This is a genomic window from Pseudomonas sp. AC255, from assembly GCF_979258175.1.
Genome location: NZ_OZ409841.1, coordinates 4,569,779 through 5,031,151 on the forward strand (window position 1 = coordinate 4,569,779; position 461,373 = coordinate 5,031,151).

Consider the following 461,373-nt stretch of genomic DNA (forward strand, 5'->3'; position numbering starts at 1 on the left):
ATTCTGCGTGGTCTGCGCGACGCTGGTGTCGAGTTTGAGGGCGATGCCGCCCGCGCCGTATTGCACGTGGGAGGCGGCATCGCAACTGCCGATGCCGAGAATCTTGTGGCAGGTGATGATGCCGAGATCGACCAGCGGCAACGGCGCCACCGTTGGTTCGGCGACTGAAGAGAACGCCGCGACAGGATCGATCTTGCCGAGTTTGAGATCTGCCAGAGAGGTTGTGGTGGCGGCAGTCAGGCTTTTGCTGTCGGTATCGCCGGTCGGGCAGCGGTAATCGGTGACATAGCTTTTCGCCCCGCCGGCATCCAGCGCGATGTCGATCTGCGGTGAGGGCAGCAGCTTCGGATCGAGCTGTTGGCAGCCGGCACCCAACAGGCAGAACACTGAATTGAGCGTGTCCACCAGATTCAGGCTCAACAGCGCATTGAGCGTCGGCGTCAGCGTACCGACCAGGCCCAGCACCGCATTGGTCAGCCCCGTCACCCCCGAGAGCACCGGCAGATTCACCGACAACAACGTGCGCACCTGCGCGGTGCGCACATAAATCCGGTCCGGCCCCAACGGATCGGCCTTGGCCCGCGCAGGGTCGCCAATCGCCGAGAACTGCGGCGGCTCGATCACCTTCACCCGCACCGTGACACCGGCCAGCCCCAGCACGTTGACCGGCAAGGTCGCCGCCACCGCGCTCTTGCTGTTGGCCAGTTGCACCACGCCTTGCACCAGTTGCAGCAATTGCAGATTGGCATCCAGCCCCGCCGCCGTAGTGCCGGTCTGCAGTTGCAGGATCTCGCCGAGTCTGACCGGCGCCGCGTTGATCGCGGCGACCTGCAACTGGCCCAGCGCGGTGACCACTTGCGCGGTTGCGCCGTTGAGTTGCACCACCGTCGCTGCGGCCTGAATCAACTGCGTCACCGTCGCTTGGGTGTTGAGCAACTGCGAGTAGTTGCCGGCGCCGACGTTGAGGTCGATGGCCAGTTGATCGAGGTATTTGAGCAGGTTGATATCGGTGTGCAGCAAACCGTCCCAGCCCACCGCCGTGAGGTTGACGTTGCCGCCGAGCAGCCCGGAAAACAACGGATTGAGGATGTTCGACTGCGCCGTGTCGATGCTTGCGAGGGTGCTGCGAATATTCAGTTGGGCGACGGTCGGCTGCGGTTTCGCGGCAACTGCCGAAGCATTGAGCGTGGTATTGAGGCTGACCGGCGTGGCGCTGAACAACGCCTGCACACCGCCAGCAAAACTGCTGGTGACCGTACGACTGGCAGCGACTTTGACTGCGCTTGATTGCGTGGCATCGACAGTGAAACTACGCAAACCGCTGGCAGCGGTGGCCAGCGTGCCGCAAGTGGTGACGAGCGTATTGGCGGCATCCACCACGTAACCATTGCGCAGCGCACTTTGCCCGGCATAACTGGCGGCGCTCAGCCCGGGCAGGCAATTGCCGCCGCGACTGACCGCTTCGAGGGCGGCGGTATCGACCACCCGCTGCAATTTGCGCTGTTCCATGTACAAGCGACCGCTGTCGACCACCAGCAACATCATCACCAGCGCCAGACTCAAGGTGGCGGCTGCCATCAAGCCGATCGCCCCGCGTTGCCGGGCCGGGCCGTTGCCTTGCGATCCTCGCGACATGGCGCACTCCTTTGCCGGCGCAGTGCCGAGCGCTACCTCCGTTGGTGAAAATGAGTGTAGACGCGGCTGCCGACAATGCGCTGTTGGCATGGCAAACCACCGTAGGAGCTGCCGAAGGCTGCGATTTTTTGATCTTGCCTCTGAAAATCAAAAGATCGCAGCCTTCGGCAGCTCCTACAGGGATTTGCGTCCGGGCGGGAAAAGGGCCGTTCATTCAACGCGGTGGATAGTTGGCCAGAATCCGTGCGACGGTCTCGCGAATGGCATTGCTGCGGTCAGCCGGATTCGGGCGGTTGCTGAGCATTTGTTCATCGCTGCCGCGCCAGACCAGTTTGCCGTCCTTGCCGTCGAGCAGGTCGATCTGAATGGTCGCGACCTTGTAGGTGATGTTGCGCGTTTCGTTGTACATCGGCGCGCCCCAGTAGCCGTTCCACGGGCCGCCCCAACCGCCGCCGTAATTGGTCGTCACCTGCTGCTGTCGATCCTCGACGATCAGGTAAGTCTGCACGCTCAGATCACCCTTGCCGCCGCCGGCAGCCGGACGCAAACCGCGCTGATCGAGTTGATCGGACACCGCCTGGCGGATGCGCTGTTCGGTCAGGTCGCTTTTGATGCGCGGATCATCAGGGCGATATTGCAGGGCCGGGTCTTTCCAGCTCCAGCTGCGATAAGCGGCAAAGTCGCGGCTGGCGTCGAAATCGTGATTGACCTGATTGGCGGCGCAGGCACTGAGCAGCGCAGCAACAGCGAGTAGAGCGAGACGGCGGAACATGATTTTTCTCCGGGTGAAGACATGAACCTGCTGACACGACGTCAGCTGGGAGGATACGCCGCCATGGCTTTTTCCACAGCCTCGCGGATCGCATCGGCGCGTTCGATCTGATTGCCCTGGGTGCCGGTCTCGGCGCTGGCGCTCCACACTGGCTGACCATTGCCGGCATCGAACAGATCGACCCGCACCACCACGACCTGCTCTTGATAGGTGCGCACGATCGGCACGCTGTTGTACATGCCGTAACCGCGACCATAACGATCATAGCCGCCGTATCCGCCGTAGTAGCCGTAGTCGTCGCGAACCTGGCGCAAACGGGTTTCCAGACGCAGATCGGCGCTGACCAGCAGGTCCGCCGGGCGGTTGTCGCGCATCGGCCGCAAGCCGCGCTGGTCGAGGGCGTTGCTGACCGCCTCGGCCACTTGCGCCGAGTCAGCCCACGCCGTGCCCGGCGGCAACTGCCCGTTGCGCCAGGCCCAGTTGCGGTAGCGCCCGTAATCACGCGGCGACGCCGGGTAGGCGCTGCGGTCGAAGGTGGTGGCGGCTTGCGGCGGTGCCGGCGGCAACGGCCGTGACTGCGCCACGTAGGGGTTGCTGCCTTGGCAAGCGGCCAACCCCAGACTTATCAGCAATAACCCGCATTGAGCTTTCATGTCGCGCTCCGCTCAGATCGGCCGGCAGATCCAGTGCAAGTAACGCCCAAGCCCGGCGAAGCCTGGGTGACGACGGTGCGCGAGTTCCATTTCCAGCAAGTCCGCCAGTTCGGCGCGGGCCTGGAATTCCACCGGCATGTAATCGTGAAATACCCGTACGCCGCTCTGACTTTCGACCTGCCACATACCGGCGAGTTGCGTTGCCAATTCCCGTGGGTCGAGAGGCTGCTGCGGGGTCAGGCTCTGCTTCTCGCCGGCCATGACGTTCTTGCGCATTTTCTTGAAATGGCCCTTGAGCAGATTGCGATAAATCAGCGCGTCACGGTTGTAGAACGCCAGCGACAGCCAGCCGCCAGGCTTGGTCAGTTGATGCAGCACCGGCAGGATCGCGTGGGGTTCGGCGAGCCATTCCAGCACGGCGTGGCAGATCACCAGATCGTAGGGCTCGGTGAGCTGACCGGGCAGTTCCTGCCACGGCGCCTGTATGAATGTCGCGGTGTGTCCGGCTTCGGCAAAACGCTGGCGCGCACCCTCGAGCATCGGCTCAGCCGGCTCGGTAAAGGTGACGTCATGACCGCGCTCGGCCAGCCACAGCGACATGTGCCCAAGGCCACCGCCGATATCCAGCACGCGCAGCGGCCGATCCGGCAAGGCCTCGCTCAGGTCGGCCTGCAACACCGCGAGGCGAATCGCGCCTTTGGCGCCGCCGTAGATTTTTTCCGCGAAGCGCGTGGCCAACTGGTCGAAATGACGGTCGCTCATCAGCTGAACCGCCGTTCGCTGTCGGCGAGCTTGGCGCGCACCACTTCATTCATGTCCAGACCCAGTTCGCTGCACAGCAGCAACAGATACAGGACGATATCGCCGACTTCCTGCCCGGCGTGGGCGAGCTTGTCCGCCGGCAACTGGCGCGACTGGTCTTCTGTCAGCCACTGGAAGATTTCCACCAGCTCGGCCATTTCCACGCTGGCGGCCATGGCGAGGTTTTTCGGGCTGTGAAATTGCCGCCAGTCATTGCGGTCGCGAATGGCATGCAGGCGTTCGGTCAGTTCAACAAGGTTCATCGGGCTCTCCTGAAGACGCATAGCTTCGGGGGGATGCGGGCTGAAGGCAAGCAGCGCAGATGATCTATTGTGGGAGCGAGCCTGCTCGCGAAGGCGGTGGATCATCCAGACCGGATTTGCCTGACACGCCGCCTTCGCGAGCAGGCTCGCTCCCACACATGATCCGGGCAAACCTTCTATCATGCAGGGAACTCGGCCGCCCTCGGCGTGGCCCAAGGCTCAGCTCTTTCATCAGGGATGCACACATGCGTGTAGAAAGCTTTTTCGAATGGCTCGGCCAGGCACTCGGTTCGATCATCCGCTTTATCGTCGACGGCCTCAGTGGCCTGTTCAATATGCTCAGCAACGCCGGCGGCAACTTTGTCGACGGCCTGGCGCAGACGCTGGGGATGGACACCTCGATCATCAGCATCATCGCGCTGATCGTAGGCCTGATGCTGCTGTGGTCGGCGATCCGGGCATTCATGAACGCGTCGATCATTGCCGGGATCATCTGGTTGTTGCTGGGGTTGTGGTTGTTGAGCTGGATTATTCACTAGCGCTTCAAAAGCCCCTCACCCCAGCCCTCTCCCAGAGGGAGAGGGAGCTGACCGCGTTGCTTTGAAATTCTCCGCCGACCTGGAATATCGAGTCGAACTCACGCTTGAGAGCGACTAAGATCGGCTCCCTCTCCCATTCCCGGAGAGAGAGGGAGCTGACCGCGTTGCTTTGAAATTCTCCACCGACCTGCAATATCGAGTCGAACTCACGCTTGAGAGCGACGAAGATCGGCTCACTCTCCCATTCCCGGAGAGAGAGGGAGCTGACCGCGTTGCTTTGAAATTCTCCACCGACCTGCAATATCGAGTCGAACTCACGCTTGAGAGCGACGAAGATCGGCTCCCTCTCCCATTCCCGGAGAGAGGGGGAGCTGACCGCGTTGCTTTGAAATTCTCCACCGACCTGCAATATCGAGTCGAACTCACGCTTGAGAGCGACGAAGATCGGCCCCTCTCCCTCTGGGAGAGGGCTGGGGTGAGGGTGTTTCTGCCGCTACAATCCCCGCTCCCCAAGGAGCCTGCATGTCCTCACTGATTACCGACTGGCGCGACCGCCCGACTCACCGCAAGGTCTGGGCACTCGCCGCGCCGATGATTCTTTCCAATATTTCCGTGCCGCTGGTGGCGCTGGTCGACAGCACTGTCATTGGTCACTTGCCCCATGCCCATCAATTGGGCGCGGTGGCGGTCGGCGCCAGTCTGTACACGTTTCTCGCCTGGGCGATGGGTTTTCTGCGCATGGGCACCACCGGTTTTGCCGCGCAGGCTGCCGGGCGCAGCGATGGCGCGGCGTTGCGGCAGATTCTCTTGCAGGGTCTGTTGCTGGCACTGGGCTTGGCCGTCGTGCTCGGCGGCCTCGGCGTGCCGCTCAGCGGCGTCGCTCTGCACTTCATGCAGCCGTCGGCGGAGCTGGAGCAACTGACCCGGGAGTTTTTCCACACGCGCCTGTTTGGCCTGCCCGCCGCGCTGGCGACGTATGCGCTGGTCGGCTGGTTCCTCGGCACGCAGAACGCCCGAGCGCCGCTGGCGATTCTGCTGAGCACCAACCTGATCAACATCGTGCTCAACCTGTGGTTTGTGATTGGCCTGGACTGGGGCGTGGTCGGCTCGGCGCGGGCTTCGGTAATCGCCGAATGGAGCGGCGCCCTGCTCGGCCTGTGGCTGACGCGCACGGCATTGCGCGCCTATCCGGGGCAGATCATCTGGTCGGCACTGAGAGTCTGGCAGAGCTGGCGGCCGCTGCTGGCGGTCAACCGTGACATTTTCATCCGCAGCCTCGCCCTGCAATCGGTGTTCTTCCTGATCACCGTGCAGGGCGCACGGCTCGGCGATGCGACCGTAGCGGCCAACGCCCTGCTGCTCAATGGCCTGCTGCTGACGGCCCACGCACTGGATGGCCTGGCCCACGCGGTCGAAGCCTTGTGCGGCCATGCCATTGGCGCACGGGATCGCCTGGCATTGCGTCGATCGCTGGTGGTGGCCGGCGGCTGGTCGCTGATCGCCAGCCTCGGATTCGCTGTGCTGTTTCTGCTGGCGGGGCACCTGTTCATCGAGATGCAGACCGATATTCAGAGCGTGCGCGAGACGGCGTTCGTCTACCTGCCCTACCTCGCCGTGCTGCCGTTGATTGCGGTGTGGAGTTACCTGCTCGACGGCCTGTTCATCGGCGCTACCCGCGCGCGGGAAATGCGCAACGGCATGCTGCTGACGGTGTTGTTGCTCCTGCCGTTCGCCTGGCTCTTGCAAGCGTTGGGCAATCACGGCCTGTGGATATCTTTTCTGCTGTTCATGGTCTTGCGCAGCGTGACCCTTGGCGCGCAAGCCCTGTGGCTGAAACGCCGCGATGGCTGGTTCAGCGGCAAGGCTCACTGACGGACAGTCAGCCCGCGCCCCACTGCCGACGCAGGAAGTCGAGCCGTTCCGGCTGCGTCAGTCCGGCCGGCGGCACGACCAGCACGGCGCGCGGATTGAGCAGCCGCAGCCACAGCCAGCCATCGAGCACAGCACGATCGCTGAAACCCAGCGCCAGACCTTGTTGCACATGCACAGCGATCGTCTGGTAATCAACGCTCAGAGACTGGCACCAGCGCCAGATGTGCTGCTCCAGCAGACAGGTTTGCAAGCGCTCGCGCTGGCGCCGGGTCAGGCTTTCTTCGATGCCCAAAGGTTCGACGAGCAGGCCGGGATTGCGCAGCTGTTGCCAGCCCTGACTGCCGATGGCGCGGTCGGCCCAGGTGCCGCCAAACCAGCGCAACTGGCGGATTGGCCCGAGCCAGCGACTCAGTTGCGCGGCGTCGCAGGCGTCGAAGAAATAGCTGGCGGTCTGACGGTTGTAATAGCTGAGCAAGGCCCGGTGATTCAAACCGAACGAGACGGTAAGCATGCGCTGCAAGTGGCTGAGCAGCTGCTGCGCCGGTATCTCGCAGCTCAGCAACAGGCCACGCCAGGTGTCCGGATCGCGCAGGCACAAGGCGGTCAATGCCGGACTCTCGCGCAAGTCGACGAGGACCGGACCGTGCTCACTGACCGGCTGAAATTCGGTGCCGTCAAACAATCGGTGACGCTGCACATCGGCAAAGCCCTGGCGCAAGGTCAGCAGGGCGCGTGCCGCGTCCGGGGTATCGAGCAACAGCCATTGCGCCATGGGCTCAAGCGCCGCGCCGCTCATCGTGCGCTGCTCTGATCGAGCGCGGTGAGCAGCCGGCAACTGCACACGGACTCGGCGCAGTGGTTGAAGCTGCCACCGCCCGGCATCAGGCACAGCAGCAGCAACGGCTCGCCAGACTGCAACAGTTGCTGCAACCCATCGCTCACCAGCAGTTCTGGGAGCGATACCGGATCATCGTCCTCGACCGCAGCCTCTGGCAACACTGAGGGCTGGAGCACGCCACTGACCACCGGCTGATCGGGATCGCCCTCAAGAAAACTCACCACCACTTCCACACCATCAGCGAGTGCCGCCGAGGGCAGCTCGTTCAAGTCAGGCGCGAGGGGCAGCCAGCAATGACTTGGCGAAGCCCCTTCGCCCTGATAGAGCCAGTCGAATTGCACCGCCACCGGCCGCGAGCAATCCGGCTGCGGCTCATCGACGGTGACCACCCAGGCTCGCTGCAGGCTGTGCATGCGCTGCTTGGACTGCGCAGCGGCGGGCGCACAGACGGGTACCCGCGCGGCCGCGAACAGGCGATTGCAATAGGGCGGTTCGAGAGACTGATCGGCACGGTGCTCGATGCGGGTCAGCAACCATGGGCGGTTGCATTCGATGAAAGGATGGTCGTCCAGGGGCAACCACTGACCGCTGCGCAAGGCGGGCAGATCGCTGTGGCCTTCGGCACTGGGGCCTCGCTGGCTGGCCTGCGAGTCTTCGTGCAGTTGCCATTGGCGGACGGCTGGAGCGACGCCACGCTGGTCATGCTCGTCCTGATAGGGCGCGACGTCTGCATGGGGCATTCGCGTCGGATCGTCGCCGAACACCAGGCAGTGCCTGTCGCGGTGATGCTCGAAGTAATAGTGAATGCGCGCCTCTGCGCACAGGCGCTGGAGCAGTTGCAGATCGGATTCGCGGTATTGCGTGCAGAAGGTGCGGGTCGGGTAGTCGCTATGCAGGTCGAAACGTCGTTGCAAGCCGACGATGCCATGCTCGCGCAGAACCTGTTCGATGATCTGCGGCACGCAGCGGCCACTGAAGATGCGCTGGCTCAAACGCAGGTCGAGGCAGTCGAGCCTCGGCCCGAGACGCACTCGACACAAACGCAAGCCATGGCCATGCTCGTGCTGGACAAGGCTGTGCAACTGCCCGTGCACACCCTGGCCGGGCGAGCCGAAGCACAGGAACGCAGAACGATGCAGCAGGCTGGCAAGATCCAGATGCGGATCGTCGATCACCACATCGATCTCGAAGGCAAAGGGTTCGCTGAGCGCTTCCCTTCCGGTAAAGGCGAGAACTTCGAAGGGGTCGGACAGGCCCGCTACATCGAGACGAAACGACGGCTCGTTGACTGGATCGAACATGGGCGGATCTCTACAGGAGGGGCGGCCGGGGATTCTCGCCGAGAGGCATGGCCGAGTAGAGAGGCGAAGTACAACTTAGGAAATGACCTACGCGAAAAGCAGACCAGATGAGTTTGCTGACCGTGATCGCACAGGTTTTCGTGAAAAAATCAGGAGATGTCCCACCGGGTTATCCGAATTTTCCACAGCTTGCGGAAAAAATCGGACAACCCGGGCGGAACGCTATCGGGTCTCAGGAAGACAGATAGGAGGAGCGGGTCAGGCCCAGTCGCAAGGCATCGAGGAACTGCGTGCGCTCGCTGGCACTGATGCGGGCACTGGCGCACTTGTCGCGGTAGTGGGTCATCAGTTCTTCCGGCGACAAGTGCACGTAACGCAGCATGTCTTCGATGGTGTCGTGGGTCTCGATACCGGCGTGGTAAACGCTGCCGTCGGCGTTCTGGTAGATGTTCACCGAGTCGGTGTCACCGAACAGGTTGTGCATGTCGCCGAGGATTTCCTGATAGGCACCGACCAGGAACACGCCCAGCAGGTAATCTTCGCCTTCATTCAACGCGTGCACCGGCAGGCTGGTTTCGATGCTCTGCTCGTCGACGTACTGGTTGATCTTGCCATCGGAGTCGCAGGTCAGATCCTGCAGCACCGCGCGGCGCAGCGGCTCTTCGTCGAGGCGATGCAGCGGGATGATCGGCAACACCTGATCGATCGCCCAGGTGTCCGGCAGGCTCTGGAACACCGAGAAGTTGCAGATGTACTTGTCGGCCAGCTTGTCGTTGAGTTCGTCGAGCACCTGGCGGTGCGAACGCTGACGCGCTTTCAGCGAGTTGTGCAGGCGACGGCACACGGCGAAGTAGCACTGCTCGGCGAGGGCTTTTTCCGCCAGGGTCAGCTTGCCGTCGGCATACTGCGCGGCCACGTCGCTCATGTAGTGGGTGGCGCGCCAGTAGGTTTCGGTGACCATTTCGATGTCGGTCGGGCCGAGCAGATCGACCAGCCACTGCACGGTTTCCGGCAGGCTTTCCTTGTTTTCGATCAGCGGGATTTCGTCGTTGTGTTTCTCGACGTCGGTGACCTGCACAACCAGCATTGCGTGGTGCGCGGTCAGCGAACGGCCACTCTCGGAGAAGATGTGCGGATGCGGCAGACTCTGCGCGTCGCAGAATTCCTTGAGCATGCCGACCACGACACCGGCGTAATCGTCCATGTCGTAGTTGATCGAACTGGCGTTGCGCGAATGCGTGCCGTCGTAGTCGACACCGAGGCCGCCGCCGACGTCGATGTGATCGACCGGCAGACCGAGGTTGCGCAATTCGCCGTAATAACGGATCGCTTCCTTGAAGCCGTGCTGATAGTCAGCGAGGTTGGCAATCTGCGAACCCATGTGGAAGTGCAGCAGGCGGATGCCCTGATCCAGACCGGCGCCACGGAAGCGCTCGACCACCGACAGCAGTTGCGCCGCCGACAGACCGAATTTGGATTTTTCGCCACCGGTGTCCGCCCATTTCGACGAGGCCAGCGACGACAGGCGCACGCGCAGACCCACCTGCGGCTTGACCTTCAGCGAGGCGGCTTCTTCGATCACCAGGCCGACTTCGGATTCTTTCTCGATGACGATGAACACGTTGTGGCCGAGCTTCTGGCCCATCAGCGCCAGACGGATGAACTCGCGGTCCTTGTAACCGTTGCAGACGATGGTGCCGCCCTTCGGCGCCAGCGCCAGCACGGCCAGCAGTTCAGGCTTGGAGCCGGCTTCCAGACCGATGGAGACGTTCTGGGTGGCGATGATGTTCTCGATCACCGCTTCCTGCTGGTTGACCTTGATCGGGTACAGCGCGGTGTATTTGCTCTGGTATTCCAGACGCTCGATGTTGGAATCGAAAGCGCCGGTCAACTGACGGACACGGTCTTGCAGGATGTCGGGGAACCGCACCAGCAGCGGCAAGGACAAACCGCTCTTGCGCAGTTGGTCGACTTGCTCGAACAGATCGATAGGCGAGCTGCTCGGGCCGTTCGGACGTACTTCGACGCGACCGGCTTCATTGATCGCGAAATACCCGGCCCCCCAATGGCGAATCCCGTAAACGCTGCGGCTGTCCGCAACTGTCCATTGGCTGCCATCGTCTTTACGTGTGCGTCGTACGGACATCGAAGTCCCCTATAAAGAAGTCAGAGTGCGTCGCCTGAAGTGCAGGCCGGCGCAGTCTAAAGAATGAAAATGACGGTTCGTCAGTGCGGCGGTAGACCGCACTGACTGCGTGGAGTTTAGAAACCGGTCATGAACAGGCTCTGTGAAAACCATGGCGACGACGCCGGATCCGAGAACACTCGAAGCCGGATCAAGCCGCCGGAGGGTTTCACAGAGGCTGCTAGCCGCCGGACTTCTTCGCTTTGAAACCGTGCTTGATCAGCTCTGCCAAGAGTAGCTCGACGTGATCGCCCTGGATTTCGATGATGCCGTCCTTCAACGCCCCGCCGGTGCCACAACGTTTCTTCAACGTCGTCGCCAGCTCCTTGAGCGCGTCTTCGGCCAAGGGCACGCCGGTGATGGTGGTCACCGTCTTGCCGCCACGGCCCTTGCTTTCGCGACGCACGCGGGCAATGCCGTCACCGGCCGGGATCACGGTTTGTTTGCAGATACAGGCGTCCACCGGCTTGCTGCATTCCGGGCAATGACGACCTGCGTCGGTGGAAAATACCAGGCCGCCCAGGGCGGCGAAGGATGCGGCTTTCTTGGCCACCGGCAATCCTCTCGGGAGGACAAAGACTGATCGCAACCTTGGGCAAGGTCAGCGACCGCGAAGCCCCACTCAGGCAGGGGCAGCGCTACTGCATCGGAAAACTTTGGACGCTGGACTGAATCTGTAGGAGCTGACGAGTGCAACGAGGCTGCGATCTTTTGATCCTGATCTTTAACGGCAAGATCAAAGATCGCAGCCTTCGGCAGCTCCTACGGTAAATCTGCAGGCCAACCTCAAGCTATCCGGTGCAGCTTGAAAAGGTCGCGCAGTGTAACGGCAAAAATCGCGATTGCTAAGTGCCAATCGGCGCCAATTCATGTGTTCTTTGCGACGTTGCTTTGCTGCGCCTTGAGATAGCGCCTTAACGCGGCCAGAGAGTCCGGGCAATAAGGCTTTTCGCTGATTTCGCGCATGACCTGTTCGACAGGGATGAATCGCGCTTCGAGGACTTCTTCCGGCTGCAGTTTCAGCGGCCCGTCCCATACAGCGGAAAACGCCGAACACCACAGACGGTTGCCGGTGTCTTCGAAATAGAAGTGATCGTGAGCGGTGAGTTCGACGCCGCTGACGCCCAGCTCTTCTTCCAGCTCGCGCGCCGCCGACTCGGCATAACTTTCGTCGGCCTGGACCATGCCGCCTGCGGCAACATCCCAGTAACCAGGATAAATCGCCTTGCTCAACGTACGGCGGTGCACGCACAGCTCACCGGCGGAGTTGAACAGCATGATGTAAGTGCCACGGCCAATCAGCCCGCGCTCACGCAAATCGGAGCGCACCAGAGCGCCGAGCAGGTTGTCCTGTTCGTCGACCCAGGCGATCTGTTCAGCGTCCGAGGCGGCGCGATGGGCCGCCTCTCTTGCAGTCTGGCTCACGTATCAGCCCTGATTGAGCAGTTGACGCAAATCGATCACCGCAGCGTTGGCCCGGGAAATGTAGTTGGCCATGACCAGCGAGTGGTTGGCCAACACGCCGAAACCGCTGCCGTTGAGGATCATCGGGCTCCAGACCGGCTCTTGCGAAGCCTCCAGCTCACGGATGATCTGGCGCACGCTGACGGTGGCGTTCTTCTTCGCCAGCACATCGGCGAAGTCGACTTCGATGGCGCGCAGCAGATGCGACAGCGCCCAGGCCTGACCGCGCGCTTCGTAGAACACGTTGTCGATCTGCATCCACGGGGTTTCCACGACTTCTTCGTCAACCTGCGGCACTTCGCCGACTGCCGGAACTTCGGTCTTCAGCGCAGTGTTGAGCTTGACCCGGCCGACACTGGCCGACAGGCGTTGCGACAGCGAACCGAGACGGGTACCGACATCGCCCAGCCAGTTGTTGAGGTTGTCGGCGCGCGCGTAGAACAGCGCGTTTTTCTGGTTCGGATCAGACAAGCGCGACTGATAGCGGCTCAGGGAGTTGATGCCTTCCTGGTATTCCGACTCGCTGGACGGCAGCACCCAGCTCTTGTTGTCGAAGTTGAAACGCGGTTCGGCCTTGGCCAGATCGGCGTCTTCGGCGGACTGCGATTGCGAACGGGCAAAATCCTTGCGCAGGGCGCGGGTCAGGTCACGCACCTGCACCAGCACGCCGTATTCCCAGCTCGGCGTGTTGTCCATCCACAGGCCCGGCGGGAAACGGTCATTGGAAATGTAACCGCCCGGCTTGTTGAGCAAGGTGCCGGCAACGGTCTTCAGGGTCTCGACCGTGGTGTAGCCGACCACCATTTGCTTGCCCTCTTTCTCGGCAGCGACCTGGGCGTTCTGCGCCACCGGAAACAGCTCCGGTTCCTGGCTCCAGTACCAGCCCAGCGCAATGGTGACCAGCAAATACAGACCGACCACTGTGGCCAGCGCCCGGCTGAACAGCAGCCCGCCGACATAGCTGCGGGTGGCCGACTTGGGCTCGGCGGCACGTTCAGGCGCGCTGCCCGCGCGGTTTTTCCAGTCCAGCATGGCGATATCCTTTCAATCACTTGGGTTCAACGGTTCGACCACAACCATACAACAACGTGCCAAGGCCTAGCACCCGCTATCGCGGCACTGGCGCAAAACAAGCGAAGGACGTCGCGAACGAAAGGATAGACGCAGCTTTCAGACGTTGAAGATGCGCAGCGAAAGCTGCCGCACTTGGTCGTCGGTAAACAGATGTGCAATGCCTTGGGCGTCAGTTCGACGCTGACTGGGTATTCCATCGATCGTGGCGATGTAGGCCTGCGCAGGCAAAGGCTCACCGGTCACACTGTCGACCAGACGAAAGATTCGCGCGGTGCGGGTGGGCTGGTCGGGCGGGTTGTTCATCAGATCGAGTACGGCCAGTTCGAACACCGCTTCGGCGCCCTGCCAGTAGCCGTAGTCGGCTTCGGCGTTGATCAGGCACCATTCACCCTGTTTGATCTGCGCCAGGACTTCGCCGTCCAGATTGATCATCAAACCGGCCCGCAGTTGATCCAGACCTTCGAGCGGTTGGCGCATGCTCAACAGACTGCTGACGTGCTCCAGCGCCTCTTCCACGCAACAGACATGCTGGCGCTCGTGGTCGGTCAGGCTCAGCTCACGGACCAGCCTCATCGAAGTCCCTCGCCTTGCCACTCGTCCGAACCCATCGTCCGGCTGATTTCGTGGCGCCAGTAGATGCGCCGGTAGCTGAAGTGGACTTTCTCCAGTTGCGTAAGGTGCGACGTGCCGCTGTCGAGACAGTGCGGCATCAATAGTTCGCTGCCGACGACCAACGCATCCTCCAGTTCCACCGTGTAGAAGTGCTCCTGCACGCCGCTGGCCGAAGTGCGATAAAACTCCACGCGGCATTCGCTCAGCAACTCGCCGCTGGACAGCGCCATATTCAGCAGGGGCGAAGCCTTGTCGAGGGTTTTGGTGATGATCAATGGCCTGTGCATCCGCCGCCCGGCGCCCTGATCCTTGGGTATGTACATGCCATGGCTGAGGGCCTGCACCATGATCTTGTCTTCGCGCCCGCTCTGGTAGCCGTTACCGACCGACGCCTCGGTGAAAGCGCCGGCGGTGATCAGGCCCTGGCGGCTGCCGTGGATGGTCATGAAGGCTGGGATGGGCATGGAATGGCTCCTTAGTTATGAAGTTTTACTGTCTTTGCGAACGCAACCATTCGCAGATGCTGCATTGGCAAACGGCAAATAGGGCTCATCAACTGTCAATACAATTCGATAAAGCGGATCTGTTTTGTGAGTCCTCATCCCCCATGGCTCTAAATCAATCGCCAACTGATACTTGTCAGCTGCCAGCCAAAACGACGTCGCATATTCCGTACGGGAGTGAAACCATGTGCGCCATTGCAACGTGTCCGCTATTGGAGGGTCATTCATCACTTTTGCCTCCACCCAGCATTTTTTGCGCAGTTGGGCATGCAAATCCGAGACGACGATGAGTGCCTCATCAAGTGAAAGCGGCTTCATTTGCGGTGAAAGACGAACACGCCCTACCCACTGTACTGACTTGGCATTGATCCTGAATTCGCGAGCTAAAGGAGTTACAAAACCGAATTCTGGATCGATGAAGCGCAAACGCACACCCGATCTGGACTTGCTGATCCAAACAGCACTGGATGGCACCGGCCCGACGGCGGCAAATGAGCGTTGACGCATCTGCTCCCAAGGCTCGTTGATCGTTAGAGCGATCTCGAAATCGTCCTGCATGATTTCAATTGACCAGCGCAGTAACGCGACCGCTATGATCGCAAGCAGAACAAATCGCCAGCCATCAACCCATCGACGCAGCTTCATCGCGCCACAGTTCCAGCCGCTATATCTCTTATTGACTCTTCAAGAGCGGAGCGATGGATGCCACTTAGCAAATCATCGAAACGCCGCGCAGCCCGAAGCACAAATTCCATGCGCTGTTCGATGTCAGCGAGATTGGCGAATGGATTGTCGTCAAAGCCGATCGTGCGTCCGTCGTCGAGCGAACGGCACTGATTGGCCAAAGTGAGTTCGATGGCCTGAGCTACTCCGGAGGGAAAACCTGTGACGAAGGAGGCGTGATTGCTTCTAAGCAAAGCGATGAGGCGCGTGTCTTCATAAATAGTCGGTTGAAGTATGTGACGCTGCTCATGTTCCGCAAGATGCTTCACGCTACGCGCGATATCCCCTTCTTCAATGGCTTGAAATGCCTGCAGTAATATTTCGAAGTACTGTCCAAACTTCAGTTGCTTTTGCCCAACGGGCCATAGCACCGGAAACATGGGATGTCCGTAAATCCCCTCTCGCGCCTTCAGACAGGTACTAAATTCTTTCAGTCCCCGATTGGCGTAAAACACATGAAGTGGAAAAATATCCAAAAACAGGGTGGTGTTCCCCAAAGCCATCATTTCGTGCACGTGGCGAAATTGCTGCTGCACGAGCGTCAACTCGCCGCCCAGGTGCAGATCCAGTGCGGAAACCGGATTACGCGCATTCGCGGCCTTGTAATCCTTCAACGCTTTCGCTTGTTCTTCAAGCCGACCCGGCGTCAGCAATCCGGCCTCTCGGCGAATACCACGTAATTGAGCTCTGGCGTCCCGCTGCTGCCCTATGAGATCGACAGTGTTTGAAGCATGCAGCAATCCACAACCGACCTGTTTTGAGGCAAACGCCGCTAAACCTGCCCATTGAAAACGAGAATCCTGCAACCACAATCGGGCATAGGCCGCATTAATTACCTGATTACGCTCCACAGGATCGGCAATCAGAACGCCGTCTGGCGCAACGATATTTTCGGCTTCGCGCTGATAGATACGCCATAGACCAGTGCAGGTCAGCACTGGCACCTCTGTCACCTGCACCCGCTCGCCATACAACAACTCTTCGCCGCAGGCGCAGTCATCGATGGGCCTGATGTTGTGATTGAGGCGCTGGGCATCACTGGCGAGTTCGGTGAAACATTGGCTCATGGCGGATGGACGGCAGCTAGGGGAATCCCTGAACCGTAACAGCCAACCGGGCCGGTGAAAGCGCGTAGAAGAAAAATCAGAAAGCGCTGTCAGACGCCGCCTATCAAGGCCGCTGAAATGTCGACAGCGCTGGCAGGATTGCTCGCTAAGCCCCAGCATGCGGGCACTTGGTCAAAATCAGAGGTAAAAACAAAACCACCCGGTCAGAAACTGAATCGTGTCGTCCAGCAGATTATTGACGTACGACACTCGTCTAAGGGAAAAGAGGTGCTAGCATAGAGCCACCAGTCGATCTCAGCATGCACCCTAACTAGTAGTCAGGATATGACCGAGCCAGAAGACCCCAGCCGTGAGCGTCTCAAGCACCACTTTGCCCAGCGGGTAATTCATCAGGCACGTCAGATTCTTGAGATATGGCAGCGCCTGCAACGCAGTGAGTGGTCCACCGTCGATCTTGCCGAACTGAGCGAGGCGAATCTGCGTCTGCTGCGTTTTGCCGAGCGCTTCGAACAGCCGGAACACACTCAGTTGGCGCATCACATCAGCCAGTCGCTGCAAGCGGTGGATGCCAACCGTGGGCGCCTCAGCAGCGGCCTGATCACCGATCTCAATCGTTTGATGCAGCGCCTGTCGCGCACTGGCCTGCGCCATGGCGATCAGCTCGACCAGACGTTCCTGCCGCCGCTGCGCAAGCCGATCTACGTGATGTTGCAGGATCACGACCGCGCTGAACGCCTGGCCAAGCAACTGGAATTTTTCGGCTTGAGCGCGCAGGCACTGGACAGCGTGGCCGCGTTTCGTTCGTCGATGGTCGAGCGCTTGCCCGCGGCGATTGTTATGGACGTGGATTTCAGTGGCCCCGGCATCGGCCTGAAACTCGCCGCCGAAGCTCAGGTCGGCCTCGAAGAACCCCTGCCGCTGCTGTTCTTCAGCCTGCACGAAACCGACACCCCGACCCGCCTAGCCGCCGTGCGCGCCGGTGGCCAGGAATTCCTCACCGGCACCCTTGAAGCCTCGAGCCTGCTGGAAAAAATCGAAGTGCTGACCTGCGTCGCCCAGTACGAGCCCTATAAAGTGCTGATCATCGACGACTCGCGCGCCCAGGCCCTGCACACCGAGCGTCTGCTCAACAGTGCCGGGATTGTCACTCGCACCTTGATCGAACCGATTCAGGCAATGGCCGAACTGGCGGATTTCCAGCCGGACCTGATCATCCTCGACATGTACATGCCGGCCTGCACCGGCACCGAGCTGGCCAAAGTGATCCGTCACAATGACCGCTACGTCAGCGTGCCAATCATTTACCTGTCGGCCGAGGACGATCTGGACAAGCAGCTCGACGCCATGAGCGAGGGCGGCGATGACTTCCTGACCAAGCCGATCAAACCGCGACACCTGATCACCACTGTGCGCAACCGCGCCGCGCGGGCACGCAATCTGAAAGCACGGATGGTTCGCGACAGCCTCACCGGCCTGTACAACCACACGCACATCCTGCAATTGCTCGAAGACTGCTCGTTCCGCGCGCGCCGCGAAAACAAACCGCTGAGCTTTGCCATGCTCGACATCGATCACTTCAAGCGGGTCAACGACAGCCACGGCCACCCGATGGGCGACCGGGTGATCAAGAGCCTCGCGCTGTTTCTCAAGCAGCGGTTGCGCAAGACCGATTTCATTGGCCGATACGGCGGCGAAGAGTTCGCCATCGTCATGCCCGACACCGATATCGACGCGGCGCACAAAGTCCTCGACGAGATTCGCCAGCGCTTCGCCGAGATTCATTACCCGGCGCAGCCGCAGGACCTCTGGTGCACGTTCAGCGCCGGCGTAGTAGAAATGTGCGATGACTCCGACAGCCTGATGATGGCCAGCCAGGCCGATGAGGCGCTGTATCGCGCCAAGGGTGCAGGACGCAATCGGGTGCAGACCGCGCGCCAGTCAAAGCAAAGTGCCACTTTTTCATCGGAATCCACTGATTCGGTCATAACCTTGTAATAGAACCGCAATAAATTCAGGCGCTTACCATTCCTGCCGTTGGTAGCCGTCATGCGCCTGAAGTTGCTCACCAATCTCAACACTCTGCTGCTGGTCGCCGTCTGCGTGGCCCTTGGCGCCACGCTGTGGTGGTCGCAAAAGCCCTCGAACGCCCCTATCTGTTGATGGAGCGTTACCTGGGGCTGTCGCAACAATTTCAGAATGAAGTGGCGCGCAACGTCGAGGATTATCTGGCCAGCGGTGACGCGCTGCGCCTGAGCAGCGCCGCCCAGGCTATCGACAGCGTGCAAAAGCAACTGGGTGACTTGCCCCCGGCGCTGGCCGACACCGTACGGCCAAGCCTGTCGAGCCTCGATGAATTCAGCAAAACCGACCTGCTCGCCGCCGGCAAACTGGCTGGCGATCCGCAGGCGCTGCTGTTGCAGGCCGAACGCGAACTCAGCGCCAGCCTCGACCAGCTCAATACCTACGCCAATGGCAACGCCGCCTACCTCGCGCCACTGCTTGCCGCATCGCAGCATCTGGGCAGACTGTCGCTGGCGCGGGACAAACTGGTCAGCAGCGGGCGCAGTGAGCTGGCCGCCGATGTCGAGCGTGAAGTGAGCAACATGCGCGCCCAGGCCGAGGCCATCGATGCCCTGCCCTTGCTCGGTGTGGTCGCCAGCAACGAATCGAGCAGTGACGATTTCGCCGCGCTGATGGGCATCGAAAACACCGACAAAGCCGCCGCCGAAGATGCCGGTGTCGGCCTCAAACGCGAACTCAACAGCTTGCTCGGCCGCTATCCGGCGGAACTGGCGCGCACCCGCGAGCAGATCCAGAAACGCGCCGAGCTCAGCGCCGCGACCCACGAAAAAATCGCCAGCGTGCAACACGCCATCGCCGGCCTCGAACCGGTGGTACGCGCGCAACATGGGCAGATCCAGGGCGAAGTGCGCCTGATGCAAGGCGTGATGATCGGCCTGATTCTGCTGATCGCCCTGCTCATCGATACCTTGCAGCGGCGCCTGGCCCGCACCCTGACCAACCTCGCCCCGGCATTGTCGACGTGGGCCGAGGGCGATTTCAGTCGCGACATCCAACTGGGCAAGACCAATCGAGAACTGCACGACATCGAAGCCTCGCTCAACCGCTTGCGCGCCTATCTGGTGGATCTGGTCGGCACCATTCGCGGCAACGCCGAGCAGGTCGCGGGCAGCAGCCGCACCCTCGCCGAACTGAGCAATGACCTGCACAGCGGCGCCGAACATCAGGCCGGCGATACTGCGCTGATTCGCGATTCGCTGGGAGAACTCGAGGCGACCATTCAGCAAGTGGCCGGCGATGCTCGTCAGGCTGCCGACGCCAGTCGTCATGCCGGTCTCGCCGTCGAGCATGGGCAGGCTGTAATCGGCCAGAGCCTGACCGGACTGCATGCGCTGGTCGGTGAGGTTCAAGGCAATGCGCAGATGATCGAACATCTGGCAGAAGAATCAGCAACGATCGGCGGCGTGCTGACAGTGATTCGTTCGATTGCTGACCAGACCAATCTGCTCGCCCTGAACGCCGCGATCGAGGCGGCCCGCGCCGGGGAGATGGGCCGTGGTTTTGCCGTGGTCGCCGAGGAAGTGCGCTCGCTGGCACAACGCACCGCCGGGGCCACGGCAGAAATCCAGACGCTGATCGCCGGTCTGCAGACCGCCGCGCGACAATCGGTCGAAGGCATGCGCGCGCAGGTCGAACACGCCGAAGCCACGGCCAGTCAGGCGCAAGCGGCGGACGGTGCACTGGACAAAATCGTTGGCGCGATCCAGACCATCGCCGACACCGCCGTGCGCATCGCCGATGTCACCGCGCAGCAAAGTGGCGCGGTCAGCGAGATCCGCGATCACAGCGAGCGCATTCATCAATTGGGTGGGGATAACCTGCTGCGCATCGGCCAGGGCCGCGAACAGGGCGAGAATCTGTTGGTTCTCGGCGGCCAACTGCATACGGCCGTTCAGGCCTTCCGCGTCTGACGTACCACCTTCGCGAGCAGGCTCGCTCCCACATTGGAATGCATACCCCTGTGGGAGCGAGCCTGCTCGCGAAGAGGCTCTTGCCGACACCACGAATGACCGGATCAGCTCACTCGGTCACAAATTTCGCGCAAACATCGCCCATCGTGCCGCCTATTGCATGGAACTGGACAGTCACAAAGGCTTTGCGGCATAGTCGCCGGGTTCTGACGACTGCTCATTGATAACAAGGACAACGCAGATGGCGACGCTACTGGTGCTGCACGGCCCCAACCTGAACCTGCTCGGCACCCGGGAACCGGGGACCTACGGGTCAACGACCCTGGCGCAGATCAATCAGGATCTGGAGCGGCGCGCCCGTGAAGCCGGCCATCATCTGCTGCACCTGCAAAGCAACGCCGAGTACGAATTGATCGATCGCATCCACGCTGCACGCGGTGAAGGCGTGGACTTCATTCTGATCAATCCGGCGGCTTTTACGCACACAAGTGTCGCATTACGTGACGCGCTGCTGGGAGTGAGCATCCCATTCATCGAAGTGCATTTGTCCAACGTGCACAAGCGCGAACCTTTCCGCCATCACTCCTACTTCTCCGATGTAGCGGTAGGAGTGATCTGCGGCCTTGGCGCCAGCGGTTACCGACTGGCCCTGGAGGCCGCACTAGAGCAGCTTGAACACCAAGCTATACGCCCCTGACCGACCCTTGGGAGTTGATGATTCATGGATATCCGTAAAGTTAAGAAACTGATCGAATTGCTGGAAGAGTCCGGCATCGACGAGCTCGAGATCAAGGAAGGCGAAGAGTCCGTACGCATCAGCCGTCACAGCAAGACCCCGGCGCAGCAGTACTACGCGCCAGCCCCGATGCAGGCTCCGGCCGCTGCCCCTGCTGCCGCGCCAGTCGCCGCCGCTGCTCCGGCTGCCGCTGCTGCACCCGCGCTGAACGGCACCGTTGCCCGTTCGCCGATGGTCGGCACCTTCTACCGTAAATCTTCGCCAACCTCGCCTGCCTTCGTTGAAGTCGGCCAGACCGTGAAGAAAGGCGACACCCTGTGCATCGTCGAAGCCATGAAGATGATGAACCACATCGAAGCTGAAACCAGCGGTGTGATCGAATCCATCCTCGTCGAAGACGGCCAGCCGGTTGAGTACGACCAACCGCTGTTCACCATCGTTTGAACCGCGGAGAGCCTTTGATGACTGCGAAGTTGGAAAAAGTTCTGATCGCTAACCGCGGTGAGATCGCCCTGCGGATTCTGCGTGCCTGCAAAGAGATGGGCATCAAGACCGTCGCCGTTTACTCCAAGGCCGACAAAGAGCTGATGCACCTGGGTCTGGCAGACGAATCCGTCTGCATCGGCCCGGCGTCCGCCGCTCAGTCTTACCTGCACATTCCGGCCATCATCGCTGCCGCTGAAGTGACCGGCGCTACCGCCATTCACCCAGGCTACGGTTTCCTCGCGGAAAACGCCGATTTTGCCGAGCAGGTCGAGAACTCCGGCTTCGCCTTCATCGGCCCGAAAGCCGACACCATCCGCCTGATGGGCGACAAGGTATCGGCCAAGCACGCGATGATCGAAGCCGGCGTACCGACCGTTCCTGGCTCTGACGGCCCGCTGCCGGAAGACGAAGAAACGGCGCTGCGCATCGGTCGTGAAGTCGGCTACCCGGTGATCATCAAGGCCGCCGGTGGCGGTGGTGGTCGCGGCATGCGCGTGGTGCACAAGGAAGAAGACCTGATCGCCTCGGCAAAACTGACCCGCTCCGAAGCAGGCGCGGCGTTCGGCAACCCGATGGTCTATCTGGAAAAATTCCTCACCAACCCGCGCCACGTCGAAGTGCAGGTACTGTCCGACGGCCAGGGCCACGCGATCCACCTGGGCGACCGCGACTGCTCGCTGCAGCGTCGTCACCAGAAGGTTCTCGAAGAAGCACCGGCACCGGGCATCGACGAGAAAGCGCGCCAGGAAGTATTGGCTCGCTGCGTCAAGGCGTGCATCGACATCGGCTACCGTGGCGCCGGTACTTTCGAGTTCCTCTACGAGAACGGTCGTTTCTACTTCATCGAAATGAACACCCGTGTTCAGGTGGAGCACCCGGTTTCGGAGATGGTCACCGGTATCGACATCGTCAAGGAGATGCTCAGCATCGCCGCTGGCAACAAGCTGTCGTTCACTCAGGATGACGTGGTCATCCGCGGTCACTCGCTGGAGTGCCGGATCAACGCTGAAGATCCGAAGACCTTCATGCCGAGCCCGGGCACGGTCAAGCATTTCCACGCTCCAGGCGGCAACGGCGTTCGCGTCGATTCGCACCTGTACAGCGGTTATGCCGTGCCACCGAACTACGACTCGCTGATCGGCAAGCTGATCACTTACGGCGCAACCCGCGACGAAGCCATGGCACGCATGCGCAATGCCCTGGACGAAATCGTGGTCGACGGGATCAAGACCAACATCCCGCTGCACCGTGATCTGGTTCGTGACGAAGGCTTCTGCAAGGGCGGTGTGAACATTCACTACCTCGAGCACAAGCTGGCCAAACAGTCGTAAGGCTGAAGCGGCATGAAAAACCCGATCCCTGCGGATCGGGTTTTTTTATGCCTGCAACAAGCAGATCAGACCATTACCGTGGAGAACGCCTGCTGCTCGACCATTGCGGCAGATGCCCCCAGGCCAGCCTCATCGACCACCGCTCCTGCTGCGTTTTCATGTAACGGTCTGCGGGTGAACCGCCTCGTAAAGTTTCGGGCACGTATCGAGAGCCCGTCCGTGGCATAGCTCGATCTGGCGATAAGCGGGTTGTACAACCTGCCAATCTGACCAGCGGAATGCTTGAACACTCTCGAGACTCCATTGTTCAGATTCAGCACCACGCCATAGCTGTTGCCCAGGCAGGACGAGTATGACCAGTAATCCCATGTCGGCTGCAGGCCCTGTTCGCGCAACACGCGCCTGACCGGACCGCCGATGTCAGCACCCGCCGACAGCCAGTCGCCACCCACCAGCGTGGCGCGAATGTTCTGCGGTGTTCCCCCCAGACGCTCCAGCACCTGCGTGACACTTCGCTCGATCAACGGGCGAATATTGTGATCAAAATGAATGACCGCACCCACTCTCGTCGTCGGGTTATACAGCGAGGCGATGACGCAACTCTGCGCATTCAACGAAAACAGGTAGTTATCCTGCGATCCGGGACGGAAAGCCGCCACCACGGCTTCGCCCTGCAGCGCGCCGCGGTTCAGCACGGGCTCGACACCTCCAGGAAAAGCATCATTCAAATTGTTCACGCGCCCAAGGTTGCGCACGTTGCCTCCTGTGAGTCCGACCCTGGCATGTGTCCACTTGCCCCCCGGAGCAAGCTGAATCGGTTGCTGATAGATGGCGCTCGGGCGACGGGCATCGACCAGGCTCAGGCCACCGAAATGCGGATTTTCCCTGACCAGAAAGTACTTGCCTCTGTTGCGAATGTAATAGGCCGGTTGCGGCTGTGCAGCGCTGGACGGGCTGCGCCAGGTGCCGAAAAAGACGCCTTCTTCGCTCACCCTTTGCAAATGTTCGGGCGTCTTGCTGACGGCCTGCCTGGCATGAAAGCGTACTTCCCGGATCGCCGGCAGCGCGTCCCTGCGTAGCGGAGCCACGGTATTCAGACGCTCTGACAACAACGAGACAGGCCTCATGGTGTGCTTCAGACTTCTGGCCGCACCGCCCAGCCACTTGATCGCACTGCCTGCGCCGACCATGGCAAACAGCGCCCCCCACGACGCCTCCAGCCAGTGGCCGAGAGCGCCATCGATGTCGCCCTCCAGATGCGCCGCGACCGCCTGACCAGCGCTGACGGCAATCAACACAACGTCAAGCAGCAAGGCAAACGGTGGAAACACCATGCAAAACGGTGCGGCTGCAAACATCAGCCCCTTGACCACTTGGCGTTCGATCATTTGCGCGCGGCTGGTGGTGATGTCCTGCACATCCGTGACCGCGCGCTCGATGTACGCATTGAACTCGCTGCGCGCGTCAATCAGGCGCTGCGCTTCGTGCAGCGTATCGACGCGTTGTTTTTTTGCCGCAATCGCATACAGGGTGCGCGACACGATGCTGCGCGCAGCAACCGGCGTACGCGCCATCAAGTAGTCATGCAAAGCGCCGGCGATGTCGCCGAACAGTGACTGATATGCACGTACCACAATGCCGTCGGGAGCATCAGGCGTGTACAGCCACCAGGACGGCTCGGGGTCGAACGAGGTCAGCACATACACCCCGAGCACGACGTGATGGCGCACGGTGAACCTGAACACGCCGTCACTTTCAACCATGCTGGCGCCCGGAAAATGCGTACCCGGTGCTGGCACCTGGCTCAACAGAGAGACCTGACGGACCAGCGCCGAATACACCGCGTCGCTCAATCGCGCCTGACTTCTGGCCACGCGTAAATCCCGGTCCATCTTTGACAGCAGTACGTTGCGGTAGGCAAAGCGACGCGGTTCGTAGGCAGCATCACGCGGGTCGAGATATTTGCCACGAATCTCGCTGGCGTATTTTTCACCCAGCCACGCCCGGCGCAGATACAGCGCCAGATCAGCGCTGCGCACCTGGCTCAGATCCTGGCCAACCGACGATCGCACGCCTTTTTTCGGATGTTCGATGCCGGAGTTGTCATCGTAGCCGTGAATGGCCAGGTCGAGCAGCGTGGCAACCTGCTGCTTCCTGCGGTCGGCGACACCGGGGTTGTAATCGATCAACACGGTGGCCGGATCGACCGGTTCCAGCACGTTCTTGCTGCGCATATAGGGCGTGATCGCTGCGGCAACCGAGCGCCTGGCGAAATCGACAAAAACCTCGAAACCGCCCAGCAGCTCGTTGAACACCTGCTGATGAACGATCAGTTCCTGATTCAGACTGCTGATGCGCCGGCGAGCCTCGAGCGCGAGCGTCGTGTACCAGCGCAGCGAGTTGTCCTGCTCGACCCGCTGCAGGTTGTTTGCCAGGGCCATTTTTGCAGCGGCTTCGACGCACTCGTCGAACGGCAAGGGCGTTCGTCGAAGGTCACTCTGCATGCCCCAGAGAGCAGGACTGGCCGCCGCAGCCACAAGATAATCACGTGCCGGGTGATGTGCCGTCGGCGAAAGCTGCTGCAACAGATACTCGCGACCGGATTCGCTCTGCGTCCAGCTCCATACTTCGCCGGTCAACGCCGCAATCGAAGGCAACCGGACCCACTCCTGACCGTCCGGTTTGTTGGGCGCGTACAGCACCAGGTTATTCACCGCTTGCTCAGTCTCTGCCTGGTAGAACACCAGAAGATCGGCGCATTGCATGCCGTTGGGCAGCGTCAATGCGGCCACTTGCAACGGTTTCATTGCCGCTTGCCCAGACCACATCTGCTCCAGACGCTCATGGTCGGAATCCGCCAGATGAGCTGCGCAGCGCGCGACGAATGCGCTCTGCCTGAGCCGTACGGTGAACCAGTCGATGAGTGCCTTTTGCACTTCCGTGCGCTGGTACTGCTCGGCGAGAACGCGCAGGTAGTCCGCCGGATAATCCTGCTCCGCCAGCATGTCGGCAATGAATGCCAGCTTCAGTGACTGGTTGCGCAACGGCGCAGGACTGCTGATCTCCAGGACCGCTGCGAAGTCCTGCCCGATCGGCCCGCATGCCAGCAGGTCACTGAGGCTGCGATTGTGGGTCGGCTCACCGACCGCCGAGCGCCATCTGAGCCGCACGTCGATTCGGTCTGGTTCAACCGCCATGTCGAGCTTGAGCTGAATGTATTCGATGGCCTGCTGGCGGGCAAAGTCGCGCAACGAGCCGTGGCCCTGCAGCAGGTCATCGAGAGCTGCCTGCGCCAGTGACGTCTGCTCCTGATAATCGCGCAACAAGGCGCGATCCGGCTCCTTCAGCGCCTTCATCCATGACGGCAGTTGCGCGAAGGAATGCGCCTCGAGAATCTTTTTCTGCACCGGTTGCCAGGGCGGTCAATCGGTACCGACGCGTGCTGCGCGCCTGAACCCGGTCAATTTTGCTGCGCAATTGATCCAGTGTCAGGCCCGCCAGTTGGTCACGGCGCAACAACAACTCGATGTCCTTGATATAGCGCCGCAGCTTGCGCTTGATCAGGCGATCAAACAGCGCTTCCTGCCCTTTTGTCGCCCAATGTTCTCGCAGGTATTTTTTGTACTGGTCGAGGAAGTGCAGCGAAACGCTATCCACCGTCCGGATCACATGCTCATGACGGCTGGACGGTAAACCGGTGTCAGCGCCCCCGGCCAGCGAAATGGCGCGTCCTGGAGCGCCAGGAACATGACTGGCCGGCCGTCGATAAGCTTTTGCAGAATGGCGTCAAGCAGCGCAACTACAAAGCCCGGGGCGAAATGGCCGTCCGGGTAATGCCTGCGCAGTTCAGTCAAAGCGAAATGCTCCAGCGCCTCGAGCAACGTCATCTGGCCGTTCAAGCGCTTGTCGATCATCACCTGCCAGCGCGTAATGCGCAGCAGGATCTCCTGCACCGACCCCGTAGACGCAGCGGCTATCGGTGGTTTTTCTTCTACAGTCCCTTGTTGATCCGCCATGTCGCCCAGCCTTTTGTTGCGTAGAGATGAGCGCTCACTCTATTTGCCGACAAAAGTGCTCAGGCCATACATATGTATATCGCGGCCGCGAATGTGTAACAGCCAAGCGGTGTGTCCACTTTGCCGGCGACCTGGCGTAAACTGCGCGCTTTTGCAGCTTCGGGCTGCCCCACAGATTTTCAAAGGTGCCCGCCATGCCTTGGCTGCAAGTCCGTCTCGCCATCACCCCGGAACAAGCCGAAACCTACGAGGACGCATTCCTCGAAGTCGGCGCCGTGTCGGTGACTTTCATGGACGCCGAAGACCAGCCGATCTTCGAACCGGAACTCAACACCACGCCGCTGTGGTCGCACACCCACTTGCTGGCGCTGTTCGAAGGCGGTACCGAACCGGAGCCGGTTCTGGCCCATCTGGAATTGCTGACCGGCAGCCCGTTGCCCGAACATCACAGCGAAGTGATCGAGGACCAGGACTGGGAACGCAGCTGGATGGACGGTTTCGAGCCGATGCGTTTCGGCCAGCGTCTGTGGATCGTGCCGAGCTGGCACGCCGCGCCCGAGCCTGATGCGGTCAACCTGCTGCTGGACCCGGGCCTGGCGTTCGGCACCGGCACCCACCCGACCACCGCACTGTGCCTGGAATGGCTCGACGGTCAGGATCTGAAAGACTGCCACGTGCTCGACTTCGGCTGCGGCTCGGGGATTCTGGCGATTGCCGCCCTGCTGCTCGGCGCCAAACAAGCTGTGGGCACCGACATCGACGTACAGGCACTGGAAGCCTCGCGCGACAACGCTGGGCGCAACAATATTGCCGATGAGCTGTTCCCGCTGTACCTGCCCGAGGATCTGCCGCAGGTTCAGGCCGACGTGCTGGTCGCCAACATTCTCGCCGGCCCGCTGGTGTCGCTGGCGCCGCAGCTGTCCAGCCTGGTCAAGAGCGGTGGGCGCCTGGCGTTGTCGGGCATTCTCGCCGAGCAGGGCGAAGAAGTAGCGGCAGCTTATGCGCAGGACTTCGAGCTCGACCCGATCGCCAATCGCGACGGCTGGGTGCGCATCACCGGGCGTCGGCGCTAAAATGACCGCTTGCCTGAACCGGATCGCCGCATGACCGACAGTTTCGTCACCCAATGCCCGCATTGCCAGACCAGTTTCCGCGTCAACCATGCTCAGTTGAGCGTGGCGCGCGGGGTGGTTCGTTGCGGCTCCTGCCTGCAAGTGTTCAATGCCGCCAAGCAGCTGCTCGAACAACATTCCGGCAAGGACACGGTGACGCCGGTCGCACCAGGGCTGCCTGAAGCGCCCGCGCCTGTCAGCGATTCTGCGGTCGTCGAAGAGATCCCCGCACCGCGCGCCATCAGCCAGAAGCAATGGAGCGCGTCGGAACTGGATCTGGACAGCCTCGATCTGGACGAAGAACTCGCCCGCCTCGAACAGCGCGAAATCCAGCCGGCCGCCGAATTCGGCCGTACCCGCGAAGAATCCTTGAGCGCCCGACGCGACAGCCCGGAACCGGACGAAGGCACATGGCCCGACAGCCTGTTCAGCGAGCCTGCGGATGAGCGCAGCGTAGCGCCGGATATCGAACCGGATATCGACGGCATCGAAACCCTCGAACCCGAGCGCACCGAACCTTCGCTGTCGCTGGAGCCGGTGGATCTGGATGACGAGCCGCCGATCCCGCAACTGCGCCTGCACGATCCGATCGATCCCAACGCCCGCCGCGAACGCCTGTCAGCCAGCGACGACAACGATGACGACGATCTGCCATTGATCACTTCGCCGCGCAAAAACGCGAACGGGCCGAGCCCGGGGTGCGCGCCGAGGTCCTGCAGGATCTGACCGACGACCCGCTGCAACTGGACTGGCAGCAGCGCCGCTCGCCCTGGGGCCGGCGCCTGCTCTGGCTGGTGCTGGTGGTGTTGGCGGCCGGCGGCCTTGCCGCCCAGTACATCGCCTATCACTTCGAGGAACTGGCGCGGCAGGATCAATACCGACCGTGGTTCCAGCAGATCTGCCCGCAGATCGGCTGCACCGTGCCGTCGAAAGTCGATATCGGCAAAATCAAGAGCAGCAATCTGGTGGTGCGCAGCCATCCCGATTTCAGCGGGGCGCTGGTGGTCGACGCGATCATTTACAACCGGGCGACGTTTTCCCAGCCGTTCCCTTTGCTCGAACTGCGCTTCGCCGACCTCAACGGTCATCTGATCGCCAGTCGTCGCTTCAAACCCGGCGAGTATCTGAGCGGCGATCTCGAAGGCCTCGCGGAAATGCCGCCGCAGACGCCGATCCACATCGCCCTGGATATTCTCGATCCGGGGCCGAAAGCGGTGAATTACAGCCTGAACTTCCACTCACCGGAGTGAACCGCTTCAGCGTTTCTCGATTGACGGCATTTTTCTGACTGGATCGCGGCCAACCAAACCGTTGGCGATAACAGAATAACTGTTCAGATTTTGTTCAATTCAGCCTTTAACCAGTCATCGAGAGCGGGTATCATGCCCACCCTTTTTCGAACTCTCATGATCCGGCCCCACTTCAGGGAAGTCCTATGTCGGCGGTACGCATCGGCCCATATACATTGCAGAACGGTTTGATTCTCGCCCCGATGGCGGGCGTCACCGACCAGCCTTTTCGTCAGCTGTGCAAGCGTCTGGGCGCAGGGCTTGTAGTCTCGGAAATGGTCACCAGTGACATGAGCCTGTGGAATACCCGCAAGTCGCGCATGCGCATGATCCACGAAGGCGATCCCGAGCCGCGCTCGGTGCAGATCGCCGGTGGCGACGCGCAGATGCTGGCCGATGCGGCACGGGCCAACGTCGAACTGGGCGCACAGATTATCGATATCAACATGGGCTGTCCGGCCAAAAAGGTCTGCAACAAGGCCGCCGGCTCCGCGTTGCTGAAAGACGAAGCACTGGTGACCGAGATCCTGCAGGCCGTAGTGGCCGCGGTTGATGTGCCGGTCACCCTGAAGATCCGCACCGGCTGGGATCGCGAAAACAAGAACGGTCTGAACGTGGCGAAGATCGCCGAACAGGCCGGGATCACAGCGCTGGCCGTGCATGGCCGCACCCGCGCCGATCTGTACACAGGGGAAGCCGAGTACGACACGATTGCCGCGATCAAGCAGGCCGTGTCGATCCCGGTGTTTGCCAATGGCGATATCGATTCGCCGGAAAAGGCCCGATACGTGCTTGATGCGACCGGTGCCGATGGCCTGCTGATAGGCCGGGCCGCTCAAGGGCGGCCATGGATTTTTCGCGAGATCGATCATTTCCTGCGTACCGGCGAGAAATTGCCGGCGCCGGAACTGAGCGAAGTGGAACGCATCCTGCTGGAGCATCTGGCTGCCCTTCACGCCTTTTATGGTGACGTGATGGGCGTGCGCATTGCCCGCAAGCATGTGGGCTGGTATCTCGCAACCTTGCCGGGCGCCAGGGAGTTTCGCGCCCGTTTCAATCGTTTGGATGGTACGGAAACACAATGCGCCGACGTTCGGGAGTTCTTCGCCGAGCGTTACAAGAGCCTGACAGGGGACGAAGAAGGGGTGGCCGCATGACGATGATGACCGAGACTTTAGTGAGTGGAACAACACCCGTGAGCGACAACGTGAATTTGAAACAGCACCTCAACACGCCGAGCGAAGAAGGCCAGACCCTTCGCGGGAGTGTCGAGAAGGCGCTGCACAATTATTTCGCCCACCTTGAGGGCGCGTCCGTCACGGATGTGTACAACCTGGTGCTGTCCGAAGTCGAGGCGCCCCTGCTCGAAAGCGTGATGAACTACGTCAAGGGCAACCAGACCAAGGCCAGTGAGCTGCTGGGACTGAACCGCGGCACGCTGCGCAAGAAACTCAAGCAGTACGATCTGCTGTAAGCATTCAATCAAACCAGAAAGGCGCCCGCGTAAAAAACGGTCGCCTTTTTTGCTGACTTCCTTTGCTTTTGATGGAAATTGAGATGACCGACCAGACTACCCGCCTGCCGATCCGCCGCGCCTTGATCAGCGTTTCCGACAAGACCGGGATCCTCGAATTCGCCAAGGAGCTCGAAGCTCTGGGCGTCGAGATCCTCTCCACCGGCGGAACGTTCAAGCTGCTGCGCGACAACGGCGTTGCCGCAGTGGAAGTCGCGGATTACACCGGTTTCGCCGAGATGATGGACGGTCGGGTGAAAACCCTGCACCCGAAAATCCACGGCGGCATCCTCGGTCGTCGCGGTACTGACGACGCGATCATGAACGAGCACGGCATCAAGCCGATCGATCTGGTGGCGGTCAACCTGTACCCGTTCGAAGCGACCATCAACAAGCCAGGCTGCGACCTGCCGACCGCCATCGAGAACATCGACATCGGCGGGCCGACCATGGTCCGTTCGGCAGCGAAAAACCACAAAGACGTGGCCATCGTGGTGAATGCCAGCGATTACGCCAACGTTCTGGAAAATCTCAAGGCCGGCGGCCTGACCTACGCCCAGCGTTTCGACCTGATGCTCAAGGCTTTCGAACACACCGCCGCCTACGACGGCATGATCGCCAACTACATGGGCACCGTGAACCAGGGCGCTGAAACCTTGAGCACTGAAGGTCGCAGCGAATTCCCGCGCACTTTCAACAGCCAGTTCATCAAGGCTCAGGAAATGCGCTACGGCGAGAACCCGCACCAGAGCGCGGCGTTCTACGTGGAAGCCAAGCCTGCCGAAGTCGGCATCGCCACCGCGACCCAGCTGCAAGGCAAAGAACTGTCGTACAACAACGTCGCCGACACCGACGCTGCGCTGGAATGCGTGAAGAGCTTCGTCAAGCCAGCCTGCGTGATCGTCAAGCACGCCAACCCGTGCGGCGTGGCGGTCAGCCCGGATGCCGAAGGCGGCATCCGCCAGGCTTACGAACTGGCCTACGCCACCGACACCGAGTCGGCGTTCGGCGGCATCATCGCCTTCAACCGTGAACTGGATGCCGAGACCGCCAAAGCGATCGTCGAGCGTCAGTTCGTTGAAGTGATCATCGCCCCAAGCGTCAGCGAAGAAGCCCGCGCCATCGTTGCCGCCAAAGCCAACGTACGCCTGCTGGCCTGCGGCGAGTGGTCGGCTGAGCGCGCCGCTGCCTGGGATTACAAGCGCGTCAACGGTGGCCTGCTGGTGCAGAGCCGCGATATCGGCATGATCAGCGCCGATGACCTGAAAGTGGTGACCAAACGCGCGCCGACCGAACAGGAAATCCACGATCTGATCTTCGCTTGGAAAGTCGCCAAATACGTCAAATCCAACGCCATCGTCTACGCCAAGAACCGCCAGACCATCGGTGTCGGCGCCGGCCAGATGAGCCGCGTCAACTCGGCACGCATCGCCGCGATCAAGGCTGAGCACGCCGGTTTGCAGGTGGCCGGTTCGGTCATGGCGTCCGACGCGTTTTTCCCGTTCCGCGACGGTCTGGACAATGCGGCCAAGGTCGGCATCACTGCGGTGATCCAGCCGGGCGGTTCGATGCGTGATGCTGAAGTGATTGCCGCTGCCGACGAAGCCGGTATCGCAATGGTATTCACCGGCATGCGCCACTTCCGTCACTGATTATTTTGCTTGATCGTACCCACGCTCTGCGTGGGCACGCAGCCCGGGACGCTCCGCGTCCCTCGGACGCGGAGCGTCCGTAGAGGCATTCCCACGCGGAGCGTGGGAACGATCAGCCCCCACAGAATTAGCGTCATCCGAGGTTTTTGAAATGAATGTTTTGATCATTGGCAGCGGTGGCCGTGAACACGCTCTGGCCTGGAAAGTGGCTCAGGATCCGCGTGTGCAGAAGGTTTTCGTTGCACCGGGCAACGCTGGCACCGCCATTGAAGCCAAATGTGAAAACGTCGCCATCGACGTGTTGGCGCTGGAGCAACTGGCCGATTTCGCGGAAAAGAACGTTTCCCTGACCATCGTCGGCCCGGAAGTGCCGCTGGTGGCTGGCGTGGTCGATCTGTTCCGCTCCCGTGGCCTGGACTGCTTCGGTCCGACCGCCGGTGCAGCGCAACTGGAAGGTTCGAAAGCCTTCACCAAGGATTTCCTCGCCCGCCACAAGATCCCGACCGCCGATTACCAGAACTTCACCGAGATCGAGCCGGCCCTGGCTTATCTGCGTGAGAAAGGCGCGCCGATCGTGATCAAGGCCGATGGCCTGGCTGCCGGCAAAGGCGTGATCGTCGCCATGACCCTGGCCGAAGCCGAAGACGCCGTGCGTGACATGCTCGCTGGCAACTCGTTTGGCGACGCCGGTTCACGCGTGGTGATCGAAGAATTCCTCGACGGCGAAGAAGCTTCGTTCATCGTCATGGTCGACGGCAAGAACGTGCTGCCGATGGCCACCAGCCAGGATCACAAACGCGTCGGCGACGGCGACAGCGGCCCGAACACCGGTGGCATGGGTGCCTACTCCCCTGCCCCGGTGGTCACCGCCGAGGTGCATCAGCGCGTGATGGATCAGGTGATCTGGCCGACCGTGCGCGGCATGGCCGAGGAAGGCAACGTCTACACTGGTTTCCTTTATGCCGGTCTGATGATCGACAAGGCCGGTAACCCGAAAGTCATCGAATTCAACTGCCGCTTCGGCGATCCGGAAACCCAACCGGTGATGCTGCGTCTGCAATCGAGCCTGGTGCTGCTGGTTGAAGCCGCATTGGCGCAAGCGCTGGACAAGATCGAAGCACAGTGGGATCCGCGTCCGAGCGTTGGCATCGTTCTGGCTGCTGGCGGCTACCCGGGCGACTACGCCAAAGGCGCAGCGATCAACGGTCTGGACGCAGCGTCAGGTCTGGAAGGCAAAGTCTTCCACGCCGGCACCGCGTTGAAGGACGGTCAGGTCGTTACTGCCGGTGGTCGTGTACTGTGTGCCACTGCCATGGGCGCCACCGTGGGTGAAGCTCAGCAGCAGGCCTACAAACTGGCCGCTGCCATCGACTGGGAAGGCTGCTTCTACCGCAAGGACATCGGCTACCGTGCCATTGCCCGTGAACGCGGCGAAACCCAGGAGTAAGCGATCCATCAGGCCCGGCGCGGGATGCCATTCCTCGCCGGGCTGTTCGGTCGTCGCGCATCGTTATATTCTGGCATCAACCTACGAAGGGATTTCGCCGTGCGCTGGCTCAGGATTGCCATAAGCTTCACCGTCACGCTGATGACCTTGCTCTGCATGCTCCCGGCCCAGGCCGCGCAAGGCAGTGGCTGGTCGGTATTGCTTGACGATCAGGGCATCCTGCAACTGAGCGACATCCGCTCCGCTCGCTACACCAATCAATTCAGCCCCATCGAGCTTGACCGTCTGACCGCGGCCGAACCCGAGGGCGCCCTGTGGCTGCGCTTCAAACTGGCGCCGGGCAAGCACGAACAAGTGCTGCGCATCTTTGCCCCCGACCTGTCCCAACTCAATCTCTACGTGCTCGACGGCGACCGGCTGATCGAGCAACGCAATACCGGCAACGAACGGCCGCAGGCCGAACATCCTTTGCCAAGCAGCGATTTCATGCTGCCGCTGCCCCAGGCCGACAAGCCGCTGGACGTCTACGTGCGCATGGTCTCCGGCCATCAGCTACGCCCGCAAATCACCCTGCAAGCGGCAATCGAGGGCGCAGCCGATCAGAAGCAGACGCTGATTTTCGGCCTGCTGTTCGGCTGCCTCGCCATGCTCCTGCTGCACAACCTGGTGCGCTACGCCTACTCGCGCTCGCGCAGCAGTCTGTGGCTGGCGATCTGTGAAGGCCTGCTCGGACTGAGTCTGTTCCTGTTGCTCAATCTCGCCGGTCCGTGGTTGCCGAACTGGCAAGCCATTCAGACGCCGGGCGCTTATCTGGCATTGCTGCTGACGGCTCCAGCCGGATTGATGTACGCCCTGCGCTTCTTTGCACCACTGGGCCAGCATCCGCTGAACAAACTGCTGTGGGGCGACATTCTGTTGATCGTCACGTGCAGCCTGTTGCTGCTGTTCGTCAACACCTTGCCGCTGAACATCATCACCTACGCATTGGTCGCATTGGCCGGTCTGAGCATGTTGCTGGTGGGTTTCTATCACTGGCAGAAGGGCTATCGCCCGGCGCGTCTGTTCGTCGCCGCCATGATCGTGTTCAACATCGGCACCCTGGTTATCCTGCCGGCGCTACTGGGGCTGACCCTGGTCACGCCGCAAGGCCTGATCATGACGTTGATGTTGTTCATTTGCATCAGCGGTCTGCTGATGAGCGTCGCCTTGGGCGAGCGACAGCGCAGCATCACTGAAAGTCGTTTCAGCATCAGCCGCGACCTGGCGGCAAGCAACGCCGAAATCAACGCCAAAGCCGAATTCCTCGCCAAGATCAGCCACGAAATCCGCACACCGATGAACGGCGTACTGGGCATGACCGAGCTGCTGCTGGGCACGCCGCTGTCGGTCAAGCAACGCGATTACGTGCAGACCATCCACAGCGCCGGCAACGAACTGCTGACCCTGATCAACGAGATCCTCGACATCTCCAAGCTCGAATCCGGGCAGATCGAACTTGATGACGTGCAGTTCGACCTCAACGCCTTGATCGATGATTGCCTGAGCATCTACCGGGCCAAGGCCGAACAACAGAACGTCGAGCTGATCAGCTTCATCCAGCCGCAAGTGCCACGGGTGATCAGCGGCGATCCGACGCGCCTGCGCCAGACCTTGCTGAGCCTGCTGGAAAACGCCCTGAAGAAAACCGAAGAAGGCGAAGTGCTGATCGTCGTTGCACTGGATGAGCGCAGCAGCAAGCCGCGCCTGCGCATTGCCGTGCAGGACAGCGGCGTGCCGATGGAGCCGGAAGAGCGCGAAGCACTGTTGCACGCCGAATTGCACAGCAAGCACTTCCTCTCGGCCAATCGCCTCGGTGGCAATCTCGGCCTGGTGATTGCGCGCCAACTGATCCGCCTGATGCAAGGCGAGTTCGGCATCAAGAGTGGTGCCACCCAGGGCAGCACTTTGTGGCTGACCCTGCCGCTGGACCCGGATCGCCTCGAACATCCGACCTCCGACCTGGACAGCCCGCTGCAAGGCGCGCGGGTATTGGTGGTCGACGACAACGACACTTGCCGCAAAGTGCTGGTGCAGCAGTGCAGCGCCTGGGGCCTGAATGTCAGCGCCGTGCCGTCGGGCAAGGAAGCGCTGGCGCTGCTGCGCACCAAGGCGCATCTGCGCGATTACTTCGACGTGGTCCTGCTCGACCAGAACATGCCCGGCATGACCGGCATGCAACTGGCAGCGAAGATCAAGGAAGACCCGAGCCTGAACCACGACATTCTGCTGATCATGCTCACCGGCATCAGCAACGCGCCGAGCAAGATCATTGCGCGCAATTCGGGGATCAAACGAATACTGGCCAAACCGGTGGCCGGCTATACGCTCAAGACCACGCTGGCTGACGAGCTCAATCAACGCAACAAGGGCCAGGTCGCGTTCCAGCCGCAGGTCGTTACGGCGGCCACAGCGGCCAAAGTGCCCAGCGACTTCCGCATCCTTGTCGCCGAAGACAACACCATTTCGACCAAAGTGATCCGTGGCATGCTCGGCAAGCTCAACCTGCAACCGGACACCGCGAGCAATGGTGAAGAAGCGCTGCAAGCGATGAAGGCCCAGCGTTACGACCTGGTGCTGATGGACTGCGAAATGCCGATCCTTGATGGCTTCTCCGCCACTCAGCAACTGCGCGCCTGGGAAGTCAGCAATCAGCGCATCCGCACACCGGTTGTAGCCCTCACCGCGCACATCCTCGCCGAACACAAGGAGCGCGCCCGGCAGGCCGGCATGGACGGGCACATGTCCAAACCGGTCGAGCTCTCCCAGTTGCGCGAGTTGATCGAACACTGGGTTGCCCAGCGCGATCAGCAGAACCGGGCCACGACCCAGCCGTCGTAAACCGACAGAATCTGCGGTGCCTGATAGACTCCCCCGACTCCATCGCCAGTGAGCTTGCATCATGCTCCATGTGTTGTTCAGCGTTTATCTGAAGATGCTGGTGCTCTACAGCCCGTTCTTCGTGTTGTCGTGCTTTATCAGCCTGACCCGTGGCTATTCGCGCAAGGAACAGCGGCGTCTGGCGTGGAAGGTCGCCCTCGCCACACTGATTTCCAGTGTGCTGCTCTATTTGTTCGGGCGGGTGATTTTCGATGTCTTCGGCATCACCGTGGACGCCTTCCGCATCGGTGCCGGCAGCGTGTTGTTCATTTCCGCGCTGGGCATGGCTCAGGGCAAACCGGCGGTGCAGGCCGACAATGTGCAGCAGGACGTGACCATCGTGCCGCTGACCATTCCGCTGACGGTCGGCCCCGGCACCATCGGCGCCTTGCTGGTAATGGGCGTCAGCCAGCCGCACTGGGACGACAAGCTCACTGCAATCATGAGCATCGCCCTGGCCAGTTTTACTGTCGGAGTGGTGCTGTATCTGTCCAATCGCATCGAGCGGATTCTCGGCGATCAGGGCTTGCAGATTGTCAGCCGCTTGATGGGATTGTTTGTTTGCGCACTGGCCGCGCAAATCATCTTTACCGGTGTGAAAGGCTATCTGGTGCCTTGAGTATTGTTGCCGCGCAACCGCCACAACGAAACGCCGCGTACGGTCACCGTTCGCGGCGTTTTGCTGTGCGGAGCGACCTCAGCGCAGCGCTGCGATCACCGCTGTCAGGCTGACCGTGGCCTCTGCGCCGCGCACAGTGGCAAACGCTTCCAGCCCTTGAGCCAGCGTGAACGTGTGTGGCCGCCCGGCAATGGGCAGCATCAGTAGCAGTGGGCGTTGTCCGTCGAAATTACGCAAGATCAGACTGTGCCCGGAGTCCGGATCGGTCAGTACCACACCGTCATCGACCCGTGACATCCACCAATGCCCGCACTCGTCCAGATCCAGATCCAGCAGGCAAGGTTCTGCCGTTTCAGCATCCGAAGCCTGTCGTCCATCGACCACGATGCAGTCCAACCGCTGGAAGGACGCTTGCGCCAGCCGATAACCCGAGGTCTGCGCACCGTAAGTCAGCAGCAGCCTGGTGACGCCATCGGGCAACAATGTTTCGATCTCTGTGATGTCATCACCTACCTCAAGCACCATGACCTCGGCGTCGCGATGGGCATAACTGTCGGGCAGCCAGACGCCGTCGTTCGGGCCGGCGCTGAAAATCAGTTGGTCGACCGGGTCGAACAGCATCGGCTGCTTCGACCCGCGCGTACCGAGGAATGCCGACCACTGTCCGTCACTGCGCCCGGACAGATCAAACAGCCGATCAAGTTGCGGCAGGTAATACAGATAGCGTCCGGTTGCACTTGCCACTTGTATGACAGGCGCGTGGGCATGCCCGTGCAACAATGCTCGCAGGCGTGCACGTAACTGTTGATCGCTCTGCCCCGGCACATGAGACCAGCGATTTTCCACGCCTACGATCATTGCCGGCTGGTTATCCAGCAATTGCAGATGCACCCCGTCGAGGGTCTGCGCAATCAGCCCTTCACCCTGGCGCCGCACCTCAGCAAAGTCCATGACGTCCAGACCTTTTCAGGCCTGTCGAGCACCTCCGGTTTCAGCAAACGATGGTCAGCGGCAAACACTCCCCGCAGTGCTTCGATCGCCATCAGCGGCTGGCGGTAAAGTTGTCCGGCGCTGACCTCAAGCAACCAGACAGCGCTTTGATCCGGGGTCAGACCGAGCAGCGCCAGCTCCTTGCCCTGACCGATATCGGCCACAGCGACTTTGCCATCGACACACCACACAGTCAGGAACGCCTGACCTGCCCCATCACGTAAACCGAAGACCGGCAAAGGCAGCAACGGCGCTTTCGTGGCCAGCGAATGCAATGCGCTCAACCAATCGGGATGTCGCTGCAGCCAACGCTGCCCGACACCGGCGAACCGGAGAATCGAAGGCTTATCGGCCTGATCGAGCCACGCCTCATCGCTTCTGTGCGCAAGGGAAGGTACCCCGTACTGAAACACAATCGCGTCGTCGATCGCTGCCGCTGCCGGCACGTCGACGATATCGACCTCGAACAGACGGCCGTCATCCTTGGTCGCAAGGTAGCGCTGGTCCGCCAGGTTGATTTCGACCACATCGTGTTCGATCACCACATTCTGCCAATGACCGACACGGGGTTCGATGCCGCGGCTGATCGTCCGCTCCTGCTGGCTATAGAACAGCACCGCGTTGTTTTCAGGGCTGGACGGCATCAGCATCAACAAGTCTTCGGGCCAGGACAGGTCTTGCCTGGCCTGAATGCACTTGCCCGTCGTCTTGTTCAGCCAAGCCCTGTCGCGCAACTGCGACCCGGCATAGCCCTCGACAACAATGAACGGAGCACAAGACCAATCACTGCTGCTGGCGGCCATGTCTGACGAGACGCTCATGTCCGGGGCATCGGTTTGTCGAAGCGCTTCACGCGGCTCGAACCGATAGTCCTCGGCGGCAAAAGCGATCTGGCAAGCGGTCAGTTCTACATGCTGCCCGCTGATCCGGTACTCGACCGTGGTGGTGCCATGCAACGCTTCTGCCGTCAGCTTCTGCGCAATCCGCAGCGCTCCATCGGCTTGTTGTCGGCAGCCGATGATGGTCGAACCTGTACGTGGATTTTTCAGACGGTAGCGATGCTGGACAGTGCCGGTCAGCACATCGACCCGCCATACCGATGGATGATCGGGATGGTAGAACCACGCATGGCGGGCGTTGACGCCTGCCAGAACCACACCCTCGTTCACCTCCAGCGGCAGGTTACGCGCGAACAGCACCCGATCCCGCGCAGTGTCGTAATAGCCGGTAGTCACCACTGGCCGGTTCGGCGAATCGAACGGCACTCTGAAGTTACGCAACGGCAAATAGGCTGCGGTCAGTTGTCCGCTTGCGACCTGAGCGCGCAAATAACGCTGCACCGGCGCCGGGATGCCGCTGGCGGTCATGATTCCGCTACGCAGTTGAGTTGCAGCGTTGTTTTCGTAGTCGAGGACAACGGCGATCAGATGCAGGCTGCGGCCCGTCCAGTCGATCCGGAACAGCCCCTCGGCCAGCTCGATGACGCCGTCAAAACGATTCAACACGAGGCCATCGACCAGCATGTCAGGTGCGCTATCGATGCTGTCCCGTGGTTTTGCACGAAAGCTGACCTGCTCGACCCGTACCCAGGACGCCTGCACCGTCCAGGTCACCTGTTCCCAGCCTTGGGCTTGCTCGAAATTCACCGCCAGCAGGCCTGGCACCAACCGAATTCGGTATTGCCCCTGCGGCGCGGTGATCCAGTAGGCAATCTTCTCGCGCCACTCTGGTGGCAGGTCCGGAACCACCAGTTGGCTGACCTCAGCGCTCAACTGCACCTTGATCGTCGTGGCCATGAATACCGGATGCAGCTTGTAGAGGATGTGTGGCGCAAATGGCGTACTGAACAGGTAAAACACCCGGTTACCGAGCGCGTCATATTCCAGCTGATGTGCCAGGCGGTCATGCAACCGCGGATAGCGGGTCGTGGAAAAAGGCACGGTTCCGGCGCTGCCGAGTTGATATTCGTAGCCGTAGTAACAGATTGGCGAACAAGGCAGCACCACCATCGTGGGCAAAGTACCCCAGACGCTGCCGACAGCAGGGCGTTGAAAGGCTCTGGGGATGTTGATCGCAGCATGCCGCCTGGCCGGATCATCGTCGTATTGCGGCAATTCCAGTGCACTGCCCTTCCAGGGGTAAAACTTCTGCCCTTCGAACGCCACCCTTCTGCTGTGCAGATCCACCTCGGTAATCACTGCCAGTGCGGGGAACTGCAAGACCGCACGAACGCTTTCGTAAGACTGCTGATAAGCGTCGTGAATCTGCGAGAGGTGCTCGCCGATGGCCGCAGCCTTGTCCATGATCTGCCCGAGATTGCTGGCAATCGCGGTCACCCCGATACCGACGCCCAGTAGCGGCACGGACAGCGCTGCGGCGAACGCGCCCACCGTTCCGCCCGCCGCCAGGGCGACGATATCCAGACCCAGGGCCGCCGTATTGAACGCCAGAGACGTGGAGAATCGCGCCCGCTGCTCATGATTCTCTGCCTGCGTCAGGTTGTAGATGTCGAAGCCGATATTGGCCACGGAAAATGCCACCCCGACACCCGTGGCGGCCTGCCCGGCCAGACGTGCGGAGAACGAGGTCTGCTGCAACGCCCGCTCGGCCACCGCTAAATGGCGCACCAACTGGATGACCTGCACTGCATCGCTGGCCACACCAAAGCCCAGCTGTGCATAACTGACGTACACCTGAAGTTGCAGGGCGACGGTCAGTGTCGGCGCTGTATCGCCAGCGCGGTACTCGCGCTGGCGCATTTCACTGATCAGCGTCTGGATCGCAAAGGCGAAACTGAGTCGGCTGCCACCGTCGTGATCAGCCGTCTGCCCGGGCCTGGCCGCACCGCCCTGCACGAGTCGTTCGACGTATTGCCTGATTTTCTGAAAGCGCGAATCCCGGGTGCTGACCGTCCGGGCATTTTGCGCATTGCGCAGATCCATCAGCGTAATGCTGTGGCCGCCGTCGGCGTTTTTGCTGTGGGTATCGAGCAACGGCACGTAATCACGCGCCAGGTTGTGCTCACGGCGCAAACGCTCGGTCGCCTGCTCGAACTCGCTGGTCCAGTAGCGTGCGTCCAGTTGCGCAAGGCTGGTGCCCAGCCGAGCGTTTTCCCCCAGAGATCGGGTACGGGCCAGCGCTTGCTTGTGCCAGATCGAGGCTCCCTGCGGATCGGCCAGTGCAACGTTGTGCAGAAAACTGTCCACACGCAGATCCGATGACAGCCTGCGTTCGGCGATCGCCGCAGTGTCCAGCTCAGTGACGGTGAACTGCGCCGTGGCCATTTCACCCAGACCATAAAGCTTCGCCAGCGCGTTATCGTCCGCGCTCAGATAACGCTCTACGCCACGTTGCAACTGCGCGCCATCGGCAAATCCGTAGAGGGCGAAGTTGGGATCGTAGAAGCGATAGGCCGCGTGCTCACCGGTTCGCACTTTCGCCAGCAGCAGGGCGTGGTCGCCAGTGTCGAGCAGCAGCACCGCAGGCGCCGCACTGGCGTCCAGCGCGGCGATGATGCTGTCCATGCGTTGCACGCCGCGAACGCTGCCGACCTCGCCGGTGGGCAAGGCGCGCAGTTCGTCCAGCGCACTGCGCAACGCCCGCGAGCCAAGTTCGTCCGGACTCGCGCTGGCGCTGGCGACATGCCCGACCAACGCCCGTTCCGCCGGCTCGCCGGCTGCCACTGCGGCGCCCATCAGCAGCGCCAGCGGATAACAGCGGCGCCCCGGGTCGCCCGCGTTGCGCTGCAACAGATCCTGCGGCAACTGCTTGACTGACACCGCGCCAGCCTTGAAAAAGACGTCACGCACTTGCCCGCTGCGCTGCAGGATCTGCGTGCGAAACTCCCGCTGCGCGCTGTGCTTGATCTGGCCGATACGTTCGCCCCACTGGCGCAGCGTCAGCGGCTCGGACATGGCTTGCACCTTGAGCTCGCGGGTCGTCGATGTGGCCGTCGGCAGCTCGCGTTCAAGTCCGTTTTCGAACGCCGCCGAGCGGCGCTGGCGCACGGCTTTTTCAATCGCATCGTAGCGCGCAAAAGTGCCGTCGCGGTCGGTGGCGATGGCCAGGTCGCGCACCTGTTGCCAGGTATCGGCGAACCCGACATCGTCCACGCTCGTTGCGCCGAAAATCCCCCCGAGCACGACTCGCATCGCGGGGCTCAGTTGTTCCAGCGGCAGCGTACCGTGGGCGATCCGGCTGAACAGTTCGTTGAGATGGCTGACCGATTCCGCACCATGGGAGGTCGGCACAACCACAGGTCCTTGCGCCAGCACTTGCTGACGGGCGTCGAAGTCGATGACCACGGCTTGAGCGAAATTGACCTCCCCGCTCAACTTGTCTCGCATCGCTCGAATGAACGGCTCGCCCAGATCATCCATCAAGCGTTGCAGCACTGAGGTCAACAGCACCGGTTTGCCCTCGACAACTGGCCAGCCGCGCTCGAAGGTCAGGCTTCGATCGCTGAGCAGGTTGGACAAGCGTCCGGCATAACGAGACTTGAGCTTTCCCTCGGCCCACCGGGCGTGTTCCTTCTCCAGCCAGTCTTTTTCCGTACCCCTGACGATCCAGCCGGAAATGGTTTCCTCTTCGGTATTGACGTTGTAGCCCTCGCGCAGACGCTGTTGCGCCAGCACCTGACGAGTGAAAAACGGATCGCAATTGGCTTCGATATATTCATGTAATCCGGCGAGTGCCGCGCCCGGGCCGGTGAGCGTTACCGTACCCGCCGCGTCATTGCGGATACCGTCCCGGTAATAGGTGACAACCGCTTTAAGCAATTGGTAGGCATAAGCTTCATTCCAGCTGGTGAAGTTCGACCTGACCAACATCTCTTCAATGACTGTCGCCGCGACCGTGGTCAGGGTTTCACCGTCGGCCCAACCGGATGCCGAGTTGGCCATGCGCTTTTCAACTTCAGCGAGCACGTCGTAATTGAGCCGAATGACTTGCATGATCGACATCGTCATGCCGCTGCCCGGCTGGGCGATGAAATGAGCATTCATTTCTTCATTGATTTGCAGCCCCATGCGAAAGCCGTTCTCCGCAGCCTCCACGACTTTTGGCGCTATGAACAGTTCAAGGACGTCGGGTTTGCTGCGAGCAAAATCCTCGAGAAGTTGTTTATGTTGCTCTGGAAGACTGTCGGTCCTGTCGGGGTAATGCTGCGGATCGCGCCCCGGCATCAACTGCGGATTGTTGTTCAACAGAAGTTGCAGGACTGCGATTTTCTGCGTCTGGCTGTAATCGCTGATATCGACACCGCCCAACTTGTCGAGCAGCGGCGGCAGATAATCCATGTCGGTATAACGCCCGCCTTCACGAAATTCCGCCTGCAAGCGCACCACATCGCTCGCTGCAGCGAAGTTGCCGCGCATCGACACTTCGCGGTGGTAGACGTCCGCCAACAAGTCATCGGCAAAGGCGTGAGTGACATCGCGTAATTGCAGATCCGGCCCCACCATCGCCAGATGGCTGTCGAGGCAGCGCTGACGAAAAGCCTGCAGCGACGCGCGGTCCTTGCCATAAGCACGCACCATCAGATCGATGCGTGCTTCATCGGTCCGCCCCTTCCACCTCGGCTGGCTGAGGTAGTCGAACATCTGCTGTTTCAACACCCGTGCACGCTCTTCAATCATCGTCGCCAATTGCGCGGCATGGTTGAGCTGGTCGCCACCGGTCGTCATGACATCAGCCCTGGCACTGTCGAGGATGACCCGGTTCATCTCGAAAGCCAGCAACGCATCGCTGTCGTACCAAAGGTTGAAGCGGTAACCCTCCGCCGCCATCACCTGGCGCCAGATATTCATGTAATCGCGCTGATTGACCCCGACTTCGCTTCCGCCAACCCAGACGAAATGGATGACTTTCGGCACCGGCCGGGTCGGCCCCGACAACATTTGCACGGTCGTCGAAAGCCGTGACAGATAACGTTGCAGCCCTCGCGCAATGTCATCGACAACCACCGGAACAGGGTTTTTTTGCGTTTCAACAGCACTGCAAGTTGCTCTTGAAACAGGCTCGCCAGGGTCAACAACGACACCGGGTCGGTCGTTTGACCGGCTTGCTGGTAATAGTCGTTCAGCGCTTGATATTGGGGGTGGCAGAAAGCTCCCGCAATGCTTTTGAAAGTACGGAATACTCTTGCGCAGAAATGAATGCTCGCCCGAACGAGTAATCGTTTTTTAAAGCCATCACACACTCCTTGTTTATTGAATGGCCCATTGACGCGCGCACTCTTGCGCCGCTGCAGAGCGGTAAATTGATTTGAACGACACTCGACAAGTGCTATGAACACAGCACCCTAGTGGGCGAATACGCGCCACACAAACAACAAGGAATACAAAGCTTGTCCCCGGCAATATCTGATAACACCGAAGCACTATGCTGTAACGGCTGCGAAATAATTAGCGGACCGGCGCGCCCGTCGGCCATAAAAAATGGCCCTGCCCTGTGGGACATGACCATTGTTTATTGCTGGTGGAAAACAATTGAAACTTCAATCGGACTTACAACCGCTCAAACTTTCCCAAAGCTGAATATTGAATGAGCGGAGGGCTTTTCAGGAAAGCGGTTTTTCACCATACCAACGCGGCGTATACACCCACTCACCGCCCCCGGCACGGGCGAAGGTGCAGGTGGTCGAAGAACCGATCAGCACCATGGTGCGCATGTCCACCTGTTCCGGTGTCAATGCGCCCAGGGTCGTGGTGCGCAGCGTCTGCCCCGGCCGGCCGATGTCCCGGCCGAGCACCACCGGTGTTTCAGGCGAGCGGTGCTGCGCAACAATCTCCAGTGCGCGGCCCAGTTGCCACGGGCGCGCCCGGGAAATCGGGTTGTAGAACGCCAGGGCCAGATCCGCTTCGGCGGCCAGATCCAGACGCTTTTCGATGATCGACCACGGCTTGAGGTTGTCCGACAGCGACATCACGCAGAAGTCGTGGCCCAGCGGCGCACCGGCCTGAGCCGCAGTGGCCAGCGAGGCGGAGACGCCGGGGAGGATTTCCAGATCAACGCTGTGCCACGCCGGATCGTCCGATTCGTGCAGGGCTTCGAGCACCGCAGCGGCCATGGCGAATACGCCCGGGTCGCCCGAGGAAACCACGATCACCGAGCGGCCTTCGGCGGCGAGCCTGAAGGCATGGCGGGCACGCTGCATTTCTTCACGATTGTCGGTGCAGTGCTGCACCTGATCATCGCGGAACGGGCCGGCCATGCGCACGTAGGTTTCATAGCCCAGCACATCGGTGGCGCGGGCCAGTTCGGTTTTCACCGCTGGCACCATCAGTTCGGCGGCGCCGGGGCCAAGACCAATGACCGCGAGGCGACCACGCGGGCGGCCGATCTGCGCGACGTCCAGCGGTTGCTCGGCAATCGCGATCGCCAGATGTTCTGCGCTGATCACCTTCGCCGCAGGCACTGCCACGCGGGCCAACGTCTGAAGATCGCTTTGTGCTGCCACGAAGCGCAGTGGCACGCCCAACTCGAGCGCAGCCTCGCGCAAACTCGATGAGGCCATTTCAGCGTCTGCTGCCACAAGACACGCCAGTGCCGGCACGGCGACGCTGGCCTGTTGCAACGCAGCGCGAACAGCGTTCGACAGATCTGCCACGTCAGCGCTCACTGCCACCGCCACGCTGCGCGGGTAAATCAGTAATTCATCGGCGCTGGCCACCCGCTGCACACTGCTCACATGAATCGACCGCTGCGCCTGCGGATCCTGCGGCAACTGCGCCTGATCGAGCCATGGCGCCGCGCCTTCGATGCGCACGCTGTGCCCGGCGAGCAGGTCGGAAACGAATCGTTTGCCCGATTCCAGATCCGCCAGTGCGTAGCCGCTTGGCGGATTGAGCAGGCAGGTACCAAAGCGCAATTCGCCGCTGGTGGTGATCGCCGGCGCCACTTGCAACGCCGCCGCGATGTCCCGGGCCATGACGTTGACCCCACCGAGTCCACCCAGCAATGGCACCACCGCGCTGCCGTCTTCGGCCACCGCCAGCACCGCCGGTTCGGCGCCTTTCTCCAGCAACAGCGGCGCCAAGGTGCGAATGACAATGCCGGCCGCGCACAGGGCAATGATCGGCGTGTCCTGTTGATACAACGCGCGCAGGGTCGCGCCGAATTCCTGATAGCTGCTGTCGGCGCCTTCAACCCGTCCGGCAAGGCCATGGATTTGCGCCGCCGGGTAGACCTGCTGAATGCGCCGCGCCGTCGCGAAGCTGCCCTGGCCGAGAATGACGATGGCGGGAGTCGCTTGGCTCATCAACCTTGCCACCGTTCGCCCGGGACGATGATCAGCGAGAAGTACGGCGAGGACATCGGCTCGACCTGATCCATCGGCACGATCTTCTGGTTGGCCATGGTCGCGCGCTCGACATACAACGCACGCTCGGCGAGGCCGAGTTCTTCCAGCACCTGACGGACCTTGGGAAAGTTGCGCCCCAGTTTCATGATCACCGCCGCATCGGCATCGGCCAGACGCCGTTTCAGTTCTTCGTGGGGCAGCACGCCGGAAAGCACCGACAGGCTCTGATTGCGATACACCAGCGGCGCGCCGAGCACCGAAGCGCCGCCGAGCATCGAGCACACGCCGGGCACGACTTCGGCCTCATAACGGCTGGCGAGACGATCATGCAAATACATGTAGGAGCCGTAGAAGAACGGGTCGCCTTCGCAGATCACCGCCACGTCGCGGCCGGCGTCCAGATGCTCGGCGACCGCCACAGCGGCTTCGTCGTAGAAATCGCTGATGACCTGCTCATACGACAGCGGCGCCGGCAACGCCTCGGTGGTCACCGGGTACACCAGCGGCAGCAGGTTCTGCGCCTCGACCAGATGCGCCTCGATGATGCCGAACGCATTGCCCTTCTTGCCCTTGGCCACGAAATACGCGACCACCGGCGATTCGCGCAGCAGGCGCAAGGCTTTGACAGTGATCAGTTCCGGATCACCGGGGCCGACACCGAGGCCGATCAGACGTCCTTTGGCCTGCATCATTCGATCTCCGTGGCGAGGGCATTGACGGCGGCGGCGGCCATGGCACTGCCGCCCAGCCGGCCTTGCATGATCACGAACGGCACGCCGCGACTGTCGGCCGCCAGCGCCGCTTTCGATTCGGCAGCGCCGACGAAGCCAACCGGGAAGCCAAGGATCAGTGCCGGTTTTGGCGCGCCGGCGTCGAGCATTTCCAGCAAGTAGAACAGCGCGGTCGGTGCGTTGCCGATCACCACCACACTGCCTTCGAGGTGCGGGCGCCACAGCTCCAGCGCGGCGGCCGAGCGGGTGTTGCCCAACTCGCGGGCGAGGTCCGGCACGCTGTCGTCGCGCAAAGTGCAGATCACTTGGTTATTGGCCGGCAGGCGCGTGCGGGTCACGCCTTCGGAGACCATCCGCGCGTCGCAGAGAATCGGCGCACCGGCCGCCAGAGCATCGCGCCCGGCCTTGCCCGCGCCCTCGGAGAATTGCAGACCGTCGATGGCCTCGACCATGCCGCAGGCGTGGATCACTCGCACCGCAAGTTTTTCCAGATCGGCGGGAATGCGCGCCAGATTGGCCTCGCGGCGAATGATCGCGAAGGAGTTGCGATAGATCTCCTGACCGTCGCGGATGTAATCAAGCATCAAGGGGCTCCGGGAGCGGGCGTCGAGCAGGGTCGCGGCCGCTTCAATAGTAAGATTGCAGGCGTGCAGCGTGCCGAATCCGGGCTGTGCTGCATCGCGAAAATAGAGGTCGTAATGACCGGGGGCAACGGCCAGCAGCGTCGCTGGCGCGCAGTGGGCGGCGGCGCAGGAGCGCGAGCAACCCGACAGGTGCACGCTGAGGCCTGCGGGCAGCAGAGGTGCAAGTTGCCGGGCATCCTGTTTGGTGTCGGCAAGGCCTTTGCCGCAGCCATCGGCGCCGGTGCAGGCGATCAGTCGAGCCAGTGGCTCGGCCTCGGTCGTCAACAGGCCCAACGCCCGCAACTGCTCAAGCACGTTGTCGGTATCAGTGGCTTTCACGTTCGGCAGCAGCAGGCTCTGCCACGGCGTGAAGCGCAGACTGCCATCGCCAAATTGACGGGCCAGTTGTGCCGCGCCACGCAGCATCGCCGGATCAAGTCGGCCCAGTGGCGGCACCGCGCCGACGTAGCAGAGACATTGCGTGTTTTGCTGATGAGCGCCGATGTGCAGCGCGTCTGCCGACGTCGGGCGCTGCCAATTGCTGATCGCCTTGAGCGATACGCGCTCGCGCAACGATTCAAGAAAGGCGAGCCTGGGCAACTCGTCGAGCAGATGGCGCATCCGTGTTTGCTCTGGCCGGGCCAGGTCGAGGAACAACTCCAGCGCGGCGACCACCAGCGCGTGAGCGTTGTCCAGGCTCACAGCGCCGAGCGGGCGATCGGTCGGGCAACCGGCCAGACCGAATGCCCAGAGGATTTCGCCGTCACGCTCGAATGCCGACAGCCACAGATCATGCGGATGTTCGAGCATCACCAGGGCTTCGCCGCCATCGAGCTGCACGGCGAACTTGGCGCTCAACTCATGGAAGCGCGGATGACTTTGCAAGGTGTCGAGGATTTGCCCTGCGAGCGGGCGCGTGTCGAACAGCATCTGCCGATCGATGCCGGCAGCCGGGCTGAGCATCAGATTGCGCACATCGTCGCCGGCGGCGTGCTTCGGCCCAAGGCCGGCGGCCAGCAAACACTCGATCAGCGCTGCCGATTGCGCACCGATGCCGCGAATCTGCAGGTTGCCGCGATTGGTCGCTTCGATCGCTCCGCTCGCAAACGCTTCGGCGGCAGCGGCCACCGCATCGGCCTGATCGGCACTGATCGAACCGCCATCAAGCTTGATCCGGCAGATACCGCCGTCCAGTGCCTGGACGATACGCAGCAACCCCGGGCAGGCCGAGGGGCGTAAGGCAGTGGACATCGGGCGTTCGTTCAAGGGGCTGACCGGTTGTGTGGCAGAAGCGCTTCGCGGGCGAAGGCGCGGTATTATGCCTGCTTTGCCCACCGGTATGAAAAGTCTGCCCTCTGTCTCGACCGGTGGGGCAGGCAGGCTTCAGTTGTTGCCTCTGCCGCGCGCTCAGGTCAGGGCGATAATCTGCTTTTCGCGCCGCTCACCCAATAACGCAATAATCCTGGCTCTCGAGAAACAGTAATCATCGGCATCTATAAGAGCCTTGTAGCAATCAACAGCAACGTTGCCCACTATCTGCTCGGCATTGAAGCGTCGCTCAAGCACATTGCCCGGAACAGGCTCTTTGACGGCAAACGAAATGACGACCATCGTAATTGTTGATCCCTTAGATACGCTGCCAAGCATGAAGCGAATCGACTTGCCCTCTTGCAGAGTATTTCGCTGAAGCAACTCAAGGGCCGCACCGTTGCTCTCCAGTTGCGAGGTCAGATTGGCAATTACCTGTTGCTTCAAAACTGCCGGCGCCCAACCTTGCAAGAGTTCTTGAGTCAACTCCAGCAGAGTAAAAGTATCGGGCGTAGTGACCGGCGCGCTGATAACCGGATCGTCGAAAAACAAAGCACCGGTGACTTTCAAAGCCGTTTTATTGGCGTCATTCCATGCCTTGCATGCAACAGCATCGGGAACTTTATGCGAGGCGACCGTTTGTGAATAAAGCAGCGCATCGAGACTGTCGTCAATGTCAGATGCCGACAACTCTTTACTCACCAGCACTAATGCCCCTGCGCATACGAAAACCTTCGAAATCGCGAACATTTGCATCTCCCACAAAAAAACCAGAGGCTTGCGCCTCTGGCATTAATCACTTTCAGACCGATTGGCCAAATTCGTAGCTGAGCGCTTTCTCACGTTGCTCCGTCAGAGCCTTGACAATCAATGGTTCTACCATTGCATAGTCTTCCTCATCCATATACATCGTGGCACCGGCGTTATAAATCTCCACAGCAGATGTTGCCCATTCTACAAACAGTACTTTGGTAGGTTGAGCCGAAGCCAGATATTGCACAGCAGCGATTGCCAGGGTGATACCACCCTCATCATCCTGCGAAGCCGCACTCATGCAAAAGTTGCCACCTTCGGCTTTCTTCGAGTTGTTCTCGAACAGCGTCAGGGCCTGTGGTTCATTTTTCAGTGCATCCATGGTCGCATCTGCCACAGAGGACAATACTTTAAGGGCTGCCTGGCCCTGCCCTACTGCTGCACCAACAGCGGTATGCAGAACAGACAGGACAACATTATCCATGGTCAATTTTTGCGAAGTAGCGGTATATCGATTATAAGGCTGGCTGAAAGCAAACCAGCCAGCCAGTTTCATCAATCGCATAAACTCGTTATAGCGCTGTTCCTTTTGGTTGGACGCCGGATATTTGAGCAAGGCAACCAGATCGGCATACATGTAGGTATTTTTAACGATTCGCTTGCTGCGCTTGGACATGCTTGCATCAAAGCCTGCAATACCCGAGCCCATGACTGCAGCATTCAGTTCATCTTTATCAACCGGCAAGCTACTGCCAACACTTGCCGAACGCGAGCGCAGCACTGGCTGCGCAGCGATAAACTCATTGGTTTGTGCAATCAAACTAAACCGTTCAACAGCGGAGATTACATCTTTATTCAGCTCAGTCATAAATGGATTCCTTTCTTGGTTAAAACACCGACTTGGTGTGGAAAACAAACTAACCACAGCACCGGAGTTAATCAAATCGAAAATCCATGCATTTAATTTCAGACCGTCATACAAACCATCAAACAAAGCTGAACAACTAACATCAAGCGCCCCGAGCCAACTCAATTTCACGCGTGCGCATATCAAGCACTGCAGCAGCCAACTGAAGCCGATTTTCATTTATCGCGGCAGACCTGATCAAAAAGCGCCTGGAGCGGATATCAAGCTCCGAACCCGTATGCTGAATAGTCCAGAACAAATAGGTAGAGGACCACTTCGCATCAAGCAAGCGAACATTACTGACGACAATCTCCAACTCCCTATTGAAATTGTACTGAGCAGGAGAAAAACGAAAATCGCTCCATTCCCGAGCGCTGCCTCTAAATACGTCTATGGCATCCGAATGTGTCTCAAGCATATGGAACGCTTCCTTCATTAGCCCGACTTTCTCCCGACTTAGTTGTTGCGACAAGGATCGCGCCCAGACTTCCAGCGCATTGCCGGTAAAGTTCTTGTCAACATGGATTACCGGAGCTTGCTCCAGGCTCCAGCCGACAGACCAGAGCACCCCGGAATAATATTCGAACCAAGCAGCTGGCTCACTGTTTCTGTCATGACGCAAATCGGCTCTGTATTCTGCCCAGCGCATACTGTCTTTAACGAATCGTTTGTCTTCCGCAGTCAACCCGGAAAAGTAGGACAACAGATTATTCCCCATCACCGTCGCACTGCCTTGGTCGGGCAGTGCTGAGATACTGTTCAAAACATCGCTCATTTCAATTATCCATTCGATTATTCAATTTACTAAAAAAGTACCTTCCGGATAGCCACAAGCACTTCCAGCGGAACGCCAATTCAATACTTGCGAAGAACTCGAAAAATCACAAAAGACAATGTAAACATTGAATGTCGGCGCTCCTGAAAAAAGGACAGCAGCCAGTTATCGATTGTCGCGTTATCATGTCGCCCGCTTCGCTGGACGCAGGATCTGGAGTATGAAATGGGCGATTGGCTGACCGTTGTGGGTATTGGTGAAGACGGCTTCAAGGGCCTGGGCAAGAACGCCCGGCGTGCTCTGATGGGCGCCTCGCGGATCGTCGGCGGCCAGCGTCAGCTGGATCTGCTGCCGCCGTGCATCGGCGGCGAGCGGCAATTGTGGCCGAGTCCGTTTTCCCTCGCGCCGGTGCTTGAGTCGCGCGGCGAGCCGGTCTGCGTGCTGGCCAGCGGTGATCCGATGTTCTACGGCGTCGGTGCCAGTCTGGCGCGTCAGGTGCCGAGCGCCGAGATGTCGATCATTCCCGCCCCTTCGTCCTGCGCACTGGCGGCGGCGCGCCTGGGCTGGCCGTTGCAGGAGGTGACGATTGTGTCGCTGGTGGCGCGTCCGCTGGCGGCGCTCAATGCGCATCTGTTCAGCGGCGTGCGTCTGTTGTTGCTGAGCAATGACGGCAGCAGCCCGGCCGCCGTTGCGCAATTGCTCTGCGAACGTGGTTTCAGCCCAAGTCGCATGACTGTTCTGGAGCATCTGGGCGGCGACGCCGAGCGACGTATCGAACGCAGCGCCAGCAAATGGAGCGATGCGGCGGTCGCCGACCTCAACGTCGTCGCTGTCGAGTGCCTGGCCGAACCCGGTGTTACCGGCCTGTCACGCCTCGCCGGTTTACCCGATTCGGCGTTCCGTCACGACGGCCAACTGACCAAGCGCGACGTACGCGCCATCACCCTCGCCCGCCTGGCGCCGAAGCCCGGCGAACTGCTCTGGGATGTCGGCGCCGGCAGCGGTTCGATCGGCATCGAGTGGATGCGTGCGCACCCGAGCTGTCGTGCCATCGCGGTCGAGGCCGACGAGGGCCGTCAGCAATTGATCGAACACAACCGCGATGCGCTGGGCGTACCCGGCCTACAACTGATTCGCGGCAAGGCGCCGCAAGCGCTCAATGGCCTTGAACGTCCGGAAGCGATTTTTATCGGCGGCGGCGTCACCCGTGAGGGTGTATTCGAGACCTGCTGGGACCAGCTCAAGCCCGGCGGCCGATTGGTGGCCAACGCCGTGACCCTGCAAAGCGAAGTCACCCTGATGCACTGGCGCGAACAATACGGCGGTGAGCTGACGCGCATTCATGTCGCCCAGGCGCAGCCGCTCGGCGAGTTCGATACCTGGCGTCAGGCGTTGCCAATCACCCTGCTGGAACTGGTCAAACCCCTCGATGCGTGACGAAACCGCCGAACAGCCCGCGCCCCTGCGCAGCGGCCTCACCACCGGCAGCTGCGCCACCGCCACCAGCCTCGCCGCCGCGCGCCTGTTGCTCACCAGCATCAGCGCCGACGCGGTGCAGATCACGCTGCCCAAGGGCAAACAGGTGCAGATGCGCCTGGAGTTCTGCCGCTTGAGCGAGGGCGGCGCCGAGGCCGGTACGATCAAGGATGCTGGCGATGACCCTGACGTCACTCACGGCGCCCTGCTCTATTCACAGGTGCGACTGTCCGCCGAACCGGGAATCCACTTCAACGCCGGTGTCGGCGTCGGCACGGTGACCCGACCCGGCCTGGTATTGGCCGTCGGCGAGCCGGCGATCAATCCGGTGCCGCGCAAAATGATCAGCGATCACCTGGCCTTGCTCGCCGCCGAAACCGGTTATGGCGGCGGCTTCGAAGTCACAGTCAATGTCGAGGGCGGCGCAGAACTGGCGCTGAAAACCATGAACCCACGGCTGGGCATTCTTGGCGGCCTGTCGATCCTCGGCACCAGCGGCATCGTCCGGCCATTTTCCTGCGCCGCTTACATCGCCTCGATTCATCAGGGCATCGACGTAGCGAAAACCAATGGTTATCTGCACATCGCCGCGTGCACAGGCAACGCCAGCGAAGACACCATGCGCCGGGTCTATGACCTGCCGGAAATCGCCCTGATCGAGATGGGTGACTTTGTCGGCGCGGTGCTCAAGCATCTGCGCAAAGTACCTGTGGATAAACTCAGCCTGTGCGGCGGCTTCGGCAAGATCAGCAAACTCGCCGCCGGGCATATGGATCTGCACTCACGGCATTCGAGCATCGATTTGCCGCAACTGGCCGAGTGGGCGGCGGCGATTGGCGCGGATGCGGCATTGCAACAAGGCATTCGCGAAGCCAATACCAGCCAACAAGCCTTGGCCATGGCCAGCGCGGCGGGCATCGCTTTGGGGGATGAGGTTTGCCGCCATGCGTTGAATTTCGCCAGTAGCGTCGTGCCGGCACAGGTCCAGGTCGAGGTGTTTGCCATTGATCGTCAAGGCGGGATTGTCGGGCACGCCGGAGGTTTTGCATGAAACGGATCTTGCTGCTCGGCGGCGTGACTGAAGCGCTGGCGATTGCCCGCACGCTCGGCCCACAACATATCTACAGCCTCGCCGGCGTTGGCCGGGTGCCGAGCGATTTGCGCTGCCAGGTTCGGGTCGGCGGCTATGGCGGCGCTGAGGGTCTGGCGCAGTTCATCGCCGATGAAGGCGTCGATCTGCTGCTCGACGCCACGCATCCGTACGCCGCACAAATCAGCGCCAACGCCGCCCGCGCGGCACAGCTCGCCGGCATCCCCTGCTGGGCCTTGCGCCGGCCCGCCTGGCAACCGCAAGCAGGCGATGACTGGCGCGAGGTCAGTGACTGGGCCGAACTCATCGCCGCCCTGAAACCGTTCCACCGCCCGCTGTTCACCCTCGGCCGTGAACCGCTGCAACACCTCGACGAAATCCCCGCCCACCAGTTCTGGACCCTGCGCGCCCTCGACGTTTATCCCGGCAACGCGCGCTGCGAAGTGATCGGCGCCCGTGGGCCGTTTCTGCTGGAAGACGAGCGCGCGCTGTTCGAGCGCCGGCAGATCGACGTATTGATCAGCAAGAACAGCGGCAGCACCGCGACTGAGCCGAAGCTTGAAGTGGCGCGCGAGCGTGGCGTGCCGGTGCTGGTGTTGAAGCGCCCGGGGTTGCCGGGGGTTGATCGGGAGTTTGAATCAGTCGCTGAAGTCCTCGCTGCCCTTTCCCACTGAATCGGCACGGCCCTTTGTGGGAGCGAGCCTGCTCGCGAAGACGTCAGCACCGGCAGCCCATCAGTGTCTGACAAATCGCTTTCGCGAGCAGGCTCGCTCCCACAGGAACCGTGGATGTTGCTGATATCTGTGCACACTCACAAAATTTGTGGGAGCGGGCTTGCCCGCGAAGGCGTCAGGTCTGGCACTGCAAATTCAAGTAGCTACACTCCTTTAACAGCTCAATGCGACACCAAACCGCACGACGCTTTTTTACTTATCGGCCCTGATCAGGCTAAATGGGCCGCGCCTGATCGCCCACCCAACGGACCTGTCCCATGAACCGACGCCGGTTAGCATTTGCCTGGATCGCCTGCTTTGCAGTGCTGTTCAACATGCTCGCCATGCCGCTGAGCGGGGCGATGGCGCAGGCGGCCAGTTCACCGGCCGAGCAGATACTCTGGAGCAGTTTCTGCACCGGCAGCGGCATGAAGATGGTGGCGATCGACATCGGTGCCACGGATCAGAAGGCCCCGCAAAACGACAACCATTCGAACATGCAGCACTGCTGGTGTTGCTCAGGTGGGGCGCCATTGCTGGCGCTGCCGGGGCATTCGCCGCAGCTGTATTTCGCGCAATTTGAAAGCAACCGCAGCGTTGCGCCCGTCTCCCTGCAAACCCCGACGCCGCGCCAGCAATGGCCGAGTCTCAATCCCCGTGCCTCCCCTCTGGTCTGATTGGTTCACGCCCTGAATCCGCGTTTCAAATCGTTCTGGAGAACTGCCATGTTGAAGAAACTCTTCGTCCTCGCTGCGCTGTTGTTGCCGGCGTGCTTTGCCCATGCCCACGAATACAAGGTGGGTGCGCTGGAAATCGCCCATCCGTGGTCGCAGGAACTGCCGCCGAATGCGCCGACCGTCGCCGCCTATTTCATCATTCACAACACCGGCAAAAGCGCCGATCGCCTGCTCAGCGTCGACTCGCCCATCGCTGCACAAGCGCAGTTGCATGAGCACGTCATGCAGGGCGATCTGATGAAGATGCAGCAGGTGCCAAGCGTGCAAATCCCCGCCGGCGGCACCGTGACCTTCGCGCCGATGGCTTATCACGTGATGCTGCTCAACCCGAGCGATCGCAGCCTGCTCAGTGACGGCAAGCGCTTCCCGATGACCCTGCATTTCGAAAAGGCAGGTGACGTCAGCGTTGAAGTTGCCGTGCAGAAGAAAGCGCCGGAATCCGCCCAGGGCCACGTGCACGCTCAGTAACTGTTTCGGCTGACTTCGCCCATGCGTCCGTTGCGCGCCAGGCCCGTCCCGCATCACCGTCAGACTCAAGCGCTGACGCGTGGCAGCTGGATCGCCCTGTTCGCCATGTTGATGATCTTCATCGGTCCACTGATTTCTCAGTCGATGCCGATGGAACAACACGCCTCGACATCGATGCCAATGAGCATGGACATGTCGATGGACATGTCCGGCATGGATCACAGCGGCCATGACGCCCAGCCTGCGGCCGAGCATTGCCCGCCGCAATCTTCGCATCACGTGCTGTGGGAAAAGTGCGGCTATTGCAGCTTGCTGTTCAATTGCCCGGCACTGACCGGCGGCGGCGATTTCGTCGCTTTCAACATCCCGCCACCCAATACCTTCACCCCACCCTCCCCGCGTCTGGGCCATGCCCGCCAACCCTTCTTCCCCGGCGCCCGCACCCGCGCCCCGCCCATCGCCACGTAAACACACACCTCTGATTGCACACGGTTGAGAAGACAGCTCCAGGCTGCCGACCGTGGTGTTTACGACTGTTCGATGGAAATTGTCATGTCCCGGTTTACTGCTGTCCCCTGCGCGGAATCTGCTCGCGCGCACTTTGCCCTGAACGAATCGCGGATTCGTTGCAGGCACGCTATTGCCGTCCTTTGCGGCGTACTGCTGACACCGCTGGCGCTGGCCGACGATCACGCTGGCCAAGAAAATCAATTGAGCCCGACGGTGATCACCGCCATCGCCCCAAGCTCGCCACTGACGATCGTCACCAACCCCAAGGATCCGCGCCAACCGGTGCCGGCCAGTGACGGCGGCGATTACCTGAAGACCATTCCCGGCTTCGCTCTGGTGCGCAATGGCGGCACCAACGGCGATCCGGTGCTGCGCGGCATGTTCGGTTCGCGCCTGAACATCCTCACCAACGGCAGCATGATGCTCGGCGCTTGCCCTGGACGGATGGACGCGCCGACCTCGTACATCTCGCCGGAAACCTACGACAGCCTCACGGTGATCAAAGGCCCGCAAACCGTCCTGTGGGGTCCGGGCGCATCGGCCGGTACGGTGCTGTTCGACCGTGAGCCGGAGAACTTCGGCGAACTCGGCACGCGCGTCAACGCCAGCCTCCTGGCGGGCTCACATGGGCGTTTCGACAAGGTTGTCGACGCCGCTGCCGGCGGTCCTCTGGGTTACGTGCGGGTGATCGGCAACACTGCGCATTCCGATGACTATCGCGACGGCAACAACGACATCGTCGCCTCGCGTTACGACAAGTGGAACGGCGATATCGCACTGGGCTGGACGCCGGATGCCGACACCCTGATCGAACTCACCGCCGGCAAGGGCGATGGCGAGGCACGGTATGCCGGGCGCGGCATGGACGGTTCGCAATTCCTGCGCGAGAGCCTCGGTCTGCGCTTGGAAAAATCCAACATCAGCGAGGTGCTGGAAAAACTGGAAGCGCAGGTCTACTACAACTACGCCGACCATGTGATGGACAACTACACCCTGCGCACCCCGTCCGGCACCGGCATGATGGCGGGACCAATGGCGTCCAACGTCGACCGACGTACCCTCGGTGCACGGATCAAAGCAACCTGGCGCTGGGCTGATGTTCAGCTGATCACCGGCCTCGACGCACAGACCAACGAGCACCGTCAGCGCAGCTCAATGAGCATCGATACCTACAAGGACGTGCCGTACAGCAAGGACGCCGATTTCCATAACTACGGCGTGTTCAGCGAAATGACCTGGTACGCCACCGAGCGTGATCGCTTGATCACTGGCGCTCGGGTCGATCGCGCCTCGGCCAAGGATTACCGGCAAACCACAGGGTCGGGGATGATGTCCCGCCCCAACCCGACCGCCGACGACACCCGCGCCGACACGTTACCCAGTGGCTTCGTGCGCTATGAACACGATCTGGCCGACAGCCCGACCACGCTCTATGCAGGCCTCGGCCATGCGCAACGCTTCCCGGATTACTGGGAGTTGTTTTCGCCCAAGTCCGGCCCGGCAGGATCGGTCAATGCGTTCGACTCGATCAAACCGGAAAAGACCACGCAGTTCGACTTCGGCGTGAACTACAAGAGCGCCGACCTCGAAGCCTGGGCCTCGGGTTACATCGGTGTGGTACGCGATTACATCCTGTTCGACTACACGCCGGGAATGATGGGCATGAGCACCTCGCGCGCCGAGAACATCGACGCGCGGATCATGGGTGGCGAACTCGGAGCTGCCTACAACCTGACCGACCACTGGAAAACCGATGCGACCCTGGCCTATGCCTGGGGCAAGAACAGCAGCGACGGCTCGGCATTACCGCAGATGCCGCCGCTGGATGCGCGCTTCGGCCTGACCTACAGCGAGGCCAAGTGGAGCGCCGGCGCATTGTGGCGAGTGGTCGCCGCGCAGCACCGCATCGACGCGAACAAGGGCAACGTGGTCGGCAAGGATTACGCCCAGAGCTCGGGCTTCGGCGTGTTCTCGCTCAACGGCGCGTACCGCATCAACCAGCACTGGAAGGTCAGCAGCGGCGTCGACAACCTGTTCGGCAAAGCCTACGCCGAGCACCTGAATCTGGCCGGCAATGCCGGCTTCGGCTATCCGGCCAACGACCCGCAAGCAATCAATGAACCGGGGCGCACGCTCTGGACCAAAGTGGATATGAGTTTCTGACACCCACCCATGTAGGAGCGAGCTTGCTCGCGAAGACGGCGCCACGGTCGGCATTGATATCGACTGAACAACCGCTTCGCGAGCAGTCTCACTCCCACAGGTAAACAGACAACGAAAAGAACCAAGCCCAGCGGAGCACACGTGATGCAAAAGCCTCAACCCAATTTCTACAACCTGGCCTGGCGCTGGCATTTCTATGCCGGGCTGTTCGTCGCGCCCTTCATGGTGATGCTGGCCCTGACCGGGATCATTTATCTGTTCAAACCGCAGCTCGATTCGCTGATGTACAGCAGCCTGCTCGAGGTACCGGCCGGGCACCACACGGTGCCGGCCGATGACTTGCTGCAACGGGTGAAAAGCGCTTACCCACAAGGCCAGGTCACCCAGTACCTGCCGCCGGTGAATGCTGAGCGCAGCGCGCAATTCGTGGTGAAGAACGCCGGTCATGAACTCAACGTGTTCGTCGATCCGTACCACGGTGACATCCTCGGCGAGCAGGATGCCAAGCAGAACCTGCAAGCCATCGCCCGCGCGATCCACGGCGAATTGATGATCGGCACAGTCGGCGATCGCCTGATCGAAATGGCCGCTGGCTGGGGCGTAGTGCTGGTGGTGTCGGGGCTGTTTCTGTGGTGGCCGCGCGGTCAGGCGGCGGGCATTCTGTGGCCGCGCCTGAGCAGTCGCGGTCGGGTGTTGTGGCGCGACCTGCATGCGGTCACCGGTTTCTGGGGCGCGACATTGCTGCTGGTGATGTTGCTCAGTGGCATGACCTGGACCGGTTTCTGGGGCAAGCAATACGCGCAGGTGTGGAATGTGTTTCCGGCAGCGATGTGGGACAACGTGCCGACCTCCGACATCGAGGCACGCAGCCTCAACAGCGCGACCCGCCAGACCGTGCCATGGGCGATGGAAAATACGCCGATGCCGATGTCCGGCGACCACGCCGAACACATGAATCACGGCAATGCCCATACCGGTCCCGCAGCACCCGCGATCAGCCTGCAGGACGTGCAGAACATCGCCAGTGAACGCAAGGTTGAACCCGGCTACAGCATCACCCTGCCGACCACCGCCACCGGCGTGTTCACCATTGCCGTGTTCGCCGATGACCCACGCAACGACGCCACCCTGCACGTCGATCAGTACACCGGCAAGGTCCTCGCCGATGTGCGCTTCGAGCACTACGGCACCGTCGCGCGCGCCACGGAAATTGGCGTGATGCTGCACGAAGGCAAGATGTTCGGCACCTTCAACCAGATCGTCGTGCTGCTGATCTGCCTGATGATTCTGCTCAGCGCCGTCAGCGGCGTGGTGATCTGGTGGAAGCGTCGGCCTGAAGGCAAGTTTGGCGTGCCGCCGCTGCGCCATGACCTGCCGAAGTGGAAAACCGGTGTGGCGATCATGCTGGTGCTGGCGGTGGTGTTTCCGCTGGTGGGGGCGTCGCTGGTGGTGGTCTGGTTGCTCGACCGGTTTCTCGTGCCCCGACTTGGCGAGCGTTCCGCGCAGGTGCAGCGTTGATGTGACGGGCGCGGGCCGTTGCGGCGGCCCGCGCCTGTTCATTCATTTCACTTACAACTCGTCGCGCAAGCGCACGGTTCCGGGTGTCGGGGTCTGCTGACGACGGCTTCGCCAGGTAGTGTTCATGCGGCCGGTCTGGCGCCAGTAATAACCGCCGATCAGCACCCGAAACTCACCCAGCGCCATAAGCCGCGAAAGAAACTCTCCAGGGCTCAGCCGGCTGATCCAGCGTCCGCCCTCGAAAGTGGCTGAGCGGGTCAGCAACAGATCTCTTTCCGCCCTTGAATACACAGGTGTGTACTTGAGCAGCACATCGTGCGGCGTTGAATAGTAGTAGTGCAGGATATGCAGGCCTTTTTCCGTGGGTGCATGGGTGTGCGCATGCACCAGCGAAGGCGCAGCGTAATTGGCATAGACCTGATCCACGTCCGCCGCCAGCGTGGTGTTGCCCGAGACATGCAATTGATGGGTGGCCATCACCGAGTAACCCTCGGGGTAACGCGGCGCCGGATCGCGCCAACTGACAGCAGGATCTGCAGCGGTACGCAGTATGCGCAACAGCGGATTGTCCTCGTTGGCGAGGTACACGATCGGCTCAAGCGGAACGAAGCGAAGGCTGGACGGGTTCGCCAGAATCGCACTCTCATAACCGGTGCCTATTACCGCCCGGCCGGCTACCCGCCCATGAACATGGCAGGCGGCATCATCTGGATGATGAAAGACAGGTCCCAGCGCTGGCGCCGGATGCTCGCGCCAGCGTTGCTCACTGGACACCTCGGTCAGCCGTGGCTGCCAGTGTTCATCCACCTGACCATGCCGCGACCAGTATTCACTGGTTTCAATCACCTCAAGTCGACCGGCATGAGCCATCCGTTGGACATAGTCGACAAATCTGAACGTACCGCTGGCAGTGCCCCGCTCATCGACCGCCGCTTCCACCTTCGACACAAAGGCATTGGGGCGCAGTTGCACTTGCCCGAACTCATCGTAGAAAGTGCCGGGCTCGAATGCATGCAGTTGCAATTTCAACAACGCGCCATCGGCGCAGGAGAAGTAGATCGGCCGGTACCCCTGGGGCGTGTTGGCCCATGCGCAGGCTGCCTGGACATCGTTGGGCAGCAGAAAAAAGTGTCGCATATCGTCCGGCCGCGCGCCCAGAGGTGGCAGCGCTGCTCGCAAATAAATGGCGCTCAGACTGAAACCTGACGGCAGCTTGCCCTGTTCGAAAACCCGATCCAGCGCCAACCCCGAACGCTGCACCGCAACTGGCAGAGTGGACACCAACAGGTCTTCAGGGCCGTTCAAAACGTAGCCGAAGGTCTGCGTATCCCTGCTCAACGACAGTTGATGAGCGTAACGCACGGCAGCGTCTGCCTGGATGAACAGCGGGCTGCCGACCGGGCGGCTCAACGCCTTGTCATAATCGGCGGCCGGCAACAGATCCCCGGAGTATGGTGCCCACTGGATAATCTGGCGCGGTTGCCCCCAGATCGCGTTTGCGGCGACCACCCACAGACGTCCGGCCCTGGCCAGATCGTTCACCCATTCGACGGGTTTCAATTGCCGATCGCGCAAGCGCTGTCTTATCGCTTTTGCATCGACGACGGACAGCCGCTCGCCCTGATCAAGCAGCTGCGAAAGCAGTTCGGCTTGCGGCCGATAGCCAATCACCGCGCCATCCGGACAGAACAGGTACTCATCCCGTGGGGCGGGTGTATAGCGAACCAGCGAACCGTCCGCCGCCACCCGGTATTCCTCTTTAATGCCGCGTTTGTTGAACGCCGACTCCAGCACCTCGACCGAAAACACGTTCTGGTACACCTGCTTTTGCACAGGCGCCAAGACCAACGACACCTCCTGGGCGACGCGCGAGCGGTACCGCGCCACGATGCGACAACCCGCAGGAAACAATCCGGCGGCGCGACTTTCCTCAGGGCAGATATCGGTGAAATCGAAATCCTCATGGCTGACTTCAACGGGCACTGTGGCGACGTAGCGCTTATCGACCGTCTCCAGAATCAGCCCGCCATGCACCCTGTCGGTCACCAGAGGCACGAGCGTCCTGGCGTGGACGGCCGCGTCGTCAGCCGTCAGAAAGACCGGACCGAGCCGGCGCCGTTCGAGATTTGCGTACGGTTGCCAGGTGGCTGGCACCAGCCCCGCCCGGTCCCAGCACAGACCGGTGCGCATGACGGACAGCTCGCCGCTGCTGGCGACCTCATGGATAAAGTCGGTCGGTAGACGGTTGCCAGCGGCCAGATCGCTTTTGATCTGTTCAAGCGTGCGCTGGGACGAGGCGTCATGAAACAGTTTGCTGGACTTGCTCCACGCATATTTGAGCAAAGCACCATCGCGCACGGCGAGATAAAGCGCTGCGGGAGCGTCCGACACCATGACCGGGCGCCGGCCGCCGTAATACATCGAGGCTGTCAGGTGGTCCGGCGAGATGAAGTAATGCGCCAGCCAGTCATCCGGACTTTTCGTCGGATCACCGGCACGTTGCGATGCGTAGAAATTGCCGTGCAGTTCGAAGCCCTCGGGCAACGCATGCCAGGGCTCTGAGGGCAGGTCGGCGAAAACCGAATCGAGCCTGAACAGATTTTTGCCTTGATCACTGACGGGCACCAGCTCGGTAGCCACATACTCTGGCCGGCTCTTGTGCCTGAGAATGAAGCCGAAGTACGCGCGCGTTTCGCCCTGTGGACGAAAGTCCCCCATGCATCGATCCCGTGCAGCCTCATCCGCCGAGGGAAAAATCGCGCCGAATGCCACACCTTCCAGGCGTTTCCAGGGCAACGGCAACGTCAGCGGCGGCAACGGTATTTGCGGCTGCGGGAGTGGCGTGGGTTTGGGCAGGATCGGCTTGTCTCTGTCCGGCTGGGGATACAGAAGCGGCGGCAGTTGCACCACCGGCAACTGCGGCACGGGCAAAGGCGCGGGCGTGGTGCGCAGCGACCAGGCGGGCGGCACCCGCCCGCGATAGCCCCACAGTTCATTATCGATCAGAACCGTTAAACGTCCGGCCGCTGCCTGTTCACGTATGAAGTCCTGCGGGCGTTTACGGCCGCTGTCCAGTTCCAGCGCCAGGGCGCCCGGATGCTGACGCGTGCCCAGGCGCCGGGCCAATTCCGTGGAGCCCGCAGATCCGATGACCTCATACCTGACGAGACTGTCCGGCGCCGCGCTGACATACAAGGCAATCTCGTCGAGCAGGACTTGCCTGACCTCCGCCACACTCAACATCTGCAAGCTCACAGCCGCTTCCTGATACGCCCAGCCAAAAAGCTCCGTATCCACCGGCAAAAGTTGCGACATGGCAATGTGAGAGACGTAACGGGCGTGCAGCGCATGGTCGTCGGGAAAGACCGGACGCCCATGATTGTCCATCGGATAAAGCCTGCCCTGACTGAGCGTGTCGATATCTCCCGGCAACGGTTCGGTCACCACGAAGCGCTTGTCGCTGCGCTGAAAAACATACCCGGCGTACGGTTTGTCACGGCGCAGGCCGGCGAGTTCATGGGCATGACGAGCGGCATCATCGGCGCACAGAAAAGCGCCGCTCAATCGCGGCCAGGGGAAGTTCGCGAAGGGTTGCCATTGCAGATCCACCGGCCCCAGATGCGCCCACAGCGCACTGCCGCGCACGACCTCCAGGGTGCCAGCCAGTACCAGCATCGAGACAAATGCGCGGGTATCCAGTGTGCCGGCCAACAGCCTTGCCTGCAGACCATTGTCACTGACCGTGCCGTCCGACTGCGTAACGCTCAGTGCCGCTTCGATCGAATCGCCGCTGAAGCGGTACTTCAACATCGCATGATCCTGCGCCCGCATGTACAGCGACAACGCATGTCCCGCTTTCGCCAGATGTTTGCTGCGGGCATTCGCTTCGATAGCGACGGCGATCTCCCGGGGCGTGAAGAAGTTCTCGTAGAGCCACGGCTGAGCGGGTGGAAACTGCGCAGGGTCGGGCCGCGAGGCGAAGTAGAAGCCCTCCAGCAAATACCCCCTCGGCAGCTGCAATTGCCCTTGGGCATCAACCGGAAATATTCGCTCAGGATCCCATGCAGCCAGTCCGGCCGGGCGCGCATGGGTGGCGACATACTCCTCGCCAATCAATTTTTTCAATATCAGGCCCGTCGTCTGTGCGCCTCTGGATTTCAAGGCGGCAAGCACGGCGCGTTCGGCATTGACGCATACCCGGGTCATCAGCGGCAGGTCGGTGACCGCACCCTTTGAAAACGACGCGCCGACCTTCCAGTCCGCAGGTACGCGCCCCACCGAGTAGCCCCAGTCGGCATTCGAAACAATGATTTTGAGTTCACCCACGGTCGCCAGCTTGTTGATCACCGCCATCACGTCATAGGCCCCCGCCGGATGGCCCGACGGCCCGCCGGACTGCTGCCAGAGGAAGTAGTCGCGTTCCTCGGGCGAGCCGCTCGAGACGTATTTGAGCAAGCTGCCATCCGGGCCTGAAAGGTAAGCGCTGCGGAAAAATCCCGCGCCGACACATCGCCAATGAAATCGCCGCCTGAATAGAAGCTCATGAACAGCCTGAGCAGGGTTTCATCCTGACGCCGATTGCCATTGCGGAACTGGTCATGTAGCGGCGGATGGCTGTGTACGCTGGCGATACATCGGTAGCCCAGCGGATGGAGCATGCCGCCAAGGGCATCGGTCTGCACAATCGTGCCGAAGTCGAAGCGCGTGGCTTCTCCTGCGATGGGAGAGGTGGCGAGGAATTTCCCGTCCGGTCGCAGCAGGATCACGCTGCCGTACTCTTTGTCCGGGTTGAGTGGAATTCGTGTGTGCACCCAATAGGCGGCGTCTTCTTCAGTCAGAAAAGCCGGGCTCAGTGGGGGCAGCTTGAACGTTGCTGAAGAACTTGCGGTACGACCGGATCGGCCTGAGACATGACTCATAAAAACCTGCGCTGAGAATCGGATGAGCAACTGAGTGTGGCCCTTCGGTTTTCTCGAGCTGTGGTACAGGGTTATCGCTTTTGTATCCGCATCTGAGTGCCAGCGGGCGCCCCAATCTGGCGCAACTCGACGCACCATCGGCCGACTACCGTCCCCTCCTGGTGCACGGTTTCAGCGCGCAAGCGCTCTGGCACGACATTTTCTTGCCTGAACGCGACCGGGCACAGCCTTTGCAAAACACAGCTTCAGTCGTCCGCATCTGCCAACCAGAAAAAATCGAATGTTCATGGAGATCGCACAATGAAGCGTCGCAGTTTAATCAAGGCTTTCACACTCACGGCATCCATTGCCGCGATGGGCATGACCTGGACTGTCCAGGCCGCCGAGACCATCAAGGTCGGGATTCTGCATTCGTTGTCCGGGACCATGGCGATCTCCGAAACATCGCTCAAGGACATGGCACTGATGACCATCGACGAGATCAACGCCAAGGGCGGTGTGAACGGCAAGATGCTCGAGCCGGTGGTGGTCGACCCCGCTTCCAACTGGCCGCTGTTCGCTGAAAAGGGCCGACAGCTGCTGACCCAGGACAAGGTCGCGGTGGTGTTCGGTTGCTGGACGTCGGTGTCGCGCAAATCGGTACTGCCGGTGTTCGAAGAGCTCAACGGTCTGCTGTTCTACCCGGTGCAGTACGAAGGCGAAGAGATGTCGCCGAACGTCTTCTACACCGGCGCCGCGCCGAACCAGCAAGCGATCCCCGCCGTTGAATACCTGATGAGCGAAGAAGGCGGCAGCGCCAAGCGCTACTTCCTGCTCGGCACCGACTACGTCTACCCGCGCACCACCAACAAGATCCTGCGCGCGTTCCTGCATTCCAAAGGCGTGGCCGACAAAGACATCGAAGAGGTCTACACGCCGTTCGGTCACAGCGATTACCAGACCATCGTTGCCAACATCAAAAAATTCTCGGCCGGCGGCAAGACTGCCGTCATTTCCACCGTCAACGGCGACTCCAACGTGCCGTTCTATAAAGAGCTGGCCAACCAGGGCCTGAAAGCCACCGACGTACCGGTGGTGGCGTTCTCGGTCGGCGAAGAAGAACTGCGCGGCATCGACACCAAACCGCTGGTGGGCAACCTCGCGGCGTGGAACTACTTCGAGTCGGTGGAAAATCCTGCGAACAAGAAATTCGTCGCGGACTGGAAAGCCTACGCGAAGAAACACAATCTGCCGGGCGCCGATAAAGCCGTGACCAACGACCCGATGGAAGCCACCTACGTCGGCATCCACATGTGGGCGCAGGCGGTCGAGAAAGCCAAATCCACTGACGTCGACAAGGTTCGTGAAGCACTGGCCGGGCAGACCTTTGCTGCGCCGTCCGGTTACACGTTGACCATGGACAAGACCAATCACCACCTGCACAAGCCCGTGATGATCGGCGAAATCCAGAGCGACGGGCAGTTCAACGTCGTGTGGCAGACCGAAGGCCCGATCCGCGCGCAACCATGGAGCCCGTTCATTCAGGGCAACGACAAGAAGCCGGATTATGCGGTGAAGAGCAACTGAGGCGAATTCAGTTTTTGAGGCGAGCATGAGACTTCCCCTCACCCCAGCCCTCTCCCTCAGGGAGAGGGGGAAAGGGAGCCGATCTTCATGCTCTTCAGACCCTGAGTTCGACTCGAGTTCGCAGGTCGCAGCACATCGTCCAGACACCTCGGTCAGTCCCCTCTCCCTCCGGGAGAGGGTCAGGGTGAGGGGGCGGTTGAACAGGACACCACTAATGCCCACTGCCATACACCGCGTACTTCTCGCCATCGCACTGTTGCTGCCACTCCTGGCCCACGCCGGCGACGCCGAAGACTTCGTCGCGGCCAATCCGATGCAACAGGCCAAACTGCTGGAAGCCTGGGCCGCGCAGCCCGATCCGGCGCGTATCGAATTGCTCAACGCCCTGCAACAAGGCGAGCTGACGATCGACGGCCAAGCGAAAACCCTGCGCCTGAACAATCGCCTGCGGGGTCTGATCGACACCGCTATGGCCAGCCATCAATTGCTCGCCGCTGACAGCAAAATCCGTCTGAGCGCCGCGCAGCAATTGCAGAAAAGCGCGAAACCCGCGCAGCTGAAATTTCTCGACCGGCAACTCGCTGGGGAAAAGACCCAAGCGTCCACGCCGCCCTGAGCCTGGCGCTGGCCAATCTGCAACTGGTCGACAGCGACCCGGCGGTGCGCCTCGCGGCGGTACGTCTGCTCGGTGAAACCGGCGACCCGCTGGCACGCACGCGTCTTGAAGGCCTGCTGGAACCTGGAGTGGAAAGCGATGCCGGCGTGCGTACCGCCGCCGAAACCAGCCTCGCTCAGGTCAAGCGCAAGCTGCTGATCGGCGAAGTGCTCGGCCAGGCCTTCAGCGGCATGTCGCTGGGCTCGATTCTGCTGCTCGCGGCCCTCGGCCTGGCGATCACCTTCGGCCTGCTCGGGGTGATCAACATGGCGCACGGCGAGATGCTGATGCTCGGTGCCTACTCGACCTACGTCGTGCAGTTGATGTTCCAGCGTTACGCGCCGCAAGCCATCGAGTTCTATCCGCTGATCGCGTTGCCGGTAGCGTTTTTCGTCACCGCCGCCATCGGCATGGCGCTGGAGCGCACGGTCATCCGCCACCTTTACGGTCGGCCACTGGAAACCCTGCTCGCGACCTGGGGCATCAGCCTGATGCTGATCCAGCTCGTACGGTTGGTGTTCGGCGCGCAGAACGTAGAAGTAGCAAATCCGGCATGGCTGTCCGGCGGCATTCAAGTGCTGCCCAATCTGGTGCTGCCGTACAACCGCATCGTCATCATCGCTTTCGCATTGTTCGTGGTGGTGCTGACCTGGCTGCTGCTGAACAAGACCCGCCTCGGCCTCAACGTCCGCGCCGTCACTCAGAACCGCAACATGGCCGCCTGCTGCGGCGTGCCGACCGGGCGCGTCGACATGCTCGCCTTCGGCCTCGGCTCGGGCATCGCCGGGTTGGGCGGCGTGGCGCTGAGCCAGATCGGCAACGTCGGTCCCGACCTTGGCCAGAGCTACATCATCGACTCGTTCCTGGTGGTGGTGCTCGGCGGAGTCGGCCAATTGGCCGGTAGCGTGCTCGCCGCATTTGGCTTAGGGATCGCCAACAAGATTCTCGAACCGCAGATCGGTGCGGTGCTCGGCAAGATCCTGATCCTCGCGCTGATCATTCTGTTCATTCAGAAACGTCCGCAAGGCCTCTTCGCACTGAAAGGACGGGTGATCGACTGATGAACCAGCCTCTGTTAGTCACGGCCACACAAAAGGCCGGGCCGAAAGTCACGCTCGCGGTCGGCGGGGTGATCCTCGCGCTGCTGATCGTTCTGCCGCTGCTCTCGTTGTTGTCGCCGGACAATGCCCTGCACGTCTCGGCCTACACGCTGACGCTGGTCGGCAAAATCCTCTGCTACGCCATCGTTGCTCTGGCGCTGGATCTGGTCTGGGGTTACGCCGGTTTGCTGTCGCTGGGTCACGGTCTGTTCTTCGCCCTCGGCGGTTATGCGATGGGCATGTACCTGATGCGTCAGGCGGCCGGCGATGGCTTGCCAGCGTTCATGACTTTCCTGTCGTGGAGCGAATTGCCGTGGTACTGGACCGGCACCAGCAGCTTCCTCTGGGCCATGTGTCTGGTGGTGCTGGCGCCGGGGTTGCTGGCGCTGGTGTTCGGCTTCTTCGCCTTCCGTTCGCGGATCAAAGGCGTGTATTTCTCGATCATGACCCAGGCCCTGACCTTCGCCGGCATGCTCCTGTTTTTCCGCAACGAGACCGGTTTCGGAGGCAATAACGGCTTCACCAATTTCCGCACGATCCTCGGCTTCGGCATCACCGAACCGGGCACCCGCGCGGTGCTGTTTCTGGCCACGGTGTTGCTACTGGTGGCGAGCCTGTTCATCGGCTGGCGCCTGGCGCAGAGCAAGTTCGGTCGGGTGCTGACGGCGTTGCGCGATGCGGAAAACCGTTTGATGTTCTGCGGCTACGACCCGCGCGGTTTCAAGCTGTTCGTCTGGGTGCTGAGTGCGGTGCTGTGCGGTCTGGCCGGAGCGCTGTACGTGCCACAAGTGGGCATTATCAACCCCAGCGAAATGTCGCCGACCAACTCTATTGAAGCGGCGGTGTGGGTCGCCCTCGGCGGTCGCGGCACGCTGATCGGCCCGCTGCTCGGCGCCGGTGTGGTCAACGGCATGAAGAGCTGGTTCACCGTGGCCTTCCCGGAATACTGGCTGTTCTTCCTCGGCGCGCTGTTCATCGTCGTGACGTTGTACCTGCCCAAGGGCGTGATCGGGCTGCTGAAGAAACGAGGTGAACAATGAGAGTCACAGCGAGTGCTGAATTCATGCTGGAGCCGGCGTTTTTCCCCGTGGAACCGAACAAGGACGAAGGCACCAGCCGCGACTCGATCGGCCTCGGCCAGCGCGTCGGCCCTGGCCTCGATACGCGTCACGGCACGATCCTGACTTTGGAAGACATCAGCGTCAGCTTCGACGGCTTCCGTGCGCTGAACAATCTCAACCTGTACATCGGCGTCGGCGAACTGCGCTGCATCATCGGCCCCAACGGCGCGGGCAAGACCACGCTGATGGACGTGATCACCGGCAAGACCCGGCCCAGCCACGGCAAGGCCTGGTTCGGCGAAACCCTGGACCTGACGCAGATGAGCGAAGTGCAGATTGCCCAGTCCGGCATCGGCCGAAAGTTTCAGAAACCGACGGTGTTCGAAGCCTTGAGCGTGTTCGAAAACCTTGAGCTGGCGCAGAAGACCGACAAGTCGGTGTGGGCCAGTTTGCGTGCGCGCCTGAGTGGCGAGCAGAAGGATCGCATCAGCGAAGTGCTCGAGACGATTCGTCTGACCACCTCGGTCAATCGCCAGGCCGGGTTGTTGTCCCACGGCCAGAAGCAGTTTCTCGAGATCGGCATGCTGCTGATGCAGGACCCGCAGCTGCTCCTGCTCGACGAACCGGTGGCGGGCATGACCGACGCCGAAACCGAGTTCACCGCCGAGCTGTTCAAATCGCTGGCGGGCAAGCATTCGTTGATGGTGGTCGAGCACGACATGGGTTTCGTCGGCTCGATTGCCGACCACGTCACGGTGCTGCATCAGGGCAGCGTTCTGGCGGAAGGCTCGCTTGAGCAAGTGCAGGAAAACGAGCGCGTGATCGAGGTCTACCTCGGCCGCTGAAGACCTAGATCGTTCCCACGCTCTGCTTGGGAATGCCGCCATGGACGCTCTGCGTCCGCCGTTATGTGACGCGGAGCGTCACGGGATGCGTTCCCACGCAGAGCGTGGGAACGATCACCGGGGAGAATTCGAACATGCTGCAAGTCGACAAGCTGCATCAGTACTACGGCGGTAGCCACATCCTGCGCGGCCTCAGCTTCGAGGTGAAAGTCGGCGAAGTCACGTGCCTGCTCGGGCGTAACGGCGTGGGCAAGACCACCCTGCTCAAATGCCTGATGGGCCTGCTGCCGGCCAAGGAAGGCGCGGTCAACTGGGAAGGCAAACCGATCACCACGTTCAAACCGCATCAGCGTGTGCATGCCGGTATCGCCTACGTGCCACAGGGCCGTGAGATCTTCGGGCGCCTGACGGTAGAAGAAAATCTGCTGATGGGCCTGTCGCGTTTTCCAGGCTCAGAAGCCAAAGAAGTCCCGGGTTTCATCTACGAATTGTTCCCGGTGCTGCTACAAATGAAGCAGCGCCGTGGCGGTGATCTGTCCGGCGGTCAGCAACAGCAACTGGCTATCGGCCGGGCGCTGGCCAGCCGCCCGCGCCTGCTGATTCTTGATGAGCCGACCGAAGGCATTCAACCGTCGGTGATCAAGGAAATCGGCGCGGTGATCAAGCAGCTCGCGGCGCGCGGTGACATGGCGATTCTGCTGGTCGAGCAGTTCTACGACTTTGCTGCAGAACTGGCCGATCAATACCTGGTGATGTCGCGGGGCGAGATCGTTCAGCAGGGTCGCGGTGAAAATATGGAGGCCGAGGGTGTACGCGGGCTGGTCACGATCTAACGCGCCGGTCTAATCTGTAGCTTCCTAACGATAATCACAAACCATGAATTCGATTGTTGCACCTGCCCTGTTTACCCCGAGCTGGCACGCCGAGCTGGAACTGGCCTACGCACGTTTCGGCGATTGCACGCGTCCGGTCATGCGCCGTCACCTCGGCCCGCTGCGCGTGCAAAAGCATCTGTACGCCGAAGGCCCCGAGGTCTGCCAGCACATCATCGTCCATCCGCCGGGCGGAATTGCCGGTGGTGATCGGCTGGACATCAAGGCCCGCGTCGAACACAACGCCTGGGCGCAAATCACCAGCCCCGGCGCCGCCAAGTGGTATCGCGCGGGTGGGCCGGCGTATCAACAGCTCGACTTGAAAGTCGCTGCCGGTGCGACACTGGAATGGCTGCCGCAGGAAACTATCGTCTACAGCGCCGCGCAGGCTGAGTTGACCACGACCATCGACCTTGAAGGCGATGCGCGGCTGTTCTACTGGGACGTGGTGGCGCTCGGTCGGCCGGCCAGCGGCGAGCGTTTTGACCTCGGGCATTTTCAGGCGCACCTGGACATCCGCCGCGACGGTCGGTTGCTCTGGCACGAACGGCAGCGCATTGTCGGCAACGATGGTTTGCTCGACTCGCCAATCGGGCTGGATGGGCAACCGGTGTTCGCGACGATGCTGGTGACCGGTGAGATAGACGCCGAGCTGCTGGAGCGATGCCGCTCGCTGGGGCATGAGGTGCGCGGGGATCTGACGCAATTGCCGGGACTGCTGGTGGCTCGTTGCCTGGCCAGTGAGGCGTTGCTCGCCCGCGCCTGGCTCATCGATTTGTGGCGATTGCTCAGACCTGCGCTGCTGGGGCGCGAAGCTATCGCGCCAAGAATATGGAGCACCTGAAACCCCGACCCTCACCCCCGCCCTCTCCCGGAGGGAGAGGGAGCCTGACCGAGTCGTCTGAAATAAATTTATCTGCCTGAACGAATATTGCTGACTGAATTGGCCATTGAAAACAACCAAGATCAGTCCCCTCTCCCTCGGGAGAGGGCTAGGGTGAGGGGCTGCTCCAACTGGCACCCCACACTTCTCGAGAGCCACCCGAATCTGCCCTGATGGAACCCGAACCATGGACCTGACCCCACGCGAAAAAGACAAGCTGCTGATCTTCACCGCCGGCCTCGTCGCCGAGCGGCGGCTGGCCCGTGGCGTGAAACTCAACTACCCGGAAGCCATGGCCTACATCTCCGCCGCGCTGCTGGAGGGTGCCCGCGACGGCCAGACCGTGGCCGAGCTGATGCATTACGGCACCACCCTGCTCAGCCGCGAACAAGTGATGGAAGGCATCCCGGAAATGATCCCGGAAATCCAGGTCGAGGCGACGTTCCCCGACGGCACCAAACTGGTCACCGTTCACCAGCCGATCGTCTGAGGCCGCGCCATGACTTACGCCATTCGCGATGCAACCCGGGCCGACCTGCCGGCGATCCGCGACATCTACAACGACGCCGTGCTCAACACCACGGCGATCTGGAACGAACAAGCGGTCGACCTCGGCAATCGCCAGGCATGGTTCGACGCGCGTCAGTTGCAGGCGTACCCGATTCTGGTGATCGTCGACAGCCACAACGCGGTGCTGGGTTACGCCTCGTTCGGCGACTGGCGGCCGTTCGACGGTTTCCGCCACACCGTCGAGCACTCGGTGTACGTGCGCAGCGATCAACGCGGCAACGGCCTCGGCCCGCAACTGATGACCGCGTTGATCGAGCGCGCCCGCACCTGCGGTAAACACGTCATGGTCGCTGCCATCGAAAGTGGCAACGCCGCGTCGATTCGCCTGCACGAGCGCGCCGGTTTCAGCATCACCGGGCAGATGCCGCAAGTCGGCACCAAGTTCGGCCGCTGGCTCGACCTGACCTTCATGCAGTTGACCCTCAATCCCGGCGCACAGCCGCCGGATACTCACAAGGAGTGATGTCGATGAACGCCGCCCAGTTGCGCCGCGTCAACGCTGAAAGCTTTGCCCACTATCGCCAGGGCCTGATCGATCTGCTGCTCGACGCCGTCGGTTACGGCGCCAGCGTCGGTTTTATGGCCGACCTCGATGAGGTGCAGGCGCGCGCATATTTCGATGAGGTGCAGGACAACATCAACAAGGGCAGCACGCTGCTTTGGGTGGTGGTCAAGGACGAGCAGGTGCTCGCCAGCGTGCAATTGGGCCTGTGCCAGAAGGCCAATGGTCTGAACCGCGCCGAAGTGCAGAAACTGCTGGTGCGCGAACACGCGCGGCGCCGTGGCCTCGGCCAGCAACTGATGCAGGCGCTGGAACTCGAAGCGCCCAAGCACAAGCGCGGCATGCTCTATCTCGACACCGAGGCCGGCTCGCCGGCGGAAGATTTCTACAAGGCGCTGGGCTACGTGCGCGCCGGCGAAATCCCTGATTACGCCTGCGACCCCAACGGCACCTATCGCCCGACCGCGCTCTATTACAAAGTCCTGCAAGGAGCCCAGCGATGATTCCTGGCCAATACCAGATCCAGCCCGGCGACATCGAACTCAACGTCGGCCGTCGCACCCTCAGCCTGAAAGTCGCCAACAGCGGCGACCGGCCGATTCAGGTCGGCTCGCATTTCCACTTTTTTGAAACCAACGACGCGCTGACCTTCGATCGTGCGGCCAGTCGCGGCATGCGCCTGAATATTCCCGCCGGCACGGCGGTGCGCTTCGAGCCAGGCCAGAGTCGTGAAGTCGAACTGGTCGATTACGCCGGGCATCGCCGGGTGTTCGGCTTTGCCGGCCGCATCATGGGTGATCTCTAAACAACACGGTGCCCGCTCTGGCCCCTTCGCGAGCAGGCTCGCTCCCACATGAGAACGCGATCAAATGTGGGAGCGAGCCTGCTCGCGAAAGCGAGTAATGCGAGCGATTTCAGACCCAATTGAATCTCAAGGCATGCCCATGAAAATCTCCAGACAAGCCTACGCCGACATGTTCGGCCCCACCGTCGGCGACAAGGTGCGCCTGGCCGACACCGAGCTGTGGATCGAAGTCGAAAAGGACTTCACCACCTACGGCGAGGAAGTGAAATTCGGTGGCGGCAAAGTCATCCGCGACGGCCAGGGCCAGAGCCAATTGCTCGCCGCCGAAGTGGTCGACACGCTGATCACCAACGCGCTGATCATCGACCACTGGGGCATCGTCAAGGCCGACGTCGGCCTCAAGGACGGGCGCATCGCCGCGATCGGCAAGGCCGGCAACCCTGACGTGCAGCCCAATGTGACCATCGCCATCGGCGCCGGCACCGAAGTGATTGCCGGCGAAGGCATGATCCTCACCGCTGGCGGCATCGACACGCATATCCACTTCATCTGCCCGCAGCAGATCGAAGAAGCGCTGATGAGCGGCGTCACCACCATGATCGGCGGCGGCACCGGGCCTGCCACCGGCACCAACGCCACCACCTGCACCTCCGGCCCGTGGCATCTGGCGCGCATGCTCCAGGCCGCCGATGCTTTCCCGATGAACATCGGCCTGACCGGCAAGGGCAACGCCAGCCTGCCGGAGCCGTTGATCGAACAGGTCAAGGCCGGTGCCATCGGTCTCAAGCTGCACGAGGACTGGGGCACCACTCCGGCGAGCATCGACAACTGCCTCAACGTCGCCGACCAGTACGATGTGCAGGTGGCGATCCACACCGATACCCTCAACGAATCCGGCTTCGTCGAAACCACCCTTGGCGCGTTCAAGGGCCGCACCATCCACACCTATCACACCGAAGGTGCCGGTGGCGGCCACGCGCCAGACATCATCAAGGCCTGCGGCTTTGCCAACGTGCTGCCAAGCTCGACCAACCCGACCCGGCCGTTCACCCGCAACACCATCGACGAACACCTCGACATGCTGATGGTCTGCCATCACCTCGACCCGAGCATTGCCGAAGACGTCGCCTTCGCCGAAAGCCGGATCCGCCGCGAAACCATTGCCGCCGAAGACATCCTCCACGACCTCGGCGCGTTCTCGATGATCAGCTCCGACAGTCAGGCCATGGGCCGCGTCGGCGAAGTCATCACGCGCACCTGGCAGACCGCCGACAAGATGAAAAAACAGCGCGGCCCGCTGCCACAGGACGGCGCAGGCAACGACAACTTCCGCGCCAAGCGTTACATCGCCAAGTACACGATCAACCCGGCAATCACTCATGGCATCAGCCATGAAGTCGGCTCGATCGAAGTCGGCAAGTGGGCCGATCTGGTGCTCTGGCGCCCGGCGTTCTTTGGTGTGAAGCCGACGCTGATCCTCAAGGGCGGTGCGATTGCCGCCAGCCTGATGGGCGACGCCAACGCTTCGATTCCAACACCGCAACCGGTGCATTACCGCCCGATGTTTGCCAGCTACGGCGGCTCGCTGCACGCCACCAGCCTGACCTTTATCAGCCAGGCGGCGCAGGAGGCCGGATTGCCGGAAGCCTTGGGATTGAAGAAGCAGATCGCTGTGGTGAAGGGCTGCCGCGACGTGCAGAAAACCGACCTGATCCACAACGACTATCTGCCGAACATCGATGTCGATCCACAGACCTATCAGGTCAAGGCCGATGGCGTGTTGCTGTGGTGCGAACCGGCGGAAACGCTGCCGATGGCGCAGCGCTACTTTCTGTTCTGATGAAGGCGTGCGCTGAATACGGACGCGCCGGTCCGTATTCAGTCGCGATCGCTCAGGCAATCACGGGAACAGTTTCGCGATGTCCGCATCGCTGTAGTTGTAATCGATGCGTAACTCGGTTCCCGCCGGAATGTCTTCGGTAGCGAAGATGGCGTTGAGAATGAAGTCGCGGGTGACCAGTTCCTTGCCTATCCACTGTTGCGCTTCGACATCGAACGGTACGAACTCGACGTTGTAACCCTCCGTAGCCTGACGAACCGGCTTGCCCGTTGCGTCATACCAAAAGCGCGTGTTGATCCGGGAAATAATCGTGTCACCGACCAGCGCGAATTCGTAGGGGATCAAATATCCAGGCCCTGGTTGATAACGGACGCCGACCTTCATGGTGTATGACTGCTGGGGCAGCGGCACAAGACGTCCCGGCATGATCGCGCCAGCATAGACACCGACCACCTCGCCTCGGGTGATGCGCCGGTTGGCGACCACCATTGACTGGCCGACCAGGGCCCGCTCTCCGGGCACCGTCATGTCGGCCTCGGTGAACAATCGCCATTGCAGCTTTTCTTCATACAACCGCGCGACATGCTCGTAGGCGCCAAACTTGATGTAAGGCTTGATTTGCTCGGAGGTATAACGGCTGCCGTCTTCGAAACGCGCCAGGGTCTGGAGCTTCTTTATCCTGACAGGCCGGCCGGCCATGTCCCGGAAAGGGTATTTGCCGTTATTGGCACGGTCGTAGACCCCGGGCCGATTGGTGAGGAACGAAAACCGTGTTTCGCTGCGCATTGCACGCAATTCCTCAGCGGTGAAGGGTTTGACGGGCATCGACTCGGACGCCAGATAAAAATGTTCCTGCGTTGCACCGCCATCGTCGGACAGCTCTTCAACGGCAGACTCGTAGTCTTCATCGCTCTGGCGCGCCACCCTGCGGCTTTTACCCGGGACAGCGGCAGCGTCCGGCGACGCGCTGGACTCTTCAAGCGCGTACCAGTGTTTGTTCAACCCATCGTAGGCAAGCACAGGGCCGGACGGCTGCAGCTCGCTGGACAATCTGGCCCGATGCAGACCGGTCTCGGCATCGACGCCGATCAGCACCGTACCGCCGCCCTGCAGGTCCGCGTATTGGCGTCCTTTGAATACGCGAAACCCGTCAACGTCCGCTTGCGGTAGAGGGGGTGTCGAGGCAATCAGGTAACGCTCCAGAGCCGAGGTTTTAAGCTTCGGGACGGGACCAGATGTAGACGGCGTCGGGTCGACGTGCACGCTGTGCGGGGCAACTGCAGTTTCCATTTGCTGCGTGTTGCTGCCGGGCTCACTGGCATCGGGCGGGGTCTTGCGAATGAACGGACCGGGGGTCAGGTGCGGCGACTCGATACCGTGCGCGGCGGAATCCCGGGATGTGCGCCCAAGGGTGGTGATATCGACTGCGCCCGGCTTGGGCGGCTTGGGTCTGACTGGCATTGACAGGCTTCCTTGCAAAAATTGCGCAGCGCTGGCCAGTCTGGCTGGCGCTACGACCGTCGGCATCCATTGCCAACATGTGCCCGGAAAACTATCAGACCACCCTGCCGGTTCATACCGGACGAAACACCCGCAAACATTAATCAGGCGGGAGCGGGCCGGCACGCGATGAGGCCAGCTAGGACCTCACGGCCTCAAACAATTTATTCGACCACCAACCGCCCCAAACGCTGGCGCAACATGCGGTTCTCGGCACGCAACTGCTTCACCTCGTCCAGCAGATCCAGCGCCAGCGCCACGCCTTCCCACTCCAGTTCCAGATCACGGCGCAGCTTGGCGGCGCGTTTGGCCAAGGCCAATTCGTAATCGGTGAAACGCCATTCCCGGGGCTGCGCGCCCTGAGGTTCGAGGATGCCGTGCTCGACGATTTCGATCACGTAGACGTCCGACAAGTCGGCCGCCTCACAGAATTCTGCCAGGTCCAGTTGAACGATCAGGGGGCTGCTCATGATGGGCTACTCCGTCGTCGGGTTCAGAAGTTCTCTCGCGGATTGAAGGCGGCTTTCTTCGCCAGTTCCTGCCACAGCGCCTTGACCTCATCGTCGGAGGCTTTGGGCATCACGGCCTTGAGCTGCACGAACAGATAACCGCGTTCGCCGGCCTTGTTCAGCAGGCCATGGCCCTTGGCGCGCATGCGCTGGCCGTTCTGGCTGCCGGCCGGGACCTTGAGGTTGATCTTGCCGGTCAGGGTCGGCACGGCCACTTCAGTGCCCAATGCCAATTCCCACGGAGCCAGAGGCAAGGTGATGATCAGGTTTTCGCCTTCGACATCGAATTTCGGGTGCGGCGCAAAACGAATGGTCAGGTACAGGTCGCCATTCGCCCCGCCACCGATGCCCGGTGCGCCCTGGCCCTTCAGGCGAATCCGCTCGCCGTCGGTGACGCCGGCCGGAATCTTCACGTTCAGGCTCTTGCTGGTGTTGCTGACATGCTGGCCGTGCGCGTTGTATTGCGGCACCTGAAAGGTGACTTTCTTCGATTCGTTCGACAGGGTTTCTTCGAGGAAGACCGGCAGTTCCATTTCCACGTCTTGCCCTCGGCGTCCGCGTGATTGGCGGCTCTCGGCGCCACCGAAACCGGGGCCGCGATTGCCGAAGATCGAACTGAAGAAGTCCGAGAAGTCGCCTGTGTCGCCACCGCCGCCACCGAAGCCGCCACGGCTCTGCCAGCCCGGTGGGCCCTGAAACGGCTGACCGTGCTGGCCATAACGGCGCAGTTCGTCGTATTCGGCGCGCTTGTCGGCGCTTTTCAGCGCTTCATAGGCTTCCGAGGCATCCTTGAACTTGGCCTCGGCATCTTTTTCCTTGCTGACATCGGGGTGGTATTTGCGCGCCAGCTTGCGATAGGCCGCCTTGATGGCCTTGTCGTCGGCTGTCGGCTCCACGCCGAGTATCTTGTAATAGTCTTTGAAGTCCATGGAAGGATCACCATCCGTTATCGATTTCGCGCCGAGACCAGCATGCGCCGATTGGCACGTGCCGGGTTGACCGATCTCAAGTTTGTGACCGGGTGGCGCCGCAGAAGTTTATCGGCAGTGGACGACGGTTCTTGCGACCGCCGGTGTGTCTGCCGGCCCATGCCAGCAAGTTTGGGGCGATGCGGTGGTTTTCAACTGTCTGGGGGCGAAATAGCGGATGACCGGCCTTCGAATCTGCCGCGCACTGACATACACTGCGCGGCCGTTTTTTTGACCGGAAACCGAAAGACATGAAAGACGCCTCTCCAGCCCGTGCCTGCGGCATCGACTTCGGCACGTCCAACTCCACCGTCGGCTGGCTGCGCCCCGGCATGGACACCATGATTGCGCTGGAAGACGACAAGATCACCCTGCCGTCGGTGGTCTTCTTCAATATCGAGGAACGTCGCCCGGTATACGGTCGCCTGGCCCTGCACGAGTATCTGGAAGGCTACGAAGGCCGACTGATGCGCTCGCTGAAAAGCCTGCTCGGCTCCAAGCTGATCAAACACGACACCAGCGTCCTCGGCACGGCGATGCCGTTCAAGGATCTGCTCGGGCTGTTCATCGGCCAGCTCAAGAGCCGCGCCGAAACCGCCGCCGGTCGGGAATTCGAGCAAGTGGTGCTGGGCCGCCCGGTGTTCTTCGTCGACGACGATCCGCTGGCTGACCAGGAAGCCGAAGACACACTGGTCGAGGTGGCGCGCAAAATCGGTTTCAAGGACGTGTCGTTCCAGTACGAACCGATCGCGGCAGCGTTCGACTACGAGTCGACCATCGAGAAAGAAGAGCTGGTACTGATCGTCGACATCGGCGGTGGTACCTCTGACTTCTCGCTGGTGCGCCTGTCGCCCGAGCGTCGTGGTCTCGACAACCGTCACGATGACATCCTCGCCACCGGCGGTGTGCACATCGGTGGTACCGACTTCGACAAACAGCTGAGTCTGCAAGGCCTGATGCCGCTGTTCGGCTACGGCAGCCGCATGAAGAGCGGCGCGTACATGCCAACCAGCCACCACATGAACCTGGCGACCTGGCACACGATCAACTCGGTGTACTCGCAGAAATCCACGCTGGCGCTGGGCAGCATGCGTTACGACATCGAAGACACCGGCGGCATCGATCGCCTGTTCAAGCTGATCGAACAGCGCGCCGGGCACTGGCTGGCGATGGAAGTGGAAGAAACCAAGATCCAGCTGACCCACGCCGACAGCCGCCACGTGCCGCTGGACCGCATCGAAGCCGGGCTGAGCGTCGAGCTGAGCCGCGCGCTGTTCGAATCGGCGATCGAAGCCTTGCTGGAACGAGTGCGCGGCAGCGTTACGCAATTGCTCAATGATGCAGGCGTGGCGGTCGATCAGGTCGACACGGTGTTCTTCACTGGTGGTTCCAGCGGCATCCCGGCCCTGCGTAACAGCGTGTCGGCAATGCTGCCGAACGCGCGGCATGTCGAAGGCAACATCTTTGGCAGCATTGGTAGCGGTTTGGCGATTGAAGCGATGAAGCGTTACGGTTCGATGGCCTGATCACAATCTGTGGCGAAGAGCTTTTGTGGCGAGGGGATTTATCCCCGTTGGGTCGCGAAGCGGCCCCCGATTTATGAAAGCAGGGGCCTGCTGCGCAGGCCAACGGGGATAAATCCCCTCGCCACAGATGCATTCAATTCAGTTGCTTGGCCTTAGACCATCCCGCCCAGCTTCAGCTCACTCTTCAGATACGCGTAATAAATCGGCCCCGCCACCACCCCCGGCAAACCGAACGCGGCTTCGAACACCAGCATCGCCAGAAGCAACTCCCACGACTTGGCACTGATCTGCCCGCCGACGATGCGCGCGTTGAGGAAGTATTCGAGCTTGTGGATAACGATCAGATAGCCCAGCGCGGCGATCGCCACCCAGATCGACAGCGACAGACCGACGATGGTGATCAGCGTGTTCGACATCAGGTTGCCGATCACCGGCAGCAGGCCGAGCAGGAAGGTCAGCACGATCAGGGTTTTGGTCAGCGGCAGCTTGATGCCGAACATCGGCAGGATCACCGCGAGGAAGATCCCGGTGAACACGGTGTTGAGCAGGGAAATCTTGATCTGCGCGAAGACGATATTGCGAAACGCCTGCACCAGCAGATGCAAACGGTCGAACAAAGCGGCGGCCAGCGGCTTGCGCTTGGTCACGTCGGGGATGCGCTGCAGGGCGATGATCGCGCCGAGCACCATGCCGATCAGCAGGGTGACGAACATGTGCGCGGCGTCCTTGCCGACCAGTTGCAGGTCGGCCAGATGCTTGCTCGCCCACTCGCCGATCGCCACGCGAAATTCCGCTGCACTCGCCGGCAGGTAGGCATCGATGAACGGCGGCAACTGCCCGCGCGCGCGATCGACTACGCCCATGAATTTGTCGAGTGAAGCGCCGGGGTTTTCCGCTTCATGCAGGAGGAAACTGATGGCCCCGGCGAAGATCAGCGCCAGCGCACTCACCACCAGCGTGCCGAGCAGCGCCACCGCCAACCAGCGCGCACGGCGCCCTTCGATCAGCCGTTGCAGTTGCGGGGTGAGCATGTTGACCAGCTCGAACACCAGCAACCCGGCCAAAAGGCTGGGCAACAAGCGCAGCGGCAGCACCAGCAGCAAACCGCCAAAAATGATGATGCAGCTGACCCAGAACACAACATGACGCTGAGAAAACGTTGGCATACAGCCTCAAAACGAACGGCGTGAAAGGATGGGCAGTCTGCCAGCGATCCTGGGTTAGCACTAGGGATATGCGGGGTTTCGGATTTTCGTGCAAGGCTTGCGAATTTCCCCTCACCCTAGCCCTCTCCCAGAGGGAGAGGGGACCGATTGGGGGTTGCTCGAAAAATTTTCCGACCTGAACGTGCAGTGCCGAATCCGCAATCGACCCGGTATTTCAGACCCCAGTTCCTGTCGGCATCAATGCGGTCGGTCCCCTCTCCCTCCGGGAGAGGGTTAGGGTGAGGGAAAATCTCAAGCCGACCGAGTCAATCGGACACCCATGGCGCCCGCTTATTTCTTCTTCAGACACTCACTCATGAACGCCTTGCGCGCATCGCCGGTCAGCGCTTTGGTTTTCGCATCGGCATTGCAGGTGGTCATCTTCTGCTGCTGCGGGGTCAGCTCCTTGCCATCGTTGGCCGCTGGCGCCGCTTTCAGGCAGGTACTCATGAACGCCTTGCGCTCATCGCCCTTCAAGCTCTTGGCGGTCGCATCGGCATTGCAGGTGGTCATCTTGTTCTGTTGCGCCGTGGCGGCGAAACCTTGGGAACACACAAGCAGCCCGATCATCAACAACGGCACACGCAACATCTTCATGGAGTTTTCTCCTTGTTGCCGCACCGATGGATGCGGCCTCTGTCGCAGTGTAGTCAAAGCTTGTTACACCTTCCTGCCCTCGAGGTGGCTGCGCCGGTACTGCTCCGGCGTACAACCCGCCTGACGGGCAAACATGGCGATGAATGCCGAGCCGCTGCTGTAGCCGAGGTCGAAAGCGATTTCCTGCACCGAACGCGAGGTTTCCAGCGCCTCGATCGCCGCCAGATAACGCAAGCGCTGACGCCATTCACCAAAGCTCATGCCCAGCTCGCGTACAAACTGCCGCGCCAGAGTGCGCTCGCTGACATGCACTTGCGCGGCCCAATGCGCCAACGGTTGGTTGTCGCCCGGCGCGGCCTGCAAGGCGTCAAGAATCGTCAGCAAGCCCGGGCTGCTCGCGTACGGCAGATAACATTCCTGCACCGGTGCCTGTTGCAGTTGATCAACCAGTACCTGGGCCAGACGCTGATCGGCTTCATGCTCGGGGATCTTCACATCGCGGGCGGCGAAGTCCTTGAGAATCGCCTTGAGAATGTCACTGATCGCCAAGGTGCAGGCCCGCGCCGGCAATCGCGCGCAGACGTCGGGATCAAGACACACCGCGCGGTAGTTGACCGGTTGATGGCTGTAGAAACTGTGCTCGACCTCGGGCGGCACCCACACCGCGTACTGCGGCGGCGACATGAAGCGACTGCCGTCGACATCCATGTGCAGCACGCCATGGGCCGCGTATTCCAGCGTGCCCCAAGGATGCCGGTGTGGCGCGGCATATTCGTGGGCATTGAAATCGGCGTAGCGGAAATACACCGCTGACGGCAGTTCGCTGAAATCGAGCAGATCGATGTGTTTGCTGTTCATGCTGTCCGGATGCAGAGGCAGGTTGTCTGGATCGCAGTATAGGCCTGCATCCAGACAGGCGATAATCGCCCTTCATCAACGTTCTGGTTTTGTCCCATGCAATACGCGTTTCCCCTGCTGGCGATTTTCATCTGGGCCGGCAACACCGTGATCAACAAACTGGCGGTCGGGGCGATCTTCCCGGCCGAGATCGGTTTCTATCGCTGGCTGCTGGCCGGCGTGCTGTTCACGCCATTCATGCTGAAGAAAGTCATCGCCCACTGGCCGCAGATTCGGCCGAACCTGAGGCGGATTTTCGTCCTCGGCGTGCTCGGTATGGCGGTGTATCAGAGCCTCGCCTATTTCGCCGCAACACTGACCACCGCGACCAACATGGGCATCATCCTGTCGCTGATGCCATTGATGTCGCTGGCCATGGCGATCATCAGCCTCGGCCAGCGCCTGACGACTGGTGCGCTGGTCGGTGCGGTGCTGTCGTTCGCTGGCGTGCTGGTGGTGGTGTCATCCGGCAGCCTCGGAGCGCTGCTGCAACACGGGGTCAATCTGGGCGATGCGATGATGCTGATCGCCACGCTGGCCTACGCGGTTTACAGCACGCTGCTGAAAAAGTGGCAACTGCGCCTGCCGCCGCTGGTCCTGCTGTACTTGCAGGTGCTGGTGGCGATTGTGGTGTTGTTTCCGTTGTTCGCTGTTTCGCCGAAGACCGGTTTGAATCTGCAGAACGTGCCGCTGGTGCTCTATGCATGCCTGCTGGCTTCGATGGTCGCGCCGCTGGCGTGGATGCAAGCGGTGCAGCGGCTGGGACCGAGCCGGACGACGTTGTTCTTCAATCTGCTGCCGCTGATTACCGCGTTGATCGCAGCGCTGGTGCTGAAGGAACAGTTAGCGATGTATCACCTGGTGGGCGGTTTGCTGACCTTGGGTGGGGTGGTTTTGTCGGAGCGCTGGACCACCGTTTTGGGCCGCCGGGTCAGCGTTGCCTGATAAGACTCCTTCGCGAGCAGGCTCACTCCCACATTGAAATGCAGACACCTGTGGGAGCGAGCCTGCTCGCGAAGAACGATGACGCGGTCTGTTTGGCTATAACCCTGCAGCCTCCAGCCGCGCCGCATGCTCGACAAACAGCCTTACCGGATCCGCGCCCTTGCCCACCAGGCCCAGCGACTGATTGACGATGTCGAAATGATCCAGCGGATAGTCATCACCGATCACCGTGCCCAGATGCGAGCTGTAACGGCCGACCATGCCATCGCAATGCCCCGGCTCACGGACGAAGGTCTTGGCAAACAAGCGACAACTTCGGTTGGTGCCGTCAAAAAGATTGCCGCCACGATCGGTCTTGCCCGGTTGCAGCGTCCCTGACCAAGAGTAATAGCGCACACCGTTGACCTCTTCCGGCCCCTGGCCGCCCCAGACTTCCGGCAGCCCTTGTGGATAACGCTGATTGAATATTGCAACGCCCGCCGTGGTCAGCGATTGGTGGGAACCGTGGATATCCACCGGCAGTTTCGGCCCGTGATAACCCGTGTCGAGCAATGCCATGACCCAGCCGATCAAGCGCAGCAACGCTTCGAGCAAGCGGCCCTTGGCACTGCTACCGGGATAGTGCTTTTCCAGATAATCAGCCAGCTCGGAACCATGATTCGGACCGGCCACCGAAGTCACCGAGGCCACCAGATCCGGACGCTTCGCTGCCGCATACCGTGCGGTCAACGCGCCTTGGCTGTGACCGAACAGATTGACCTTCGGCGCCCCGCTCTCGCGCAGGATTTCCTCGATCCGCGCCAGCAATTGCTCGCCGCGCACTTCCGTGGAGTTGAGTGGCGAGACCTGCACCGCGACCACCGTCGCACCACCACGGCGCAAGGCCTTGATTATGCCGAACCAATACGGATAAAGCACCAGCCGGACAAAGCCGAGCATGCCCGGCACCAGCACCAGTGGATAACGTGTCGACATGGGGTACATCCTTGTGCGCGGTGAGTGGATGCCAGACCTGCAAGACGCCCGCCAAGCATCCAACGTGACGATGACAACTGAACGATGAGCCTACTTCAGCCCGCCACGATCCGCTCCACCGAAACCGGATTGACCAGCGCCAGGCCCTCCCGACATAGCAGTCTTCAACAGTTCCTGCAGCGCGTCCGGCGTAAATCGCATAAAACTTTTCGCTTCGCTCAAGACTCACACCCTGAGTAGCGACCGCGTCTTCAGAACGTGGCGCCTATCGGATTAGCCTCCAGGAGAATGAAATGAGTGACGTGCATTTGTCTGATGTTCAAACCCTGCGCGAGCGCGCGCGGCAACACGTGGAAAACGGCGCGGTCACCGAGGGTTACAACGCCAACCGTGAAGAAATACTGCGTTTGCTCAATGAGTCGCTGGCCACCGAGCTGGTGTGCACCTTGCGCTACAAGCGCCACTACTTCATGGCCAACGGCCTGAAAGCCAACGTCGCCGCCGACGAATTCCTCGAACACGCCAACCAGGAAGCCGAGCACGCCGATCGCCTCGCCGAACGCATTGTGCAACTGGGCGGTGAGCCTGAGTTCAACCCTGACCTGCTGAGCAAGATGTCCCACGCGCAATACGTGGCTGGCAATACGCTCAAGGAAATGGTTTACGAAGATCTGGTGGCCGAGCGCATTGCTATCGACAGCTATCGCGAAATCATCCAGTACATCGGTGAAAAAGACCCGACCACCCGCCGCATCTTCGAAGACATCCTCGCCCAGGAAGAAGAACACGCCGACGACATGGCGGATATCCTCAACGATCTGTAACCCTTAACAGCAAAAGATCGCAGCCTTCAGCAGCACCTACAGGGGGAACGCATTCCAAATGTAGGAGCTGCCGAAGGCTGCGATCTTTTGATCTGCCCTGCTTACTTGCTGGGTTTAACGGTCACCGGCGCCTTGCCCTGCTTCATCTGCTCCAGCAACGGTGCACATTGATTCGGCTCGCCACCGCTCGGCGCCACCAGTGCCAGCAACCCCGCCGCCGGTGCGGCAATCACGCCCAGCGCAACCATCCCCGCCCCGCGCAGCATCAACGGTACGGCTTTGACGCCGGCATCCGGTTTGATGAACTTGCCGCGCACATACAGCGGCGAGCGCAGCGAGATCAGACGCCAGCCTTTGGATTCCGGGGTCACGGTCAGATCGAGTTGTTCGGTGGCCATGTTCGCCGTGCCATCGATGTAGATGATTGCGTTCTCGGTATCGAAGACAAACAGCCGTGTGGTCGCCAGGCCGGTCTTGATGTCGAAGTCCGCCGCCGCGCAGTTGATCTTCACTTCCTTGTCGCCAAAGATCTTGCCGACCACGTAGTTACCGACGTTGAGCCCGGCCAGCTCCATCAACTCACGGCTGATTGCACCGTCGTTGATCAGCATCTTCAGATTACCGTTGGCACCACCGAGCAGCTTGGCCACGGAGTTGCCCCGGCCACTGATGTCGGCATCGCCATTGAGCTCACCGAAACTGGTTTTCATCGGTTCGAAGGTCGGGAACAGCTCTTTGAGTTTGAATTTGCGTGCGGTCAAACGCGCCCGGCCTTCCAGCGGCTCGGTGCGGCCATTGAGGCGAATCAGCGCATCCAGCGTGCCGCCGGCGACACCAAAGCGCAGCGGTTCCAGGCTGAGCTCGCCGTCGTTGAGTTTCAGATGGGTATAGAGGTCGTTGAACGGCAGCTTCTCGCTGTGGACGATGCGTTTGCCGGTGAACTCGACATCGGCGTCCATCGCCCGCCAGCGATCGGTTTTGAATTCTTCGACCGGCAGGACTTTGTCTGCTGGCTGCTTGCTCGCGCCGCCACGGGCCTTTTGCTCGGTGTTGGAATCGGCACCGATCAACGGCGCAAGGTCGGCGAACAGCAGTTGATTGGAGAGCAACGCACCCGTGAGTTTCGGCCGTGGCTGGCTGGCCACGTAGGTGAGGTCGCCGTGGATGTCACTGTCGCCGATCTTGCCGTTGAATTTTTCATAAGTGAATTTCGCCCCGGCCTCGTCATGCAGCTTGGCGATCAGGTGGCCGTCGGTGGAATACGGTGGGGTGTCCGGCAGCGTCACGCCGGTCAGCGGGTAAAGATTGCCGAGGCTGTCGCCAGCGAGCTTCAGGCGCAGATCAAGGGCGCCGAGATTCAGCGGGTCAGTCAAGGTGCCGGCCAGTTCGATACGGGTGTCGCCAATCTTCGCCTGGGCCTGCAACGGGAACGGCTTGCTCGCGTCCTGCAACGCCAGCAACCCGCCGATCTTGCCCAGCCCGGTGAGGTTCTGCCCGTGGTACTGGCCTTTGACCTTGAGTGCAAAGGCATAGTCCTGCGGTGCGCCGCCCTTGTCCTGAGCGGTTTTCGCCGCTTTGTCGCCGACAATCTCGCTGAAGGGAATCGGCTTGCCGAGCGGGTCGATCAGCACATCGAGGTTGGTCTTCAAGGTCTGGTCGTCGAGGGTCACGTGGCCCTTGTCGAAACCGATCGCGCCGATATCGACCACCCAGCTCGACGGCTCGGCGTTCGGGTCCTTGGGATCGAATTTGAACGTCCAGTTGGCGCGGCCATCGGCCAGACGTTGCAGCTCGGCATTCGGCTCGGTCAGGTCGATGCGCGGAATCACCACGCGCTGGGCCAGCAGGGCCAGCGGCGAAATGCGCAGTTCAACGCGTTTGAGCGTGACCATCTGCGCCTGCTTCGACCAGTCCGGGTTGCCCAAGCTCAAGTCCTCGGCGACCACGTGCGGCCACGGCACCCAGGCACGCCAGCCGCCTTCTTCCGGCTCGCGCTGCCAGATCACCGCGAGGTTGCCATTGATGGCAAACGCCCGGTGCAGTTCTTCCGAGACTTTGGCGTTGATCGTCGGTTTGATCCGGTTCCAGTCGAAGAACACGATGATCAGAATCAAGGCTGCCAGCAGCAGCACGAGGATGGCGAAGGTCCAGCTGAAGATTTTTCCAGTGCGCGTCATGCACAAAGCTCCTGATCACGACCGCACGCCGATTACCCGACGCACAGCTGAAACGGCAGACCGAAGCGGCCCCTATGCAGTCTGTGACTGGCGAAAGGCCCGCAGGTTTAATCGAAAGGCAGTTTAAGCCATAAAAAGCCCGGCAAAACTGACCGATCGGTCGAGCAGTGTTACCGCGACCCGCACTTTTGGGAGGCACGAGTGAGTCGAAAATACCCACGAAGGTGCAAAACCGTCGCCCGCAAAGGCCCGATCTAGAGCCTTCGCGCTGAACAATCAATTCTGTTGATTATTACCATTGCGTTTATGAACTTTTATATCGACTTATCGAGAGTAGCATTGCCCTCGTACCCACTTTATCGCCCTCCCAAGGAGCCACTATCATGAAACGCCAATTACTGCTCAGCCTTACCCTGTCGATGCTAGCCAGCACTGCTTTCGCCCTGCCCGCTGCCGATCAGGCCACTCCGCAAATCAAATCGAGCCACTCGGTGTTTAGCCAGACCGTAGCTTCCGACGGTTCCGAGCGCACTCCACAGGGTCAGACCCTGGCTGAAAACGGCCGCAACCGCCTCGAAGAAAAAGGCCTGGTTCAAGACGGCTCGGATCGCACCCCTCAAGGCCAGGCCCTGGCTGAAAACGGTCGCAATCGCCTTGAAGAAAAAGGCCTGGTTCAGGATGGTTCGGATCGCACACCACAAGGTCAGATCCTCGCCTCCGACGGTACCGAGCGCACCCCACAAGGCCAAACCCTCGCATCTGATGGTTCCGAGCGCACTCCACAGGGCCAGACCCTGGCTGATGACGGCTTCGATAAAACCCCACTGGGTCAAGCCCTCGCTGAAGGCGGTGGTGACCGTGTGATCGAACGCAACAGCAAATTGAGCTGAGCCCATGACGGCCCGGCAAAAAAGCCCAATCAGCGGATTGGGCTTTTGACTTTTCAGCTTCTGTAAAACCCTCGCTGCACGACTCCCCGTTCGACGCCGACAAAGCCGATTTGCTAGAGTGCGGCGCTTGTCCTGCCGAAGAACACACCCTGCGATGCTGCCCCGCGCCGAACAGAAACAACAGACCCGCAACGCCCTCATGGACGCTGCCCGCCACCTGATGGAAAGCGGCCGAGGATTCGGCAGCCTGAGCCTGCGCGAAGTGAGCAAGACCGCCGGCATCGTGCCCACCGGTTTCTACCGGCACTTTGCCGATATGGACGAGTTGGGTCTGGTACTGGTCAGCGAAGTCGGCCAGACCTTCCGCGAGACCATCCGCCTGGTGCGGCACAATGAATTCGTCATGGGCGGCATCATCGACGCTTCGGTGCGCATCTTCCTTGATGTGGTCAACGCCAACCGCTCGCAATTCCTGTTTCTCGCCCGCGAACAATACGGCGGCTCGCTGCCGGTACGCCAGGCGATCGGACGCCTGCGGGAGAACATCAGCGCCGACCTCGCGGCGGACCTGGCGCTGATGCCCAAGCTGCAACATCTGGACATCGCCGGTCTGAGCGTGATCGCCGACCTGATCGTCAAATCGGTGTTCGCCACCCTCCCCGACATCATCGACCCGCCCGCCGAGGCCTTGCCGGAGCATCTGACGCCGCAGGCGAAGATCACCCAGCAACTGCGCTTCATTTTTATCGGCCTCAAGCACTGGCAAGGGCTGGGCAGTACCGAGTAATCCCTTCTCCATCTGACACAGCGCAAAGCCCCTGTGGGAGCGAGCCTGCTCGCGAAAGCGCTGGATCAGCTGAATACATCTGTCTGACACGGCGCATTCGCGAGCAGGCTCGCTCCCACATTGAACATCCGCCACAGCCTCGCTTTGGTGCATGACAAATCCTTCATGCACCAAAACCTTCCAGAATCGCCGCGCCTGTTGAAATATCAGGCACGTGCCGACAGCTATTTCCTACAGATCGCCCGATTGGCGCGGCCCTTGCTCTAGCCCAATCAACGTTCATTGCTGGAAGCTTTCCGATGCTGGTGATTCATCGCAGAATCGACCCTCAACCCGTCTGGGCCGCCGAGCTGCACCTGACCTTCGAAGCGCGCAGCAAAAGCCGTTTGCGCTGTTTCAGTGCCGAACGCGAAGACGTCGGGTTGTTTTTGGAGCGCGGCCAGCCACCGCTGTATGACGGCGAATGCCTGCAGGCTGAAGACGGCCGTGTGGTCCGCGTCTGCGCCCGCCCCGAACAACTGCTCCATGTCACGTGCGCCAATGCGTTCGAACTGACCCGCGCGGCCTATCACCTCGGCAACCGCCATGTCGCCCTGCAAGTCGGCGATGGCTGGCTACGCCTGCTCGACGATTACGTACTCAAGGCGATGCTCGAACAGCTCGGCGCACAGGTCGAGGCTATCGAAGCGCCGTTCCAGCCGGAGCACGGCGCTTACGGCGGCGGCCATCATCATTCCCGGCACGGTGACGAAGACTTCAACTACGCGCCGAAACTCCATCAGTTCGGCGTGCGCCTGTGAATCCGGCCTGGGCGCTGCTGCGTCTGGCCAGTCCGCAATTGCCGATTGGCGGCTACAGCTATTCCCAGGGTCTGGAAATGGCGGTGGATAATGGCCGGGTCCACAACCCGGACGGAGCCCGCCGCTGGATCAGCGATCAACTGCTGCTCAATCTCGCGCGCTTCGAAGCGCCCCTGCTGTTGGCGCATTGCCAGGTCGCAGCAGATGAAAACTGGGCCGAACTACGGCAGCTCTGCGAGAGCCACCGCGCCAGTCGCGAAACCCGTGAGCTGCATCTAGAGAGCCGGCAAATGGGCTACTCCCTGCAGCAGTTGTTGAACGGTTTGCCGGAACTCGACGCGCCCGCCCGCGACTTTCTTGACCAGACCACAGAACCGCATCTGGCCCTGTGCTGGGCACTGGCGGCACGCGCCTGGGGCATCACCCCGCAGGACGCTCTTGCCGCGTGGCTGTGGAGCTGGCTGGAAAACCAGCTCGCCGTGTTGATGAAAACCCTGCCGCTGGGCCAGCAAGCCGCCCAGCGCCTGACCAGCGAACTGCTGCCGCTGCTGCAACAGGTGCAGCACGATGCAACCCGTATCAATCCCGAACACATCGGCAGCGCCGCTTTCGGCCTGTCCCTGGCGTGCATGGCCCATGAGCGCCAGTACAGCCGTCTCTTCCGCTCTTAGGGCTGTTTATTTTGGAGAATGAAATGGATACACAACCTCTGCGTGTCGGCATCGGCGGCCCGGTCGGTTCCGGCAAAACCGCGCTGACCCTGGCCCTGTGCCTGGCCCTGCGCGAGCGTTACAACCTCGCCGTGGTCACCAACGACATCTACACCCGCGAAGACGCCGATTTCCTGGTGCGCAACGAAGCCCTCGCGCCGGAGCGGATCATCGGCGTGGAAACCGGCGGCTGCCCGCACACGGCGATCCGCGAAGACGCCTCGATCAACCTCGAGGCGGTCGATCAACTGAACCGGCGTTTTCCCGGGCTGGATCTGATTCTGGTGGAATCCGGCGGCGACAACCTCTCGGCGACCTTCAGCCCGGAGCTGTCGGATCTGACCATCTACGTGATCGACGTCTCCGCCGGCGACAAGCTGCCGCGCAAGGGCGGCCCGGGGATCTGCAAGTCCGACCTGCTGGTGATCAACAAGATCGACCTCGCGCCACTGGTGGGCGCCTCGCTGGAAATGATGGACAGCGACACCAAACGCATGCGCAACGGCAAGCCGTTCGTGTTCAGCAACCAGAAAACCGGTCAGGGCCTTGAAGAAATCATCGCCTTCATCGAACGCCAGGGCCTGCTGACCGCCGCCTGATCCACTTATCAACAAGGAAGCTTATCCATGACACTCAAACGCATTCTTGGCGCTCTGGCGCTGCTGCTGACACCGGCACTGGCCTTCGCGCACCCTGGGCATGGCGACAGCGGCCTCATCGCGGGCATCAGCCACCCGATCGGCGGGCTCGACCACTTGCTGGCAATGCTCGCCGTCGGTTTGTGGGCGGCGCAGCAACAAGGCGCGGCGCGCTGGGCGCTGCCGTGCACGTTTGTCGGCACCATGCTGCTGGGCGGCCTGCTCGGTTTTGAAGGGCTGGAGTTGCCGGCGCTGGAAAGCGGGATTGCCGCCTCGGTCTTGGCGCTGGGCCTGGCCGTGGCACTGGCGGTGCGCCCGCCGCTGGTGATGGCGGTGGCAGCGACGGCGCTGTTTGCGCTGTTCCATGGCGTGGCGCATGGGCTGGAGCTGCCGGAAATGAGCAGCCCGTGGGCGTATGCGGCCGGGTTTGTCGCGGCGACAGCGGTTTTGCATGCGCTCGGTTATGGCGTGGTGCGAGTTCTTCCGCAGGCAGCGGCGCCGCTGGTGCGGTTGGCGGGTGCGGCTTCGGCGGCGACTGGGGTCTGGTTGCTGGCAGGCTAATCTCTATCGCCTGAGCCGGCCTCATCGCTGGCAAGCCAGCTCCCACAGGTTATTGGGTAAGTCCACAATTGTGTGAACACTCAATTTCCTTGTGGGAGCTGGCTTGCCAGCGATGACGGCCGATCAGACACCAAACCTTTAAAGGCTGCCTCTCTGCTACCATGTCGCGCAATCGCCCCAGCCCGTGACGCCCGCCCATGCCCCACGCTTCCCGCTCCACCGCCCTGCCCGAATTGACCGCCCTGTTTGGCCAAGTGCAGCAGCACTTCCTCGACGTGATCGTGCCGCTGTGGCAAGGCCCGGGCTGGAATGCCGACATGGCGTTGCCGTACGAGGCGCTGGACGCTACACACCAGCCGTTGCCAGTGCAGCGCTATCGGGCGATGGCCTGCGCACGGCAGCTGTATCTGTTCTCCAGCCTGATCGGGGTTGTGGATAACGCCGAAGTCCGCGCCGCCGCGTTGTTCCGTTCGCTGCAACGGCATTTCCATGATGCCGAGCACGGCGGCTGGTTCTACAGCATCGATGCGCAAGGCAAGCCGCTGGACCAGCGCAAGGATCTCTACACCCACGCCTTCATCCTGTTCGCCTGCGCGCATTACTGGGACAAGTCCCGGGATTCGCTGGCCGAGTCGACATTGAACGCCGCGCTGGAAATCATCGGCCGCCGATTCGCCACCGGCGACGGTTTGTACGAAGCCTGCCTTGAGCGTGACTGGCTCACCCTGCAAACCGGGCCACTGCAAAATCCACTGATGCATCTGGCCGAAGCCTTTCTGGCCACCCTGGCGGTGCGCGAAGACCCGCAAACGCAGAAGGCCCTGCTTGAGTTATGCACAGCCATGCACAAGCAGTTCGTCGATCCGCAATACGGCGTGTTGATGGAGAAGCCGCTGGGTGCTGTGGATAACTGGTACGAGCCGGGGCACCAGTTCGAATGGTATTTCCTGCTCGAATCGTCGGCGCTGTTGCGCGATTCGAAACTGCACCGGGCGCTGGATCGGGCATTTGCCCTCACCGAGCAGTACGGCGTGCTGGAGTCCTGCTGCGCGGTGCGGGCGATGCTTGATCTGGAAAGCAATGGACGGCCAAGGGATTCGACCCAACGGATCTGGGCTCAAGCCGAATACCTGCGCGCGCTGACCTTGCGGGCGGACAGCGAAGCGGTGGTGCTGCGCCAGTTGCAGGCGTTGCAGCAGCGGTTTCTGCATGCCGGCGGCTGGCATGAGTGTCGCGATGAGAATGGAGAGGTCAGCCGCAAGGACATGCCTTCGACCACGCCTTATCATTTGGCGACTTGCTACCACGGCTTGGCTGCGTATCTTCGCTGACCGAACAATTGCTATCGCGAGCAGGCTCGCTCCCACATCTTGGAATGCATTCTCCTGTGGGAGCGAGCCTGCTCGCGAATGGCCTCAGCGCGGTATCAAGCCTTGTTACGCTCGATGGCAAACCCGGCCCAGGTCTGGCTCACCGGCATCAGCTCCAGGCTGTTGATGTTAATGTGCGCCGGGGTGTTCATCACCCAGAAAATCGTCTCGGCGATGTCCTGCGGCTGGATCGGCTCGGCGCCGGCGTAAGTGGCGTTGTAGCGTTCCTGGTCACCGGCAAAACGTACCAGCGAGAACTCGCTTTCACACAGGCCGGGTTCGATGTTGCTGACCCGCACGCCAGTACCTTGCAGGTCGCAACGCAGGTTCAGCGAGAACTGTTTGACGAAGGCTTTGCTCGCGCCGTACACGTGGCTGCCCGGGTACGGGTAGTTACCGGCGATGGAACCGAGGTTGACGATACCGGCGCCACGGCCGTGGGCAATCAGCCGTGGCAGCAGCAGGCGAGTGGCGTACATCAGGCCTTTGACGTTGGTGTCGACCATGGTGTCCCAGTCATCCAGATCGCACTTGGGCGCCGGATCGACGCCGAGCGCCAGGCCGGCGTTGTTGATCAGGCCACGGAGTTTGGCGAACGACGGCGGCAGGTTGGCGATAGCCTCCTCCATCGCTTTGCGATCGCGCACATCGAGAACCAGACCATGCACTTCGGTCTGCTTCGACAGTTCGGCGCACAGGGCATTGAGGCGTTCTTCACGACGGCCGGTCAGTACCAGCTTCCAGCCAGCCTCGGCAAAACGCCGGGCACAGGCTTCACCAAAACCGGACGTCGCGCCGGTGATAAACAGGGTGTCGGACATCGTGTTCTCCTTGCTTCGGCCGCCACGGCAGCCCTTGGAATAGAAAATCAGCAGGCAGCATGCCCGCCCTCGCGAATACGGGCAACACTTGCCAGCTGTACAAAAATCAACCAAGTGCGCCAAGACCTTAGCCTGCGTGGCCTGCAGCCATGTGCACGCATGTTATCCACAATCTGCTCCACAGTTTCCGGGGGCAAGTTCAAACGTGCAAAGCCGCGCCACACAAGGCTTTGCGGGCGAAATGGAAAGTTTTTTGCTTGACCGTGAGGCGGGGGATGTGCGGGACAGGGCATTTTGCACGACGGACGGTGTCACCGGGTGATTGCGCGAGGCCAGCAATTACGGCGCTCCGCGAGGTCTTTCCAGAGTTTAGTCACAGACTTATCCACAGGCTTGCGCACAGGGAATTGCCATGTCTCTGCCCCCCAGAAAAAGGTTGACAACGACGCCGCGCGCTCCAGCAAAAATGCCTGATCAAAAAACAATCACAAGCCTGGAGGCCCCGGATTACAAGGCCTGCAACCATATACACCCACGTTATTCACAGCCAGTTCCACAGTAACCGGGGACAAGTCAAAACTGTGGAAAAACAGCCATTTGCAGCGTCTATATGTCGCGCTTTGGCAGCTTGGGGAATTTGTTTTCCACAATTTCGGGAATTAGCCAATTTACCTGTGGTGGATTCCAAAAAATAAAAAAGCCCCGGGACTCTCGTCGCCGGGGCTGTGTACAACCGCGAGAAGAATCAGTGCCCGCCCAGATAGGCGTTACGCACCTCCTCATTCACCAAAAGCTCTTTGCCGGTGCCGGTCAGACGGATTTCGCCGTTGACCATCACATATGCCCGGTCCGACAGCTTCAGCGCATGGTTGGCGTTCTGCTCGACGAGGAAAATCGTCATCCCGGTTTTTGCCAACTCACGCAGCGTGGCGAAGATCTGCTTCACCACGATCGGCGCCAGACCCAGGCTCGGTTCATCGAGCAGCAACAGCTTCGGCCGGCTCATCAGCGCACGGGCGATGGCGAGCATCTGCTGTTCACCGCCAGACATGGTCATCGCCCGCTGATTGCGTCGCTCCTCAAGCCGTGGAAACAGCTCGAACATGCGCTGCATGTCTTCTTTGGCGTACTTGTCGCCAATCGGGATGGTGCCCATCAGCAGGTTTTCCTCGACGGTCATGTCGGGGAAAACCCGCCGCCCTTCCGGCGACTGCGCGATACCGTTGGAGGCGATGTAGTGCGAGGACTTCTGCGTGATGTCGACGCCCTGATAGAGAATCTGCCCGCCCGCCGCTCTCGGCTGGCCGAAGATCGACATCAGCAAGGTCGACTTGCCGGCGCCGTTTGAGCCGATCAGGCTGACGGTCTCGCCTTCGTTGATTTGCAGGGAAACGCCTTTGAGCGCCTGAATCGGGCCGTAGAACACGTCCAGATTGCGCAGTTCGAGGATCGGTTGGCTCATACCAGCTCCTCTTCGTCGGCGCCCAGGTAAGCCGCAATCACTTTTGGATCATTGCGGATCGCTTCCGGCCCGCCTTCGGCGATGACGATGCCGTGGTCGAGAACCACGATGTGATCGGAAATGCTCATGACCATGCCCATGTCGTGTTCGATCAGCACCACGGTCAGATCGTGCTCGTCGCGCAGCAGCCGGATCATCGCGCTGAGCGCTTCGGTTTCCTGAGGATTGAGGCCGGCGGCCGGTTCGTCGAGGCAGATGATCTGCGGCCGCGTGCACATGGCCCGGGCAATTTCCAGACGCCGTTGTTGGCCGTACGAGAGCTCACCGGCCAGACGGTTGGCGCAGTCCACCAGATCGACCACTTCGAGCCAGTAGAACGCGACATCCAGCGCATCGCTCTCGGCCTTGCGATAGCCCTTGGTGTTGAGGATGCCGGCGAGCATGTTGCGGTTGACCCACATGTGCTGCGCCACCAGCAGGTTTTCCAGCACCGACATTTCCTTGAACAGGCGAATGTTCTGGAACGTACGGGCGAGACCGGCACGGTTCACCAGGTGAGTACCGCCAAACATTTTGTAGTACATGCGGCTGAGGAAGGATTTCGGCGAGACGAAATCGGTCGCTTTGAACGACTCGCCCAGCAACTGGATGACGTTGGTCTGCTGGCCGCGCACGTTGAGTTCGATCTTGCCGCCCGTGGCCTTATAGAAACCGGTCAGGCAGTTGAACACCGTGGTCTTGCCAGCACCGTTGGGGCCGATCAGGGCGAAGATCGAATTGCGTTTGACCTTCAGGCTGACATCGCTCAAAGCCTTGATGCCACCGAAATGCATCATCAGTTTTTCAACAGAGAGTACGACTTCACTCATGGCGCAGTCCTCTCGTAGTGAATGGCACCTTTGCGTGGTTTGACCCCGGTGCGGCTGATGCGGATCAACCCGCGTGGTCGCCAGATCATCATCAACACCATCAGGATGCCGAACAGCAGCACGCGGTATTCAGCGAAGCCGCGCAGCAGTTCCGGGGCGACGGTGAGCACGAATGCGGCGATGACCACGCCGATGGTCGAGCCCATGCCGCCGAGCACGACGATGGCGAGGATCAGCGCCGATTCGAAGAAGGTGAACGAGGTCGGGTTGACGAAGCCTTGATAGGTGGCGAAGAACACCCCGGCCAGACCCGCCGTCGACGCACCGATGGTGAACGCCGAGAGCTTGACCAGTACGTGGTTGAGGCCCATCGAGCGGCAGGCGATTTCATCTTCGCGCAGGGCTTCCCAGGCGCGACCGACCGGCATCTTCACCAGCCGATGCTTGACGTACAACACCGCCAGCACCACCAGGAAAAGCACCGCGTAGATGAAGTAATACTTCACGTCCGGGTTGTAGGTCAGGCCGAAGAACTCATGAAACGGCACCCCGCCATCCTTCGCCCGCTTGCCGAACTCCAGACCGAAGAACGTCGGCAATGGCGCCGGCATGCCGTTCGGGCCGCCGGTCAGGGACAGCCAGTTGTTCAGCACCAGACGAATGATTTCACCAAAACCCAGGGTCACGATCGCCAGATAGTCACCGTGCAGACGCAACACCGGGAAACCGAGAATGCAGCCAGCCAGGCCTGCGGTGATTGCCGCCAGCGGCAGCACGGTCCAGAAACCCAGACCCAGATATTGATAACCCAATGCCAGACCGTAGGCGCCGATGGCGTAGAACGCCACGTAACCGAGATCGAGCAGCCCGGCCAGACCGACCACAATGTTCAGCCCCAGCCCCAGCAGCACGTAGATCAAACCAAGGATGACCACGCCCAGCAGATAGGAGTTGGAGACAAACGGCACGATGATCGCCAGCACAATGATCAGCGGAATGATCCAGCGCAGCCGCGATTTGTAGTCCGCCGGCAGCACGTGCACGCCGGAACCGGTGCTCTCGAACCCGTCGAGGATCTTCAGGCCCTTGGGGGTTTGCAGGAACAGGCTGAGGGCAAAGCGACCGGCCATGACGATGGCAATGATCCACGCCACACGGGTTGCTTCGAGGTTGAAGCTGTAGCCGTCGAGGACCACGCCGACAATCGGCCCGAACACGATCAGCGCAATCAGGCCGGCAAGAATCGCCTCGACCAGACTTTTTTTGATATCGATGGATTTTTCAGTGGTTGCAGACATCGCTTACACCTTCGACACAAGAGGACGGCCCAACAGGCCCTGCGGCCGGAAGACCAGTACGAGGACGAGCAGCGAGAAACTGAACACGTCTTTGTAGTCGGAGTTGACCAGACCGGAGAACAGCGACTCGGAGATGCCGAGGATGATCCCGCCGAGCATCGCGCCGGGCAGTGAACCGATGCCGCCCAGCACCGCTGCGGTGAACGCCTTGATGCCGATGATGAAGCCGGCATAGAAGTCGAACGTGCCGTAGTTCATGGTGATCAGCACACCGGCCAGTGCCGCCATGGCTGCACCGATGATGAACACGTAGGAAATCACCCGGTCGGTGTTGATCCCCAGGATCGAGGCCATCTTGCGGTCTTGCTGGGTCGCACGGCACATGCGGCCGAGCTTGGTGTATTTGATGATGTAGGTCAGCAGCCCCATGCCGACAAACGCGGCGATCAGGATGAAGACTTTGGTGTAGGTCAGTTGCACGAAGCCGGTGCCGACTTCAACACGCCAGGCACCGGTCAGCAGCGTAGGCACGCCCTGTTGTTTGGCGCCCTGGGCGATCTGTGCGTAGTTCTGCAAAATCAGCGAAATACCGATAGCGCTGATCAGCGGCGCCAGGCGGGTCGAGTTACGCAGGGGTTTGTAGGCAACACGCTCGATGACCCAGCCATATACCGCCGTGACGACGATGGTGAAGATCAGCGTACCGAGCATCAGCAGCGGGAAGGATTCGATACCGAAGTAAGCCAGCAGAGCCAGACTGATTGCCGCCAGGTAAGCGGAAATCATGTAAACCTCGCCGTGGGCGAAGTTGATCATGCCGATGATGCCGTAGACCATTGTGTAGCCGATGGCGATCAGGCCATAGACCGACCCGAGGGTCAGGCCATTGACCAGTTGCTGCAGGAAAATACCATCCATAACGCAATCTCACGCAGTGAGAACCTGCGCGCCCATGACGCGCGGTTCTTCTAGGAAAAATACAGATGTACGTCGGAGCAATGTCGGAGCGTGATCAGCCCGATCGCCACTGAATCCTGTGGGAGCTGGCTTGCCAGCGATAGCGGTGGATCAGCCAACTCGTGTGTCGATTGACCTGACGCCATCGCGGGCAAGCCCGCTCCCACAGGGTTTCAAGTGAGCCGAGTGATCGCTTCAGCCCTTACTTCTGCTTTTCCAGCTGGTGGTATTTGCCGTCCTTGTCCCACTGGTAAACCACGTAGTCGGAGACTTTCAGGTCGCCTTTGGCGTCCCAGGTCTTCTCGCCCATCACGGTTTTCACCGGGTTGGCTTTCAGCCACTTGGCAGCGGCTTCGCCGTCGTTTTTCTTCGCGCCATTGAACGCTGCCGCCAGGGTCTGAACCGAGGCATAGGCGTACAGGGTGTAGCCTTCAGGCTCGGTGCCGGCCTTGCGGAACGCGTCCACTACGGTCTTGCTTTCCGGCAACAGGCGCGGGTCGGCGCCGAAGGTCATCAGCACGCCATCGGTGAATTGCGGGCCGCCAGCGGTGGTCACCAGTTCGTCGGTCACGATGCCGTCGTCGGACATGAACTTGACGTCTTTCAGACCTTGTTCACGCAGCTGACGAACCAGCGGACCGGCTTCCGGGTGCAGGCCGCCGAAATAGACGACATCGGCGCCGGCGCCACGGATCTTGGTGACGATGGTGCTGAAGTCTTTCTCGCCACGGGTCAGGCCTTCGTACAGCACAGGCTTGACGCCGCGTTTTTCCAGCTGAGCCTTGGTGGCGTCAGCCAGGCCTTGGCCGTAGGTGTCCTTGTCGTGCAGCACAACGACTTTCTTGCCCTTGAGCATGTCGACGATGTAGTCGCCGGCAACGATGCCTTGCTGGTCGTCACGTCCGCACATACGGAACATGGCGCTGAGGCCGCGTTCGGTCACTTGCGGGTTGGTCGAGCCCGGAGTGATCGCGATGATCCCGGCTTCGTCGTAGATTTCCGACGCTGGAATGGTCGAAGAGGAGCAGAAGTGACCGACCACGCCGGCGACTTTCTGGTTGGTCAGGTCCTTGGCGACCGTCACTGCCTGCTTCGGTTCGCAGGCGTCGTCGCCTTTGACCAGGACGATTTTTTCCCCGTTGACGCCACCCGCCGCGTTGACCGCATCGGCCGCCGCCTGTGCACCCTTCATGTACTGCTCGCCGAATGCCGCGTTGGCACCGGTCATAGGACCCGCTACACCGATCTTGATATCAGCTTGAGCAAACGCAGAAACACCCAGCGCAGTAGCGACTGCGAGGGCCAGAAAGCCTTTCTTGTAAAACGTCTGGGACATGAGGTGGTGCTCCAAGGTTTTTTTAGTTGGCACTGCGACTTCACTTCACTCAAAGCTCAGAGCAAGGCCCGTGCCATCGGTTTTTTATTCTTCAAAAAGTCGCTGCATTGTTGTTATTTCGACTGTTTCGGTCCCATTTTCATTGGGCGTGCAACCGTCTAAACCGCGGAAGGTGAAACCATTTGTTTTTTCAGGCGCAACCCGCACGCGCCATCATTGCAACCGCAGCGACAAACGACGTGCAACCAGCCTGTAACAGCCCGCGTCACCGAACTGCACACTGCTGGTGCGGGACTGCTACAACCCGCACCATTACAGGCTAGTCGCTGGATGCAAAAGCGCCGCTTGCGGCAACAAATTTCAACACTCAAATAACGATGCGCAGGCACTGGCCCGCGTGATACAGGGAAAACCCGGCCTCGTACAGGCAACTGCGCAAGCCCACACCGGCCAGGGGCTGCATCGGTGCGAAGGGAATCGGCAGTGCCTGCGGATCGCCGTTGCACAGGTAATCGGCGAAAGCTTTGCCGACTACCGTGCCGGTGGTGACGCCGCGACCGTTATAACCGGTGACGGCCACCAGTCCCGGCGCCGGCTCGAACAGACGCATCAGGTGATCAGGTGTAAACGCAATGCGCCCGGTCCAGGTGCACTGCCACTCGACCGGCTTCAGATTGGGGAAGTAATGCTGCTGCACCCGATCGGCCCAGGCTTTGAGAAACCAGGTCGGTTTCTGGTTGCCATTGCCGAGGCTGCCTAGCAACAGGCGCCCGTCCTTGTCACGGCGGATGCTGCTCAATACCTGACGGGTGTCCCACGAGCCCTGCCCGCCCGGGAGAATTTCTTGCGCAGCGTCTTCGGTAAGTGGCACCGAGGCGACCTGGTAGTAATAGCCGGGAAAGAAATTGCGCTTGAGCTCGGTCCAGTCGCCTTCGGTATAGGCATTGGAGGCGATGACCACTTGTTCAGCGAGTACCGAACCCTGGGCGGTTTGCACCGACCAGTTCTGCCCGATGCGCTCGAGGCGAGTCACCGGCGAATGATCGAACATCTGCCCGCCAAGCCCGCGCACGGCATTGGCCAGCCCGGTGACATAGGCCATCGGATTGAGCGTGCCGGCGCGGCGGTCAAGCAACGCGGCGGCGATTTTCTGCGTGCCGGTGGCTTGCTCGCAGGCCTTGCCGGTGAGCAGTTCGACCGGCGCGCCACGACGTTTCCATTGCTGCTCGCGACTGCGCAAATCCGCCTCGCCCTTGGCGTTATGTGCCATGTGCAAAGTGCCTTCGCGGCGCAACTGGCAATCGATGTTGTATTTATCCACAAGGCTGAACACCAGCGCCGGCGCTGCACCAAGCATGCGGTTGAGCTGACTGCCGACCGCCTCGCCGAACCCGGCTTCGATCTCGTCCGGAGGAATCCACATGCCGGCGTTGACCAGCCCGACATTGCGCCCGGAGCCACCGTGCCCTGCGCGATGCGCTTCCAGCACGCAGACGCTTTTGCCTTTTTCCAACAGATGCAGCGCCGCCGACAACCCGGTGAACCCGGCGCCGATCACGCAGACATCGACCTTGACCTCGCCACTGAGCGCGGCGTTATCCGGGCGTTGTGGCGTGAGCGTTTCCCACAGACATTCTTCGCGTAACGGCATTGCCAAGCTCCTGTCGGAGCAGCCGCAAGCCACAAGCTACAAGCCGCAAGCCGGTCTGCTTGACGCTTGTAGCTTGAAGCTTGTAGCTGCTTAATCGAATGTAATGCCCTGCGCCAACGGCAATTCCAGCGAGTAGTTGACGGTATTGGTCTGCCGCCGCATGTACGCGCGCCAGGCATCGGAGCCGGACTCACGGCCGCCGCCGGTTTCTTTCTCGCCACCAAACGCGCCGCCGATTTCCGCGCCGCTCGGGCCGATGTTGACGTTGGCGATGCCGCAGTCACTGCCGACCGCCGACATGAACCGCTCGGCCTCACGCACATCGGTGGTGAAGATGCACGATGACAAGCCTTGCGGCACGGCGTTGTTCAGGCGCAGCGCTTCCTCGAAATCGCTGTAGCCGACCACGTAGAGAATCGGCGCGAAGGTTTCGCTGCAGACCACATCGCTCTGCTCGGGCATTTCCACGATGGCCGGCGACACGTAATAAGCATTGGGGAATTGCTCTTCCAGTTGGCGCTTGCCACCGAACACCCGGCCGCCTTCGCTCAGCGCCTGTTCCAGCGCATCCTGCATGTTTTCGAAGCTGTGCTTGTCGATCAGCGGGCCGACCAGATTGCCTTGCAGCGGATGGCCGATGCGTACTTTCGAATAGGCAGCCTTGAGGCGGGTGACGATTTCTTCCTTGACCGACTCATGGGCAATCAGACGGCGCAAAGTCGTGCAGCGTTGCCCAGCGGTGCCGACGGCGCTGAACAGAATCGCGCGCACTGCCATGTCCAGATCGGCGCTCGGGCCGAGGATCATCGCGTTGTTGCCACCCAGTTCAAGAATGCTGCGGGCGAAACGCGCGGCGACTTTCGGCGCCACTTCGCGGCCCATGCGCGTGCTGCCGGTGGCGCTGATCAGCGCAACACGCGGATCATCGACCAGCGCTTCGCCGGCATCGCGACCGCCGATCACCACCTGGCACAGGCTCGCCGGGGCATCGCTGAAATTCTTCACTACGCGATCAAACAGCGCCTGACAGGCCAGCGCGGTCAGCGGGGTTTTCTCTGATGGCTTCCACACCACCGGGTTGCCGCAGACCAGCGCCAGGGTGGTGTTCCACGCCCACACTGCGACCGGGAAGTTGAACGCGCTGATGACGCCGACCACGCCGAGCGGATGCCAGGTTTCACGCATATGGTGGCCCGGGCGCTCGGAGGCGATGGTCAGACCGTACAACTGGCGCGACAGGCCGACGGCGAAGTCGCAGATGTCGATCATCTCCTGTACTTCACCCAGGCCTTCCTGAGTGATCTTGCCAGCCTCCCACGACACCAGCTCGCCGAGATCGGCCTTGTACTCGCGCAACACTTCGCCGAACTGACGCACCAGCTCACCGCGACGCGGTGCCGGCACCTGGCGCCATTGCTCGAATGCATGATCTGCGCGACTGATGTGCTGCTCGACTTCGGCAGCGCCCTCCCAGTTCACCGAGGCAATTTCACCGCCATCGATGGGCGAATGCACCGGCACCTTGCCGTTCTGGTACAGGGCCGGGTTGACTCCCAGACGATCAAGCAATGCGGCTACCATCGGTCTCTCCTCAAGCAAAAACAGAATGTGTGCGGCCATCCTTTGCATGGCCGGGCAGGCCTTTAGTTGTAGCCTCACTGCGGCGATGCAACAAACGACCTTTACGCCAGATATCATTCCGTTTATTCATGCTGCCTAGCGAAAGACAAGAAAAAGGACTGGCCATGCTGAACAGACGCCACTTGCCCTCGATCACCGCGCTGCAATGCTTCGAGGCCGTGACCCGGCACCTGAGTTTTACCCGCGCCGCCGAAGAGCTGAACCTGACCCAGAGTGCGGTGAGCAAACAGGTCGCACAGCTTGAAGAACTGTTGCAGCACTTGCTGTTCCGCCGCGTGCGTCGGCGCTTGCAGATGACGCCGGCCGGGGATTTGTATCTGGTCGAGGTCAGAAAAATCCTCAGCCAAGTGGAGATGTCGACGCATTACCTGCGTTCCTACGGCGGCGAGACCGAAGTCCTGCGAGTCTCTACCCCTTCCACCTTCGGCGCCCGTTGGCTGGTGCCGCGCCTGAAAGGCTGGCGCCTGCGCCATCCGTCGATTCATCTGGATCTGTGCAACGAGCAGGAAGCCGATGATCTGTTGCAGGGGCGCAGCGATCTGGCCTTCTATTTCGGCCAGGCTTCGCGACCGGGTACCGAATGCCTGAAATTGTTCGGCGAACAACTGGTGCCGGTCTGCGCCCCGGGCAGCCTGCCGGACACGCCATTCACTGACCCGACGCAACTCACTGATCTGGTGCTGCTGCAAAATGCCTCGCGACCGCAGGCCTGGCACGACTGGTTCGACAGTCAGGGCTACCACACCGAACACAGCTACCACGGGCCGCGTTTCGAAACCTTTTACATGTGCATCCGCGCCGCCCAGGTCGGCTGTGGCGTGGCGCTGCTGCCACGGTTTCTGGTGGAAGAGGAATTGGCCGAAGGCAAACTGGTCATACCCTGGCAGCATGCGATGCCCAGCAGTGATGCCTATTACCTGGCCTACCCGGAGCACGCGGCGGAAGTGCCGAAGGTGCGGGATTTTGTGAAATGGATGCTTGAACAAATCGATAGCCCGGTGTGAGGTCAACCGGGATCCCTGTGGGAGCGAGCCTGCTCGCGAAAGCGTCGGGTCAGCCACATCATCTTTAACTGACACACCGCATTCGCGAACAGGCTCGCTCCCACAGTGGATCTGCGGCGCTCTGAAAAAATGCTGGCAATCCCCACCGCCGATATGCGCCACTAGCGCCATCGATATAGACCGCGCCAGGCGCGGCGCAACTGGAGACCCGTTTATGAGCGAGAGTGTGTTTGCCGATCGCATCGTGCAGAACCTGCTCGACACCGACTTCTACAAGCTGACGATGATGCAGGCGGTGCTGCACAACTACCCCAACGTCGAAGTCGAATGGGAGTTCCGCTGCCGCAACGCCGAGGATCTGCGCCCGTATCTGGCCGAGATCCGTCATCAGATCGAGCGCTTGGCCGAACTGAGCCTGAGTGCCGATCAGTTGAGTTTCCTCGAGCGCATCACCTTCCTGAAACCGGATTTCCTGCGCTTCCTCGGTCTGTTCCGCTTCAACCTGCGTTACCTGCACACCGGCATCGAGAACGGAGAGTTGTTCATCCGTCTGCGCGGGCCATGGCTGCATGTGATCCTCTACGAAGTGCCGCTGCTGGCGATCGTCAGCGAAGTGCGCAATCGCTATCGCTACCGGGAGACTTCGCTGGAGCAGGCACGCGAACAGCTGTATCGCAAGTTCGACTGGCTGACCGCCAATGCTTCGGCCGATGAGCTGTCGCAATTGCAGGTCGCCGATTTCGGCACGCGTCGGCGCTTTTCCTTTGGCGTGCAGGCCGAAGTGGTCAACGTGCTCAAGCATGATTTCCCCGGGCGTTTCGTCGGTACCAGCAACGTACATCTGTCCCGCGAGCTGGACATGAAACCGCTGGGCACCATGGCTCACGAGTGGATCATGGCCCATCAGCAACTCGGCCCGCGCCTGATCGACAGCCAGATCGCCGCGCTCGATTGCTGGGTTCGCGAATACCGTGGCCTGCTCGGTATCGCCCTCACCGACTGCATTACCACCGATGCGTTTCTTGGCGATTTCGATCTGTTCTTCGCCAAGCTCTTCGACGGTCTGCGCCACGATTCCGGGGACCCGGTGGCGTGGGGTGAAAAGTGCATCGCGCACTATCACAAGCTCGGCATCGACCCGATGAGCAAGACCCTGGTGTTTTCCGACAGTCTGACCCTGCCCAAATCGCTGGAGATTTTCCGCGCGCTGCACGGTCGCATCAATGTGAGCTTCGGCATCGGTACCAACCTCACTTGTGATATCCCGGGTGTCGAACCGATGAGCATCGTGCTTAAAATGACCGCCTGCAACGGCCAGCCGGTGGCGAAGATCTCCGACGAGCCTGGCAAGACCCACTGCAAAGATCCGAATTTCGTCGCCTATTTGCGACATGTGTTCAAGGTTCCTGCCGAATCCAGTCTATCTAGCAAGGAGTGAATTCATGCAAGCCGTACAGCGTGAGATTGCTGAGCAGCTCAAGGTGCAACCACCGTTCGCCGACGATCAGGCCCTGCAGGCGGAAATCGCCCGGCGCCTGACGTTCATCCAGGAATGTCTGGTCAATTCCGGGCTCAAGACCCTGGTGCTGGGCATCAGCGGCGGCGTCGACTCACTGACCGCCGGCCTCCTGGCCCAGCGCGCGGTACGTGAACTGCGCGAAAAAACCGGCGACGACCGCTACAAATTCATCGCCGTGCGCCTGCCGTATGAAACCCAGTTCGACGAGCACGACGCCAAGGCTTCGCTCGACTGCATCGCCCCTGACGAAATCCACACCGTGAACATCGGCCCGGCGGTCAAGGCACTGGCGGCTCAGGTGTCAGCGTTCGAAGGCAAACCGGCGGCGTCGGTGGATTTCGTGCTGGGCAATACCAAGGCGCGGATGCGCATGGTGGCGCAGTACACGATTGCCGGAGTGGCGGGCGGTCTGGTGATTGGCACCGACCATGCGGCGGAAGCGGTGATGGGTTTCTTCACCAAATTCGGCGATGGCGCCTGCGACCTCGCCCCGCTCAGTGGCTTGGTGAAAAATCAGGTGCGTGCGATTGCCCGCAGCTTTGGCGCGCCGGAATCGCTGGTCGAAAAAGTCCCGACCGCCGACCTCGAAGATCTTTCGCCAGGCAAACCGGACGAAGCGGCGCACGGCGTGACCTATGCCGAGATCGATGCGTTTCTGCACGGGGAAACGGTGCGGGACGAGGCGGCGAAGATCATTGTCGACACGTACAACAAGACTCATCACAAGCGCGTGATGCCGTTTGCGCCTTGAGGTATGGAAGTGCCTGCACGAGCCTGTAGGAGCTGACGAGTGCAACGAGGCTGCGATCTTTTGATCTTGCTTTCAAGATCAAGATCAAAAGATCGCAGCCTTCGGCAGCTCCTACACAAAAAAGCGTCCCGGGGGGACGCTTTTTTTGTGCCTGGTTTACTTGACGACGATAGTGCCTTTCATCATCGAGATATGGCCAGGGAACGAGCAGAAGAAGCCGTATTTTTCAGCGGCATCCAGCTTCGATACATCAAAGGTCACCGAATCGGTTTCCTTGGCGCCGATGATCTTGGTGTGGGCGATGATGCGGGCGTCGCCATCTTTCAGGTAGTTCTTGTCGATACCGGCTGCCAGGCCGTCGGTAGCGATTGGCTGCATGTCAGCTTCTTTGCTGATCACCAGGTTATGGCCCATGACGGTCTTCGGCAGGCTGCCGGAGTGGGTCAGTTCGACGGTGAAGGTCTTGCAGCTCTTGTCGATCACGATTTCCTTGGTGTTGAAGGTCATCTGATCGGTGGAATCAACGGTGGTTTTGCACTCGGCAGCCATCAATTGGCTGCTGGCCAGCGCCAGCAGGGATACCGCAACAACTTTGGAAAACATGGTGAATCTCCAAGGCAGGGTTAACAAAAACACTAGTGGTGGAAAGACTGCCTGAAATCATCGCAAGTTCATATGACTTGAGTCAAAAATTGTATACAACTTTCAGGCTATGACACCCATCGACACAATCTAACGGCCATTTCGTACGGCCAGCCCTATGATCGGCCCACCTACTGAAACGGAGTGCCAGTCATGTTCTTTAACGGCCTGTTGTGCAGCTTGCTCGCCGCCTACGCTTGTGGCGCCAGCGGTACTTTTGAATCACCCGAACGCGAAGTCTAGCCCTTGGAGCGCAGCGTGCCAGCCGTTACCCTGTGCGCCTGATCGACCCAGGAGTAACGCATGTCGCTGAAATCCGTTTGTGTGTTTTGCGGTGCCAATGCCGGTACCGTGCCGGCCTACACTGAGGCTGCCGTGGCCCTTGGCCGGGCATTGGCCGAGCGAAATCTGACGCTGGTCTACGGCGGCGGCGCGGTCGGCTTGATGGGCATTGTGGCTGATGCCGCGCTGGCCGCTGGCGGCGAAGTGATCGGCATCATTCCGCAAAGCCTGATGGACAAAGAGATCGGCCACAAGAGCCTGACGCGCCTGGAAGTGGTCGACGGCATGCATGCGCGCAAGGCGCGGATGGCCGAACTCAGCGATGCATTCATTGCCCTGCCCGGCGGCCTCGGCACGCTGGAGGAGCTGTTCGAAGTCTGGACCTGGGGCCAGCTCGGCTACCACGGCAAGCCTTTGGGGCTGCTGGAAGTGAACAGTTTCTACAGCAAACTCACGGCTTTTCTCGATCATATCGTCGGCGAAGGCTTCGTTCGCGCGCCACACCGTGACATGCTGCAAGTGAGCGAATCGCCAGATTCCCTGCTCGACGCCCTCGATCAGTGGCAGCCGACCGTCACACCCAAGTGGGTCGACCAAAAACCCGGTTAACCCCGGACACCGATACAGGGCAGAATACGCGCCGCTCAACCTCACCTTCGACCCCAGAGGATCGCCCATGGCCAAACCCAATTACTCCTTCGCCAAACGTCAACGAGACCTGGCAAAGGAACAGAAGAAAGAGGAAAAGCTTCAGCGCAAGAAGCAAACCGCTGAAGAAGCGGCACTGAACCCTGACGGTGAAGTGGCGACCGATGATGATGTTGATGCACACGATGCACCGAAAGATCAGACGCCCGACGCCTGAGCCCCACCGGGTTTGATGATCGAATCAGACCCTGCGGATTTGTGACGGGGCTGGCAGTTCTGCTGCCGGCCCTCACAGCCTTGCTTTCTCTGACCCACCAAAATCCCTGTGGGAGCGAGCCTGCTCGCGAATGCGATATATCTGTTACAAATCTATTGGCTGACCTGACGCTTTCGCGAGCAGGCTCGCTCCCACATTTGAAGACTCATCAATTCTGAGGCATCACCGTAACCCGCACTTCCGGGTCGTGATTACCGCCACCGAGAATCACTCCGCGCAGCGGCGACACATCGGAGAAATCCCTTCCCCACGCCAACGTGATGTGTTCCAGCGCCGGCCGCACATTGTTGGTCGGATCGAAATCCACCCAGCCCGATACCGGACAGAACACCGATACCCACGCATGCGAGGCGTCGGCGCCGATCAGGCGTGGCTGCCCCGGCGGCGGCTGGGTCAGCAGGTAGCCGCTGACATAACGCGCCGCCAGACCGCGCGAGCGCACACAGGCCAGCATCAGATGAGCGAAGTCCTGACACACGCCGCGTCGACGCTCCAGCACTTCCACCAGCGGCGTCGCCACCTGGGTGGCTTCGGCATCGAAGGTGAATTCGCTGAAGATCTTCTGCATCAGCGCCTGCACGCCGAGCAGCAACGGTCGCCCTGGCGGAAAACAGCTTTGCGAGAACTCGACGAAGCTGCGCTTCAAATGCACATAAGGTGACTGGAACCGGTAGCGACAGGCTTCGAGCAAGTCGGCGGACAACGGCTGACTGCTGTAGGTCAGCGCATCGCGGGTCTGCTCCCACGCCGGCGACTGATTGAAATCCAGCGCCGGGCGCGCCAGCACTTCGACCGTCAGCCGGGCGTTGACCTGCAATTGGTCATGGGGCCGCTCAAAGGCCAACCGTGTCAGCGGATTGCCGAAAACATCCAGCTCATCCCGGCGCATGGTCGGTTCGGGGCTGATCAGCAACTGCTGCTCGGTGCAGCGCTGCCAGCTGCATTCGCGCGGCCACAGGTGCGCCAGTTGCTGCGCGAGGGAAACCGGGCTGTCGTAGTGATAACAGGTGTCGTGGAAGATCTGATATTGAGCGCTCATCACACGGACACCGTTCGCTGGCTGACATCATCGACATGGGCGAAATGGCGCAGGGCTAGACGATCCGATACCTGGCCGCTGGCTTCGGCGATTTCCTGCAACAGATCGGCCAGACCATCCAGCGCGGCACGTACGCTGGATTTGCCGAACAGCGGGTTCTCCAGACAACCGAGATCAAACCGCGACAGACGTTCGACCAACTGTGGCAGCGCAGTTTCGCGAGGTGCGCCGAAGTCGTCGTTCAAGCGTTTCAGCGTGCGGGTAACCAGTTTCAGCTGAAACAGCACCGCGTGGGGGTTCTGCTCATCCAGCAGCAGCAAATCCAGCACCGGAATCAATTGCGCCACCGCCAGATAGCGCGAACGGTAGGTGATGCTGCTGTTACCCAACTCCAGCAACCACTCAAGCCCCGCCTGATCGAACGCACCCGCACCGCGCAGAAACGCGGCGAGGCTGCTGCTGAGAAATTGCAGGCGTTCGATGCGCCGGCCAATCATCAGAAAGCGCCAGCCTTCGTCACGGGTCATGTCATCCAGCGCAAACCCCGACAGCGCTGCCAGCGACATCACCAGACGGTTGAGGAAATCCAGCAGTTCGCCGAAGTCCGGTTCATCGACTTCCAGCTCCAGCGCCTCGCGCTGCAACTCGACCAGCGCCTGCCAGTTTTCCCGGGACAGCTTGCCGCGCACTTGCGACGCAGCCCACTGCAAGCGCTGCAAGTTGGAACGCAGGCTGAACGACCAGTCCTCGCCCAGCAGCGCAGCGAGCAGGCGCTCCGGCAGTTCGCCTTCATCCGGCAACAGCGCCAGCCGCTCGCCGAGATCGACCGCCGCCTGCAACGCCTGCGGATCATCGCCATCGACGTAACGCGTGAGCATGATGCGCAGCAGCCGCGCGCTGTCGTCGCAGCGTTCGCAGTAGCGGCCGAACCAGAACAGATTCTCCACTACCCGCGATGGCAGGTAAGGATCGCGCCGCACCAGATCGTGCACGCCGACATTGCGCTGCGCCTTCCACTGCTCGCCACTCGGCGCACGGTCGCTGAGCACCCAGGTGTCCTTGCTCGCCCCGCCGCGCTGCATCGACACCACTTCGGCATCAGCCTCGGCCGCCACTCGGGTCAGACCGCCCGGCAACACGCGGTAGCCATCGTGGCTGGCCACCGCATACATGCGCATGCCGATCGCGCGGGGTTGCAGATGACCGTCCTCGGCTTGCCAGACCGGCGCCTGCGACAGTTGCGCAAGCTCTTGCGCGACGTAGGCATAAGGCCGTGCCTGCATACGCTGCGCCAGCTCGAGGCGCTGGCTTTCACTCAAATCACGGCCGAAAACAGGCGCGAAGCTCTGCGACGGGAACGCCGGTTTGATCAACAGCTCCGGGAGTTTTTCCAGCGCCTGCGCCAGCACCGGCGCTTCACCGCACCACCAGGTGGCGATCGAGGGCAGGATCAGTTCTTCGCCGAACAGGAACTGATTGATCTTCGGCAGAAACCCCAGCAGGCCCGGCGATTCCAGCACGCCGCTGCCTAGCGCATTGGCCACCAGCACCCGCCCCTGACGCACCGCCTCAAGCAGACCGGGGACGCCGAGCGCCGAGTCGGTACGCAGTTCCAGCGGGTCGCAGAAATCATCATCGAGGCGGCGCATGATCGCGTGCACCCGGCGCAGGCCGCTGAGGGTTTTCAGGTAAACGGTGGCATTGCGCACCGTCAGATCGCCGCCCTCGACCAGCGGATAGCCGAGCTGACGCGCCAGATACAGGTGCTCGAAATAACTTTCATTGAATCGCCCCGGTGTCAGCAGCACCACCAGCGGTGCGTCATCGCCCTCCGGTGCCTGACGGGTCAGGGTTTCCTGCAAGGTGCGGAAGAAACCGGCCAGATGCTGGACCTTAAGATCCCGGTACAAATCGGGAAAGGCGCGGGAGACGATGGTGCGGTTTTCCAGCGCATAGCCGGCCCCGGACGGCGCCTGGGTGCGATCGGCAGTGACCCACCAGCGACCATCCGGTGTGCGCGCCAGATCCACGGCATACAAATGCAAAAAGGCTGATTCGGGCGGGGCAATGCCCTGACAGGGCCAGAGAAAATTGTTGTGTCCGAATACCAGCTCGGCGGGCAGCAGGCCTTCGCTGATCAACCGCTGCGGACCGTACAGATCCGCCAGCACTGCATTGAGCAAGCGCGCACGCTGAGCGATGCCGGCGGACAATTGCTGCCATTCATCTGCCGCGATCACATGGGGCAGCAGATCCAGCTCCCACGGCCGGTCAGCGCCCTTGGGATCGGCATAGACGTTGTAGGTAACGCCGTTTTCCTGAATCTGCCGCGCCAGCAAGGCCTGACGCTGCACCAGTTGCGCCGGACTGCTGCGCTGCAACTGATCGAACAAGCGCTGCCAATGCGAGCGCACCGCGCCGCTGCCGTCGAGCAGTTCGTGATAGGTGCCCGCGGTCAGCGGGTAGCGGTCTAGCAGGTCAGGCATGGAAAGCTCGGCAGACAGCAGGGAACGGTCAGACTAACGCAGGCACATGACACGCGGATATACGAAAAATCCGCGTGTTGCGCAGGCTCTAGAAACGGCGCAAATCGATGGTCATCGGTAGCTCGTCATTGATTTCTACTTTGGGTACGGGAAGCTTCCCCGGCGTGTGTCCGAGGCGGAAAAACCGCGCCATGCGCCGACTCTCCGCTTCATTGGCGTTGACCGGCAAGGTTTCGTAATTGCGCCCGCCGGGATGGGCCACGTGATACTGGCAACCGCCCAGCGAACGCCCCATCCAGGTATCGAGCAGGTCGAATACCAACGGCGCGTGCACCGCTATGGTCGGATGCAGACAGTTGGCTGGTTGCCAGGCCCGAAAGCGCACCCCGGCGACAAACTCGCCTACTCGTCCGGTCGGGTGCAACGGCACCGCGACGCCATTACAGGTCAGCAGATAGCGCTGTGGCGGCAGGCCGTTGAGCTTGACCTGCAAGCGCTCCAGCGAAGAATCGACGTAGCGCACCGTGCCGCCCGCCGAGCCCTCCTCCCCCAGCACATGCCAGGGCTCGAGGGCTTGGCGCAGTTCCAGCTCGATGCCATTGACGGCGTAGTCGCCGACCTTGGGAAAACGAAATTCCAGATGCGCCGCGAACCACTCGGCGCGCAACGGGTAGCCGGCGTTGTTGAGTTCGACGATAACGTCGGCGAAATCCTGCTCGATAAAGTGCGGCAGCAGAAAGCGGTCGTGCAGCTCGGTGCCCCAGCGCGCCAGTTTCGCCGGCGCGTAAGGCTCGCGCCAGAACCGCGCGACCAGCGCCCGCAGCAACAACTGCTGAGCCAGACTCATGCGCGCATGGGGCGGCATTTCAAAAGCGCGCAGTTCCAGCAAGCCAAAACGCCCGGTGGCGCCGTCCGGTGAATACAGTTTGTCGATGCAGAATTCGGCGCGATGAGTATTGCCGGTGACATCGATCAGCAAATTGCGCAGCAGTCGATCGACCAGCCACGGTGCACATTCCTCGCCCGGTTCCGGCATTTGCGCAAAGGCGATTTCCAGTTCGTACAAGGCGTCATTGCGCGCCTCATCAACCCGTGGAGCCTGGGACGTCGGACCAATGAACAACCCGGAAAACAGGTACGACAGCGAAGGATGGTTGTGCCAGTAGCTGATCAGACTGCGCAGCAGATCCGGCCGCCGCAGAAACGGTGAGTCCGCTGGTGTCGCGCCGCCGAGGACGAAATGATTGCCGCCGCCGGTACCGGTGTGGCGCCCGTCGATCATGAACTTTTCGGTGGTCAGGCGGGTTTGCCGTGCCTGTTCATAGAGAAACTCGGTGCGCTCGACCAACTCGTCCCAGCTCGCCGATGGCTGCACGTTGACCTCGATCACGCCCGGGTCCGGAGTGACACGGAAATTGCTCAGGCGCGGATCACTCGGCGGTTCATAGCCTTCCAGCAGTACCGGGCAGTGCAGTTCTTCGGCGGTGGCCTCAATGGCCGAGACCAGTTCCAGATAATCCTCGACACGCTCAAGCGGCGGCATGAACAGATACAGCCGGCCTTCGCGGGCCTCGGCGCAGAATGCGGTACGGGTCAGCCAGTCAGCGGATTCGTCGATTTTCGGCACCCGCTCATCCAGCGCAGCAGGTTCGCCGTGCACACCGAGCTGCGCCGGATCCGGCAGTTCAGCGAAGTCCTGATTCGGATCGTTGGGATGGATGAACGGATATTCCGCCGCTTTCACCCACGGCTGCGAGGCCAGCGGCAAGCGGTAACCCAGCGGCGAATCCCCCGGCACCAGGCGACAGTGCTCGTCACGCAGATACCAGCGCCCGCTCTGCCATTGATCGCCCTTGGCCGTGCGCGCCAGCGGCAGCACCTGGCCGATCACCTTGTTCAGGCCCTGACTGAAGACCTTGCGCAATCGCGCGCGCTCCAATGGCTCTTCCAGACGCGAATCTTCGGCGCTGACGTTGCCGGGCAACGCACCCTCGCGCCACAGGTAGTAGAGATGATCCTCGTAGGCCGGGAACACAAAGCGCGCAGGCAACTTCAGCCGCTCGGCGACGCTGGCGAGAAAGCGTCCGGCCAGTGCGCCGTCGGCGCCATAGTCCTGCTGTTCGTCGGCGATCAATGCGTCGTTGTGCCAGATCGGCTGACCGTCGCGGCGCCAGTAACAATTGAGCGACCAGCGCGGCAATTGCTCGCCGGGATACCACTTGCCCTGACCGAAATGCACCAGCCCCTGCGGCGCGTATTGCTTGCGCAGGCGTTGAAACAGTTCGGCGGACAGCCGGCGCTTGTCCGGCCCCAGTGCGGCGGTGTTCCATTCGGCGCCGTCCGGGTCGTCGATGGAGACGAAGGTCGGTTCGCCGCCCATGGTCAGGCGCACATCGCCTTCGAGCAGATCGGCATCGATCTGCCGGCCCAGTGCCTGGATCGCCCGCCACTGTTCATCGGTGTAAGGCTTAGTGACGCGCGGCGCTTCCCAGATTCGCTCGACCGACATTTCATGGCTGAACTGCGTCTCGCAAGGTTCGACCAGACCACTGATCGGCGCCGCCGAGGACGGATCGGGACTGCAGGCCAACGGAATATGCCCTTCCCCGGCGAACAGCCCGGACGTCGCATCAAGGCCAATCCAGCCGGCACCCGGCAAATACACCTCGCACCAGGCATGCAGGTCGGTGAAGTCGACTTCAGTGCCGGACGGGCCGTCGAGGCTTTTCACGTCGGCGGTCAGTTGAATCAGGTAGCCGGAAACAAACCGCGCCGCCAGACCGAGATTGCGCAACAGCTGCACCAGCAACCATGCCGAATCACGGCAGGAACCGGAGGCGTGTTGCAGTGTGTGCTCCGGAGTCTGCACCCCGGGCTCCATGCGGATCAGGTAGCCGATGTCTTCACTGAGGCGCTGATTGAGCGCCACCAGAAAATCCACCGCCGGCAGTGGCGTGCGGTCGATGCTGTCCAGGTAAGCCTTGAACGTTGGCGTCAGCGGCAGGGTTTCGAGGTACGGCGCCAGCTCCTTGCGTTCATCGGCGGCGTAGCTGAACGGAATTCTCTCGGCGTACGGTTCGAGGAAGAAGTCGAACGGATTGAACACCGCCATTTCCGCGACCAGATCGACTTCGATGCGCAGCTCTGCGGTTTTTTCGGGGAACACCAGACGTGCCAGGTAATTGCCCTGGGGGTCCTGCTGCCAGTTGATGAAATGCTGCTCGGGCGAGACTTTCAGCGCATAGGAAAGAATTCGCGTGCGGCTGTGGGGCGCCGGGCGCAGGCGGACGATCTGCGGGCCGAGTTCGACAGCGCGGTCGTAGCGATAATGCGTGACGTGATGCAATGCGACATGAATCGACACGGCGTGCCTCCTGCGAGCCTTGGGCGTATGGGAAAGCGCGCAAGACTTATGCCATGCACAGGCTTGCGCGCTTTCGCGAAATGCTCAAGGCAGTACAGCACCAAAACCGGGCGATGCGAGGAAATGCTTGGACTCAGTTGCACGCAAATGTTGCGGACGCTGATTCTTGCGGTGTTTGATCGGACGCTTTCGCGAGCAGGCTCGCTCCCACATTTGGAATGCGTTCCCCTGTGGGAGCGAGCCTGCTCGCGAAGAGGCCAGTGGCAACAACTTGATCATTCCCACGCTCTGCGTGGGAATGCAGCCCGTGACGCTCCGCGTCACAACCATGTTCGACAATACTGCGAGTAACGGCTGGAACGCGGAGCGTCCCGAGAGGCATTCCCACGCGGAGCGTGGGAACGATCAGCAAAACGCCAACCCGAAGGTTGGCGTTCTGTTCAGCTCAAGCAGTGTTTAGCGCGGCACGACCGGCTTGCGTGTCGGCTTCGGCCCTTTGCCTTTGGCCGCATCCTTGCGCTCCTTGGCCGCCTGCTGGTTGCGGGCGAATGCCGCAGCCTTGGCCTGTTCACGCTTGTCCCACGGATTACCGCCATCACTGGCACGCGGCGGCAGACCGGTGTGCTGAGTGAGAATCTTGGTGGTCTTCTCTTTGGCGACCTTGTGGCTGCCGGCCGGCGTCGAGTTCTTGCGACGGGCGCTCTGGTAGCTGTCGGTGGCCGGCTGATGCGCCGGGATCAGTTGATCCTTGCCCGGGCCGATCAGATCGGCGCGGCCCATGCGGATCAGCGCTTCACGCAGCATCGGCCAGCCTTTCGGGTCGTGATAACGCAAGAACGCCTTGTGCAGACGACGCTGATCTTCGCTCTTGACGATGGTCACGCCGTCGCTCTTGTACGTCACCTTGCGCAGCGGGTTCTTGCCCGAGTGGTACATCGCCGTGGCGGTGGCCATCGGCGACGGGTAGAACGCCTGCACCTGGTCGGCGCGGAAGCCATTGCCCTTGAGCCACAGAGCAAGGTTCATCATGTCTTCGTCGGTGGTGCCCGGGTGGGCGGCGATGAAGTACGGAATCAGGTACTGCTCCTTGCCCGCTTCCTTGGTGTACTTCTCGAACATGCGCTTGAACTTGTCATAGCTGCCGATGCCCGGCTTCATCATCTGGTTGAGCGGACCTTCCTCGGTGTGCTCCGGGGCGATCTTCAGATAACCGCCGACGTGGTGAGTCACCAGTTCCTTGACGTATTCCGGCGACTCGACGGCGAGGTCGTAACGCAAACCGGAGGCGATCAGGATCTTCTTCACCCCCGGCAGGGCACGGGCGCTGCGATACAGCTGGATCAGCGACGAGTGGTCGGTGTTCAGGTTCGGGCAGATACCGGGGAACACGCACGACGGCTTGCGGCAGGCGGATTCGATTTCCGGGCTCTTGCAGGCGATGCGGTACATGTTCGCAGTCGGGCCGCCGAGGTCGGAAATGACCCCGGTGAAACCCGGCACCTTGTCGCGGATCTCTTCGATTTCACGAATGATCGACTCTTCGGAACGGTTCTGGATGATGCGGCCTTCGTGCTCGGTGATCGAGCAGAAGGTGCAGCCACCAAAGCAGCCACGCATGATGTTCACCGAGAAACGGATCATGTCGTAGGCCGGGATCTTCTCCTTGCCGTACGCCGGGTGCGGCACACGGGCATAAGGCATGCCGAACACGTAGTCCATTTCTTCGGTGGTCATCGGAATCGGCGGGGGGTTGAACCAGACATCGAGCTCGCCATGCTTCTGCACCAGCGCACGGGCGTTGCCCGGGTTGGTTTCCAGGTGCAACACGCGGTTGGCGTGGGCGTAAAGAACCGGGTCGTTGCGCACCTTCTCCATCGACGGCAGACGAATCACGGTCTTGTCACGGGTCATGCGCGGGCTGGCCAGGATCTGCACGACCTTGGCTTCCTGCGGATCTTCGACCGGGCCTTTTTCCTGCTCGATGGCGCAGGCCTGGGTGTCCTGGGTATTCACGTACGGGTTGATGATCTTGTCGACCTTGCCCGGACGGTCGATGCGCGTGGAGTCGACTTCGTACCAGCCCTGCGGCGTGTCGCGACGGATGAACGCGGTGCCGCGCACATCGGTGATGTCTTCGATCTTGTGGCCCCACGACAGACGCTGGGCAACTTCGACAATGGCCCGCTCGGCGTTGCCGTACAGCAGAATGTCGGCGCTGGCGTCGATCAGGATCGAGTTGCGCACGCGATCCTGCCAATAGTCGTAGTGGGCGATGCGGCGCAGCGAGGCTTCAATGCCGCCGAGCACGATCGGCACATGCTTGTAGGCTTCCTTGCAGCGCTGGCTGTAGACCAGGCTGGCGCGATCCGGACGCTTGCCGGCCATGCCGCCGGGGGTGTACGCGTCATCGGAACGGATTTTCTTGTCCGCGGTGTAGCGGTTGATCATCGAGTCCATGTTGCCCGCCGCGACGCCGAAGAACAGGTTCGGCTCGCCGAGCTTCATGAAGTCGTCTTTGGACTGCCAGTTCGGCTGCGCGATGATCCCGACGCGGAAGCCTTGCGACTCCAGCAGCCGGCCGATGATCGCCATGCCGAACGACGGATGATCGACGTAGGCATCACCGGTAACAATGATGATGTCGCACGAATCCCAGCCGAGCTGATCCATCTCCTCCCTGCTCATCGGCAGGAATGGCGCTGGCCCGAAACATTCGGCCCAATATTTTGGATAGTCAAATAACGGCTTGGCTGCTTGCATGTCGACGACCGGTGTTGAAGTGAAAAATCGCGGGCGCGGAATATAGCACAAATTTTGACCAATTCCGACGACGGTGGTCGGTTTCTCTGCGAGCTGGTCTCGCGCAGCCAGCCCGCGACACATCACGAGTTTTCGCTGAGCGTACGACGCACCAAAACGGCAAGGAAGCCGCCCGCCCGCAGCACTCCCCCGGGAGTAACGGGGCATTCAACGTAAAGGAAGACAGGCAATGTCACCCAAACCGCCAATCAGAGGCATCACTACCGTCTCGATCCATAATCCGCGACCCGATTATTCGCTAACCCGGCCTGGTTTCCCCCTGTCCTTCGATGGCGCGTCGGGGCTCAGGATTCCCACGCGCCCGACGACAACGATCGCAACAGCGATCGATCTCGTGCTCAACCACATTATCCCCATGCCTGCGCGGGCGGCGGTCAGAACGGCGGCGGTAGCGCAATCTGTTGCCTTTGTGCACGACCGCCCTTTGAAGGATTACTGGATCACTTCGCTGGTTGTGCTGCCGGCGGCCGATGCCGAAGGCATGTCGACGCTCAATGGACGCCAGTATGTCCAGGTACCGGAGGGTGGCACCGTACAGGTGAGTCTGGACTCGGCCAGCGGTTTCTACCGGGCAAAATTGCCCAGCGAATTGCACGCGTCGGGACCGCTATTGCGCTTCGATACCGACAGCCGTCTCTGGCAGCCCATCGACACCTCGGCGCCCTCCACCTACCCCTTGTCCACGACCCGGCTGGAGGCGTTCCGCACCGATCTGGATTTCAGCACGGTCGAGCCGGACGGCGATGGCCTGTTGCGCTTCAACGGCAAACTCTATGTGCAGATCGAGAGCTACGCCTATCAGGTTCTGCATGATCTCGACGCCTCGACACCGCACAGAGCGGTGATGCGCATCGTTCGCCCTGAAGATCCGATCGCCGCCGATGCGACAAACGTTTACGTCGCATCACGTCCCGGCAGGTCGGAAGCGATTACTTTCAATGCTCAATCCGGCTGGCGCGGAACCTCCTTGACAGGTGTAGCCGGAATGCCGAGAGGCGCAGCGGCGCGACCCTCAGACTTATGGCTGCATCTGGAGGTGACAGTCGCACTCGAGGGTATCAACAAGCGGATCAAGCAGGATCAGGATAAACGTGAACAGCTGATAAACGCCTGGCTGGAGGCGAGTAACGCGCAGGGAGAGCATGCGCAAACCGTTCGACGCGAAACAATGGCGCTGCTTGATCGCGAGGTTCACTGCCACAAAGAACTGAAACACCTTGGAAAGGCGCTGAAATACTACGAGGAGCAAAAATCCTCGATCAAGCGCTTCATGAAGCAGGACGCTTACCTGAACAACATAATCAGGCTGCAAAAAAACAGATGCTCGCCTATCAGCAACTGATCGAATGCGGCTTGACGCGCCACGCCCTGGAGGGTCCGATGATCGACCTCGACCCGGAGCGGCTTCCGCGAACAGTCAACGTTCTGGGCAGGATGCTGAGTCATCTGAAAGAGCGCCAGCAAATCGCCGACAATCTTGTGAACAAATGGCGGGTCTCTCCAGACGAGTTCAGCGCGGATGTTCTTTCACCAATGGACACCCATAACGTTGTTGCCTCCTGGGTCCTGACCAAAAGTCTGATGCTGGATACCCCACAATCGGCCGGCAACGCCCCTCTGGCATCGGAACTGGCCACCCGCTTTGGTCAGGTGACCTTTGTTTACGGAGCGCTTGGCGCAGTTCCCGAGGTTTCCCACCCTGCCGTATTGAATAACCTGTTCCAGGAATGCACAGCCATCCGCCACTGGTTCGAACGCCTTGATCTGGCACCGGGGGAGCAGCACGCCACTTCACGCAGGGAGATCACTGCGGAAATCGAAATATTCGAGCAGACGCTGGTAGGCCGCTTGAACCAGTTTCTCCATCAGGCTGACCGTCCGGTGCTGACGTTCGACCAGCAGAACATTGATTTCGAGTTCATTCCGGCCCAGGACAGAGGCGGTCTCCAACCGCCGCCCAAGCTCATCTTTCGGGCAAAGAAAAACGGCGTCTACAAGCTCAATGTCGGCGAGTCTCGACGCACCGCGCAAAACGAAGAGGTGATTGAGGTCCGCAACCTCCACAATCCCAGGCAGCCGTCACAGACCTATGACCGAGGACGCGGTGAATGGCGTTCGCCGCGGACAACGCCGCAGAGGAGCTTGCCGTCATTGGTTGCCGAAGCCACTCGGCACCTTGACCGTGTCGACGCGCATGTCCGCGCTGCCCTCCACGAAGAACGGCAAAGAAACCATCCGGACAACATTGTCGAGATGCTCGAAAGCAGCGCCGGGGCAATGGATGACACCGTATTGCAGTTGCAGCGGGCGGAACTGGCCCATGATGAGACCACCGCGCTGATTCGACGCCTGCAGGACGCCAGTGAACGTCTGCGCAATGAGGGCGAAACCATCCGCCTGCGAATCTATAAGGACAAGCATGTTCTGAACGTCGACCGACTGCTGTACCTGATCGACAAGGGCCACGTGAACGCCCGGAAAATCGAGAGCCGATTGAAACGTGGCAAGGGTTCGGACCGGCAATATCTCGACATCTATCTAGTCACCGATGCACATACCCACGATCCCCTCTGGCACGCACATTTTCATTATGCGAGACAGGATTCCCCGGACTTGAATTTCAACGTGCGCGGCGCGCATTTGAAAACCCTTGAACAAAGCAGCAGGGGTATTCAATCGCAGCGCAGGGAAGAACTGGCGCAGCGGCCGCATCAACCTGTCTGGCGCGAATATCTCGATGGACGCACAGCGCAGAAAATCTTCGACCTGGCCGCCGCCTCCGCTCACCCGATGACACAGCCTCAGGCAATGACGCCGAACAGGCCGGCAGCTTCCGCTGAAGAAGCTACCGTGCAACGACTACAAGGAATGTAAGACATGCCAAGCAAACCGCCGTCGAAAGTGACGCTTCCCGGTCATTCACATATTCGACCGGACACATCCATGGATACGCCCCCGCCACGCCTCAACCTGACCCCGCGCCCCGGCCTGGATCCGACCACGTTGAGCGGCCCGTCAATCCGCGCGAACAGGCCCACAGACGGTATCGATCCTGATGCAATCGTTCCTGCTCCCAACGTCACAGTGCAGGCGATTGCTTCAATGCATGCCGCCTTCGCTCATGTGGGCCACCCGCCTGAGCATTACCGGCTCAGTGCAACGATCGGCTTGCCCGATGCCGACGCTGAAGGCCTGAGAACATTCAAGGGCCGCCATTACGTGGAAATGACCGATGGTGGCTTCGTGCAGGTGGGCAAGGATGCGCAGAGCGGCCTCTGGCGCGCCAGGCTGGCCAGTGAATCGATCCCCTCCGGACCGCTGATGCTGCACGACCCCGACAATGGTCGATGGCATGCGCTGGAGTTTTCGCAACCAAGCACCTTCGCTTTATCGGGGCGCGTCTGCAGGCGTTTCGCACGCCGCTCGACTTCAGCACCAGCTCACCCGACAGCGACGGGCTGCACCGCCATGACGGCAAGCTCTATGCAGTGATCGATAATCACGGCTATCAGGTCTTGCACGATCCCGATGCATCGACGCCTCTGGCCGAAGTGATGCGCATCGTTCGCCCGCAAGATCCTGTCGCCGCCGACGTCGACAACATCTACAGCGCTACGCGCCCTGGCAGATCCGAGCCTGTGGTGTTCGATGCCCGTCAGGGCTGGCAAGGCATCTTAGTCGGCGGAGCCGGCGGAATGCAGCGTGGCAGTCCCGACCAACCGGCTTCACCGGGGCTGCGGGAACGGCTCAACACCGCGTTCAACCGACTGCGCACGCCACAATCGCGACTGCGAAAACTTTATCCCTCTCTGGACAGCGAGCAGATCCGCACGCTGCTGAGCCCCCACAGCGACGATGTACAAGGCTTCTTGACCCGCGTCGAGACTGAATACAAGACCTTGAAGCTGGAACTCGCGACGTGGCTGAAGACCAGTACGCTGGCCGGCGGGGCGGCCCATCCCTCGGTGGAGCGCGCCGCGCAAGAGATCAAGCGTTGCTGGAAACGGCAGACGGGAACAACGCTGCAGCTGGATCTTGGCGGCGCCGGCATCGCTGCGCTCTCGGCAGATTTCAGCCATGTACGCACGCTGCACTTGCAGGCGGTGGCATGGTCGGCGGGCTCCGAAACTTTTCTCAAGCGGTTCACAGCCCTTGAGCGCTTGAAAATCAACGCTTCGGCGCTCGATACACCGCCGGCGAACCTCACGCAGATGCCCGGCCTGAAGGAACTGGACCTGCGAGCGAACCGCATTGAACTGAGCGAGCAAACCGCCGGCGAGCTGGCTTCGCTCAGCCAACTGGAAAACCTTGATCTGTCGGACAACCCGCTGGGCAAGACCCTGAACTTCAGCGGCATGCTCCAGCTCAAGACCGTGAGTCTGCGCAACACCGGGCTGGATGAATGGCCAACGGGGCTGCGAGATCAGCTAGCGATAGAGTCAATCGATCTGCGCGACAACCGATTGCGCGAAATTCCGCAGGCAATCATCAATCCGGCGAGTGATCAGTTGCTCGCCATCGCCAACATCAACCGCGTCACCCTGATCGAAGGCAATCCCTTCGCCAGCGGTTATTGGCGGCGGCTGGAAGTCTATTGGCAGCGGGTTACGGCGCAATACCCGGCACTGATCACCAGCGCACGCACGGCTGCATTCCGGATTGATGGCGACATTCCAGAAGTCGCCATGCTGCTGCGGATGCATCCAGAGAGAACCCCGCAAACTGCCCGGGAATACCTGATCGGTCTGGGGGATGATGCAGAAGCCACGATCAGCCGGCGTTTCGAGGAGTTCAAGGTGCTCGACGCACAGCTGCAGGCTTACGTCGCCGACAGCACGTCGGCAGCATCCAGCGCCGCCGGCCAGGAAAAGCTTCGGGCAGAATACATTGCCCGGACTATCAAGGACTGCTGGCTCCAGGAATCGACGTCGCTCATGCTGCCAGCAGTGAACGGACCGCTACCGTCACTGACTGCCGACTTCAGTCGGTTGAATATGCTCATCCTCAATAACGTCGTCTGGTCCGACACTGCCGACACGTTCCTGTCGCGGTTGCCTGATCTGGACATTCTGACGATCACCCGCTCCGGCCTGAAAAAATTGCCCGCAGCCATCAGCGGGATGAGCCGGCTCGCCCACCTCAATCTGACTGAAAACCAGATAAAACTCGATGAGCACAGCGCTGGTGCATTGAGTGCATTGCATCAGCTGGTTACCGTCAAGCTCTCTGACAACCCACTGCAGATACCGCCCGATTTCAGCGCGCTGTCCGGACTGCAGACACTGGAGCTGAGGAACACCGGAATCAGCGAGTGGCCCCTCGGGCTGGCTGACAAGACCACCTTGACCGGCGTCGACCTCAGCAACAATAAACTGCGCAACGTCCCCGACGCGCATATCAACCCGCCTGCCGATCAATTGGCTGTGGTCGCGCGGATCAACAACCGCACGCTGATTGAGGGCAACGACTTCCCTTCGCCTTACTGGAGAAAGTTCGATGGCTACTGGCGAAGACTCAATGAACTGCATCCCGAGTTGATGACTCCAGCCCACCCCGCCGTATTCGATACTGAGAACTCGCGAGCGCAACGCTACCGAAGACTGTTTCCGGGCAAAAGCATCAAGGCCTGCCGGGATTTTATCTGGAGCCATGACAAGGGCACTGTCGCGACCAGGCTGTTGGCGCTCGAGCAGGATTTCGCCGTGCTGAAAAACCAGTTGGATGACTGGGTTTTTTCCGGAGGCAGCAATCGTCTGCGCTATATCCGCGTCAATCAATTGCACGCCAACACTCAAACCCGCAATGAGCGCATCGAGGCACGGGACCGGATCATCAGTTGCTGGCGACGTGAAACGCCCGAGCAACACGCCTTCGACGGCACGCCGATAGGTCTTGAACTGGATTTGAGCGGTTTGACACTGCCAACCCTGCCGGATCTGAGCAGCGACTTCAGCCATGTCGGCTCACTCAAACTCAACAACATGAATCTCACCGAATCCCCGGAAGGTTTCCTGACCCGCTTCCGGCATTTGCGCTGGCTGAACATGGCGAACAATCGACTCAGGGATCTCCCTCCGGCGATCGGCGAGATGCACGGGATGACGCGGTTGTTCCTGCAGGGCAATCAACTGGAACTCACCGCCGAGACCGCGCAGATACTGGCCGGGAGAACCACTCTGAGGGCCTTGTGGATTCACGACAACCCGCACTTGAGCGTGAGCCCGGATTTCAGTGCGATCACTGACATGCGCGAGGTCGACATGTCCAATACGGGCATCGAAAGCTGGCCAACCGGACTGTTCGATCAGCCCCTGCTGGGCAAGGTCCATCTGAACGACAACCGGATCACGAGTCTGCCCGACTTTGTCGTCGCACCGGCAGCGGATCGCCTGACGCATTCGATTCAGGTCAACAGTGGCACTCAGATAAGCGGTAATCCCCTGAGCGCATACACACGAGAACGCCTGGCCGGCTACGGTGAATGGCTGAACCGCTCCGCAGCATCGCTCTACAATCCATTGAACCTGCTGACGACTTCTCTTTCGGCAGCCCACCCGCAAGCAGTGGCAACGAACTCTGTTTCGGTCTATCCGCAGTTGACCGTCGGCATGACGGCAGACGAGGCGATGATTCGCGCCGAGCAATTGAACAGGCTCAAAGCACAGGTGGGCTCAGATGGCTTTTTCAACATCATTTCCAAGCTCGCCCACCATGCCGATTTCCGCCGACAGATCTGGGACGTGGTCGATGCGATCAGCGAGAACAGCGTGCAGACACGTGCGCTGCGCAGAGACGTTTTTGATCGCGCCTGCGAGGCTGGCTGCACTGACCTTGCCGCTGCCACGTTTACAGACATGCAAGTACTGACCATGACGCACAAGGCGCGAATGCAGGCGAGGCAAGACGGCGATGGTGCTCGATTGGTGGACCTGTCCAGAAGCCTGTTCAGACTCAGACAGGTCGATGATCTGGCCGCAGCCGAAATCGCTGCGAGCAGGGCAATCGTCGACGATCCGCAAACTTCAGCGAGGGAGCGCAATATCCATCAGCTGCGCTTGCGCGACCCGCACGAGATGACGATGGCCTACCGCTTTGGGCTCAAGGATCGGCTGCAGTTACCGTTTCAGCCGCAGACGCTGTCCTTTATCGGCATGGCCGGCGTCACATCGCCGATGCTGGAAGTGGCCTACCGAAAGGTCATCGCCTTGAACGACTCCCCCGATGAGTTTCAGGCTCTGGTATCGATGGATTTCTGGCAGGACTTCATCACGCACAAATACTCGTCCCGGTTCGACGCCGCACGTCAGCCCTATCAACAGAAACAGGCCGCACTGGACGCGCAGTCTGCGACAAATGCCCTGACCGAAACCGAATATCAGGCGCAAACCAATGACCTCACAGCACAGCTGGCCATCAGCGAAGCGACGCTGATCCAGGCACTGACCCGCGAGGAAATTCGCCCCGGTGACGGAGTCGAAACAACTGCAAGCAGCGAGACGGCAGCTTCGGCCGATTGAAACCGACCACGACAGCAGGCCGGATGATCCGGTCTGCTGTTACTCGTCGTCGTCGAAGTTGTAACTGCCCGGCGCGAGGTTTTCGAAGCGCGTGTACTTGCCGATGAACGCCAGCCGAATAAACCCGATCGGGCCGTTACGCTGTTTGCCGATGATGATTTCGGCAATGCCCTTGTGCTCGGTTTCCGGGTGATACACCTCGTCGCGATAAACGAACATGATCACGTCGGCGTCCTGCTCGATCGCTCCGGATTCGCGCAAGTCGGAGTTGACCGGGCGTTTGTTGGGGCGCTGTTCGAGGGAACGATTGAGCTGCGACAGGGCGACTACCGGGCAGTTGAATTCCTTGGCCAGCGCTTTCAGCGATCGCGATATCTCGGAAATCTCGTTGGTGCGGTTGTCACCGCTGGAACCGGGGATCTGCATCAGTTGCAGGTAGTCGATCATGATCAAGCCGACATCGCCGTGCTCACGCACCAGACGCCGGGTCCGCGCGCGCATTTCCGAAGGGCTGATACCGGCGGTGTCATCGATGAACAGTTTGCGATCATTGAGCAGGTTGACCGCTGACGTCAGGCGCGGCCAGTCGTCATCTTCGAGCTGGCCGGAACGCACCTTGGTCTGGTCGATTCGGCCGAGCGAAGACAGCATACGCATGATCAGCGATTCGCCTGGCATCTCGAGGGAGTAAACCAGGACAGCCTTCTCGCTGCGCAACACGGCGTTTTCCACCAGGTTCATCGCGAAGGTGGTTTTACCCATCGACGGACGGCCGGCGACGATAATCAGGTCGGACGGCTGCAAGCCGCTGGTCTTTTCATCGAGGTCGGTGTAACCCGTAGACAGACCGGTGATGGCGTCGGCGGTGTTGAACAGGGTATCGATCCGGTCGATAGCCTTGGTCAGCAACTCATTGACGCCGACCGGGCCGCCGGTCTTCGGCCGCGCTTCGGCGATCTGGAAGATCTGCCGTTCGGCTTCATCGAGGATCTCTTCGGCGGTGCGGCCTTCGGGGTTGAAGGCGCTGTCGGCAATCTCGGTACTGATGCCGATCAGTTGGCGCAACGTCGCACGCTGACGGACGATCTGCGCATAGGCCTTGATGTTGGCGACGGACGGGGTGTTTTTCGCCAGTTCGCCAAGATAGCCGAGGCCACCGACTTGCGACGTCTGACCTTCCTTGTCCAGCTGTTCGGCAAGGGTCACGACATCGATCGGCGAGTTCTGATCAGCCAGTTTGGCGATCGCTCGGAAGATCAGACGGTGGTCATGTCGATAGAAATCGCCATCGGAGACTTGATCGAGCACGCGTTCCCAGGCGTTGTTGTCCAGCATCAGACCACCGAGTACGGCCTGTTCGGCCTCGATGGAATGCGGCGGCACCTTCAGGGCAGCGGTTTGCAGATCGTATTGCTCGGGAGCGGAGATATCGTTCATGGCCACTTGAGTATTAGTGAAAAGCAGGGAATTCAGAAAGACAAAGGGCACGACCTGTAAACAGGATCGTGCCCGATGTTAACCGTCTGACGGACAAGCCGCCAGCCGATCCGTGTTGCTTAAGCTGCTACCACGACAACGCGTACGGTGGCTTCAACTTCGGCGTGCAGGTGCACGGCCACGTCGAATTCACCCACGTTGCGGATGGTGCCGTTCGGCAGACGAACTTCGCTCTTCTGCACTTCAACGCCGGAGGCGGTCAGTGCGTCAGCGATGTCGTGAGTACCGATCGAACCGAACAGCTTGCCTTCGTCGCCAGCGGTGGCAGTGATGGTCACTTCCAGCTCGGCCAGTTGGGCAGCACGGCTTTCAGCCGATGCCTTACGGTCTGCGGCGGCTTTTTCCAGCTCGGCGCGACGCTCTTCGAACGCAGCCAGGTTGGCAGCGGTCGCAGCGGTAGCCTTGCCGAAAGGCAGCAGGTAGTTACGGCCGTAACCGGCCTTAACGTTTACTTTGTCGCCCAGGTTGCCCAGGTTGGCGATTTTTTCCAGAAGGATCAGTTGCATGTGAAAATCCTCTAACTTTTAACCTTCACCGTTCGCGCTGTCGGTGTCTTTCGACACGTGACGACCGCGAAAATCAATCAGGCTGTCGACAATGGCCAGAACCACGAGCAACGGATAGATCAGCTGCATGAACAACAGCAGCGTGACGTACAACCCCACCAGCCAGAAACCGGCCAGTCGCTTCTGCCCGACCAGCCCGTGAATCAGGGCTAGCCCGGCGAACACCAGCGGTACACTGCACAACGGCGTCAACATGGCCATCTGTGCACCGAGATTCGGGCCCAGAAGCATCAACGCCAGCAGTAACATCGCCGGCCCCAGCGGGATGCGGATGGCGCGAAACTCGCGACCGAAACCACCCGGGTTGTACAACAACGCCTGCCAATGCCGCCCGACAATCAGGCTCAGCACGCTGACGATCTGCAACAAGGCCGCAATCAGTCCGGTCAGGACCGGTGCAATCAGGGACGCGAAACGCGCTTGCTCATCGACCGACAATTGCTTGTAGGTCTCACCAAGAAGCGCCGGCATGACCTTTATGAGGGCCTGTGCAAGCATCTCGATCTGGGCCGCAAACGCGACCCCGAGCACCACTGAAAACACCACTCCGATCACTACGCTGACCAGCAGCGTGCGGACCCAGGATTCGCTTGCGCGCAAAACCAACGCAAGCCCCGAAGACCCCAGCAGCACCAGAAGTGCCCGTGGGTCGTCGGCATACAGCCACCAGATCAAGGCCGGCAGCAGTCCCAGTGACAGAACGCCAAGGGCGTCCGTCAATCCGCGCCGCAGCAGCACAAGGCTCCCGGCGGCAGCACCCAACCAATACAACAACGGCAATGTTGCACATCCGGCCACCACGAGAGTGGCCTGCATTCGGCCTCGCATGATGAACTCAGCTAAGGCGCGCATGCATTCAATCCTTTGCTACTTGTCGACTGCCCGGTCTCAGCGGCCGTGGCTGTCGGTGTAGGCCAGCAGGGCCAGGAAGCGGGCGCGCTTGATAGCGGTGGCCAGCTGACGCTGATAACGAGCTTTGGTACCGGTGATGCGGCTTGGAACGATTTTGCCGGTCTCGGATACGTAGGCTTTCAGAGTGTTGAGATCTTTGTAGTCGATCTCTTTCACGTCTTCAGCGGTGAAGCGGCAGAATTTACGACGACGGAAGAAACGTGCCATTTGATAGGCTCCTTAATAAGGTCCGTGGATTACTCGTCAGCGTTATCGCTGTTGTCGCTGTCATCACTGTCGGTGCCTTCGGCGCCTTCGTGCTCAGGACGGTCGCGACGCTCACGGCGCTCACTGCGGTTTTCTTCAGCCTTGAGCATCTCGGACTGGCCGGTAACGGCTTCGTCGCGACGGATGACCAGGTTACGGATCACTGCATCGTTGTAGCGGAAGTTGTCTTCCAGCTCGGCCAGGGCCTTGCCAGTGCACTCAACGTTCAGCATCACGTAGTGAGCCTTGTGAACATTGTTGATTGCGTAGGCCAGTTGACGACGGCCCCAGTCTTCCAGACGGTGGATTTTGCCGCCGTCTTCTTCGATCAGCTTGGTGTAACGCTCAACCATGCCGCCGACTTGCTCGCTCTGATCCGGGTGGACCAGAAAGATGATTTCGTAATGACGCATGAATGCTCCTTACGGGTTGTAGCCTGCCGCTCAAAAACGGTCAGACAAGGAGTGAATGACACTTATGGACTTGCTGGCGCGGGGCACATGCGTGCCTGCCGTCACAGCAAGGGGCGCAATTGTAGAGAAGGGACTGCGGGCGCGCAAGGCAATTGGTGAATATTTGAACAATCACCGGGCGACCCGTGTAGGAGCTGCCGAAGGCAGCGATCTTTTGACTTTGATTTTTTCAAAGCAAGATCAAAAGATCGCAGCCTCGTTTCACTCGACAGCTCCTACAGGGGATTTGCAGCAGGTCAGGACTTCTTCGCGGCAGCCTTGGCCTTCGCACCGCGCTGGCGCTGGGCTTCGAACAGGCACACGCCGGTGGCGACCGAGACGTTGAGGCTGCTGACGCTGCCGGCCATCGGCAGGTTCACCAAATAGTCGCAGTGCTCGCGGGTCAGGCGACGCATGCCTTTGCCTTCGGCGCCCATGATCAGAATGGTCGGGCCGGTCAGGTCCTGGTCATAAATGCTGACCTCGGCTTCACCAGCGGTGCCGACTACCCACAAACCGCGCTGCTGAAGTTTTTCCAACGTGCGCGCCAGGTTGGTCACGGCTACCAGCGGAATCACTTCCGCCGCGCCACAGGCAACTTTACGCACGACCGGCGTCAGCGTGGCCGACTTGTCTTTCGGCACGATCACCGCCAGCGCACCGGCCGCATCGGCCGAACGCAGGCAGGCGCCGAGGTTGTGCGGATCGGTCACGCCGTCGAGCACCAGTAACAGCGGCGCGCCTTCGGTGCGATCGAGCAACTCGTCGAGCATCGCCTCGCCCCAGACCTGACTCGGGCTGACTTCAGCGACAACGCCCTGATGCACGCCTTCAACCCAGGCGTCCATTTCGCGACGCTCGGCCTGGCCGACCTGAACACGGTTTTCGTTGGCCAGCTCGACCAGCGTCTGCACGCGCGGATCGTTGCGGCTTTCCGCCAGCCAGATCTGCTTGACGCGCTTGGGGTGGTGACGCAGCAACGCTTCTACCGCGTGAACGCCGTAGATTTTTTCCAACTGACTCATGACTTCGCCTTCGGTTTACGCGCCCCGCCACTTTTGGCTGGAGCGGAACCCGCTTTTGGCGGGCCCTTACGGTGTTTGCTCGGCTTGGCTGGCTTGCCGTCGGTCGCCCTGTCAGGCGCCGACCGTCCGGTCTTTCCCCCGGACGCCGCTTTACCACCGTTTTTCGCATCGGCCAGCAAGGCCTTCTTCAATTCACGGCTTTTGCGCAGCTCGGCGTTTTTCGCCACGGCGTCGCTCGGGCGATAGGCTTCGGCAACCTTTTCCTTGGCCGGACGACGGCTGGCGGTTTTCGCTGGAGCCTTTTCTTCCGCAGCCTTGGCAGCAGGCGCAGCGGTTTCGGCGCCACGTTTCTTGCGACGGATCGGCGCGCTGATGGTTTTCTCGGCCATCTCGAAGTCAATCTTGCGCTCATCAAGGTCGACGCGCATGACGCGTACTTCAACGGTGTCGCCAAGACGGAAACTGCGACCGGTGCGCTCGCCCGCCAAGCGGTGATGCACAGGATCGAAGTGGTAGTAATCGCCCGGCAGCGCGGTGACATGCACCAGGCCTTCGACGTAGATATCGGTCAGTTCGACGAACAGACCAAAACCGGTCACAGCGGTGATTACGCCCGGGAACGATTCGCCGACGCGATCCTTCATGAACTCGCACTTGAGCCAGTTCACCACGTCGCGGGTCGCCTCGTCGGCACGGCGCTCGCTCATCGAGCACTGCTCGCCAAGCTGCTCCAGCGCCGCCTCGTCGTACGGATAGATGCGCGCCTTCGGAATGGTCATCGCACCGGCACGACGAACGTGCGGGGTGTCCTGTTTCGAATGGATCACGCTGCGGATCGCGCGGTGCGTGAGCAGGTCCGGGTAACGACGGATCGGCGAAGTGAAGTGGGTATAGGCTTCGTAATTCAGGCCGAAGTGGCCGTCGTTTTCAGCGCTGTACACCGCCTGACTCAACGAACGCAGCATCACAGTCTGGATCAGGTGGAAATCCGGACGATCCTTGATGCTCGCGAGCAAAGCCTGATAATCCTTCGGCGACGGACCGTCCTTGCCTTTGTGCAGGGACAGGCCGAGCTCACCAAGGAATGCGCGCAGCTTTTCCAGACGCTCTGGCGGCGGACCGGCGTGAACGCGATACAGCGCAGGGATTTCGTGCTTCTTGAGGAATTCGGCAGTGGCCACGTTGGCCGCCAGCATGCACTCCTCGATCAGCTTGTGCGCATCGTTGCGCACGGTCGGACGGATTTCGGCAATCTTGCGCTCGGAACCGAAAATGATCCGGGTTTCCTGGGTTTCGAAATCGATCGCGCCACGCACGTGACGGGCGGCCAGCAATACCTTGTACAACGCGTAGAGCTGCTTGAGGTGCGGGACGACGTCGGTGTACTCGCCACGCAATTTGCGCGCTTCGGTAGCCTTCGGCGTTTCCAGCATCGCGCTGACCTTGTTGTAGGTCAGACGGGCGTGGGAATGGATCACCGCCTCATAGAAGCAGTAGTCGGTCATTTCGCCGGACTTGGAGATGGTCATCTCGCAAACCATGGCCAGACGATCGACTTGCGGGTTCAGCGAGCACAGGCCGTTGGACAGTTGCTCGGGCAGCATCGGAATCACGCGCTCGGGGAAGTACACCGAGTTGCCGCGAACCTGAGCTTCGTTGTCCAGCGCCGAGCCGATCTTCACGTAACTGGAAACGTCGGCAATCGCCACGTACAACTTCCAGCCACCGGAGAACAGACGCAGCTTGCCCGGTTTGGCTTCGCAGTAGACCGCATCGTCGAAGTCGCGGGCATCTTCGCCGTCGATGGTGACGAACGGCAGATGACGCAGGTCGATGCGCTTCTCTTTGTCTTTTTCTTCGACTTCCGGCTTGAGCTTGGCGGCTTCTTTCACAACCGCTTCAGGCCAGACGTGCGGGATATCGTAGGTGCGCAGGGCAACATCGATTTCCATGCCCGGCGCCATGTAGTTGCCGACCACTTCGACCACATCGCCTTGCGGCTGGAAACGCGGCGTTGGCCAGTGGGTGATTTTCACCTCGACGAATTGACCGATCTGCGCATTGGCGTTGCGGCCCGGGGTGACCAGCACTTCTTGCTGAATCTTCGGATTGTCGGCAACGACGAAGCCGATACCGCCTTCTTCGAAGTAGCGGCCGACGATGGTTTCGTGAGCGCGGGAAACTACTTCGACGATCACGCCTTCACGGCGACCACGACGGTCGAGCCCGGAAACCCGGGCCAGCGCACGGTCACCATCGAACACCAGACGCATTTGCGCCGGGCTCATGAACAGGTCGTCGCTGCCGTCGTCCGGCACCAGGAAGCCGAAACCGTCACGGTGACCGCTGATGCGGCCGAGGATCAGGTCGAGCTTGTCCACCGGCGCGTAAGTGCCACGGCGGGTGTAGATCAGTTGAGCGTCGCGCTCCATGGCGCGCAAGCGGCGGCGCAGGGCCTCGATCTGGTCTTCGGTGGTCAGACCAAACTCTTCGACCAGTTGCTCGCGGGCAGCAGGCGAACCCCGATCGGCGAGGTGCGCCAGGATCAGTTCGCGGCTGGGAATAGGGTTTTCGTATTTTTCCGCTTCACGAGCGGCCTCGGGATCGAGGGACTGCCAATCGGCCATTAGAGAGTTTTCACCTTGTCTATATGCGGGTTAGTTTGGCATAGGCGCCGGGAAACGGGAAATTTCCGCTTCTATAAGGCTTTGCATGGCCCTGTATCGACGCTCTGATAGGGTTTTGAACGCCGCTGGTAAAAAAATTCAGTTTTTTCTGCAGTAGGGGTTTACAGTTAAAAAGGCGCTCCGTATAGTGCGCGCCATCGACGACGCACAAGCGCTTTCGATGATGCCCAGGTGGTGAAATTGGTAGACACGCCAGCTTCAGGTGCTGGTGACCTTACGGTCGTGGAAGTTCGAGTCTTCTCCTGGGCACCAATTTCGAGTTTGAGACTAGATCAGTTTCAAGACTCACACAAAACCCGCGAAAGCGGGTTTTTTGCATTTGCGGGAAAGCTTTTGTTCACACTGATTTATTAAAACCAAATCAGGGGTTTACAGATCAAAAAGGCCTCCGTATAGTGCGCCACATCAACAGCGGCAACGCTTGCGATGATTGCCCAGATGGTGAAATTGGTAGACACGCCAGCTTCAGGTGCTGGTGACCTTACGGTCGTGGAAGTTCGAGTCTTCTTCTGGGCACCAATTCAAATTCAAGGTTCAGGCCTTGGATTTCACAAAAACCCGCGAAAGCGGGTTTTTGCGTTTCTGGCTTCCTGAATTTCGCCATCCCTACAGGATCGCCAGTCGCCCCACAAGGCGCACTTGAGAAACAATATCGTTTATCATTGTTGCAAGTTTTTGCAATGCGACAGTGAGGAACCCTGCGAATGACGTTTCGAAATACCCTGCGCCGAGGCCTGACCTTCACCCTCCTCGGCCTGGCACTCGCCACTCCCCTCACCCAGGCTGCCGATGCGGTTTCCCTGACTCTCTACAACGGCCAGCACAAGGAAGTCGGCGACGCGATTGCCAAGGCTTTCGAAGCCAAGACCGGCATCCACGTCAACGTGCGCAAAGGCAGCAGCAACCAGCTCGCCAGCCAGATCATCGAAGAAGGCGACCGCTCCCCCGCCGATGTGATCTACACCGAAGAGTCGCCGCCGCTGAATAACCTCGGCGAACAGGGTCTGCTGGCCAAGGCCGATGACGCCACGCTGGCAGTTCTGCCGGAAAAATACGTCGCCGCCAATGGCACCTGGATCGGCGTTACCGCCCGCGTACGCGTGGTCGCGTTCAATCCGAAACTGATCGATGAAAAAGACCTGCCGAAATCGGTGATGGAATTTTCCGAGCCGCAGTGGCAGGGCAAGGTCGGCTTCGTTCCGACCAGCGGCGCCTTCCAGGAGCAGGCCGTAGCGATCATCAAGCTGCACGGTCGTGACGCCGCCGAAGAATGGCTGACCGGCCTGCGCGCGTTCGGCAAGACCTACAGCAACAACATGGTCGCACTCAAAGCTGTGGAAAACGGCGAAGTCGCTACCGTACTGGTGAACAACTACTACTGGTTCGCCCTGCAACGCGAGAAGGGCAAGCTCGATTCCAAATTGCATTACTTCACCGGCGGCGACGCTGGCGGCTTGATCACCGTGTCCAGCGCTGCCGTACTGAAATCCAGCAAACATCCAAAAGAAGCCCAGCAATTCCTCGCCTTCATGGCCAGCGAAGAAGGTCAGCGCGTGATCACCCAGACCACCGCTGAATATCCGCTGCACAAAGGCATGGAATCGGATCGCGGTCTCAAGCCGTTCAGCGAACTGGAAGCGCCGAACGTCACCCCGGCGGATCTGGGCAACGCTGAAGAAGCGCTGGAACTGGAACGCGAAGTTGGCCTGAACTGATGGCAGCATCGTTATCGCCCCCCGCCGCGCGCGGGGTTATGTGCCAAGGCGCAAGCGGCCGTCGATCTGGCTGGTGCTGCCGGTATTGCTACTGGTGGTACTGAGCCTGTTGCCACTGGCCTACGTCGGGGTGAAAGCCTGGCAGGCCGGCTGGGCCGAGGCGCTGCATTTGCTGTGGCGCCCGTATGTGTTTGGCCTGTTGCGCAACACCTTGGCACTGATGGTCGGCGTGACGATCACCTGCGCCGTGATCGGCCTGTCGCTGGCATGGCTACTGGAACGCAGCAATCTGCCGGGTCGACGCCTGTGGGGCGTGATCCTGTGCCTGCCGTTTGCGGTGCCGGCGTTTGTCAGCAGCTTCACCTGGGTGTCGCTGAGTGCGCAGTTCGAAGGCCTCGGCGGAGCGATTCTGGTGATGAGCCTGTCGAAGTATCCGCTGATCTTCCTGCCAGTCGCGGCGACCCTGCGCAATCTCGATCCCTCTCTCGAAGAATCCGCCCGCACGCTGGGACAGAATCGCTGGGGCGTGTTTTTCCGCGTCACCCTGCCGCTGTTGTGGCCATCGCTGTTGGCCGGCTCGCTGCTGATTGCCCTGCACATGCTGGTGGAATTCGGCGCGCTGTCGATCATCGGTTTGCAGACCTTTACCACGGCGATCTACCAGCAATTCGAACTGGAATTCAGTAACGCCAACGCAGCGATGCTTTCGGCGGTGTTGCTGGCGCTGTGCCTGCTGCTGTTGTGGCTGGAACTGCGGGTGCGCGGCAAGGGCCGGCATGTGCGCACTGGCCAGGGTGCAGCGCGACAGGCTGAGCAAGTAAAGCTTGGGCCATGGGCTGCGGCAGGTCAGTTGTATTGCCTGTTGCTGGCGATTATCGGCAGCGGCGTTCCGCTGGGCATGTTGGCCTACTGGCTGGCGGTCGGTTCGTCGGCGGCGTTCCCGGTAGCAGCGATCACTGAGGCGCTGCTGTCATCGCTGGCATTGTCGTTGGGCGGCGCGGCGTTGTGCCTGGCGCTGGCAGTGCCGGTCGGGCTGCTGGTGGTGCGCTATAAAGGCCAATTGGCAATCTGGGCCGAACGCCTGCCTTATCTGCTGCACGCGCTGCCGGGCCTGGTGATTGCGTTGACGCTGGTGTATTTCGCCCTGCATTACGTGCCGGTGCTGTATCAGACGTCGGGCTTGCTGCTGATCGCCTATGCGCTGCTGTTTCTGCCGCTGGCGCAGGCACCGATTCGTACGGCACTGAACAAGGCTGCACCGCAGCTGGAAGAAGCCGCGCGGACCTTGGGCGCATCGTCGTTCACGGCGTTTTGCCGGGTGACATTACCGATCATTTTCCCGGCACTGGGCGCGGCGTTTGCGCTGGTGTTTCTCGATGCGATGAAGGAATTGACGGCGACGTTGCTGCTCAGCCCAACCGGACTGAATACGCTGGCGACCGAGGTCTGGGCGCATACAGCGAATGTCGAGTTTGCGGCGGCGGCGCCTTATGCGGCGTTGTTGATCGTGGTGTCCGGGCTGCCGGTTTATCTGCTGACGACGCGGATGTATCTGAGCCGCTGATACCGCTTTCGCGAGCAGGCTCGCTCCCACAATGGATTGAGTTTCCCTGTGGGAGCGAGCCTGCTCGCGAAGATGCCAGCCCGGATAACATCAAGCGCGAAACTGCCCCAGGCTAGCCTTCAACTGCGCCGCCAGACCATCCAGCACCTTGCCACTGGCGGTGGTTTCCACCACTGCCTGCGCCGCTTTCTCGGCTTGGGCATGAATCGTTTCGACGCGCCCACGCACTGCCTGTGCACCCTGCGCCTGATGCGCTGCTGCTTGCGTCGCCAGACCGATCGCCGCATGCACCTGCTCGACCGAAGCCTGCACCGATTGCTGCAAGCGCGCACTGTCGCGCAAGACCAGCAAACCTTCGCTGGCCTGCCGTCCGGCCTGGCCAATCGCCTCGACTGCCTCACGTGCGCCCTGTTGCAGAGCGACGATGTGCGCTTGAATATCGCCCGTGGAGCTTTGCGTCTTGCTCGCCAGCGCACGAACTTCATCCGCCACCACGGCAAACCCACGCCCGGTTTCACCGGCCCGCGCCGCCTCGATCGCAGCGTTCAACGCCAGCAGGTTGGTCTGTTCGGCGATGCCATGAATCACCGTCAGCACCACCTCAATCTGCTCGCTCTGCTGCGCCAGTCGCTCGATAACCTTCGCCCCGGTATCGACCTGCCCGGCCAGCGCTTCGATCAGGCTGCCAACTTTCGCCGAAGTCCGGGTGTTCTCATCGGTGGCCTGACGAATATCGACAACCTGCTTGAGCGCCGCCTGCATCGCCTGACTTTCCGACTGCGCCTCGTCTGCCATTTGCGACAGCGCGCGCAGGCTTTCCGCCACTTCATCGCGCTGCATTCCGGCAGCGGCATCGGCGCCAGCGTTGCGCAAAGTCATCGCGCCGATTTCCACGCCAGTGCGCTGAGCGACGTCGCCCGCCTCGCGCACGATCGGCTGCAATTTATCCACGAAGCGATTGACCGCTGAGGCCATGTCACCGATTTCATCCTTGCTGTTGATCTGCACACGCTTGGTCAGATCGCCCTCGCCCGCTGCCAGATCGTCCATCGCCGCATTGAGCATTTTCAGACGATTGACCACACGATGACCGAGCACCACGGCCAGCAACAGCAGCACGCCGCAACCGACCAGCGCCAGGCCAAGGCCAATGCGCCAGCGAAGAGTGGCGGCAGCTTCCTGAACGGTTTGTGCGGTGTTGGCTTTCATTTCACCAGCGGTGGCTTGCGCCGATTGCAGGCGCGCCTGCATCGCTTTGGCGCTGTCCGCCGCTGCGCCTTTAAGGCTGTCGCCGACCAGTTGATCGCTGCTGGCAATCAGCGCCAGGAAGCGCTTGTCGAGCTCGGCCAGATCGGTTTCCACCGAGGCTGTGGAAACGCCCATCAGCACTTTGCCGATCTCCACGCCATTGGGATTGATCGAGGCTTCGAGGTAATAGACTGAGGGATCGTTCTTCGCCGCATCCAGCACTTTATCCAGCGCGCGCTCGCCCTGACCTTTTTCCAGCAAGGCCTTGTTGATCGGGTTTTCACGGTTGAGATAACGGGTCAGATGCTGGCCGGTGGCGTCGTCATACACCACGAACAACACGTTGGGATTGCGCTGGGCGCGACGAGCGAACTCCGAGAGCGTCGGCACGTCGCTGTCCCACATGGCACGCGGCGCTACGGATGCAAGCAACTGCGCCATGTCGTTGGCCGAATCCTTCAGGTCCTTTTCCAGCGTCGCTCGCAGCTGCGCCTGCTCTTCTTTCAGACGCGCGGACAGGCCGACCGTCAGGCGCTGACGAGTGCTGGCCGATAACGCATCAAGACTTGAAGTGACTTCACGCCCGGCCTGCTCCAGCTCACCGGAGAGCTTCTGGCTGTCGGCACCCAGGCGCACGGCCAGATCGGCTTCCAGCGCGGTCACCGTGCTCCGCGTCAGGGCAACCGCCACCAACACCTGCACCAAAAGGGCGATACCAAGGGTAACGAACACCGGCCGCAACAAACGGCTTTGTAACAGTGAGAGAACGGCTGACACTTTAAATCCCTCTACTTCTGACGCCATTAATTTGATGGCACTCTTGTAGACAGATTCACAGCAAAGGTCATGCCGTCCAACAGGCATAAACGACAAAGGCCCCGATTAAGGGGCCTTTGTTTTTTACATCAACGACTTATCAAGCAAACGGATGACGCAGAACGATGGTTTCGTTGCGGTCCGGGCCCGTCGAAATAATGTCGATCGGCGCGCCGATCAACTCTTCAACGCGTTTGATGTAGGCACGAGCATTGGCCGGCAGCTCTTCCAGGGTTTTTGCACCCACGGTCGATTCGCTCCAGCCTGGCACTTCTTCGTACACAGGCTGCAGGCCTACGTAGCTGTCAGCATCGGTCGGTGCAACAGCATTGCCTTGCGCGTCTTTGTAGCCGACGCAGATGTTGATGGTTTCCAGACCGTCGAGTACGTCCAGCTTGGTCAGGCAGATGCCCGAGATGCTGTTCACATCGATAGCGCGACGCAGGATGACGGCGTCAAACCAGCCGCAGCGACGGGCACGGCCGGTGGTAGCGCCGAACTCGTGACCCTGCTTGGCCAGGTGCGCACCGACTTCGTCAAACAGCTCGGTCGGGAACGGGCCGGAACCGACGCGAGTGGTGTAGGCCTTGGTGATGCCCAGGATGTAGTCGAGGAACATCGGACCCACGCCCGAACCGGTCGCCACGCCACCTGCAGTGGTGTTGGAGCTGGTCACGTACGGGTAGGTGCCGTGGTCGATGTCGAGCAACGAACCTTGCGCGCCTTCGAACATGATGTCCTTGCCAGCACGACGCAGGTCGTGCAGCTCGGCGGTCACGTCGAGCATCAGCGGCTTGAGCAGCTCAGCGTATTCCTTGCACTCGGCCAGGGTCTTTTCGAATTCGATGGCTGGTTCTTTGTAGTAACCGACCAGCATGAAGTTGTGGTAATCCACCAGTTCACGCAGCTTGTCTTCGAAGCGTGGCATGTTCAGCAGGTCGCCGACACGCAGGCCACGACGGGCAACTTTATCTTCGTACGCCGGGCCGATGCCGCGACCGGTAGTACCGATCTTCAGCTCGCCACGGGCCTTTTCACGGGCCTGGTCCAGCGCAACGTGGAAGGACAGGATCAGCGGGCAGGACGGGCTGATACGCAAGCGCTCGCGCACCGGTACGCCTTTCTCTTCCAGCTTGGTGATCTCGCGCAGCAGGGCGTCAGGTGCAACCACCACGCCGTTGCCGATCAGGCATTGCACGCCTTCGCGCAGCACGCCCGACGGAATCAGGTGCAAGACGGTTTTCTCGCCGTCGATCACCAGCGTGTGACCCGCGTTGTGGCCACCCTGGTAGCGCACTACGGCGGCAGCATGTTCGGTCAGCAGATCAACGATCTTGCCTTTGCCCTCATCACCCCACTGGGTGCCCAGGACTACGACATTCTTACCCATAACACTTGTCCTCATTCGCGCAAACTTGGTGCCGGCGATGGCCGGCAGGAAAACTCAAGAAGCCAGTGGCGATACTTGCCAAAGCCCGTTCTGCTGAATCAATTGCCGGTCGCAGTCCGCATCACGGGCGGCGGCCAAAGGTTGTCCAGGCAAGGCCTGAACGACACGCTGACCCTCACTGCGCAACTGGCAAACCTGCTGCCAGAGTGCCGCATCCGTACTGTCAGGCATCCAGATACCGCCAGACGGTAGCTCGATCTCAGCACGCCCCAGGGTCACCAGGGTTTTCAAATCGGTAGAGAAACCGGTCGCCGGACGCGCGCGGCCGAAGTCAGCGCCGATGTCATCGTAACGACCGCCCTGAGCGATGGACTGGCCAACGCCCGGCACGAACACCGCGAACACCACACCGGTGTGGTAGTGGTAGCCGCGCAACTCGCCGAGGTCGAAATACAGCGGCAGCTGCGGGAAGCGCACGGAAAGACGTTCGGCGATCGCCAGCAGGTCTTCCAGCGCCGCCAGCACTGGCGCCGGCGCATTGGCCAGACGCTCGCGGGCAGCGCTCAAAACTTCACGGCCGCCGCACAGATCAACCAGTGCGCGCAGCATGCCCGACAGATCCGTCGGCAGGCCTTCGGTCAGGGTAATCACTTCATCGATGGCCTTGCGCTGCAGGGCATCGAACAACTGCTGCTCGACTTCACCGGATAGACCGGCGGCGCGAGCCAGACCACGATAGATGCCGACATGGCCGAGGTCCATGTGCACGTCCGGCACATCGGCCAGTTGCAGCATGGCCAGCATCAGGCTGATGACTTCGACGTCGCTGCTCGGGCTGGCGTCGCCGTACAGCTCGGCGCCCAGCTGGATCGGGCTGCGCGAGGACGACAATGCACGCGGCTGGGCGTGCAGGACACTGCCTGCGTAGCACAGACGGCTCGGGCCTTCGCGGCGCAGGGTGTGCGCATCGATACGCGCCACTTGCGGCGTGATGTCGGCGCGGAAACCCATCTGCCGGCCCGATTGCGGGTCGATGACCTTGAAGGTACGCAGATCCAGGTCCTGGCCCGCGCCGGTCAGCAGGGATTCCAGGTACTCGATATGGGGAGTCACGACAAACTCGTAACCCCAGCTCTGGAACAGATCCAACACCTGACGACGCGCGACTTCAATGCGCGCCGCCTCCGGTGGCAGTACTTCTTCGATGCCATCTGGCAGCAGCCAGCGGTCTACCGTTGCCATTACGCCATTCCCCTTTGATCCGGGCGGCCAGCACGAGGGCGAGCCTTGAGTGAAGCAGAAAATGACCGGAGCGTTCAAAACGCACGCGCATGAACGACGCAGCGAAAGGCCGGCTGGCGGCTTCGCCCATCACTTTCCTCGAAAAACGCTCGGGCTATTCAAACCCGATGCCTGCAACAAAAACAGCAATCAAACGTGCAGACGCAAAAAAGCCGGGAATTTCCCGGCTGCCGCATCATACACACGTTTTCCGAAAGGATCACCCCGCCCGAGGTTTTAGCCGCCGGGCGGAATGATTCAGGTCAACGTCGTATCAAGGTTTGGCTTTTTCCAGGTAACGGAAGAAGTCGCTGCTTGGGTCGAGGACCAGGACGTCGGATTTGTTCGCGAAGCTTTCACGGTAGGCACGCAGGCTACGGTAGAAACCGTAGAACTCCTGATCCTGACCGTAGGCCTTGGAGTAGATCGCAGCCGCCTGGGCGTCACCGTCACCGCGAACCTCTTCGGATTCACGATAGGCTTCGGCCAGCAGCACGCGGCGTTGACGATCGGCGTCGGCACGGATGCCTTCGGCCAGTTCGTTACCCTTGGCGCGGTGCTCGCGAGCTTCACGCTCACGCTCGGTGCTCATACGCTCGAACACACTGCGGTTCACTTCCTTCGGCAGATCAATGGCCTTGACCCGGACATCAACCACTTCGATACCCAGCTCTTTTTCCGCCATCTTGTTCAGCGATGCAGTGATGTCAGCCATCAGCGCATCACGCTCACCCGACACCACTTCGTGCAGGGTGCGCTTGCCGAACTGGTCACGCAGCCCCGATTCGAGACGACGGGACAGACGTTCGTCGGCGATCTGCTTCAGACCCGAAGTCGCGGTGTAGAAGCGCTCGGCATCTTTCACCCGCCACTTGGCGTAGGCATCGACCATCACGGCTTTCTTTTCCAGGGTCAGGAAGCGCTGCGTCGGTGCATCCAGCGTCAGCAGACGCGCATCGAATTTGCGCACCTGGTTGACGTAAGGCACTTTCACATGCAGACCTGGCTGGACATCCGCCTGAACCACACGACCGAATTGCAGCAGCACCGCGCGCTCGGTCTGAGCGACGATGTAGAAGCAATTCCAGCCCACCAGTACCACAACGACGCCAACGATCAGGGCGATCAGCGATTTATTGCTCATCAGCGGGTCTCCCTTGTACGCGTCTGCGGCACGTCAGTGACATGCGGCGTGACGTCCGTGTTGTTGCTGGCGGCCGAACCGGTCACCGGTGCGTTGCCCGAGCTGTTCTGGATCATTTTGTCCAACGGCAGGTAAAGCAGATTGCTCTGGCCGTTCTTGTTGCCGGTCACGAGTACCTTGCTGGTGTTGCTGAAGACTTCCTGCATGGTGTCCAGGTACAGACGTTCGCGGGTGACTTCAGGTGCCTTGCGATACTCGGCGACCAGCTTGGTGAAGCGATCGGCCTCACCCTTGGCGCGCGAGATGGTCTCGTCGCGATAACCGTTGGCATCTTCGATGATGCGCTGGGCCTGACCACGGGCTTCCGGCACAACGCCGTTGGCATAGGTTTCAGCCTGGTTGCGCGAACGCTGCTCGTCTTCACGGGCGCGGATCACGTCATCGAAAGCTTCCTGCACTTCACGCGGTGCTGCTGCGCTCTGTACGTTGACCTGGGTGACGGTGATACCGGTGCGATAGGTATCGAGGAAACGTTGCAGACGCTCCTTGATTTCGCTGGCCATCAATTCACGACCTTCGGTCAGCACCTGGTCCATGGCGGTGGACCCGACCACGTGACGCAGTGCACTTTCGGTCGCGTGCTGCAGACTGATTTCCGGCTGATCGACGTTCAGCACGAAGTCCTGCAGGTTGCTGATCTTGTACTGCACGGTCAGCGGCACTTCGACGATGTTCTCGTCTTCAGTCAGCATCTGGCCCTGCTTGGTGTACGCACGCTCACGCGTCACGTTCTCCATGTACTTCTTGTCGATCGGCGGGAAGTAGATGTTCAGGCCCGGGCCGACAGTCTCGTAGTACTTGCCGAAGCGCAGCACAACGGCTTGCTCCTGCTCGTCCACCACGTAGACCGCGCTGTACAGCCAGACAGCCGCCAGCACGACCAGGCCGATGCCGAGCAGACCGCCGAAGCCGCCACTGCTGCGCCCCGACCCGCCGCCGTCATCACCGCGTTTCTTACCACCACCGAACAACCCGTTCAGGCTTTCCTGCAGCTTTCGGAAGGCCTCGTCGAGATCCGGTGGTCCCTTGCGGTCGCCGTTATTGCGGCGCTTGCCACCCCAGGGATCCTGATTATTCGAGTTGCCACCCGGCTCATTCCAAGCCATAGCGCTCTCCATCTGATAAAGCAAAGACGCACCCACGGCGCGCCGACCAATGCTACAGAATGCCTGCCGTTGCGGCACAACCGCTTTGTCAGGCTTTTATTGCAAAGTGTGTTGCTCGATGAATTCCATCGGCTGCAATCCTTCGCGGCTTACCAATCGATTCAACTCGATCCGGGGCAAACGAACGGCCAGCAGGCTGACACCTTCATCATCGTATTCTTCTTTCTGCACCGCCCCGAGTTCGAAAAACTGCGCACGCAGCCGAGCAAAGCGTTGCGGCAAGCGCAAGGTACCGACGAACAGATCACTGCCGAGCAACTCGGCGATGGCCTGCTCAAGCAATTCCAGACCGCTGCCATCACGCGCCGAGAGCCAGACCCGTTGCGGCTTGCCATCGGCATCGCGCTGGATCTGCGGCTCGACGCCTTCAAGCAAATCGAGTTTGTTATAGACCTCGAGGATCGGCAAGTCCTGGGCACCAATCTCGCCCAGCACCACCATCACCTGCTCGATCTGCAACATGCGATCCGGTTCGGCCGCATCGATCACGTGCAATAGCAGGTCGGAATTGCTCGACTCTTCGAGCGTAGACCGAAATGCCTCGACCAGCTTGTGTGGCAGGTGACGAATGAACCCCACGGTGTCGGCGAGGACGATGGGACCGAGGTCGTCAAGCTCCAGCCGGCGCAGGGTCGGGTCGAGCGTGGCGAACAACTGATCGGCCGCGTACACCTCGGACTTCGTCACGTTGTTGAAGAGTGTCGATTTGCCGGCGTTGGTGTATCCCACCAGCGAAACGGTAGGGATGTCCGCACGGGATCGGCCACGGCGCGACTGCTCGCGCTGACTGCGCACCTTCTCCAGCCGCCCCTTGATCTGGCGCAGGCGAACCCGCAGCAGACGGCGGTCGGTTTCCAGCTGGGTTTCACCCGGACCGCGCATACCGATACCGCCACCCTGACGCTCAAGGTGAGTCCAGCCGCGAACCAGCCGCGTGCTCATGTGGTCAAGCTGGGCCAGTTCGACCTGCAGCTTGCCCTCATGGGTGCGTGCGCGTTGGGCGAAAATATCGAGAATCAGCCCGGTGCGGTCGATCACGCGACACTCGAAGACACGTTCAAGGTTGCGTTCCTGACTGGGCGTGAGGATGTGATTGAAAATCACCAGATCGGCTTCTTCAGCCTTGACCAGGTCGCGCAGTTCCTCGACCTTGCCGCTGCCGATCAGATATTTGGCGGTTGGCCGATGACGCGGCACGTTAAAAAACGCGACGGTCTCGGCGCCAGCCGAATTTGCCAACTCCTGAAACTCCTGCGGATCTTCGCGCGCCTCAGGGTCCTGTCCATCCAAGTGAACGAGGATGACTCGTTCACCACCACCGTGGCGCTCAAAGAACAAAGGAGACTCCTATCAGGCGTTACCCGGCGCTGCATCGGCATCGCCCTGTTCGTTTTCGGTTGCGCTAGGCAGACGAATTGGACGAACCGGCACGACGGTCGAGATAGCGTGTTTGTAGACCATCTGGCTTACGGTGTTTTTCAGCAGGATCACGAACTGGTCGAACGACTCGATCGTCCCTTGCAGCTTGATACCGTTGACCAGATAGATGGAAACCCCGACTTTCTCTTTACGTAAAGTGTTCAGGTAAGGGTCTTGTAGCGAATGCCCTTTTGACATGTGCCGCACTCCTTTAAGGATTCAATAATAAAAACAGGTAAATTCAGATGGCTTCGGCCGTCACACCCCCAAGGATAGACGGCAATTGCAAGGACTCAGCTCAATATGGAGATGGTCCCAAGGTATTTCAAGGCGCGTGGCAGATTGTCGCAATCAAGACTGTCCAGCCAATGCAAATCGTCCCAGCTGCGCAGCCAGGTAAACTGGCGTTTGGCCAATTGGCGCGTGGCGATGATGCCCCGCTCCTGCATCTGGGCCAATGTCAGCTTGCCGTCCAGGTAATCCCAGACTTGGCGGTAGCCTACCGCACGTATAGACGGCAACCCCGAATGCAGGTCACTTCTTTTACGCAGGGCTACGACCTCGTCGATGAATCCCTGTTCCAACATATTTGTGAATCTTTGTTCAATTCGCTGGTGCAGAACCTGACGATTCGCCGGAGCAATGGCCAGGTTCGCGACAGTATAGGGCAATTGTTGCCGTCCCGAAGCGGCTGCTTCAGTACTTTGCGCAGATTGTTGCTCGCGCAGAGCGGTCATGCTCTGCCCGCTGACTCGATACACTTCCAGTGCCCGACTCAAGCGTTGCGGATCATTTGGATGGATGCGCGCCGCCGACACCGGATCGATCTGCGCCAACTGTTCGTGCAGGGCTTGCCAGCCGAGGCGTGCAGCTTCTTCCTCGATCTGCGCGCGGACCTCGGGATCGGCTGCCGGCATGTCCGCCAGACCTTCGACCAGAGCCTTGTAATAGAGCATGGTGCCGCCGACCAGCAGCGGGATCTTTCCTCGCCCGGTGATTTCGGCCATGGCCTGCAACGCGTCGCGACGGAAATCGGCAGCGGAATACGCTTCAGCGGGGTCGAGGATGTCGATCAGGCGGTGCGGGTATTCGGCCAACAACTCTTTCGAAGGCTTGGCCGTGCCGATGTCCATGCCGCGGTAGACCAGCGCCGAATCGACACTGATCAATTCGCACGGCAGCACCTTGGTCAGCTCGATGGCCAGATCGGTCTTGCCCGCAGCGGTCGGGCCCATCAGGAAAATCGCTGGAGGCAGCTGGCTCATCAGCGACCGCGCAGGAACAATTTGTCCAGATCGTCCAGGCCCAATTGGGTCCAGGTCGGTCGGCCATGGTTGCATTGACCACTGCGCTCGGTGTTTTCCATATCGCGCAGCAGACCGTTCATTTCCGGCAGGGCCAGACGCCGGTTGGCGCGGATCGCGCCGTGGCAGGCCATGGTGCCGAGCAGTTCGTTGAGGTGCGCCTGGATACGGTCACTGGTGCCGTATTCCATCAGGTCAGAGAGCACGTCGCCGACCAGTCGATTGGCTTCGGCTTGCTTGAGCAGTGCCGGAATCTGCCGGATCGCCAGGGTTTCCGGCCCCAGCCGCTGCAATTCAAAACCAAGACGCTGAAACCAAGCGGCGTGTTCTTCAGCACAATCGGCCTCGCGCTGACTGACCGCCAGCGACTCCGGCACCAGCAACGGCTGGCCACTGAGACCTTCGCTGGCCATGGCGATTTTCAGGCGCTCGTACATGATCCGCTCGTGGGCGGCATGCATGTCCACCAGCACCAGGCCATGGGCGTTTTCGGACAAGATATAGATGCCTTTTAGCTGCGCCAGTGCATAGCCGAGCGGCGGAATATCTTCCTGACCGGTCGGCAGTGCGCTGGCATTGGCTTCAGGCAGCGGCGCGAAAAATTCCTTGTATGCGGCTTGCGCCTCGGCAGCAGGCACCGCCGATTGCGGACGCGGCGTGTATTGATACTGATAAGCGCCGCCAGCGCTGGCGCCGGATGACGTGTTGAACGCCGGTTGCGCCTGCGGCTGCTCCAGCAGCGCATTGGCGGCCAGACGCATCTCGCCCTGTGGGCCAAACTCGCCCGCCTCGATCCCGCTCGGCCGAACGATCGCCGTGGTGACCGAGCCGGCCAATTGATCTTCCGGACGCACATCGCCCAGCGCACGGTGCAGCGTGCCATACAGGAAATCGTGGACCATGCGCCCGTCACGGAAGCGTACTTCGTGCTTGGTCGGGTGCACGTTGACGTCTACTGCTGCCGGATCGACCTCGAAAAACAGTGCGAAGGTCGGATGCCGACCGTTGAACAGCACGTCGCGATAAGCCTGGCGTACCGCGTGCGCCACCAGTTTGTCGCGCACCGCCCGCCCGTTCACAAAGAAATACTGCAAGTCAGCCTGGCTACGGTTGAAGGTTGGCAAACCGACCCAGCCCCACAGGTGCAAGCCATTGCGTTCGATCTCGATCGGCAACGCCTGCTCAAGGAAACCCGAACCGCAGATCGCCGCCACACGCCGTGCGCGGGCTGCATCATCGTGGGCCTCGTGCAGGCTGAGGATGGTCTTGCCGTTGTGGCGCAGATGGAAAGCCACATCGAAGCGCGCCAGCGCCAGACGCTTGATCACTTCCTGCAGGTGATCGAATTCGGTTTTTTCGGTCTTGAGAAATTTGCGCCGGGCCGGGGTGTTGAAGAACAGGTCGCGAACTTCCACCGAGGTGCCCACCGGATGCGCCGCCGGCTGCACGCGCGGCGCCATGTCCCGGCCTTCGGTTTCGACCTGCCAGGCCTGATCGGCATCGCGGGTGCGCGAGGTCAGGGTCAGACGCGCCACGGAGCTGATCGACGCCAGCGCCTCGCCACGGAAACCCAGGCTCATCACCTGCTCGAGATCCTCGAGATTGCGAATCTTGCTGGTGGCGTGACGGGCCAGGGCCAGCGGCAGGTCATCGGCGGAAATACCGCTGCCGTCATCGCGCACGCGCAGCAACTTGACGCCGCCCTGCTCGACATCGACGTCAATACGCTTGGCGCCGGAGTCAAGGCTGTTTTCCAGCAACTCCTTGATCACCGAAGCCGGGCGCTCGACCACCTCACCGGCGGCAATCTGGTTCGCCAGGCGGGGGCTGAGCAGCTCGATGCGCGCAGTGTTCAATACCTGGTTCATTCTTTCGACGCCAGTTCGGTGCCTGGAATGGTCAGGTGCTGACCGACTTTCAGCTCATCGCTTTTCAGATTGTTGGCGGCGCGCAAGGTGGCCGGCGAAACCTGATAGCGCACGCCGATCATCGCCAGGGTTTCACCCGGGCCGACACGGTGGTCGCGCGGGCCTTGGGCAATCTTGCCGGAGTCACGCAGCCAGGCGATGTAGGTGCCCGGCGGCGGATTCTGCTGGAAGAACTGGCGCACGCCGCTGCTGATCGAACGGGCCAGCGCTTGCTGGTGGCTCGATGCGGACAGTTTGTTCGCTTCGTTGGCATTGGAGATAAAGCCGGTTTCGACCAGGATCGACGGAATGTCCGGCGACTTCAGCACCATGAACCCGGCTTGTTCCACACGTTGTTTGTGCAGCGGCGTGACGCGACCGATGTTGGTCAGCACCTTTTGCCCGACGTTGAGGCTGGAGGTCAGCGACGCGGTCATCGACAGGTCGAGCAACACGCCGGCGAGCATGCGGTCCTTGTCGTCGAGGCTGACGTTGCCGGCACCACCGATCAGGTCGGATCGGTTTTCACTGTCGGCCAGCCAGCGGGCGGTCTCGGAGGTAGCGCCACGATCGGACAGGGCGAACACCGAAGCACCGAAAGCGGCCGCGGACGGCGCGGCGTCGGCGTGGATCGAGACGAACAGGTCGGCGCCCTTCTTGCGGGCGATTTCGGTACGCCCGCGCAAAGGAATGAAGTAGTCGCCGGTACGGGTCAGCTCGGCGCGGAAGCCTTTCATGCCGTTGACCTGACGCTGCAGTTCGCGGGCGATCTGCAGCACCACGTCTTTCTCACGCTGGCCGCGCGAGCCTGACGCGCCCGGATCTTCGCCACCGTGGCCGGCGTCGATGACAACGATAATGTCGCGCTTGCCGGCCGGGGCTGGCGGCAACTTGATCGCCGGTTCGGTCGGAGTCACCGGCACCGCCGGCACGGTCGCCACCGATGGCGTCGGGGCTGGCGGCGGCGCGGCATCGGCCGGGTTGTCGAACAGATCGACCACCAGACGGTTGCCGTATTGCGCGTTCGGCGCCAGCGAGAAGCTTTTCGGGGTGACGGCTTTTTTCAGGTCGATGACCACCCGCAGGTCGGTCGGCGTGCGCTGGGCTGAGCGCATCGCGGTGATAGGCGTGTTCGCGGTCTGCACGTTCAACGGCGCGCCGAGGGTGGCGCCGTTGATGTCGATCACCAGCCGATCAGGGGCTGTCAGGGTGAAAACGCTGTGCTGCACCGGGCCGCTGAGGTCAAAGACCAGTCGCGTATTGTCCGGCGCACGCCACAGGCGCACGCTGTTGACCTTTGAATCGGCCACAGCGTTGACGGTTACTGCCATCAACATCAGTCCAGCGGCAGCCACCAACGCGCGAAAGCGCATACCAAACCCCATCATTTAATTGGATTCCAATGCCAAAGCGGCACACCAGGCCTCGCCACGCGAGCCCTGGGCTAAAATTTTCAGCGAACGCCCGCTGTCTTGCGGGCTAATGGTAATGGTCAGGTCAGGCTTTGGCAAAAAGCCTGCACCTTTATCGGGCCATTCGATCAGGCACAGGGCATCGTCTTCGAAGTAGTCGCGGATGCCGAGAAACTCCAGCTCCTCGGGATCGACCAAACGATAGAGGTCGAAGTGGAAGGCACGTATGTCACCGATCTCGTAGGGCTCGACCAATGTGAAGGTCGGACTTTTTACCGCGCCGACATGCCCCAGCCCACGAATGATGCCCCGTGACAGGGTGGTTTTGCCCATACCCAGATTACCTTCAAGAAAAATCAGGCCATGGCCCTGGGTGACGCGGGCGATCCGTGCGCCAAAGTCGCTCATTGCCTGTTCATCGGCCAGGTACAGGGTTACTTCAGACACGGTGCTTGCTCCTCCAACAACTGACGAATGGCTGGAATCAGATCACTGGCCGCCAGCCCACGGCCGAATTTGCCTTGTTGCATACCCGCGTTGGCGTGCAGCCAGACGGCCAGGCATGCCGCATCGAACGCGTCCATGTCTTGGGCCAGCAATGCGCCGGTCAGACCGGCCAGCACATCCCCCAACCCGCCCGTGGCCATCGCCGGATGGCCCTGATGACATAGGGCCAGACGCCCATCGGGATGGGCGATCAGACTGCCGGCCCCTTTCAGAACCACTACCGCTGAATACTTTTTGCTCAACGCCAGAGCAGCGGCCGGGCGATCGGCCTGCACTTCGGCGGTACTGATGCCAAGCAAGCGCGCCGCTTCACCCGGATGCGGGGTGATCACGCAATCCTTGGGCAACTGGACAAAATCGCTGGCCAGCAGGTTCAACGCGTCGGCGTCCCACACTTGCGGCAACGCAGCATTGGCGGCCGCCGACAACAGCGCACGGCCCCAACTGCCCTGACCGAGACCCGGTCCGACCACCAGCACCGAAACCTTTTCCAGCAGCCCCATCAGTTGATTGGCTGACGAAGTGCCGAGCGCCATCGCCTCCGGGACCCGGGTCAGCGCCGCCGGCACATGCTCTGGGCGAGTCGCCAGCGAGACCATGCCCGCGCCGCCGCGCAAGGCCATTTCCGTGCTGAGCAGAATCGCTCCGCCGAAACCGTGATCGCCGCCGATCAGCAACACATGGCCAAAGCGGCCCTTGTGCGAGGTCGGCGCGCGCGGCGCAAGTGCTGGAAGATTAGCGGCGCTCAGACGCTGAGCGCAGACAGGAATGTCACTGAAAATTTCGTCGAGGGCTTGCAGGTCGCTGAAGACCAGCTCACCGATATGATCCGCAGCATCACCGGTCAACAGTCCGACCTTCATACCAATGAAGGTCACCGTTAGATCGGCGCATACCGCGACACCCAGTTCACACCCGGTATCGGCACACAGCCCGGAAGGAATATCGACCGCTGCTACCGGCAAACCGCAGGCGTTGATCGCCTTGATCGCCGAGGCATAGGGCTCACGCACTTCGCCGCTCAGGCCAGTGCCGAGCAAGGCATCGAGGACGACACCGCACAGCTCGCTTTGCGCCTGCCAGCCTTGCACCACAACACCAGCAGCCACGGATTCGGCATGGGCCAGTGCGGCATCGCCCTGCAAACGTTGCGGATCGCCGACGGCGAGAACGCGCACGGTCCAGCCGGCCCGCAGCGCCAACCCGGCCACCAGATAACCGTCACCGGCATTGTTGCCATGGCCGGCGAGCACGGTCAGCTCGTTCGCGCCCGGCCATTTGCGCACCAGTGCGCGCCACGTCGCGCGGGCGGCGCGTTGCATCAATTCGAAGCCCGGCGTGCCGGCGGCGATCAGCCGCGCGTCGAGTTCGCGCACCTGCGCGGCGCGGTACAGCGCGTCGGGTAATTCATCTTTCGTCTGCGGCATGCGTCTTCGGGCTCCGATGTCTGGCAGAATTATACGCACCTCAGCTCCGGTTTCTCTCGCCTCATGTCCGCCATCACCACAGACCTGCCCGCCCTCGCCCAATCGATCAAGGATTGGGGCCGCGAGCTGGGCTTCCAGCAAGTCGGCATCAGCGGTCTGGACCTGACCGAACACGAGCAGCATCTGCAGCGCTGGCTCGAGGCCGGCTACCACGGCGACATGGACTACATGGGCGCCCATGGCAGCAAACGCTCGCATCCCGAAGAGCTGGTGCCGGGCACGTTGCGCGTGGTTTCCCTGCGCATGGACTACTTGCCAGGCGATACCGAAATGGCCAAACGCCTGGCTGAGCCGGAGAAGGCTTACGTGTCGCGTTATGCCTTGGGCCGTGATTACCACAAATTGATCCGTAAACGTGTTCAACAATTGGCCGACAAGATCCAGGCGGAGATCGGCCCGTTCGGCTTTCGTGCGTTTGTCGACAGCGCACCGGTGCTGGAAAAAGCCATCGCCGAACAGGCTGGACTGGGCTGGATCGGTAAAAATACCTTGGTGTTGAACCGCAAGGCCGGCAGTTATTTCTTCCTGAGCGAACTGTTCGTCGACCTGCCGCTACCGGTGGACGAACCACACAGCACTGAACATTGCGGGCGTTGCACCGCATGCCTGGATATCTGCCCGACCAACGCCTTTGTCGGCCCGTACGTGCTGGACGCCCGGCGCTGCATTTCCTATCTGACTATCGAACTGAAGACCGCCATCCCCGAAGACCTGCGTCCGCTGATCGGCAATCGGGTGTTTGGCTGCGATGACTGCCAGATCGTCTGCCCATGGAACCGCTTCGCTCGGCCGACTGGAGAAAGCGATTTCAAGCCACGGCACAATCTCGATAATGCCGAGCTGGCTGAACTGTTCATGTGGGATGAAGAAAAGTTCTTGAGCAGCACCGAAGGTTCACCGTTGCGGCGTGCCGGGTACGAGCGCTGGTTACGCAATCTGGCGGTGGGACTGGGGAATGCGCCTTCATCGATTCCTGTGCTGGAAGCGTTGAAGGCGCGACGTGATTATCCGTCAGAGTTGGTCAGGGAACATGTCGAGTGGGCACTGGAACAGCACGCCCACCGCGCGCTCGCAAAACCGGCAAGCGCACTGTTCAAATCGTAGCCGGACCTTGAGTGTTCCTGCTTTCGCCTTGTATCGTTTCGTTGCGTGCTCCGACTTACTTTTTTCCTTTAAATGACCACCCAGCTGGTTGATGACCGCGATCCGCTCCTTGGCGTTTTCGGTCATATATATTCGGTCTCCTTGCGACAGATAGAGATGCATCGGCTTTGATGCTGAGCCGGATGGACCATGCATGGGCGTGTATTTGGCATGAATCAGCGCTGCAGAAGACGTCGGGGAGTTACCCGCCTCAATGTGCTGCATGAAAGTTTCGGCCTTTTCAAGCAAGCCGGTAAGGCCCTCTTTCTCAAGGATGTTCTTTTTGGGGTCGACCCTGACGAGTGACCATGGTTTCTCGGCCTCTTCCTGAACGGCCGCGCTGGCCTTCGCCTTCGCCTTGGCCGCCGCCTTGTTTCCCTTACCCTTGATCATGCCTCGGGCCATCTCTTGACCCGCTGCTTTGGAGCCTTTACTACTCAGGCCCTGCTTGAAGGCGCCAGCCAGTTTCCTGCCAGCATTGATGCCCGCTTTGGCACCAGCTGCCAGCCCTGCCCCCACCGAAGCCAGCCCAAGACCAAAACTGATCCAGCCCAATATCTCGCCCGCTTGAGAACCCGGTGCGAGTTCATTGACCACCTCGCTGGCAATACCCGCCAGGCCTGAAGCAACCGCCAGCCCCAATGCCGCCACTGCCCATGGCGTCGCCGCGCCCATCGTCACCACGCTGGCAACAATTCCGAGAACACTGAGGCCGATGCCCAGGATCGATTGCCAGGAGATATGCCCGGTAGGGTCGACACGATTGACAGGGTCGCCCAGGCAATAACTGTAGGCATTCAATCCGCCCGCGCCAAATGGACTCATGCTGTCGGGGGCGAGAAAGCGCATCAGTGTCGGACTATAAGCCCTGTAACCGTTGCCCAGCAGATACAGCCCGGTAACCGGATCCAGCTGTTCGCCGTTGAACCCTGCAACGCTGAACAATCCACCTTCGGCGGGACGATGCCCATAAGGGCTGTAGGCGCAATCGGTGAGCTGCTCCTTGCCCAGCGTTGCCAGCACACTTTGCTGCTGATCGGTGGCGTATAGCTGCGCGTCGGGGTTCAACCCCGATTGCTGTTGCCCCACGAGCGCTCCACCGTGACGCACAACACTGGTTGAACTTTCACCACTCACCTCGTTGGCAACCCGGCCTGCGTAGTAGTAACGCTGCACAATTGCTTTTTCGGCTTGCGACAGCTCCACCAGATCGTCGAAACCGTCGTAATGGTAGCCACGAATCACTGATCCCCCTGCGCTGGACAACTGCTCGAGACGTCCGAACGCGTCATAGGCCAGCGTTCGCGCCTGGTCGTCCTTGATCATCCTGCCGTTGGCGTCGTATTCCAGCGTCACTGCCGAGGGATAGTCGACGTGGGAATGTTTGACGGCGCTGAGCTGTGCAGGATCAGGATTGTCGTAACTGAAGGTGGTCAGATTCACCCCCAGCGGGAACTTCGTCTGCACGGTGAGGATGTTATCCAATGCATCGAAGGTGAATGTCTGGCGGACAATTTCCTTGCCATACGGATCGCGCGGCTTTTGCGTGCCGGCACAGTCGTATTGGATCAAGCGCCCGCGCACATCGTAGGTGAACTGTTCATCACGTAACACTTGAGTGCCACGTCTGGTCACTTTCTGCGCCAGTTTGCCAGCCAGCGTGTAAGTCGATTCCAGGGTCTGGTCTGGCTGACCCTGAATCTCGAATGTACGGCGGGTTTCACGCCCGATATCGTCATAGGCAAACCGGGTGAGCATTTGACGCTTGATTGACGTTTCTTCGGTTTTCGTCCAGTCCAGCATCCCCGTCTGCGCGTTGTAGTGGAATTCGGTTTTAAGCGAGCCCTGGGAGGTGGATAGCAGGCGGCCGTGCTTATCGTATTCGGATGTGCTTTCGACTCCGAGCACATTGACATGGTTGATCGGTCGCCCCTGCAGGGACCAGCTACTGGAGGTTGCTTTGGTGATAGCGCCGAGGGTCATCGTTTCGGTTTTCACACGCCCGGAGGGGTGATAGGCGAAATTGCGCTCTCTGCCGTTTTCGGTACAGGTCAAGGGATTGCCACTGAGGGGGTCATACGTCATGGTCGTGACCAGATCCCCTGCCTTGCGCTCAGTCAGCAGGCCGCCCAGTTCCCGCAAATAAGTGAATTCGGTTTTTTTGCCATCAGCACTCCTGTACCACTGCGGCTGGGTGAAGCCCGCTTCATAACCAGCCTCGGACTTACGTCCGCCCACGGTACTCCGGATCAAGCGACCCAGACCGTCATAAGTTTGCTGCCCCAACACTTTGTCAGCGACCTTGATGTTGATCGGCAGACCTTCATCACTGTGCCCGGCGTAGTCGGTCACGACCGCAGTGGCGTCGGGCAGGACACTGCGGGTTATCCGGTCAAAAACGTCGTACTCATATCGACTGGTATTGCCGACAGGGTCTGTCTGACTGGTTGTGCGCCCGTAGCCGTCATAGGTGTACACGGTTTTGCCGAGACTTTTGTTCTTCAGATTGAAGCTCTCGACACTCAGCGGTTTACCGAAATCATTGACGAGGGTGATCGTCTTGCCCATCCCCTGGAGCCAATGGGTCTGCCGGCGAAGAACCGGGTCCGCCTCGCTGTGTTCGATACGTCCATCATCGTGCAGCGTCTTGCTGACCTGGCCCCAGGAATCGAATTCGTAGCCGGTGCTGACCGGATAAGGCTTGCCATCACGCCAATCAGTCAGCGTCACTTTCACCTTGTGGCCGACCGAATCATGCAGCGCAGAATAAAGCGTGCGTGTCTGAATCAGACCGTCCTTGTCGGGATGGTCGCAGTCCTTTTCATGAACGGTGATCACCCGTTCCATCCCGTCATAAGTCACTTTTTGCTCGCCGCCAGCAGGATCCGTGGTCACCATTGTCGCCGGATGCTGTTTGCTGGCAGCCAGATAGGTCCACCGGGTAACGGCCGCATATGGGGTGCCGCCAGCAACCGTTTTGCCCACTGCCCGACCGATTGCGTCGTACTCATGCTCGATGTGCTCGCCATCGACACCGACTTCAGAGACCTGTAATCCGGTCAGCGTCGACAGCACTTTCTCACTGGTCTGCAGCGTGCCGTCAAATCCGCGCGTGCTGGACCTGACTCGCAACCTGTCACCCTCAAGTTCATAGGAAAACTCGATAGTGGTTTTTTTATCATTCAGGATGACACTCTGCTCTTTCGTGGCTCCATGCTTGAGTGGATCCCCGGGCGTATTCAAATAACTGCGTGCGGTTTTCGAACGCAATACCTCAACGCCTTCCAACACTTCACAAAAACGCTCCTCGACCGGTAACACGGATGCCAGTTCCGCACCGTCCAGCGCCGGATGCAGCGCGTAGTCGTAGTAGGTGACTGTCGAAGCACCATCGGATGCGGCAGCAGTCACCGTCCTTTTTTCGGGAATCTGGAAAAGCCCAGCGGATCCTCTGGGCAGTTATCTCCACCACTGGCCGGATAAAATTCCGTGGTCGTCGTCACCCCTGTGGGCTCGACCTGCTTGAGCAAGTTACCTTCGTCATCGAACTCCGTGACGGTGGTTTCCACACGCTGCTGTTGAGTACGCCGATCGAGGTACGTCACCGTGTGGACTTTAGGCATGCGGAACTGAGCCACCTGCTCACTGAATGGCTTGGTAACGGAACAGTGATACTCCGTGGTGGTGGCGATCTGAGCGTCACCACAGGTTGTAACCTCAGCCACCAACAGATGGAATTTGTTGTAGGTGCGTTTGATGCGGGTATGTACTTTGCCGCTGACCAGCAAGTGCTCGTCCGAGGTGTAGACGTAGTGGCCGGGCGCCAGATAGAGAGGATCCAGGTCACTATCCTTGGCAGGAAGGAGGCCCTGCCCAAGGAAGTTATGGTCGGAGTACGTGTAAGTCTTGCACAGTCGGGGCTGGCCGCGCCCAGGGTAGACATCGTGAGCAATCACAAACGGCAGTGTCCGTTCCACACCGCTGATGAAGCTGTGGCCGTGCCGCTTGTAGCGAATGATTTCGACCCCGCGCAGCGGATTGACGATGCGATGAACATAGCTGGCTCCAGCGATGAGTTCATACTCAAGGTCCCAACCCTTACCAACCGGCAGCTCGATGGCCGTCACTCGAGAGTTCTTCAAGATCAGCTTGTAGTTGGAACTGGAAGTAGTGTCGGGATGCCGGGACAGCGTCACCTGACCTGCCGCGCGGGTGATTTTCAACAGGCAGCGCTTGGCATCACGGACTTCGGCCAATCGGGGAAACTGGTTGAACAACTCATGCTTCAGCGTAATGCTCACACCATTCGCCGCTATTATTTTTTCCGCGACGGCGACCTGAGTGCCGGCCAGGACTTTGAGCAGTTCACGCCGCCCATCCTTGTATCGAACTTCATAGCGCCCTGCTCCAGCGACTGACACTTTCGCCGTTTGCAGTTTCATTTCCTTGAACTTAAGGCCGGTAGACGTCTCGACAGCCTTGTAGCGCTCACCGTTGGACAAGGTCATCACTTTGCTGCGCAAGTCATAATTGGTCAGTGTCAAAGACCAGCCAACGCCGAAACCACTATCCGCCTGATTGAGCGGATTAAAGCCCACTGAAAGTGCAAGCTCCGGACCATTGAGATCCGCCGAGTGCAACTTGCCAAGCGAAAATGCGCAGGTGTACATGCCCGTGCGGGGATCAACGCCTCCTGAAACAAATTCACCAAAGTTGAAAGCGTTGGAGTGAACAGCGGAAGATGAATTACTTTCCATAGAAAAATATCCTTTTTTCCAGATGCAAATTTAAACAGGTCAAGCTGACTAACGAAAATTCGCTGAATCACACAAATGAAATCAGGCAAATTGTTTTGTTGACCGTTTCGACTCATCCAGAATAAAAGTTCGCTGTTCTGTATCACCCTTGATAGCAAGCCAATGCTCCGTACCGAACTCATCAATCACGGCGAATTCGAACGCACCTCTCGTCGCCGGCTTCTCCTCCGCCTGTAGAGTCGTGCGCTGCACCAGCGTCAATACACCAGGCACATCGTTAATCGGGAAAGTAATGAAACCCAGAGGCGTATTGACCGAAGCCGATCGCCCATAGATTGGCGCCAGATAGCCATAAAAACTCCTGCCGCCACCACTGTAGTGGTTTATCGTGCCTGACGAGTACACCATTACCGCGTCTTCAGCATCATACGGATTAAGTCTTATACCGGTGCTATACCAGTCAAGAATGTTGATCTGGCGACCGTCAGCGTGAAGCCCGAGATGAAAATACTGAATGCGCTCCTCGTACACTCTTTCGCTGAAAGTACCGTACTTATAAAGAGAGAAACTGTTCTGATTGTATTTTTTCGGAGGAATCGCCTCCAGCGTAACACTGCTGTCGAAACCAACCCCATTACTTCGCAATACCACGCCATTCAAGGAGATCTCGGCAGCCACTTCCATAATTCCAGGTCGGGAAGCCGAGACCCAGAACTGGAAAATCTGTACCGGATCTGCGGCGTTGCTTATCTGGTTGTCACTGACCCGCGGGACTTCTGTCAGGCGCGTTGCCCCACCCGACATTTCGTGAGCGTAACGATTTTCCTGAATCGAAACACTCCAGTCTCCCTCCAGAGGCCGAGCACCGTTGTAGGCAATCAGCCGCAATGACGGCAATGCAGGATGTCCATGCAGCGATACGCCGTCGCCACTGTTATCGATGCCGTGCAGAAGCACCAATACACGCACCTGCATGCGACCGTTGGCATAAAGCACTTTGTGCTGACCATGATTTGTGGCGTCGAGTTTTACCTCGATACGGGAAATACCAACTTGCTCATCAAACATCTGATAACACCTCAGCCGATTAATATATTTCGCCCCTCAAGGGCTCGGCAAAGTATTAACGTCGAATTTAAATATAAATAGCCGCGACATTTGACATTTTGTGAAAAAGCAAACTTTCAACATTATCTTTAATAATTCACACAGATGCTAATAACTTCAAAAAATGCGATCTGCATGTTACGAGATTCAACACTAAGCCCTTCGCCCCTTTGATTCTGGCCCACGATGGCCTGTTACCCCTTCCGAATTCAATCAACCCGACCCGGAAGGGGAGTCAGCGAGTAGCTTATGTTTGCCAAATCATGTTGGCAGCGTGATCGATCCGTTACTTTCGACAACACTCAGTCGCTATCTGGACCTGTCGAAAATCCGCTCTCCGATGACTCACTATCGGAATCAAAATCTGAAACTGCTTCTTCCGTTTGGATTTCCACTTTCCGGTCCATACTGGAATTTTCAAGGTATTGATTAATCCGCCGCATCGACTCGTCACTCAGCGGATTGTTCAATAAACCAACATATAGATCTTGAGTATCCGGAATATCGAACAAATCGCCCCCTACGTCTGAGATATTATTATCCTGTAACGCCATGACCCGAAGATCTCCCAGCCTGTCTATGCCGGAGGGTAGGCTGGAGAGATTGGCGTTATATAGCATCAACTCGGTTAAACCTGTCATGAAGCCTACATGCGGAGCAACTGTCAGAGGGTTGTTGGCCAGATTCAACAAAGTGAGCGTCTCGATCCTGGACACACCTTCAGCCGTCGCTTCAGATAATTCAAGCGAACAATCGTCCAGTACCAGTTGACGCAACTGGCGCATTTGGAATATCCCTGACGGGAAGTCCTCCATTTTTATGCCAGTGACCATCAAATATTGAACATTGGGAAAACTGTCAAAAAAAGCGCCGATGCGTGCGCCTGGTGTTTCTACAGTCAATATCAACTCTGTTACATAGTCGAACCTGGCGGATAATCTTGGTAACTCACCAGTAAAATCGACATGATGGGAAAAATGATAGTCACCGTAACCCCATCTCGAAACCGACTTGCGTCGCCAGATATCTTGCAGTTTTGCGCTAAATTGCTCGCGAGCCGGGCGCTGTTCTGCGATCTGCATTGCGTCCTGCGAAGAGTCCGCTTGGGTCGATAATCCTTCCGCACTCCAGATCGCCAATTCATTGCGCAATATTGCGAGGTCTGTCTCCAGGCGCGCTAAAACTGTGGACGGCTCAGATCCCAGGCGCTCGGAAACGAACGCGGCCAACTCCTTGTCATCAAGTTGCGGATAGAGGCTACGGACACGTTCCACAACGGATCCTGTCAACATCGGGTTGACATCGCCGCCGCCTCGCAGCCCCGCTTGCGCGTATTGGGCGCTGGCCGGAACAGCCGTTACCTGCACCGGTGCCAGTCCCAACAATTCGCTCACGCGTTGGCGCGACGGCAATGGCTGTGCGCGTACCAGTTGCCGCAGCGCCGCACCACCGCCCTGCGCTACACCGAGCAACTGGCGCTGCCCGGGCAGTAAAAGGCGCCAGACGGCGGCATACAGATCCATCCGATCCTGGGGGGACGCGATGCCGCTGCGTTGGATAACGTAGCCTTCATGCTGACGAATCAATATGTGACGCACTGGCGATCGAGCATCGCCAATAGCACTCAATGACTCACCCTCTGACGCTTGCAGACGAATCTCGATACGAATCTGTCGCGGCCACTGATCAAGCTGCCCGAGCATCTGCAAAGCCAGTTGGTCACTGTCCAGACTGGCTACCGCATCCAGATAGATTCCTTCGCACGCCCTGGCGAGACGCACCTCGCGTAGCGCCACCAGCGTTTTTTCTGCCATGTGCCTCGGCATTCCCGGCCGCAGGCGCAAATGCCTATGGTCGGCGGCACTGGCCTCTCGCCACAATGCCTGAGCAATCGTCTTGGGCAGATGAGGAAAAATCCGTCGCATCTGCAATGTGTTGTCATCGCAATCGAGTTCGAACGCCCGCTCGCTCTGCTCAAAGAGCAAAGCGCGGGACTGTTCGATAACGCGCTCGCTCAGATCAGTTGCCTGTAGCGTTAACAAAGCCTGCAGTTGTGAATCGGCCTGCGCACGCACGGTCGGATCGGAATGTTGCACTTGGGTGATGAACTGGCGGATCTTTTGATCGAGGGCGAAGCGTCTCGCTGTGTCCTGCAGCAATGCCAGCGAAGCGGGATGAATGTCGGACCTGTGCGCCATCATCGCGTCGACGCCGCTCACGGCAAATATGCGTTGGGTCATCAGTGGAGGGAAATCCTTTATTGAATACTCCGTGCCGGGAAGCTCTGTCGTGCGATTTCGTCCGGTAAAGACAGTTGCAACTGGATTGGCCGACTCAGGATCATCCAGCGGATGCCACAAACGGCCCTCGCTGTCAGGCCTCAACAGCGGACCGGAAGGATGCAGTTCTCTGGCATGTGTGGCGCGAAACAGGCCGCTCTCGGGGTCTCGGACCACTTGTACGATGTGATTGTCAGCGACGGCAACATACTGACGCTGCTTCATGATTGCGATGCCCCATGCATCGGTCTCGTCGAGACGCTCTTGCGTGGGTATCCAGTAGTTCTCCAGCGAATTCCTTGCGGACACACTTGCGAACTCGTCGATCGTGGAATATTTCGGCCTCGTGCTCACACTGATGACAGGCAACACTGCAAGCGAATCTGAAGAAGATGGCGAAGGCAAGGGTCCCTGATGATGTGCAACAGTCGAATGCGGCATTGTCGAAGACGGGTTCAGAGCCCGGGGCAGGCCATCCCCGCTGGACTCGATGGGTCTGGTTGGGGCAGATACAGGTTTGATTTTCGGCGGTTTGCCAGTCATGAATGCTCATCCTTGAGGAGTGGTGACGCTGGCCACACATCGCTGCGGGCCAGCGCAAGGCATCAGATAAAGCACTTTCGTGCATATGCCTGATCATCGAACATGGCAGCTTATCTGCAGCCGCGATGCCAAACGCATATACAGCTACTACATCCCAGGACATTGCATCAATGGATGATGAAACTCAGCCTCGCTGAAGAGACAAATTGCGCTCATAAAAACTCACGCGAATCGCCAACTTATGCCCGGTACCATATTCATCGATAGCGATAAAGTAGAGGACACTTCCATATTTTTGCGCACCGGTATTTTCCGAGTATTCGGATAACGCCTGCACAATAGTGAGTTCTCCGTCGCTTTGCGTATTTACTTTGTAATGCTTGTGATTCCATGTTTGCGCATCGCCGGTGAAAGCATATACAAACGGATCCCCCTATCAGGCAAGGTGACGGTCACACTGGTTTTTTCGGGACGGACGAAAATGCACTTCATATAATTTGTTTTGATTTCGTTAAGCCTGTTCCCGCCCGCAAAATCGAGGTTTTCGCCCTCTTCAGCCTCCTCGACCATCCAATCGACCAGGCGGATTTGCTTCCCGTCCGGGTACAGCCCCAGATGGTACTTCCAGATACGATTACCAGGCGACTCATTACCAATCCTGTTCTGATACAACTGAAAGACTCCATATGTCGCGGGCTTTTCAGCCTCCAGAGTCACGCTGCTGTAATGAACACTGACAGGGGTGGTTCCGTTGCTCAAAATCCTCTCCCCGTTGAGAGACAGGCGCGCACCGACCTCAGTCGTTCCGGCACTCGACGAGGAAACCCAGAACGTACGCACCTGTGGATGTACGCTGTCATTCTCAAGATCATCATCGTGCCTGTCCAAGGCATCCGGTGCAGGCCGTGCCTCACGCGTAAACCGCCCTTGGACTGCGCTCGCGACCCAACCATCGCGCAAGGTCTTGCCGGTCGCGTAATGAATAAGCTGGATGCTTTCCATTACATCTTCCGGTACATGCACAGCGTTGCCGTCGGCGTCTACTCCGGCAACCAGCACCTGAACTTTGACTTGCATCCGGCCATTAGCAAAAAGTGCCCTGCTTTGAGTGTTATCACTGGCGTCAAACTTGACCTTCAGACTGGACAACCCCACAAGAACGGGCGAAGTGCTTTGTTGATTACCTGTAGCGTCCATGCTTTCACTCATAATACAGCTCCTCCGTGAGAATATAACTTGATAGTGACATCGAAAACATGTCAGCAAAAAAGTTACATACCCACCGAGAAAATATCAAAGTGAAAAGTGTAAGAAATATGCGCGCACCAGCCGCCGGCAACTCATATGCCTTTAAACCAGCCTCCAATACACCAACGCAAGAATGATCAATGTTCGTCGTTATAGACGAACTTCGGCATTTCCCAATGGAAACGGATGGCCAGCAGACGTAACAGGAACCCGCCAAATAAAGTGATCAGAATGGCTTGTTCGCCCGGCACATTTATATAGAGACAAAACATGTAGCACCATGCCGCAGCGAATGAAACACTGGCATAAAGTTCGCGGCGAAATATCAGCGGAATGTCATTGCAGAAAATGTCGCGCAGGATGCCGCCGAACACACCAGTGATAACGCCGCTGACCGATGCCACCAGCATGCCGTGACCCATTTCCAGCGCGGTCATGCAGCCGATCAAGGTGAACGCCACCAGCCCCACCGCGTCGAGCACCAGAAACAGCGAGCGCAGGTGGCGCATCCAGCGCGCAGCGAATACGGTGAACATCGCTGCCACCGAGGTCAGCACCAGATATTCCGGATGTTTGACCCAGGTCAGCGGGTAGTGCCCGAGCAACACGTCGCGCACCGAACCGCCACCGAGCGCGGTGATGCAGGCGATCAGCACCACGCCGAACCAGTCCATGCCTCGTCGTCCGGCGGACAGCGCGCCGGTCATGGCTTCGGCAGTGATGGCGATCAGATAGAGCATCAGCAACATGATGGCAGTCCAGGCAGGAAGGCGCGCAGTCTAGCCATTTCGGCGCCGCACCAGAAGAGGGCGCGCCTCTCGCGAGCCGGCTCGCGTCCACATAAGCCGCATTCCATGTGGGAGCGCGCCTGCTCGCGAAAGCGTCAGGGCTGATGCGCCGCATCAGAATTTGATGAAATGCTTGCGGTAGTGCTGCAGCTCGGCGATCGATTCGCGAATGTCGTCCAGCGCCAGGTGCGTGCTGCCCTTCTTGAAGCTGTCGCGCACATCCGGAGCCCAGCGCGCGGCCAGTTCCTTGAGCGTGGAGACGTCGAGGTTGCGATAGTGGAAGTAGCTTTCCAGCGCCTTCATGTGGGTATAAAGGAAGCGACGATCCTGGCAGATGCTATTGCCGCAGATCGGCGACTTGCCCTTCGGCACCCACTTTTCCAGAAAGGCGATGGTCTCAGCTTCTGCCTCAGCCATGCTGATGCGGCTGTCGCGCACACGCTGGGTCAGACCGGAGTTGCCGTGGGTGCGGGTATTCCACTCGTCCATGCGCGCGAGCACTTCGTCGCTATGGTGGATGGCAATCACCGGACCTTCAGCCAATGTGTTCAGCTCACTGTCGGTAACGATAGTGGCCATTTCGATGATGACATCGTTGTCCGGGTCCAGACCGGTCATTTCCAGGTCGATCCAGATCAGGTTCTGCGGGTTTTGCATATTCGGGCTCCTAGGCAATGCTGCGCAGTTTAGCCTAGGCCGGTGGCCGGGCGTGCTAAACTCGCGGCCGTTTTACCTAATCGCTGCATTCTTCAGACGGAACACCCATGGCCAAACGCCAACTCAATCGTCGTCAAAACTGGCGCATCGAAAAGATCCAGGGCGAGCGCGCCGCACGCGCCGCCAAACGCGAGTCCTCGGCGGTCGAAGCCCTCGAGGGCGGCGACCTTGGCCCAGAGCAACACGGCCTGGTGATCGCCCACTTCGGCGTGCAGGTCGAAGTCGAAGCCGTTGACGGCGAACTCGCCGGTCAAGTGTTCCGCTGCCACTTGCGCGCCAACCTGCCAGCGCTGGTCACTGGCGACAAAGTGGTCTGGCGCGCCGGCAACCAAGGCATTGGCGTGATCGTCGCGCAACTGCCGCGCAGCACCGAACTGTGCCGCCCCGACAGTCGTGGCCAGCTCAAGCCGGTTGCCGCCAACGTCGACATGATCGTCATCGTTTTCGCGCCGCTGCCCGAGCCTCACGCCAACCTGATCGACCGCTATCTGGTCGCCGCCGAACATGCCGGTATCCGCCCGCTTCTGCTGCTGAACAAATTCGACCTGATCGACGAGCAGAACGCCCCGGCGCTGAACGCGTTGCTGGCGGTGTACCGCACGCTGGGTTATCCGGTGCTGGAAGTCTCGGCTCACCACGGCGATGGCATGGAGCAGCTGCAAAAGCAGCTCGACGGGCGCATCAGCGTGTTCGTAGGTCAGTCCGGCGTCGGCAAGTCGTCGCTGGTCAACAGCCTGCTGCCGGAAGTCGAAACCCGCGTCGGGCCGTTGTCGGAATTGTCCGGTCAGGGCACGCACACCACCACCACCGCGCGCCTGTTCCACTTCCCTGGCGGCGGCGAACTGATCGACTCCCCGGGCATCCGTGAATTCGGTCTGGGCCACGTCAGCCGCGCCGATGTCGAAGCCGGTTTCATCGAGTTCGATGACCTGCTCGGCACTTGCCGTTTCCGCGACTGCAAGCACGACCGCGAACCGGGTTGCGCGCTGCTCAAGGCGCTCGAAGATGGCCGCATCCAGCAGCAACGGATGAACAGCTATCGCTCGATCATCGCCAGCCTGCCCGAAAACGGCTATTAAACAGTCGCGCCGGCAGCCCCGCACCACGGGCTGCCGGTTGTCGGACCGCATCTGAATCAGCTCTCCCCCACTTAAACATAAGCCTCTGCTGTAGGCTTTTGCGCGGCTGCTTGCAGGACCTTTCTGTTTTGCCGCGCAGACCTTGTAGGCCTGAGCCAGCGGCCTACATTCCTTTCCTCCTTCGCTCACAGCGACCTTCGAGGAAAGCCATGCCAACCTGTGTTTTATTCATCCGCCATTCGTCTCGCTACATCCACGCGTGCAGTGCCCACAGCATCGTCGGCGCGATCCGCCTGCACACGGTGGTATGAGCATGCGCAAGGCATTGTTCATCGGCATCAACGATTACACGCATATCGGCGGCCTGAGCGGCTGTTGCAACGACGCCATGGCCATGGCTTCGGTGCTGAAAACCAATGCCAACGGCGACCCCAACTTCAAGAATGTCGTGTTGACGTCCGCCGAGGATTATTTGAGCCGGCAAAAACTCGAAGACCAGATCCGCGAGTTGTTTTCCGGTGACTGCAACGTCGCTCTGCTGTATTTCGCCGGCCATGGCGGTTTCGACGCCGACACTGACGAAGGCATGTTGATCGCGCAGGACTACCGCAACGCCAAGGACGGCATCCGCATCAGCGACATCCTGAACTGGGCGGACAAGGCCACGCGGATCAAAAACAAAGTGATTATCCTCGACTGCTGCGAAAGCGGTTCGGCCGGCGAAGTGCGCGCCTTGCGCAGCGAGAGCAGCATGGTCAGCGAGGGTATGACGATCCTCACCGCCTGCAAAAAAGCCGAGCCGGCAATGGAGGGCGCGCAGCACGGCGTGTTCACCGGCCTGCTCCTGCAAGCGCTGCACGGCGGCGCGGCGAATATCCTCGGCAAAATCACCCCCGGCAGTCTGTATTCCTTTGTCGACAACGCCCTCGGCGCCTGGGAACAGCGTCCGGTGTTCAAGACCAATGTGTCGCAGTTCATTTCCCTGCGCGAAGTCTCGCCGCTGATCCCCAAGGAGATCCTGCGCAAATTGCCCGACTGGTTCGCCGAAGCCGAATCGGTCTACCCGCTCGACCCCAGCTATGAGCCCACCGAAATGGTGTTCATAGCGGAGCACGGCGAGGTCTTCGCCCAGTTGCAGAAGTGCAACCGCCACAGCCTGATCGAGCCGGTCGACGCCGAGCACATGTACTACGCCGCCATTCACTCGACCGGCTGCCGCCTGACGGCACTCGGCGCCTATTACCGCGAACTCGCCCTCAAAGGACATTTCTGATGCCTGTCTTCATCAGCTACCGCCACATGGATCGCGCCCATGCGATCGCCATCAACACCCGCCTGACCCAGGCGAAGATCAGGACTTACCTCGACGTACTGGATCCGGAATCGCAGACCACCGACGACATCACCGGAGTCATTACCCGCAACATCACCGAGTGCACGCATCTGCTGGCGGTGGTGTCGGAGACAACTGCACTGTCGTGGTGGGTGCCGTTCGAAATTGGCGAGGCGACGATCAGCAATCGGCGGATCTGTACGTTCAAGACCGGACCTGCGCAACTGCCGATCTATCTGGACAAATGGCCGAAGCTGAGCACGGCCAGCGATCTGGATTTCTTTATCGATGCGTATCGTGATGAGGTGTCGAACAAGCGGTCGATGGCGCTGGATTCGATCAGCGAATCGGTCAAAGGGGCTTACAAGCGCGATGCAGAGATGTTTCATGAACAGCTGAAGAACCGGATTCGTCGGGGATTCTGAGACTGGGCCGGCTTGTGATAGCCAAAAAAAGCCGACATCACTGTCGGCTTTTTTCACTTACTGCTTCGGCGCAGGCGCAGGCGCCGCCCCACCCGGCTCAGCCGGTTTCGGCGCCGCATCGTCAAACAGATTCAACCGCTCGCGCAACTCGTGAGCCGGCACCGGCTGTTTGTCCGCCGGCAACGCATTCGGATCAACCGGGGCTGCCGGAGCAGCACCGTTCTGCCCCTGATCCGCCGGTTTCGCTGCCTCAGGCCCCTGCGCACCTTCGATGGCGGCCTGGGCTTTCTTGGTCAGCACGACAATATCGATCCGGCGGTTGACCGGGTTGAACGGGTTTTCCCGATCGAACAACGCCGACGAGGCATAACCGACCACCCGCGCCACCTGCGCATCCGGATAGCTGCCCGCGACCAGGGCACGGCGAGCCGCGTTGGCGCGGTTGGCCGAAAGCTCCCAGTTGCCGTAATCGCCAGTGCCAATGTACGGCTTGGCGTCGGTGTGGCCGCTGATACTGATCTTGTTCGGCACCGCTTTGATGGTGTCGGCCATGGCCAGCAGGATGTCCTCGAAGTACGGTTTCAGGCGTGCGGAACCTGAGTCGAACATCGGCCGGTTCTCGGCGTCCATGATCTGGATGCGCAAGCCGTTCGGCGTGATTTCGAAGAGGATCTGATCCTTGAACTTCTGCAGTTGCGGGTTCTCGTCGACCTTGTTCTGCAGTTCTTGCAGGAGCAGTTCGAGACGCTCCTTCTCGACCTGCTCGGCCATGCCTTCAACCTGATCGGTGTCGACCGTAACCTTGTCCGGTTGCGGTTGCGACTTCACTTCCGGGTTGAGGGTGTTTTCCGGCGCCAGGGTCGGCGTGCCACCCAAGTCGATGATGTACGGCGTGCCGCTTTCGGAGAAGCCGACCGGGTCCTTGAAATAACCGGCGATGGCGATCTTCTGTTCCGGCGTAGCGGTGGACAGCAGCCACAGCACGAGGAAGAACGCCATCATCGCCGTGGCAAAGTCGGCGAAGGCGATTTTCCACGCCCCGCCGTGGTGCCCGGCGGCAATGCGCTTGACGCGCTTGACGATGATCGGCTGATTATTTTCCATGACTTAGCGACCGCGAACCGCTTGTTCCAGCTCGGCGAAGCTTGGACGGTGCGCCGGGTACAGAACCTTGCGCCCGAACTCGACCGCCAGCGACGGCGGCATGCCGGACGCCGAAGCCACCAGCGAGGCCTTGATGGCTTCGTAGACGTTGAGCTCTTCCTTGGCATCGTGGGCCAGGGAATGCGCCAGCGGACCGAAGAAACCGTATGCCGCGAGAATACCGAAGAAGGTACCGACCAGTGCCGCACCCACGTGCAGACCGATCGACGCCTGGTCGCCCTCGCCCAGCGAGGCCATGGTCACCACGATACCGAGTACCGCCGCAACGATACCGAAACCGGGCATGCCGTCGGCGATGCCGTTGACTGCGTGCGATGGGTGCTCGAGGTCTTCCTTGAGGCTGTACAGTTCCATGTCGAACAGGCCTTCCAGTTCGTGCGGAGCCATGTTGCCGGAGGACATGATGCGCAGGTAATCGCAGACGAACGCGGTCATGCGTTCATCCTTGAGCACCGCTGGGTACTTGGCGAAGATCGGGCTCGCGGCGGCATCTTCGATGTCGCCTTCGATCGCCATCATGCCTTCGCGGCGGCTCTTGTTGAGGATCTCGTAGATCAGCCCGAGCACTTCCAGGTAGAAGGTGTGGGTGAAACGCGAACCGAACATGCTCAGGGATTTCTTGAGCACGTGCATCGTCATGTAACCGGGGTTGGCCTGGAGGAACGCGCCGAGGGCCGCACCACCGATGATCAACACCTCGAAGGGCTGGATCAGGGCGGCAATCTTGCCGTGGGAGAGCACGTATCCGCCGAGCACGCTCGCGAATACGACGATGATGCCGATAATTTTAGCCATAGGTAGAAGGTACTTGTTTAAGTCGGGTTCAAGGTCATATTCGGAAGTTAAAAAATCTCTTCTTCTACTTATCGGCAAAACTGCGCCAGACTATAGCCAGTTCAGGCGAAAAGCCAATTTAGCCCATGCCGGGCGCGTCTACAGTCAGTGAAGATCTCGTCCAGACATGGCTAATGAAACGAACATTCCATCGGTAATACCGACCACGCTCCAGGCTTGGGTCAAGCTGCTCGACAGCGTCCGCCTGCCCGTACCACAAGAGGCTCACGACAAAGTCTGCCGGGCGATCCGCGACAATCGCAGCTCGCTGCGCGACATCGCCGATCTGATGCAGGACAGCCCGGCGCTGGCCTTGAGCGTCATCCGTGAGGCGAATCGTCACACCCACGGCACCATGGCCGCGCCGGCGGAAAATCTTGAGGTGGCAATCAATCGCCTGGGCCTTGCCCGCACCGAAGAATTGCTCGCGCGCCTGCCCGCCGAACCGCACCGGCAAATCCCCAAGGCTTTGCGCCAATTGCAACTGATCAGCCAACACGCGACACAACAGGCCAACGGTTTTTTTGCCAGTCGTCTGGCGCGGCTGTGGCAGGACATCCACTGGGGCAGTCTGCTGTTCTTGTCGCCGCTGTGGCCGTTGGCGCTGACCTATCCGCAGTTGCTCGAAGAGTGGGAACTGCGCGTGATCCACAAGGGCGAGTCGGCACGTGTGGTCGAAAAGCAATTGTTCGGCGTGCGCCTGTTGAAGATCGCCGAGGCACTGGTCCACGCCTGGCATCTGCCGATCTGGGTCGAGCAAGGCTACAAATTGCTGCTCAGCGAACAACGCGAACTGGTCAAAGTGCTGCGCATCGCCCGCGACAGTGAACACCCGCTGCGCCAGCAGAATCGCCTCGACGATGACCCGACATTGCGCCGCTGGCTCAACCAGCCGGCGAATACCGTGCTGCTGGCCAATGGGCTGGCGCTGTCGGCGCAACAGGCCTGGGACAGTCCGCACAGCAAGCGCTGGCAGTACCTGACCAGCCTCTATCTGCAGATTTCCATGGACGAAGTGCAGCAACAGTTGCACCAGCAAGCGGCGAACAGCGCGCGTCAGCATGCGATGCCTGATTTATGGCACCCGGCGGTTTCGCTGATCTGGCCGTGGGGCACTCGTCGCTTGCCGGCCGGCATGCTCCCGGCCGCAGCGCCGAATGCGGATGACTTGGGCCAGTGGCGTCGGCAATGCGCCGAACTGCTCGCCGAGCCCAGCCGCTTCACCAATGCCATGAGCCTGACCGTCGCCGCCCGCGAGGCACTGGTGGCTAGCGGCATGCGTCGGGTGATGATTCTGATGGCCGACCGCACACACACGACCCTGCGCGTGCACCAGACCGCCGGTTTGCCGAAGGATGCGGCGGCGCTGAGTTTTGCCGTCGGCCAAAGCAAAGTCCTGCAACGCCTGCTCGCTCAGCAGGCGCAGGTGCGGATCACGCCGGAGAACAACGGGCAATTCTCGGCCTTATTGCCAGCGAGCCTGCGCACGTTGTTTCGCGGTGAGCATCTGTTCCTGCGTTCGCTGGTGAATAACGGCCGGGTGATCATGATCGTCGTTGCCGATCAGGGCGGCGGGCCGTTCGCCGACATCACCGTACAAGCCTTCGGCAAAACCGTGCAGTGCATCGAAAAAGCCCTGCACAGCTTTAGCAGCCGTGGCCAATGAGCCTGCGCTACAATCCTCCCCTTTGTGCTCTGGAGACCTCACATGTCTGACTTCTCTGGCTTGCCGCTTGTCATCGAGCCGAGCGACCTGCTGCCGCGTCTGGAGTCCCCGGAACTGATCCTGGTGGACCTGACCAGCCCTGCCCGGTATGCCGAAGGTCACTTGCCCGGCGCACGTTTTGTCGACCCGAAACGCACCCAGCTCGGCCAGCCACCGGCCCCCGGGCTGATGCCGGCGAAGGCCGATCTGGAAGCGTTGTTTGGTGAGCTCGGTCATCGCAAAGACGCGGTCTACGTCGTGTATGACGATGAAGGCGGCGGCTGGGCCGGGCGTTTCATCTGGCTGCTCGATGTCATTGGCCACGACAAGTACCACTATATAGACGGTGGTCTTCCGGCCTGGCTGGCGGACGGCATGCCCATGTCGATTCAAGTGCCGGCCGCCGTCGGTGGCCCAGTGTCGCTGACCCTGCACGACGAACCGACCGCCACCCGCGAATACCTGCAAAGCCGTCTCGGCGCGGCCGATCTGGCGATCTGGGACGCGCGTGGGCCGCTGGAATATTCCGGCGAGAAAGTCCTCGCCGCCAAGGGTGGCCACATCCCCGGTGCGGTCAATTTCGAATGGACTGCCGGCATGGACCAGACGCGTCAGTTGCGTATCCGCAGCGACATGCCGCAGATCCTCGAAAACCTCGGGATCACCAAGGACAAGGAAATCATTACCCACTGCCAGACCCATCACCGGTCGGGCTTCACTTATCTGGTGGCCAAAGCCCTCGGTTATCCGCGGGTCAAGGGCTACGCCGGTTCCTGGGGCGAATGGGGCAACCACCCTGACACGCCAGTCGAGATTTAAGGTTTTTAAGGACAACTAATGAAAGAGCGTCTGTTTATCCTCAGCCAGTACCTGCTGCCGCATCACCTGCTGTCGCGCCTGGCCGGCTGCATCGCCGAATGCCGCGTGCGCTGGTTCAAGAATGCCTTCACGCAATGGTTTGCCAAGCGTTATCAAGTGGACATGTCGCAAGCACTGGTCGAAGACCTGACCGCTTACGAGCACTTCAACGCCTTCTTCACGCGTGCTCTGAAAGACGGCGCGCGTCCACTGGACGAGACGCCGGGCGCGATCCTCAGCCCGGCCGACGGTGCGGTCAGCCAGCTCGGCCCGATCGAGCACGGTCGTGTGTTCCAGGCCAAGGGCCACAGCTTCAGCGTGCTGGAGTTGCTCGGCGGGGATGCGGCCAACGCAGCGCCGTTCATGGGCGGCGACTTCGCTACCATTTACCTGTCGCCTAAGGACTACCACCGCGTGCACATGCCGCTGGCCGGCACCCTGCGCGAAATGGTCTACATCCCGGGCCGCATTTTCTCGGTGAACCAGACCACTGCCGAAAACGTCCCGGAGCTGTTCGCCCGCAACGAGCGCGTGGCGTGCATTTTCGATACAGAACGCGGGCCGATGGCCGTGGTGCTGGTCGGTGCGATGATTGTCGCTTCGATCGAAACCATGTGGGCCGGTCTGGTCACGCCACCGAAGCGCGAGCTGAAAACCTTCCGCTACGACGAAGCCGCACGCGCACCGATTCATCTGGAAAAAGGCGCGGAACTTGGGCGCTTCAAGCTGGGTTCGACGGCGATCGTGCTGTTTGGCCCGGATCAGGTGAAGTGGGCGGAAGAGCTGGTGGCCGGTTCACCCGTGCAGATGGGCCAAGGCCTGGCACTGCCAAAAGCGTGACTCTGTTCGCGGAAGCAGCCGAGGCTGCTTCCGCAAACCGCGGCATTTGCTGCTATGGTTTTGCTCATGAGCCAGACCCTCTTCTCTCCCAAGCTGCGCGCTCCGACTCCCACGCAAACGCGCCTGTCGTTCTGCGACGCCAGCCCGCGCGACCTCAAGCGCTGGATCGCCAGCCTGCCCAAAGCCAACATCGGCGAAACCGCCCGCCTGCTGTATCAAGGCCTCGGCGAACTGAACCTGTTGCTCACTCCCAGCGACAATCGCCTGCAACTCCTGGAACTGCTGCGGCCCGAGGTGTATTTCGTCTGCCAGCATCTGGAACGGCACTTTCTGCATCAGGCGATCATGCTCGACGAGCGTTCGCGCAAAGTCAGCAACCTGTGTCAGGCGCTGCAAGGTCAGTTGGCCATCGGCTATAAACAGATCGTTCTGCGCATCCTGCCCAAATACAGCAAGGATCGCGCGACGTTGGTCGGCACCGCCTTGCAACGCGCGGCGCATGCCCTCAAGGCGCAACTGGTGCGCGCCACGCAGCTGTACAGTTCACCGCCGGAACACGCGTGGCTGGAATTGCATCAGCTGTATCGCAGCGCTGCGCAATTACAGCTGCAACAACGGCGGCTGCGCGATGATCTGGCGTTTTTGACCAGCGAATTGAGCGTCGAACAGACCTACATCGCCGCACTGCTATTGGGCAGTGCCCGGTGCAATCAATTACGCCAGAGCCAGATTGCTCGTCTGGCCGAGGTGATCGAGCCATGGAGCGCCCTGCTCAAGCTGCATCCCGACAGCGCCGACGACGGCTTGTTTGCGGTCAGTCCGGAACTCGATGTCGGCCCGCGCTACCGCAAAATGTTTCGCAGTGAACAACAGAGCGCGCTCCTGGGCTTCGACCCGCAGCCCTTGGTCAAGCAGCTCGAAACGCACCTGCTGCAGCAGCCGACTTCGCCCCCTGCCTGTTTCCGCCGGTCTCAGCATCGATACCCTGCAACATCTGCACGCGACCTGGGGCCAGGCTGCCGAACGCAGTTTTCAGCGCAGCGCCGGCCAGGGCACATTGACCGTGTGCGTCGGCATGAGCGCCCTGCACTTCTACCTCGGCGGCGAGCGCACCTTCAGCGAGTTGCTCAAACATCCCGGTGCCCGCGCGGCAAATTTCAGCAGCGTGGTGGCCAACGGCGAAAAGGACAGCTGGAGTCAGGCGTTCGACGCTGCCCCGCAAAGTAACGATGAACTGTTGCCGTACGAGGAAATCCAGTACGACCAGTTGAGCGAGGATGAAGGCCCCGGCAACTCGCCGAACTATCCGACTTACGCCTTGCCGGTGATCAACCATAGCCCCGGCGGCTATTGCCTGGCCTGGCCGAGCGAGGTGCCGGCGGAATTGCAGGCCGGGGAAATGCTCGGCATTCAGGACAGCGAGGGCAAAGGCTGGAGCATTGCGGTGATTCGCTGGATCCGCCAGGTGCGCGGTAGCGGCACGCAGATGGGCATTGAACTGGTCGCGCCACACGCGCAGCCGTGCGGGCTGCAACTGGTTCGTTCCAAGGACGATCACAGCCATTATCTGCGCGGTTTGCTGTTGCCGGAGATCAGCGCGATCGATGTGCCGGCCACCGTGCTTGCGCCGCGCCTGCCGTTCCAGGAAGGCAACAAGGTGTTGATCAACACCCAGGGCGAAGAACACCGCGCCGGGCTGGATCGGCGGGTGGCGAGTACGCACAGCTTCAACCAGTTCGCCTATCGCTCGCTGGATCCAGCGCAGAATGGCGGGGGTGAGGAGGATTTTGATTCGTTGTGGAATTCGCTTTAAAGCAAAAGATCGCAGCCTTCGGCAGCTCCTACAGGGAAATGCATTCCAAATGTAGGAGCTGCCGAAGGCTGCGATCTTTGTGCTTTGTCAGTTACAACTGCCCGTCACGATCCCGGAAACCCAGCAGATACAACACACCATCCAGCCCCAGCGTTGAAATCGCCTGCTTCGCCGACTGCTTGACCAACGGTTTGGCGCGGAACGCCACGCCCAGCCCGGCAATCGCCAGCATCGGCAAGTCGTTGGCGCCGTCGCCGACGGCAATGGTCTGCTCCAGACGCAGACCTTCCTTGTGCGCCAGCTCCTTGAGCAAGTCAGCCTTGCGCTGCGCATCGACAATCGGTTCGATCGCCACGCCGGTGCACTTGCCGTCGACCACTTCCAGCTCGTTGGCGAACACGTAGTCGATGCCCAGCCTGGCTTGCAGCTGCTTGGCGAAATAAGTGAAGCCGCCGGACAGGATGGCGGTTTTGTAGCCGAGCCGCTTGAGTTCGGCGAACAGGGTTTCAGCACCCTCGGTCAGGCGCAGCGAGGCGCCGATCGAGTCGAGCACGCTGACGTCGAGGCCCTTGAGCAGCGCCAGACGCTCCTTGAAGCTGGCGCGGAAATCCAGTTCACCGGCCATGGCGCGCTCGGTGATTTCCGAAACCCGGTCACCCACGCCGGCCGCTTTGGCCAGCTCATCGATGACTTCCGCTTCGATCAGCGTCGAGTCCATGTCGAACACCGCCAGACGCCGGTTGCGGCGAAACAGCGAGTCTTCCTGGAAGGCGATGTCGACGTTCAATTCCTGGGCAACGCTGAGGAATTCGGCGCGCAGGGCCTGCGGATCGGCGGCTTCACCGCGCACGGAAAACTCGATGCAACCCTTGCCCTTGTCGGCCGGCGTGTCCAGCGGCATGCGCCCCGACAGACGGTCGATATGGTCGATGTTCAAGCCATATTTGGCGGTGATCGCGCTGACCGCCTGCAACTGGCCGGCTGTGACTTTGCGCGTCAGCAGGGTAACGATATGGCGTTTCTTGCCCTGATTGCCCACCCACTGCTGGTAATCCTCTTCGGACACCGGGGTGAAACGCACTTGCTGATCCAGTTCGTAGCCCTTGAACAGGATGTCCTTGAGCACTGACTTGCCCTGTTCGGAATCGGGAATTTCAACCAGGATGCCGAACGACAGGGTGTCGTGGATCACCGCCTGACCGATGTCGAGAATGTTCACACCACCTTGTGCCAGAACACCGGTGATGGCCGCTGTCAGACCGGGACGGTCGACTCCCGTGATGTTAATCAGGACGATTTCGCGCAACGCGCACCCCGCAACTGGAAAAAAACCGCATTCTACCCACTTTCAGTGACCATCGGGCACCGCGAGCGCTTTGCCGGTCTGGGGCCTGTCGCTATACTGCGCGTCAACTTCACGGACAAAGAGCCGAGCTCAAGTGAACCGGCCCACGCCAGTCAAAACCGATAACTTCTTCCTGCTGATCTTCCGTGCACTGCGCCACCGCCGTGTACCGATTGCATTGCGCATTGCCAGCCACAACGTGATCCTGGTCGCTCTGGCCCTGGTGATCTATGCCGGGGTGATGGGTCTGCAATTCAAGCAGGCCATGCACGAGCAGGCCGATGCGCTGGGCGAAAGCCTGACCACGCAGACCGCCACCTCCGCCACCGAGCTGCTGGTGTCCAACGACATCCTCAGCCTCAACGTGCTGCTCAACAACCTGACCAAGAACAAACTGGTCGCCCACGCGGCGATCTACAGTGTGGACAACCGCATCCTCGCCGAGTCCGGTCAGCGTCCCAAGCACAGCCTGCTGGGCGAAGCCGAGGGCATGTACGAGAGCAAGATCACTTTCCAGGACGTGACTGCCGGGCAACTGCGCATCAGCCTGGACATGGATCAGTTCCAGCAGCCGATGACCATCAGCCTGCAAAGCATGGGCATTCTGAGCGCAATTCTGCTGGCGCTGTCATTGGCTCTGAGTCTGCGCATGGGCCGCTATCTGTCGACGCCGTTGCTGCAATTGCGCGTGTGGCTGCGCCGGATCGACGCGTACACCCCGGGCATTGATCGTCAGGACGAAATCGGCGATCTGGCGCGCCAGCTGCACGCCAGCTACGCCCCGGAACCGGAGCCTGAGCCCGAACCCGAGCCGGAATTCGCCGAGGAAGAAGACGAGCCTGAATTCGAGGTGCGTAACCTGCGCGATCCGAGCTTCGACGAAAGCCGCCCGCTGGCCGCGAAGAAACCGGCACCGCGTCACCTGGTCAGCACCGTCGAAGACGATGATGACGATGACGCTTTCGCCGACCTGCGCGACGAATCGCTGAACGGCGCCGCCCAACCGCTGACGCGCAAACCGAGCCCTGACGTGCCACAGCACACCGCCGTACTGGCCGTGCAACTGGGCTCGCAGGAACAATTGCGTCGTTTGCCTCGCGCACGTCTGGAAGAATTGCAGGAACGCTATCGCGACTGCCTCGAGCAGGCCGCGTCGCTGTATCAGGGCGAAATCGAAACCCTCAACGATGGCAGCACGCTGTTGCTGTTCCACACCGAAGACTGCGGCGACGATTACCTGACCAATGCCATCTGCTGCGGCGAACTGCTGCGTGCACTCGGCCACCAATTGCAGATTGAGGTCGCAGACAGCGGCATCACCCTGCAATTGCAGCTGGGCCTGACCTTGGGCGATGAGTTGTTCGGTCTGAGCCAGATTGATCTGCTGCTGACCGATTCGGCCCAGGATGCACTGGCCTTGTCGCAACACAGCCGCAATCTGCTGCTGGTCGAGCGCAAGATCAGCGATGACACCTTGATCCGCCAGCGTGCGCGGATCCGGCCGATCGCCAGCCCTGAAGGCGCTTGCTGTGTAGAACGGTTGATGGAGCCTTATCCGTCGATGCTCGAACGGCAACTGGCGCGGATGCATGAGCGCCGGGCGTAAGGCTTAGGCCAGATACGCAAAAGCCCGCAGACAATTGATTGTCTGCGGGCTTTTTGTTGCCTGCGCTGGCCCCTTCGCGAGCAGGCTCGCTCCCACCAGGTCTGCTCGCCGCCGATCAAATGTGGGAGCGAGCCTGCTCGCGAAGTGGCCAGCGTTGAAGACGAATAATCTCTGCCCCCCAGATACAACAAAGCCCGCACAAGGCGGGCTCTGTTCTGACGCGTTCCAGCCTCAGAAGCGAAACACTTCCATATCGGTACGAATAGGCGAGGCCATCGGAATCTTTGGCTGCTTCTCGGCATCCGCCGCCGGCGCTGCGGGTTTCGGCGCGGCTTTACGCGGTGCCTCGGCCACGGGCGGCTGGTTGGCCAGTGGCTTGAGCGCCACCGACAGTTGCTCGGCCAGACGCTGCAACAGAACCCCTTGTGCCTGTACCTGGGAAGCGGTGCTGCCGGCGTGCGTTTCCTGCAGGTGAATGATGCGGTTATCGCGCACCTTGCCGCGACGATCGATCAAACGCCATTGCGCATCGAGAATCGCCGGTTGTTTCGCCCCGGAATCCAGACGGGTGATGGTCAGCAGAACCTGCACATCCGGCGTGAATCCGGCAGTAGCAGGCGCCAGCACCACACGCTGACTGTCAAGGTGACCGGCGACCTGACGCATCAGCAGTTGATCGATATCCGACGAAAGGCTGCCAGCCCAACGACCGTCGGTCGCCGCTTGCAGGCTGCCGTCGGGTTGACGTTGCAGCAGGGTTTCGCGTTGCAGGTAATCGGCAACAACTACCGGCCCCAGCAAAACCGCCATGCCTGCGCTTTGCGCAGGCTGAACCAGACTTCCGCTGTCCAGTTGGTACAGCGACACCGGCTGGTGAACGCTGCAACCCGCCAGGCCAAGAACGCCGGCGAGCAACAAAATAAGGGGGCGTAGAGCAGTCATCATCCCGTCCAGGTGGCCGCCACAAGGCTGACCACAGTGAAAATACTCAATAAATATGAAGAACGCTCGGCCACGCCGGCGCTTGAAAGGCCATATCATCCGTGAATATGCGTTCCGACTCCAGCGCCAAAGCGTCGATCTACGCGTTTAATCGCAGATCGAACGCTCTAGGAAGGCGTTCTCGCCTAATTGAGGTTTTCGACGAGCAGCGCATCCACTCTCTGGAAGCCCCGCGGAAGTTTGTTTCCGCGCCGTCCACGCTCACCTTTGTAGTGCTCGAGGTCGTCGGCTTTCAGCGACAGGGTCCGTTTGCCAGCCTGCAATACCAGGGTGGCGCCTTCCGGCAGGACGGCGATGTCCGTGACATATTCTTCGCGACTGGCCACGCGTTCACCGGATATACCGATGATCTTGTTGCCTTTGCCCTTACCTAATTGTGGCAGATCGCTGATTTTGAAGATCAGCAGGCGACCTTCGGTCGTGACCGAGGCCAGCCAGTTCTGCTCACGATCGGCCACAGGGCGCGGCGCGATGACCTTGGCATTGTTCGGCAGGCTCAACAGGGCCTTGCCGGCCTTGTTCTTCGCTTGCAGATCTTCGCCTTTGACCACGAAGCCGTAACCGGCATCGGACGCAATCACGTACAGCGCATCGTCTTCGGGCATCAGCACGCATTCGAACGAAGCGCCCGGTGGCGGCGTCAGACGGCCGGTCAAGGGTTCGCCCTGGCCACGGGCCGACGGCAAGGTATGCGCGGCGACCGAGTAGCTGCGACCGGTGGAATCGATGAACACGGCAAACTGGTTGGAGCGCCCCGCCGCCGAAGTCTTGAAGCCATCGCCGGCCTTGTACGACAAACCGGTAGCGTCGATGTCGTGGCCCTTGGCCGAACGCACCCAGCCTTTTTCCGACAGCACGACAGTGACTTTCTCGTTCGGCAGCAGATCGTGTTCGCTCAGCGCCTTGGCTTCGGCGCGCTCGACGATTGGCGAACGGCGGTCGTCGCCGTAGGTTTCGGCGTCTTTGAGCAGCTCGGTGCGCACCAGTTTCTTCAGCTTCGCTTCGCTGCCCAGCAGGGCTTGCAGCTTGGCTTGTTCCTTGAGCAGTTCGTCCTGCTCGTCGCGCAGCTTCATTTCTTCCAGTCGCGCCAACTGACGCAGACGGGTGTCGAGAATGTAGTCGGCCTGAATCTCGCTGAGGGCGAAACGCTCGATGAGCTTGGCTTTCGGATGTTCCTCGGTACGGATGATGTGGATCACTTCATCCAGGTTGAGGTAGGCGATCAGCAAACCGTCCAACAGGTGCAGGCGACGCTCGACCTTGTCGAGGCGGAATTGCAGGCGGCGACGCACGGTGAGCACGCGGAATTCCAGCCATTCGACCAGCAGCGCACGGAGATTTTTCAGCTGTGGCTTGCCGTCCAGACCGATGATGTTGACGTTGACCCGGTAGGTCGACTCCAGCTCGGTGCTGGCGAACAGGTGCTGCATCAGCGCTTCGTGATCGACGCGGCTGTTGACCGGGATGATCACGATGCGGCACGGGTTTTCGTGGTCGGATTCGTCACGCAGATCGGCGATCTGCGGCGCTTTCGACGGTTTGGCCTGCATCAACGCGGCGATCTGCTCCAGCACCTTGGCGCCGGAGACCTGATGCGGCAGCGCGGTGACGATGATGTCGCCATCCTCGACGTGGTACACGGCGCGCATACGCACCGAGCCCTTGCCGGTTTCGTACATCTTCAGCAGGTCGGCGCGCGGCGTGATGATTTCCGCTTCGGTCGGATAATCCGGACCCTGAATGTGTTCGCAGAGCTGTTCGACCGTGGCTTTCGGCTCATCCAGCAAGCGCACGCAGGCGGTGGCGACTTCACGCAGGTTGTGCGGCGGCACATCGGTGGCCATGCCCACGGCGATACCGGTGGTGCCGTTGAGCAGAATGTTCGGCAGGCGCGCCGGCAACACCAGCGGCTCCTGCAGGGTGCCGTCGAAGTTCGGCCCCCAGTCCGCGGTGCCCTGGCCCAGTTCGCTGAGCAGCACTTCGGAATAGCGCGACAGCCGCGCTTCGGTGTAACGCATGGCGGCGAAGGACTTCGGATCGTCCGGCGCACCCCAGTTGCCCTGGCCGTCGACCAGCGTGTAGCGATAGCTGAACGGCTGCGCCATCAGCACCATCGCTTCGTAGCACGCCGAATCGCCGTGGGGGTGGAACTTGCCGAGCACGTCACCGACGGTACGCGCCGATTTCTTGTGCTTGGAATCAGCGTCCAGCCCCAGTTCGCTCATGGCGTAGACGATACGCCGCTGTACCGGCTTCAGGCCGTCGCCGATATGCGGCAAGGCGCGGTCCATGATCACGTACATGGAGTAGTTGAGGTAGGCATTTTCGGTGAAGTCAGCCAGCGAGCGGCGTTCTACACCATCCAGGCTGAGATCAAGGGAGTCGCTCATGCGGGCCTCATCGGTTCGTTGTCTGGCGCAGCAGCATGGTGCCACCGCGCTGGGTAAATTCAAGTTTGTTCAGGGCGCTCATGCCGAGCAGCACCTGGTCGCCATGCAGCCCCGGCGCCACCAGTGCACGGACATCCCGCAGCACGATGTCGCCCAGTTGCAGGCGGGCAATCTTCGTTCGATAGCCCTGGCTCAGGCCATTGGCCGTGCTCAGGGTCACGCCGAAACCTTCTTGCAGCTTCAAACGCTTGGCCAGATCCGCCGGGATCGCGACATCGGTCGCGCCGGTGTCGAGCATGAACTCCACCGGCTCGCCGTTGATCTGGCCGCTGGCGACAAAATGCCCTTGGGCATTGCTCGCCAGTTTCACTTCGATAAAACCTTCGCCCTGCTCCGACGTGACCACGATGTTCGGATTCTGCTGGCGCTGCTCCCACTGCCCAAAAAATTTCGTCGCGAGAAACAGTGCCGCGCACCAGGCGAGGACCATTAGCACCCGACCGGCACGCTTGCCCGGCGGTTGCTGGCTCATGGCCTGGCACTCCAGCCACCGTCCGGCGCGGCGAAGCGCCAGACCACCGGGCGGACTTCGCCGTCGGCACGTGGGCCAAAATTGTTGTCGACGCCGATCCACGCACCTTCGGCATCAATGATCAGCGCTTCTTCCAGTCCGTAGTTCTGAGAGTAACGGCGATTTTCCTGCAACAGTTCGCCAGCATACGACCAGCATTGCTCGACCTTGGCCGTCTGTGCATCGCGACGGCAGATCTCGAAAGCGTTGCGTTCCAGGGTAAACAGCTTGCCGTTGAACAAGGAAATGTCGGAAAAGTCGCGATGAACCGCTTTCGCCTTGGGAAACTGTGGCGGCTGCATCTCCTTGCCGCCCTCACTGAGCAGCACGCAGCGACCGTCACAATCCCACACCGTCTGCTGGCGCTTGATCAGCAGCAGGCCGCGCTTTTGCCGTTCGGCGGCCAGCCATATCTGATCACCGGCCGGGTTGATCGCCAGGCCTTCGAAGATCGAATTGAACTTGAGCAGCAGGCCGCTCGCCCGCGCTTCGCGAACCAGCAGCGGCGAGATTTTCAGCCAGTTCGCCGGGCCACTGACCGGCACCTGCAACACCGCCGCATGGGCTTCGCTGACGATGTAGCGATTGCCAGCGCTGTCGCAACTGATGCCTTCGAAATCCAGTTCGCCCCCGCGAATGAACGACGCCGCCCAAGTGCGCGAGCTCAAGCCCCACGGCAAGCCGCTCTCGGGCACGGGCGGCACGTCGATGTGCACGGTTTGCGCCTGCCAGACCGGATCGCGGGTATCGAGCCGATAGATCTGCTCGTCATCGCGATCGGAAACCGTCCACAGCTCATTGCCGCACATGGCCAGACCCGACAGGTTACCGCCGCGCATGCCTTCGACCGGGTGTTCGGAAAGCAGCCGCAATTGTTGCAGCGGCTCGGCCGACACGCTCAGCGCACTCAGCAGCAACGCACCCGCCAAGGCCCAGCCAAACTGCATCAGGCCAGCACCTCGGCGAGGTTGCCTTTGGATTCGAGCCAGGTCTTGCGGTCACCGGCGCGTTTCTTCGCCAGCAGCATATCCATCATTTCCGAGGTTTCGGCGAAGTCTTCGCCCAGCGTCAACTGCACCAGACGCCGGGTGTTCGGGTCCATGGTGGTTTCACGCAACTGCGGCGGGTTCATTTCACCCAGACCTTTGAATCGGGTGACCTGCGGCTTGCCGCGTTTCTTTTCGGCCACCAGGCGATCGAGAATGCCGTCGCGCTCGGCTTCGTCGAGGGCGTAGTAGATCTCTTTGCCGAGGTCGATGCGGTACAGCGGCGGCATCGCCACGTAGACGTGACCGGCATCCACCAACGGGCGGAAATGCTGGACGAACAGCGCACACAGCAAAGTCGCAATGTGCAGACCGTCGGAGTCGGCGTCGGCGAGGATGCAGATCTTGCCGTAGCGCAGCTGGCTCATGTCCGCCGCGCCCGGATCGACGCCGATGGCCACGGCGATGTTATGCACTTCCTGGCTGGCGAGCACTTCGCTGCCGTCGACTTCCCAGGTGTTGAGGATCTTGCCGCGCAACGGCAGGATCGCCTGGAACTCCTTGTCCCGCGCTTGCTTGGCCGAACCGCCGGCGGAGTCACCCTCGACCAGGAACAGCTCGGAACGCATCGGGTCCTGCCCGGCGCAGTCAGCCAGTTTGCCGGGCAATGCCGGGCCTTGAGTGACGCGTTTGCGCTCGACTTTCTTGCTCGCCTTGAGACGGCGGCCGGCGTTGTTGATCGCCAATTCGGCCAGGGCCAGACCGGTTTCCGGGTTGGCGTTGAGCCACAGGCTGAAAGCGTCTTTAACCACACCGGAGACGAACGCCGCTGCTTCACGGGAAGACAGACGCTCTTTGGTCTGGCCGGAGAATTGCGGTTCCTGCATCTTCATCGACAAGACAAAAGCGATGCGCTCCCAGACGTCTTCCGGCGCCAGCTTCACGCCGCGCGGCAGCAGGCTGCGGAACTCGCAGAACTCGCGCATCGCATCGAGCAGGCCCTGACGCAGACCGTTGACGTGCGTACCGCCCTGGGCGGTCGGGATCAGGTTGACGTAGCTTTCCTGCACCGCGTCGCCACCTTCCGGCAGCCACAACAGTGCCCAGTCGACCGCTTCTTTATTACCGGCGAAAGCGCCGCAGAACGGCTCGTTGGGCAGACGTTCGAATTCGCTGACCGCATCGACCAGGTAGGAGCGCAGGCCGTCTTCGTAATGCCACTCGACTTTCTCGCCGGTGCCTTTGTCTTCGAAGCTGACCAGCAAGCCCGGGCACAACACAGCCTTGGCCTTGAGCACATGCTTGAGGCGGCTGATGGAGAATTTCGGTGAGTCGAAGTATTTCGGGTCCGGCGCGAAGTACACGCTGGTGCCGGTGTTGCGCTTGCCGACGGTGCCGACGATTTCCAGCTCGGAGGCCTTGAAGCCGTCCTTGAAGGTCATCTGGTATTCGTTGCCGTCACGTTTGACCCGTACGCGCACTTCGGTCGACAGCGCGTTGACCACGGAAATACCCACACCGTGCAAGCCGCCGGAGAACTGGTAGTTCTTGTTGGAGAACTTGCCGCCCGCATGCAGCTTGGTGAGGATCAGTTCGACGCCGGACACACCCTCTTCCGGGTGAATGTCGACCGGCATGCCACGGCCGTCGTCGCTGACTTCCAGCGAATGGTCGGCGTGCAGGATGACCTGCACCGATTTGGCGTGGCCGGCCAGGGCTTCGTCGACGCTGTTGTCGATGACTTCCTGGGCGAGGTGGTTCGGCCGACTGGTGTCGGTGTACATGCCGGGGCGTTTGCGCACCGGGTCGAGGCCCGAGAGGACTTCGATGGCGTCGGCGTTATAAGAACTAGCGCTGGGAGTGGCCATAAGGTCTCGTCGTCAGTCATTCATGAAAGAGGGGCAAGACTTCACAGCGTGGTGAAATCGATTGCCTGATACATATCGGCAGCCATGCCGGCAAAACTCAGCAACGCCGGCAATTGCCCGGCAAAGCCCTGGAAACTGTGGTCGCCGCCCGCCTGGATGCGCAAGGCACAGGCGCGGTAATACTGTTGGGCGAGGCGATAATCCAGCGTTTCGTCGCCGGTTTGCAACCAGACCTGATAACGCTGCGGATCCTGCGGTGGTGGCACTTCCAGTTCGGCCAGCGCCGTGACGTGGTCGTGGGTCAGTTCCCAGGTTTCATCGGTGTAGAGGTTCTTCTGCGTGCCCAGATAACCATCGAACATCCGGTGCGGGCTGACCGCCGGGTTGACCAGCAGGGCTTTCAGGCCATGGCGCTCGGCCAGGTGAGTCGCATAGTAGCCGCCGAGCGAACTTCCCACCAGCAACGGCCGGCCCAGCTCGGCGATTGCCTGCTCGAGCTGACCGATGGCTTCACGCGGATGGTGATGCAGCGCCGGCACGCGCAATTGCCCGCTCAAACCCAGCCGCTCCATGACCGCGACCAGCTGACAGGCCTTCTTCGAGGCCGGCGCGCTGTTGAAACCGTGGATATAGAGGATCGAACCGGACATTTGAGCTCCCTGGCTGTCGGCGAAAGATAGCGGAGTTTACAGGGAGAAGGACCGGGATTGGGGGTGGGTTCAATAAATTGGTGTGACAGCACAAGCTGCCCTCACCCTAACCCTCTCCCGGAGGGAGAGGGAACCGACTGGGGGATATTCGAGAGCTACACCGACCTGAACGTTTTGCTGCGAATCCATAATCGATATCGCTGTTTCAGGTCGATGCACAGCCAAAGACACCGCGGTCGGCCCCCTCTCCCTCTGGGAGAGGGCTGGGGTGAGGGTCTTTGATTGTCAGTTCAGTAACCGTTGGAGCCGTAATCGACTGTGAACTCGAAGTCGGTGACTCTTTCGACGCCCGTTTCCAATTTCCCGTCCGGCAACAACCGCAGCCAGCGATACCCCGGCGCCTGCTCGCCCACTTTGAAATCCGCACTCCCGGGCTCGAACTGGATACACGTCGAAGGCGAGGCCATCAAGCGCACGCCATTGCGCTCGCGATCGATTTGCTGATGCACATGCCCCCACAACACCGCGCGAACCTGCGGGAAGCGATCCAGCACTTCGAAGAACGCTTCCGGGTTGCGCAGGCCGATCGGCTCCATCCATGCGCAGCCGATCGGCACCGGATGATGATGCAGGCACACCAAATGATGGCGCTCCGGCGCTTCGCTCAGCGCGCGCGCGAGCAGTTGCAATTGATCATCCTGCAGATAGCCCGGCACCGAACCCGGCACCGCCGAGTCCAGCATCGTCACCCGCCAATTGCCAATATCGACCACCGGCTCCAGGAGCGTGCTTTGCACCGCCGCCTCGGCCATGACCATCGGCTCGTCGTGATTGCCGGGAATCCAGCGCGCGGGTGCACTGATCTGCGCGCTCAGTTGGCGGAATGCCTGATACGACTGCAGCGTGCCGTCCTGGGAAATATCTCCGGTGGCCAGCACCAGGTCGATCTGCGCCTGTTGCGCCAACACCAGGTCGATGACCTGTTGCAGGCTCTCGCGGGTCTTCATGCCCAGCAGCGTGCCGTCCGCCTCGGCGAACAGGTGGCTGTCGGACAACTGCACCAGCAGCGCCGGGTCGGCGCTGGTCAATGTCGATACGCTGGGCAAGGCGCTCTCCCGGGGCTAAGCACGCAATGGATGGGTGCGGCAATTATGCTGGGGGATGACACAAAGGGGAAACCGCCGAAGCGGACGCAGTTCACAACTAGCGAACGACTTCGTACTCGTGCCCCAACGCCAGGCAATGACTCAGCCATTCGCCCAGAAACACATTGAGCTGGGCCTTTTCATCGGGCTGGTGCATGGCGGCGTTCGGATAAGGATAGATGCCGCGAAAGCGTCGTGCATGCTCGGCGCTGACCACTTCGGCCATGCGCGCGTCGTGGTAGACCTGCACTTCCAGTTGCGGCACCGGCAACCACGGCAGACTGTGCTCCTGGCGCACCTGCAAGGTCGTGGTGTACGGGCAGGTCTGCAACACCTCGAGAGCGAGCACGCCAAGCATCTGCTCGCCCTGGGTCACGGCGATACGCCGCGCTTCGGGTTCGTTGCGCATGTCCGGCAGCAGTCGCATCAGGCGCGCGTAGTTGGCCTCGCAGGCGGCTTGCAGCCCCACGAGGTCAACCCGATAACGATCGCGCAGCTTGTTTACGACCATAGCCCCCTCACTTCGGCGCGGTTGAGCGCCAGCCACTGCAAGGCGATGATGCTCGCCGCGTTGGCAATCCGTCCGTCACGCACGGCCTGCAAGGCATCTTCAAATGCCCAGACCGTTACGCGAATGTCTTCGGCCTCTTCTTCCAGCCCGTGCAGCCCGCCGACACCGTCGGTGCTGCAACGCCCCAGATACAAATGCACGAATTCGTTGCTGCCACCCGGCGAGGGGAAATACTTGGTCATCGGCCACAACGCCTTGATGTCCAGTCCAGCTTCCTCCTGCGCCTCGCGGTGAGCAACTTCTTCCGGTTGCTCATCCTTGTCGATCAGACCGGCGACCAGTTCGACCAGCCACGGGTTGTCGGCCTTGCCCATGGCGCCGACACGAAACTGCTCGATCAACACCACTTCATCGCGCTGCGGATCGTAAGGCAGGACGCACACGGCATCGTGGCGCACGAAGATTTCACGATTGATCTCGCGGCTCATGCCACCGGCGAACAGCTCATGGCGCAGGTGCACACGGTCAAGCTTGTAAAAGCCCTCGTAGCATTTTTCGCGCCGCACGATATCCACGGCGGTCGGAATGGCGTTGGCAAAGTCAGTCATAATCTTCCTCTTTACTGCACATCCATTACGAGGTTGCTGTGTACAACCGGCAACCTCGACTTCGCGCCATCCTAACGCGCCCGCACCGTTTGATGCAGCCCCTTTACCGTCAGCGGGATGGACGGTGACGGTGAAACACACTCTAATCAGCTTAGTGGCGAACTGACTGCTTCGTTGAGAGTCGAAGCGGTAACTTTTTCGCCTTCCCCTGCTTTCGAAAGGACGCCCATGTCGCTTTTCAAAATTGCCTCTGTGGCCGCTATTGCCCTGACTCTGGGCGCTTGTGCCAGCCTGTTCCAGCCCAACTATCGCACGCCGCTGGAAACCACCCGCGACGCCTCGGAACAACTCAAACCCGGCTGTTCCAACCCCGATTGCCCGCTGGTGAACATCGACACCCTGCGCTTCCCGGACGAACCGGCGCTGGATGGCATCATCGAAAAACGTCTGCTGCAAATGACCCGCACCGAGAAGAACGCGCCGGTAGCGCCAACCCTGGCCGCCTACCGCGAGCAGTTCCTCGCCAGCGCCGGCCCGCGCAACAGCAGCTATCTGCAAGCGAAAGTACGCGAGCAGCATGACGGACTGGTGATCATCGAGCTGTCGAGCTACCTCGACACCGGCGGCGCCCACGGCACGCCGGGTCGCGGTTTCATCAACTATTCGCGCCAGCAGCACAAGGTGCTGAACCTGTCCGACATGTTGCTGCCGGGGCAGGAAGAGGCGTTCTGGAAAGCCGCGCAAGTGGCGCACAACAGTTGGCTGATCAGTACCAAGCTCGATCAGGAGGCGGAATTCGTCGCGAACTGGCCGTTCGTGAAAACCCCGCACGTGGCGCTGACCTATGGTGGCGTGATCCTCAAGTACGACGTGACTACCATCGCGCCTTATGCGCTGGGCCACGTCGAACTGAAGATTCCTTACCCGCGCCTGAACGGCATTCTCAAGCCTGAGCTGTTTCCCGGCCGTAACTGAAGGCCCGGCCCAGCACTAACTGCAACAGCCCTGCCAGCACCAGCGCCGGCAGGGTTGCGCCGACATCCGGATACAGATTCGCCAGCAAGTGGTAGGTGCTCACACCACCCAGCCACGCCAGCAACGCCGGCCAGCGCAATGCGGCTGACGCGACCTGAGCACTGCGTTTGCGCAGAATGAAGTGATCCACCAGCACCACGCCGAACAACGGCGCAAACACCGAGCCGATCAACAGCAGGAAATTCTGGTACTGCGCCAACGGCGCCAGCAGTGCGATCAGCGTGCAGATCACGCCGATGGCCAAGGCCAGATGCTCGACTTTCAGACGCAACAGAATCCCGCTCGATACCGCCGCCGAATGAATATCGGCAAAAGCGTTTTCCGACTCGTCGAGCAGAATCAGCAACAGCGGAATGCCCAGGCCGGCGCCAGCCAAGGCCAGCAGCAACGCATTGACTTCACCGCTCGGCGCGAACGCCAGGGTGTAGGCCACGCCAAGGCTCATCAGCCAGAAATTACCGATGAAAAAACCGACAGCCGTGCCACCGAAAACATTCTTCGCACGCTTGCCGAAACGCGAGTAGTCGGCAATCAGCGGCAGCCATGACAGCGGCATGGCGATGGCAATGTCGAAGCCCACGGCGAACGGCATCGAACCGTCACCGGCGCGCACCCACAGCGCCGCGAGGTCGGTTTTGGCGAACAGGTTCCAGGTCAGCCACAGGCACGCGGCGAGCAACAGCCAGATGCCCCACTTGCGCAGAATCTGCCGCACGAACGTCAACGGCCCGCTCACCGCGAGCAAGGTCGCCAGCGCACCGAAGAACAGCGTCCACAGAATCGGATTGGCCCACAGCGAACCTTCGCTGAAGGCGCGGCTGCCGAGCAGACTGGCGGCGTCGCGCATGACGATGATTTCGAACGAGCCCCAGCCGATCAGTTGCAGCAGATTGAGCAGCGCCGGCAGGCTCGCGCCTTTGCTGCCGAGGCTGAGCTTCAGCGCCGCCATCGATGACAGGCCGGTGTCGCTGCCGATCACGCCGACTGCAGCCAGCAACAGCACGCCCACCAGCGTGCCAAGGAAGATCGCCAGCAAAGAACCGGACAGACCCAGACCCGGCGCGAGCAATGCGCCGGTCTGCAAAACCATCAGGCCGATGCCGAGGGAGAACCACAGGGAAAACAGATCGCGCCCGCCGAACACACGCTTTGCAGCGGGGACGGCGAGATCGGGGGAATAAGTGCCGGGTTGAATGCTCAAGGGTGTTATCTCAAAGGGACATTTGTTGTGATCGTTCCCACGCTCTGCGTGGGAATGCCTCTCGGGACGCTCCGCGTCCAGTGACGCGGAGCGTCACGGGCTGCATTCCCACGCGGAGCGCGGGAACGATCAGTACGGGGTCAAACTTTCTTGTACAGCTGACTGCCTTCCTTCTTGAACCGCTCGGCCTGTTCCGCGAGTCCTTTGGCGACGTCCACATCGACCGCATCGATGCGTTGGTTGGCCGCGTATTCACGGACTTCCTGGGTGATCTTCATCGAGCAGAATTTCGGCCCGCACATCGAGCAGAAGTGCGCGACCTTGGCCGAGTCCTTCGGCAGGGTTTCGTCGTGATAGGAGCGCGCGGTGTCCGGATCCAGGCCGAGGTTGAACTGGTCTTCCCAGCGGAATTCGAAACGCGCCTTGCTCAGTGCGTTATCACGAATCTGCGCGCCCGGGTGTCCCTTGGCCAGGTCCGCTGCGTGGGCGGCGATCTTGTAAGTGATGATCCCGGTCTTCACGTCATCCTTGTTCGGCAGGCCCAAGTGCTCCTTCGGCGTCACGTAGCAGAGCATCGCGCAACCGAACCAGCCGATCATCGCCGCGCCGATACCCGAGGTGATGTGGTCATAGCCCGGCGCAATGTCGGTAGTCAGCGGGCCGAGGGTGTAGAACGGCGCCTCGTCGCAGCATTCGAGCTGCTTGTCCATGTTCTCTTTGATCAATTGCATCGGCACGTGGCCCGGGCCTTCGATCATGCATTGCACGTCGTGTTTCCAGGCGATCTTGGTCAGCTCGCCGAGGGTTTCCAGTTCGCCGAATTGCGCTTCGTCGTTGGCGTCGGCAATCGAGCCCGGACGCAGGCCATCGCCCAGCGAGAAGCTGACGTCGTAGGCCTTCATGATTTCGCAGATTTCGTCGAAGTGGGTGTAGAGGAAGTTCTCTTTGTGGTGCGCCAGGCACCACTTGGCCATGATCGAACCGCCACGGGAGACGATGCCGGTGACGCGCTTGGCGGTCAGCGGCACGTAGCGCAGGAGCACGCCGGCGTGAATGGTGAAGTAGTCGACGCCCTGCTCGGCCTGTTCGATCAACGTGTCGCGGAACAGCTCCCAGGTCAGGTCTTCAGCGACGCCGTTGACCTTTTCCAGCGCCTGATAGATCGGCACGGTACCGATCGGCACCGGCGAGTTGCGGATGATCCACTCGCGGGTTTCGTGAATGTGTTTGCCGGTGGACAGGTCCATCACCGTGTCCGAGCCCCAGCGAATTCCCCAGGTCAGTTTCGCCACTTCTTCTTCGATCGAAGAACCCAGGGCGCTGTTGCCGATGTTGCCGTTGATCTTCACCAGGAAGTTACGGCCGATGATCATCGGTTCCAGTTCGACGTGGTTGATGTTGGCGGGAATGATCGCGCGGCCACGGGCGATTTCTTCGCGGACGAATTCAGGGGTGATTTCTTGCGGAATGCTTGCGCCGAAGCTGTGGCCGGCATGTTGCTGCTTGAGCAAACCGGCCGCACGGGCTTCTTGCAGTTTCATGTTTTCGCGGATGGCAACGTATTCCATCTCGGCGGTGATGATGCCTTTGCGCGCGTAGTGCATCTGGCTGACGTTGGCCCCGGCCTTGGCGCGGCGCGGGTTGTTGACGTGGGCGAAGCGCAGTTTGGTCAGCTCGGCATCGGCCAGACGCTGCTGGCCGAAGTTCGAGCTCAGGCCCGGCAGGCGCTCGGTATCGCCACGGTCATCGATCCACGCTGAACGCACATCGCCAAGGCCTTTGCGCACATCGATGACCACGTTCGGATCGGTGTACGGGCCGGAAGTGTCGTAGACCGTGACCGGCGCATTGATCTCGCCGCCGAAATCGGTCGGGGTTACATCGAGGCTGATTTCGCGCATCGGCACGCGGATGTCCGGGCGCGAGCCCTGAACGTAGATTTTTTGCGAACGGGTGAACGGCTTGACCGATTGCTCGTCGACCTTGGCCGAGTCACTCAGGTTGATCGCGTTTTTTCTTTTGTTGTCATCACGGGCTCTCCAGACAGCATCCAGCAGTGGATTGTCGGAGCAGAACCTGAAAGGCACGGACGCACCAGGACCGGTGCTGTGCATTCGTCATGAGCGTTCGATTGTCGAACAATATCCCGGACGAAGCACAAGAGGACTCGCCGGGTGACGAGAAATCTTGTTCCCTACGCAGGCGCTAACCTGATCAGGTTCAACGGGATCCGAAATTATTCGATCTCAGCCTCATAGCAAGGCACCCCGACAAGAACCCGGCCAGTCTAGACACAACCACCGAGGAACGCCAACACCGCAGCGAACGCCATGATGAATGGCGTAAATACCCAGGCTGGCCGATTGTTGCCGGAGCAATGCGCAACTACACTCGCTTGGCCTGCCCAGCCTTGACGCTGTGCGGGCTGCGCCTTACCTTTGGCGCCCGGATTACTTCCATAATATTCATGCTAGGGATCGCCTCATGCTGCGCAAACTTTCATTGGCTGTTGCCGTGTCCTGTGCGTCCAACACAATGGCCTGGGCAGCGGAAGCACCCTTGTCGACCAAAACCGATCTGGTCAGCGTCTATCAGGAAGCGGTCGACAACAACGCCGACCTCGCCGCGGCCCGCGCCCAGTATGGCGCGCAGAAAGAAGTGGTGCCGCAGGCCCGCGCCGGTCTGCTGCCGAACCTGTCCGGCGGCGCCGAAGTCGCCGACGTGCGCACCTCGATCGACCAGCCTTCGGCCATCGCCAACCGCAGCGCGCATTCCTATCAGGCGACACTGGCGCAGCCGCTGTTCCGCGCCGATCGCTGGTTCCAGTATCAAGCGGCGAAGGACGTCAACGAGCAGGCCGCGCTGCAGCTCTCGGCGACCGAGCAGAACCTGATCCTGCAGAGCGCCGAAAGCTACTTCAACGTGCTGCGCAGCCAGGACAATCTGGCCTCGACCAAGGCTGAAGAAGCGGCGTTCAAACGTCAGCTCGATCAGTCCAACGAGCGCTTCGATGTCGGCCTTTCGGACAAGACCGACGTGCTGCAATCGCAAGCCAGTTACGACACCGCGCGAGCCAACCGCATCGTCGCCCAGCGTCAGGTCGATGATGCGTTCCAGGCGTTGATCACCCTGACCAACCGTCAGTACAACTCGATTCAGGGCATCGTCCACACGCTGCCGATTCTGCCGCCTTCGCCCAACGATGCGAAATCCTGGGTCGACACGGCGGCGCGGCAGAACCTCAATCTGCTCGCCAGCAACTACGCGGTCAGCTCCGCCGAGCAGACGCTCAGGCAGCGCAAGGCCGGCCATTTGCCGACCCTCGATGCCGTGGCGAAATACGAGAAAGGCGACAACGACGCCCTCGGCTTCGCCAACCCCAACTCGTTCGGCGCGCCCTACGGCGGCAACGTCGAGCAGAGCACGCTGGGCCTGCAACTGAACATCCCGATCTACAGCGGCGGGCTGACCAGTTCGCAAGTGCGTCAGTCCTATGCGCAACTGGATCAGAGCGAACAGCAGCGCGAATCGCTGCGCCGGCAAGTGGTGGAAAACACCCGCAATCTGCACCGAGCGGTAAACACCGACGTCGAGCAGGTGCAGGCGCGCCGCCAGTCGATCATCTCCAACCAGAGTGCGGTGGAAGCCACGGAAATCGGTTATCAGGTCGGCACGCGCAACATCGTCGACGTGCTCGACGCGCAGCGCCAGCTGTACACCTCGGTGCGCAACTACAACAACACCCGCTACGACTACATCCTCGACAACCTGCGCCTGAAGCAGGCGGCGGGGACGCTGAACCCGGGTGATCTGGAAGATCTGCGGCGCTATCTGAAAGCCGATTACAACCCGGACAAGGACTTCCTGCCGCCGGATCTGGCGTCGGCGGCTGAGGCGCAGCTCAAGGCCCGGCCTTAAGCGCTAAAAACAAAAGATCGCAGCCTTCGGCAGCTCCTACAGGGAAATGCATTCCAACTGTAGGAGCTGCCGAAGGCTGCGATCTTTTTGCTTACTTGATCAATCTGCCCAAGCTATCCAGCAGCCGCTGCAACGCGCCCTGATTACGGCGCATCACCGCCAGCCCGGCCTCCGCCATGCGCTGCGCATCACGCGGCAGTTCGAACAAGCGCTGCACCTCGACTGCGAGGCCTTCGGCATCATCCACTTCGGCCAATGCCCCGGCTTCGCGCAATTGCGCGGCGATGTCGAGGAAGTTGAACAGGTGCGGGCCGCTGAGTACCGGTTTTGCCAGCGCGGCGGGTTCAAGCAGGTTGTGCCCGCCGTTCGGCATCAGACTGCCGCCGACAAAAGCGCTGTCAGCCAGGGCATAGAGAAACAGCAACTCGCCCATGGTGTCGCCGAGCAGCACGCTCGTTTGCGCATCGACATTGGCCCCGGTCGAGCGACGTACCGTGGCGAAACCTTCGCGCTGGCACAAGTCGAACACCGAATTGAAACGCTCGGGATGACGCGGCACCAGAATCAGCAACGCATCGGGATGCCTGCCCAGCAAACGACGATGGGCGTCGAGCACCACTTCGTCTTCGCCTTCGTGAGTGCTGGCGGCGATCCACACGGGACGATCCTGTGCCTGCCACTGGCTACGCAGTTCGGCTGCACGCTGCAACAGTTGCGGGTCGATGGTCAGGTCGAACTTGATCGAACCAGTGACTTCAACGGTTTCCGAACGCGCGCCGAGATCGCGGAAGCGCTGGGCCTCGGCTTCGGTCTGCACCGCCAACAGGCTCATCTCGGCAAGCATCGGCGCAGTGAGTTTGCTGAAGCGGCCATAGCCTTTGGCGGAGCGCTGCGACAACCGCCCATTGGCCAACGCCACCGGAATCCCGCGCTTGGCACATTGATGAATATGGTTAGGCCACAGCTCGGTCTCCATGATCACTGCAAGCCTGGGCTGTACGCGATCAAGAAAACGCGCCGCCGCACAAGGCAAGTCATACGGCAGATAGCAGTGTTGAATGCGCGCCTCGTTGGCGAACAGTGCCTGAATCCGCTCCGAACCGGTCGGGGTCATGCAGGTCACGGTGATCGGCAGCGTCGGATAGCGTTCCAGCAGCGCGCGGATCATCGGCGCGGCGGCAATGCTTTCGCCGACCGACACCGCGTGCACCCAGATGCCACCGGGCTGCAGGGTGGGCATGCGATAAGTGAAACGTTCGCCAATCCGTTTGGCATACGCCGGCGCCTTGCGCGCACGCAGCCATAGCCGAATCGCCACCAATGGCAGCCCCAGGTAAAACAGCGCGGTGTAGAGAGTTCTATTCATGGCGGCGGAGTTTATCGGCTTTTGTCGCCGATCGCCCGCAAGTGCACGGCAAAACGTTCCGCCAGCCAGCGCGCGGCCGGGCCGAGCGGTTCGTCGCGGCGCCAGACCAGTTCCACCACCAGCGCTGGCGGCGTCCATTCGCTGTCGAGCTCAATCATCTGGCCTTGATACGCCGAGTACTGCACAACGTGGCGCGGCAACCAGGCCCAGCCGAGATCGCGCACCAACCATTCGGACATTACGTAAAAACTGTCGGCGCGCCATACCTGTGGGCTGGCCGGCTCGTTGCCGGGATAGACGCTGGTCTGCGTCGACATCAGCAATTGCCGGTGCTGCGCCAGTTGCTGGCAGGTCACATAGGAATGCTGCGCCAGCGGATGATTGACGCCACAGACCGTGACCATTTCCACTCGACCCAGTACGCGGCGCTCAAGGGCTTCGGGGATTTCATCGTGATAGAACAGCAGGCCGAGGTCGGCGCGACGTTCGACCAGTTTGCGCGCGACTTCGCCTTGGGCGGCGCTGGTCAGTTGCACTTCCAGGCTGGGAAACTGCTCGGCCAGTTCGCCGAAACTTTCCACCAGCGCCTGATAGGGCATCGCCTCGTCCTGGGCCACGCGCAACTGCGCCTCCTGGCCGCGCAGCATGGCCATGGCGCGGCCGTTGAGGCGCTCGCACTGGCGCAATACTTCGCGGGCTTCTTCCAGCAACGCCTCGCCCGCCTCGGTGAGACGGGGCTGACGGCCACTGCTGCGCTCGAACAGGCTCACGCGCAAATCCTCTTCGAGCATCGCAACAGCGCTGCTGATCGCCGACTGCGCCTTGCGTTGTCGACGCGCCACGGCGGAGAACGAACGCTGTTCTGCAACGTCGACAAATACCCGCAGCTGCTCGAGATTCCATTGCATACGATTTTTCAACCTATCTACTGAACAGATAGGTAATGACTTTACCCCATCTGAGCAATCCCTAGAATGTCACTCCAGCAAGCAATGATTTATTTGAGGATCAAACCATGAACGCCTACGTCTATCTGGCCATCGCCATCTGCGCCGAAGTGATCGCCACCGTTTCGATGAAAGCGGTCAAGGGCTTCAGCACACCGCTGCCGCTGATTCTGGTGATTGTCGGCTACGGGATTGCATTCTGGATGCTGACGCTGGTGGTACGCACCGTACCGGTGGGCGTTGCCTACGCCGTCTGGGCGGGGATGGGCATTGTCATGGTCAGCGTCGCGGCGCTGTTCATCTACGGGCAGAAACTCGACGTACCGGCGATGCTGGGGATGGCGTTGATCGTGCTAGGGGTCGTCGTGATTCAGCTGTTTTCGAAAACCGCGGGGCATTGAAGAAAAAGATCGCAGCCTTCGGCAGCTCCTACAGGTAACGCATTCCAAGGTAGGAGCTGCCGAAGGCTGCGATCTTTTTTCACATCGGAGGCCGATGTCTGAGTCTGTATACTGCGCCCTCGTCTTGAGCACTGAGGTCGTTGCATGCCATCCGTTATTTCCACCGACGTTCTGATTGTCGGCGCTGGTGTCGCCGGCCTCTGGCTGAATGCGCGCCTGCGCGGTCAGGGTTTTTCGACCGTGCTGGTGGAAAGCGCCAGCCTCGGTGGCGGGCAGAGCGTGAAGTCACAGGGCATCATCCACGGCGGCGCCAAGTACGCGCTGCACGGCGCGCTGACCGGGGCCTCGGAAGCCATCGCCGACATGCCGCGCCGCTGGCGCGAGGCGCTGGCCGGCAATGGTGAGCTGGATCTGTCCGGCGTGCGCCTGCTGTCCGAAGCCCATTACCTGTGGTCGCCAGGCACTTTGGCCGGCAACCTCACCAGTTTCTTCGCCAGCAAAGCCGTGCGTGGCCGGGTCGATCAGGTCAAGGGCGATGAACTGCCGCTGGCCCTGCAAGACAAGCGTTTCAAGGGCAAGGTCTATCGCCTCGCCGAACTGGTAGTGGATGTCCCGAGCCTGATCCAGCGCCTGGCCGAGCTGGCCGGTGACGGTCTGCTCGCCGGGCAGGTCATCGAACCGTTGCTGGAAGCCGGCGTGCTGGTCGGCCTGAAAGTCGATGGCCGTGAGATCCGCGCTCAGCGCATCGTCCTCAGCGCCGGCGCCGGCACGGCCGAACTGCTTGAAGCCCTGGGCCTGAGCCGTCCGGCCATGCAGCGCCGCCCCCTGCACATGATCCTCGCCAAAGGCCCCGGCTTGAAACCGTTGTACGCGCACTGCCTGGGCGGCGGGACCAAGCCGCGCATCACCGTGACCACGCACCCGGCCGCTGACGGCCAGTGGGTCTGGTACATGGGCGGCGACATCGCCGAAAGCGAAGGCGTGGCTCGCGAGCCGGCCGAACAGATCGCCACCGCGCAAAAGGAAATCGGCCAATTGCTGCCGTGGATCGACCTCAGCACTACGCAATGGGCCACCCTGCGCGTCGACCGCGCGGAGCCGCTGCAAACCGGCCTGACCCGCCCGGACAACGCATTCCTCGCCGAGGAAGGTCGCTTGCTCGTCGGCTGGCCGACCAAACTGGCACTGGCGCCAGACTTCGCCGACCGCGTTATCGCTTCGTTGCAACGCGACGGCATCCAGCCGCAGGCGACTGATCCGCTGCCGCCGCTGCCGAAACCACCGCTCGGTGTACCCGCGTGGGAGCAACTGCTGCCATGAGCATCGCCACTCTGCACGAACTTCATCGCCCACTGGGTAGCACCGGCCTGACGGTTTCGCCGCTGGGCCTGGGCACGGTCAAACTCGGCCGCGATCAAGGGGTGAAATACCCCAACGGCTTTCAGATTCCCGGTGATGACGAGGCGCGCATGCTGCTGCGCCAGGCGCGCGATCTGGGCATCAACCTGATCGACACCGCACCGGCCTATGGTCGCAGCGAAGAACGCCTCGGCCCGCTGCTGCGCGGCCAGCGTCAGGACTGGGTGATCGTCAGCAAGGTCGGCGAGGAGTTTGCCGATGGCCTGTCGCGCCACGACTTCAGCGCCGCGCACACGCGAATGTCGGTCGAGCGCAGCCTGCAACGTCTGGAAACGGATTTTATCGATCTGGTCCTCGTGCACTCGGACGGCAACGACATGGACATCCTTGAGCACGAAGAGGTCTACGCCACCCTCGCGGCGCTGAAGGCCGAGGGCAAGATTCGCGGCTTCGGGTTTTCCGGCAAAACCGTCGAAGGCGGCTTGAAAGCGCTGGAGCAAGGCGACTGCGCGATGGTCACCTACAATCTGAACGAACAAAACGAAAAGGCGGTCATTGACTATGCTGCTGCCCACGGCAAAGCCATTCTGGTGAAAAAAGCCCTGGCCAGCGGTCATGTCTGTCTGAGTCCGGGAGTCGATCCGGTGCGCGCCAGCTTCGAGTTGCTGTTCACTCAGCCAGGTGTCGCCAGTGCTATTGTCGGCACGATCAATCCGCTGCACCTCGCCCATAACGTAGCGACCGTTGCCCAGGTCCTGCGTAGTCACTGACGCCGCCCCGCGGCCTTAAGCCAGGAGCCGATATGCCGCGCACGCTCATCCGCAAGAACCCGAGCAACTTCAAAACACTGCCGCTGTTCGTCGAAGCCACGCCCGAAGGCCTGAGCTATCAGAGCGTCGGCATGCCGCTGAACTTCGCCCAGACCCTGCAACGGCGCAAACCGGTCAGTGTTGCCGACAGCGAGCGCTTTGCCCTGGAACTGGCCAACCTCGGCGTGTCCGTGCGCCTGACCCTGCACTGGCAGAATCGCGATTACTGGGTGCTGGTGCGCCAGCGTCGGCAGGATCGCGGCGACGTTGTGCTGAAACTGATTTCCGGCTATGTGCCTGCTCATGAGCTGAACATTCCGCTGCACACGGCGATTCAGGAGATTGCCGAAGAGTGCCTGCTGGAAACCCCGGAAGGCTGGCTCGGCGGGCGCTTCAACGAGACTTGGTTGCCGGCGCCCTACTCCGCTGCGCTGCATTACCGTGAGGCGTTGCCGTTTCGCCTGACGCCGTTGTCCGGTTCGGCGCGTCCGGTGCGCTGCGCCAACCTGCAATTGCTGGAGCGACCAAGGGCGTACGTGCATCTGCCGACGGCGTCCCTGCAATTGATCTATGACTTGCGCCTGGACGTGCCCAAGGAGGCGAAGTCCTTGAGCCTGTTTCATGTCGACGAGCGTCTGGAAGGCGATCAACTGGTGGCGCGGCTCGATCGCAAACGGCCAGACCTGTACTTGATGCCATTGCACGACGGTCAGCCGCTGCCTGAGTTGTACACCCTGAAAAAGGATCAACTGTATCCGGCGAGTACGCGCGGTCTGTATCTGGCCGAAAGCTTCGCGCGACAGGATGGCTGGTTGGTGCGCGATGAGCGGATTCGCTGGAAAGACTGGTTGCGCCAACAGGGCCTGACGCCAGCGGAGAAAGCCACTGGACTGGCACGCCTGCGCGGCAAGGCCAGGCAGCTGCTGAAGAAAATCGTACCGCGCAAGAAAGTGAATTCCTGAAAGCAAAAAATCGCAGCCTTCGACGGCTCCTGCATTGGAATGTATTCCCCTGTAGGAGCTGCCGCAGGCTGCGATCTTTGATCTTATTGGCCGCGGATCTTTTCCACGATCGCTGTCGTCGAGCTGTTTTCCACCAGACCCAAAACTTTCACGGTACCGCCGTAAGCGGTAACGATATCCGCGCCGACCACCTGATCGATACCGTAATCGCCGCCCTTGACCAGCACGTCCGGCTTGACCTCGCGCAGCAGGTTTTCCGGTGTGCCTTCAGAGAAACTGATCACCCAGTCCACCGCGCCGAGACCGGCGAGTACCGCCATGCGGCGATCCACGCTGTTGATCGGCCGGCCCGGGCCTTTCAGGCGGCTGACCGAGGCGTCATCGTTGACCGCCACGATCAGACGGTCGCCCTGAGCGCGGGCCTGTTCCAGATAGGTCACGTGGCCGGCATGCAGGATATCGAAGCAGCCATTGGTGAAGACAATCCGCTCGTTGTGCGCACGGGCATCGTCAACCGCCAGCAGCAGTTGCTCAAGACCCAGCACGCCTCGCTCCGAACCTTCTTCGCGCTGAATGGCGCGGCGCAGTTCCGGGGCGCTGATCGCTGCGGTACCCAACTTGCCGACGACGATGCCTGCTGCCAGATTGGCCAGCGCCACGGCGTGCGGCAGTTCTTCGCCTGCGGCAATGGCCGCGGCCAGGGTCGAAATCACCGTATCGCCGGCACCGGTCACGTCGAACACTTCGCGGGCGCGGGCCGGCAGATGCAACGCCGGATGATCCGGACGCAGCAAGGTCATGCCGTGTTCACCACGGGTCACCAGCAGCGCGCCGAGGTCGAGCTCCTGCATCAGGACGGCGCCCTTGCTCACCAGTTCGTGCTCATCGGCGCAACCACCGACGATGGTTTCGAACTCGCTGAGATTCGGTGTGATCAGGCTGGCACCGCGGTAGATCGAAAAGTCCTTGCCCTTGGGATCAGCCAATACCGGAATACCCTTGGCACGAGCGGCCTGGATCAGGGCCTGGTGATTTTTCAGTGCACCTTTACCGTAATCCGACAACACCAGCACCTTGATGCCTTCAAGCAACCCGTCAACCTGCGCGGCCAGTGCCAGAGCATCGGTGGCGAACACTTCTTCGAAATCGATACGCAGCAACTGCTGGTGCCGGCTCATGACCCGCAGCTTGACGATGGTCGGCTGGTGCGCGATGCGCTGAAACAAGGCGCGCACGCCCGCGCCCTTGAGACTGTTGCTCAGGCTGTCGGCGGCTTCGTCATCGCCGGTCACGCCCACCAGCGATGCCGGTGCACCCAGCGCGGCAATGTTCAGCGCCACGTTGGCGGCACCGCCCGGGCGATCTTCGATCTGCTCGACCTTGACCACCGGCACCGGTGCCTCAGGGGAAATCCGTGAGGTTCCGCCATGCCAGTAACGGTCGAGCATGACATCGCCGACCACCAAGACAGGGGCTTGATCGAATCGCGGCATCGACAATTTCATGGAGCAACCCACATACAAAATGAACAGGGGCGCGATATTAACAGGATCGCGCGCGCCGGGAATACACGAGGGTGAGGCTGGCCCACCCTCATCTGCAGATCAGGCAATGTCTACAGCCGGGGCATCCAGCCCCATCGCATGCAGACGCGCGTAGTAGCCATTATGAGCAAGCAGTTGGGCATGAGTGCCGCGTTCGACGATCTCGCCCTGATCCATGACAAGGATCAGATCGGCCTTCTCGATGGTCGACAAACGGTGGGCAATGACCAGCGTGGTGCGGCCTTTCATGACATGGTCGAGTGCCGCCTGAATGTGCCGCTCGGACTCGGTATCAAGGGCCGACGTCGCTTCGTCGAGGATCAGCAGCGGGGCGTTTTTCAGCAAGGCCCGGGCAATCGCCAGGCGCTGACGCTGTCCGCCAGACAACAGCACACCGTTCTCGCCGACCTGGGTATCCAGGCCTTGAGGCATCTGCGCGATGAAGTCCATGGCAAATGCATCCCTGGCGGCTTTCTCGATATCTTCGCGAGGCGCGCCTGCCAGATCGCCGTAAGCGATGTTGTTGGCGATGGTGTCGTTGAACAGCGTCACGTGCTGGGTCACTTGCGCTACATGGCGGCGCAGATTGCGCAGACGATAGTCCTCGATTTCGACATCATCGAGCAGGATTTCGCCGGTCTCGTGGTGATAGAAGCGCGGAATGAGACTGGCCAGCGTCGATTTGCCGCTGCCGGAACGCCCGACCAGGGCGATCATCTGACCTGGCGATGCGGTGAAGCTGATGTTTTTCAGCACTTCCCGTTCAGTGCCCGGGTAAGTGAAGCTGAGGTTGTTCACCGCCAGATGGCCACTGACCCGATCACGCTCGATCGTACCGGTGTCGATTTCCGGCTCGACATCGAGCTGCTCGAAAATGCTTTCGGCGCCGGCCACACCTTTCTGGATGGTCGAGCTGACTTCAGACAATTGCCGGATCGGTTTGGGCAGCAAACCGGCAGCCGTGATGTACGCGACCAGATCACCGGCCGTTGCATCACCGCGCAGGAACAACACCAGGAACATCAACACCGCCATGGCGGTGTAGATCACCAGCTGCAGCATCGGCGTATACACCGCGCCAGTCTTGGTCATGCGCAACTGTTTGTCGGTGTTGCTCTGGCTGGCCGCCGCAAAACGCTGCTGCTCATAAGCTTCGCCACCAAAACTGCGCACGACGCGATAGCCTTGAATGGTTTCGGAAGCCACATGGGTGACGTCGCCCATGGCCACTTGAATCTTCTTGCTCTGCTTGCGGAATTTCTTGCTGGTGTTGCCGACCATGAACGCGATCACCGGCAGAATGGCCAGCATCACCAGAGTCAGTTTCCAGTTCATCCACAGCAGATAGGCGAACAGGAAAACCACGGTCAGGCCTTCGCGGATCACCACTTTGATGGCATCCGTGGCGGCGCCGGTGACCATGGTCACGTTGAAAGTGATGCGCGAGATCAGATGACCCGAGTTATGGGTATCGAAATAGCGGTTGGGCAGTACCAACAGCTTGTTGAACAGTTCGATACGCAGGTCATGCACCAGCCCCAACGAAACCCTCGCCAGGTAATAGTTGCCGAGAAACGAGCCGAGGCCTTGCCACGCTGCGATCAGGATGATCAGCAACGGCACAGCCATCAGCAATTGCACGTCTCGCAGATAGGGAACGTTGGGGAAGAGCACCGCTTCCGGGTTGCTCAGGCCATCGACAAAATACTTGAGAATCCCGGCCAGCATCGGTTGCGTGGAAGCAAAGATCACGAAGCCCACGATACTCAGCAGGAAAAGACCGATATAGGGTTTTACATACCCCAACAGCCGAAAGTAGATTTTCAGGCTGGATTCCTGTTCCGCTTTGGGCGGTGCGTCAGTCATCGTAGAGCTCACTGGTTAAGAAGAACGCGAAATTTTATCACAAGCGCCGCCATTGGCCCGCGCCCATACCAAAACGCTGGCAAGCCCCAACGGCAGCCAGCTGATGAACCACTCGGCACGCGGGGTGCCGGTCAGGCTGGCAGCGTCGAATTGCATCGCCAGTGTCGAGAACAGCCAGATACCGATAACCCCGCGGGCATACAGCGTTTCCCGAACTTTCCATGCCTGGAAAATAATGGCGAACCAGACGGCAGACCATAACAGCAGTCCCGGCAGACCCAGCACGATCGCGACATGCGTGAACAGATTGTGGGCGTGATCGAAAGTCATGCCCGACCAGAAAACCCGGTAGTCCCCACCCAGGCCCAACCCACCCCAGGGATGTTGGGCAATCATATCCAGAGAGGCCATCAGAATCTGCGGACGATACGAGACCCCGCGCGCCAGAACCAGCGGTTCGAAAAACCACAGCGCCAGCATCGCCACCACCAGAGCTACGGCCGCGACGATGCGACTGTGCCGGTCACGGCACCACATCGGCATGGCCAGGATGGTCAGGAACAATGCCAATCCTGCACCACGACTCTGACTCATCAGCACAAATGTGCCCAGCACCACCAGCGCCAACGCATAGATCACTTGCCATATCACACCGCGGGGCGCCCACAAGGCCAACCACACAGCCGCCACGCCGATCACATAACCGCCGAGGATCGGATGGGCCAGTTCACCCAGCCCTTCCACCCGGGCAGACCAGACGTTACCTTCGATGATGTAAAACCTGACGATGGCCACCAGCGCAGTCACTGCCAGCCCCAGCCCGCCCCACTGCATGATGCGGATCAATCGCTCGGGACGGCCATTGGCAAACACCGGAAAAAACAGCAGGAACACCACGATATACAACAGGCGCTTGGCTTCGCGGCCGGGCTCAGGTGCGTTTGTCCATGCCAGACTGATCAGCGACCAGATCAGCAGACCCAGCATTGCCAGGTAGATCCAGCGTTGCTCGTAGAGCACTTCTCTGACGCGATGGCGCGCCGGCCAGCACAGCAAAAGCGCAGGCAGCCAGACAAACGCGACCAACCCTTGCTGATAAACCTTGTTGGTAGGCGCCACAGCAATGGCCAGTAAAAACCACAAGAGCCCCGTCGCCATCCATAGTTGCGCCCAGCGTGTTTCCTGCATCAATCTGCTCCTGACAAGGGTTCGCCCATCCGATGTGGCATGGTTAAAATCGAAACTTTTCGGCATCATTGCCTGCTACAACACCCCGCACTTTCGACAAGGCTGCCTACGATGCGATGCTCCCGGCTTTCACAAGCCGCTCTAGACCAAATGATCGACGCTGCCAAAGTTCTGGAAGCGGACAGCTATGGGCCGAAAGTCTACCTGCTGCAGGATGGGAAAATTCTCAAACTGTTTCGTCGCAAAAGGTTTTTTCATCCGCCTTGTTTCGCCCCTACTCGAAGCGATTCATCGACAATGCCGTCGAGCTGCACAAACTCGGCGTGCCGACCTTGCAGATCCTCCAGTTCTTTCGCCTTGAGAAACCAGGCATGACCGCCGTGCTGTATGAGCCTCTGCCAGGGCAAACGCTGCGCCAGATCGCCGCAAAACAAGGTTTCAACTGGACTCAGGCATTGCCGGATCTGGCCGAGCTGATACGCAGCCTGCACCGTTCGGGCATCTACTTCCGCTCCCTGCATCTTGGCAACATCGTCGTCACACCAGACAACCGCATGGGCCTGATCGATGTCGCCGACATGCGCTTCACCCGCGGACCGTTGCCAAAGCGCTTGATCAAACGCAACCTGCAACATTTCGCACGCTATATTGCGCGCGAGAAGCTGAACGACAGCTTTCCGATGCAGGCACTGGAGCGCGCGGTCTTGTCGTCATGAAAACAATGCGCGGGCAGCCTGGCTGAAGCTCGACCAGGCCTCGTCCGGAGCGAGCATCCGGTACTGCTCGGCATTGATCGCTTGAGATGAGGCACTGAAGGCGCGGTCGATGGCCTCGGACCAGGCTTTCGTGTCATTGACCGGCGCATACCAGCCGGCACTGCCCAGCTGTTCGCTGAACACCTCCAGATCGCTGCACAGCACCGGTACGCCGGCCATCACCGCTTCCTGCATGACCAGACCCAGACCCTCCTCCAGCGAAGGGATGGCCACCCAGTCAAACGCACGATAAAGCTGCGCTGCTTCGCTCACATGCCCGGTCAGCAAGACCTTCTCGTGCAAGCCAAGCGCGTCGATGCGCTGTTCCAGCGCCGCGCGTTTGGAGCCTTCGCCAATAATGACCAGGCGCAAGTCCGGGCGGGTGTCGAGTGCTGCGGCAAAGGCATCCAGCAGATAGCCGAAACCCTTCTCGGAGACCAGCCGCCCTACCGCGCCCAATACCGGCGTATCGCCTTGCGGCAATCCCAATCGTGCCCGGGCTTGCTCACGGGTGAACAGGTCAGCGCGAAACGCCACCGGATCGAACGCACTTCGCAGCGCGGTGACAGGCAGTTGCAGATCGCGGGCCAGTGAATCGGCAAGGGTGCTGGAGACGGCAACCAATGTCAGTCGGGACGCAGGGATTGCCTGAAAGAGTGCCTGGTCGCCGGCATTCAAACGCGCCGAACCGTGGAAGATCACCACCGCGCGAATATGCGGCAGTTTCTTTAGGACCGGTAACAACGTGCGTGCGACACCCATGCCGTCCAGCAGCAGCAATCGAGCGTCACTGTCCACGAGCGCCTGGCGAAACCTCGCCCGCATCACGGGTTTGGCCAAACGCCAGAAATGCCGACCCTTCAGGCGGGCTGACGATAACTGCCACTCACGCACCTCACCGACATCCACGCCGCACTCGGCTCCCTGCCCCTGGAGCAGCCAGGTCTTGACCACCGCCGACGGTGCCGCCTGAGAGAGTATTTGCTGATGCACTTTATGGATTGATGCGAACGGAGCGCCACCGGCCCACATGATATTGAGAATATTCATCGAGCAGAAAGCCGTTGCACGGATTTGCGGGGACAAGCTGCGGCGTACTCGAACTCAGTTGATGAACCAGCCAATGCAGACTCCCAGCAACAGAAACAAGGCAAATTTAATCTGCTCGCGGCGATTGCGGCGCGCTTTGCGTTCACGCTCGACATCCGTTTGCACATGCAGACCAAAACCGGTGTGCATGACCGCGTCTGCCTCGAGTATCAAGGCCTCCCTGTTCAGTTGCGAGTAGCGCTGTGACAAGGCCTTCTCGCCACCGTGTCCGGCGAAAGGCGCACACAACCGATAATCCTCGAGTCGGCGCAACCCCGGGTTCAGCGAGAACCCCTGCCACTCCGGCTTGTCGGAAATCAGCGGATAACACGCGACGCCATCAACAATCTCGCGCGCGCCCAAATGGATGTATGGGCTGTGAACACGCAGATCGTGATTATAGCTGCGCAACCAGATCTGCAGAATTTCCGGCCGCGCTTGCAGAATGGTCATCGAGTCTTCGACGAACCCCGGACGATAGAACTCCCAGTCATCTTCGCAATGAAAAATGTAGGGGGTGCTGACGTGTCCGTAGGCCAGGTCGATCGATGCCAACTGGCCCAGCTTCGGACGATTGACGAAGACCGTGCAATGCTCTTTCCAGTGAGCAGGCAGAATCCCGGCAACGCCTTCGTCGCCGGCATCTTCGGTGATGAACACTTCACGAATGGGTGCCGTGTTGTACCGGTCGAAGCTATCGAGAGTGGCCTTGAGCAGATCGAGTCGACCGCAGCTGGTAACCACCAATGTAATCTGGCTTTCTTTGGAAAATTGCACCGATATCTCGTTAATCAGAAGTCGCCAGCAATATCACTGGCTATATGACACTTGTCAAATGCCCACTTTCAGGCGGATTTTTTCCAGCAGGCTCAGCGGCGCCCGATCACGCAACGGCGGCTCAAGTTCTTCAACGATGCGCTGACCGATCCGCGCGAAGCTGAACTGCTCCACCGCCAGTTCGCGACCGTTGTCAGCGATGCGTTGCGCCAGTTGCGGATCCTCGCGCAGCCTGGCCAGCTTTTCCTGCAACTGCGCGATCGTCTGATAGAACACCACGTTGTGCATGTCCTGCAAACCCAGCGCCGCAGCTTCGGCGGCGCCTTGATCATAGGCCAGCAGGACGCAGCCGCAAGCCATGGCTTCGAAGTTCTTGATCATGAACTCGCCCATGCCCACGTCCGCGCTGACAAAAAAGCGGATACGGTTGAGCGTTTCCAGGTATTCAGCCCCGGACTTGGTCCGCGTCACCAGCAGCGGCTCGACCTGGCCCAGTTCATCCAGCAGTGCCTTGCGGCCACTGTAGGCCACACTGTTGGTACTGCCGACGAAGGCGAGTTCGATATCCCGCTCGCGCCCCTGGTCCTGCAATTGCGTCTGATCGTAGCCCTTGGGCACGAACACGGCGTCGAAGCCCTCCGAGCGCAGGCGCTCGGCCACCACGAAACCGGAACTGATCACCCGTGCCCACGGCAAACGCCGATAGTGCGCACTGAACTTGCCGGTGTACTTGCAGGGGATGTAATTCTGATAGGCATCGTGCTCCAGAATCACCAGATTGGGGATAGTGCGGATAAACCCGACCTGCCGGATCTCCTGCTTGAAGCGCAGGAAAAACACGATGCGGTCATAGCGGGCAACATCGACTTCGCGGCGGAAATATCGCCGCAGATTGCGCTGCTCGTCACCGCTCAACCAGCGCAGATCGCACTCACAATGGGCGGCGACACCCTCGTACAAACGATCGAGAATGGCCCGTTGATCTTTCTGCACCAGAAATAGAACTTTCATTGTCTTCCTTGCCGCAACAGCAACCCGAGCAAACCTGAACATGCCCGCCTGCAAGATAGTCTTGCGCGGGCTCCTGTGTCGTTACAAACGCCAGAACAGTTCGTGTCGCCGAACCGCCTTGCGGAAAAATTCGTTCTCGCCATAAGACGAACCGGACCGCCCTGCCAGCAATCGCTGCAGGCTTCGACGCAAGCGACGCTTGAACGGCGCGGGCGGCTGCAGGTCATGCATCATGCCCAGGGCCATTGCCTTGTCACGCTGCTGTTGCAGAGACAATGCCAGGCAAACCGGCTGCACCGGCACGCCAGCATCAAAGGCTGGCGGCAGCGCCACGCCATCGCCACTATTGCCCATCGGCCACCGGTCGTTATCGTGCAGATGGTTGGCATAACCGAGCAGCGTCGGCTGCCAGTCCAGCCCCCCCAACACTTCAAGTACAGCCTGCTGCGCACAGATGTGGTCGGGGTGCGGGTCCAGCGTCGGATGCGGCAGCACGATAACGTCCGGACGCGCACGCAGCATTGTTTCGCGCAGATCAGCCAGCAGATTGTTCCAGGTCGGCGCGCCATCGGCGTCACTTGGCAGAACAAACCGATTGAATTGACGGAACAGACGGGTATCGCTCAAATCCGCTTCGCGCGAGCCCACCGGTTGCTCCGGCTTGTCCCGCATCGCGGCCAGTTGCAGGCAGAAATAGCCCAACTGCACGCAGCGTTCCTGGGGGACACCAGCCCATTGCGGCACGGTGAGGCTGTCCCAGGCGCGCAAGCGTCCCTTCAGCCGCGCGGCGTCGACCTTGCTCATGCCCATCTGCTGATAATGTTCGGCCTCGATTTCGCCAGCGGTCAGGGTAACGATCCAGGCTTCATCGGCCTGACTGTACAACCCGAACGCCGCCAGCTCCGCATCGTCGGCGTGAGGGGCAATGACCATGACCCGCTGGCGACGATAATCAGCGTGTTCCAGCGCCCACAGTACCGGCTCGCCCGACACTCGACAGAAACGGCCGCGCAGACGCAATACTCCTTCGGACAACGCTTGCGCCTGACCGCTGAGGTTCAGGTAGCGCAGGCCGCCGACACCGCGTTCAAAGGTTTGCACGTCAGGATTGGCGCCGCCCGACAACTCGACCCGAGGATCGAAGAAACGTCCCAGCCAAGTGCCTTTGACCCGCACCGCCAGGATCAGCGTGGCATCGTCGGCCAGCATCACACCTTCATCCAGACGCAACTGCTCGCCGTTCAGATGCACCTTAGGCTGCGGCGTATACGCCGGGAAGCTGTATTGGTAATCGTCGCCGGGCGCGTAGAAAAGATGATCGGCAAACCACGCCTCATGGGCGATCCAGCCGCCAATCAGCAACACCGGGGCCAGCCACCAGGCAACCAGTACGCTCAGCGCGATGATGGCGGCCAGCGCGACCAACACAGCCACGCGCTTGTTGCGTCGATGGCGTCTGAGCAATTGCTGTTTGCGGCTCATGGTCTGACTCATACGGTGAACACCGGCACAGGGTTGCACCAGCGGTCCTTGTATTCACGGTCAGCGCGACCGAACGAAAAACGCAACGGCTTGCCGAGTGCCCGTGCGTGTTCCCAGGCGCTTTGCGTATTGAGAAAACTCAGCACGCTGCCGGGGCTGAACTCGCGGGTTTCGGGATCCACACCGCCATTCACGTATTCGACACTGATCCATTCTGCCGCCTCAACGCGGTAGACCAATTGAATCGCAATCGGCGCATCGTTGAGGAAAATGACCGAGCCGATCAGCAACTCGCGCAGCAACTCGATGACCTCGGCCATGCGCGCCGCGCCGGTCGCCGGAAAGCCCCAACGGCGCTGAAACAGATCGCAGTACATCGCGGCCAGCTCAACGCTGGAAAACTCGCTGACCGCTCGCACCACACCGCCCGCTTCTTCCAGCAGACGCAGCTCTCGACGCTGGTTGTAGCGGAACTTTTTCGACAATTCTTCCGGCGTGCGGGCCATGGCCAGTTGTTCAGCCTGCAACTTCAGACCACTGAAACGGCCTTCGTTGAGTGCCGACAGATAGCGCGCCCGATGCCGCAGCGGTGCCTGGGCATCGACGGCGGCTGGCAGGATCAGCTCGGCATTGCCGAGGTCGAACAGGCCTTTCTTGCCGTTGCGTTTGAGCACGTCCTTGGACAGAGCCAGGTCGCGCCCCCAGGTAGCAATAGCGGCTTTAACCTCGCCCTGCTGCTGCCAGGCCAGATAACGCACCGGGATCCCGGCCAGGTCCGCCAGGCGCTCGATGACCAGCGGATGTGTCGCGACACTGCCGCCATAACGTTGCCAGGCAGTGGCGTAGGTCGAGGCGTCAACGGGCGACCAGCCACGTTCGCGCCAGCCTTGAAATCGGTTGAGCATCAGCCCCTCGTTGCCAGATCGGTAACTGGCGGCAGGCGCCAGAAGGTCTCGCGCACCGCACGGTCGGAGAAACGCTCATGCAGTCGCTCGAGCATCATCTGCGCACATTGACGACGCTGCTGCGCATCCATCGCGGCCAGATGTTGCAGCCCCTGAGCCAGATGCTCGGCATCGCCCAATGGAAACAGAATGCCCACACCCTCCACCACTTCCTTCGCCCCGCCGCACGCGGTGGCCAGCAACGGTAAGCCGGCGGCCATGGCCTCCAGCAAGACCATGCCGAACGGTTCATGATCGGAGCTCAAGGCGAACACATCGAAGGCGCGGAAATAATTGCGCGCATCGGGCACCTGACCGAGAAACAGCACTCGGTCGGCAATGCCCAGCTCACGGGCCAGCGCCTTGAGATCCTGCTCCAGGCGACCGCTGCCGAGAATGACCAACTGACTGTGGTCCGGCAGGCCTGGCAGCGCCTGGGCAAACCCGCGCAGCAACGTGGCCTGATCCTTGTCCGGGTGCAGGCGGCCGACGTTACCGACAATCCAGGCATCCGGCGACAGCCCGAGGATCTGCCGCGCTTCTTCGGAAGGTACCTGACGGGCTTGCAGTGCAGGCACATCGATGCGGTTGTACAACGTCTGGATTCGGCTTGCCGGCCATTTCGGCAGGCAGCGCCGCATGTCGTCACGCACTGCATCCGACACGCCGAGAAGGCTCAGGCGCTGGCGGAAAATATGCGCGAACAACTTGCGCGTCCCACGCTGGTAATCGCCGAACGCGTGGTGCACACCAATGACCGGCAGCGATGTGCCGAGCAAGGCGATATAGATCGGCTTGAAGCGATGGGCGATGCAAAGACTGAAATTGCGTGAGGCGACGATCTTGCGCAGATCGCCGATAGCCCCCAGTTTCAGGCCACGAATGGCCTTGGAGCTGTACTCCATGAACAACACTTCATCGGAAGCACACGCTGCGGCCACCTCGCTATCGGCGGCCCCGGTCAGAAACACCGTGGTCACCCGATAGCCGGTGCCGGCAAACAGGCTGGCGTACTGCCGCGCGCAGTCCAGGAACGGCCCGTCATAGCCGTGACAGAACTGCAGCACATGGCGTTCAGCCGAGCGAGTCATAAGCGTTGGCGCCCTCTTTGACCACCAGAATGTCTTCCATGATCAGGTACTGCAGATCCGAGCCGAAAAACATGTTCAGCGCGTCGGTCGGCGAGCAGATCATCGGTTCGCCACGACGGTTGAGCGAAGTGTTCAGCGACACGCCGTTACCGGTGAGGTTTTCCAGCGCCTTCATCATGTCGTAGTAGCGCGGGTTGTATTCGCGCTTGAGCACTTGGGCACGGGAAGTACCGTCCTCATGGACGACTTCCGGCACGCGGGTTTTCCATTCTTCGGCGACTTCGAAGGTGAAGGTCATGAACGGCGCCGGGTGATCGATCTTGATCATCTGTGGAGCGACTGTGTCGAGCATCGACGGGCAGAAAGGCCTCCAGCGCTCGCGGAACTTGATCTGATGGTTGATGCGGTCGGCGACACCGGCCACGCTCGGGCAACCGATGATCGAACGACCACCCAACGCACGCGGACCGAACTCCATACGGCCCTGAAACCAGGCGACCGGGTTGCCGTCGACCATGATTTGGGCGATCTGCTCCGGCATGTTGTCGAGCTTGCGCCAGGTCGGCTTGTTCTCGTGCCGGGCACACGCGGCAATCACGTCCTCGTTGCTGTACGACGGGCCGAGATAGACGTGTTCCATCTTCTCGACCGGTACGCCACGGGCGTGCGACACGTAAGCGGCAGCGCCGACTGCGGTGCCGGCATCGCCCGACGCAGGCTGTACGAACAGCTCTTTGATGTCGTCGCGAGCGATGATTTTCTGGTTAAGCTTGACGTTCAACGCACAGCCACCAGCGAAAGCCAGTTTGCCGGTTTCCTTGAGCACGTCGCCCAAGTAGTAGTCGATCATCTGCAACGCGAGCTTCTCGAACAGCGCTTGCATGCTCGCGGCGTAGTGGATGTACGGCTCGTCGGCGATGTCGCCTTCGCGCTTCGGACCCAGCCACTCGATCAGCTTCGGCGAGAAGTAGAAACCCTTGCCCTTCTCTTTATAGCGACGCAGGCCGATCACGTTGGCGTAGTCGGTGTTGATCACCAGCTCGCCATTTTCGAACGAGGCCAGACGTGAGAAATCGTACTTGCTGGCATCGCCGTATGGCGCCATGCCCATGACCTTGAACTCGCCGTCGAGCATCTCGAAACCGAGGAATTCGGTGATCGCACCGTACAGACCACCGAGGGAATCCGGGTCGAAGAATTCCTTGATCTTGTGGATCTTGCCGTTTTCGCCGTAACCGAAGAAGGTCGTGGCGTATTCGCCTTTACCGTCGATGCCGAGGATCGCGGTTTTCTCTTTGAAACCGGAGCAGTGATAAGCACTGGAGGCGTGAGCCAGGTGATGCTCGACCGGCTCGATCTTGATTTTCTTCGGATCGAAGCCCAGTTGCTCGAGGCACCAGACGATCTTGTTGCGGTAGCGCTTGTAGCGACGGTTACCCATCAGGATCGCATCGAGAGCACGATCCGGGGCGTACCAGTAGCGCTTGGCGTAGTGCCAGCGGGCCTTGCCGAACAGGCTGATCGGGGCGAAAGGAATCGCCACCACGTCAACGTCGGACGGTTTGATGCCGGCCTGCTCGAGGCAGAATTTCGCCGATTCGTAGGGCATGCGGTTCTTTGCATGTTTATCGCGTACGAAGCGCTCTTCCTCAGCCGCCGCGACCAGCTTGCCGTCGATGTACAAGGCTGCGGAAGGATCATGGCTAAGGGCGCCGGACAGGCCAAGAATCGTCAATGCCACAGGGGTCTAGCCTCTTTAGTCTGCATGCAGGCGCGATGCGCCTTGAAAATTGATGTGCCCTCGCACAGGGCGAGCGGCAGCTAAAGGGCGGGATTATAGCGTAAAAGCGCCCGCAAGCCTCTAGCAGGAACAGGCAGTCGCCACGTTGACAGCCTTTGGACGTCGCAATAGACTCCAACTCAAATGGACTGGGGGATCCCGGTCGGCGCTAATGCCTCGGTGAGATCACCGGGGCTTTTCGCTTTTTGGAGGCGGGAAAATCTTCAAGCCCCAATTTTCGAAACCTTCTCCAGCGTTTATGCGCCCACCGCTGCAATAAAACTTGCGTTTGAGCACCTCGAAAGCGCGATTTTCCTGACCCGCTCTCAAAACACTCATACCAATGGGTCTCGCAACAAGATCAGCCAGCTGTAAGCCGGTGGAATTGACCTGCTTTGTGGCGAAGACTATTTCGAACGGCAGTTGCACGCCCATTCGATTGGCACCACCGCACATTCTGCGAAATTCCAGCTCCAACTCGTTATCTTCCCGCTTTCCTCGGCGTTCAAAAATCACATGCGTTGATGCGCGGTGCTGACCCTTCTCAGATAAAAAATCGTACAGAGTTTCAAGACAGAAGCCGAGCGCCAGATGATACGGATTCTCTAGAGAACCCTGCCTCTCGCAGAGTGGAGCCTTATCGATAACACAGCTGATCAAAACAAAATTGCTGGCCTCAATGATGCCGGTCAATTCGGCAAGAAACGCATGCTTATGCGCCTTTGAGGTAAACAAATTAGAGAAAGCGCCTTTTTCTTTCCTAATCTCAAGCTCATGCAGCCCGATCAGATCATGTCCCATGTGATTGAACTTGAACTTCTGAACCGCTGGGATGACCTTTTCGCAATAGTGGCGCTTATGAAACACACAAAAGGCGAGTACGAAAATCGGATAGTAAGGGTCCAACCGCTGCATTCCGTGATCACCGCTTTCATCAACATAAATGACGAAATCACTGTATCTCGCGTCGGCGTGCTGAGGCTTTACGCCTTCAAGAACCTCGCGCACCTCGCCCCGATTTTCAAAACGAGAAAACTGCACAACGTCACCCGCGATTCGGGCGCCAATAGATACTGAGATTGCCATCCTCGATTTGCCGGTAAATCGTATAGGGCAAGGAAACGGTATCGAACACGGCGGACAGAGGAAGATCGAGCAACACAAAGGGCGCCAGCATGCCCGTAGGATCAGGCGGCGCATTCAGAGTGCAAAAATCGAAGGCCAGGCCACTGTAGATGCGCGGAATCGACTGGCAGTAGGTCTTCTTTTTGCGCAGGTCACGGGCAGCATCGGCGTCGCCCTGCAAAACGGTCGAGACACTGCCACAGCCTGAGAGAACTGCAGACATTACGCCCAGCGTCAGAATTTTTTTCATGCTCAAGATTCGCCCTCCGAGATCGTCAGGCAAATTAGCATCGAGCCCGAGCAGGGCACAGTTCATGGCTTCTGGAGAAGTTGTAGGACAGATCGCTGTATTTTGTCCGCTACTGCCCACAGACTCCGTTTCGCAGTGGACCAGGTCCATTGCAAGAACGAGCCTGCTAGTGAGAAGAAATCACCCTGCGCTGGAGACTTCTTTCGGCAACCGCTGATCAATGACCTGGTACAACGCGCTGCTTTCAGGCCAGTTGCGCATGAACCGCGCGCGATCGCGGGCGTAAGCCGGGGCGAAGCTGGCGACCGATGCGTGCTGACGCATCGAGTCAAGATCGATCAGCGCCCAGCGATCCGTCTGCCAGAATAGGTTGTGGCCTTTGAAGTCGCCATGACTGATGCGCTCGGCGATCAATCGGGCAAACAATTGATCAAGCGCCAGCAACTCGGCTTCCGGTGCCTGGCCATTTTCCACGTACGGCGCAAAGCGCTCGATGATGTCCGGCCCGGGCAGGAACTCGGTGACCAGATAGGCACTGCGGCGCAGCCACAAAAAACGCTTTTCCAGTACCGCCAGCGGTTTCGGCGTGGCGATGCCCAGGAACGCCAGGCGATTGCCTTCACGCCACGAATGCCAGGCCCGGCTCGGGCGCCAGAAGCGCTTGAGCCAATGGGCGAAATTCTTGATGTTGTAGCGCTTGATAACCAGAGCTCGCCCGGCCACGTCGACTCTGCCGACGCTGGCCGCGCCGCCGGTCTTGTACAGATGCCCCTGATCAAGCAAGGCGTCGGCCTGCTCAAGCACCGGCAGCATGGCCGCTGCTTCTTCACGGCGAACGGCGCGCAGGGCAAATGCCCCGCGCTGCACGGCAAACAGCGTGCATTCACGGCCGACCTTGTTCAGGTAGTCCCTGAGCCGCCAACTGCGCACCTTGTCGATCTGTTTCTGCAGAGCCTCCAGCGGCAAAGCATGTTCGCTGTTGCTCAACAGATAATAGACCAGCAACTCTTCGGTGAACGGCTCGAGTGACTTCGGAAGCTGAGCGAAAAACACCCCGAGGTTTTCCAGCACTTTTTGTCGGGACAGTGGCTGCCCCGCCGCTTCCGCACGAACTCCGGCGCCATCGATCAGGTACAACTGACCGCCGTGACGCAGCAGATTGTCCAGGTGCAGATCCTCCTGCCAGAGTCCTTTGCCATGCATCCGACCGATAGCGTCAAGCGCTTCGGCCAGAACGGCGGTCTGCTCATCGGCCAGTGCCGGCAGAGACTCGACCTCGGCCCAGGCATCACCGAGGCTCTCGGCGCCCTCGAGGAATTCGAAGAGCAGCCAGCCACCCTCACCGTCTTTCAGTCCATCGGCCAACAGCAGCGGCGTGGTCAGGCCTTGCGCCGCGAGAAGGCGCACACCGTCCAGCTCACGCTGAAAATGCCGGGCGGCCTTGCTGCCTACCAGCAATTTGGCCAATACCGGCCGACCGCGCCAGACGCCGGCGCCAACATAGCGCTGCCCGGGCAACACCCGCAGCAGGCTCAGCAACTGCAAATCCGCAACACCGGCGGCGTCCGCCAAGGTCACGGTCAGCGGCAGTGAAGGTGCGCGCCCGGAGCGGGCCAGCTCGGACAATTGCATCAGCGGGTCTCCTTGTGGCTGCGCCGCGCTGTCAGTCGGCTCAGCCAGCTGTCGAGCAGCGAGCTGTCAGTAGGCTGATCGAGATAAGCCGCGAGCAACTGGCGTAAGTCTGCCTCGCTCCATTGCGGCGCTCGGCGTTGCAACGGTTCCAGATCCTTGACCCGATCACGCATGCCGAACAGTAGAGGCCGGGTTTTCTCCAGATCGATCAGCTGCGCCTCATAGCCGTCGCCGGTGGCGCGCAGGAAAATATGTTTGGGATAGAAACAGCCATGCACCTGACGCGCGCCGTGCAGCCGCCGCGCCAGCAGCCCGCAAGCCTTGAGAATCGCCGAATGCTGAGCGGCACTGAGCTGCGCCCAGCACGCCAGCAACGAATCCAGGTCGCTCCAGCCGTCCAGTGCACGGGTGAGCAGAATGGCGCGCACTTCCCCGGCGACCTTGCGCTCACCGAAAAACGCCGCCTGCAACGCCGGGATGCCCAACTTGCGGTAACGGCTGATGTTGCGAAATTCGCGGGCAAAGCTTGGCTCGCCAAACGGCGCCTGCAAAGTTCGGGTCAGATAATTGCTCTGGCGCTTGAGGTAATAGCCCTGGCCCTCAAGATCGAGACGGAACACGCTGCTCCAGCCGCCACCGGCAGTGTTGGGCTCATCCACAGCTTCAAGCTGTTTGGCCCACAGTGCATCGAAATTGCCGAGACCGTGGCGCTCCAGCAGTGCGCGGTCCTGTTCGGCAAGAAAATCAGTCATTCGCGCCCCTCAAAAATCTCACCACGTGGCGAATCCGCTTCTTGTCGGCGACATCGAGCCGATCACACTGGCGATACTGCTTGTAGAAGCGCAGGCGCTGGGTGTTGGACAGGTGATATTTGGCCAGTTTGTCGAGACAGGCGAGGTCCTTGGTGATCCGGTACTTGAGCCAGAAGCCGCGCCAGAATTCGCCGTTAGGGCAGTCGATGAGGAAGATGCGCGCCTGATCGTCGATCAGCAGGTTGCGCCATTTCAAATCGTTATGCGTAAACCGATGGTCGTGCATGGTCCGGGTGTAACCGGCCAATTGCTGGCTGACACCGTCGACCCAGGCGCGATCCTTGAGCCTGGGATCCTTGCGCTCGGCCAGTGCCGAAAGGTCTTCGGTATTGGGCAGTTCACGGGTGATCATCGCGCCCCGATCATAGGCCGCGCCCCGCCGCTCCAGCCCCCAGGCCACCACCTCGGCCGTGGGGATGCCCCACTTGGCGAAGCGCTTGAGGTTCTGCCATTCCATTTTTACGCGCGGCTTGCCGAGGTAACGGCGCAGGCCCTTACCGGCGCCGACGTAGCGTTTGACGTAATAATTGACGCCGTCGCGCTGCACCCGAACCACCTCCGACAGCGGATCGCGGGTCAGGCGTTCGCCCTGCAAGGCAAATACGGCTTCGAGGCTGCCGAAATCTTCGGCGAGTTCGCCGTACTGCGGCTCAAGTGTCCAACCCGCCATCAGAGCGCATCCCCGTAACGCTGTTTACGCTCGTAGAGCTTGTCGGCCTTGCCTTGCAGCCAGCTCAGCAATGGCGCTTCTTCCGCCAGAATCTGCCGCAGTGGTTGCTGGAAATAGCCTTTGAGAAAACGCAGTTTGTCGCGACGGGTCAGGCCGATGTCCAGCGCCGAGAAGTACAGCGCCGCCAGATCCTTGTTGCGCCAGCGCTGAGTGATCTTTGCGCGGGTCTGGGCTCGGTGCAGATCGATCACCGAGAGTTTGAAATCCTGCGGCGTGACCGGTTTGTCGGTGTGCAGCAGAAAATGGCAAATGTAGCAGTCACGGTGATTGACCCCGGCGCGGTGCATCATCCCCGTCATCCGCGCGACTTCGGCAATCAATGCGCGCTTGAGTGTTGGCTCCGGCGGCTGCTTGACCCAGTCAATGCTGAAGTCTTCGAGGCTGATGGTCGGCGCCAGCTCTTCGGTGACGATGAACGAATGCTGATCCGCCGGGTTGCTGCCTTTCTCGCCGTAGGCGACGGCAGTCATGGTCGGCACGCCGGCTTCCTGCAGACGCTGAATGGCTTTCCACTCCTGACCCGCGCCGAGCACCGGCAGCTTGGCGGTCAGCAGGTTCTTGAAGATCTCGCCCCAGCCGATGCCACGGTGGATTTTCACAAAAAACCCGTTGCCGTCGACTTCCGTGCGCAATGTCCGGCGCGCTTCCAGCTCGCGGTACACCTCGCCCTGCAAGCCTTCGACTTCGGCGAACGGGTCGCGTCCGGCCCAAAGGCTTTTGAACGGTTCAGCCAGCATCAACTTCATTAAGCGTGCTCCGCCAGAATCACATCCGCCGCGTGCTGCGGCATGCTGTAGAGGTCGGCCGTCTCGGCGAAGGCCAGACCGTTGCGGCTCCAGGCCGCCCGTGCAGCGTCGTCGCTCAACATCTCGGTCAGGTATCGGGTCAGCTGCGCCTGCTCGAACGGCTCGTCCAGCACTCGCCCGGCATCGGCTTCGGCGATGTAATGGGCGTAACCGCAGACCGCACTGACCAGTACAGGCAACCCGGCCACCAGCGCTTCAAGCAGCACGGTGCCGGTGTTTTCGTTGTAGGCCGGGTGAATCAACAGGTCGGCGCCGAGCAGGAAACGCGGGATATCGCTGCGGCCTTTGAGGAAGGTCACATTGTCGCCCAGGCCCAGCGTCGCACTCTGCATCTGGAACAATTTGGGGTCATCCTGGCCGATTACAAACAGCCGGGTGCGTTTTCTCAACTCGGCCGGCAGCGCGGCCAGTGCCTTGAGGCTGCGATCGACACCCTTGGTCTTGAAGCCGGAGCCGATCTGCACCAGCAGCAACTCGTCGTCCTTGAGATTGAATTCCGCGCGGAAACCGGCGCGAATCTCATCGGCATCCGCCGGCCGCCGACGATCCTGGGCAATGCCCGGCGGCAGCAGGTGGAAGCGCTCGAGCGGCGTGTCGTAATACTTGATGAACAGCGGCTGCTGCACTTCGGAAATCATCAGCACTTCGGTCTTCGCGTCCTTGGCGAACACCGCGCGCTCATACTCGGCGAAGTGGCGATAGCGGCCCCAACGGCGGTACAGCGAGTTGCGCAGGTTCTGCGCCTTGTCTTCGAAGCAGCCGTCGGCGGCATAGTAGACATCCAGGCCAGGCATTTTGTTGAAGCCGATCAAGCGATCGACCGGACGCTTGGCCAGATCCGCTGCCATCCACGCGCTGAGCTTTTCATTGCGACGATGGTTGAAGAATGCCTTGACCGGCGCCACCAGCACTTCGAAACCGGGCGGCACGTCGCCTTCCCAGATCAGCGTGTAGACGCGAATCTGATGGCCGCGCTTCTGGCATTCGAGAGCGATGCGCATGAAGTCGCGCTGCAAGCCACCGAACGGGAAATATTTGTACAGGACAAATGCCAATTGCATCAGCGCAGCTCCTCAGCCATTAACAACGTGCTCAGTCGGCTGGCGACACGCTCGGGGTTCACACGCGTGAAGCACAAAGGCTGCTCGCGTTTCAGGTCAAACTGACGAGCATCCTGCGCGGTCGGTTGATAGGGACATTTTTTCTGCATGCAGGGCGCGCACGGGAAGTCGCTGGCCAGATGAATCTGCAGCTTGCCGTAGGCGCCGGTGAGGCCCGGGTTGGTCGGGCCGAACAACGAAATCGTCGGTACATCCAGCGCAGCGGCCAGATGGCCGAGACCGGTGTCCACCGCCACGCAGGCTTGCGCGCCGGCTAGGACTTTGCCGACGCCGGCCAGATTGAGTTTCGGCAGCACTTCGGCGTGTTTGAAGCCGGCAGCGATGCGTTCGGCGCGGGCCTTTTCCTGTGGGTTGCCCCATGGCAGCCTGACGCCGACGCCGAGGTAGCCGACCCGCTCGGTCAGCTCGCGCCAGTAGAGTTCCGGCCAGTGCTTGGTGTCCCAAGTGGTGCCATGCAGGAACACCACGTAGGCATTCTTGCGCGGCAACTCGACCAGTCGCTCGACGTTGAGGCCGTAATCGCCTAGGCCTTTGGGCAGGTCGTAACCCAAGGCAATGGCGAACAACTGGCGCACGCGTTCGACGGCGTGCTGACCACGGGCGACGGCGAGCTTGCGATCGTAGAAGCGCGCAGCCATCGGCTCGCGGGCCGAGGTTTTATCGAGGCCGGCCACCGGGGCTTTGACGTAGCGGGTCAGCCAGGCACTTTTCAGCAGGCCTTGGGCATCGATCACCAGATCGTATTTATTGGCGCGCACGCTTTGCTTGAAGCGTTTCCACTCGCCGCTGGTGATGGTTTTCCAAAGATTCTTGCGCCAGCGGCGGATCGCCACCGGAATCACTTTATCGACCGCCGGGTGCCAGCTCGGAATCTCGGCGAAGCCCTCTTCCACCACCCAGTCGAACTTGATCCCCGGGATCGCGCGTGCAGCGTCGGTCAGCGCCGGCAACGCGTGAATCACGTCGCCCAGCGATGAGGTCTTGATCAACAATACCCGCAAGTTAATGAACCTCGACCACGGAGCCCTGCAACTTCTGCAAGGCATCGTTGACCGCTTCCGGCATCAGCTGACGCAGGCAGTTGTAATGGCCGAACCGGCAAGTGCGATCGAAGCACGGGCTGCATTCGATGCCCAGGCGTACGATCTCGACCTGCTCAGCCAGCGGCGGGGTGAAGCCCGGCGAGGTCGAGCCGTATACCGCGACCAGCGGACGATTCAATGCCGCAGCGACGTGCATCAGGCCGGAGTCATTGGACACAACGGAATCGGCGCAGGACAGCAGGTCAATGGCCTCGGCCAGCGAGGTGCCGCCGCTGAGGTTGACCGATTCTTCGCGCAGGCCCGGGATCAAACGTGCGCGGATATCTTCACCGACAGCGTGATCGTTTTTCGAGCCGAACAGCCACACCTGCCAGCCTTCGCGGATGCTCGCTTCGGCGACCTTGGCGTAATGCTCGGACGGCCAGCGCTTGGATTCGCCAAACTCGGCGCCGGGGCACAGGGCCAGGACCGGGCGATCGAGGCTCAGGCCGAACTTGGCCAGTGCCGCCTCGCGGGTCACCGGGTCGATTTGCAGACTCGGGCGCGGGTACGGCTTCGGCAGCTCGGCGTTGGCTTCATAGGCCAAGGCCATGAAGCGCTCGATCATCAGCGGGTAGCGTTCTTTGTCGAGAGTGCGCACGTCGTTGAGCAGGCCATAGCGGAATTCGCCGCGCCAGCCAGTGCGTTTCGGGATGCCGGCGAAAAACGGCACCAGCGCCGATTTCAGCGAGTTGGGCAGCAGGATCGCCTGATCGTACTGACCGCGCAGGGATTTGCCGATGCGCCGGCGCGTCGCCAGTTCCAGCGCGCCGTGGCCGAGCGGGAAGCTCAAGGCCTTGCGCACTTCGGGCATGCGCTCAAGGATCGGCCGGCTCCATTCGGGCGCCAGCACGTCGATTGCGCATTGCGGGTGGCGCTGTTTGAGACACTGAAACAGTGTCTGCGCCATCACCATGTCACCGACCCAACTGGGCCCAACGATCAGAATATTCATGTGGTTTCCAAAAACGAACCGGGGAGGCATTTACGCCTCCCCGCCTCGATAATTCTACAAACACTGTAGATCTACTGTGGGAGCGGGCTTGCCCGCGATGGGGTCTTCACATTCAACATTATTGTCGTCTGATACTCCGCTATCGCTGGCAAGCCAGCTACCACAGGGTTTTGCATCTGTTTCAACATCTGCATTTCAGCGCAGATCACTGTGGGAGCGAGCTTGCTCGCGAAGGGGCCATCACATCCGACATCGGTGTCGTCTGACACTCCGCCTTCGCGAGCAAGCTCGCTCCCACAGGGTATTGGGTGCTGCATAAACCGCTTTCAGCTTAGCCCCATCTCTTTCCAGATCCGCAAAACCTGCCGGCGTTCGTCGGCAAACTGGTCGCCCGGTATCACCCCGGCGTCCTTCTGCAAGGCCTGCCGGTGGGCGGCGGAGCGATAGGCCTTGTAGGCCTCGCGCAACAGACTGGCATCTTCGGCGGGCATCAGCCCTTCGTGTTCCAGCTCTTCCAGAATGCGGATGTTATCGGTCCAGCGCAGCAGCGGCGGATGGCTGTGCGACCACGCCAGGGCCGCGTATTGCACCATAAATTCAATATCGACGATACCTCCGGCGTCCTGCTTGAGGTCAAACGGCACGCCGGCGTCGAACGCATTCGCCGCCGTGCCGGCTGCGGTGCTGCGGGTACCAAGGTTGTCGCGCATCTTGGCGCGCATCTCGCTGACTTCCTGTTGCAGTTTGGCCAGATCCCGTGGTTTGCCCAGGACTTGGGCGCGGACTTTCTCGAAGGCCTGGCCGACATCCTGACTGCCCACCAGCACCCGCGCGCGCACCAAGGCCTGATGCTCCCAGGTCCATGCTTCGTTTTCCTGATAGCGGGCGAATGCGCCGAGGGAGCTCACCAACAGCCCGGAAGCGCCGGACGGTCGCAGGCGCATATCCACTTCATACAGCTGACCGGAGTTGGTCTGCGCTGTGAGCAGGTGAATGATCCGCTGCCCCAGGCGCGTGAAGAACTGCGCGCCGTCGATGGATTTCGGCCCGTCGGTTTCCGCCTGCGGATCGCCGTCATGGATGAACACCAGATCCAGATCGGAACCATGCCCCAATTCGATACCGCCGACTTTGCCATAACCGACAATGATGAAGCCGGGATCGCACAGCGTGCCGTCGGTGCGCAGCGGCGTGCCGTACTTGGCCACGGTCTGCCGCCAAGCCAGGGCCAGCACTTGTTCGAGAATCGCCTCGGCCAGCCAGGTCAGGTAATCGCTGACTTTCATCAACGGCAGGCTGCCGGCGATTTCCGAGGCGGCGACGCGCAAGCGGTGCGCCAGTTTGAAATGGCGCAGGGCTTCCATTTGCTGCTCGAGGTCGTCTTCGGGAATTCGCGTCAGGCGTTCGCGCAACTCGGCCGCCAGTTCCGGCGCCAGCGGCGGCTTGAACAGCCGGCCCTCGTTGAGCAATTCGTCGAGCAGCAGCGGGAAGCGCGTGATCTGCTCGGCAATCCACGGGCTCGCCGCACACAAGGTCAGCAGGCGGCGCAGCGCGCCGGGGTTTTCCGTGAGCAACACCAGATACGCCGAACGCCGCGCCACCGCTTCCACCAGTGGCAGCACTCGCTCGAGTACCAGATCGGGATTGTCGTGCTCCACCGCTTGCGCAAGCAGTCGCGGAATAAAAGCATCGAGACGCTCGCGCCCCAGCCGCTGCATCGCGCGCAATTGCGGACTGCCACGCAAACCGGCCAGCGCTTTGAGGGCTTTGCCGGCATCGACGAAACCGCCCTCCTGCAACTGCCGGCACGCGGCCTCCTCGTCCTGTTCTTCCTCCCACAGCGGCAGCCATTCGCCACCGACCACCACTTCGCTTTCGCCGCTTTCTTCTTCGTCGGGATCAGCGATCACCTGGGCGAAATGCCAGGCCACGCGCCCGCGCCAGTACATCAGCTGTTGGTGGAATGCCGGCCAATCGGCAAAACCCAGCATGAAGGCGATGCGCGCTTGATCCTGGGCGCTGTCCGGCAGCATCTGCGTCTGACGGTCGGCAATCGCTTGAATGGCATGTTCGGTGTAGCGCAGAAACTCGTACCCTTCGCGCAACTCGCTGACCACTGCCGGCGGCAGATAGCCTTGCCCTTCCAGCGTGCTCAGCACCTTTAATAGAGGACGCTGTTGCAGGCTCAGATCGCGGCCCCCGTGGATCAACTGAAAGGCCTGAGCGATGAACTCGACTTCACGAATGCCGCCGGAGCCGAGCTTGATGTTGTCGGCCATGCCTTTGCGCCGCACTTCCTGCTGGATCAGCTGCTTCATGGTGCGCAGCGCTTCGATCGCCGAGAAGTCCAGATAACGCCGATAAACGAACGGCCGTAGCATGTCGAGCAACTGCGCGCCGGCAACCTGATCGCCAGCCACCACCCGCGCCTTGATCATCGCGTAGCGTTCCCAGTCGCGGCCCTGATCCTGGTAATACTGCTCCAGCGCATTGAAGCTGAGCACCAGCGCGCCGGACGATCCGTAGGGGCGCAGGCGCATGTCGACGCGAAACACGAAGCCGTCGACGGTCATCGGATCGAGGGCCTTGATCAGACGCTGGCCGAGGCGGATGAAGAATTCCTGATTATCCAGCGAGCGTTTCACGCCGACGGTTTCGCCGCCTTCGGGGTAGGCGAAGATCAGGTCGATATCGGAAGACAGATTCAGCTCGACCGCGCCGAGCTTGCCCATGCCAAGGATGACCATTTGCTGCGGCTCACCGCTGCGCCGGCCGGTGGGTGTGCCGAATTGCTCGCAATGGCGGCTGTACAGCCATTGATAAGCCTGATCGATGGTGGCGTCGGCCATGTCCGAGAGGTCGCGGCAGGTCTGCACCAGATCGGCCTGACGGGTCAGGTCGCGCCAGATGATCCGCACCTGATGCCGTGCACGCTGGCGGCGCAAGGCGCGGCCGAGTTCGTCTTCGCTCTGCGCGCTGTTCACGGCGGCGGCGATCTGTGCGCACAGTTCGCCGGGCGCGAACGCCCGATCAAGTTCGCCGGACGCCACCAGCGACAGCAACATCAAAGGGTCACGAATGCTCTGTTCAATGACAAATTCGCTGGCGGCGCTGACGCGGGCGAATTGCGCCCAGCGCTCCGGCGTCCAGTTCGACAGGCCGTGATCGTCTTCAAGGGCGGCGACGGACGTACGGAACGACTGCTCGGATCGGCTGACCAACGGCAGGAGAATGGCGGGCAGTTCGGCAAGCACGGGCAGGGTCATGGTCTATCCTTGATCGGCGTAATAAGGGCCGCTTGTAGTGAATGATGAAAACCCGCTACGTGAAGGACTGTCGAACAAAAGTTAGAAATAGCTGAAATTTCTTCTTCTTTGGCATCCAGCATCAAACTTTCACCTTATTCGGATGGAAATCGACCCGCCTTAACGATTATTCTCACAACGCAGTCGGAGGCCACAAGCCTTTCATCTGTAGTTTTACTACTCGTCTATACATTCGAAAGGCTGAAATGCCGGAAGATTTGTAGTAAAACTACACGCCGCCGGAACAACCTGTCGGCAATCCAAGAATTTTAAATCGTCTGCCCACAAGGCCAGTCGCAAACTCAGGCAACCGATTCTGGAAGCCTTTCCGCCCTGGAGCAAGCCATGCAAGACCTCGATCCCGTCGAAACCCAGGAATGGCTGGACGCCCTGGAATCGGTTCTCGACAAAGAAGGCGAAGACCGTGCTCACTATCTGATGACCCGTATGGGCGAACTCGCGACCCGCAGCGGCTCGCAGCTCCCTTACGCGATCACCACGCCTTACCGCAACACGATCCCCGTTACCCACGAAGCACGCATGCCTGGCGACCTGTTCATGGAACGCCGCATTCGCTCGCTGGTACGCTGGAACGCGATGGCCATGGTAATGCGCACGAACCTGCGAGATTCGGACCTGGGTGGTCACATCTCCAGCTTCGCTTCCAGTGCGACCCTGTATGACATCGGCTTCAACTATTTCTTCCAGGCCCCGACCGACGAACATGGCGGCGACCTGATCTACTTCCAGGGCCACACCTCGCCAGGCGTTTACGCCCGCGCATTCATGGAAGGCCGCATCACCGAAGACCAGATGAACAACTTCCGTCAGGAAGTCGATGGTCAAGGCCTGTCGTCCTATCCGCACCCTTGGCTGATGCCTGACTTCTGGCAGTTCCCGACCGTATCGATGGGTCTGGGTCCGATCCAGGCGATCTACCAGGCGCGCTTCATGAAGTACCTGGAGCACCGCGGTTTCATCCAGCCGGGCAAACAGAAAGTCTGGTGCTTCCTGGGCGACGGCGAGTGCGACGAGCCGGAATCCCTGGGCGCGATCTCCCTGGCCGGCCGCGAAAAGCTGGACAACCTGATCTTCGTCATCAACTGCAACCTGCAGCGCCTCGACGGCCCGGTTCGCGGCAACGGCAAGATCATCCAGGAACTCGAAGGCGTGTTCCGTGGTGCGCAGTGGAACGTGACCAAAGTCATCTGGGGCCGTTTCTGGGACCCGCTGCTGGCCAAAGACGTCGACGGTATCCTGCAACGTCGCATGGACGAAGTCATCGACGGCGAGTACCAGAACTACAAAGCCAAAGACGGCGCGTTCGTTCGCGAGCACTTCTTCAACACGCCTGAACTCAAGGCAATGGTTGCCGATCTGTCCGACGACGAGATCTGGAAACTCAATCGTGGCGGCCACGACCCGTACAAGGTCTACGCGGCGTACCACGAAGCGGTCAACCACAAGGAACAACCGACCGTCATCCTCGCCAAGACCATCAAGGGTTATGGCACCGGTGCCGGCGAAGCGAAAAACACTGCGCACAACACCAAGAAAGTCGACGTCGACAGCCTGAAGCTGTTCCGCGATCGCTTCGACATCCCGGTCAAGGACGAGGAGCTGGAGAACCTGCCGTTCTTCAAGCCAGAGCCAAACAGCGCCGAAGCCCGCTACCTCGCCGAGCGCCGTGCCGCACTGGGCGGTTTCGTGCCACAGCGCCGCGCGCAGAGCTTCAGCGTACCGACTCCGGATCTGGACACCCTCAAAGCCATCCTCGATGGCTCGGGCGACCGTGAAATTTCCACCACCATGGCTTTCGTGCGGATCCTCGCGCAACTGGTCAAGGACAAGGAAATCGGCCCGCGCATCGTCCCGATCATCCCGGACGAAGCCCGTACCTTCGGTATGGAAGGCATGTTCCGCCAGTTGGGCATCTACTCCTCCGTCGGCCAGCTCTACGAGCCAGTCGATAAGGACCAGGTGATGTTCTACAAGGAAGACCAGAAAGGTCAGATCCTTGAAGAAGGCATCAACGAAGCAGGCGCCATGAGCTCGTTCATCGCTGCCGGTACTTCGTACTCCAGCCACAACCAGCCGATGCTGCCGTTCTACATCTTCTACTCGATGTTCGGCTTCCAGCGTATCGGCGACCTGGCCTGGGCCGCTGGCGACAGCCGTACCCGTGGCTTCCTGATCGGCGGCACCGCTGGCCGCACCACCCTGAACGGTGAAGGTCTGCAACACGAAGACGGTCACAGCCACCTGCTGGCCGCGACCATCCCGAACTGCCGCACCTACGATCCGACCTACGGCTACGAGCTGGCGGTGATCATTCAGGACGGCATGAAGAAGATGACCGAAGAGCAACAGGACATCTTCTACTACATCACCGTGATGAACGAGTCGTACCAGCAGCCAGCCATGCCGGCCGGTGCCGAAGAAGGCATCAAGAAAGGCATGTACCTGCTCGAGGAAGACACTCGCGATGCGGCGCACCACGTTCAGCTGATGGGCTCCGGCACCATCCTGCGCGAAGTGCGTGAAGCGGCGAAGATCCTGCGTGAAGAGTTCAACGTCGGCGCCGACGTGTGGAGCGTTACCAGCTTCAACGAACTGCGTCGCGACGGCCTGGCCGTAGAGCGCAGCAACCGTCTCAAGCCTGGTCAGAAGCCTAAGCTGAGCTACGTCGAAGAGTGCCTGAACGGCCGTAAAGGTCCGGTCATTGCTTCTACCGACTACATGAAGCTGTTCGCCGAGCAGATCCGTCAGTGGGTACCGTCCAAGGAATTCAAAGTCCTGGGCACCGACGGTTTCGGCCGCAGCGACAGCCGCAAGAAACTGCGTCATTTCTTCGAAGTCGACCGTCATTTCGTGGTGTTGGCAGCCCTGGAAGCACTGGCTGACCGTGGTGATATCGAACCTAAAGTCGTGGCCGAGGCCATCGCCAAGTTCGGCATCGACCCGGAAAAACGCAACCCACTGGACTGCTGAGGAGACATTTTGTGAGCGAACTCATTCGCGTACCTGACATCGGCAGCGGTGAAGGTGAAATAATTGAACTGTTTGTGAAGGTCGGCGACCGCATCGAAGCCGACCAGAGCATCCTGACCCTGGAATCGGACAAGGCCAGCATGGAAGTGCCGGCCCCGAAAGCCGGCGTCATCAAGAGCCTGAAAGTGAAGCTGGGCGACCGTCTGAAAGAAGGCGACGAACTGCTTGAGCTGGAAGTCGAGGGCGCCGCTGAAGCGGCCCCTGCACCTGCCGCCGCACCTGCTGCGAAAGCCGAAGAGAAACCGGCTGCGGCACCTGCTGCTGCCGCGCCTGCCGCTGCTCCTGCTGCCGCTTCGGTACAGCAAGTGCACGTGCCGGACATCGGTTCGTCGGGCAAGGCGCAGATCATCGAGATCCAGGTCAAGGTCGGCGACAGCGTCGAAGCTGATCAGTCGTTGATCACTCTGGAATCCGACAAGGCCAGCATGGAAATCCCGTCGCCTGCCGCTGGCGTGGTCAAGGCCATCAGCGTCAAGCTCAACGACGAAGTCGGCACTGGCGACCTGATTCTGGATCTAGAAGTGGCGGGTGCTGCGGCCCCTGCGGCTGCTGCTCCGGCCCAGGCTGCTGCACCGGCCGCTGCCGCTGCGCCTGCTCCGGCAGCCGCGCCAGCAGCACCGGTTGCCGACAGCGTTCAGGACATCCACGTTCCGGACATCGGCTCGGCTGGCAAAGCCAAGATCATCGAAGTGTTGGTCAAGGCGGGCGATACCGTTGAAGCCGACCAGTCGCTGATCACCCTGGAATCCGACAAGGCAAGCATGGAAATCCCATCGCCTGCCGCTGGCGTGGTGGAAAGCGTTTCCATCAAGCTGGATGACGAAGTCGGTACCGGCGACCTGATCCTCAAGCTGAAAGTCAAAGGCGCGGCCCCTGCTGCTGCCCCGGCTCCAGCTGCCGCAGCTCCGAGCGCTCCGGCACCTGCCGCTGCTGCTCCGGCTGCCGCTGCACCTGCTGCTGCCGCTCCAGCCGCCGCACCGGCCAAGCCGGGCGCGAAAGTTCACGCCGGCCCTGCCGTGCGTCAACTGGCCCGTGAGTTCGGTGTCGAGCTGAGCGCCGTTGGCGCCAGCGGTCCGCACGGTCGCATCCTCAAGGAAGACGTACAGGTTTACGTCAAGGCGATGATGCAGAAGGCCAAGGAAGCCCCGGCCGCTGCCGGCGGCGCTACCGGTGGTGCGGGCATTCCGCCGATCCCGGTGGTCGATTTCAGCCGTTTCGGCGAAATCGAAGAAGTGCCAATGACCCGCCTGATGCAGGTCGGTGCCGCCAACCTGCACCGCAGCTGGCTGAACGTGCCACACGTAACGCAATTCGACTCGGCAGACATCACCGAGTTGGAAGCTTTCCGTGTTGCGCAGAAAGCCGTGGCCGAGAAGGCTGGCGTCAAGCTGACCATCCTGCCGCTGCTGCTCAAGACCTGCGCGCACTTGCTCAAGGAGCTGCCGGACTTCAACAGTTCGCTGGCGCCAAGCGGCAAGGCGATCATCCGCAAGAAATACGTGAACATCGGCTTCGCCGTCGACACTCCGGATGGCCTATTGGTGCCGGTCATCAAGAACGTCGACCAGAAGAGCCTGCTGCAACTCGCTGCCGAAGCGGCTTCGCTGGCTGAAAAAGCCCGCACCAAGAAGCTGTCGTCGGACGAGATGCAAGGCGCCTGCTTCACCATTTCCAGCCTCGGCCATATTGGCGGCACCGGCTTCACGCCGATCGTCAACGCGCCGGAAGTGGCGATCCTCGGTGTTTCCAAGGCAACCATCCAGCCAGTCTGGGACGGCAAAGCCTTCCAGCCGAAGCTGATGCTGCCACTGTCGCTTTCCTACGATCACCGCGTGATCAACGGCGCTGCAGCTGCGCGCTTTACTCAGCGACTGGGCAGTCTGTTGGGCGACATCCGCACCATCCTGCTGTAACTCAAACGGCCCTCCGGCGACGGAGGGCCGCTTGCTGCACCCTTTCGAGCGCCACACGCTCGTACCTCAACCCCGTCAATTGACGGGGCTTTTTTTGCCTGAAATAAACCGGATCGCGCCTCTTTCCTACAACCTGCGCTGACATCGGCCACAGGTCTGGTCCACTTAACGCCAATATTTTCCGCCGCTGGCCAACTAACCTCTGCTCAGGAAAGTTGCTTCAACGCGCTCCGCTTATTTAATTCTTGTTTATTAAAATCTCGAACGGAATCGATCATGTTCAAACCGACTATCGGCCCCATCGTGGGCCACACCACAACTAACCAAGTGCGCATTTTCATGCGCGGCGAACAACAGGACAAAAAACGTGTATTTGCCGGAGTTCGCGCTCGCAAGGCCGGCACGGAAAAATGGTCGAACAGCGTATTTGCACTTTTGAACCCGGCCAATGACATGTCGGGTGTACTGGTATTGCAGGATCTCGAAGCTGATTGTGAATACGAATATCAAGCCGGCTGGTTAAGTCCGATGAATCCGGTGCATACCATCGACACGGTCATTGAGTTTCCATTGCAATGGCCGCGACAGCTCTACCGCTTTCGCACCCGCACCGCGAAAGCCAGCCAGCCTCGGGGCTTTGTCGTCGGTTCGTGCCGTTATCTGCGGATTACCGCTGGCGTCGCTTCCCTGCCGCAACTGGGCGACCGCATCTTTGGCTCGATCAATCGACTGGTCGAGAACAGTCATCTACCCGTCAGCGCGGTGATCATGACCGGAGATCAAGTGTATGTAGATGATTTGAATGTCATTGCTCCGGATCGCGAAGCCAAAGACATCCTGAAGAAATATCGAACGGCATTTTCGCAACCGAATATTCAGCGACTGATGTCCAATACATCGACTTACATGATGCTCGACGATCATGAAATAGAAGATAACTGGCCTGCCAATGCCACCGCAGCGGACGAGGACTTATATCGCAACGCCATGGCCGCTTATGAACTTTATCAAGCCAGCCACAGCCCGGTTTATGCATGTAATGAGAAGGGTCAGATAGACCGGGATACGTTGAAGCATTACTGGTATCAGTTTGGCGACAGCGATATCGCCTGGTTCGTCACCGACAGCCGCACCCGACGCAACCTCTCGAAAGAAGACCGGCGCATTCTCGACATCGAGCAGGAACAGGCCCTGCTGCAATGGCTGATCCATAGCCCGGCACGAGTGAAGTTCGTGGTGACCAGCGTGATGTTCTATCCCGATCGCAAGTTCAACGGGGACGATGCCTGGAAAGCATTTCCCGAACAGCGTCTGCGCCTGCTGGAAACCATCCGCACTCATCGGATCAAGAACGTGGTGTTCGTTTCCGGCGACGTTCATGGCTCTCTGACAAGTCGCCTGTCTCACAGCGAGGACGCCGATTTCGAAGTGCACACCATCGTGTCCTCGCCGCTGCACAACAGCAAATTGCTGCCGTATGCCAAGGCCTCGACGTTTATCCTCGATCAACCGCTGGTGCGCACGGCGGCAGGGGATTATCAGCACGAGCTCACCAGTGCAGTGGTGAGCCAAGACAATTTTGCGCATGTGGTCGTTGAGGCTGATCAGATATTGGTCAATTACCATGACCGCGATGGCAAGAAGTTGCAGTCGATCAGTATGAAATTGCGTTGAAACACCAAAAGATCGCAGCCTTCGGCAGCTCCTACACAAGGCGCATTACCCTGTTGGGGCTGCGTGAAGCTGCGATCTTCTGCTCATTTCAGTTGTGCACTGGAGAAATGTTCACTGCAGCCGACATATTCTTATAGCACTTGGCCTTCATCTCTCTTGTCAGTCGGTGCCGCAATGATGCAACCTTGCCGCAGCCAACAGACAAGAGGGCGAGAGCCCGGCGCATTCAGCATATTTCCAAGCGAGTTTCCTTCATGAAGAGCCAGCCCGATGCCGCCAGCCGTATGGCGGCCGAGGTAGTGACGCAGTTGCCTGTGCCCTCGCGGCTCGGCATGCTGCGTTTCGAGCGCTTGAATGAAGCGAGTTGGGCAATGCTGTTCCTCGATCCCAACTGCGAACGCCAGTTTGGCCAGCCGGCCGTCGAGCTCTGCGCACTGGTCGGCTCGCCTTACGCCAGCCTGATGGAGCCCGAGGCGCGCTATCAACTGCACGATGCGATCCAGCAGCAACTGAGCAAAAGCGCACATTACGTCGTGCGCTACACCCTGCACACCGCCGCCGGCGCGTTGAACATCCTCGAGCTGGGTGAAGCCTACAAACAGCACAACCGGCATTTGCTGCGCGGCTACCTGCTGGCGGTCGACGAGGTGTTCGACGAAACCCAGGCGCTGCCTTCGGTGGATCTGGAAACCCAGAACTCGCGCCTGCAAATCGCCCTTGAGCTGAACCAGCGTGCCCAGCAGGAACAACTGCAGCATCTGGAGCGCGTGCGTGCCCAGCAGGATCTGATTCTGCTGCTCGCACGCCAGCGCTACAGCACGCACAACTCGCTGCAGGAAGCCGCTGAACTGATCACCCGCTGCGCCTGCGATATCTACGAGATCGACTGCGCCAGCCTGTGGAACCTCGAAGGCCAGCGCTTGCTGCCGATCTCCGCTTACCATCGCGCGACCCAGGAATACATCCTGCCGGAGCCGATCGATATCAGCGGCTTCCCCGACTACATGGAAGCCCTGCACAGCAGCCGCGCCATCGATGCCCATAACGCCATGCACGACCCGCGTACCCGCGAGATGGCCGAGGCGATGCGTCCGCGTGACGTCAACGCCATGCTCGATGCCAGCATTCGCGTCGACGGCCAGGTAGTCGGCGTGTTGTGCCTGGAACAGACCGGCGTCACCCGCGCCTGGCAGTCCGACGAAATCGCCTTTGCCGGCGAACTGGCCGACCAGTTCGCACAAGTGATCAACAACCATAACCGACGCACTGCCACCAGCGCCCTGCACCTGTTTCAGCGCGCGGTCGAGCAAAGCGCCAACGCCTTTTTGCTGGTCAACTGCGACGGCGTGGTCGAGTACGTCAACCCGAGCTTCACCGCGATCACCCAGTACACAACCGAGGAAGTCCACGGTCAGCGCTTGTCGGAATTGCCGGCGCTGGAAAATCTCAGCGAACTGCTGTTCGACGCACCTTCGGCGCTGGCCCAGAGCAACAGCTGGCAGGGCGAATTCAAGAGCCGACGCAAGAACCTCGAACCGTACTGGGGCCAGCTGTCGATCTCCAAGGTCTATGGCGATAACCGTGAGCTGACGCATTACATCGGCATCTACGAAGACATCACTCAGACCAAATTGGCCCAGCAACGCATCGAGCGCCTGGCCTACACCGACAACCTGACCAACCTCGGCAACCGTCCGGCATTCATCCGCAATCTCGATGAGCGCTTCGCCCGCGACAGCGATACGCCGATCAGCCTGTTGCTGGTGGACATCGACAACTTCAAGCGGATCAACGACAGCCTCGGTCACCAGACCGGCGACAAACTGTTGATCAGCCTCGCCCGGCGCTTGCGCAACAGCCTCAGCCCGAGTGGCAGTCTGGCGCGTTTTGCCAGTAACGAGTTCGCCGTGTTGCTCGACGACACCGATCTTGAAGCCGGGCAGCAGATCGCCAGTCAATTGCTGATGACCCTCGACAAGCCGATGTTCGTCGACAATCAGCTGATCAGCGTCACCGGCTCCGTGGGCCTGGCCTGCGCGCCACTGCACGGGCGCGATCCGCAAACCCTGATGCGCAACGCCGGTCTGGCACTGCACAAAGCCAAGGCCAACGGCAAACACCAGTTGCAGGTCTTCACTGAAGCGCTGAACGCCGAGGCCAGTTACAAACTGTTCGTCGAGAACAACCTGCGCCGCGCCCTCACGCAGAACGAGCTGGACGTGTTCTACCAGCCGAAACTGTGCCTGCGCAGCGGTCGTCTGCTGGGGATGGAAGCGCTGTTGCGCTGGAACCACCCGGAGCGCGGCATGATTCGCCCGGATCAGTTCATCAGCGTCGCCGAGGAAACCGGCCTGATCATTCCGATCGGCAAGTGGATCGCGCGTCAGGCGTGCCGCATGAGCAAATCCTTGACCGCTGCCGGCCTGGGCAACCTGCAAGTGGCAATCAATCTGTCACCGAAACAGTTCTCCGATCCGGATCTGGTCGCCTCGATCGCCAACATCCTCAAGGAAGAAGCGCTGCCGGCCAATCTGCTCGAGCTGGAGCTGACCGAAGGTCTGCTGCTGGAAGCTACCGAAGACACGCATTTGCAGCTCGACCAGCTCAAGCGCCTGGGCCTGACCCTGGCCATGGATGACTTCGGCACCGGGTACTCGTCGCTGAGCTATCTGAAGAAATTCCCGATCGACATCATCAAGATCGATCGCAGCTTCATCCATGAAATCCCCGACAACCAGGACGACATGGAAATCACCTCGGCGGTGATCGCCATGGCCCACAACCTGAAACTCAAGGTTGTGGCTGAAGGCATCGAAACCGCCGAGCAACTGGCGTTCCTGCGTCGACACCGTTGCGACGTCGGCCAGGGTTATCTGTTCGACCGGCCGATTCCAGGCGGCGAGCTGATCCAGGCTCTCAAGCGCTATCCGCGCGGCCCGCTCTGTCTCTAACCCCGCTACCCCATTCTCGCCATAACATGCCGCCCCCTGTAGGAGCTGCCGAAGGCTGCGATCTTTTGATCTGGTTTTTAAAAAGCAAAATCAAAAGATCGCAGCCTTCGGCAGCTCCTACATTGGGTAGTGATTAACTCGGCATCATTCGGCACACTGGCGGTCTGACCTTTTACCTCCAACCTGACTGAGAGGAACGCTCATGGTTCTGCGCTCGGAAATTCTGGTGAACAAAAACGTGCTTCCAACCAAAGAACAAGCCCTGCCCGGCCGCGAAACCGCGATGACCCTGCCGGAAAAACACTTTGTCTTCGAAGACACCCCGCTGCTCGGTCCATTCTTTCAGGACGTCGACTTTGCGATTTTCGGTCTGGGCTGCTTCTGGGGCGCGGAACGACGTTTCTGGCAGCGCGAAGGTGTGGTCAGCACCGTGGTCGGTTACGCCGGCGGCTTCACGCCGAACCCGACGTACGAAGAAGTCTGCTCGGGCCTGACCGGCCACGCCGAAGTGGTATTGGTGGTGTATGACAAAGCCCGAGTCAGTTACGAAGAACTGCTGGCGATGTTCTGGGAACTGCACAACCCGACTCAGGGCATGCGTCAGGGCAACGACATCGGCACCCAGTACCGCTCGGTGATCTACGCGACCTCGCCTGAGCATCTGGACGCGGCGCTGAAGAGCAAGGCTGTGTATCAGGCGGAACTGTCGAAGGCGGGTCTGGGCGAAATCAGCACCGAGATCGAACAGGCGCCGACCGTGTACTTCGCCGAGACGTATCACCAGCAATATCTGGCGAAGAACCCTGAGGGTTATTGCGGGATTGGCGGCACCGGCGTTTGCATGCCTGCGAGCCTGGCGGGCAACTGAGCCCACCGGCCGATCGTTCCCACGCTCTGCGTGGGAATGCCTCAATGGACGCTCTGCGTCCGCTGTTGGGACGCGGAGCGTCCCGGGCTGCATTCCCACGCGGAGCGTGGGAACGATAAGTCAGTGATCAGCTCTCGGCAATCAACCAATCCATCTGCCAGCCACCCTGGGTCTGCCCCAGCTTCTTCGACAACCACGGCAGCAACTCACGCAACTCTTCTTCCAGCCCCCACGGCGGATTGGCGATCGCCAGCCCGGAACCGTTCAGGCTGTTCGGCGTGTCCAGCGGATGCACCAGCAGCTCCACACGCAGCAACTTCGGCGCACCGGTGCCTGCCAGGTCCTGATAGAAACGCCGCAGTGCACGCTGATCCTTCACCGGATACCAGATCGCTGCCACGGTCTGGCGCATGCGGCCGATGGCTTCTTTCATCGACGCCGCGCAACGCTGCATCTCGTCCAGTTGCTCGAACGGCGGATCGATCAGCATCACCGCGCGCTTCTCCTGCACCGGCAACATCGCCCGCGCCACGTGCCAGCCCTCGCCCAGATGCACTTTTACCCGACGATCGCCGGCCATGTTGTCCTTGAGCAACACGCCATCTTCGGGATGCTTCTCGTTGAGCATCACCCGATCCTGCGGCCGCGTCAGACGTCGTGCCAGCTCCGGCGAACCCGGGTAATAGCGCAACTGGCCATCCGGGTTCATCTCGTGCAGCACCTTCATATAGTCGGCAGTCAGCGCCGGCAGGTCCGGCTGATCCCACAAGCGCGCAATGCCTTCCAGGTACTCGCCGGTGCGATTGGCCTGATCGCCCTGCAAGTCATACAGACCGATGCCGGCGTGCGTGTCGAGATAGGCAAACGGCTGCTCCTTGCGCGACATCAGAGCGATGAGGCGGGTCAAGGTCAGGTGTTTGAAAACATCGGCGTGATTGCCGGCATGGAAGGCGTGACGATAATTCATGGCTGCTCCTGCGAGGGCCGCAAAGTTTACCTTTTACCGGTCGGCAAGTCAGGGGTTCGCAGCCGAGTGGACAAACGCCTTTCCCTCACCCTAACCCTCTCCCGAAGGGAGAGGGGACTTACGGTGGCGATCTTGCGAGTTACATCGACCTGAATGATCGACGTGATCTCAGGCTTGGCCAAACGAAGTTCACCGCTGAAGTCGCAGGTCGGCGTACAACACCAAGACAACTCGGTCAGTCCCCTCTCCCTCTGGGAGAGGGCTAGGGTGAGGGGCTTTGCTTTTATGGCGTTAAACTGGCTAACCATCAACGACAGGAAGTCAAAAATTCATGCGATATCTGATCATCTGTTTACTCGGCCTTCTTAGTCCATACCTCGCCCTTGCCGACGAAACCCACATTGAACAGGCACGCCAGACACTAAAGAACTACGGGCTGAGCCACTGCATCCTGAAGCCATTCAACGAACGCTCTGCGCTGGAAAAAGACATTGCACTGTCCGCCAATGCCTATTCGTTCATGGGCAAAGGCATGCATACCATCCTGCAAAATGAAGACACGCTGCAGGTGCTGCACGATCCCTATAAAGAAACCCGAAACTACGTGTTGGCGGCTTACGAGCAGACACCTTCAAACAGCAAATACTCGAATGAAAAAGTAGTGTTTCTTGGGTGCCTGCATGTCTACAACTCCGAGGCGTTCAACATTTTTATCAAAACTCAGGATGCGTACATTTCCGACCGACGCGTTGATATCTATTAACGATCTTTTGATCTTTTTCAGGCGGGCATGCTGCGCAAGCGTCTGCCGATGACGTCCAGCACATCGCAGCCATCGCGCAGTGGAATCGCGCAGAGCAAGGCAAAGTCGCTGAGGATCACGGAGTCGCATTCGATCGAGCCGCGCATGCACATGTTTTCCAGGACCTGGACCACGGCGCGGATGCGGTGGTTGGCAGCGTCCATGAGGATATCAAGAGGCACATGGGTGTCGACGAACAGGCTGGGCATGTCGCTGCAATTGCCGGTGAGGGCCATGAAGCGGTTGTCGGGGTGAGGAGTGATTTTTTCGTAGGGTGAATCAGTATGCATATTGGTCATTTTCCGGGTCCCATGATTGATAAACGTGAGCCGCCATCACACCTTCCTACGGGTTAGGGTGGCAGCTGTGCGCGGGAGTAGGAACCGAGCAATCATGGACCTCGGCCACGCCGAAGCGTGCCCCACGCACAGCCGCCGCGAACGATCTTACGGACTTGAACCAAGTGCCGCAAAAAGCCAACGAACTGTAACGTCATGAATGCGGGAATCCTTCACCCTGCCACCACTCTCGCGGCGACAACGAAAAGACTATCCCTGCAACCCACCACGCACCAGTTCATGAAAACCGCCGCGATTCGAAGGAAACGTCCGAAGCGTTTGCCCCGAAATTTCACTCTGCCTCTGCCAGCAAAAACTCCAGAAGCGCCGATCGTGACGAATCTTCCGACATCGATAATTTGAAAAACTGCCCGACCTTGCAGCGCAGGACCGTCTCGGGAAACGCCTCGAATATGGCCGGTTGCTCCTCGCTCAGCCATTGCAGAGCATTGGCGACGCGTACGCTTGCATCAGTCTGCGCCAACAGCGATTGCGGCACGCTCCACCACGGAAAGACTCGCCCCGAAACCAGCGCACGGCCCCCGATTTCGATGGCTTGGCCATTGATCAAGGCTCGTGAAACGACTGGCAGCAATTGCGCGGAATTGACCTCCTCAGAGTGCAAAAGAGGCAGCAGAAACCGACCATCCCAAAAGCGGAAAAACACGGTTTTACCGTCCGGCATCAGCACTTGAGTGAGGCTGCGGAAATGTTCGACCAGCACGTCAAGATCCGCCGAAGACACCGCCAACCATCCCCAATCCCGGGATTCTGTTTCCGCCACCCAACGTAAAAACTCACTGTCTGCAGCGACAATTCCCACGTAGGGCATCACCGCGTCCCACTCGGCATAAATGGTCTCGGCCCAGACCGGATTCGCCGTGCCCTGCCAGGCTTTGAAGGCATCGGCGCCGCTGGCGCGGCTGAAAATGGCGAACAGTTGTTCCGACGCATGCAGCGGCTGCCGCGCCAGCCATTGTTCGGGCGTCAATTCCTCACGCTGCACAAACACCATCCTTACAACGCTCACACTCCTCGCAGAATGGCGCATCACCTTTGAGACTCATGATCTGTGCGGCGGTGAGAATCGCCGCCGGCGCAGCGGCCAGTTTCTCCGGCAATCCCGGCACCACCGGCGCAGCGCTGGTCGCCGCCATCGGCGCGCCGCCCACGACGATCGGCACGCTGCTGAAAATTCCGCCGGGGCCGATGTTGATCCACTGCCCGCCGGCCTGAATCGTCGCGCTCGCGCCGCCGTCGATGACCACTTGCTGACCAGCACTGATATGGATCTGCGCCGAGGCGCTGGTGGCTTGATTGTTCACCCGGACCTGCTGGTCACCGAGCACGGACAAATGGTCATCCTGCCTGACTTCGGTCTGGCGCTGGCCGTAGGTGATGCGTTGCTCGTCGGCCTTGAGTTCATGTCGGGCGGTGCCGGTGACCACCACACTGCGCTGGTTGTCGACCTGCAACTGCTGGTCGTTGAGCACGTGCTGGGTCCAGTTGCGCTGGGCACGCAGGTAGATTTCCTCGGCGCCCTTTTTGTCCTCGATGCGCAGTTCGTTATAACCACCACCGCCAGGGCTGCTCTGGCTGCGGAAGATACTGCGGGTCTTGTCTGCCGGCAGATCCAGCGGCACCGGGGTCGCCGCATTCGGCAGACACCCCATGACCAGCGGCTTGTCGGCATCGCCATCAATGAAGCCGACCAGCACTTCCATGCCGACGCGCGGAATCAATACGCTGCCGTAGTGATCGTGAGCCCAGCCGGTCGCGACACGCAGCCAGCAACTGGAGTGCTCGTTGAGTTCGCCATCGCGATCCCAGGCCAGTTGCACTTTGACCCGGCCATATTCATCACAATGGATCTCCAGATCTTTCGGTCCGGTGACCACGGCGGGTTGATAACCGGAGATGCGCGGCTTTTCCGGCGCCAGCGCCGGACGGAAGATCACGTCCCACGGCGTGGCCACGAAAGTATTGCGGTAGCCCTGGAAGGATTCGCCATCGCTGGTCACCGACTCTTCCAGCACTTGCGGCTGGCGGCCGCGATGTTCGACGGTGGTGAGCAACCACAGATCATTCCAGTCGCTGCGCGGATGCTCGGTGAGTTGCAGGAAATGCCCACAGACCAGTGAGGATTCGTCGCTGGTGCCTTCGGCTTGACGGTAATCGGCGACATGACGTTCAAGCGCGCGGCGCGTCAGGCCTTTGCCGGTTTCGCGATCATTGAATTGACCGGGAAAGTGATAGTCCTCCAGCACTGGACGCTGCTCGCCGTCACTGCGACTTTCCAGCGACAGGCGTGGTTTTTCGAAGTTGTAGTCGCGCCGGGTGACGACGCTGGTGCGGGTTTCCACGCGCACATTGAAACGCTGAATCGCCGGCGCGCCCGCCGACATGCCGCTGCCGGGCAGATACAGCGTCGGCTCGGGCAGCTTGGGGAACACGGTCTGGTCGTCGCCGAATACCAGCAAATGGCCTTCGGGGCTGTGTTGAAAGTGGTAATGAATGCCGACTTCGGCACACAGACGCTGGATGAAGGCCAGATCGCTTTCGGCGTATTGCACGCAGTATTCGCGCTCCGGGTATTCGCTGCCCAGGCGAAATTCAAAGGCATCGCGCAGGATCGAATGATCCTTGAGGATCTGTGTGATGATCTGCGGCACGCTCTGATGCTGAAAAATACGCTGGTTGATGCGATGCCCCAGATACGTCAGACGCGGGACAAGGCTGAGGTGATAGCGTGTCAGACGTTTCCCGGAATCGCCCTGCCCGACCTGATAAATCTGACCATGAATACCGCAACCCTGAGCATCGAAACTCAGAAACGCCTGACCATGCAGCAGGCTTTCCAGATCCAGGTCCGGCCGCTCGCTGACCAGTTCCAGTTCGAAGCGAAAGGGTTGGCTGATGGCTTCCCTGCCTGTGAACTCAAGGACCTTGAGGTCATGCTGGGCGCCTTCGAGGGTCAACGTGAAACGCGGTTGATTGGCAGGCGCGAACATCCGATGTCTCTCTGCAGTGTGAGGGCGGGCGATTCTGCATGAGGGGCAAGGGGTGATGAGCAGGTGACGGGAAATTCAGATTTGCCCTACGTGGTTTGCTGAAAGGACCTTTAGAAATTAGCACTTTGACTACAGACATTCCTTCAAGCCGGTCAGTGTCCCTGTGGGAGCTGGCTTGCCAGCGATGAGGTCGGCACATTCAACTTATCGCTGACCGACACACTGCCATCGCTGGCAAGCCAGCTCCCACAGGGTTCTCCAGTGTTGTTGAAGAATCACAGGCAACAAAAAACGGCCCGCCTCCGGTAGGAAACGGGCCGTTTTCATGTGAGCCGCAGCTCAGTCCATCACTTGTTCAGATGGAAATCTTTTTCCGCTGCCTCGAAGCGCTCAACCATGCCGCGAGTCGGTTCACCCGCCTTGCTGACAAAGTAGATGGCCAGGCTGGCAAAGATGAAGCCCGGAATGATTTCGTACAGACCCAGCAGTTCGAAATGTTTCCAGACCACCACGGTGATTGCGCCGACCAGAATGCCGGCCAGTGCGCCGTTGCGGGTCATGTCTTTCCAGACGACCGAGATCAGCACCACCGGACCGAACGCAGCACCGAAACCGGCCCAGGCGTAGGACACCAGGCCCAGTACGCGGTTTTCCGGGTTGGCAGCCAATGCGATCGCGATCAGGGCTACCAGCAGCACCATGGCACGACCGACCCAGACCAGCTCAAGCTGGGAGGCGGACTTGCGCAGGAAGGTCTTGTAGAAGTCTTCGGTCAGGGCGCTCGAGCACACCAGCAACTGGCAGCTCAGGGTGCTCATTACCGCAGCCAGAATGGCCGACAGCAGCACACCGGCAACCCATGGGTTGAAGAGGATTTTCGCCAGTTCAATGAACACGCGCTCCGGGTTCTCGGTGACCGGACCGGCCACTTCCGGGTGCGCCGAGAAGTAAGCGATACCGAAGAAGCCCACCGCCACGGTGCCGCCCAGGCACAGGATCATCCAGGCCATGGAAATTCGACGCGCCTTGGCGATCGACTTCACCGAATCCGCCGCCATGAAACGCGCGAGGATGTGCGGCTGGCCGAAGTAGCCCAGACCCCAACCCATCAGCGAGATGATGCCAATGAAGGTGGTGCCTTTGAGCATGTCGAAGTTGCTCGGATCCTGCGCTTCGATGGCCAGGAACGTGGTGTCGACGCCGCCGGTGGCCAGCAGGACGATGATCGGCGTAAGGATCAGCGCGAAGATCATCAGGGTCGCTTGTACGGTGTCGGTCCAGCTCACCGCGAGAAAACCGCCGACGAAGGTGTAAGCAATGGTCGCCGCAGCACCGGCCCACAGCGCCGTCTCGTAGGACATGCCAAAGGTGCTTTCGAACAGACGCGCACCGGCGACGATGCCGGAAGCGCAGTAGATGGTGAAGAACACCAGAATCACCACCGCCGAGATAATCCGCAGCAAGCCGCTTTTATCTTCGAAACGGCTGGAGAAGTAGTCCGGCAGAGTCAGTGCATCGCCGTTGTGCTCGGTCTGCACCCGCAGACGGCCGGCGACGAACAGCCAGTTCAGGTAGGCACCGACGATCAGGCCGATGGCGATCCAGCTTTCGGACAGACCGGACATGTAGATGGCGCCCGGCAGGCCCATCAGCAACCAGCCGCTCATGTCGGAGGCACCGGCGGACAGCGCGGTGACGACGCTGCCGAGGCTGCGACCGCCGAGAATATAGTCGGAAAGGTTATTGGTGGAGCGATAGGCCATGAAGCCGATCAGCACCATTGCTGCGATGTAGATCACGAACGTGATCAGGGTTGGATTGCTTACGCTCATTGAGTTACGCCCTGGCTTTGTTTTTATGTAGCGGCGGTAGTGAACCGCTCGCAAACGACGACGTTTGGCAGACGATCCGGGATCCCGCGCATTTAAGACTGATGTTTCCCCAGGAAAGCCATCAGCCGATGCACCGGGTTATTCCCGGTTGCACCTTGGCGGCGAATGCTATGCAACAAAGCAAATAAGGTGCAACCAGTTTCGCGAGAATTAGTTGCACCCAGTCGGATTAATCGACGATCACCCCGTTTTTGCTCCCTTTTGTGGCAGTCACGCCTCTTTGCTAGAAGTAAAAGCACCAAGCAGGAGCAGCACTTTCGTACCAGAAATTATTTCCTGACGAGCTGCGAATTATTCCGGCAAAAAAAGGGTTGCACCCGGTTGCACCTCATTCAGCGCACAGCTAATCTTGCGGCCAGCTGATGCCACGCAACTGTGGCAACCATGAGGATAAAAATATGGCTACCACCACCCTTGGGGTCAAACTCGATGACCCGACCCGCGAGCGCCTGAAGGCTGCCGCAACCTCGATTGATCGCACGCCGCACTGGCTGATCAAGCAGGCAATTTTCAATTACCTGGAAAAACTCGAGGGTGGTGCAACCCTGACCGAGTTGAACGGTTTGACCGCCAAAGACGCCGATGACGCAGGCGAAGTGCAGACCGATCACGCTCACCAATGCTTCCTCGAATTCGCTGAAAGCATCCTGCCGCAATCGGTGCTGCGCGCTTCGATCACCGCTGCTTACCGCCGTCCTGAGCCGGAAGTGGTGCCAATGCTGATCGAGCAGGCACGCCTGCCGGCCCCGATGGCCGAAGCCACCAACAAGCTCGCGGCGACCATCGCCGAAAAACTGCGTAACCAGAAAAGTGCCGGCGGTCGTGCCGGTATTGTTCAGGGCCTGCTGCAGGAATTTTCCCTGTCGTCCCAGGAAGGCGTGGCGCTGATGTGCCTGGCCGAAGCGCTGCTGCGCATCCCGGACAAAGGCACCCGCGATGCGCTGATCCGCGACAAGATCAGCACCGGCAACTGGCATCCGCACCTGGGCAACAGCCCTTCGCTGTTCGTCAACGCTGCGACCTGGGGCCTGCTGCTGACTGGCAAACTGGTTTCCACCCACAACGAAGCCGGCCTGACCTCGTCGCTGAGCCGCATCATCGGCAAGAGCGGCGAGCCGATGATCCGCAAGGGCGTCGACATGGCCATGCGCCTGATGGGCGAGCAGTTCGTTACCGGCGAAACCATCGCCGAAGCACTGGCCAATGCGAGCAAGTTCGAAGCCAAGGGCTTCCGTTACTCCTACGACATGCTCGGTGAAGCGGCACTCACCGAAGTCGACGCGCAGAAATACCTGGCCTCGTACGAACAAGCGATCCATTCGATCGGCAAAGCGTCCCACGGCCGTGGGATTTATGAAGGCCCGGGCATCTCCATCAAGCTCTCGGCGCTGCACCCGCGTTACAGCCGTGCGCAGTACGAGCGTGTGATGGACGAGCTGTACCCGCGCCTGCTGTCGCTGACTCTGCTGGCCAAGCAATACGACATCGGCCTGAACATCGACGCCGAAGAAGCCGATCGCCTCGAGCTGTCGCTGGATCTGCTTGAGCGCCTGTGCTTCGAGCCGCAGCTGACTGGCTGGAACGGCATCGGTTTCGTCATCCAGGCTTACCAGAAGCGTTGCCCGTACGTGATCGACTACGTGATCGATCTGGCCCGCCGCAGCCGCCATCGCCTGATGATCCGCCTGGTGAAAGGCGCGTACTGGGACAGCGAAATCAAGCGCGCCCAGGTCGAAGGCCTGGAAGGCTATCCGGTCTACACCCGCAAGGTGTACACCGATGTTTCCTACATTGCGTGCGCACGCAAACTGCTGTCGGTGCCGGAAGTCATCTACCCGCAATTCGCCACGCACAACGCCCACACCCTGTCGGCGATCTACCACATCGCCGGTCAGAACTATTACCCGGGCCAGTACGAGTTCCAGTGCCTGCACGGCATGGGCGAACCGCTCTACGAGCAGGTTGTCGGCAAGGTTGCCGAAGGCAAGCTGAACCGTCCATGCCGCGTGTACGCACCGGTCGGCACCCATGAAACCCTGCTGGCGTACCTGGTGCGTCGTCTGCTGGAAAACGGCGCCAACACTTCGTTCGTCAACCGTATCGCCGACCAGTCGATTTCGATTCAGGAACTGGTGGCCGATCCGGTGGCGCAGATCGAGCAGATGGCCACCGTGGAAGGTGGTTTCGGCCTGCCGCACCCGCGCATTCCGCTGCCGCGTGACCTGTACGGTGCCGAGCGTGCCAACTCGAGCGGCATCGACATGGCAAACGAACATCGTCTGGCCTCGCTGTCCTGCGCCCTGCTCGCCACCGCGCACAACGACTGGAAAGCCGCGCCGATGCTCGGTTGCGCGTCCAGCAACGAAACGCCGGTCGCCGTGCTGAACCCGTCCGATCACCGCGATGTGGTCGGTCATGTTCAAGAAGCTACCGTTGAAGATGTCGACAGCGCCATTCAATGCGCGCTGAACGCCGCGCCGATCTGGCAGGCCACCCCGCCGGCCGAACGTGCGGCGATCCTGGAACGTGCCGCTGACCTGATGGAAGGCGAGATCCAGCCGCTGATGGGCCTGCTGGCTCGCGAAGCCGGCAAGACCTACGCCAACGCCATCGCCGAAGTCCGCGAAGCGGTCGACTTCCTGCGTTATTACGCAGTGCAGGCGCGCAACGATTTCAGCAATGACGCCCACCGCCCACTGGGCCCGGTGGTGTGCATCAGCCCGTGGAACTTCCCGCTGGCAATCTTCAGCGGCCAGGTCGCTGCGGCATTGGCCGCCGGTAACCCGGTACTGGCCAAACCGGCCGAGCAGACTCCGCTGGTAGCGGCTCAGGCTGTGCGCCTGATGCTCGAAGCCGGCATCCCGGAAGGCGTGCTGCAACTGCTGCCGGGTCGCGGTGAAACCGTCGGCGCCGGTCTGGTCGGTGACGAGCGCGTCAAAGGCGTGATGTTCACTGGTTCCACCGAAGTCGCGCGCTTGCTGCAACGCAACATCGCTGGCCGTCTCGACAGCCAGGGCCGTCCGATTCCGCTTATCGCCGAAACGGGTGGCCAGAACGCGATGATCGTCGATTCCTCGGCTTTGACTGAACAAGTCGTGATCGACGTGGTGTCGTCGGCCTTCGACAGTGCCGGTCAGCGCTGCTCGGCATTGCGCGTGCTGTGCCTGCAGGAAGATTCCGCCGATCGCGTCATCGAAATGCTCAAGGGTGCCATGGCCGAAAGCCGTCTCGGCAACCCCGAGCGTCTGTCCGTGGACATCGGCCCGGTGATCGACGCCGAAGCCAAGGCGGGCATCGACAAGCACATCCAGGGCATGCGCGACAAAGGTCGCAATGTTTACCAGGTTGCGATTGCCGACAGCGAAGAGATCAAGCGCGGCACCTTCGTCATGCCGACCCTGATCGAGCTGGAAAGCTTCGACGAACTGCAACGCGAGATCTTCGGCCCGGTACTGCACGTGGTGCGCTACAAGCGCAAAGAGCTGGATCAACTGATCGGTCAGATCAACGCCTCCGGTTACGGCCTGACGCTGGGCGTGCACACGCGCATCGACGAGACCATCGCCAAGGTGATCGACAACGTCAACGCCGGTAACGTCTACGTCAACCGCAACATCGTCGGTGCCGTGGTCGGCGTGCAGCCATTCGGCGGCGAAGGCCTGTCGGGTACTGGCCCGAAAGCCGGCGGCCCGCTGTATCTGTACCGTTTGCTGTCGACGCGTCCTAGCGACGCCATCGAGCAATCCTTCGCTCGCGGTGACGCCATCGTCGCCCCGGACGTGCGCTTGCGCGATGCCATGAGCCAATCGTTGAACGCTCTGAAAGCCTGGGCGGACAACAACAAGTTCGCCGATCTGAGCACCCTGTGCGTGCAATACGCAGCGCAATCGCAGAGCGGCATTACCCGCGTGCTGGCTGGCCCGACCGGCGAGAAAAACAGCTACGCCATCCTGCCGCGCGAACACGTGCTGTGCCTGGCAGAAGTTGAAGGTGATCTGCTGACGCAACTGGCGGCGGTGCTGGCGGTTGGCGGTTCGGCAGTGTGGCCGGAAACCGAGCTGACCAAGGCGTTGCTCGCCCGTCTGCCGAAGGAAGTCCAGGCGCGGATCAAACGCGTTGCCGACTGGAACAAGGACGAAGTGGTCTTCGATGCCGTGCTGCATCACGGCCACTCCGACCAGTTGCGCGGCGTCTGCCAGCAGATCGCCCAGCGTGGCGGCGCGATCGTTGGCGTTCAGGGACTGTCCCAGGGCGAGACCAACATTGCCCTGGAGCGTCTGGTGATCGAGCGGGCATTGAGCGTTAACACGGCTGCTGCTGGAGGCAATGCCAGTCTGATGACGATCGGTTAAACCCGATAAACCGGGCACCTGCATAGGTGCCCGGCATAGCAACAATCCCTGTGGGAGCTGGCTTGCCAGCGATAGCGATTTTTCAGTCAACCATCAATGTTGACTGAACTGCCGCCATCGCTGGCAAGCCAGCTCCCACAGTGTTTTGGGGTGTTTGTTAAGTCCGCGCGCGGCTCCAACATCACGCTTATCAATCATCCTGTTCAGTCTTTATCAGCACGCCTAGACTCGGCCCAACCCCAATTTCCAGGTAGGCCGCCATGTCCGAGACGCTGCTCAGTTCCCGCAATCTGGCTTTCGAGCTGTACGAAGTCCTCGATGCCGAGGGCCTGACCCGGCGCGAGCGCTTTGCCGAGCACAATCGCGAGACCTTCGACGCCGCCATCGGCACCGCGCGCAACATCGCCGAGAAGTACTTTGCGCCGCACAACCGCAAGGGCGACGAGAACGAGCCGCGCTACGAGGATGGTAAGGCGATCCTGATTCCTGAAGTCAAACCGGCGGTGGATGCCTTCCTTGAGGCCGGATTCCTTAACGCAGCGCGCAGTTTCGAGGCCGGCGGTATGCAATTGCCGACCCTGCTGTCGCAAGCCTGCTTCGCGCACTTTCAGTCCGCCAACGCAGCGTCGACGTCCTACCCGTTCCTGACCATGGGCGCGGCCAACCTGATCGAGAGCTTTGGCAGCGAAGAGCAGAAACAGCGCTTCCTGCAACCGATGATCGACGGACGTTTCTTCGGCACCATGGCCCTGACCGAGCCCCATGCCGGTTCATCGCTGTCGGACATTCGTACCCGCGCCGAGCCTGCGTCCGACGGCACCTATCGCCTGAAGGGCAACAAGATCTTCATTTCCGGCGGCGATCATCCGCTGTCGGAAAACATCGTACACATGGTGCTCGCCAAACTGCCGGACGCCCCGCCGGGGGTGAAAGGTATTTCGCTGTTTATCGTGCCGAAGTTTCTGGTCAACGACGACGGCAGCCTCGGCCAGCGCAACGACGTGCTGCTCGCCGGTTTGTTCCACAAGATGGGCTGGCGCGGCACCACATCGACGGCGCTGAACTTCGGCGATAACGGTGAGTGCGTCGGCTATCTGGTGGGCAAACCGCACCATGGTTTGAGCTACATGTTCCAGATGATGAACGAAGCGCGAATCGGCGTCGGCATGGGCGCGGTGATGCTCGGCTATGCCGGTTACCTGTATTCACTGGAATATGCGCGTGAGCGGCCGCAGGGCCGGGTGCCGGACAGCAAGGATCCGACCACTGCGCCGGTGGCGATCATTCAGCACGCGGACGTCAGACGCATGCTGCTGACGCAGAAATCCTACGTCGAAGGTGCGTTTGACCTCGGCCTGTACGCCGCGCGGTTGTTCGATGACACCACCACGCTGGAAACCGAAGCCGAACGCAAACAGGCTCATGAGCTGCTGGACCTGCTGACGCCCATCGTCAAATCCTGGCCTTCGGAGTTCTGCCTCAAAGCCAACGAACTGGCGATCCAGATTCTTGGCGGCCACGGCTACACCCGTGAGTACCCGGTGGAGCAGTACTACCGCGACAACCGCTTGAACCCGATCCACGAAGGCACCCACGGCATCCAGTCGCTGGATTTGCTCGGGCGCAAACTGGCGCAGAACGGTGGCGCCGGTCTCAAGCAGCTGATTCGATTGATCGCCAACACGGCCGAACGTGCCACTGCATACGATTCGTTGACCACCCTGCGCGAACCGCTGGAAAAACTCGTTGCCCGCCTGCAAACCGTGACCATCGGCCTGCTCACCGATCTGGCCCAAGGCAAGGTCAACAGCAGCCTGGCGAACTCGGCGCTGTACCTGAAAGTGTTCGGCCACGCAGTGATCGGCTGGCGCTGGCTGGAGCAGGCGATCCGCGCCGAGGAAGGCCTGGCCAAAGGGAATGCTGCAGATGTCGACTTCTATAAGGGCAAGTTGCAGGCGGCGCGGTATTTCCTGACATGGGAAGTGCCAGGTTGCCAGCATGAGCTGGACTTGCTGGAGGCGCGGGATGATACGTGTCTGGGGATGCGGGATGCGTGGTTCTGAAACGCTACCCTCACCCCAGCCCTCTCCCGGAGGGAGAGGGGGCCGAATGGGGGATATTCAAGAAGTACGCCGACCTGAAAGGGCCTTGCCGGATCCATAATCGACTGGTGTTTTCAGGTCGACGTATAGCGATAGACGCCTCGGTCAGTCCCCTCTCCCTCCGGGAGAGGGCTAGGGTGAGGGGCTTTTCAGGTCTGATACTCAACTCAGTTTGAACCCACCCATCTGCCGCGCCAGATCATCCGCCAGCCGCTGCAACATCTGACAATCCTCACGACACGCACGAACCTCCCCCGCCGTCGCCCGCGCCAGATCGGAAATCCCCTGCACGTTGCGGTTGATCTCTTCAGTCACCGCGGACTGCTCTTCGGTTGCCGTCGCTACCTGATGGTTCATATCGCTGATGCGCTCGACCTGACCGGTGATCGCCGTCAGTGACGCGCCGGTACGCTGGCTCGATTCAACCCCGGTCCCGGTTGCAGCCTGACCGGTGCGCATCGACGACACGGCGTTTTCCGCGCCTTGCTTGAGGCTGCCGATCATCAGTTGAATTTCGTCGGTCGAGGCCTGGGTTCGGCGCGCGAGGGTGCGCACTTCATCGGCGACCACCGCGAAGCCACGGCCCATGTCGCCAGCGCGGGCGGCTTCGATGGCGGCGTTGAGTGCGAGCAGATTGGTCTGTTCGGAAACGCCACGAATCACCGCCAGCACCGAATCGATCGACGCCACTTGCTGCGCCAGCTCACCCACTGCGCCCGCCGCTAAGCCGATCTCATCGGACATGCTTTCGATATGACGGATCGAGCCACCGACCACTTCCCGTGCCTGCAACGCCTCATCGCGCGCGGTTTGCGAGGCAAGCGCGGCGTTGCCAGCGTTCTGCGCGATTTCCTGCACGGTCAGGCCCATTTCGTGGACGGCGGTGGCTACCATGTCGGTCATTTCCTGCTGCCGGCCGGAACGCTCGGCGGTGTTGTCCACCACCTTCGCCACTTGCCCCACGGCCGTGCGCAGGCGTTCGCTGGTGGTCAGCACCTCGCCGATCATCGCGCGCTGGCTGTCGAGGAAACGGTTGAAGCCGCGCGCGAGGTCACCCAGCTCATCGGCACGGCTGGAATCTAACCGGCGGGTCAAATCTCCACCACCGCTACCGATGGCCACCAGCGCCCGTGTTACTTGTCGAATCGGTCGCACCAGCCCCTGCGCCAGCCACACCACCATCGCCAGGCAGACCAGCGCCACCACCAGACCGATGCCGCCACTCATCCACATCGCTTTCCGTGCTTCGGCGTAGATCTGCGACTGCGGCACTTCGGCCACCAGGGTCCAGCCGAGATCGCGCAGCGGCAGGCTGAAGGCGAGGAAGTCTTCACCGTCGCGCTGGAAGCTGCTGTTGACCGCGTCCTTGTGCCCCATCAGCGCTTGCGCCGCGTTGGCGCCGATCTGCTCGGTCAAGGTGCGTTCGCCGCTGAACTGCGCTTCAGGATGGACCTGAATCAAACCATCGGAACGCACGAGATAGACCTTGCCGCGTTCACCGAAACTGAAATTGTGAATCAGCTCCGACAGCTCTTTCATGCTCAGCCCCAGCCCGGCGACACCGACGACTTTGCCGGCCTGCTCGACCTTCAGATCGATGAACAAGGCCAGCTCGCCCGTGGCGCCGTCGTTGTCGATGTTCAGCGTGCGCGGCTGATTGCTGTCGAGAAAGGAATAGAACCAGGCGTCGGCCGGTTTCGCGCGACTGAGGGTGCGATCGAGGCCTTTTTCGGTGATGTAATGATTGGATTCGGTGCCGATGATCAACGCGGTAAAGGCTTTGTGTTCAGCGCGGATGCCTTCCAGATATTGCGCGAAAAGCGCGGTTTTGCGGCTGTCTTCGCCGGATGCCAGCCAGTCACGCACCATGGTGTTGCTGGCGATGTCCTTGGCGGCGGTGAGTGGCTGGACGAGGATGCGTTCGATATCGTTGCGCGTCGCTTCAATGCTCGACGGCAGCGCCTGTTCGACCAGATAGCTCTGGGCGAGGCGGTTGACCACCAGGGTATAAATGCCAACCACAATCACGATGCTGATCAGCAGGGCCGCGCCCATGCCGAGAATCAACTGCCACTGAATACTGCGTCGCCACCACTGCATGGAGCACCCCCGAAGAATAAGAGCCTGAACCACTGCAACAGCCGTGCCGATTGTATACAAAGAGCATCAGAATAAAACACAACCTTCGGTACAGCCGTATCCTTACTAGCAAGAAGCTGGCCATTATATCGAGGGATTCACTGTCAAGTCTGACAGGTTACAACTTGCATCGGGTGGCTTAGATTCGCGGTTTCACGTCTGTGACAAGCATCCGCGTCGCAGATCCAAGCCGTCCATCGCAGGAGAAAGAACATGACTGACACCGGTCCACGAGAGAATTTTGTTCAGGCAATGGCTGACAACGATACGTTTGTTAAATCGGCGCTCATTGGCGACTTTGTCGGGAGCTCGACTTCTCAATCGATGATTATTCGCAGGCACTTCACCGAGGTCATGGTTTTCCCGGTAATCCATTACAAAATTACGATCACCACCCTCGCAGGCACGACGTACAGCACAGTTCAGCCAATTCCGTCGGCAGAATATATCTACCTGCTTTCCAAGGGTGATGAAGTGACGATCGAAAATACTACCTATAGAGTTTCCCACTCAGAGTTCATCAAGCAATCCGATGGAGAATGGACAACAAAAGTCTACTGGCAGCCAATACTCCAAGCCTCATAGCAACAAGACCTCAGCATGTTCAGCGCCTCAATGTACCGAGGCGCTGCGAAAAGCGAGTCAACCCTGACTGATCGTCTTGGCAATGGTGTCGACCGTGGCGCTGACTTGCTCTTGATAACGGTCGAGTTCTTCCTGGTGCTGTTTCTTCATTTCGATCTGCTGCGAGCACAGATTCATCGCCGCCAGCACCAGCAAACGGTCACCGATCAGCGTCGGGTATTTGCGCTTGGTGTCTTCCAGCGCGGCCTTGAGCATCATCGCCGCGTCCAACAGGGTCTGTTCTTCCCCGGCCGGTGCCTTGATCGAATAGTCCTCGCCAAGAATGGAGATGACTTTTACCCCTGCTGTGCCGTGGTTCATGCGCTGACGGGACCGGCATTGACGCGATCAACCAGCGCCTGGATGCGCGCGGCGGTGGCGCCGTGTTTTTCTTCCTGCTCCATCAGGTTCAGTTGCAGGTTTTCGTTTTCATCCTTGGCCTGGGCCAGTTCCGTGGATAGGGTCTGGTTGGTCTGCAGCAAGGTCTGGTTCTGTTGCACCAGGTCGCTGACGAGCTGTTCCAATTGGCTGAGGGATGCTTCCAACATTTTGATCTTCCAAGCGTTTTTCAAAGGGCGCGTACGATAAAGAAAAGTCACCACGGATGCCAGGGTTAAACCGGCGCAAGGCCTTGATTTTCCTGGGTGGCGAAGCTTCTCGCGAGTTTAAAAGACTGTGATTGGTCGATCTGGTTCCTGCACTTCGTCGCTCAAGCCTGTCTGCGACAAATACGCACACCACCTCAAGACTTTAGTCGTATGACCGATAAGTCACCCATACAGCAGTCTCTGCCCGCATGGATGCGGCCCTTTTCGGTATCCGCCCATGTCCCTTCGCAATATGAACATCGCCCCACGGGCGTTCACCGGCTTCGCCCTGATCGGCGGCCTGATGTTGATCCTCGGCGTGTTTGCACTGAACCAGATGAGCAAGATCCGCGCGGCCGGCGAAGACATCGCCACCGCCAGCGTGCCGTCGATCAAGGCTCTGGACGAATTCACCCAACTGACCCTGCGCCTGCGCGTGCTCTCCTATCGTTTGCTGATCAACCGCGAACCCGACGTGCAGCAGAAAACCATCGAACTGTTCGACCTGCGCAATCGCCAGATCGCCGATGCGCAACGCGCATACGAGCCACTGATCGAAGGCCCGCAGGAACGTGCGGCGTACGATCAGTACGTGCAATTGCTGGCGCAGTACCGTCAGCTCGAAGAGCGGATGAAAACCCTGTCGCGCAACAATCAGATCGACGAGTTGCGGCAGATGCTCAACAGCGATTTGCTGAGCAATTCGGAAGCGGTGAATACCGCGCTGGCGCGCTTGCTGGATATCAACACCCAGCAGATCGCCGAAACCGACCAGGGCGCGAAGGATCAGTATTCGATGTCGTTCAATCTGGTGGTGACCTTGCTGGTGATCGCCAGCGGCCTGACCCTGCTGTTCGCCTGGCTGCTGACCGTGAGCATTACCAAGCCGATTTCCAAGGCACTGGAGGCGGCGGAAACCATCGCCGAAGGCAACCTGACCCAGCCGATCCATGTCGATGGCGAAGATGAAGCCGGGCGCTTGCTGGCGGCGATGGCGAAGATGCAATCGAAGCTGCGCGATACCCTGCAGCGCATCTCCGGTTCGGCCACACAGCTTGCGTCTGCCGCAGAAGAGCTGAACAGCGTCACCGATGAAAGTGCTCGCGGCCTGACCCAGCAGAACAACGAAATCGAGCAGGCGGCCACCGCCGTGAATGAGATGACCAGCGCCGTCGAAGAAGTCGCGCGCAACGCGGTCAGCACTTCGGAAGCCTCGAAAAACGCCACCACTTCGGCGGGCGACGGTCGTGATCTGGTGCAGGAAACCGTCAGCGCCATCGAACGCATGAGCGCCGATGTGCAGAGCACCGCGTCGCTGATCGGCGACCTGGCCAATGAATCCCGCGACATCGGCAAGGTGCTCGACGTGATCCGTGGCCTCGCCGACCAGACCAACCTGCTGGCATTGAACGCAGCGATCGAAGCGGCCCGTGCCGGTGAGGCCGGTCGTGGTTTTGCCGTGGTGGCGGACGAAGTGCGCGCCCTGGCCCATCGCACCCAGCAGTCGACCAGCGAAATCGAACGGATGATCGGCAGCATCCAGAGCGGCACCGAGCATGCCGTGGATTCGATGCGCAACAGCACCGAGCGCGCCGAGTCGACGCTGAACATCGCCCGTGGCGCCGGGATGTCGCTGGACACGATCAACAGCGCCATCGTCGAAATCAACGAGCGCAACCTGGTCATCGCCAGCGCTGCCGAAGAGCAGGCGCAGGTGGCGCGGGAAGTCGATCGCAACCTGGTCAATATCCGCGATCTGTCGGTGCAGTCGGCAACCGGCGCCAATCAGACCAGCGCGGCGAGCAATGAGCTGTCGCGCCTGGCGCTGGATTTGAACAACATGGTTGGGCGGTTCAGCCTCTAAGATCAAAGGCTACCCCCTCACCCCAGCCCTCTCCCCCAAGGGGGCGAGGGGGAAAGGGAGCTGATTGAGGGCCTTTCAGATTTTGAGTTCGGCTCGATATTGCAAGTCGGTGTAACCTGCACAAACACCTCGGTCAGTCCCCTCTCCCTCCGGGAGAGGGCTAGGGTGAGGGCCGCAATCCTCCGCCTGCCGCAAAACCTGATGCACCCTGAAAACCTTTTTGACAGCATCACATTTCAACAGGTTAGAATCGCTGGCACGCAGACTGCATGGTCAGTTTGTGCCCCCGTCTTTACGCTTCTGGAGTACTGCCTTTGAATGCGACGACCATCAACAGCCTGTTCTTGATCGGCGCGTTGCTGGTAGGCGCAAGCATTCTTGTCAGTTCTCTTTCTTCACGTCTCGGCATTCCGATTCTGGTCATCATTCTCGCGGTCGGCATGGCTGCCGGGGTCGATGGTGGCGGGATCATTTTCGATAACTACCCGACGGCCTATCTGGTCGGCAACCTCGCCCTGGCAGTGATCCTGCTCGACGGCGGCTTGCGTACGCGGGTGTCGAGTTTCCGCGTGGCGTTATGGCCGGCGCTGTCGCTGGCCACGGTCGGGGTGTTGATCACCACCGGGCTGACCGGCATGGCCGCTGCGTGGCTGTTCGACCTCAATCTGATTCAGGGCCTGCTGATCGGCGCCATCGTCGGTTCGACCGACGCCGCTGCGGTGTTCTCGCTGCTCGGCGGTAAAGGCCTCAACGAACGGGTCAGCGCCAGTCTGGAAATCGAATCCGGCAGCAACGACCCGATGGCGGTGTTCCTCACCGTGACCCTGATCGACATGCTCGCCAGCGGCGAAACCGGCCTGCACTGGAGCCTGCTGACCCACCTGATCCGCGAGTTCGGCATCGGTGGTGTGATCGGTCTGGGCGGCGGCTGGGTGATGCTGCAACTGGTCAACCGCATCAATCTCGCGGCCGGGCTCTATCCGATTCTGATCATCGCTGGCGGTCTGGTGGTGTTCGCGCTGACCAACGCCTTGCACGGCAGTGGTTTTCTCGCCGTGTACCTGTGCGGTCTGGTGATCGGCAACCGCCCGGTGCGTAGCCGCCACGGCATTCTGCACATGCTCGACGGTATGGCCTGGCTGGCGCAGATCGGCATGTTCCTCGTGCTGGGCCTGCTGGTCACGCCCCACGATCTGCTGCCGATCGCCCTGCCCGCCCTCGGTCTGGCGCTGTGGATGATCCTGTTCGCGCGGCCGCTGTCGGTGATGGTCGGACTGCTGCCGTTCAAGGCCTTCCACGGTCGCGAAAAAGCCTTTATTTCCTGGGTCGGCTTGCGCGGCGCGGTGCCGATCATTCTCGCGGTGTTCCCGCTGATGGCCGGGCTGCCGCAAGCGCAGCTGTATTTCAACCTGGCCTTCTTTATCGTACTGGTGTCGCTGCTGGTGCAGGGCACGAGCCTGCCGTGGGTGGCCAAATTGCTCAAGGTGACCGTTCCGCCAGAACCCGCGCCGATATCCCGGGCGGCACTGGAAGTGCACGTGACCAGCGAGTGGGAACTGTTCGTTTACAAGCTCGGCGCGGAGAAATGGTGCATCGGTTCGCCCCTGCGTGAGCTGAAAATGCCCGAAGGCACACGCATCGCGGCGCTGTTTCGTGGCCAGCAACTGCTCCATCCGTCGGGTAGTACGGTGCTGGAAGTCGATGATTTGCTGTGTGTTATTGGCCATGAACACAACTTGTCGGCCCTCGGCAAACTGTTCAGCCAGGCGCCGCAACGTGGCCTCGATCTGCGCTTCTTCGGCGACTTCGTGCTTGAAGGAGACGCCCAGCTTAAAGCGGTTGCAGCGCTGTATGGCTTGCCGGCCGAAGGCATCGATCCGGACATGACCCTGGGCGTGTTCATCGCGCAAAAAGTCGGGGGCGCCCCCATCGTCGGCGACCAGGTGGAGTGGAACAACACCCACTGGACGGTTGCGGTCATGGACGGGAACAAGATCGGCAAAGTGGGCGTCAGATTCCCCGAAGGAAGTCGCCCGGGCCCCGGACTCTTCCTCTAAACTGCTTCCACTCTCACTTGCTTGACCGGTCTCTATGCCTACCCTGCGCTCCTTTTTCGCCGCGGCCCTGCTGGGCCTCAGTCTTGTCGTCGGCCCGCTGCATGCTGCCGAACCACCGTCCAGCGATGCCGTGCAGGCCAGCCTCGACAAGCTGGCTGACAGCAAACTGCCGGACGCCGACAAGAAGACCCTGCAGACCGTCCTGCAGAACACCCTCAACCAGCTGAACAACCAGCGTGATTACGAGCAGAAGCTGATCGATCTCAAGCGTCAGCTGGCCAACGCGCCGAAGCAGACGATTGAAAATACCCGCGAACTGAGCCGCCTCAAGGCCACCGCACCGGTGCCGGTAGCGCAACGTTTTCCGAAAGAGTCGATCCAGCAACTGGAGCAGATCCTCACCGATCGCTCGACCCAGCAAAGCGATCTGCAAAAAGCCCTGGCCGAAGCCAACAGTCTGATCATCACCGCGCAGACTCGCCCCGAGCGTGCGCAGGCGGAGATTTCCGCCAGCCAGACGCGCATCCAGCAGATCAACACCATCCTCAAATCCGGCAAGGACACGGGCAAAACGGTCACCGCCGAACAGCGCGACCAGTTGAACGCCGAACTGGCCGCACTCAATGCGCTGATTCCGCTGCGCCGCCAGGAACTGGCTGGCAACACCCAGTTGCAGGATCTGGGCAACGCTCAGCATGACTTGCTCTCGGAGAAATCCGATCGCCTGGACCGCGAGATCCAGGAACTGCAAACCCTGATCAACCAGAAGCGTCTGGCGCAGTCGCAGGAAACCGTCACCCAGCAATCGATCGAAGCGCAGAAGGCCGGCGGCAGCAGCCTGCTGGCGAGCGAGAGCGCGACCAACCTCAAGCTTTCCGACTATTTGCTCAAGAGCACCGACCGTCTCAACGAAGTCACGCAGCAGAACCTGCAGACCAAACAGCAACTCGACACCCTGACCCAGAGCGATTCGGCACTGGACGAACAGATCAGCGTGCTCAAGGGCAGCCTGCTGCTGTCGAAAATCCTCTATAAACAGAAGCAGGCGCTACCGCACTTGAAGGTCGACCGCGACCTCGCCGACCAGATTGCCGATATTCGCCTGTATCAGTTCGATGTCAGCCAGCAGCGGGAGCTGTTGAGCAATCCGGCGACCTATGTCGACAATCTGCTGGCCACGCAGCCGCCAGAGCAAGTCACCCCGCAACTGCGCAAAAGCCTGCTCGATCTGGCCAACACCCGCGCTGATCTGCTCGAGCGGCTGAACCGCGAGTTGAGCGCGATGCTCAACGAATCGATCACCCTGCAGCTCAACCAGAAACAACTGCTGAGCACCGCGCAAAGCCTGCGCGCGACCCTCGACGAACAGATGTTCTGGATCCCCAGCAACAAACCGCTGGATGTGGAATGGATGCGCGGTGTGCCCGAGCGTCTCGAGCGACAGGTCAACACCCTGCCCTGGGCGTCGAGCCTGAGCGAACTGACTGACGGCCTGACCCAGCGGCCATTGCTGTTTCTGCCATTGGCGCTGCTGATCGGCGCCCTGTTGTGGCGACGCAAAGCGCTATACGGAAGACTCAACAAGGTTCACCAGGACATCGGCCACTTCAAGCGCGACAGCCAGTGGCACACGCCGCAGGCGATTCTGATCAACATCCTGTTGGCGATGCCGGTGGCGCTGGGTCTGGCGCTGTGCGGTCTGGCCCTGCAGATCGACGCGCGCGGGCAGAACGCCAACATGGGCGCGGCGCTGTTGCAGATGGGCCAGGCCTGGCTGGTGTTCTACACCGCGTACCGGATTCTCGCGCCGGGTGGCGTGGCGGAATTGCACTTCCGCTGGGAAAAACCGCAGGTCGAGTTCCTTCAGGGCTGGGTACGTCGATTGGGCCTTGTGGTCATGGCGCTGGTGGCCGTGGTGGCCGTCGCCGAGTTGCAACCGGCGGCGCTGGCCGATGACGTGCTCGGCATGCCGGTGGTGCTGACCTGCTACGCCTTGATGGCATGGCTGCTCAGTCGCCTGCTGATCAGCAGCCCGACGCACCAGAACGCTTCGCTGTTCCGCAAAGCCGTCGGAGTGATGTTCACCCTGCTGCCGATCGCCCTGTTTGTTGCGGTGTGTTTCGGCTACTACTACACCGCGCTGAAACTCAGCGACCGTTTGATCAACACCCTGTACCTGCTGATGTTCTGGCTAGTGATCGAGGCCACTTTCGTACGGGGCCTGAGCGTTGCCGCGCGGCGTCTGGCTTACCAGCGCGCGCTGGCCAAGCGGCAGGCGGCGAAAGAGGCCGGCGACGGCGAAGCGGTGATCGAAGAGCCGACGCTGGATATCGAAAAGGTCAACGAACAGTCCCTGCGCCTGATCCGCCTGGCCCTGCTCGGCGGTTTCATCGCGGCGCTGTACTGGGTCTGGTCGGACCTGATTTCGGTGTTCTCGTATCTGGACAACATCACCCTTTACGAATACACCAGCGGCACCGGCGCCAACATGAGCATGGTGCCGATCAGCATCGGCGACATGCTCGGCGCGCTGATCATCATCGGTATCACCTTCGCTCTGGCGCGCAACTTGCCCGGCCTGCTCGAAGTGTTCGTGCTGTCCAAACTCAATCTGGCCCAGGGCAGCGCTTATGCGACAACGACGCTGCTGTCCTACGTGATTGCCGGCGTTGGTTTTGTCACCACCCTGTCGACCCTCGGCGTCAGTTGGGACAAGTTGCAATGGCTGGTGGCAGCGCTGTCGGTGGGCCTCGGTTTCGGTATGCAGGAGATCTTCGCCAACTTCATCTCCGGCATCATGATCCTCTTCGAACGCCCGGTGCGGATCGGCGACACCATCACCATCGGCAACCTGTCGGGCACGGTGAGCAAGATCCGCATCCGCGCCACAACCATCACCGACTTCGACCGCAAGGACATCATTGTCCCGAACAAAACGTTCATCACCGGGCAACTGATCAACTGGTCGCTGACCGACACCATCACCCGCGTAACGCTGAAACTCGGCGTCGACTACGGCTCGGATCTGGATCTGGTCAAGGAGTTGCTGCTCAAAGCGGCTCGGGAGAACCCGCGCGTGCTCAAAGAACCTGAGCCACACGTGTACTTCCTCAACTTCGGCGAAAGCACCCTCGACCACGAACTGCGCATGCATGTGCGCGATCTCGGTGACCGCAACCCGGTGCTGGATGAGGTCAACCGCTTCATCAATCGCGAGTTCAAGAAGCAGCACATCAACATTTCGTTCCGGCAGATGGAGGTTTATCTGAAGAACCTCCACGGTCAGGAATACAAGATGGTGCCTGTGGAGCCCGAGAACAAAACCATCGTGCCGATCGTCGACGGACAGAAACCGTTGCCGGAACCGCCACCGAGCAAACTCGACTAACCGACATGGTCCCAGCAGAATGCTCGGACATTCTGCTGGAGCCGGCCCGTGAAAGCCCTCGACGAACTGACTTTCGACAACCGCTTTGCCCGCCTGGGCGACGCGTTCTCCGCGCACGTGCTGCCCGAGCCGATCGACAATCCGCGTCTGGTGGTCGCCAGCCCGGCCGCCCTGGCTCTGTTGGATCTTGATCCGGCCAGCGCCGAAACCGAAGAATTCGCGCAACTGTTTGGCGGCCACAAGCTGTGGGCCGATGCCGAGCCACGGGCGATGGTGTATTCCGGGCATCAGTTCGGCGGTTATACCCCGCAACTGGGTGACGGGCGCGGCCTGCTGCTGGGTGAGGTGTACAACAACGCTGGCGAGCATTGGGACTTGCACCTCAAAGGCGCCGGGCAGACGCCGTTTTCACGCATGGGCGATGGCCGCGCGGTGCTGCGCTCATCGATTCGCGAGTTTCTCGCCTCCGAGGCGCTGTTTGCGCTGAACATTCCATCTTCGCGGGCAGCCTGCGTGATCGGCTCCGACACGCCGGTCTGGCGGGAAAAGCAGGAACGCGCGGCGATGGTGCTGCGTCTGGCGCCGAGCCATATCCGCTTCGGCCACTTCGAATATTTCTACTACACCAAGCGCCCCGAGCAGCAGAAACAGCTTGGCGAGCATGTGCTGGCGATGCACTTTCCCGAGTGTCTGGAACAACCGGAACCGTATCTGGCGATGTTTCGCGAGATCGTCGAGCGCAACGCCGAGCTGATCGCCAAGTGGCAGGCCTACGGCTTCTGTCACGGCGTGATGAACACCGACAACATGTCGATCCTCGGCATCACCTTCGACTTCGGCCCGTTCGCCTTCCTCGATGACTTCGACGCGCATTTCATCTGCAATCACTCCGATGATCAGGGTCGCTACTCGTTCAGCAATCAGGTGCCGGTGGGCCAGTGGAACCTCAGCGCGCTCGCCCAGGCACTGACGCCGTTCATCAGCGTCGAGGCCCTGCGTGAAACCCTCGGCTTGTACCTGCCGCTGTTCCAGGCGCACTACCTCGACCTGATGCGCCGTCGCTTCGGCTTCACCACCGCCGAGGAGGAGGACCAGCAACTGCTGGAAAACCTGCTGCAACTGATGCAGAACAGCGGCGTCGACTACACGCTGTTTTTCCGCCGCCTCGGTGAAGAGTCAGCCGAACAGGCCATCGCCCGCCTGCGCGACGATTTTGTCGATATCAAAGGTTTCGATGCCTGGGGCGAACGCTACGTCGCCCGCGTCGGCCGCGACGGCAATGCCGATCAGGCACAACGCCGCGCACGGATGCATGCAGTCAATCCGCTGTACATCCTGCGCAATTACCTTGCGCAAAAAGCCATCGATGCGGCCGAGCAAGGCGACTATTCCGAGGTGCGCCGGCTGCATGCGGTGCTGAGCAAACCGTTCGACGAGCAGCCGGGAATGGAAAGTTACGCCGAGAGACCGCCGGAGTGGGGCAAGCATTTGGAGATCAGTTGTTCTTCCTGAGCGGGAACAAATACCTCAATCGACACTTTGAAGCGCTGAGCTAACCAGCGTGCTTGGCTCAGGTTGAGCTGACGCTTGCCACTGAGGATTTCCGCAATCACCGATTCTGATCCAACGCCTGGAAGATCGCTCTGAGACAGGGAGTGCTCACGGATCATATAGCCAAGCATTTCTGCGCCACTTGGCACCGGCATTGGGTGATGCGTGTGATCCCACTCCTCAATCCAGTCGCCAATTATATCCACTAGCCTCATCAACGGATGCGACTCATCGGCGCCGGTAATTTCTAGCAGTTCGTCAATTGCCAATACCAAAGCGTCGTAGTCGTCTTCGTTTTTCGGTCTATGCAAAAGCTCGGAGAGGGAAAAGCGTTTCGCAGTCTTGGTGGTCATTGCATGGAAGTCCAAGAGAAATATCGTTGAGGGCTGCACAAGATTACCGACTCGATGAAATCCAGATAGTCAGCCTCCACACCGATATGCGTAGGCGCTTTCCTCAAATAAAGAAGGTCATGACTTACAGAACAATTACTTGATAATCGCGACTTCGACTCCAGATCAGTCTTCAAAGACTTCCTGCCCGAGAGCCCATCATGACCACCCCACTCCTCATCCCCTGCCCCACCTGCAACGGCCTCAACCGCATCCCCGCCGAGCGCCTGGCTGACCAGCCCAAATGCGGGCGCTGCAAGTCTGCGGTGCTGTTGAGCAAACCCTTCGAACTCAAGCAAGGCGATTACGCCAGTCAGATCAAGGGCGATGTGCCGTTACTGGTGGATGTCTGGGCGGACTGGTGCGGGCCGTGCAAATCGTTTGCGCCGGTGTTCGAACAGGCTGCGGCGCAGCTGGCAGGCAAGTGCCGGCTGGCCAAGCTCGACAGCGAAGCGAACCAGCAATTGTCGGCGCAGTTGGGGATTCGCTCGATTCCGAGTCTGATTCTGTTTAAGAACGGCAGGGAAGTGGCGCGCCAGAGTGGTGCGTTGCCATTGCCGCAGTTGATGGCGTGGCTGCGTAGCCAAGGCATCTGACCCACCACAGATCCCCTGTGGGAGCGAGCCTGCTCGCGAAGGCGGTCGATCATTCAGCGCCGATGTTGAATGTGCCGGCCTCTCCGCGAGCAGGCTCGCTCCCACAGGATTTGCGTGTGAGTCGGGGAATCAGTGGTCTTCCAGCAGATTGTGCAGTTCAACGAACTGCTGCGTGAGCTTGTGCCGTGGATCGAGGTGGATCAGCGGCATGCTGGCCTGGTGCGACTCGCGCATGCGCACCGAACTGCTCAGATACACCGGTAATACCGGCAAGCCTTCGGCGATCAACTCATCGAGCATCTGCTGTGGCAGGCTGGCCCGCGCCTGAAACTGATTGACCACAATGCCTTCGACTTCCAATCCTTCGTTGTGGTCATCCTTCAACTCTTCGATCTCGGCGATCAGCCCATACAGGGCCTGACGTGAAAAGCTGTCGCAGTCAAAGGGGATCAACACTCGATCCGCGGCAATCAGCGCCGATACCGCGTAGAAATTCAGTGCAGGCGGGGTGTCGAGATAGATCCGGTCGTAATCCTCGGACAATTCGTCCAGCAACTTGCGCAGCTTGTTGATCTTGTGTTTCGCCTCGAGCTTGGGCTGCAGGTCGGCCAGCTCGGCGGTGGCGGTAATGATGTGCAGGTTGTCGAACGGCGTTTCGTAGATGTCCGCCTGATTCTTTTTCGAGAACGGCCCGGAGGACAGGGTCTGTTTGAAGAAGTCAGCGATACCCATCGGGATATCGTCGCCGGTGAGCCCGGTCAGATACTGAGTGGAATTGGCCTGGGCATCGAGGTCGACCAACAACGTGCGATAACCCTCGCTGGCGCTGACCGCCGCCAGATTGCAGGCGATGCTGGATTTGCCCACGCCACCTTTCTGATTGAACACCACGCGCCGCATGACCAAACCTCCGTGTATCAAAGAATGACCGAGTGTAGTTGCCGGTGACCGCGCTTCGCTACCTTCACCGACATGGACTACGTCGTCAGGTGTAAAAATCGACGCCCAGGCATGGAAAAAACCGCCAGCCATTACGGAGACACCTGACAGACACGCCGCGTCAAATCTGGATAATGGCCAAGTGATAGCCATGCAGCGAACCGCTCGGTACATTTTGTTGGGCAAAATGTAACCAACATTTGCTACACACCCGTCGCACCGGGATAATGCGCGCCACCCGGCGCCCTGCGCCAAGCCAAGCCTGCTGCGGCGCTGGCGACTCAACGCGTCAACGAAAGCCCGCAGGGGCGGGATGAATGTCCGTGATCAACTTCAACATCGCCCAATGGCGCGCGTGGGCCCCGGGGCTCGACAGCGTGGACGCCTGGCAGGCCTGGAGCCGACAACCGGTCGTGCTGCAGAGCAGTGATGCCGCGCCCGATGTGTCGTTTCTGCCGGCCATGCAGCGCCGCCGCCTCAGCCGCCTGGCGCGGATGGCCTTCAGCGTTGGCTGGCCGCTGGCCGACGGGCGGGACAATCTGCCGCTGGTGTTCGTCTCGCGGCACGGCGAAACCCCCGCACGTTTGAAATCCTCCGCGATCTGGCCACCGAGCAGCCCTTGTCGCCGACCCAATTCAGCCTGTCGGTGCATAACGCGATCATCGGTTTGTGGTCGATCATGCGCGGTGAAACCAGCGAAATGACCGCCCTCGCCGCTGCTGGCGACGGCCTCGAACACGGCATGCTCGAAGCGGCGGCACTGCTTGATGAAGGCGCCCCGGCGGTGCTGCTGGTGATCACCGAAGAGCAGCCGCCCGAGGCGTATTCGCAGTGGGTCGATGATGTGCCGTTCCCTTATGCGCTGGGCTTGTTGCTCACGCCCGGTACCGACTGGCGGCTGACCCTGAACAGCAGCACCGAAACCCGGTCAAAGGCGCACTGGCCGCACGCGCTCAACCTGCTGCGAACCCTGCTCGGCCAGCAACCTGACTGCCAACATGCGTGGAAAAATCGTGTATGGACCTGGCATCGCAACCCGTGACCGCCAAACACCGCGACGCCTACTACTGGCGCCTGCTGGCCACTGCTGCGAGCTTCGCCTTGTTCGGGCTCGGCGGGCTGTGTCTGCGCCTGCTGGTATTTCCGCTGCTCGGCTGCCTGCCCGGTGACGCGCTGGTCCATCGCCTGCGCGCGCGGCGTACGGTCAGTCGCTTGTTCTGGTTTTTCGTGCGTTTCATGGCGCGCACCGGCGTGCTCACTTACGACATTGAGGGTGCCGAGCGCCTCGGTCGCCCGGGGCAGATGATCATCGCCAACCACCCGTCGCTGATCGATGTGGTGTTTCTCATCGGTCTGGTGCGCCACGCCAATTGCGTGGTGAAAAACCTCTGGGAAAACCCGTTCACCCGTGGCCCGCTGCGCCGCACCGAGTACATCAGCAACGACGGCAGCATGGACATGCTCGACGCCGCCGCGCAGTCATTGCAGGACGGCCAGACCCTGATCATTTTCCCCGAAGGCACCCGCACCCAGCCGGGGCAGGCGCCGGCCTTTCATCGGGGGCGGCGGCAATTGCCTTGCGCGGTGCGAAAATCGTTACCCCGGTGATCATCAAGGTCAGCCCGACCACCCTGACCAAAGCCGAGCCGTGGTATCGCATCCCCCATCGCCGCGTGCACTTCAGTTTTCGCGTGGGGGCCGATATAGACCCACAGACCTTCGCCGCGCAAGGCCCCGCACCGCAGGCCTCGCGCAAGCTCAACGATTATTTGCATGACTATTTCATTAAGGAGCTCGCCGCAGATGAGCGAACTGAACACCGCTAGCCTGGTGCGTGACATCAAACTGCTGATCATTGATGCCTTGGGCCTGGAAGACATCAGCACCGAGGACATCGGCGACGAGCAGACATTGTTCGGCGAAGGCCTCGGCCTGGACTCCGTGGACGCGCTGGAACTGGGCCTGGCGATCCAGAAAAAATACGGCATCAAGATCGACGCCGATGCCAAGGACACCCGCAACCATTTCACCAACGTGGCCAGCCTTGCGGCATTCGTCACGGCAAAACAGGCAGCTTGAGACCGGACCATGCAAACTCGTGACGATATTTTCAACACCCTGCGCGATGCCTTGGTCGAGCTGTTCGAACTGGATCCGGCCCGCGTAAGCATGGACGCCAATCTGTATCAGGATCTGGAAATCGACAGCATCGATGCGGTCGACCTGATCGATCACATCAAACGCCAGACCGGCAAGAAAATCGCTGCCGAAGAGTTCAAATCGGTACGCACCGTCGGTGACGTGGTCGAGGCGGTGTTCCGTCTGGTTCAACCGGCCGCATGAGCCGACTGATCGGCCTGGGCCTGCTGCTGGCCGGTCTGCTGTACCCCTTTGCGGTGTATTTCGGCATGGAGCACTTCGCCCCGTGGCAATTTGCACTGCTGCTGGGCAGCCTGTGGCTGGCGCGGGTCCTGACCGGCGAGCGCAAGCCTGGCAGCCTGTGGATGGCGTGCGTGGCGATGGTGTTCTGCCTGCTGCTGGCGGTGTTCGACAGCCCGCAGCTGCTGCGCTGGTACCCGGTGCTGATCAGCGCATTCATGCTGGTGCTGTTCGGCGCAAGCCTGAAATTCGGCCCGCCGATGGTCGAGCGTCTGGCGCGCTTGCGTGAGCCGGAGCTGCCGGAGGTTGCCGTTCGCTACACACGCAAGGTGACGCTGGCCTGGAGCGTGTTTTTCTTCTGCAACGGTTTGTGCGCCGCCCTCCTCACCCTGTGGGCGCCGCTGGATTGGTGGATGTTGTACACCGGCCTGATCTCCTACGGATTGATCGGCCTGATGTTTGCCATTGAATGGCTGATACGACAACGGGTAAGAGGCCGTACATGAATTGGATAAAACTTGAGCAGCTGTTGCTCAAGGCACTGCCGGCACGGGCGATCTGCCAGGCGCCGGCACTCGATCACACGCAACTGCGAGCGCAGGCCTTGAGCGTCGCCGCGGGTCTGCAAAGCCAAGGCGTGAAAAGGCTGGCCGTGCATCTGGAAGATGCCGCCGACCTCGCCATCGCCCTGCTCGGCGCGTGGCGTGCCGGCGTCAGCGTGTTGCTGCCGGCGGATCTGCAAGCGCAGACGCGTCAGCGCTGGTCGCAGGAAGTCGATCTATGGCTGACCGATCAATCAGGCGATGCACAGCTGGACGACTTCACTCAGCCCGGCCTGCCCGGAGCACAACTGGATCTCGATCAATGCCGCCTGAGCCTGTGCACTTCCGGCTCCAGCGGCGAGCCCAAGCGCATCGACAAGACCCTGCGCCAATTGGCCAACGAGGTCGAAGCGCTGGAACAGTTGTGGGGCGCAGACCTCGGTGAAGCCTGCATCATCGGCAGTGTCGCCACGCAACACATCTATGGCCTGCTGTTTCGCGTGTTGTGGCCCTTGTGCGCCGGGCGTCCGTTCGTGCGCCGGCAACTGGCCTTTTCCGAAGACCTGCAACGCGCCAGCCGCGAGCATCCGGCCTTTGCCTGGGTCGCCAGCCCAGCGCTGCTCAAGCGCATGGGCGACAACCTCGACTGGCCGGCCCTGAGCGCGGTGCGCCGGGTGTTTTCCTCCGGGGGCGCGTTACCGCCGGAAGCGGCGCAAAGTCTGCAACAGCGCTTGCAGCAATGGCCGACGGAAATCCTCGGCAGCTCAGAAACTGGCGGCATCGCCTGGCGTCAGGGCGATTCGTTGTGGCGGCCGTTTGCTGGCGTCGAACTGAGCCAGGACAGCGACGGCGCCCTGTTGATCGCCTCGCCTTACCTGCCTGCCGGTCACGTCGAACACAGCGCCGACGCCGCACGCATTGCCACCGATGGTCGCTTCGAACTGCTGGGGCGACTGGACCGCATCGTCAAACTGGAAGAAAAACGCATCTCGCTGCCGATGCTCGAGCAGGCATTGGTAGCCCATGACTGGGTCGCCGAGGCGCGGCTCGGTGTGGTCCAGGAAAACCGCGCCTCGCTCGGCGCGCTGCTGGTGCTCAGCGAATCGGGTCTGTTCGCCCTGCGCGAGCACGGCCGCCGTGGCCTGACCGAGACCCTGCGCAAACATTTGAGCCAGCATTGCGAAGCCCTCGCCCTGCCCCGACGCTGGCGCCTGCTGCGGCAGATGCCATTGAACAGCCAGGGCAAACTGGCGCAAGCCGACGTCGAAGCATTGCTGCTGGCCGCGCGACCCAAAGCCCCCGAAGTGCTGGAGCAAAGCGAAAGCGACGGCGAGTGGAGCCTGCAACTCAGCGTGCCGCCGGATCTGGCCTACTTCAGCGGGCATTTTCCCAAGGCACCGGTGTTGCCCGGTGTGGTGCAGGTGGAATGGGCGCTGAATCTGGGTCGGCAGTTGCTGAAGCTGGATGGCGGGTTCGCGGGAATGGAGGTGCTGAAGTTTCAGCAACTGGTGCGCCCGGGTGATGAAATCCAGCTGCATCTGCGTTTCGATGCCGAGCGCGGCAAGTTGTATTTCGCTTATCGCAATGACACGGCGACCTGTTCCAGCGGACGCATTCTCCTGGGGCCTGCCCATGCATAACCCCTGCGCCGTAATCCCGGTGTACAACCATGAAACCGCGATCACCACCGTGGTCGATGCCCTGCTCGCACAAGGTCTGCCGTGCATTCTGGTGGACGATGCCAGCGAGCCATCCTGCGCGCGGGTGCTCGACACCCTGGCCGAGCGCGACAGGGTTTTTCTGGTGCGCCTGACGGCCAATCAGGGCAAGGGCGGCGCGGTGATGACCGGTCTGCGTGAAGCCTCGCGTCTGGGTTACAGCCATGCCTTGCAGGTCGATGCCGACGGCCAGCACGATTTGCACGACGTCGCGCGCTTCGTCGGCGAATCCCGCGGCCATCCCGAGGCGATGATCTGCGGCTATCCGCTGTTCGACGAGAGCGTGCCGAAAGGGCGTTTGTACGCGCGCTACCTGACGCACGTGATGGTCTGGATCAACACCCTGTCGTTGCAGATTCGCGATTCGATGTGCGGCTTCCGCGTCTACCCGCTGGCGCCAACTCTGGCCGTGATCGACTCGGCCAAAGTCGGCAAGCGCATGGATTTCGACTCGGACATTCTTGTGCGGCTGGCCTGGCGCAATCAGCCGATGCGCTGGCTGCAGACAAGCGTGCATTACCCGCTGGACGGCGTGTCGCACTTTCGCCTGTTCCACGACAACGCGCTGATTTCCAGCATGCACACGCGGCTGTTCTTCGGCATGTTGCTGCGTTGGCCGGTGATCCTCTGGCGGCGGTGGAAACCATGAGCGAAGAAGTCGACAAGAAGCACTGGGCCGACCGCGAAGAGCGCGGCAGTTTCCTGCTGATGAAATTCACCGCGTTCGCCGCCAAAGTCCTCGGCAGGCGCCTGCTCAGTCCGTTGCTGTACGGCATCGTCCTGTATTTTTTCCTCTTCGGCCGGATCGCCCGGCGCAGTGCCTGGCAGTACCAGCAGCGGCTGGCCGAGTGGAGCCGGCGCGACGATCTGCGCCCGAGTCACTGGCGGGTGTTCAGCCAGTTCATGACCTTTGCCGATTCACTGCTCGACAAGCTCGATGTGTGGAACGGCAAGCTGAGTATCGAGCAGATCGAAATCATCGACCCTGCGCTGCTGCGCAAGCAGTTGCGCGGCAGTCGCGGGCAACTGCTGGTCGGCGCGCATCTGGGCAATCTCGAAGTCTGCCGGGCGCTGGCGGAGATCGGCGAAAAGGTCACCATGAACGTGCTGGTGCACACCAAGCACGCCGAGCAATTCAACCGCTTGCTTGGCGAGGCCGGGGCGACCAATCTGCGCCTGATTCAGGTCAGCGAACTAGACCCGGTGATCATGCTGCAACTGCATGAACGACTGGAACGCGGCGAGTGGCTGGCGATTGCCGGTGACCGCGTGCCGCTGCACGGCGGGCGCAGCGTGACGGTGGACTTTCTCGGCCATCCGGCGCCATTTCCGCAAGGCCCGTGGTTACTGGCCGGCCTGCTCAAGTGCCCGGTCAATCTGCTGATGTGCCTCAAGCAACCCGACGGCCACTATCGCCTGACTCTCGAACCGTTCGCCGACGCGGTGGTGTGGACACGCCGCGAGCGCGAGCAGGTCATTCATCAGTGGGCCACTCGCTACGCGCAGCGCCTGAGTCACTATTGCCTCGAAGCCCCGCAGCAATGGTTCAACTTTTACCCTTTCTGGAAGACCGATGACGACGCCAACCCATGAGCCGGTAACCTTCGGCGAACGCCCTTTGCGCATCGAAGACGTGCTGGCCCTGGCCAACCGTCAGGCGCCCGTGCAATTGCAGGCTGACGCCGACTATCGCGAGCGCATCGCCAAGGGCGCGCGGTTTCTCGATTCGCTGCTGGACAAGGAAGGCGTGATCTACGGCGTCACCACCGGTTACGGCGATTCCTGCGTGGTCACGGTGCCGCTGCATCACGTCGAGGCGCTGCCGCGTCATCTCTACACCTTTCATGGTTGCGGCCTGGGCAAACTGCTCGACGCGCAGGCGACCCGCGCGGTGCTGGCGGCGCGCTTGCAGTCGTTGTGTCACGGCGTTTCCGGGGTGCGCGTCGAACTGCTCGAGCGTCTGCACGCGTTTCTCGAATACGACATCCTGCCGCTGATTCCCGAAGAGGGTTCGGTGGGTGCCAGCGGCGATCTGACGCCGTTGTCCTATGTCGCCGCAACCCTGTCCGGCGAGCGCGAAGTGCTGTTCCGTGGCGAACGTCGTCAGGCTGCCGACGTGCATCGCGAGCTAGGCTGGACGCCGCTGGTGCTGCGCCCGAAAGAGGCGCTGGCGCTGATGAACGGCACAGCGGTGATGACCGGCCTCGCCTGTCTCGCTTTCGCCCGCGCCGATTACCTGCTGCAACTGGCCACGCGCATCACCGCGCTCAATGTCGTCGCGCTGCAAGGCAACCCGGAGCACTTCGACGAACGCCTGTTCGCCGCCAAACCGCACCCGGGGCAGATGCAGGTCGCCGCGTGGCTGCGCAAGGATCTGGCGATCGACGCGCCGACCGCGCCACTGCATCGTCTGCAGGATCGTTATTCGCTGCGTTGCGCGCCGCATGTGCTCGGCGTGCTGGCCGACAGCCTGAACTGGCTGCGCGGCTTCATCGAAACCGAGCTGAACAGCGCCAACGACAACCCGATCATCGATGCCGAAGCCGAGCGCGTTCTGCATGGCGGGCACTTCTACGGCGGGCACATTGCGTTCGCTATGGACAGCCTGAAAAACCTCGTGGCCAACGTCGCCGATCTGCTCGATCGGCAATTGGCGTTGCTGGTCGACGAGCGCTACAACCACGGCTTGCCAAGCAACCTCTCCGGCGCGCCAGCCGATCGGGCCATGATCAATCACGGCTTCAAAGCCGTGCAGATCGGCACCAGCGCCTGGACCGCCGAAGCACTGAAAAACACCATGCCGGCCAGCGTGTTCTCGCGCTCCACCGAGTGCCACAACCAGGACAAGGTGAGCATGGGCACCATCGCCGCCCGTGATGCGATTCGCGTGCTGGAGCTGACCGAACAGGTCGCCGCCGCCACGCTGCTCGCCGCCAATCAGGGCGTGTGGCTGCGCGCTCAAGCCGCCGATGCGCGCCCGCTGCCGCCGGCACTGGCAGCGATGCACAAAGAGCTGGGCAAGGACTTCCCGCCGGTCATCGAAGACCGCGCGCTGGAAGGCGAACTGCGCCTGTGCCTGCAACGCATCGCCGCGCAACACTGGAGGCTGCATGCGTAGTGCCGGAGTGCTTCACGCCGATACCGAGATTCTCGTGCCGTTTTTCGACGTCGACACCATGCACGTGGTCTGGCACGGCCATTACGTCAAATACCTCGAAGTGGCGCGCTGTGCGCTGCTGGACAAGATCGGCCACAACTACACGCACATGGTCGATTCGGGTTACGCCTGGCCGATCATCGACCTGCAACTGCGCTACGTGCGCAGCGCGGTGTTCGGCCAGCGGCTGAACGTGCGCGCCAGCCTGATCGAGTGGGAAAACCGTCTGAAGATCAATTACCTGATCAGCGACCTGCAGACCGGCGAGCGCCTGACCCGCGCAAGCTCTGTGCAAGTCGCTGTGGAAGTCAGCAGCCGCGAGATGCAACTGGCCTCACCCAAAGTCTTCACCGATGCCGTGGAAAGGATGCTGCGATGAATGTGTTGTTCAAAAGCCTTGGCGCGTTGGCGCTGCTGGCCGTGTCGTCATGGGCCAATGCCTTCGACCTGCAACAACTCAGTGAACAACTGGCGAAACCGGATGTTATCCACGGCCAGTTCACTCAGGAAAAACACCTGCGCGCCCTGCCGCAGCCGCTGATCAGCAAGGGCAGCTTCGTCCTCGCGAAAAATCATGGCCTGCTGTGGCTGTTGAAAACCCCGCTGCAACAGGATTACCGCATCACCGCCAATGGCATCGCCCGCCGTGACACCAATGGCTGGCAACTCCTGCCGAACAAGAGCGCCGGTGCCGAGCAGAACCGTTTGTTTCTCGCCGTGCTGCAAGGTGACAGCAGCGGTTTGCAGCGCGATTTCGAACTGGCCCTGAGCGGCACGGCGCAGCAGTGGCAACTGACCCTGACGCCGCGTTCGATGCTGCTCAAGCAAGTGTTCCAGCAGATCAATATCGATGGCGGCGCCCTTGTGCAAACCATCGAGCTGCTGGAAACCCAGGGCGACAGCACCCTGCTGCGCATGCAGGACAGCACGGCCGAGCAACCCTTGAGCGAAGCGGAGCAACATGACTTTGCCGAGTGAACGCAAGCTGCCCTGGCTGTTTCTGAGCCTGCTGCTGGCCGTCGTCGCGCTGGCTGCCTGGCAGTGGCGCGACGGTGCGCCGCTGTCGGCCAATCTCATGGAGCTGGTACCCGGGACCAATCCAGACGCGCTGGAGTTGCGCGCCGAACAGCGCATGCAAGAACCGCTCAATCGCGAAATGCTGGTGCTGGTCGGCCACGCCGATCGCCAGCAAGCGCTGACCATGGCCCAACAACTGGGCGAACAATGGCAGGCCAGCGGTCTGTTCGAAACCGTGCAGTGGAACCTGCAAGCCGACTTGCCGGCGCTGCGCAAGCAATTGCTGCAAGGACGCCTTGCGATGCTCTCGGCGGATGATCGGCAGCTACTCAGCAAGCACCCCGACGCGTTCATCCAGCAGCGAGTACAGGCGCTGTTCGATCCGTTCAACGGCTTCACCCTGGTGCCAAGCCAGGACGACTGGCTCGGCCTGACCGGGCGCATCCAGAACAGCCAGCCGAAACATGGCGCAGTGCAACTGGACATTGGCAGCGGCGCACTGGTCGCCGATGCCGACGGCAAGAGCTGGGTGATGCTGCGTGCGCGCACCACCGGTAACGCCTTCGATATGAATCTGCCGCTGCAAGTGGCAGAGCTGCTCCAGCACAGCCGCGAACAGGCGGCGCAAAGCGGCGTGCAGTTGCTCGCCGCCAGTGGCCTGCTCTACGCCGCCAACGGCCAGCAACAAGCCACCCGCGAAATGACCTGGGTCGGCGGCGGCGCAACGGTCGGCATTCTGCTGTTGCTGCTGTTGGCGTTTCGCCGCTGGGGCGTGCTGCTGGCATTTGTTCCGGTGCTGGTCGGCATGCTGTTCGGCGCGGTGGCCTGCGTGGCGCTGTTCGGCCACATGCATGTGATGACGCTGGTGCTCGGTTCGAGTCTGATCGGCGTCGCCGTCGATTACCCGCTGCACTATCTGTCCAAAAGCTGGAGTCTCAAGCCGTGGCGCAGTTGGCCGGCCCTGCGCCTGACCTTGCCGGGGCTGACCCTGAGCCTGATCACCAGCGTTATCGGCTATCTGGCGCTGGCCTGGACACCGTTCCCGGCGCTGACGCAGATCGCGGTGTTCTCCGCCGCCGGCTTGCTCGGTGCCTATCTGTCGGCGGTCTGCCTGCTGCCGGCGCTGCTGAAAAATGTCCAACTGCGCCCGGCGCAATGGCCGCTGCGCCTGGCCGAGCGCCTGATTCATCTGCGTGAGGCGCTGCTCGGTTGCATGCGCACGCCCGCGCTGCTGGCCCTGCTGATCGCCTTCTGCATCGGCGGCTTGATGCAGTTGCAGAGCAAGAACGACATCCGCCAATGGGTCGGCGCGCCGCAGCATCTGACCGACGAAGCGCAGACCATCGCGCGCATCACCGGGTATCAACCGACCAGCCAGTTCTTCCTGATCCGCGCTGCCAATCAGGAGCAATTGCTCGAGCGCCAGGCAGCGCTGAGCGAACGGCTGCAGCAGCTGGTCAACCTCGACAAACTGCAAGGCTATCTGGCCCTTGATCAACTGGTCAGTGCGCCGAGCCAGCAACAGCAAGTGCGCGAATCACTGAACAAGCTGCCGTCGTTCTGGCAACCGCTGCTCGATCTCGGCGTGCCGGCGGCTGCGTTGCAAAATGAATTGCAGCAGTTGCAGACCCTGCCCGCCGAAGACATCGACGCCGCGCTGGCCGGCCCGCTCGGCGAGCCGTATCGCACGCTATGGCTTGGCCCGACTGAAGACGGCGTTGCGGCAATCACCAGCCTGCAGGGCTTGAACAATCCGTCGTTGTTGCGCGTGCAGGCGCTCGATCTGCCGGGGGTGGTGCTGGTCGATCGCCTCGGTGATCTGAACAAGGTGTTCGCCGCCACGCAGATCAGCGCCGCCGAACTGAAACTGGCCTCCTGCGTGTTGATCGTGCTGGTGCTGATCCTGCCGTTCGGCCTGACCGGCGCCCTGCGTATCGTCGCCCTGCCGCTGCTGGCGGCGCTGTGCAGTCTGGCCAGCCTTGGCTGGCTCGGTCAGCCGCTGACCCTGTTCAGCCTGTTCGGCCTGTTGCTGGTGACGGCGATCAGTGTCGATTACGCAATCCTCATGCGCGAACAGGTGGGCGGCGCAGCGGTAAGTCTGCTCGGCACCTTGCTCGCCGCCGTCACCACGTGGCTATCGTTCGGCCTGCTGGCGGTCTCCAGTACGCCGGCGGTGAGCAATTTCGGCCTGTCGGTGAGCCTCGGCCTGGCGTTCAGCTTCATGCTCGCGCCGTGGGCCGGGCGCCATGAACCGGTTGCGGAGCCAGCGGCATGATGGTCTTCGGCTTCTGGTTGCTGGCCTTGGCGCTGTTCGCCCTGGCGACCCGGGTCGGCCGCCATTTCGGCCTGATTCCGATCGTCAGTCAGTTGCTGCTGGCGAGCTTCGGTTTGCCGTTGCTGATGTATTTCTGGATCGAGCCGGGCTGGCAGCTCAGCGGCGCACAACTGATCGCTCCGGACTGGCTGAAAAACCTCTACAGCCTGAGCTTCGCCTTGCTGCTCGGGCATATCCTCAGCGATGTCATCGATCTGCGTCTGGATCGCCAGAGCGTCAAAATCGCTATACCGAGTTTCGCTGTGCCGTTCGCTTGCGGGCTGGCGGTTGCGTACTGGTTGCTGCCGTCGCAGCCGTGGCTCAACGCATTGGCCATCGGACTGGTCTTCGCGATTACCGCGATCCCGGTGTTGTACCTGTATCTGCGTCACATCGATTACCCGCCCGCTGCCACGCGGCGTCTGGTGCAAACAGCGATCCTTATCGATCTGACCTGCTGGACGCTGTTCGGCCTCGCCCAGGGCAGCCTGTACCTGAGCAGCCTGTTGCTGCCCGTGGCCATGGCCGGCGTGCCGCTGCTTTTGCACCTGCTGCGCGTGCGTCGCCCGCTGACTTACAGCCTCGGCTTCTTCGCGTTGCTGGTCATGGCCGAGCATTACAAACTCAACGCGCTGATTTTCGGCATCGGCTATCTGCTGTGCATGGCGCTGCTGAAAGTGCCGTTGGTGCTGCCGTTGCCGGCACGCTGGATGAGCCGTTTGCAGACGTGGATCGCAATCCCGCTGATCCTCACGTTCGGCATCGTCCAGATCGACGTCCACAGCGCCCTCGCCAGCCTCGACGCCGGGCAATGGGCGGCGCTGCTGCTGTTGCCGATTGCCAGTAAACTGCTCGGCAACTGGCTCGGCCTCGGTTGGGCTGGAGCCTCGTTCGCGGGTGCCAGCCGCTGGCGCGAAAGCGTACTGCTGAACATTCGCGGCCTGAGCGAAATCGTCTTTCTCAATCTGTTGTTGCAACAACAGCTCATCACCCCGGCGCTGTATTTCGCGCTGATGCTGATGGGCCTGATCGCGACGCTGCTGCCGGCCCTGATCGGCCTGCATCGCGCGCCCCTGAATCTGAACAGTCCTCTGCCCCGGAGCTCACGTGCCAATCGTTGAAATGGAATCCCGTCAGGTCGTGATCATCGGTGCCGGCCCGTCCGGTGCTATCGCCGCTGCCCTGCTCAAGCGCAAGGGCCACGATGTGCTGGTGCTCGAGCGCCAGCACTTCCCACGCTTCTCCATCGGCGAAAGCCTGCTCAGCCACTGCCTGGACTTCGTTGAAGAAGCCGGCATGCTCGACGCCGTCAACGCCGCCGGGTTCCAGCGCAAGACCGGCGCGGCGTTTGCCTGGGGCGAGCGCTACAGCGCCTTCGATTTTGGCGACACTTTCACCGCCGGCAAGCCGACCACGTTCCAGGTGCAGCGCGCCGATTTCGACAAGTTGCTGGCCGATCAAGCAGCATTGCAAGGTGCGGAAATCCGTTATGGCGATGCGATTGTCAGCGTCGATTTCGATCAGGCGAAACCACAACTCGATGTGCGCCGCGAAGATGGCAGCGAGTACCGCGTCGAAGCCGATTTCGTCCTGGACGCCAGCGGCTACGGCCGCGTGCTGTCGCGCTTGCTCGACCTCGAAGCACCTTCGAATTTCCCGGTGCGTCAGGCCGTGTTCACCCATGTCGAAGATCACATCGACAACCCGGCGTTCGACCGTGAAAAGATCCTCGTCACCACCCATCCCGAGCATCGCGATGTGTGGTTCTGGACCATCCCGTTCAGCAATGGCCGCTGCTCGGTAGGCGTGGTCGCGGCTGAGGAACATTTCCGGGGTCGCGACAGCGATCTCGATGCCTGCCTGCGCAGCTTCATCGCCGAGACGCCGAGCCTCGCCGGGGTTCTGAACAACGCGGTCTGGGACACCCCGGCGCGCACCCTCGGCGGCTATGCGGCCAACGTGAAATCCCTGCACGGCCCGGGCTTCGCGCTGCTGGGCAACGCCGCAGAATTCCTTGACCCGGTATTCTCCTCCGGCGTGACCATCGCCATGCGTTCGGCGAGCATGGCTGCCGGCGTGCTGCACCGTCAGTTGCAGGGTGAAACGGTGGACTGGCAAAGCGAATTTGCCGAACCGTTGAAACGCGGCGTCGATACCTTCCGTTGCTACGTCGAAGGCTGGTACGCCGGCACCTTCCAGGACGTGATTTTCTATGAGGACAGCCAAGCGGAAATTCGCCGGATGATCTGCTCGATCCTCGCCGGTTACGCCTGGGACGAGCGCAACCCGTTCGTCAGTGAAGCGCGGCGCCGGCTGAAGATGATTTCCCAACTCTGCGCGCAGGACGCCTCATGAATTACTTGAGCGACAGTTACGTCGAGGAAACCCGCTTCGGTCTCTGGTTCTTGCGCAGCCACACCTGGCAGCACCATGTGCTGCGCGTGGCGATCAACGATTTGCGTGGATTATTCAGTGAGCCGCTGCCGGAACACCCGGTGCTGCTCGACGCCGGTTGCGGTCAGGGCAAGTCCTTCGGCCACCTGCGTCAGACCTTCGCCCCGCAGCGACTGATCGGCGTCGACGCCGACCCGCACAGTTTGCAACTCAGCGCCGAAGAGGCCACCCGCCTGGGCATGCCAGTCGAGTTGATCGGCAGCGATTGCGCCACGCTCAACGTCGCCGATGCCAGCGTCGACCTGCTGTTCTGCCACCAGACCTTCCATCATCTGGTCGAGCAGGAAAAGGCCTTGGCCGAGTTCTATCGCGTGCTCAAGCCAGGCGGCTATCTGCTGTTCGCCGAATCCACCGAGGCTTACATTGATACCTGGGTGATTCGCTGGCTGTTCCGCCATCCGATGCATGTGCAGAAGAGCGCCGCCGGCTACCTGCAGATGATCCGCGAGCAGGGCTTCGAGTTTGCCGAGCGCAATGTGTCCTACCCGTATCTGTGGTGGAGCCGGTCGAAGGATTTTGGTTTGCTGGAGCGGTTGGGGTTGAGCAAACCCAAGCCATTCGGTGAGCGCGAAGAGACGCTGGTAAACGTCGTCGCGCGCAAGCCATTGCAAGGTGACATCTGATGCACCACTTTCGACCTGAATACATTGGTCCCTGTGGGAGCTGGCTTGCCAGCGATGGCGGTGTGTCAGTCAAAAAAATGCTGGATGTGCCGACGCCATCGCTGGCAAGCCAGCTCCCACAAGGTTTGTGGTGTGGCTAGTATTGGTGCTATTTGCCTTGCTCAGCGCCTGCGCCAGCCAGCCACCGCTACCAGCGGCCAACCCGACGCTGCCTCTGCCGCTGCAACTGCACATTGAGCGCGAGCAAGCCGGGCAACGTCAGGACTGGCTGCTGGTGATCCAGCGCGAAGGCGCCGGCACGCGTTGGTCGATGATGGATCCGCTGGGCATTCCCCAGGCGCGTCAGCAACTGATCGACGGGCGTTGGCAGGCCGACGGTCTGCTGCCGCCCAATCCCGAGGCGCGGGAGTTGTTCGCCGCATTGCTGTTCGCCCTGACGCCTCCTGCCGAGCTGCTGCGCAACTATCCCGACGCCCGACAACAGGCCGATCAGCGTTCACTGCCGGCGCGCTGGAACATCCGCTATTCACAACCGTTGAGCTTCCAATTGAATCTGCCCCAAGGCCCGCACTATCGCGTTTCCCAGTTAGGTGAATCGACGCCATGACCGCTTACCTGAATGCCCTCGGCGTGATCTGCGCCCTGGGCCGCGACAAGTCTGAAGTCGCGCGCAATCTGTTCGCCGGCGACTGTTCGGGGATGCGCCGCGAGTCCGGCTGGGTCGCCGAACGTGAACTGCCTGTGGCCGGCGTACACGGTGAATTGGCGGCGATCCCTGCGGACCTGGTCGAGCACAGCAGTCGCAACAATCAGCTGTTGCTGGAAGCCGCGCTGCAGATTCGAGACGACATCGATCGTGCGATCCAGACCTTCGGCCGCGAGCGCATAGGCGTGGTGCTCGGCACCAGCACCTCAGGCATCGACGAGGCCAGCCGGGGTCTGGCGCATTACATCCGCGAACAGCAATTTCCCCACGAGTACGACTATCGCCAACAGGAACTCGGCGCCCCGGCGAATTTTCTCGCCGAATGGCTGCAACTGAGCGGCCCGGCCTACGTGATTTCCACCGCCTGTACCTCCAGCGCCCGCGCGCTGATGAGCGCTCAGCGCCTGCTCGATCTGGGCCTGTGCGACGCGGTACTGTGCGGCGGCGTCGACAGTCTGTGCAAGCTCACGCTGAACGGTTTCTCATCGCTGGAAGCCGTTTCAGATGAGCGCTGCAATCCGTTTTCCGCCAACCGCAACGGCATCAATATCGGCGAAGCAGCGGTGCTGTTCGTGATGAGCAAACAGCGCGGCGAAGGCCCGGGCATCGCCCTGCTGGGGACGGGCGCCAGCTCGGATGCGCACCATATTTCCGCGCCGGAGCCGAGCGGTCGCGGCGCTCTGCAAGCGATGCAGAAAGCCCTTGGCCGCGCGCATCTGCAAGCCGCGCAAATCAACTACCTGAACCTGCACGGCACCGCGACCCAGCACAACGACGCGATGGAAAGTCTTGCGGTCGCGGCGCTGTTTCCCCAAGGCGTCGCCTGCTCGTCAACCAAGCCGCTGACCGGTCACACCCTCGGCGCTGCCGGCGCGCTGGAAGCGGCGTTCTGCTGGCTGAGCCTGAGTGCCGACAACCCTGAGCAGGCGTTACCGCCGCATATCTGGGACGGCCAGGCCGATCCCGCGCTGCCGCCGCTCAAGTGGGTGACCGCGAGCGAACCCCTGACGTCCATTGCACCGCGCTACCTGATGAGCAACTCGTTTGCCTTCGGCGGCAACAACGTCAGCCTGATTATCGGAGACGCACCATGAGCCACTGGCCGCTCGCCGAACTGCTGCCGCATGCCGGCGACATGATCCTGATCGACGCCATCGAGCGCTTCGATGACGAGCAGATTTTCACCCGCCTCACGGTCAAGTCCGACGGCCTGTTCAACCTGCCCGACGGCAGCCTGCCGGCGTGGGTCGGCGTCGAGCTGATGGCGCAGAGCGTCGCCGCTTTCGCCGGTTGCCACGCCCGGCAAAAAGGCAATCCGCCGGAGCTGGGCTTTCTGCTCGGCACACGCAAATTCGAGTGCAACGTCGAAGCCTTTGCGGCCGGCAGCGAGCTGACCATCCACGGCCTGCGCTCACTGGAAGACGACAACGGCATGGGCGTATTCGAATGCCATATCCACGGCGACGGCATACATGCCAGCGCCCGGCTGAACGTGTTCCGCCCGCCGCAAGCCAACCAATATCTGCAACAGACACAGGAGTCGCACGATGACTGAATCCGTACTGGTCACCGGCTCCAGCCGTGGCATCGGCCGCGCCATTGCCTTGCGTCTGGCGCAAGCCGGGCACGACATCGTCCTGCATTGCCGCAGCGGCATGACCGAAGCCCAAGCGGTGCAGGCCGAAATCGAAGCACTGGGTCGCCGCGCACGCATCCTGCAATTCGACGTCGCCGACCGTGAAACCTGCAAAAGCATTCTCGAAGCCGACGTTGAAAACCATGGCGCCTATTACGGCGTGGTGCTCAATGCCGGGCTGACCCGCGACGGCGCGTTTCCGGCGCTGAGCGATGACGATTGGGACGTGGTCCTGCGCACCAACCTCGACGGTTTCTACAACGTCCTGCACCCGGTGATGATGCCGATGATCCGTCGTCGCGCCGCCGGACGCATCGTGTGCATTACTTCGGTTTCGGGCCTGATCGGCAACCGTGGCCAGGTCAACTACAGCGCTTCGAAGGCCGGGGTGATTGGCGCCGCTAAGGCATTGGCGATCGAGCTGGGCAAGCGCAAAATCACCGTTAACTGCGTCGCCCCTGGCCTGATCGACACGGCCATGCTCGACGAAAACGTGCCGGTGGAGGAACTGATGAAAATGATCCCCGCGCAACGCATGGGCACCCTGAAGAAGTGGCCGCTGCGGTGAATTTCCTGATGTCGGCGGAAGCCTCGTACATCACCCGCCAGGTGCTGGCGGTCAACGGAGGCCTGTGCTGATGAAACGCGTCGTCGTCACCGGCATGGCCGGCATCACCTCTCTGGGCAGCGACTGGCCGACCATTGCCGGCAATTTCGCGGCCAATCGCAGCGGCATTCGCCGGATGGACGAGTGGGATCGCTTCACTGAGCTGAACACGCGTCTGGCCGGGCCTATCGATGATTTTCTCGTACCGTCGCACTGGACCCGCAAGCAGTTGCGCAGCATGGGCCGGGTTTCGCGACTGGCGGTCGGCGCAGCAGAAAAGGCTCTGGCCGATGCTGGCCTGCTCGGTGACGAATCGATCAAGGACGGGCGCATGGGCGTCGCTTGTGGTTCATCTACCGGTAGCACTGACGAGATCAAAGCCTTCGGCAACATGCTGCTCAACTCGGTGGCCGAGGGGCTCAACGCCAACTCCTATGTGCGGATGATGCCGCACACCACCGCCGCCAATATCAGCATTTTCTTCGGCCTCACCGGCCGCCTGATCCCGACCTCCAGCGCCTGCACCAGCGGCAGCCAGGGCATCGGCTACGCCTACGAGGCAATCAAGTTCGGCCGCTTGCCGTTGATGCTCGCCGGCGGTGCCGAAGAACTGTGCCCGACTGAAGCCATGGTGTTTGACGCGCTCTACGCCACCAGCCTGAAAAACGATGCACCACAGACCAGCCCACGCCCGTACGACAAGGGCCGCGACGGTCTGGTGATCGGCGAAGGCGGCGGCATGCTGGTGCTTGAAGAGCTGGAACACGCCCTCGCCCGTGGCGCGCACATTCACGCGGAAATCGTCGGTTTCGGCAGCAACGCCGACGGCCAGCACACCACCCGCCCGGAACAGGTCACCATGCGCCGCGCCATGGAGCTGGCCTTGGAAGATGCCGGCCTCAGTCCGGACGCCATTGGCTATGTGAACGGCCACGGCACCGCGACCGAACAGGGCGACATCGCCGAAACGTTGGCCACCAGCAGCTTGTTCGGCGAACACATGCCGATCAGCTCGCAAAAGAGCTTTCTCGGCCATACCCTCGGTGCCTGCGGTGCGCTGGAGTCATGGTTCAGCATCGAGATGCTCAACAGCGACCGTTACGTGCACACCTTCAACCTCGACGAGGTCGACCCGCACTGCGGCAAGCTCGATTACCTGCGCGGCGAATTTCGTCAGATGCACCACGACTACGTGATGAACAACAACTTCGCTTTCGGTGGCGTCAACACCTCGTTGATCTTCCGCCGCTGGGCATAACCGAATCAATCCAGGTCAAGGAGACCTACATGCACTTCAAGAAATTCGCCGCCGTTACCCTGCTGCTCTGCGCCCTGCCAGCGGTCAGCCAGGCCCGCGACACGGCGGTGTACCTGCCATTCGACAAAGCCGTCGCCGAAGCCACCCGCTCCGGGAAGATAGATGGCAGCGTGAAATTCTATCTGGCCGGCAACACCCCGGCCGGCAAAGTCACCGTCGTCAGCCCCGACGCCGTGACCAACAAGAAAACCAACGCCTTCAACAAGTCCGATGAAGTCGCCTGCGAGTGGGTCGCCCAATCGGCAATCATCAGCCTGCACCAGGCCGCGAAAAACGCCGGCGCCAACGCCGTGACCAACATCGTTAGCTTCTACAAGCGCAACGAGCGCAAGGACGCGCAAACCTACGAATGCCACGCCGGCGCGATCATGGCGGGCGTTGCGCTGAAGGGTGATCTGGCGAAGGTTCAATAAACGCCGGAAACGACAAAGGGCGCCGTTTGGCGCCCTTTTTTTGCGGTGATTGAACAGCATCTACACTCGCTGATGCAGGTCGCAGCACCATAACCTGCCCTCGCAGTTCTCTTTCACCGTCAAAGGAGATGACCATGCAAGTGAAAGCCCTGATCGCCGCTGCGCTTATCGCCCTGCCGCCCAGTGCCAGCCATGCCACCAACCTCATGTACATGCCTTTCGAAACCGTGCTGTCGGACGCCATTCGCGCCGGGCGACTGGACGGCAGTGTGAAGTTCTACCTGATCGGCAACGGGCCGCAGGGCACTCAGCAGTTGCTGCGCCAAGGGGTGGTCAGTGATTTGAAAACCAACGGCTTCAACAAGAGCGATCAGGCTTCGTGTGAATGGGTGTTGCAGTCGAATCTGATCAAATTGCAGGCTGATGCCAAGCGGGTCGGGGCGAATGCGGTGGTCAACATCGTCAGTTACTACGACCAACGTGTACGCAAGGATTTGAATACCTACGAGTGCCGGGCAGGAGTTTTTGTTACCCGGGTGGCTTTGAAGGGGGATTTGGTGCGGTTGCCTTGAAGGGCAAAGTCCAAAGATCGCAGCCTTCGGCAGCTCCTACATGGATCGGTGTAGGAGCTGCCGAAGGCTGCGATCTTTTGATTTCAGGTTTTCAGCGGCTCAACCTTACGCGTCAGCAGTTCGACAAACGCCTTGGCCATCGGCGATTTCTGGTCTTTGCGCTGCACCAGCCACACCGCTGAGATCGCTTCGGGATCGAGCAGCGGACGGTAAACCACGCCGTCGATGCGCATGCGTTGGTAGGACGCTGGCAGCACTGACACACCGAGGCCCGCTGCGACCAGGCCGATGATGGTCATCGCCTCACCAGCCTCTTGAGCGAAGTGCGGGCTGAAGCCGGCGTCACGGGCCAGGTTTAGCAGTTGCGCATAGAGCCCGCTGCCATAGCTGCGCGGGAAAAACACGAAGGGCTCCAGCGCCAGCGCCGATAGAAACAGGCCTTCATCGCTACTTTGGGCCAGTGGATGCTTGGAACTGAGCACCGCCACCAATGGCTCGCGCATCAACTCCACAACACTCAGTGAGTCTGGCAATCCGAGCGGGCGCATGATGCCGACTTCGATCGACTCGTCCACCAGAGCATCGGCGACCATGGTGCTGCTCATTTCGCGCAGGTTCAGATGCACCGCCGGAAAGCGCTGACGAAAGGAAAAATCGCCTGCGGAATCGTCGAGTTGAACGGCGCCGACGAGGTGAAACCAATCTTCAACTCACCCAGCTCACCAAGTTGCGCACGCCGGGCGACATCCGCGGCCTTGTCGACCTGCGCCAGCACCAGCCGCGCCTCCTGCAGAAACAGCCTGCCCGCTTCGCTCAACTCGACCCGACGATTGGTGCGCTCGAACAAGCGCGCGCCGAGCTGCTGTTCCAGCGCCTGAATCTGCTGGCTCAGCGGTGGCTGGGAGATGCCCAGCACCTGTGCGGCGCGGCCAAAATGCAGTTCTTCGGCGACGGCGATGAAGTAACGCAGATGACGCAATTCCATAGGATTTCCATTAGGTCGCTGAAGCTATCAAACAGGTCGAACAATATATTGGATAGAAACATTAGCCAGCTATATGATTTTTTCATTGCCTGCCCGGCTGTGCTTTCCGAGGTCTGAAGTGAAAACTGCTGTCGCGCCCCTTGCCCACGAAGTCCCGCCCGCTGCCGGCGACGATACCCTCGCCGAGCTGCAAGAGATCTACATCGAAAAAGGCACGCCGGCGTTCATGCGCACGGTGCTGGCGCTGTTCTGTGGCGGCTTTGCGACGTTTGCCCTGCTCTACTGCGTACAACCGATGATGCCGCTGCTATCCCACGAATACGGGATCAACGCGGCGCAGAGCAGTCTGATCCTCTCGGTGGCGACCGGCATGTTGGCCTTCGGTCTGCTGATCACCGGGCCGATTTCCGACCGCATCGGCCGTAAACCGGTGATGGTCGCGGCATTGTTCGCTGCCGCGTTGTGCACCATCGCCAGTTCGATGATGCCGAGCTGGCACGGCGTGCTGATCATGCGCGCATTGATCGGCCTGTCATTGAGCGGTCTGGCAGCGGTGGCGATGACCTATCTGAGCGAAGAAATCCATCCTCAACACATCGGCCTGGCGATGGGTTTATACATCGGCGGCAACGCGATCGGCGGTATGAGCGGACGCTTGATCACCGGCGTGCTGATCGACTTCGTCAGCTGGCACACGGCGATGCTGGTGATTGGCGGTCTGGCGCTGGTCGCGGCGGCGGTGTTCTGGAAGATCCTCCCGGAGTCGCGCAACTTCCGCGCCCGCTCGCTGCACCCGCGCAGCCTGCTCGACGGCTTCACCATGCACTTTCGCGACGCCGGTCTGCCGCTGCTGTTTCTTGAAGCGTTTGTGCTGATGGGCGCGTTTGTCACGCTGTTCAACTACATCGGCTACCGCTTGCTGGCTGCGCCGTACAACCTCGATCAGGTATTTGTCGGATTGCTCTCGGTGGTCTACCTGTCGGGGATCTACAGCTCGGCGAAGATCGGTTCGCTGGCGGACAAACTGGGGCGGCGCAAAGTGCTCTGGGCGACGATTGCGCTGATGTTCGCCGGGCTCGCGCTGACGATGTTCACGCCGCTGTTGCTGGTCATCATCGGCATGCTGGTGTTCACCTTCGGCTTCTTCGCCGCGCACTCGGTGGCGAGCAGCTGGATCGGCCGGCGCGCGTTGACGGCCAAGGGTCAGGCGTCGTCGCTGTATCTGTTCAGTTATTACGCCGGGTCGAGCATTGCCGGGACGGCGGGCGGGGTGTTCTGGCATCTGGGCGGGTGGAACGGCATCGGCTTGTTTATTGGTGCGCTGTTGCTGATTGCCCTTCTGGTGGCGTTGAAGCTGGCGAAGTTGCCGCCGTTGCAGGGTGTCAAAGCCTGACATAAAACCCTGTGGGAGCGAGCCTGCTCGCGAATGCACTGTGTCAGGCAACATCAGTGTTGAATGACACACCGCTTTCGCGAGCAGGCTCGCTCCCACAGTTGATTTGGGTACGACATTAGATCGTGCAAAAGAAAACGCCCGGCACTTGGCCGGGCGTTTTTTATTGGGCGCTGATCACTCGTGATACTGCGCCGACAGCTCATGCACCGCACGCAGGAATGCGCCGGCATGTTCCGGATCGACTTCCGGGGTGATGCCATGACCAAGGTTGAACACGTGGCCGCTGCCCTTGCCGTAGCTGGCCAGAATGCGCCCGACTTCAGTGCGGATCGCTTCCGGTTTGGCGTAGAGCACGGTCGGGTCCATGTTGCCTTGCAGCGCGACCTTGTCGCCGACACGGGCACGGGCGTTGCCGATGTCGCAGGTCCAGTCCAGGCCGAGGGCGTCGGCGCCGGCTTCGGCGATGCTTTCCAGCCACAGGCCGCCGTTCTTGGTGAACAGAATCACCGGCACTTTGCGTCCGTCGTTCTCGCGGATCAGGCCGCTGACGATTTTCTTCATGTAGGCCAGGGAGAATTCCTGATACGCGGCTGCCGACAGGTTGCCGCCCCAGGTATCGAAGATCTGTACCGCTTGCGCACCCGCCATGATCTGGCCGTTGAGGTACGACGTCACCGACTGCGCCAGTTTGTCGAGCAGCAGGTGCATGGCTTGCGGGTTGTCGTAAAGCATCGCCTTGGTCTTGCGGAAGTCTTTCGACGAGCCGCCTTCAACCATGTAAGTCGCGAGGGTCCACGGACTGCCGGAGAAACCGATCAACGGCACGCGACCGTTGAGTTCGCGACGGATGGTGCTGACCGCGTCCATGACGTAACCGAGGTCTTTGTGCGGATCCGGGATCGGCAACGCTTCGATGTCGGCCATCGTGCTGACGACTTTTTTGAAGCGCGGACCTTCACCGGTCTCGAAGTACAGGCCCTGGCCCATGGCATCGGGAATGGTGAGGATGTCGGAAAACAGGATCGCCGCATCCAGTTGCGGGTAGCGGTCGAGCGGTTGCAGGGTGACTTCGCAGGCGAATTGCGGATTCATGCACAGGCTCATGAAGTCGCCGGCATGCGCGCGGCTGGCGCGGTACTCCGGCAGGTAGCGACCGGCCTGGCGCATCATCCATACAGGGGTGACGTCAACGGGTTGCTTGAGCAGGGCGCGGAGGAAACGGTCGTTCTTCAGGGCAGTCATGTCGGCATCCGGAAAAAAGTGCGGGCATTTTCTCAGAGCGCGAGGCAAAAGGCACGGATGTGGGTCAGCCTTTTGTCTATCGGGTCAATTTGTCGCGCTGGAACACGATTTTCCGCAACACCCTAAAACAACTGTGGGAGCGAGCCTGCTCGCGAAGAGGCCGGTATATCCAACATTGAAGTTGGCTGACAGACCGCTTTCGCGAGCAGGCTCGCTCCCACAAGAGTATTGCGTTTGGCTCAGGCGCCGGGGTTAGACACCCAGGTAATCGAGGATCCCTTCAGCCGCATTGCGCCCTTCGAAGATCGCCGTCACCACCAGGTCGGAACCGCGCACCATGTCGCCACCGGCGAAGATTTTCGGGTTGCTGGTCTGGTGCTTGTACTGACCTTGCTCAGGCGCAACAACGCGGCCCTGGCTGTCGGTCTGGATCTCGAACTGTTCGAACCACGGCGCGGGGCTCGGGCGGAAGCCGAAGGCGATGACCACGGCATCGGCCGGGATGATCTCTTCGGAACCCGGGATCGGCTCGGGGCTGCGACGGCCACGGGCATCCGGTTCGCCGAGACGGGTCTCGACCACCTTCACGCCTTCGACCTTGTCTTCACCGACGATGGCGATCGGCTGGCGGTTGTAGAGGAATTTCACGCCTTCTTCCTTGGCGTTCTTCACCTCTTTGCGCGAGCCGGGCATGTTCGCTTCGTCGCGACGATAGGCACAGGTCACCGACTTGGCGCCCTGACGGATCGAGGTGCGGTTGCAGTCCATCGCCGTGTCGCCGCCGCCGAGTACCACGACCTTCTTGCCTTTCATGTCGACGAAATCTTCCGGCGACTTTTCAAAGCCCAGGTTGCGGTTGACGTTGGCGATGAGGAAATCCAGCGCGTCATAAACGCCCGGCAGGTCCTCACCGGCAAAGCCGCCCTTCATGTAGGTGTAGGTGCCCATGCCCATGAACACTGCGTCGTATTCGGCGAGCAGTTGTTCCATGGTCACGTCTTTACCGACTTCGGTGTTGAGACGGAACTCGATGCCCATGCCGGTGAAGACTTCGCGACGATTGCTCAGCACGGTCTTTTCCAGCTTGAACTCGGGGATGCCGAAGGTCAGCAGGCCACCGATTTCCGGGTTCTTGTCGAACACCACGGGGGTTACGCCGCCACGCACCAGTACGTCGGCACAACCCAGACCCGCCGGGCCTGCGCCGATGATCGCGACACGTTTGCCGGTCGGTTTGACCTTGGACATGTCCGGGCGCCAGCCCATGGCGAACGCGGTGTCGGTGATGTACTTCTCGACCGAACCGATGGTCACCGCGCCGAAGCCGTCGTTGAGAGTGCAGGCACCCTCGCACAGACGATCCTGCGGGCACACCCGGCCGCAGACTTCCGGCAGGGTATTGGTCTGGTGCGACAACTCGGCGGCCTGGAGGATGTTGCCCTCGGCCACCAGCTTCAGCCAGTTGGGAATGAAGTTGTGCACCGGGCACTTCCATTCGCAATACGGGTTGCCGCAACCCAGGCAGCGGTGGGCCTGATCGGCCGACTGCTGGGGTTTGAACGGTTCGTAGATTTCAACGAACTCTTTCTTGCGTTGACGCAACAGTTTCTTCTTCGGATCCTTGCGCCCGACATCGATGAACTGGAAGTCGTTATTCAGACGTTCAGCCATTGTTAAAACCTCATCAAACTCTTCAGGCGCATATCACTGCGGGTTGGCACGAGTGCTGGAAAGCAGGGTTTTCAAGCTGGCAGCCTTGGGCTTGACCAACCAGAAACGCCGCAAGTAATCGTCGAGGTTCTCGGCGAGTTCACGACCCCACTCGCTGTCGGTTTCGGCGACGTACTCGTTCAGCACGTTCTGCAGGTGGCTGCGATAGGCTTCCATCGCCTCGCCGCTGATCCGCTGGATTTCCACCAGTTCGTGATTGACCCGGTCAACGAAGGTGTTGTCCTGATCGAGCACGTAGGCGAAACCACCGGTCATGCCAGAGCCGAAGTTGTAACCGGTCTTGCCCAGCACGCAGACGAAACCACCGGTCATGTACTCGCAGCAGTGATCGCCAGTGCCTTCCACGACGGTGTGGGCACCGGAGTTACGCACGGCGAAACGCTCGCCTGCGGTGCCGGCGGCGAACAACTTGCCGCCAGTGGCACCGTACAGGCAGGTGTTGCCGATGATGGCGCTTTCCTGAGTTTTATAGACGCTGCCCTTCGGCGGCACGATGACCAGCTTGCCGCCGGTCATGCCTTTGCCGACGTAGTCGTTGGCGTCGCCTTCAAGGTACATGTTCAGACCGCCGGCGTTCCACACACCGAAGCTCTGCCCCGCCGTGCCTTTGAAACGGAAGGTGATCGGCGCCTTGGCCATGCCCTGGTTGCCATGCTTGCGCGCGATTTCGCCGGAGATCCGGGCGCCGATCGAACGGTCGCAGTTGCAGATATCCAGCTCGAACTCGGCACCGCTGAGGTCGTTGATCGCCGACGAGGCCAGCTCGACCATCTTCTCCGCCAGCAGACCTTTGTCGAACGGCGGGTTGCGCTCGACGCCGCAGAACTGCGGTTTGTCCGCCGGGATGTGATCGCTGCCCAGCAGCGGGGTCAGGTCCAGGTGATGTTGCTTGGCGGTCTGGCCTTCGAGGATTTCCAGCAGATCAGTGCGACCGATCAGTTCTTCGAGGGAGCGCACACCAAGCTTGGCCAGCCACTCACGTGTTTCTTCGGCGACGTAGGTGAAGAAATTCACCACCATGTCGACGGTGCCGATGTAGTGATCCTTGCGCAGCTTCTCGTTCTGCGTCGCGACGCCAGTGGCGCAGTTGTTCAGGTGGCAGATGCGCAGGTATTTGCAGCCCAGTGCGATCATCGGCGCGGTACCGAAGCCGAAGCTCTCGGCGCCGAGGATTGCCGCTTTGATCACGTCGAGGCCGGTTTTCAGGCCGCCGTCGGTCTGCACCCGGACTTTGCCGCGCAGGTCGTTGCCGCGCAGGGTCTGGTGGGTTTCAGCGAGGCCGAGTTCCCAAGGTGCGCCCGCGTATTTGATCGAAGTCAGCGGCGAAGCACCGGTACCGCCGTCGTAACCGGAAATGGTGATCAGGTCGGCATAGGCCTTGGCCACACCGGCGGCGATGGTGCCGACGCCCGCTTCAGCTACGAGTTTCACCGAAACCAGCGCCTGCGGGTTGACCTGCTTGAGGTCAAAGATCAGTTGCGACAAGTCTTCGATCGAGTAGATATCGTGGTGCGGCGGTGGCGAAATCAGGGTCACGCCCGGCACTGCGTAACGCAGCTTGGCGATCAGCCCGTTGACCTTGCCGCCCGGCAGTTGCCCGCCCTCGCCCGGCTTGGCGCCTTGGGCGACCTTGATCTGCAGCACTTCGGCGTTGACCAGGTATTCCGGGGTTACACCGAAACGGCCAGTCGCGACCTGCTTGATTTTCGAGCTCTTGATCGTGCCGTAACGCGCCGGATCTTCGCCGCCTTCGCCGGAGTTGGAACGCGCGCCGAGGCGGTTCATGGCTTCGGCCAGGGCTTCGTGAGCTTCCGGCGACAGCGCGCCCAGCGAGATACCGGCGGAATCGAATCGCTTGAGCACAGATTCCAGCGGCTCGACTTCACTGATGTCCAGCGGCGTGTCGAGGGTCTTGACCTTGAACAGGTCGCGAATCATCGACACCGGACGGTTGTCCACCAGTGAGGTGTATTCCTTGAACTTGGCGTAGTCGCCCTGCTGCACAGCGGCTTGCAGAGTGTTGACCACGTCCGGGTTGTACGCGTGATATTCGCCACCGTGGACGAACTTCAGCAGACCGCCCTGCTGGATCGGCTTGCGCGGGCTCCAGGCTTCGACGGCGAGGGCTTTCTGCTCGGCTTCGATGTCGACGAAACGCGCACCCTTGATCCGGCTTGGCACACCACGGAAGCTCAGTTCGCAGACTTCTTCGGACAGACCAATGGCCTCGAACAGCTGCGCACCACGGTACGAAGCGATGGTCGAGATACCCATCTTCGACAGGATCTTGAGCAGGCCTTTGGTGATGCCCTTGCGGTAGTTCTTGAACACCTCATAGAGGTCGCCCAAGACTTCACCGGTACGGATCAGGTCGCCCAGCACTTCGTAGGCCAGGAACGGATACACCGCCGAGGCGCCGAAACCGATCAGCACGGCGAAGTGATGCGGGTCACGGGCGGTCGCGGTTTCAACGAGGATGTTGGAATCGCAACGCAGGCCTTTTTCGGTCAGACGGTGGTGCACTGCACCGGTCGCCAGCGAAGCGTGGATCGGCAGCTTGCCCGGGGCGATATGACGGTCGCTGAGGACGATCTGGGTACGCCCGGCGCGCACGGCTTCTTCAGCCTGATCGGCAACGTTGCGGATCGCCGCTTCGAGGCCAAGGCTTTCGTCGTAGTTGAGGTCGATGATCGCCCGTTCGAAACCCGGACGGTCGAGGTTCATCAGCGAGCGCCACTTGGCCGGAGAGATCACTGGCGAGCTGAGGATCACGCGCGAGGCGTGTTCCGGCGACTCCTGGAAAATGTTGCGCTCGGCACCGAGGCAGATTTCCAGCGACATCACGATCGCTTCACGCAGCGGGTCGATCGGCGGGTTGGTCACCTGCGCGAACTGCTGACGGAAATAGTCGTACGGCGTGCGCACACGCTGGGACAGCACAGCCATCGGCGTGTCGTCGCCCATCGAGCCCACGGCTTCGTAACCTTGCTCGCCAAGCGGGCGCAGCACCTGATCACGCTCTTCGAACGTGACCTGATACATCTTCATGTACTGCTTGAGCTGGTCGACGTCGTAGAAAGCCGAACCGTGGTCGTTGTCTTCCATGGTCGCCTGAATGCGCAGGGCATTCTTGCGCAGCCATTGCTTGTACGGATGACGGGATTTAAGACGGTTGTCGATCGCATCGGTATCGAGGATCTGCCCGGTTTCGGTGTCCACGGCGAAGATCTGGCCCGGGCCGACGCGACCCTTGGCGAGCACGTCTTCAGGCTGGTAGTTCCACACGCCGATTTCCGAGGCGAGGGTAATGAAACCATTCTTGGTGGTGACCCAGCGCGCCGGACGCAGACCGTTACGGTCGAGCAGGCACACCGCGTAGCGACCGTCGGTCATTACTACGCCGGCCGGGCCGTCCCACGGCTCCATGTGCATCGAGTTGTACTCGTAGAACGCACGCAGATCCGGGTCCATGGTTTCGACGTTCTGCCACGCTGGCGGAATGATCATCCGCACGCCACGGAACAGGTCGATGCCACCGGTGACCATCAGTTCGAGCATGTTGTCCATGCTCGAGGAGTCGGAACCGACACGGTTGACCAGCGGGCCGAGCTCTTCCAGATCCATCAGATCATTGGTGAACTTGGTCCGACGGGCCTGCGCCCAGTTGCGGTTACCGGTGATGGTGTTGATTTCGCCGTTGTGGGCGAGGAAGCGGAACGGCTGCGCCAGCGGCCATTTCGGCAGGGTGTTGGTGGAGAAGCGCTGGTGGAACACGCAGATCGCGGTTTGCAGGCGCTCGTCACTCAGGTCCGGATAGAACGCGGCCAGGTCGGCCGGCATCATCAGGCCTTTATAGATGATGGTCTTGTGCGAAAAGCTGCAGATGTAGTGGTCGGTGTCAGCGGCGTTGGCCACCGACGAACGGCGACGGGCGCTGAACAGCTTCACCGCCATGTCCTGATCGCTCAGGCCTTCGCCGCCGATGTAGACCTGCTCGATCTGCGGCAGGCGTTCAAGGGCAAGGCGGCCGAGGACGCTGGTGTCGATCGGCACTTTGCGCCAGCCGATCAGTTGCAGGCCTTCGGCGAGGATCTCGCGGTTCATGTTCTCGCGAGCGGCTTCGGCCTTGGCCGGATCCTGATTGAAGAACACCATGCCCACGGCATATTGCTTGGGCATTTCGACGCCGAAGCTTTCCTGGGCAATGGCTCGCAGGAAGGCGTCGGGTTTTTGAATCAGCAGACCGCAACCGTCACCGGTCTTGCCGTCGGCATTAATCCCACCGCGGTGGGTCATGCAGGTCAGGGCCTCGATGGCCGTTTGCAAAAGGGTATGACTGGGCTCGCCCTGCATATGAGCTATCAGGCCGAAACCGCAGTTATCCTTGAATTCATCTGGTTGGTACAGACCTGCTTTCATAGACACTTTCTCACCAGGCTGCCTCTACTCGAGGCAAATTTCTTTTCAATTCAACCACTTGCGTTCCGCGCCGAACGTACGCCGGCTTAGCGGGGGCAAAAGGGTGGTCATTGTACACAGCGACACAGAGGCTCACAAATTTGACGACGAACTGTCGCAAATTCATGTCGCATTTGTGAAAGGTTTAAAGCGATCTGCTGTGCTAGTCAAAACTTTTTTAATTTTGACCGCAACGACTCAAAGACTACTGTGACGCAGACACCACAAGGCACGCGACCTGTGAAGGCGGCGCGCACTCGTAGAAATTTTGAGGTGCTTGGAGAGGCGGCCTGGGTAAGGCCGCCGAATCTTCAGCGAGTTGTTGCCAGTTCCTGTTGGACGCTGGCGACAGTGCGAGGCCAAGGTTTACCAGCCTGAACCTTCGCTGGCAAGGCCTTGATGGCAGAAACGGCCGCATCACGATTGGCAAAGTTGCCATAGGTGATCACGTAAAGCGGCTTGCCGTTGAGGACTTTCTTGAAATAACGGTACTCGCCGCCCTGCTCCTTGACGAAGTTCTGCGCAGCGGTTTCCGAGCTGGTGCCGAGGATCTGCACGACATAGTTGCTGGTCGGCTGACCGGCGTACCAGCTGCCACCGGCGGCTTTGGCAACCGTGACCGGCTTGTCGGCAGGCTTGGACGGAGCGGGGGCCGGTTTCGCGGCTGGCGCTGGCGTGGCCGGAGCAGGCTTGGCCGTGGCGATCTGCGTCGGTGCCGGTGTTGGTGCCGGTTTGGCGGCAGGGGTCGGAGCCGGTGTCGGCGCAGGACCGGCCGGAACGCCCGCAGGCGGTGCAGAGGTGGTTACGGTCGGCGGCGTATCGCTGGAGCCTTCCAGTGGCACGCCGTCGTCGCCTTCGGTAATGCCACCGGCGGCCTCGGCCAGCGGGCCACGCATGACCGGCTGCGAGTTGCCGACCAATGGCAGCGGCATCGGCTGGGTGTTGCCGGCGAATTCGACGGACGGGTTGGCGCCGTTCGCTGCGCCCTGACCCAATGGCAGTTGCGCCTGTTCGTTGGCCGGAGCACCGGTGGTCGGTGCCTTGCTGCGACCCGGCATCAGCCAGGCGGCGGCAACCGCGACCACAACGACGGCGGAAATCGCCAATACGTGTTTCTTCGGCATGTTGAACCCCATACTTGGACGCTTGACCGCGGAGCGGCTGGCAATCATGACTTCGATCAGTGCATCGCGAGCGACCTGGTTGATGTTGCCCGGCCAGCCCTCGGAGCTTTCGTGAATATCAGAGATCTGATCTGCGGTGAAAAGTTCGACACCCCGGCCCGCGCCTTCTAGCCGCTGGTCGAGATATTCGCGGGTCTCTTCTTCGGTGTACGGCTGCAATTCGATGACGTGGAAACGCTCTTCTTCGAGCTGCAACGCCTCAAGCTGAGCGATCAGCGACGACTCGCCGAACAGGAACACATGCGGACGACCTTCCGGCGTGCCGGCGCCGAGCGCCATCAACGCTTCCAGCGCGGACTCGTCGAGCTGCTCGGCATCGTCCACGAGCAGATAGACTTCCTGCCCGGTCAGACCCAGTTGCACCACCTGCTCGAGAATCGCGCCGACTTCGGCCTGCGCGACATCCAGCGCCTGCGCCACCTGGCGCAGCACGCCGGCCGCATCACCGGCGCCACGGGCGGAAACCACCACGCTCTGCACCGATTGCTTATTGGTGCTGGCCACCAGCGCCTGCCGCAGCAGGGTCTTGCCGCTGCCTTGCGGGCCGGTGACCACCAGCAGCAACTGGCTGTAACGCGCCAGGTGATGCAGTTGACCCAGCACCGGTTTGCGCTGGGCCGGGAAGAATTTGAAGCCCGGCACCCGTGGCGCGAACGGGTCGTGACTTAACTGGAAATGGCCGAGAAACGCCTCGTCGGCATGCAAACTAGTCATCGGAATCGTTTTAACCTTTAAGCTGAGCCAGGGCGCGGTAATCCGCTCCCAGCGTGGCCTGTAGAACCTCTTTCGGATAATCGTCGGTCACTACCGCTTCGCCCATCCGGCGCAGCAGCACCAGGCGCAGACGACCGTCGATCACTTTTTTATCAATTGCCATGTGTTGGAGAAAATCGGCTTCGCTCATCTCTTCAGGCGGAATGACCGGCAGACCGGCCCGCTGGAACAGACGAATGCCGCGATCACGCTCCTGTTCGCTGATCCAGCCCAGGCGCGCGGACATTTCCAGCGCCATCACCGTGCCCGCCGCCACCGCCTCGCCATGCAGCCAGACACCATAGCCCATGTGGGTTTCGATGGCGTGGCCGAAGGTGTGGCCGAGGTTGAGCGTAGCGCGGACGCCGGTTTCCTTTTCATCGGCGCCGACCACCGCAGCCTTGGCCGCGCAGGAACGCTCGATCGCATAGGTCAGCGCGGTTTGATCCAGCGCGCGCAGGGCGTCGACGTTTTCTTCGAGCCAGGTCAGGAATGGTTCGTCGCAGATCAGGCCGTACTTGATGACTTCCGCCAGGCCCGCCGACAGCTCGCGCTGCGGCAGGGTTTTCAGCGATGCGGTATCGATCAGCACCACGTTCGGCTGATAGAACGCGCCGACCATGTTCTTGCCCAGCGGATGGTTGATGCCGGTCTTGCCGCCGACCGACGAATCGACCTGCGACAGCAGCGTGGTAGGAATCTGGATGAAATCGACACCGCGCTGATAGCAAGCGGCAGCGAAACCGGCCATGTCGCCGATCACCCCGCCGCCCAGGGCGATCACGGTGGTGCGGCGGTCATGACGGGCGGTCAGCAGACCGTCGAAAATCAGTTGCAGGGTTTCCCAGTTCTTGAAGGCTTCGCCGTCAGGCAACACCACCGAGATAACCGAAAACTGCGCAAGGCTGCGGGTCAGACGTTCGAGATAGAGCGGCGCGACGGTTTCGTTGGAGATGATTGCCACCTGCCGCCCGTGGATATGCGGCGACAGGAGTTGGGGCTGATCCAACAGACCTTCGCCAATATGAATCGGGTAGCTGCGCTCGCCTAGATCGACCTTGAGTGTCTGCATGTGTCCCCACAGTGAAGATGGAAGCAGGCATCCTGCCCTGAAATTATTGGTGTTCTGCGGCCTGTAGCGGTATGACGCCGCTCGCCCGGCATCCGCCACACCCTCGGCGGGCGCTGACAGGACGCCGAGGATAGCGCATTTCGGGCGATGCTTTAACGGGGTGGCAACTGCGCGAGACGGTCGAGAATGTCGAGCACCACCATGCGTGGCGGCCGCTCGTCGGTTTCCACCACCAGATCGGCAATTTCCCGATAAAGCGGATCACGGATCTCGAGCAGGTCGCGCAGGGTTTTCGCCGGATCGGCGGTACGCAGCAGCGGCCGATTGCGGTCGCGGGAGGTGCGGCCGACCTGCTGCTCGACGGAGGCGTGCAGATACACCACGCGCCCGCCTTCATGCAGGGCCTTGCGATTGGCATCACGCATCACTGCGCCGCCGCCGGTCGCCAGCACCACGCCATCGAACGCGCACAGCTCGGCGATCATCGCCTGCTCACGGTCACGAAAGCCGGGCTCGCCTTCCTTGTCGAAGATCCATGGGATATTGGCACCCGTGCGCAGCTCAATTTCCTTGTCGGAATCCTTGAACGGCAGGCGCAGCTCTTTGGCCAGCAATCGGCCGATGGTGCTTTTGCCAGCACCCATCGGTCCTACAAGTATCAAATTTCGCACAGAATCAACGACTCACAGCAATCGCCTGGTTATTCATGATACGCGGAGTGAGAAATACCAGCAGCTCGGATTTTTTCTCCGAAACCACATCACGCCGGAAAAGGCGGCCAAGATACGGCACATCGCCAAGAAATGGCACCTTATCTACGACCTTGCTCTGAGTATTTGAAAAAACACCGCCGATTACGATGGTCTCGCCGTCATTTACCAGCACTTTGGCGTTGACCTCGTTTTTCTTGATCGGCGGCACATCCTGCACTTTGTTCAGGTAATCGGGCTCATCCTTGGTGACCTTGACCTCCATGATGATGCGGTTGTCCGGGGTGATCTGCGGTGTGACTTCCAGTGACAGCGAAGCCTCCTTGAACGACACCGAGGTCGCGCCGCTGGAGCTGGCCTCCTGATAGGGAATCTCGGTGCCTTTGAGGATTTTTGCGGTTTCCTTGTCCGAGGTGACTACCTTCGGCTGCGAGACGATTTCACCGTTGCCGGTCTTTTCCATCGCCGTCAGTTCCAGATCCAGCAGCACGTTGTCGGTGATGAACGCGATGCCGATCCCCGAGGTATTGTTGACCGTGCCCATGTCGACGAACGGCGAGTTGGTGCCGGTGCTGCCCGGCGTACCGATAGTGCTCGACGAACCGTTGACCCCGGAGGCGTTCCAGTTGCCCTTGTTCTGCACCGAACCACCCCAGCGCACGCCCAGGCTCTTGTCGTAATCGACGTTGGCCTCAACGATGCGCGCCTCGATCATCACCTGGCGCACCGGAATATCCAGCTGCGCGACGATCCGCCGGAGTTCGTCGAGGCGATCCTGGGTCTGGTAGGCAATGATGTTGTTGGTTCGCTCATCGACGGTAATCGAACCGCGCTCGTCGACCTTGGCCTCGGCGCTGGTCACCGACTGGAACAGCTTGGCGATGTCCGCTGCCTTGGCGTAATTGACTTGCAGCAGCTCACGACGCAGGGGCGCCAGCTCGGCGATCTGCTTCTGCGATTCCAGTTCCTGACGCTCGCGAGCGGCAATTTCATCGGCCGGCGCGACCAGCAGCACGTTGCCGATCTTGCGCTTGTCCAGCCCCTTGGTTTTCAGCACCAGATCCAGTGCCTGATCCCACGGCACGTTTTGCAGGCGCAAGGTGATACCGCCCTGCACCGTATCGCTCGCCACCAGATTGAGATTGGTGAAGTCCGCGATCAGTTGCAGCACCGAGCGCACGTCGATGTCCTGAAAATTCAGCGAGAGCTTGTCGCCGACATAGGCCTGACGGTCGGCGTTGCGCTTTTGCAGGTCGTCGATGCTCATCGGCCGAACGCTCACGGTGAGCTTGTTGTCGGTCTGAAAAGTGGAGTAGTCGAAGGTGCCGCTGGGCTCGACACTGATCACCGTACGATCGCCGGTGAGCGCTGCGTTGACGAATTGCACCGGGGTGGCGAAGTCCTTGACGTCGAGGCGCACGCGCAGTTTTTCCGGCAGTTGCGTACGGGCGAAGCTGAGGATGATCTTGCCGTCGTGCTCCTGGATATCCGGGGCGATGGTCGGATCAGAGAGATCGATGACCACGTTGCCCTCGCCCTCGGTGCCGCGCTGGAAATCGACACCGCGAATCGCCCTGCTTCGTTGCGCGGCTGGTCTGGCAGGTGCCGCAGCGGCCGTGGCGGCACGCGGTGCAACGGCAGCCGGGCGCGGCGCAGTCGCGGAAGCGCCCTGACCGACCACCACAAACAGATTATTGCCCTCGACCCGCGTGCTGTACGGCGCCAATTGCGTCAGGCTGACAATCAGCCGGGTTCGATCCTTGGCTTCGGCCACCGTTGCGGTACGCGCGTTGCCGCTGCCCAGATCAAGATTCTTGTTGGCCATCTGGCTGGTCACGCCCGGCAGATCCAGTGCAATGCGTGCCGGTGACTCGGTTGTGTAGCCCTTGGGCTGCGGTGGCGGGCCGTCGAACGACAGCTTCAGTTCGACGCGGTCACCCGGCAGCGCGGCGACATCCAGCGCTTTCAGACTGGCCGCCATTACCATCGGTGACACCAGCGCTATCCATAGCGAAAAACCGAGGGTGGAGAAAATCCTGTTCATTATTCGACTTCCACTATGAGTGCTCTTTCAAAGGAATGGTGCGCGGCCGCTCCAGCCAGGCGCCGGCGCCGTCGGGCACGATCTCCACGACATCGACCTGGGTAGGGCTGATGGCGACGATGCGGCCGTCGTTGCGGCCCAGGTAGTCGCCGACCTTCAGGCGATGCACCCCGCCTGCGCCGCGCAACAGCGCAAACGAGCCCGAGGCATTGGCAATCGTGCCGACCATTTCGAACTGCTCGATATTGAACCCTTCAAGGTATTGCTTGACCCGGCTGGGGTCGGGTTTGACGTTGCGCGAGCCGTGCTTCTGCCCGGCCAGATCGACCCGCGCCTGCCGCGAAAACGGGCTGCGCAGGTTGGCGGCGCTGTATGTGAATGTGGGGTAAGACCGGAATGTCGGCGTTGGTTCAATCCTGCCCGCCGGACGCAGGCGCACTTCGTTGAGGTACGCGTCGAGGTCGCTGAAGTCATCGCCGCCACCGCAGCCGCTCAGCGCCAGCATCATGGGCAGGACGAGATAACGAATCGGGGTCATTTTTCCAGCCCCTTGTCGTTATAGCGGTACGTCTTGGCAAGAATACTCATGCGCAGCTTCGTCCCGCCCTCGGGATTGGCCGGCGCCAGTTCGAAATCGTGCAGAGTGACAATTCGCGGCAGCCCGGCGACGCCGCTGACGAAGGTCGCGAGGTCGTGATAGGCGCCTGTCACGGTGATCTGGATCGGCAGCTCGATGTAGAACGGCTGGGTCACTTCCGGCAGCAGCTTGATCTCTTCGAATTCCAGGCCGCTGCCCAGACCGGTGCGAGTGATGTCTTCGAGCAGGCCCGGCACTTCGGTGTCGCTGGGCAATTGCCGCAGCAGCACGCCGAAGGTGTTTTCCATTTCCTTCATTTGCTGGGTATACAGCTCAAGGTTCGCCGACAGCCGCGCCTTGCTGGCGAATTGTTCCTTGAGGGTGGTTTCCTCTTCGCGCTTGAGGTCGAGCTGATTTTCCATATCGCTGATAAAGAAGTAATAGCCAAGCGCGAGGATCAACACCATCACCAGCGCACCGCACAGGGTTTTTACCGCCGGGGGCCAGGAGCCGATGTTGCTGGTGTCGAGGTCGTTGAAATCGATATTGCGCAGGCTTTGCAGCCATTCGGAGGCGTTCATTGCTCGTCCTCCACAACCTTGGGCTGGGTCTGACGAACGGTCAGCTGGAAGACGTTGGCCTGTTCGACCTGATCGGCGCTGGTGGCCTTGACCTCATTCAGGCTTGGCGCGTCGAACCAGTCGGACGCGTCGAGATTGCGCATCAGCTCGGAGACCCGGTTGTTCGACTCCGCCGCGCCACTGATGGACAGGGTCTTGCCGGCCATTTTCACATCGGTGAAATACACGCCGTCCGGCAGGGTACGCGCCAGTTGGTCGAAGACCCGCCCGCTGATCTGCCGATTGCCCTGCAGGTCCTGGATGATGCGCATGCGCTCGACCAGTTGCTGGCGGCGCGCCTTGAGTTCGCTGATCTGTTTGATGCGTTCGTCGACCACGGCAATCTGTTTGCCGATGTAATCGTTGCGCGCCATCTGCCGCTCGATCGCTGCGGTGATGATCTGGTCGGCAATCAGCACCGCGCCGATCGAGCCGGCCAGCACGCCGATAAGTACCAGCAGAAAGCGTTTGCGCCGTTCTTCGCGGCGTTCCTCGCGCCAGGGGAGAAGGTTGATCCGCGCCATCAGTCGAAACTCCTGAGCGCGAGCCCGCAGGCAATCATCAAGGCTGGCGCGTCGCTGGCCAGCGCTCCTGCGTTGACCTTACTGCCCAAGGCCATGTCGGCGAATGGGTTGGCGACCTGCGTCGGCGTGTCCAGCCGCTGTTCGATCAGACGGTCCAGGCCGGGCACCGAGGCGGTGCCGCCGGCCAACAGGATATGGTCGACCGCGTTGTACTGCCCGGAGGCGAAGAAGAACTGCAGCGAACGCGAGACTTGCTGCACCAGTGCCTCGCGAAATGGCTGCAAGACCTCGCTGACGTAATCGTCAGGCAGCCCGCCCTGTTTTTTCGCCAGGCCCGCCTGTTCGACCGTGAGGCCGTAACGGCGCTGGATCTCTTCTGTGAGCTGACGTCCGCCGAACAATTGCTCTCGGGTATAGATGATCTTGCCGTTGTGCAGGACGCTGAGAGTGGTCATGGTCGCACCGATGTCGACCACCGCCACGGTCAGGCGCTCCTGGGAGGCCGCCAGATGCGTCGCCAGCAGACCGAACGAGCGCTCGAGGGCGTAGGCCTCGACGTCCACCACCCGCGGGGTCAGGCCGGCGAGCGCCAGCGCCGCTTCACGTACCTCGACGTTTTCCTTGCGACAGGCGGCAAGCAGCACGTTGACCCGATCCGGGTTGCGCGGCGAGACGCCCTGGACTTCAAAATCGATGGCGACTTCGTCCAGCGGATAGGGAATGTATTGGTCGGCCTCGATCTTGAGCTGGTTTTCCAGTTCGTCGTCGGACAGCCCGGCGTCCATCTCGATGACCTTGGTGATCACCGCAGAACCGGCCACTGCCACCGCCACGCTCTTGACCCCGGTTCGCGCTTTCACCAGCAACCGGCTCAGCGCCTGGCCGACGCCTTCGAGGTCGGCGATGTTCTTTTCGACCACGGCGTTCGCCGGCAACGGCTCCACCGCATAGGCCTCGACCCGGTAGCGCTCGCCCTGACGGCTCAGTTCCAGCAGCTTCACCGACGTGGAGCTGATGTCGATCCCCAGCAACGGATTGGTCTTTTTATTGAAGAGTCCCAGCACTACCAATTCCCTATGACTTTCCGTGAGTTACGGACTCTGTAATACGCATTGCGTTCCTTCACCCCCGTCTTGACAGAAGCGCCAATGACGCCCCCGACGGAAAAGTGCTTATAATGCCCAGCGATTTTTTCCGCTTTTTACTGCCAGCGCGGATGGCTCTGTGTGTAACCGCAGCCCCGTGCCAAATTCATTCTTTGCCCTGGATGTCCAAAAGCCTTGATTCGTCTGCTGAAATTTTTCGGTTGGTCCATCGTCGCCGTTTTCTGCGGACTGCTCTTAGGTCTCAGCGGCGCCTTTCTTTACCTTAGTCCGGGTTTGCCGTCTGTGGAGGCGCTGAGAAGCATTCAGTTGCAGATTCCTCTGCGCGTCTACAGCAGCGACAACAAGTTGATCGCAGAATTTGGCGAAATGCGCCGTACACCGATTCGTTTCGCCGACATTCCGCCCAACTTCATCAATGCGTTACTAAGTGCTGAAGACGACAATTTCGCCAACCACTATGGCGTCGACCCGAGCAGCCTGATGCGCGCGGCGACGCAACTGGTCAAGAGCGGACATATTCAGTCCGGCGGCAGCACCATCACCATGCAGGTGGCGAAGAACTTCTTCCTCACCAGCGAGCGCAGCTTCTCGCGCAAAACCACCGAAATTCTTCTGGCCCTGCAGATCGAACGACAACTGACCAAGGACGAGATTCTTGAGCTGTACGTCAACAAGATCTACCTGGGCAACCGCGCCTACGGCATCGAGGCGGCGGCGCAGGTGTATTACGGCAAATCGATCCGTGACATCAGCCTGGCGCAGATGGCGATGATCGCCGGTCTGCCAAAAGCACCGTCGCGTTTCAACCCGCTGGCCAACCCGGCGCGCAGCAAAGAACGCCGCGACTGGATCCTCGGACGCATGTACAAGCTGGGCAAGATCAGCGAAGCCGACTACACCGCGGCGATCAACGAGCCGCTGAACGCCAGCTACCACGTGCCGACCCCGGAAGTGAACGCACCGTATATCGCCGAAATGGCCCGTGCCGAAATGGTCGGTCGTTATGGCAGCGAGGCCTACACCGAAGGCTTCCGCGTCACCACCACAGTGCCGAGCAATCTGCAGGAAATGGCCAACACCGCGCTGCACGAAGGCTTGATGACCTACGACCAGCGCCACGGCTACCGTGGCCCCGAGTCGCGCTTGCCGGGCAAGACCCGCGAAGCCTGGGCCAGCGAGCTGACCAAGCAGCGCACCATCAGCAGCCTCGAACCTGCGATCGTCACCCAGGTCGATAAAACCGGCCTGCAGGTGTTGACCCGCACCGGTGAAGAGCACGTAGCCTGGGACACGATGAAATGGGCGCGACCGTTCCTCAACACCAACAGCATGGGCGCCAACCCGCGCCAGCCGTCGGATGTCGCGCAGGTCGGTGATCTGATTCGCGTACAGCGCCAGACCGACAATTCGCTGAAATTCAGTCAGATTCCGCAGGCTCAGGGCGCACTGGTGTCGCTGGATCCGCAGAACGGCGCGATCCGCTCGCTGGTGGGTGGCTTCGCTTTCGAGCAGAGCAACTACAACCGCGCGATGCAGGCCAAGCGTCAGCCTGGTTCGAGCTTCAAGCCGTTCGTCTACAGTGCCGCGCTGGATAATGGCTACACCGCAGCAAGCCTGGTCAACGATGCGCCGATCGTGTTCGTCGACGAGTACCTGGACAAGGTCTGGCGACCGAAGAACGACACCAACACCTTCCTCGGCCCGATCCGCCTGCGTGAAGCGCTGTACAAGTCGCGCAACCTGGTGTCGATCCGCCTGCTGCAGGCCATGGGCGTGGGCAAGACCATCGATTACATCACTCGCTTCGGCTTCAACAAGCAGGACCTGCCGCCGAACCTGTCGCTGGCACTCGGCACCGCAACGCTGACGCCGATGGAAATCGCCACTGGCTGGAGCACCTTTGCCAACGGTGGCTACAAGATCACTCCGTATATCATCGACAAGATCGAAAGCCGTAACGGTGACACTTTGTTCGTCGCCAACCCGCCGACCGTGCCACAGGGTGGCGCGGCGACCGACGGTATCGCTGCGCCGGCTACCGAGTCGTTCACGGTCAATGCCGCTCCGATTGCCGGTGAAGCATCGGCCAATCCGGCAGTGCCACAAGCGCCGGCCGTGGCCGAGCGGATTGTCGATGGACGCACCACCTACATCCTCAACAGCATGCTGCAGGACGTAATCAAACTTGGCACCGGCCGGCGCGCACTGGCCATGGGCCGCAGTGACATCGCCGGCAAGACCGGTACCACCAACGAATCGAAAGATGCCTGGTTCTCTGGCTACAACGCTGATTACGTAACCACGGTGTGGACCGGTTTCGACCAACCGGAAAGCCTCGGTCGCCGTGAGTTCGGCGGTACCGTGGCGCTGCCGATCTGGATGAATTACATGTCGGCCGCGCTGAAAGACAAGCCGCCGCATGTACAGCCTGAGCCAGAAGGCTTGCTCAGCCTGCGGGTAGACCCGGTCAGCGGCCGTGCAGCAACACCGAGCACACCGGGTGCGTACTTCGAACTGTTCAAGGCCGAAGACACGCCGCCATCGGTGAACGAGCTGGGCAACGGCGCCGTGCCAGGCAGCCCGCTGCCGGCGGATGAGCAGGCGCCGATCGATTTGTTCTGATCCTGATGCCGCAAAAGGCCCCGTCTTCGTGAGAAGTGCGGGGCTTTTTATTACCCGAAGATCAAAAGCCCCTCACCCTAACCCTCTCCCAGAGGGAGAGGGGACTTACCGAGTTGTCTGGGGTCAAACACCGACCTGAAAGTGTGGTGTCGATTATGGATTCAAAACCATACATTCAGGTCGGCGTAGCTCCCAAGCGTCCCCCAATCAGTCCCCTCTCCCTCTGGGAGAGGGTTAGGGTGAGGGGCTCTTGATCTTCCGGCAAAAAAACCCCGACTCTCACGAGCCGGGGCTTTTGTTTGAAACGCTACAACGACTTAGCCGTTGAACACGTCATCCACGCTTTTCAGCGGGTAGTTCTTCGGATACGGCAGAGTAGCAACGCCGGTCTCGATCGCGGCCTTGGCCACGGCGTCGGAGATCAGGGTGATCAGGCGCTTGTCCATTGGCTTCGGAATGATGTACTCACGGCCGAACTCCAGCGGAGCACCGCCGTAGGCATCGCACACGTCCTGTGGAACAGGCAGTTTGGCCAGTTCGCGCAGGGCGTTGGCGGCGGCGACTTTCATTTCTTCGTTGATGCGCTTGGCGCGAACGTCCAGGGCACCACGGAAGATGAACGGGAAGCCCAGTACGTTGTTGACCTGATTCGGGTAGTCCGAACGGCCGGTTGCCATGATCACATCGCTACGGGTGGCGTGCGCCAGTTCCGGGGAGATTTCCGGATCCGGGTTGGAGCAGGCGAACACGATCGGGTTGGCCGCCATCGACAGCAGGCCTTCGGCGCTCAGCAGGTTCGGACCGGACAGACCGACGAATACGTCAGCGCCTGCCAGTGCGTCTGCCAGGGTGCGCTTCTCGGTAGCGTGGGCGAACACGGCTTTGTACTGGTTCAGGTCGTCACGGCCGGAGTGGATCACGCCGGTACGGTCAACCATGAAGATGTTTTCGATGCGAGCGCCCATGCTCACCAGCAGTTTCATGCAGGAGATGGCGGCAGCGCCGGCGCCCAGGCAGACGATTTTTGCTTCCGGCAGGGTTTTGCCAGCGATTTCCAGGGCGTTGATCATGCCGGCAGCGGTCACGATCGCGGTGCCGTGCTGGTCATCGTGGAACACCGGAATGTCGCACTGCTCGATCAGAGCGCGTTCGATCTCAAAGCACTCTGGCGCCTTGATGTCTTCCAGGTTGATGCCACCGAAGGTGATGGAGATGCGCTTGACGGTGTCGATGAAGGCTTGCGGGCTTTCCGAGTCGACTTCGATGTCGAATACGTCGATGCCGGCGAAGCGCTTGAACAGCACGCCCTTGCCTTCCATCACAGGCTTGGAAGCCAATGGGCCGAGGTTGCCCAGGCCCAGAATCGCGGTGCCATCGGAAATGACTGCCACCAGGTTGCCCTTGCCGGTGTATTTGTAGGCCAGTTCAGGATCGCGAGCGATCTCGCGTACTGGTTCAGCTACGCCGGGGCTGTAGGCCAGCGACAGGTCGCGGGCGGTAGCAGTGGCCTTGGTGAGCTCGACACTCAGCTTCCCCGGACGAGGATTGGCGTGGTATTCGAGAGCGGCAGTTTTCAGATCAGACATTTTGGCATTCCGCTTTTTTACTGTTGGACAGACTGGTCAGCGAGGATACGCGCCTCGCAAAGTCCCCACAAGACTGGGCAGTCACCGCTGTCAAGCGCCCTGCCCTACGACTTTGGGCCAAGAGCCACGGCGCACAAGGGCTGGACTGTTCACAATCAGCTGTAAAAATGTCTACAATTTTTCTTCAACGCGTTACGTGCAGCATCGAAGGATCGGTCAACGGCAACAACCAGCGCGCCTGACCTTTTTGCAATCCACCGCGCCGGGATCGGTCAACCACCCAGCCACGCGCCTCGATCCGCCTGCCTTTCAGTGCTTCCAGACCAGCACTGTCAAATCGTCCGAGCAGATTGGGTGCAACCCGCAATACAACCCTGTCCTGCAACTCGATCCAGATTCCGCCGCGATTGCGCTGCACCTTGCTCACCCGACCGCTGACTACGGCAAAGCCTGAACGCTGGATCTCCTGCGCTTTCTGCACCGGCGATTGCCGCCAGAGACCAAGCCCGGCCTGTCGAGCGCTGCGTTCGGCGGCGTGCTGGCAGGCGACCAGGTCGACATTCGGCGCGACTGCAACGTGAAAACCCAGGCCATCGGCAAGCATTTGCGCTTCGAGATTCACTCCGCTGGCGCTGTAAACATGCGCGAGCGTACGGCCGTAATGGTCTTTCGCCTGCTTGCCGGGCCGCAAGCCGACCCGGCCGCCGCTCTCATCCACCAGCGCTTGCAGGCGTTTACGCGCCGCCACGGCGAAGGGTTCGTCGCTGCGGCCCTGCTTGCCCAGTTCCGGCGTATTGAGGCCGATCATGCGCACATTGCGCCCGTCGCTCAGGCGCAGGGTGTCGCCATCGACCACCCGCTGCACGCTGACGCTGGTCAGCCCTGCGGGTGTCGGGCAGAACGCCTGGGCGGCGGACAGCCAAATCGCAGACACAAAAAAGGCGCCCGCAAGGGACGCCTTTTTCATCAGTCTGGAGAAGTCGAAACGACCATCCAAAATGATCAGCCTCAGGCTTTTTTGCCGACGCCGAAAGTAGCGAAACGGTCTGCGAACTTCTGCACACGGCCGCCGGTGTCCAGAGTCTTCTGCTTACCGGTGTAGAACGGGTGGCATTCGTTGCAAACGTCGATCGCCAGGGCTTTGCCGTAGGTCGAACGAGTTTCGAACTTGTTACCGCAGCTGCAGGTAACAGCAATTTCCGGGTAGTTCGGATGGATATCGGCTTTCATGGTGTCTTCCTCAGGCTAGCGTGCCGCCACCCAACACTATTGTTGAATACCGCACGTAATTAGGCCGCGGATTCTACCAGACCTTTTCAATCGCGCAAGCTGTCACCGAGACCGACCGTCTGCTAGGCTCCCGGCCTTGAACGCACTTCCCTGTGGGAGCGAGCCTGCTCGCGAAGGCGCCATGGCAGTCGACACATGTGTTGCCTGACCCACCGCCTTCGCGAGCAGGCTCGCTCCCACAGGTCATGCATATCCGATCATTTTGCGTATCGAGATCCCCCGCGTGCCCGACGCCATTCTGCGCCTTGCCCTGCCTTCGCCTTTGCGCCGCCTGTTCGATTACCGGGCGCCGGCCGGGGTGCGGCGCGAGCAATTGCAGCCGGGCATGCGCTTGCGGGTGCCGTTCGGTCGGCGCGAGATGATCGGGATTCTGGTCGAGGTCACCGACACCAGCGAGGTGCCGGCAGAAAAACTCAAACCGGCACTGGCCCTCCTCGACTCGACTTCACCGCTGCCGCCGGCGCTGTTCAAGCTGTGCCTGTGGACGGCGCAGTATTATCAGCACAGCCTCGGCGACACCTTGAACTGGGCCTTGCCAGTGCTGCTGCGTCAGGGCGAGTTGGCCGAAGCCCGCCAGGAACGCTTCTGGTCGGTGGCCCCCGGCGCCAGCGTCGATGACCCGCGAGTGGCCCGTGCGCCACGCCAGCGCGAGGCGCTGACCACGCTGGCCCAGCACCCCCACGGCGTCGCCCATCAGTTGTTGAGCAAACTGATGCTGAGCAAGGACAGCCTCGATCTGCTGCTGGCCAAGGGACTGGTGCAAGTCGAAATCCGCCGCCACGCCCCCGGCGTCCGCCATGAACACTGGCTGGCACAACCGGAGCTGCCGCTCAACAGCGAACAACGCGCGGCGTATGAAGCGATTCGCGCCGGTTTCGACAGTTATCACGCGTTTCTCCTGGCCGGCGTCACCGGCAGCGGCAAGACCGAAGTCTATCTGCAACTGATCCGCGAAACCCTCGAAGCCGGCAAGCAAGCCTTGGTGCTGATTCCGGAGATCAACCTCGGCCCGCAAACCCTGGCGCGTTTCGAACAGCGCTTCAATGCGCGTATCGCCCTGCTGCATTCGGCAGTGAATGATCGCGAACGCCTCGACGCGTGGCTCGCCGCCCGCGATGGCGAGGCCGACATTATTATCGGCACCCGTTCGGCGCTGTTCACGCCGATGAAAAATCCCGGGCTGATCATCATCGATGAAGAGCACGACGGCTCCTATAAACAGCAGGAAGGTCTGCGCTACCACGCTCGCGATCTGGCGCTGGTACGCGCGCGGCAGGAAAACATCCCGATCGTGCTCGGATCCGCCACGCCGTCGCTGGAAAGTCTGCATAACGCTTACACCGGTCGCTATGGCCTGTTGCGCCTGAACGAACGCGCCGGCGGCGCCAAGCAACCGCGCTTCCTGCGGCTGGACGTGAAAAGCCGGCCGCTCGACAGCGGTATTTCCGGGCCGATGCAGCAAGCCATCGGCCAGACCCTCGCCAACGGCCAGCAGGTGCTGGTGTTCCTCAATCGTCGCGGCTTTGCCCCGACCCTGCTCTGTCACGATTGCGGCTGGATGTCCGAGTGTTCGCGCTGCGATGCGCGCATGACCGTGCATCAACGTTACGGCGAATTGCGTTGCCACCATTGCGGCAACGTCGAGCGCACGCCGCGCCAGTGCCCGAAGTGCAGCAAGGTCGATCTGCGCCCGGTCGGCGCCGGTACCGAACGCGCCGAAGAACGCTTGGCGATTCTGTTCCCGGATTACCCGGTACTGCGCGTCGATCGCGACAGTACATCGCGCAAGGACGCGATGAATCAGCTGTTTGCAACGATTCAAAAGGGTCAGCCGTGCATTCTGGTGGGCACGCAGATGTTGGCCAAAGGGCACCATTTCCCCCGGGTGACGCTGGTATCGATTCTGGATGCCGACGGTGGCCTGTTTTCCGGCGACTTCCGCGCCAGCGAGCGCATGGCGCAGTTGATCGTCCAGGTCGCCGGGCGCGCCGGCCGGGCTGAGGAGCCGGGCAGGGTGATCATCCAGACGCATTTGGCCGACCATCCTTTATTGGTGCAACTGACCGAGCAGGGTTATTTCGCCTTCGCCGAACAAGCCTTGAGCGAGCGCCGCGCCGCGGGGTTGCCGCCGTTTGCCCATTTGGCGCTGTTGCGTGCCGAAGCGCACAAGCCGGGGCAGGCGGAAGGCTTTCTCGATGAAGCGTGCAGCGCGGCCGAACGCTTGCTGGCCGAATTGAATCTGAGCGGCATCGAGTTGCTCGGGCCGGTGCCGGCGCCGATGGAGCGCCGAGCCGGGCGTTATCGCGCCCAGCTGTTGTTACAGGCGACCGCGCGGGCACCGCTGCACCGCTTGCTGGCGAGCTGGATGCTGGTGCTGGAGCAGATGCCGAGTGGGCGGGCGGTGCGCTGGTCGCTGGATGTTGATCCCGTCGACTTGTACTGATTGATCGATTGCTATCGCTGGCAAGCCAGCTCCCACAGGGACTGCGCCGCTCTTGTGGGAGCTGGCTTGCCAGCGATAACGGTCGAATTGTCACCACAAATCCCTAAGCTGCCTGCTAAGGTTGGCAAGCCCGTCTTCGCAACGGATAATGCCCAGTTTTTCCACCCGCGCATCGATGCGCCCGCCGCGCTTGCGGTCGAAAGAGAAGACCATGAAAGACACCATTCGCCAGCTGATCCAGCAAGCCCTCACCCAACTCGTCAACGAAGGTGTGTTGCCTGAAGGCCTGACGCCGGCGATCCAGGTGGAGAACGCCCGCGACAAGACCCACGGCGACTTCGCCAGCAACATCGCCATGATGCTGGCCAAGCCTGCCGGCATGAAGCCACGCGATCTGGCGGAGAAAATCATCGCCGCCCTGCCCGCTGACGAGAACGTCACCAAGGCCGAAATCGCCGGCCCGGGCTTCATCAATTTCTTCCAGAACACCCAGGCACTGGCCTCGCGCCTCGACGCCGCACTGGCCGACGCCCATGTCGGCGTGCGCAAGGCCGGCCCGGCGCAACGCACCGTGGTCGACCTGTCGGCGCCGAACCTGGCCAAAGAGATGCACGTCGGCCACTTGCGCTCGACCATCATCGGCGACGGCGTGGCCCGCGTGCTTGAGTTCCTCGGCGACGAAGTGATCCGCCAGAACCACGTCGGCGACTGGGGCACCCAGTTCGGCATGCTGATGGCGTACCTGCAGGAAAACCCGATCACCAGCGACGAGCTGTCCGACCTGGAGAACTTCTATCGCGCCGCCAAGCAGCGTTTCGACGAGTCCGAAGAATTTGCCGATCGCGCCCGTGGCCTGGTGGTCAAGTTGCAGGCTGGCGATGCCGAATGCCTGGCACTGTGGACCAAGTTCAAGGACATCTCGCTGTCGCACTGCCAGAAGATCTACGAACTGCTCAACGTCAAACTGACCATGGCCGACGTGATGGGCGAAAGCGCCTACAACGATGACCTGATCAATGTGGTCAACGATCTCAAGGCTGCCGGCATGCTGGTCGAGAGCAACGGCGCCCAGTGCGTGTTCCTCGACGAGTTCAAGAACGCCGATGGCGACCCGCTGCCGGTGATCATCGTCAAGGCCGATGGCGGTTACCTGTACGCTACCACTGACCTGGCGGCCGTGCGCTACCGCAGCGGCAAGCTCAAGGCTGATCGCGCGTTGTATTTCGTCGACCAGCGCCAGGCCCTGCACTTCCAGCAGGTCTTCGCGGTGGCGCGCAAGGCCGGTTTCGTCACCCATCCGATGGAAATGGAACACATGGGTTTCGGCACCATGAACGGCGCCGATGGGCGTCCGTTCAAGACCCGTGATGGCGGCACCGTGAAGCTGATCGACCTGCTGACCGAAGCCCAGGAACGTGCCTACAACCTGGTGAAAGAGAAGAACCCGACCCTGGCCGAAGACGAGTTGCGCAACATCGCCAAGGTCGTCGGCATCGGCGCGGTGAAATACGCCGACCTGTCCAAACATCGCACCAGCGACTACAGCTTCAACTTCGACCTGATGCTCAATTTCGAAGGCAACACCGCGCCGTATCTGCTGTACGCCTACACCCGTGTGGCCGGTGTGTTCCGCAAACTGGGCAAGGACTTCAGCGAAGTCGACGGCCAGATCGTCCTCGAAGCGGCGCACGAGCAGGAGCTGGCGGCGAAGCTGGCGCAGTTCGGCGAAGTGCTGAACAACGTGGCTGAAAAAGGCACGCCGCACATTCTCTGCACTTACCTGTACGACGTCGCCGGCCTGTTCTCCAGCTTTTACGAGAACTGCCCGATCCTCGCCGCCGACACCCCGGCACAGATGCAGAGCCGTCTGCGTCTGGCCGCACTGACCGGTCGCACCCTCAAGCAAGGCCTGGAGCTGTTGGGTCTGGAAACTCTGGAGCGTATGTAAGTTGGCTGCCAAGAAAAACCTGCACCCAAACGCGGCGCCAGCCGCTATCAGGCCCCGGCGAAACAACCGATTCCGGGCTGGCTGTGGATGGCCATCGGCCTGACCGTCGGCGCGTTCATCGTGTTTCTGATGAAACTGGAACCGGGCAAGGGCAGCGACACGGTCAAGCGCGAGAAGGTCGAACAGCAGCAGAAAGCGTCAAAGATCGCCGAGGCCAACAAGACCCCGCCGAGCCCGACGCAACCGGTGAAACCGAAGTACGACTTCTACACCCTGCTGCCGGAATCGGAAGTGATCGTGCCGCCGGACGCGGTGCCGGAAAAGACCCTGCCGACGCCGCAAGTGCCGGCCGTCCCGACCACGCCGGTAACCCCGGCCGAAGCGGCGAAGATCGACACCGCACGGGCACAGGCAGCTCTGGCCGGGATCACGCCGCCGCCAGCGCCACCGGTGAGCAAGGCCGCGCCAGTGACCAAGTTTTTCCTCCAGGCCGGTTCGTTCCGCAAGGAAACCGATGCCGACAAGGTTCGCGCGCAGATCATTCTGCTCGGCCAGGCCGTGTCGGTGGAGTCCGGCACGGTCAAGGATGAAACCTGGTATCGCGTGCTGGTCGGCCCGTTCAGCAACCGTGAACAACTGACCACGGCGCAGAAACAACTGGCTGGCGCCGGCTTCAGCAACCTGTTGTTACAACAACGCCAGAGCCGCTAAGGCTCTCAGAGGTCAGCTGCAACTTGCAGGTGACCTTCAAACTTTGTGGTGAGGGGATTTATCCCCGTTTGGCTGCGGAGCAGCCCTGAAACCAGCCATTGCGGTGCAGCAGGCATACCGCAAATGATGGTTTCGCGACTGCTCCGCAGCCGAACGGGGATAAATCCCCTCGCCACAGTCATCACACACACCATTCGTCTCCCATCGCCCCAACCGGTTGAAATCCCCTCCAGCACCCCCATATGAATGGGCATAAGGCATTTTCGCCCCGCTGCGTGGAGACTCTTCCCTTGACCACCATCGTTTCAGTCCGCCGCCACGGCAAAGTCGTCATGGGCGGCGACGGCCAGGTTTCTCTCGGCAACACCGTGATGAAAGGCAACGCCAAAAAGGTCCGTCGCCTGTACCACGGCCAGGTCATCGCCGGTTTCGCCGGTGCCACCGCCGACGCCTTCACCCTGTTCGAACGTTTCGAAGGCCAGCTCGAAAAACATCAGGGTCACCTGATCCGCGCCGCCGTCGAACTCGCCAAAGAATGGCGCACCGACCGCTCCCTGAGCCGCCTCGAAGCGATGCTCGCGGTCGCCAACAAGGATGCTTCGCTGATCATCACCGGCAACGGTGACGTGGTCGAACCCGAAGATGGCCTGATCGCCATGGGTTCCGGCGGCGCCTACGCGCAAGCCGCCGCCAGCGCCCTGCTGAAAAAGACCGACCTGTCGGCGCGCGAGATCGTCGAAACCGCTCTCGGCATCGCCGGCGACATCTGTGTATTCACCAACCACACCCAGACCATTGAGGAGCAGGATCTCGCTGAATAAGCCTGTTGCGGCCCGTGTGCCACGGCTTGTTTCTGCTTGAGGACCGTCAATTACTATGTCCATGACTCCCCGCGAAATCGTCCACGAACTCAACCGCCATATCATCGGCCAGGACGATGCCAAGCGCGCCGTCGCGATTGCCCTGCGCAACCGCTGGCGCCGCATGCAGCTGCCTGAAGAGCTGCGCGTTGAGGTGACCCCGAAGAACATCCTGATGATCGGCCCGACCGGTGTCGGTAAAACCGAGATCGCCCGTCGCCTGGCGAAACTGGCCAATGCGCCGTTCATCAAGGTCGAAGCGACCAAATTCACCGAAGTTGGTTATGTCGGCCGTGACGTCGAGTCGATCATTCGTGATCTGGCCGATGCCGCGATCAAGATGCTCCGCGAGCAGGAAATGACCCGCGTACGCCACCGCGCCGAAGACGCCGCCGAGGACCGCATCCTCGACGCGCTGCTGCCGCCGGCACGCATGGGCTTCAGCAACGAAGAAGCGCCGAGCTCCGATTCCAACACGCGTCAGCTGTTCCGCAAGCGTCTGCGCGAAGGCCAGCTGGACGACAAGGAAATCGAAATCGAAGTCGCCGAAGTCTCCGGCATCGAGATCGCCACGCCGCCAGGCATGGAAGAGATGACCAACCAGCTGCAATCGCTGTTTGCCAACATGGGCAAGGGCAAGAAGAAGTCGCGCAAGCTCAAGGTCAAGGAAGCGCTGAAATTGGTGCGTGATGAAGAAGCCGGGCGTCTGGTCAACGAAGAAGAACTGAAGGCCAAGGCGCTGGAAGCGGTCGAACAGCACGGTATCGTCTTCATCGACGAGATCGACAAGGTCGCCAAGCGCGGCAATGTCGGCGGCGCCGATGTCTCCCGCGAAGGCGTACAGCGCGACCTGCTGCCGCTGATCGAGGGCTGCACCGTCAACACCAAGCTGGGCATGGTCAAGACTGACCACATCCTGTTCATCGCCTCCGGCGCGTTCCACCTGAGCAAGCCGAGCGATCTGGTACCGGAGCTGCAAGGTCGTCTGCCGATCCGCGTCGAGCTCAAGGCACTGAGCCCGGAAGACTTCGAACGCATCCTCAGCGAACCGCACGCCTCGCTCACCGAGCAATACTGCGCGCTGCTGAAGACCGAAGGCCTGAACATCCAGTTCCAGCCCGAGGGCATCAAGCGTCTGGCGGAGATCGCCTGGCAGGTCAACGAGAAAACCGAGAACATCGGTGCCCGTCGCCTGCACACCCTGCTTGAGCGTCTACTCGAAGAGGTGTCGTTCAGCGCCGGCGACCTGGCCAGCGCCCACGATGACAAGGCGATTCTGATCGACGCCGACTACGTCAACAGCCACCTCGGCGAATTGGCGCAGAACGAAGATCTGTCCCGTTATATCCTGTAAGCCATACTTACAGCGGTAGCGGACCCTGTGGGAGCGAGCCTGCTCGCGAAGAGGTCGTGTCAGGCGGTATCAATGCCGTCTGACCCGCCGCTTTCGCGAGCAGGCTCGCTCCCACATTTGAATCAGGGTCGCCCACACATCGGACGCCAGCCCATGAATCGAATCCCCACCGACATCAAACTGCACAAAGCCTCGAAAACCCTGACGCTCACTTACGCGTCCGGCGAGGAATACACTCTGCCCGCCGAGTTCCTGCGCGTGCACTCTCCCTCCGCCGAGGTCCAGGGCCACGGCAAACCGATCCTGCAATTCGGCAAGCTCAACGTGGGTCTGAGCAAGCTGGAACCGGCTGGCAACTACGCACTGAAACTGACCTTTGACGACGGTCATGACAGCGGCCTGTTCACTTGGGAATACCTCTACGAACTCGGCAAGCGCCAGAACGAACTCTGGGACGATTATCTTGCCGAGCTGCGCGCTGCCGGAAAATCCCGCGATCCGAACGAGTCGTTCGTCAAGCTGATGCTCTAGGCCGTGGCTCTCGCTCTTTAGAGGGCATTTTCTAACTTCATCTGTTTGAATGCTCCGCGCATATGGCCCCGGATCGGCCGCTTGCGAAAAAAATTAAACTCGGGTAACCAATGGAGCTGGCAAGTTCCCTGCAGTGCTCTACGACTGTAAAGCAGCTATGCAGAATCAACGGTCACCCGAGCAGTAGTACCCGGCATTGGCTGTGGAAGCGACAGCGTGAAACCGGGTACTCGTCTCAGGACAATGGAGCGTCGTAGATGAGTGACAAGAATAACGATGACCTGAAGTACCAAGCCTCGGAAAACACTCTGGGGCTTAACCCCGTCGTCGGGCTGCGCGGAAAGGATCTGCTGGCCTCTGCTCGAATGGTGCTGAAACAGGCCATCAGACAACCGATTCACAGCGTCAGGCACGTGACCCATTTCGGCCTCGAGCTGAAGAACGTGCTGCTGGGGAAATCCGCGCTGCAACCGGCCGGTGATGACCGCCGCTTTGCCGACCCGGCGTGGAGCCAGAACCCGCTGTACAAACGTTATCTGCAAACCTACCTGGCCTGGCGCAAGGAACTGCATGCCTGGATCGATGACAGCAGCCTGTCCCCCAAGGACATCGCTCGCGGGCATTTCGTCATCAACCTGATGACCGAAGCCATGGCGCCGACCAACACGGCGGCCAACCCGGCGGCGGTCAAACGCTTCTTCGAAACCGGCGGCAAAAGCCTGCTCGATGGCCTCTCGCATCTGGCCAAGGATCTGGTGCACAACGGCGGCATGCCGAGCCAGGTCAACATGGGCGCGTTCGAAGTCGGCAAGAGCCTGGGCGTCACCGAAGGTGCTGTGGTGTTCCGCAATGATGTGCTGGAGCTGATCCAGTACCGGCCGATCACCGAGCAGGTCCACGAACGCCCACTGCTGGTAGTGCCGCCGCAGATCAACAAGTTCTACGTCTTCGACTTGAGCCCGGACAAGAGTCTGGCGCGCTTCTGCCTGCGCAACAATGTGCCGACCTTCATCATCAGCTGGCGCAACCCGACCAAGGCCCAGCGCGAATGGGGCCTGTCTACCTACATCGAAGCGCTGAAAGAAGCCGTCGATGTGGTCACGGCGATCACCGGCAGCAAAGATGTGAACATGCTCGGCGCCTGCTCCGGCGGCATCACCTGCACCGCCCTGCTCGGCCACTACGCCGCGCTCGGCGAGAACAAGGTCAACGCCCTCACCTTGCTGGTCAGCGTGCTCGACACCACCCTGGACAGCGACGTCGCCCTGTTCGTCGATGAGCAGACTCTGGAGACCGCCAAGCGCCACTCCTACCAGGCCGGCGTGCTCGAAGGCAAAGACATGGCCAAGGTCTTCGCCTGGATGCGCCCCAACGATCTGATCTGGAATTATTGGGTCAACAACTACCTGCTCGGCAATGAGCCGCCAGTGTTCGACATTCTGTTCTGGAACAACGACACCACCCGCCTGCCCGCTGCGTTCCACGGCGACCTGATCGAGATGTTCAAAAACAATCCACTGATCCGCCCCAATGCACTGGAAGTGTGCGGCACGCCGATCGACCTCAAGCAGGTCACCGCCGACATCTTCTCGCTGGCCGGCACCAACGATCACATCACGCCATGGAAGTCCTGCTACAAGTCGGCGCAGCTGTTCGGCGGAAAAGTAGAATTCGTGCTGTCGAGCAGCGGCCATATCCAAAGCATCCTCAACCCGCCGGGCAATCCGAAATCGCGTTACATGACCAGCGAAGAGATGGCGGCGACTGCCGATGACTGGCAGGAAAACTCGACCAAGCACACCGATTCCTGGTGGCTGTACTGGCAGGCATGGCTGGCCGAGCGCTCGGGCAACCTGAAAAAGGCCCCGACGAAACTGGGCAACAAGGCGTACCCGGCAGGCGAGGCTTCGCCGGGCACTTATGTTCACGAACGGTAACTGACAGCACCAAATTCCTACTGTAGGAGCTGCCGAAGGCTGCGATCTCTTGATGTTGCTTGAAAGGCAAGATCAAAGATCGCAGCCTTCGGCAGCTCCTACAGGGGCGAGGTGGACTTGAAATCTACAGGGCCTGAAGCATGCCGCAACCGTTCATATTCCGCACCGTCGATCTGGATGGCCAGACCCTCCGCACGGCGGTGCGTCCCGGCAAGCCTCATTTGACGCCTCTGCTGATTTTCAACGGCATCGGCGCCAACCTGGAGCTGGTGTTCCCGTTTGTCGCAGCGCTCGACCCGGATCTGGAAGTGATCGCCTTCGACGTGCCAGGGGTCGGCGGATCGTCGACGCCGAACCGGCCGTATCGCTTCCCCGGCCTGGCCAAACTGACGGCGCGGATGCTCGACTATCTCGACTACGGTCAGGTCAATGTGATCGGCGTGTCGTGGGGCGGAGCTCTGGCGCAGCAGTTTGCCTACGACTATCCCGAGCGCTGCAAAAAACTGGTACTGGCGGCCACTGCGGCCGGTGCGGTGATGGTCCCGGGCAAACCGAAAGTGCTGTGGATGATGGCCAGCCCCCGCCGCTACATTCAGCCATCCCATGTGATCCGCATCGCGCCAATGATCTACGGCGGCTCGTTCCGTCGCGACCCGACGCTGGCTGCCAGCCATGCGGCGAAAGTGCGCTCGGCGGGCAAGCTCGGTTACTACTGGCAACTGTTCGCCGGCCTCGGCTGGACCAGCATCCACTGGCTGCACAAGATCCATCAGCCGACGCTGGTGCTGGCCGGCGATGACGATCCGCTGATTCCGCTGATCAACATGCGCATGCTCGCCTGGCGCATTCCCAACGCGCAGTTGCACATCATCGATGACGGCCATCTGTTCCTGATTACCCGCGCCGAAGCGGTGGCGCCGATCATCATGAAGTTTCTCGAAGAGGAGCGTCTGCGCGCAGTCATGCACCCGCATCCGACCCCGCTCGGCGGCTGATCGCGGCGGCCTGCTTTATGCAGCACTTTTCAAATCAAGCGCGCGGCAGGACGCCGCGCAGGCAGCAACCGGTAACAGCGTCTATGGTGTTCTGGTTCGGTGAGTGTGTTTTTGCCCTGAAGACGAAGGAGTGTTGAGTCATGCGCGAAAAACCAGCGACGGGCGTGGTGCCCAGCCCCGCCGTGTTTATCAACGCCCAAAGTGCGATCGCCGGTCTGCGTGGCAGGGATCTGCTGTCGACACTGCGCAGCGTCGCCGCCCACGGCTTGCGCAATCCGTTGCACAGCGCAAAGCATGCGCTGAAGCTTGGCGGACAGCTGGGCCGCGTGCTGCTCGGCGAAACCCTGCACCCGACCAATCCGCAAGACAGCCGCTTCGCCGATCCGGCGTGGAGCCTAAACCCGTTCTACCGACGCAGCCTGCAGGCTTATCTGGCCTGGCAGAAACAGGTCAAGAGCTGGATCGATGAAGGCGACATGAGCCCTGAAGATCGTGCCCGTGCGCACTTCGCTTTCACTCTGCTCAATGACGCCGTGGCGCCCTCCAACACCCTGCTCAATCCGCTGGCGGTCAAGGAGCTGTTCAATTCCGGCGGGCAGAGTCTGGTGCGTGGCCTGAGCCATCTGTTCGATGATCTGTTGCACAACGACGGCCTGCCACGGCAAGTGACCAAGCAGGCGTTCGAGGTCGGCAAAACCGTAGCGACCACCACTGGGGCTGTGGTGTTTCGCAATGAAATGTTCGAGTTGATCCAGTACAAATCGATGAGCGAAAAGCAGTACGCCAAGCCCTTACTGGTGGTGCCGCCGCAAATCAACAAGTACTACATCTTCGATCTGAGCCCGCAGAACAGCTTCGTCCAGTACGCCCTGAAAAACAGCCTGCAGACCTTCATGATCAGCTGGCGCAACCCTGATGTGCGCCATCGCGAGTGGGGCCTGTCGAGTTACGTCGAAGCGGTCGAAGAAGCGATGAATATCTGCCGGGCGATTACCGGCGCCCGCGAAGTGAACCTGATGGGCGCCTGCGCCGGCGGCCTGACCATTGCCGCCCTGCAAGGGCATTTGCAGGCCAAACGGCAACTGCGCCGGGTCGCCAGCGCGACGTACCTGGTCAGTCTGCTCGACAGCCAGATCGAGACCCCGGCCACGCTGTTCGCCGACGAGCAAACACTGGAAGCGGCCAAACGTCGCTCGTACCAGCGAGGCGTGCTCGATGGTCGCGACATGGCCAAGGTCTTCGCCTGGATGCGCCCCAACGATTTGATCTGGAGCTATTTCGTCAACAACTACTTGCTGGGCAAGGAGCCGCCAGCCTTCGACATCCTCTACTGGAACAACGACAACACCCGCCTGCCGGCGGCGCTGCACGGCGATCTGCTGGACTTCTTCAAGCACAACCCGCTGATCCACGCGGGCGGTCTCGAGGTGTGCGGTACGCCGATCGATCTGCAGAAGGTCAATGTTGACAGCTTCAGCGTCGCCGGCATGAACGACCACATCACGCCGTGGGACGCGGTGTATCGCTCGACCCTGCTGCTCGGTGGCGAGCGACGTTTCGTGCTGTCCAACAGCGGCCACGTGCAGAGCATCCTCAACCCGCCGAGCAACCCGAAAGCTGCCTACGTCGAGAACGCCAAACTGAGTAGCGACCCGCGTGCCTGGTACTACGATGCCAAACACGTCGACGGCAGCTGGTGGCCGCAGTGGCTGGAATGGGTCGCCCAACGCTCCGGCGCTCTGAATGAGACTCGCACCACCCTCGGCAATCCGAACTACCCACCGATGGAAGCGGCACCCGGCACCTATGTGCATGTGCGCTGACGCTCAACCGATTTTTCTAAGAAGACTGGATGAAAACCCGCGACCGGATTCTCGAATGTGCGCTGCAACTGTTCAACGAAAAGGGTGAGCCGAACGTTTCCACCATGGAGGTGGCCAACGAAATGGGGATCAGCCCGGGCAATCTCTACTACCACTTCCACGGTAAGGAACCGCTGATTCTCGGCCTGTTCGAACGCTTCCAGCACGAGCTCGCGCCCCTGCTCGACCCACCGCCGGACGTTGAACTGGCGCCGGAGGATTACTGGCTGTTTCTGCATTTGATCGTCGAGCGCCTGGCGCAATACCGGTTCCTGTTCCAGGACCTGTCGAACCTCGCCGGGCGCTTGCCGAAACTGGCCAAGGGGATTCGCAATCTGCTCAATGCGCTGAAGCGGACGCTGGCGTCGTTGCTGGCGCGATTGAAGGCTTCGGGGCAACTGGTCAGCGATACCCAGGCATTGGGGCAACTGGTGGAGCAGGTGACCATGACGTTGCTGTTCTCGCTGGATTACCAGCGGATTCTTGATCGTGAGGGAGAGGTTCGGTTGGTGGTTTATCAGATCATGATGCTGGTGGCGCCGCATTTGCTGCCGCCAGTGAAGGTGGCGACAGAGCGGATGGCCTTGCAATACCTTGAGGATCACGACTGACCCGAAAAAAGCCCCTCACCCTAACCCTCTCCCGGAGGGAGAGGGGACTGATTGGGGGATGTTCGCGAGCTACGCCGACCTGAGCGAGCTTCTTTGAATCGATAATCGACTCGATTTGTTCAGGTCGACGTATGACGCAGGACACCTCGGTCGGCTCCCTCTCCTTGGGGAGAGGGCTGGGGTGAGGGGCCGCTTGGAATGCACAAACAAAAACGCCCGACCTTCACAGGCCGGGCGTTTTTGATTTGCCCTGAAATCAGGACTGACTGGATGGCGTCGACGGTGTCGATGCCGCAGTCGGAGTAGCTGCTGCCGTGGGTGCCGCAGCGGAGTTTGCCGCGTTGGCCAGAGCTGTTGGCGCAGTCGATGGCGCCTCAGCCGGCTTCGGCGCAGCGGCTTTCGGCGCGGCCGGTTTTTTCACTGCTGGCTTTTTCGCCGCAGCCGGTTTGGCCGCAGGCTTCGCAGCGGGTTTGGCGGCAGCAGTTTTCGCTGCTGGCTTGGCCGCTGGTTTTGCTGCTGCTTTAGCCGCTGGTTTTGCTGCTGCTTTGGTTGCCGGTTTGGCAGCGGCCTTGGCGGCAACCGGTTTGGCGGCAGCCTTGGCCGCAGGCTTGGCGGCCGCAGTTTTGGTCGCAGCTTTCGCAGCCGGTTTTGCTGCCGCTTTGGTCAGTGGCTTGGCTGCGGTTTTCGCCGCAGGTTTGGCCGCTGCAGTTTTAGTGGCAGGTTTCGCCGCAGCGGTTTTTGCCGCCACAGGCTGAGCCTTCAGACCGGTGAGTTTTTCGATCTGCTTTGTCAGCGTATCGACCTTGGCGTTGAGCGCCTTGACCTCATTGCGGCTCGGCACACCCAGGCGCGAAATCGCGCTGTTCAGGCGCTTGTCGAAAGCCCCTTCCAGCTCGTCCCACTTGCCCAGTGCGCGGTCTTTCACGCCGCTGATGCGCGACTTGGCCGAGGAGGTCGAGTCCTCGACTTTCTTGCCGACGGCAGTCTTGGTGAGCTTCTCGGCTTTCTCGCCGTCTTTGACCAATGCATCGAAGAGTTTGCTGCCGTCAGTGTCGATCTTCGAGTACACGCCTAAACCAGCCAGCCAGATTTTGCGGGAGTAGGACTCGACCTTCCCGACCCACGAGCTGCTTTCTTTATCGGTGTTCTTTTTGCCAGCCATCCCGTTCTCCTTAAGATTTTCGCGCGACGCGTTCGAGCAATGCCGTCAGCTCATCGAGCTTAGCAGAGAGTGCCTCAACGTCATGTTTAGACGGAATGCCGATCCGATTCAAGGCGCTGGCCACACGGTTGTCGAAGGCCTTCTCGACCTTGTCGAGCTGAACTTCAACGCGACCCTTGAACGAGCTGACCTGAGTGGCCGCGTCATCGATCTCGGCGTTGGCCGCATGGAGTTTTTCGCTGACGGCTTTTTTGCCTTTCTTTTCAACAGTTTGACCGGCGGCTACGAGTTCTTGAAAGTACTCGCTGCCCTCTTGGCCGACCTTGGTGTAGGCGCCCAGGCCTGCCAGCCAGATCTTGCGGGCATAGGATTTGACGTCGCTCAGGGTAGAAGTCGGAGCGTCGATTTTTTCTTCAAAATGACTTTGGCCATGGTGCACCTCACGCGCAGAAGGTTTGAGGAACTGCCGGACGAGTGTCGGGCTCAGGCACAAAGTAGGGAGAAAAATTAGAAAGGGCACCCTAACCAGCGGGAGCATCACTAAACAAATGTGGGAGCGAGCCTGCTCGCGAATGCGTCATATCAGCCAACATTTCAGTCAACTGATACACCGCTTTCGCGAGCAGGCTCGCTCCCACAGGGGACTGGATTTCAACCTGGAAATCAGGCGAGGGCTTTATCCAACGCCTTCTCGATCTCGGCTTTGATCATGCCGCTCATGGCCGACATCATCAGGCCCAGTTCGACGTCGACCCTGATCGAATCGTCCGCCACATGCACTTCGCCTTTCACGCCGGAGCGCTTGAGGTTCAGGGTGTCGCCCGACCACTGCGGCTCCAGGCCGTATTGTTCGTTGAGCTTTTTGGCCAGTTTGTCGGCCTTTTCGCGGGCGGCTTCCTTGCCCAGGGTGTGGGCGCGCTCAACACTGATTTTGGCCATGGAATGACTCCTGATGATTGAATGGCTGACGTTGAATCTTGACCGCATCTGCGGCAAATCGTCCCGAAGGTTGCCCATCTTACCTTTAGCCATTCCAAGACAAAGCATGGCTTGGGGATTAGAATGTCGCGCATTCTCTTTTGGTGACAGCGATATGACTGATCAGCGCAAAGGCAGCGATGCCGAACCCACCACTCACTTCGGCTTCAAAAACGTTCCGGAAAGCCAGAAAGCGGAAAAAGTCGCTGAGGTTTTCCATTCCGTAGCCGCTAAATACGACCTCATGAACGACCTTCTGTCGGGCGGCATGCACCGTCTGTGGAAGCGTTTCGCGATCGAGCTTTCCGGCGTGCGCAGCGGCAACCGCGTACTCGACATCGCTGGTGGCACCGGCGACCTGACCCGCAAGTTCTCGAACCTCGTCGGCCCGACCGGCCAGGTCGTGCTGGCCGACATCAACGAGTCGATGCTCAAGGTCGGCCGTGATCGTCTGCTCGATCTGGGCGTTGCCGGCAACGTCGAATTCGTCCAGGCCGACGCGGAAAAACTGCCGTTCCCGGACAACCATTTCGACTGCGTGACCATCGCCTTCGGCCTGCGCAACGTCACGCACAAAGAGGACGCGTTGCGTTCGATGCTGCGCGTGCTCAAGCCCGGCGGCCGCCTGCTGGTGCTGGAATTCTCCAAGCCGACCAACGCGCTGATGTCCAAAGCCTACGACGCCTACTCGTTCGCCTTCATGCCGCTGATGGGCAAGCTGATCACCAATGACTCGGAAAGCTATCGCTACCTGGCCGAATCGATCCGCATGCACCCGAATCAGGAAACCCTGAAGTCGATGATGGTCGAGGCCGGTTTCGACCGCGTGACCTATCACAACATGACCGCAGGCATCGTCGCCCTGCACCGCGGCATCAAACCCTGATGTTGCTCACCGGGCTGCTCGCCAGCGTCGAACTCGGCCTCAACCGGGTGCTGCGTCTCGACAGCACGGCGCTGCCGCGCCTGGCGCATCTGACCGGCAAGGTGATTGCCGTCGACTGCCGCAGCCCGGCGCTGCAACTGTTCATCCTGCCCAGCGACGAAGGCTTGATGCTCGCCTCGCAGTGGGCAGCGGATGTCGATTGCACGTTGCGCGCACCGGCCTCGAGCCTGGTGAAACTGGCCCTGAGCAAGGACAAGACCGCCGTGCTGCATGCACCGGAAGTCGAGCTCGATGGCGACAGCGGTGTGTTGCTGGAGCTGGCCGGCGTGCTGCAGGATCTTGAGCTGGACTGGGAGTACGAACTCTCGCGCTGGCTCGGTCCGGTCGCCACGCAATTGCTCGGTGGCCATCTGCGCAGCCGCGCACGCTGGTATCAACAAGGATTTGCCAGCCTCAACCAGAATCTTGCCGAATACCTCGCCGAAGAATCACGCACCCTTGTCGGGCAGCGTGAAGCCGAAGCGCGGTTCAGCGAACTGGACCGGATCAAACTTGATCTGGAACGACTCGAGGCGCGTTTCGAGCGCCTTTCCCGATCCCTCGATCCAAGCGATAACGCATGAAGCTGCTTGCCGTCCGCCGTCTGTTGCGCATCCAGCGCGTCGTGATCCGCTACCGCCTCGATGACCTGCTGTTCGATCTGCCACTGCCCTGGTTCCTTCTGGCCGTGCGCTTTTTGCTGCCGTGGCGCTGGCTGCCGCGCAAGCCGCTGGAGCTCAACCGTGGCGCGCGCTTGCGTCTGGCGTTGCAGGATCTGGGGCCGATCTTCATCAAGTTCGGGCAGATCCTTTCAACCCGCCGTGACCTGCTGCCGGAGGACATCGCCGATGAGCTGATGCTCTTGCAGGACCGCGTACCGCCGTTCGATTCGCAAGTGTCGATCAAGCTGATCGAAGAACAGTTGGGCAAGAAAATCAGCGAAGTGTTCAGCCGTTTCGACGTCGCCCCGCTGGCCTCGGCCTCGGTGGCGCAGGTGCATGCGGCGCAGCTCAAAAGCGGCGAAGAAGTCGTGGTCAAGGTCATTCGCCCAGGCCTGAAACCGATCATCGCGCAGGATCTGGCGTGGCTGTTCATCCTCGCCCGCGCCGCCGAGAAGTTCTCCGCTGACGCGCGCCTGCTGCACCCGGTCGACGTGGTGCAGGATTACGAAAAGACCATTTACGACGAACTCGATCTGTTGCGCGAGGCTGCCAACGCCAGCCAGTTGCGCCGCAACTTCGAGGGCTCGCAGCTGCTTTATGTACCGCAAGTCTATTGGGACTGGTGCCGACCGAAAGTGCTGGTCATGGAGCGCATTTACGGCATTCAGGTCACCGATCTGGCGACCCTCGCTGACCAGCGCACCGACATGAAAATGCTCGCCGAGCGTGGCGTGGAGATTTTCTTCACTCAAGTGTTCCGCGACAGCTTCTTCCACGCCGACATGCACCCGGGCAACATTTTCGTCAGCACCGTCAATCCGTGGAGCCCGCAATACATCGCGATCGACTGCGGCATCGTCGGCAGCCTGACCCCGGAAGACCAGGACTATCTGGCGCGCAACCTGTTCGCCTTCTTCAAGCGTGACTACCGTCGTGTGGCGCAACTGCACATCGACTCGGGCTGGGTGCCGGCGGAAACCAAACTCAACGAATTCGAAGCGGCGATCCGTACGGTGTGCGAACCGATCTTCGAAAAACCGTTAAAAGATATTTCATTTGGCCAGGTGCTGATGCGCCTGTTCCAGACCGCACGCCGCTTCAACATGGAAGTGCAGCCGCAACTGGTGCTGTTGCAGAAGACCTTGCTGAACATCGAAGGCCTCGGTCGTCAGTTGTATCCGGATCTGGATCTGTGGAACACCGCGCAGCCGTTTCTCGAGCGCTGGATGCGCGAACGCGTCAGCCCGAAAGCCTTGCTGGGCAACGTGCAGAGCCAGCTGGAGCAGATTCCGCACCTGTCGAACATGGCCCGCGATCTGCTCGAACGCATGTCGCAACCCCACGCCAAAGACCCTCCGCCGCCGTGGCACAAACGCAAGGACGACTGGTTCCTGCGCCTGCTCGGCTGCGCGCATCTGGCCGGCGGCGCGATCCTCGCAGCGGGTGGTCCGTTGACCGAGTGGGCGCACTGGCCCGCCGGAATCATGATCGCGGTCGGTTTGTATCTGGTCGTTCGCCGATAGCACGATTGAGCTGCAAGTTATAAGCTGCCAGCTTCAAGCTTGACGCTACAGGCACGCCGCAACGTGCGTTTACTTGCAGCTCGAAGCTCATGGCTTGCTGCTGCTTTTCGAGATTTGACGATGAAAAACTGGCTGGACGAGATCAAGTGGGATGCTGACGGCCTGGTGCCGGCGATTGCCCAGGATCACAAGACCGGGCGCGTATTGATGATGGCCTGGATGAACCGCGAAGCGCTGGAACTGACCGCTGCGGAGAATCGTGCAATCTACTGGTCACGTTCCCGTGGCAAGCTGTGGCGCAAGGGCGAAGAGTCCGGCCATGTGCAGACCCTGCATGAAATGCGTCTGGACTGTGACGCCGACGTGATCATCCTGATGGTTGAACAGATCGGCGACATCGCCTGCCACACCGGCCGTCAAAGCTGCTTTTACCGGGTCTTCGAAAACGGCGACTGGAAAACGGTCGATCCGGTACTGAAAGACCCGCACGCTATCTATTCCGCAGGACACACACATGAGTGACACCCTGACCCGCCTCGCTCAGGTACTTGAAGAGCGCAAAGGCGCAGCCGCCGACAGTTCGTATGTCGCCAGCCTGTATCACAAGGGGCTGAACAAGATTCTGGAGAAAGTCGGCGAAGAGTCGGTCGAAACCATTATTGCCGCCAAGGATGCCGCGATCAGCGGCGATTGCAGTGATGTGATCTACGAGACCGCCGACCTGTGGTTCCACAGCATGGTCATGCTCGCCCAACTGGGGCAGCATCCGCAGGCCGTGCTGGATGAACTGGACCGTCGCTTCGGCCTGTCCGGACACGTCGAGAAAGCCTCGCGTCCGTCCGCCTGAACAACTTTTAGAGAGGAATCGCCACATGGGCATTTTTGACTGGAAACACTGGGTCGTCATTCTGATTGTCGTGGTGCTGGTGTTCGGTACCAAAAAACTGAAAAACCTCGGCACCGACGTTGGCGAATCGATCAAGGGCTTTCGCAAAGCCATGAACGACGACGAAAAACCGGCCGAACCGAGCGTGACCCCGCCGGCCCAGCCTGTGCCACCGGTGCAGCCGCAAACCACCGCTCAGGCCAACCCGCCGCACACCATCGACGTGCAGGCGCAGAAAGTCGAAGAGCCGATCCGCAAAGACGTGTGAGCACTGACTAATGTTTGGTATCAGCTTCTCTGAACTGCTGCTCGTCGGCCTCGTCGCCCTGCTGGTGCTCGGCCCCGAGCGTCTGCCGGGCGCGGCGCGCACCGCCGGTCTGTGGGTCGGCCGCCTGAAGCGCAGCTTCAACGCGATCAAACAGGAAGTTGAACGTGAAATAGGTGCCGACGAGATCCGTCGGCAACTGCACAACGAACATATTCTGTCGCTGGAGCAAGAGGCGCGGAAGATCTTCAATCCGAACCAGCAGGAGCCGACGCCGGTCGAGCCTGTGGGCGAGCAGACGATTCACAGCGCTGCCGCTCCGACTCCTTCACCTGTTGTAACACCGCCAGGACCGGCGCCGGTTACCACAGACACATCGGTTGAACACGTAGCGCCCTCCGCCGCGCCGACTACACCAGCGCCTCAAGACCCTACACTGCCGCCGCGAGCCCCATGAGCGATCTTCCGGAAAACGACCAGCACATGCCGCTGGTATCGCACCTCACCGAGTTGCGCACCCGCCTGCTGCGTTGCGTGGCGGCGATCTTCATTATCTTTGCCGGGCTGTTCGCGTTCACCCAGCAGATCTACACCTTCGTCTCGACGCCGTTGCGCCAGTACCTGCCGGTCGGCGCGACGATGATCGCCACCGACGTGTCGTCGCCGTTCCTGACGCCGCTGAAACTGACCATGATGGTTTCGCTATTCCTCGCGATTCCGGTGATCCTGCATCAGATCTGGGGCTTTATCGCGCCGGGCCTGTACAAGCATGAAAAACGCGTCGCGGTACCGCTGTTGATCTCCAGCATCCTGCTGTTCTACATCGGCATGGCGTTCGCCTATTACTTCGTCTTTCCATTGATCTTCAAATTCTTCGCCGCTGCCACCCCGGCCGGCGTGGAAATGATGACCGACATCGCCAGCTACCTCGATTTCGTCATGACGCTGTTCTTCGCCTTCGGCGTGGCGTTCGAAATCCCGGTGGCCGTGGTCCTGCTGGTGTGGATCGGCGTGGTCGACGTCAAATACCTGAAGAAGATCCGCCCGTACGTGATCATCGGCTGCTTCGTGGTCGGCATGATCCTCACCCCGCCGGACATCTTCTCGCAGACCCTGCTGGCTGTGCCGATGTGGATGCTGTTCGAGATCGGCATCCTCTTCGGCGCGCTGGTCAGCAAGCGCGAACGCCCGGACGAAACCCCGGCCGACGACCACAACGACCAGCCGCCAGCGACTCAGGCATGAACCTGCTGCTGCTCGAAGAGGCCGACTTCATTGCGGCCGACCGCGTGATCCTGCGCGACCGGCGCCTGACCCACATGCAGGAAGTGCATCGCTCCGAAGTCGGTGACAGCCTGCGCGTCGGGCGCATCAACGGACTGATGGGTTCGGCTGAGCTGCTGCGTCTGGAAGCGGGCGAAGCAGAGTTGCGTGTCAGCCTTGATCAGCCACCGCCGGCCAAGCTGCCGCTGACCCTGGTGCTGGCCCTGCCCCGGCCGAAAATGCTGCGCCGCGTGTTCCAGACCGTCGCGACCATGGGTGTGGCCAAGGTGATTCTGGTCAACAGTTATCGCGTGGAGAAAAGCTTCTGGCAGACTCCGTTTCTGGAGCCGGAAGCGATTCGTGAGCAGTTGATCCTCGGGCTCGAACAGGCTCGCGATACGGTATTGCCGGAGATCGTCATCGAAAAGCGCTTCAAGCCTTTCGTTGAGGATCGGCTGCCGGCGATCAGCGCGGGCACCCTCGGCCTGGTCGGCCACCCCGGCCACTTCCCGCCCTGCCCGCGCGCCCTGAACGAACCGGTGACCCTGGCCATTGGCCCCGAGGGTGGCTGGATTCCCTACGAAATCGACCTGCTGGCAAAATCCGGCCTGCAACCGGTGCAATTGGGCGAGCGCATCCTGCGCGTCGAAACCGCCGTCACCGCCCTGCTCGCACGCCTGTTCTGACGCGACCCCGATCCTGTGTAGGAGCTGCCGAAGGCTGCGATCTTTTGATCTTGTTTTTAAAAGCAAGATCAAAGGATCGCAGCCTCGTTGCACTCGTCAGCTCCTACAAGCCCCTACAGTCGCAGACAAGTGGCGTTACAGATTGCCACCACCCAGCCGATACAACCCCTATAAGTCCAATTAAGTGGTCCGAAGGGAGTGGTCGCATGTACCGTTGGTTAGCCGAGAGTCTTGGAAACGTCAGCGTCAAACGCAAGCTGGGCATCGGTTTCGGCCTGGTGCTGTTGCTGACGCTGTTGATCACGTTCACCGGCTGGACCGGCATGAGCGGCATCATCAGCCGTGGCGACAAGCTCGGCTTCATTTCCAGCCTCAATGAGCTGACCAAAGACCTGCGCCTGGCGCGCATGGACTACGACATGCGTCGTGGTGAACAGGGTCCGGGGGCGGTCAATGAATTGCTCAGCAAACTCGAAAGCGGTTTGCAATCGGCACGCGGCATGATCGAGCAGCCGTCGGATGTGGCAATGGTCGACCAACAGCTTGCTGCGGTCGCCGAATACAAACGCGCTTTCGGCGAAATGACCCAGGCCACCGTGCACCGTGAAGATGCGCGCAGCAAGCTTGGCGCCAACGCTGACAATGCTGTGGCCAAGGTCGGCGAAGTCGAAAGTGCGCTGCTGCAAGGCGACAGCGTTGCGCAGTACAACGCTGTCATCGAGCTGAGCAAACTGTTGCAGCAGGCGCGCTATCAGGTGCGCGGTTACACCTACAGCGGCAAGGCCGATGCCGAGCAACCGGCGCTGACCGCCATCGACAACGCCTTGAAGAATCTCGAAAGCCTGCCGACCCGCGTGCCAGAGCAGCACATCGCCAACCTGCAGCAAGCCACCGATTCGCTCAAGGCTTACCGCGCCGCTGTCGCTCAGTTCCGTGATTCGCAGGTCAAGAACGCCGCCGCACTGGCCAACATGTCGGCTCAGGGCGACATCCTGATCGCGGCCAGCAAGAAGCTCACCGAATCGCAAACCGTGGTGCGCGACACCGATGCCGCCCATGCCAAGAACATGCTGCTGATCGCTACTGCGCTGGCGCTGGCCTTCGGTCTGATTGCGGCTTGGGCGATCACTCGGCAAATCATCATTCCGCTGACCCAGACCCTGAAAGTCGCCGAGCGCGTGGCCGCTGGCGACCTGACCCACAACCTGGTTTCCCTGCGTCGCGACGAACTCGGGCAATTGCAGCGCTCGATGCAAAGCATGACCCAAGGCCTGCGCGAGTTGATCGGTGGCATCAGCGACGGCGTCACGCAGATCGCCAGCGCCGCTGAAGAACTTTCGGCGGTGACCGAGCAGACCAGCGCCGGGGTCAACAATCAGAAGGTGGAGACCGATCAGGTCGCCACCGCCATGAACGAGATGGCCGCCACCGTGCAGGAAGTCGCACGCAACGCTGAAGAAGCTTCCGAGGCCGCTGTCGCCGCTGACCAACAGGCCCGTGAAGGCGACAAGGTCGTCGGCGAAGCCATCGCCCAGATCGAGCGTCTGGCAATCGAGGTGGGTCACTCCACTGAAGCCATGGGCGAGCTCAAGCGTGAAAGCGACAAGATCGGCAGCGTCCTCGACGTGATCAAGTCTGTCGCCCAACAAACCAACCTGTTGGCCCTCAACGCTGCCATCGAAGCGGCCCGTGCCGGGGAAGCCGGACGTGGTTTCGCCGTGGTTGCCGACGAAGTGCGCAGCCTCGCCCAGCGCACCCAGAAGTCCACCGAAGAGATCGAAGAGCTGATCGTCGGCCTGCAAAACGGCACTCAGCAAGTGGCGACGATCATGGACAACAGCCGCAGCCTCACCGACAGCAGCGTCGAACTGACCCGGCGTGCCGGTGGCTCACTGGAGAGCATCACCCGCACCGTCTCGGCGATTCAGGCGATGAACCAGCAGATCGCCGCCGCTGCCGAGCAGCAGAGCGCCGTGGCCGAAGAGATCAACCGCAGCGTGCTGAACGTGCGCGATGTGTCGGATCAAACCTCGGCGGCGAGTGAAGAGACCGCTGCGTCCAGCGTTGAACTGGCGCGGTTGGGCACGCATCTGCAGATGCTGGTAGGCCGCTTTAAAGTCTGAGTTGATGCACAACCTCGGTTCGCCTGAAACCGAGGTGATGCCATTCGCGAGCAGGCTCGCTCCCACAGGGACACGCATTCCAAGGTGGGAGCGAGCCTGCTCGCGAAGGCAGCGGCGCGGTCTGCGCGTCGTAGGTAACGGGCGCGTCAATTCGGCGACGGATGCTATGCACTGGTTTTAGGTTTGATCGGTGTTTGTTCGCAGCTCAACAGCGGACATAAAAAAACCCCGCTGAATCAGCGGGGTTCTCTTATCAGGCCGGCTGAGCCTGCAAACTCACCGGTCGCAGCGGCAGCAACGGCGCATGCGGATCGGCTTTCACCGAAGCGCGCCAGGCATCGAGCCATTCGGCAAGCCCTTCGGCCCAGACCTGCTCGTGCAGGCGTGCCAGTGCGACAGGGTCGCTAAGCAGTTGCAGGCGATCATGGTTGTTCAGCCCGGCCGGGCCGACCTTGATCGCGTGACGCACGCGTTCCTGACGCAGCCACTCGATCGGCTCGGCCTGGCCGTGACGCGAGGTCGCCAGCGAGCACGCCAAGGCGTTCTGCTGAGGATCGACCACGGCGCGGACGAAGCCGTCGTTGAGGGCGTGATAGCGGTTTTCGTGGGTGTACTGATCGGTTGCCAGCAAGGCCTGTGGCGGATTGTATTCCTCAGGGATGAGGAACAGGCTCTCGTCACGGGTCTTCAGACCAAGGCCGACACGGCTGGAGATCACCGATACCGGGATCGACAGCATCAGCGAACCGACGATCGGCACCAGCCACCAGAGGAAGCTCGGGTTCAGCCAGATCACCAGCAGCGCCCAGAAGAAGCCTAGCAATGTCTGCGGACCATGGCGCTTGACCGCTTCGCTCCATGGCGTCGAGTCGTCGTCACGCTGCGGCGAGTTCCAGGTCGCGGCCCAACCGAGGAACGCGGCGAGGACGAAGCGGGTGTGGAAAATCATCCGCACCGGCGCCAGCAGCATGGAGAACAGCATCTCCAGGAGCATCGACAGGGTCACCTTGAACTTGCCGCCGAACTCTTTCGCGCCCTTGGCCCAGATCAGGATGATGCTCAACAGCTTCGGCAGGAACAGCAGCACGATGGTCGTCGAGAACAGCGCGATGGCCTTGTCCGGGTGCCATTGTGGCCACAGCGGATAGAGCTGGCGCGGTTCGAGGAAGTACTGCGGCTCCATCAGCGTGTTCACCGCCAGCAGCGCGGTCGACAACACCAGGAAGAAGAACCACAACGGCGCCGACAGGTAGGACATCACGCCGGTCAGGAACACCGCGCGGTGCACCGGGTGCATGCCTTTGACCAGGAACAGGCGGAAGTTCATCAGGTTGCCGTGGCACCAGCGCCGATCACGCTTGAGCTCGTCGAGCAGGTTCGGCGGCAACTCTTCGTAACTGCCCGGCAGGTCGTAGGCAATCCACACGCCCCAGCCGGCACGGCGCATCAGCGCAGCTTCGACGAAGTCGTGGGACAGGATCGCACCGGAGAACGCGCCTTTGCCCGGCAACGGCGCCAGGGCGCAGTGGTCGATGAACGGCTTCATGCGGATGATCGCGTTGTGACCCCAGTAGTGGGATTCACCCAACTGCCAGAAGTGCAGACCGGCGGTAAACAGCGGGCCGTACACACGGGTGGCGAACTGCTGCATGCGCGCATACAGGGTGTCCATGCCCGACGCACGCGGCGCGGTCTGGATGATCCCGGCGTCCGGCGTGGCTTCCATCAAGCGCACCAGACTGGTCAGGCACTCACCGCTCATCACCGAGTCGGCGTCGAGCACGACCATGTACTTGTAGTCACCGCCCCAACGACGGCAGAAGTCGTCGAGGTTGCCGCTCTTGCGCTTCACACGACGGCGACGACGGCGATAGAAGATCTTGCCGAAGCCCTTGGCTTCGCGGCAGACATCCAGCCAGGCCTGTTGCTCGGCGACGCAGATATCGGTGTCGTTACTGTCACTGAGGACGAAGAAGTCGAAGCGATCCAGATCACCGGTGGCCGCTACCGATTCGAACGTCGCACGCAGACCGGCGAATACACGCGGCACGTCTTCGTTGCAGATCGGCATCACCAGCGCAGTACGCGCATCTTTCGGAATCGGCTCATTACCGGCGCTTTTCCCGGAGATACGGTATTTATCGTGGCCAGTAAGCAGCTCGAGGAAGCCCATCAGCGCGGTCCAGAAACCGGCCGAGACCCAGCAGAACAGAATCCCGAACAGAATCAGGATGCTGGTTTGCAGCGCATACGGCAGCACTTGCGTGGCGGTTTGCAGCAGCGGCTGATGCAGGACTTCTTCCAGATCGACGAACGACCAGCCCTGGTACGGCATGATGCCTTTCATGTACCAACCGGCAACGATGGTCTGGCCGAGCATCAGCAGCAACAGGATGTAGCGACGGATCGAGCCGACGGTGCGCCAGCGCGCGGCCGGCAGGACGTTGGCGTCCTTCGGCGGCTGCGGCGGGTTGGTGCGCCCGGTCAGACGGCGCCAGCCACGCACCAGAATATTGGTGCGCCATGGCTCCGGCACGACCTTGGTGCGGCGGATTGGCGGGGTCGCCTTGAGGCTGACCCGACCACTGGCGTCGAGCACCAGCATTTCCGCTTCGGCCAGTTCTTCGGCAGTGCTCAGGGTCAGGCGCTTGCCCACCGAAGCCTGGGCGGCTTCGGCAGGGGCGTCGAATGTCGAGGACGACAGGCGTTCATGCAGCTCGCTGAACGACTGGCAACCCGCGAGTTCCGCGCGTTGCTCGTCGGTCATCGGCAGATGCGCCAGATACTCGGACAGAGTCTCTGGCTGTACTGGTGAATTACTCATCGGCAGGCAACTGATAGCTCCAGGTCTCGGTCAGGACTTCTTCAGTCGGCGCCGATTCCGGTGTGGCAGGGGCCGCGTCGGCAGCGACTGGCTGCTTGGCGTCTTTGTTGGCCTTGTCCTTGGCGTCGGTTGCAGGCTTGGCTTCAGCCTGTTTGGCTTCGGCGGCCTTGGCTTCCTTGTCGAGTTTTTCCTGTTGTTTGGCAGCAACCTTGTCAGCCTTGGCGACCGACGAATTGGACGCCGGCACCGATTTGCCCAGATCTGCGGTGACCACCGGCTGAACCAGGGCAGCGCGCATCTCGGTCGCTTTGCTCGGATCCTTGATCTTCATCCGCAGGGTCAGGCGCCAGCCCTTGGTTTCCGGGTTGTAGCGCACGCTGTTCTCGACCAGTTCGGCGTTGTCACCGACGCTGACCTGACTGCGCACGTCGGCATCCGGCGTCAGTGCCGCCAGCGATGGACCTTCAAAGTCGACCAGATAAGCCACGCTGCCATCGGGCTGACGGATCAGGTTCGATTGCTTGACGTCACCGGTCGAACGCAGGGTCTGCGCCACCCAGGCGCTGTCGGGTGCGTGGATCGCTGCTTCGTCCATGGTCCAGTGCATGCGGTAGGCGAAGTCCAGCGGCTGGCCTGGCTCCGGCATTTTTTCCGGGCTCCAGAACGCAACGATGTTGTCGTTGGTTTCGTCTGCGGTCGGAATCTCTACCAGATCGACAGTGCCCTTGCCCCACTCGCCCTTCGGCTCGATCCAGGCACTTGGGCGCTTGTCGTAGCGGTCATCGAGGTCTTCGTAGTGGCTGAAATCACGGCCACGCTGCAGCAGACCGAAACCACGCGGGTTCTCGACGCTGAAGTTGCTCACGGCCAGGTGTTTCGGGTTGTTCAATGGACGCCAGATCCACTCACCGTTGCCGGCATGGATCGACAGACCGCTGGAATCGTGCAGTTCACGACGGTAGTTGAGGACTTTCGACGGCTGGTTGGCGCCGAACAGGAACATGCTGGTCAGCGGCGCGATGCCCAGTTTGCCGACCTTGTCACGCAGGAACATCTGCGCCTTGACGTCGACGATGGTGTCGCTGCCCGGACGCAGGATCAAACGGTAGGCACCAGTGGCACGCGGCGAGTCGAGCAGAGCAAAGATCACCAGGTGCTTGTCGCCCGGCTTGGGCTGCTGAATCCAGAACTCGCGGAAACGCGGGAACTCTTCACCCGACGGCAGCGCGGTATCGATCGCCAGACCACGGGCCGACAGACCATAGGTGTGGCCCTTGCCGACGACGCGGAAGTAGCTCGCGCCGAGCATGGTCATGATCTCGTCTTGCTTGTCGGCCTTGTTGATCGGGTACAGCACACGGAAACCGGCGTAACCCAGTTGCTCGGTGGCTTTCGGATCGAATTTCAGATCGCCGAAATCGAAGCGGCTCGGATCGTATTTGATCTCCGAGACGGTATTGGTGGTGATTTCGTTGATTTTCACCGGTGTATCGAAGTGCATACCCTGGTGATAGAAGGAGAGCTTGAACGGCGTCTTCTGATCGGCCCACTCAGCCTTTTCGGTGAGGAAGCGGATCTTCTGGTAGTCCGCGAACTTCATTTCGCGGAATTCGTTCGGCAGGTTGCTGCGCGGGGCTTCGAACTTCTGCCCGGCCAGCTCTTTGGCCTTGGCCGATACGTCGTCAAGATTGAACGCCCAAAGCTGACCGGCGCTGAGCAGGCACAGGAGCGCCGAACCCGCTACCAGAGCACTTCGCATGCGTTTGGCAGACATTTTTGCTGCATTACAGGGACTAACAATCACGAGCAACCCTCGCCGAAAACAGATCAATAAACCAACGGCCAGCTATCTTTATGCCAGGTTGGCGAGCATTGTTCCGACTCCGCCGGGGCAAAATGATTCCCCAATCGGATCCAGACAAGTCTCTACCTAAGTCAAAACGGATCAACGAATGTCGATCCCCGCAGCGCGCGATTATCTAGTAGCCCGGATGACAACGCATCAGGGGTAACAAAGTATTTATCGCGAAAACAGCCTAAAAACAGTCGAAATTTCCGAAAAAGGTGTTTCAGGCACTGTCAGGTCTGTAACAAAAAGGTAACCGGGCCATCGTTGACCAGGTGCACCTGCATATCGGCGCCGAATCTACCTGATGCCACAGTGCCATGCACCTGTTTCGCCTGGCTCAATAAATAGTCGAACAATTCCTCACCCAGTGCCGGCGGTGCGGCCGTGGAAAAGCTCGGGCGCAGGCCGCTTTTGGTATCGGCAGCGAGGGTGAACTGAGAGACCAGCAGCAACCCGCCACCCACATCCGCCAGGGACAGATTCATCTTGCCCTGGGCGTCACTGAATACTCGATAGTTAAGCAGCTTATGCAGAAGTTTGTCGGCGCTGGTACGCGTATCGTCGGGTTCTACCGCGACCAGCACGAGCAAACCCTGATCGATTGCGCCGACTACCTCGCCGGCGACCTCAACCCGCGCACCACGTACGCGTTGCAACAGCGCCTTCATGCTTCTTCGAGTGGCAGGTCGAGCAGGCGCTGGGCCATTTTGCTCGCGGCGCGCACCAGCGCATCGGTGATGCCCGGCTCGGACGCGGCGTGGCCGGCGTCGCGGATCACCTGCAATTCGCTGTTCGGCCAGGCCTGGTGCAATTCCCAGGCGTTGTCGAGCGGGCAGATCACGTCGTAGCGCCCGTGAATGATCACGCCGGGCAGATGAGCGATCTTGCCCATGTCGCGGATCAGCTGGTTCGGCTCAAGGAAGGCGTTGTTGGTGAAGTAGTGGCATTCGATCCGCGCAATCGACAGCGCGCGCTGCGGCTCGGAGAAACGATCGACCACCAGCGGGTTCGGGCGCAGAGTCGCGGTGCGCCCTTCCCAGGTCGACCACGCCTTCGCCGCATGCATCTGGGCGATTTGATCGTTGCCGATCAGGCGTTTATGGAAAGCGCTGAGCAGGTCGTCGCGCTCGTCCAGCGGGATCGGCGCGATGTAGTCCTGCCAGTAATCCGGGAATAGACGGCTGGCGCCGGCCTGATAGAACCATTCGATTTCCTGCGGACGGCAGAGGAAAATCCCGCGCAGAATCAGACCGTGCACGCGCTCCGGGTGGGTTTGCGCGTAGGCCAACGCCAGGGTCGAACCCCAGGAGCCGCCGAACAGCACCCATTTTTCAATGCCCAGGTGTTTGCGGATGCGCTCAAGGTCTTCGACCAGATCCCAGGTGGTGTTGTTTTCCAGGCTGGCGTGCGGGGTGGAGCGACCGCAGCCGCGCTGGTCGAAGGTGACGATGCGATACAGATTCGGATCGAAATAGCGTCGGCTCTGGGCGTCGCAGCCGGCGCCGGGGCCACCGTGGATGAATACGACCGGCAATCCTTCCGGCGAGCCGCTTTCATCGACGTACAGCGTATGGGTGTCATCGACAGCCAGATCGTGCCGGGCGTGGGGTTTGATCTGCGGAAACAAAGTCTGCATTGCGCGCTCCGTAAGGGGTCGAGGTCATCCCTGGGGGGACTCGTATTATTCTGCCGTTGGGCATCATAAACCCGATTTGCGTCAATGAGCATGCCTGTGCGCTGTCACCGTTTGTCAGCCATCACCTTCACGGTCTGAACGCGATCCTGTGGGAGCGAGCCTGCTCGCGAACGCGGTGTGTCATTCAACCTGGATTTTGGCTGAAAGGCCGCTTTCGCGAGCAGGCTCGCTCCCACAGGGGTTATGCGCTGTAGTGAGATTTTGCCCAGGCCAGATAGCCCTGCAGCAATTCCCTGAGCACCACCCGCGTCGGCTCGGCCAGGTCAGCGCGGTAGCGGAACGGTTCGAACTCTTCCATGTAGGTGGACTGGCACAGTTCCAGCTGCACGGCGTGGATGTTCTGCGCCGGATCGCCGTACTGGCGGGTGATGTGCCCGCCCTTGAACCGACCGTTGAGTACATGGGTGAACTGCCCGTGCCGCGCGCAGATGGCTTCCAGTTGACTCGCCAGTTGCGCATCGCAACTGGCGCCATTGAAGGTGCCAAGGTTGAAGTCCGGCAGTTTGCCATCGAACAGGTGCGGGATGATGGAGCGGATCGAGTGCGCATCGAACAACAGCGCGTAGCCGAATTCGGCTTTCAGTCGTGCCAGCTCTTGCTGCAAGGTGCGATGGTACGGCGTCCAGATCTGCTCCAGGTAAGTCGCGCGCTCCTCTTTCGACGGTTCCAGACCTTCCTGAAACAACGGGATGCCGTCGAACAACGTCGCCGGGTACAAACCGGTGGTTGCCCCGACATACAACGGCTTGTCGTCGGACGGCCGGTTGAGGTCGATGACGAAACGCGAATACTCGGCGGCCAGGGTGCTGGCGCCCAGCTCCTCGGCAAAATCGTAGAGCTGCGGGATATGCCAGTCGGTGTCCGGCAGACTCTTCGCAGCGGGGATCAACCCGGCTTCGACCGCCGGGGTCAGACGCACGCCGGCGTGGGGCATGCTGATCAGCAGCGGCACGCGGCCTTGTTTGAAACTCAGAACCTTGTCCACAACCGCCCTCCTAGAAATTCGATTCGACGCCGTGACGCACGACGCGCTTGTCCAGATCGCCACCGAGCCAATAGGCCAGATCCGCTGGACGCTCGATGTCCCACGCCACGAAATCAGCGACCTTGCCGACCTCCAGCGAGCCATGGGTATCGGCCAGGCCCAATGCCTGCGCGGCATGGATGGTCGCTCCGGCCAAGGCTTCTTCCGGGGTCATGCGAAAACAGGTGCAGGCCATGTTCAGCATCAGGCGCAACGACAGCGCTGGCGAGGTGCCGGGATTGAGGTCGCTGGCGATGGCGATCTTGACCTTGTGCTTGCGCAGCGCGTCCATCGGCGGCAGCTGGGTTTCGCGCAGAAAGTAGAACGCGCCGGGCAGCAGGACGGCGACGGTGTCGGCGGCGGCCATGGCGATCGCGTCGTCCTCGTCCATGAACTCCAGGTGATCGGCGGACAAGGCTTTGTAGCGCGCGGCGAGGCTGGAACCATGCAGCGAGGACAATTGCTCGGCGTGCAGCTTCACCGGCAGTCCGAGTTGTTGCGCGGCGACGAAGACCCGCTCGACCTGCTCCGGCGAAAACGCCAGGTATTCGCAGAACGCATCCACGGCATCGACCAAACCTTCGGCGGCGAGGGCCGGAAGCATCTGCTCGCAGACCAGATCGATGTAATCGTCGGCGCGATCCTTGTACTCCGGCGGCAACGCGTGCGCCGCCAGGCAAGTGCTGCGGACGCTGATCGGCAGCTCTTCGGCCAGGCGCCGGATGACCCGCAGCAGCTTGCGCTCATTGGCCAGATCGAGACCGTAGCCGGATTTCATTTCCACCGTGGTCACGCCGTCGCGCATCAGGCTTTTCAGGCGTTTGGCGGCGCTGGCGTACAACTCGTCTTCGCTCGCTTCACGGGTGGCGCGCACCGTGCTGGCGATGCCCCCGCCCTGCGCGGCGATCTCGGCGTAGCTGACGCCTTGCAGACGCTGCTCGAACTCACCGCTGCGGTTGCCGCCGAACACGGTGTGGGTGTGGCAGTCGATCAGACCGGGGGTGACCCACGCACCCTGCAAATCATTGACCGCCGGGTATTCGCCGGACGGCAATTGAGTGCGCGGGCCGACCCACTCGATCAGCGTGCCGGACGTCACGATCGCGGCATCCTCGATGATCGAATAGGCGCCGTTGGCCATGGTTGCGACGTGGCAGTGTTGCCAGAGGGTTTTCACTGTTGGCCTCCGTTTGGGTTTGTATGGTGAGCAGCCTCAAAAGCCCCTCACCCTAGCCCTCTCCCAAAGGGAGAGGGGACTGACCGTGTTGTTCTGTCGAGATATGCCGACCTGAAATTTCTCAGCCGAACTCACGTTGCGAAAACAATGAAGATCGGCTCCCTTCCCCCTCTCCCCCTTGGGGGAGAGGGCTGGGGTGAGGGGGAGCGATTTCACTAACAATACAAATCTCCCCGTAAAGCGCTTACAAACTAGGCAACAACTGCCCAGCAACAAGCTCGGTCAGACACCGCGACGCCAGCAATTCAGTCGCCGCATTGATGTCCGGCGCAAAGAAGCGGTCCTTCTCATAGAACGGCACTTCCTTGCGCAAGATCGCCCGCGCCTGTTCCAGCTTCGGCGAAGTCTTCAGGCCGTTACGCAGATCCAGGCCCTGCACTGCCGCCAGCCATTCCACGGCGAGAATGCCGCGAGTGTTCTCGGCCATTTCCCACAGACGCTTGCCCGCCGCCGGGGCCATCGATACGTGATCTTCCTGGTTGGCCGAGGTCGGCAGGCTGTCCACCGAATGCGGGTGGGACAACGCCTTGTTTTCGCTGGCCAACGCCGCAGCGGTGACCTGGGCGATCATGAAACCGGAGTTCACCCCGCCATTGGCCACCAGGAACGGCGGCAGTTGCGACATGTGCTTGTCCATCATCAGCGAGATGCGGCGTTCGCTCAGCGAGCCGATTTCAGCGATGGCCAGGGCCATGTTGTCAGCGGCCATGGCTACCGGTTCGGCGTGGAAGTTGCCGCCGGAAATCACGTCGCCTTCAGCGGCGAAAACCAAGGGGTTGTCGGAAACCGCGTTGGCTTCGACCGCCAGCACTTCAGCGGCCTGGCGGAACTGGGTCAGGCAGGCGCCCATGACTTGCGGCTGGCAGCGCAGCGAATACGGGTCCTGGACCTTGTCGCAGTTCTGGTGCGAGGCGGAGACTTCGCTGCGCTCACCGAGCAGATCGCGGTACGCGGCAGCAGCATCGATCTGCCCTCTCTGCCCACGCGCGGCATGAATGCGCGCGTCGAACGGCGAGCGCGACCCGAGCACGGCTTCTACGGTGAGACTGCCCAGCGCCACTGCACCGGCAAACAGATCTTCGCCTTCGAACAGGCCGCGCAGGGCAAACGCTGTGGAAACCTGGGTACCGTTGAGCAGCGCCAGACCTTCTTTAGCCGCTAAAGTCAGCGGCGCCAGGCCGGCGACTTTGAGTGCTTCGGTGGCTTCAAGCCATTCGCCCTTGTAGCGCGCCTTGCCCTCGCCCAGCAGCACCAGCGACATGTGCGCCAACGGCGCCAGATCCCCCGACGCACCGACCGAACCTTTCAGCGGAATGTGCGGATAGACCTCGGCATTGATCAGCGCAATCAGCGCATCGATCACCTGCCGACGGATGCCGGAAAAACCACGGCTGAGACTGTTGACCTTGAGCACCATGATCAGTCGCACAAGGTCATCGCTGATCGGCTGGCCGACGCCGGCAGCGTGCGAGAGCACCAGCGAACGCTGCAGGTTCTCCAGGTCTTCGCTGGCGATGCGCGTCGAGGCCAGCAGGCCGAAACCGGTGTTGATGCCGTAGGCGGTGCGGTTCTCGGCGAGGATCTGTTCGACGCAGGCGACGCTGGCCTCGATCTGCGCGCTGGCGCTGTTGTCGAGGGTCAGTGTGACCGGGTTCTGATAGACGTCACGCAGTTGGGCCAGGCTCAGTTGGCCGGGGATCAGATTCAGCGCAGTCATTAAAATGCTCCTGTCAGGCATTGTTATTAACTACCAGTCGCTCCGGAGCATTCCGTTATCCGTCGTTTCTCGTCTTGTGAACGATCCACGCCTTGGCACGCTGGTATGGGTAGTTGTCAGTGCAAATTCGGTAGAACGTTGTGCGGCAGATTCGGGTCTTTCAGCACGGTCGCAGCGGCAGCGATATCCGGCGCCAGCCAGCGATCCTGATCGTAGGCGGGGACCGTTTCGCGCAGCAGTTTCCACGCGCGGTCAGTGCCCACGCCAAAGCGCTGTTCCTTGAGGAATTCAAACGCCTGCGCCGCCAGCAGGTATTCAATCGCGAGGATCTGCGTGCAGTTTTCCAGCGCGCGATGCAGCTTCAGCGCGGCGTTGGTGCCCATGCTCAGGTGATCTTCCTGCAGGCCCGAGGTGATGTAGTTGTCGAGTACCGCCGGTTGCGCCAATTGACGGTTTTCCGCACACAGCGAGGCGGCGACGTATTGCACGATCATCATCCCCGAGTTGACCCCGGGATTGGCCACCAGAAACGCCGGCAGACCGCTGACGTGCGGATTGACCAAACGGTCCAGACGGCGCTCGGCAATCGAGCCGATTTCGGCCATGGCAATCGCCAGCAGATCCGCCGCCATCGCCACGGATTGACCGTGCGGGTTGGCCTGCGACATCACCCGGAAATTGTCCGGTGTGCCGAGCAGTAACGGGTTGTCGGTGCAGCCGTTTAGTTCGGCTTCCACCTGTTTGATTGCGTGCTCCAATTGATCACGCGCGGCGCCGTGGACCTGCGGGATCGAGCGGATGCTCAGCGCGTCCTGAGTGCGAATGCCTTTGCTTGCGGCGATCACTTCGCTGCCATCGAGTAATGCACGCAGATTTTCGCCGACCTGCTGCATGCCCGGATGCGGCTTGAGCGCAATGATCTCGGCATCGAAGGCATCGATCTGGCCGCGCTGGGCTTCAAAACTCATCGCACCAATGACATCGGCCCATTGCAACAGCCGCGTAGCATCGGCAATCGCCAGGCAACTGAGGCCGGTCATGCAGGGCGTGCCGTTGACCAGACACAAGCCATCCTTCGCGCCGAGCTGCACAGGTTGCAGGCCCTCTTCGGCCAGCGCCTGTTGCGCCGAAATGATCTGCCCGCGATAACTGACATTGCCAACGCCGAGCAGCGCGATGCCGATGTGCGCCATGTGCGTCAGGTAACCCACCGAACCCTGCGACGGCACCTGCGGGGTGATGCCGCGATTGAGCAGCGCCAGCAGCCCTTCGACCACACGCCGATGCAGGCCTGACTTGCCGTGGCTGTAGTTGTGGATCGCAGCGCAGATGATTGCGCGGGTCTGCTCGTCGCTGAGCACCGGGCCGACACCGCAGGCATGGCTGAGCAAGGTGTTGCGCGAGAGTTGGCTGAGCTGTTCGTCCTGCAGCGAGACGTTGGACAGACCGCCCAGACCGGTGTTGACGCCATAGGCGCGCTCGCCGCTGGCGACGATGCGCTGGACGATGGCCTGAGCGTTATCGAGGCGCGCCCAGGTTTCGCTGGACAGTTCCAGTGGCGCACCGTGCCGGGCAACGGCGACCACGTCCTGCCAACGCAGAGGGCTGCCTGTGATAACGATTTTTTCAGCCTGGGACATCTAAAACCTCATACCAATTCTGTTGATGCAAGTAACCCTGTGGCGAGGGGATTTATCCCCGTTGGGTGGCGAAGCCGCCCCAAACCATGCCCGCAAATCCGTCAGACAGACCGCAGTGGCCGGTTTTACGACTGCTTCGCAGCCGAACGGGGATAAATCCCCTCGCCACAAAGGCCACTCAGTCTCAGACCACCGCCGCGCGCCGCTGCACGAACCGGTCGACATACTCATCGGCCGGTGAATGCAGGATCTCTCTTGGCGTGCCCACCTGGATCAACCGGCCATCCTTGAGAATCGCGATGCGATTGCCGATGCGCACGGCTTCGTCGAGGTCGTGGGTGATGAAGACGATGGTTTTGTGCAGGGTCTTTTGCAGTTCCAGCAACTGGTCCTGCATCTCGGCGCGGATCAACGGATCCAGCGCACTGAACGCTTCGTCCATGAGGATGATGTCGGTGTCCGCCGCCAATGCACGGGCGAGGCCGACGCGCTGACGCATGCCGCCGGAGAGCTGGTGCGGGTATTTGTTTTCGTAGCCTTTTAGACCGACGGTGTTGATCCAGTGCAGCGCGCGTTCGGCGCAGACCTGCTTGCTTTCGCCACGTACTTTCAGGCCGTAGGCGACGTTATCGAGCACGGTCTTGTGCGGCAGCAGACCGAAGCTCTGGAACACCATGCTGATCTTGTGTCGACGAAATTCGCGCAGGGCGTCCATGTCGTACTGCAGGATGTCCTCGCCATCGACCAGAATCGCCCCGCTGGTAGGATCGATCAGGCGATTGAAGTGGCGCACCAGGGTGGATTTGCCCGAGCCGGACAGGCCCATGATCACAAAGATTTCACCGGTGCCGATGCTCAGCGACAAGTCGTTCACGCCGACCACGCAACCGGTTTCGTTGAGCACCTGATCCTTGCTCTTGCCCTGGCCGACCATGGCCAGCGCATCCTTGGCGCGGTTGCCGAAAATCTTGAAGACGTTGCGCACTTCGATCTTGCTCACGCTTGCGTTGCTCATTTGCTCACCTCGTGGCGTGGCCGACCGTACGCTTGAGTAATGCGGTCGATGACCACCGCGAGAATCACGATCGCCAGCCCGGCTTCAAGACCACGGCCGACGTTGAGGGTCTGAATCCCCACCAGCACGTCTTCACCGAGGCCGCGGGCGCCGATCATCGAGGCGATCACCACCATCGACAGGGCCATCATCGTCGTCTGGTTGATCCCGGCCATGATGCTCGGCAGCGCCAGCGGCAGTTGCACGCCGAACAGTTGCTGCCAGCGGTTGGCGCCGAAGGCATTGATCGCTTCCATGACTTCGCCGTCGACCTGGCGAATACCAAGGTCGGTCAGGCGAATCAGCGGGGGCGCGGCGTAGATCACCGTGGCGAAAATCGCCGGCACCTTGCCCAGGCCGAACAGCATCAGCACCGGAATCAGGTAAACGAAACTCGGCATGGTCTGCATGATGTCGAGCAGCGGCATCAGCACCGAACGCAGGCGATTGCTACGCGCCGAGAGAATCCCCAACGGGATGCCGATCAGCACCGAAATGATCGTCGCGACCATCATCAGCGCCAGGGTCTGCATGAGTTTGTCCCAGAGGCCGACCGCGCCCACCAGAAACAACAGACCGACAATCACGGCGGTGGTCACGACTTTGCGCGTGGCGTGCCAGGCGATGACACCGACGATTGCCAGCATCAACCACCACGGCGCCGCACGCAGCAAACCTTCGAGACTGACGATGGCCCACAACAGCGTGTCGGAGATATGCCGGAACACGTCGCCGTAGTTGGTCACCAGCGAATCGACCCAACCGTTGACCCAGTCGGCGATGGAAAAGGTAAAGCTTTCGGGAAACATAAGGGACTCTCAATCAAGGGGTTGCGATCAAGCGTCCGGCTGCCGTGGCTGGCAGCCGGGGAAACCTGACCTACAAGGCCGCGTCGATTTTCTTGGCTGCGTCGTCGCTCACCCATGCGTGCCAGACTTCAGGATGTTCCTTGAGGAAGATTTTCGCCAGTTTTGCCGACTCGATGCGTTCCTTGGCCATGCGGCCGAGGTTCTGATTGAGCAGGTCGATCGGCAGGTTGACCTTTTCCAGCACGGCGACCAGTTCCGGGGCTTCGTCGTGGAAGGTTTTCGACAGGCCGACCTTGATGCTGACGGTCTTGTCGACGCCGGGTTTCTCTTCCAGTTTGACTGCATCGATCTGGCCCATCAGCGGGGTCGGCGACCAGTAGTAGAAGAGGATCGGCTCGCCGCGCTTGTAGCTCGACAGCACCGCCGCATCCAGCGCAGGTCCTGTGCCTGGGCGGAAGTTGGTGTAACTGTTTTCCAGGCCATAACTCTTGAGCATTTCGCTGTTGTCGAGCTCGCAGGTCCAGCCGGCCGGGCAGTTATAGAAGCGGCCCTTGGACGGCTCTTCGGCGTCCTTGAACACGGCGGAATACTTGCCCAGGTCAGCGATGTTTTTCAGCTCCGGGGCTTTCGCCTCGAGCTTGCGCTTGGCGTCGCCTTCGATCACGTAACGCGGCACGTACCAGCCTTCGACAGCGCCCACCACCGGTGCACCGACGCCGACGACCTTGCCGGCCTTCTCGGCCTTGTTCCAGACCTCGCTGCGGCCGACCCACTCTTCGGCAAACACTTGAATATCGTTACTGCTCAGGGCGTTTTCCATGGTGATGGAATTGCCCGGCAGGCTGTCGGTCTTGCAGCCGTAACCTTTCTCCAGCACCACTTGCAGCACGTCGGTCAGGAGCATGCCGCTTTCCCAGTTCAGCCCGGCAAATTTCACCGGTTTGCCCGATTCGCACCAGCCGGCGGCTTGCGTCGCGCCGGCACTGGCCAACAGGCCCATGGACAGCAATGTGGTCAGCAGGGTCTTGTTCGATTTCATTGTCGTGACGCTCCTAATCATGAATGGGCTTACGGCAGTTCAAGAGGCATCCAGCCTGGTCCACGTCCAGATCAGGCCTGCGCCGCAGCGCGACCGGCCCCGCTCGTTTTTGCTTGTAGGGTGCTGTTCTGCTCGACCGGCAGAATCAGGCGGTCGGGCACTGCGCTGTGCCATTTCTTTGCGCAGAAGTAATAGACGGCGGCCGGCAGCACCAGGCCGATGATCCAGGAAATGTCGACATCACCGAGGGCGGCCACCAGTGGGCCGGTGTAGAACTTGGTCGAGATGAATGGCAATTGCACCAGCACGCCGAACACGTAGACGCTGATACCGAGCAGGTTCCAGCGGCCATAGCGACCGTCCGGATCGGCCAGCGCCGTCACGTCGTAACGCTCGCGGGTGATGCAGTAGTAGTCGACCAGATTGATCGCGCTCCACGGGGTGAAGAAGGCGAGCAGAAACAGGATGAACGACTTGAACGCACCGAGGAACGAGTGCTGCCCGAGCAGGGCAATCAGGGTTGCCGCGCCGACGATGAACAGCACGAACACCAGCCGCTGCATGCGGGTCACCGTCAGGTGCCCTTTGAAGCCACTGATGATGGTGGCGATGCACATGAAGCTGCCGTAGGAGTTCAGCGTCGAGATGGTCACCTTGCCGAACGCGATGCTGAAATACAGCAGCGCGGCAGTGGCGCCGGTACCGCCGAGGCCGACGATGTAGGCGACTTCATGGCCAGCGAATTGACCGTTGGCCGACGCGGCGGCAAATACACCGAGAACCATCGCGACTTGCGCGCCGATCACCGAACCTGCGCCAGCGGCGAAAAGGTTTTCACCGATGAAGTGGTGCTCGGCAGGTAGCGTGAATAGTCCGCCACATACGGGCCGAAAGCGATCTGCCAGGACGCCGCCAACGACACCGCCAGCAGAAAGCTGCTCCAGCTGAAGTGGCGGATTTGCAGGAGTGCACCGACGTCGGTCTGGCTCATCAGCCGCCAGAACAGGAATACGAAAGCGATCACGCCAATCACACTGGCGACGCGGCCGATCCAGTGGATTACCCGGTAGCCAAGCACCGTGACCAGCACGATGACGCTGGCGAAAATCAGGATGCCTACACTGTCGCTGACATCGAACAACTGGCCCAGCGCTTGCCCGGACAGCACCGTTCCGGTGGCGGTGAAGCCGAGGTACATCAGGCACACCAGCACGATCGGAATCGCAGCGCCGTAAACGCCGAATTGCACACGACTGGAGATCATCTGCGGCAGGCCCAGTTTCGGTCCTTGCGCGGCATGCAGCGCCATCACACCACCGCCGAGCAGTTGGCCGATCAAAAGACCGATCAACGACCAGAACACATCACCGCCAAGCACCACGGCCAAGGCCCCGGTGACGATCGCAGTGATCTGCAGATTGGCGCCCATCCACAGGGTGAACTGACTGAACAGACGACCGTGTCTTTCCGCTTCCGGGATGTAGTCGATCGAACGCCTTTCGATCAACGGAGTACTGCCTGCACGTTCGTTGTTAACCGCCATGATTCAACCTCTGTGGATTGCTATTCGGGTTCACTGAAATTCCTCTGTGGGAGCGAGCCTGCTCGCGAATCGGTGTATCAGGCACAGCAGTAGCGACTGACACGACGCCTTCGCGAGCAGGCTCGCTCCCACATAAAACCAGAGCGTGTTACCCGCCAGTGATCATCGGCAGATTCAGCCCCTGCTCTTTCGCGCAGTCGATGGCGATCTGGTAACCGGCATCGGCATGGCGCATGACGCCGGTAGCCGGGTCGTTGTGCAGCACGCGAGCGATGCGCTCGGCGGCTTCATCGGTACCGTCGCAGACGATCACCATCCCCGAATGTTGCGAGAAGCCCATGCCGACACCGCCGCCGTGATGCAATGAGACCCAGGTCGCGCCGCTGGCGGTGTTCAGCAGTGCGTTGAGCAGCGGCCAATCGGACACGGCGTCGGAGCCGTCCTGCATCGATTCGGTTTCGCGGTTGGGACTGGCCACCGAGCCGGAGTCGAGGTGGTCGCGACCGATCACCACGGGTGCCGACAGCTCACCGCTACGGACCATTTCGTTGAAGGCCAGACCGAGCTTGGCGCGCTGGCCCAGACCGACCCAGCAGATACGTGCCGGCAGACCCTGGAAGCTGATGCGCTCGCGGGCCATGTCCAGCCAGTTGTGCAAATGCGCGTCGTCCGGGATCAGCTCTTTGACCTTGGCGTCGGTTTTGTAGATGTCCTGTGGATCACCCGACAGCGCCGCCCAACGGAACGGGCCGATGCCACGGCAGAACAGCGGACGGATGTAGGCCGGCACGAAACCCGGGAAATCGAAAGCGTTTTCGACGCCTTCTTCCTGAGCCATCTGACGGATGTTGTTGCCGTAGTCGAAGGTCGGAATGCCTTGCTTCTGGAACTCCAGCATGGCTTTCACATGCACCGCCATCGACTGCTTGGCGGCTTTGATCACAGCGGCCGGTTCGGTCTTGGCGCGGGCGCGGTATTCGTCCCAGCTCCAGCCGGCCGGCAGGTAGCCGTTGAGCGGATCGTGGGCGCTGGTCTGGTCGGTGACCATGTCCGGGCGCACGCCGCGCTTGACCAGTTCCGGGAGGATTTCCGCCGCATTACCGAGCAGCGCGATGGAAATCGCTTTGCCTTCTTTGGTGTATTTGTCGATACGCGCCAGAGCGTCGTCGAGGTCTTTGGCTTGCTCATCGACGTAACGGCTCTTCAGGCGGAAATCGATGCTGACTTGCTGGCATTCGATGTTCAGCGAGCAGGCGCCGGCCAGGGTGGCGGCCAGCGGTTGCGCGCCGCCCATGCCACCGAGGCCGGCGGTGAGCACCCAGCGGCCCTTGAGGTCAGCGTTGTAATGCTGGCGCCCGGCTTCGACGAAGGTTTCATAGGTGCCCTGAACGATGCCCTGGCTGCCGATGTAGATCCAGCTGCCGGCGGTCATCTGGCCGTACATGGCCAGGCCTTTGGCGTCGAGTTCGTTGAAGTGTTCCCAGCTCGCCCAGTGTGGCACCAGGTTGGAGTTGGCGATCAATACGCGCGGTGCGTTGCTGTGAGTCTTGAATACGCCGACCGGCTTGCCCGACTGCACCAGCAGGGTTTCGTCGTCATTCAGGTTGGTCAGGCTCTCGACGATCTTGTCGTAGCACTCCCAGTTGCGCGCGGCGCGACCGATGCCACCGTAGACCACCAGTTCCTTCGGGTTTTCGGCAACTTCCGGGTCGAGGTTGTTCATCAGCATGCGCAGCGGCGCTTCAGTCAGCCAGCTCTTGGCGGTCAGCGTGTTACCGCGTGCGGCGCGGATCTGCACGTCACGAAACTTGTTGCTGTTCTGGGTATTGTCAGTCACGAAAAAGACTCCTCAGCGATCAATTCAAACCAACCCTGGCAGTGGGCAGCAGCCTGCGCGCTATGCTGCGCGACAAGCGAATCAGTGGACGCTGCAGAGAGTCTCGAACGACTCATACGCATACGTCTTTACTTGTACATACAAGCATATGCAATCAAGCGGCCAACTTGTTGGAGGAGTGTTCAGGAAAAATCAGGGGTAGGGCTGGAGAGCGCCTGAATCGGGGGTTCTGGCGTGAATGAAATTTTCCGGCAGGAGATTCCGGGGAGATGCGGCTGGGCCAGGTCAGCGTGGGTTTGCGCCACGCTGGGGCGTTCGGTAACAAGTTGGTGCGTGGAGGGAAACAAGAGTGGGGATGGCTTTTGTGGCGAGGGGATTTATCCCCGCTGGGCTGCGCAGCAGACCGCTTTTTTATCAAGAATGGGGCCGCTTCGCGACCCAGCGGGGATAAATCCCCTCGCCACAGGGGTGTGTTCAGTTCTGGAGGAGTTCGATCACGCAGCATGCGGCGTTGGTGGAGACTTCGACCAGCCCGCTGTTGCCGTCCAGCTGCAGGCAATCATGCCGACCGAGCTGTGAAACGCCGTCGCCTACACGCACGTCCATCAGCTCACTGACACTGAACACCAGCACTGTCGATGCCGAACTGAAGAACCGCTGCTCGCCGGCCAACCACTGCAACCGCGCGCTGTAACATTGCGGCGCGTAGATCAGATTGAAGTCGCGAATCGCACCGCCGAGCAAGGTGCAGGACACCCGACTTTCGCCGCTGAAGGCGAACGGGTCCAGCGGTAACAGTGGGCGGGTAGCGTCACCGTCGACGCACAGGGTCATGCCGTCGCCCTGCAACACGGTGATCACTCGCTGGTAACCGGCGAATGTCGAGAAACCGCCCGATTCGGTGATGTCGGCAATTGACAGGCGCCAGCCGAAACCGTCCAGGCCAGCGCCGGCATCACGGGTGATTTCCTCGGTGCTGCCGCCGCCGTTTTTCCACGGCATGCGCGGGTAGCCTTCGGCGCGTAAAACCTTTATCTCATTCATTTGTGAAAGCGCCCTTCCAGACGATGGCGGGAACCCGGGTGAATCAAACGTGCCGCCGTCACCGGTTGACGCCCCGACCAAGTCCGCCGACGGATCAGCAGACACGGCTCGCCCTTTTCGATCTGCAGCAACTTGCACTCCGACGGCTCGGCAAGAATCGCTTCGACCACGTGTTCGCCCTCGGTCAGCGGCGCGACCTGGTTGAGATAGGCGTAGGGCGTTTGCAGAGTGAAATCCTGCTTGAGGTATTCCGGGGCGACCAAAGCGTTGACGAAACGGTCTTCGATTTGCACCGGGATGTCGTTTTCGTAGTGCACGATCAGCGAGTGGAAGACCTTCTGGCCTTCGCGCATGTCCAGCGCCAGCGCGCGTTCGGAACCGGCGGCCTCTTCTTCGAGGGTGATGACCTGACAGGTGTGGCGATGCCCGCGCGAGGCGATTTCGTCGGCAATGTTGTGCACTTCGAACAGCGCGGACTGGCTCTTCGGTTCGGCGACAAACGTGCCCACGCCTTGCATGCGCACCAGCAGGCCGTCGGCGGTCATCTCGCGCAGGGCGCGGTTGATAGTCATGCGACTGAAGCCGAGCTGGCTGACCAGCTCGCTTTCGGACGGCACGCGGTAGTGCGGCGGCCAATTACCGCTGTCGATCTGCTGGGTGATCATCTGTTTGACGCGGGCGTACAAGGGCGCCGGACTGTCGCCCATGTTCGCGGCCAACGGAGAAACTGGAGGCGGAGTCGGCACGGTTGATCCCTGTTCATTGGATGAAAGTGACTAGCTTGCCGGAGTTTACCGGGCAGGCAAACGTCTGTATATGTATATACAAATAACACACGATGGGGTGCCGAACGATGTCCGCCTTCTTTGCCGAACGCGCACTGCTGCCTAACGGATGGGCCAAAAATGTACGTCTCGAGGTCAGCGCCGATGGCCTGCTGACCCGAATCCAGGCCGATTCCAGCGCAGACGAAGCCGAGCGGCTGCGCGGGCCGTTGCTGCCGGGGATGCCCAATCTGCACTCCCACGCCTTCCAGCGTGCCATGGCTGGATTGGCCGAGGTGGCCGGCAACCCCAACGACAGTTTCTGGACCTGGCGCGATCTGATGTACCGCCTCGTCGGAAAAATCAGCCCGGATCAGCTCGGCATCATCGCCCGTCAGCTGTACATCGAAATGCTCAAGGCCGGTTACACCTCGGTCGCCGAATTTCACTACGTGCACCACGACAGCAACGGCCAGCCGTATGCCGATCCTGCCGAACTGGCTTTGCGTATCAGCCAGGCCGCCAGCGAAAGCGGCATCGGTCTGACCCTGCTGCCAGTGCTCTACAGTCATTCCGGATTCGGCGGGCAGACGCCAAACGATGGCCAGCGTCGCTTTATCAACAGCACTGAAAACTATCTGAATCTGCAAGCGCGGTTGCAGCCATTACTGGCGCAGCAAAAGGCGCAATCGCTGGGCCTGTGTTTCCACTCGCTGCGGGCGGTGACGCCACAACAAATCAGCGAAGTGTTGGCGGCCAGTGACAAACAATGCCCGGTGCACATACACATCGCCGAACAGCAAAAGGAAGTCGACGATTGCCTGAGCTGGAGCGGTCGTCGTCCGCTGCAATGGCTGTACGAGAACACTGAAGTCGATCAGCGCTGGTGTCTGGTCCACGCCACCCACGCCAACCCGGAAGAAGTCACGCTGATGGCCAACAGTCGCGCGATCGCCGGGCTGTGCCTGACCACTGAAGCGAATCTGGGTGACGGGATTTTCCCGGCGGTGGACTTTCTTGCCCAGGGCGGGCGCATGGGCATTGGCTCCGACAGCCATGTGTCGCTGAGCGTGGTGGAAGAATTGCGCTGGCTGGAATATGGCCAGCGTCTGCGTGACCAGCGGCGCAATCGCTTGTATGGCGCGCAGCAGCCGATGGTCGGTCGCACACTATATGACGCCGCGCTGGACGGCGGCACGCAAGCGTTGGGGCAACCGATTGGTGCGCTGAAAGTGGGCAAGCGCGCGGACTGGATTGTCCTCGATGGCAACGATCCGTATCTGGCGACGGCCAATGGCGACGGGATTCTCAATCGCTGGTTGTTCGCCGGCGGCGATCGCCAGGTGCGCGATGTGCTGGTCAATGGTCAATGGGTGGTGCGCGATGGCCGGCATGCTGGCGAAGAGGAAAGCGCCCGAGCCTTCACCCAGGTCCTGCGCGATCTTTTAGGGTAAGAAAAGCAAAAGATCGCAGCCTTCGGCAGCTCCTACACGAATGCATTCTCATGTAGGAGCTGCCGAAGGCTGCGATCTTTTCGCTCTTAATTAGACGTCTTGGCCATCTGCCGATCCGACGCGCGCCAGATCAGGCGTGTGGTGTCGTAACCCTGTTGACGCGCCTTGCTCAGCAATTCTTCACGCACTACACCGTTGACGGTCGGTGTGCGTGACAGCAGCCACAAGTACTTGCGACTCGGATCGCCGACGATGGCGGTCTTGTAATCGTCGCTGACATACAACACCCAGTACTCGCCCTTCGCCACACCCGGCACCAGGCGCGAGAACCAGTTATCGAATTCGACCCAGAGCTTGTCGGTCTTGCCCGGCACTTGTGGATAAGCCGTGCCCTTGGCTTCTTCCCACTGCCACTCCGGGGTCAGGCAACGGTTGAGCACGCCGACATTACCGTCAGGCTTGAGGGTGTAATGGGCTTCGGATTGCGCGCAGTGGCGCTGGAAGTACATCGGCAAGCGTGCCAGTTCATACCAGGTGCCCTGATAACGCTTGAGATTGACGCTGTTGACGGTCTTGGGCGCCAACGGGTCGACGCCGGAAGTGGCGCAGCCAGCCAGTACCAGGCCAGCAAAAAGGATCAGCAATAACCGCTTCATTTTTTTCTCCGTGGGCGCGAAGCCCCGGTTTACTTCAGGCCTTGGCCGGAAAACATCAGCACTTTGTCACCGGCGTATTGCACGCTGATAAAGCTGTTCTTGTCGCCCCAGGTGCAGCTGGACATACCGAGCGCGCCCGAGCAATCGGTGGGCTTGCCGAGAAGGGTTTCCACTTCGGACTTGGCCATGCCGGCCGAGAGCTTGGAGTAGTTTTCCTGATTGACCTTGCTGCATGCGGCCAACAGCACGCAAAACGACAGCAGGGCGATAGATCGCAGCGACATGGTGAAACTCCTGGAACGAGGGGGGATGGCATGGTGCCAACCAGAAGCTTAGAAGAGAAAAGTGTCATCTGGTTCCGTGACCGAACGCCTATTTATCAGCCCGCCCGTCCGGCTTTTGTCGGTAAATCAAAAACTTTGTGAAGCCGTCGAGCATTTCGTCGACTTTCCCCACAAGCGCCTAATCTTTGGCGCGGCGCGGTCGAAATAAGAGCAGCGCAACGCTGCCGAATATGGCAAATTGCCGCCCTTTCCTGACCAGCCCCTTCGCGGTAGTTCATTCGATGACCAGAAACATGAAATTCAGCCACAAGATTTTGCTGGCTGCTGCCCTTGTGGTGGCCGTTGCGTTCGTCTGTTTCATCCTCTTCAACGACTATCGCCAGCGTCAGGCATTGAGCAGCAGCACCGAAGCGACCATGCAGGAACTGGGTAGCCTGACCACCAGCAACATCCAGACCTGGCTGGAAAGTCGCATTCAACTGCTGCAATCGCTGTCGCAGCAAGTCGCCGTCGACGGCAACGCGCCCGCCAGCCTCAAGCGCATCATCGACCTGCCCGCCTACACCGGCAATTTCCAGCTCAGCTATTTTGGCGGTGCCGACGGCGTGATGTTCTCGGTGCCGGCCGGCAACCGTGCGCCGGACTACGATCCACGGGCGCGCGGCTGGTACAAAGCGGCCAACAGCGCGCAGCAGACCATCGTCACCGAACCGTACATAGCCGCTTCGTCGGGCAAACTGGTGATCACCGTCGCCACCCCGGTGCAGCGTCAGGGCCAAATGCTCGGCGTCGCCGGTGCCGACATCGATCTGACCAGCGTCAGCGCGATCATCAACTCGCTGAACTTCGGCGGCCACGGTCATGCATTCATTGTCAGCGCCGAAGGGAAAATCCTGATTCACCCGGACAGCAAGCTGGTGCTCAAAACACTGGCCGAGGCTTATCCGAACGGTGCGCCCAAAGTCAGCCCGGGCCTGAAAGAAGTCGAGTTCGACGGCAAGACCCAGTTGATCTCATTCACCCACGTCAACGGCGTGCCATCGGCTGACTGGTACGTGGCGCTGGTGCTCGACAAAGACACCGCGTTCTCGATGCTCAGCGAATTCCGCACCTCGGCACTGATCGCCATGGTCATCGCCGTGTTGATCATCATCGGCCTGCTCGGCATGCTGATTCGCGTGCTGATGCAACCGCTGCTGACCATGGGCCGTGCGATGCATGACATCGCTGAAGGCGAAGGCGATCTGACCAAGCGTCTGGTGATTCACGGCAACGATGAATTCGGCGCATTGGGTACGTCGTTCAACCGCTTCGTCGAACGCATTCATACGTCGATCCGCGAAGTGTCCTCGGCCACCGGCCAGGTCAACGAAGTCGCCCTGCGTGTGGTCGCTGCCTCGAACTCGTCGATGTACAACTCCGACCAGCAGGCCAGCCGCACCAACAGCGTCGCCGCCGCGATCAATCAGCTCGGCGCCGCCGCTCAGGAAATCGCCCAGAACGCCGCGCTCGCCTCGCAGCATTCCAGCGATGCGCGCAGCCTCGCGGTCGACGGCCAGCAGGTGGTGGATAAAACCATCCACGCCATGCAACAACTGTCGGCGAAGATCAGCGATTCCTGCGGCAATATCGAAACGCTGAACAGCAACACGGTGAACATCGGCCAGATTCTCGAAGTGATCACCAGCATTTCCCAGCAGACCAACCTGCTCGCACTCAACGCCGCCATTGAAGCCGCGCGTGCCGGTGAGGCCGGACGCGGTTTCGCCGTGGTCGCTGACGAGGTGCGCAACCTCGCGCACCGCACCCAGGATTCGGCGCAGCAAGTGCAGAAGATGATCGAAGAGCTGCAGGTCGGCGCACGCCAGGCGGTAACCATCATGACCGAGAGCCAGCGCGAGAGCGAAAGCAGCGTCGGCATCGCCAACCAGGCCGGCGAGCGTCTGGGCAGCGTGACCCAGCGCATCGGCGAAATCGACGGCATGAACCAGTCGGTAGCCACCGCGACCGAAGAACAGACCGCCGTGGTCGAGTCGATCAACGTTGATATCAACGAGATCAACACGCTGAATCAGGAAGGCGTGGAGAACTTGCAGGCGACGTTGCGCGCGTGTTCGGACCTTGAGCAGCAGGCGGCGCGGTTGAAGCATCTGGTCGGCAGCTTCAGGATCTAAGCTGCAGCCTCAGGCCTCTTCGCGAGCAGGCTCGCTCCCACAGTGGAATGCATTTCAATTGTGGGAGCGAGCCTGCTCGCGAAAGCGGCATAAGCCGCACTGAAGATTCAGAATCTTGAGCCGGGCCTGGACAGGAACTCCAATTCCTCAGACGTAGACTCCCGCCCCAACACCGCATTGCGATGCGGAAACCGGCCAAACCGGGCAATCACCTTCCGATGCCGCTCGGCATAGTCCAGGTTATCGGCAAACACCGCCCGCTCCGACTCTGGCTGTTCAGCCACCAATTCAATAAATCTGGAAACGGCTTCGTTCTGCACCGCGAGGTTTTCGCAGTGTTCGAACACCAGATAAATGAACACACGCTGAATCGGTTTCAACTGCCGATCGAAATCCGCTGCAATGCCTTGCGCGACAAGCTTCTGTGCGCGCAGATCACCGGAAAAGGCTTTGGGAGTGTCGCGATAGATCATGCGCGGCAGCTGATCGAGCAGCAGCACTACCGCCAGCCAGCCTTCGGGACATTGCGTCCACTCAGTCAATTCGCCGGCCAGGGCCTGATCGACAAAGACCCCGAAACGCGTCTGCGCTTCGAGGTCCTGGCTGTTTCGCTTGCCGAACCACAACTTGCCCTTTTCGGCCGCTACTTCGCTGGCTGATTCGGCGTGTCCGAACCACCAGTCGAGCAACGGCTGCCAGGGCGCGTGCATGGTTTATTCCTTGTGGTAGGCCGTGGCGCGGGCGACTTCTTCTTTCGAACCGAGGAACACTGCAACGCGCTGGTGCAGGCCTTCCGGCTGGATGTCGAGAATGCGCTGGTGACCGTCGGTGGACGCGCCGCCGGCTTGTTCGACAAGGAACGACATCGGGTTGGCTTCATACATCAGGCGCAGCTTGCCCGGTTTCGACGGCTCGCGGCTGTCGCGCGGGTACATGAACAGACCACCACGGGTCAGGATGCGGTGGACGTCAGCAACCATCGCCGCGACCCAGCGCATGTTGTAATTCTTCTTCAACGGACCTTCTTCACCGGCCAGCAGCTCGCCGACATAGCGCTGTACCGGGGCTTCCCAGTGGCGCTGGTTGGACATGTTGATGGCGAATTCCTGGGTGGTTTCCGGGATGGTGATGTCTTCGTGAGTCAGGACGAAGCTGCCCATTTCGCGGTCCAGGGTGAAGCCTTTGACGCCGTCGCCCAAGGTCAGCACCAGCATGGTCTGCGGGCCGTAGATGGCGTAACCGGCGGCCACTTGCTGGGTGCCTGGCTGCAGGAACGCTTTTTCGTTCAGCGGCTCGTTCTGGCTCAGGTACTCGTTCGGGCAACGCAGTACCGAGAAGATCGTGCCGACCGGGGCATTGATGTCGATGTTCGACGAGCCGTCCAGTGGGTCGAACACCAGCAGGTACGCGCCTTTCGGGTATTTGCCCGGGATCTGGTAGGCGTTGTCCATTTCTTCGGACGCCATGCCGGCCAGGTGACCGCCCCATTCGTTGGCTTCGAGGAGGATCTCGTTAGAGATCACGTCGAGCTTCTTCTGCACTTCGCCTTGCACGTTCTCGGTGCCCATGCTGCCCAGAACACCACCCAGGGCGCCTTTGGACACGGCGTGGCTGATCTCCTTGCAGGCACGCGCCACCACTTCGATCAAAAAGCGCAGATCGGCAGGAGTGTTGTTGCTGCGGGTCTGCTCAATCAAATAGCGACTCAAGGTAACGCGGGACATGGACGGCTCCGGTGGAATGGGGGCGGAAAACCCGCGCAGTTTACAGGGAGTCTGAAAACCTAGCGAGCGAAGACGCCGGCTAACGTGCGCCTGGGTGTATTTGCCTGTATGAGACGTGATTGTCGGTGGAGAGTTCAGGTGTCGGCTTGAGCGTAGTTGGAAATGGGGCGGGTGGTGGTTGAGTGATAGCGGCAGTTTGATGATTTTGTTGTTTGACCGGCCGCCATCGCTGGCAAGCCAGCTCCCACAGGATGTGTGGTGTACACAAAATATGTGAACGACCGAGTCACTGTGGGAGCTGGCTTGCCAGCGATTGGCGCGCAGCGCCGGCCATGCTCAGGTATTGGCTGGCGGTTTGCGCAACAGGCTGAACGCCATCGCCCCGAGAAACACCACACTGAGCAGCAACACTGCCCACAAGCCGAACTTCTTCCAGTTGGTCCCGGCCACCGCAGCCGTCGTCGCCGCCGAAGTTTGCGTGGCCTTCGCTTCGTCCTGCACCGTCGCCTTGCCCAGGCTCGCCAGCTTTTCTGGCTTGAAATCCGGAATCAACGTTGCCAGCGGCAGGTTCGCCGTTTTCACCGTGGCATTGCCCAAGGCCAGGCTGTACGGCCCTTCGCCCCGGGCGAGGAAGATCACTTGCGTGGCGCGCACCGCGTATTTCAGGTCCGGCGCCTGCTCACCCAACCCGCCGCCGCGCTCATCCACGGTCAGCTTGAGTTGCTGCACGGTCTGCCCGGACAGCGGGATTTCGTTCTGGACCACGTCCTGATTGTTCTGGCTCAGGCGATACAGCAAACCGCTGCTCAGTGGCTGCCACGGCAAGTTGCTCTCGCGCCGGCCGGCCAACGTGACCGGCGCCAGACTGTTCGGCTGTTTCAGCTCGATCTGCACCCGCTCGACATTCAGCCCCATCGGCAACTGCCAGATGTATTCCCCGGACTTGGTGCTGCTGCCGGCCACGCTGGGCGACCAGACCAAAGGCAGCGGCAGGTTGCGCGGGTCGCTGCTTTTCAATTGCGCCGACGTCAGGACGGGCGCCGAACCCGGCGACTCCCACAGCAGGCGCACATAGCGCGCGGTCTGCCCCGGCAGGGTCACTTCGTGCTGTTCGATGCGCTCATCGGAAAAGGTCAGCCGTGCCACCTGGCCCTCGCCCCATGACTGCCAGTGCTGCAGATCGTCGCTGGCCTCGATGCTGAAACGCTGGAAACCGTCGCGCTCGCTGGTCCAGTCGAGGATCAACTGCTGCAACGGTGCCTTGATCGCACTGGCATCGAGCAGCCAGCCGCGCAGCACTTCTTCGCCCGCCTCCAGTTGCGAGGACGGTTGCACTTCGACCAGGGTGCCGTTGGTGGTCGACTGCACGCGCACATTCGGCGCGCGCTCGCTGGCGTCGGCGGCGTTGTACAGCGGGAACCATTTGACCTCGTGCAGCTTGCCGTCGTCGCGGGTCTGCGCCGATTCGCGAGCCAAGGCGTAGGCCTGCGCTTCGCCGGCGGCGTTGAACACACGCAGGTCGCTGAGATCGGTCTGGCGCGCCTGCAATTGCGCGCTCAGCGGCAAGTCGAGGCGATACCACGGGCCATTGCCGCTCACCGTCAACGGCACTTGCGTGGCGAAGTCCGCCGGTTTTTCCTGAGCACCAGCGACCATCACCACGCCCAGCGCCAACCAACCCAGATTCAGCATGCGACTCAAGATGCAACTCCTTCGGTTTCCGGCGCGGGTTTGTCCGCCGCCGGTTCAGCCTCGACGCGTTTGGGTGGCAGCGGCGCAAAGTAGCCGACCACCAGCAGCAACACGCCAACGCCGATAAACGAGACGATCCGGGCGAGGCCGCCACGGTTGCTCAGTTCGACAAAAATCAGCTTGGCCACCACCAGCGCGATCAGCGCCGCGCCGATCAGCCACACTTCGCGGCGATGGCGCAGATGGCCGCCGATCATCAGCCCCAGCGCCATCAACGTCCAGACGATCGACAGGCCGGCCTGCACCAGCATCGACGCGAGCAGTTGATCAAGCTCGAACGGGATGCCGGCCCAGTGATGCGCCGCGCGGGTGACCAGCGCGGTGCAGAAGGCGAACAGCGAAACCCCGGCGATCAGTTGCGTAGCCTTGTCGGCATGATCCTGACGGATCGACAGTTGCGCGACGGCGCTGCGCGACCAGGCATAAACGCCGAACAGCGCAAACAGCAGACCCAGCTCCAATGGGTTGAGCAGCGGCACGTAAGGCAATGGTTCGGCATTGCCATCGCTGACGCCATTGGCCAGCCAGAACCACGCCAGCATCAGCACCGCCAGCGGTGCCGCTGCGTACAAGCGGTACTCGCGGGCAAATGCGGACACCGGCCACGGCCAGTTGCGCGGTGCAGCCATCAGCAACAGATAGAGGCTCGGCAGAATCGCCCAGCCCAGCCAGCGCCACGCGTTGTACTGCTCGGACAACAACAGCAGGCCGTAACACAACTCCAGCGCCAGCACGCCAATCAACAGCCAGCAACCGAACACATGGGCCGCGCTCAATGCGCGCGCCGGCAACAGCGAAGCCAAGCGGCGCAGGCTGAAGTAATGCACCGCGAACAGCGCCGGCCACGCCAGCCAGCCGAAGTCGGCAGCCGGGTGATAGCGTGCATGCCACGCGCCGAGCAGAATCAGCGCCGCCGCCGGAATCAGCAAAGTGCAGAGCAAGCCCAGCGCCGGCCATCTCAGGCGCAACGACAACACCGTCCACAGCGCCCCACTGATCGCAGCGACCAGCAGCAACAATGTGCCTTGCAGGTTCGGCGAGGCGAAACGCAGGATCTCGCCGACCCACGCCAGCGTCCACCAACCGGCGCCCCAGACCAGCAGCACTTGCGACAAGCGCTGCAAACTCAAGGCATCAAAAGCCGTGGCATGGTTGCCCAATTGCAAGCGCCACGCGCCGATCAGCGCGGCCAGCCCCAGCACCAGCGGCGTCCAGAAGCCGCTATGGGCCAACGGTTTCAGTCCTTCGCTGGACAGCGGCCCGAGCCATTCGGGGCCGGCGAGCAGAAACGCTGCGCCGCCGACCACCTGCAACAGCAGCCCGAAAACGAAACTCAGACGCTGTTGCAGGTACAGGCTCAGCCAGATGATCAGCAAACCGCTGGCCGCCCACACCGCGCTCGCGGTTTGCCACGGCAGCACGAACAGCACCGCCAGATTGATCAGCACCAACCCCGCCAGCAACACCACCGACAAGCCGCGCAGCAGGCGCACATCGTCGCGCACCATCTCATTCCGCGCTGCCAGCAGCATGCCGCCAATCAAGGCCAGTCCGATCAAGGACGCATTGAGCAAACCGCTCCAGCCAGCGCTGAACACCGCCGCCGAATCTTCGCCGGCAGTTTGCAGGCGCAGCAGGAACAACGCGCCGCCCAGCAACTGCACGGCGAACGCGGTAAACAGGAATGTGCGTGATTGAATCCGCAAGCCCACGAACAAAGTCGCCAACCCGGCCAAGGCCCAACTGATTGCCGTGCCCTGGATGAACAGGAACAACGGTGCCAGCAGATAAAGGAACGTCAGGCCCAGACACGCCAGCAGCGGCAGGCCTTGCCTTTCCCACGGCGATGTCTGCTCGGGCGTAGCCTTGCGCAGTTGAAGGAAACTGAACAGCAGCGCGGCGCCAAGCATCAGCGCGCCCAGCGGTGCGCCGTCGAGCAGGCTGCTCTCGCCGGGCTGCAACTGGCTGAGAAACGCCAGTGCCGAACCCAGTTGCAGCAGTAAGGCAAAGGCCCGGGCAAACGGTCGATGCTGACGCAACCCGAGCCAGAAAATTCCTGCGCCTTCCACGGCCCACGCCGCAGACGTCCAGCGCGCATCGAGCCCCAGCGGAATCGCCAGGCTGGCAAAAATCACCCCCAGCGCCAGGCAGGTTTCGCCCAGCAGCATCGCGCGCCCGCCCATCAAAACTTTGGCCAGCGCCATATAGATCATGCCCAGCGCCAAGGCACTGAACGCTGCCGCAAATTCGAGGTGCTGGACCAACGCAAACTGCAAACCGAAGCCAATGATCGGCGGGCCGAACAGCAGGGTGCCGTCGACATAATCACCCTTGCGGGCCGACCATTGCAGCAGCGCCTCGCGATCAGCCTCCGCCGGAGCATCCTGCAGGTCGCGCAATTTGCGCCGGGCGAACAGCAGGCCGATGGCGAGGTACATGAGGAAAAACACAATCAGGAACGGCTCGGTGCTCCACAGCAGTTCCGGGGTGTAGGAACGCAGACCCCAGGCGAAACCGATACCGAAGGTGCCGACAAAACCGATCAGGTTGAGCAGGCGCCAGGCCTTGAACCAGGCGATGGAGAGAATGCCGGCGTTGAGCAAGGCGAAATAACTGAAAAGTGCGACGTGATTGCCTTCGCCGGTAGAAGTCAGAATCGGCGCGGCGAAACCGCCCAACGCTGCCGCTGCGGCCAACCCCAGTGCATCCTGAGTGATCGCCAGAATGGCCGAGAACACCGTCACCGCGACCAGCAAACCGAGTGCAGCGGACGGATCAAGCAACGGATGCAGACGCATCGCCGCAAACACCGTCAGGTACAACACCGCGATCCCGGTGCCTTGCAGCATCAATGCATAGTTGCTGTTGCGTCGGCGCAGCCACCAGCCCAGCGCAAGCAAGGCGAACGCCGCTGCCGCAACACCGGCGTAACGCAACTCGATCGGCACCACCATGCCTTCGGTGGCGTAACGCAGTAAAAACGCCAGACCGAAAAACAGCAGCGCCACACCGACGCGCAGCACGGTGTTGCCGCCAAACAGCCAGTTGCGCGCAGCGCTGATGCCGCGCTCGATCAGGTTCGGGCCACGGGGTTCGGCGGGTTTTTGCGTTGGTGCAACGGGAGCCGGTTCGGCGCGCCAGACATCGGCCGGCAGCGGCTGGCTGGTTTCGCGGGCGACGGCGGAGATCGGTTCGAGTTCGGGGGGCAGTTCCCAGATCAGCTCAGTGGTCGGGGCAGCCTGCTCAGCCATGTCGACGGGTGCGGCGACTGGCTCGGCTTCAGGTGACGGCGCGGGCGCATGCGAGGGCGAACCCTCCAGCACAAACAGCCGCTGAGCCACGCCTTGCAAGGCTTCGCGCACCTGCTCGAGTTGACGCTGCTGCTCCGCCGCCTGCGAGCCAAGGCGCGCGATGCGCAGCATCTGGCCGATGACCAGCCCCAGCAGCGCACCCAACAGCGCGCCACTGAACGACTCGTCGAGCAGTCCACCGAGCACCAGCCCGATCAACATGAACATCCATTGCATGGTCGATATCCCTAAGGAGCCCCGGGGCGGGGCGAGTCCGGCGATGGCTTCAGTCTAGGCACAAACCGTGTGGGAGCGAGCCTGCTCGCGAAGGCGGATTGTCAGCCAACATTTCTGTTTAAGTCGACGATCGCTTCGCGAGCAGGCTCGCTCCCACAGGGTACGGCGGTGATTGATGCCTTTTAACCGGCGCTCAGTATATCGATCCGGCCCAACAAACGTTGGGCCTTGCGCAGATTTGTCGGGGAAAGTTACTCCAGCGCTTTCCAGATATCCGTGGCGTACTCGCGAATCGTCCGGTCGGAAGAGAACCAGCCCATCCGCGAGGTGTTGAGCACCGCCGAACGCCACCAGTTCTGCGAGTCGTGCCAGTGCGCATCGACACGCTTCTGCGCTTCCCAGTAGGAATCGAAGTCGGCGCAGACCAGAAAGCGGTCATAGTCGATCAACGAGTCGATCAGCCCGGTATAACGCGAGGTATCGTCCGGCGAGAACACACCGCTGCGAATCGCTTGCAGCACATCGTTCAAACGATGGGAGGCGGCGATGTCGGGTACGGCGCTGAACTCGTGGTTCTGCTTGCGCGCTTCAACCTGTTGCGCGCTGAGACCGAAGATGAACATGTGCTCGGCACCGATGCGCTCGCACATTTCCACGTTGGCACCGTCGAGGGTGCCGATGGTCAGCGCGCCGTTGAGGCCGAACTTCATGTTACTGGTGCCCGACGCCTCGAAACCGGCGGTGGAAATCTGCTCGGACAAATCCGCCGCCGGAATGATGCTTTCGGCCAGGCTGACGTTGTAGTTGGGCAGGAACACCACTTTCAGCAGGCCGCGCACGGTCGGGTCGTTGTTCACCACCCGAGCGATGTCGTTGGTCAGTTTGATGATCAGCTTGGCCTGGTGGTAACTCGCCGCCGCTTTACCGGCGAAGATCTTCACGCGTGGCACCCAGTCGACTTCCGGCTCGGCACGAATCGCCTGGTACAACGCCACGGTGTGCATCAGGTTGAGCAACTGACGTTTGTACTCGTGAATACGTTTGACCTGCACGTCGAACATCGCTGCCGGGTTGACCGCGATCCCGAGGCGCTCGTGAATCAGATAGGCCAGCGCCTTCTTGCTGTGCAACCGCTGCTCGGCGAAGGCTTTGCGGAAGGCGGTTTTCTCGGCGAACGGTTCAAGTTCGAGCAGGCGCTCTTCGGGATGGTCGAGCACATCCGGGCCGAGAGCGTCGATCAGCATCGAGGTCAGTTCCGGGTTGGCCTGATACAGCCAGCGGCGGAACGTGATGCCGTTGGTTTTGTTGTTGATCCGCTCCGGGTAGAGCTTGTGCAGTTCGGCGAATACGGTTTTGCGCATCAACTGCGTATGCAGACCGGACACGCCGTTGACGCTGTGGGAACCGAGGAACGCGAGGTTGCCCATGCGCACCCGGCGGCCGTTGTCTTCTTCGATCAGCGACACCGCGCGCAGCACGTCGAAGTCGTGAATGCCCTTGGCCCGCAGCGAATCGATGTGCTGCGCGTTGATCAGGTAAATGATCTGCATGTGCCGTGGCAGCATGCGTTCCATCAGCCCGACCGGCCAGGTTTCCAGTGCTTCCGGCAGCAGCGTGTGGTTGGTGTACGACAGCGTGTCGACGGTGACTTGCCATGCTGCGTCCCACGCGACGTCGTAGACGTCGACCAGTTGGCGCATCAGCTCGGCCACTGCAATCGAGGGGTGAGTGTCGTTGAGCTGGATCGCCGCGTGATCACCGAGGGTCAGCACCGAGGTGTGCATGTTGCGGTGACGGCGCAGCAGATCCTGCAGCGAAGCGGCGACGAAGAAGTATTCCTGACGCAGGCGCAGCTCTTGCCCGGCTTCGGTGCTGTCGGCCGGATAAAGGACGCGGGAGATACTCTCGGCGCGGGCCACTTCCGCCACGGCGCCCAGGTGGTCACCGGCGTTGAAGCGTTCCAGGTGCAGGTCTTCCATGGCGCGGGCACGCCACAGGCGCAGAGTGTTGACGCTCGCTCCGCGCCAGCCGACCACGGGCGTGTCATAAGCAATTGCGCGCACGGTTTCCGCCGGCGACCAGACCTGACGAGTCTTGCCGGAGGCATCGGTGACGGTTTCGACGCTGCCGCCGAAGCCGATCGGGTACGCCACTTCCGGCCGTTCGAATTCCCAAGGGTTGCCGAAATCCAGCCAGTGTTCGGTCTGCTCCTGTTGCCAGCCATCGACGATCGCCTGACGGAACAAGCCATGCTCATAACGAATGCCATAGCCATGGCCGGCGATGCCGAGGGTCGACATGCTTTCCATGAAGCACGCCGCGAGCCGACCGAGGCCGCCGTTGCCGAGCGCCGCGTCAGGCTCCAGCAAGCGGATGCGCTCCAGATCGACGCCCAGTTCGGTCAACGCTTCACGGGCGACGTCGAGCAGCCCAAGGTTGCTCAGGCTGTCGTAGAGAAGGCGGCCGATGAGAAATTCCAGCGAGAGGTAATAAACCCGCTTCTGGCCTTTGCGGTAGATCTGCCGGGTGTGGTCCATCCAGTGTTCGACCATGTGATCACGCGCAGCCAGGGCAATGGCTTCGAACCAGTCATGGTCGAAGGCGTGATCGGGGTCTTTGCCCACGGCGTAGGTGAGTTTGGTCAGGACGGCGTCGCGGAACGCGGCCACCTCTGCTTCGCGAACTAGTGGTTCTTGAGTCATCAACAGGACCTCGAGCGAGCGGGAATTTTCTGAGCCTAGACGGTCTGACCGGCGGTAACGGCTCTGGTTCGGCAGTATTTGCCCGGACTGTGCAGCAGTCCGACATAACCTTGGCGGATGAACCAATGAATGCAGGGGCCGTGCCGTCCTGTCGGGCAAATTGCAGTCGTTGCGAAAATATCCGGCGAAAGGTTGTTCAAAATTCCACCGCTCCCGGTATGATCGCGCGCCCTGATGCATACACGCCTGGTAACTCCCGATGATGAAGCCCAACCTGATCGCCGCCGCCGAGATTGATCGTCTCGATACGTGGGCCAAATACTCGGCGCCGATGTGCGGCTCGTGCATGTCCAGCTGCTGCACGCTGCCGGTCGAAGTGAAGATCAAGGATCTGGTGCGCATCGGTGTGGTCGACGAGTTCGAACTGGGCGATCCGCCAAAGAACATTGCCAAGCGTCTGCAAAAGGAAGGTCTGGTCGAGCGCTTCAATCAGAAGTCGGGAATCTTCACCCTCCAGCGCATGAGCAACAACGATTGCTATTACCTGGATCGTAAAACGCGCCTATGCACCATTTATGACAAGCGCCCGGACACCTGCCGCAACCACCCGAAGATCGGGCCGCGGCCGGGGTATTGCGCGTACAAGCCGAAAGAAGTCGAGCGGGTGCAAAATTTCCGGGCCATCGACAAATTTTGATCGCTGGTGAAGTTTTCGGCGGCTGATCGGCCGCTTTCGCGAGCAGGCTCGCTCCCACAATAGAGATCAGTGAACACGGATTTTGTGTGCACCCGAAATCCCCTGTGGGAGCGAGCCTGCTCGCGAAAGGGCCAGTGCAAACACTGCATAAACGCCAGACAAACAAAAACGCCCCGGTCTCGCGACCGGGGGCGTTTTCTATTCCAGGGCTGAATTACGCCTTGGCTTTCTTGGCAGCGCGGGTACGCTCGCTTTCGTCGAGGATCTTCTTGCGAAGACGGATCGACTTAGGCGTAACTTCGCACAGCTCGTCTTCCTGGATGTATTCCAGAGCCTGTTCCAGGGTGAAGCGAACAGGTGGGACCAGAGCGATGGTTTCGTCTTTACCCGAAGCACGCATGTTGTCGAGCTTCTTGCCTTTGGTTGGGTTGACACCCAGGTCGTTGTCGCGGCTGTTCTGACCAACGATCTGACCGTTGTAGATCTCCTGGCCGTGTTCTACGAACAGCTTGCCACGAGCCTGCAGGGTTTCCAGCGAGTAGGTCAGAGCCTTGCCGGTTTCAACCGAAACCAGAACGCCGTTCTGACGGCCGGACATGTGGCCCGACTTCACTGGAGCGTAACGGTCGAAGATCGAGGTCAGGATGCCAGCACCGTTGGTCAGGGTCAGGAACTGGTTACGGAAACCGATCAGACCGCGAGCAGGGATGTTGTATTCCAGACGAACACGGCCCTTGCCATCCGGCACCATGTTGCTCAGGTCGCCCTTACGCAGACCCATCTCTTCCATGACCTTGCCCTGGGATTCTTCAGGGATGTCGATGGTGACGTTTTCGAACGGTTCCTGCTTCACGCCGTCGACTTCACGGATGATCACTTCAGGACGGCCCAGGGCCAGCTCGAAGCCTTCGCGACGCATGGTTTCGATCAGTACCGAGAGGTGCAGCTCACCACGGCCGGAAACCTTGAACTTGTCAGCCGAGTCGCCTTCTTCAACGCGCAGTGCAACGTTGTACAGCAGCTCTTTGTCCAGACGATCCTTGATGTTACGGGAGGTCACGAACTTGCCTTCTTTACCGCAGAATGGCGAGTCGTTTACCTGGAAGGTCATGGAAACGGTTGGCTCGTCAACGGTCAGCGGCTTCATCGCCTCGACGGTGTTGATATCGCACAGAGTGTCCGAGATGAACAGCTCGTCGAAGCCGCTGATGCAGACGATGTCGCCAGCTGCTGCTTCGTCAACGTCGATGCGGTGCAGACCGTGGTGACCCATCAGCTTCAGGATACGACCGTTGCGACGCTTGCCGTCGGCGCTGATAGCGACAACCGGGGTGTTCGGCTTGACGCGACCACGAGCGATACGGCCAACACCGATAACACCCAGGAAGCTGTTGTAGTCCAGAGCGGAGATCTGCATCTGGAACGGGCCGTCACGGTCAACGGCCGGAGGCGGAACGTGGTCGACTACTGCCTGGTACAGCGGAGTCATGTCTTCCGCCATGGCGGTGTGGTCCAGACCGGCAATACCGTTCAGGGCCGAAGCGTAAACAACCTGGAAGTCCAGTTGTTCTTCGGTCGCACCGAGGTTGTCGAACAGGTCGAAGATCTGGTCCAGAACCCAGTCCGGACGCGCGCCTGGACGGTCAACCTTGTTGATGACCACGATTGGACGCAGGCCGGCTTCGAAAGCCTTCTTGGTCACGAAACGGGTTTGCGGCATAGGGCCGTCTTGAGCGTCAACCAGCAGCAGAACGGAGTCGACCATCGACATTACGCGTTCAACTTCGCCGCCGAAGTCGGCGTGGCCCGGGGTATCCACGATGTTGATGTGGTAGCCGTTCCAGTTGATGGCGGTGTTCTTCGCCAGAATGGTAATACCGCGCTCTTTTTCCTGGTCGTTGGAGTCCATCACGCGCTCGTCGTTGAGCTCGTTGCGCTCCAGGGTGCCGGATTGACGCAGGAGTTTGTCTACCAGGGTGGTTTTACCGTGGTCAACGTGGGCAATGATGGCGATGTTGCGTAGATTTTCGATCACTTGTGTATCTCGATCAGAGGATTCGGTTTGCTGACAAGTCATGGCAGCGATTAGCAGTAGTGTCCGGCATGGCCGTTACAGCTTGACGGCGGTGTCGGGGGGCCGGTGACGCAGGCCACAGGCAAACAGCCCCGGGCACTTAGCTCGGTCGATAAACGCGCACATTGGCATGCCCCTCACTGAGCAAATGGTGGGCATGCAGGCGACTCATCACGCCTTTGTCGCAATACAGCAGGTACTGGCGAGTAGGGTCCAGTTCCTTGAAACGTGCGTTCACTGCATAGAACGGCATCGTCTGTACCTCTATGCCGGCGAGCTCCAGCGGGTCATCCTCGGCGGCATCCGGGTGGCGGATGTCGATCACGATCTGACCGGCCAGCGCTTCGCTGACTTCTTCAATCTGCAAATCCTGGCCCAACTCGTCGATTACCCGATCGATCGGCACCAGTTTGGCGTTGGCGAGCGCACGCTCGAGTACCGCCATGTCGAATTCTTTCTCTTCGTGCTCAACCCGGCCACGCTTGGCGGCGGTCTTGGGGTTGACCGAAATCACGCCGCAGTATTCCGGCATGTGCCGGGCGAAATCGGCGGTGCCGATCTCGTTGGCGGTGTCGATGATGTCCTGCTTGTGCGCGACGATCAGCGGCCGCAGCACCAGCTTGTCGGTCACGCAGTCGATCACCGACAGGTTCGGCAGCGTCTGGCTCGACACCTGGGAGATCGCTTCACCGGTCACCAGTGCATCGATGTGCAGGCGTTCGGCGATCTCGGACGAGGCGCGCAACATCATACGCTTCAAAACCACGCCCATATGACTGTTATCGACTTTGCCGAGAATTTCGCCCAGCACTTCCTCGAACGGCACACTGACAAATAGCACGCGTTGCGAGCTGCCGTACTTCTTCCAGATGAAGTGCGCGACTTCCATCACGCCCAATTCGTGGGCACGCCCGCCGAGATTAAAGAAGCAGAAGTGCGCCATCAGGCCGCGACGCATGATCTGGTAAGCCGCCACGGTCGAATCAAAGCCGCCGGACATCAATACCAGCGTCTGCTCCAACGCGCCGAGCGGGTAGCCGCCGATGCCGTTGTGCTGGCTGTGAATCACGAACAACCGTTTGTCGCGAACTTCGATACGGACTTCGATTTGCGGTGCTTTAAGGTCGATTCCGGCCGCACCGCACTCACGACGCAGCTTGCTGCCGACGTATTTTTCCACGTCCATCGAGCTGAAGGCATGCTTGCCTGCGCGCTTGCAGCGCACCGAGAAAATCTTCCCGGCCAGTGCATCGCCGTAGTGCTGTTTGCACTTTTCGGTGATGTCGTCGAAGTCGCCCAGCGGGTACTCGTCGATCTGCAGAAAATGCGCGATACCCGGCATGCAGGTCAGGCGCTCGCCCATCTCTTTCAAGGCTTTGGGGTCGGTAACGCGGGTTTCCAGCTCGAGATTGTCCCACACGCCGTTCACCACCACGGCCGGGTCCAGGTCACGGAGCACGGTGCGGATGTTCTTGGCCAACTGGCGGATGAATTTCGTCCGGACAGGTCGGCTTTTGATGGTGATCTCGGGGAAGACTTTTACGATAAGTTTCATGAAAACAGCGCGCGAACGGCCAGCCGAAAAAGGGGGCGCGGATTATAGCGGAAATTGCTCAAGGTTTAACCAGTTAATGTGCAGAAGGTTTTGCTTGCACCAAAACAGGTCATTTCTGAATTTAAACGCAACATTAAGGGGCGGGATTTGTCGATTCAGAACCTCGCACGCCTTAATAAGCGTGAATTTGGGGCAAAAAACCCATGCTGGGGCACTGGCATGCAATTTGCTCCCTTGTGAGGCAGGTTGCCTTGGCAGAGTATTCGCGCCGGCATCACCATTATTAAGGGCATCCACTACCCGCCCTAATTCACCCGGAGGACACTATGTCGAAGTCGGTTCAACTCATCAAAGATCATGACGTCAAGTGGATTGATCTGCGCTTCACGGACACCAAAGGCACTCAGCACCACGTGACCATGCCGGCTCGCGATGCGCTGGATGACGACTTCTTCGAAGTCGGCAAGATGTTCGACGGTTCCTCCATCTCCGGCTGGAAAGGCATCGAAGCCTCCGACATGATCCTGATGCCGGTCGACGAAACTGCCGTGCTCGATCCGTTCACCGAAGACCCAACCCTGATTCTGGTGTGCGACATCATCGAGCCTTCGAGCATGCAGGGCTACGATCGCGACCCACGTGCGATCGCCAAGCGCGCCGAAGAGCACCTGAAAGCCACCGGTATCGGTGACACCGTATTCGCCGGTCCGGAGCCTGAGTTCTTCATCTTTGACTCGGTCAAATTCAAGTCGGACATCTCCGGCTCGATGTTCAAGATCTACTCCGAGCAAGGTTCGTGGATGTCCGACCAGGACATCGAAGGTGGCAACAAGGGTCACCGTCCAGGCGTGAAAGGCGGCTACTTCCCGGTTCCACCGTTCGACCACGACCACGAAATCCGTACTGCCATGTGCAACGCACTGGAAGAAATGGGTCAGTCGGTTGAAGTTCACCACCACGAAGTGGCAACTGCCGGCCAGAACGAAATCGGCGTCAAGTTCAACACCCTGGTGAAGAAGGCTGACGAAGTTCAGACCCTGAAATACGTTGTGCACAACGTTGCCGACGCTTACGGCCGCACCGCGACCTTCATGCCGAAGCCACTGTACGGCGACAACGGTTCGGGCATGCACGTACACATGTCGATCTGGAAAGACGGCAAGAACACCTTCGCAGGTGAAGGCTATGCCGGCCTGTCCGATACCGCTCTGTACTTCATCGGCGGCATCATCAAGCACGGTAAGGCCCTGAACGGCTTCACCAACCCGGCGACCAACTCCTACAAGCGTCTGGTGCCAGGCTTCGAAGCTCCGGTAATGCTGGCCTACTCGGCGCGCAACCGTTCCGCTTCGATCCGTATTCCTTACGTGTCGAGCCCGAAAGCCCGCCGTATCGAAGCACGCTTCCCGGATCCGGCTGCCAACCCGTACCTGGCTTTCGCAGCTCTGCTGATGGCCGGTCTGGACGGTATCCAGAACAAGATCCACCCAGGCGATGCCGCCGACAAAAACCTGTACGACCTGCCGCCTGAAGAGGCGAAAGAGATTCCACAGGTTTGCGGCAGCCTGAAAGAAGCCCTGGAAGAGCTGGACAAGGGCCGCGCGTTCCTGACCAAGGGCGGCGTGTTCTCCGACGACTTCATCGACGCTTACATCGCGCTGAAATCGGAAGAAGAAATCAAGGTTCGCACCTTCGTACACCCACTGGAATATGAGCTGTACTACAGCTGCTGATCCGGTAGCGCTGCGTAAAGCGGCGTGACAAAAGAGGCCTCCTTTGGGAGGCCTTTTTTATTGCCCGGCGCAACGCATTTTCCATGTGGGAGCGAGCCTGCTCGCGAAGGCGGTGGGTCATGGATCGTTTGATCGTTCCCACGCTCCGCGTGGGATGCAGCCCGTGACGTTCTGCGTCACTGGACGCGGAGCGTCCCAGGAGGCATTCCCACGCAGAGCATGGGAACGATCCGTGTTTTGGCTACCAGTCTTTTCAATTCCAGTTATTAACGGTTTTGGCCAACCGCCCCACCTGTCCTATGCTGCTACCCACAGTTTCCAACCCCGGTCGATTTCATGGGTCGCACGCTTCTCTACATTCTGCTGCTGATCGCCCTGCCCGCCGCCGCGCAGATCTACAAGTACACCGACGCCAACGGCAACACGGCGTACAGCAATCAGCCGCCGGACGGCGTGCAGGCGCAACCGGTCGAGCTGCCGCCGCTCAATCGGGTCGAGCCGCAAGCACCGAGTGCGCCGCAAGCACCCACCGCAGAACAACCGCAACCACCGCGCAACGCCTATGAAATCCTCGAACTCGCCGGCCTGCCCACTGACGAGGCGCTGCGCGCCAACAACGGCACCTTCACGGTCAATGTTCTGATCAAGCCGCGTCTGCAACCGCCGCATCAATTAAGGCTGCTACTCGACGACCAGCCCTATGGCCAGCCGAGCAACGTGCCGGTTCTGCAACTGGTCAACATCGATCGCGGCGAGCATCGCCTGGCCGTGCAAGTGATCGACGGCCAAAGCGTCGTTCAGCAGAGCCCGCCAGCGGTCTTCACCGTGCAACGGGTAAACACGCCATGATCCGCGCGGGGCTGGCACTCATTCTGGCGCTGATGTCGACGTACACCTTGGCGGAGGTCTTTACCTATGTCGACGCGCAGGGCAACCGCGTCTATACCGACCAGCCACGCGCCAACGCCAAGCGAGTGCCGATCGCGACGAGCAATCGCATGGCTGTCCCTGCCAACACCGCAGCACCGATCACCACAGCGAAAAATCCGCCGAACCAGCGCCCTTTCACTACGACATGCTGCGCATTCTGATCCCGGAGCCCGATGCCACTCTGCGCAGCAGCGCCGGCGAGCTGATCGTCAGCGTCACCAGCGAGCCCGGCCTGCAAAGCGGCCATCGTTATCGCCTGCTGCTGGATGGCAAGGCCACTGGCGAGCCCGGCGTCAGCCCGGTATTTGCGCTGAGCAATATCGATCGCGGCAGCCACAGCCTTTCGATCGAAATCCTCGACGCCGCCGGGCGTACCGTGGAACGCACCGCCAATCAGCCGTTCCACATGCTGCGCATTTCCCTGGCGCAGAAACGTCAGGTCAAACCCTGCGTTGCCGACGACTATGGCGTGCGCCCGGAATGCCCGCTCAAGGACAAACCTGAAGAGCCGAAAAATCCATTCCTGCGCTTCTTTTAACCTCCGCCAGCCGCGCGCACTCTATTGGTGCACTAAACTGCATCTCGCCCACAACCCAACCCATTTTGGTTCGAAACTTCCCGTTTGAGCTGGCTTCGTGCCATACAAACGCGCGTCAAACGCCTGTTTCAGGGGTTAAACGCTTCTTTTCGGAGCCTTGGTTTGGTTTTTGCATTTTCCCGACATCAGCGCTTTGTTCTCGCGCACGCCTTGCTCCAAAAGGGGTCCAGATGACCATAAGCGACGCTATTCACCGTTTGCTGCTCGACAACCTGACCACGGCGACCATCCTGCTCGACGCCGAATTGCGCCTGGAGTACATGAACCCGGCAGCGGAGATGCTGTTGGCCGTCAGCGGTCAGCGCAGCCACGGCCAGTTCATCAGCGAGCTGTTCACCGAATCCCCCGAGGCGCTCAATTCCCTACGCCAGGCGGTCGAGCAGGCGCACCCTTTCACCAAGCGTGAAGCGATGCTCACCGCCCTCACCGGCCAGACGCTGACCGTGGATTACGCGGTCACGCCAATCCTCAGCAACGGCGAGACTTTGCTTTTGCTTGAAGTGCACCCGCGTGATCGCCTGTTGCGCATCACCAAGGAAGAGGCGCAGCTGTCCAAGCAGGAAACCAGCAAGATGCTGGTGCGCGGCCTCGCCCACGAGATCAAGAACCCTCTTGGCGGCATCCGTGGCGCAGCGCAATTGCTGGCCCGCGAGCTGCCGGAGGAAAGCCTGCGCGATTACACCAATGTGATCATTGAAGAGGCCGACCGCCTGCGCAATCTGGTCGATCGCATGCTCGGCTCGAACAAACTGCCGTCGCTGGCCATGTGCAACGTCCACGAAGTGCTCGAACGCGTCTGCCATCTGGTCGAAGCCGAAAGCCAGGGCTGCATCACCCTGGTGCGCGATTACGACCCGAGCATTCCCGACGTCCTGATCGACCGCGAGCAAATGATTCAGGCGGTGCTGAACATCGTGCGCAATGCGATGCAGGCCATCAGCAGCCAGAACGAGCTGCGCCTGGGCCGCATCAGCCTGCGCACCCGCGCCATGCGCCAGTTCACCATCGGCCACATCCGCCATCGTCTGGTGACCAAGATCGAGATCATCGACAACGGTCCCGGCATTCCGGCGGAACTGCAGGAAACCATTTTCTTTCCCATGGTCAGCGGCCGCCCGGATGGTACCGGGCTGGGTCTGGCCATTACCCAGAACATCATCAGTCAGCACCAGGGCCTGATCGAGTGTGAGAGCCATCCAGGCCACACCACCTTCTCGATCTTCCTGCCACTGGAACAAGGAGCCACATCGACATGAGCCGTAGTGAAACCGTGTGGATCGTCGATGACGACCGTTCTATCCGTTGGGTCCTGGAAAAAGCCTTGCAGCAGGAAGGCATGACCACCCAGAGCTTCGACAGCGCCGATGGCGTGATGAGTCGTCTCGCCCGGCAGCAGCCGGACGTGATCATTTCCGATATCCGCATGCCGGGCGCCAGTGGCCTGGATCTGCTGGCGCGGATTCGCGAACAGCACCCACGGCTGCCGGTCATCATCATGACCGCTCACTCCGATCTGGACAGCGCTGTCGCCTCCTATCAGGGCGGTGCTTTCGAGTACCTGCCCAAGCCATTCGACGTCGATGAGGCGGTATCGCTGGTCAAACGCGCCAATCAACATGCCCAGGAACAGCAGGGCCTGGAAGTGGTGCCGGCGCTGACCCGCACCCCGGAAATCATCGGCGAAGCGCCGGCGATGCAGGAAGTGTTTCGCGCCATCGGGCGCCTGAGCCACTCCAACATCACCGTGCTGATCAACGGCGAATCCGGTACCGGTAAAGAACTGGTGGCCCACGCCCTGCACCGCCACAGCCCACGCGCGGCCTCGCCGTTCATTGCCCTGAACATGGCGGCGATCCCCAAGGATCTGATGGAATCGGAACTTTTCGGCCACGAGAAAGGCGCGTTCACCGGCGCGGCAAACCTGCGTCGCGGTCGTTTTGAACAGGCGGACGGCGGCACGCTGTTTCTCGATGAAATCGGCGACATGCCGGCGGACACCCAGACCCGTCTGTTGCGCGTGCTGGCCGATGGCGAGTTCTACCGCGTCGGCGGCCATGTGCCGGTCAAGGTCGATGTGCGCATCATCGCTGCGACACACCAGAATCTGGAAACCCTCGTCCACGCCGGCAAGTTCCGCGAGGACTTGTTCCACCGCCTCAACGTGATCCGCATCCACATCCCGCGCCTGTCGGATCGTCGCGAAGACATTCCAACCCTGGCCCGGCACTTCCTCAGCCGCGCCGCGCAGGAATTGGCGGTCGAGCCGAAGCTGCTGAAAAGCGAGACCGAGGAATACCTGAAAAACCTGCCGTGGCCAGGTAACGTGCGCCAGTTGGAGAACACCTGCCGCTGGATCACCGTCATGGCCTCCGGTCGCGAAGTGCACATCAGCGACTTGCCACCGGAACTGCTCAACCTGCCGCAGGATTCGGCGCCAGTGACCAACTGGGAACAGGCCCTGCGCCAATGGGCCGATCAAGCCCTGGCTCGCGGCCAGTCGAGCCTGCTCGACAGCGCAGTGCCGGCGTTCGAGCGGATCATGATCGAGACGGCACTGAAGCACACCGCAGGACGTCGGCGTGATGCGGCGGTGCTGTTGGGTTGGGGGCGGAACACCCTGACGCGCAAGATCAAGGAACTGGGGATGAAGGTTGATGGTGGGGATGATGATGAGGGGGAAGAGGGTTAAGTCTCCGGTTCTGCGCTGAACCCATTCGCGAGCAGGCTCGCTCCCACAATTGAAATACGCTCCTCTGTGGGAGCGAGCCTGCTCCGGGCGGCGCTCCGACGAAGCTTTTGGCGCCAGCATGCACCGCATCAATGCACGATGACCCGGGATCGCGCAGAGCCATATCGCCACCCCCGCATCTGAAAGTGCCGAAAAACCCAGACTTGAAATAAACGAAAGCCCCGTATTCCGGGGCTTTCGCGTTTTCGAAGCATTTTTTGTTACAGCAAATCAAAACCTGGCACGCCGCCTGCAATATCTATCTCAGGTGATTCGATTCACCACCCGTTTCGGGGACCTTGGTACAGGCAGGCCGGGGATTCCCCTCTTTACACCGGGCTCGCAGCGCAAAGCGGCGAGCCTACCCTTTTGGGATCCTTGGTACAGGCAGGCCGGGGGTTCCCTCTTTACACCGGGCTGACGCTGCAAGCGAAGCCCATGCTTTTGGGAACCCTGATACAGGCAGGTCAGGGATTCCCGCTTTTACACCGCAATGCGTCCCGCCCCTATTCGAACCTGGGGCGCTCGGGCACATGATGTGGGGGCTGGTTTTGCCATGTCGGGTCAAACCTCCTTACTTCCTCCTCCAGCCTGTCCAGCATTTTCCCCGGGCTGGGTTCAGTAGACGCAATGTTCAGCAAACTTTCTTGCTCACCTACGCTGGCCTTTTGGAAGCTTTCAATAAACGACCAGAACCGGCGCTGCAAAAGCAGACGCTCAACCTGAAATTCCGGCGTACGCACCAGATTTCTGAGTTGTTTGATCATTGCGGGGTTCGCTTGAAGGACAAATGAATCCCACAGGGCAGACTTTTCAGCGCGTTGCGTTTGGGGGACATGGTGCAGCCATGGACTGTCCGCCAAATCAGCCTCGATTCTCCCAAGCCACAGATCGGTACCCGTCTGCCGACGTGCAGCTATCAATCGTCGAAGAGAAGCGGGGTCGGCAATCGGACTGCCAGTCAGGTCAAACCCTTTTCTCAGCTCAATGGTTTCGGGAATGGCTCTGATCGCGGTATAGGCCAGATTCAAACGTGTCCTGGGAATATCGGATGTCACGCCGTCCGGGAATTCTCTTATACGAGTTCGGTGGAGATCGACTTCCCGCAACGCCGTCATTCCCCGCAGTGAGGGCGCCACAGCCAGCCGACTTTCCGACAAATTCAATATCTCCAGCCGCGACGGACCGTTCTGCAAACCAAGCCCGGGCGGCGGCGAGGTTATGAACGTATTGGCCAGATTCAACTCTCGCAATCCGGACATGCGAGTCACATCAGGTGCTTCTGTCAAATCGGGATTATGGTACAGGTCAAGCACCTCCAACCGTGACGCCACGGGCCATTGATCCAGCCCGACAGGGGGACGACTCAAACCACAGGAACGTGCGCGCAAGACCCGCAACTCGCTCATGCCACGCACTGAAAAAAGCGGCCAGATACTGCAGTGCGTCAGGCTCAACTCCCGCAAACGGGTCAATCGCGTGAAATGCTCAAGGCCGTCCGACGGGAGCCATAGTCTGGCTTCCTGCATCGTCAGGACTTTCAACGTCGGGAGTTTATCGATTTCGGCCAACAGTTCATGACACTTGCCATTGAATCTGCGGATTTCGAGGGTTTCAATGTGGGAAAGCATCGAGAACAATTTTCCCAGACTTTTCGAAGGACTTCCTTCCAGGCCTAGAGATACGACGGATCTGAGCGGAACGGAACAACCCGGTAGCGCCAGATTGCGCCGACTTCCCAGGTCGAGCTCCAGCTTGAAACCGACCAGCCGCCCGTCGCGGTAGACTTTTTCCGAATGCTCTCCCTGCCATTTGAACAACCGACGCACGTTGGCCCCTATTGCCAGCCGGCGCCTGCGTTCGGCAATGTCCAGGCCTTTGTAACCCGTCTCCCAGGCAGTGATCTCACGGTTCAATCGAGGAAACTCCAGCTCAAGCCGCTTGAGTTCGACTTCTGCCACACCCGCTTCCCCATACCTTGCGATGAAATCATCGGCATGTTGATCCGTCGCATCAGCAAAATAGCGTCTGACCAGTGCCCGTGTGGTCGCAACCAGAACCGGCGGCTGTCCCCCGGAGGGACCTGCGCCGGTGAGCCAGGGGCGGTGAAAGTTGAACGGGTTGGCAGGTGCTTGAGCAGCGCCATCCATCCCACCGCGCAAACCTGTGAGGATGCAAACCCAGGTGTTCTGCTCGCTGCGGGTGATCGCCAGGGTTCCACCGCCCAGGCTGGCGCGGTAAATGTTCGCGCTGTCGGCAGCGACGGGATCATTGGGTTTGACCAGGCGCCAAACCCTGTATTCCGGGCGGGAGGCATCCAGATCCTGCATCACCTGATACGCCTGCTCATGGATGACCACATAGAGTTTGCCATCGTGACGTATCACGCCGTCGCTGCCCGATTGTGCGCCACTGACATCCAGCCCGGCATGAAAGCCATCCAGGCTTTGGGCGGTCAGGGGGTTGGTGCGGGTGCTGAAGTCGCTGTGCGGATGCCAGATGCCGCTTTCGCTATCGCGCAACATCCATGGGCCGGAAGGATACAACTCGCCGGGATGTCGAGCGCGATACCATCCCGTATCCGGATCAGCTGCGACGAGAATGAGGCCACTGCCAGGGACGTCAACATAACGGCGATTTTTGTACAGCCTGAAGCCTTCGCCATCAGCGTCAGGCAATTCGGTGGTTGATGTTATCCGGTAAGTCTCCAGCGACCGGTGTATCACAGGAGAGATGGCAGCAACCTCCGGTGCCGGGCGAACCTCGACCACCGGCGCCGACAGGATCGTATTCGGGCCTGCGTCGTCGCCAGGTTTGGTGCTAAGCGACTTCAGATCATCGAGACCAGCCCAGGGGACCGTGCCATCGCGGACGGGCATATCCGCCGCTGTGAAATCCTTGTCCGAGCTTCGCTTCGGGAACGTGTGGACATCCTTATCAACGTGGGTGCTGCCCCCGCGAGGTGGTTTTAGTGGCATGTTTTTCATCCTTGAAAAGTCGCCCCGCCATTCATGCTCAGGCGGGGGGTCGGCATCCTGCCGGTTAGCTGGGAAGGCCAACGATAGCCTGCGTAAACGTTGACGCGCAGCGGAAAAACAGACGGCTCCGGTGGGAAATGACGCTAGCAAATGTGGGAATGGCAGGGCAGGCCGAACGTCATCAGCCTGCGCTTTTGTGCAGGGGTGATGATGCCGGCATCGTGCCGCCTGCGGTTTGCACCCCCTATGCAAGCCGCGGCCGCTTGGGCAAATGATGCGGGGGCTGGTGCTGCCAGGTTGAGTCGAACTTCGTCATTTCCTCTTCGAGCCTTTCCAGCATTTTTCCGGGACTGGACTCCGTTATCGCGATGTCCCGCAAAGCGTCTTGCTCACCAAGACTCGCCTTTTGGAAATGTTCCAGAAACGCCCACACCCGACGCTGCAGAAGCGGCCGCTCAACCTGAAACTCAGGCGTTCGGACCAGCTCTCTGATTTTGCCCATCATGGCAACATTCGTCTGATCGATTAACGAGTCCCAGAGGGAAATCCGGGCGGCGCGTTGCGCCTGTGGAACATTGTGCATCCAGTGGTCTATGACCAGATGGCTCGAAGCTCGTCCCAACCAGATGTCCGTACCTGTTTGCCGACGTGCAGCAATCAACCGCCGAAAGTAGACAGGATCGGAAATCAACGTGCCGGTAAGGTTGAAACCTTCCCTGAGTTCAACAGCTTCGGGGATTGATTCGATCCGGGTATAACTCAGATCCAGACGTGCTCGGGGAACCTCGGAGTTCACGCCGTCCGGGAAAGTTTTTATCGCGGTATGGCTCAGGTCAACCTCCAGCAATGCCGACATTGCGCTGAGCGACGGCGCCACAGCGAGTGGGGTGCTGGATAAATTCAAGACCTGGAGTCGCGAAGGACCGCTCTGCATGCCAAGCCCGGGTGGCGGCGCGGATATGCGGGTATGGGACAGATCCAATACTCGCAATTCGGACATCTGGGTCACATCAGGCGGATGTCGCAGTTCGGGATTGTGGTACAGATCAAGCACCTGCAACCGTGACGCCACGGCCACCTCATCCAATCCGAAAGGCAGACGGAGCAAGCCACAGGAACGTGCGCGCAATACCCGTAACCCGGTCATCCCTCGCACTGAAAGATCGGGCCAGATACCACAGTTGATCAGGCTCAACTCTTCCAGCCCGGTCAATGTGGCGAAGTGGTCGAGGCCTGTCGACGACAGCAACAGACTGCTTTCACGAATTTCCAGGACTCTCAACTGTGGGAGCTTGTCGAGTTGGGCAAGCAATTTCTGGCCGTCGATTCTGCGTGTTTGCAAGGTGTCCATGCGCGGGAACATCGACAACAGATCTCCCAGATTCCTAGAGGTGCGTCCCTCCAGGCCAAGAGACACAACAGATCCGAGTCGAGTCGAAAAAACCGGAAGGGCGAAATTCCCCCGCGCGCCCAAATCCAGTTTCAACCTGAAGCCGATCAGCCGGCCATCCCGGTAGACTTTTTCCGAACTGTCGCCCTGCCACTTGAACAATCGACGCACGCTGGCACCTATTGCCAGTCGCCGAATGCGCTCGGCACTGCTGTCACCCCTGTAGGCAGTCTCCCACGCAGTGACCTCACGGTTGAGTTGAGGAAACTCAAGCTGTAGCCGTTTGAGCTCCACCTCAGCCGCACCTGCCTCAGCAAATCGGGCAATGAAATCATCGGCATGCTGATCGGTGGAGTCGGCGAAATAGCGTTTTACCTGCGCCCGCGTGGTCGCGTCTGCAACCGCCGCTTGCCCCCGTGAAGGGCCGGAGTCAGTGAGCCAGGGGCGATGAAAGTTGAACGGATTGGCACCTGCAGCCTCATTGCGCTGCATGCCCCCGCGTAAACCAGGAAGGATGGAAACCCAGGTATTGCGCTCGTTCCGGGTAATGGCCAGCGTCTCACCGCCGAGGCTGGCGCGATAAATGTTTGCGCTGTCGGTGGCGCCGGGATGACTGGGATCAACCAGACGCCAGACCTTGTATTCCGGGCGAGACGCAGCAAGATCCTGCAAAACCTGATACGCCTGTTGATCAATGACCACGTAGAGCTTGCCAGCGTGACGTACCACGCCGTCGCTGCCGGGGGCGACGCCGCTGAGATCCAGCCCGCTGCGAAATCCCTGCAAACCCGCAGCGGTCAGAGGATCGGTGCGTGCGTTGAAGTCGTTGTGCGGATGCCAGAGGCCGCTGCGGCTATCCCGCAACATCCATGGACCGGTGGGCAGCAACTCGCTGGGGAGTCGAGCGCGATAAAATCCGCTGTCCGGATCCACCCCTACCAGAACGATGCCGCCGCCAGACACATCCACATACTGACGTTTTTTGTACAGCCTGAAGCCGTCACCGTCAGCTGCCGGCAGTCCGGCCGGTGATCGCATTGCGTAACTGTCCAGCGACCTGGCGATGACGGGAGGACTTGGATTGGTGTGCGGCGCAGCGCGAACCTCGACCATCGGCGTCGGCAAGGTCCTGTCCGCGCCGACAACATCGCCCGGCAAGCTGCCCCGCAGCTTCGGATCATCGCCGCGAACCCAGGGGGCGGTGCCATTGAGATCGGGAGTGCGCACCAGTGCGAAATCCTTGTCCAGACGTCGGGTCATGGCCGGGTGAACATCCGTGTCCACGCGGGTGCTGCCACTGCGGGGTGGTTTTACTGGCATGTTTTCATCCTTGAAAGTCGTCCCTGGCATTTATCCCAGAGACGATGGGGGGTGGCATTGCTGTTACAGACGGGTCGAGGCTTGCCGCTTTTGCATCGGCACTGCGTACTCCTGCGAGTTACTCGAACCTGGGCCGCTTGGGCAAAGGATGCAGCGGCTGACTCTGTCGCCCTCCGTCATAGTTGCGGATTTCATTCTCCAGCCTGTCCAGCATTCTCCCGGGACTCGTTTCCGTATAAAGAATGGCGTCGAGCCTGGCCCGCTCGTTGACTTCGGCGCTGTCATACATTTCCAGAAACCACCACACGCGCCGCTGCAGAAGCGTGCGTTCAACGTGAAACTCGGGCGTTCGACTCAGTCGACGAAGAATGCCGGTCACTGCCAGTGGCATTGCGGCGTTATGCCTGTCCCACAGCGCTTGTTTTTCCGCTATCTGTTCCTGTGGCACATTGCGTAGCCAGAGATCGGCAGTTACATCGCTGCTTTCCTGCCCAAGCCAGATATCGGTGCCTGTCTCTACCCGTGCTCGTATCAACCGCCGTAAAGAGGCCGGGTCCATTATCGGATTGCCGATGAGATTGAAGCCCGCTCTGAGCTCCACGGATTCGGGGATCGACCTGATGTGATTGTCCGCAAGATTCAGTTCTCTTGCGGGAATCCTGTCGGTAATGCCCTCGGGAAATCTTTGCAATCGTGTATTGGAAAGATCCAGCTCCTGCAGTGCGGTCATGTGTTCGAGTGAGGGGCTGGTCGAAAGCGGATTGCCCCCCAGTCTCAACACTTCCAGCGTCGACGCCACGTCGATGGCATCAAGTCCGGAAGGCAGCAGGTGTATTCCGGTGCGGCTCAGATCCAGCACCCGCAGTTCAGTCATCCCTCTGATATCAGCTGCCACTTGCAAAAAGGTGACTTGCTCCTGATGCCGGATCTGCATGTCCAGGCTGTTCACCGGGGCCTCGAATGTGTTGCAAAGCCATAGCTCGTTTAGCCTGGCAAGGCCTCGTACGGAAAAGTCAGACGTTAGTTCACAGTCCTGCAGGTGCAGCCTTTGCAAACGCGGGAATCTTTTCAATTGCTCGGCAAAGCGCGAATCCAGCCTGAATTTCGAATAAGCCCGTTCGATCACGTTCCATCCTTGAAACCGCCCTTCCACTTCGATTGCCTGACTGGTAATGGTCAGACTTTCAAGATTGGGAAACTGTGCGCAAAACACGTCCGGGTCCAGCCGGCCACGGCCTCTTAAAGTCAGAGAAACCACTGAGCTGAATTTCAAGGAAAGCGGTTTTTGAACTGGCCATATCGTCAGATCGATTTCCAGCTTGAAGCCCACATGCCGCCCGTCACGGTAGACGCGCTGTTCGGGCTGGCCTTGCCATCTATACAGCTGGCGAAACGTCGTCCACACATTCCGCGCCTCATGTAACTCCTTGTCCGATGAAATGCGACCTCGACTGATCGGCAGGTCAAAACGCGTCGAGTCCAATTGCGCCAGCCCAAGCTCGATATGCTTGAGCTCAAGCTCTGCCCCGTCCTTGTCATCGAACCGGGTGATGAAGGCGTCCGCGTCCTCGTCGGTCGTGTCGGGCAGGTACTTGCGGATCTGCTCCCGGGTAGTTGGTTCCGCGACTTCACGCGCATACCAAAGTCCGCTGTCCACATCGCGCAGCATCACCGGGCCGGATGGGAGCAACTCGCTTGGCCGCCGGGCTCGATACAGACCCGTCGCAGGATCCACTGCGACAGGCACCAGGTCGCCGTTGACCAGGTCTGCGTAGGTTCGCCGACTGATCACCCGCAAACCCTCACTGTTGACCTGTGGAAGTATCGCTCGGGCGTTGGTGACGTAATTGTCCAGCGAAGGCTGGGTGGCGGGAGGGCGAATACCTTCTGCGAGTGCGCGCACCACAACGGCCGCGGCAGGGGGTATGGCATCTAGGGTCGCATCACTGGATGATTCGGCGCGCGGCAGCAAATGATGCGAAGCAAAATTCACATCGACGCCTGTGCGACCCGGGTGGCCGTGGAGCGAAATGTCGGCGTCCGCAGCCCGATGCAGGCTGTCCGGAACGTCCACGTGGGTACCGCCACCGCGAGGGGGTTTTACTGGCATGTTTTCATCCTTGAAAAAGACGTCCCATGCAGTCGAGCAAGGGGACGACGGGTTTCGGCATCCTGCCGTTTGAAGGGGCAAACGATAGCGTGGACGAGCATCGGACGGAGATGGGAAAGGGAGACGGCCGCAGTGGGAAACGACCTCAAACAGTGTCGGAGCGCGCCCAGTGATGAGGACTTGCCCCTAGGGCTCGCTCAAGCGGATCTCCAGCCGCCAACGATCATCGATCTCGCTGCCAACCCAGTCGCCCTGCAACGGGCGCGCTGCCAGCACCGTCAGCAATAACCCTCCATCGCTTTTGCGCGTGCGCCAGTTGACGTCCTTGCCGTTGAGCCTGAGCTGGCCTTTCTGCGGTCGACCTTCGGCCTGAAACAGCAGCGCGACGGTGCCATCGATAATCTCGCCGTGCAGTTTCGGCTCGTTGTTGAACCACACCACCAGGCCGCCATCGGTGACCTCGACACGCTCCAGCACGCTTGGATCGGGCGTGGTCAGACGGCCAATCATCAAGCCGATCATCAAGCCGACAATCGCCAGCGAGCCGATGACTCGCGGGAATAGTTTCGAACGGTTGTCCACAGGCGGCGTAGAATGCCGCTCATCTTTACCTTCGGAGCCGTGCATGTTTCACGTCATCCTTTTTCAACCAGAAATTCCGCCGAACACCGGCAACGTTATCAGGCTGTGCGCCAACAGCGGCTGCCACCTGCATTTGATCGAACCACTGGGTTTCGAGATGGACGACAAGCGCCTGCGCCGTGCCGGTCTCGACTACCACGAATATGCCACGTTGCAGCGTCACGCTGACCTGGCCAGCTGTCTGGAAAGTCTGGGTAACCCGCGCGTGTTCGCTTTCACCACCAAGGGTTCGCGGCCGTTCCATGATGCCGCGTTCGTGCCCGGCGATGCGTTTCTGTTCGGCCCGGAAAGCCGTGGCCTGCCGGCGGACGTGCTCGACGCCCTGCCCGCCGAACAGCGCCTGCGCCTGCCGATGCGCGAAGGCTGCCGCAGCCTGAACCTGTCCAACACCGTGGCGGTCGCCGTATACGAAGCGTGGCGGCAGAACGACTTCAAATAGTTTTCGCCTGACCAAAACAATCGCGGGCAAGCCCGCTCCCACAGGAATGTGCAAACCTGTGGGAGCGGGCTTGCCCGCGATGCGTATCCGAGCCTTTATTGAACGGTCGGGGTCTCGCCGCTTTCCTGCATGCGCTGCAGCTCTTGCGCGTACAGGGCGTCGAAGTTCACCGGGGCCAGCATCAGCGCCGGGAACGAACCGCGGGTGACCAGGCTGTCCAGGGTTTCGCGGGCGTACGGGAACAGGATGTTCGGGCAGAACGCACCGAGGGTGTGGCTCATCGAAGCCGCGTCCAGATTCTTGATCAGGAAGATACCGGCCTGTTGCACTTCAGCGATGAAGGCCACTTCTTCACCGTTTTTCACGGTGACGGAAAGGGTCAGCACCACTTCGTAGAAATCGCCTTCCAGCGCTTTCTGGCGGGTGTTCAGATCCAGACCGACCGCCGGATCCCACTGCTGGCGGAAGATCGCCGGGCTTTTCGGGGCTTCGAAGGACAGGTCGCGTACGTAGATGCGCTGCAAGGAGAATTGCGGTGCGGTTTCTTCTTCGCTGGCTGCAGTGTTCTGTTGGTCAGTCATCTCAGGTCCTTATCGATCTTGGGTCTTTTAGGGAGTGCTGTACGTGGGTGCAGCCGTTCAGCCCTTGAGCAGCGCGTCGAGTTTGCCGGCGCGCTCCAGGGCGTATAAATCATCACAACCGCCGATGTGCTTTGCGCCGATCCAGATTTGCGGCACGGACGTGCGCCCGGCCTTTTTGGTCATTTCGGCACGCAGCTGCGGCTTGCCATCGACCTTGATCTCTTCGAAGGCCACGCCTTTGCTGGCGAGCAGATGCTTGGCGCGCGAGCAGTAAGGGCAGTAATCGCTGGAGTAGACGATGACTTCGCTCATGTCATTTCACCAGCGGCAGGTTGTCGCCTTTCCAGCTGGAAATCCCGCCGGACAGCTTGGCGGCGGTGAAGCCGGACTTCATCAGTTCGCGGGCGTGGGTGCCGGCGGTCTGGCCGAGGGCATCGACCAGAATGATGGTCTTGGCCTTGTGTTTTTCCAGCTCGCCGACGCGGGCGGCCAGTTTGTCTTGCGGGATGTTCACCGCGCCGACGATGTGGCCAGCGGCATAATCCTTGGCCGGACGGATGTCCACCACCACGCCTGCGTCTTTATTGACCAGTGCGGTCAGTTCGCCGGTGCTCAGGCTCTTGCCGCCGCCCTGCATCGTGTGCGCCAGCAACAGAGCCAGAAGTACGACGAAGATACCGACAAGAATGTAGTGGTTAGTGGCAAATTCAATCAGGTGAGCAACCATCGAAGGAGGTTCCAGGGCGTTAAAATGTCGGCCAGTATACACAGCCACTATGGTCGGCCAAACCCCGTCCGGCGGTGACGCGGTCGGAACTTCGCTTTAAACTCCAACTCCGTTTTCCATCGCCCTCTTCTTTATCAGCCACGAGTGGATTCCATGACGACTACGCCCAAACCTTTGGTCCTGATGATTCTCGACGGCTTCGGTCACAGCGACAGCCCCGAATCCAATGCCGTGTTCGCGGCGAAGAAACCTGTGCTGGATCGTCTGTGGGCCACCGTGCCGAACGGCTTGATCTCGGGCAGCGGCATGGACGTCGGTCTGCCGGACGGCCAGATGGGCAACTCCGAAGTCGGCCACATGAACCTCGGCGCCGGGCGCGTGGTGTATCAGGACTTCACCCGTGTGACCAAAGCGATCCGCGACGGCGAATTCTTCGAAAACCCGACCATCTGCGCCGCTGTCGATAAAGCCGTGGCCGCCGGAAAAGCCGTGCACTTCATGGGCCTGCTGTCCGATGGCGGCGTGCACAGCCACCAGGATCACCTGATCGCCATGGCCGAACTGGCCTTCAAGCGCGGCGCCGAAAAAATCTATCTGCACGCCTTCCTCGATGGCCGCGACACGCCGCCGAAAAGCGCTGTCTCGTCGATCGAACTGCTCGACGCGACGTTCCAGGCATTGGGCAAAGGCCGGATCGCCAGCATCATCGGCCGCTATTACGCCATGGACCGTGACAACCGTTGGGATCGCGTCGCCCAGGCCTACAACCTGATCGTCGACGGCAACGGCGAATTCAACGCCGCCACCGCTCAGGAAGGTCTCGAAGCCGCCTACGCCCGTGGCGAAAGCGACGAATTCGTCAAAGCCACTTCCATCGGTGAGCCGGTCAAAGTCGAAGACGGCGATGCCGTGGTGTTCATGAACTTCCGTGCCGACCGCGCCCGCGAGCTGACCCGGGTGTTCGTCGAAGACGATTTCAAGGAATTCGCGCGCGCCCGTCAGCCGAAACTGGCCGGTTTCGTCATGCTTACCCAGTACGCCGCAAGTATTCCGGCACCGTCGGCCTTCGCCGCCGGCAGCCTGGAAAACGTTCTTGGTGATTACCTGGCAAAAAACGGCAAGACCCAGCTGCGCATCGCTGAAACCGAGAAGTACGCTCACGTGACCTTCTTCTTCTCCGGCGGTCGTGAAGAACCGTTCCCGGGCGAAGAGCGCATCCTGATCCCGTCGCCGAAAGTCGCCACCTACGACTTGCAGCCGGAAATGAGCGCGCCGGAAGTCACCGACCGTATCGTCGACGCCATCGAAAACCAGCGCTACGACGTGATCGTGGTCAACTACGCCAACGGCGACATGGTCGGCCACAGCGGTGTGTTCGATGCAGCGGTCAAAGCGGTCGAGTGCCTCGACACCTGCGTCGGTCGCATCGTCGATGCGCTGGAAAAGGTCGGCGGCGAAGCTTTGATCACTGCCGACCACGGCAACGTCGAAAAAATGGCCGATGAAGAAACCCACCAGGCGCACACCGCACACACCACCGAGCCGGTGCCGTTCATCTACGTCGGCAAACGCGACCTGAAAGTGCGCGAAGGCGGCGTGCTGGCGGACGTGGCACCGACCATGCTGATGCTGTTGGGTCTGGAAAAACCGGCGGAGATGACCGGGACTTCGATTCTGGTCTGAGCCGAATCCGGAAAACACCGCAAAAACCCTGTGGGAGCTGGCTTGCCAGCGATAGCAAGCTGACAGCCAGCATTTATGTTGAATGTGCAGCCGCCATCGCTGGCAAGCCAGCTCCCACAGTGGTTTGTGCTGGTTTCGAAGATTATTTTCAGCTGTATCTCCAGCCAGTTATCACACAGCCCCAATTGGGCGTTTTTTTTGCAGCCTCGGGCGGGCATACTAGGCCGTCCCTTACCCTGGTGCCGCCCGCCCCTATGCTTCGCGTCCTGATCGCCCTTGCTCTGACCTGTCTGCTCCAGCCGGCCTTCGCCGACGAGCGCGCGCAAACCCAACAGCAGTTGGACGCCACGCGTCAGGATATCGCCGAGCTGAAAAAGCTTCTGGGCAAGCTGCAGGAAGAAAAGTCCGGCGTGCAGAAAGAGCTCAAGGGCACTGAAACCGAGATGGGCAAGCTGCAGAAGCAGGTCGACGCGCTGCAGAAAGAACTGCAGAAAAGCGAATCCGAGCTGCAGCGGCTCGATGCAGAGAAAAAACTCCAGAGCGCGCGCACTGAACAGCAGCGACTGATCGCCATTCAGGCCCGAGCGGCGTACCAGAACGGCCGCCAGGAATACCTCAAGCTGCTGCTCAACCAGCAGAATCCCGAGAAATTCGCCCGCACCCTCACCTATTACGACTACCTGAGCCAGGCACGCCTGGAGCAGTTGAAGAACTTCAACGAAACCCTGCGCCAACTGGCCAATGTCGAAAAAGACATCGGTCTGCAGCAAGCGCAGTTGCTGGTGCAGAAAAGCGACCTCGACACGCAGCGCGAAGCACTCGAGAAAGTCCGCAAGGAGCGCCAGCAGGTTCTCGCCAGACTCAATGACGACGTCAAGGCCCGCGACCAGAAACTCGCCGCCCGCGAGCAGGATCAGGCAGACCTGTCTAAAGTCCTTAAAACCATTGAAGAAACCCTGGCCCGTCAGGCTCGTGAGGCAGAAGAAGCGCGGCAGAAAGCGCTGATCGCCCAGCAGGAAGCGGAAAAAGCGTTTGCGTGAGGCGCAGGCTGAAAACAGCGACGCCCCACGAAAACCCGCCAGATCAAGCCCCGGCGCGCTGGTATCGAGCAGCGGCGAAACGTTTGGCGGGCCTTTTGCTGCAACGCGGGGAAAACTTCCGTGGCCGGTTGATGGTCGATTACTCGCACGCTTCGGTGAAAGCCGTGGCGACGACGCCCGCACCAAGTGGGATGGCGTGATGATCAGCGCCTCCGCCGGCAGTCAGGTGCATGCCGTACATGGCGGGCGCGTGGTGTTCGCCGATTGGCTGCGCGGTGCCGGTTTGCTGGTGATCCTCGATCATGGCAACGGTTTTCTGAGTCTTTACGGCCACAACCAGACGCTGCTCAAGTCGGCGGGTGATGTGGTCAAGGCGGGCGAGTCGATTTCCACTGTCGGTAACAGTGGCGGTCAGGACACGCCAGCGCTGTATTTCGCAATTCGTCAGCAGGGTCACCCGAGTGATCCGGCGCAATGGTGCCGTGCGCAAGGATAAGCGCACCACCTAATTCAGGAGTTCGTTCGACATGCTGCATTTGTCCCGCCTTACCTCGCTGGCCCTGACGATCGCCCTGGTGATCGGCGCGCCTCTGGCGTTCGCCGCGCAACCGGCCCCGACCGTCGCTCCGGCAGGCACTGCCGCGACCGCCAAGGCGCCGTTGCCACTGGAAGAGCTGCGCACCTTCGCCGAGGTCATGGACCGGATCAAAGCCGCGTACGTCGAGCCTGTGGACGACAAGACCCTGCTGGAAAACGCGATCAAGGGCATGCTCAGCAACCTCGATCCGCATTCGGCCTACCTCGGCCCGGAAGATTTCACCGAGCTGCAGGAAAGCACCAGCGGTGAATTCGGCGGTCTGGGCATCGAAGTCGGCGCCGAAGATGGCTTCATCAAGGTCGTCTCGCCGATTGATGACACGCCAGCGTCGAAGGCGGGCATCCAGGCCGGTGACTTCATCGTCAAGATCAACGGCCAGCCAACCCGTGGCCAGACCATGACCGAAGCCGTCGACAAGATGCGCGGCAAGATCGGCCAGAAAATCACCCTGACCCTGGTTCGCGATGGCGGCACGCCGTTCGACGTGACCCTGGCCCGTGCAGTGATTCAGGTCAAGAGCGTCAAGGCGCAGCTGCTGGAATCGGGCTACGGCTATATCCGCATCACCCAGTTCCAGGTCAAGACCGGCGAAGAAGTCTCCAAGGCTCTGGCCAAACTGCGCAAGGACAACGGCAAGAAGCTCAACGGCATCATCCTCGACCTGCGCAACAACCCGGGTGGTGTGCTGCAATCGGCGGTGGAAGTGGTCGACCATTTCATCACCAAAGGTCTGATCGTCTACACCAAGGGCCGCATTGCCAACTCCGAGTTGCGCTTCTCCGCCACCGGCAAGGACGAGAGCGAAGCGGTACCGATGGTCGTGCTGATCAACGGTGGCAGTGCCTCGGCTTCGGAGATCGTCGCCGGCGCCCTGCAGGACCAGAAACGTGCCGTGGTCATGGGCACCACCAGTTTCGGCAAGGGCTCGGTGCAGACCGTGCTGCCGCTGAACAACGACCGCGCGCTGAAGATCACCACCGCGCTGTATTTCACGCCGAACGGCCGCTCGATCCAGGCTCAGGGCATCGTGCCGGACATCGAAGTGCGCCGCGCGAAGATCACCAACGAAGCGGACAGCGAATACTTCAAGGAAGCCGATCTGCAAGGTCACTTGGGCAACGGCAACGGCGGCGCCGACAAACCGAGCGGCTCCGGCGGCAAGGCGAAAGCGATGCCGCAGGATGACGATTACCAGTTGGCCCAGGCCCTGAGCCTGCTCAAAGGCCTGAGCATCACGTCCGGCCGCTGAGGATGTTGTTGCGTTCCCTCTGCGTTCTGTTGTGCTGTCTGGCGGGTCTTGCCCAAGCAGAGCCCGCCAGTTCCTCGCCGCACAAGGCCTACCTGACACTGATCATCGATGACCTGGGGCAGAACCTGCCCCGGGATCGTCGCGTGCTCGCCCTGCCCGGCCCGGTCACGGCGGCGATCATGCCCGATACCCCCCACGCCACCGAATTTGCCCGCGAAGCCCATCGCGCCGGCAAGATCGTCATCCTGCACATGCCCATGGACCCGGCCACCGGGCCGTACGCCTGGCGCCCCGAACTGCCCATTGAAGAGCTGCAGAAACGCCTGAATGCCGCGTTTGAAAAAGTCCCGTTCACTGCCGGCATCAACAATCACATGGGCAGCCGCATGACCGCGCAGCCTGCGGCGATGGCGTGGTTGATGGGCGAATTGCAGCGTCGGCACAAGTTCTTCGTCGACAGCCGCACCAGCGCTCAAACGGTCGCTGCGCAGCAGGCGCAGAAGATCGACCTGGCCAGCGTTTCCCGTGATGTGTTTCTTGATGATGAGCGCACCGAAGCGGCCATTGCCACTCAGTTGCAGACCGCGATCGCCTTGGCGCACAAACAGGGTTCAGCGGTGATGATCGGCCATCCGTATCCGCAGACCCTGGCGGTGCTCGAGCGCGAATTACCCAAGCTCAAAGCGCAGGGCATCGACTGGATCGATATCAGGCAGATGATCAGCGTGCGCAGCAACCGCGCCATGGCTGGCCATGGCAAGGATGGCGTTTACCGGTAACACCCGGTCACGTTGCAATACATAGTTACCACCGAACGCCCCTCCCCTTCCGGATAGTGAGACCTGCAACAGGTCGCGACTCCTTTGAGTCGCTTGCAACTATCAGGAGTGCCCATGACAAACAACGCCCCGATTATCCCGCCCGTTGGGCGGACTGAACCGATCCGCATCGATAACCTGCTGATCAACTTCACAACAGAATTTCTGCGCATCTGGGATACCAACGGTTTGTCGGCCAGACCCGCGTCGTTCTGGCGCCCGACTCCGGCTCCCGACGCGCTGCCCGGTTATTTCCCCTTGGGCGACTTCGTCACCAGAGGCGTTGGCAACATCAACGGCGAACGCGTGGTCGCGGTTGTTTGTGAGGCAGACATTGCCAGCACTGACCCCACCAAAGGCAGGGCACTGCGACGTCCCGATGATTACGAGCTGGTCTGGAAGGACTCCGGATCAGGCTCGAAACGAGATCTGTCGATCTGGCGACCGCTAGCTCCCGCAGGCTACGTAGCGCTGGGGTCGGTGTGCTCGAACGATCATGAAAAACCTTCGCTCAACGCGGTGCGCTGCGTTCGCGAAGACCTGGTGATCGCGTCGAATACCACCGATCTGATCTGGGACGACAAGGGCAGCAAGGCCCGACAGCGCGTCAGCACCTGGAGCGCCGTTCCTCCAGCCGCTTTGCCGGGCGAAGTCTACTTGGCATCGGGCAGTTTTTTCAGCTTGAGTGACTACACCCGACCGGCCAGTTTCCCGGTCTACTGCTTGCGCTTGCAGATCGGCCTGCAGATGTCTACACGCCCATCGCCACCGGTGCTCTGCGGCGAGACGCCAACACCTGTAGAGCCAACGGACGATGCGACTTACACCGCCAGCCTCCCCTGGTTCACGGTCAACGATCCGCGTTACACCGCCGCTGAGCAATGGCGTCACTCGCCCTTCTATCTGCTTGAACGCAAGGATCGCTACATCCTCGTCGGTCACGCACGCAACAGTGGCAACGACAGCCAGATATTCAGGTGGAATGCGCAGCGCGCCCAGCGTACTGGCGGCTTGCGTACTTTCACTCAAACCACTTGCATCGAATTCGGGGCGCAATGGCAAACCCGTCAGCACGGCGCGTTGATGTTTTCCGCACGGCTGGGCCACGATTTCACCCAATGCGAACTGCATTCGAATGAATGGCTCAATACAGCGACCATCGAAGTGGTTGCGGTGGTGGACAAAAACCGCTCAGTGGCCGCCTACCTGGCCCAGAGCGAATACAGACTGGTGCGCGCGGACGGCACGGCAGTGACGGATGGTTTCATCTACACCGATGGCAATAGCCTGCACATCAGCCAGTACGCACCCACCGAGCCTGCAACCATCGTCGCGTCGGAGCCAGAGGCGGTCGAAGATCAGACTGTGCTTGCGCCTGCGACCGAGGGCGAAATCAGCACCTCCCTGCCAGAGCCCGAGGAGTCAGCCGTTACAGATAGCGCGCCATGATTTCATCGACCACGCCTTCCTTGCGCAACTGATCCAGCGCGGTCTGTAGCCTGTTGACCACCTCATCGGAGACGTCCTTGTTCAGCGCCAGATATAACTCGGCGCTGTTGAAGCGCAGCACGGTCTTCAGGCCGGTCACGCCATCCTGCCGCGCCAGATAACGGCCGGCAGGATCACCCGTGGCCCACAGATCGATCTGGCCATTGAGCAGTTTTTTTGCGTTGTCCTGATCGCGCAGCACTACTACCGGTTTGAGGCCTTGCTTGGTGAGCGTCTCGGCAATCGCATCGCCCTTGTAGGCGCCGATCTTGTATTTGCGCGCATCATTGAGGGTTTCGAGGGTGATCTTGCTGTCAGCCTTGGCCAGCAGGATCCAGTCGTCCGGGCCGATTGGGCCGACCCATTTGAACAGTCTTTCGCGATCGGGCAGGCGCGCCATGACGAAGGCCCCGTAGCCGGGATTCTCCAGGGCGAGTTTGTAGACACGCTCCCAGGGGAAACGCAGGGTCAGGCTGTAAGTGAGGCCGGCGCGCTGGAACATCTCGCGAACGATGTCCGTGGCAATGCCGTTGATGTTGTCGCCCTGGGCGAAATTCTTGCCGTTCTTCGCCATGTTGTACGGCGGGAAGTTCTCGGTGAGCAGCACCAGATCGGTGTCGGGACTGGTTTCGGCCCGGGCATTGCTGATGAACAACAACGAGGCGCTGGCGAGAACAACAAGCAGGCGTTTGATCATGTCGGGCTACCGGAATCCATGGCGTGCCCAAGAGTGCCTTGGGCGCGCCATGCTGTCCACTGGCCTGTACGCTTTAGCGCATGACGATGCCGCGATGCGACATGTAGGCCTTGGCTTCCTGCACGGTGTATTCGCCGAAGTGGAAAATACTCGCCGCCAGCACCGCACTGGCATGACCTTCGAGAATGCCATCGGCCAGATGCTGCAGATTGCCGACACCACCGGAAGCGATCACCGGAATGCCCAGCGCGTCGCTGATGGCGCGGGTCACGCCGAGGTCGAAACCGTTTTTCATGCCGTCCTGATCCATGCTGGTCAGGAGGATCTCGCCGGCACCGAGGCCTTCCATTTTCTTCGCCCACTCGACTGCGTCGAGACCGGTCGGCTTGCGCCCGCCGTGGGTGAAGATTTCCCAGCGCGGGGTTTCGCCGGGACCGGAAACTTTCTTGGCGTCGATGGCAACGACGATGCACTGCGAGCCGAAATGCTGCGCGGCCTCGCCGACGAACTCGGGGTTGAACACGGCGGCGGTGTTGATCGACACCTTGTCCGCGCCGGCATTGAGCAGATTGCGGATGTCTTGCACGGTACGCACGCCACCGCCGACGGTCAGCGGGATGAATACCTGGCTGGCCATGCGCTCGACGGTATGCAGCGTGGTGTCACGGCCATCGACGCTGGCGGTGATGTCGAGAAAGGTAATCTCGTCGGCGCCCTGCTCGTCGTAGCGACGAGCAATTTCCACCGGGTCACCGGCGTCGCGGATATTCTCGAACTTCACGCCTTTGACGACCCGGCCGTTGTCCACGTCCAGGCAAGGGATGATGCGTTTGGCCAGCGCCATGGTCAGTCCTCAGCCTTGGTACGAATCGCAGAAAGCTTGCGCTTCGGCGACATCGAGAGTGCCCTCATAGATCGCCCGGCCGGTAATCGCGCCGATGATGCCCGGTGCCTTGGCGTCGAGCAGCGACTTGATGTCACCCAGGTTATGGATGCCGCCGGAAGCGATCACCGGAATCCTGGTGGCAGCGGCCAGCGCAGCGGTGAACGGTACGTTGCAGCCCTGCATCATGCCGTCTTTGGCGATGTCGGTATAAACGATCGAGGATACGCCGTCAGCCTCGAACTGCTTGGCCAGGTCAATGACCTGCACGGTGCTGATTTCCGCCCAGCCGTCGGTGGCGACGAAACCGTCTTTGGCATCCAGACCCACGATGATCTTGCCTGGGAACGCACGGCAGGCTTCAGCAACGAACGCCGGATCCTTAACGGCTTTGGTGCCGATGATCACGTAGCTCACGCCCGCCTTGACGTAATGCTCGATGGTTTCCAGCGAACGGATGCCACCACCGATCTGGATCGGCAGGGTCGGGTAACGCTTGGCGATTGCGGTAACCACTTCGCCGTTGACCGGCTGGCCTTCGAACGCGCCGTTCAGGTCGACCAGATGCAGACGGCGGCAACCGCCCTCCACCCACTTGGCAGCCATGCTCACCGGGTCATCGGAGAACACCGTGGAATCTTCCATGCGGCCCTGGCGCAGACGTACGCAGGCACCGTCTTTGAGATCGATAGCGGGAATAATCAGCATCTGGCAAACCTTAAAATTGGAATGTTCAGCTTGGCTCGGGAATCAGTTTTTCTCGAGCGCCCACAGGTCGCTTTCGATGCTTTCAAACCGTTCCTTGAGGTGGGTCTGCACATCGAAAATCGCCCTGTTGTAATAGTGCGGAGCAATCTCGCGGGTAAACAGCTCAAGAATTTCCGCCGCCTCGAACGAACCCAGATCCAGTTCGAAACGGTCTTCCATGAACCGCTGGATCTTGCGATTGGCCTCGCTCTCCTGCTCGGGAGTGAGGGTCAGGATCGGCGGTCTGGATTTCTTGACAGCCATTTACCAGCGACCGTCCCACGCAGCGAAGTTCTGCAGCAGTTGCAAGCCGTGGGTATGGCTTTTCTCCGGGTGGAACTGCACGGCGAAACGCGAACCGTCGGCCAGCGCTGCGGCGAAATCGACACCGTAATGGCCGCTGCCTACAACCTGACGCGCATTGGCGGCGGCGATGTAGTAGCTGTGCACGAAATAGAAACGCGCCAGGTCGGGGATGTCGTGCCACAGCGGGTGACTGATCTTCTGCTTTACCTCGTTCCAGCCCATGTGCGGGACTTTGAGGTGCTCGCCGTCTTCGTGCAGATCCTTGCCGAAGAATTTCACCGCGCCCGGAAACAGGCCGATGCAGTCGACGCCGGCGTTCTCTTCGCTGGTATCGAGCAAGGCTTGCATGCCGACGCAGATGCCGAGGAACGGCCGATCCTGGCTGACCTCACGGACCAGCGAGTCGAAGCCGAGGCGACGGATCTCCGCCATGCAATCGCGAATCGCGCCAACACCCGGGAATACCACACGGTCGGCTTCTCGAATCACGTTCGCGTCGCTGGTAATCAGCACCTTGCCGGCGCCGACGTGCTCAAGAGCCTTGGCCACCGAGTGCAGATTGCCCATGCCGTAGTCGATAACTGCAACCGTCTGCATTACAGAACGCCTTTAGTCGACGGCATTTGCCCGGCCATGCGCTCGTCCAGCTCGACAGCCATGCGCAGCGCGCGGCCGAAAGCCTTGAACACGGTTTCGATCTGGTGGTGAGTGTTGGTGCCGCGCAGGTTATCGATGTGCACGCTGACCAGCGCGTGATTGACGAAGCCCTGGAAGAATTCCTGGAACAGGTCAACGTCGAAACCGCCGACGGTGGCGCGGGTGTACGGCACGTGCATCTGCAGGCCCGGGCGACCGGAGAAATCGATCACCACGCGCGACAGCGCTTCATCGAGCGGCACGTAGGCATGGCCGTAGCGACGGATGCCTTTCTTGTCGCCGATGGCTTTGGCGAACGCCTGGCCGAGGGTGATACCGACGTCTTCCACCGTATGGTGGTCGTCGATATGCAGATCGCCCTTGCATTCGATATCCAGGTCGATCAACCCGTGACGGGCAATCTGATCCAGCATGTGCTCAAGAAAAGGTACACCGATATCGAATCGGGCCTTTCCGGTGCCATCAAGGTTGATCGAGGCTTTGATCTGGGTTTCCAGAGTGTCGCGCTCGACAGACGCCTTACGTTCGGCCATCACCAGCTCCGCAAAATCATTGGGCGAAAAAGGCAGCCATTATAGGCACGCAGGAGGCAAACAGAAACACGAGAGGTGAGATGCCTGACGGATAGAACGCCCGGCTGTCGCGGGTAGACATGTCCATACAAGCCAGTACAGGCATGCCATAAACAAATGTGGGAGCGAGCCTGCTCGCGAATGCGGTACGCCAGCCAACATGGATGTCGACTGGTGCTCCGTCTTCGCGAGCAGGCTCGCTCCCACAGGTTCGGCGTTTATTCAGCTAACACCTTAGTGAAACAATACCGCCGTTTTCTGCAGAGTCACCCACACACCCCACGCCAACGGAATACCCACCACCAGCCATGCCGCGATCGCCAGAGGCTTGGTGCCCGGCGCGGCTTTCCACTCCAGAACGGTGCTGGCGTCAGCACCTTTGTCGTGACCCAGCGCCTGTTCAGCAGCCAGTTCAGCGTCAGTCATGAAATACTTGTCGGCCACCGGGCGCACCATCAGATTGCACAGGAAGCCCAGCACCAGCAGGCCGGCGAGGATGTACAGGGTGATGTCGTAAGCGGCAGCGCGTTCCACGCCGATGCTCAACTGATACTCACGCAGGTAGTTAACCAGCACCGGACCGAGCACACCGGCAGCGGCCCAGGCAGTCAGCAGACGACCGTGGATCGCACCGACCATCTGTGTACCGAACAGGTCGGCCAGATACGCCGGGACCGTGGCAAAACCACCGCCATACATCGACAGGATGATGCAGAACGCCGCCACGAACAGCGCAACGTTGCCTAGATGGCCCATGTTCGGAATCAGCGCATACAGGGCAAAACCCAATGCGAAGAACACGAAGTAGGTGTTTTTGCGCCCCAGGTAGTCCGAGAACGAAGCCCAGAAGAAGCGGCCACCGATGTTGAACAGGCTCAGCAGACCGGTGAAGCCCGCTGCGATCGCCGCGATCGAGGCCAGTTGGCCAGCGTCGAGTTGACCGAACGGCACATCGACGCCCAGCAGTTTGCCGCCGAACACTTCCTGCAACAGTGGCGAAGCCATGCCGAGGATGCCGATACCCGCCGACACGTTCAGGCACAGCACCAGCCAGACCAGACGGAATTGCGGAGTTTTCCACGCTACATTCACGTGAACGTGACGGTTGGTGATCATCGCGTTGGAAGCTTTCTTCGCCGGAGCGGTCCAGCCTTCAGGCTTCCAGCCGGTTGGCGGCACGCGGTAGGACAATGCGCCACCGATCATGAACACGAAGTAAATGGCCGCCATGGCCACGAAGCTCTGCCATACGCCCACGCCTTCTGGCGATGCGAAGTGGCTCATCAGCGCAGTCGCCAACGGTGCACCGACCATCGCGCCGCCACCGAAGCCCATGATCGCCATGCCGGTTGCCATGCCGCGCTTGTCCGGGAACCACTTGATCAGGGTCGACACCGGCGAGATATAGCCCAGGCCCAGACCGATACCGCCGATCACGCCGGAGCCGATCCACATCAGCCAGATCTGGTGGGTATAGATACCCAGCGCGGAAATCAGCAGACCGCCGCACCAGCACAAGGCCGAGACCACGCCCGCTTTACGAGGCCCGGCGTGTTCCAGCCAGCCACCCCAGATCGCTGCCGAGCAGCCGAGGAAGATGAAGAACAGCGTGTAGATCCAGCCGAGCATGGAGATCGGCCAGTCGCAGTTCGACGAAAATACCTGTGCGATGAAGCTCATGTCCGGCGCGCAAGCCACCGGTGCGGTAACGCCCAGTGCCTTGGACAGCGGCAACCAGAACACCGAGAAGCCGTAGGCCATGCCGATGCACAGGTGAATGGCCAAAGCGGCCGGTGGAACCAGCCAACGGTTGAAACCGGGCTTGGCGATGATGCGTTCCTTGGACAGGAACGCAGGCTGGTCGGCTTTGAGGCCGTCCGCCGTGATGCTCGTGCTCATTGTGTATCCCCCAATTGTTAGTATGGTTCGCCAGCCACTGCTCACCCTCGGCCTTATGCACGCAGGCATGACCGTTTTTTAGGTGAAGCTCCTTGAAGGCGCGACGTTAAGTCGCAGACGGGCGGACGAACTGGCGAAGGTTACCATTCTCAGGTGACAGAAAAACCAAACTGATATCACCTTTTTTCAAGTCATCTGTTCTCGTACGACTCGGGAAGCCGCCAACCCCGCGTCTGCAAAGGCACCACGCCGTTTGCTACTTGTCCCATTTATGCGTGCGAAAAGTTACCCGTCGCCTTGGCGGGGCTGAACGACTGGTGAACCAAGCGCAAAAAATGGCGTCGCAAGCGGGGCCGGATTGCGCCCTCTGGCGCCCGCCGGGCATCCTCAAGCGCAGGCCCGGTGGCGAAGTTGCAGGTGCCGCCGCCGACCCTCGGCAGATGACGCCACACCGAACCGGGTGCCGGCAGCGCTATACTCCCCGGCCAAATGACGAATTCGACTAACTACAAGGACTCGCCCATGAAAGCGTTCGGCAAAATCCTGGGTCTGGTACTTCTCGGGCTGTTGCTGATCATTGTGGCGGCAGGTTTTGCCCTGACCCACCTCTTCGATCCCAACGACTACAAAGACGAGATCCGCCAGATAGCCCGCGACAAGGCCCACATCGAGCTGACGCTCAATGGCGATATAGGCTGGAGCCTGTTCCCGTGGCTTGGTCTGGAACTGCACGAAGCCAGCGTCGCCACTCTGGCCAAGCCTGCCGAACCGTTTGCCGACTTGCAGATGCTCGGCCTGTCCGTGCGCGTGCTGCCGTTGTTGCGCCGCGAAGTGCAGATGAGCGACGTGCGCGTCGAAGGCCTCAACCTGCGCCTGAACCGCGACAAGAACGGCCACGGCAACTGGGAAGACATCGGCAAGGTGCCTGTGGCGCCTGGCTCGACTCCACCCGCCACACCGGGCGCGACCGCCAGCGAGCCGACCGTCGCCGTGGAAAAACCGGCGCAACCGATCCGCCTCGACATCGACAGCCTGACCGTGAACAACGCCCGCGTTGAGTACACCGATGAGCTGACCGGCAAGCAGTTCAGTGCCGAAAGCATTCAGTTGAGCACCGGCCCGGTACACGATTCGACCAATATCCCGGTGAAAGCCACCGCGTTCCTCGGCACCAATCAACCGGTGCTGCGCGTGCGTACCGAGCTCAACGGCGAGCTGCGCTTCGAGCGCGCCCTGCAACGCTACAAGTTCGAAGACTTGAAGCTGACCGGCGAACTCGCTGGCGATCCGCTGCAAGGCAAAACCATGACCTTCTCCGCTCAAGGGCAGTTATTGCTGGATAAAGCAGCGAACGTCGCCGAATGGACCGGCATCAAAATTTCCGCCAACCAGTTGCGCGCCCTGGGCGAGTTGAAAGCCAACGACCTCGACAAGACGCCACAGATCAGCGGCGGCATTTCCATCGCCCAGTTCGATTTGGCGAAATTCGTCGACAGTATCGGCCAGACACTGCCGGCGATGGGCGAAGGCAGCCTGAGCAAGGTCGAACTGGTCAGCCGCGTTGCGGCCACCCCGACCAGCCTGTCGTTCGACAACATCAACCTGAAACTCGATGACAGCAGCTTCAGTGGCCGCATCGCCGTCGAGGACTTCGCCAAACAGTCGCTGCGCGCGATTCTCAAGGCCGACACGTTCAACGTCGACCGCTACCTGCCACCGAAATCGGCTCAGGCCAACAGCGCCACGCAAACCCGTCAGGCCGAAGTCGCCAGCACCGAGGCCGGCGCCGTCGCGGGTACCACGCCGCTGCCGGACAAACCGAGCAAAACCGCCTGGAGCACCGAGCGCCTGCTGCCGGTCGAGCGCCTGGCCAAACTGGATGTGGACGCCGACCTGACTTTCGGCCAACTGACCCTCGACAAGCTGCCGATCCAGAACGCCGCGCTCAAAGCCACCGGCCAGGGCGGCCTGCTGACACTGACTAACCTGAGCGGCGATCTGTACAACGGCGGCTTCGTCGCCAACGGCACACTCGACGTGCGCCCAAGCGCGCCAGTGCTGAACCTGCAGACCCGGCTCAATCGCGTCCCGGTGGAAAAAATCATCGAAAGCCAGGGCAAGACTCCACCGGTCAAAGGGTTGGTGACGCTGACCAGCAGCCTCACCGGCAGCGGCAACAGCCAACAAGCGCTGATCGACACGCTCAACGGCAACGCCAGTTTCGTCATCAACAACGGCGTGTTGCTCAATGCCAATCTCGAACAGCAATTGTGCAAAGGCATCGCCACCCTCAACCGCAAGACCCTTAGCGGCGAGCCTCGGGGCAAGGACACGCCGTTCGAGGAGCTCAAGGGCAATCTGACCGTGCGCAACGGCGTCGCCAGCAACCCCGACCTGAAAGTGCGTATCCCTGGCATGACCGTCAACGGTGACGGCGACATCGACCTGCGCGTGCTCGGCATGGATTACCGTGTCGGCATCATCGTCGAAGGCGATACCAGCGCCATGCCCGACCCGGCCTGTCAGGTCGGCGAGAAGTTCGTCGGCATCGAGTGGCCGCTGCGCTGCCGTGGCCCGCTGGAACTGGGGGCCAAGGCCTGTCGCGTCGACAATGACCGCCTAGGTCAGGTCGCCAGCAAAATGGCCGGCAACAAACTCAGCGAAAAGATCGACGAGAAATTGGGCGACAAAGTCAGTCCGGAACTGAAAAACGCATTGAAGGGGCTGTTCAAGCGATGACAGCGGAGCAGTTTTCCACGGCGGTGCTGGAGTGGTTCGACCGCCATGGCCGCCACGACTTGCCGTGGCAGCAGGACATCAATCCGTATCGGGTCTGGGTGTCCGAGATCATGTTGCAGCAGACCCAGGTCAGCACCGTGCTCAACTATTTCGAGCGCTTCATGGCGGCGCTGCCGACAGTCGAAGCGCTTGCCGAAGCGCCGGAAGACGAGGTGCTGCATCTGTGGACCGGGCTGGGTTATTACACTCGCGCACGCAATCTGCAGAAGACCGCGAAGATCGTCGTCAGCCAATACGCTGGCGATTTCCCGCGTGACGTGGAAAAACTCACCGAGCTGCCGGGCATCGGCCTGTCCACCGCCGGGGCGATCGCCAGCATCAGCATGGGCCTGCGCGCGCCGATCCTCGACGGCAACGTCAAACGCGTGCTGGCGCGCTTCACGGCGCAAGAGGGCTACCCCGGCGAACCGAAAGTCGCCAAACAGCTGTGGGCCAACGCCGAGCGCTTCACCCCGCACGATCGGGTCAACGCTTACACCCAGGCGATGATGGATCTTGGCGCCACACTCTGCACGCGCAGCAAGCCGAGCTGTCTGCTGTGCCCGCTCAAGCGTGGCTGTGAAGCGCACATGCTTGGTCTGGAAACACGTTATCCGATTCCCAAGCCACGCAAGGCCATCCCGCAGAAACGCACGCTGATGCCGATGCTCGCCAACGGCGAAGGCGCGATTCTGCTTTACCGCCGCCCGTCAACAGGACTGTGGGGCGGTTTGTGGAGCCTGCCGGAGCTGGATGATCTGGAAGATCTGCAACATCTGGCCGATCAGCACTCGCTGACCATGGGCCAGCAGCAGGCGCTGCCGAGCCTGATTCACACCTTCAGCCACTTCCAGTTGTCCATCGAACCGTGGCTGGTTCAGGTGCAGGAAGCCAGCCATCACGTGGCCGAGGCCGACTGGCTCTGGTATAACCTCGCCACCCCGCCGCGCCTGGGCCTTGCTGCCCCGGTCAAGACCTTGCTCGAACGCGCGGCCGCCGTATTGAATGCAGGAGAGTCGCCATGACCCGCACCGTAATGTGCCGCAAGTACAAAGAAGAACTGCCCGCGCTGGAGCGCGCCCTTTCCCGGGCGCCAAGGGCCAGGATATTTTTGACCACGTCTCGGCCAAGGCCTGGGCCGACTGGCAGAAACACCAGACCCTGCTGATCAACGAAAAGCGCCTGAACATGATGAACGCCGACGATCGCAAATACCTGCAGGGCGAAATGGACAAGTACTTCTCCGGCGAGGAATACGCCAAGGCCGAAGGCTACGTGCCGCCAGCCGAATAACCGGTATATTTCGTAAGCGACGGAATTAATTTAAGAAATTTTCAAAAAGTCGTTGACGTAAATCCGAAAAACCCTTTTAATGCGCCCCGTTGCCCAGATAGCTCAGTCGGTAGAGCAGGGGATTGAAAATCCCCGTGTCGGCGGTTCGATTCCGTCTCTGGGCACCAAATACCGAAAACCCTGAATCGCAAGATTCAGGGTTTTTTTATGCCTGCGATTTGATTCCCCTCCCTCGTCCCCTTCGATACACCCGGATTCCAGCTGTACTGGAAAAAACCCGAAATCTGTATCTCTCCGTGTAGATGGCGTTTCGCCAATACTTCAAGCAAGCCTTGGCGAGCCAATGACTGGCTCTACTTTGCGCCCCGCAACACTCTGGACTCCTGTAGCCCTCAGAGCGCAAACCCTGATTTTTGAATCGATCGGCGTCGTCCGCAAGGTCACTTCCTGTCCAGCAAAAAAATCTGAACCCAACCCACAGGCGAACTGCAGTTACTGCTTTTCAAACATTCCAGGATGAATGCTGGCGCCCCCGTGCGCCCGGCAAAAGAGCGAAACGGACGACGTATGATCAAGCAACTCATCAATGAAGACAGTTATGTGCAGATCGGCGATCTTTGCAGCGCAACGATCCAGCTGAAAATCGAAGGACTGAATCCCGCCGGCTCCATCAAGCTGAAGACCGCGCACGCGCTGATCACTGATCTTGAAGTCCGAGGACTGATCAACCACAAGACGCGCCTCATCGAATCCTCATCGGGGAATCTGGGCGTTGCGCTGGCCATGGCCTGCGCCGCCAAGGGCTACAAGTTCGTTTGCGTAATCGACCCGAATATTTCCGCGCCGAACCGCAAGCTGATTCACGCCCTTGGCGCGCAAATGCTCATGGTCGATCAGCGTGACGAGAACGGCGGTTACCTGAATTCGCGGATTCGCCTGATCGAACAACTGGTCGCTGACAACACCGACTACATCTGGCTCAACCAGTACAAGAATCCGACCAACCCCCTCGCCCACTATCAAGCGACTGCCAGGTCCATCGCGCGCAAGTTTCCCCAGGTGGATTACCTGTTCGTCGGCGCGGGCACCACCGGCACGCTGATGGGCTGCAAGAACTACTTCGCCGAACATCATCCGCAGACCAAAGTCATTGCCGTCGATACCGTCGGCTCGGTGACGTTCGGCCTGCCGGGCGGCACGCGCCATATCCCGGGGCTCGGCACCAGCCGCCTGCCGGAGATATTCGAGTCGTCGGGCATTCACGACTTCCTGTCGATTCCCGAGGAACAGACGATCAAGGTCTGCCGTTGGCTGGCGCAACGCTACGGCCTGCTCTTCGGCGGCTCCACCGGCACTGTGCTCGCCGGCATCCGCCAGTGGGCGCCGCATATCCGGCCCGACGATGTCGTGGTGGCGATCTCCCCCGACATGGGTGAGCGCTATCTCGAAACCATCTATTCCGACGACTGGGTCACCCAGCGGATCGGCGCAACCGCACTGCAGCCCCTTTTCCCTGAAATCGCTCTGGCACTCTCGGCGTAATCCTCATGACCACACAGAATCTGATCCAGCCGTTCCACGTCATCCCCGGCGCTGTCGTCAAAAACATCCTCAACGGGCTGCGGCATGCAACCATCGACATGGTGGCGCAGACCTACCTGACCCACGAGCGTGGCGAAACCGTTAACCCCGACAGTTACTTTTTGCGTTTCCCTGCGCAACCGGCGAACCGGATCATTGCGCTGCCGGCGGCCATCGTCGACAGCGAGGGCGATCAATCCGTCTCCGGGATCAAGTGGATTGCCAGTTATCCCGACAACATCAAGTCAGGCATTCCGCGCGCATCTGCCGTGCTGATTCTCAACGACCCGCAGACCGGTTATCCCTACGCCCTGCTCGAAGGTGCGCTGATCAGTGCCGTGCGCACGGCGGCGTCGGCGGTATTGGGTGCCTGGTGGCTGAATGGCCAGAACCGCCACGCGGCGACACTTTCGATCATTGGTGGCGGGGTAATCTCAAGAAATATCCTCGAGACTTTCGTCGCGGACGACTGGTCCTTCGACAGCGTGGGCATTCACGATCTCAACGCCGAATCGGCGCAAGCCCTCGCGGAATTTGGCGAACAACTGGGCCTGCCGGATGTGCGTCTGCTGTCGCTCGAAGACGCACTGACAGCCGACATCGTGGTGTTCGCCACCAGCGCGGGCGAGCCCTACGTAAAAGGCCAGGGCACGTTCCGCCCGGGGCAGATTGTTCTGAACATCTCGCTGCGGGATATCGGCGCCGAAATCATCGAGGAAAGTTACAACTACTTCGACGACATCACCCATTGCCTGAAGGCCAATACCTCACCGCATCTGGCCGAGCAGCAATACGGCCATCGCGACTTTGTCACCGGCACAGTGGCGCAGCTGATTCGCGGTGACCTGCATGTCGCCCAAGACAAACCGCTGATCTATTCGCCATTCGGCATGGGCATTCTCGATCTCGCGATTGGCCGGATGATCCACGACATTGCGGTGGCGGCCGGTACGGCAATTGCCATCCCCTCATTTTTTGGCGAGGAGCGCAGATGGTGAAGGCGCCTGTGCACATCGGCCTGGTCGGCTGCGGTTCGCGCGGATTGTCGATATTCGAGCGCCTGTTGAGCCGCGCCGAGGAACGCCCGCAACAACCGGTGTTCATCGACATCTTCGAGCCCAACGTGCTCGGCAGCGGCGCGCACTGGCCCGATCAACCGGACTACCTGCTGCTCAACACCGTCGCCGGTCAGCTCGGGGTATTTCCCGACGCAGCAGCGTTCGGTGATCTGACCGACGCCCGGGAACGACCAGGGCCGGACTTTCTCGCGTGGTGCAGAGCCCGGCGCGTCAAGGTTGACCCCGACAGCGGCCTGCTCGCCGCCGACGGTCGCGACGTCGAGCCGGAGGATTTTCTGCCACGGCACCTGCTTGGCGCTTATCTGGCCGACGCCTTCACGCGGATCCTCGCGACCGCACCCGCCTGGGTCACGGTCAATCTGCATCGGCATCAGGTCACGGCGGTCGAGCGCAACGAGAATCAGCAATACATTCTGCTGACCGCCGAAGGCGCTGCGGTGACGGTGGATCGTCTGGTGCTGACCGTTGGCCACACCGGACGCCTGCGCCTGGCGGGGCAGAACCGGGTCGACAACGTTTACCCGCTGCCGGGCAGCCTCACCACCGTCGAGCCCGGCGAAACGGTGTTGATCGAAGGGTTGGGCCTGGGCGCCATGGACACCCTGGCGGCGCTGACGGCTGGCAGAGGCGGGATCTACAAACCCATGGCCGATGGCAGTCACACTTACCAGCCTTCGGGTCAGGAGCCGGTGATCTTCATTCAGTCGCGGGACGGGCTGCCGTTTCGCACGCGTCCCAATGGCTTGATCGGCTGCCCCCGCCATAGCGCCGTGCTGCTCACGAGCGAGCGTATCGAATCGTTGCGGGTCAACGCGCACAACCGCCGACTGGATTTCGAACGGGACATTCTCCCGCTGATGCTGCTGGAGATGCGTGCCGCTGCGGTCGCCGTCCTGCATAAACCCTCAGCGCCGCAACAGCTGCTTGAGCAGCTCAGAGCCGTCAGCGTTGCCGGCCCTGCCGGTGTGGCCGCTTGTGAAGCCTTGCTGCGCGAGTTCGAAGCGATTGCCGGCGCAATCAGTCCGCTGGAGCTGATCAGCCACAAACTGCCCGACAGCGTCACGCCCTACAACTATCACGCATGGATTTACGACACCCTCGAAGCCGACTTGCAAGAAGCGCGTCTGGGACGCGGAGCGTCGCCGATCAAAGCCGCCATCGAAGTCTGGCGCGACTTGCGTGACCGGCTGCGTGAGGCGGTCGATTTCGACGGGCTCACCGAAGATTCGCATCGGCAGTTCTATGGCCGCTGGCACAAGGCGATCAACCGTCTGGTCGCCGGCCCGCAGAAGGAGCGCCACGCCGATCTGCTCGCGCTGTGTGATGCCGGTTTGCTGACCTTTCTCAAGCCCGGCTCACGCCCCGCGATCGATCACTTCAAGCGAGTCGCCGGTTACGTCCAGAGCAGCGGCGTCACCCACAGCGACTGCGCACCTGTGCGCGACCTCGCGCGCCTGGGCCTTGTGCGTCCACGCACCGATGTGCCGGGCATCGACGGCATCGATGTCGACGCGGCGTCCAACCCCAAGTCGAACAGCGGCGAAACGGTGCGTGACATCTGGGTGCTGGGTCCGCTCGCTGAAGGCTCCTGTTATTACAACCACTACGTCACCTCGGCGGGCGCACCTTCGCGGCTGTTCATGGACGCCCATCGAGTCGCCACCGCCATCCTTGAGACAGGAACTCGCGCATGAAACTCTACTATCAGACGCATTCGCCGTACGCCCGCAAGGTGTTGGTGCTGGCTCACGAACTTGGCATCGCATCGAGCCTTGAGGTGATACATCACGAGACCAGCCCGACTTCACCGAACGCGACCATTTACCAAGCCAACCCCTTGGGTAAACTGCCGGTGCTGATGCTGCCCGACGACACCGCACTGTTCGATTCCATCGTGATTTGCGAATACCTCGATGACCTGAGCAACGGCCGTAAATTCATCCCGGCAAGCGGCCCCGAGCGCTACAAGGCGCTGCGCCTGCAGGCATTGGCGCAGGGCATGTGCGACGTCGGCATCAAGCTGCGCTGGGAAGTCGAGCGGCGCCCCGAGGCTTTGCGCTATCCGGCGTACGCGGACGGCCAGGCCTACAAACTCAAGGAGGCGTATCGCTTCATCGAAGAACACGTCGACCTCAATGGCCCGATCACCGTTGGCCACATCGCCTTGGCGACCGCGCTGGACTGGATCGCTTTCCGTCAACTCTCGGACTTCTCGGCGCAAGCACGCCTGAGCGAGTGGTATCAGACGTTCTGCCAGCGCGCGTCCATGCGGGCGACCGAGTACAGCGGACAGACGCACGATTAAGCCAAGGAAACCGCTATGAGCTCTCTCTTGCTGCAAATGTCACCGATCGCGCTGGTGATCGCGCTGATCCTGATCCTCCGGCGTCCACCAGTACAGGCGGCGTTGGCCGGTGTGGTGCTGGTGTTGGTGCTGTGGGCACTGGGCGCTGCCGGGCCGGTGTCGGCGGCCATCTCCTCGGCGATATTTCAGGACACCACGATCCTGTTTCTCAGCACCGCGTGCGTCATCGTCCCGGGGCTGGCCTTCGTCATTCTGGTCGAGCGCGGCGGCGCGCCACAGGCCATCGGCGCGTGGGTCAAGGAACTCGGCTGGACACCCCGGCGCAGGTGATTTTCATCGTGCTGGGCCTGGCGCCGCTGCTGGAAGCGATGACCGGCTTCGGCGTTTCGCTGATCGCCACGGTGCCGCTGCTGATGGGGCTTTTCACTCGCCAGTCGGGGATGAAAATCGCTCTCGCCGGCATGGTGATCATGCCGTGGGGCACGCTGGGTCTGGCAACGGTGATCGGTGCCCTGCTGGCACATTTGCCGGCGCAAACCCTCGGTAGCCATTCAGCGCTGATCAGCGCGCCGGTGTTCCTCTGCCTGGCGTCGCTGGCCTTGTGGCAGGCCGGCATCCGCAGGATCACAGCGTGGCTGGGGCTGCTTGTCGTGACGGCCCTGTTCGTTGCCGTGCTGTTTTCCATCAACCTGTGGGTCGGCCCGGAAGTCTCCGGTGTGCTGGCCGGGCTGGCCGTGGCTTGCGTCGGCCTGGGCATCTCCTGGGCGCAACGGAAAAAACTGGTGCGCTGGCCGAGCGCGGCATGGCCTTATCTAGCCTTGCTGGGAGTGATTGTGGCGTCGCGCGGACTGTTCGTGCTGTCGGGCTGGGATGGCCTTTGGGTCATCAGGGGCGAACACGTTTCATGGAAGCCGCTGGCGTCTCCAGGGCTGGCGCTGCTGATCGTGACCGTGCTGATGGCGTTCAGGCAAACCGCGGGGGCGGGTTTCCCGTGGCAAGCGCTGTTGAACCGGGCGAAGTTTCCGGTCACGACAATCTTCCTGTTCCTGCTGCTGTCTCAGGTGATGGTCAACGCCGGATTCCTCGTCGAGGCGCAAAGCGCATTGCAATCCATGTCGGGTATTTCGCTGGCGCCGACGATCGCTCTGCTGGCAGGGATTGCCGGTTATGTCACCGGCTCCAACGTCGGCGGCAACACGCTGGTGATGCCGTCCATTGCCGCGCTGAGCAGCGAACACGGGGCGTGGCTGGCGGCAATGGTCAACAGCGCCGCCGGCCATGGCGCACTTGGCTCGCTGTCGATTCTGTCGTTGATCACCGGACTTGCCGGGGCCAACCGCCAGGAAGAAAACAGCCTGATCCGCTTCGCCTTCGGTCTGGTGGCGCTGAACATCGTCATAGTTGCTGCAACCGGGATCGTTTTGCTCTACTTTCTGTGAATTGTTTCGAATCATCACAGAGAACTTATGGACAGGTTTGATTTGCCGGACAAGCGCTGGCGGATAGTCAAGGACTGGATTATTCGCCAGATCGACAGCGGTGACCTGGCGGCCGAAGCGAAACTGCCGTCAATCCGCGTTCTGGCGCGGATGTTCGAGACCAGCATCACCACGGTGCAGCGGGCGCTGGCCGATCTCGAGGCCGACGCCTACGTCTCGACGGTACCGCGCGTCGGCTACTTCGTCTCGGCATCAGGGCGGGCAAAACCGTCCGGCGCTTTCGACTTTTCCAGTGTCACCGTCAACGTCAATCATGCGGTGGTTGCGATGCTCTCCGAGGCGGCCTCGCGCACCACCGCATCGCTGAATTCGGCCGTCCTGCACAGCGATCTCACGCCCAACGTGTTGCTCAACAAATGCCTCTCGGTGCTGGCCGCCAAGACTGACAACACGCTGAGCGGCCTGGTCGCGCCACCCGGCCTTCCCGCGCTGCGAAGGCGTATTGCCGGCCTGATGCTGACTCGCGGAGTGGTATGCGGGCCGGACGACATTCTGGTGACCTCGGGCGACACCATCGCTCTGGAACTGGCCCTCGAAGCCGTCGCGTCGAAAGGCGCTACCGTCGCCATCGAAACCCCGACCTATTACGGCATCCTGCAGACCATCGAACGCCTGGGCATGCGCGCCCTGCCGATCCGCACCGACGGCCGCACGGGCCTGGATGTCGATCATCTGGAAGAAGCCCTGAAGCAAAAAAAGGTCGCGGTGATTTTTCTCAACCCGACGCTGCAGAATCCGCGTGGCTTCATCATGCCCGACGACGCGCGCGCGACTTTCAAGGATCGCCCGGGAAGCGGATGTGCCGATCATCGAAGACGACATCTTCTTCGACCTGGTGCCCGAAGCTGATCGACCGCGCGCCCTCAAGAGCTACGACAGCAGCGGCCAGACGATCTACTGCTCGTCCTTTTCCAAAACCATCGCGCCGGGTTATCGCGTCGGCTGGTGTCTGGCCGGCAAATACCGCAATGCCATCCTCGCGCAGATGTTTTCGCGCAACCTGGCCGTTTCCAGCCTGGCGCAAAATGTTCTCAATGAATTCATCGGCCGTGGCTACATGGACGAGCACTGCGCCAGATTGAGGTCGCAACTCTCTTCGCTGGCGAGTTTTGTCGAAGCGCTGGTGCGCACGGATTTCCCGCTCGGGACCGTCTATGTGCCACCGCGCGGCGGTTTCATCCACTGGGTCGAAATGCCTGCACACACCGACATGCCGGCGCTGCAGCAACTGGCCACGGAGCGTGGTTGCCACGTGGCTGGCAGCGGCATATTTTTCGCCGACGGCCAGGCCTCCACAGGCGTGCGCATTTGCCTCGGCACTACGCTGACCCCGGCGGTGATCGGCATTCTCAAGGTGATCGCCGAATGCGCCCACCTTGCCGCACGCCCGACGAGCCCGCGGCAGATGCCGACTGAACAGCTGCAAGAGCTGGCAGTTTCCTGACCGACTTGCGCGAGCCTCGCTTATGAATCAGAAAAGAACCCGTATTCGCTTGCCGCATCCCCCGCCGTATCGCCCGAGCCACTGGACATTCTGGCTGACGGTGCTCGCTGGGGTGCTGATTGCCTTAGCCGTGTGTCTTTCGATCTACATGCTTATCGAAAGCTGGATCAGCGGTTCCATCACCACCAACAATCGCGGACCGCGCAGCACCTACACCTTGGCACTGCAACCTCGGCGATACTGGTTCGAGTTCATGTGGCAGAGCTTCTGGACCGCGTTCATGTTGGCCATCGGTGTGTTCGGGCTGTGGATTTATCGCAAAGGACGGGTGCGTGAGCAGAGGCCGAAGGGCAAGCGCTCGCGATGATGCAACTGGGGCGCTTTTTTGAAGCAGCCTCTTACCTGCCTGTTCTTTCATTCCAGCGCAACACCAGATCGCTCACCGCAGCGCTGCCAACTCTGCGGCGATTGACTGGGCAAAAGTACGAAATGGACTACGGACATTTACCCTGTTACGCGCCTTCCGGTGGCAATGTCCTGCAACGCCTGTCCCACCCTTCCTTCCGAACTCGCAGGTTCGCCCGACATACCTGCGCCGCCTTCCCCGGCATGCTTGCGTCTCTGTTTCCAGAATGCGGAAGACCCGATGAGCCAGCTCAAACCTGCTGATACGCAAGACCATAAAATCGATTCACTGCTGGGCGAACTGGGCGAGCTGATTCGCCAGGCGCGGCAAAAAGTGCTACGCGCGGTCGATACGATTCAGGTGCAGACTTGTTGGCAAATCGGCCGGCATATCGTCGAGTTTGAACAACAGGGAGCCCAACGTGCGGGATATGGGAAAAAATTGATTGGCCTACTGGCTAAGGATCTGACCGGGCAATTCGGGAAAGGGTTTGATGAAACCAATTTGTGGAAGATGCGCCTGTTCTATCAAAAATTTCCAATTCGAGACGCACTGCGTCCCGAATTGAGCTGGACCCACTACCGCCGGCTACTGCGGGTCGAAAGCGAGAAAGCGCGCCTGTGGTACATGAACGAATGCGCCGACCTCAACTGGTCAAGCCGCGCCCTTGATCGTCAGATCCTGACGCTCTACTACGAGCGCCTGCTGATGAGTCAGGACAAAGCCGAGGTGGTCGAGGAAGCCACGACCAACATCGACGCGATGAAATGCAATCCGCGGGAATTCATTCGCGATCCAGTCATGCTCGAATTCCTCGGCCTGCCCTCAGCAGGCAAAGTCAGGGAAAGCGGACTCGAACAAGCCCTCATCGATCACTTGCAAAGCTTTCTGCTTGAACTTGGCAAAGGCTTTTCCTTTGTCGCCCGCCAACAACGCATCAGCACTGACGGCGTCGACCTCTATATCGATCTGGTGTTCTACAACTATCTGCTCAAGTGCTTCGTGATCATCGACCTGAAACGCGGCAAGCTCAGCGCCCGCGATGTCGGGCAGATGGACATGTATGTGCGCATGTACGACGAGCTCAAGCGCAGCGAAGGTGACAAGCCAACCGTCGGTATCATTCTCAGCGCGGAAAGCAATGACTCGGTGGCGCGCTATTCCATGCTCAAAGGCAATGAGCAACTGTTCGCCAGCAGCTACAAGACGATACTGCCGAGCGAAGAAGAGTTACGTGCTGAACTCAACCGCGAACAGGCGTTGATCGAAGAACGCATGCTCATTCAATCCAGTGAATGAACCGGCCGGATTGTTCTTGATCAGCGCGGCGACTATGGTTGGCACCTAACCGCCGAGGTCAAGCACCATGAGCTGTCAGCAGACATCCGATGTGGGCGACCCAGAGTTGAGCCAAGCAGCTTTGACTTCAACTAAAGCTATGCCCTTCAAGGAAACCGCAGTCGACGGCTACGCACTCGGCGGCTTCACCTGGCGCCACAGTTCGCCCGATCCACAGCGTCCGGTGGTCATCATCAACGCCGCCACCTCGGTGCGCTGTCGGCACTATTCACGGTTCGCGGCCTACCTGTTCAGCCATGGCTGCGATGTGATGACCTACGATTACCGGGGCATTGGCGAATCACGCAGCGAATCGATCAAAGGGCTGCGTGCCTCGTGGACCGACTGGGGCGCGCTGGATTTCGAAGCGATGCTCAAACGCGCGCAGCGGGAGTTTCCCGGTCAGCCAATCGATGTGGTCGCCCATAGTTTCGGCGGTTGCGCGGCGGGCTTGGCGGAGTCGGGCAAGGTGATCCGACGGTTGGTAACCGTCGGTGCGCAGTTCGCTTATTGGCGCGATTACGCCCCTGAACAGCGCTGGCGGATGTTCGGCAAGTGGCATGTGGTCATGCCTTTGATGGCGCTGCTCTGCGGCTATTTTCCAGGCAAGCGAATCGGCTGGCTGGAGGACACGCCAACCGGCGTTGTCTGCGACTGGAGCACCCCCACTGCACGGTACGAGGATCGTCCAAGCGGTCGTGTGCTGATGAAAAAGGCGGGCGCCCTGCCCTTCGATGGCGTCCGCGCGCAGACCCTCGCCATCAGCCTCAGCGATGATCCTTACGGAACGATCCCGGCGATCGAACGCCTGCTCGGCTACTTCAGCAACGCGGCAAAAACCCATCTGCGCATTGCGCCGCAGGACATCGGCGAACGACAAGTCGGACATTTCGGCTTTTTTCGCAGCGCATACCAAGCCACACTATGGCCCATTGCTCTGACCTGGCTGCAGACCGGCGCACTGGCCGCCGATACACCCGGCCGACAAGTGCCACGCAGCTGAGCCCCTCTCAACGCACGACGGAACACATCATGGCCTCCGCCAACAAGCAGCAAAAACGCGCCACCCGGGCCAAAGCCAAGGCCAAGCAGAACCGCACCAAGCGCGCCGAAGCGCCGGTCGAGCTGGACCCGAACGACGACCGCATCGATTTCGAATCGGTGGACCTGACCGAGCTGTTCAAGAAAATGATCGACGCCGAGAAGATCAGCCAACAGGCCATGTGCACCGCGTTCCTTGAAGATCCGCTGCTGGAACTGGTCTATGAGCAGGAAGGTGAGGAAGGCGCGATGGATTTCATCCTCGCAGCGCTGATCGAGTATCGCCAGTGGTCGCAGGAAACCGACGAGGCCGGCGCGCTGGCGTGGATCGAATCTCCGGCATTCCAAGCTGACTACGTAGCGGCATCCGACGCGATCGCTGCACAAACCCAACAGAAGAACTGAGCTCCCATGGCATCCCTGAACAAGCAACAGAAACGCGCCAAACGCGCCAAGGCCAAAGCCAAGCAGATCCGTATGGTCGGGCGCAAACCGCTGGATCAGGACGAAGACCTCGGCCACCTCGCCGAGCCGATCCCGGAATACACCCTGGCGATGTTCAGCAAAATGCGCGATGCCGAAGCCGTCAGCCGCAACGAAATGCTGCTGACCCTGCTGCGCGAACTGGCCTTCATCATCGTCGACCACCCCGAACTGCTCGACATGGAAAACGCCGACAACGAAGGCATGGCCGCCACCCACCTGGCCGCCGACATGCTCATCGACTACCGCATGTGGGCCGACGGCATGACCATCGAACAAGCCCAGGCCTGGCTGAGCGAGCCGCAGTTCATTACGGATTTCGGGGTGGCGCTGGATGCTTATGGGAAGTCGGTAGACACCCAGGAAGACAAGAGCGAATAAGCCCTTCTCAGAAACAAAAACGGCCGCTAGTCATCCCTGACAGCGGCCGTTTTTACATCACGCGTTACGACTCAGTTCAACACCACCGCACCACGTTTCTCCAGCTTGCGCCGGCGCGACACCAGCAGACCGGCAGCCACCACCATCAGACTCAGCAGGCCCGTGGCAAGGATTTCCACGCGGTGGGCTTCCTGGAACAGCATGATGGTCAGCGCGGCGACGATGAAGATGATTACCGCCCAGGTCAGACCCGGGAACAGCCACATGCTGAAGACGATTTTCTCGCCGCGCGCCATGCGCTGCTTGCGCATGCGCAGTTGCGAGAAGGCGATCACCAGGTACACCAGCAGGGCGATGGCGCCGGAGCTGGCCAGGAGGAATTCAAACACCGCGGCCGGAGCCACATAGTTGGCGAAGGTGCAGAGAAACGCTGCGCCGGTCGACAACATCACCGCCCAGTAAGGCGTACCGCTCTTGTTGGTGCGGGTCGACATGGCCGGGGCATCGCCGCGCTTGCCGAGGGAAAAGAGCATGCGCGAGGAGGTGTACAGCGCCGAGTTCAGGCAACTGGTCACTGCGACCAGTACGACGATGTCGACGATCATCTTGGCGTTGGGAATGCCCATGCGCTCAAGTACGGTCTGGTAGGAACCCAGGTTGGCCAAGGTAGGATCGTTCCACGGCACCAGCGCAACCACGATGAAAATCGACACCAGATAGAACAGGCCGATCCGCCAGATCACCGAGTTGGTCGCTTTGGAAATCTGCTTGCCAGGGTCTTTCGATTCCGCCGCTGCGATGGTGACGATTTCGGTACCCATGAACGAGAACATGGTGGTCAGGATCGCGCCCAGCACAGCACCCATGCCATTGGGCAGAAAGCCGCCGCTGTCGAACAGGTGCGAAACGCCACTGACCTGGCTGGTCGGCAGGAAGCCGAAAATCGCTGCAAGGCCGAGGCCGATGAAGCCGATGATCGCAAGCACCTTGATCAGGGCGAACCAGAACTCGAACTCACCGTAATTCTTCACGCTGAACAGGTTGGTCACGGTCAGCAGCATGGTGATCACCAGCGCGAAAGCCCAAATGTCGACACCCGGGAACCACGCATGCAGGATGGTCGCGGCGGCGTTGGCTTCCAGCGGAATCACCAACACCCAGAACCACCAGTACAGCCAGCCGATGGTGAATCCGGCCCAGTGACCGATCGCGCGATCAGCGTAAGTCGAGAACGAACCGGTGTCCGGCGAAGCCACGGCCATCTCGCCGAGCATGCGCATCACCAGCACCACCAGAGTACCGGCAGCGGCGTAGGCCAGCAGCACGGCCGGGCCGGCGGCAGCGATGGCGTGGCCGGAGCCGACGAACAGACCGGCGCCGATCACACCGGCGATCGACAACATGGTCACATGACGCGGTTTGAGCCCCTGTTCGAGGCCAGTGGAGCTTGGGGTACTGCTCATAGAGACTACCTTTGCAAGGAAAGCGAGTGCGTCCGGCGCGTCTGTAAATTCTTTCTCGTAAAAAGAATCCAACGGCCTGTTCCTTATTCTGCACGCAATATTTGCGCCAAAATGTTTCAAGTCCTTGAGGGCCGGGGGCTCCGGCATCCGGTGCAAGTCCTTGAGTTTAATGGCTATTCGCCAGAACGTTACCCGGCGACTCACTTTCAAGACGAATTCGCGCACCAGAAACACACAGATAAAGTGTGCGGCGCACAGAAAAAGGGCGAATAAGGAACGTTCGGCCGGATAGCGCTTCCAACACCCCGCCAAAGCTGGCAACATCGCGCCTTTTTTTACGCGGCACCCACGGGTTTGCACGATCAAACACCCGTTCGGTTGTTGACGGGGCGACAGTCTGCTGCGCCGATGCGACAACCCGCCACATGCCACCCGTTTACCGCTCGTAGCGCTGTTGGCTGCCATTGAAACGCTATGCTAGCTTGGCCGCCTCGCCAGGAAGGCCCGCCAACAGCAGGAGCGCAACATATATGAGGAACGCACATGGCTGAGGCCACGCCCGCGCTTGAAATCCGCAACTTGCACAAACGCTACGGACAGCTGGAGGTGCTCAAAGGCATCTCGCTGACCGCCCGCGACGGCGACGTGATCTCGATCCTCGGCTCTTCCGGTTCCGGCAAGTCCACGTTCCTGCGCTGCATCAACCTGTTGGAAAACCCGCACCAGGGCCAGATCCTGGTGGCCGGTGAAGAACTCAAGCTTAAAGCCGCGAAGAACGGCGAACTGGTCGCCGCCGACGGCAAACAGATCAATCGTCTGCGCTCGGAGATTGGTTTTGTATTTCAAAACTTTAATCTGTGGCCGCACATGAGCGTGCTCGACAACGTCATCGAGGCCCCGCGCCGCGTGCTCGGCCAGAGCAAGGCCGAAGCCATCGAAGCCGCCGAAGCGTTGCTCGCCAAGGTCGGCATCGCCGACAAGCGCCACGCCTACCCGGCGCAATTGTCCGGTGGTCAGCAACAACGCGCAGCGATCGCCCGCACGCTGGCGATGCAGCCGAAGGTGATCCTGTTCGACGAACCGACCTCCGCGCTTGACCCGGAAATGGTTCAGGAAGTACTTAGTGTCATCCGCGCATTGGCCGAAGAAGGCCGCACCATGCTGCTCGTGACCCACGAAATGGGCTTCGCCCGCCAGGTTTCCAGCGAAGTGGTGTTCCTTCATCAGGGCCTTATAGAAGAGCAAGGATCGCCACAGCAGGTGTTCGACAACCCACTTTCGGCGCGCTGCAAACAATTCATGTCCAGCAACCGCTAACGGAGCAACATGCATGCAGAATTTCAAAAAGGTCTTCCTGGCCGCCGCCGTCACCCTCGCGTTCAGCGCCGGTGCCATGGCTGAAACCCTGAAGATGGGCATCGAAGCGGCCTACCCGCCGTTCAACAATAAAGACGCCAGCGGCCAAGTGGTCGGCTTCGACAAGGAAATCGGCGACGCCCTGTGCGCGAAGATGAAAGCCGAATGTTCCGTCGTCACTTCCGACTGGGACGGCATCATTCCGGCGCTGAACGCGAAGAAGTTCGATTTCCTGATTTCCTCGCTGTCGATCACCGAAGATCGCAAAGCCGCAGTGGACTTTACCGACCCGTACTACTCGAACAAATTGCAGTTCATCGCGCCGAAGAACGTCGACTTCAAAACCGACAAGGACTCGCTCAAGGGCAAGACCATCGGCACCCAGCGCGCAACGCTGGCCGGCACCTGGCTGGAAGACACCTACGGTGACGATATCAAGGTCAGCCTCTACGACACCCAGGAAAACGCCTACCTCGACCTGACCTCCGGTCGTGTCGACGCGATCCTCGCCGACAAGTACGCCAACTATGACTGGCTGAAAACCGACGCTGGCAAGAACTACGAGTTCAAGGGCGACCCGGTAGTGGAAAGCGACAAGATCGGTATCGCCGTGCGCAAGGGTGACAACGAACTGCGCAACAAGCTGAACGCCGCGCTGAAGGAAATCGTCGCTGACGGTACCTACAAGAAAATCAACGACAAGTACTTCCCGTTCAGCATCTATTGATCTGACCTGTGGGACCGGCGCCGCGATGAAGCGGCGCCGGCTCCCGACTTTGCCTGCCGCAATTTGAACAGAAACCCATGATTATCGACCTCTACGGATTCGGCCCGGCGCTCGCCGCTGGTGCGCTGATGACCGTCCAACTGGCCCTCACCGCCCTGTGCCTGGGCCTGGTGCTCGGCCTGCTCGGCGCCTTGGCCAAGACTTCCCCGTACAAGCCGCTGCAATGGCTTGGCGGTACCTACTCGACACTGGTGCGCGGCGTCCCGGAATTGCTCTGGGTGCTGTTGATCTACTTCGGTACGGTCAACCTGATGCGCGCCCTCGGTGAGTACTTCGGCAACCCCGACCTGCAACTCAACGCCTTTGCCGCCGGTGTGATCGCACTGGGCCTGTGCTTCGGCGCCTACTCCACGGAAGTGTTTCGCGGCGCCCTGCTGGCCATTCCCAAGGGCCACCGTGAAGCCGGCCAGGCCCTGGGCCTGTCGAAATGGCGGATTTTCACCCGGCTGATCATGCCGCAGATGTGGCGCATCGCCCTGCCGGGCCTGGGCAACCTGTTCATGATCCTGATGAAAGACACCGCGCTGGTATCGGTCATCGGTCTGGAAGAAATCATGCGTCACGCGCAGATCGGTGTGACCGTGTCAAAACAACCGTTCACCTTCTATATGGTCGCGGCGATCATGTACCTCGGCCTGACAGTGCTGGCGATGACCGGCATGCACTTGCTGGAAAAACGCGCCGCCCGCGGCTTTGCGAGGAGCGCGCAATGAACTGGGAAGTCATCATCAAGTGGCTGCCAAAACTGGCACAGGGCGCGACCCTGACGCTGGAACTGGTCGCCATCGCGGTCATTGCCGGCCTGCTGCTCGCCATTCCGTTGGGCATCGCCCGCTCTTCGAAGCGCTGGTACGTGCGCTCGCTGCCTTACGCCTACATCTTCTTTTTCCGGGGCACGCCGTTGCTGGTGCAGCTGTTCCTGGTCTATTACGGCCTGGCGCAGTTCGACGCCGTACGTGAAAGCGCGTTGTGGCCCTACCTGCGCGATCCGTTCTGGTGCGCGACCGTGACCATGACCTTGCACACAGCGGCGTACATCGCCGAGATTCTGCGCGGTGCCATTCAGGCGATTCCACCCGGTGAAATTGAAGCCGCGCGAGCCTTGGGCATGTCCAGACCGAAAGCGATGTTCTACATCATCCTCCCGCGTGCTGCGCGCATCGGCCTGCCGGCCTACAGCAACGAAGTGATCCTGATGCTCAAGGCCAGCGCCCTGGCCAGCACCGTGACCCTGCTGGAACTGACCGGCATGGCACGCACGATCATCGCCCGCACTTATCTGCCGGTGGAGATCTTCTTCGCCGCCGGCGTGTTCTATCTGGTCATGGCTTACGTGCTGGTACGCGGCTTCAAGCTGCTGGAGCGCTGGCTGCGCGTCGATGCCTGCCAAGGCCGCTGACACTTCCTGCGTGCTGACGGGCGAGGACTTACTCGCCCGCTTCACCGCGCTGGATGCTTTTCTGATTGAGCATCAGGCGCTGTGGAAACCTCGACCGTTCACTCACCTACAACTTCCATGGGAAGCGTCCTACCCGGAGTTGTCTGCGTGGCTGCGCAAGCGATCGCTGGAAGATGCAGAACGCGCGCATAACCATCCTGCTGATCTTGTCGATGCGCCAGAGCCGTTCGCTTCATTGGCGAAGTTGTCGGCAGAGTTGAGTGCGGTCGGTGAGTTGCCGGGGCATGCGCTTGAGGCTGCCGGGCATCGCTTGAATGTCGATGTGCCCGGGCGCAAGTGGCAGCAGATTGAAGCGTTTGCCAGTCGTTTGTCTTTCGCTTCGCCACCGACGCATTGGTTGGATTGGTGTTCAGGCAAAGGGCACTTGGGACGGCGCTTAATGGGGTCGGGGCAGCAACTGACTTGCGTTGAATACGATCCTTTATTGGTCGCCAGCGGTCAGGCACTGAGTCAGCGTCATCACTTGCACGCCCTGCATGTCGAACAGGATGTACTCGCGGCAGACGCCCCGGCCGTATTGAACGCCGCCCACACCCCCGTCGCCCTCCACGCATGCGGTGATCTGCACGTGCGCTTGATGCATTTGGCCAGTGCTGCCGGCTGCCAGCAAATGGCGATCGCACCGTGCTGTTACAACCGCATCAGTCGTAACGAATACCAGGCCTTGTCCTGCGCAGGATCGGCATCGCTTCTACAGCTCTCGCTGGAAGATCTGGCGCTGCCGATGAACGAAACCGTCACCGCCGGTGCGCGCGTCCGGCGCCAGCGTGACACATCGATGGCTCGTCGCCTGGCTTTTGACCTGCTGCAACGGCAAGTGCGCGGCGTCGATGAATACCTGCCAACGCCCTCCCTGCCCAGCGCCTGGCTGGACAAACCGTTCGCCGATTACTGTCGCGATCTGGCTGTGCTCAAAGAGTTATCCACAATCCGCGAGCCAGATTGGCCCGCACTCGAAACAGCCGGTTGGCAGCGGTTGGCCGAAGTTCGCAACCTGGAATTGCTTCGCGGATTGTTCCGGCGATCGCTGGAGCTCTGGCTGAATCTGGATCGGGCGCTTTTCCTCGCAGAACAGGGATACGTCGTACGCCTCGGCACCTTTTGCGACACCTCACTCACACCCCGTAACCTACTGCTGCTCGCCGAACGCGCTTAAAACGTTACAGCCTGTGGATAACTCTGTTGATGGATTTGCCGTGGATCCAATATCTGCGCCTGTTTCGTCGCGTTAACAACACTGGTCATTTTTTGTTCACATGAATAAAAAACCTGTAAAACAGGGATTTGCGAACAAGATAAGAATGGGTTCACAACACCTCGCATAAGCCAGTATCCGCGCCCCTCAGTTGTGCATAAGCTGCCAATCAAAACGACATAACCGACGAATATTGGGCTAGCCGAGTGAATAATTGTGGGGTCATGAAAGCCGAAGCTGACCCGTACGCCCTGTATAAATGTCTTACTACGCGCGAGGTACAAAAGCAGCGCATAAATTTGCGCTGGGCCTGATTTTTCCGGAATGCAAAAATAGTCTGAATTCAGGGGTTTACAGGATCTACCCAATCGCTATAATCGTCGCCCACACGCCGGTATAGCTCAGTTGGTAGAGCAACTGACTTGTAATCAGTAGGTCCCGGGTTCGACTCCTGGTGCCGGCACCATATAAAACAAGGGCTCGCAGCAATGCGGGCCTTTTGTTTATCTGAGATACGTAACAAGCCACGTAACAAGGCTCTGAATGGCCCCCGTCACGCTTCAGGATGAAGGAGAGTTACTGCTATGACTTGGCGATTTCTGGACTGGAAGTTTCTTGTTACTTTGGCAGTAACCATTCTAGGCGTCGTGGTTCCAGTGGTCTGGCAGTCCGATCCGTCCTCAAAAAGTATGGAGCTTCGACTTAACTCCATCATTTCTCTAGAGCCTGCCTCCCAGATTCACGATCTTCAGCTGATGCTTGACGGGAAAAAGCTCGAATCCCCCTACTCCACGACGGTAGAACTGGTAAATACCGGCTCCAAGTCGGTACTGAGTAAGGATTTCGACAAGCCGATCGAAATCACAGTCGAGGATGGTGCCCAGGTCATAACAGCCAGGATCACTGGTACCTCCCCTAGCGATATACCAGTGGAGATATCCACCACTGACCGTATTGTTCGCATCGCACCGCACCTCTCGAATTCCGGTGACTCTGTCTCACTAAATATAATCACCTCAGGTAAAAAGCCTGTTTACAGCGTGCGAGCGCGCATAGCAGGGATCTCGCACGTTACCTATACAGACCTGACTCTGCCCAAATCGCCATACATTCGATATTTAAAGCCCGCGTTCCAGGGCCTGAGCGCGTGGATGATGTTTTGTTTGAGCGTGATGTTCGCGGTTGCTGTGGTCACGCCGCAGGACTTCGGAACACCACGAGTTGTATCAGTGTTTGTGGCCATAGGCTCGTACACCGGCGGAACCCAGCTGATGGCGCTAATGGTTGAAGGATTGGAGTTGCAGAATCGTTGGGAAATCCTTGCGCCGATGCTGGCGATCGCGGCAGCTCTGGCCGTCGCGTGTTCTGGATATTTAACCATTCGCTGGAACCGATTCGCTCGTAACTTGAGCACTGAACGTAACGCTGTGGGTTCACGAAGGTGGCCATGAGTAAACGAGCTTTGTGGCCTGAGAGAGCTTGTTTTTAATGCCGTTGGGAGTGTGCGCGCATTGAGAGACGCCCCTCCAGACGAAACGGAAGAAAATTAGCAGAATTGGGGACAGACCACGTTTTTCAAAAAATGACAGAGTCGCAACCTGAATTCATTTTTTACGATTTTAGTGCTGACGCCATACAAAACGAAGCCCTGCAAAAATGCAGGGGCTTCGTTTTGTATTGCAGAGGTCAGGCCAAAGGCCTTAGTGGTATCAAGCAATATGCAAATCCCGCAACGCCTCAGGATGCTGACTTGCGACCCGCAAGAGAGTCTGCGCTGCACCCGTCGGTTGCCTGCGCCCCTGCTCCCAATCCTGCAAAGTCCGCGCTTATGCCTCGCAGTATCTGCACGAGCTAAGCAAGGCATTGATCGATGATGTGGTGAAGTAATGGATTCGCCACCAGAAAGGCATCGATGCAAACCGCCATTCGAAGCCCTCCTTGATGCGAGGGCTTTTTGCATTTCAGGCCTGCCGAAAACATGCCGGCCTTCCTCAAGGTCCCTTGGTGCGGGGACATATCCGACTTCCCTCCTGCATCTATCCAGATAACCCGCCAGCCACTGGAGCGTTCTTGGCCAACGCATGGGCTGCCCAGCAGCCAACTGGGAACTAACGCCGAGCGCAACACTCACTTACAAAGCGCGGCGCTGTGGAAGAGTCATCTCGCTTCATCACGTCAGCACAACGGACTGAACGCATGACATGGACCTAGAGACCATCGATGAACTCGACATCAAGAACGCCAAATGCCTCCCCACTTCCCCTCCACGTCAGGGACTTTGCTGACTGCCGAAATATCGCTCACGGCGCTGCATTCATCATCGTTTCGGGCAGCTCCGCGAAAGATTTTCCCATTGAACAGTTTGCCGACATCCCGATGATCACGGTGAACGGCGCGATATCCATGTTCATGGGAACAGGCATAAAGCCGTTCTTCTACGCATGCACCGATACCAGTTTTTCGCTACAACAACCTGAACTGTTTGCCTATGCGATGCGCACTAGTCAGCGTGTAGCTGTGTGGGCTAACCAGGCTCAGGAACTGATTGTTGAACCGACAGGTGATCTCTATTTGCTCAAGAAAGCGCCCAAACCAACCTTGACTGAATGGCTACTGCGCAACAACCAGGATCTGGTACGTAATCGAGCTGTTTGGGGTAGTCGAAACCGCAGTATCGGGTTCAGCAAAAACCTGGCCCATGGTTTTTTTGATGCCCGCACAGTCTTGTATCTCGCACTCCAACTTGCCTATCACGCAGGCTTTTCAAAGGTGATTTTGGTGGGAGCGGATATGAACCAGTCCGCGGGGCGCTTTTACGAGACTGATGGAAGCTCTATCTCGCCGTGCGGTCTGGATCAGCATTTTCATTCCAGAATACTTCCATCTCTGAAACTCATGTCCGACAAAGTCGTCGGCAAAGAGTTTGCCGTTTACAACTTGTCGCCCTCTTCGCGAATTCCTTCCGGCGTCATTCCGGTCAAAACACTCGACGAAGTCAAAGCGATAATTCAGACCTGACTGACCTCGAACACAAACGAAATTCTGCCCTCACTTGCGCTCCAGACATAGCGCAAATGCTTGCCCTGCTTCGGAATCGATACCGCCGGCGGACGGAACGCTGCAACGCATTCATGCCCAGGCAACCTCACGCTGTTATAGAGCAAGCCCCACGACTCGGCATCGCGCAGTTGCCGCGCGAACAGCTGTGATGGGCCATAGGCTTCAGGATCAGGCTGATGCAAGTGATCAAAGCCATGGCGGACATCATGCAGCGGCTTGATCACCTGATTGATGTAAGTACGCATGGTCAATTCGAGATCGGCTTCCTGGGTCGCCGCGAGAAAGCGTTCCTGGTGAAAACAGGTTTCAGCGATGGCCGCAGCCTGGCTGCTGGCGGCGTAATAGACGCCGAAGGTGCCGTCACTGAAACGGCTGCGTTTGCCGACGTGAGTGAACGCGGCCATCACCGGGCTGGAACCGGGGCCGGACAGGCGATCTTCGGGACGTACGCGGGCAAGGACGCCGGCCTGTTCGATCAGGCGATCATTGGTCAGCGCTTCGATGGCGTAGGCAACTTCGAGGTCCTCGGGGTCGAGGACGTCTTCGAACAGCGCAATCGGCGGGAAGCTGCTGTTGACGATGCGATAGGCGCGTGGCCATGGCACGTCGACCAGCGCCGGCGCTTTCAACCGCGCACTCCGTCGAGGTAGCGGCGCACATCGGCGATATCGACCACTCGGCCCGCCAGCATGTAATCCAGGGCGGTTTTGCCATTGAACGGTGCCGCAGTGTTCGGGCTGCTGACCCACTTGTAGGCGCGCTCACGGCTATTGCTGAAGATGATGCTCAGCGCCTTGTGAATGCCCATCAGATAAGAGATGCGCTCAAGGGTATCGTTAGGCAGACGTACGTTCGGCAGGTGTTTGTATTTATAGAAGGTGGTGTTACCGACACCGCCCAGCAATGTGCGTTGCTGCTCAGCGCTGCAGCCCCAGCGCTCCATGAGGTTAAAGAAGAACTTCAGCGCGACGCGGCCGGCTTCGGGGGCGTCGAGTTGTTCGCGTGGGGTGAGAGCTGGGGATGAGGTAGGCATAGACGCCTCCTGATTTTTTGTCTTAGCTGAAGACTAGTACATAACTGTAATTTTTTAGCGTTTTGATACACAAATGAACGAATCGTAACAATCACACGCACAGAAGCCGGAGTTAAGCCGGCTTATGTTTTTCTGCGCTATTTAAACAGTTCTGAATGACTCCCTAAACGATCCCAAGACTTCTTGAATTCAGAAGTCTGTGCACACTGTTTAGGCCGATCAGCGCGTTTTTGCGTTTTCTCCTGTTTCGCCATCAGCATTCCTCAGCATGTCGTCTATCGAGTCGAAACGCTGACGGATTTCTCGTGCTTCCATCATTGCGCGGGCCGTCTTCTCCGATGGAACTCGCACCTCGAAGGGAAGCCCCTGAGTAGCAACAACCTGTCGCAGAAAAAGTCGCATGGCGTCGCTAATGCTCAGCCCGCAAGCGTTCAAGACTTCAGTGGCACGCGCTTTCAAATCCTCATCAATGCGGCAGCGCACATCGGTAGTTTTCAGTAGTGCAGCCATTTCAATTACCTCATCGTGGTTTTGTAGCTACATCAGCGCTACCTCTGCATTGTGTTCGGAGTGATCTTTGTGGGTCAATGCGAAGTTGATAGGTGGTTATCTACCACCATGGCTCGCATGCCAGACATCCATTTCAACTCCTTTGACTGTTGGGCGCTATCAGCTGAATCGTTACTTTACCTGAGACCTATCTGCGTATGACGCAGGCAAAAAGCTAGGAAGATGTAAGCTGTTTCTCTTCGAAAAAAATCTCCCCGCGCACCAAAACCACGCACTTTTTTGACCTTCATCACCCCCACTTCACCAAAAACCCCGATCCTCTGTCAGCCTCCAGCCATCGGCGGGGAAATCAATTCGCTACTAAATCCGCGACAACTATGCTCAGGTGCAGGAATATAGCCAGCATATGGCGCCGTTTCGGTCGTTTCGTAAACAACAATACCCAGCCCACTTCAGAGGGCATTACCCATGGATAGCAGAACCTTACGCAACCTCATGCGCATCGTGCAGACCGGCTCGTTGTCGGCCGCAGCCGAGCATTCGTGCCTGACCGTGCAGGCGTTGGCCGCACAGTTGAACAAGGTCGAAGAGCAGTTCGGTTTCCGCTTGTTTCGCCGCTCCAACAAGGGCCTGACGCTGACGCCGCAAGGTACGGAGCTCACGCCTTACATCGACAAAGTGTTGATCGCCACGCGACAGATGGAAGAAAAGGTCGAGGCGCTGAAGGTGCCCGGGCAGCGCACGTTGAAGGTGGCGTTGAACAACACCCTGTCGCCTGATTTCAACCGACGCATGATCGGACGCCTGATTGAGGTGTTTCCCGATTACCAGATGGAATTCAGCTACGCCGAGTCGATGGAAAATCTCAGCAAGCTGAAGAACGAAGATTTCGACCTTGCCGTGCTGATCGGCCCGCAGCGGCCGGGGCTGCCGAGTATCGTGCTGCCGGAGGTGCAGGTGCAGGTGGTCGGTGCGCATTGCGGTCAGGAAAACGATCCGCTGACTTTGCTGGGCAACAAGTTTCAGGTGCGTCCTGCGGAAGATTGTCCGTATTCCCACAGCTTCTTGCGGTTTCTCGACGCCGGGCTGGGCAATCACGAGAACGGCCAGCGCATGGTCTATTCCTGCAGCGAAACCCTGACGCTGTCGTTGATCACGCAGATGGATGCGGTCGGCATGGTCTCGCGTGAAGCGGCGCAGAAGAACGGTCTGACGATTTTTCCCGGTTTCGAGGATTTCCTCGAAGTGCGCCTGGCGGTAAACAATCCGGAGCTGTCGCACCAGGCGCTGAACGACGTCGTTGATCTGCCGCTACATGAACGAGCCGAGCGCAATGTACGCAGCCGTCCCCACCGCCACACTGAGAAAGAGGTTTTTGCTGAAATACGCACATAGCAACGTCGGAATCGCAGCATAGAATTCCGGGCGATCGAGCTGGATCTGCCGATCCTTGATCAACAGGGGTGTGAGGCTGATCGCAGCGACGATCGCCACCGGCAGATATTCCAGCGCCCGCGCCACGAAGGGCGGCCAGTGTTCGGTGTTGATCTGCAGTGGCAAGGCGCGCGGCAGGAAGGTCACGGCCATCATCAGCACCACCACCAGAATCAGGAACGTTTGGTCAGGCATACACCCACTCCGCAGCCCACAAACGTGGCGATAAATACGTTGAAGGGCGAACTGCCGATCAGGCTCAGCGCCCCCATGCAGACCACGGCGGCAGCGGCGGCAATCAGTTTGTTGCGCGTGTTGCACAGCGAGACCAGCACGTAAAGCATCATCGCCGTCAGCGCGTAGTCGAGCTGATATTTGATCAAGTGCGCCGCGTACTGCGCGCAGACCGCACCGAGCAAACCGCCGAGCACCCACGAGGTGTGGCAGAACAGGTTGAAGCCGATCAGGTAACGCACATTGACCGGTGCGCCCGTGCCGAGCTTGACGCTATGAAAGGCGAAGGATTCATCCGTCAGGCCACCGGCGTAAGCCCAACGCTCCATGCGGCTCAAGCCAAGGGCGCGCAGGGCCTTGGCCATGTACACCGACATCAGCATGTGCCGCGCATTGATCAGGAAAGTGGTCAGCACAATGGTGGTCAGCGAGGCGCCGCTGGAGATCAGCGCCAGCGCGGCGAACTGCGAAGCGCCGGCATAGACGAACAAGCACATCGCTACTGGCAGCCACATCGGCAGGCCGGCGTTGACCGCCATCAGCCCGAAGACAAACGACACGGTGAAATACCCGGCGACCACCGGGCTGGCTTCGGCAAACGTGCGCGACGGCTGATGAGTCGCCATCAGCGGCGCGCTGCCGGACCTTTCATTCATAGATCCCTCTCAAATGTTCGTTCGCCGTGAGGCTCGCAAAAACCCTGGGCAGCCCAGAATCGCTTGCCCGCGAGGTTAGCATCGTCGACGAACAGAAACATCCGCAGCACCCCGACCCGTTTCATGTCGGACGACGCTGCTTCAACCAGACGCTGGCCCACGCCCTGGCTGCGGTAGCGCGGGCTCACGGCCAGATGATTGATCGTGCCGCGACTGCCGAGCATGCCGCCGAGCACCGCGCCGACGATCTCGCCAGCCACATCGAACGCCAGATACGCCGTGGTGGTTTTCTGGATCAACACGCCGCGCAGGCATTTGGCGTCCTGCCATTCGCAGAACGACACTTCGTCGAACTGGCGGAAGAAGCGCTCCATGCGTTGCGCATCCTTGGCGGTGGCGCGGCGCAGTACCACTGGCGTCGAGCACTCGACGCCGTCGATTGGGGTGATCTGATTAGCGAACAATGTCGAAAGCGGTCCCGGGCCGCGAGAAGGAAATCGCCAGAATCTGCCGGTACGCCATGGCATGGGTGTGGGTATTGCGCGCCGGGGTCACGTAGTGGCGCATGTCGCGATCGAGGAAGAAGGTGGTATCGAGAATTTCCTCGTAGGTGGTCGCCGCCAGTTGATGCTCGTGGATGTCGTACAGTCGACTCTCGGCACCCTCTACGTTACTGCGGCCCCAGAAGTGCACACCGCTGAACGGATAGCCGTCGCAATGAATACCTTCAGGAGTGATTTCCAGCTGTTTGCCGGGTTTGATCTCGATGCGGATCTGATGGATCTGGCACTGCCAGATTTCATCGTGCAACTCTTCCGGCAGGACACTTTTGTACACTTCGAAATCGGTGTCGATCAGGCTGCGCATCACCGGCGAGGAGATCACTTCCTCGGAAAAGTCCTGGAAGTGGCGCACCACGCCACCGACGTAAGCGTTGTTCTCTTTCGATTGCACATAGGCGCGATGCTCAAGTTGCTTGAGCTCGCGAGTTTTCGGGTTGTATTCAAAGTCGCTGTAACGACGATAACGCATGCCGGCTTCGGCCTGACCGTAGTAGCTGTCTGGCTCCATGTTTTCCCAACTTTTGGTCAGTCTGACGAAGTCGGCAAAATGACCGTAGAGATTGAAGTCACCACCCTGGACGTTGACAAACTTGTCGCGCCGTAGCGATTCGCCCACTTCTCTGTTCAAAACGATCATTACCAAATTCTCCGCTGCGTTGAACGCCCTAATCTATTGGGTGGAGAATTTGCGTCCATGAGAAAGAATTTCAGGCATTTGAAGCACTGCTTGAAACGGAATCTGCAGCGCTTGAAAAACGACTTTTACATGACAAGAACACCGGTTATTTGCGGTTTTCGCTGAAAAACCGGCGAAAAAAAACCCCGAACGAATCGGGGTTTTCTCATTTTTCTTACAGCGGATCGATCATCAGAAGATGTTGATCGGATAGTCCACGAATACACGCAGCTCGTTACCGCTGACGTTGTACTCGCTGGATTTCTGCGACACGCGCAGGATCGAGCTGCGCAACTTCACGCTCAGGTCTTTGGCCGGGCCACTCTGCACGACGTACTTGAACTGGTTGAAGATTTCGCGCTCGGTGCCGCCTTCGCTGGTGGACGTGGTGATGTTGTCGCCGCGCACGTAAGCGAAGTTGTAGCTCAGACCCGGAACGCCGAACGAACCAAAGTCCAGACCGTAACCCAGCTGCCAGCTGCGTTCGTCTTCGGCGTTGAAGTCAGACCAGTAGGAGTTGGCCAGATAGATGGAGTTACCACCGTCGCCGACACGGCCCTGATCTTTCTGGTAGCCGCCGTAGGCATAACCGAGGTTGCTGTCGCCGGTGGAACGCTGGTGCGCCACGGTGAACGAGTGCGGGCCGGTGGCGAAGGTGGCTGCCAGGCTCCAGATCTTGTTGTCGCGACCGGTGACGATGCTTTCGCCCGGTACGGTGTTTTCGCGTACGTACGAGCTGTCCAGCTTGGTGCGATAGCCGTTGAAATCCAGGGTCAGCGACTGATCCTTGTTGAACGGAATCACATAGTTGGCGTTCACGTACTGTTTCTTCAAGACGTCCTCAACGTCGGAGGCGTACAGCGCGCCTTTGAAGTTTTCGGTGAACTGATAGCTGCCGCCCAACACGTTGATCGACTTCAGACCGCCGCTGTCACGGCCTTCATCGCTCTTGCGCGATTCGGCGGTGAAGCGACCGGCGTTCAATTCCAGGCCTTTGATCTCACGGGAGGTGATCAAAGTACCGGTATAGCTTTCCGGCAGCAGACGCACGTTGTCGTAGCTCAGCACCGGCAGGGCCGGCATCTGGTCGCCATAGGTCAACACGGTGTTGGAAACACGGAATTTGACCGCTGCGCCGCCCTTGGCAATGTCGTGGTTCGCGCGACCATCATTTTCCTGCCTGAAGAAGTCGATGCCGCCGGCGCCGCTACGGCCCTTGCCGCCGTCCAGGCGCAATGCGTACAGACCGAAAGCGTCCACGCCGACACCAACGGTGCCTTGGGTGAAGCCCGACGAGAACGTACCGATGGCCGCTTGGCCCCATTCGGCCTTGTCCTTGTTACCGTCTTTGTAATCTCGATTGATGTAGGCGTTGCGCAACAGCACTTTAAGGCTGCTGTCTTCAACGAAACCCTTGGATTCGGCCTGGTCGTTAGCCATGGCCTGTGTAGCACTCAACATCCCCAGTGCGATCAGACTGATTCGCTTGTTCAACATTTTGTTTTCCTTATTACGGGTTGAAACGCGCTGTGTCGAACGGCTGAAACGGCGCTTTCTGCACTCTTGTATTCACCCCGAAACAAAAAAGCCCGCCGACGTTAACGTCATGGCGGGCCTGCTCCTTATTTTGAGTCATGGCGGTTAGCCACAGGCGTTGGGCCGAATCGTAGCCGCGCCCTGAACTGTGTGTCAATTTCAAGAATCGTCTTTAAATAGGCGAAAAACGTCTAAAAAACGTAATTTTTTTGCTGGGCGGTTGCAGAAAAATGAGGTTAAGCAGGGAGTTCTGAACTGTGGGAGCGAGCCTGCTCGCGAACGCGCATAAAGTCATTGGCAGGGCTGACGTCATCGCGAGCAGGCTCGCTCCCACCTTTGAATGCCTGTGGATAAAAATCAGGCCAAAAAAAGCGCCGCCATCCCGGCAGCGCTTTTTGACCAATCCCTGTTGTTCCTATCCTTCCATCACATCCCACAAGGCTTCCAGCTCGGCCTCGCTGAACAGGCCAGCGGGGTAGCGCTCGATCATCATCCGGCGCGGATCAGGTTCTCTGATCTGACGCGTTCCATTGGACTTCAACCAGTGCGCGACAAGCTGGAGCGATTCGCCGTTGACGGCCATGGGATGCACAGTCCGCTCGCTGATTACGTTCACTTCGGCGTTCATTTCAGCGCTCTCTCCCCGTTCGTGAGCGGCTACGTTATCCAAGGTTTGTGACAGAACTGTTGAAGTTCCCCTCCCTCCCTAGTGCATCAGGAGCAATACAAGAGCTATGCCAAGGCGACTCGAATGTCGACCGGCGGATACAAACAAGCCCGCGGTCCTGACGGGCCGCGGGCTTGCTTTCATGCTGAGCGAGCTAATCATTGCCTGGCTGATTTGTTAATCAACTCAAGCTGTTACGACTCAACTCACTCTTTGTGCGGCGCTGGCTGCTGTTGGGTAAGGCAGTGAATATTGCCGCCACCCAGTAACAGTTCACGGCCCGGCACCATCACCACTTCGTGCTGCGGGAACAGCTTCTGCAGGATTTCCCTGGCCGGGGCATCCATCGGGTCGTCGAAGCTCGGCGCGATGATGCCGCCGTTGACGATCAGGAAGTTCACGTAGGAGCCGGCCAGGCGCACGGAAGGATTGCGCTCCTGCGAACCGTCCACCGCATCGACGCCGGCACACTCTTCTTCGGTCGCGTACAGCGGCCCCGGAATCGGCATTTTGTGCACCGTGAACGGGCGGCCCTTGGCGTCGGTGCTGCTTTGCAGCACTTGCATCGCGGCCTGGCAGCGCGGGTAGTTCGGATCCTGCGGATCTTCGGTCCAGGCCAGCAACACTTCGCCCGGACGCACGTAGCAGCAGAAGTTATCCACATGGCCGTCGGTTTCATCGTTGAACAAGCCATCCGGCAACCAGATGATCTTGTCCACAGACAGGTTGTCGCTGAGTACGGCTTCGATTTCTTCGCGGCTCAGGTGCGGGTTGCGATTGCGGTTGAGCAAGCATTCTTCGGTGGTGATCAGCGTGCCTTCGCCGTCGACATGAATCGAACCGCCTTCGAGCACGAAACCTTCGGTGCGGTAACGTGGACTGCGTTCGATCTCGAGGATCTTGCCGCCGACCTGCGAATCACGGTTCCACGGTGCATACAGGCCGCCATCGAAACCGCCCCAGGCGTTGAAATCCCAGTTCACACCGCGCACTTCGCCATGGTTATTGATAACGAAGGTCGGGCCGCTGTCACGAACCCAGGCATCGTCGCTGGACATTTCCACCACGCGGATATTCGGCACATCGAGGCGCGCGCGGGCGTTTTCGTATTGGCCGGCGGAGACGGCAACGGTCACCGGCTCGAAGCGGGCGATGGCTTTGGCCACTGTGGCGTGCGCGGCCTGCGCCGGTTTGCCACCCAGACGCCAGTTGTCCGGGCGCTCGGGCCAGATCATCCAGGTCTGGGTTTGTGGCGCCCACTCGGCCGGCATGTAGAAGCCGTCGGCGCGCGGGGTACTTTTCAATGTGGTCATCAGGACTCCAGGGAACCGTCGAGGGTTTTCAACGCGCCGTACAGATTCGGCCGGCGGTCGCGGAATGAACCCCACGCGCTGCGAATATGTTCCAGCTCGTCGAGGTTGAACGTGTGCACAAGAATACCTTCTTCGGTTTTATTCAGCTCCTGCACTTTTTCGCCGAACTGGTTGGCGATGAACGAAGAGCCATAGAAGGTGATGTCGTAGCCGTCCTGTTCTTCGTTGCCGATGCGGTTGCTGGCGATCAGCGGCATCAGGTTGGCGCCGGCATGGCCCTGCTGCACCCGCTGCCAGTGATCGCGCGAAGATATGGTCTTGTCGTGCGGCTCGCTGCCGATCGCGGTTGGATAAAAGAGAATTTCCGCGCCTTGCAGGGCCATGCTGCGCGCCGCTTCCGGGAACCACTGGTCCCAGCAGATGCCGACGCCGATTTTCGCGTAACGGGTATTCCACACCTTGAAGCCGGTGTCGCCCGGGTTGAAGTAATACTTCTCGTGATAGCCCGGGCCGTCCGGAATGTGGCTTTTACGATAAATCCCGAGGTTGCTGCCGTCGGCGTCGATGATCGCGATGCTGTTGAAGCGTGCACGCCCGGCCAGTTCGTAGAAGCTGATCGGCAGCACCACTTGCAGCTCTTTGGCAATTTTCCGGAAATGCTTGATGGCGACGTTTTCTTCAACCGTCGTTGCCAGTTGCAGGTAATCCGGATTGGGCTTCTGGCAGAAGTACGGTGCCTCGAACAGTTCCTGGATGAGGATGATCTGCGCGCCTTTGCCGGCGGCTTCACGGACCAGTCTTTCAGCGGTTTCGAGGTTGGCTTCCAGGTCCCACGAACAGGCCATCTGCGTGGCGGCGACGGTAACGATACGGCTCATGAATCATCTCCGGGCTAGTGCTTTGACGGTCGAAGAATTCAACCGAAAAGAAAACGCGCGCACCGGACAAGAGATCGCCATGCCGGAGCAATGGCGAATTTATAACCGATAAATATCGGCTTTAAAAGCTATAAATCAGTAATCTATTCGTTTGAACGCTAATTAAATCGATACAAATCGAACTTGAGAGCGAAAACAAATGTGGGAGCGAGCCTGCTCGCGAATGCGCTGTGTCAGTCACCGCATGTGGCGACTGATACACAGCTTTCGCGAGCAGGCTCGCTCCCACAGGGGATGTGCCTTGCTTAAACGCCTTCGGTAAGCACCCGATCCAGCATGTCGACAAAGAAATCCACGCTCTGGCGCGACGTCACCATTGGTGGTTTGATCTTGAGGATGTTCAAGTCATCGCCCGTCGGCTGCATGAAGATCCCCAACTCGCGCAGGCGGTCACACAGCAACGCTGTCTCGGCGGTTGCCGGTTCCAGCGTCTGCCGATTGCGGATCAGCTCCAGCCCCAGATAAAACCCGGAGCCGTGTACCGCGCCGACCAGCGGATGTTTATCGATTAACGCTTCCAGGCGCGCCTTGAAGTAACCGCCGACGACCTGGGCGTTTTCCCAGAGCTTTTCCTCCTCCATCACATCCAGCACCGCCATGCCGATCTGGCAACTGACCGGACTGCCGCCCGCCGACGAGAAGAAATAACCCTCGGCCTCCAGCGCCTCGGCGATTTCCCGGCGGGTGATCACCGCGCCAAGTGGCTGGCCGTTACCCATGCCTTTGGCCATGGTGATGATGTCCGGCACCACGCCCTGCTCTTCGAAGCCCCAGAAAAAATGGCCCATGCGCCCGTAACCGACCTGCACTTCGTCAGCGATGCACACCCCGCCCTGCGCGCGGACCTTTTCATACACCTGCGGCAAATAGCCCGGCGGTAAAGAAATACCCCCGGCATTACCGTAGACCGGCTCGCAGATGAAACCGGCCAGTTGCCGCTTTTGCTCGGCCAGTTTTTGCAGGTGATGTTCGACGCTGCGCACGTAATCCGGCGCCGAATCCGCGCCACGGAATTCTCCCCGATAAGTGTTCGGCGCCGGCACTGGGTGCACCCAGTCCGGGCGACTTTCCAGCGCCCTCGGGTTGTCGGCAATCGACGTCGATACCGCATCGGCACCGATCGTCCAGCCGTGATACGCCTCGAGCACGCTGATCATGTCGCGCCCGCCGCTGAAAGCCCAGGCCAGACGAATCGCCAGGTCATTGGCCTCGCTGCCGCTGTTGACCAGGAACACGCGATCCATGCCCTTCGGCGCCAGCTTGAGCAAGCGTTCGGAAAACTCGGCGACCGCCGCGTAGTTGAAGCGCGAATTGGTATTGAGCAATGACCACTGCCGCGCCGCGACCGCCGCCATCCGAGGGTGACCATGGCCGAGAACCGCGACGTTGTTGAGCATGTCCAGATAGGAGCGGCCCTGCATATCAATCAGGTGATTGCGCCAGCCGCGTTCAATACGTGGCGGGTCAACGTAATAGTGTTTTTGCGTGCGGGCGAAACTGGCATCGCGGCGTTCAAGCAGGGTTTGCGCGTCCAGCTCAGGCTCGGCGTCGCAGGCCAGCCCGAGCAACGTCGCCGGCGACGGGCACGACGCCTGCCACGCGGATGCACGGGACGGCGTGCAGAACAGCGGCGCGTCGAGTTCCGCTCCCCGGCACATCTGCACTAGCAGCGAACCCGTGACCGCACCGAGTTTCTGGCCTCTATCCACTGCCACCCCATGTTCAAGAACAGGCGTCACGCCCCACAGGCGAACACTGAACTGTGGGCCATCGAGTTGCAGCGCACCGTTTGCCGCTTGATTCAGAACGCCAGCGAACGGTGCTTGAACTTCGGTTCCGGTCGGCACACGCAATTCGACATGCAACGGGAACGTATCCGGTTCAGCCGCACTGTCCGGGCGGGTGCGTGACAAGCGGTACTGGCCATAACGCGTCGCCGCCAGCCCATGCACCGCTGCGGCTTCTGTCAGCAAGCGCTGATCAATGCCCGGCTGCTCCCAATTGCCCGCTTCGAAGTGCGGACTCAACACGCCCAGATCGATCAGCGCAAATTCGCGCCCGACCAGCCCGGGCAACAATGGTGCAAATTCTGTGTTTTCAGCCTCCGGCACGGTCTGTCCCACGGCTGTGAGAATCGCCGCTTCCATCAGCGCCTGTGGCACCGATGTCGCGACGCGAAAGATTTCCCACTCGTGACTGAGATTGTCGCGGCTATAAGTATTGCCGGGATCGATGCTCACCTGTTGCTCGCCACTGAGCACCAGCACCGCCGCCCGCGCCACGATCAATGGCCACAGCGCTTGCAGCTCAGCGTACTGCAACGGATTGACCGCGTGATAAGCCTTGACCGCCGGCAGGATGACAAACGGATCGCCATCGGCGTGATGCAGCAAAGCCGCACAGGTCACCGACAGATCGGTGATGCGCCAGGTGCGTACCAGATCACCGAAGTCGATCACACCCTGCAATTGCCAATGCCGCTGGGCATCACGCGCCCAGACGACGTTGTCATCGGTGATATCCATGTGAATCGCCTGCACCGGCAGCTTGTCCAGCAGCGGCTGCAAACGGCGCTCGGCCTGCTCGGCGGCAGCGCTGATCACCGCACGCTGCTGCACGTCCGAGATCACCGGCAACAGATGACTGATCAAAGCGTTGGCGTGACGCGCGTCCCACTGCAAGGTGCGTTCAAGGCCGGGGTGATCGAAGCCTGCCAGCGCCAGATCCATCTCGCCACAGAGTCGGCCAAACCCGGCAACCACGTCCTGGCCAAGATGATCGAAATCGGTCAACGGCTGCCCGTCGATGTACTCCAACAACCGCACATGCACCGTTTCGCCATTGGCTTGCAACGACAACAGATCTGCACCGTTATTGGCTGCGATGACGCGCGGCACCTTGATCGCCGAGTGCTCGGCCAGATAATTGAGGCCTGCGTGCTGGGCTTGCAGCTCCACAAGAGCGTAGTCGCCACGACAGACTTTCAACACGAAGCGCCCACTGCCACCGTCGACGCGATAATTCAGATCCTGCTGGCTGCCCAGCGCCTGCAACGTGCCGCTGAGCCCGTAATGTTCGGCCAGCCATTGCAGCGCCTGCGCCTCTGAAACCTGCGGACCGGGCAAACTGGCGCGATGAATCAACGTGGCGAGCGGCATGAAACGACCCCTGTAATTTTATTAGGCGCTTATATCGCCATTGCCTTGGCGGTTACGCAACCCCTTAAGACGTTGCCCGGTCAACCGAAAACGGAAATGCGATCACGAAAGCCTTCCAGGCAAACTTTCCTGCAAGACTTTCAGATTGTTTTTCAGCTCAGCTCTGTGCAATCTGCGCCACAAGTTCACAGCACGGATGCAAGCCCACGTCATGTCCCATCGTCGCCTCGCCCTTACGAACAAAAAAGTCCGCAATATCCCTCGCCGCTTGCGAGCTCTCGCCGCTTGGGCCGCCGATTTCGAAGGGTATTTTCCTGCTGACCTCACTCTTGAGGACAAATACTGGAACTGGAAAATTCCGATCCACATGGCAATGGTGGAAGGAAGGCAGGCAACAACCGAGTTGAAAAAGCAATGTGCCCAGCACTTGATCGACGCGGCGCAGCATTTACGCCTGGCTCGCCCGGTGCATGCGCTTGACTGCCGAGTGGTCGCAGCCATTTGTGTTCCAGGCATGTTTTCCAGCGAAATCTGTATCTATACAGATCTGGAATACCACCGCGGTCATATACCTGCCTCCGATAGCGAATATGTCGAAACCGGCAAAAGCCTGGCTCAAGAATGGGGGCTTGTGTTGCCACAGGGCATGGGCGAACGAGGTTTGCGCTACGAGGTTGAAGGCTGGGATGGGCAGACTTATGAAGAGGAACGCTGGTATTTTGGCGAGGTCGATTGACGCTACGGCGCAGTCCGCGCTCTCGCCCTGCAGCACTTTGCGCAAGAATGTCGGCCGTTCACACCTGTCTATGGAAATCCTCATGAATGTCATTACCACCGATCTGCCCGGTGTTCTGATCATCGAACCCAAGGTGTTCGGCGACGAGCGCGGTTTTTTCTTCGAGAGTTTCAATGCCAAGGCGTTTCAGGACGCCACCGGTCTGAATCTGCAGTTTGTGCAGGACAACCATTCGCGCTCACAAAAAGGCGTGCTGCGTGGTCTGCATTACCAGTTGCAGAACACCCAGGGCAAACTGGTTCGCGTGACCGCGGGTGAAGTGCTTGATGTGGCGGTGGACATCCGTCGCAGTTCGCCGCATTTCGGCAAGTCGGTGGCGGTGCGCCTGTCGGCGGAAAACCATCGCCAACTGTGGGTACCGGAAGGTTTCGCTCACGGCTTCGTGGTGCTGAGCGAGTTCGCCGAATTTCTTTACAAGACCACCAACTACTACGACCCGTCTTCCGAGCGCAGCATTCGCTGGGATGACCCGGCGTTGGGCATCGACTGGCAACTGGACGCAGCGCCGAAGCTGTCAGCCAAGGACCAGGCGGCCGCGCTGCTCAAGGACGCTGACGTCTTCGCCTGAGGCCGGGCATAATGCGCCTGTCCCTACAGGCGTATCCGGCACATGAAACCACCGCTTCCCCGCAGACCCCGCTGGCGCAGCCTCGCGCTGTTGGCCCTGTGCCTGGCGCCGCTGCTGTGGCCGCTGGAACATCTTGCCGAGCGCTATTACCGCAGCGAACTCGCCGGGCAGAATCGCCAGACCCTCGATCTCTACGTCGCCAACCTGCTCGGCACCCTGCATCGCTATGAAGTGTTGCCGCAGATTCTCGGCGATCTGCCGGCCCTGCGCGCAGTGCTCGGTGCGCCGGACGACGGCGTGACCCAAGGCAACGCCAATCGCCTGCTGAAAAACATCGCTGCGCAGACCGGCGCTGAAGTCATGTATCTGATGGACACCTCCGGCCAGACGCTGGCGGCGTCGAACTGGGACAAACGCGACAGCTTCGTCGGCCGCAACTTCGCCTTCCGCCCGTACTTCAGTGAAGCCATGGCCGGGCGCCTCGGACGCTTCTTCGGCCTCGGCACCACCTCGGCCAAGCGCGGTTATTTCTTCGCCGCGGCTGTGCGCAGCGGCGAGAAAATCATCGGCGTGCTGGTGATCAAAGTTGACCTCGACCACACGGAAAGCCTGTGGGGCAAAACCCCGGAACAACTGCTGGTGACCGACCATAACGGCGTGGTCATCCTGACGTCACGCCCGGAATGGCGTTTCCGCTCCACTCGCGAGCTGAGCGATGCCGAGCGCGCCGCGATCACTGCGATCCAGCCCTATCCGACCCGTGAACCCCGGCCGCTGAACCTGAGCCCCGACGCCTGGCTGACGCAGACCCACGACATCGCCGAGACCGGCTGGAGCGTGAGCATCCTCGCCCCGCGCACGCTGATTGATCGTCCCGTGCGCACGGTGGTCGCGATCGGCGGCGCCACACTGTTGGTGGTGATGCTGCTGGTGGGTTTGATGATGCAACGTCGCCGGCATTATCTGGAGCGCATCGCCTTCGAGGCCAAGGCGCGCCGCGAACTGGAAGGCCGGGTGGCCGAACGTACCAGCGATCTGGAAGGCCTCAACCGGCGTTTGAAGCAGGAAGTGCTCGAGCGTGAGCATGCGCAGCAGGAGCTGGTACGCGCCCAGGACGATCTGGTCCAGGCCGGCAAACTGTCGGCGCTGGGGACCATGTCGGCGAGTATCAGCCACGAACTCAATCAGCCGCTGGCAGCGATTCGCAGTTATGCGGAAAACGCCGAAGTGCTGCTCGATCATCAGCGCACCGAGGAAGCGCGCGGCAACCTCAAGCTGATCAGCGAACTGACCGGGCGCATGGCCTCGATCATCGCCCATTTGCGTGCCTTCGCTCGGCGCGATCGCCACGCACCGGAAAGCGTCGCTCTGCAACCGGCGCTGGACGATGCGCTGGCATTACTCGCCAAACGTCGGCGCAGCATGGAAGTCGAACTGATTCGCGACCTGCCCGCCGCGACGCTGTGGGTCGAGGCCGGCGAAACCCGATTGCGCCAGGTGCTCGGCAATCTGCTGGCCAACGCCCTCGATGCGCTCACCGAAAAAGGCCCGCCGCGCAAGCTGTGGCTGAGTGCCGAAGCCACCGCCGACGGCGTCAATCTGTACATTCGCGACAACGGCCCCGGGTTCTGCATGGAAGCTCTTGGCCGCGCCAGCGAGCCCTTTTACACCACCAAGACTCGCACCCAGGGTCTGGGTCTGGGACTGGCCATTTGTGAAACGCTGATGCGCGCCTTTGGTGGCGAGCTGTCGTTCGCCAACCACAAACAAGGCGGTGCCCTGATTACCCTGCGCCTGCGCGCCGGCGCGCCCGGAGTCAGCCTGCAACCGTCCGAGGATCGAAGTGCATGACCATCGACAATCGCATCCAGGTAGTGTTGATCGACGACGATCCGCACTTGCGCCAGGCTCTCGGTCAGACCCTGGACTTGGCCGGCCTGAAAATTCTGCCGCTGTCCGAAGCCAAGGGCCTCGCCGCACAGCTTGAGCGTGACTGGCCAGGTGTGGTGGTCAGCGACATTCGCATGCCGGGCATGGACGGCCTCGAGCTGCTCAGTGAATTGCACGCACAGGATCCCGAGTTGCCGGTGCTGCTGATCACCGGCCATGGCGACGTACCGCTGGCAGTGCAAGCGATGCGCGCCGGCGCTTACGACTTTCTGGAAAAACCCTTTGCCAGCGATGCACTGCTCGACAGCGTCCGTCGCGCCCTCGCGCTACGGCGGCTGGTGCTGGACAACCGCAGCCTGCGTCTGGCCTTGAGCGACCGCAACGAATTGAGCGCGCGGCTGGTCGGCCATTCGACGCCGATGCTGCGTCTGCGTGAACAGATCGGTGCGCTGGCGGCGACCAAGGCTGACGTGCTGATCCTCGGCGAAACCGGTGCCGGCAAAGAAGTCGTGGCCCGCGCGCTGCACGACTTGTCGAGCCGCCGCAACGGTCCGTTCGTAGCGATCAACGCCGGCGCCCTGGCGGAATCGGTGGTGGAAAGCGAACTGTTCGGTCACGAGCCCGGCGCCTTCACCGGGGCGCAGAAACGTCGCATCGGTAAATTTGAATTTGCTAATGGCGGCACGCTGTTTCTCGACGAAATCGAAAGCATGAGCATGGACGTGCAAGTGAAACTGCTGCGCATGCTGCAGGAACGCGTTGTTGAACGCCTGGGTGGCAATCAGTTGATACCGCTGGACATCCGCGTCATCGCCGCGACCAAGGAAGACCTGCGCCAGGCGGCGGATCAGGGTCGCTTCCGCGCCGACTTGTATTACCGCCTCAACGTCGCGCCGCTGCGCATCCCGCCGCTGCGCGAAAGGGGCGAAGACGCATTGGTGCTGTTCCAGCATTACGCCGATGAAGCCAGCGCCCGCCATGGCTTGCCGCCCCATGAGCTGCAGCCGGCACACCGCGCCCTGCTGCTGCGCCACACCTGGCCGGGCAATGTACGTGAACTGCAAAATGCCGCCGAACGCTTCGCCCTCGGGCTTGAGCTGGCACTGGACAACAGCGCTGATGGCAGCGGCGGCGCGCCCGTAGAAGTGGTCAGCGGCGGCCTCAGTGAGCAAGTGGAAAACTTCGAGAAGTCGTTGATAGCCGCCGAACTGGCGCGCTCGCACAGCTCGGTGCGCAGCCTCGCCGAAGCTCTGGGTATTCCGCGCAAGACCCTGCATGACAAGCTGCGCAAACACGGTCTGAATTTCGGCGACAGCAGTCACGGGGAAGACAACGAATGAGCAGCGAAAGCGAATACCTGCAAACGGTGCTGCATCACGACATTCCGCTGACCGCCGAAATGGGCCTCGAGGTGCTTGAGTGGCGCGAGCAGTAACTGAGCCTGCACCTGCCCCTCGCGCCCAACGTCAATCACAAGAGCACCATGTTTGGCGGCAGCCTGTACTGCGCAGCGGTGCTGGCCGGTTGGGGCTGGTTGCATTTACGTTTGAAAGAAGAAGGGATTGCCGACGGACATATCGTCATTCAGGAAGGGCAGATCAGTTATCCGCTGCCGGTGACGGGAGACGCCATGGCCATTTGCCCGGCGCCGGAGGCCGCGGTGTGGAAACGCTTTGTGGCGATGTATCGGCGCTATGGACGGGCGCGGCTGACGCTGGATACGCGGATACTGAATGCGGGAAGTGAGGACGAGGCGGTGAGATTTACCGGGCAGTACGTTTTGCACCGTTGAAGATCAACAGCCCCTCACCCTAGCCCTCTCCCGAGGGAGAGGGAACCGATACGGGGATGCTACAGATTTACGTCGACCTGAAACTGCTTCGCCGAATCCACAATCGACTCGATTCTCCAGGTCGATGCATAGCGCCAGACAACTCGGTCGGCTCCCTCTCCTGGGGGAGAGGGCTGGGGTGAGGGGAATTGCGGATCAGGCAGTTAGCCTCGGGCCAACTCCAACAACCGTCCGCGCCACGCAGCCTTCGCCGGTAGCGCCAGAAAGAACTCGTTCAACAGCGATTCTCGCGGCGGATAACTGAACGCTTCACCCTTCAAATCCAGCACCTCGCCCCCCGCCCCTTCCAGCACGCCCTGCGCTGCCGCCGTGTCCCACTGCGAAGTCGGCGCCAGTCGCGGATAGCAATCAGCAGCACCTTCGGCCAACAGACAGAACTTCAAGGAACTGCCGATATTGGCCAGTTGCAACTCACCAAGACTGGCGCTCAACCCGGCCAGCAAACGCTCTTGCTCGGGACTGGAATGTCGACGGCTGGCGACCACGGTAAACGCCTCGCCCGGCGCAGGCACATCGCGCACCTGAATCGCCGTCGGCGTACCGCCCTCGTCGCCACGCCAGGCGCCAAGTCCGGCGCCGCCGACATAAAAACGACCGTTGGTCGGCATCGTCACCACACCAAACACCACCCGGCCATTTTCGATCAGCGCGATGTTGACAGTGAATTCTTCGCTACCGCTGATGAACTCCTTGGTACCGTCCAGCGGATCCACCAGCCACCAGCGCTGCCAACCGGCGCGAACACTTTGCGGGATGTCGGCGTCCTCTTCGGACAGCACCGGAATGCTCGGATCCAGCGCCATCAGCCCGGCAACGATAAGGTGATGGGCGGCCAGGTCGGCGGCCGTGACCGGCGAATCATCGGACTTGGCCGTGACTTCAACACCGGCGCGCCAGAACGGCAGAATCGCCTCGCCAGCCTGTAAAGCCAGCGCAACCACAGGTGCCATCAGCGGATGGGGAAAATTCATCGACGTCTCACTCATAGCTGAACACCCCGCGCTGGCTCAGCAGGTCGCGGGTCAGATACAGCGCAGCCAAGGCGCGGCCCTCGGAAAATTGCGGATTCTGCGCCAGTGCCGACAGTTCGCGCAGGTTGACCTTGTCGACCCGCATCGGCTCCGGCTCATCACCTTCCAGCCGCTCTTCATACAGGTCGGTGGCCAGCACCACCTGGATTTTCTGGCTCATGTAACCGGGCGACAGCGACAGCTCGGTCAGATGTTCCAGTTGACGCGCGCCATAACCGGCCTCTTCCTTGAGCTCCCGCTCGGCCGCTGCCAGCACGTCTTCGCCCGGCTCGATCAGGCCTTTGGGCAGAGACAGTTCGTATTCGTCGGTGCCGCCGCAGTATTCCTCGATCAACACTGCGTGTTCGGCATCAAGCATCGCGACGATCATCACCGCGCCGTAGCCCGCACCCTTGCCGACCAGACGCTCGTAAGTGCGCTCCACGCCATTGGAAAATCGCAGCTTGAGTTCTTCGACGCGAAACAGGCGACTGGTGGCGACGATCTCGCGGGCGAGTACGGTGGGTTTCTGGCGCATGCAAAGCTCCTTGGCGTGAACGCGCTACTATAACGCGGCTTTCCCGATTGTTTGCGTCGGATATCCTTTCACCGTTCGAGACGTTGCCATGCCTTCTTTACCGTGGTCCGACATCGATACCGTTCTGCTCGACATGGACGGCACGCTGCTGGATCTGCACTTCGACAACCATTTCTGGCTCGAACACCTGCCCCAACGCTACGCCGAACTGCACGGCATCAGCCGGGCCATGGCCGAGCTGGAATTGCAGCCGTTGTTCGAGCGCCACGCTGGCCAGTTGCAGTGGTACTGCCTGGATTTCTGGAGCGCAGAACTGAAATTGTCGGTGCGTGAACTGAAACAGGAAACTGCCCACTTGATCGCTCTGCGCGCCGATGCCGATACCTTTCTCGGCGCAATCAAACGCGCCGGCAAACGGGTGATCATGATCACCAATGCGCACCGCGATTCGCTGTCGTTGAAACTGGAACGGATTGAACTGGCAGCGTACTTCGAGCGGCTGATCAGTTCGCATGACTATGGTTATCCCAAGGAGAACCCGCAGTTCTGGGAAGCCTTGCAGGCGGACATCGGTTTTGATCCGGCGCGCAGCCTGTTTATCGACGACACCTTGCCGATCCTGCGCAGTGCGCGGGATTTTGGCGTGGCGCACTTGCTGGCGGTGAAAGAACCGGACAGCCGCAAAGGGCCGAAGGACACCGCAGAATTTGCCGCAGTCGAGGATTATCGCGATCTGATTACCGGACTCTGATCCCTGTAGGAGCTGCCGAAGGCTCGGGCCGCGATCGGACGATCTTTTGATCCTGATTTTAAAAATCAAAGTCAAAAGATCGCAGATCTTCGGCAGCTCCTACATGACTGCGTTATTTTGGAATGCGCAGTTTTTGTCCCGGATAGATCTTGTTCACATCCTTGAGCATCGGTTTGTTGGCATCGAAGATTTTCTGGTACTGGTTGGCATTGCCATAGACGCGCAGGGAGATCGCACTGAGCGTGTCACCTGCCTTGACCTCGACAAACTCGGCAGCCACGACGACCGGTCCGGTCACCGTGATCTGATCATCGACACTGCCTACGCCCGCAATGTTGCCCACCGCGAGCAGAATCTTTTCCTTCTCTTCCTGGCTCGCCACTTCACCGGTCACCGTCACCTTGTCGCCATCCACGGTCGCCTGCACGTTGGGATTGCCCAACCCGACCTTGCTGATATGTTCCTTCAACTGCTCACTCGCATTGGCATTGCCTGGGGTCAACAGATCAATCAGCTTCTCACCGGCCTCTTTCACAAAGCTCAACAGACTCATAGCGCACACTCCTTGATTTGGGTTCCAGTCGTCCAAGCCTAGACCACCCCGGCCAAACCCGGTTCCAGTCCGACCAATGACGCTGCCGCGCCGCAGGCGGTAGAATCGCCACACCCCGCCAACGCCCGGAGCGAAGATGGACATCAAGCAACTGAAATTCCTCATCGCCCTCGACGAAACCCGCCATTTCGGCCAGGCCGCCGCGCGCTGCCACATCACCCAGCCGACCCTGTCGATGCGCTTGCGCAGCCTCGAGGAAGAACTCGACCTGCCATTGGTCAATCGCGGCCAGCGCTTCGAAGGCTTCACCGCACCGGGCGAACGCGTGCTGGCGTGGGCCCGCACGGTGCTGGCAGCCTATGACGGCTTGCAGGCGGAAGCGGCGGCCTGTCGCGGCAATCTGATCGGTACGCTGCGCCTGGGCGTGGTGCCGCTGTCGAGCTTCGATCCCTTGCCGCTGATGCAACGTCTGCACGCGGCGCACCCGGACCTGCGCTTCGAGCTGTCGTCGCTGAGCTCCGAGCAGGTGCTCGAACACCTGGCGAACAACCGCATCGACATTGGCGTTTCGTATCTGGAGCGTCTGGACAGCGAGCGGTTCGATTCGCTGGCCTTTAACGAGACGCGCATGGGCCTGCTCTATGACGAGCGCTCGTTCAACTTCGGCGAAGAACCCCTGAGCTGGGAATCGCTGATCGAATTGCCGCTGTGCATGCTCACCAGCGGCATGCACTTTCGCCAGTCCATCGACCACAACTTCCACAGCCGCGGCCTGACCCCGCAGCCGCTGTTGCAAACCGACGCCGTGCATCAACTGCTGCAAGCAGTCCACGGCGGCTTTTGCTGCGCAATCATGCCCCTTGACGGCGGCGCGGAAACCCTCGCCGATCACCTGCGCCTGCAACCGATCGAAAATGCCCACACTCTCGCCCCGCTGGGCCTGATCATGCGCCGTGGCGCGCCGCGTTCAGCGCTGGCAGAAGCCTGTTTCGCGCTTTATCAGAAATCGTCAAAAGACGCTTGATCGACGGCATCTATCGGTAGATCGGTAATAGCGATTAGACGCGACAACTTGCCGCGCCTAGTCTTGACCTAGATCAAACCGTCGGTGATGCCATGAACGCCAAGCGCCCAGCCTGCGCGGCGCCAGCAATTGAAACGCCCGCGCCAGCCGCCAGCCAGACCTACAGCTACAGCGATTTACCCTTTGAGGCATCGGCCAGCACCGCGCTGGCCGAGGAAGTCGCGTTGGCGATCGCCTACAACGGCATCAGCCAGGCGGTGATGCTGGTGACCCCGACCGATCTGGAAGACTTCATTGTCGGCTTCAGCCTCGGCAGCGGCATCATCGAAGACGCCAGCGATATCTACGATCTGCAACTGACAGGCGCAGGCTCGGCGCAATACGCGCAAGTGACCATCGCCAATCGCGCATTCTGGAACCTCAAACAGCAGCGTCGGCAGTTGGCCGGCACCAGCGGCTGCGGACTGTGCGGCGTCGAAGCGGTCGAACAGGCGCTGCCTGATCTCAAGGTATTGCCGGGCGCAGCCCTGCCACCGATCGAATGGCTCGACGGTTTGCGCCAGCGCATCGGCGCTTTTCAGCCGCTCGGTCAGCACTGCGGCGCGGTGCATGCGGCGGTGTTCATGAACGCCAGTGGTGAACTGCTGCTCGGTCGTGAAGACATCGGTCGGCATAACGCGCTGGACAAGCTGATCGGCGGACTGATCCGCCAGAAGATATCCACAGAGGGCGGGCTGGCGATCGTCACCAGCCGTTGCAGCCTCGAATTGATCCAGAAAGTCTTGCGTGCCGGCATCCAGACCCTGGTCAGCCTGTCGGCGCCTACCGGCCTGGCCGTGCAATGGGCCCGGCGCCATAACCTCAATCTCATCCACCTGCCGCAGAAAAGTGCGCCGCGGGTGTACAGCCCCGCGATGGAGAATCAAGCGTGAGCCAACATCATCAAGCCGACCAGAAACCTGTCCCGCGCTACAAGCCTTACAAAGGTGCCGCCGGCGGCTGGGGCGCCCTGATCAGTGTGGCCCAGGCGTGGCTGACCAGCGACAACGCCCTGAAAAACCTGCGCATGATGCTCAAGACCAACCAGAACGGCGGCTTCGACTGCCCGGGTTGCGCCTGGGGTGATTCGCCGGAGAGCGGCATGGTCAAGTTCTGCGAGAACGGCGCCAAAGCGGTGAACTGGGAAGCGACCAAGCGTCGCGTCGATGCCAAATTCTTCGCCAAGCACAGCGTCACTTCTCTGCTGGAGCAGAGCGATTACTGGCTGGAATATCAGGGTCGCCTGACAGAGCCGATGGTCTACGACGCCGAGTCCGATCGCTACAAGCCGATCAGTTGGGAAGATGCCTTCGCTCTGATCGGCAAGCACCTGCGCAATCTGCCGAGCCCGGATCAGGCAGAGTTCTACACCTCGGGGCGTGCCAGCAACGAAGCGGCGTATCTGTATCAACTGTTCGTGCGGGCTTACGGCACCAACAATTTCCCTGACTGTTCGAACATGTGCCACGAGGCCAGCGGCGTAGCGTTGGCGCAGAGTGTCGGGGTCGGCAAAGGCACGGTGACCTTCGACGACTTCGAACACGCCGACGCGATTTTCGTCTGGGGCCAGAACCCCGGCACCAACCATCCGCGCATGCTCGAACCGTTGCGGGAAGCGGTGAAACGCGGCGCTCAGGTGGTGTGCATCAATCCGCTGAAAGAGCGCGGTCTGGAGCGTTTTCAGCATCCCCAGCACCCGATCGAAATGCTCACCAACGGCGACAAGCCGACCAACACTGCGTACTTCCGCCCGGCACTCGGCGGCGACATGGCGGTGCTGCGCGGCATGGCCAAGTTCCTCCTGCAATGGGAACGCGATGCGCAGAAGGCGGGCGAGCCGGCGGTGTTCGACCATGATTTCCTCAATGCCCACAGCGCCAACGTGCTGGAGTACCTCGCCACGGTCGACGATACCTCGTGGGAGCAGATCGTCGAGCAATCGGGCCTGACCCTGGTCGAGATCGAGCAAGCAGCGCGCATGTACGCCAAAGGCAAGAACGTGATCATGTGCTGGGCCATGGGCATCACCCAGCACCGTCATTCGGTGCCGACCATTCAGGAAATCGCCAATCTGATGCTGCTGCGCGGCAATATCGGCAAACCTGGCGCCGGTCTGTGCCCGGTGCGTGGTCACAGCAACGTGCAGGGCGACCGCACCATGGGCATCAACGAGCGTCCACCGGTGGCGTTCCTCGATTCGCTGGAGCGTCGCTTCCAGTTCAAGGTGCCGCGTCATAACGGTCACAACGTGGTCGAGGCAATCCATGCGATGGCCGAAGGTCGCGCCAAGGTGTTCATCGGCTTGGGCGGCAACTTCGCCCAAGCCACGCCGGACAGCTCACGCACCTTCGAAGCGCTGAGCAACTGTGACCTGACTGTGCAGATCAGCACCAAACTCAACCGCAGCCACCTCGCTCACGGTAAAGACGCGCTGATCCTGCCGTGCCTGGGCCGTACCGACATCGACATCCAGACCGAAGGCCCGCAAGCGGTGACTGTGGAAGACTCGTTCAGCATGGTCCACGCTTCCAACGGCCAGTTGCAGCCGCTGTCGAACCAGATGCGCTCGGAGCCGTCGATCATCGCCGGCATCGCTGCCGCGACGTTGGGCAGCCAACCGGTGGACTGGAACTGGCTGGTAGCCGATTACGGGCGCATTCGCGAACTGATCGCCGACACCATCCCGAGTTTCAAAGACTTCAACGACAAGATCAAAAACCCGGGCGGCTTCTATCTGGGCAACTCGGCTGGCGCCCGCAAGTGGAACACGCCATCGGGCCGTGCCAATTTCCGCGCCAACCAGTTGCCGAAAGATCTGGTTCACGAACGCACCCGTGCCACTGGGCAGGTGCCGGATCTGATCCTGCAATCGATGCGTTCCCACGATCAGTACAACACGACGATCTATGGTCTCGACGACCGCTACCGTGGCGTGAAGGGCCAGCGTGACGTGCTGTTCGCCAACGAGGCCGACATCATTCGCCTGGGCTTCCGTCCTGGGCAGAAGGCCGACATCGTGTCGATCTGGGACGACGGTCGCGAGCGTCGGGTGAAAGGTTTTACATTGTTGGCGTTCGATATTCCTGCGGGGCAGGCGGCGGCGTACTATCCGGAGGTCAATCCGCTGGTGCCGCTGGAAAGTACGGGAGATGGCAGCCACACGCCTACGTCGAAGTTCATTGCGATCCGGCTGGAAGCGGCGAGTGAGACTGGGTTGATCATGGCTAAATCCGCTTAACCGCGGAGCCAGATCCGGCCCCTTCGCGAGCAGGCTCGCTCCTACACTTGGAATGCATTTCAAAGGTGGGAGCGAGCCTGCTCGCGAATGCGATCGACCTGTCAACAGATCTGCCGTGGCAAAGATTTTCGACCGCCCACAAAAAAGGCCGTTTCTGCATGAAAACGGCCTGTCCGAAGTAGCTAAAGACCGGCGAAAATCGGTTAAGTTCCGGTGAAAAAACAGTAACTTGCAATATTGTATACAAGTCGTGTTATTCGTCGGATTTTGATTGTCACGCCCATTGCAGAGCTTCAGGATCGGCGCCGTCATCCCTTTGAGGCTCATCCTCTATGAAGTTCTCCTCGATTCTCTTGTTGTCCCTTGGCCTGGTCAGTGGCTTCGCTTCTGCCGGAGGCACCACCGAAGCAGGTGTGGGCGGCGCATTGGGCGGGGTTCTTGGCTCGGTCGTCGGTCAATCGTTAGGCGGCAATACAGGTTCCACCATCGGCGCAGCCCTGGGCGGCGCGGGTGGTAGTGCGGTCGGTGCAGACAAGCGCAGCCGTGGCGAAGCGGCCATCGGCGGTGCACTGGGTGCAGCCGGCGGTAACGTGGTTGGCCGTAGTCTCGGCGGCACCACCGGCAGCCTGATCGGCTCCGCCGCTGGTGGCGGCGCAGGTGGCGCACTGGGTAACTACATGGGCAACAAGAGTGACGACGATGATCGTCGTTACGACCGTCGCCATGATGACCGTCGCTACTACCGCGACCGTGGTCATCCAGGTCGCGGCCATGCCTACGGCCACCGCAAGCATCACAAGTACTATCGCCACCACTAAGGCGAAGGCTTGAACAAAAAATCGCAGCTTTTGGGCTGCGATTTTTTTGCGCGTCTAGACCACCAGCCGCTCCAGCGCCCCGCGCAAACCGGCAGGAATCGGCACCGGCTGATTGCTCGCCCGATCGACAAACACATGCACGAACCGTCCCGCCGCACACGCCTCGCTTTCGCCGACCTTGAACACAGCCAATTCATATTGCACCGAACTGTTGCCCAGCTTGCCGACCCGCAGTCCGATCTCGATCAGATCGGGGAAAGCGATCGAGGCAAAGTAATCGCAGGCGGAACTGACCACGAACCCCACCACTTCGCCGTCATGAATATCCAGGCCACCGACCTGAATCAGGTAGGTATTCACCGCCGTGTCGAAGAAGCTGTAGTAGGTAACGTTGTTGACGTGACCGTAGGCGTCGTTGTCATGCCAGCGTGTGGTGATGGGCTGGAAGTGGGGGTAGTCGCAGCGTTGATTCATGCAGGGTTCTCGCATTCTCTTAATTGAATTTGATCGTGATGACGAACACTTTACCTGTGGGAGCGAGCCCGCTCGCGAAGGCGTCAGCACAGCCGACTGGTGTCAACGATCAGCAAACCCCTTCCCCTGCGCCGCCAGTTCGCCAATCAACCGCGCCGGCTTCCACTGATCGCCCTGGCGTGTCTCCAGCGCCAGCAAGCGCTGATGAATATCCGCCAGCCCCTGCTGATCCGCCCAGGCCATAGGCCCACCCTTATCCGCTGGAAAACCATAGCCGTTCAAGTACACCAGATCGATGTCATGGGCCGAGCCGGCAATGCCTTCCTGCAAAATCTTCGCGCCTTCGTTGACCAGCGCCAGCAAACAGCGCTCAAGGATTTCTTCGGGACCGATGTCGCGACGCTGGAAACCCAGCTCTTCGCTGACCCGCAGTACCAATGCATCGACCTCGGAATCATGCTCGGCCTGGCGACTGCCCGGCTCATAATGGTAATAACCGTTACCGGACTTTTGCCCGAACCGGCCCATCTCACACAGGCGGTTATCCACCTGAACTTCGGGCGCATCCTGCCCCTTGCCAGCTAGCTCCCGAGCACGCCATTCCAGATCGATGCCAACCACGTCGTACATGCGAAACGGCCCCATGGCGAAGCCGAAGCCTTGCAGCGCGGTATCCACCTGCTGTGGATAAGCGCCTTCGAGAAGCATCTTGCGCGCTTCCAGTACATACGGATGCAGCATGCGGTTGCCGATAAAACCGTGGCAGTTGCCCGACACCACACTGACCTTGCCCATGCGCTTGCCAAGCGACAACGCTGCCTCGAGTGCCGCTGGCGAGGTCTGCGCACCGCGCACGATTTCCAGCAATTTCATGATGTGCGCGGGGCTGAAGAAATGCAGACCCAGCACCTGTTCCGGGCGCCGGGTCGCAGCCGCGATGGCGTCGATGTCCAGCGCCGAGGTGTTGCTCGCCAGCAAAGCCTCGGGCTTGAGCAAGCCATCCAGCTCGCGAAAGATCTTCTGCTTCAGTTCAAGGTTTTCGTACACCGCTTCGATCACCAGATCGACATTGCGAATCGATGCGTAATCCGCCGCTGCTGATACGCGAGCCATTCGCGCATCCGCTTCGGCCTGATCGATGCGGCCCTGACGCACGTTGTGTGCATAAGTCTCGGCGACCGTCGTCAGCGCCTGCTCAAGCATCTGTGGATTGTTGTCCACCCACTGCACGCTCACGCCGGCATTGGCCAAGCACATGACGATGCCACGGCCCATGGTGCCCGCACCGATCACCGCAGCTTGCTGGATTTCGAAGGATGTCTGGCTCATGTTGTTCTCTTGTGGGTGGCCCGAAGACAGATTCCAACCTTAGTCAGGCCACGACGCTTTTTGAAGTTTATTAGCGTGATGATCGACATTCAGCGGATGGATGGAGGCCCTGCCTTGATGACACTTGAAGTAGGAGCTGCCGAAGGCTGCGATCTTTTGATCTTGAAAAAATCAACATCAAAAGATCGCAGCCTTCGGCAGCTCCTACAGGGGTCAAAGGTGCTCTTGCGCCCACTCGCGGACCTGCGCGTAGGGGTATTCTTCCAACGCAGCAAAACCCGGTATCGCCCGCGCCTTGAGTTTGGTGAACAACGGCACGCTGATTCCGCACAGGAACCGCGTCAGACGTTCGGCCGATGGAATACGCCCTGTTTGCTGCTCATGCCTGTGGATAAATTCACCACACAACTGCGCGAAGTTTTTATCCACAAGCGGCGGCAATGGCGGCGGCTCCGGCAACCGCGCGATCTGGCCGTGACATACCGAACAATGGCCACAACGCTCGGGGGCATTGTGGTCACCGAAATACTCGGCCAGGCGATAACCCAGGCAGCGTTCGGTGGCAAACACCTCAAGCATGGCGTGAATCCGCGCCACTTCAGTCTGTTCGTGGCGGGTGAAATACTCGTGCAGCTCAGCGCTCAGGGCATCGCTGGCGAAATCACTGTGCAGCAGGCTGTAAACCTCGGTCATTTGCTTGCTTTCAAGCTCGACCCAGCCTTTTTCCTGGAAGTAATCAAGTGCTGTCACCACGCGATTGCGCTCGGCGGAATACTGCGAATACATCGCCTCGAAATCTACTGTGGCCCAGGTGCGTGCTCGCGTGGACGTCCTGATGATCGCCGCAACGAAATCCCTGCGCTCGCCTTCGAAGCGCTGGAGCAATGCCTCCGGCTCGAGCAGATATTTGAAGCGATACTCGGCGTAATAGGCATAACGCGGCGCGATCAGACCGCGCAGTTCCAGCTGCACCAACAACGTCTTCAATGGCAACGAGCGAATATTGCTCTGATCCGCCAATGGCCCAAGCAGAAACTCCCATTGTCCGTCCGGCACTGAGGCTTTGAGCTCTTCGAGCACATAATGAATCCCGTCGCGTTCGGGCGTATCACCGTAGACGAAGTTTTCCAGCACATTGAGGCTGTCGCGGTTGGCCAGTACCAGGCACTCGGAGGGCTGTCCGTCGCGTCCGGCGCGGCCGATTTCCTGGCTGTAGTTTTCGATGGATTTGGGCAGATCGAAATGCACCACGTTGCGGATGTCGCTCTTGTCGATGCCCATGCCGAAGGCAATGGTGGCGACAATGCAATTGGACTGCCCGGCCATGAAGCGGCGTTGAATGTCTTCACGCTGATCGTGGGGCAAACCGGCGTGGTAAGCCTCGGCCTGGATTCCATTGCGTTGAAGATGCTCGGCGATGTGCTCGGCGGTCTTCTGCAACGTCACGTAGACAATGCTCGGTTGCCCAGGACGCTCGGTCATCCATTCGACCAGACGCCGGCGTTTGTCCTGACCGCGTACAGGCTCGACCAGCAAATTGAGGTTGGGCCGATAGAAACCAGTGGTCACTACATCGTCCGGAGCGATGGCGAATTTGGCCTGCATGTCGGCGATGACTTTTGGTGTCGCCGTGGCGGTGAGCAGCAAAGCCTGCGGAATGTTGAACTGACGCTGGTAGTCGGGCAGTTTCAGATAGTCCGGCCGAAAGTTGTGGCCCCATTCGGAAATGCAGTGCGCCTCGTCGACCACCAGCAACGAGATCGGCACCTGCTGCAGGAAATTGCGGAAGCGCTCGTTCTTCAAGCGCTCGACGGAGATCATCAGAATTTTCAGCTCGCCCGAACGCGCACGGGCCATGACGTCGTTGGCATCCTCGCGGCTCTGCGCCGAATCGATACTGCCTGCCGAGATGCCGCGAGACTTGAGAAACGCCAGTTGATCCTGCATCAACGCCAGCAACGGCGAGACCACCAATGTCAGGTGTGGCAGTAAAAGTGCCGGCAGTTGGTAGCAAAGCGATTTGCCGGAGCCGGTGGGAAAGATCGCCGCCGCGGATCGCCCCGCCAGCACCGCGCTGACAGCGGCCTCCTGACCGGGGCGAAACTGTGGATAACCAAAAACCTGTTCCAGGGTGTGGTGCATTTGCTGTCACTCCTTTGACTGCTGCCATGCCCAAAGCCTAGCGGGCGATTGCAGCGAGTCGAGAAAAGGTCGGGGTTGAATCAATACTGAATGATACATGGGAAGCGAAAACCAAGCGTTTAACAATCGAAGCGCCTCGACATACTTTCGAAAAGCTCAGCTACATATATATAACAAACTTCACATTACAAACACAGATACAACAGCGCCCTTTATTTTTTACACCACCTAAAACTAACTTGGCTGCTCTTATACATATGCAAGAGCAACGAAATGACAACTTTAACAATATTTTTCTGCGGCACCGGCTCCAACAAATTTGATGACAAACATAAAAGCTTCTGGGACGGCGAAATCGTTTCTACGCTCGCTGCACACCACAGCGGACGCGAATTTGCCGAGTGGATCGTCGTCGATGGCCCTGGCAGCGGCAATCTGCAAGCCGACGACCTGTTCACCAAGACCTCTGAATACGGCCTTTCCGGCACCCTGTTCGGCAAAGGCTGGGATGAAAACGTGCAACACGCTGTGAACATTATCAAAGGCAAATGCGACTGGCAGCGTAAACAACTGACCGAGTTAGAATATAACCGTCTGAAAGCCGCAGGCATTCCTATTGAAGATGTAAAAGTGGAAGGCTCCTGGTTCTGGCGCCAGTATAACTATGGCGATCGCAGTATCACGCAACAGAAACTACAGGAACAAATCATCAAGACTTTCCGCAAGGACGGCGTTATTCCTGCGCGAGTCAATCTGGTCGGCTGGAGCCGTGGCGGTATCAGTTGCCACATGCTCGCCAATGCGATGTTCCAGGACGCTGCACTCAAACATATTCCGGTGAATATATTTGCGATTGATCCAGTCCCGGGCATCGGCAACTTCCAGGAAAACCGCGTCAAACTTCAATCCAACGTCAAGGAATACATCGCCTTCTATGCCCGCGACGAGCGCTCAAAAGGCTTCAGCTGCGTGATCCCGCAAACCGCTACCGGCACCAAAACCTCGATCTATCCAATGGCCGGTCGCCACGCCACCCTCGCCGGCAACGCCACGGCCCTCGGCGGCGATCCCACCAACAGCAGCGACCTCAATGCGCTGATCGAGCCCGGCCGCATCGTTCGCCATCTGGCGGAAATCTGCCTCAAGCGTTGGGGCGTGCCACTGAGCAAAACGCTCAATCTGAGCGATGCCGACCTGCTGCGCTTCACCGGCACCATCGTCAGCGACGAAGCCCGCTACAAGAAGATGCATAGCCAGTCCTACACCTATTTCACCGAACAGGACAAAGGCGAGCGCTATGTCTCGCTGGGCAGCAAAGGCGTGCCGTTCTCGGCAGTCAAAGGCACGATCTACCGGCCGGCAACAGGACTGACCACAAGCCTGCTGGATATTTCTGGCTACCAACATTTGCGTTGAAAAGCGTTTAAAAATCGGTAGCAACGTCTGGCGAATTGTTCGTCCCGTTCCTACTTCACGCAATGCCCTGTCGGCTATCGCGAGCGGGTGGTGCGAACCTATAGTCGTGGGTGTCGCTGCTTTGGCAGCGACACCCACATCACCCACGCCCTGTACCTACTGACACAGGACGGCTGGGACCTGCTGCAAGTCAGATGCCCCCGGCCAAGTAACAAACGAAACATCATCGCTGCACACGCCGTGTCCAGCACCAGGAGTCAAAATTTGCAAACTACTATTGATTGCGTACGATGGGAGCCATTACTCAGCGAAGGGCTCGCATTTATGGCCAGCACTGAAATCATCGATCACAGCGCCCTCGTTCGCTTGGTCGAAAACGGTTCTGTGAGCGGCACAATTATCGTCGCGAAACCAGGAGGCTGGTCGGTCGAGATTCGGCAAGGCAGCCGCAAATGCGCGCTGACAGCACAACGCAGTGGTCAGGTGCGCCTGTTCAAGAGGCTGGAGACGCTTGTGACCTATCTGCAGGGCTTGGGCATCAGCCAATTCAACGTGGATGCCTCCGGCTATGACCCGCTGCAACTGAAAACCTACGCCAGGCCTGATCGCTCTGAAGCGTTGAAACAAGCCCATGAAGCGGCCGCTTATGAGGAATGGTTCAAGCGACAGGTGCAGATCAGCATCGATGATCCAAGGCCAAGTATCAGCGATGAAGATGCTCGCCGAATATTCGCCGCCAAGCGTGATGCCCTGCGTCAACGAGGGCGCTGATGAGGTTGGTCTGGCGCCCGGAAGCGCTTGCTGACCGAGACCGGATAATGGACCGAATCGGTCAGGACAACCCAGACGCTGCTGCGGATCTCGATGAAATGTTCGAATCAAAAGGGGAAATAGCAAGACAGCGCCCAACCTTGTACCGAAAGGGCAGGGTCCTCGGAACACGTGAAATCGTTGCGGCCGCCAACTACGTCATCGTCTACGCAATCAAAAAAGACCGGGTGGAAGTGCTGCGTGTCATGCATGCACGGCAGCAATGGCCTTAATTAGAGGATCATGTTGCAGTACTGTTGAGTGGCATTACTCTGGCCGTATCAGGCCAAAAATGAATGAATACTGCTACGTGGCAAGTGACGAACCGCCGTTGAGATGAGCTTACCCAAATCTTCGCCCATGAAAAAACCGCCCCAAAGGGCGGTTTTTTATTCACTGCAAACTACTACTTACAACTTCGGCCCAGCCGCCTTGATCGCGTCGCTCACTTCGAACTTCTTGAAGTTCTCGATGAACAGACCGGCCAGCGCTTTCGCTGCCTCGTCGTACGCCGCCTTGTCAGCCCAGGTGTTGCGTGGGTTGAGCAGGTTGGTGTCGACGCCTGGTACGGCCAGAGGCACGTCGAGGTTGATGGTGTCCAGGTGCTCGGTGGCAGCACCGATCAGAGCGCCGCTCTGGATCGCTGCGATCACCGCGCGGGTGGTCGGGATGTTGAAGCGTTGGCCGACGCCGTAGCCGCCGCCGGTCCAGCCGGTGTTGACCAGGTAGACCTTGGAGCCGAAGCCGCGGATGCGCTTGATCAGCAGTTCGGCGTATTCGCCAGCCGGACGCGGGAAGAACGGTGCTCCGAAGCAGGTGGAGAAGGTCGACTTGATGCCGCTGCCCGAACCCATTTCAGTCGAACCCACCAGTGCGGTGTAGCCGGACAGGAAGTGGTAGGCCGCTTGCTCTTCGTTGAGGATCGACACTGGCGGCAGTACGCCGGTCAGGTCGCAGGTCAGGAAGATCACCGCGTTTGGCTCGCCACCCAGGTTCTTCTCGGAACGCTTGGCAACGTGCTCCAGCGGATACGCCGCGCGGCTGTTCTGGGTCAGGCTGACATCGGCATAATCGGCGTGCTTGGCGTCGTCGATGACGACGTTTTCCAGCACCGCGCCGTGCTTGATGGCTTTCCAGATAACCGGCTCGTTCTTCTCGGAGAGGTCGATGCACTTGGCATAGCAACCGCCTTCGATGTTGAACACCACGCCTTCGCCCCAGCCGTGTTCGTCGTCACCGATCAGGTAACGGCTTTCGTCGGCCGACAGGGTGGTTTTACCGGTGCCCGACAGACCGAAGAACAGGGTCACGTCACCGTCTTCGCCGATGTTGGCAGCGCAGTGCATTGGCAGCACGTCAGCGGCCGGCAGCAGGAAGTTCTGCACCGAGAACATGGCTTTCTTCATCTCGCCGGCGTAACGCATGCCAGCGATCAGCACTTTCTTCTGCGCGAAGTTGATGATCACGCAACCGTCGGAGTTGGTGCCGTCACGCTCAGGCACGCACTCGAAGTTGGCAACGTTGAGCACTTGCCATTCTTCACGGCCAGCCGGGTTGTACTGGGCCGGGTTGATGAACAGGCAACGACCGAACAGGTTCTGCCAGGCAGTCTGTGTGGTCATTTTCACGGCCAGGTAGTGATCTTCCGCCGCGCCTACATGCACGTGGGAAACGAAGTGCTCTTGCGCGTTGTTGAAGGCCTCGACGCGAGCCCACAGGGCATCGAACTTGTCGGCCGGGAACTTGCGGTTGATCGGGCCCCAGGCAATAGCGGCCTGGGTGGAAGGCTCTTCAACGATGAAACGGTCGACTGGCGAGCGGCCGGTGCGGTGACCGGTGCGAACAACCAGAGCGCCGGTATCGGCAAGCTCGCCTTCACCGCGATTCAGGGCTTCTTTTACCAGATCATCAACACTCAGATCGGTGTACACGGCGTTATTGGCTTGCGTCATGAGGTTCCCCGTCGGCCAGTGGCCGAGTGTGCTCCAAACGTTTTGTAGTAGAAAGTCGTGCACTACTACCGCGAAAAAGTGGGCCGGATTATGCCAGAAAAGCCCAAAAGAGTAGGGTCCTCCCGTCGTAACGGCGATATTCCGTCATTCCGCAGTGAATTTACCTGCGCTGAACCGTTTTAGTGACGGGTATCTGACGGCGTATCGACGCCCGCGCCAGCGAACAATTGAGCAATATCGGCTGCGTCAAACAGGTACTGCTGATTGCAGAACTGGCAATCGATCTCGACTTTGCCGCCCTGCTCGGCGGCCAGCGCCAGCGCATCTTCCAGCCCAAGACTGACCAGCGCATTGCCGGAGCGTTCCCGCGAGCAGCTGCAACTGAAGCGCAGATGCTGCACATCAAACAGACGTACCTGCTCTTCGTGGTACAGGCGATGCAGCACGGTTTCGTTGTCGAGGCTGAGCAATTCATCGGCGCTCAGAGTGCTGGCCAACGCGGTGAGATGCTGCCAGCTGGCGGCGCGGTCCTCTTCGTCTTTCAAGCGATCGGCGGGGAGTTGTTGCAGCAACATGCCACGGGCACGACGACCGTCGGCGAAGAGCTTGAAGCGCGTGCCAACCTGCTGCGACATGACGAAATAGTTGGTGAAACAGTCCGACAGGGTTTCGCCGTCAAGATCAACAATGCCCTGATAGCGCTGACCAACAGTCGGGTCGACGGTCAGGGCCAGAACACCGTTCGGCATCAAGTCGGCAAGGGTCGCGTCAACCGCGATCTGCTCGGCGTTGTAACGCGCCAGACCACGGATCTCACGCTCGCTGGAGCACTCGATCATCAGCAGCGGAATCGGCCCTTCCGAGCGCGCCTGCAAAATCAGCAAGCCATCGAACTTGAGCGTGCCGACCAGTAACGACGCGGCCGCCATCAGTTCGCCGAGCAACTGCGCGACCGGCTCCGGGTACGGGTGTTTGGCGAGGACTTCGGCGTAGCTGCGCTCCAGCGCTACCAGTTCGCCGCGAGTGTCGCTGTCATCGAAGATGAAGCGTTGAGTGAAATCGGTATCCGCTAGATCGGTCATAGGTCTGGGTATCTGAATGTGATGACAAAATGGTTACAAAACGTGAAAATTTGCGCTTGCTGGCACTTTTTTTGGTGCCGGCGCTTTTTCGCCATGGGAGGCATTTTATGAACAATCCGGGTTTGTTCCAATCAAGGTGGAACCTCGGCCGGCTGGTTCTGTGTAACGTAGTGCCGCTGGCGCTACTGGCTTTCTGGTTATGGCCTACCGGTCAGATGCTGTGTGTGATTTTCGACGAGTGGCTGTTCCGCTCGTTGAATGCGCCGCTGGCCAGCAACCCGATATGGCTCCACATCTGGGCAATTGCAAGTCTGCGCCCGTTCGACATCGTCGTCGGACTGATTCTGCTGACGCTGCTGATCAAGGGCGACTGGGTTTTCAGGGCGATCGACGTGCGTCGTGCGTTCTTCGGTTTTTTCTCGATCCTGCTGCTGATGGTGGTGATCCGCGCGCTGTTTTCCAAATTCGCCGATCACATGGGCTGGCAGCACAGCAGCCCGTCAATGGTGCTTGAGGGCGCCGTGCACATCAGCGATTACTTTCCGCACCTGGAAAAAACCTGGGAGCTGAAGGACCGTTCCGGCCAGAGTTTCCCCGGTGATCATGCCTCAGTGCTGTTGATCTGGGCATTGTTCATGGGCGTGTTCAGCCGCACCGTCGGACAATTTCTAACAGTATGGGGTCTGGCAGTGTTGTTCATGCTGCCGCGTCTGGTGGCCGGCGCGCATTGGGGTCAGGACGACTACATCGGCGGCTTGCTGCTGGCGGTGTGGGCGTTGGGCTGGGGTTACTACACGCCGTTTGCCTATCACGCGTCGAACTTCTGGTTGAAGCTGACCGCGCCGGTTTTCGCGCTGTTGGGCAAGCTGCCGATGCTGTCGCGGATGAGTGTGGTGCGTAGCGCCTGATACCGCGTCGTACTCGATTCGCGAGCAGGCTCGCTGCCACAGACGACCTCGATCAAATGTGGCAGCGAGCCTGCTCGCGAAGAGGCCGGCACAATGTTTCAATCTTCGTTGCTGCTACCGCGAAACTTGAACAGATCCCGCCGCTGCTTCTTGCTCGGTTTGCCATCGGTGCTCACGCCCAACGAGCCCGCCTTGCGCATCGCCGCAGCTGCTTCACGCTTGGCGACACTCGCTTCGGTCTCGGCATACAAGGTTTGCGCCTCGGGTGCGCCACGCCGCACGATCGACAATGCCTCGACCCTCACCGTGCGCACTTCGAAGCCGGTGCGAATCTCGAACTCATCACCAATGCGCGGCTCCTTGCCCGGCTTGCAGCGCTCGCCACGACAATGCACCTTGCCGCTTTCGATTGCTGCTTTGGCCAGAGCACGCGTCTTGTAGAAACGCGCCGCCCATAACCACTTATCGAGACGGACCTTGTCGTCCTCCTCCTGCTTCTGTCCCATATGAATTCCTCGCTCAGCCAGTAGTCGGAACTGTACTACCGTTTCTGTCGGGCGCAAGAACTCGGCCCTCCAGATTGACTGTGATCTTCGCCGCCCGACCGGCCTGGAGTGACCGCGTGACTAAATTTCCAACTTCGTTGACCTCACCCAGGGGCGGTTGCCAGGGCTGCCAGCAAAGCGAACCGCTGGATTTCGATTTTGCCTTCGCCTACCAGCCGATTGTCGACCTGCGCGATCAATCGGTATTTGCCCACGAAGCGCTGGTGCGAGGCGTGTCAGGGGAAGGCGCACTGTCGGTGTTAAATCAGGTTACAGAAGACAACCGCTACCGTTTCGACCAGCTCTGCCGGACCCGCGCCATCGAAGGCGCAGCGAGCCTTAATATGCAGACACACTTGTCGATCAACTTTTTGCCCAACGCCGTCTACCGTCCAGAGCTATGCATTCGCAGCACACTGGAGGCCGCACGCAAACACAACTTTCCGATCGATCGGCTGATTTTCGAAACTCTGGAAATCGAGCACGTAGATAATTATCGCCATTTGACCAATATTCTGCGTGAATACCGCGAATTCGGCTTCAAGACCGCCATCGACGATTTCGGTGCCGGCTATTCAGGGCTCAATCTGCTGGCTGATTTCCAACCGGACCTGATCAAACTCGACATGGCGCTGATCCGCGATATTGACCAGGATCGTGTCCGTCAGGTGATCGTTCGGGGGATTGTCACAATGTGTGCGGAGTTGGACGTTACAGTCATTGCCGAAGGCATAGAAAGCGCCGGGGAACGGGATTTCCTCGCGGACTGTGGAATTTTCCTGATGCAGGGCTACTGGTTCGCCAGACCTGCATTCAAAGCGTTGGCCCAGGTGCCGGACGGGGCCTGGAAGCGTTAACCCTTGGTTTTTTCTTTGAAGACATTTGATCATTTGACCGTTGTCGGTCTGCGCGAGTGGGTGGCGCTCCCGGGTTTGGGAGTTGCGGGCCTGCGCGCAAAAATCGACACCGGCGCCAGCACCTCCAGCCTGCACGCCACCGATATCGAACCGTTCGAACGCGACGGCGAGAAATGGGTGCGCTTCACTGCGCATCTCGGCACGGTGGTGCAGTTGCGTCACCGGCGCTGCGAAGCGCCGCTGGTCACGCGCAAAACCATCAAGAGCTCCAACGGCCATGCGCAGGTGCGCTATGTGATCAGCACCACGCTGGCCCTGGGTGATCGGGTCTGGCCGGTGGAGTTCACTCTGGCCTGCCGCAAGTCCATGCGCTATCGCCTGCTGCTCGGTTCCAAAGCCCTGATCGATGGCCAGTTGGTGGTCAATCCGGGCATCAAATATGTACAAGACAAGCCGGTGTTCCCGGTATCTACCTCCTCCACAGGTGTTGCATGAAGATCGCTGTGCTGTCGCGTAATCCGCGTCTGTATTCCACCCGCCGTCTGGTCGAAGCCGGAATCGAGCGCGGGCATGAAATGGTGGTGATCGACACCTTGCGCGCCTACATGAATATTGCCAGCCACAAGCCGCAGATCCATTACCGCGGCAAACCGCTGGAAGGTTTTGACGCGGTGATCCCGCGGATCGGCGCATCGGTGACGTTCTACGGCTGCGCGGTGTTGCGTCAGTTCGAAATGATGGGCGTGTTCCCGCTCAACGAGTCTGTGGCCATTGCCCGCTCGCGGGACAAATTGCGTTCGCTGCAACTGCTGTCGCGGCGCGGAATCGGTTTGCCGGTCACCGGTTTTGCCCACTCGCCTGACGATATTCCCGACCTGATCGCCATGGTCAACGGTGCACCGCTGGTGATCAAGGTACTGGAAGGCACCCAGGGCATCGGCGTGGTGCTGTGCGAAACAGCCACGGCGGCAGAGTCGGTGATCGAAGCGTTCATGGGCCTGAAGCAGAACATCATGGTTCAGGAATACATCAAGGAAGCCGGCGGCGCGGATATCCGCTGCTTCGTGGTCGGCGACAAGGTGATCGCGGCAATGAAGCGCCAGGCCAAACCGGGCGAGTTTCGTTCCAACCTGCATCGCGGCGGCAGCGCCAGCCTGATCAAGATCACCCCGGAAGAACGCATGACCGCGTTACGCGCTGCCAAGGTCATGGGCCTGGCGGTGGCGGGTGTGGATATCCTGCGTTCCAATCACGGTCCGCTGGTGATGGAAGTGAACTCGTCGCCGGGACTGGAAGGCATCGAAACCACCACTGGCAAGAATGTCGCCGGAATCATCATCGAGCATCTGGAAAAGAATGGCGGGCCGAATATGACTCGCACCAAGGGCAAAGGTTAACCCAGAGATATTCGGCGGCTGGAAAGCCGCCTTCGCGAGCAGGCTCGCTCCCACAGTTGATCGCATTCCAAAATGTGGGAGCGAGCCTGCTCGCGAAGGGCCATCCGCCCTATTGAAGATCTCAGCGCTTAAACAGCATCACGCGGCAACATCAATCCCAACGGCAATCTCACCCGCGCCTCCAGTCCACCCCCGGACCGGTTGCGCAATTCGACATTGCCGCCATGCATCGCCGCAATCCTTTTCACGATCGCCAGCCCCAGCCCGGTGC

General features: G+C 60.6%; 370 protein-coding genes, 4 tRNA genes, 24 pseudogenes and 1 riboswitch (2 of these 399 only partly in view). Of the genes and pseudogenes, 192 read left to right on the forward strand and 206 right to left on the reverse strand.

Translation table 11 applies throughout. The features are described from left to right. The 5 genes from ACZZ0K_RS20720 to ACZZ0K_RS20740 form a co-directional block, all read right to left on the reverse strand. Window positions 1-1,635 carry the 5' portion of a pilus assembly protein TadG-related protein gene (locus ACZZ0K_RS20720; protein WP_258707550.1) on the reverse strand. The gene continues 363 nt to the left of window position 1, outside the view, so only the first 1,635 of its 1,998 coding nucleotides appear in the window; the start codon lies at window positions 1,633-1,635; its stop codon lies beyond the left edge, outside the window. Window positions 1,636-1,849: 214 nt separating this feature from the next. After that, window positions 1,850-2,407 carry a DUF4136 domain-containing protein gene (locus ACZZ0K_RS20725; RefSeq protein ID WP_041480657.1) on the reverse strand — a complete coding sequence of 186 codons (558 nt, stop codon included), beginning with the start codon at window positions 2,405-2,407 and terminating at the stop codon, window positions 1,850-1,852. 41 nt (window positions 2,408-2,448) lie between these two features. Next, window positions 2,449-3,060 carry a DUF4136 domain-containing protein gene (locus ACZZ0K_RS20730; RefSeq protein WP_258707549.1) on the reverse strand — a complete coding sequence of 204 codons (612 nt, stop codon included), beginning with the start codon at window positions 3,058-3,060 and terminating at the stop codon, window positions 2,449-2,451. A gap of 12 nt (window positions 3,061-3,072) precedes the next feature. After that, window positions 3,073-3,822 carry a methyltransferase gene (locus tag ACZZ0K_RS20735; RefSeq protein WP_073471798.1) on the reverse strand — a complete coding sequence of 250 codons (750 nt, stop codon included), beginning with the start codon at window positions 3,820-3,822 and terminating at the stop codon, window positions 3,073-3,075. Further along, window positions 3,822-4,124: a MazG-like family protein gene (locus ACZZ0K_RS20740; protein WP_016771852.1), complete on the reverse strand. Its 303-nt coding sequence runs from the start codon at window positions 4,122-4,124 to the stop codon at window positions 3,822-3,824. The genes ACZZ0K_RS20735 and ACZZ0K_RS20740 overlap by 1 nt, the downstream gene beginning before the upstream one ends. Before the next feature lie 245 nt (window positions 4,125-4,369). Between ACZZ0K_RS20740 and ACZZ0K_RS20745 the strand changes: the two genes are divergently transcribed. Beyond that, window positions 4,370-4,663: a hypothetical protein gene (locus ACZZ0K_RS20745; protein WP_073471796.1), complete on the forward strand. Its 294-nt coding sequence runs from the start codon at window positions 4,370-4,372 to the stop codon at window positions 4,661-4,663. 4 nt (window positions 4,664-4,667) lie between these two features. Here the strand turns inward: ACZZ0K_RS20745 and ACZZ0K_RS20750 are convergent, their stop codons facing one another. After that, window positions 4,668-5,072 carry a hypothetical protein gene (locus tag ACZZ0K_RS20750; RefSeq protein ID WP_463559299.1) on the reverse strand — a complete coding sequence of 135 codons (405 nt, stop codon included), beginning with the start codon at window positions 5,070-5,072 and terminating at the stop codon, window positions 4,668-4,670. A 113-nt stretch (window positions 5,073-5,185) separates the two neighbouring features. On the opposite strand from ACZZ0K_RS20750, the gene ACZZ0K_RS20755 reads away from it, so the two are divergent. Beyond that, window positions 5,186-6,535 (forward strand): MATE family efflux transporter, encoded by a 1,350-nt coding sequence (locus tag ACZZ0K_RS20755; protein WP_095180907.1) that lies wholly within the window; start codon window positions 5,186-5,188, stop codon window positions 6,533-6,535. Window positions 6,536-6,542: 7 nt separating this feature from the next. Here the strand turns inward: ACZZ0K_RS20755 and ACZZ0K_RS20760 are convergent, their stop codons facing one another. From ACZZ0K_RS20760 to ACZZ0K_RS20805, 10 genes are all read right to left on the reverse strand, one after another. Next, complete coding sequence (locus ACZZ0K_RS20760; RefSeq protein ID WP_252868741.1) at window positions 6,543-7,331, reverse strand: DUF4123 domain-containing protein; 789 nt, start codon at window positions 7,329-7,331, stop codon at window positions 6,543-6,545. Beyond that, the gene (locus tag ACZZ0K_RS20765; RefSeq protein WP_463559300.1) at window positions 7,328-8,674 is read right to left on the reverse strand and encodes a type VI secretion system Vgr family protein; all 1,347 of its coding nucleotides are present in this window, start codon (window positions 8,672-8,674) and stop codon (window positions 7,328-7,330) included. The genes ACZZ0K_RS20760 and ACZZ0K_RS20765 overlap by 4 nt, the downstream gene beginning before the upstream one ends. Before the next feature lie 232 nt (window positions 8,675-8,906). Continuing rightward, complete coding sequence (gene speA / locus ACZZ0K_RS20770) at window positions 8,907-10,820, reverse strand: arginine decarboxylase (RefSeq protein ID WP_016771856.1); 1,914 nt, start codon at window positions 10,818-10,820, stop codon at window positions 8,907-8,909. Between the two features lie 220 nt (window positions 10,821-11,040). Next, complete coding sequence (locus tag ACZZ0K_RS20775; protein WP_007914613.1) at window positions 11,041-11,412, reverse strand: translation initiation factor Sui1; 372 nt, start codon at window positions 11,410-11,412, stop codon at window positions 11,041-11,043. Between the two features lie 314 nt (window positions 11,413-11,726). Further along, complete coding sequence (locus ACZZ0K_RS20780) at window positions 11,727-12,284, reverse strand: NUDIX hydrolase (protein ID WP_258707546.1); 558 nt, start codon at window positions 12,282-12,284, stop codon at window positions 11,727-11,729. 3 nt (window positions 12,285-12,287) lie between these two features. Continuing rightward, window positions 12,288-13,355, reverse strand: a complete 1,068-nt coding sequence (locus tag ACZZ0K_RS20785; protein ID WP_016771859.1) for a DUF2333 family protein — start codon at window positions 13,353-13,355, stop codon at window positions 12,288-12,290. 138 nt (window positions 13,356-13,493) lie between these two features. Continuing rightward, a complete protein-coding gene (locus ACZZ0K_RS20790; RefSeq protein ID WP_258707545.1) occupies window positions 13,494-13,970 on the reverse strand; it encodes a hypothetical protein in 477 nt (158 codons plus the stop codon). Further along, window positions 13,967-14,473 (reverse strand): Hcp family type VI secretion system effector, encoded by a 507-nt coding sequence (locus ACZZ0K_RS20795; protein WP_056787703.1) that lies wholly within the window; start codon window positions 14,471-14,473, stop codon window positions 13,967-13,969. Before ACZZ0K_RS20795 ends, ACZZ0K_RS20790 begins: the two co-directional genes overlap by 4 nt. A gap of 15 nt (window positions 14,474-14,488) precedes the next feature. Then, a complete protein-coding gene (locus tag ACZZ0K_RS20800) occupies window positions 14,489-15,157 on the reverse strand; it encodes a hypothetical protein (RefSeq protein ID WP_052392226.1) in 669 nt (222 codons plus the stop codon). After that, on the reverse strand, window positions 15,154-16,302 hold the full coding sequence (locus tag ACZZ0K_RS20805) for a DUF2515 family protein (RefSeq protein ID WP_252883112.1): 1,149 nt from the start codon (window positions 16,300-16,302) through the stop codon (window positions 15,154-15,156). Before ACZZ0K_RS20805 ends, ACZZ0K_RS20800 begins: the two co-directional genes overlap by 4 nt. 324 nt (window positions 16,303-16,626) lie before the next feature. Between ACZZ0K_RS20805 and gcbA the strand changes: the two genes are divergently transcribed. From gcbA to accC, 5 genes are all read left to right on the forward strand, one after another. Next, window positions 16,627-18,297 (forward strand): diguanylate cyclase GcbA, encoded by a 1,671-nt coding sequence (gcbA, locus tag ACZZ0K_RS20810; protein ID WP_016771860.1) that lies wholly within the window; start codon window positions 16,627-16,629, stop codon window positions 18,295-18,297. Between the two features lie 953 nt (window positions 18,298-19,250). Further along, complete coding sequence (locus ACZZ0K_RS20815; protein ID WP_409037437.1) at window positions 19,251-20,294, forward strand: methyl-accepting chemotaxis protein; 1,044 nt, start codon at window positions 19,251-19,253, stop codon at window positions 20,292-20,294. A 241-nt stretch (window positions 20,295-20,535) separates the two neighbouring features. Further along, entirely contained in the window at window positions 20,536-20,991 is a 456-nt protein-coding gene (gene aroQ / locus ACZZ0K_RS20820) for a type II 3-dehydroquinate dehydratase (protein WP_016771861.1), read from the forward strand. Between the two features lie 24 nt (window positions 20,992-21,015). Then, window positions 21,016-21,474, forward strand: coding sequence for an acetyl-CoA carboxylase biotin carboxyl carrier protein (accB, locus tag ACZZ0K_RS20825; RefSeq protein WP_016771862.1), 459 nt, complete (start codon window positions 21,016-21,018; stop codon window positions 21,472-21,474). 17 nt (window positions 21,475-21,491) lie between these two features. Further along, entirely contained in the window at window positions 21,492-22,847 is a 1,356-nt protein-coding gene (gene accC / locus ACZZ0K_RS20830) for an acetyl-CoA carboxylase biotin carboxylase subunit (protein ID WP_024011424.1), read from the forward strand. Between the two features lie 65 nt (window positions 22,848-22,912). On the opposite strand, the gene ACZZ0K_RS20835 is transcribed toward accC, so the two are convergent. Genes ACZZ0K_RS20835 through ACZZ0K_RS20845 form a run of 3 tightly spaced genes read right to left on the reverse strand, consistent with a single transcriptional unit; the run spans window position 22,913 to window position 26,863 of the window. Then, window positions 22,913-26,203, reverse strand: coding sequence for a type III effector 1 (locus ACZZ0K_RS20835; RefSeq protein ID WP_463559301.1), 3,291 nt, complete (start codon window positions 26,201-26,203; stop codon window positions 22,913-22,915). Continuing rightward, window positions 26,121-26,504, reverse strand: coding sequence for a hypothetical protein (locus tag ACZZ0K_RS20840; protein WP_463559302.1), 384 nt, complete (start codon window positions 26,502-26,504; stop codon window positions 26,121-26,123). Before ACZZ0K_RS20840 ends, ACZZ0K_RS20835 begins: the two co-directional genes overlap by 83 nt. Before the next feature lie 8 nt (window positions 26,505-26,512). Further along, window positions 26,513-26,863 carry a hypothetical protein gene (locus ACZZ0K_RS20845; protein WP_463559303.1) on the reverse strand — a complete coding sequence of 117 codons (351 nt, stop codon included), beginning with the start codon at window positions 26,861-26,863 and terminating at the stop codon, window positions 26,513-26,515. A 194-nt stretch (window positions 26,864-27,057) separates the two neighbouring features. On the opposite strand from ACZZ0K_RS20845, the gene prmA reads away from it, so the two are divergent. From prmA to ACZZ0K_RS20885, 8 genes and pseudogenes are all read left to right on the forward strand, one after another. Beyond that, window positions 27,058-27,936 carry a 50S ribosomal protein L11 methyltransferase gene (gene prmA, locus ACZZ0K_RS20850; protein ID WP_042608905.1) on the forward strand — a complete coding sequence of 293 codons (879 nt, stop codon included), beginning with the start codon at window positions 27,058-27,060 and terminating at the stop codon, window positions 27,934-27,936. 30 nt (window positions 27,937-27,966) lie between these two features. Beyond that, window positions 27,967-29,225 (forward strand): annotated as a pseudogene (locus tag ACZZ0K_RS20855) (DUF3426 domain-containing protein). A gap of 185 nt (window positions 29,226-29,410) precedes the next feature. Next, complete coding sequence (dusB, locus tag ACZZ0K_RS20860; RefSeq protein WP_016771866.1) at window positions 29,411-30,421, forward strand: tRNA dihydrouridine synthase DusB; 1,011 nt, start codon at window positions 29,411-29,413, stop codon at window positions 30,419-30,421. Then, window positions 30,418-30,738 (forward strand): DNA-binding transcriptional regulator Fis, encoded by a 321-nt coding sequence (fis, locus tag ACZZ0K_RS20865; protein WP_002555375.1) that lies wholly within the window; start codon window positions 30,418-30,420, stop codon window positions 30,736-30,738. Before dusB ends, fis begins: the two co-directional genes overlap by 4 nt. 83 nt (window positions 30,739-30,821) lie before the next feature. Beyond that, on the forward strand, window positions 30,822-32,429 hold the full coding sequence (gene purH / locus ACZZ0K_RS20870; RefSeq protein ID WP_258707542.1) for a bifunctional phosphoribosylaminoimidazolecarboxamide formyltransferase/IMP cyclohydrolase: 1,608 nt from the start codon (window positions 30,822-30,824) through the stop codon (window positions 32,427-32,429). A 151-nt stretch (window positions 32,430-32,580) separates the two neighbouring features. Beyond that, entirely contained in the window at window positions 32,581-33,876 is a 1,296-nt protein-coding gene (purD, locus tag ACZZ0K_RS20875; RefSeq protein WP_258707541.1) for a phosphoribosylamine--glycine ligase, read from the forward strand. 99 nt (window positions 33,877-33,975) lie between these two features. Next, a complete protein-coding gene (locus tag ACZZ0K_RS20880; protein WP_463559304.1) occupies window positions 33,976-36,753 on the forward strand; it encodes a hybrid sensor histidine kinase/response regulator in 2,778 nt (925 codons plus the stop codon). 61 nt (window positions 36,754-36,814) lie between these two features. Further along, entirely contained in the window at window positions 36,815-37,411 is a 597-nt protein-coding gene (locus tag ACZZ0K_RS20885; protein ID WP_016771870.1) for a MarC family protein, read from the forward strand. Window positions 37,412-37,489: 78 nt separating this feature from the next. On the opposite strand, the gene ACZZ0K_RS20890 is transcribed toward ACZZ0K_RS20885, so the two are convergent. The 9 genes and pseudogenes from ACZZ0K_RS20890 to ACZZ0K_RS20930 form a co-directional block, all read right to left on the reverse strand. After that, on the reverse strand, window positions 37,490-38,362 hold the full coding sequence (locus tag ACZZ0K_RS20890) for a hypothetical protein (RefSeq protein WP_463559305.1): 873 nt from the start codon (window positions 38,360-38,362) through the stop codon (window positions 37,490-37,492). Then, complete coding sequence (locus ACZZ0K_RS20895) at window positions 38,323-44,298, reverse strand: TcdA/TcdB pore-forming domain-containing protein (protein ID WP_463559798.1); 5,976 nt, start codon at window positions 44,296-44,298, stop codon at window positions 38,323-38,325. Before ACZZ0K_RS20895 ends, ACZZ0K_RS20890 begins: the two co-directional genes overlap by 40 nt. A 662-nt stretch (window positions 44,299-44,960) precedes the next feature. After that, window positions 44,961-46,661, reverse strand: coding sequence for a precorrin-3B C(17)-methyltransferase (gene cobJ, locus ACZZ0K_RS20900; protein WP_258707539.1), 1,701 nt, complete (start codon window positions 46,659-46,661; stop codon window positions 44,961-44,963). Beyond that, window positions 46,661-47,395 (reverse strand): precorrin-2 C(20)-methyltransferase, encoded by a 735-nt coding sequence (locus tag ACZZ0K_RS20905; protein ID WP_370695113.1) that lies wholly within the window; start codon window positions 47,393-47,395, stop codon window positions 46,661-46,663. Before ACZZ0K_RS20905 ends, cobJ begins: the two co-directional genes overlap by 1 nt. Continuing rightward, window positions 47,392-48,018, reverse strand: a complete 627-nt coding sequence (locus tag ACZZ0K_RS20910) for a precorrin-8X methylmutase (protein ID WP_041480676.1) — start codon at window positions 48,016-48,018, stop codon at window positions 47,392-47,394. The genes ACZZ0K_RS20905 and ACZZ0K_RS20910 overlap by 4 nt, the downstream gene beginning before the upstream one ends. Next, window positions 48,019-49,308, reverse strand: a pseudogene (cobG, locus tag ACZZ0K_RS20915) (precorrin-3B synthase); the annotation flags it as partial. A gap of 156 nt (window positions 49,309-49,464) precedes the next feature. After that, window positions 49,465-50,115 (reverse strand): hypothetical protein, encoded by a 651-nt coding sequence (locus ACZZ0K_RS20920; protein WP_258707538.1) that lies wholly within the window; start codon window positions 50,113-50,115, stop codon window positions 49,465-49,467. A 52-nt stretch (window positions 50,116-50,167) separates the two neighbouring features. Continuing rightward, on the reverse strand, window positions 50,168-51,205 hold the full coding sequence (locus ACZZ0K_RS20925; protein WP_258707537.1) for a hypothetical protein: 1,038 nt from the start codon (window positions 51,203-51,205) through the stop codon (window positions 50,168-50,170). Continuing rightward, a complete protein-coding gene (locus tag ACZZ0K_RS20930) occupies window positions 51,129-51,800 on the reverse strand; it encodes a hypothetical protein (protein WP_256808212.1) in 672 nt (223 codons plus the stop codon). The genes ACZZ0K_RS20925 and ACZZ0K_RS20930 overlap by 77 nt, the downstream gene beginning before the upstream one ends. A 225-nt stretch (window positions 51,801-52,025) precedes the next feature. Here ACZZ0K_RS20930 and cbiE point away from each other — a divergent pair, with 225 nt between their 5' ends. From cbiE to ACZZ0K_RS20970, 8 genes are all read left to right on the forward strand, one after another. Continuing rightward, window positions 52,026-53,237, forward strand: a complete 1,212-nt coding sequence (gene cbiE / locus ACZZ0K_RS20935) for a precorrin-6y C5,15-methyltransferase (decarboxylating) subunit CbiE (protein ID WP_258707536.1) — start codon at window positions 52,026-52,028, stop codon at window positions 53,235-53,237. Further along, on the forward strand, window positions 53,230-54,327 hold the full coding sequence (locus ACZZ0K_RS20940; protein WP_258707535.1) for a cobalt-precorrin-5B (C(1))-methyltransferase: 1,098 nt from the start codon (window positions 53,230-53,232) through the stop codon (window positions 54,325-54,327). The genes cbiE and ACZZ0K_RS20940 overlap by 8 nt, the downstream gene beginning before the upstream one ends. Continuing rightward, window positions 54,324-55,040, forward strand: coding sequence for a cobalt-precorrin-6A reductase (locus ACZZ0K_RS20945; protein ID WP_258707534.1), 717 nt, complete (start codon window positions 54,324-54,326; stop codon window positions 55,038-55,040). The genes ACZZ0K_RS20940 and ACZZ0K_RS20945 overlap by 4 nt, the downstream gene beginning before the upstream one ends. Window positions 55,041-55,357: 317 nt before the next feature. Next, entirely contained in the window at window positions 55,358-55,756 is a 399-nt protein-coding gene (locus tag ACZZ0K_RS20950; protein ID WP_024011410.1) for a DUF2946 domain-containing protein, read from the forward strand. A 48-nt stretch (window positions 55,757-55,804) separates the two neighbouring features. Next, window positions 55,805-56,284: a copper chaperone PCu(A)C gene (locus ACZZ0K_RS20955; protein ID WP_217851230.1), complete on the forward strand. Its 480-nt coding sequence runs from the start codon at window positions 55,805-55,807 to the stop codon at window positions 56,282-56,284. A 21-nt stretch (window positions 56,285-56,305) separates the two neighbouring features. Beyond that, on the forward strand, window positions 56,306-56,752 hold the full coding sequence (locus ACZZ0K_RS20960; protein ID WP_258707533.1) for a DUF2946 domain-containing protein: 447 nt from the start codon (window positions 56,306-56,308) through the stop codon (window positions 56,750-56,752). A gap of 84 nt (window positions 56,753-56,836) precedes the next feature. Beyond that, the gene (locus ACZZ0K_RS20965; RefSeq protein ID WP_463559306.1) at window positions 56,837-58,957 is read left to right on the forward strand and encodes a TonB-dependent copper receptor; all 2,121 of its coding nucleotides are present in this window, start codon (window positions 56,837-56,839) and stop codon (window positions 58,955-58,957) included. Window positions 58,958-59,101: 144 nt separating this feature from the next. Then, window positions 59,102-60,475: a PepSY-associated TM helix domain-containing protein gene (locus tag ACZZ0K_RS20970; RefSeq protein WP_463559307.1), complete on the forward strand. Its 1,374-nt coding sequence runs from the start codon at window positions 59,102-59,104 to the stop codon at window positions 60,473-60,475. Between the two features lie 51 nt (window positions 60,476-60,526). On the opposite strand, the gene ACZZ0K_RS20975 is transcribed toward ACZZ0K_RS20970, so the two are convergent. Both ACZZ0K_RS20975 and ACZZ0K_RS20980 read right to left on the reverse strand, forming a co-directional pair. Further along, window positions 60,527-64,828, reverse strand: coding sequence for a hypothetical protein (locus tag ACZZ0K_RS20975; protein ID WP_463559308.1), 4,302 nt, complete (start codon window positions 64,826-64,828; stop codon window positions 60,527-60,529). After that, window positions 64,828-65,394: a DUF4329 domain-containing protein gene (locus tag ACZZ0K_RS20980; protein WP_463559309.1), complete on the reverse strand. Its 567-nt coding sequence runs from the start codon at window positions 65,392-65,394 to the stop codon at window positions 64,828-64,830. The genes ACZZ0K_RS20975 and ACZZ0K_RS20980 overlap by 1 nt, the downstream gene beginning before the upstream one ends. Window positions 65,395-65,694: 300 nt before the next feature. Between ACZZ0K_RS20980 and urtA the strand changes: the two genes are divergently transcribed. From urtA to ureC, 11 genes and pseudogenes are all read left to right on the forward strand, one after another. Next, a complete protein-coding gene (urtA, locus tag ACZZ0K_RS20985; RefSeq protein WP_056787644.1) occupies window positions 65,695-66,960 on the forward strand; it encodes an urea ABC transporter substrate-binding protein in 1,266 nt (421 codons plus the stop codon). A gap of 214 nt (window positions 66,961-67,174) precedes the next feature. Beyond that, window positions 67,175-68,676, forward strand: a pseudogene (gene urtB, locus ACZZ0K_RS20990) (urea ABC transporter permease subunit UrtB). Further along, a complete protein-coding gene (urtC, locus tag ACZZ0K_RS20995) occupies window positions 68,676-69,755 on the forward strand; it encodes an urea ABC transporter permease subunit UrtC (RefSeq protein ID WP_056787639.1) in 1,080 nt (359 codons plus the stop codon). The pseudogene urtB and the gene urtC overlap by 1 nt, the downstream one beginning before the upstream one ends. Further along, window positions 69,752-70,621 (forward strand): urea ABC transporter ATP-binding protein UrtD, encoded by an 870-nt coding sequence (urtD, locus tag ACZZ0K_RS21000; protein WP_016771888.1) that lies wholly within the window; start codon window positions 69,752-69,754, stop codon window positions 70,619-70,621. Before urtC ends, urtD begins: the two co-directional genes overlap by 4 nt. A gap of 134 nt (window positions 70,622-70,755) precedes the next feature. Next, window positions 70,756-71,454: an urea ABC transporter ATP-binding subunit UrtE gene (gene urtE / locus ACZZ0K_RS21005; RefSeq protein WP_150741644.1), complete on the forward strand. Its 699-nt coding sequence runs from the start codon at window positions 70,756-70,758 to the stop codon at window positions 71,452-71,454. 43 nt (window positions 71,455-71,497) lie between these two features. Continuing rightward, window positions 71,498-72,337, forward strand: a complete 840-nt coding sequence (locus ACZZ0K_RS21010; RefSeq protein ID WP_252879351.1) for an urease accessory protein UreD — start codon at window positions 71,498-71,500, stop codon at window positions 72,335-72,337. 226 nt (window positions 72,338-72,563) lie between these two features. Further along, window positions 72,564-72,866 (forward strand): urease subunit gamma, encoded by a 303-nt coding sequence (gene ureA / locus ACZZ0K_RS21015; protein WP_003221215.1) that lies wholly within the window; start codon window positions 72,564-72,566, stop codon window positions 72,864-72,866. Window positions 72,867-72,875: 9 nt separating this feature from the next. Then, window positions 72,876-73,409 carry a GNAT family N-acetyltransferase gene (locus ACZZ0K_RS21020; protein ID WP_252885238.1) on the forward strand — a complete coding sequence of 178 codons (534 nt, stop codon included), beginning with the start codon at window positions 72,876-72,878 and terminating at the stop codon, window positions 73,407-73,409. A gap of 5 nt (window positions 73,410-73,414) precedes the next feature. Continuing rightward, window positions 73,415-73,951, forward strand: coding sequence for a GNAT family N-acetyltransferase (locus ACZZ0K_RS21025; protein WP_095180935.1), 537 nt, complete (start codon window positions 73,415-73,417; stop codon window positions 73,949-73,951). Continuing rightward, on the forward strand, window positions 73,948-74,253 hold the full coding sequence (locus ACZZ0K_RS21030) for an urease subunit beta (RefSeq protein WP_095180936.1): 306 nt from the start codon (window positions 73,948-73,950) through the stop codon (window positions 74,251-74,253). Before ACZZ0K_RS21025 ends, ACZZ0K_RS21030 begins: the two co-directional genes overlap by 4 nt. Window positions 74,254-74,392: 139 nt before the next feature. Further along, window positions 74,393-76,093 (forward strand): urease subunit alpha, encoded by a 1,701-nt coding sequence (gene ureC / locus ACZZ0K_RS21035; protein ID WP_041480696.1) that lies wholly within the window; start codon window positions 74,393-74,395, stop codon window positions 76,091-76,093. A gap of 60 nt (window positions 76,094-76,153) precedes the next feature. On the opposite strand, the gene ACZZ0K_RS21040 is transcribed toward ureC, so the two are convergent. The 3 genes from ACZZ0K_RS21040 to ACZZ0K_RS21050 form a co-directional block, all read right to left on the reverse strand. Further along, window positions 76,154-77,554, reverse strand: coding sequence for an SET domain-containing protein (locus ACZZ0K_RS21040; RefSeq protein WP_258707528.1), 1,401 nt, complete (start codon window positions 77,552-77,554; stop codon window positions 76,154-76,156). Window positions 77,555-77,757: 203 nt separating this feature from the next. Next, window positions 77,758-78,063, reverse strand: a complete 306-nt coding sequence (locus ACZZ0K_RS21045; RefSeq protein ID WP_016771896.1) for a chaperone modulator CbpM — start codon at window positions 78,061-78,063, stop codon at window positions 77,758-77,760. Between the two features lie 23 nt (window positions 78,064-78,086). Beyond that, window positions 78,087-79,031: a DnaJ C-terminal domain-containing protein gene (locus ACZZ0K_RS21050; protein WP_024011397.1), complete on the reverse strand. Its 945-nt coding sequence runs from the start codon at window positions 79,029-79,031 to the stop codon at window positions 78,087-78,089. A 290-nt stretch (window positions 79,032-79,321) separates the two neighbouring features. On the opposite strand from ACZZ0K_RS21050, the gene ACZZ0K_RS21055 reads away from it, so the two are divergent. Then, entirely contained in the window at window positions 79,322-80,596 is a 1,275-nt protein-coding gene (locus tag ACZZ0K_RS21055; protein ID WP_016771898.1) for an Hsp70 family protein, read from the forward strand. Between the two features lie 152 nt (window positions 80,597-80,748). On the opposite strand, the gene ACZZ0K_RS21060 is transcribed toward ACZZ0K_RS21055, so the two are convergent. The 3 genes from ACZZ0K_RS21060 to ACZZ0K_RS21070 all read right to left on the reverse strand — a co-directional run bounded on the left by ACZZ0K_RS21060 (window position 80,749) and on the right by ACZZ0K_RS21070 (window position 83,256). Further along, window positions 80,749-81,762, reverse strand: a complete 1,014-nt coding sequence (locus ACZZ0K_RS21060; RefSeq protein ID WP_016771899.1) for an AI-2E family transporter — start codon at window positions 81,760-81,762, stop codon at window positions 80,749-80,751. A gap of 330 nt (window positions 81,763-82,092) precedes the next feature. Then, window positions 82,093-82,398 (reverse strand): PsiF family protein, encoded by a 306-nt coding sequence (locus tag ACZZ0K_RS21065; RefSeq protein WP_016771900.1) that lies wholly within the window; start codon window positions 82,396-82,398, stop codon window positions 82,093-82,095. Between the two features lie 63 nt (window positions 82,399-82,461). Then, on the reverse strand, window positions 82,462-83,256 hold the full coding sequence (locus tag ACZZ0K_RS21070; RefSeq protein WP_252877347.1) for an AraC family transcriptional regulator: 795 nt from the start codon (window positions 83,254-83,256) through the stop codon (window positions 82,462-82,464). Between the two features lie 96 nt (window positions 83,257-83,352). Between ACZZ0K_RS21070 and ACZZ0K_RS21075 the strand changes: the two genes are divergently transcribed. Next, window positions 83,353-84,240, forward strand: a complete 888-nt coding sequence (locus tag ACZZ0K_RS21075) for a DMT family transporter (RefSeq protein ID WP_463559310.1) — start codon at window positions 83,353-83,355, stop codon at window positions 84,238-84,240. A 96-nt stretch (window positions 84,241-84,336) separates the two neighbouring features. On the opposite strand, the gene ACZZ0K_RS21080 is transcribed toward ACZZ0K_RS21075, so the two are convergent. Further along, on the reverse strand, window positions 84,337-85,215 hold the full coding sequence (locus ACZZ0K_RS21080) for an esterase/lipase family protein (RefSeq protein WP_463559311.1): 879 nt from the start codon (window positions 85,213-85,215) through the stop codon (window positions 84,337-84,339). 293 nt (window positions 85,216-85,508) lie between these two features. Between ACZZ0K_RS21080 and ACZZ0K_RS21085 the strand changes: the two genes are divergently transcribed. Beyond that, on the forward strand, window positions 85,509-86,039 hold the full coding sequence (locus ACZZ0K_RS21085; protein ID WP_463559312.1) for a ferritin-like domain-containing protein: 531 nt from the start codon (window positions 85,509-85,511) through the stop codon (window positions 86,037-86,039). Between the two features lie 101 nt (window positions 86,040-86,140). On the opposite strand, the gene ACZZ0K_RS21090 is transcribed toward ACZZ0K_RS21085, so the two are convergent. Next, window positions 86,141-88,216 carry an AsmA family protein gene (locus ACZZ0K_RS21090; RefSeq protein WP_463559313.1) on the reverse strand — a complete coding sequence of 692 codons (2,076 nt, stop codon included), beginning with the start codon at window positions 88,214-88,216 and terminating at the stop codon, window positions 86,141-86,143. Between the two features lie 383 nt (window positions 88,217-88,599). Between ACZZ0K_RS21090 and ACZZ0K_RS21095 the strand changes: the two genes are divergently transcribed. The 7 genes from ACZZ0K_RS21095 (at window position 88,600) to ACZZ0K_RS21125 (ending at window position 93,933) form a co-directional block, all read left to right on the forward strand. Next, on the forward strand, window positions 88,600-89,106 hold the full coding sequence (locus tag ACZZ0K_RS21095) for a hypothetical protein (RefSeq protein WP_065615518.1): 507 nt from the start codon (window positions 88,600-88,602) through the stop codon (window positions 89,104-89,106). 154 nt (window positions 89,107-89,260) lie between these two features. Further along, window positions 89,261-89,893 (forward strand): TetR family transcriptional regulator, encoded by a 633-nt coding sequence (locus tag ACZZ0K_RS21100; protein ID WP_056787610.1) that lies wholly within the window; start codon window positions 89,261-89,263, stop codon window positions 89,891-89,893. A gap of 299 nt (window positions 89,894-90,192) precedes the next feature. Next, window positions 90,193-90,693, forward strand: coding sequence for an urease accessory protein UreE (gene ureE / locus ACZZ0K_RS21105; RefSeq protein ID WP_252883090.1), 501 nt, complete (start codon window positions 90,193-90,195; stop codon window positions 90,691-90,693). After that, window positions 90,690-91,364 (forward strand): urease accessory protein UreF, encoded by a 675-nt coding sequence (locus ACZZ0K_RS21110; protein WP_463559314.1) that lies wholly within the window; start codon window positions 90,690-90,692, stop codon window positions 91,362-91,364. The genes ureE and ACZZ0K_RS21110 overlap by 4 nt, the downstream gene beginning before the upstream one ends. Before the next feature lie 23 nt (window positions 91,365-91,387). Beyond that, entirely contained in the window at window positions 91,388-92,002 is a 615-nt protein-coding gene (ureG, locus tag ACZZ0K_RS21115) for an urease accessory protein UreG (protein ID WP_016771910.1), read from the forward strand. A 27-nt stretch (window positions 92,003-92,029) separates the two neighbouring features. Next, window positions 92,030-92,602: a HupE/UreJ family protein gene (locus ACZZ0K_RS21120; RefSeq protein WP_125917516.1), complete on the forward strand. Its 573-nt coding sequence runs from the start codon at window positions 92,030-92,032 to the stop codon at window positions 92,600-92,602. Window positions 92,603-92,799: 197 nt separating this feature from the next. Continuing rightward, on the forward strand, window positions 92,800-93,933 hold the full coding sequence (locus ACZZ0K_RS21125; protein ID WP_463559315.1) for an AGE family epimerase/isomerase: 1,134 nt from the start codon (window positions 92,800-92,802) through the stop codon (window positions 93,931-93,933). A gap of 95 nt (window positions 93,934-94,028) precedes the next feature. Here the strand turns inward: ACZZ0K_RS21125 and ACZZ0K_RS21130 are convergent, their stop codons facing one another. The 8 genes from ACZZ0K_RS21130 to amaB all read right to left on the reverse strand — a co-directional run bounded on the left by ACZZ0K_RS21130 (window position 94,029) and on the right by amaB (window position 103,947). Further along, entirely contained in the window at window positions 94,029-94,793 is a 765-nt protein-coding gene (locus ACZZ0K_RS21130) for an SDR family oxidoreductase (RefSeq protein WP_016771914.1), read from the reverse strand. A 745-nt stretch (window positions 94,794-95,538) separates the two neighbouring features. Then, entirely contained in the window at window positions 95,539-96,255 is a 717-nt protein-coding gene (locus ACZZ0K_RS21135) for an ABC transporter ATP-binding protein (protein WP_016771915.1), read from the reverse strand. Then, window positions 96,252-97,124, reverse strand: a complete 873-nt coding sequence (locus tag ACZZ0K_RS21140; protein ID WP_041480710.1) for an ABC transporter ATP-binding protein — start codon at window positions 97,122-97,124, stop codon at window positions 96,252-96,254. The genes ACZZ0K_RS21135 and ACZZ0K_RS21140 overlap by 4 nt, the downstream gene beginning before the upstream one ends. Beyond that, window positions 97,121-98,422: a high-affinity branched-chain amino acid ABC transporter permease LivM gene (livM, locus tag ACZZ0K_RS21145; RefSeq protein WP_024011385.1), complete on the reverse strand. Its 1,302-nt coding sequence runs from the start codon at window positions 98,420-98,422 to the stop codon at window positions 97,121-97,123. Before livM ends, ACZZ0K_RS21140 begins: the two co-directional genes overlap by 4 nt. A 3-nt stretch (window positions 98,423-98,425) precedes the next feature. Continuing rightward, a complete protein-coding gene (locus ACZZ0K_RS21150) occupies window positions 98,426-99,340 on the reverse strand; it encodes an ABC transporter permease subunit (protein ID WP_041480712.1) in 915 nt (304 codons plus the stop codon). 241 nt (window positions 99,341-99,581) lie between these two features. Beyond that, window positions 99,582-100,715 carry an ABC transporter substrate-binding protein gene (locus ACZZ0K_RS21155; RefSeq protein WP_041480713.1) on the reverse strand — a complete coding sequence of 378 codons (1,134 nt, stop codon included), beginning with the start codon at window positions 100,713-100,715 and terminating at the stop codon, window positions 99,582-99,584. Between the two features lie 367 nt (window positions 100,716-101,082). Continuing rightward, on the reverse strand, window positions 101,083-102,366 hold the full coding sequence (gene amaA / locus ACZZ0K_RS21160) for an L-pipecolate oxidase (protein WP_150741654.1): 1,284 nt from the start codon (window positions 102,364-102,366) through the stop codon (window positions 101,083-101,085). Window positions 102,367-102,456: 90 nt separating this feature from the next. Beyond that, window positions 102,457-103,947, reverse strand: a complete 1,491-nt coding sequence (gene amaB, locus ACZZ0K_RS21165; protein WP_463559316.1) for an L-piperidine-6-carboxylate dehydrogenase — start codon at window positions 103,945-103,947, stop codon at window positions 102,457-102,459. Window positions 103,948-104,111: 164 nt separating this feature from the next. On the opposite strand from amaB, the gene ACZZ0K_RS21170 reads away from it, so the two are divergent. From ACZZ0K_RS21170 to nadE, 3 genes are all read left to right on the forward strand, one after another. Beyond that, window positions 104,112-105,011, forward strand: a complete 900-nt coding sequence (locus ACZZ0K_RS21170) for a LysR family transcriptional regulator (RefSeq protein WP_041480716.1) — start codon at window positions 104,112-104,114, stop codon at window positions 105,009-105,011. Between the two features lie 214 nt (window positions 105,012-105,225). Next, entirely contained in the window at window positions 105,226-106,449 is a 1,224-nt protein-coding gene (pncB, locus tag ACZZ0K_RS21175) for a nicotinate phosphoribosyltransferase (protein WP_076565435.1), read from the forward strand. 4 nt (window positions 106,450-106,453) lie between these two features. Further along, a complete protein-coding gene (nadE, locus tag ACZZ0K_RS21180; protein ID WP_122508595.1) occupies window positions 106,454-107,281 on the forward strand; it encodes an ammonia-dependent NAD(+) synthetase in 828 nt (275 codons plus the stop codon). 156 nt (window positions 107,282-107,437) lie between these two features. On the opposite strand, the gene azu is transcribed toward nadE, so the two are convergent. Beyond that, window positions 107,438-107,884, reverse strand: coding sequence for an azurin (gene azu, locus ACZZ0K_RS21185; RefSeq protein WP_252885227.1), 447 nt, complete (start codon window positions 107,882-107,884; stop codon window positions 107,438-107,440). A gap of 342 nt (window positions 107,885-108,226) precedes the next feature. Here azu and ACZZ0K_RS21190 point away from each other — a divergent pair, with 342 nt between their 5' ends. After that, window positions 108,227-108,814: an LOG family protein gene (locus ACZZ0K_RS21190; protein WP_252885226.1), complete on the forward strand. Its 588-nt coding sequence runs from the start codon at window positions 108,227-108,229 to the stop codon at window positions 108,812-108,814. Between the two features lie 67 nt (window positions 108,815-108,881). Continuing rightward, the gene (locus tag ACZZ0K_RS21195) at window positions 108,882-109,070 is read left to right on the forward strand and encodes a hypothetical protein (protein ID WP_258707524.1); all 189 of its coding nucleotides are present in this window, start codon (window positions 108,882-108,884) and stop codon (window positions 109,068-109,070) included. A gap of 208 nt (window positions 109,071-109,278) precedes the next feature. Here the strand turns inward: ACZZ0K_RS21195 and ACZZ0K_RS21200 are convergent, their stop codons facing one another. The 4 genes from ACZZ0K_RS21200 to ACZZ0K_RS21215 all read right to left on the reverse strand — a co-directional run bounded on the left by ACZZ0K_RS21200 (window position 109,279) and on the right by ACZZ0K_RS21215 (window position 118,779). After that, complete coding sequence (locus tag ACZZ0K_RS21200) at window positions 109,279-110,169, reverse strand: transglutaminase family protein (protein WP_110602754.1); 891 nt, start codon at window positions 110,167-110,169, stop codon at window positions 109,279-109,281. After that, the gene (locus ACZZ0K_RS21205; protein ID WP_252885224.1) at window positions 110,169-112,655 is read right to left on the reverse strand and encodes a circularly permuted type 2 ATP-grasp protein; all 2,487 of its coding nucleotides are present in this window, start codon (window positions 112,653-112,655) and stop codon (window positions 110,169-110,171) included. Before ACZZ0K_RS21205 ends, ACZZ0K_RS21200 begins: the two co-directional genes overlap by 1 nt. Before the next feature lie 88 nt (window positions 112,656-112,743). Beyond that, complete coding sequence (locus tag ACZZ0K_RS21210; protein ID WP_258707523.1) at window positions 112,744-116,019, reverse strand: transglutaminase family protein; 3,276 nt, start codon at window positions 116,017-116,019, stop codon at window positions 112,744-112,746. A gap of 456 nt (window positions 116,020-116,475) precedes the next feature. After that, complete coding sequence (locus tag ACZZ0K_RS21215) at window positions 116,476-118,779, reverse strand: YgiQ family radical SAM protein (protein ID WP_016771932.1); 2,304 nt, start codon at window positions 118,777-118,779, stop codon at window positions 116,476-116,478. Between the two features lie 229 nt (window positions 118,780-119,008). On the opposite strand from ACZZ0K_RS21215, the gene ACZZ0K_RS21220 reads away from it, so the two are divergent. Genes ACZZ0K_RS21220 through ACZZ0K_RS21235 form a run of 4 tightly spaced genes read left to right on the forward strand, consistent with a single transcriptional unit; the run spans window position 119,009 to window position 126,356 of the window. After that, window positions 119,009-120,181 (forward strand): hypothetical protein, encoded by a 1,173-nt coding sequence (locus ACZZ0K_RS21220; RefSeq protein ID WP_463559317.1) that lies wholly within the window; start codon window positions 119,009-119,011, stop codon window positions 120,179-120,181. Window positions 120,182-120,219: 38 nt separating this feature from the next. Next, entirely contained in the window at window positions 120,220-121,713 is a 1,494-nt protein-coding gene (locus ACZZ0K_RS21225; RefSeq protein WP_463559318.1) for a hypothetical protein, read from the forward strand. 3 nt (window positions 121,714-121,716) lie between these two features. Then, window positions 121,717-122,331: a hypothetical protein gene (locus ACZZ0K_RS21230; RefSeq protein ID WP_463559319.1), complete on the forward strand. Its 615-nt coding sequence runs from the start codon at window positions 121,717-121,719 to the stop codon at window positions 122,329-122,331. Beyond that, window positions 122,328-126,356, forward strand: a complete 4,029-nt coding sequence (locus tag ACZZ0K_RS21235; protein WP_463559800.1) for an NEL-type E3 ubiquitin ligase domain-containing protein — start codon at window positions 122,328-122,330, stop codon at window positions 126,354-126,356. The genes ACZZ0K_RS21230 and ACZZ0K_RS21235 overlap by 4 nt, the downstream gene beginning before the upstream one ends. A 39-nt stretch (window positions 126,357-126,395) precedes the next feature. Here the strand turns inward: ACZZ0K_RS21235 and dnaB are convergent, their stop codons facing one another. From dnaB to rnr, 7 genes are all read right to left on the reverse strand, one after another. Further along, window positions 126,396-127,793, reverse strand: coding sequence for a replicative DNA helicase (gene dnaB, locus ACZZ0K_RS21240; protein WP_016771936.1), 1,398 nt, complete (start codon window positions 127,791-127,793; stop codon window positions 126,396-126,398). A 119-nt stretch (window positions 127,794-127,912) separates the two neighbouring features. Beyond that, window positions 127,913-128,359: a 50S ribosomal protein L9 gene (gene rplI, locus ACZZ0K_RS21245; RefSeq protein WP_003221136.1), complete on the reverse strand. Its 447-nt coding sequence runs from the start codon at window positions 128,357-128,359 to the stop codon at window positions 127,913-127,915. A gap of 18 nt (window positions 128,360-128,377) precedes the next feature. Further along, window positions 128,378-129,271 carry a hypothetical protein gene (locus tag ACZZ0K_RS21250; RefSeq protein WP_016771937.1) on the reverse strand — a complete coding sequence of 298 codons (894 nt, stop codon included), beginning with the start codon at window positions 129,269-129,271 and terminating at the stop codon, window positions 128,378-128,380. A gap of 36 nt (window positions 129,272-129,307) precedes the next feature. Beyond that, entirely contained in the window at window positions 129,308-129,538 is a 231-nt protein-coding gene (gene rpsR / locus ACZZ0K_RS21255) for a 30S ribosomal protein S18 (protein ID WP_002551829.1), read from the reverse strand. A gap of 29 nt (window positions 129,539-129,567) precedes the next feature. Continuing rightward, entirely contained in the window at window positions 129,568-129,990 is a 423-nt protein-coding gene (rpsF, locus tag ACZZ0K_RS21260) for a 30S ribosomal protein S6 (protein WP_016771938.1), read from the reverse strand. Between the two features lie 296 nt (window positions 129,991-130,286). Continuing rightward, window positions 130,287-131,054, reverse strand: coding sequence for a 23S rRNA (guanosine(2251)-2'-O)-methyltransferase RlmB (gene rlmB / locus ACZZ0K_RS21265; protein WP_252877333.1), 768 nt, complete (start codon window positions 131,052-131,054; stop codon window positions 130,287-130,289). Then, a complete protein-coding gene (rnr, locus tag ACZZ0K_RS21270) occupies window positions 131,051-133,681 on the reverse strand; it encodes a ribonuclease R (protein ID WP_258707520.1) in 2,631 nt (876 codons plus the stop codon). The genes rlmB and rnr overlap by 4 nt, the downstream gene beginning before the upstream one ends. A 225-nt stretch (window positions 133,682-133,906) precedes the next feature. Between rnr and ACZZ0K_RS21275 the strand changes: the two genes are divergently transcribed. The 4 genes and pseudogenes from ACZZ0K_RS21275 (at window position 133,907) to ACZZ0K_RS21290 (ending at window position 137,020) form a co-directional block, all read left to right on the forward strand. After that, window positions 133,907-133,993: transfer RNA gene (locus tag ACZZ0K_RS21275), tRNA-Leu, on the forward strand. A 180-nt stretch (window positions 133,994-134,173) separates the two neighbouring features. Then, window positions 134,174-134,260: transfer RNA gene (locus tag ACZZ0K_RS21280), tRNA-Leu, on the forward strand. Between the two features lie 185 nt (window positions 134,261-134,445). Continuing rightward, complete coding sequence (locus ACZZ0K_RS21285; RefSeq protein WP_016771941.1) at window positions 134,446-135,456, forward strand: extracellular solute-binding protein; 1,011 nt, start codon at window positions 134,446-134,448, stop codon at window positions 135,454-135,456. Further along, a pseudogene (locus ACZZ0K_RS21290) lies at window positions 135,456-137,020 on the forward strand (ABC transporter permease). Before ACZZ0K_RS21285 ends, ACZZ0K_RS21290 begins: the two are co-directional and overlap by 1 nt. Before the next feature lie 90 nt (window positions 137,021-137,110). Here ACZZ0K_RS21290 and ACZZ0K_RS21295 read toward each other — a convergent pair. The 3 genes from ACZZ0K_RS21295 to ACZZ0K_RS21305 form a co-directional block, all read right to left on the reverse strand. Continuing rightward, window positions 137,111-139,045, reverse strand: a complete 1,935-nt coding sequence (locus ACZZ0K_RS21295) for a methyl-accepting chemotaxis protein (protein ID WP_041480726.1) — start codon at window positions 139,043-139,045, stop codon at window positions 137,111-137,113. Window positions 139,046-139,184: 139 nt separating this feature from the next. Next, window positions 139,185-140,474, reverse strand: coding sequence for an adenylosuccinate synthase (locus tag ACZZ0K_RS21300; RefSeq protein ID WP_016771943.1), 1,290 nt, complete (start codon window positions 140,472-140,474; stop codon window positions 139,185-139,187). 54 nt (window positions 140,475-140,528) lie between these two features. Beyond that, window positions 140,529-141,716: an ATP phosphoribosyltransferase regulatory subunit gene (locus ACZZ0K_RS21305; RefSeq protein ID WP_041480727.1), complete on the reverse strand. Its 1,188-nt coding sequence runs from the start codon at window positions 141,714-141,716 to the stop codon at window positions 140,529-140,531. Window positions 141,717-141,805: 89 nt separating this feature from the next. On the opposite strand from ACZZ0K_RS21305, the gene ACZZ0K_RS21310 reads away from it, so the two are divergent. After that, window positions 141,806-142,012: a hypothetical protein gene (locus ACZZ0K_RS21310; protein WP_143497950.1), complete on the forward strand. Its 207-nt coding sequence runs from the start codon at window positions 141,806-141,808 to the stop codon at window positions 142,010-142,012. A 17-nt stretch (window positions 142,013-142,029) separates the two neighbouring features. On the opposite strand, the gene hflC is transcribed toward ACZZ0K_RS21310, so the two are convergent. The 9 genes from hflC to ACZZ0K_RS21355 form a co-directional block, all read right to left on the reverse strand. Further along, window positions 142,030-142,899 carry a protease modulator HflC gene (hflC, locus tag ACZZ0K_RS21315; RefSeq protein WP_016771945.1) on the reverse strand — a complete coding sequence of 290 codons (870 nt, stop codon included), beginning with the start codon at window positions 142,897-142,899 and terminating at the stop codon, window positions 142,030-142,032. After that, window positions 142,899-144,065 (reverse strand): FtsH protease activity modulator HflK, encoded by a 1,167-nt coding sequence (gene hflK, locus ACZZ0K_RS21320; protein WP_024011368.1) that lies wholly within the window; start codon window positions 144,063-144,065, stop codon window positions 142,899-142,901. Before hflK ends, hflC begins: the two co-directional genes overlap by 1 nt. 96 nt (window positions 144,066-144,161) lie before the next feature. Then, entirely contained in the window at window positions 144,162-145,463 is a 1,302-nt protein-coding gene (gene hflX / locus ACZZ0K_RS21325) for a ribosome rescue GTPase HflX (protein WP_041480728.1), read from the reverse strand. A 12-nt stretch (window positions 145,464-145,475) separates the two neighbouring features. Next, on the reverse strand, window positions 145,476-145,742 hold the full coding sequence (hfq, locus tag ACZZ0K_RS21330; protein ID WP_016771947.1) for an RNA chaperone Hfq: 267 nt from the start codon (window positions 145,740-145,742) through the stop codon (window positions 145,476-145,478). 95 nt (window positions 145,743-145,837) lie between these two features. Then, window positions 145,838-146,809: a tRNA (adenosine(37)-N6)-dimethylallyltransferase MiaA gene (gene miaA / locus ACZZ0K_RS21335; protein ID WP_122508585.1), complete on the reverse strand. Its 972-nt coding sequence runs from the start codon at window positions 146,807-146,809 to the stop codon at window positions 145,838-145,840. Further along, window positions 146,809-148,716, reverse strand: a complete 1,908-nt coding sequence (gene mutL / locus ACZZ0K_RS21340; RefSeq protein WP_252877330.1) for a DNA mismatch repair endonuclease MutL — start codon at window positions 148,714-148,716, stop codon at window positions 146,809-146,811. The genes miaA and mutL overlap by 1 nt, the downstream gene beginning before the upstream one ends. Then, on the reverse strand, window positions 148,713-150,092 hold the full coding sequence (locus tag ACZZ0K_RS21345; RefSeq protein ID WP_370593506.1) for an N-acetylmuramoyl-L-alanine amidase: 1,380 nt from the start codon (window positions 150,090-150,092) through the stop codon (window positions 148,713-148,715). Before ACZZ0K_RS21345 ends, mutL begins: the two co-directional genes overlap by 4 nt. 51 nt (window positions 150,093-150,143) lie before the next feature. Next, a complete protein-coding gene (gene tsaE / locus ACZZ0K_RS21350) occupies window positions 150,144-150,614 on the reverse strand; it encodes a tRNA (adenosine(37)-N6)-threonylcarbamoyltransferase complex ATPase subunit type 1 TsaE (RefSeq protein ID WP_016771950.1) in 471 nt (156 codons plus the stop codon). Continuing rightward, the gene (locus tag ACZZ0K_RS21355) at window positions 150,602-152,101 is read right to left on the reverse strand and encodes an NAD(P)H-hydrate dehydratase (protein ID WP_258707519.1); all 1,500 of its coding nucleotides are present in this window, start codon (window positions 152,099-152,101) and stop codon (window positions 150,602-150,604) included. Before ACZZ0K_RS21355 ends, tsaE begins: the two co-directional genes overlap by 13 nt. 63 nt (window positions 152,102-152,164) lie before the next feature. Between ACZZ0K_RS21355 and queG the strand changes: the two genes are divergently transcribed. Next, window positions 152,165-153,265 (forward strand): tRNA epoxyqueuosine(34) reductase QueG, encoded by a 1,101-nt coding sequence (gene queG / locus ACZZ0K_RS21360; protein WP_252885218.1) that lies wholly within the window; start codon window positions 152,165-152,167, stop codon window positions 153,263-153,265. On the opposite strand, the gene ACZZ0K_RS21365 is transcribed toward queG, so the two are convergent. From ACZZ0K_RS21365 to orn, 7 genes are all read right to left on the reverse strand, one after another. Continuing rightward, a complete protein-coding gene (locus tag ACZZ0K_RS21365; protein WP_463559320.1) occupies window positions 153,173-156,715 on the reverse strand; it encodes an RHS repeat domain-containing protein in 3,543 nt (1,180 codons plus the stop codon). The two genes, queG and ACZZ0K_RS21365, sit on opposite strands and share 93 nt — an antisense overlap. Next, window positions 156,712-158,061, reverse strand: coding sequence for a hypothetical protein (locus tag ACZZ0K_RS21370; protein ID WP_463559321.1), 1,350 nt, complete (start codon window positions 158,059-158,061; stop codon window positions 156,712-156,714). Before ACZZ0K_RS21370 ends, ACZZ0K_RS21365 begins: the two co-directional genes overlap by 4 nt. Before the next feature lie 81 nt (window positions 158,062-158,142). After that, window positions 158,143-159,129, reverse strand: a complete 987-nt coding sequence (locus tag ACZZ0K_RS21375; protein ID WP_258707517.1) for a hypothetical protein — start codon at window positions 159,127-159,129, stop codon at window positions 158,143-158,145. 341 nt (window positions 159,130-159,470) lie between these two features. Then, entirely contained in the window at window positions 159,471-161,990 is a 2,520-nt protein-coding gene (locus ACZZ0K_RS21380) for a leucine-rich repeat domain-containing protein (RefSeq protein WP_258707516.1), read from the reverse strand. Between the two features lie 366 nt (window positions 161,991-162,356). Further along, the gene (locus ACZZ0K_RS21385; RefSeq protein WP_463559322.1) at window positions 162,357-163,199 is read right to left on the reverse strand and encodes a hypothetical protein; all 843 of its coding nucleotides are present in this window, start codon (window positions 163,197-163,199) and stop codon (window positions 162,357-162,359) included. Between the two features lie 176 nt (window positions 163,200-163,375). Beyond that, window positions 163,376-163,990 carry a trimeric intracellular cation channel family protein gene (locus tag ACZZ0K_RS21390; protein WP_177342722.1) on the reverse strand — a complete coding sequence of 205 codons (615 nt, stop codon included), beginning with the start codon at window positions 163,988-163,990 and terminating at the stop codon, window positions 163,376-163,378. A gap of 150 nt (window positions 163,991-164,140) precedes the next feature. Further along, window positions 164,141-164,683: an oligoribonuclease gene (orn, locus tag ACZZ0K_RS21395; RefSeq protein ID WP_016771957.1), complete on the reverse strand. Its 543-nt coding sequence runs from the start codon at window positions 164,681-164,683 to the stop codon at window positions 164,141-164,143. A gap of 107 nt (window positions 164,684-164,790) precedes the next feature. Here orn and rsgA point away from each other — a divergent pair, with 107 nt between their 5' ends. The 3 genes from rsgA (at window position 164,791) to ACZZ0K_RS21410 (ending at window position 167,580) form a co-directional block, all read left to right on the forward strand. Next, window positions 164,791-165,822 carry a small ribosomal subunit biogenesis GTPase RsgA gene (gene rsgA / locus ACZZ0K_RS21400; protein ID WP_024011360.1) on the forward strand — a complete coding sequence of 344 codons (1,032 nt, stop codon included), beginning with the start codon at window positions 164,791-164,793 and terminating at the stop codon, window positions 165,820-165,822. Window positions 165,823-166,135: 313 nt separating this feature from the next. After that, window positions 166,136-167,095, forward strand: coding sequence for a caspase family protein (locus ACZZ0K_RS21405; RefSeq protein WP_258707514.1), 960 nt, complete (start codon window positions 166,136-166,138; stop codon window positions 167,093-167,095). Continuing rightward, complete coding sequence (locus tag ACZZ0K_RS21410) at window positions 167,095-167,580, forward strand: toll/interleukin-1 receptor domain-containing protein (protein WP_041480739.1); 486 nt, start codon at window positions 167,095-167,097, stop codon at window positions 167,578-167,580. The genes ACZZ0K_RS21405 and ACZZ0K_RS21410 overlap by 1 nt, the downstream gene beginning before the upstream one ends. Window positions 167,581-167,637: 57 nt before the next feature. Here the strand turns inward: ACZZ0K_RS21410 and motB are convergent, their stop codons facing one another. Together motB and motA are read right to left on the reverse strand one after the other, a co-directional pair. Next, window positions 167,638-168,684, reverse strand: a complete 1,047-nt coding sequence (gene motB, locus ACZZ0K_RS21415) for a flagellar motor protein MotB (RefSeq protein WP_041480740.1) — start codon at window positions 168,682-168,684, stop codon at window positions 167,638-167,640. 3 nt (window positions 168,685-168,687) lie between these two features. After that, on the reverse strand, window positions 168,688-169,539 hold the full coding sequence (gene motA, locus ACZZ0K_RS21420; RefSeq protein WP_016771962.1) for a flagellar motor stator protein MotA: 852 nt from the start codon (window positions 169,537-169,539) through the stop codon (window positions 168,688-168,690). A 166-nt stretch (window positions 169,540-169,705) separates the two neighbouring features. Here motA and ACZZ0K_RS21425 point away from each other — a divergent pair, with 166 nt between their 5' ends. The 4 genes and pseudogenes from ACZZ0K_RS21425 (at window position 169,706) to ACZZ0K_RS21440 (ending at window position 174,794) form a co-directional block, all read left to right on the forward strand. Next, window positions 169,706-171,244: an HDOD domain-containing protein gene (locus ACZZ0K_RS21425; protein ID WP_258707513.1), complete on the forward strand. Its 1,539-nt coding sequence runs from the start codon at window positions 169,706-169,708 to the stop codon at window positions 171,242-171,244. Window positions 171,245-171,286: 42 nt separating this feature from the next. Next, window positions 171,287-172,102: a thiosulfate sulfurtransferase gene (gene rhdA, locus ACZZ0K_RS21430; RefSeq protein ID WP_076565369.1), complete on the forward strand. Its 816-nt coding sequence runs from the start codon at window positions 171,287-171,289 to the stop codon at window positions 172,100-172,102. Between the two features lie 18 nt (window positions 172,103-172,120). After that, window positions 172,121-172,981, forward strand: a complete 861-nt coding sequence (asd, locus tag ACZZ0K_RS21435; protein WP_463559323.1) for an archaetidylserine decarboxylase — start codon at window positions 172,121-172,123, stop codon at window positions 172,979-172,981. Between the two features lie 66 nt (window positions 172,982-173,047). Next, window positions 173,048-174,794, forward strand: a pseudogene (locus ACZZ0K_RS21440) (molecular chaperone). 91 nt (window positions 174,795-174,885) lie between these two features. On the opposite strand, the gene serB reads toward ACZZ0K_RS21440, so the two are convergent. Beyond that, window positions 174,886-176,100, reverse strand: a complete 1,215-nt coding sequence (gene serB / locus ACZZ0K_RS21445) for a phosphoserine phosphatase SerB (RefSeq protein ID WP_041477650.1) — start codon at window positions 176,098-176,100, stop codon at window positions 174,886-174,888. A gap of 133 nt (window positions 176,101-176,233) precedes the next feature. On the opposite strand from serB, the gene ACZZ0K_RS21450 reads away from it, so the two are divergent. Beyond that, on the forward strand, window positions 176,234-177,745 hold the full coding sequence (locus ACZZ0K_RS21450; protein ID WP_252885212.1) for an AhpA/YtjB family protein: 1,512 nt from the start codon (window positions 176,234-176,236) through the stop codon (window positions 177,743-177,745). Between the two features lie 231 nt (window positions 177,746-177,976). Here the strand turns inward: ACZZ0K_RS21450 and ACZZ0K_RS21455 are convergent, their stop codons facing one another. The 9 genes from ACZZ0K_RS21455 to ACZZ0K_RS21495 form a co-directional block, all read right to left on the reverse strand. Beyond that, window positions 177,977-178,687, reverse strand: a complete 711-nt coding sequence (locus ACZZ0K_RS21455) for a PqiC family protein (RefSeq protein WP_463559324.1) — start codon at window positions 178,685-178,687, stop codon at window positions 177,977-177,979. Window positions 178,688-178,872: 185 nt separating this feature from the next. Continuing rightward, window positions 178,873-181,137, reverse strand: a complete 2,265-nt coding sequence (gene parC, locus ACZZ0K_RS21460; protein ID WP_024011349.1) for a DNA topoisomerase IV subunit A — start codon at window positions 181,135-181,137, stop codon at window positions 178,873-178,875. A 7-nt stretch (window positions 181,138-181,144) separates the two neighbouring features. Next, window positions 181,145-181,669: a retropepsin-like aspartic protease family protein gene (locus ACZZ0K_RS21465; protein WP_150741673.1), complete on the reverse strand. Its 525-nt coding sequence runs from the start codon at window positions 181,667-181,669 to the stop codon at window positions 181,145-181,147. After that, window positions 181,666-182,655, reverse strand: a complete 990-nt coding sequence (locus ACZZ0K_RS21470; RefSeq protein WP_095180974.1) for an esterase-like activity of phytase family protein — start codon at window positions 182,653-182,655, stop codon at window positions 181,666-181,668. Before ACZZ0K_RS21470 ends, ACZZ0K_RS21465 begins: the two co-directional genes overlap by 4 nt. Next, complete coding sequence (gene parE / locus ACZZ0K_RS21475) at window positions 182,655-184,562, reverse strand: DNA topoisomerase IV subunit B (RefSeq protein ID WP_095180975.1); 1,908 nt, start codon at window positions 184,560-184,562, stop codon at window positions 182,655-182,657. The genes ACZZ0K_RS21470 and parE overlap by 1 nt, the downstream gene beginning before the upstream one ends. Window positions 184,563-184,603: 41 nt before the next feature. Continuing rightward, window positions 184,604-185,212, reverse strand: a complete 609-nt coding sequence (locus ACZZ0K_RS21480; RefSeq protein ID WP_071174223.1) for a YqiA/YcfP family alpha/beta fold hydrolase — start codon at window positions 185,210-185,212, stop codon at window positions 184,604-184,606. A 290-nt stretch (window positions 185,213-185,502) separates the two neighbouring features. Beyond that, entirely contained in the window at window positions 185,503-186,318 is an 816-nt protein-coding gene (cpdA, locus tag ACZZ0K_RS21485; protein WP_258707511.1) for a 3',5'-cyclic-AMP phosphodiesterase, read from the reverse strand. A 97-nt stretch (window positions 186,319-186,415) separates the two neighbouring features. Continuing rightward, the gene (locus tag ACZZ0K_RS21490; protein WP_016771972.1) at window positions 186,416-186,868 is read right to left on the reverse strand and encodes a DUF1249 domain-containing protein; all 453 of its coding nucleotides are present in this window, start codon (window positions 186,866-186,868) and stop codon (window positions 186,416-186,418) included. Continuing rightward, the gene (locus ACZZ0K_RS21495) at window positions 186,859-187,476 is read right to left on the reverse strand and encodes an NUDIX domain-containing protein (RefSeq protein ID WP_024011344.1); all 618 of its coding nucleotides are present in this window, start codon (window positions 187,474-187,476) and stop codon (window positions 186,859-186,861) included. Before ACZZ0K_RS21495 ends, ACZZ0K_RS21490 begins: the two co-directional genes overlap by 10 nt. A 228-nt stretch (window positions 187,477-187,704) precedes the next feature. Here ACZZ0K_RS21495 and ACZZ0K_RS21500 point away from each other — a divergent pair, with 228 nt between their 5' ends. Then, complete coding sequence (locus ACZZ0K_RS21500; protein WP_016771974.1) at window positions 187,705-188,451, forward strand: RsiV family protein; 747 nt, start codon at window positions 187,705-187,707, stop codon at window positions 188,449-188,451. Here the strand turns inward: ACZZ0K_RS21500 and cytX are convergent. Then, window positions 188,420-189,712 carry a putative hydroxymethylpyrimidine transporter CytX gene (gene cytX, locus ACZZ0K_RS21505; RefSeq protein ID WP_258707510.1) on the reverse strand — a complete coding sequence of 431 codons (1,293 nt, stop codon included), beginning with the start codon at window positions 189,710-189,712 and terminating at the stop codon, window positions 188,420-188,422. The two genes, ACZZ0K_RS21500 and cytX, sit on opposite strands and share 32 nt — an antisense overlap. A gap of 140 nt (window positions 189,713-189,852) precedes the next feature. Beyond that, window positions 189,853-191,718 (reverse strand): phosphomethylpyrimidine synthase ThiC, encoded by a 1,866-nt coding sequence (thiC, locus tag ACZZ0K_RS21510; RefSeq protein WP_463559802.1) that lies wholly within the window; start codon window positions 191,716-191,718, stop codon window positions 189,853-189,855. 168 nt (window positions 191,719-191,886) lie between these two features. Further along, a riboswitch (TPP riboswitch) is annotated at window positions 191,887-191,992 on the reverse strand. 204 nt (window positions 191,993-192,196) lie between these two features. On the opposite strand from thiC, the gene ACZZ0K_RS21515 reads away from it, so the two are divergent. Continuing rightward, entirely contained in the window at window positions 192,197-193,630 is a 1,434-nt protein-coding gene (locus tag ACZZ0K_RS21515; RefSeq protein WP_041477642.1) for a TolC family outer membrane protein, read from the forward strand. Window positions 193,631-193,721: 91 nt separating this feature from the next. Here ACZZ0K_RS21515 and waaA read toward each other — a convergent pair whose 3' ends face one another. After that, window positions 193,722-194,996, reverse strand: a complete 1,275-nt coding sequence (waaA, locus tag ACZZ0K_RS21520; protein ID WP_258707509.1) for a lipid IV(A) 3-deoxy-D-manno-octulosonic acid transferase — start codon at window positions 194,994-194,996, stop codon at window positions 193,722-193,724. A gap of 11 nt (window positions 194,997-195,007) precedes the next feature. Then, window positions 195,008-195,904: a LysR family transcriptional regulator gene (locus ACZZ0K_RS21525; RefSeq protein WP_056787818.1), complete on the reverse strand. Its 897-nt coding sequence runs from the start codon at window positions 195,902-195,904 to the stop codon at window positions 195,008-195,010. Window positions 195,905-196,011: 107 nt separating this feature from the next. Between ACZZ0K_RS21525 and ACZZ0K_RS21530 the strand changes: the two genes are divergently transcribed. From ACZZ0K_RS21530 to ACZZ0K_RS21545, 4 genes are all read left to right on the forward strand, one after another. Continuing rightward, a complete protein-coding gene (locus tag ACZZ0K_RS21530) occupies window positions 196,012-196,344 on the forward strand; it encodes a DMT family transporter (RefSeq protein WP_016771980.1) in 333 nt (110 codons plus the stop codon). A 144-nt stretch (window positions 196,345-196,488) separates the two neighbouring features. Further along, a complete protein-coding gene (locus ACZZ0K_RS21535) occupies window positions 196,489-197,664 on the forward strand; it encodes an NAD(P)/FAD-dependent oxidoreductase (protein WP_252868689.1) in 1,176 nt (391 codons plus the stop codon). Next, on the forward strand, window positions 197,661-198,473 hold the full coding sequence (locus ACZZ0K_RS21540; RefSeq protein ID WP_258707508.1) for an aldo/keto reductase: 813 nt from the start codon (window positions 197,661-197,663) through the stop codon (window positions 198,471-198,473). Before ACZZ0K_RS21535 ends, ACZZ0K_RS21540 begins: the two co-directional genes overlap by 4 nt. Before the next feature lie 32 nt (window positions 198,474-198,505). Continuing rightward, complete coding sequence (locus ACZZ0K_RS21545; protein ID WP_056787497.1) at window positions 198,506-199,474, forward strand: hypothetical protein; 969 nt, start codon at window positions 198,506-198,508, stop codon at window positions 199,472-199,474. An 83-nt stretch (window positions 199,475-199,557) separates the two neighbouring features. Here the strand turns inward: ACZZ0K_RS21545 and hldE are convergent, their stop codons facing one another. From hldE to ACZZ0K_RS21560, 3 genes are all read right to left on the reverse strand, one after another. Beyond that, a complete protein-coding gene (gene hldE, locus ACZZ0K_RS21550; protein WP_041477636.1) occupies window positions 199,558-200,979 on the reverse strand; it encodes a bifunctional D-glycero-beta-D-manno-heptose-7-phosphate kinase/D-glycero-beta-D-manno-heptose 1-phosphate adenylyltransferase HldE in 1,422 nt (473 codons plus the stop codon). 99 nt (window positions 200,980-201,078) lie between these two features. Further along, a complete protein-coding gene (gene msbA / locus ACZZ0K_RS21555; protein ID WP_150741681.1) occupies window positions 201,079-202,884 on the reverse strand; it encodes a lipid A export permease/ATP-binding protein MsbA in 1,806 nt (601 codons plus the stop codon). A 15-nt stretch (window positions 202,885-202,899) separates the two neighbouring features. Next, entirely contained in the window at window positions 202,900-204,072 is a 1,173-nt protein-coding gene (locus ACZZ0K_RS21560; protein WP_150741802.1) for an O-antigen ligase family protein, read from the reverse strand. A 111-nt stretch (window positions 204,073-204,183) separates the two neighbouring features. Between ACZZ0K_RS21560 and ACZZ0K_RS21565 the strand changes: the two are divergent. Further along, a pseudogene (locus tag ACZZ0K_RS21565) lies at window positions 204,184-204,788 on the forward strand (lipopolysaccharide kinase InaA family protein). On the opposite strand, the gene ACZZ0K_RS21570 reads toward ACZZ0K_RS21565, so the two are convergent. The 18 genes from ACZZ0K_RS21570 to ACZZ0K_RS21655 all read right to left on the reverse strand — a co-directional run bounded on the left by ACZZ0K_RS21570 (window position 204,783) and on the right by ACZZ0K_RS21655 (window position 224,902). After that, on the reverse strand, window positions 204,783-205,877 hold the full coding sequence (locus tag ACZZ0K_RS21570) for a glycosyltransferase (protein WP_150741682.1): 1,095 nt from the start codon (window positions 205,875-205,877) through the stop codon (window positions 204,783-204,785). The pseudogene ACZZ0K_RS21565 and the gene ACZZ0K_RS21570 sit on opposite strands and share 6 nt — an antisense overlap. A 54-nt stretch (window positions 205,878-205,931) precedes the next feature. Beyond that, window positions 205,932-206,693 (reverse strand): hypothetical protein, encoded by a 762-nt coding sequence (locus ACZZ0K_RS21575; RefSeq protein WP_056787489.1) that lies wholly within the window; start codon window positions 206,691-206,693, stop codon window positions 205,932-205,934. 54 nt (window positions 206,694-206,747) lie between these two features. Beyond that, window positions 206,748-207,704 carry a glycosyltransferase gene (locus ACZZ0K_RS21580; protein WP_258707507.1) on the reverse strand — a complete coding sequence of 319 codons (957 nt, stop codon included), beginning with the start codon at window positions 207,702-207,704 and terminating at the stop codon, window positions 206,748-206,750. Window positions 207,705-207,785: 81 nt separating this feature from the next. After that, window positions 207,786-209,186: a PIG-L deacetylase family protein gene (locus ACZZ0K_RS21585; protein ID WP_258708185.1), complete on the reverse strand. Its 1,401-nt coding sequence runs from the start codon at window positions 209,184-209,186 to the stop codon at window positions 207,786-207,788. A gap of 8 nt (window positions 209,187-209,194) precedes the next feature. After that, window positions 209,195-210,091, reverse strand: coding sequence for an antimicrobial resistance protein Mig-14 (locus ACZZ0K_RS21590; protein WP_252879313.1), 897 nt, complete (start codon window positions 210,089-210,091; stop codon window positions 209,195-209,197). Beyond that, entirely contained in the window at window positions 210,091-211,221 is a 1,131-nt protein-coding gene (locus ACZZ0K_RS21595; RefSeq protein ID WP_258707506.1) for a glycosyltransferase, read from the reverse strand. The genes ACZZ0K_RS21590 and ACZZ0K_RS21595 overlap by 1 nt, the downstream gene beginning before the upstream one ends. Then, window positions 211,205-212,962: a carbamoyltransferase family protein gene (locus ACZZ0K_RS21600; RefSeq protein ID WP_056787479.1), complete on the reverse strand. Its 1,758-nt coding sequence runs from the start codon at window positions 212,960-212,962 to the stop codon at window positions 211,205-211,207. Before ACZZ0K_RS21600 ends, ACZZ0K_RS21595 begins: the two co-directional genes overlap by 17 nt. 225 nt (window positions 212,963-213,187) lie before the next feature. Beyond that, entirely contained in the window at window positions 213,188-214,087 is a 900-nt protein-coding gene (locus ACZZ0K_RS21605; RefSeq protein WP_252879312.1) for a DUF3800 domain-containing protein, read from the reverse strand. Beyond that, entirely contained in the window at window positions 214,047-214,376 is a 330-nt protein-coding gene (locus ACZZ0K_RS21610; protein ID WP_370593503.1) for a YceK/YidQ family lipoprotein, read from the reverse strand. The genes ACZZ0K_RS21605 and ACZZ0K_RS21610 overlap by 41 nt, the downstream gene beginning before the upstream one ends. Before the next feature lie 180 nt (window positions 214,377-214,556). Then, the gene (locus tag ACZZ0K_RS21615; RefSeq protein WP_258707505.1) at window positions 214,557-216,008 is read right to left on the reverse strand and encodes a lipopolysaccharide kinase InaA family protein; all 1,452 of its coding nucleotides are present in this window, start codon (window positions 216,006-216,008) and stop codon (window positions 214,557-214,559) included. After that, a complete protein-coding gene (locus ACZZ0K_RS21620; protein ID WP_056787474.1) occupies window positions 216,008-216,760 on the reverse strand; it encodes a lipopolysaccharide kinase InaA family protein in 753 nt (250 codons plus the stop codon). The genes ACZZ0K_RS21615 and ACZZ0K_RS21620 overlap by 1 nt, the downstream gene beginning before the upstream one ends. Next, window positions 216,753-217,490, reverse strand: coding sequence for a lipopolysaccharide kinase InaA family protein (locus ACZZ0K_RS21625; protein WP_463559325.1), 738 nt, complete (start codon window positions 217,488-217,490; stop codon window positions 216,753-216,755). Before ACZZ0K_RS21625 ends, ACZZ0K_RS21620 begins: the two co-directional genes overlap by 8 nt. Further along, entirely contained in the window at window positions 217,490-218,296 is an 807-nt protein-coding gene (gene rfaP, locus ACZZ0K_RS21630) for a lipopolysaccharide core heptose(I) kinase RfaP (RefSeq protein WP_056787471.1), read from the reverse strand. Before rfaP ends, ACZZ0K_RS21625 begins: the two co-directional genes overlap by 1 nt. Then, window positions 218,296-219,417, reverse strand: coding sequence for a glycosyltransferase family 4 protein (locus tag ACZZ0K_RS21635; protein WP_041477621.1), 1,122 nt, complete (start codon window positions 219,415-219,417; stop codon window positions 218,296-218,298). The genes rfaP and ACZZ0K_RS21635 overlap by 1 nt, the downstream gene beginning before the upstream one ends. Beyond that, entirely contained in the window at window positions 219,417-220,478 is a 1,062-nt protein-coding gene (waaC, locus tag ACZZ0K_RS21640) for a lipopolysaccharide heptosyltransferase I (RefSeq protein ID WP_258707503.1), read from the reverse strand. Before waaC ends, ACZZ0K_RS21635 begins: the two co-directional genes overlap by 1 nt. A 1-nt stretch (window position 220,479) precedes the next feature. Next, window positions 220,480-221,514 (reverse strand): lipopolysaccharide heptosyltransferase II, encoded by a 1,035-nt coding sequence (waaF, locus tag ACZZ0K_RS21645; protein ID WP_258707502.1) that lies wholly within the window; start codon window positions 221,512-221,514, stop codon window positions 220,480-220,482. A 326-nt stretch (window positions 221,515-221,840) separates the two neighbouring features. Beyond that, window positions 221,841-224,780 (reverse strand): bifunctional [glutamate--ammonia ligase]-adenylyl-L-tyrosine phosphorylase/[glutamate--ammonia-ligase] adenylyltransferase, encoded by a 2,940-nt coding sequence (gene glnE / locus ACZZ0K_RS21650; RefSeq protein WP_463559326.1) that lies wholly within the window; start codon window positions 224,778-224,780, stop codon window positions 221,841-221,843. Then, complete coding sequence (locus ACZZ0K_RS21655; RefSeq protein WP_256584330.1) at window positions 224,777-224,902, reverse strand: hypothetical protein; 126 nt, start codon at window positions 224,900-224,902, stop codon at window positions 224,777-224,779. Before ACZZ0K_RS21655 ends, glnE begins: the two co-directional genes overlap by 4 nt. Before the next feature lie 262 nt (window positions 224,903-225,164). Between ACZZ0K_RS21655 and aceE the strand changes: the two genes are divergently transcribed. The 5 genes from aceE to msrA all read left to right on the forward strand — a co-directional run bounded on the left by aceE (window position 225,165) and on the right by msrA (window position 235,276). Further along, window positions 225,165-227,810 carry a pyruvate dehydrogenase (acetyl-transferring), homodimeric type gene (aceE, locus tag ACZZ0K_RS21660; protein ID WP_101156503.1) on the forward strand — a complete coding sequence of 882 codons (2,646 nt, stop codon included), beginning with the start codon at window positions 225,165-225,167 and terminating at the stop codon, window positions 227,808-227,810. A gap of 11 nt (window positions 227,811-227,821) precedes the next feature. Continuing rightward, a complete protein-coding gene (gene aceF, locus ACZZ0K_RS21665; protein ID WP_463559327.1) occupies window positions 227,822-229,783 on the forward strand; it encodes a dihydrolipoyllysine-residue acetyltransferase in 1,962 nt (653 codons plus the stop codon). 276 nt (window positions 229,784-230,059) lie between these two features. Beyond that, complete coding sequence (locus ACZZ0K_RS21670; RefSeq protein ID WP_463559328.1) at window positions 230,060-231,457, forward strand: alkaline phosphatase D family protein; 1,398 nt, start codon at window positions 230,060-230,062, stop codon at window positions 231,455-231,457. Window positions 231,458-231,711: 254 nt separating this feature from the next. Continuing rightward, the gene (locus ACZZ0K_RS21675) at window positions 231,712-234,408 is read left to right on the forward strand and encodes a putative bifunctional diguanylate cyclase/phosphodiesterase (protein WP_258707498.1); all 2,697 of its coding nucleotides are present in this window, start codon (window positions 231,712-231,714) and stop codon (window positions 234,406-234,408) included. A gap of 202 nt (window positions 234,409-234,610) precedes the next feature. Beyond that, complete coding sequence (msrA, locus tag ACZZ0K_RS21680; RefSeq protein WP_258707497.1) at window positions 234,611-235,276, forward strand: peptide-methionine (S)-S-oxide reductase MsrA; 666 nt, start codon at window positions 234,611-234,613, stop codon at window positions 235,274-235,276. 127 nt (window positions 235,277-235,403) lie between these two features. Here the strand turns inward: msrA and ACZZ0K_RS21685 are convergent, their stop codons facing one another. Next, window positions 235,404-236,243 (reverse strand): 23S rRNA (adenine(2030)-N(6))-methyltransferase RlmJ, encoded by an 840-nt coding sequence (locus tag ACZZ0K_RS21685; protein ID WP_016772007.1) that lies wholly within the window; start codon window positions 236,241-236,243, stop codon window positions 235,404-235,406. A gap of 331 nt (window positions 236,244-236,574) precedes the next feature. Here ACZZ0K_RS21685 and ACZZ0K_RS21690 point away from each other — a divergent pair, with 331 nt between their 5' ends. Next, on the forward strand, window positions 236,575-237,006 hold the full coding sequence (locus tag ACZZ0K_RS21690; protein ID WP_071174180.1) for a hypothetical protein: 432 nt from the start codon (window positions 236,575-236,577) through the stop codon (window positions 237,004-237,006). A gap of 17 nt (window positions 237,007-237,023) precedes the next feature. On the opposite strand, the gene ACZZ0K_RS21695 is transcribed toward ACZZ0K_RS21690, so the two are convergent. The 4 genes from ACZZ0K_RS21695 to putP all read right to left on the reverse strand — a co-directional run bounded on the left by ACZZ0K_RS21695 (window position 237,024) and on the right by putP (window position 242,226). After that, window positions 237,024-237,344 carry a hypothetical protein gene (locus tag ACZZ0K_RS21695; RefSeq protein ID WP_056787448.1) on the reverse strand — a complete coding sequence of 107 codons (321 nt, stop codon included), beginning with the start codon at window positions 237,342-237,344 and terminating at the stop codon, window positions 237,024-237,026. A 331-nt stretch (window positions 237,345-237,675) separates the two neighbouring features. Then, window positions 237,676-238,389, reverse strand: coding sequence for a DUF4123 domain-containing protein (locus tag ACZZ0K_RS21700; RefSeq protein WP_258707496.1), 714 nt, complete (start codon window positions 238,387-238,389; stop codon window positions 237,676-237,678). Beyond that, complete coding sequence (locus tag ACZZ0K_RS21705; protein ID WP_258707495.1) at window positions 238,379-240,394, reverse strand: type VI secretion system Vgr family protein; 2,016 nt, start codon at window positions 240,392-240,394, stop codon at window positions 238,379-238,381. Before ACZZ0K_RS21705 ends, ACZZ0K_RS21700 begins: the two co-directional genes overlap by 11 nt. A gap of 347 nt (window positions 240,395-240,741) precedes the next feature. Further along, window positions 240,742-242,226 carry a sodium/proline symporter PutP gene (putP, locus tag ACZZ0K_RS21710; RefSeq protein ID WP_056787443.1) on the reverse strand — a complete coding sequence of 495 codons (1,485 nt, stop codon included), beginning with the start codon at window positions 242,224-242,226 and terminating at the stop codon, window positions 240,742-240,744. 458 nt (window positions 242,227-242,684) lie between these two features. On the opposite strand from putP, the gene putA reads away from it, so the two are divergent. Together putA and ACZZ0K_RS21720 are read left to right on the forward strand one after the other, a co-directional pair. Then, a complete protein-coding gene (putA, locus tag ACZZ0K_RS21715) occupies window positions 242,685-246,638 on the forward strand; it encodes a trifunctional transcriptional regulator/proline dehydrogenase/L-glutamate gamma-semialdehyde dehydrogenase (protein ID WP_056787440.1) in 3,954 nt (1,317 codons plus the stop codon). Window positions 246,639-246,898: 260 nt separating this feature from the next. Then, the gene (locus tag ACZZ0K_RS21720) at window positions 246,899-248,701 is read left to right on the forward strand and encodes an acyl-CoA dehydrogenase (RefSeq protein WP_252885194.1); all 1,803 of its coding nucleotides are present in this window, start codon (window positions 246,899-246,901) and stop codon (window positions 248,699-248,701) included. A 201-nt stretch (window positions 248,702-248,902) separates the two neighbouring features. Here the strand turns inward: ACZZ0K_RS21720 and ACZZ0K_RS21725 are convergent, their stop codons facing one another. Continuing rightward, window positions 248,903-249,748 (reverse strand): methyl-accepting chemotaxis protein, encoded by an 846-nt coding sequence (locus ACZZ0K_RS21725; RefSeq protein ID WP_371699462.1) that lies wholly within the window; start codon window positions 249,746-249,748, stop codon window positions 248,903-248,905. A 21-nt stretch (window positions 249,749-249,769) separates the two neighbouring features. Next, window positions 249,770-250,840: pseudogene (locus ACZZ0K_RS21730) on the reverse strand (cache domain-containing protein); the annotation flags it as partial. A 252-nt stretch (window positions 250,841-251,092) separates the two neighbouring features. Here ACZZ0K_RS21730 and ACZZ0K_RS21735 point away from each other — a divergent pair. After that, window positions 251,093-251,464 carry a hypothetical protein gene (locus tag ACZZ0K_RS21735; RefSeq protein WP_056787429.1) on the forward strand — a complete coding sequence of 124 codons (372 nt, stop codon included), beginning with the start codon at window positions 251,093-251,095 and terminating at the stop codon, window positions 251,462-251,464. A 57-nt stretch (window positions 251,465-251,521) separates the two neighbouring features. On the opposite strand, the gene ACZZ0K_RS21740 is transcribed toward ACZZ0K_RS21735, so the two are convergent. Together ACZZ0K_RS21740 and ACZZ0K_RS21745 are read right to left on the reverse strand one after the other, a co-directional pair. Then, a complete protein-coding gene (locus ACZZ0K_RS21740) occupies window positions 251,522-251,824 on the reverse strand; it encodes a cell division protein ZapA (RefSeq protein WP_056787426.1) in 303 nt (100 codons plus the stop codon). Next, complete coding sequence (locus ACZZ0K_RS21745) at window positions 251,821-252,051, reverse strand: hypothetical protein (RefSeq protein ID WP_016772015.1); 231 nt, start codon at window positions 252,049-252,051, stop codon at window positions 251,821-251,823. The genes ACZZ0K_RS21740 and ACZZ0K_RS21745 overlap by 4 nt, the downstream gene beginning before the upstream one ends. Window positions 252,052-252,394: 343 nt before the next feature. Here ACZZ0K_RS21745 and ACZZ0K_RS21750 point away from each other — a divergent pair. The 5 genes and pseudogenes from ACZZ0K_RS21750 to selO form a co-directional block, all read left to right on the forward strand. Further along, window positions 252,395-253,051 (forward strand): annotated as a pseudogene (locus ACZZ0K_RS21750) (MCP four helix bundle domain-containing protein); the annotation flags it as partial. A 303-nt stretch (window positions 253,052-253,354) separates the two neighbouring features. Beyond that, a pseudogene (locus ACZZ0K_RS21755) lies at window positions 253,355-253,954 on the forward strand (methyl-accepting chemotaxis protein); the annotation flags it as partial. A gap of 314 nt (window positions 253,955-254,268) precedes the next feature. Continuing rightward, entirely contained in the window at window positions 254,269-256,011 is a 1,743-nt protein-coding gene (locus tag ACZZ0K_RS21760) for a potassium/proton antiporter (RefSeq protein ID WP_056787420.1), read from the forward strand. Window positions 256,012-256,045: 34 nt separating this feature from the next. Further along, a complete protein-coding gene (gene mscK, locus ACZZ0K_RS21765) occupies window positions 256,046-259,399 on the forward strand; it encodes a mechanosensitive channel MscK (protein ID WP_095181005.1) in 3,354 nt (1,117 codons plus the stop codon). A 48-nt stretch (window positions 259,400-259,447) separates the two neighbouring features. Then, complete coding sequence (gene selO / locus ACZZ0K_RS21770) at window positions 259,448-260,911, forward strand: protein adenylyltransferase SelO (protein WP_258707493.1); 1,464 nt, start codon at window positions 259,448-259,450, stop codon at window positions 260,909-260,911. Here the strand turns inward: selO and ACZZ0K_RS21775 are convergent. Beyond that, the gene (locus tag ACZZ0K_RS21775) at window positions 260,854-261,303 is read right to left on the reverse strand and encodes a helix-turn-helix domain-containing protein (protein ID WP_258707492.1); all 450 of its coding nucleotides are present in this window, start codon (window positions 261,301-261,303) and stop codon (window positions 260,854-260,856) included. The genes selO and ACZZ0K_RS21775 overlap by 58 nt on opposite strands. Before the next feature lie 200 nt (window positions 261,304-261,503). Here ACZZ0K_RS21775 and trxC point away from each other — a divergent pair, with 200 nt between their 5' ends. Then, a complete protein-coding gene (gene trxC / locus ACZZ0K_RS21780) occupies window positions 261,504-261,938 on the forward strand; it encodes a thioredoxin TrxC (RefSeq protein ID WP_258707491.1) in 435 nt (144 codons plus the stop codon). 129 nt (window positions 261,939-262,067) lie between these two features. On the opposite strand, the gene ACZZ0K_RS21785 is transcribed toward trxC, so the two are convergent. Continuing rightward, the gene (locus tag ACZZ0K_RS21785; RefSeq protein ID WP_024011296.1) at window positions 262,068-262,838 is read right to left on the reverse strand and encodes a ParA family protein; all 771 of its coding nucleotides are present in this window, start codon (window positions 262,836-262,838) and stop codon (window positions 262,068-262,070) included. Between the two features lie 356 nt (window positions 262,839-263,194). Between ACZZ0K_RS21785 and ACZZ0K_RS21790 the strand changes: the two are divergent. The 22 genes and pseudogenes from ACZZ0K_RS21790 (at window position 263,195) to ACZZ0K_RS21895 (ending at window position 282,333) form a co-directional block, all read left to right on the forward strand. Continuing rightward, window positions 263,195-263,919 (forward strand): annotated as a pseudogene (locus ACZZ0K_RS21790) (beta-ketoacyl synthase chain length factor). Further along, a pseudogene (locus tag ACZZ0K_RS21795) lies at window positions 263,895-264,703 on the forward strand (lysophospholipid acyltransferase family protein). Before ACZZ0K_RS21790 ends, ACZZ0K_RS21795 begins: the two co-directional pseudogenes overlap by 25 nt. Beyond that, window positions 264,681-264,956 (forward strand): phosphopantetheine-binding protein, encoded by a 276-nt coding sequence (locus ACZZ0K_RS21800; protein ID WP_252879300.1) that lies wholly within the window; start codon window positions 264,681-264,683, stop codon window positions 264,954-264,956. Before ACZZ0K_RS21795 ends, ACZZ0K_RS21800 begins: the two are co-directional and overlap by 23 nt. A 9-nt stretch (window positions 264,957-264,965) precedes the next feature. Then, the gene (locus ACZZ0K_RS21805) at window positions 264,966-265,220 is read left to right on the forward strand and encodes an acyl carrier protein (RefSeq protein ID WP_016772026.1); all 255 of its coding nucleotides are present in this window, start codon (window positions 264,966-264,968) and stop codon (window positions 265,218-265,220) included. After that, complete coding sequence (locus ACZZ0K_RS21810) at window positions 265,217-265,762, forward strand: COG4648 family protein (RefSeq protein WP_258707490.1); 546 nt, start codon at window positions 265,217-265,219, stop codon at window positions 265,760-265,762. Before ACZZ0K_RS21805 ends, ACZZ0K_RS21810 begins: the two co-directional genes overlap by 4 nt. After that, on the forward strand, window positions 265,759-267,438 hold the full coding sequence (locus ACZZ0K_RS21815) for an acyl-CoA synthetase family protein (RefSeq protein WP_258707489.1): 1,680 nt from the start codon (window positions 265,759-265,761) through the stop codon (window positions 267,436-267,438). The genes ACZZ0K_RS21810 and ACZZ0K_RS21815 overlap by 4 nt, the downstream gene beginning before the upstream one ends. Continuing rightward, window positions 267,431-268,165: a glycosyltransferase family 2 protein gene (locus ACZZ0K_RS21820; protein ID WP_056787395.1), complete on the forward strand. Its 735-nt coding sequence runs from the start codon at window positions 267,431-267,433 to the stop codon at window positions 268,163-268,165. Before ACZZ0K_RS21815 ends, ACZZ0K_RS21820 begins: the two co-directional genes overlap by 8 nt. Next, window positions 268,162-269,109, forward strand: a complete 948-nt coding sequence (locus ACZZ0K_RS21825; protein ID WP_110644852.1) for an LpxL/LpxP family acyltransferase — start codon at window positions 268,162-268,164, stop codon at window positions 269,107-269,109. The genes ACZZ0K_RS21820 and ACZZ0K_RS21825 overlap by 4 nt, the downstream gene beginning before the upstream one ends. Continuing rightward, window positions 269,090-270,634, forward strand: a complete 1,545-nt coding sequence (locus ACZZ0K_RS21830) for an HAL/PAL/TAL family ammonia-lyase (protein ID WP_258707488.1) — start codon at window positions 269,090-269,092, stop codon at window positions 270,632-270,634. Before ACZZ0K_RS21825 ends, ACZZ0K_RS21830 begins: the two co-directional genes overlap by 20 nt. Next, window positions 270,627-271,052 (forward strand): acyl-CoA thioesterase, encoded by a 426-nt coding sequence (locus ACZZ0K_RS21835; protein ID WP_258707487.1) that lies wholly within the window; start codon window positions 270,627-270,629, stop codon window positions 271,050-271,052. The genes ACZZ0K_RS21830 and ACZZ0K_RS21835 overlap by 8 nt, the downstream gene beginning before the upstream one ends. Beyond that, window positions 271,049-271,651, forward strand: a complete 603-nt coding sequence (locus ACZZ0K_RS21840; RefSeq protein WP_056787382.1) for an outer membrane lipoprotein carrier protein LolA — start codon at window positions 271,049-271,051, stop codon at window positions 271,649-271,651. The genes ACZZ0K_RS21835 and ACZZ0K_RS21840 overlap by 4 nt, the downstream gene beginning before the upstream one ends. Beyond that, entirely contained in the window at window positions 271,635-273,965 is a 2,331-nt protein-coding gene (locus tag ACZZ0K_RS21845) for an MMPL family transporter (RefSeq protein WP_258707486.1), read from the forward strand. The genes ACZZ0K_RS21840 and ACZZ0K_RS21845 overlap by 17 nt, the downstream gene beginning before the upstream one ends. Further along, window positions 273,962-275,125: a cation:proton antiporter gene (locus ACZZ0K_RS21850; RefSeq protein WP_252877291.1), complete on the forward strand. Its 1,164-nt coding sequence runs from the start codon at window positions 273,962-273,964 to the stop codon at window positions 275,123-275,125. Before ACZZ0K_RS21845 ends, ACZZ0K_RS21850 begins: the two co-directional genes overlap by 4 nt. Continuing rightward, window positions 275,112-276,359, forward strand: a complete 1,248-nt coding sequence (locus tag ACZZ0K_RS21855) for an NAD(P)/FAD-dependent oxidoreductase (RefSeq protein WP_252883041.1) — start codon at window positions 275,112-275,114, stop codon at window positions 276,357-276,359. The genes ACZZ0K_RS21850 and ACZZ0K_RS21855 overlap by 14 nt, the downstream gene beginning before the upstream one ends. Then, window positions 276,356-277,081 carry a class I SAM-dependent methyltransferase gene (locus ACZZ0K_RS21860; protein ID WP_150741714.1) on the forward strand — a complete coding sequence of 242 codons (726 nt, stop codon included), beginning with the start codon at window positions 276,356-276,358 and terminating at the stop codon, window positions 277,079-277,081. The genes ACZZ0K_RS21855 and ACZZ0K_RS21860 overlap by 4 nt, the downstream gene beginning before the upstream one ends. Window positions 277,082-277,211: 130 nt before the next feature. Next, window positions 277,212-277,688 (forward strand): hypothetical protein, encoded by a 477-nt coding sequence (locus ACZZ0K_RS21865; protein WP_463559329.1) that lies wholly within the window; start codon window positions 277,212-277,214, stop codon window positions 277,686-277,688. Continuing rightward, window positions 277,685-278,881: a beta-ketoacyl-[acyl-carrier-protein] synthase family protein gene (locus tag ACZZ0K_RS21870; protein WP_252883039.1), complete on the forward strand. Its 1,197-nt coding sequence runs from the start codon at window positions 277,685-277,687 to the stop codon at window positions 278,879-278,881. The genes ACZZ0K_RS21865 and ACZZ0K_RS21870 overlap by 4 nt, the downstream gene beginning before the upstream one ends. After that, on the forward strand, window positions 278,878-279,342 hold the full coding sequence (locus tag ACZZ0K_RS21875; protein WP_252879292.1) for a hotdog family protein: 465 nt from the start codon (window positions 278,878-278,880) through the stop codon (window positions 279,340-279,342). The genes ACZZ0K_RS21870 and ACZZ0K_RS21875 overlap by 4 nt, the downstream gene beginning before the upstream one ends. Beyond that, window positions 279,335-280,062: pseudogene (gene fabG / locus ACZZ0K_RS21880) on the forward strand (3-oxoacyl-ACP reductase FabG). The gene ACZZ0K_RS21875 and the pseudogene fabG overlap by 8 nt, the downstream one beginning before the upstream one ends. Next, complete coding sequence (locus ACZZ0K_RS21885) at window positions 280,062-281,288, forward strand: beta-ketoacyl-ACP synthase (RefSeq protein ID WP_041477581.1); 1,227 nt, start codon at window positions 280,062-280,064, stop codon at window positions 281,286-281,288. Before fabG ends, ACZZ0K_RS21885 begins: the two are co-directional and overlap by 1 nt. 29 nt (window positions 281,289-281,317) lie before the next feature. Further along, window positions 281,318-281,761, forward strand: coding sequence for a hypothetical protein (locus ACZZ0K_RS21890; RefSeq protein ID WP_041477580.1), 444 nt, complete (start codon window positions 281,318-281,320; stop codon window positions 281,759-281,761). A 134-nt stretch (window positions 281,762-281,895) separates the two neighbouring features. After that, the gene (locus ACZZ0K_RS21895; protein ID WP_258707485.1) at window positions 281,896-282,333 is read left to right on the forward strand and encodes a DUF4471 domain-containing protein; all 438 of its coding nucleotides are present in this window, start codon (window positions 281,896-281,898) and stop codon (window positions 282,331-282,333) included. An 83-nt stretch (window positions 282,334-282,416) separates the two neighbouring features. On the opposite strand, the pseudogene ACZZ0K_RS21900 reads toward ACZZ0K_RS21895, so the two are convergent. After that, window positions 282,417-283,318, reverse strand: a pseudogene (locus ACZZ0K_RS21900) (LysR family transcriptional regulator). A 118-nt stretch (window positions 283,319-283,436) separates the two neighbouring features. Here ACZZ0K_RS21900 and ACZZ0K_RS21905 point away from each other — a divergent pair. After that, the gene (locus tag ACZZ0K_RS21905; protein ID WP_095181025.1) at window positions 283,437-284,711 is read left to right on the forward strand and encodes an MFS transporter; all 1,275 of its coding nucleotides are present in this window, start codon (window positions 283,437-283,439) and stop codon (window positions 284,709-284,711) included. 177 nt (window positions 284,712-284,888) lie between these two features. Here the strand turns inward: ACZZ0K_RS21905 and hemE are convergent, their stop codons facing one another. The 11 genes from hemE to ACZZ0K_RS21960 form a co-directional block, all read right to left on the reverse strand. Beyond that, the gene (hemE, locus tag ACZZ0K_RS21910) at window positions 284,889-285,956 is read right to left on the reverse strand and encodes a uroporphyrinogen decarboxylase (RefSeq protein ID WP_056787355.1); all 1,068 of its coding nucleotides are present in this window, start codon (window positions 285,954-285,956) and stop codon (window positions 284,889-284,891) included. A gap of 252 nt (window positions 285,957-286,208) precedes the next feature. Then, on the reverse strand, window positions 286,209-287,627 hold the full coding sequence (locus ACZZ0K_RS21915; RefSeq protein WP_007909438.1) for an FAD-dependent oxidoreductase: 1,419 nt from the start codon (window positions 287,625-287,627) through the stop codon (window positions 286,209-286,211). A 33-nt stretch (window positions 287,628-287,660) separates the two neighbouring features. Continuing rightward, on the reverse strand, window positions 287,661-292,106 hold the full coding sequence (gltB, locus tag ACZZ0K_RS21920; protein ID WP_252868656.1) for a glutamate synthase large subunit: 4,446 nt from the start codon (window positions 292,104-292,106) through the stop codon (window positions 287,661-287,663). A gap of 350 nt (window positions 292,107-292,456) precedes the next feature. Then, entirely contained in the window at window positions 292,457-294,043 is a 1,587-nt protein-coding gene (locus ACZZ0K_RS21925; protein ID WP_041477574.1) for an AAA family ATPase, read from the reverse strand. 10 nt (window positions 294,044-294,053) lie between these two features. Further along, complete coding sequence (gene aroB, locus ACZZ0K_RS21930; protein WP_056787345.1) at window positions 294,054-295,154, reverse strand: 3-dehydroquinate synthase; 1,101 nt, start codon at window positions 295,152-295,154, stop codon at window positions 294,054-294,056. A gap of 152 nt (window positions 295,155-295,306) precedes the next feature. Then, window positions 295,307-295,825 carry a shikimate kinase AroK gene (aroK, locus tag ACZZ0K_RS21935; protein WP_024011270.1) on the reverse strand — a complete coding sequence of 173 codons (519 nt, stop codon included), beginning with the start codon at window positions 295,823-295,825 and terminating at the stop codon, window positions 295,307-295,309. 4 nt (window positions 295,826-295,829) lie between these two features. Then, on the reverse strand, window positions 295,830-297,908 hold the full coding sequence (gene pilQ, locus ACZZ0K_RS21940) for a type IV pilus secretin PilQ (protein ID WP_258707484.1): 2,079 nt from the start codon (window positions 297,906-297,908) through the stop codon (window positions 295,830-295,832). Between the two features lie 13 nt (window positions 297,909-297,921). After that, window positions 297,922-298,446, reverse strand: a complete 525-nt coding sequence (locus tag ACZZ0K_RS21945) for a pilus assembly protein PilP (RefSeq protein WP_056787340.1) — start codon at window positions 298,444-298,446, stop codon at window positions 297,922-297,924. Beyond that, window positions 298,443-299,066: a type 4a pilus biogenesis protein PilO gene (pilO, locus tag ACZZ0K_RS21950; RefSeq protein ID WP_041477570.1), complete on the reverse strand. Its 624-nt coding sequence runs from the start codon at window positions 299,064-299,066 to the stop codon at window positions 298,443-298,445. Before pilO ends, ACZZ0K_RS21945 begins: the two co-directional genes overlap by 4 nt. Next, entirely contained in the window at window positions 299,063-299,629 is a 567-nt protein-coding gene (locus tag ACZZ0K_RS21955; protein ID WP_056787334.1) for a PilN domain-containing protein, read from the reverse strand. Before ACZZ0K_RS21955 ends, pilO begins: the two co-directional genes overlap by 4 nt. Beyond that, a complete protein-coding gene (locus ACZZ0K_RS21960; protein WP_258707482.1) occupies window positions 299,629-300,693 on the reverse strand; it encodes a pilus assembly protein PilM in 1,065 nt (354 codons plus the stop codon). Before ACZZ0K_RS21960 ends, ACZZ0K_RS21955 begins: the two co-directional genes overlap by 1 nt. Window positions 300,694-300,912: 219 nt before the next feature. Here ACZZ0K_RS21960 and ACZZ0K_RS21965 point away from each other — a divergent pair, with 219 nt between their 5' ends. Further along, window positions 300,913-303,357: a penicillin-binding protein 1A gene (locus ACZZ0K_RS21965; protein WP_374046344.1), complete on the forward strand. Its 2,445-nt coding sequence runs from the start codon at window positions 300,913-300,915 to the stop codon at window positions 303,355-303,357. Window positions 303,358-303,674: 317 nt separating this feature from the next. On the opposite strand, the gene ACZZ0K_RS21970 is transcribed toward ACZZ0K_RS21965, so the two are convergent. The 3 genes from ACZZ0K_RS21970 to rpmE all read right to left on the reverse strand — a co-directional run bounded on the left by ACZZ0K_RS21970 (window position 303,675) and on the right by rpmE (window position 306,173). Then, on the reverse strand, window positions 303,675-304,943 hold the full coding sequence (locus ACZZ0K_RS21970; RefSeq protein ID WP_016772053.1) for a malic enzyme-like NAD(P)-binding protein: 1,269 nt from the start codon (window positions 304,941-304,943) through the stop codon (window positions 303,675-303,677). A 184-nt stretch (window positions 304,944-305,127) separates the two neighbouring features. Then, window positions 305,128-305,910: a thermonuclease family protein gene (locus ACZZ0K_RS21975; protein ID WP_258708184.1), complete on the reverse strand. Its 783-nt coding sequence runs from the start codon at window positions 305,908-305,910 to the stop codon at window positions 305,128-305,130. A gap of 41 nt (window positions 305,911-305,951) precedes the next feature. Next, window positions 305,952-306,173 (reverse strand): 50S ribosomal protein L31, encoded by a 222-nt coding sequence (gene rpmE, locus ACZZ0K_RS21980; RefSeq protein ID WP_041477565.1) that lies wholly within the window; start codon window positions 306,171-306,173, stop codon window positions 305,952-305,954. 283 nt (window positions 306,174-306,456) lie between these two features. Here rpmE and ACZZ0K_RS21985 point away from each other — a divergent pair, with 283 nt between their 5' ends. Further along, window positions 306,457-308,676, forward strand: coding sequence for a primosomal protein N' (locus tag ACZZ0K_RS21985; protein ID WP_041477564.1), 2,220 nt, complete (start codon window positions 306,457-306,459; stop codon window positions 308,674-308,676). Between the two features lie 90 nt (window positions 308,677-308,766). Here the strand turns inward: ACZZ0K_RS21985 and ACZZ0K_RS21990 are convergent, their stop codons facing one another. Further along, window positions 308,767-308,889: a hypothetical protein gene (locus ACZZ0K_RS21990; RefSeq protein WP_258378239.1), complete on the reverse strand. Its 123-nt coding sequence runs from the start codon at window positions 308,887-308,889 to the stop codon at window positions 308,767-308,769. On the opposite strand from ACZZ0K_RS21990, the gene argS reads away from it, so the two are divergent. From argS to ACZZ0K_RS22035, 9 genes and pseudogenes are all read left to right on the forward strand, one after another. Then, entirely contained in the window at window positions 308,888-310,624 is a 1,737-nt protein-coding gene (gene argS / locus ACZZ0K_RS21995; protein ID WP_041477563.1) for an arginine--tRNA ligase, read from the forward strand. The genes ACZZ0K_RS21990 and argS overlap by 2 nt on opposite strands. Window positions 310,625-310,636: 12 nt before the next feature. After that, window positions 310,637-311,335: pseudogene (locus ACZZ0K_RS22000) on the forward strand (SPOR domain-containing protein); the annotation flags it as partial. A gap of 290 nt (window positions 311,336-311,625) precedes the next feature. Next, entirely contained in the window at window positions 311,626-312,156 is a 531-nt protein-coding gene (gene hslV, locus ACZZ0K_RS22005) for an ATP-dependent protease subunit HslV (RefSeq protein ID WP_007968352.1), read from the forward strand. A 55-nt stretch (window positions 312,157-312,211) separates the two neighbouring features. After that, entirely contained in the window at window positions 312,212-313,549 is a 1,338-nt protein-coding gene (gene hslU, locus ACZZ0K_RS22010) for an ATP-dependent protease ATPase subunit HslU (RefSeq protein ID WP_016772060.1), read from the forward strand. Window positions 313,550-313,702: 153 nt separating this feature from the next. After that, window positions 313,703-314,080 carry a gamma-butyrobetaine hydroxylase family protein gene (locus tag ACZZ0K_RS22015; protein ID WP_217864588.1) on the forward strand — a complete coding sequence of 126 codons (378 nt, stop codon included), beginning with the start codon at window positions 313,703-313,705 and terminating at the stop codon, window positions 314,078-314,080. A gap of 257 nt (window positions 314,081-314,337) precedes the next feature. Next, entirely contained in the window at window positions 314,338-316,017 is a 1,680-nt protein-coding gene (phaC, locus tag ACZZ0K_RS22020; RefSeq protein ID WP_041477559.1) for a class II poly(R)-hydroxyalkanoic acid synthase, read from the forward strand. Window positions 316,018-316,157: 140 nt separating this feature from the next. Next, window positions 316,158-317,012: a poly(3-hydroxyalkanoate) depolymerase gene (gene phaZ / locus ACZZ0K_RS22025; protein WP_016772063.1), complete on the forward strand. Its 855-nt coding sequence runs from the start codon at window positions 316,158-316,160 to the stop codon at window positions 317,010-317,012. A 140-nt stretch (window positions 317,013-317,152) separates the two neighbouring features. Then, window positions 317,153-318,835 (forward strand): class II poly(R)-hydroxyalkanoic acid synthase, encoded by a 1,683-nt coding sequence (gene phaC / locus ACZZ0K_RS22030; RefSeq protein ID WP_056787316.1) that lies wholly within the window; start codon window positions 317,153-317,155, stop codon window positions 318,833-318,835. Window positions 318,836-318,864: 29 nt separating this feature from the next. After that, window positions 318,865-319,485 carry a TetR/AcrR family transcriptional regulator gene (locus ACZZ0K_RS22035; protein WP_024011259.1) on the forward strand — a complete coding sequence of 207 codons (621 nt, stop codon included), beginning with the start codon at window positions 318,865-318,867 and terminating at the stop codon, window positions 319,483-319,485. 256 nt (window positions 319,486-319,741) lie between these two features. Here the strand turns inward: ACZZ0K_RS22035 and ACZZ0K_RS22040 are convergent, their stop codons facing one another. The 3 genes and pseudogenes from ACZZ0K_RS22040 to ACZZ0K_RS22050 form a co-directional block, all read right to left on the reverse strand. Continuing rightward, complete coding sequence (locus ACZZ0K_RS22040; RefSeq protein WP_095181036.1) at window positions 319,742-320,647, reverse strand: phasin family protein; 906 nt, start codon at window positions 320,645-320,647, stop codon at window positions 319,742-319,744. Window positions 320,648-320,657: 10 nt separating this feature from the next. Continuing rightward, window positions 320,658-321,079, reverse strand: a pseudogene (locus ACZZ0K_RS22045) (phasin family protein). Window positions 321,080-321,310: 231 nt separating this feature from the next. Then, on the reverse strand, window positions 321,311-321,586 hold the full coding sequence (locus ACZZ0K_RS22050; protein WP_056787308.1) for a polyhydroxyalkanoic acid system family protein: 276 nt from the start codon (window positions 321,584-321,586) through the stop codon (window positions 321,311-321,313). A gap of 154 nt (window positions 321,587-321,740) precedes the next feature. Here ACZZ0K_RS22050 and ubiE point away from each other — a divergent pair, with 154 nt between their 5' ends. The 11 genes and pseudogenes from ubiE (at window position 321,741) to ACZZ0K_RS22105 (ending at window position 329,958) form a co-directional block, all read left to right on the forward strand. Next, the gene (gene ubiE / locus ACZZ0K_RS22055) at window positions 321,741-322,511 is read left to right on the forward strand and encodes a bifunctional demethylmenaquinone methyltransferase/2-methoxy-6-polyprenyl-1,4-benzoquinol methylase UbiE (RefSeq protein WP_016772069.1); all 771 of its coding nucleotides are present in this window, start codon (window positions 321,741-321,743) and stop codon (window positions 322,509-322,511) included. After that, window positions 322,511-323,134 carry a ubiquinone biosynthesis accessory factor UbiJ gene (locus ACZZ0K_RS22060; protein ID WP_016772070.1) on the forward strand — a complete coding sequence of 208 codons (624 nt, stop codon included), beginning with the start codon at window positions 322,511-322,513 and terminating at the stop codon, window positions 323,132-323,134. The genes ubiE and ACZZ0K_RS22060 overlap by 1 nt, the downstream gene beginning before the upstream one ends. After that, the gene (gene ubiB / locus ACZZ0K_RS22065) at window positions 323,131-324,735 is read left to right on the forward strand and encodes a ubiquinone biosynthesis regulatory protein kinase UbiB (protein WP_150741728.1); all 1,605 of its coding nucleotides are present in this window, start codon (window positions 323,131-323,133) and stop codon (window positions 324,733-324,735) included. Before ACZZ0K_RS22060 ends, ubiB begins: the two co-directional genes overlap by 4 nt. Before the next feature lie 120 nt (window positions 324,736-324,855). After that, window positions 324,856-325,257, forward strand: coding sequence for a phosphoribosyl-AMP cyclohydrolase (gene hisI / locus ACZZ0K_RS22070; protein ID WP_007899278.1), 402 nt, complete (start codon window positions 324,856-324,858; stop codon window positions 325,255-325,257). Beyond that, the gene (locus ACZZ0K_RS22075) at window positions 325,250-325,582 is read left to right on the forward strand and encodes a phosphoribosyl-ATP diphosphatase (RefSeq protein ID WP_003220849.1); all 333 of its coding nucleotides are present in this window, start codon (window positions 325,250-325,252) and stop codon (window positions 325,580-325,582) included. Before hisI ends, ACZZ0K_RS22075 begins: the two co-directional genes overlap by 8 nt. A gap of 25 nt (window positions 325,583-325,607) precedes the next feature. Then, window positions 325,608-325,889 carry a twin-arginine translocase TatA/TatE family subunit gene (locus ACZZ0K_RS22080; RefSeq protein ID WP_016772073.1) on the forward strand — a complete coding sequence of 94 codons (282 nt, stop codon included), beginning with the start codon at window positions 325,608-325,610 and terminating at the stop codon, window positions 325,887-325,889. 10 nt (window positions 325,890-325,899) lie between these two features. Then, on the forward strand, window positions 325,900-326,343 hold the full coding sequence (gene tatB, locus ACZZ0K_RS22085) for a Sec-independent protein translocase protein TatB (RefSeq protein ID WP_258707481.1): 444 nt from the start codon (window positions 325,900-325,902) through the stop codon (window positions 326,341-326,343). Further along, entirely contained in the window at window positions 326,340-327,131 is a 792-nt protein-coding gene (gene tatC, locus ACZZ0K_RS22090; RefSeq protein WP_016772075.1) for a twin-arginine translocase subunit TatC, read from the forward strand. Before tatB ends, tatC begins: the two co-directional genes overlap by 4 nt. Further along, window positions 327,128-327,835 carry a 16S rRNA (uracil(1498)-N(3))-methyltransferase gene (locus tag ACZZ0K_RS22095; protein ID WP_041477553.1) on the forward strand — a complete coding sequence of 236 codons (708 nt, stop codon included), beginning with the start codon at window positions 327,128-327,130 and terminating at the stop codon, window positions 327,833-327,835. Before tatC ends, ACZZ0K_RS22095 begins: the two co-directional genes overlap by 4 nt. A gap of 323 nt (window positions 327,836-328,158) precedes the next feature. Next, window positions 328,159-329,103 (forward strand): annotated as a pseudogene (locus ACZZ0K_RS22100) (methyl-accepting chemotaxis protein); the annotation flags it as partial. Between the two features lie 141 nt (window positions 329,104-329,244). Further along, complete coding sequence (locus tag ACZZ0K_RS22105) at window positions 329,245-329,958, forward strand: methyl-accepting chemotaxis protein (protein ID WP_370593502.1); 714 nt, start codon at window positions 329,245-329,247, stop codon at window positions 329,956-329,958. Window positions 329,959-330,211: 253 nt separating this feature from the next. On the opposite strand, the gene mdoH is transcribed toward ACZZ0K_RS22105, so the two are convergent. From mdoH to hutC, 15 genes and pseudogenes are all read right to left on the reverse strand, one after another. After that, window positions 330,212-332,782 (reverse strand): glucans biosynthesis glucosyltransferase MdoH, encoded by a 2,571-nt coding sequence (gene mdoH / locus ACZZ0K_RS22110; RefSeq protein ID WP_150638015.1) that lies wholly within the window; start codon window positions 332,780-332,782, stop codon window positions 330,212-330,214. After that, entirely contained in the window at window positions 332,775-334,556 is a 1,782-nt protein-coding gene (locus ACZZ0K_RS22115) for a glucan biosynthesis protein G (RefSeq protein WP_463559330.1), read from the reverse strand. Before ACZZ0K_RS22115 ends, mdoH begins: the two co-directional genes overlap by 8 nt. 305 nt (window positions 334,557-334,861) lie before the next feature. Continuing rightward, window positions 334,862-335,299, reverse strand: a complete 438-nt coding sequence (dtd, locus tag ACZZ0K_RS22120; protein ID WP_463559331.1) for a D-aminoacyl-tRNA deacylase — start codon at window positions 335,297-335,299, stop codon at window positions 334,862-334,864. Then, window positions 335,296-336,267 (reverse strand): prolyl aminopeptidase, encoded by a 972-nt coding sequence (pip, locus tag ACZZ0K_RS22125; protein ID WP_126359265.1) that lies wholly within the window; start codon window positions 336,265-336,267, stop codon window positions 335,296-335,298. Before pip ends, dtd begins: the two co-directional genes overlap by 4 nt. Window positions 336,268-336,508: 241 nt before the next feature. Next, a complete protein-coding gene (hutG, locus tag ACZZ0K_RS22130) occupies window positions 336,509-337,312 on the reverse strand; it encodes an N-formylglutamate deformylase (protein ID WP_463559332.1) in 804 nt (267 codons plus the stop codon). Between the two features lie 10 nt (window positions 337,313-337,322). Then, entirely contained in the window at window positions 337,323-338,528 is a 1,206-nt protein-coding gene (gene hutI / locus ACZZ0K_RS22135) for an imidazolonepropionase (RefSeq protein WP_463559333.1), read from the reverse strand. Window positions 338,529-338,772: 244 nt separating this feature from the next. Next, window positions 338,773-340,305 (reverse strand): histidine ammonia-lyase, encoded by a 1,533-nt coding sequence (gene hutH, locus ACZZ0K_RS22140; RefSeq protein ID WP_056787278.1) that lies wholly within the window; start codon window positions 340,303-340,305, stop codon window positions 338,773-338,775. Between the two features lie 116 nt (window positions 340,306-340,421). Then, on the reverse strand, window positions 340,422-341,945 hold the full coding sequence (gene hutH / locus ACZZ0K_RS22145; protein WP_463559334.1) for a histidine ammonia-lyase: 1,524 nt from the start codon (window positions 341,943-341,945) through the stop codon (window positions 340,422-340,424). Window positions 341,946-342,129: 184 nt separating this feature from the next. Beyond that, complete coding sequence (locus tag ACZZ0K_RS22150) at window positions 342,130-342,960, reverse strand: quaternary amine ABC transporter ATP-binding protein (RefSeq protein WP_016772086.1); 831 nt, start codon at window positions 342,958-342,960, stop codon at window positions 342,130-342,132. Beyond that, window positions 342,957-343,808: an ABC transporter permease gene (locus ACZZ0K_RS22155; RefSeq protein WP_016772087.1), complete on the reverse strand. Its 852-nt coding sequence runs from the start codon at window positions 343,806-343,808 to the stop codon at window positions 342,957-342,959. The genes ACZZ0K_RS22150 and ACZZ0K_RS22155 overlap by 4 nt, the downstream gene beginning before the upstream one ends. Before the next feature lie 70 nt (window positions 343,809-343,878). Beyond that, window positions 343,879-344,847 carry an ABC transporter substrate-binding protein gene (locus tag ACZZ0K_RS22160; RefSeq protein ID WP_460094343.1) on the reverse strand — a complete coding sequence of 323 codons (969 nt, stop codon included), beginning with the start codon at window positions 344,845-344,847 and terminating at the stop codon, window positions 343,879-343,881. Between the two features lie 71 nt (window positions 344,848-344,918). Continuing rightward, window positions 344,919-346,390: pseudogene (locus ACZZ0K_RS22165) on the reverse strand (purine-cytosine permease family protein). A 148-nt stretch (window positions 346,391-346,538) separates the two neighbouring features. Continuing rightward, entirely contained in the window at window positions 346,539-348,227 is a 1,689-nt protein-coding gene (gene hutU / locus ACZZ0K_RS22170; protein ID WP_016772090.1) for a urocanate hydratase, read from the reverse strand. 474 nt (window positions 348,228-348,701) lie between these two features. Further along, on the reverse strand, window positions 348,702-349,271 hold the full coding sequence (locus tag ACZZ0K_RS22175; protein WP_463559336.1) for a HutD/Ves family protein: 570 nt from the start codon (window positions 349,269-349,271) through the stop codon (window positions 348,702-348,704). Then, on the reverse strand, window positions 349,268-349,978 hold the full coding sequence (hutC, locus tag ACZZ0K_RS22180; RefSeq protein ID WP_162803449.1) for a histidine utilization repressor: 711 nt from the start codon (window positions 349,976-349,978) through the stop codon (window positions 349,268-349,270). Before hutC ends, ACZZ0K_RS22175 begins: the two co-directional genes overlap by 4 nt. Window positions 349,979-350,124: 146 nt before the next feature. Between hutC and ACZZ0K_RS22185 the strand changes: the two genes are divergently transcribed. Beyond that, window positions 350,125-351,489, forward strand: a complete 1,365-nt coding sequence (locus ACZZ0K_RS22185; protein ID WP_463559338.1) for a formimidoylglutamate deiminase — start codon at window positions 350,125-350,127, stop codon at window positions 351,487-351,489. 86 nt (window positions 351,490-351,575) lie between these two features. Here ACZZ0K_RS22185 and ACZZ0K_RS22190 read toward each other — a convergent pair whose 3' ends face one another. Further along, window positions 351,576-352,145, reverse strand: a complete 570-nt coding sequence (locus tag ACZZ0K_RS22190) for a lipocalin family protein (RefSeq protein WP_016772094.1) — start codon at window positions 352,143-352,145, stop codon at window positions 351,576-351,578. 29 nt (window positions 352,146-352,174) lie between these two features. Then, window positions 352,175-352,429, reverse strand: a complete 255-nt coding sequence (locus ACZZ0K_RS22195) for a hypothetical protein (protein WP_016772095.1) — start codon at window positions 352,427-352,429, stop codon at window positions 352,175-352,177. 281 nt (window positions 352,430-352,710) lie between these two features. Between ACZZ0K_RS22195 and ACZZ0K_RS22200 the strand changes: the two genes are divergently transcribed. After that, window positions 352,711-354,603: a methyl-accepting chemotaxis protein gene (locus ACZZ0K_RS22200; RefSeq protein ID WP_463559343.1), complete on the forward strand. Its 1,893-nt coding sequence runs from the start codon at window positions 352,711-352,713 to the stop codon at window positions 354,601-354,603. 107 nt (window positions 354,604-354,710) lie between these two features. Here ACZZ0K_RS22200 and ACZZ0K_RS22205 read toward each other — a convergent pair whose 3' ends face one another. The 5 genes from ACZZ0K_RS22205 to ACZZ0K_RS22225 all read right to left on the reverse strand — a co-directional run bounded on the left by ACZZ0K_RS22205 (window position 354,711) and on the right by ACZZ0K_RS22225 (window position 364,308). Next, window positions 354,711-355,313, reverse strand: coding sequence for a DUF924 family protein (locus ACZZ0K_RS22205; RefSeq protein ID WP_252885164.1), 603 nt, complete (start codon window positions 355,311-355,313; stop codon window positions 354,711-354,713). Between the two features lie 3 nt (window positions 355,314-355,316). Next, window positions 355,317-356,327: a class 1 fructose-bisphosphatase gene (locus ACZZ0K_RS22210; RefSeq protein ID WP_016772098.1), complete on the reverse strand. Its 1,011-nt coding sequence runs from the start codon at window positions 356,325-356,327 to the stop codon at window positions 355,317-355,319. Between the two features lie 336 nt (window positions 356,328-356,663). Then, window positions 356,664-358,028, reverse strand: coding sequence for a DUF3999 domain-containing protein (locus tag ACZZ0K_RS22215; protein WP_252879275.1), 1,365 nt, complete (start codon window positions 358,026-358,028; stop codon window positions 356,664-356,666). Further along, the gene (locus tag ACZZ0K_RS22220) at window positions 358,025-361,606 is read right to left on the reverse strand and encodes a DUF2339 domain-containing protein (RefSeq protein WP_258707473.1); all 3,582 of its coding nucleotides are present in this window, start codon (window positions 361,604-361,606) and stop codon (window positions 358,025-358,027) included. The genes ACZZ0K_RS22215 and ACZZ0K_RS22220 overlap by 4 nt, the downstream gene beginning before the upstream one ends. Window positions 361,607-361,857: 251 nt before the next feature. Beyond that, window positions 361,858-364,308, reverse strand: coding sequence for a glycogen/starch/alpha-glucan phosphorylase (locus tag ACZZ0K_RS22225; RefSeq protein WP_041477535.1), 2,451 nt, complete (start codon window positions 364,306-364,308; stop codon window positions 361,858-361,860). 259 nt (window positions 364,309-364,567) lie between these two features. Between ACZZ0K_RS22225 and ACZZ0K_RS22230 the strand changes: the two genes are divergently transcribed. Beyond that, the gene (locus ACZZ0K_RS22230) at window positions 364,568-365,005 is read left to right on the forward strand and encodes a YkgJ family cysteine cluster protein (protein WP_016772101.1); all 438 of its coding nucleotides are present in this window, start codon (window positions 364,568-364,570) and stop codon (window positions 365,003-365,005) included. 214 nt (window positions 365,006-365,219) lie between these two features. Here ACZZ0K_RS22230 and typA read toward each other — a convergent pair whose 3' ends face one another. Together typA and thiI are read right to left on the reverse strand one after the other, a co-directional pair. Then, window positions 365,220-367,040: a translational GTPase TypA gene (gene typA, locus ACZZ0K_RS22235; RefSeq protein WP_016772102.1), complete on the reverse strand. Its 1,821-nt coding sequence runs from the start codon at window positions 367,038-367,040 to the stop codon at window positions 365,220-365,222. Between the two features lie 139 nt (window positions 367,041-367,179). Next, window positions 367,180-368,634 carry a tRNA uracil 4-sulfurtransferase ThiI gene (thiI, locus tag ACZZ0K_RS22240; RefSeq protein ID WP_024011233.1) on the reverse strand — a complete coding sequence of 485 codons (1,455 nt, stop codon included), beginning with the start codon at window positions 368,632-368,634 and terminating at the stop codon, window positions 367,180-367,182. A 326-nt stretch (window positions 368,635-368,960) separates the two neighbouring features. Here thiI and glnA point away from each other — a divergent pair, with 326 nt between their 5' ends. The 5 genes and pseudogenes from glnA to ntrC all read left to right on the forward strand — a co-directional run bounded on the left by glnA (window position 368,961) and on the right by ntrC (window position 374,584). Further along, window positions 368,961-370,367: a type I glutamate--ammonia ligase gene (glnA, locus tag ACZZ0K_RS22245; RefSeq protein ID WP_016772104.1), complete on the forward strand. Its 1,407-nt coding sequence runs from the start codon at window positions 368,961-368,963 to the stop codon at window positions 370,365-370,367. Window positions 370,368-370,703: 336 nt separating this feature from the next. Further along, window positions 370,704-371,216: a DUF4124 domain-containing protein gene (locus ACZZ0K_RS22250; RefSeq protein WP_463559345.1), complete on the forward strand. Its 513-nt coding sequence runs from the start codon at window positions 370,704-370,706 to the stop codon at window positions 371,214-371,216. After that, window positions 371,213-371,835: pseudogene (locus tag ACZZ0K_RS22255) on the forward strand (DUF4124 domain-containing protein). Before ACZZ0K_RS22250 ends, ACZZ0K_RS22255 begins: the two are co-directional and overlap by 4 nt. A gap of 230 nt (window positions 371,836-372,065) precedes the next feature. After that, window positions 372,066-373,151, forward strand: a complete 1,086-nt coding sequence (gene glnL / locus ACZZ0K_RS22260; protein WP_024011230.1) for a nitrogen regulation protein NR(II) — start codon at window positions 372,066-372,068, stop codon at window positions 373,149-373,151. Next, complete coding sequence (ntrC, locus tag ACZZ0K_RS22265) at window positions 373,148-374,584, forward strand: nitrogen regulation protein NR(I) (protein ID WP_016772108.1); 1,437 nt, start codon at window positions 373,148-373,150, stop codon at window positions 374,582-374,584. The genes glnL and ntrC overlap by 4 nt, the downstream gene beginning before the upstream one ends. 545 nt (window positions 374,585-375,129) lie before the next feature. Here ntrC and ACZZ0K_RS22270 read toward each other — a convergent pair. From ACZZ0K_RS22270 to ACZZ0K_RS22285, 4 genes are all read right to left on the reverse strand, one after another. Next, window positions 375,130-377,601, reverse strand: coding sequence for a leucine-rich repeat domain-containing protein (locus tag ACZZ0K_RS22270; RefSeq protein WP_463559346.1), 2,472 nt, complete (start codon window positions 377,599-377,601; stop codon window positions 375,130-375,132). A gap of 244 nt (window positions 377,602-377,845) precedes the next feature. After that, on the reverse strand, window positions 377,846-380,311 hold the full coding sequence (locus tag ACZZ0K_RS22275; RefSeq protein ID WP_463559348.1) for a leucine-rich repeat domain-containing protein: 2,466 nt from the start codon (window positions 380,309-380,311) through the stop codon (window positions 377,846-377,848). 118 nt (window positions 380,312-380,429) lie between these two features. Beyond that, the gene (locus ACZZ0K_RS22280; protein WP_463559349.1) at window positions 380,430-382,421 is read right to left on the reverse strand and encodes a leucine-rich repeat domain-containing protein; all 1,992 of its coding nucleotides are present in this window, start codon (window positions 382,419-382,421) and stop codon (window positions 380,430-380,432) included. A gap of 186 nt (window positions 382,422-382,607) precedes the next feature. After that, window positions 382,608-383,048 carry a hypothetical protein gene (locus ACZZ0K_RS22285; protein WP_150741749.1) on the reverse strand — a complete coding sequence of 147 codons (441 nt, stop codon included), beginning with the start codon at window positions 383,046-383,048 and terminating at the stop codon, window positions 382,608-382,610. Here ACZZ0K_RS22285 and ACZZ0K_RS22290 point away from each other — a divergent pair. Then, window positions 383,047-383,502 (forward strand): tRNA (cytidine(34)-2'-O)-methyltransferase, encoded by a 456-nt coding sequence (locus ACZZ0K_RS22290; protein WP_016772113.1) that lies wholly within the window; start codon window positions 383,047-383,049, stop codon window positions 383,500-383,502. The two genes, ACZZ0K_RS22285 and ACZZ0K_RS22290, sit on opposite strands and share 2 nt — an antisense overlap. Window positions 383,503-383,597: 95 nt before the next feature. Here the strand turns inward: ACZZ0K_RS22290 and secB are convergent, their stop codons facing one another. Genes secB through ACZZ0K_RS22305 form a run of 3 tightly spaced genes read right to left on the reverse strand, consistent with a single transcriptional unit; the run spans window position 383,598 to window position 384,810 of the window. Further along, window positions 383,598-384,083 carry a protein-export chaperone SecB gene (gene secB, locus ACZZ0K_RS22295; protein ID WP_016772114.1) on the reverse strand — a complete coding sequence of 162 codons (486 nt, stop codon included), beginning with the start codon at window positions 384,081-384,083 and terminating at the stop codon, window positions 383,598-383,600. A gap of 57 nt (window positions 384,084-384,140) precedes the next feature. Beyond that, window positions 384,141-384,395: a glutaredoxin 3 gene (gene grxC, locus ACZZ0K_RS22300; protein WP_016772115.1), complete on the reverse strand. Its 255-nt coding sequence runs from the start codon at window positions 384,393-384,395 to the stop codon at window positions 384,141-384,143. A gap of 1 nt (window position 384,396) precedes the next feature. Next, entirely contained in the window at window positions 384,397-384,810 is a 414-nt protein-coding gene (locus tag ACZZ0K_RS22305; RefSeq protein ID WP_016772116.1) for a rhodanese-like domain-containing protein, read from the reverse strand. A gap of 153 nt (window positions 384,811-384,963) precedes the next feature. Here ACZZ0K_RS22305 and gpmI point away from each other — a divergent pair, with 153 nt between their 5' ends. The 5 genes and pseudogenes from gpmI (at window position 384,964) to ACZZ0K_RS22330 (ending at window position 391,647) form a co-directional block, all read left to right on the forward strand. After that, window positions 384,964-386,493 (forward strand): 2,3-bisphosphoglycerate-independent phosphoglycerate mutase, encoded by a 1,530-nt coding sequence (gpmI, locus tag ACZZ0K_RS22310; protein WP_463559351.1) that lies wholly within the window; start codon window positions 384,964-384,966, stop codon window positions 386,491-386,493. Window positions 386,494-386,747: 254 nt separating this feature from the next. Continuing rightward, window positions 386,748-388,029: pseudogene (locus ACZZ0K_RS22315) on the forward strand (murein hydrolase activator EnvC family protein). A 31-nt stretch (window positions 388,030-388,060) separates the two neighbouring features. Continuing rightward, the gene (locus tag ACZZ0K_RS22320; protein WP_039756590.1) at window positions 388,061-389,380 is read left to right on the forward strand and encodes a S41 family peptidase; all 1,320 of its coding nucleotides are present in this window, start codon (window positions 388,061-388,063) and stop codon (window positions 389,378-389,380) included. A gap of 2 nt (window positions 389,381-389,382) precedes the next feature. Further along, a complete protein-coding gene (locus ACZZ0K_RS22325; protein ID WP_463559353.1) occupies window positions 389,383-390,159 on the forward strand; it encodes a divergent polysaccharide deacetylase family protein in 777 nt (258 codons plus the stop codon). Between the two features lie 114 nt (window positions 390,160-390,273). Continuing rightward, window positions 390,274-391,647, forward strand: coding sequence for a Vps62-related protein (locus tag ACZZ0K_RS22330; protein ID WP_258707466.1), 1,374 nt, complete (start codon window positions 390,274-390,276; stop codon window positions 391,645-391,647). On the opposite strand, the gene ACZZ0K_RS22335 is transcribed toward ACZZ0K_RS22330, so the two are convergent. The 7 genes from ACZZ0K_RS22335 to ACZZ0K_RS22365 form a co-directional block, all read right to left on the reverse strand. Continuing rightward, the gene (locus tag ACZZ0K_RS22335) at window positions 391,628-392,383 is read right to left on the reverse strand and encodes a substrate-binding periplasmic protein (RefSeq protein ID WP_130929050.1); all 756 of its coding nucleotides are present in this window, start codon (window positions 392,381-392,383) and stop codon (window positions 391,628-391,630) included. The two genes, ACZZ0K_RS22330 and ACZZ0K_RS22335, sit on opposite strands and share 20 nt — an antisense overlap. 73 nt (window positions 392,384-392,456) lie before the next feature. After that, window positions 392,457-393,227 carry an imidazole glycerol phosphate synthase subunit HisF gene (gene hisF, locus ACZZ0K_RS22340; RefSeq protein WP_016772122.1) on the reverse strand — a complete coding sequence of 257 codons (771 nt, stop codon included), beginning with the start codon at window positions 393,225-393,227 and terminating at the stop codon, window positions 392,457-392,459. A gap of 9 nt (window positions 393,228-393,236) precedes the next feature. Next, window positions 393,237-393,974: a 1-(5-phosphoribosyl)-5-[(5-phosphoribosylamino)methylideneamino]imidazole-4-carboxamide isomerase gene (gene hisA / locus ACZZ0K_RS22345; protein ID WP_056787231.1), complete on the reverse strand. Its 738-nt coding sequence runs from the start codon at window positions 393,972-393,974 to the stop codon at window positions 393,237-393,239. Window positions 393,975-394,016: 42 nt separating this feature from the next. Further along, a complete protein-coding gene (locus ACZZ0K_RS22350) occupies window positions 394,017-394,277 on the reverse strand; it encodes a DUF2164 domain-containing protein (protein ID WP_056787227.1) in 261 nt (86 codons plus the stop codon). Continuing rightward, window positions 394,278-394,916 carry an imidazole glycerol phosphate synthase subunit HisH gene (hisH, locus tag ACZZ0K_RS22355; protein WP_056787225.1) on the reverse strand — a complete coding sequence of 213 codons (639 nt, stop codon included), beginning with the start codon at window positions 394,914-394,916 and terminating at the stop codon, window positions 394,278-394,280. Continuing rightward, window positions 394,916-395,509 (reverse strand): imidazoleglycerol-phosphate dehydratase HisB, encoded by a 594-nt coding sequence (gene hisB / locus ACZZ0K_RS22360; protein ID WP_016772125.1) that lies wholly within the window; start codon window positions 395,507-395,509, stop codon window positions 394,916-394,918. Before hisB ends, hisH begins: the two co-directional genes overlap by 1 nt. Before the next feature lie 273 nt (window positions 395,510-395,782). Further along, a complete protein-coding gene (locus ACZZ0K_RS22365; RefSeq protein ID WP_016772126.1) occupies window positions 395,783-397,447 on the reverse strand; it encodes an OFA family MFS transporter in 1,665 nt (554 codons plus the stop codon). Window positions 397,448-397,674: 227 nt separating this feature from the next. On the opposite strand from ACZZ0K_RS22365, the pseudogene ACZZ0K_RS22370 reads away from it, so the two are divergent. The 17 genes and pseudogenes from ACZZ0K_RS22370 to ACZZ0K_RS22450 all read left to right on the forward strand — a co-directional run. Further along, a pseudogene (locus ACZZ0K_RS22370) lies at window positions 397,675-397,891 on the forward strand (acetyl-CoA sensor PanZ family protein); the annotation flags it as partial. A 78-nt stretch (window positions 397,892-397,969) separates the two neighbouring features. Next, on the forward strand, window positions 397,970-400,186 hold the full coding sequence (locus ACZZ0K_RS22375) for an AsmA family protein (protein ID WP_056787222.1): 2,217 nt from the start codon (window positions 397,970-397,972) through the stop codon (window positions 400,184-400,186). After that, window positions 400,183-401,250, forward strand: a complete 1,068-nt coding sequence (mutY, locus tag ACZZ0K_RS22380; RefSeq protein ID WP_323620142.1) for an A/G-specific adenine glycosylase — start codon at window positions 400,183-400,185, stop codon at window positions 401,248-401,250. Before ACZZ0K_RS22375 ends, mutY begins: the two co-directional genes overlap by 4 nt. Then, a pseudogene (locus ACZZ0K_RS22385) lies at window positions 401,247-401,518 on the forward strand (oxidative damage protection protein). The gene mutY and the pseudogene ACZZ0K_RS22385 overlap by 4 nt, the downstream one beginning before the upstream one ends. Before the next feature lie 91 nt (window positions 401,519-401,609). Beyond that, window positions 401,610-401,685: transfer RNA gene (locus ACZZ0K_RS22390), tRNA-Phe, on the forward strand. Between the two features lie 400 nt (window positions 401,686-402,085). After that, the gene (gene sbnA / locus ACZZ0K_RS22395; RefSeq protein ID WP_258707464.1) at window positions 402,086-403,060 is read left to right on the forward strand and encodes a 2,3-diaminopropionate biosynthesis protein SbnA; all 975 of its coding nucleotides are present in this window, start codon (window positions 402,086-402,088) and stop codon (window positions 403,058-403,060) included. Between the two features lie 5 nt (window positions 403,061-403,065). Next, window positions 403,066-404,097 (forward strand): 2,3-diaminopropionate biosynthesis protein SbnB, encoded by a 1,032-nt coding sequence (sbnB, locus tag ACZZ0K_RS22400; protein ID WP_224789892.1) that lies wholly within the window; start codon window positions 403,066-403,068, stop codon window positions 404,095-404,097. After that, complete coding sequence (locus ACZZ0K_RS22405) at window positions 404,091-405,872, forward strand: FAD/NAD(P)-binding protein (RefSeq protein WP_258707463.1); 1,782 nt, start codon at window positions 404,091-404,093, stop codon at window positions 405,870-405,872. Before sbnB ends, ACZZ0K_RS22405 begins: the two co-directional genes overlap by 7 nt. Continuing rightward, on the forward strand, window positions 405,869-406,483 hold the full coding sequence (locus ACZZ0K_RS22410) for a glutathione S-transferase family protein (RefSeq protein WP_258707462.1): 615 nt from the start codon (window positions 405,869-405,871) through the stop codon (window positions 406,481-406,483). The genes ACZZ0K_RS22405 and ACZZ0K_RS22410 overlap by 4 nt, the downstream gene beginning before the upstream one ends. A gap of 15 nt (window positions 406,484-406,498) precedes the next feature. After that, window positions 406,499-407,922 (forward strand): annotated as a pseudogene (locus ACZZ0K_RS22415) (L-lactate permease). A gap of 27 nt (window positions 407,923-407,949) precedes the next feature. Continuing rightward, the gene (locus ACZZ0K_RS22420; protein ID WP_463559359.1) at window positions 407,950-408,831 is read left to right on the forward strand and encodes an aminotransferase-like domain-containing protein; all 882 of its coding nucleotides are present in this window, start codon (window positions 407,950-407,952) and stop codon (window positions 408,829-408,831) included. Further along, the gene (locus tag ACZZ0K_RS22425; protein WP_463559361.1) at window positions 408,782-409,426 is read left to right on the forward strand and encodes an aminotransferase class I/II-fold pyridoxal phosphate-dependent enzyme; all 645 of its coding nucleotides are present in this window, start codon (window positions 408,782-408,784) and stop codon (window positions 409,424-409,426) included. The genes ACZZ0K_RS22420 and ACZZ0K_RS22425 overlap by 50 nt, the downstream gene beginning before the upstream one ends. A gap of 22 nt (window positions 409,427-409,448) precedes the next feature. Beyond that, window positions 409,449-409,793 carry a hypothetical protein gene (locus ACZZ0K_RS22430; protein WP_056787206.1) on the forward strand — a complete coding sequence of 115 codons (345 nt, stop codon included), beginning with the start codon at window positions 409,449-409,451 and terminating at the stop codon, window positions 409,791-409,793. A gap of 279 nt (window positions 409,794-410,072) precedes the next feature. After that, entirely contained in the window at window positions 410,073-411,131 is a 1,059-nt protein-coding gene (locus tag ACZZ0K_RS22435) for a PDDEXK nuclease domain-containing protein (RefSeq protein ID WP_122705202.1), read from the forward strand. 139 nt (window positions 411,132-411,270) lie between these two features. Then, entirely contained in the window at window positions 411,271-412,173 is a 903-nt protein-coding gene (locus ACZZ0K_RS22440) for an alpha/beta hydrolase family protein (RefSeq protein ID WP_252883864.1), read from the forward strand. A gap of 29 nt (window positions 412,174-412,202) precedes the next feature. Then, on the forward strand, window positions 412,203-412,616 hold the full coding sequence (locus ACZZ0K_RS22445) for a hypothetical protein (protein WP_016772137.1): 414 nt from the start codon (window positions 412,203-412,205) through the stop codon (window positions 412,614-412,616). Between the two features lie 6 nt (window positions 412,617-412,622). Then, window positions 412,623-413,075, forward strand: a complete 453-nt coding sequence (locus ACZZ0K_RS22450) for a hypothetical protein (RefSeq protein WP_129998312.1) — start codon at window positions 412,623-412,625, stop codon at window positions 413,073-413,075. A gap of 71 nt (window positions 413,076-413,146) precedes the next feature. Here the strand turns inward: ACZZ0K_RS22450 and gabP are convergent, their stop codons facing one another. Further along, window positions 413,147-414,538, reverse strand: a complete 1,392-nt coding sequence (gene gabP, locus ACZZ0K_RS22455; RefSeq protein ID WP_016772141.1) for a GABA permease — start codon at window positions 414,536-414,538, stop codon at window positions 413,147-413,149. A gap of 543 nt (window positions 414,539-415,081) precedes the next feature. Here gabP and ACZZ0K_RS22460 point away from each other — a divergent pair. From ACZZ0K_RS22460 to ACZZ0K_RS22490, 7 genes are all read left to right on the forward strand, one after another. Continuing rightward, on the forward strand, window positions 415,082-415,855 hold the full coding sequence (locus ACZZ0K_RS22460; RefSeq protein WP_236168220.1) for an ABC transporter ATP-binding protein: 774 nt from the start codon (window positions 415,082-415,084) through the stop codon (window positions 415,853-415,855). A gap of 13 nt (window positions 415,856-415,868) precedes the next feature. Next, window positions 415,869-416,621, forward strand: coding sequence for an ABC transporter substrate-binding protein (locus ACZZ0K_RS22465; RefSeq protein WP_095181077.1), 753 nt, complete (start codon window positions 415,869-415,871; stop codon window positions 416,619-416,621). 77 nt (window positions 416,622-416,698) lie between these two features. After that, window positions 416,699-417,394, forward strand: a complete 696-nt coding sequence (locus tag ACZZ0K_RS22470) for an ABC transporter permease (RefSeq protein ID WP_258707459.1) — start codon at window positions 416,699-416,701, stop codon at window positions 417,392-417,394. After that, entirely contained in the window at window positions 417,391-418,080 is a 690-nt protein-coding gene (locus ACZZ0K_RS22475) for an ABC transporter permease (RefSeq protein WP_016772145.1), read from the forward strand. The genes ACZZ0K_RS22470 and ACZZ0K_RS22475 overlap by 4 nt, the downstream gene beginning before the upstream one ends. Further along, entirely contained in the window at window positions 418,061-419,296 is a 1,236-nt protein-coding gene (locus tag ACZZ0K_RS22480; protein WP_258707458.1) for an SAM-dependent methyltransferase, read from the forward strand. Before ACZZ0K_RS22475 ends, ACZZ0K_RS22480 begins: the two co-directional genes overlap by 20 nt. 429 nt (window positions 419,297-419,725) lie before the next feature. After that, window positions 419,726-419,801, forward strand: a tRNA-Thr gene (locus ACZZ0K_RS22485). 118 nt (window positions 419,802-419,919) lie between these two features. Continuing rightward, complete coding sequence (locus tag ACZZ0K_RS22490) at window positions 419,920-420,786, forward strand: hypothetical protein (RefSeq protein WP_258707457.1); 867 nt, start codon at window positions 419,920-419,922, stop codon at window positions 420,784-420,786. Between the two features lie 258 nt (window positions 420,787-421,044). Here ACZZ0K_RS22490 and ACZZ0K_RS22495 read toward each other — a convergent pair. After that, window positions 421,045-421,158: pseudogene (locus ACZZ0K_RS22495) on the reverse strand (helix-turn-helix domain-containing protein); the annotation flags it as partial. A gap of 19 nt (window positions 421,159-421,177) precedes the next feature. Between ACZZ0K_RS22495 and ACZZ0K_RS22500 the strand changes: the two are divergent. Beyond that, window positions 421,178-421,222, forward strand: a complete 45-nt coding sequence (locus ACZZ0K_RS22500) for a hypothetical protein (RefSeq protein ID WP_236168269.1) — start codon at window positions 421,178-421,180, stop codon at window positions 421,220-421,222. 333 nt (window positions 421,223-421,555) lie between these two features. Continuing rightward, window positions 421,556-422,353, forward strand: coding sequence for a lipopolysaccharide biosynthesis protein (locus ACZZ0K_RS22505; protein WP_236168222.1), 798 nt, complete (start codon window positions 421,556-421,558; stop codon window positions 422,351-422,353). Here ACZZ0K_RS22505 and ACZZ0K_RS22510 read toward each other — a convergent pair. The 3 genes from ACZZ0K_RS22510 to ACZZ0K_RS22520 all read right to left on the reverse strand — a co-directional run bounded on the left by ACZZ0K_RS22510 (window position 422,344) and on the right by ACZZ0K_RS22520 (window position 423,938). Continuing rightward, complete coding sequence (locus ACZZ0K_RS22510; protein ID WP_374046342.1) at window positions 422,344-423,009, reverse strand: RES family NAD+ phosphorylase; 666 nt, start codon at window positions 423,007-423,009, stop codon at window positions 422,344-422,346. The two genes, ACZZ0K_RS22505 and ACZZ0K_RS22510, sit on opposite strands and share 10 nt — an antisense overlap. Window positions 423,010-423,020: 11 nt before the next feature. Beyond that, window positions 423,021-423,428 (reverse strand): MbcA/ParS/Xre antitoxin family protein, encoded by a 408-nt coding sequence (locus ACZZ0K_RS22515; RefSeq protein ID WP_150637943.1) that lies wholly within the window; start codon window positions 423,426-423,428, stop codon window positions 423,021-423,023. Between the two features lie 219 nt (window positions 423,429-423,647). Next, window positions 423,648-423,938 (reverse strand): type II toxin-antitoxin system RelB/DinJ family antitoxin, encoded by a 291-nt coding sequence (locus ACZZ0K_RS22520; RefSeq protein ID WP_056787159.1) that lies wholly within the window; start codon window positions 423,936-423,938, stop codon window positions 423,648-423,650. Window positions 423,939-424,406: 468 nt separating this feature from the next. On the opposite strand from ACZZ0K_RS22520, the gene ACZZ0K_RS22525 reads away from it, so the two are divergent. Continuing rightward, complete coding sequence (locus ACZZ0K_RS22525; RefSeq protein WP_122611119.1) at window positions 424,407-425,333, forward strand: LysR family transcriptional regulator; 927 nt, start codon at window positions 424,407-424,409, stop codon at window positions 425,331-425,333. Here ACZZ0K_RS22525 and ACZZ0K_RS22530 read toward each other — a convergent pair. From ACZZ0K_RS22530 to ACZZ0K_RS22570, 9 genes are all read right to left on the reverse strand, one after another. Next, window positions 425,250-425,567: an AzlD domain-containing protein gene (locus ACZZ0K_RS22530; RefSeq protein WP_024011198.1), complete on the reverse strand. Its 318-nt coding sequence runs from the start codon at window positions 425,565-425,567 to the stop codon at window positions 425,250-425,252. The genes ACZZ0K_RS22525 and ACZZ0K_RS22530 overlap by 84 nt on opposite strands. Then, window positions 425,546-426,262 carry an AzlC family ABC transporter permease gene (locus ACZZ0K_RS22535; RefSeq protein ID WP_016772152.1) on the reverse strand — a complete coding sequence of 239 codons (717 nt, stop codon included), beginning with the start codon at window positions 426,260-426,262 and terminating at the stop codon, window positions 425,546-425,548. The genes ACZZ0K_RS22530 and ACZZ0K_RS22535 overlap by 22 nt, the downstream gene beginning before the upstream one ends. Then, complete coding sequence (locus ACZZ0K_RS22540) at window positions 426,259-426,636, reverse strand: GNAT family N-acetyltransferase (RefSeq protein ID WP_016986309.1); 378 nt, start codon at window positions 426,634-426,636, stop codon at window positions 426,259-426,261. Before ACZZ0K_RS22540 ends, ACZZ0K_RS22535 begins: the two co-directional genes overlap by 4 nt. A gap of 79 nt (window positions 426,637-426,715) precedes the next feature. Continuing rightward, on the reverse strand, window positions 426,716-427,462 hold the full coding sequence (locus tag ACZZ0K_RS22545) for a 2OG-Fe dioxygenase family protein (RefSeq protein WP_041477502.1): 747 nt from the start codon (window positions 427,460-427,462) through the stop codon (window positions 426,716-426,718). Between the two features lie 231 nt (window positions 427,463-427,693). Beyond that, window positions 427,694-428,998, reverse strand: a complete 1,305-nt coding sequence (locus tag ACZZ0K_RS22550; RefSeq protein ID WP_150741768.1) for an OprD family porin — start codon at window positions 428,996-428,998, stop codon at window positions 427,694-427,696. A gap of 454 nt (window positions 428,999-429,452) precedes the next feature. Next, complete coding sequence (locus tag ACZZ0K_RS22555; RefSeq protein WP_056787152.1) at window positions 429,453-429,665, reverse strand: hypothetical protein; 213 nt, start codon at window positions 429,663-429,665, stop codon at window positions 429,453-429,455. A 245-nt stretch (window positions 429,666-429,910) separates the two neighbouring features. Then, the gene (aguA, locus tag ACZZ0K_RS22560; protein WP_258707455.1) at window positions 429,911-431,017 is read right to left on the reverse strand and encodes an agmatine deiminase; all 1,107 of its coding nucleotides are present in this window, start codon (window positions 431,015-431,017) and stop codon (window positions 429,911-429,913) included. Beyond that, a complete protein-coding gene (gene aguB / locus ACZZ0K_RS22565; RefSeq protein ID WP_073471536.1) occupies window positions 431,017-431,895 on the reverse strand; it encodes an N-carbamoylputrescine amidase in 879 nt (292 codons plus the stop codon). Before aguB ends, aguA begins: the two co-directional genes overlap by 1 nt. A 305-nt stretch (window positions 431,896-432,200) precedes the next feature. Further along, window positions 432,201-435,113 carry an aminotransferase gene (locus ACZZ0K_RS22570; RefSeq protein WP_258707454.1) on the reverse strand — a complete coding sequence of 971 codons (2,913 nt, stop codon included), beginning with the start codon at window positions 435,111-435,113 and terminating at the stop codon, window positions 432,201-432,203. A gap of 211 nt (window positions 435,114-435,324) precedes the next feature. On the opposite strand from ACZZ0K_RS22570, the gene ACZZ0K_RS22575 reads away from it, so the two are divergent. The 5 genes and pseudogenes from ACZZ0K_RS22575 (at window position 435,325) to ACZZ0K_RS22595 (ending at window position 440,159) form a co-directional block, all read left to right on the forward strand. After that, window positions 435,325-435,849, forward strand: coding sequence for a DUF3916 domain-containing protein (locus ACZZ0K_RS22575; protein ID WP_150741773.1), 525 nt, complete (start codon window positions 435,325-435,327; stop codon window positions 435,847-435,849). Between the two features lie 82 nt (window positions 435,850-435,931). Next, window positions 435,932-436,477: a dTDP-4-dehydrorhamnose 3,5-epimerase gene (gene rfbC, locus ACZZ0K_RS22580; protein ID WP_258707453.1), complete on the forward strand. Its 546-nt coding sequence runs from the start codon at window positions 435,932-435,934 to the stop codon at window positions 436,475-436,477. A gap of 42 nt (window positions 436,478-436,519) precedes the next feature. After that, a complete protein-coding gene (locus tag ACZZ0K_RS22585) occupies window positions 436,520-438,328 on the forward strand; it encodes a sensor histidine kinase (RefSeq protein ID WP_258707452.1) in 1,809 nt (602 codons plus the stop codon). Further along, window positions 438,325-439,707 carry a sigma-54-dependent transcriptional regulator gene (locus ACZZ0K_RS22590; RefSeq protein WP_041477494.1) on the forward strand — a complete coding sequence of 461 codons (1,383 nt, stop codon included), beginning with the start codon at window positions 438,325-438,327 and terminating at the stop codon, window positions 439,705-439,707. Before ACZZ0K_RS22585 ends, ACZZ0K_RS22590 begins: the two co-directional genes overlap by 4 nt. After that, window positions 439,704-440,159 (forward strand): annotated as a pseudogene (locus ACZZ0K_RS22595) (thioesterase domain-containing protein). The gene ACZZ0K_RS22590 and the pseudogene ACZZ0K_RS22595 overlap by 4 nt, the downstream one beginning before the upstream one ends. Window positions 440,160-440,362: 203 nt before the next feature. Here the strand turns inward: ACZZ0K_RS22595 and cysQ are convergent. Both cysQ and nudE read right to left on the reverse strand, forming a co-directional pair. After that, window positions 440,363-441,190, reverse strand: coding sequence for a 3'(2'),5'-bisphosphate nucleotidase CysQ (gene cysQ / locus ACZZ0K_RS22600; RefSeq protein WP_252880129.1), 828 nt, complete (start codon window positions 441,188-441,190; stop codon window positions 440,363-440,365). A 7-nt stretch (window positions 441,191-441,197) separates the two neighbouring features. Beyond that, window positions 441,198-441,767 carry an ADP compounds hydrolase NudE gene (nudE, locus tag ACZZ0K_RS22605; protein WP_016772166.1) on the reverse strand — a complete coding sequence of 190 codons (570 nt, stop codon included), beginning with the start codon at window positions 441,765-441,767 and terminating at the stop codon, window positions 441,198-441,200. Window positions 441,768-441,855: 88 nt separating this feature from the next. Between nudE and yrfG the strand changes: the two genes are divergently transcribed. Then, window positions 441,856-442,518, forward strand: coding sequence for a GMP/IMP nucleotidase (yrfG, locus tag ACZZ0K_RS22610; RefSeq protein WP_252883003.1), 663 nt, complete (start codon window positions 441,856-441,858; stop codon window positions 442,516-442,518). Between the two features lie 112 nt (window positions 442,519-442,630). On the opposite strand, the gene lysM is transcribed toward yrfG, so the two are convergent. Continuing rightward, window positions 442,631-443,071, reverse strand: a complete 441-nt coding sequence (gene lysM, locus ACZZ0K_RS22615; RefSeq protein WP_123585632.1) for a peptidoglycan-binding protein LysM — start codon at window positions 443,069-443,071, stop codon at window positions 442,631-442,633. A gap of 136 nt (window positions 443,072-443,207) precedes the next feature. On the opposite strand from lysM, the gene ACZZ0K_RS22620 reads away from it, so the two are divergent. The 4 genes from ACZZ0K_RS22620 (at window position 443,208) to ACZZ0K_RS22635 (ending at window position 448,190) form a co-directional block, all read left to right on the forward strand. Then, entirely contained in the window at window positions 443,208-444,095 is an 888-nt protein-coding gene (locus ACZZ0K_RS22620; protein ID WP_024011190.1) for a LysR family transcriptional regulator, read from the forward strand. Between the two features lie 92 nt (window positions 444,096-444,187). Continuing rightward, window positions 444,188-445,027 carry a formate dehydrogenase accessory sulfurtransferase FdhD gene (fdhD, locus tag ACZZ0K_RS22625; RefSeq protein ID WP_016772170.1) on the forward strand — a complete coding sequence of 280 codons (840 nt, stop codon included), beginning with the start codon at window positions 444,188-444,190 and terminating at the stop codon, window positions 445,025-445,027. Then, window positions 445,024-447,372 carry an FdhF/YdeP family oxidoreductase gene (locus ACZZ0K_RS22630; protein WP_056787127.1) on the forward strand — a complete coding sequence of 783 codons (2,349 nt, stop codon included), beginning with the start codon at window positions 445,024-445,026 and terminating at the stop codon, window positions 447,370-447,372. Before fdhD ends, ACZZ0K_RS22630 begins: the two co-directional genes overlap by 4 nt. Window positions 447,373-447,704: 332 nt before the next feature. Beyond that, window positions 447,705-448,190 carry a glycine zipper domain-containing protein gene (locus ACZZ0K_RS22635; protein WP_039756448.1) on the forward strand — a complete coding sequence of 162 codons (486 nt, stop codon included), beginning with the start codon at window positions 447,705-447,707 and terminating at the stop codon, window positions 448,188-448,190. 54 nt (window positions 448,191-448,244) lie between these two features. On the opposite strand, the gene ACZZ0K_RS22640 is transcribed toward ACZZ0K_RS22635, so the two are convergent. The 3 genes from ACZZ0K_RS22640 to ACZZ0K_RS22650 form a co-directional block, all read right to left on the reverse strand. Continuing rightward, the gene (locus ACZZ0K_RS22640; RefSeq protein ID WP_071174077.1) at window positions 448,245-448,664 is read right to left on the reverse strand and encodes an acyl-CoA thioesterase; all 420 of its coding nucleotides are present in this window, start codon (window positions 448,662-448,664) and stop codon (window positions 448,245-448,247) included. A 102-nt stretch (window positions 448,665-448,766) separates the two neighbouring features. Continuing rightward, on the reverse strand, window positions 448,767-449,993 hold the full coding sequence (locus ACZZ0K_RS22645) for a 3-hydroxyacyl-CoA dehydrogenase (protein WP_252885138.1): 1,227 nt from the start codon (window positions 449,991-449,993) through the stop codon (window positions 448,767-448,769). Window positions 449,994-450,206: 213 nt separating this feature from the next. Further along, window positions 450,207-452,135 (reverse strand): RecQ family ATP-dependent DNA helicase, encoded by a 1,929-nt coding sequence (locus tag ACZZ0K_RS22650; protein WP_252885137.1) that lies wholly within the window; start codon window positions 452,133-452,135, stop codon window positions 450,207-450,209. 273 nt (window positions 452,136-452,408) lie between these two features. On the opposite strand from ACZZ0K_RS22650, the gene ACZZ0K_RS22655 reads away from it, so the two are divergent. The 3 genes from ACZZ0K_RS22655 (at window position 452,409) to ACZZ0K_RS22665 (ending at window position 454,594) form a co-directional block, all read left to right on the forward strand. Beyond that, entirely contained in the window at window positions 452,409-453,551 is a 1,143-nt protein-coding gene (locus ACZZ0K_RS22655; protein WP_056787119.1) for a lipase family protein, read from the forward strand. Between the two features lie 324 nt (window positions 453,552-453,875). Further along, a complete protein-coding gene (locus ACZZ0K_RS22660; protein ID WP_056787116.1) occupies window positions 453,876-454,322 on the forward strand; it encodes an antitoxin PaaA2 family protein in 447 nt (148 codons plus the stop codon). Further along, window positions 454,322-454,594 (forward strand): type II toxin-antitoxin system RelE/ParE family toxin, encoded by a 273-nt coding sequence (locus ACZZ0K_RS22665; RefSeq protein ID WP_056787114.1) that lies wholly within the window; start codon window positions 454,322-454,324, stop codon window positions 454,592-454,594. The genes ACZZ0K_RS22660 and ACZZ0K_RS22665 overlap by 1 nt, the downstream gene beginning before the upstream one ends. A 177-nt stretch (window positions 454,595-454,771) precedes the next feature. Here ACZZ0K_RS22665 and ACZZ0K_RS22670 read toward each other — a convergent pair whose 3' ends face one another. Together ACZZ0K_RS22670 and hslO are read right to left on the reverse strand one after the other, a co-directional pair. Further along, complete coding sequence (locus ACZZ0K_RS22670) at window positions 454,772-456,313, reverse strand: phosphoenolpyruvate carboxykinase (protein WP_016772179.1); 1,542 nt, start codon at window positions 456,311-456,313, stop codon at window positions 454,772-454,774. A 179-nt stretch (window positions 456,314-456,492) separates the two neighbouring features. Continuing rightward, complete coding sequence (hslO, locus tag ACZZ0K_RS22675) at window positions 456,493-457,395, reverse strand: Hsp33 family molecular chaperone HslO (protein WP_252879242.1); 903 nt, start codon at window positions 457,393-457,395, stop codon at window positions 456,493-456,495. Between the two features lie 107 nt (window positions 457,396-457,502). On the opposite strand from hslO, the gene ACZZ0K_RS22680 reads away from it, so the two are divergent. Then, window positions 457,503-458,303: a phosphatase PAP2 family protein gene (locus ACZZ0K_RS22680; RefSeq protein ID WP_252885136.1), complete on the forward strand. Its 801-nt coding sequence runs from the start codon at window positions 457,503-457,505 to the stop codon at window positions 458,301-458,303. A 98-nt stretch (window positions 458,304-458,401) separates the two neighbouring features. Here the strand turns inward: ACZZ0K_RS22680 and ACZZ0K_RS22685 are convergent, their stop codons facing one another. Continuing rightward, window positions 458,402-458,809 carry an RNA-binding S4 domain-containing protein gene (locus ACZZ0K_RS22685; protein ID WP_016772182.1) on the reverse strand — a complete coding sequence of 136 codons (408 nt, stop codon included), beginning with the start codon at window positions 458,807-458,809 and terminating at the stop codon, window positions 458,402-458,404. 116 nt (window positions 458,810-458,925) lie between these two features. Here ACZZ0K_RS22685 and rimA point away from each other — a divergent pair, with 116 nt between their 5' ends. The 3 genes from rimA to rimK are packed head-to-tail and all read left to right on the forward strand — an operon-like array spanning window position 458,926 to window position 461,102. Then, a complete protein-coding gene (gene rimA / locus ACZZ0K_RS22690; RefSeq protein WP_095181098.1) occupies window positions 458,926-459,705 on the forward strand; it encodes a S6 modification regulatory phosphodiesterase RimA in 780 nt (259 codons plus the stop codon). Between the two features lie 15 nt (window positions 459,706-459,720). After that, a complete protein-coding gene (gene rimB, locus ACZZ0K_RS22695) occupies window positions 459,721-460,200 on the forward strand; it encodes a retropepsin-like aspartic endopeptidase RimB (protein WP_016772184.1) in 480 nt (159 codons plus the stop codon). Beyond that, entirely contained in the window at window positions 460,197-461,102 is a 906-nt protein-coding gene (rimK, locus tag ACZZ0K_RS22700; RefSeq protein WP_024011184.1) for a 30S ribosomal protein S6--L-glutamate ligase, read from the forward strand. Before rimB ends, rimK begins: the two co-directional genes overlap by 4 nt. 128 nt (window positions 461,103-461,230) lie before the next feature. Here the strand turns inward: rimK and ACZZ0K_RS22705 are convergent, their stop codons facing one another. Then, window positions 461,231-461,373, reverse strand: the 3' portion of a protein-coding gene (locus ACZZ0K_RS22705; protein ID WP_016770645.1) for an ATP-binding protein. 1,171 nt of this gene lie beyond the right edge of the window; only the last 143 of its 1,314 coding nucleotides appear in the window; the start codon falls outside the window, past its right edge — the gene reads right to left on this strand; the stop codon is at window positions 461,231-461,233.

Excerpts from the sequence above, each read along its gene's own strand:
- ACZZ0K_RS20725 (WP_041480657.1), bottom strand. The coding sequence starts at position 2,407 with ATGTTCCGCCGTCTCGCTCTACTCGCTGTTGCTGCGCTGCTCAGTGCC.
- ACZZ0K_RS20730 (WP_258707549.1), bottom strand. The coding sequence starts at position 3,060 with ATGAAAGCTCAATGCGGGTTATTGCTGATAAGTCTGGGGTTGGCCGCT.
- ACZZ0K_RS20735 (WP_073471798.1), bottom strand. The coding sequence starts at position 3,822 with ATGAGCGACCGTCATTTCGACCAGTTGGCCACGCGCTTCGCGGAAAAA.
- ACZZ0K_RS20740 (WP_016771852.1), bottom strand. The coding sequence starts at position 4,124 with ATGAACCTTGTTGAACTGACCGAACGCCTGCATGCCATTCGCGACCGC.
- ACZZ0K_RS20745 (WP_073471796.1), top strand. The coding sequence starts at position 4,370 with ATGCGTGTAGAAAGCTTTTTCGAATGGCTCGGCCAGGCACTCGGTTCG.
- ACZZ0K_RS20755 (WP_095180907.1), top strand. The coding sequence starts at position 5,186 with ATGTCCTCACTGATTACCGACTGGCGCGACCGCCCGACTCACCGCAAG.
- ACZZ0K_RS20760 (WP_252868741.1), bottom strand. The coding sequence starts at position 7,331 with ATGAGCGGCGCGGCGCTTGAGCCCATGGCGCAATGGCTGTTGCTCGAT.
- ACZZ0K_RS20765 (WP_463559300.1), bottom strand. The coding sequence starts at position 8,674 with ATGTTCGATCCAGTCAACGAGCCGTCGTTTCGTCTCGATGTAGCGGGC.
- speA (WP_016771856.1), bottom strand. The coding sequence starts at position 10,820 with ATGTCCGTACGACGCACACGTAAAGACGATGGCAGCCAATGGACAGTT.
- ACZZ0K_RS20785 (WP_016771859.1), bottom strand. The coding sequence starts at position 13,355 with ATGCTGGACTGGAAAAACCGCGCGGGCAGCGCGCCTGAACGTGCCGCC.
- ACZZ0K_RS20790 (WP_258707545.1), bottom strand. The coding sequence starts at position 13,970 with ATGAGGCTGGTCCGTGAGCTGAGCCTGACCGACCACGAGCGCCAGCAT.
- ACZZ0K_RS20795 (WP_056787703.1), bottom strand. The coding sequence starts at position 14,473 with ATGCCCATCCCAGCCTTCATGACCATCCACGGCAGCCGCCAGGGCCTG.
- ACZZ0K_RS20800 (WP_052392226.1), bottom strand. The coding sequence starts at position 15,157 with ATGAAGCTGCGTCGATGGGTTGATGGCTGGCGATTTGTTCTGCTTGCG.
- ACZZ0K_RS20805 (WP_252883112.1), bottom strand. The coding sequence starts at position 16,302 with ATGAGCCAATGTTTCACCGAACTCGCCAGTGATGCCCAGCGCCTCAAT.
- gcbA (WP_016771860.1), top strand. The coding sequence starts at position 16,627 with ATGACCGAGCCAGAAGACCCCAGCCGTGAGCGTCTCAAGCACCACTTT.
- ACZZ0K_RS20815 (WP_409037437.1), top strand. The coding sequence starts at position 19,251 with ATGATCGGCCTGATTCTGCTGATCGCCCTGCTCATCGATACCTTGCAG.
- aroQ (WP_016771861.1), top strand. The coding sequence starts at position 20,536 with ATGGCGACGCTACTGGTGCTGCACGGCCCCAACCTGAACCTGCTCGGC.
- accB (WP_016771862.1), top strand. The coding sequence starts at position 21,016 with ATGGATATCCGTAAAGTTAAGAAACTGATCGAATTGCTGGAAGAGTCC.
- accC (WP_024011424.1), top strand. The coding sequence starts at position 21,492 with ATGACTGCGAAGTTGGAAAAAGTTCTGATCGCTAACCGCGGTGAGATC.
- ACZZ0K_RS20835 (WP_463559301.1), bottom strand. The coding sequence starts at position 26,203 with ATGAAGGCGCTGAAGGAGCCGGATCGCGCCTTGTTGCGCGATTATCAG.
- ACZZ0K_RS20845 (WP_463559303.1), bottom strand. The coding sequence starts at position 26,863 with ATGGCGGATCAACAAGGGACTGTAGAAGAAAAACCACCGATAGCCGCT.
- prmA (WP_042608905.1), top strand. The coding sequence starts at position 27,058 with ATGCCTTGGCTGCAAGTCCGTCTCGCCATCACCCCGGAACAAGCCGAA.
- dusB (WP_016771866.1), top strand. The coding sequence starts at position 29,411 with ATGTCGGCGGTACGCATCGGCCCATATACATTGCAGAACGGTTTGATT.
- fis (WP_002555375.1), top strand. The coding sequence starts at position 30,418 with ATGACGATGATGACCGAGACTTTAGTGAGTGGAACAACACCCGTGAGC.
- purH (WP_258707542.1), top strand. The coding sequence starts at position 30,822 with ATGACCGACCAGACTACCCGCCTGCCGATCCGCCGCGCCTTGATCAGC.
- purD (WP_258707541.1), top strand. The coding sequence starts at position 32,581 with ATGAATGTTTTGATCATTGGCAGCGGTGGCCGTGAACACGCTCTGGCC.
- ACZZ0K_RS20885 (WP_016771870.1), top strand. The coding sequence starts at position 36,815 with ATGCTCCATGTGTTGTTCAGCGTTTATCTGAAGATGCTGGTGCTCTAC.
- ACZZ0K_RS20890 (WP_463559305.1), bottom strand. The coding sequence starts at position 38,362 with ATGGACTTTGCTGAGGTGCGGCGCCAGGGTGAAGGGCTGATTGCGCAG.
- ACZZ0K_RS20895 (WP_463559798.1), bottom strand. The coding sequence starts at position 44,298 with ATGTTGTCGGGGCCGACCCGGCCGGTGCCGAAAGTCATCCATTTCGTC.
- cobJ (WP_258707539.1), bottom strand. The coding sequence starts at position 46,661 with ATGAGCCAAGCGACTCCCGCCATCGTCATTCTCGGCCAGGGCAGCTTC.
- ACZZ0K_RS20905 (WP_370695113.1), bottom strand. The coding sequence starts at position 47,395 with ATGATGCAGGCCAAAGGACGTCTGATCGGCCTCGGTGTCGGCCCCGGT.
- ACZZ0K_RS20910 (WP_041480676.1), bottom strand. The coding sequence starts at position 48,018 with ATGCTTGATTACATCCGCGACGGTCAGGAGATCTATCGCAACTCCTTC.
- ACZZ0K_RS20920 (WP_258707538.1), bottom strand. The coding sequence starts at position 50,115 with ATGTTCGCGATTTCGAAGGTTTTCGTATGCGCAGGGGCATTAGTGCTG.
- ACZZ0K_RS20925 (WP_258707537.1), bottom strand. The coding sequence starts at position 51,205 with ATGAAAATCGGCTTCAGTTGGCTGCTGCAGTGCTTGATATGCGCACGC.
- ACZZ0K_RS20930 (WP_256808212.1), bottom strand. The coding sequence starts at position 51,800 with ATGAGCGATGTTTTGAACAGTATCTCAGCACTGCCCGACCAAGGCAGT.
- cbiE (WP_258707536.1), top strand. The coding sequence starts at position 52,026 with ATGGGCGATTGGCTGACCGTTGTGGGTATTGGTGAAGACGGCTTCAAG.
- ACZZ0K_RS20940 (WP_258707535.1), top strand. The coding sequence starts at position 53,230 with ATGCGTGACGAAACCGCCGAACAGCCCGCGCCCCTGCGCAGCGGCCTC.
- ACZZ0K_RS20945 (WP_258707534.1), top strand. The coding sequence starts at position 54,324 with ATGAAACGGATCTTGCTGCTCGGCGGCGTGACTGAAGCGCTGGCGATT.
- ACZZ0K_RS20950 (WP_024011410.1), top strand. The coding sequence starts at position 55,358 with ATGAACCGACGCCGGTTAGCATTTGCCTGGATCGCCTGCTTTGCAGTG.
- ACZZ0K_RS20955 (WP_217851230.1), top strand. The coding sequence starts at position 55,805 with ATGTTGAAGAAACTCTTCGTCCTCGCTGCGCTGTTGTTGCCGGCGTGC.
- ACZZ0K_RS20960 (WP_258707533.1), top strand. The coding sequence starts at position 56,306 with ATGCGTCCGTTGCGCGCCAGGCCCGTCCCGCATCACCGTCAGACTCAA.
- ACZZ0K_RS20965 (WP_463559306.1), top strand. The coding sequence starts at position 56,837 with ATGTCCCGGTTTACTGCTGTCCCCTGCGCGGAATCTGCTCGCGCGCAC.
- ACZZ0K_RS20970 (WP_463559307.1), top strand. The coding sequence starts at position 59,102 with ATGCAAAAGCCTCAACCCAATTTCTACAACCTGGCCTGGCGCTGGCAT.
- ACZZ0K_RS20975 (WP_463559308.1), bottom strand. The coding sequence starts at position 64,828 with ATGGCGGTGATCAACAAGCTGGCGACCGTGGGTGAACTCAAAATCATT.
- ACZZ0K_RS20980 (WP_463559309.1), bottom strand. The coding sequence starts at position 65,394 with ATGAGTCATGTCTCAGGCCGATCCGGTCGTACCGCAAGTTCTTCAGCA.
- urtA (WP_056787644.1), top strand. The coding sequence starts at position 65,695 with ATGAAGCGTCGCAGTTTAATCAAGGCTTTCACACTCACGGCATCCATT.
- urtC (WP_056787639.1), top strand. The coding sequence starts at position 68,676 with ATGAACCAGCCTCTGTTAGTCACGGCCACACAAAAGGCCGGGCCGAAA.
- urtD (WP_016771888.1), top strand. The coding sequence starts at position 69,752 with ATGAGAGTCACAGCGAGTGCTGAATTCATGCTGGAGCCGGCGTTTTTC.
- urtE (WP_150741644.1), top strand. The coding sequence starts at position 70,756 with ATGCTGCAAGTCGACAAGCTGCATCAGTACTACGGCGGTAGCCACATC.
- ACZZ0K_RS21010 (WP_252879351.1), top strand. The coding sequence starts at position 71,498 with ATGAATTCGATTGTTGCACCTGCCCTGTTTACCCCGAGCTGGCACGCC.
- ureA (WP_003221215.1), top strand. The coding sequence starts at position 72,564 with ATGGACCTGACCCCACGCGAAAAAGACAAGCTGCTGATCTTCACCGCC.
- ACZZ0K_RS21020 (WP_252885238.1), top strand. The coding sequence starts at position 72,876 with ATGACTTACGCCATTCGCGATGCAACCCGGGCCGACCTGCCGGCGATC.
- ACZZ0K_RS21025 (WP_095180935.1), top strand. The coding sequence starts at position 73,415 with ATGAACGCCGCCCAGTTGCGCCGCGTCAACGCTGAAAGCTTTGCCCAC.
- ACZZ0K_RS21030 (WP_095180936.1), top strand. The coding sequence starts at position 73,948 with ATGATTCCTGGCCAATACCAGATCCAGCCCGGCGACATCGAACTCAAC.
- ureC (WP_041480696.1), top strand. The coding sequence starts at position 74,393 with ATGAAAATCTCCAGACAAGCCTACGCCGACATGTTCGGCCCCACCGTC.
- ACZZ0K_RS21040 (WP_258707528.1), bottom strand. The coding sequence starts at position 77,554 with ATGCCAGTCAGACCCAAGCCGCCCAAGCCGGGCGCAGTCGATATCACC.
- ACZZ0K_RS21045 (WP_016771896.1), bottom strand. The coding sequence starts at position 78,063 with ATGAGCAGCCCCCTGATCGTTCAACTGGACCTGGCAGAATTCTGTGAG.
- ACZZ0K_RS21050 (WP_024011397.1), bottom strand. The coding sequence starts at position 79,031 with ATGGACTTCAAAGACTATTACAAGATACTCGGCGTGGAGCCGACAGCC.
- ACZZ0K_RS21055 (WP_016771898.1), top strand. The coding sequence starts at position 79,322 with ATGAAAGACGCCTCTCCAGCCCGTGCCTGCGGCATCGACTTCGGCACG.
- ACZZ0K_RS21060 (WP_016771899.1), bottom strand. The coding sequence starts at position 81,762 with ATGCCAACGTTTTCTCAGCGTCATGTTGTGTTCTGGGTCAGCTGCATC.
- ACZZ0K_RS21065 (WP_016771900.1), bottom strand. The coding sequence starts at position 82,398 with ATGAAGATGTTGCGTGTGCCGTTGTTGATGATCGGGCTGCTTGTGTGT.
- ACZZ0K_RS21070 (WP_252877347.1), bottom strand. The coding sequence starts at position 83,256 with ATGAACAGCAAACACATCGATCTGCTCGATTTCAGCGAACTGCCGTCA.
- ACZZ0K_RS21075 (WP_463559310.1), top strand. The coding sequence starts at position 83,353 with ATGCAATACGCGTTTCCCCTGCTGGCGATTTTCATCTGGGCCGGCAAC.
- ACZZ0K_RS21080 (WP_463559311.1), bottom strand. The coding sequence starts at position 85,215 with ATGTCGACACGTTATCCACTGGTGCTGGTGCCGGGCATGCTCGGCTTT.
- ACZZ0K_RS21085 (WP_463559312.1), top strand. The coding sequence starts at position 85,509 with ATGAGTGACGTGCATTTGTCTGATGTTCAAACCCTGCGCGAGCGCGCG.
- ACZZ0K_RS21090 (WP_463559313.1), bottom strand. The coding sequence starts at position 88,216 with ATGACGCGCACTGGAAAAATCTTCAGCTGGACCTTCGCCATCCTCGTG.
- ACZZ0K_RS21095 (WP_065615518.1), top strand. The coding sequence starts at position 88,600 with ATGAAACGCCAATTACTGCTCAGCCTTACCCTGTCGATGCTAGCCAGC.
- ACZZ0K_RS21100 (WP_056787610.1), top strand. The coding sequence starts at position 89,261 with ATGCTGCCCCGCGCCGAACAGAAACAACAGACCCGCAACGCCCTCATG.
- ureE (WP_252883090.1), top strand. The coding sequence starts at position 90,193 with ATGCTGGTGATTCATCGCAGAATCGACCCTCAACCCGTCTGGGCCGCC.
- ureG (WP_016771910.1), top strand. The coding sequence starts at position 91,388 with ATGGATACACAACCTCTGCGTGTCGGCATCGGCGGCCCGGTCGGTTCC.
- ACZZ0K_RS21120 (WP_125917516.1), top strand. The coding sequence starts at position 92,030 with ATGACACTCAAACGCATTCTTGGCGCTCTGGCGCTGCTGCTGACACCG.
- ACZZ0K_RS21125 (WP_463559315.1), top strand. The coding sequence starts at position 92,800 with ATGCCCCACGCTTCCCGCTCCACCGCCCTGCCCGAATTGACCGCCCTG.
- ACZZ0K_RS21130 (WP_016771914.1), bottom strand. The coding sequence starts at position 94,793 with ATGTCCGACACCCTGTTTATCACCGGCGCGACGTCCGGTTTTGGTGAA.
- ACZZ0K_RS21135 (WP_016771915.1), bottom strand. The coding sequence starts at position 96,255 with ATGAGCCAACCGATCCTCGAACTGCGCAATCTGGACGTGTTCTACGGC.
- ACZZ0K_RS21140 (WP_041480710.1), bottom strand. The coding sequence starts at position 97,124 with ATGAGTGAAGTCGTACTCTCTGTTGAAAAACTGATGATGCATTTCGGT.
- livM (WP_024011385.1), bottom strand. The coding sequence starts at position 98,422 with ATGTCTGCAACCACTGAAAAATCCATCGATATCAAAAAAAGTCTGGTC.
- ACZZ0K_RS21150 (WP_041480712.1), bottom strand. The coding sequence starts at position 99,340 with ATGGATGGTATTTTCCTGCAGCAACTGGTCAATGGCCTGACCCTCGGG.
- ACZZ0K_RS21155 (WP_041480713.1), bottom strand. The coding sequence starts at position 100,715 with ATGTCCCAGACGTTTTACAAGAAAGGCTTTCTGGCCCTCGCAGTCGCT.
- amaA (WP_150741654.1), bottom strand. The coding sequence starts at position 102,366 with ATGCCGTTACGCGAAGAATGTCTGTGGGAAACGCTCACGCCACAACGC.
- amaB (WP_463559316.1), bottom strand. The coding sequence starts at position 103,947 with ATGGTAGCCGCATTGCTTGATCGTCTGGGAGTCAACCCGGCCCTGTAC.
- ACZZ0K_RS21170 (WP_041480716.1), top strand. The coding sequence starts at position 104,112 with ATGCTGAACAGACGCCACTTGCCCTCGATCACCGCGCTGCAATGCTTC.
- pncB (WP_076565435.1), top strand. The coding sequence starts at position 105,226 with ATGAGCGAGAGTGTGTTTGCCGATCGCATCGTGCAGAACCTGCTCGAC.
- nadE (WP_122508595.1), top strand. The coding sequence starts at position 106,454 with ATGCAAGCCGTACAGCGTGAGATTGCTGAGCAGCTCAAGGTGCAACCA.
- azu (WP_252885227.1), bottom strand. The coding sequence starts at position 107,884 with ATGTTTTCCAAAGTTGTTGCGGTATCCCTGCTGGCGCTGGCCAGCAGC.
- ACZZ0K_RS21190 (WP_252885226.1), top strand. The coding sequence starts at position 108,227 with ATGTCGCTGAAATCCGTTTGTGTGTTTTGCGGTGCCAATGCCGGTACC.
- ACZZ0K_RS21195 (WP_258707524.1), top strand. The coding sequence starts at position 108,882 with ATGGCCAAACCCAATTACTCCTTCGCCAAACGTCAACGAGACCTGGCA.
- ACZZ0K_RS21200 (WP_110602754.1), bottom strand. The coding sequence starts at position 110,169 with ATGAGCGCTCAATATCAGATCTTCCACGACACCTGTTATCACTACGAC.
- ACZZ0K_RS21205 (WP_252885224.1), bottom strand. The coding sequence starts at position 112,655 with ATGCCTGACCTGCTAGACCGCTACCCGCTGACCGCGGGCACCTATCAC.
- ACZZ0K_RS21215 (WP_016771932.1), bottom strand. The coding sequence starts at position 118,779 with ATGCAAGCAGCCAAGCCGTTATTTGACTATCCAAAATATTGGGCCGAA.
- ACZZ0K_RS21220 (WP_463559317.1), top strand. The coding sequence starts at position 119,009 with ATGTCACCCAAACCGCCAATCAGAGGCATCACTACCGTCTCGATCCAT.
- ACZZ0K_RS21225 (WP_463559318.1), top strand. The coding sequence starts at position 120,220 with ATGATCGACCTCGACCCGGAGCGGCTTCCGCGAACAGTCAACGTTCTG.
- ACZZ0K_RS21230 (WP_463559319.1), top strand. The coding sequence starts at position 121,717 with ATGCCAAGCAAACCGCCGTCGAAAGTGACGCTTCCCGGTCATTCACAT.
- dnaB (WP_016771936.1), bottom strand. The coding sequence starts at position 127,793 with ATGAACGATATCTCCGCTCCCGAGCAATACGATCTGCAAACCGCTGCC.
- rplI (WP_003221136.1), bottom strand. The coding sequence starts at position 128,359 with ATGCAACTGATCCTTCTGGAAAAAATCGCCAACCTGGGCAACCTGGGC.
- ACZZ0K_RS21250 (WP_016771937.1), bottom strand. The coding sequence starts at position 129,271 with ATGCGCGCCTTAGCTGAGTTCATCATGCGAGGCCGAATGCAGGCCACT.
- rpsR (WP_002551829.1), bottom strand. The coding sequence starts at position 129,538 with ATGGCACGTTTCTTCCGTCGTCGTAAATTCTGCCGCTTCACCGCTGAA.
- rpsF (WP_016771938.1), bottom strand. The coding sequence starts at position 129,990 with ATGCGTCATTACGAAATCATCTTTCTGGTCCACCCGGATCAGAGCGAG.
- rlmB (WP_252877333.1), bottom strand. The coding sequence starts at position 131,054 with ATGAGTCAGTTGGAAAAAATCTACGGCGTTCACGCGGTAGAAGCGTTG.
- rnr (WP_258707520.1), bottom strand. The coding sequence starts at position 133,681 with ATGGCCGATTGGCAGTCCCTCGATCCCGAGGCCGCTCGTGAAGCGGAA.
- ACZZ0K_RS21285 (WP_016771941.1), top strand. The coding sequence starts at position 134,446 with ATGACGTTTCGAAATACCCTGCGCCGAGGCCTGACCTTCACCCTCCTC.
- ACZZ0K_RS21300 (WP_016771943.1), bottom strand. The coding sequence starts at position 140,474 with ATGGGTAAGAATGTCGTAGTCCTGGGCACCCAGTGGGGTGATGAGGGC.
- ACZZ0K_RS21305 (WP_041480727.1), bottom strand. The coding sequence starts at position 141,716 with ATGGCAACGGTAGACCGCTGGCTGCTGCCAGATGGCATCGAAGAAGTA.
- ACZZ0K_RS21310 (WP_143497950.1), top strand. The coding sequence starts at position 141,806 with ATGAACGACGCAGCGAAAGGCCGGCTGGCGGCTTCGCCCATCACTTTC.
- hflC (WP_016771945.1), bottom strand. The coding sequence starts at position 142,899 with ATGAGCAATAAATCGCTGATCGCCCTGATCGTTGGCGTCGTTGTGGTA.
- hflK (WP_024011368.1), bottom strand. The coding sequence starts at position 144,065 with ATGGCTTGGAATGAGCCGGGTGGCAACTCGAATAATCAGGATCCCTGG.
- hfq (WP_016771947.1), bottom strand. The coding sequence starts at position 145,742 with ATGTCAAAAGGGCATTCGCTACAAGACCCTTACCTGAACACTTTACGT.
- miaA (WP_122508585.1), bottom strand. The coding sequence starts at position 146,809 with ATGAGCCAGCTGCCTCCAGCGATTTTCCTGATGGGCCCGACCGCTGCG.
- mutL (WP_252877330.1), bottom strand. The coding sequence starts at position 148,716 with ATGAACCAGGTATTGAACACTGCGCGCATCGAGCTGCTCAGCCCCCGC.
- ACZZ0K_RS21345 (WP_370593506.1), bottom strand. The coding sequence starts at position 150,092 with ATGTTGATGGCAGTAACCGTCAACGCTGTGGCCGATTCAAAGGTCAAC.
- ACZZ0K_RS21355 (WP_258707519.1), bottom strand. The coding sequence starts at position 152,101 with ATGCCGCAGACGAAAGATGAATTACCCGACGCGCTGTACCGCGCCGCG.
- queG (WP_252885218.1), top strand. The coding sequence starts at position 152,165 with ATGTCCGCCATCACCACAGACCTGCCCGCCCTCGCCCAATCGATCAAG.
- ACZZ0K_RS21370 (WP_463559321.1), bottom strand. The coding sequence starts at position 158,061 with ATGGAAAGTAATTCATCTTCCGCTGTTCACTCCAACGCTTTCAACTTT.
- ACZZ0K_RS21375 (WP_258707517.1), bottom strand. The coding sequence starts at position 159,129 with ATGTTTGATGAGCAAGTTGGTATTTCCCGTATCGAGGTAAAACTCGAC.
- ACZZ0K_RS21380 (WP_258707516.1), bottom strand. The coding sequence starts at position 161,990 with ATGACTGGCAAACCGCCGAAAATCAAACCTGTATCTGCCCCAACCAGA.
- ACZZ0K_RS21385 (WP_463559322.1), bottom strand. The coding sequence starts at position 163,199 with ATGAGTGAAAGCATGGACGCTACAGGTAATCAACAAAGCACTTCGCCC.
- orn (WP_016771957.1), bottom strand. The coding sequence starts at position 164,683 with ATGCAAAACCCGCAGAACCTGATCTGGATCGACCTGGAAATGACCGGT.
- rsgA (WP_024011360.1), top strand. The coding sequence starts at position 164,791 with ATGGCCAAACGCCAACTCAATCGTCGTCAAAACTGGCGCATCGAAAAG.
- ACZZ0K_RS21405 (WP_258707514.1), top strand. The coding sequence starts at position 166,136 with ATGCGCAAGGCATTGTTCATCGGCATCAACGATTACACGCATATCGGC.
- ACZZ0K_RS21410 (WP_041480739.1), top strand. The coding sequence starts at position 167,095 with ATGCCTGTCTTCATCAGCTACCGCCACATGGATCGCGCCCATGCGATC.
- motB (WP_041480740.1), bottom strand. The coding sequence starts at position 168,684 with ATGGAAAATAATCAGCCGATCATCGTCAAGCGCGTCAAGCGCATTGCC.
- motA (WP_016771962.1), bottom strand. The coding sequence starts at position 169,539 with ATGGCTAAAATTATCGGCATCATCGTCGTATTCGCGAGCGTGCTCGGC.
- ACZZ0K_RS21425 (WP_258707513.1), top strand. The coding sequence starts at position 169,706 with ATGGCTAATGAAACGAACATTCCATCGGTAATACCGACCACGCTCCAG.
- rhdA (WP_076565369.1), top strand. The coding sequence starts at position 171,287 with ATGTCTGACTTCTCTGGCTTGCCGCTTGTCATCGAGCCGAGCGACCTG.
- asd (WP_463559323.1), top strand. The coding sequence starts at position 172,121 with ATGAAAGAGCGTCTGTTTATCCTCAGCCAGTACCTGCTGCCGCATCAC.
- ACZZ0K_RS21455 (WP_463559324.1), bottom strand. The coding sequence starts at position 178,687 with ATGACTGCTCTACGCCCCCTTATTTTGTTGCTCGCCGGCGTTCTTGGC.
- parC (WP_024011349.1), bottom strand. The coding sequence starts at position 181,137 with ATGAGCGACTCCCTTGATCTCAGCCTGGATGGTGTAGAACGCCGCTCG.
- ACZZ0K_RS21465 (WP_150741673.1), bottom strand. The coding sequence starts at position 181,669 with ATGAGCCAGCAACCGCCGGGCAAGCGTGCCGGTCGGGTGCTAATGGTC.
- ACZZ0K_RS21470 (WP_095180974.1), bottom strand. The coding sequence starts at position 182,655 with ATGCAGTTTGGCTGGGCCTTGGCGGGTGCGTTGCTGCTGAGTGCGCTG.
- parE (WP_095180975.1), bottom strand. The coding sequence starts at position 184,562 with ATGGCCACTCCCAGCGCTAGTTCTTATAACGCCGACGCCATCGAAGTC.
- ACZZ0K_RS21480 (WP_071174223.1), bottom strand. The coding sequence starts at position 185,212 with ATGTCCGGTTCGATCCTCTATATCCACGGTTTCAACAGCGCGCCGGCC.
- ACZZ0K_RS21490 (WP_016771972.1), bottom strand. The coding sequence starts at position 186,868 with ATGGTCGTAAACAAGCTGCGCGATCGTTATCGGGTTGACCTCGTGGGG.
- ACZZ0K_RS21495 (WP_024011344.1), bottom strand. The coding sequence starts at position 187,476 with ATGACTGACTTTGCCAACGCCATTCCGACCGCCGTGGATATCGTGCGG.
- ACZZ0K_RS21500 (WP_016771974.1), top strand. The coding sequence starts at position 187,705 with ATGTCGCTTTTCAAAATTGCCTCTGTGGCCGCTATTGCCCTGACTCTG.
- ACZZ0K_RS21515 (WP_041477642.1), top strand. The coding sequence starts at position 192,197 with ATGCTGCGCAAACTTTCATTGGCTGTTGCCGTGTCCTGTGCGTCCAAC.
- waaA (WP_258707509.1), bottom strand. The coding sequence starts at position 194,996 with ATGAATAGAACTCTCTACACCGCGCTGTTTTACCTGGGGCTGCCATTG.
- ACZZ0K_RS21525 (WP_056787818.1), bottom strand. The coding sequence starts at position 195,904 with ATGCAATGGAATCTCGAGCAGCTGCGGGTATTTGTCGACGTTGCAGAA.
- ACZZ0K_RS21530 (WP_016771980.1), top strand. The coding sequence starts at position 196,012 with ATGAACGCCTACGTCTATCTGGCCATCGCCATCTGCGCCGAAGTGATC.
- ACZZ0K_RS21535 (WP_252868689.1), top strand. The coding sequence starts at position 196,489 with ATGCCATCCGTTATTTCCACCGACGTTCTGATTGTCGGCGCTGGTGTC.
- ACZZ0K_RS21540 (WP_258707508.1), top strand. The coding sequence starts at position 197,661 with ATGAGCATCGCCACTCTGCACGAACTTCATCGCCCACTGGGTAGCACC.
- ACZZ0K_RS21545 (WP_056787497.1), top strand. The coding sequence starts at position 198,506 with ATGCCGCGCACGCTCATCCGCAAGAACCCGAGCAACTTCAAAACACTG.
- hldE (WP_041477636.1), bottom strand. The coding sequence starts at position 200,979 with ATGAAATTGTCGATGCCGCGATTCGATCAAGCCCCTGTCTTGGTGGTC.
- msbA (WP_150741681.1), bottom strand. The coding sequence starts at position 202,884 with ATGACTGACGCACCGCCCAAAGCGGAACAGGAATCCAGCCTGAAAATC.
- ACZZ0K_RS21560 (WP_150741802.1), bottom strand. The coding sequence starts at position 204,072 with ATGCAGGAAACACGCTGGGCGCAACTATGGATGGCGACGGGGCTCTTG.
- ACZZ0K_RS21570 (WP_150741682.1), bottom strand. The coding sequence starts at position 205,877 with ATGAATATTCTCAATATCATGTGGGCCGGTGGCGCTCCGTTCGCATCA.
- ACZZ0K_RS21580 (WP_258707507.1), bottom strand. The coding sequence starts at position 207,704 with ATGAAAGTTCTATTTCTGGTGCAGAAAGATCAACGGGCCATTCTCGAT.
- ACZZ0K_RS21585 (WP_258708185.1), bottom strand. The coding sequence starts at position 209,186 with ATGAGCCGCAAACAGCAATTGCTCAGACGCCATCGACGCAACAAGCGC.
- ACZZ0K_RS21590 (WP_252879313.1), bottom strand. The coding sequence starts at position 210,091 with ATGCTCAACCGATTTCAAGGCTGGCGCGAACGTGGCTGGTCGCCCGTT.
- ACZZ0K_RS21595 (WP_258707506.1), bottom strand. The coding sequence starts at position 211,221 with ATGACTCGCTCGGCTGAACGCCATGTGCTGCAGTTCTGTCACGGCTAT.
- ACZZ0K_RS21605 (WP_252879312.1), bottom strand. The coding sequence starts at position 214,087 with ATGGCAATCTCAGTATCTATTGGCGCCCGAATCGCGGGTGACGTTGTG.
- ACZZ0K_RS21610 (WP_370593503.1), bottom strand. The coding sequence starts at position 214,376 with ATGAAAAAAATTCTGACGCTGGGCGTAATGTCTGCAGTTCTCTCAGGC.
- ACZZ0K_RS21615 (WP_258707505.1), bottom strand. The coding sequence starts at position 216,008 with ATGCAATTGTCCGAGCTGGCCCGCTCCGGGCGCGCACCTTCACTGCCG.
- ACZZ0K_RS21620 (WP_056787474.1), bottom strand. The coding sequence starts at position 216,760 with ATGACTGATTTTCTTGCCGAACAGGACCGCGCACTGCTGGAGCGCCAC.
- ACZZ0K_RS21625 (WP_463559325.1), bottom strand. The coding sequence starts at position 217,490 with ATGGCGGGTTGGACACTTGAGCCGCAGTACGGCGAACTCGCCGAAGAT.
- rfaP (WP_056787471.1), bottom strand. The coding sequence starts at position 218,296 with ATGAAGTTGATGCTGGCTGAACCGTTCAAAAGCCTTTGGGCCGGACGC.
- ACZZ0K_RS21635 (WP_041477621.1), bottom strand. The coding sequence starts at position 219,417 with ATGCAATTGGCATTTGTCCTGTACAAATATTTCCCGTTCGGTGGCTTG.
- waaF (WP_258707502.1), bottom strand. The coding sequence starts at position 221,514 with ATGAATATTCTGATCGTTGGGCCCAGTTGGGTCGGTGACATGGTGATG.
- glnE (WP_463559326.1), bottom strand. The coding sequence starts at position 224,780 with ATGACCCTGCCCGTGCTTGCCGAACTGCCCGCCATTCTCCTGCCGTTG.
- ACZZ0K_RS21655 (WP_256584330.1), bottom strand. The coding sequence starts at position 224,902 with ATGCTGGATGCCAAAGAAGAAGAAATTTCAGCTATTTCTAACTTTTGT.
- aceE (WP_101156503.1), top strand. The coding sequence starts at position 225,165 with ATGCAAGACCTCGATCCCGTCGAAACCCAGGAATGGCTGGACGCCCTG.
- ACZZ0K_RS21670 (WP_463559328.1), top strand. The coding sequence starts at position 230,060 with ATGTTCAAACCGACTATCGGCCCCATCGTGGGCCACACCACAACTAAC.
- ACZZ0K_RS21675 (WP_258707498.1), top strand. The coding sequence starts at position 231,712 with ATGAAGAGCCAGCCCGATGCCGCCAGCCGTATGGCGGCCGAGGTAGTG.
- msrA (WP_258707497.1), top strand. The coding sequence starts at position 234,611 with ATGGTTCTGCGCTCGGAAATTCTGGTGAACAAAAACGTGCTTCCAACC.
- ACZZ0K_RS21685 (WP_016772007.1), bottom strand. The coding sequence starts at position 236,243 with ATGAATTATCGTCACGCCTTCCATGCCGGCAATCACGCCGATGTTTTC.
- ACZZ0K_RS21690 (WP_071174180.1), top strand. The coding sequence starts at position 236,575 with ATGCGATATCTGATCATCTGTTTACTCGGCCTTCTTAGTCCATACCTC.
- ACZZ0K_RS21695 (WP_056787448.1), bottom strand. The coding sequence starts at position 237,344 with ATGACCAATATGCATACTGATTCACCCTACGAAAAAATCACTCCTCAC.
- ACZZ0K_RS21705 (WP_258707495.1), bottom strand. The coding sequence starts at position 240,394 with ATGTTCGCGCCTGCCAATCAACCGCGTTTCACGTTGACCCTCGAAGGC.
- putP (WP_056787443.1), bottom strand. The coding sequence starts at position 242,226 with ATGAGCGTAAGCAATCCAACCCTGATCACGTTCGTGATCTACATCGCA.
- putA (WP_056787440.1), top strand. The coding sequence starts at position 242,685 with ATGGCTACCACCACCCTTGGGGTCAAACTCGATGACCCGACCCGCGAG.
- ACZZ0K_RS21720 (WP_252885194.1), top strand. The coding sequence starts at position 246,899 with ATGTCCGAGACGCTGCTCAGTTCCCGCAATCTGGCTTTCGAGCTGTAC.
- ACZZ0K_RS21725 (WP_371699462.1), bottom strand. The coding sequence starts at position 249,748 with ATGATCGGCGAGGTGCTGACCACCAGCGAACGCCTGCGCACGGCCGTG.
- ACZZ0K_RS21735 (WP_056787429.1), top strand. The coding sequence starts at position 251,093 with ATGACTGACACCGGTCCACGAGAGAATTTTGTTCAGGCAATGGCTGAC.
- ACZZ0K_RS21740 (WP_056787426.1), bottom strand. The coding sequence starts at position 251,824 with ATGAACCACGGCACAGCAGGGGTAAAAGTCATCTCCATTCTTGGCGAG.
- ACZZ0K_RS21745 (WP_016772015.1), bottom strand. The coding sequence starts at position 252,051 with ATGTTGGAAGCATCCCTCAGCCAATTGGAACAGCTCGTCAGCGACCTG.
- mscK (WP_095181005.1), top strand. The coding sequence starts at position 256,046 with ATGCCTACCCTGCGCTCCTTTTTCGCCGCGGCCCTGCTGGGCCTCAGT.
- ACZZ0K_RS21775 (WP_258707492.1), bottom strand. The coding sequence starts at position 261,303 with ATGACCACCAAGACTGCGAAACGCTTTTCCCTCTCCGAGCTTTTGCAT.
- trxC (WP_258707491.1), top strand. The coding sequence starts at position 261,504 with ATGACCACCCCACTCCTCATCCCCTGCCCCACCTGCAACGGCCTCAAC.
- ACZZ0K_RS21785 (WP_024011296.1), bottom strand. The coding sequence starts at position 262,838 with ATGCGGCGCGTGGTGTTCAATCAGAAAGGTGGCGTGGGCAAATCCAGC.
- ACZZ0K_RS21800 (WP_252879300.1), top strand. The coding sequence starts at position 264,681 with ATGAGCGAACTGAACACCGCTAGCCTGGTGCGTGACATCAAACTGCTG.
- ACZZ0K_RS21805 (WP_016772026.1), top strand. The coding sequence starts at position 264,966 with ATGCAAACTCGTGACGATATTTTCAACACCCTGCGCGATGCCTTGGTC.
- ACZZ0K_RS21810 (WP_258707490.1), top strand. The coding sequence starts at position 265,217 with ATGAGCCGACTGATCGGCCTGGGCCTGCTGCTGGCCGGTCTGCTGTAC.
- ACZZ0K_RS21815 (WP_258707489.1), top strand. The coding sequence starts at position 265,759 with ATGAATTGGATAAAACTTGAGCAGCTGTTGCTCAAGGCACTGCCGGCA.
- ACZZ0K_RS21820 (WP_056787395.1), top strand. The coding sequence starts at position 267,431 with ATGCATAACCCCTGCGCCGTAATCCCGGTGTACAACCATGAAACCGCG.
- ACZZ0K_RS21825 (WP_110644852.1), top strand. The coding sequence starts at position 268,162 with ATGAGCGAAGAAGTCGACAAGAAGCACTGGGCCGACCGCGAAGAGCGC.
- ACZZ0K_RS21830 (WP_258707488.1), top strand. The coding sequence starts at position 269,090 with ATGACGACGCCAACCCATGAGCCGGTAACCTTCGGCGAACGCCCTTTG.
- ACZZ0K_RS21835 (WP_258707487.1), top strand. The coding sequence starts at position 270,627 with ATGCGTAGTGCCGGAGTGCTTCACGCCGATACCGAGATTCTCGTGCCG.
- ACZZ0K_RS21840 (WP_056787382.1), top strand. The coding sequence starts at position 271,049 with ATGAATGTGTTGTTCAAAAGCCTTGGCGCGTTGGCGCTGCTGGCCGTG.
- ACZZ0K_RS21845 (WP_258707486.1), top strand. The coding sequence starts at position 271,635 with ATGACTTTGCCGAGTGAACGCAAGCTGCCCTGGCTGTTTCTGAGCCTG.
- ACZZ0K_RS21850 (WP_252877291.1), top strand. The coding sequence starts at position 273,962 with ATGATGGTCTTCGGCTTCTGGTTGCTGGCCTTGGCGCTGTTCGCCCTG.
- ACZZ0K_RS21860 (WP_150741714.1), top strand. The coding sequence starts at position 276,356 with ATGAATTACTTGAGCGACAGTTACGTCGAGGAAACCCGCTTCGGTCTC.
- ACZZ0K_RS21870 (WP_252883039.1), top strand. The coding sequence starts at position 277,685 with ATGACCGCTTACCTGAATGCCCTCGGCGTGATCTGCGCCCTGGGCCGC.
- ACZZ0K_RS21875 (WP_252879292.1), top strand. The coding sequence starts at position 278,878 with ATGAGCCACTGGCCGCTCGCCGAACTGCTGCCGCATGCCGGCGACATG.
- ACZZ0K_RS21885 (WP_041477581.1), top strand. The coding sequence starts at position 280,062 with ATGAAACGCGTCGTCGTCACCGGCATGGCCGGCATCACCTCTCTGGGC.
- ACZZ0K_RS21890 (WP_041477580.1), top strand. The coding sequence starts at position 281,318 with ATGCACTTCAAGAAATTCGCCGCCGTTACCCTGCTGCTCTGCGCCCTG.
- ACZZ0K_RS21895 (WP_258707485.1), top strand. The coding sequence starts at position 281,896 with ATGCAAGTGAAAGCCCTGATCGCCGCTGCGCTTATCGCCCTGCCGCCC.
- hemE (WP_056787355.1), bottom strand. The coding sequence starts at position 285,956 with ATGACTGCCCTGAAGAACGACCGTTTCCTCCGCGCCCTGCTCAAGCAA.
- ACZZ0K_RS21915 (WP_007909438.1), bottom strand. The coding sequence starts at position 287,627 with ATGGCTGAACGTCTGAATAACGACTTCCAGTTCATCGATGTCGGGCGC.
- gltB (WP_252868656.1), bottom strand. The coding sequence starts at position 292,106 with ATGAAAGCAGGTCTGTACCAACCAGATGAATTCAAGGATAACTGCGGT.
- ACZZ0K_RS21925 (WP_041477574.1), bottom strand. The coding sequence starts at position 294,043 with ATGACTAGTTTGCATGCCGACGAGGCGTTTCTCGGCCATTTCCAGTTA.
- aroB (WP_056787345.1), bottom strand. The coding sequence starts at position 295,154 with ATGCAGACACTCAAGGTCGATCTAGGCGAGCGCAGCTACCCGATTCAT.
- pilQ (WP_258707484.1), bottom strand. The coding sequence starts at position 297,908 with ATGAACAGGATTTTCTCCACCCTCGGTTTTTCGCTATGGATAGCGCTG.
- ACZZ0K_RS21945 (WP_056787340.1), bottom strand. The coding sequence starts at position 298,446 with ATGACCCCGATTCGTTATCTCGTCCTGCCCATGATGCTGGCGCTGAGC.
- pilO (WP_041477570.1), bottom strand. The coding sequence starts at position 299,066 with ATGAACGCCTCCGAATGGCTGCAAAGCCTGCGCAATATCGATTTCAAC.
- ACZZ0K_RS21955 (WP_056787334.1), bottom strand. The coding sequence starts at position 299,629 with ATGGCGCGGATCAACCTTCTCCCCTGGCGCGAGGAACGCCGCGAAGAA.
- ACZZ0K_RS21970 (WP_016772053.1), bottom strand. The coding sequence starts at position 304,943 with ATGTCTGATCTGAAAACTGCCGCTCTCGAATACCACGCCAATCCTCGT.
- ACZZ0K_RS21975 (WP_258708184.1), bottom strand. The coding sequence starts at position 305,910 with ATGAAAAAGGCGTCCCTTGCGGGCGCCTTTTTTGTGTCTGCGATTTGG.
- rpmE (WP_041477565.1), bottom strand. The coding sequence starts at position 306,173 with ATGAAAGCCGATATCCATCCGAACTACCCGGAAATTGCTGTTACCTGC.
- argS (WP_041477563.1), top strand. The coding sequence starts at position 308,888 with ATGAAAGACACCATTCGCCAGCTGATCCAGCAAGCCCTCACCCAACTC.
- ACZZ0K_RS21990 (WP_258378239.1), bottom strand. The coding sequence starts at position 308,889 with ATGGTCTTCTCTTTCGACCGCAAGCGCGGCGGGCGCATCGATGCGCGG.
- hslU (WP_016772060.1), top strand. The coding sequence starts at position 312,212 with ATGTCCATGACTCCCCGCGAAATCGTCCACGAACTCAACCGCCATATC.
- ACZZ0K_RS22015 (WP_217864588.1), top strand. The coding sequence starts at position 313,703 with ATGAATCGAATCCCCACCGACATCAAACTGCACAAAGCCTCGAAAACC.
- phaC (WP_041477559.1), top strand. The coding sequence starts at position 314,338 with ATGAGTGACAAGAATAACGATGACCTGAAGTACCAAGCCTCGGAAAAC.
- phaZ (WP_016772063.1), top strand. The coding sequence starts at position 316,158 with ATGCCGCAACCGTTCATATTCCGCACCGTCGATCTGGATGGCCAGACC.
- phaC (WP_056787316.1), top strand. The coding sequence starts at position 317,153 with ATGCGCGAAAAACCAGCGACGGGCGTGGTGCCCAGCCCCGCCGTGTTT.
- ACZZ0K_RS22035 (WP_024011259.1), top strand. The coding sequence starts at position 318,865 with ATGAAAACCCGCGACCGGATTCTCGAATGTGCGCTGCAACTGTTCAAC.
- ACZZ0K_RS22040 (WP_095181036.1), bottom strand. The coding sequence starts at position 320,647 with ATGGCTGGCAAAAAGAACACCGATAAAGAAAGCAGCTCGTGGGTCGGG.
- ACZZ0K_RS22050 (WP_056787308.1), bottom strand. The coding sequence starts at position 321,586 with ATGGCCAAAATCAGTGTTGAGCGCGCCCACACCCTGGGCAAGGAAGCC.
- ubiE (WP_016772069.1), top strand. The coding sequence starts at position 321,741 with ATGACTGATCAGCGCAAAGGCAGCGATGCCGAACCCACCACTCACTTC.
- ACZZ0K_RS22060 (WP_016772070.1), top strand. The coding sequence starts at position 322,511 with ATGTTGCTCACCGGGCTGCTCGCCAGCGTCGAACTCGGCCTCAACCGG.
- ubiB (WP_150741728.1), top strand. The coding sequence starts at position 323,131 with ATGAAGCTGCTTGCCGTCCGCCGTCTGTTGCGCATCCAGCGCGTCGTG.
- hisI (WP_007899278.1), top strand. The coding sequence starts at position 324,856 with ATGAAAAACTGGCTGGACGAGATCAAGTGGGATGCTGACGGCCTGGTG.
- ACZZ0K_RS22075 (WP_003220849.1), top strand. The coding sequence starts at position 325,250 with ATGAGTGACACCCTGACCCGCCTCGCTCAGGTACTTGAAGAGCGCAAA.
- ACZZ0K_RS22080 (WP_016772073.1), top strand. The coding sequence starts at position 325,608 with ATGGGCATTTTTGACTGGAAACACTGGGTCGTCATTCTGATTGTCGTG.
- tatB (WP_258707481.1), top strand. The coding sequence starts at position 325,900 with ATGTTTGGTATCAGCTTCTCTGAACTGCTGCTCGTCGGCCTCGTCGCC.
- tatC (WP_016772075.1), top strand. The coding sequence starts at position 326,340 with ATGAGCGATCTTCCGGAAAACGACCAGCACATGCCGCTGGTATCGCAC.
- ACZZ0K_RS22095 (WP_041477553.1), top strand. The coding sequence starts at position 327,128 with ATGAACCTGCTGCTGCTCGAAGAGGCCGACTTCATTGCGGCCGACCGC.
- ACZZ0K_RS22105 (WP_370593502.1), top strand. The coding sequence starts at position 329,245 with ATGAACGAGATGGCCGCCACCGTGCAGGAAGTCGCACGCAACGCTGAA.
- mdoH (WP_150638015.1), bottom strand. The coding sequence starts at position 332,782 with ATGAGTAATTCACCAGTACAGCCAGAGACTCTGTCCGAGTATCTGGCG.
- ACZZ0K_RS22115 (WP_463559330.1), bottom strand. The coding sequence starts at position 334,556 with ATGTCTGCCAAACGCATGCGAAGTGCTCTGGTAGCGGGTTCGGCGCTC.
- dtd (WP_463559331.1), bottom strand. The coding sequence starts at position 335,299 with ATGAAGGCGCTGTTGCAACGCGTACGTGGTGCGCGGGTTGAGGTCGCC.
- pip (WP_126359265.1), bottom strand. The coding sequence starts at position 336,267 with ATGCAGACTTTGTTTCCGCAGATCAAACCCCACGCCCGGCACGATCTG.
- hutH (WP_056787278.1), bottom strand. The coding sequence starts at position 340,305 with ATGACTGCGCTGAATCTGATCCCCGGCCAACTGAGCCTGGCCCAACTG.
- hutH (WP_463559334.1), bottom strand. The coding sequence starts at position 341,945 with ATGTCCCAGGCTGAAAAAATCGTTATCACAGGCAGCCCTCTGCGTTGG.
- ACZZ0K_RS22150 (WP_016772086.1), bottom strand. The coding sequence starts at position 342,960 with ATGAGCAACGCAAGCGTGAGCAAGATCGAAGTGCGCAACGTCTTCAAG.
- ACZZ0K_RS22155 (WP_016772087.1), bottom strand. The coding sequence starts at position 343,808 with ATGTTTCCCGAAAGCTTTACCTTTTCCATCGCCGACTGGGTCAACGGT.
- ACZZ0K_RS22160 (WP_460094343.1), bottom strand. The coding sequence starts at position 344,847 with ATGAAATCGAACAAGACCCTGCTGACCACATTGCTGTCCATGGGCCTG.
- ACZZ0K_RS22175 (WP_463559336.1), bottom strand. The coding sequence starts at position 349,271 with ATGAATGAGATAAAGGTTTTACGCGCCGAAGGCTACCCGCGCATGCCG.
- hutC (WP_162803449.1), bottom strand. The coding sequence starts at position 349,978 with ATGGGCGACAGTCCGGCGCCCTTGTACGCCCGCGTCAAACAGATGATC.
- ACZZ0K_RS22185 (WP_463559338.1), top strand. The coding sequence starts at position 350,125 with ATGTCCGCCTTCTTTGCCGAACGCGCACTGCTGCCTAACGGATGGGCC.
- ACZZ0K_RS22190 (WP_016772094.1), bottom strand. The coding sequence starts at position 352,145 with ATGAAGCGGTTATTGCTGATCCTTTTTGCTGGCCTGGTACTGGCTGGC.
- ACZZ0K_RS22195 (WP_016772095.1), bottom strand. The coding sequence starts at position 352,429 with ATGTCGCTGCGATCTATCGCCCTGCTGTCGTTTTGCGTGCTGTTGGCC.
- ACZZ0K_RS22200 (WP_463559343.1), top strand. The coding sequence starts at position 352,711 with ATGACCAGAAACATGAAATTCAGCCACAAGATTTTGCTGGCTGCTGCC.
- ACZZ0K_RS22205 (WP_252885164.1), bottom strand. The coding sequence starts at position 355,313 with ATGCACGCGCCCTGGCAGCCGTTGCTCGACTGGTGGTTCGGACACGCC.
- ACZZ0K_RS22210 (WP_016772098.1), bottom strand. The coding sequence starts at position 356,327 with ATGTCCCGCGTTACCTTGAGTCGCTATTTGATTGAGCAGACCCGCAGC.
- ACZZ0K_RS22220 (WP_258707473.1), bottom strand. The coding sequence starts at position 361,606 with ATGCAATGGATGTTCATGTTGATCGGGCTGGTGCTCGGTGGACTGCTC.
- ACZZ0K_RS22225 (WP_041477535.1), bottom strand. The coding sequence starts at position 364,308 with ATGACTCAAGAACCACTAGTTCGCGAAGCAGAGGTGGCCGCGTTCCGC.
- ACZZ0K_RS22230 (WP_016772101.1), top strand. The coding sequence starts at position 364,568 with ATGATGAAGCCCAACCTGATCGCCGCCGCCGAGATTGATCGTCTCGAT.
- thiI (WP_024011233.1), bottom strand. The coding sequence starts at position 368,634 with ATGAAACTTATCGTAAAAGTCTTCCCCGAGATCACCATCAAAAGCCGA.
- glnA (WP_016772104.1), top strand. The coding sequence starts at position 368,961 with ATGTCGAAGTCGGTTCAACTCATCAAAGATCATGACGTCAAGTGGATT.
- ACZZ0K_RS22250 (WP_463559345.1), top strand. The coding sequence starts at position 370,704 with ATGGGTCGCACGCTTCTCTACATTCTGCTGCTGATCGCCCTGCCCGCC.
- glnL (WP_024011230.1), top strand. The coding sequence starts at position 372,066 with ATGACCATAAGCGACGCTATTCACCGTTTGCTGCTCGACAACCTGACC.
- ntrC (WP_016772108.1), top strand. The coding sequence starts at position 373,148 with ATGAGCCGTAGTGAAACCGTGTGGATCGTCGATGACGACCGTTCTATC.
- ACZZ0K_RS22270 (WP_463559346.1), bottom strand. The coding sequence starts at position 377,601 with ATGCCACTAAAACCACCTCGCGGGGGCAGCACCCACGTTGATAAGGAT.
- ACZZ0K_RS22275 (WP_463559348.1), bottom strand. The coding sequence starts at position 380,311 with ATGCCAGTAAAACCACCCCGCAGTGGCAGCACCCGCGTGGACACGGAT.
- ACZZ0K_RS22280 (WP_463559349.1), bottom strand. The coding sequence starts at position 382,421 with ATGCCAGTAAAACCCCCTCGCGGTGGCGGTACCCACGTGGACGTTCCG.
- ACZZ0K_RS22290 (WP_016772113.1), top strand. The coding sequence starts at position 383,047 with ATGTTTCACGTCATCCTTTTTCAACCAGAAATTCCGCCGAACACCGGC.
- ACZZ0K_RS22285 (WP_150741749.1), bottom strand. The coding sequence starts at position 383,048 with ATGCACGGCTCCGAAGGTAAAGATGAGCGGCATTCTACGCCGCCTGTG.
- secB (WP_016772114.1), bottom strand. The coding sequence starts at position 384,083 with ATGACTGACCAACAGAACACTGCAGCCAGCGAAGAAGAAACCGCACCG.
- grxC (WP_016772115.1), bottom strand. The coding sequence starts at position 384,395 with ATGAGCGAAGTCATCGTCTACTCCAGCGATTACTGCCCTTACTGCTCG.
- ACZZ0K_RS22305 (WP_016772116.1), bottom strand. The coding sequence starts at position 384,810 with ATGGTTGCTCACCTGATTGAATTTGCCACTAACCACTACATTCTTGTC.
- gpmI (WP_463559351.1), top strand. The coding sequence starts at position 384,964 with ATGACGACTACGCCCAAACCTTTGGTCCTGATGATTCTCGACGGCTTC.
- ACZZ0K_RS22320 (WP_039756590.1), top strand. The coding sequence starts at position 388,061 with ATGCTGCATTTGTCCCGCCTTACCTCGCTGGCCCTGACGATCGCCCTG.
- ACZZ0K_RS22325 (WP_463559353.1), top strand. The coding sequence starts at position 389,383 with ATGTTGTTGCGTTCCCTCTGCGTTCTGTTGTGCTGTCTGGCGGGTCTT.
- ACZZ0K_RS22330 (WP_258707466.1), top strand. The coding sequence starts at position 390,274 with ATGACAAACAACGCCCCGATTATCCCGCCCGTTGGGCGGACTGAACCG.
- ACZZ0K_RS22335 (WP_130929050.1), bottom strand. The coding sequence starts at position 392,383 with ATGATCAAACGCCTGCTTGTTGTTCTCGCCAGCGCCTCGTTGTTGTTC.
- hisF (WP_016772122.1), bottom strand. The coding sequence starts at position 393,227 with ATGGCGCTGGCCAAACGCATCATCCCTTGCCTGGACGTGGACAACGGC.
- hisA (WP_056787231.1), bottom strand. The coding sequence starts at position 393,974 with ATGCTGATTATTCCCGCTATCGATCTCAAAGACGGTGCCTGCGTACGT.
- ACZZ0K_RS22350 (WP_056787227.1), bottom strand. The coding sequence starts at position 394,277 with ATGGCTGTCAAGAAATCCAGACCGCCGATCCTGACCCTCACTCCCGAG.
- hisH (WP_056787225.1), bottom strand. The coding sequence starts at position 394,916 with ATGCAGACGGTTGCAGTTATCGACTACGGCATGGGCAATCTGCACTCG.
- hisB (WP_016772125.1), bottom strand. The coding sequence starts at position 395,509 with ATGGCCGAACGTAAGGCGTCTGTCGAGCGCGACACTCTGGAAACCCAG.
- ACZZ0K_RS22365 (WP_016772126.1), bottom strand. The coding sequence starts at position 397,447 with ATGAGCACGAGCATCACGGCGGACGGCCTCAAAGCCGACCAGCCTGCG.
- ACZZ0K_RS22375 (WP_056787222.1), top strand. The coding sequence starts at position 397,970 with ATGAAAGCGTTCGGCAAAATCCTGGGTCTGGTACTTCTCGGGCTGTTG.
- mutY (WP_323620142.1), top strand. The coding sequence starts at position 400,183 with ATGACAGCGGAGCAGTTTTCCACGGCGGTGCTGGAGTGGTTCGACCGC.
- sbnA (WP_258707464.1), top strand. The coding sequence starts at position 402,086 with ATGATCAAGCAACTCATCAATGAAGACAGTTATGTGCAGATCGGCGAT.
- sbnB (WP_224789892.1), top strand. The coding sequence starts at position 403,066 with ATGACCACACAGAATCTGATCCAGCCGTTCCACGTCATCCCCGGCGCT.
- ACZZ0K_RS22405 (WP_258707463.1), top strand. The coding sequence starts at position 404,091 with ATGGTGAAGGCGCCTGTGCACATCGGCCTGGTCGGCTGCGGTTCGCGC.
- ACZZ0K_RS22410 (WP_258707462.1), top strand. The coding sequence starts at position 405,869 with ATGAAACTCTACTATCAGACGCATTCGCCGTACGCCCGCAAGGTGTTG.
- ACZZ0K_RS22420 (WP_463559359.1), top strand. The coding sequence starts at position 407,950 with ATGGACAGGTTTGATTTGCCGGACAAGCGCTGGCGGATAGTCAAGGAC.
- ACZZ0K_RS22430 (WP_056787206.1), top strand. The coding sequence starts at position 409,449 with ATGAATCAGAAAAGAACCCGTATTCGCTTGCCGCATCCCCCGCCGTAT.
- ACZZ0K_RS22435 (WP_122705202.1), top strand. The coding sequence starts at position 410,073 with ATGAGCCAGCTCAAACCTGCTGATACGCAAGACCATAAAATCGATTCA.
- ACZZ0K_RS22440 (WP_252883864.1), top strand. The coding sequence starts at position 411,271 with ATGCCCTTCAAGGAAACCGCAGTCGACGGCTACGCACTCGGCGGCTTC.
- ACZZ0K_RS22445 (WP_016772137.1), top strand. The coding sequence starts at position 412,203 with ATGGCCTCCGCCAACAAGCAGCAAAAACGCGCCACCCGGGCCAAAGCC.
- ACZZ0K_RS22450 (WP_129998312.1), top strand. The coding sequence starts at position 412,623 with ATGGCATCCCTGAACAAGCAACAGAAACGCGCCAAACGCGCCAAGGCC.
- gabP (WP_016772141.1), bottom strand. The coding sequence starts at position 414,538 with ATGAGCAGTACCCCAAGCTCCACTGGCCTCGAACAGGGGCTCAAACCG.
- ACZZ0K_RS22460 (WP_236168220.1), top strand. The coding sequence starts at position 415,082 with ATGGCTGAGGCCACGCCCGCGCTTGAAATCCGCAACTTGCACAAACGC.
- ACZZ0K_RS22465 (WP_095181077.1), top strand. The coding sequence starts at position 415,869 with ATGCAGAATTTCAAAAAGGTCTTCCTGGCCGCCGCCGTCACCCTCGCG.
- ACZZ0K_RS22470 (WP_258707459.1), top strand. The coding sequence starts at position 416,699 with ATGATTATCGACCTCTACGGATTCGGCCCGGCGCTCGCCGCTGGTGCG.
- ACZZ0K_RS22475 (WP_016772145.1), top strand. The coding sequence starts at position 417,391 with ATGAACTGGGAAGTCATCATCAAGTGGCTGCCAAAACTGGCACAGGGC.
- ACZZ0K_RS22480 (WP_258707458.1), top strand. The coding sequence starts at position 418,061 with ATGCCTGCCAAGGCCGCTGACACTTCCTGCGTGCTGACGGGCGAGGAC.
- ACZZ0K_RS22490 (WP_258707457.1), top strand. The coding sequence starts at position 419,920 with ATGACTTGGCGATTTCTGGACTGGAAGTTTCTTGTTACTTTGGCAGTA.
- ACZZ0K_RS22505 (WP_236168222.1), top strand. The coding sequence starts at position 421,556 with ATGAACTCGACATCAAGAACGCCAAATGCCTCCCCACTTCCCCTCCAC.
- ACZZ0K_RS22515 (WP_150637943.1), bottom strand. The coding sequence starts at position 423,428 with ATGCCTACCTCATCCCCAGCTCTCACCCCACGCGAACAACTCGACGCC.
- ACZZ0K_RS22520 (WP_056787159.1), bottom strand. The coding sequence starts at position 423,938 with ATGGCTGCACTACTGAAAACTACCGATGTGCGCTGCCGCATTGATGAG.
- ACZZ0K_RS22525 (WP_122611119.1), top strand. The coding sequence starts at position 424,407 with ATGGATAGCAGAACCTTACGCAACCTCATGCGCATCGTGCAGACCGGC.
- ACZZ0K_RS22530 (WP_024011198.1), bottom strand. The coding sequence starts at position 425,567 with ATGCCTGACCAAACGTTCCTGATTCTGGTGGTGGTGCTGATGATGGCC.
- ACZZ0K_RS22535 (WP_016772152.1), bottom strand. The coding sequence starts at position 426,262 with ATGAATGAAAGGTCCGGCAGCGCGCCGCTGATGGCGACTCATCAGCCG.
- ACZZ0K_RS22540 (WP_016986309.1), bottom strand. The coding sequence starts at position 426,636 with ATGGAGCGCTTCTTCCGCCAGTTCGACGAAGTGTCGTTCTGCGAATGG.
- ACZZ0K_RS22545 (WP_041477502.1), bottom strand. The coding sequence starts at position 427,462 with ATGATCGTTTTGAACAGAGAAGTGGGCGAATCGCTACGGCGCGACAAG.
- ACZZ0K_RS22550 (WP_150741768.1), bottom strand. The coding sequence starts at position 428,998 with ATGTTGAACAAGCGAATCAGTCTGATCGCACTGGGGATGTTGAGTGCT.
- ACZZ0K_RS22555 (WP_056787152.1), bottom strand. The coding sequence starts at position 429,665 with ATGAACGCCGAAGTGAACGTAATCAGCGAGCGGACTGTGCATCCCATG.
- aguA (WP_258707455.1), bottom strand. The coding sequence starts at position 431,017 with ATGACCACATTGAAAAGTACCCCGCGCGCCGACGGCTTCTACATGCCG.
- aguB (WP_073471536.1), bottom strand. The coding sequence starts at position 431,895 with ATGAGCCGTATCGTTACCGTCGCCGCCACGCAGATGGCCTGTTCGTGG.
- ACZZ0K_RS22570 (WP_258707454.1), bottom strand. The coding sequence starts at position 435,113 with ATGCCGCTCGCCACGTTGATTCATCGCGCCAGTTTGCCCGGTCCGCAG.
- ACZZ0K_RS22575 (WP_150741773.1), top strand. The coding sequence starts at position 435,325 with ATGTCCCATCGTCGCCTCGCCCTTACGAACAAAAAAGTCCGCAATATC.
- rfbC (WP_258707453.1), top strand. The coding sequence starts at position 435,932 with ATGAATGTCATTACCACCGATCTGCCCGGTGTTCTGATCATCGAACCC.
- ACZZ0K_RS22585 (WP_258707452.1), top strand. The coding sequence starts at position 436,520 with ATGAAACCACCGCTTCCCCGCAGACCCCGCTGGCGCAGCCTCGCGCTG.
- ACZZ0K_RS22590 (WP_041477494.1), top strand. The coding sequence starts at position 438,325 with ATGACCATCGACAATCGCATCCAGGTAGTGTTGATCGACGACGATCCG.
- cysQ (WP_252880129.1), bottom strand. The coding sequence starts at position 441,190 with ATGAATTTTCCCCATCCGCTGATGGCACCTGTGGTTGCGCTGGCTTTA.
- nudE (WP_016772166.1), bottom strand. The coding sequence starts at position 441,767 with ATGCGCCAGAAACCCACCGTACTCGCCCGCGAGATCGTCGCCACCAGT.
- yrfG (WP_252883003.1), top strand. The coding sequence starts at position 441,856 with ATGCCTTCTTTACCGTGGTCCGACATCGATACCGTTCTGCTCGACATG.
- lysM (WP_123585632.1), bottom strand. The coding sequence starts at position 443,071 with ATGAGTCTGTTGAGCTTTGTGAAAGAGGCCGGTGAGAAGCTGATTGAT.
- ACZZ0K_RS22620 (WP_024011190.1), top strand. The coding sequence starts at position 443,208 with ATGGACATCAAGCAACTGAAATTCCTCATCGCCCTCGACGAAACCCGC.
- fdhD (WP_016772170.1), top strand. The coding sequence starts at position 444,188 with ATGAACGCCAAGCGCCCAGCCTGCGCGGCGCCAGCAATTGAAACGCCC.
- ACZZ0K_RS22635 (WP_039756448.1), top strand. The coding sequence starts at position 447,705 with ATGAAGTTCTCCTCGATTCTCTTGTTGTCCCTTGGCCTGGTCAGTGGC.
- ACZZ0K_RS22640 (WP_071174077.1), bottom strand. The coding sequence starts at position 448,664 with ATGAATCAACGCTGCGACTACCCCCACTTCCAGCCCATCACCACACGC.
- ACZZ0K_RS22645 (WP_252885138.1), bottom strand. The coding sequence starts at position 449,993 with ATGAGCCAGACATCCTTCGAAATCCAGCAAGCTGCGGTGATCGGTGCG.
- ACZZ0K_RS22650 (WP_252885137.1), bottom strand. The coding sequence starts at position 452,135 with ATGCACCACACCCTGGAACAGGTTTTTGGTTATCCACAGTTTCGCCCC.
- ACZZ0K_RS22655 (WP_056787119.1), top strand. The coding sequence starts at position 452,409 with ATGACAACTTTAACAATATTTTTCTGCGGCACCGGCTCCAACAAATTT.
- ACZZ0K_RS22660 (WP_056787116.1), top strand. The coding sequence starts at position 453,876 with ATGGCCAGCACTGAAATCATCGATCACAGCGCCCTCGTTCGCTTGGTC.
- ACZZ0K_RS22665 (WP_056787114.1), top strand. The coding sequence starts at position 454,322 with ATGAGGTTGGTCTGGCGCCCGGAAGCGCTTGCTGACCGAGACCGGATA.
- ACZZ0K_RS22670 (WP_016772179.1), bottom strand. The coding sequence starts at position 456,313 with ATGACGCAAGCCAATAACGCCGTGTACACCGATCTGAGTGTTGATGAT.
- hslO (WP_252879242.1), bottom strand. The coding sequence starts at position 457,395 with ATGACCGATCTAGCGGATACCGATTTCACTCAACGCTTCATCTTCGAT.
- ACZZ0K_RS22680 (WP_252885136.1), top strand. The coding sequence starts at position 457,503 with ATGAACAATCCGGGTTTGTTCCAATCAAGGTGGAACCTCGGCCGGCTG.
- ACZZ0K_RS22685 (WP_016772182.1), bottom strand. The coding sequence starts at position 458,809 with ATGGGACAGAAGCAGGAGGAGGACGACAAGGTCCGTCTCGATAAGTGG.
- rimK (WP_024011184.1), top strand. The coding sequence starts at position 460,197 with ATGAAGATCGCTGTGCTGTCGCGTAATCCGCGTCTGTATTCCACCCGC.